The 461,373-nt window shown below is 72.6% G+C and carries 293 protein-coding genes, 14 pseudogenes and 2 riboswitches (2 of these 309 running past the window's edge); of the genes and pseudogenes, 132 read left to right on the top strand and 175 right to left on the bottom strand.

Annotation, left to right across the window (positions count from 1 at the left end; translation table 11 throughout):
* The 8 genes and pseudogenes from ACH4TL_RS12545 to ACH4TL_RS12510 form a co-directional block, all read right to left on the bottom strand.
* On the bottom strand, positions 1 to 2,155 hold the 5' portion of the coding sequence (locus ACH4TL_RS12545; RefSeq protein ID WP_398318699.1) for a HelD family protein. Its footprint begins 77 nt before the window's first position; the window shows 2,155 of its 2,232 coding nt (coding positions 1-2,155); it begins with the start codon at positions 2,153 to 2,155; the stop codon falls past the left edge of the window.
* Positions 2,156 to 2,270: 115 nt separating this feature from the next.
* A complete protein-coding gene (locus tag ACH4TL_RS12540) occupies positions 2,271 to 2,528 on the bottom strand; it encodes a hypothetical protein (protein ID WP_398318737.1) in 258 nt (85 codons plus the stop codon).
* Between the two features lie 305 nt (positions 2,529 to 2,833).
* Positions 2,834 to 2,914: pseudogene (locus ACH4TL_RS12535) on the bottom strand (XRE family transcriptional regulator); the annotation flags it as partial.
* Between the two features lie 164 nt (positions 2,915 to 3,078).
* Positions 3,079 to 3,309 carry a hypothetical protein gene (locus ACH4TL_RS12530; protein ID WP_398318130.1) on the bottom strand — a complete coding sequence of 77 codons (231 nt, stop codon included), beginning with the start codon at positions 3,307 to 3,309 and terminating at the stop codon, positions 3,079 to 3,081.
* 115 nt (positions 3,310 to 3,424) lie between these two features.
* Entirely contained in the window at positions 3,425 to 3,895 is a 471-nt protein-coding gene (locus ACH4TL_RS12525; RefSeq protein WP_398318133.1) for a hypothetical protein, read from the bottom strand.
* Between the two features lie 26 nt (positions 3,896 to 3,921).
* A pseudogene (locus tag ACH4TL_RS12520) lies at positions 3,922 to 4,067 on the bottom strand (IS5/IS1182 family transposase); the annotation flags it as partial.
* A gap of 141 nt (positions 4,068 to 4,208) precedes the next feature.
* Positions 4,209 to 4,871 (bottom strand): hydrolase, encoded by a 663-nt coding sequence (locus ACH4TL_RS12515; RefSeq protein ID WP_398318136.1) that lies wholly within the window; start codon positions 4,869 to 4,871, stop codon positions 4,209 to 4,211.
* A gap of 222 nt (positions 4,872 to 5,093) precedes the next feature.
* On the bottom strand, positions 5,094 to 5,339 hold the full coding sequence (locus ACH4TL_RS12510; RefSeq protein ID WP_398318139.1) for a hypothetical protein: 246 nt from the start codon (positions 5,337 to 5,339) through the stop codon (positions 5,094 to 5,096).
* 308 nt (positions 5,340 to 5,647) lie between these two features.
* On the opposite strand from ACH4TL_RS12510, the gene ACH4TL_RS12505 reads away from it, so the two are divergent.
* Complete coding sequence (locus tag ACH4TL_RS12505) at positions 5,648 to 6,577, top strand: LysR substrate-binding domain-containing protein (RefSeq protein ID WP_398318142.1); 930 nt, start codon at positions 5,648 to 5,650, stop codon at positions 6,575 to 6,577.
* Between the two features lie 148 nt (positions 6,578 to 6,725).
* Here ACH4TL_RS12505 and ACH4TL_RS12500 read toward each other — a convergent pair whose 3' ends face one another.
* Entirely contained in the window at positions 6,726 to 9,491 is a 2,766-nt protein-coding gene (locus tag ACH4TL_RS12500; RefSeq protein WP_398318145.1) for an AAA family ATPase, read from the bottom strand.
* 74 nt (positions 9,492 to 9,565) lie between these two features.
* Between ACH4TL_RS12500 and ACH4TL_RS12495 the strand changes: the two genes are divergently transcribed.
* Positions 9,566 to 10,462 carry an MBL fold metallo-hydrolase gene (locus tag ACH4TL_RS12495; protein ID WP_398318147.1) on the top strand — a complete coding sequence of 299 codons (897 nt, stop codon included), beginning with the start codon at positions 9,566 to 9,568 and terminating at the stop codon, positions 10,460 to 10,462.
* A complete protein-coding gene (locus tag ACH4TL_RS12490) occupies positions 10,453 to 11,589 on the top strand; it encodes a carboxylesterase/lipase family protein (RefSeq protein WP_398318149.1) in 1,137 nt (378 codons plus the stop codon). Before ACH4TL_RS12495 ends, ACH4TL_RS12490 begins: the two co-directional genes overlap by 10 nt.
* A 27-nt stretch (positions 11,590 to 11,616) precedes the next feature.
* Here the strand turns inward: ACH4TL_RS12490 and ACH4TL_RS12485 are convergent, their stop codons facing one another.
* Entirely contained in the window at positions 11,617 to 12,231 is a 615-nt protein-coding gene (locus ACH4TL_RS12485) for a GPP34 family phosphoprotein (RefSeq protein ID WP_398318151.1), read from the bottom strand.
* A 115-nt stretch (positions 12,232 to 12,346) separates the two neighbouring features.
* Here ACH4TL_RS12485 and ACH4TL_RS12480 point away from each other — a divergent pair, with 115 nt between their 5' ends.
* From ACH4TL_RS12480 to ACH4TL_RS12445, 8 genes are all read left to right on the top strand, one after another.
* The gene (locus tag ACH4TL_RS12480; protein WP_398318153.1) at positions 12,347 to 12,973 is read left to right on the top strand and encodes a hypothetical protein; all 627 of its coding nucleotides are present in this window, start codon (positions 12,347 to 12,349) and stop codon (positions 12,971 to 12,973) included.
* Positions 12,974 to 13,087: 114 nt separating this feature from the next.
* Positions 13,088 to 13,951 (top strand): SAM-dependent methyltransferase, encoded by an 864-nt coding sequence (locus tag ACH4TL_RS12475; RefSeq protein ID WP_398318156.1) that lies wholly within the window; start codon positions 13,088 to 13,090, stop codon positions 13,949 to 13,951.
* A gap of 102 nt (positions 13,952 to 14,053) precedes the next feature.
* Positions 14,054 to 14,410 carry a hypothetical protein gene (locus ACH4TL_RS12470; RefSeq protein ID WP_398318158.1) on the top strand — a complete coding sequence of 119 codons (357 nt, stop codon included), beginning with the start codon at positions 14,054 to 14,056 and terminating at the stop codon, positions 14,408 to 14,410.
* Between the two features lie 197 nt (positions 14,411 to 14,607).
* Positions 14,608 to 17,181 carry a SpoIIE family protein phosphatase gene (locus tag ACH4TL_RS12465; protein WP_398318161.1) on the top strand — a complete coding sequence of 858 codons (2,574 nt, stop codon included), beginning with the start codon at positions 14,608 to 14,610 and terminating at the stop codon, positions 17,179 to 17,181.
* A 1-nt stretch (position 17,182) separates the two neighbouring features.
* A complete protein-coding gene (locus ACH4TL_RS12460; RefSeq protein ID WP_398318164.1) occupies positions 17,183 to 18,271 on the top strand; it encodes a sugar ABC transporter substrate-binding protein in 1,089 nt (362 codons plus the stop codon).
* 15 nt (positions 18,272 to 18,286) lie between these two features.
* Entirely contained in the window at positions 18,287 to 19,066 is a 780-nt protein-coding gene (locus tag ACH4TL_RS12455) for an ATP-binding cassette domain-containing protein (RefSeq protein WP_398318167.1), read from the top strand.
* Positions 19,057 to 20,295 carry a sugar ABC transporter permease gene (locus ACH4TL_RS12450; protein WP_398318170.1) on the top strand — a complete coding sequence of 413 codons (1,239 nt, stop codon included), beginning with the start codon at positions 19,057 to 19,059 and terminating at the stop codon, positions 20,293 to 20,295. Before ACH4TL_RS12455 ends, ACH4TL_RS12450 begins: the two co-directional genes overlap by 10 nt.
* A 122-nt stretch (positions 20,296 to 20,417) precedes the next feature.
* Complete coding sequence (locus ACH4TL_RS12445) at positions 20,418 to 21,773, top strand: ABC transporter substrate-binding protein (protein WP_398318173.1); 1,356 nt, start codon at positions 20,418 to 20,420, stop codon at positions 21,771 to 21,773.
* Between the two features lie 20 nt (positions 21,774 to 21,793).
* Here ACH4TL_RS12445 and ACH4TL_RS12440 read toward each other — a convergent pair whose 3' ends face one another.
* A complete protein-coding gene (locus ACH4TL_RS12440) occupies positions 21,794 to 22,249 on the bottom strand; it encodes a hypothetical protein (protein WP_398318176.1) in 456 nt (151 codons plus the stop codon).
* Between the two features lie 351 nt (positions 22,250 to 22,600).
* On the opposite strand from ACH4TL_RS12440, the gene ACH4TL_RS12435 reads away from it, so the two are divergent.
* Together ACH4TL_RS12435 and ACH4TL_RS12430 are read left to right on the top strand one after the other, a co-directional pair.
* Positions 22,601 to 23,476 carry a helix-turn-helix domain-containing protein gene (locus tag ACH4TL_RS12435; protein ID WP_398318179.1) on the top strand — a complete coding sequence of 292 codons (876 nt, stop codon included), beginning with the start codon at positions 22,601 to 22,603 and terminating at the stop codon, positions 23,474 to 23,476.
* A gap of 45 nt (positions 23,477 to 23,521) precedes the next feature.
* The gene (locus tag ACH4TL_RS12430) at positions 23,522 to 24,337 is read left to right on the top strand and encodes an SAM-dependent methyltransferase (RefSeq protein WP_398318182.1); all 816 of its coding nucleotides are present in this window, start codon (positions 23,522 to 23,524) and stop codon (positions 24,335 to 24,337) included.
* A 17-nt stretch (positions 24,338 to 24,354) separates the two neighbouring features.
* Here the strand turns inward: ACH4TL_RS12430 and ACH4TL_RS12425 are convergent, their stop codons facing one another.
* Together ACH4TL_RS12425 and ACH4TL_RS12420 are read right to left on the bottom strand one after the other, a co-directional pair.
* On the bottom strand, positions 24,355 to 24,948 hold the full coding sequence (locus ACH4TL_RS12425; RefSeq protein ID WP_398318702.1) for a response regulator: 594 nt from the start codon (positions 24,946 to 24,948) through the stop codon (positions 24,355 to 24,357).
* Between the two features lie 79 nt (positions 24,949 to 25,027).
* Complete coding sequence (locus tag ACH4TL_RS12420; protein WP_398318185.1) at positions 25,028 to 26,212, bottom strand: sensor histidine kinase; 1,185 nt, start codon at positions 26,210 to 26,212, stop codon at positions 25,028 to 25,030.
* Between the two features lie 157 nt (positions 26,213 to 26,369).
* Here ACH4TL_RS12420 and ACH4TL_RS12415 point away from each other — a divergent pair, with 157 nt between their 5' ends.
* Positions 26,370 to 26,624, top strand: a complete 255-nt coding sequence (locus ACH4TL_RS12415; protein WP_398318188.1) for a hypothetical protein — start codon at positions 26,370 to 26,372, stop codon at positions 26,622 to 26,624.
* A 10-nt stretch (positions 26,625 to 26,634) separates the two neighbouring features.
* Here ACH4TL_RS12415 and ACH4TL_RS12410 read toward each other — a convergent pair whose 3' ends face one another.
* From ACH4TL_RS12410 to ACH4TL_RS12370, 9 genes are all read right to left on the bottom strand, one after another.
* The gene (locus ACH4TL_RS12410) at positions 26,635 to 29,484 is read right to left on the bottom strand and encodes an NHLP bacteriocin export ABC transporter permease/ATPase subunit (protein ID WP_398318191.1); all 2,850 of its coding nucleotides are present in this window, start codon (positions 29,482 to 29,484) and stop codon (positions 26,635 to 26,637) included.
* 1 nt (position 29,485) lies between these two features.
* Positions 29,486 to 31,780: an NHLP family bacteriocin export ABC transporter peptidase/permease/ATPase subunit gene (locus ACH4TL_RS12405; RefSeq protein ID WP_398318194.1), complete on the bottom strand. Its 2,295-nt coding sequence runs from the start codon at positions 31,778 to 31,780 to the stop codon at positions 29,486 to 29,488.
* On the bottom strand, positions 31,777 to 32,586 hold the full coding sequence (locus ACH4TL_RS12400) for an HlyD family efflux transporter periplasmic adaptor subunit (protein ID WP_398318197.1): 810 nt from the start codon (positions 32,584 to 32,586) through the stop codon (positions 31,777 to 31,779). The genes ACH4TL_RS12405 and ACH4TL_RS12400 overlap by 4 nt, the downstream gene beginning before the upstream one ends.
* A gap of 131 nt (positions 32,587 to 32,717) precedes the next feature.
* A complete protein-coding gene (locus ACH4TL_RS12395) occupies positions 32,718 to 32,942 on the bottom strand; it encodes a type A2 lantipeptide (RefSeq protein WP_391177788.1) in 225 nt (74 codons plus the stop codon).
* A 523-nt stretch (positions 32,943 to 33,465) separates the two neighbouring features.
* Positions 33,466 to 35,571 (bottom strand): FUSC family protein, encoded by a 2,106-nt coding sequence (locus tag ACH4TL_RS12390; protein ID WP_398318202.1) that lies wholly within the window; start codon positions 35,569 to 35,571, stop codon positions 33,466 to 33,468.
* A gap of 9 nt (positions 35,572 to 35,580) precedes the next feature.
* On the bottom strand, positions 35,581 to 37,680 hold the full coding sequence (locus ACH4TL_RS12385) for a beta-galactosidase (RefSeq protein ID WP_398318205.1): 2,100 nt from the start codon (positions 37,678 to 37,680) through the stop codon (positions 35,581 to 35,583).
* 2 nt (positions 37,681 to 37,682) lie between these two features.
* The gene (locus ACH4TL_RS12380; RefSeq protein WP_398318208.1) at positions 37,683 to 38,534 is read right to left on the bottom strand and encodes a carbohydrate ABC transporter permease; all 852 of its coding nucleotides are present in this window, start codon (positions 38,532 to 38,534) and stop codon (positions 37,683 to 37,685) included.
* Positions 38,527 to 39,468 carry a carbohydrate ABC transporter permease gene (locus tag ACH4TL_RS12375; protein ID WP_398318211.1) on the bottom strand — a complete coding sequence of 314 codons (942 nt, stop codon included), beginning with the start codon at positions 39,466 to 39,468 and terminating at the stop codon, positions 38,527 to 38,529. The genes ACH4TL_RS12380 and ACH4TL_RS12375 overlap by 8 nt, the downstream gene beginning before the upstream one ends.
* Positions 39,465 to 40,745, bottom strand: coding sequence for an ABC transporter substrate-binding protein (locus ACH4TL_RS12370; RefSeq protein WP_398318214.1), 1,281 nt, complete (start codon positions 40,743 to 40,745; stop codon positions 39,465 to 39,467). Before ACH4TL_RS12370 ends, ACH4TL_RS12375 begins: the two co-directional genes overlap by 4 nt.
* 185 nt (positions 40,746 to 40,930) lie before the next feature.
* On the opposite strand from ACH4TL_RS12370, the gene ACH4TL_RS12365 reads away from it, so the two are divergent.
* A complete protein-coding gene (locus tag ACH4TL_RS12365; RefSeq protein WP_398318217.1) occupies positions 40,931 to 41,965 on the top strand; it encodes a LacI family DNA-binding transcriptional regulator in 1,035 nt (344 codons plus the stop codon).
* The gene (locus tag ACH4TL_RS12360) at positions 41,962 to 42,972 is read left to right on the top strand and encodes a LacI family DNA-binding transcriptional regulator (RefSeq protein ID WP_398318220.1); all 1,011 of its coding nucleotides are present in this window, start codon (positions 41,962 to 41,964) and stop codon (positions 42,970 to 42,972) included. The genes ACH4TL_RS12365 and ACH4TL_RS12360 overlap by 4 nt, the downstream gene beginning before the upstream one ends.
* A 28-nt stretch (positions 42,973 to 43,000) precedes the next feature.
* Here ACH4TL_RS12360 and ACH4TL_RS12355 read toward each other — a convergent pair.
* The 7 genes and pseudogenes from ACH4TL_RS12355 to ACH4TL_RS12325 all read right to left on the bottom strand — a co-directional run.
* Positions 43,001 to 44,056, bottom strand: a pseudogene (locus ACH4TL_RS12355) (polysaccharide lyase family 1 protein); the annotation flags it as partial.
* Positions 44,057 to 44,129: 73 nt separating this feature from the next.
* The gene (locus ACH4TL_RS12350; RefSeq protein ID WP_398318223.1) at positions 44,130 to 45,596 is read right to left on the bottom strand and encodes a serine hydrolase domain-containing protein; all 1,467 of its coding nucleotides are present in this window, start codon (positions 45,594 to 45,596) and stop codon (positions 44,130 to 44,132) included.
* 174 nt (positions 45,597 to 45,770) lie between these two features.
* The gene (locus ACH4TL_RS12345; protein WP_398318226.1) at positions 45,771 to 47,393 is read right to left on the bottom strand and encodes an APC family permease; all 1,623 of its coding nucleotides are present in this window, start codon (positions 47,391 to 47,393) and stop codon (positions 45,771 to 45,773) included.
* An 81-nt stretch (positions 47,394 to 47,474) separates the two neighbouring features.
* Positions 47,475 to 48,890 (bottom strand): purine-cytosine permease family protein, encoded by a 1,416-nt coding sequence (locus ACH4TL_RS12340; protein ID WP_398318229.1) that lies wholly within the window; start codon positions 48,888 to 48,890, stop codon positions 47,475 to 47,477.
* Positions 48,873 to 48,968, bottom strand: a riboswitch (TPP riboswitch). It overlaps the preceding gene by 18 nt.
* 12 nt (positions 48,969 to 48,980) lie before the next feature.
* Positions 48,981 to 49,862 (bottom strand): triphosphoribosyl-dephospho-CoA synthase, encoded by an 882-nt coding sequence (locus ACH4TL_RS12335; protein WP_398318232.1) that lies wholly within the window; start codon positions 49,860 to 49,862, stop codon positions 48,981 to 48,983.
* Between the two features lie 93 nt (positions 49,863 to 49,955).
* Entirely contained in the window at positions 49,956 to 51,662 is a 1,707-nt protein-coding gene (locus ACH4TL_RS12330) for an IlvD/Edd family dehydratase (protein ID WP_398318235.1), read from the bottom strand.
* Between the two features lie 78 nt (positions 51,663 to 51,740).
* Positions 51,741 to 51,926: pseudogene (locus ACH4TL_RS12325) on the bottom strand (LuxR C-terminal-related transcriptional regulator); the annotation flags it as partial.
* Between the two features lie 3 nt (positions 51,927 to 51,929).
* Here ACH4TL_RS12325 and ACH4TL_RS12320 point away from each other — a divergent pair.
* On the top strand, positions 51,930 to 52,106 hold the full coding sequence (locus tag ACH4TL_RS12320) for a hypothetical protein (protein WP_398318740.1): 177 nt from the start codon (positions 51,930 to 51,932) through the stop codon (positions 52,104 to 52,106).
* Positions 52,107 to 52,132: 26 nt separating this feature from the next.
* Here ACH4TL_RS12320 and ACH4TL_RS12315 read toward each other — a convergent pair whose 3' ends face one another.
* Both ACH4TL_RS12315 and ACH4TL_RS12310 read right to left on the bottom strand, forming a co-directional pair.
* Positions 52,133 to 52,837, bottom strand: a complete 705-nt coding sequence (locus ACH4TL_RS12315) for a response regulator (protein ID WP_398318238.1) — start codon at positions 52,835 to 52,837, stop codon at positions 52,133 to 52,135.
* A 35-nt stretch (positions 52,838 to 52,872) separates the two neighbouring features.
* On the bottom strand, positions 52,873 to 54,066 hold the full coding sequence (locus tag ACH4TL_RS12310) for a sensor histidine kinase (protein WP_398318241.1): 1,194 nt from the start codon (positions 54,064 to 54,066) through the stop codon (positions 52,873 to 52,875).
* A 169-nt stretch (positions 54,067 to 54,235) separates the two neighbouring features.
* Between ACH4TL_RS12310 and ACH4TL_RS12305 the strand changes: the two genes are divergently transcribed.
* On the top strand, positions 54,236 to 56,728 hold the full coding sequence (locus tag ACH4TL_RS12305; RefSeq protein WP_398318244.1) for an ABC transporter permease: 2,493 nt from the start codon (positions 54,236 to 54,238) through the stop codon (positions 56,726 to 56,728).
* 59 nt (positions 56,729 to 56,787) lie between these two features.
* Entirely contained in the window at positions 56,788 to 58,623 is a 1,836-nt protein-coding gene (locus ACH4TL_RS12300) for a glycoside hydrolase family 15 protein (protein WP_398318247.1), read from the top strand.
* A gap of 15 nt (positions 58,624 to 58,638) precedes the next feature.
* Here ACH4TL_RS12300 and ACH4TL_RS12295 read toward each other — a convergent pair whose 3' ends face one another.
* Positions 58,639 to 59,394, bottom strand: a complete 756-nt coding sequence (locus ACH4TL_RS12295; RefSeq protein ID WP_398318250.1) for an NPP1 family protein — start codon at positions 59,392 to 59,394, stop codon at positions 58,639 to 58,641.
* An 85-nt stretch (positions 59,395 to 59,479) separates the two neighbouring features.
* Positions 59,480 to 62,446, bottom strand: coding sequence for a SpoIIE family protein phosphatase (locus ACH4TL_RS12290; RefSeq protein WP_398318253.1), 2,967 nt, complete (start codon positions 62,444 to 62,446; stop codon positions 59,480 to 59,482).
* Positions 62,447 to 62,688: 242 nt separating this feature from the next.
* On the opposite strand from ACH4TL_RS12290, the gene ACH4TL_RS12285 reads away from it, so the two are divergent.
* The gene (locus ACH4TL_RS12285; RefSeq protein ID WP_398318256.1) at positions 62,689 to 63,483 is read left to right on the top strand and encodes an alpha/beta fold hydrolase; all 795 of its coding nucleotides are present in this window, start codon (positions 62,689 to 62,691) and stop codon (positions 63,481 to 63,483) included.
* Here ACH4TL_RS12285 and ACH4TL_RS12280 read toward each other — a convergent pair.
* The 6 genes from ACH4TL_RS12280 to ACH4TL_RS12255 all read right to left on the bottom strand — a co-directional run bounded on the left by ACH4TL_RS12280 (position 63,458) and on the right by ACH4TL_RS12255 (position 70,991).
* On the bottom strand, positions 63,458 to 65,008 hold the full coding sequence (locus ACH4TL_RS12280) for an AMP-binding protein (RefSeq protein ID WP_398318259.1): 1,551 nt from the start codon (positions 65,006 to 65,008) through the stop codon (positions 63,458 to 63,460). The genes ACH4TL_RS12285 and ACH4TL_RS12280 overlap by 26 nt on opposite strands.
* Positions 65,009 to 65,028: 20 nt before the next feature.
* On the bottom strand, positions 65,029 to 67,374 hold the full coding sequence (locus ACH4TL_RS12275; RefSeq protein WP_398318262.1) for a CoA transferase: 2,346 nt from the start codon (positions 67,372 to 67,374) through the stop codon (positions 65,029 to 65,031).
* A 27-nt stretch (positions 67,375 to 67,401) separates the two neighbouring features.
* Entirely contained in the window at positions 67,402 to 68,277 is an 876-nt protein-coding gene (locus ACH4TL_RS12270; protein ID WP_398318265.1) for an alpha/beta fold hydrolase, read from the bottom strand.
* An 88-nt stretch (positions 68,278 to 68,365) separates the two neighbouring features.
* Complete coding sequence (locus ACH4TL_RS12265; RefSeq protein ID WP_398318268.1) at positions 68,366 to 69,319, bottom strand: zinc-binding alcohol dehydrogenase family protein; 954 nt, start codon at positions 69,317 to 69,319, stop codon at positions 68,366 to 68,368.
* A complete protein-coding gene (locus ACH4TL_RS12260) occupies positions 69,316 to 70,137 on the bottom strand; it encodes an ABC transporter permease (protein ID WP_398318271.1) in 822 nt (273 codons plus the stop codon). Before ACH4TL_RS12260 ends, ACH4TL_RS12265 begins: the two co-directional genes overlap by 4 nt.
* The gene (locus ACH4TL_RS12255; protein ID WP_398318274.1) at positions 70,134 to 70,991 is read right to left on the bottom strand and encodes an ABC transporter ATP-binding protein; all 858 of its coding nucleotides are present in this window, start codon (positions 70,989 to 70,991) and stop codon (positions 70,134 to 70,136) included. Before ACH4TL_RS12255 ends, ACH4TL_RS12260 begins: the two co-directional genes overlap by 4 nt.
* 215 nt (positions 70,992 to 71,206) lie before the next feature.
* On the opposite strand from ACH4TL_RS12255, the gene ACH4TL_RS12250 reads away from it, so the two are divergent.
* The 8 genes from ACH4TL_RS12250 to ACH4TL_RS12215 are packed head-to-tail and all read left to right on the top strand — an operon-like array spanning position 71,207 to position 77,450.
* Positions 71,207 to 72,442, top strand: coding sequence for a Rieske 2Fe-2S domain-containing protein (locus tag ACH4TL_RS12250; RefSeq protein ID WP_398318277.1), 1,236 nt, complete (start codon positions 71,207 to 71,209; stop codon positions 72,440 to 72,442).
* Complete coding sequence (locus ACH4TL_RS12245) at positions 72,439 to 72,561, top strand: hypothetical protein (protein WP_398318280.1); 123 nt, start codon at positions 72,439 to 72,441, stop codon at positions 72,559 to 72,561. Before ACH4TL_RS12250 ends, ACH4TL_RS12245 begins: the two co-directional genes overlap by 4 nt.
* Positions 72,558 to 73,919 (top strand): M20 family metallopeptidase, encoded by a 1,362-nt coding sequence (locus ACH4TL_RS12240; RefSeq protein WP_398318283.1) that lies wholly within the window; start codon positions 72,558 to 72,560, stop codon positions 73,917 to 73,919. The genes ACH4TL_RS12245 and ACH4TL_RS12240 overlap by 4 nt, the downstream gene beginning before the upstream one ends.
* Complete coding sequence (locus tag ACH4TL_RS12235; RefSeq protein WP_398318286.1) at positions 73,916 to 74,878, top strand: catechol 1,2-dioxygenase; 963 nt, start codon at positions 73,916 to 73,918, stop codon at positions 74,876 to 74,878. Before ACH4TL_RS12240 ends, ACH4TL_RS12235 begins: the two co-directional genes overlap by 4 nt.
* Positions 74,875 to 75,738 (top strand): alpha/beta fold hydrolase, encoded by an 864-nt coding sequence (locus ACH4TL_RS12230; RefSeq protein WP_398318289.1) that lies wholly within the window; start codon positions 74,875 to 74,877, stop codon positions 75,736 to 75,738. Before ACH4TL_RS12235 ends, ACH4TL_RS12230 begins: the two co-directional genes overlap by 4 nt.
* Positions 75,739 to 75,751: 13 nt before the next feature.
* Positions 75,752 to 76,534, top strand: a complete 783-nt coding sequence (locus ACH4TL_RS12225) for an IclR family transcriptional regulator (RefSeq protein WP_398318292.1) — start codon at positions 75,752 to 75,754, stop codon at positions 76,532 to 76,534.
* Positions 76,531 to 77,043: a MaoC family dehydratase N-terminal domain-containing protein gene (locus ACH4TL_RS12220; RefSeq protein ID WP_398318295.1), complete on the top strand. Its 513-nt coding sequence runs from the start codon at positions 76,531 to 76,533 to the stop codon at positions 77,041 to 77,043. Before ACH4TL_RS12225 ends, ACH4TL_RS12220 begins: the two co-directional genes overlap by 4 nt.
* Positions 77,040 to 77,450 carry an acyl dehydratase gene (locus ACH4TL_RS12215; protein WP_398318298.1) on the top strand — a complete coding sequence of 137 codons (411 nt, stop codon included), beginning with the start codon at positions 77,040 to 77,042 and terminating at the stop codon, positions 77,448 to 77,450. The genes ACH4TL_RS12220 and ACH4TL_RS12215 overlap by 4 nt, the downstream gene beginning before the upstream one ends.
* Here ACH4TL_RS12215 and ACH4TL_RS12210 read toward each other — a convergent pair.
* Positions 77,447 to 78,424, bottom strand: coding sequence for an ABC transporter substrate-binding protein (locus ACH4TL_RS12210; RefSeq protein WP_398318301.1), 978 nt, complete (start codon positions 78,422 to 78,424; stop codon positions 77,447 to 77,449). The genes ACH4TL_RS12215 and ACH4TL_RS12210 overlap by 4 nt on opposite strands.
* Positions 78,425 to 78,563: 139 nt before the next feature.
* Here ACH4TL_RS12210 and ACH4TL_RS12205 point away from each other — a divergent pair, with 139 nt between their 5' ends.
* The 7 genes from ACH4TL_RS12205 to ACH4TL_RS12175 all read left to right on the top strand — a co-directional run bounded on the left by ACH4TL_RS12205 (position 78,564) and on the right by ACH4TL_RS12175 (position 84,897).
* Positions 78,564 to 79,586, top strand: coding sequence for an NAD(P)/FAD-dependent oxidoreductase (locus ACH4TL_RS12205; protein ID WP_398318304.1), 1,023 nt, complete (start codon positions 78,564 to 78,566; stop codon positions 79,584 to 79,586).
* A 1-nt stretch (position 79,587) separates the two neighbouring features.
* On the top strand, positions 79,588 to 79,914 hold the full coding sequence (gene fdxA / locus ACH4TL_RS12200; RefSeq protein ID WP_398318307.1) for a ferredoxin: 327 nt from the start codon (positions 79,588 to 79,590) through the stop codon (positions 79,912 to 79,914).
* On the top strand, positions 79,911 to 80,732 hold the full coding sequence (locus tag ACH4TL_RS12195; protein WP_398318310.1) for a 2-keto-4-pentenoate hydratase: 822 nt from the start codon (positions 79,911 to 79,913) through the stop codon (positions 80,730 to 80,732). The genes fdxA and ACH4TL_RS12195 overlap by 4 nt, the downstream gene beginning before the upstream one ends.
* Positions 80,729 to 81,790 carry an acetaldehyde dehydrogenase (acetylating) gene (locus ACH4TL_RS12190; protein WP_398318312.1) on the top strand — a complete coding sequence of 354 codons (1,062 nt, stop codon included), beginning with the start codon at positions 80,729 to 80,731 and terminating at the stop codon, positions 81,788 to 81,790. The genes ACH4TL_RS12195 and ACH4TL_RS12190 overlap by 4 nt, the downstream gene beginning before the upstream one ends.
* A gap of 98 nt (positions 81,791 to 81,888) precedes the next feature.
* Positions 81,889 to 82,857 (top strand): 4-hydroxy-2-oxovalerate aldolase, encoded by a 969-nt coding sequence (gene dmpG / locus ACH4TL_RS12185; RefSeq protein ID WP_398318705.1) that lies wholly within the window; start codon positions 81,889 to 81,891, stop codon positions 82,855 to 82,857.
* Positions 82,854 to 83,888 carry an LLM class flavin-dependent oxidoreductase gene (locus tag ACH4TL_RS12180; protein ID WP_398318315.1) on the top strand — a complete coding sequence of 345 codons (1,035 nt, stop codon included), beginning with the start codon at positions 82,854 to 82,856 and terminating at the stop codon, positions 83,886 to 83,888. Before dmpG ends, ACH4TL_RS12180 begins: the two co-directional genes overlap by 4 nt.
* A 202-nt stretch (positions 83,889 to 84,090) precedes the next feature.
* Positions 84,091 to 84,897 (top strand): IclR family transcriptional regulator, encoded by an 807-nt coding sequence (locus ACH4TL_RS12175; RefSeq protein ID WP_398318318.1) that lies wholly within the window; start codon positions 84,091 to 84,093, stop codon positions 84,895 to 84,897.
* A 7-nt stretch (positions 84,898 to 84,904) separates the two neighbouring features.
* Here ACH4TL_RS12175 and ACH4TL_RS12170 read toward each other — a convergent pair whose 3' ends face one another.
* The 3 genes from ACH4TL_RS12170 to ACH4TL_RS12160 all read right to left on the bottom strand — a co-directional run bounded on the left by ACH4TL_RS12170 (position 84,905) and on the right by ACH4TL_RS12160 (position 87,481).
* Positions 84,905 to 86,152, bottom strand: a complete 1,248-nt coding sequence (locus tag ACH4TL_RS12170) for an ROK family protein (RefSeq protein WP_398318321.1) — start codon at positions 86,150 to 86,152, stop codon at positions 84,905 to 84,907.
* 156 nt (positions 86,153 to 86,308) lie between these two features.
* Positions 86,309 to 86,959, bottom strand: a complete 651-nt coding sequence (locus ACH4TL_RS12165; protein WP_398318324.1) for a GntR family transcriptional regulator — start codon at positions 86,957 to 86,959, stop codon at positions 86,309 to 86,311.
* Between the two features lie 45 nt (positions 86,960 to 87,004).
* Positions 87,005 to 87,481: a hypothetical protein gene (locus ACH4TL_RS12160; RefSeq protein ID WP_398318327.1), complete on the bottom strand. Its 477-nt coding sequence runs from the start codon at positions 87,479 to 87,481 to the stop codon at positions 87,005 to 87,007.
* Positions 87,482 to 87,645: 164 nt separating this feature from the next.
* On the opposite strand from ACH4TL_RS12160, the gene ACH4TL_RS12155 reads away from it, so the two are divergent.
* From ACH4TL_RS12155 to ACH4TL_RS12110, 10 genes are all read left to right on the top strand, one after another.
* Positions 87,646 to 88,851, top strand: a complete 1,206-nt coding sequence (locus ACH4TL_RS12155) for an ROK family protein (RefSeq protein ID WP_398318708.1) — start codon at positions 87,646 to 87,648, stop codon at positions 88,849 to 88,851.
* Between the two features lie 16 nt (positions 88,852 to 88,867).
* Positions 88,868 to 89,677 carry an ABC transporter permease gene (locus ACH4TL_RS12150; RefSeq protein ID WP_398318330.1) on the top strand — a complete coding sequence of 270 codons (810 nt, stop codon included), beginning with the start codon at positions 88,868 to 88,870 and terminating at the stop codon, positions 89,675 to 89,677.
* A complete protein-coding gene (locus ACH4TL_RS12145) occupies positions 89,674 to 90,453 on the top strand; it encodes an ABC transporter ATP-binding protein (RefSeq protein WP_398318333.1) in 780 nt (259 codons plus the stop codon). The genes ACH4TL_RS12150 and ACH4TL_RS12145 overlap by 4 nt, the downstream gene beginning before the upstream one ends.
* 35 nt (positions 90,454 to 90,488) lie before the next feature.
* Complete coding sequence (locus ACH4TL_RS12140) at positions 90,489 to 91,472, top strand: aliphatic sulfonate ABC transporter substrate-binding protein (RefSeq protein ID WP_398318336.1); 984 nt, start codon at positions 90,489 to 90,491, stop codon at positions 91,470 to 91,472.
* A complete protein-coding gene (locus ACH4TL_RS12135) occupies positions 91,469 to 92,938 on the top strand; it encodes a sulfatase-like hydrolase/transferase (RefSeq protein ID WP_398318339.1) in 1,470 nt (489 codons plus the stop codon). The genes ACH4TL_RS12140 and ACH4TL_RS12135 overlap by 4 nt, the downstream gene beginning before the upstream one ends.
* The gene (locus ACH4TL_RS12130; RefSeq protein WP_398318342.1) at positions 92,935 to 95,283 is read left to right on the top strand and encodes a family 43 glycosylhydrolase; all 2,349 of its coding nucleotides are present in this window, start codon (positions 92,935 to 92,937) and stop codon (positions 95,281 to 95,283) included. The genes ACH4TL_RS12135 and ACH4TL_RS12130 overlap by 4 nt, the downstream gene beginning before the upstream one ends.
* Before the next feature lie 92 nt (positions 95,284 to 95,375).
* Complete coding sequence (locus ACH4TL_RS12125) at positions 95,376 to 97,286, top strand: glycoside hydrolase family 2 protein (protein WP_398318345.1); 1,911 nt, start codon at positions 95,376 to 95,378, stop codon at positions 97,284 to 97,286.
* Positions 97,283 to 98,587, top strand: a complete 1,305-nt coding sequence (locus ACH4TL_RS12120; protein ID WP_398318347.1) for an extracellular solute-binding protein — start codon at positions 97,283 to 97,285, stop codon at positions 98,585 to 98,587. Before ACH4TL_RS12125 ends, ACH4TL_RS12120 begins: the two co-directional genes overlap by 4 nt.
* Positions 98,588 to 98,622: 35 nt before the next feature.
* The gene (locus ACH4TL_RS12115; protein ID WP_398318350.1) at positions 98,623 to 99,495 is read left to right on the top strand and encodes a carbohydrate ABC transporter permease; all 873 of its coding nucleotides are present in this window, start codon (positions 98,623 to 98,625) and stop codon (positions 99,493 to 99,495) included.
* 7 nt (positions 99,496 to 99,502) lie between these two features.
* Positions 99,503 to 100,444 (top strand): carbohydrate ABC transporter permease, encoded by a 942-nt coding sequence (locus ACH4TL_RS12110; RefSeq protein ID WP_398318353.1) that lies wholly within the window; start codon positions 99,503 to 99,505, stop codon positions 100,442 to 100,444.
* A 3-nt stretch (positions 100,445 to 100,447) separates the two neighbouring features.
* Here ACH4TL_RS12110 and ACH4TL_RS12105 read toward each other — a convergent pair whose 3' ends face one another.
* The 6 genes from ACH4TL_RS12105 to ACH4TL_RS12080 form a co-directional block, all read right to left on the bottom strand.
* Complete coding sequence (locus ACH4TL_RS12105) at positions 100,448 to 101,527, bottom strand: LacI family DNA-binding transcriptional regulator (protein ID WP_398318356.1); 1,080 nt, start codon at positions 101,525 to 101,527, stop codon at positions 100,448 to 100,450.
* Positions 101,528 to 101,581: 54 nt separating this feature from the next.
* On the bottom strand, positions 101,582 to 102,511 hold the full coding sequence (locus tag ACH4TL_RS12100; RefSeq protein WP_398318710.1) for a carbohydrate ABC transporter permease: 930 nt from the start codon (positions 102,509 to 102,511) through the stop codon (positions 101,582 to 101,584).
* Positions 102,512 to 102,516: 5 nt separating this feature from the next.
* The gene (locus ACH4TL_RS12095; RefSeq protein ID WP_398318359.1) at positions 102,517 to 103,401 is read right to left on the bottom strand and encodes a carbohydrate ABC transporter permease; all 885 of its coding nucleotides are present in this window, start codon (positions 103,399 to 103,401) and stop codon (positions 102,517 to 102,519) included.
* A gap of 7 nt (positions 103,402 to 103,408) precedes the next feature.
* Positions 103,409 to 104,749, bottom strand: coding sequence for an extracellular solute-binding protein (locus tag ACH4TL_RS12090; protein WP_398318363.1), 1,341 nt, complete (start codon positions 104,747 to 104,749; stop codon positions 103,409 to 103,411).
* Between the two features lie 220 nt (positions 104,750 to 104,969).
* Positions 104,970 to 106,058, bottom strand: a complete 1,089-nt coding sequence (locus tag ACH4TL_RS12085; RefSeq protein WP_398318366.1) for a LacI family DNA-binding transcriptional regulator — start codon at positions 106,056 to 106,058, stop codon at positions 104,970 to 104,972.
* 117 nt (positions 106,059 to 106,175) lie between these two features.
* The gene (locus ACH4TL_RS12080; RefSeq protein WP_398318369.1) at positions 106,176 to 107,189 is read right to left on the bottom strand and encodes a hydroxyacid dehydrogenase; all 1,014 of its coding nucleotides are present in this window, start codon (positions 107,187 to 107,189) and stop codon (positions 106,176 to 106,178) included.
* Between the two features lie 215 nt (positions 107,190 to 107,404).
* Between ACH4TL_RS12080 and ACH4TL_RS12075 the strand changes: the two genes are divergently transcribed.
* The 4 genes from ACH4TL_RS12075 (at position 107,405) to ACH4TL_RS12060 (ending at position 114,870) form a co-directional block, all read left to right on the top strand.
* Positions 107,405 to 108,922 carry a glycosyl hydrolase family 28 protein gene (locus tag ACH4TL_RS12075; protein WP_398318372.1) on the top strand — a complete coding sequence of 506 codons (1,518 nt, stop codon included), beginning with the start codon at positions 107,405 to 107,407 and terminating at the stop codon, positions 108,920 to 108,922.
* Positions 108,919 to 112,260, top strand: coding sequence for an alginate lyase family protein (locus ACH4TL_RS12070; protein ID WP_398318375.1), 3,342 nt, complete (start codon positions 108,919 to 108,921; stop codon positions 112,258 to 112,260). Before ACH4TL_RS12075 ends, ACH4TL_RS12070 begins: the two co-directional genes overlap by 4 nt.
* A 3-nt stretch (positions 112,261 to 112,263) precedes the next feature.
* On the top strand, positions 112,264 to 113,520 hold the full coding sequence (locus tag ACH4TL_RS12065; protein ID WP_398318378.1) for an alginate lyase family protein: 1,257 nt from the start codon (positions 112,264 to 112,266) through the stop codon (positions 113,518 to 113,520).
* 144 nt (positions 113,521 to 113,664) lie between these two features.
* Entirely contained in the window at positions 113,665 to 114,870 is a 1,206-nt protein-coding gene (locus ACH4TL_RS12060; RefSeq protein ID WP_398318381.1) for an alpha/beta fold hydrolase, read from the top strand.
* 6 nt (positions 114,871 to 114,876) lie between these two features.
* Here ACH4TL_RS12060 and ACH4TL_RS12055 read toward each other — a convergent pair whose 3' ends face one another.
* The 7 genes from ACH4TL_RS12055 to ACH4TL_RS12025 all read right to left on the bottom strand — a co-directional run bounded on the left by ACH4TL_RS12055 (position 114,877) and on the right by ACH4TL_RS12025 (position 123,801).
* Complete coding sequence (locus ACH4TL_RS12055) at positions 114,877 to 116,070, bottom strand: 2-oxoadipate dioxygenase/decarboxylase family protein (RefSeq protein ID WP_398318384.1); 1,194 nt, start codon at positions 116,068 to 116,070, stop codon at positions 114,877 to 114,879.
* 28 nt (positions 116,071 to 116,098) lie between these two features.
* Positions 116,099 to 117,109 (bottom strand): LysR family transcriptional regulator, encoded by a 1,011-nt coding sequence (locus ACH4TL_RS12050; RefSeq protein ID WP_398318387.1) that lies wholly within the window; start codon positions 117,107 to 117,109, stop codon positions 116,099 to 116,101.
* Complete coding sequence (locus ACH4TL_RS12045; RefSeq protein ID WP_398318390.1) at positions 117,055 to 117,765, bottom strand: hypothetical protein; 711 nt, start codon at positions 117,763 to 117,765, stop codon at positions 117,055 to 117,057. The genes ACH4TL_RS12050 and ACH4TL_RS12045 overlap by 55 nt, the downstream gene beginning before the upstream one ends.
* A 5-nt stretch (positions 117,766 to 117,770) precedes the next feature.
* Complete coding sequence (locus ACH4TL_RS12040) at positions 117,771 to 119,099, bottom strand: MFS transporter (RefSeq protein WP_398318393.1); 1,329 nt, start codon at positions 119,097 to 119,099, stop codon at positions 117,771 to 117,773.
* Positions 119,100 to 119,205: 106 nt separating this feature from the next.
* Positions 119,206 to 120,951: a thiamine pyrophosphate-binding protein gene (locus ACH4TL_RS12035; RefSeq protein ID WP_398318396.1), complete on the bottom strand. Its 1,746-nt coding sequence runs from the start codon at positions 120,949 to 120,951 to the stop codon at positions 119,206 to 119,208.
* A gap of 12 nt (positions 120,952 to 120,963) precedes the next feature.
* Entirely contained in the window at positions 120,964 to 122,127 is a 1,164-nt protein-coding gene (locus tag ACH4TL_RS12030; protein WP_398318399.1) for an NAD(P)/FAD-dependent oxidoreductase, read from the bottom strand.
* Positions 122,128 to 122,292: 165 nt separating this feature from the next.
* Positions 122,293 to 123,801 carry a cryptochrome/photolyase family protein gene (locus ACH4TL_RS12025; RefSeq protein ID WP_398318402.1) on the bottom strand — a complete coding sequence of 503 codons (1,509 nt, stop codon included), beginning with the start codon at positions 123,799 to 123,801 and terminating at the stop codon, positions 122,293 to 122,295.
* A gap of 116 nt (positions 123,802 to 123,917) precedes the next feature.
* On the opposite strand from ACH4TL_RS12025, the pseudogene ACH4TL_RS12020 reads away from it, so the two are divergent.
* Positions 123,918 to 124,929, top strand: a pseudogene (locus ACH4TL_RS12020) (DUF5954 family protein).
* 16 nt (positions 124,930 to 124,945) lie between these two features.
* On the opposite strand, the gene ACH4TL_RS12015 reads toward ACH4TL_RS12020, so the two are convergent.
* From ACH4TL_RS12015 to ACH4TL_RS12000, 4 genes are all read right to left on the bottom strand, one after another.
* A complete protein-coding gene (locus ACH4TL_RS12015) occupies positions 124,946 to 125,848 on the bottom strand; it encodes an SDR family oxidoreductase (RefSeq protein WP_398425232.1) in 903 nt (300 codons plus the stop codon).
* 168 nt (positions 125,849 to 126,016) lie between these two features.
* The gene (locus tag ACH4TL_RS12010) at positions 126,017 to 127,318 is read right to left on the bottom strand and encodes an MFS transporter (protein ID WP_398318408.1); all 1,302 of its coding nucleotides are present in this window, start codon (positions 127,316 to 127,318) and stop codon (positions 126,017 to 126,019) included.
* Positions 127,315 to 128,418 carry a PLP-dependent cysteine synthase family protein gene (locus ACH4TL_RS12005; protein WP_398318411.1) on the bottom strand — a complete coding sequence of 368 codons (1,104 nt, stop codon included), beginning with the start codon at positions 128,416 to 128,418 and terminating at the stop codon, positions 127,315 to 127,317. Before ACH4TL_RS12005 ends, ACH4TL_RS12010 begins: the two co-directional genes overlap by 4 nt.
* A gap of 576 nt (positions 128,419 to 128,994) precedes the next feature.
* The gene (locus ACH4TL_RS12000; protein ID WP_398318414.1) at positions 128,995 to 129,450 is read right to left on the bottom strand and encodes a hypothetical protein; all 456 of its coding nucleotides are present in this window, start codon (positions 129,448 to 129,450) and stop codon (positions 128,995 to 128,997) included.
* Between the two features lie 261 nt (positions 129,451 to 129,711).
* On the opposite strand from ACH4TL_RS12000, the gene ACH4TL_RS11995 reads away from it, so the two are divergent.
* A complete protein-coding gene (locus tag ACH4TL_RS11995; RefSeq protein ID WP_398318416.1) occupies positions 129,712 to 132,390 on the top strand; it encodes a SpoIIE family protein phosphatase in 2,679 nt (892 codons plus the stop codon).
* A gap of 1 nt (position 132,391) precedes the next feature.
* Here ACH4TL_RS11995 and ACH4TL_RS11990 read toward each other — a convergent pair whose 3' ends face one another.
* Complete coding sequence (locus ACH4TL_RS11990) at positions 132,392 to 133,957, bottom strand: GMC family oxidoreductase (RefSeq protein WP_398318419.1); 1,566 nt, start codon at positions 133,955 to 133,957, stop codon at positions 132,392 to 132,394.
* A 358-nt stretch (positions 133,958 to 134,315) separates the two neighbouring features.
* Between ACH4TL_RS11990 and ACH4TL_RS11985 the strand changes: the two genes are divergently transcribed.
* From ACH4TL_RS11985 to ACH4TL_RS11970, 4 genes are all read left to right on the top strand, one after another.
* Positions 134,316 to 135,848 (top strand): glycoside hydrolase 43 family protein, encoded by a 1,533-nt coding sequence (locus tag ACH4TL_RS11985; RefSeq protein WP_398318713.1) that lies wholly within the window; start codon positions 134,316 to 134,318, stop codon positions 135,846 to 135,848.
* A 189-nt stretch (positions 135,849 to 136,037) separates the two neighbouring features.
* A complete protein-coding gene (locus ACH4TL_RS11980) occupies positions 136,038 to 137,024 on the top strand; it encodes an FkbM family methyltransferase (RefSeq protein WP_398318422.1) in 987 nt (328 codons plus the stop codon).
* Between the two features lie 352 nt (positions 137,025 to 137,376).
* Entirely contained in the window at positions 137,377 to 137,685 is a 309-nt protein-coding gene (locus ACH4TL_RS11975) for a hypothetical protein (RefSeq protein ID WP_398318425.1), read from the top strand.
* A 39-nt stretch (positions 137,686 to 137,724) separates the two neighbouring features.
* Entirely contained in the window at positions 137,725 to 139,005 is a 1,281-nt protein-coding gene (locus tag ACH4TL_RS11970; protein ID WP_398318428.1) for a DUF1266 domain-containing protein, read from the top strand.
* A 7-nt stretch (positions 139,006 to 139,012) separates the two neighbouring features.
* On the opposite strand, the gene ACH4TL_RS11965 is transcribed toward ACH4TL_RS11970, so the two are convergent.
* From ACH4TL_RS11965 to ACH4TL_RS11935, 7 genes and pseudogenes are all read right to left on the bottom strand, one after another.
* A complete protein-coding gene (locus tag ACH4TL_RS11965) occupies positions 139,013 to 139,741 on the bottom strand; it encodes a GntR family transcriptional regulator (protein WP_398318431.1) in 729 nt (242 codons plus the stop codon).
* Between the two features lie 40 nt (positions 139,742 to 139,781).
* On the bottom strand, positions 139,782 to 141,656 hold the full coding sequence (locus ACH4TL_RS11960) for a bifunctional sugar phosphate isomerase/epimerase/4-hydroxyphenylpyruvate dioxygenase family protein (protein WP_398318434.1): 1,875 nt from the start codon (positions 141,654 to 141,656) through the stop codon (positions 139,782 to 139,784).
* A 15-nt stretch (positions 141,657 to 141,671) separates the two neighbouring features.
* Positions 141,672 to 142,673, bottom strand: coding sequence for a C-terminal binding protein (locus ACH4TL_RS11955; protein ID WP_398318437.1), 1,002 nt, complete (start codon positions 142,671 to 142,673; stop codon positions 141,672 to 141,674).
* Between the two features lie 8 nt (positions 142,674 to 142,681).
* Positions 142,682 to 143,542 carry an oxaloacetate decarboxylase gene (locus ACH4TL_RS11950; RefSeq protein WP_398318440.1) on the bottom strand — a complete coding sequence of 287 codons (861 nt, stop codon included), beginning with the start codon at positions 143,540 to 143,542 and terminating at the stop codon, positions 142,682 to 142,684.
* Between the two features lie 39 nt (positions 143,543 to 143,581).
* Positions 143,582 to 144,949: an MFS transporter gene (locus tag ACH4TL_RS11945; RefSeq protein ID WP_398318443.1), complete on the bottom strand. Its 1,368-nt coding sequence runs from the start codon at positions 144,947 to 144,949 to the stop codon at positions 143,582 to 143,584.
* Positions 144,950 to 145,020: 71 nt separating this feature from the next.
* The gene (locus tag ACH4TL_RS11940) at positions 145,021 to 145,830 is read right to left on the bottom strand and encodes an SDR family NAD(P)-dependent oxidoreductase (protein WP_398318446.1); all 810 of its coding nucleotides are present in this window, start codon (positions 145,828 to 145,830) and stop codon (positions 145,021 to 145,023) included.
* Positions 145,831 to 145,992: 162 nt separating this feature from the next.
* A pseudogene (locus tag ACH4TL_RS11935) lies at positions 145,993 to 146,874 on the bottom strand (hypothetical protein); the annotation flags it as partial.
* 143 nt (positions 146,875 to 147,017) lie between these two features.
* Between ACH4TL_RS11935 and ACH4TL_RS11930 the strand changes: the two are divergent.
* The 3 genes from ACH4TL_RS11930 to ACH4TL_RS11920 all read left to right on the top strand — a co-directional run bounded on the left by ACH4TL_RS11930 (position 147,018) and on the right by ACH4TL_RS11920 (position 150,122).
* Complete coding sequence (locus ACH4TL_RS11930; RefSeq protein ID WP_398318449.1) at positions 147,018 to 148,436, top strand: FAD-binding oxidoreductase; 1,419 nt, start codon at positions 147,018 to 147,020, stop codon at positions 148,434 to 148,436.
* 55 nt (positions 148,437 to 148,491) lie between these two features.
* Entirely contained in the window at positions 148,492 to 148,572 is an 81-nt protein-coding gene (locus ACH4TL_RS11925; protein ID WP_398292330.1) for a putative leader peptide, read from the top strand.
* 197 nt (positions 148,573 to 148,769) lie between these two features.
* Complete coding sequence (locus ACH4TL_RS11920) at positions 148,770 to 150,122, top strand: MFS transporter (protein WP_398318452.1); 1,353 nt, start codon at positions 148,770 to 148,772, stop codon at positions 150,120 to 150,122.
* A 31-nt stretch (positions 150,123 to 150,153) separates the two neighbouring features.
* On the opposite strand, the gene ACH4TL_RS11915 is transcribed toward ACH4TL_RS11920, so the two are convergent.
* From ACH4TL_RS11915 to ACH4TL_RS11865, 11 genes are all read right to left on the bottom strand, one after another.
* Complete coding sequence (locus tag ACH4TL_RS11915) at positions 150,154 to 152,139, bottom strand: ricin-type beta-trefoil lectin domain protein (RefSeq protein ID WP_398318455.1); 1,986 nt, start codon at positions 152,137 to 152,139, stop codon at positions 150,154 to 150,156.
* Between the two features lie 268 nt (positions 152,140 to 152,407).
* On the bottom strand, positions 152,408 to 153,523 hold the full coding sequence (locus ACH4TL_RS11910) for a methyltransferase domain-containing protein (protein WP_398318458.1): 1,116 nt from the start codon (positions 153,521 to 153,523) through the stop codon (positions 152,408 to 152,410).
* The gene (locus ACH4TL_RS11905; RefSeq protein WP_398318461.1) at positions 153,520 to 154,773 is read right to left on the bottom strand and encodes a glycosyltransferase; all 1,254 of its coding nucleotides are present in this window, start codon (positions 154,771 to 154,773) and stop codon (positions 153,520 to 153,522) included. The genes ACH4TL_RS11910 and ACH4TL_RS11905 overlap by 4 nt, the downstream gene beginning before the upstream one ends.
* Complete coding sequence (locus tag ACH4TL_RS11900) at positions 154,770 to 155,639, bottom strand: alpha/beta fold hydrolase (protein ID WP_398318464.1); 870 nt, start codon at positions 155,637 to 155,639, stop codon at positions 154,770 to 154,772. The genes ACH4TL_RS11905 and ACH4TL_RS11900 overlap by 4 nt, the downstream gene beginning before the upstream one ends.
* A gap of 2 nt (positions 155,640 to 155,641) precedes the next feature.
* Complete coding sequence (locus tag ACH4TL_RS11895; RefSeq protein WP_398318716.1) at positions 155,642 to 155,896, bottom strand: acyl carrier protein; 255 nt, start codon at positions 155,894 to 155,896, stop codon at positions 155,642 to 155,644.
* Between the two features lie 80 nt (positions 155,897 to 155,976).
* Positions 155,977 to 160,761, bottom strand: a complete 4,785-nt coding sequence (locus ACH4TL_RS11890; protein WP_398318467.1) for a beta-ketoacyl synthase N-terminal-like domain-containing protein — start codon at positions 160,759 to 160,761, stop codon at positions 155,977 to 155,979.
* Positions 160,762 to 160,763: 2 nt separating this feature from the next.
* Positions 160,764 to 167,759 (bottom strand): SDR family oxidoreductase, encoded by a 6,996-nt coding sequence (locus ACH4TL_RS11885; protein WP_398318470.1) that lies wholly within the window; start codon positions 167,757 to 167,759, stop codon positions 160,764 to 160,766.
* Positions 167,760 to 168,203: 444 nt separating this feature from the next.
* Positions 168,204 to 168,932, bottom strand: coding sequence for a YoaK family protein (locus ACH4TL_RS11880; protein ID WP_398318473.1), 729 nt, complete (start codon positions 168,930 to 168,932; stop codon positions 168,204 to 168,206).
* 83 nt (positions 168,933 to 169,015) lie between these two features.
* Positions 169,016 to 169,678, bottom strand: coding sequence for a hydrolase (locus ACH4TL_RS11875; RefSeq protein ID WP_398318476.1), 663 nt, complete (start codon positions 169,676 to 169,678; stop codon positions 169,016 to 169,018).
* 98 nt (positions 169,679 to 169,776) lie between these two features.
* Entirely contained in the window at positions 169,777 to 171,660 is a 1,884-nt protein-coding gene (locus ACH4TL_RS11870; RefSeq protein ID WP_398318719.1) for an amidohydrolase, read from the bottom strand.
* 146 nt (positions 171,661 to 171,806) lie between these two features.
* The gene (locus ACH4TL_RS11865; RefSeq protein ID WP_398318479.1) at positions 171,807 to 174,614 is read right to left on the bottom strand and encodes an AfsR/SARP family transcriptional regulator; all 2,808 of its coding nucleotides are present in this window, start codon (positions 174,612 to 174,614) and stop codon (positions 171,807 to 171,809) included.
* A 218-nt stretch (positions 174,615 to 174,832) separates the two neighbouring features.
* On the opposite strand from ACH4TL_RS11865, the gene ACH4TL_RS11860 reads away from it, so the two are divergent.
* Complete coding sequence (locus ACH4TL_RS11860; RefSeq protein WP_398318722.1) at positions 174,833 to 175,891, top strand: helix-turn-helix domain-containing protein; 1,059 nt, start codon at positions 174,833 to 174,835, stop codon at positions 175,889 to 175,891.
* 120 nt (positions 175,892 to 176,011) lie between these two features.
* Positions 176,012 to 176,998 carry an alpha/beta hydrolase gene (locus ACH4TL_RS11855; protein ID WP_398318482.1) on the top strand — a complete coding sequence of 329 codons (987 nt, stop codon included), beginning with the start codon at positions 176,012 to 176,014 and terminating at the stop codon, positions 176,996 to 176,998.
* On the opposite strand, the gene ACH4TL_RS11850 is transcribed toward ACH4TL_RS11855, so the two are convergent.
* Together ACH4TL_RS11850 and ACH4TL_RS11845 are read right to left on the bottom strand one after the other, a co-directional pair.
* Positions 176,985 to 177,311, bottom strand: coding sequence for an AzlD domain-containing protein (locus ACH4TL_RS11850; protein WP_398318485.1), 327 nt, complete (start codon positions 177,309 to 177,311; stop codon positions 176,985 to 176,987). The genes ACH4TL_RS11855 and ACH4TL_RS11850 overlap by 14 nt on opposite strands.
* Positions 177,304 to 177,975 carry an AzlC family ABC transporter permease gene (locus tag ACH4TL_RS11845; RefSeq protein ID WP_398318488.1) on the bottom strand — a complete coding sequence of 224 codons (672 nt, stop codon included), beginning with the start codon at positions 177,973 to 177,975 and terminating at the stop codon, positions 177,304 to 177,306. Before ACH4TL_RS11845 ends, ACH4TL_RS11850 begins: the two co-directional genes overlap by 8 nt.
* A 155-nt stretch (positions 177,976 to 178,130) precedes the next feature.
* Here ACH4TL_RS11845 and ACH4TL_RS11840 point away from each other — a divergent pair, with 155 nt between their 5' ends.
* The gene (locus tag ACH4TL_RS11840) at positions 178,131 to 178,571 is read left to right on the top strand and encodes an Lrp/AsnC family transcriptional regulator (protein WP_398318491.1); all 441 of its coding nucleotides are present in this window, start codon (positions 178,131 to 178,133) and stop codon (positions 178,569 to 178,571) included.
* A 7-nt stretch (positions 178,572 to 178,578) separates the two neighbouring features.
* On the opposite strand, the gene ACH4TL_RS11835 is transcribed toward ACH4TL_RS11840, so the two are convergent.
* The 9 genes from ACH4TL_RS11835 to rraA all read right to left on the bottom strand — a co-directional run bounded on the left by ACH4TL_RS11835 (position 178,579) and on the right by rraA (position 187,928).
* A complete protein-coding gene (locus ACH4TL_RS11835) occupies positions 178,579 to 179,205 on the bottom strand; it encodes an alpha-ketoglutarate-dependent dioxygenase AlkB (RefSeq protein WP_398318494.1) in 627 nt (208 codons plus the stop codon).
* Positions 179,206 to 179,254: 49 nt separating this feature from the next.
* Complete coding sequence (locus ACH4TL_RS11830; RefSeq protein ID WP_398318497.1) at positions 179,255 to 180,376, bottom strand: arabinogalactan endo-beta-1,4-galactanase; 1,122 nt, start codon at positions 180,374 to 180,376, stop codon at positions 179,255 to 179,257.
* Positions 180,373 to 182,796, bottom strand: coding sequence for a glycoside hydrolase family 44 protein (locus ACH4TL_RS11825; RefSeq protein WP_398318500.1), 2,424 nt, complete (start codon positions 182,794 to 182,796; stop codon positions 180,373 to 180,375). The genes ACH4TL_RS11830 and ACH4TL_RS11825 overlap by 4 nt, the downstream gene beginning before the upstream one ends.
* A 109-nt stretch (positions 182,797 to 182,905) precedes the next feature.
* Positions 182,906 to 184,144, bottom strand: a complete 1,239-nt coding sequence (locus ACH4TL_RS11820) for an FAD-dependent monooxygenase (RefSeq protein WP_398318503.1) — start codon at positions 184,142 to 184,144, stop codon at positions 182,906 to 182,908.
* Positions 184,131 to 184,478: a muconolactone Delta-isomerase gene (gene catC, locus ACH4TL_RS11815; RefSeq protein WP_398318506.1), complete on the bottom strand. Its 348-nt coding sequence runs from the start codon at positions 184,476 to 184,478 to the stop codon at positions 184,131 to 184,133. Before catC ends, ACH4TL_RS11820 begins: the two co-directional genes overlap by 14 nt.
* A 6-nt stretch (positions 184,479 to 184,484) precedes the next feature.
* Complete coding sequence (gene catA / locus ACH4TL_RS11810) at positions 184,485 to 185,360, bottom strand: catechol 1,2-dioxygenase (RefSeq protein WP_398318509.1); 876 nt, start codon at positions 185,358 to 185,360, stop codon at positions 184,485 to 184,487.
* 39 nt (positions 185,361 to 185,399) lie between these two features.
* Positions 185,400 to 186,503 carry a mandelate racemase/muconate lactonizing enzyme family protein gene (locus tag ACH4TL_RS11805; RefSeq protein ID WP_398318512.1) on the bottom strand — a complete coding sequence of 368 codons (1,104 nt, stop codon included), beginning with the start codon at positions 186,501 to 186,503 and terminating at the stop codon, positions 185,400 to 185,402.
* Positions 186,430 to 187,401, bottom strand: a complete 972-nt coding sequence (locus tag ACH4TL_RS11800) for a LysR substrate-binding domain-containing protein (RefSeq protein ID WP_398318515.1) — start codon at positions 187,399 to 187,401, stop codon at positions 186,430 to 186,432. The genes ACH4TL_RS11805 and ACH4TL_RS11800 overlap by 74 nt, the downstream gene beginning before the upstream one ends.
* A gap of 131 nt (positions 187,402 to 187,532) precedes the next feature.
* Positions 187,533 to 187,928 carry a ribonuclease E activity regulator RraA gene (rraA, locus tag ACH4TL_RS11795; protein WP_398318518.1) on the bottom strand — a complete coding sequence of 132 codons (396 nt, stop codon included), beginning with the start codon at positions 187,926 to 187,928 and terminating at the stop codon, positions 187,533 to 187,535.
* Here rraA and ACH4TL_RS11790 point away from each other — a divergent pair.
* The 3 genes and pseudogenes from ACH4TL_RS11790 to ACH4TL_RS11780 all read left to right on the top strand — a co-directional run.
* Positions 187,922 to 188,578 (top strand): annotated as a pseudogene (locus tag ACH4TL_RS11790) (lactonase family protein); the annotation flags it as partial. The gene rraA and the pseudogene ACH4TL_RS11790 sit on opposite strands and share 7 nt — an antisense overlap.
* A 149-nt stretch (positions 188,579 to 188,727) precedes the next feature.
* The gene (locus ACH4TL_RS11785) at positions 188,728 to 188,958 is read left to right on the top strand and encodes a beta-propeller fold lactonase family protein (protein ID WP_398318725.1); all 231 of its coding nucleotides are present in this window, start codon (positions 188,728 to 188,730) and stop codon (positions 188,956 to 188,958) included.
* Between the two features lie 42 nt (positions 188,959 to 189,000).
* The gene (locus ACH4TL_RS11780) at positions 189,001 to 189,891 is read left to right on the top strand and encodes a GntR family transcriptional regulator (RefSeq protein ID WP_398318521.1); all 891 of its coding nucleotides are present in this window, start codon (positions 189,001 to 189,003) and stop codon (positions 189,889 to 189,891) included.
* Positions 189,892 to 189,901: 10 nt separating this feature from the next.
* Here ACH4TL_RS11780 and ACH4TL_RS11775 read toward each other — a convergent pair whose 3' ends face one another.
* Positions 189,902 to 190,663: an MFS transporter gene (locus ACH4TL_RS11775; protein WP_398318728.1), complete on the bottom strand. Its 762-nt coding sequence runs from the start codon at positions 190,661 to 190,663 to the stop codon at positions 189,902 to 189,904.
* On the opposite strand from ACH4TL_RS11775, the gene ACH4TL_RS11770 reads away from it, so the two are divergent.
* Complete coding sequence (locus ACH4TL_RS11770; protein ID WP_398318525.1) at positions 190,544 to 192,256, top strand: aconitase family protein; 1,713 nt, start codon at positions 190,544 to 190,546, stop codon at positions 192,254 to 192,256. The two genes, ACH4TL_RS11775 and ACH4TL_RS11770, sit on opposite strands and share 120 nt — an antisense overlap.
* Positions 192,257 to 192,292: 36 nt before the next feature.
* Positions 192,293 to 192,976: a GAF and ANTAR domain-containing protein gene (locus ACH4TL_RS11765; protein WP_398318528.1), complete on the top strand. Its 684-nt coding sequence runs from the start codon at positions 192,293 to 192,295 to the stop codon at positions 192,974 to 192,976.
* Positions 192,977 to 193,160: 184 nt separating this feature from the next.
* On the opposite strand, the gene ACH4TL_RS11760 is transcribed toward ACH4TL_RS11765, so the two are convergent.
* The 3 genes from ACH4TL_RS11760 to ACH4TL_RS11750 form a co-directional block, all read right to left on the bottom strand.
* Entirely contained in the window at positions 193,161 to 195,134 is a 1,974-nt protein-coding gene (locus ACH4TL_RS11760) for an aconitate hydratase (protein ID WP_398318531.1), read from the bottom strand.
* A 149-nt stretch (positions 195,135 to 195,283) separates the two neighbouring features.
* Entirely contained in the window at positions 195,284 to 196,378 is a 1,095-nt protein-coding gene (locus ACH4TL_RS11755; RefSeq protein WP_398318534.1) for a HoxN/HupN/NixA family nickel/cobalt transporter, read from the bottom strand.
* 27 nt (positions 196,379 to 196,405) lie between these two features.
* Positions 196,406 to 196,607: riboswitch (cobalamin riboswitch) on the bottom strand.
* 66 nt (positions 196,608 to 196,673) lie between these two features.
* Entirely contained in the window at positions 196,674 to 197,615 is a 942-nt protein-coding gene (locus tag ACH4TL_RS11750) for an EamA family transporter (protein ID WP_398318537.1), read from the bottom strand.
* 68 nt (positions 197,616 to 197,683) lie between these two features.
* Between ACH4TL_RS11750 and ACH4TL_RS11745 the strand changes: the two genes are divergently transcribed.
* A complete protein-coding gene (locus ACH4TL_RS11745; RefSeq protein WP_398318540.1) occupies positions 197,684 to 198,538 on the top strand; it encodes a LysR family transcriptional regulator in 855 nt (284 codons plus the stop codon).
* Between the two features lie 12 nt (positions 198,539 to 198,550).
* On the opposite strand, the gene ACH4TL_RS11740 is transcribed toward ACH4TL_RS11745, so the two are convergent.
* Complete coding sequence (locus tag ACH4TL_RS11740; RefSeq protein WP_398318543.1) at positions 198,551 to 198,706, bottom strand: DUF6131 family protein; 156 nt, start codon at positions 198,704 to 198,706, stop codon at positions 198,551 to 198,553.
* 135 nt (positions 198,707 to 198,841) lie between these two features.
* Here ACH4TL_RS11740 and ACH4TL_RS11735 point away from each other — a divergent pair, with 135 nt between their 5' ends.
* The 3 genes from ACH4TL_RS11735 (at position 198,842) to ACH4TL_RS11725 (ending at position 201,782) form a co-directional block, all read left to right on the top strand.
* On the top strand, positions 198,842 to 200,395 hold the full coding sequence (locus ACH4TL_RS11735) for a carboxylesterase/lipase family protein (protein ID WP_398318546.1): 1,554 nt from the start codon (positions 198,842 to 198,844) through the stop codon (positions 200,393 to 200,395).
* A 62-nt stretch (positions 200,396 to 200,457) separates the two neighbouring features.
* A complete protein-coding gene (locus ACH4TL_RS11730; RefSeq protein ID WP_398318549.1) occupies positions 200,458 to 200,922 on the top strand; it encodes a low molecular weight protein-tyrosine-phosphatase in 465 nt (154 codons plus the stop codon).
* On the top strand, positions 200,919 to 201,782 hold the full coding sequence (locus ACH4TL_RS11725; protein ID WP_398318552.1) for a fructosamine kinase family protein: 864 nt from the start codon (positions 200,919 to 200,921) through the stop codon (positions 201,780 to 201,782). Before ACH4TL_RS11730 ends, ACH4TL_RS11725 begins: the two co-directional genes overlap by 4 nt.
* A gap of 1 nt (position 201,783) precedes the next feature.
* On the opposite strand, the gene ACH4TL_RS11720 is transcribed toward ACH4TL_RS11725, so the two are convergent.
* The 3 genes from ACH4TL_RS11720 to ACH4TL_RS11710 are packed head-to-tail and all read right to left on the bottom strand — an operon-like array spanning position 201,784 to position 205,979.
* Positions 201,784 to 203,313 (bottom strand): aldehyde dehydrogenase family protein, encoded by a 1,530-nt coding sequence (locus ACH4TL_RS11720; RefSeq protein WP_398318555.1) that lies wholly within the window; start codon positions 203,311 to 203,313, stop codon positions 201,784 to 201,786.
* A gap of 44 nt (positions 203,314 to 203,357) precedes the next feature.
* Complete coding sequence (locus ACH4TL_RS11715; protein WP_398318558.1) at positions 203,358 to 204,761, bottom strand: 2-oxoadipate dioxygenase/decarboxylase family protein; 1,404 nt, start codon at positions 204,759 to 204,761, stop codon at positions 203,358 to 203,360.
* A gap of 27 nt (positions 204,762 to 204,788) precedes the next feature.
* Positions 204,789 to 205,979 carry an NAD(P)/FAD-dependent oxidoreductase gene (locus tag ACH4TL_RS11710; RefSeq protein ID WP_398318561.1) on the bottom strand — a complete coding sequence of 397 codons (1,191 nt, stop codon included), beginning with the start codon at positions 205,977 to 205,979 and terminating at the stop codon, positions 204,789 to 204,791.
* A gap of 169 nt (positions 205,980 to 206,148) precedes the next feature.
* Between ACH4TL_RS11710 and ACH4TL_RS11705 the strand changes: the two genes are divergently transcribed.
* The gene (locus ACH4TL_RS11705; RefSeq protein WP_398318564.1) at positions 206,149 to 207,066 is read left to right on the top strand and encodes a LysR substrate-binding domain-containing protein; all 918 of its coding nucleotides are present in this window, start codon (positions 206,149 to 206,151) and stop codon (positions 207,064 to 207,066) included.
* A gap of 132 nt (positions 207,067 to 207,198) precedes the next feature.
* A complete protein-coding gene (locus ACH4TL_RS11700; RefSeq protein WP_398318567.1) occupies positions 207,199 to 208,350 on the top strand; it encodes a Glu/Leu/Phe/Val dehydrogenase in 1,152 nt (383 codons plus the stop codon).
* 11 nt (positions 208,351 to 208,361) lie between these two features.
* Here the strand turns inward: ACH4TL_RS11700 and ACH4TL_RS11695 are convergent, their stop codons facing one another.
* Together ACH4TL_RS11695 and ACH4TL_RS11690 are read right to left on the bottom strand one after the other, a co-directional pair.
* Complete coding sequence (locus ACH4TL_RS11695; protein WP_398318570.1) at positions 208,362 to 210,149, bottom strand: FAD-binding dehydrogenase; 1,788 nt, start codon at positions 210,147 to 210,149, stop codon at positions 208,362 to 208,364.
* 96 nt (positions 210,150 to 210,245) lie between these two features.
* Positions 210,246 to 210,377: a hypothetical protein gene (locus ACH4TL_RS11690; RefSeq protein WP_398318573.1), complete on the bottom strand. Its 132-nt coding sequence runs from the start codon at positions 210,375 to 210,377 to the stop codon at positions 210,246 to 210,248.
* Between ACH4TL_RS11690 and ACH4TL_RS11685 the strand changes: the two genes are divergently transcribed.
* From ACH4TL_RS11685 to ACH4TL_RS11675, 3 genes and pseudogenes are all read left to right on the top strand, one after another.
* Positions 210,363 to 211,520 carry a PucR family transcriptional regulator gene (locus tag ACH4TL_RS11685; protein ID WP_398318576.1) on the top strand — a complete coding sequence of 386 codons (1,158 nt, stop codon included), beginning with the start codon at positions 210,363 to 210,365 and terminating at the stop codon, positions 211,518 to 211,520. The two genes, ACH4TL_RS11690 and ACH4TL_RS11685, sit on opposite strands and share 15 nt — an antisense overlap.
* Positions 211,521 to 211,864: 344 nt before the next feature.
* Positions 211,865 to 212,506, top strand: a complete 642-nt coding sequence (locus tag ACH4TL_RS11680) for a YceI family protein (protein WP_398318579.1) — start codon at positions 211,865 to 211,867, stop codon at positions 212,504 to 212,506.
* 125 nt (positions 212,507 to 212,631) lie between these two features.
* Positions 212,632 to 214,621: pseudogene (locus tag ACH4TL_RS11675) on the top strand (phosphatase PAP2 family protein).
* 11 nt (positions 214,622 to 214,632) lie between these two features.
* Here ACH4TL_RS11675 and ACH4TL_RS11670 read toward each other — a convergent pair.
* From ACH4TL_RS11670 to ACH4TL_RS11640, 7 genes and pseudogenes are all read right to left on the bottom strand, one after another.
* Positions 214,633 to 215,256 carry an NAD-binding protein gene (locus ACH4TL_RS11670; RefSeq protein WP_398425245.1) on the bottom strand — a complete coding sequence of 208 codons (624 nt, stop codon included), beginning with the start codon at positions 215,254 to 215,256 and terminating at the stop codon, positions 214,633 to 214,635.
* An 810-nt stretch (positions 215,257 to 216,066) separates the two neighbouring features.
* Positions 216,067 to 217,842: pseudogene (locus ACH4TL_RS11665) on the bottom strand (glycoside hydrolase family 9 protein); the annotation flags it as partial.
* A gap of 231 nt (positions 217,843 to 218,073) precedes the next feature.
* On the bottom strand, positions 218,074 to 220,116 hold the full coding sequence (locus tag ACH4TL_RS11660) for an RICIN domain-containing protein (RefSeq protein ID WP_398318585.1): 2,043 nt from the start codon (positions 220,114 to 220,116) through the stop codon (positions 218,074 to 218,076).
* Positions 220,117 to 220,235: 119 nt separating this feature from the next.
* On the bottom strand, positions 220,236 to 222,302 hold the full coding sequence (locus ACH4TL_RS11655) for a beta-galactosidase (RefSeq protein ID WP_398318588.1): 2,067 nt from the start codon (positions 222,300 to 222,302) through the stop codon (positions 220,236 to 220,238).
* Between the two features lie 45 nt (positions 222,303 to 222,347).
* Positions 222,348 to 223,688 (bottom strand): ABC transporter substrate-binding protein, encoded by a 1,341-nt coding sequence (locus ACH4TL_RS11650; protein ID WP_398318590.1) that lies wholly within the window; start codon positions 223,686 to 223,688, stop codon positions 222,348 to 222,350.
* Between the two features lie 40 nt (positions 223,689 to 223,728).
* Positions 223,729 to 224,679: a carbohydrate ABC transporter permease gene (locus ACH4TL_RS11645; RefSeq protein WP_398318594.1), complete on the bottom strand. Its 951-nt coding sequence runs from the start codon at positions 224,677 to 224,679 to the stop codon at positions 223,729 to 223,731.
* 4 nt (positions 224,680 to 224,683) lie between these two features.
* Positions 224,684 to 225,610 carry a carbohydrate ABC transporter permease gene (locus ACH4TL_RS11640; protein ID WP_398318597.1) on the bottom strand — a complete coding sequence of 309 codons (927 nt, stop codon included), beginning with the start codon at positions 225,608 to 225,610 and terminating at the stop codon, positions 224,684 to 224,686.
* A 288-nt stretch (positions 225,611 to 225,898) separates the two neighbouring features.
* Between ACH4TL_RS11640 and ACH4TL_RS11635 the strand changes: the two genes are divergently transcribed.
* Complete coding sequence (locus ACH4TL_RS11635) at positions 225,899 to 226,888, top strand: LacI family DNA-binding transcriptional regulator (RefSeq protein WP_398318731.1); 990 nt, start codon at positions 225,899 to 225,901, stop codon at positions 226,886 to 226,888.
* Between the two features lie 89 nt (positions 226,889 to 226,977).
* On the opposite strand, the gene ACH4TL_RS11630 is transcribed toward ACH4TL_RS11635, so the two are convergent.
* Both ACH4TL_RS11630 and ACH4TL_RS11625 read right to left on the bottom strand, forming a co-directional pair.
* Positions 226,978 to 228,573 carry a cation acetate symporter gene (locus ACH4TL_RS11630; RefSeq protein WP_398318600.1) on the bottom strand — a complete coding sequence of 532 codons (1,596 nt, stop codon included), beginning with the start codon at positions 228,571 to 228,573 and terminating at the stop codon, positions 226,978 to 226,980.
* The gene (locus ACH4TL_RS11625; protein ID WP_398318603.1) at positions 228,570 to 228,965 is read right to left on the bottom strand and encodes a DUF485 domain-containing protein; all 396 of its coding nucleotides are present in this window, start codon (positions 228,963 to 228,965) and stop codon (positions 228,570 to 228,572) included. Before ACH4TL_RS11625 ends, ACH4TL_RS11630 begins: the two co-directional genes overlap by 4 nt.
* A 560-nt stretch (positions 228,966 to 229,525) precedes the next feature.
* Between ACH4TL_RS11625 and ACH4TL_RS11620 the strand changes: the two genes are divergently transcribed.
* From ACH4TL_RS11620 to ACH4TL_RS11600, 5 genes are all read left to right on the top strand, one after another.
* On the top strand, positions 229,526 to 231,019 hold the full coding sequence (locus tag ACH4TL_RS11620; RefSeq protein WP_398318606.1) for an OFA family MFS transporter: 1,494 nt from the start codon (positions 229,526 to 229,528) through the stop codon (positions 231,017 to 231,019).
* Between the two features lie 3 nt (positions 231,020 to 231,022).
* Entirely contained in the window at positions 231,023 to 231,166 is a 144-nt protein-coding gene (locus ACH4TL_RS11615; RefSeq protein ID WP_398318609.1) for a hypothetical protein, read from the top strand.
* A gap of 61 nt (positions 231,167 to 231,227) precedes the next feature.
* Positions 231,228 to 234,218, top strand: coding sequence for a nitrate- and nitrite sensing domain-containing protein (locus ACH4TL_RS11610; RefSeq protein ID WP_398318612.1), 2,991 nt, complete (start codon positions 231,228 to 231,230; stop codon positions 234,216 to 234,218).
* A gap of 31 nt (positions 234,219 to 234,249) precedes the next feature.
* Positions 234,250 to 234,693: a roadblock/LC7 domain-containing protein gene (locus tag ACH4TL_RS11605; protein WP_398318615.1), complete on the top strand. Its 444-nt coding sequence runs from the start codon at positions 234,250 to 234,252 to the stop codon at positions 234,691 to 234,693.
* A 7-nt stretch (positions 234,694 to 234,700) separates the two neighbouring features.
* A complete protein-coding gene (locus tag ACH4TL_RS11600) occupies positions 234,701 to 235,318 on the top strand; it encodes a DUF742 domain-containing protein (protein ID WP_398318618.1) in 618 nt (205 codons plus the stop codon).
* On the opposite strand, the gene ACH4TL_RS11595 is transcribed toward ACH4TL_RS11600, so the two are convergent.
* The 3 genes from ACH4TL_RS11595 to ACH4TL_RS11585 all read right to left on the bottom strand — a co-directional run bounded on the left by ACH4TL_RS11595 (position 235,315) and on the right by ACH4TL_RS11585 (position 238,991).
* Positions 235,315 to 236,697: a hypothetical protein gene (locus tag ACH4TL_RS11595; protein WP_398318621.1), complete on the bottom strand. Its 1,383-nt coding sequence runs from the start codon at positions 236,695 to 236,697 to the stop codon at positions 235,315 to 235,317. The two genes, ACH4TL_RS11600 and ACH4TL_RS11595, sit on opposite strands and share 4 nt — an antisense overlap.
* The gene (locus tag ACH4TL_RS11590; protein ID WP_398318624.1) at positions 236,694 to 238,079 is read right to left on the bottom strand and encodes an MFS transporter; all 1,386 of its coding nucleotides are present in this window, start codon (positions 238,077 to 238,079) and stop codon (positions 236,694 to 236,696) included. The genes ACH4TL_RS11595 and ACH4TL_RS11590 overlap by 4 nt, the downstream gene beginning before the upstream one ends.
* A gap of 129 nt (positions 238,080 to 238,208) precedes the next feature.
* Positions 238,209 to 238,991 carry a PaaX family transcriptional regulator C-terminal domain-containing protein gene (locus ACH4TL_RS11585; protein ID WP_398318734.1) on the bottom strand — a complete coding sequence of 261 codons (783 nt, stop codon included), beginning with the start codon at positions 238,989 to 238,991 and terminating at the stop codon, positions 238,209 to 238,211.
* Between the two features lie 327 nt (positions 238,992 to 239,318).
* Between ACH4TL_RS11585 and ACH4TL_RS11580 the strand changes: the two genes are divergently transcribed.
* On the top strand, positions 239,319 to 240,467 hold the full coding sequence (locus ACH4TL_RS11580) for a cytochrome P450 (protein WP_398318627.1): 1,149 nt from the start codon (positions 239,319 to 239,321) through the stop codon (positions 240,465 to 240,467).
* Between the two features lie 104 nt (positions 240,468 to 240,571).
* Here the strand turns inward: ACH4TL_RS11580 and ACH4TL_RS11575 are convergent, their stop codons facing one another.
* Positions 240,572 to 241,555: a zinc-binding alcohol dehydrogenase family protein gene (locus ACH4TL_RS11575; protein WP_398318630.1), complete on the bottom strand. Its 984-nt coding sequence runs from the start codon at positions 241,553 to 241,555 to the stop codon at positions 240,572 to 240,574.
* Between the two features lie 58 nt (positions 241,556 to 241,613).
* The gene (locus ACH4TL_RS11570) at positions 241,614 to 243,050 is read right to left on the bottom strand and encodes an MFS transporter (RefSeq protein WP_398318633.1); all 1,437 of its coding nucleotides are present in this window, start codon (positions 243,048 to 243,050) and stop codon (positions 241,614 to 241,616) included.
* A gap of 193 nt (positions 243,051 to 243,243) precedes the next feature.
* Here ACH4TL_RS11570 and ACH4TL_RS11565 point away from each other — a divergent pair, with 193 nt between their 5' ends.
* Positions 243,244 to 244,299, top strand: a complete 1,056-nt coding sequence (locus ACH4TL_RS11565; RefSeq protein ID WP_398318636.1) for an aldo/keto reductase — start codon at positions 243,244 to 243,246, stop codon at positions 244,297 to 244,299.
* Between the two features lie 97 nt (positions 244,300 to 244,396).
* Here ACH4TL_RS11565 and ACH4TL_RS11560 read toward each other — a convergent pair whose 3' ends face one another.
* Together ACH4TL_RS11560 and ACH4TL_RS11555 are read right to left on the bottom strand one after the other, a co-directional pair.
* Positions 244,397 to 245,026 (bottom strand): TetR/AcrR family transcriptional regulator, encoded by a 630-nt coding sequence (locus ACH4TL_RS11560; RefSeq protein ID WP_398318639.1) that lies wholly within the window; start codon positions 245,024 to 245,026, stop codon positions 244,397 to 244,399.
* A gap of 86 nt (positions 245,027 to 245,112) precedes the next feature.
* Positions 245,113 to 249,090, bottom strand: coding sequence for a type I polyketide synthase (locus ACH4TL_RS11555; protein WP_398318642.1), 3,978 nt, complete (start codon positions 249,088 to 249,090; stop codon positions 245,113 to 245,115).
* 261 nt (positions 249,091 to 249,351) lie between these two features.
* Between ACH4TL_RS11555 and ACH4TL_RS11550 the strand changes: the two genes are divergently transcribed.
* A complete protein-coding gene (locus ACH4TL_RS11550; protein ID WP_398318645.1) occupies positions 249,352 to 250,149 on the top strand; it encodes a BTAD domain-containing putative transcriptional regulator in 798 nt (265 codons plus the stop codon).
* A 51-nt stretch (positions 250,150 to 250,200) separates the two neighbouring features.
* On the opposite strand, the gene fabG is transcribed toward ACH4TL_RS11550, so the two are convergent.
* The 4 genes from fabG to ACH4TL_RS11530 are packed head-to-tail and all read right to left on the bottom strand — an operon-like array spanning position 250,201 to position 253,428.
* On the bottom strand, positions 250,201 to 250,905 hold the full coding sequence (fabG, locus tag ACH4TL_RS11545; RefSeq protein ID WP_398318648.1) for a 3-oxoacyl-ACP reductase FabG: 705 nt from the start codon (positions 250,903 to 250,905) through the stop codon (positions 250,201 to 250,203).
* Positions 250,906 to 250,930: 25 nt separating this feature from the next.
* Positions 250,931 to 252,151 (bottom strand): beta-ketoacyl-[acyl-carrier-protein] synthase family protein, encoded by a 1,221-nt coding sequence (locus tag ACH4TL_RS11540; protein WP_398318651.1) that lies wholly within the window; start codon positions 252,149 to 252,151, stop codon positions 250,931 to 250,933.
* Complete coding sequence (locus tag ACH4TL_RS11535) at positions 252,151 to 252,390, bottom strand: acyl carrier protein (protein WP_398318654.1); 240 nt, start codon at positions 252,388 to 252,390, stop codon at positions 252,151 to 252,153. The genes ACH4TL_RS11540 and ACH4TL_RS11535 overlap by 1 nt, the downstream gene beginning before the upstream one ends.
* 36 nt (positions 252,391 to 252,426) lie before the next feature.
* Complete coding sequence (locus ACH4TL_RS11530) at positions 252,427 to 253,428, bottom strand: beta-ketoacyl-ACP synthase III (protein ID WP_398318657.1); 1,002 nt, start codon at positions 253,426 to 253,428, stop codon at positions 252,427 to 252,429.
* A gap of 253 nt (positions 253,429 to 253,681) precedes the next feature.
* On the opposite strand from ACH4TL_RS11530, the gene ACH4TL_RS11525 reads away from it, so the two are divergent.
* The 8 genes from ACH4TL_RS11525 to ACH4TL_RS11490 all read left to right on the top strand — a co-directional run bounded on the left by ACH4TL_RS11525 (position 253,682) and on the right by ACH4TL_RS11490 (position 272,966).
* Positions 253,682 to 254,701: a ScbA/BarX family gamma-butyrolactone biosynthesis protein gene (locus ACH4TL_RS11525; protein WP_398318660.1), complete on the top strand. Its 1,020-nt coding sequence runs from the start codon at positions 253,682 to 253,684 to the stop codon at positions 254,699 to 254,701.
* Complete coding sequence (locus ACH4TL_RS11520; RefSeq protein ID WP_398318663.1) at positions 254,698 to 255,789, top strand: 3-oxoacyl-ACP synthase; 1,092 nt, start codon at positions 254,698 to 254,700, stop codon at positions 255,787 to 255,789. The genes ACH4TL_RS11525 and ACH4TL_RS11520 overlap by 4 nt, the downstream gene beginning before the upstream one ends.
* Entirely contained in the window at positions 255,786 to 257,390 is a 1,605-nt protein-coding gene (locus tag ACH4TL_RS11515) for an FAD-dependent monooxygenase (protein ID WP_398318666.1), read from the top strand. The genes ACH4TL_RS11520 and ACH4TL_RS11515 overlap by 4 nt, the downstream gene beginning before the upstream one ends.
* A gap of 43 nt (positions 257,391 to 257,433) precedes the next feature.
* A complete protein-coding gene (locus tag ACH4TL_RS11510) occupies positions 257,434 to 258,429 on the top strand; it encodes an aldo/keto reductase (RefSeq protein WP_398318669.1) in 996 nt (331 codons plus the stop codon).
* A gap of 79 nt (positions 258,430 to 258,508) precedes the next feature.
* The gene (locus ACH4TL_RS11505) at positions 258,509 to 259,216 is read left to right on the top strand and encodes an HAD family hydrolase (protein WP_398318672.1); all 708 of its coding nucleotides are present in this window, start codon (positions 258,509 to 258,511) and stop codon (positions 259,214 to 259,216) included.
* Between the two features lie 122 nt (positions 259,217 to 259,338).
* Complete coding sequence (locus ACH4TL_RS11500) at positions 259,339 to 261,564, top strand: family 43 glycosylhydrolase (protein ID WP_398318675.1); 2,226 nt, start codon at positions 259,339 to 259,341, stop codon at positions 261,562 to 261,564.
* Positions 261,565 to 261,597: 33 nt separating this feature from the next.
* Positions 261,598 to 264,705 (top strand): glycoside hydrolase family 2 TIM barrel-domain containing protein, encoded by a 3,108-nt coding sequence (locus ACH4TL_RS11495; protein ID WP_398425229.1) that lies wholly within the window; start codon positions 261,598 to 261,600, stop codon positions 264,703 to 264,705.
* Positions 264,706 to 264,770: 65 nt separating this feature from the next.
* Positions 264,771 to 272,966: a type I polyketide synthase gene (locus ACH4TL_RS11490; protein ID WP_398330998.1), complete on the top strand. Its 8,196-nt coding sequence runs from the start codon at positions 264,771 to 264,773 to the stop codon at positions 272,964 to 272,966.
* Here ACH4TL_RS11490 and ACH4TL_RS11485 read toward each other — a convergent pair.
* The 5 genes from ACH4TL_RS11485 to ACH4TL_RS11465 form a co-directional block, all read right to left on the bottom strand.
* Positions 272,945 to 274,399, bottom strand: coding sequence for a glyceraldehyde-3-phosphate dehydrogenase (locus tag ACH4TL_RS11485; protein ID WP_398331001.1), 1,455 nt, complete (start codon positions 274,397 to 274,399; stop codon positions 272,945 to 272,947). The two genes, ACH4TL_RS11490 and ACH4TL_RS11485, sit on opposite strands and share 22 nt — an antisense overlap.
* Positions 274,400 to 274,518: 119 nt before the next feature.
* On the bottom strand, positions 274,519 to 275,085 hold the full coding sequence (locus ACH4TL_RS11480; RefSeq protein WP_398331004.1) for a cupin domain-containing protein: 567 nt from the start codon (positions 275,083 to 275,085) through the stop codon (positions 274,519 to 274,521).
* Positions 275,055 to 277,052 (bottom strand): class I adenylate-forming enzyme family protein, encoded by a 1,998-nt coding sequence (locus ACH4TL_RS11475; RefSeq protein ID WP_398331007.1) that lies wholly within the window; start codon positions 277,050 to 277,052, stop codon positions 275,055 to 275,057. The genes ACH4TL_RS11480 and ACH4TL_RS11475 overlap by 31 nt, the downstream gene beginning before the upstream one ends.
* Positions 277,049 to 288,631, bottom strand: a complete 11,583-nt coding sequence (locus ACH4TL_RS11470; RefSeq protein WP_398331010.1) for an amino acid adenylation domain-containing protein — start codon at positions 288,629 to 288,631, stop codon at positions 277,049 to 277,051. Before ACH4TL_RS11470 ends, ACH4TL_RS11475 begins: the two co-directional genes overlap by 4 nt.
* 512 nt (positions 288,632 to 289,143) lie before the next feature.
* Positions 289,144 to 289,626 carry a hypothetical protein gene (locus ACH4TL_RS11465; RefSeq protein ID WP_398331013.1) on the bottom strand — a complete coding sequence of 161 codons (483 nt, stop codon included), beginning with the start codon at positions 289,624 to 289,626 and terminating at the stop codon, positions 289,144 to 289,146.
* Between the two features lie 208 nt (positions 289,627 to 289,834).
* Here ACH4TL_RS11465 and ACH4TL_RS11460 point away from each other — a divergent pair, with 208 nt between their 5' ends.
* Both ACH4TL_RS11460 and ACH4TL_RS11455 read left to right on the top strand, forming a co-directional pair.
* On the top strand, positions 289,835 to 290,368 hold the full coding sequence (locus ACH4TL_RS11460; protein ID WP_398331016.1) for an EF-hand domain-containing protein: 534 nt from the start codon (positions 289,835 to 289,837) through the stop codon (positions 290,366 to 290,368).
* Positions 290,369 to 290,408: 40 nt separating this feature from the next.
* Complete coding sequence (locus tag ACH4TL_RS11455) at positions 290,409 to 291,308, top strand: class I SAM-dependent methyltransferase (protein WP_398331019.1); 900 nt, start codon at positions 290,409 to 290,411, stop codon at positions 291,306 to 291,308.
* 14 nt (positions 291,309 to 291,322) lie between these two features.
* Here ACH4TL_RS11455 and ACH4TL_RS11450 read toward each other — a convergent pair whose 3' ends face one another.
* From ACH4TL_RS11450 to ACH4TL_RS11435, 4 genes are read right to left on the bottom strand one after another with little or no spacing between them, the layout of a single operon-like run.
* Positions 291,323 to 292,189: a GyrI-like domain-containing protein gene (locus ACH4TL_RS11450; protein ID WP_398331022.1), complete on the bottom strand. Its 867-nt coding sequence runs from the start codon at positions 292,187 to 292,189 to the stop codon at positions 291,323 to 291,325.
* 29 nt (positions 292,190 to 292,218) lie between these two features.
* Positions 292,219 to 292,701, bottom strand: coding sequence for a DUF6010 family protein (locus ACH4TL_RS11445; protein ID WP_398331098.1), 483 nt, complete (start codon positions 292,699 to 292,701; stop codon positions 292,219 to 292,221).
* Complete coding sequence (locus ACH4TL_RS11440) at positions 292,701 to 292,994, bottom strand: DUF3817 domain-containing protein (protein ID WP_398331025.1); 294 nt, start codon at positions 292,992 to 292,994, stop codon at positions 292,701 to 292,703. Before ACH4TL_RS11440 ends, ACH4TL_RS11445 begins: the two co-directional genes overlap by 1 nt.
* Positions 292,991 to 293,458 carry a hypothetical protein gene (locus tag ACH4TL_RS11435; RefSeq protein ID WP_398331028.1) on the bottom strand — a complete coding sequence of 156 codons (468 nt, stop codon included), beginning with the start codon at positions 293,456 to 293,458 and terminating at the stop codon, positions 292,991 to 292,993. Before ACH4TL_RS11435 ends, ACH4TL_RS11440 begins: the two co-directional genes overlap by 4 nt.
* A gap of 257 nt (positions 293,459 to 293,715) precedes the next feature.
* Here ACH4TL_RS11435 and ACH4TL_RS11430 point away from each other — a divergent pair, with 257 nt between their 5' ends.
* The 4 genes from ACH4TL_RS11430 to ACH4TL_RS11415 all read left to right on the top strand — a co-directional run bounded on the left by ACH4TL_RS11430 (position 293,716) and on the right by ACH4TL_RS11415 (position 297,217).
* A complete protein-coding gene (locus tag ACH4TL_RS11430; RefSeq protein WP_398331031.1) occupies positions 293,716 to 294,654 on the top strand; it encodes a GlxA family transcriptional regulator in 939 nt (312 codons plus the stop codon).
* Positions 294,655 to 294,736: 82 nt separating this feature from the next.
* Entirely contained in the window at positions 294,737 to 295,915 is a 1,179-nt protein-coding gene (locus tag ACH4TL_RS11425) for an MAB_1171c family putative transporter (protein WP_398331034.1), read from the top strand.
* A gap of 295 nt (positions 295,916 to 296,210) precedes the next feature.
* The gene (locus ACH4TL_RS11420; RefSeq protein ID WP_398331037.1) at positions 296,211 to 296,651 is read left to right on the top strand and encodes a helix-turn-helix domain-containing protein; all 441 of its coding nucleotides are present in this window, start codon (positions 296,211 to 296,213) and stop codon (positions 296,649 to 296,651) included.
* Positions 296,648 to 297,217 (top strand): toxin, encoded by a 570-nt coding sequence (locus ACH4TL_RS11415; RefSeq protein ID WP_398331040.1) that lies wholly within the window; start codon positions 296,648 to 296,650, stop codon positions 297,215 to 297,217. Before ACH4TL_RS11420 ends, ACH4TL_RS11415 begins: the two co-directional genes overlap by 4 nt.
* A 20-nt stretch (positions 297,218 to 297,237) precedes the next feature.
* Here ACH4TL_RS11415 and ACH4TL_RS11410 read toward each other — a convergent pair whose 3' ends face one another.
* Entirely contained in the window at positions 297,238 to 298,518 is a 1,281-nt protein-coding gene (locus ACH4TL_RS11410) for a YeeE/YedE family protein (protein ID WP_398331043.1), read from the bottom strand.
* A gap of 208 nt (positions 298,519 to 298,726) precedes the next feature.
* Between ACH4TL_RS11410 and ACH4TL_RS11405 the strand changes: the two genes are divergently transcribed.
* Positions 298,727 to 300,280, top strand: a complete 1,554-nt coding sequence (locus tag ACH4TL_RS11405) for an amidase family protein (RefSeq protein ID WP_398331046.1) — start codon at positions 298,727 to 298,729, stop codon at positions 300,278 to 300,280.
* On the opposite strand, the gene ACH4TL_RS11400 is transcribed toward ACH4TL_RS11405, so the two are convergent.
* The 5 genes from ACH4TL_RS11400 to ACH4TL_RS11380 are packed head-to-tail and all read right to left on the bottom strand — an operon-like array spanning position 300,277 to position 305,750.
* Complete coding sequence (locus ACH4TL_RS11400; RefSeq protein WP_398331050.1) at positions 300,277 to 300,741, bottom strand: ribose-5-phosphate isomerase; 465 nt, start codon at positions 300,739 to 300,741, stop codon at positions 300,277 to 300,279. The two genes, ACH4TL_RS11405 and ACH4TL_RS11400, sit on opposite strands and share 4 nt — an antisense overlap.
* Entirely contained in the window at positions 300,738 to 302,498 is a 1,761-nt protein-coding gene (locus ACH4TL_RS11395; RefSeq protein WP_398331052.1) for a dihydroxyacetone kinase family protein, read from the bottom strand. The genes ACH4TL_RS11400 and ACH4TL_RS11395 overlap by 4 nt, the downstream gene beginning before the upstream one ends.
* Positions 302,495 to 303,991 (bottom strand): FGGY family carbohydrate kinase, encoded by a 1,497-nt coding sequence (locus ACH4TL_RS11390; protein ID WP_398331055.1) that lies wholly within the window; start codon positions 303,989 to 303,991, stop codon positions 302,495 to 302,497. The genes ACH4TL_RS11395 and ACH4TL_RS11390 overlap by 4 nt, the downstream gene beginning before the upstream one ends.
* Entirely contained in the window at positions 303,988 to 305,058 is a 1,071-nt protein-coding gene (locus tag ACH4TL_RS11385) for a 2-hydroxyacid dehydrogenase (protein WP_398331057.1), read from the bottom strand. Before ACH4TL_RS11385 ends, ACH4TL_RS11390 begins: the two co-directional genes overlap by 4 nt.
* Before the next feature lie 5 nt (positions 305,059 to 305,063).
* The gene (locus ACH4TL_RS11380) at positions 305,064 to 305,750 is read right to left on the bottom strand and encodes an HAD family hydrolase (protein WP_398331060.1); all 687 of its coding nucleotides are present in this window, start codon (positions 305,748 to 305,750) and stop codon (positions 305,064 to 305,066) included.
* A gap of 107 nt (positions 305,751 to 305,857) precedes the next feature.
* Here ACH4TL_RS11380 and ACH4TL_RS11375 point away from each other — a divergent pair, with 107 nt between their 5' ends.
* The 3 genes from ACH4TL_RS11375 to ACH4TL_RS11365 all read left to right on the top strand — a co-directional run bounded on the left by ACH4TL_RS11375 (position 305,858) and on the right by ACH4TL_RS11365 (position 320,269).
* Positions 305,858 to 306,643 (top strand): DeoR/GlpR family DNA-binding transcription regulator, encoded by a 786-nt coding sequence (locus tag ACH4TL_RS11375; RefSeq protein WP_398331063.1) that lies wholly within the window; start codon positions 305,858 to 305,860, stop codon positions 306,641 to 306,643.
* A gap of 114 nt (positions 306,644 to 306,757) precedes the next feature.
* On the top strand, positions 306,758 to 308,023 hold the full coding sequence (locus tag ACH4TL_RS11370; RefSeq protein ID WP_398331065.1) for an MFS transporter: 1,266 nt from the start codon (positions 306,758 to 306,760) through the stop codon (positions 308,021 to 308,023).
* Between the two features lie 105 nt (positions 308,024 to 308,128).
* Positions 308,129 to 320,269 carry an amino acid adenylation domain-containing protein gene (locus tag ACH4TL_RS11365; RefSeq protein WP_398331068.1) on the top strand — a complete coding sequence of 4,047 codons (12,141 nt, stop codon included), beginning with the start codon at positions 308,129 to 308,131 and terminating at the stop codon, positions 320,267 to 320,269.
* Positions 320,270 to 320,338: 69 nt separating this feature from the next.
* On the opposite strand, the gene ACH4TL_RS11360 is transcribed toward ACH4TL_RS11365, so the two are convergent.
* Complete coding sequence (locus tag ACH4TL_RS11360) at positions 320,339 to 321,274, bottom strand: D-alanyl-D-alanine carboxypeptidase family protein (RefSeq protein ID WP_398331071.1); 936 nt, start codon at positions 321,272 to 321,274, stop codon at positions 320,339 to 320,341.
* A gap of 58 nt (positions 321,275 to 321,332) precedes the next feature.
* Here ACH4TL_RS11360 and ACH4TL_RS11355 point away from each other — a divergent pair, with 58 nt between their 5' ends.
* Positions 321,333 to 322,118 carry an SAM-dependent methyltransferase gene (locus tag ACH4TL_RS11355; protein ID WP_398331073.1) on the top strand — a complete coding sequence of 262 codons (786 nt, stop codon included), beginning with the start codon at positions 321,333 to 321,335 and terminating at the stop codon, positions 322,116 to 322,118.
* A gap of 5 nt (positions 322,119 to 322,123) precedes the next feature.
* On the opposite strand, the gene ACH4TL_RS11350 is transcribed toward ACH4TL_RS11355, so the two are convergent.
* Entirely contained in the window at positions 322,124 to 322,993 is an 870-nt protein-coding gene (locus ACH4TL_RS11350) for an MBL fold metallo-hydrolase (RefSeq protein ID WP_398331075.1), read from the bottom strand.
* A gap of 232 nt (positions 322,994 to 323,225) precedes the next feature.
* Between ACH4TL_RS11350 and ACH4TL_RS11345 the strand changes: the two genes are divergently transcribed.
* The gene (locus tag ACH4TL_RS11345) at positions 323,226 to 323,918 is read left to right on the top strand and encodes a haloacid dehalogenase type II (RefSeq protein ID WP_398331078.1); all 693 of its coding nucleotides are present in this window, start codon (positions 323,226 to 323,228) and stop codon (positions 323,916 to 323,918) included.
* 5 nt (positions 323,919 to 323,923) lie between these two features.
* On the opposite strand, the gene ACH4TL_RS11340 is transcribed toward ACH4TL_RS11345, so the two are convergent.
* The gene (locus ACH4TL_RS11340) at positions 323,924 to 324,916 is read right to left on the bottom strand and encodes a LacI family DNA-binding transcriptional regulator (RefSeq protein WP_398331081.1); all 993 of its coding nucleotides are present in this window, start codon (positions 324,914 to 324,916) and stop codon (positions 323,924 to 323,926) included.
* Between the two features lie 246 nt (positions 324,917 to 325,162).
* On the opposite strand from ACH4TL_RS11340, the gene ACH4TL_RS11335 reads away from it, so the two are divergent.
* On the top strand, positions 325,163 to 326,590 hold the full coding sequence (locus ACH4TL_RS11335) for a sugar porter family MFS transporter (RefSeq protein WP_398331084.1): 1,428 nt from the start codon (positions 325,163 to 325,165) through the stop codon (positions 326,588 to 326,590).
* 17 nt (positions 326,591 to 326,607) lie between these two features.
* Here the strand turns inward: ACH4TL_RS11335 and ACH4TL_RS11330 are convergent, their stop codons facing one another.
* Positions 326,608 to 329,013 (bottom strand): ATP-binding cassette domain-containing protein, encoded by a 2,406-nt coding sequence (locus ACH4TL_RS11330; protein ID WP_398331087.1) that lies wholly within the window; start codon positions 329,011 to 329,013, stop codon positions 326,608 to 326,610.
* Positions 329,014 to 329,262: 249 nt separating this feature from the next.
* Here ACH4TL_RS11330 and ACH4TL_RS11325 point away from each other — a divergent pair, with 249 nt between their 5' ends.
* The 4 genes from ACH4TL_RS11325 to ACH4TL_RS11310 all read left to right on the top strand — a co-directional run bounded on the left by ACH4TL_RS11325 (position 329,263) and on the right by ACH4TL_RS11310 (position 355,752).
* Positions 329,263 to 330,123: a calcium-binding protein gene (locus ACH4TL_RS11325; protein WP_398331090.1), complete on the top strand. Its 861-nt coding sequence runs from the start codon at positions 329,263 to 329,265 to the stop codon at positions 330,121 to 330,123.
* A 392-nt stretch (positions 330,124 to 330,515) separates the two neighbouring features.
* On the top strand, positions 330,516 to 333,311 hold the full coding sequence (locus tag ACH4TL_RS11320) for an AAA family ATPase (RefSeq protein WP_398331093.1): 2,796 nt from the start codon (positions 330,516 to 330,518) through the stop codon (positions 333,309 to 333,311).
* A 228-nt stretch (positions 333,312 to 333,539) separates the two neighbouring features.
* Complete coding sequence (locus ACH4TL_RS11315) at positions 333,540 to 352,577, top strand: SDR family NAD(P)-dependent oxidoreductase (RefSeq protein WP_398425227.1); 19,038 nt, start codon at positions 333,540 to 333,542, stop codon at positions 352,575 to 352,577.
* A 52-nt stretch (positions 352,578 to 352,629) separates the two neighbouring features.
* Complete coding sequence (locus tag ACH4TL_RS11310; RefSeq protein ID WP_398425243.1) at positions 352,630 to 355,752, top strand: type I polyketide synthase; 3,123 nt, start codon at positions 352,630 to 352,632, stop codon at positions 355,750 to 355,752.
* 69 nt (positions 355,753 to 355,821) lie between these two features.
* Here the strand turns inward: ACH4TL_RS11310 and thiO are convergent, their stop codons facing one another.
* From thiO to ACH4TL_RS11285, 5 genes and pseudogenes are all read right to left on the bottom strand, one after another.
* Positions 355,822 to 356,910, bottom strand: a complete 1,089-nt coding sequence (gene thiO, locus ACH4TL_RS11305; protein WP_398331537.1) for a glycine oxidase ThiO — start codon at positions 356,908 to 356,910, stop codon at positions 355,822 to 355,824.
* Positions 356,907 to 359,021, bottom strand: coding sequence for a type I polyketide synthase (locus ACH4TL_RS11300; protein WP_398331534.1), 2,115 nt, complete (start codon positions 359,019 to 359,021; stop codon positions 356,907 to 356,909). Before ACH4TL_RS11300 ends, thiO begins: the two co-directional genes overlap by 4 nt.
* Positions 359,022 to 359,049: 28 nt before the next feature.
* Positions 359,050 to 359,625 carry an FcoT family thioesterase gene (locus ACH4TL_RS11295; protein ID WP_398331531.1) on the bottom strand — a complete coding sequence of 192 codons (576 nt, stop codon included), beginning with the start codon at positions 359,623 to 359,625 and terminating at the stop codon, positions 359,050 to 359,052.
* Positions 359,622 to 370,223 (bottom strand): annotated as a pseudogene (locus tag ACH4TL_RS11290) (SDR family NAD(P)-dependent oxidoreductase); the annotation flags it as partial. The gene ACH4TL_RS11295 and the pseudogene ACH4TL_RS11290, both read right to left, overlap by 4 nt.
* 75 nt (positions 370,224 to 370,298) lie before the next feature.
* Positions 370,299 to 371,897 carry an AMP-binding protein gene (locus ACH4TL_RS11285; protein WP_398331528.1) on the bottom strand — a complete coding sequence of 533 codons (1,599 nt, stop codon included), beginning with the start codon at positions 371,895 to 371,897 and terminating at the stop codon, positions 370,299 to 370,301.
* A 246-nt stretch (positions 371,898 to 372,143) separates the two neighbouring features.
* Between ACH4TL_RS11285 and ACH4TL_RS11280 the strand changes: the two genes are divergently transcribed.
* Positions 372,144 to 373,085, top strand: a complete 942-nt coding sequence (locus ACH4TL_RS11280; RefSeq protein ID WP_398331525.1) for an ACP S-malonyltransferase — start codon at positions 372,144 to 372,146, stop codon at positions 373,083 to 373,085.
* Positions 373,086 to 373,143: 58 nt separating this feature from the next.
* Here ACH4TL_RS11280 and ACH4TL_RS11275 read toward each other — a convergent pair whose 3' ends face one another.
* Positions 373,144 to 373,380 carry an acyl carrier protein gene (locus ACH4TL_RS11275; protein WP_398331522.1) on the bottom strand — a complete coding sequence of 79 codons (237 nt, stop codon included), beginning with the start codon at positions 373,378 to 373,380 and terminating at the stop codon, positions 373,144 to 373,146.
* Between the two features lie 134 nt (positions 373,381 to 373,514).
* Here ACH4TL_RS11275 and ACH4TL_RS11270 point away from each other — a divergent pair, with 134 nt between their 5' ends.
* Entirely contained in the window at positions 373,515 to 375,023 is a 1,509-nt protein-coding gene (locus ACH4TL_RS11270; RefSeq protein WP_398331519.1) for an AMP-binding protein, read from the top strand.
* A gap of 13 nt (positions 375,024 to 375,036) precedes the next feature.
* On the opposite strand, the gene ACH4TL_RS11265 is transcribed toward ACH4TL_RS11270, so the two are convergent.
* On the bottom strand, positions 375,037 to 375,633 hold the full coding sequence (locus tag ACH4TL_RS11265; RefSeq protein WP_398331516.1) for a TetR/AcrR family transcriptional regulator: 597 nt from the start codon (positions 375,631 to 375,633) through the stop codon (positions 375,037 to 375,039).
* An 85-nt stretch (positions 375,634 to 375,718) separates the two neighbouring features.
* On the opposite strand from ACH4TL_RS11265, the gene ACH4TL_RS11260 reads away from it, so the two are divergent.
* Complete coding sequence (locus ACH4TL_RS11260; protein ID WP_398331513.1) at positions 375,719 to 377,326, top strand: MFS transporter; 1,608 nt, start codon at positions 375,719 to 375,721, stop codon at positions 377,324 to 377,326.
* Positions 377,327 to 377,390: 64 nt separating this feature from the next.
* Here ACH4TL_RS11260 and ACH4TL_RS11255 read toward each other — a convergent pair whose 3' ends face one another.
* From ACH4TL_RS11255 to ACH4TL_RS11230, 6 genes and pseudogenes are all read right to left on the bottom strand, one after another.
* On the bottom strand, positions 377,391 to 378,629 hold the full coding sequence (locus tag ACH4TL_RS11255) for a cytochrome P450 (RefSeq protein WP_398331510.1): 1,239 nt from the start codon (positions 378,627 to 378,629) through the stop codon (positions 377,391 to 377,393).
* Between the two features lie 77 nt (positions 378,630 to 378,706).
* Positions 378,707 to 388,750 (bottom strand): annotated as a pseudogene (locus ACH4TL_RS11250) (SDR family NAD(P)-dependent oxidoreductase); the annotation flags it as partial.
* 97 nt (positions 388,751 to 388,847) lie between these two features.
* Complete coding sequence (locus ACH4TL_RS11245) at positions 388,848 to 389,783, bottom strand: proline iminopeptidase-family hydrolase (RefSeq protein WP_398326421.1); 936 nt, start codon at positions 389,781 to 389,783, stop codon at positions 388,848 to 388,850.
* 38 nt (positions 389,784 to 389,821) lie between these two features.
* The gene (locus tag ACH4TL_RS11240) at positions 389,822 to 395,782 is read right to left on the bottom strand and encodes an SDR family NAD(P)-dependent oxidoreductase (protein WP_398326418.1); all 5,961 of its coding nucleotides are present in this window, start codon (positions 395,780 to 395,782) and stop codon (positions 389,822 to 389,824) included.
* Positions 395,783 to 395,789: 7 nt separating this feature from the next.
* Positions 395,790 to 405,926 (bottom strand): SDR family NAD(P)-dependent oxidoreductase, encoded by a 10,137-nt coding sequence (locus ACH4TL_RS11235; protein WP_398326445.1) that lies wholly within the window; start codon positions 405,924 to 405,926, stop codon positions 395,790 to 395,792.
* 46 nt (positions 405,927 to 405,972) lie between these two features.
* A pseudogene (locus ACH4TL_RS11230) lies at positions 405,973 to 410,919 on the bottom strand (type I polyketide synthase); the annotation flags it as partial.
* A gap of 202 nt (positions 410,920 to 411,121) precedes the next feature.
* Between ACH4TL_RS11230 and ACH4TL_RS11225 the strand changes: the two are divergent.
* From ACH4TL_RS11225 to ACH4TL_RS11215, 3 genes are all read left to right on the top strand, one after another.
* Complete coding sequence (locus ACH4TL_RS11225) at positions 411,122 to 411,703, top strand: RNA polymerase sigma factor (RefSeq protein WP_398326415.1); 582 nt, start codon at positions 411,122 to 411,124, stop codon at positions 411,701 to 411,703.
* Positions 411,700 to 412,254 carry a hypothetical protein gene (locus ACH4TL_RS11220; RefSeq protein WP_398326413.1) on the top strand — a complete coding sequence of 185 codons (555 nt, stop codon included), beginning with the start codon at positions 411,700 to 411,702 and terminating at the stop codon, positions 412,252 to 412,254. The genes ACH4TL_RS11225 and ACH4TL_RS11220 overlap by 4 nt, the downstream gene beginning before the upstream one ends.
* Positions 412,255 to 412,450: 196 nt before the next feature.
* The gene (locus ACH4TL_RS11215) at positions 412,451 to 413,041 is read left to right on the top strand and encodes a tellurite resistance TerB family protein (protein WP_398326411.1); all 591 of its coding nucleotides are present in this window, start codon (positions 412,451 to 412,453) and stop codon (positions 413,039 to 413,041) included.
* 34 nt (positions 413,042 to 413,075) lie between these two features.
* Here the strand turns inward: ACH4TL_RS11215 and ACH4TL_RS11210 are convergent, their stop codons facing one another.
* The 3 genes from ACH4TL_RS11210 to ACH4TL_RS11200 all read right to left on the bottom strand — a co-directional run bounded on the left by ACH4TL_RS11210 (position 413,076) and on the right by ACH4TL_RS11200 (position 416,041).
* Positions 413,076 to 413,864 carry a 2-keto-4-pentenoate hydratase gene (locus ACH4TL_RS11210; protein WP_398326409.1) on the bottom strand — a complete coding sequence of 263 codons (789 nt, stop codon included), beginning with the start codon at positions 413,862 to 413,864 and terminating at the stop codon, positions 413,076 to 413,078.
* Positions 413,865 to 413,924: 60 nt separating this feature from the next.
* Positions 413,925 to 415,184, bottom strand: coding sequence for a PHB depolymerase family esterase (locus ACH4TL_RS11205; protein WP_398326442.1), 1,260 nt, complete (start codon positions 415,182 to 415,184; stop codon positions 413,925 to 413,927).
* Positions 415,185 to 415,498: 314 nt separating this feature from the next.
* Complete coding sequence (locus ACH4TL_RS11200) at positions 415,499 to 416,041, bottom strand: AsnC family transcriptional regulator (RefSeq protein ID WP_398326439.1); 543 nt, start codon at positions 416,039 to 416,041, stop codon at positions 415,499 to 415,501.
* 316 nt (positions 416,042 to 416,357) lie between these two features.
* Between ACH4TL_RS11200 and ACH4TL_RS11195 the strand changes: the two genes are divergently transcribed.
* Both ACH4TL_RS11195 and ACH4TL_RS11190 read left to right on the top strand, forming a co-directional pair.
* Positions 416,358 to 417,149 (top strand): amidohydrolase family protein, encoded by a 792-nt coding sequence (locus ACH4TL_RS11195; protein WP_398326406.1) that lies wholly within the window; start codon positions 416,358 to 416,360, stop codon positions 417,147 to 417,149.
* A gap of 130 nt (positions 417,150 to 417,279) precedes the next feature.
* Positions 417,280 to 418,572 (top strand): annotated as a pseudogene (locus tag ACH4TL_RS11190) (AbgT family transporter).
* Positions 418,573 to 418,653: 81 nt separating this feature from the next.
* Here the strand turns inward: ACH4TL_RS11190 and ACH4TL_RS11185 are convergent.
* The 7 genes and pseudogenes from ACH4TL_RS11185 to ACH4TL_RS11155 all read right to left on the bottom strand — a co-directional run bounded on the left by ACH4TL_RS11185 (position 418,654) and on the right by ACH4TL_RS11155 (position 426,628).
* The gene (locus ACH4TL_RS11185; protein ID WP_398326403.1) at positions 418,654 to 419,937 is read right to left on the bottom strand and encodes an amidohydrolase; all 1,284 of its coding nucleotides are present in this window, start codon (positions 419,935 to 419,937) and stop codon (positions 418,654 to 418,656) included.
* A 177-nt stretch (positions 419,938 to 420,114) separates the two neighbouring features.
* A complete protein-coding gene (locus ACH4TL_RS11180; protein WP_398326400.1) occupies positions 420,115 to 420,315 on the bottom strand; it encodes a ferredoxin in 201 nt (66 codons plus the stop codon).
* Between the two features lie 116 nt (positions 420,316 to 420,431).
* Positions 420,432 to 421,202, bottom strand: coding sequence for an SDR family NAD(P)-dependent oxidoreductase (locus tag ACH4TL_RS11175; protein WP_398326397.1), 771 nt, complete (start codon positions 421,200 to 421,202; stop codon positions 420,432 to 420,434).
* A gap of 21 nt (positions 421,203 to 421,223) precedes the next feature.
* Complete coding sequence (locus tag ACH4TL_RS11170; RefSeq protein ID WP_398326393.1) at positions 421,224 to 422,864, bottom strand: hypothetical protein; 1,641 nt, start codon at positions 422,862 to 422,864, stop codon at positions 421,224 to 421,226.
* Entirely contained in the window at positions 422,861 to 424,675 is a 1,815-nt protein-coding gene (locus ACH4TL_RS11165) for a flavin-containing monooxygenase (RefSeq protein WP_398326391.1), read from the bottom strand. The genes ACH4TL_RS11170 and ACH4TL_RS11165 overlap by 4 nt, the downstream gene beginning before the upstream one ends.
* 50 nt (positions 424,676 to 424,725) lie before the next feature.
* The gene (locus ACH4TL_RS11160; RefSeq protein WP_398326388.1) at positions 424,726 to 425,328 is read right to left on the bottom strand and encodes a TetR/AcrR family transcriptional regulator; all 603 of its coding nucleotides are present in this window, start codon (positions 425,326 to 425,328) and stop codon (positions 424,726 to 424,728) included.
* Between the two features lie 23 nt (positions 425,329 to 425,351).
* Positions 425,352 to 426,628 (bottom strand): annotated as a pseudogene (locus tag ACH4TL_RS11155) (MFS transporter).
* Positions 426,629 to 426,682: 54 nt separating this feature from the next.
* Between ACH4TL_RS11155 and ACH4TL_RS11150 the strand changes: the two are divergent.
* Positions 426,683 to 427,432, top strand: a complete 750-nt coding sequence (locus tag ACH4TL_RS11150) for an AraC family transcriptional regulator (RefSeq protein ID WP_398326385.1) — start codon at positions 426,683 to 426,685, stop codon at positions 427,430 to 427,432.
* On the opposite strand, the gene helR is transcribed toward ACH4TL_RS11150, so the two are convergent.
* Positions 427,429 to 429,612 (bottom strand): RNA polymerase recycling motor ATPase HelR, encoded by a 2,184-nt coding sequence (gene helR, locus ACH4TL_RS11145; protein ID WP_398326436.1) that lies wholly within the window; start codon positions 429,610 to 429,612, stop codon positions 427,429 to 427,431. The two genes, ACH4TL_RS11150 and helR, sit on opposite strands and share 4 nt — an antisense overlap.
* Positions 429,613 to 429,787: 175 nt before the next feature.
* Here helR and ACH4TL_RS11140 point away from each other — a divergent pair, with 175 nt between their 5' ends.
* Positions 429,788 to 430,783, top strand: coding sequence for an MsnO8 family LLM class oxidoreductase (locus ACH4TL_RS11140; RefSeq protein ID WP_398326382.1), 996 nt, complete (start codon positions 429,788 to 429,790; stop codon positions 430,781 to 430,783).
* A gap of 6 nt (positions 430,784 to 430,789) precedes the next feature.
* Here ACH4TL_RS11140 and ACH4TL_RS11135 read toward each other — a convergent pair whose 3' ends face one another.
* Together ACH4TL_RS11135 and ACH4TL_RS11130 are read right to left on the bottom strand one after the other, a co-directional pair.
* Positions 430,790 to 431,311 carry a cupin domain-containing protein gene (locus ACH4TL_RS11135; protein WP_398326379.1) on the bottom strand — a complete coding sequence of 174 codons (522 nt, stop codon included), beginning with the start codon at positions 431,309 to 431,311 and terminating at the stop codon, positions 430,790 to 430,792.
* Positions 431,312 to 431,502: 191 nt separating this feature from the next.
* On the bottom strand, positions 431,503 to 432,093 hold the full coding sequence (locus ACH4TL_RS11130; protein ID WP_398326376.1) for a TetR/AcrR family transcriptional regulator: 591 nt from the start codon (positions 432,091 to 432,093) through the stop codon (positions 431,503 to 431,505).
* Positions 432,094 to 432,284: 191 nt separating this feature from the next.
* Between ACH4TL_RS11130 and ACH4TL_RS11125 the strand changes: the two genes are divergently transcribed.
* Together ACH4TL_RS11125 and ACH4TL_RS11120 are read left to right on the top strand one after the other, a co-directional pair.
* Entirely contained in the window at positions 432,285 to 433,211 is a 927-nt protein-coding gene (locus ACH4TL_RS11125; RefSeq protein ID WP_398326373.1) for an alpha/beta fold hydrolase, read from the top strand.
* A gap of 30 nt (positions 433,212 to 433,241) precedes the next feature.
* The gene (locus tag ACH4TL_RS11120) at positions 433,242 to 434,195 is read left to right on the top strand and encodes a phosphotransferase family protein (protein ID WP_398326370.1); all 954 of its coding nucleotides are present in this window, start codon (positions 433,242 to 433,244) and stop codon (positions 434,193 to 434,195) included.
* A 3-nt stretch (positions 434,196 to 434,198) separates the two neighbouring features.
* Here ACH4TL_RS11120 and ACH4TL_RS11115 read toward each other — a convergent pair whose 3' ends face one another.
* The 7 genes from ACH4TL_RS11115 to ACH4TL_RS11085 are packed head-to-tail and all read right to left on the bottom strand — an operon-like array spanning position 434,199 to position 440,543.
* Complete coding sequence (locus tag ACH4TL_RS11115; RefSeq protein ID WP_398326367.1) at positions 434,199 to 435,074, bottom strand: acyl-ACP desaturase; 876 nt, start codon at positions 435,072 to 435,074, stop codon at positions 434,199 to 434,201.
* Between the two features lie 26 nt (positions 435,075 to 435,100).
* The gene (locus ACH4TL_RS11110; protein WP_398326364.1) at positions 435,101 to 435,931 is read right to left on the bottom strand and encodes an SAM-dependent methyltransferase; all 831 of its coding nucleotides are present in this window, start codon (positions 435,929 to 435,931) and stop codon (positions 435,101 to 435,103) included.
* Complete coding sequence (locus ACH4TL_RS11105) at positions 435,928 to 436,206, bottom strand: acyl carrier protein (protein ID WP_398326361.1); 279 nt, start codon at positions 436,204 to 436,206, stop codon at positions 435,928 to 435,930. The genes ACH4TL_RS11110 and ACH4TL_RS11105 overlap by 4 nt, the downstream gene beginning before the upstream one ends.
* 1 nt (position 436,207) lies before the next feature.
* Complete coding sequence (locus ACH4TL_RS11100) at positions 436,208 to 436,672, bottom strand: PaaI family thioesterase (RefSeq protein ID WP_398326359.1); 465 nt, start codon at positions 436,670 to 436,672, stop codon at positions 436,208 to 436,210.
* Between the two features lie 4 nt (positions 436,673 to 436,676).
* Positions 436,677 to 437,507 (bottom strand): ferritin-like domain-containing protein, encoded by an 831-nt coding sequence (locus tag ACH4TL_RS11095; protein WP_398326356.1) that lies wholly within the window; start codon positions 437,505 to 437,507, stop codon positions 436,677 to 436,679.
* Positions 437,504 to 439,159, bottom strand: coding sequence for a fatty acyl-AMP ligase (locus tag ACH4TL_RS11090; RefSeq protein ID WP_398326353.1), 1,656 nt, complete (start codon positions 439,157 to 439,159; stop codon positions 437,504 to 437,506). The genes ACH4TL_RS11095 and ACH4TL_RS11090 overlap by 4 nt, the downstream gene beginning before the upstream one ends.
* A complete protein-coding gene (locus tag ACH4TL_RS11085) occupies positions 439,149 to 440,543 on the bottom strand; it encodes an FAD-dependent oxidoreductase (protein ID WP_398326350.1) in 1,395 nt (464 codons plus the stop codon). Before ACH4TL_RS11085 ends, ACH4TL_RS11090 begins: the two co-directional genes overlap by 11 nt.
* A gap of 279 nt (positions 440,544 to 440,822) precedes the next feature.
* On the opposite strand from ACH4TL_RS11085, the gene ACH4TL_RS11080 reads away from it, so the two are divergent.
* The 11 genes from ACH4TL_RS11080 to ACH4TL_RS11030 all read left to right on the top strand — a co-directional run bounded on the left by ACH4TL_RS11080 (position 440,823) and on the right by ACH4TL_RS11030 (position 459,177).
* Positions 440,823 to 442,094, top strand: a complete 1,272-nt coding sequence (locus ACH4TL_RS11080) for a cytochrome P450 (protein ID WP_398326347.1) — start codon at positions 440,823 to 440,825, stop codon at positions 442,092 to 442,094.
* Entirely contained in the window at positions 442,091 to 443,311 is a 1,221-nt protein-coding gene (locus ACH4TL_RS11075) for a cytochrome P450 (protein ID WP_398326345.1), read from the top strand. Before ACH4TL_RS11080 ends, ACH4TL_RS11075 begins: the two co-directional genes overlap by 4 nt.
* Before the next feature lie 25 nt (positions 443,312 to 443,336).
* Positions 443,337 to 443,801, top strand: coding sequence for a PaaI family thioesterase (locus ACH4TL_RS11070; RefSeq protein ID WP_398326342.1), 465 nt, complete (start codon positions 443,337 to 443,339; stop codon positions 443,799 to 443,801).
* 18 nt (positions 443,802 to 443,819) lie between these two features.
* Positions 443,820 to 444,446: an HAD family hydrolase gene (locus ACH4TL_RS11065; RefSeq protein ID WP_398326339.1), complete on the top strand. Its 627-nt coding sequence runs from the start codon at positions 443,820 to 443,822 to the stop codon at positions 444,444 to 444,446.
* A 108-nt stretch (positions 444,447 to 444,554) separates the two neighbouring features.
* The gene (locus tag ACH4TL_RS11060; protein WP_398326336.1) at positions 444,555 to 445,496 is read left to right on the top strand and encodes a LysR family transcriptional regulator; all 942 of its coding nucleotides are present in this window, start codon (positions 444,555 to 444,557) and stop codon (positions 445,494 to 445,496) included.
* Between the two features lie 69 nt (positions 445,497 to 445,565).
* The gene (locus tag ACH4TL_RS11055) at positions 445,566 to 447,359 is read left to right on the top strand and encodes an AMP-dependent synthetase/ligase (RefSeq protein WP_398326333.1); all 1,794 of its coding nucleotides are present in this window, start codon (positions 445,566 to 445,568) and stop codon (positions 447,357 to 447,359) included.
* A gap of 213 nt (positions 447,360 to 447,572) precedes the next feature.
* On the top strand, positions 447,573 to 448,808 hold the full coding sequence (locus tag ACH4TL_RS11050; protein WP_398326330.1) for an NAD(P)/FAD-dependent oxidoreductase: 1,236 nt from the start codon (positions 447,573 to 447,575) through the stop codon (positions 448,806 to 448,808).
* A gap of 54 nt (positions 448,809 to 448,862) precedes the next feature.
* Positions 448,863 to 449,474, top strand: coding sequence for an SGNH/GDSL hydrolase family protein (locus ACH4TL_RS11045; RefSeq protein WP_398326327.1), 612 nt, complete (start codon positions 448,863 to 448,865; stop codon positions 449,472 to 449,474).
* A 51-nt stretch (positions 449,475 to 449,525) separates the two neighbouring features.
* A complete protein-coding gene (locus tag ACH4TL_RS11040) occupies positions 449,526 to 455,618 on the top strand; it encodes an SDR family NAD(P)-dependent oxidoreductase (protein ID WP_398326324.1) in 6,093 nt (2,030 codons plus the stop codon).
* Complete coding sequence (locus tag ACH4TL_RS11035; protein WP_398326321.1) at positions 455,615 to 457,612, top strand: beta-hydroxydecanoyl-ACP dehydratase; 1,998 nt, start codon at positions 455,615 to 455,617, stop codon at positions 457,610 to 457,612. The genes ACH4TL_RS11040 and ACH4TL_RS11035 overlap by 4 nt, the downstream gene beginning before the upstream one ends.
* On the top strand, positions 457,606 to 459,177 hold the full coding sequence (locus tag ACH4TL_RS11030) for a PfaD family polyunsaturated fatty acid/polyketide biosynthesis protein (protein WP_398326318.1): 1,572 nt from the start codon (positions 457,606 to 457,608) through the stop codon (positions 459,175 to 459,177). The genes ACH4TL_RS11035 and ACH4TL_RS11030 overlap by 7 nt, the downstream gene beginning before the upstream one ends.
* 65 nt (positions 459,178 to 459,242) lie before the next feature.
* Here the strand turns inward: ACH4TL_RS11030 and ACH4TL_RS11025 are convergent, their stop codons facing one another.
* The 3 genes in view from ACH4TL_RS11025 to ACH4TL_RS11015 are tightly spaced (at most 27 nt apart) and all read right to left on the bottom strand, a layout consistent with a single transcriptional unit that may run on beyond the window.
* Entirely contained in the window at positions 459,243 to 460,073 is an 831-nt protein-coding gene (locus ACH4TL_RS11025; protein ID WP_398326315.1) for a carbohydrate ABC transporter permease, read from the bottom strand.
* A gap of 27 nt (positions 460,074 to 460,100) precedes the next feature.
* Positions 460,101 to 461,045 (bottom strand): carbohydrate ABC transporter permease, encoded by a 945-nt coding sequence (locus ACH4TL_RS11020; RefSeq protein WP_398326311.1) that lies wholly within the window; start codon positions 461,043 to 461,045, stop codon positions 460,101 to 460,103.
* Between the two features lie 5 nt (positions 461,046 to 461,050).
* A protein-coding gene (locus tag ACH4TL_RS11015; RefSeq protein ID WP_398326308.1) for a metallophosphoesterase crosses the window boundary here: on the bottom strand, positions 461,051 to 461,373 show its final stretch. It continues 538 nt past the right edge of the window; only the last 323 of its 861 coding nucleotides appear in the window; its start codon lies beyond the right edge, outside the window; its stop codon occupies positions 461,051 to 461,053.

The following is a 461,373-nucleotide window of genomic DNA, read 5'->3' as shown; positions in this document are numbered from 1 at the left end:
GGGTCGCCCGGGTCAGCGCCACGTACAGGTCGCTCGTCCCGAACTCCCCCGGCTCGGCCACGATCACCGTGTCGAACTCGAGACCCTTGGCCTGCCGCGGGTCCAGCAGGACCACCGGGCTGGTCAGGTCCGGGGAGCGACCGCCGGACGCGTCCGGGAGCGCGGCCACGAGGGCGTCGTGGTGGCCGGGCGGGGCGATCACCGCGAGGCGGCCCTCCGCCCCCGACTCCCGCGCCACGGCGTCGGCCACCGCGCCCGGCAGGTCGGCGGTGTGCCGCGCCCAGGGGCGTACACCGGTGGCGCGGACCGAACGCGGCGGCTCGAAGCCGGGGTCCGCGGTGCGGGCCACGTCCGCCGCGACGGCCATGATCTCGGCCGGGGTGCGGTAGTTGACGCCGAGCCGGGTGTGCTCCCAGCGGTCCTCGACGTACGGGGCGAGGATCGACGGCCAGGAGCCGCAGCCGCCCGGCTCAGCGGTCTGCGCGGGGTCGCCGACCAGCGTCATGGAACGGGTCGGGGACCGGCGCATCAGCAGCCGCCACGCCATCGGGGACAGCTCCTGCGCCTCGTCCACGATGATGTGGCCGAAGGCCCAGGTGCGGTCGGCGGCGGCGCGTTCGGCGGCGCTGCGGTGGTCGGCCTCCTCATTGCGGTCCGCCAGGCGTTCGGCGTCGATGAGGTTGTGGGCGGCCAGCACCTCCGACTCGTCGTCCTCGCGGTCCTCGAACTCCTGGGTGCGGGAGCCGTAGGAGAGGTCGAGCACGCCCTGCGCGTACTCGATGCGCTCCAGCCGCGCCCCCTCGGCGGCGGCGCGGGCCGCGGAGTCGTCCTCGCCGAGCAGTTCGGCGGCCTCGTCCAGCAGCGGCACGTCCGCCGGGGTCCACGCGCCGCCGGTGCGGCGGATCGCGGCGGCGTCGGCGTCGGACACGTGGACGGGGTCGGTGAGGAAGTCCTCGACCAGCCCCTCCGGGGTGAGGGTGGGCCACAGCTCGTCGATGGCGGCGTGCACCTCGGGGCTCGCCGCGATGGCCTTGCCGAGCTGGGCGATGTCGTCGGGGCCGAGGAGGTTCGGACCGCCGTACGGGTCGGCGCCGATCCGGTCGGTCAGCTGGGCGGTCAGCGCGTCGATGACACTGAACGCGAAGTGCGGCCGCGCCAGGTTGTGCGGCAGCCGGGTCTCACGCGCGCGCCACCGCGCGTCGCTCGCGATGTCGGCGTCCAGGATCAGGTCACCGTCGTCGTGGTCGATCACGATCTCCGGGTCGGGCAGCGCCTGCCGGTCCGTTACGAAACGGGCCAGCGCGTCCGCCATCGTGGCGCGCCCCTTGGCCTCGGCGGCCGCCGGGGTGTCGGTGCCGGTGGCCGTCACCCCGGGGTACAGCTCGCCGAGCGTGGCGAGCAGCACACCGGTCTCGCCGAGCGCGGGCAGCACCTCGCCGATGTAGCCGAGGAACGCCGGATTGGGCCCCAGGACCAGCACCGCACGGCGGGCCAGCAGCTCACGCTGCGCGTACAGCAGATAGGCGGCGCGGTGCAGCGCCACCACGGTCTTGCCCGTACCGGGGCCGCCCTCCACGACGAGGACACCGTGGTGCGGGGCGCGGATGATGCGGTCCTGCTCGGCCTGGATGGTCTGCACGATGTCGTGCATCCGCCCGGTACGGGCCGAGTCGAGCGCGGCGAGCAGCACGGCGTCCGCGTCGCTGTTCTCGTGCCCGGTCCGCACGGTGTCCGACAGGTCCAGGATCTCGTCGTGCAGCGCGGTGACCTGCCCGCCCTCGGTGGTGATGTGCCGACGGCGGCGCAACCCCATCGGGGTGTGGCCGGTCGCCAGATAGAACGGGCGCGCCACATCGGCCCGCCAGTCGATGACCAGCGGGGTGCGTTCCGCGTCGTCGCGCCGGATGCCGATGCGCCCGATGTGGTGGTCGCGGCCGTCACGGAACTGGAGCCGCCCGAAACACAGCCCCCGCTCCCCCGCGTCGAACGCGGCGAGCAGCCCGGACCGCTCGGCCACCAGCACATCGCGTTCCAGCCGCGCCTGGAAGTTCCGCCCCTCCATCGCCAGGGCGTCACCCACCGCCTCCTCGGCCCCGGCCCGCAGCTCGGCGAGGCGCGCAAGGAGCAGGTCGATGAATTCCTGTTCCTGACGCAATTCCGCGTTTGACAATTCAACTCCCGCTGGATATGATGGCTTCATCGAGTTCTTATATGTGCCGAATATGCGCAGGCACACAAATCCCCAATATACGCGGCGGAACGCCCCGGGCTCAAGGCAGCCGGGGCTTTTTCTGTTTCTCCGCCACTTCCGGGTCCAGCCGGATCAGGAGCACGCCGTACGCCACGGTCCAGACCACCCACAGCAGCCACCCGGCGAGCCCGAGCGGCCCGAAGGCGTCGCTCCGGCCGAAGAACCACTTGGCGAGGGTGGTGGCAGAAGCGATGAGCAGCGCGACCGACACCAACCCGAGACGTCCGTGCCACCGCCGGATGAGCCCGGCACGCAGCCCGCCGACGGACAGGCCCACGAGGGCGGCCCGCGCCGAACATGGTGGCCAGCACCCAGGCGGTCGGAGTCAGCGCCGATCCGATGCCGATGATGCGGCTCTTGGCGCCGAAGAACGCGACGACCGCCACCAGCCCGGCGGGTGCCTGGATCACATTGCTCAGGGTGATCGTCGCGGCGAACCCGGGTTTCAGTGAAGGAGCGACACGGCCGGCGCCGTCGTCGAGGAGGCGGTCGAGGGTGTCGGCGAGGGTGCGGCGTTCGCAGGATCAGGTCGGCGGGCGTGCAGTCGAGGATGCCGCAGAGGGTGACCAGCACCGGCGGGGACAGTCGTTCCGGGGGGCCGGAGACCAAGCGGTGGACCTGGGAGGAGGACAGCGTGATGCCGCGTTCGGTCGGGTGTGGCATGAGTTCGGCGACGGTGGCACACGCCTCGGGCGGCCATCATTCGCGCAGGCACCACCGGTAGCTGATCTGGCGTGGCATCAGGAGGTCCTTCCCGGCCGCAGAGCGGCCTCGATGGTGGCGTCCAGGACGCGACGCGGAGAGCGGGTGCGGAAGTCGGAGGAGACTCAGATGGAGATCGCGGTGGTCGAAGCGTGGTGGTGGCCGACCTGCTGCCGGACGAACAGCGGGTCGTGGCCGTCCTCGATCAGGTGGGTGATGCAGGGCCTGCACAGCGAGTGGAACTCCAGCGCGGGGCCCAGACCGACGGCGTCGAGTCCCACGCCTACCTCGACGATTTGGTGGGCGCGTTCGCCACCAAAACCGGCCTCGCCCGCCCGGTGCTGCCGTGGCAGCACACCCTACGCACTCCGATCGGCCATGTCCCACAATCGCAACCCGGTCCTGGCCACTCTCCTCCGCAGCACCGTCCTCCAGGTGCCCCACTGGCCACAGGCCCGCGACTGACGGGCTTCAGGGCGTGATGCGGTCCGAGACCAAGACGTAGTCGTAGTACAAAGGGTCGCCCTCTTCGTCCATGGGATATTCGTAGCTGCTGGTATTGGCAAGGATGACGTTGAGATCCGGCAGTCCGTCGAAGCCGAGATCGTTCTCTTCCACCGGATGGCCCCGCTCCTCCAGCTGCTGCTGCAACCCCTCATGCGGCGTACGGAAGACGTCCAGCCCTTCGAGCAGGACGCGGACGTCCGCATTCTCGTTACGGAAGCGCGACACCTCGATGGAGTTCAGAAACTCGTCCTGGCGGAAGATGAGCACGAAGGCGAACCGGAATTCCTCGTGTGAGACGACGAACTTGCCGGGTGGCCGCTCATCTGGGCCATTCACGACCGTACCCCACTCCCGGGCTGCCGCCATCGCCTCGTCAAAGTGCATGCCGATCCGAAACGACGCGACGCCGATATGCGGCAAAAGTTCGATTTCCATCCTTGATCCCTCACTGAGCCTTTTCCGGCCTGCTGACCGGCAGAAAGACTGTCCCATCGACCGGGGCAGGGGAGCCGGACCGGGCCGCCTGCCCTCTGGTAGCTCTTGTCTGCGCAGCAGTTGAGGCCGGCCTCGGCGAGGCGTCGATGATGCCGTTGGCGCGTATGCGCCTGTGGCGGACATGACCATCCTTACGATGTTTCTGCGCTTTTCTTCGTGGTGTGGGGTCGCCGACCGCTCGTCGAAACACCCGGAGGGGGCGAGCGTTCACGGCCGTGAACGCTCGCCCCCTCCGGGTCAGCAGCGGCCAGCGCTACACACCAGCACCATCGGCGGTGGGTGTGGCCAGCAGTTGCAGCTCCCAGGCGAGCGCGATTCCGCTACCGCCGCCGTGGTCGGAGAGAACCTGCTGGAGCGCGTTGGCCGTTGACTCGCGAGCCCAGTCGCGCTGCCATTCGCTGATCACGGCCATCCAGGTGATGGGCACCACGCCGGCCTGCTCCATGCGACGCACCGCCATGTCGTGCGTCTCGGCACTGGCCCCGCCGCAGGCGTCCGTGACGACGAAGACGTCGTACCCCTCACCCAGCGCCTGGATGGCGGGCATGGCGACGCAGACCTCCGTCCACAGCCCGGCAATGATCAGCTTCTTGCGCCCCGTTCGCTCCACGACGTCGACGACGCGACGGTCTTCCCAGGTGTTGATGAACGTGCGGTTGATCGGCTTCTGGTCCGGAAAGACGTCCTGGAGGCCCTTGATGAGGTAGCCGCCACGTTCTTCTATCACCGTGGTCAGCACCGTGGGGACGTCGAACGCCTTCGCGGCCTTGGCCAGGCCGACGGCATTGTTGACGATCATGGTTGAGTCGTGGCTGTTGAGATTGGCGAACTGGAAGGGCTGGTGGTCGATGAGCACCAGGACGCTTTCCCCGGGGGTGAGCAGTGCTTCGAGTCCGGCCTTTGCGGTGCGTGTCATGATGGTTCCTTCTGTGTGATGGGTTGAGCGTTCGATGGTGAGGGTCAGAGCTGTTCGGGTGATGCCATCCGGTAGACGAACCGGCCGAGCCCGGACTGCGCGGTCGCGAAGATCGGGTCGGCCATGTCTTCCTGAGTGGCGGCCATGCTCAGGCCGCCCGAGCGGACCGCGTCGTACCCGGCGTCGAGACTGAGCTGCCTGACAAGGCGTTGGGCTTCGTCGTCACCGGACCACAGGTTGCTCGGCTGTACACGGGCGTCGGCGATCTGCCCGAAGAGAGGCGAAGTTGGTGTTGAACGCCTTCGCCGTCGGCCCGCCCGTCACCGACTTGACGTACTCGGCGTTGGAGGAGAACCCGGCCGGAGGCCGGGCACTGCCATAGAGGTTCGTGGCGTCGAGCACCGTCTTGCACTCAAGCCCGACGACGGATGACACCTCCACGGCGGTTCCCGGGACGGCGAGCAGCACCGCCTCCGAGGCGCCGACGTCGCCGCCTCCACGCCCCAGCCGCGTCACCTGGTGCCCGGCACGTTCCCACAGATCGGCCGGCCTCGCCGCCGTTGTTGCCTCGTCCGATCACGGTGATGTTCATGCTTCTCTCCTTGCCGGGCTGATGTGCTACGGAGGCCATCACGTCAAGCGAGACCGGATCCGGCCAGGCTCGGCCAGACTCGACGGGGCAGGTGAGAACGTCTCCCGTGGCGTGAAACGAAGCTACGGCGGCCATCCTGCGGGCGTCCAAGACTTGTCCGGACGCCGGGCAATAGGATTCGTCTATGGATGTCAGCCCCCGCGTCCTCCGCTACTTCATGGCCGTAGCCGAGGAACTCCACTTCGGCCGCGCAGCCACGCGTCTCTACATCTCCCAGCCGTCCCTGAGTCATCAGATCCGCAAGCTTGAGGAGACCCTCGAAACCCCGCTCTTTGTGCGTTCGAGCCGACGGGTGCAGCTCACCGCGGCGGGCCGGACGCTGGTTCACGAGGCGCCGATAGCGCTAGCTGCGCTGGAGCAAGCCGTGGAGCTCACCCGGCGGGCCGGGGCAGGGATCGCGACGACGATTCGGTTGGGCTATACGCCGGTCACGAGCTTCGACACGCTCACGGTGCTTCTGGATGCTCTCCAGGAAGACCACCCCGACTTCACGGTCGCCCCTCGAGAGTTCTTCAGCGCCGAGATTCCCGAACGGCTCTGTGCCGGCGACCTGGACATCGGTCTCGCCCTCTCACCGCAGCCGCTCGACGGGGTAGGTGGCGAGATTCTCCGTGAAGAGCCCGTTTCCGCGCTCCTCAGCACTCGCCATCGCCTCGCTGCCGCACCGACGATCCCGGTGACGGTCCTCCGCGACGAGACGCTGCAGCTGTTCCCTCGCCGTCTCGCGCCGGCGTACTACGACGGCATCGTCGCCGCGTGCCACGAAGCAGGCTTCTCACCTAAGATTTGCGCGTTCGAGGAACCGCCGGTGAACGCCATGCTCGCCCGGATCTCCAGCGGACGCGATGTCGGCCTGGCCCCTACATCGTTCGCCGAGCACGCCGCGAAGGCCAGCACCGGCATCATTCGTCGCGATGTCGTCGATCCGTCGATCGTGGCAGAACTCTCGGTGCTGTGGCCCGCGAAGGACCCGTCGCCCGCCATTGCGAGCGTCCTCGCCACCGCCCGACGATGCGCTGAACACAATGGATGGCTACGCAGCCCCATCACATAGCGCCTGAAGCTACGGCCCGCAGCCTCGATCACCGAAGCGCTCCGCCCCACAGTCACGGAGCTTTTCTCAACCTCACGCTGATGCGACGAGGTGAAGAGTCAGGCTTCGCATGCGATCAATTTTGATCATCTCAGGCCACGCCATGGGGCTATGACGGGTCGGCGGTCTCGATGATGTCGCGGAGTTGGGAGCGGGCCGTGACGCCGAGTTTGGGGAAGCTGCGGTAGAGGTGGGAACCCACGGTCCGGGGGGAGAGAAAGAGGCGTTCGCCGATTTCGCGGTTGCTGAGGCCCTTCGCGGCGAGGCGGATGATGTGCTGTTGCTGGGGTGTGAGGGAGGTGAGGGCGTCCGGGGTGGTGGGGGCCGGGTCGACGCCGGCGGCGCGGAGTTCGGCCCGGGCGCGGTCGGTCCAGGGGTGGGCGCCGAGGCGGTGGAACGTTTCCAGGGCGGCGTGGAGGTGGGGGCGGGCCTCGGCGATGCGGTGGGCGCGGCGCAGCCATTCGGCGTGGTCGAGGAGGATCTGGGCGCGTTCGAAGGGCCATTGGCGGCCTGCCGGGTCGGCGAGGGCCGAGGTGAAGTGCGGTTCCGCCCGGGGCGGGTCGAGGAGGGCGTGGGCGCGGTGGATGAGGGCGCGCATCCGGGGTGAGGCGTCGTCGGCGAGCCGCTTCTCGGTGCGTTCCACGATGGCGGCGGCCTCGGCGTGATGGCCGGTGCGTACGGCCGCGGCGGCGAGTTCGGCGAGCCCGGCGTGGGAGCAGGCGTAGTGGAAGGGGTCGCCGTCGGCCGTGAACAGCAGCCGGAACTGTTCGTACGCGGTGCTCTGGTCGCCCTCGGCGACGGCCGCCATGCCCAGCGCCCAGCGGGCGCGGACGGCGACCGCGCGGCTGCGGTCCGGGTCGACCAGGGACAGGGCGGCCGACGCGGCGGCGCGGGCCTCGGCGGTCTGTCCGGTGAGGGCCAGCGGGGCGGCTTCGAGGGTCCGTACGGCGGCTTCGAGGTGCGGCAGCCCGGCGACGGAGGAGGCGCTGTTCGCGGCGGTGAGCCGGGCCTGCGCCCAGAGCCCGTGGTCCAGGTAGGCCCACCCAGCGGTGCAGCCGAGGCCGGTGGGCAGGGAGCCGCGCAGCCGCCAGCGGTCGAGGGCTTCGTCGAAGATCCGTACCGCGAGGGCGGTCTCGTCGAGCAGCCAGGCCATCGCGCCGAGCGAGTTGAGCAGCGCCGGGTCGCCGTCCGCCCGCTCCACGAGCGCGGGGAGCGCCGCGGCGTGTTCGGAGCGGCGCTCGGTGGGGTCGGTCACGGTGCGGGTCCAGGTGTCGCCCTGCGCGCGTTCGCGGATGGCGGTCCTGTGGTCCTCGTCGCCGGAGTAGAACCCGGCCACGGACGCCAGGACGGTGGCCGTCCGGCGCAGCCGGGGGTCCTCCGCGGCCCGCGTCAGCAGCGTCACCGCGGTGTCGTGCTCGGCGCTGAGGGTGAGGACCTGCCCGACCCGCAGCGATGCCTCGGCCACCAGCGCCGGGTCGTCGGTGAGCGCCCGGGCCCGCGCGGCGAGTTCGCGCACCCAGTGCGGTTGGCCGGTGGCGACGGCCTCGCGGGCGGCCGCCACCAGGCGGCGGGCGCGGCTCAGCGGTGCGGGGCTCAGCTCGGCGGCGCGCTCCAGCGCGGTGACGGCGGCGGTGTACCCGCCGCGGGTACGGGCCCGGCCCGCGGACTCCTCCAGCGCGGCGGCGATCTCCTCGTCCGGGCCCTCCGCTGCGGCGGCCAAGTGCCAGGCGCGGCGGTCGGGTTCCCCGGTGAGCGCCGCGGCGAGCTCGCGGTGCGCCGCGCGCCGGGCGGCCAGCGGTACCGAGTGGTAGATCGCCGACCGGATCAGCGGGTGCCGGAAGCGGGCCCGCCGGGCGTCGCCGCCGCCGGTGATCCGGAGCAGCCCGGCGGCCTCGGCCGGGGCCAGCGCCTCGATCCGGCCCGCCACGGCCCGTTCGTCGGCGGCGACCAGGAGCAGCGCGCGGCGGGTGGCGTCGGGCAGGGCGTCGAGGTCGGCGGCGTAGAGCCGCATCAGGCGGTCGGTGGGCGGGAGGAGGTCTTCGGCGGTGGGGTCCGGGGAGTGCGCCCCGTCCGTCCCGTGTGCGCGGGCCAGTTCGACCAGGGCCAGCGGGTTTCCGGCGGCCTGGTCGAGGATGCGCATGCGGCGGCCGCCGGTGGGCGGATGCGGCTGCCGGTCCAGCAGTTGAACGGCGGCGGCGGTGTCCAGCGGGCCCAGCGTGAGCGTGGGGAATCCGGCGAACGCCGCCGGGGCGGCCGCGCCTCGCGTTCCCGCGAGTACGGCGAGGGGTCCGTCGTCGATGCGCCGGGCGGCGAAGGCCAGCGCCTCGAGGGAGCCGGTGTCGATCCACTGGAGATCGTCGACGAGCACGAGCAGCGGCGACCGCTGGGCCAGCTCGGACAGCAGGGCGAGCAGCGCGACGCCGAGGAGGAGTCGATCGGGTGGGCCGGGGCGGTTGCGGTCGGCGGCGAGGGCGGCGGCGCCGACGCCCCCGCCGTCGGCGGCTCGGGGGGCGGTGTCCGCGCGGCCGATGGCTCCGTGGCCCATGAGCCGGGGGCCGGCGCCCGCGATCCCAGGGCCCGGGATCCCGGCGCCAGGGTCCGCGGAACCGATCGCGCCGAGCAGGGCCGAGCGCTGGCGGGCGGGCAGGTGGGCGGTGTCGGCGAGGACCGGTCGGAGGAGCTGGTGCAGCCCGGCGAACGGCAGGTTCGCCTCGCTCTCGCTGCCCGTCATCCGCAGCACCCGGCCCCGGTGGCGGTCGGACGCCAGGCCGAGCAGGGTGCTCTTGCCCGCGCCGGGCTCCCCCGTCACGATCAGCACGCCGCTGGTCACACCGAGCACGGCCGCGCTCTCGCGCTCCCTCCCCACCATGGTCATCACCCGACTGTATCCCCCGGTGCAGTCATGTGACGGATACCGCCCGCCCGGGGCGGGGGAGCACGCTGGAACGCATGGACACGATGACACTTGGCAACGTCGAGATCACCCGCGTGGTCGAGTTGCCCACCAAGGGCCTCCCCCGCGATTTCATCTTTCCCGATGTGCCCGTGGAGCACTGGCACGCGCACGAGAGCTGGCTGGTGCCCGAGTTCCTGGATCCGGCCGCCGACGAGGTGCGCACGATGATCCAGACGTGGGTGCTGCGCAGCGAGGGGCGGACCATCCTCGTCGACACCGGCATCGGCAACGGCCGCGAGCGGCCGCACATGCCGTTCTTCCACCACCTGAACACCAACTACCTGAGCGAGCTGGCGGCGGCGGGCGTGCGGCCGGAGGACGTCGACACGGTGATCTGCACGCATGTGCACGGCGACCACGTCGGCTGGAACACCACGCTGGTCGACGGCGAGTACCGGCCGACCTTCCCCAACGCGCGGTACGTGATCTCACGCGCCGACTTCGACTACTGGAACCCGGAGAACGGCCACCGGACCCGCTCGGGCTCGCGCATGGCGAACGTGTTCGAGGACAGCGTGGCCCCGGTCCACCGGGCGGGGCAGACCGTGCTGTGGGAGGGCGACCACTACGACATCGACGCCCAGTTGCGCCTCGAACCCGCCCCCGGCCACACGCCGGGATCCGCCGTCGTACGGCTGCGGTCCGGCACGGACCGGGCGCTGTTCGCGGGCGACCTGCTGCACAGCCCGCTCCAGATCGCCGAGCCCGGCGACTGCCCCTGCTTCGACGAGGACGAGGCCCGGGCCCGGATCGCCCGGCGCCGGGTGCTGGAGTCGGCGGCGGACGAGGGTGCCCTGCTGTTCCCGGCGCACTTCCCCGGCCCGGGCGCGGCCGAAGTGCGGCGCGACGGCGGCCGTTTCGCGGTGAAGGAGTGGGCGGCATGGCGGTGAAGGTCTTCCGTGACATCCCGTACGCCAAAGCCCCGACCGGTGCCGCGCGGTTCGCGGCGCCGACACCGGTCGACGGCGTACGCGGGCTCGACGGCCCGGGGCCGACCGCCCCGGCCCCGGTGCGGCGGTTCCCGCTGGACCTGAGCCCGGTGATGGGTCCTGGCTGGGTGCGCGGCGACGACTATCTGACGGTCAACGTCTGGGCTCCGGAGGAACGGACCGACGGCCACGCACCGGTGATGGTGTTCCTGCACGGCGGTGGTTTCCTGTCCGGCACGGGCCAGGCGCCGGTGTACGACGGGACGTCCTTCGCCCGCGACGGCGTCGTCCTGGTCACGCTCAACTACCGGCTCGGCGCGCCCGGTTGGCTCGATCTGCCGGACGCGCCGCGCAACCGCGGCCTGCTGGACGTGCTCGCCGCGCTGCGGTGGGTGCGCGGGCACATCGCGGAGTTCGGCGGCGATCCGGACCGGGTCACGGTGTTCGGGCAGTCGGCGGGCGGGATGATCGTCAGCGCGCTGCTGGTGACGCCGGAGGCGTCCGGACTGTTCCGGCGCGCCATCAGCCAGAGCGGCGGACTGCACACGCTGACCGGCGCGGAGGCGGCGGAGACGACCCGGGCGCTGGCCGACCGGCTGGGGGTTCCGGCGACGGTGGCGGGGTTCGCCGACGTCCCCGATGAGCGGCTGGTGTCCGCGGTGGGCGAGCTGCCCGACCCCGGGGCGCGGGTCACCCCGTTCGGGGTGGTACTCGACGAGGTGTCCGAGGTGTCCCCGGTGGACCTCATGGTGGGCACGAACACCCAGGAATCGCGGCTCTATCAGCGGCCACAGCACAGTGCGGCCATCGACGCGATGTTCCGGGGCGGGAGCAGACGGCTGGTGTCGCTGCACGGCAAGGCGTTCGGTTACGACTTCGACTGGCGGGACGGCCCGTTCGGCGCCTGCCACACCGCGGAACTCCCGTTCGTGTTCGACAACACCGATCTGCCCGCGCTCCGTACGCCGGACGGGCTGCTCGGGCCGGACGTCCCGCCGTCGCTCGCCGCGGAGATGCACGGTGCGTGGGTGCGCTTCGCCACCACCGGGGATCCCGGCTGGTCAGGGACGCACCGGTTCGGCCGGTGAGCGTGGCGGCTCAGTGACCGTGGGGGCTCAGTAGCCGCGGCGGACGTTGTCCACGGCCGCCGCGTCGCGCCGCCGGTCCCGCCGCTGCCGCTCGGCCGCCAGCTCCGCGAGCGCGTCGTCGAGGGCGGTGAGCACACGCTCCACCGCGTCGTCGGACACCTTCATGTCCCCCTCGCCGCCCGGATCGCGGACCCCGATGGCCTCCGTCAGAGCAGCCAGCACGGGCTCGTCCGACCGCCCGCGGTGCGCCGCCCGCCGGCGGGCATCGGTGTCGACCAGGGCCAGTTCGCGGGTCCAGAACACCTTCCAGCGGCGGTTGCGCTGCCGGACGAGCTGCCCGTCCGCCTCCAGCGCGGACAGATAGGTGGCGGACAGCCCGCGGCCCCTGCGCCACAGCCAGTCGCCGATGGACTCGTACGGGGCCTCCCGGACGAGCGCCGAGGCCGCCTGGTGCAGCAGCGGGTCGGCGGGCGCGCCCGCGGGTCCCGGCACGATGCGCTCGCCGTCCAGGCCGGCCTCCTGGGCGCCCAGGAGGTCGATCAGCTCGGCTCCGGCGAGCGCGAGCGACAGATCGCCCCGCTCCACGAGGCGGCTGGGCTCCGCGTCCATGGTGACGATCATCAGGTCCCGCGGTGTGGTCATGAAAGGGCTCCCTGTCACGGCGACCGTTACGACCAGTGTCCTCCGGCGCTCGTACGGATGCATCCCTCCAGGTCGGGACTTGGCTTTCCGCGTCCGGGTGATCGAGACTGTCGTCATGCACATGGAACAGGGGTCGGACCAGGAGTATGTCGTCAAGACCGACCCGGGGGTGGTGGCCCGAGTGCGGGCCTCGTTGCTGCGTAGCCTGCCGGTGCAGGCGTGGGCCGGGGTGGGCGCCTCCGTGTTCGTCGTCGCCTCCCTGCTGACGATCCATCTCGTCTTGCTCAGCCACGGCCTCTCCTTCACCTGGCCCCTGCTGTCCCTGTGGTTGGTGCCGCTCTGGCTGTACGACTCCAAGCGCCGGTTCGCCGCACTGAAGCGGCTCAAGCAGACCTGGGCCACGAAGGAGATCTCCACGGTCGCGATGCGCGTCACTCCCGAGGGCCTGACCTGTGTCATCGACGCGGCGCCCGAGCCCGTCGTGCTCCCCTGGGCCGCGGTCACCCATGTCCAGGTGAAGGGCCGTGAACGCCTCACCGTGCTGCGGGTGGCACTCGCCCCCGGTGCCGCCACCGCCCCCGGGGCCACCGGGCTGGACCAGCCCGAGGCGCGGAGCCGGACGCGGCGGTCCTGGAAGGGCGTATCGCGGCTCCACCTCCCCGTGTTCGCCCGCCGCCAGTCGGTCAGCGAGATCGACCAGGCGGTCGGCCACTTCTCGGGCGGCCGCGTACGGGTGGGCTGAGTCAACGGCCGTACCCTCGCGCACCGTTGTGCGAACCCGCGAGTAACCGGCCGCGCCGGACGGCCTACGATCCATGCGGAAGGGATCGCCCCCGGAACCGGAGGAGAACGCCACGTGGCCGCGCAAGGTGTAGCACCCCAGACCGGGAGTGGGCCGGAGCCCCCCAACACCCCGCTCAACCAAGGACGACCGCACAGCGCCCGGATGTACGACTACTTCCTGGGCGGCAAGGACAACTACGTCGCCGACCGCCAGGCCGCCGCCAAGGTGCTCACGCTGTGGCCGGGCGTCATGGTCGCGGCGCGCACCAACCGGGCGTTCATGCAGCGCGCGGTCAGGTTCCTCGCCGCCGAGCGCGGCATCCGCCAGTTCCTCGACATCGGCACCGGCATTCCCACCCGGCCCAATCTGCACGAGGTCGCCCAGTCGGTGGCCCCGGAGTGCCGGGTGGTGTACGCCGACAACGACCCGATCGTGCTGGCCCACGCGCAGACGCTGCTCAGCAGCCGTCCCGAGGGGCGCACCGCGTACGTGGACGCCAATGTCGCCGACCCCGACACGATCCTCTCCTCCCCCGGCGTGACCGAAGTGCTGGACCTGTCCCAGCCGGTGGCCCTGAGCCTGTGCGCGCTGCTGCACTTCGTGCCGGACGACTGGGAACCGCACGGGATCGTGGGAAAGCTGGTCGACGCGCTCGCGCCCGGTTCGTACCTCGTCCTCAGCCACATCACCCCGGACTTCGACCCCGAGGCCACCCAGCGCACCGTGCAGATCTACCACAGCGGGGGAATTCAGGGGAAAATCCGCACCCGGGACGAGGTGGAACGATTCTTCACCGGTCTGGAGCTGATCGAGCCCGGACTGGTGGTGCCGCATCGCTGGCGCACCGATCTGGCCACCGGGGACCCGGGAGTGGAGACCGGCGACGTGACCGACGAAGAGGTGTCCTTCTGGGCCGGCGTCGCCCGTAAGCCGTAAGCACACACGCGCGGTTCCGCGTTCCTGTCTCGGCTGCCCCCCTCTTGAGGGGATTTACGTCAAGTCACCGTGCGTGCCCTCTTGGTTCGCTACTGTGACGGCATGAGCGCCAGGAACGTGGACCCCGCCGACGAGTGGCCGCTGCCTCCGCCCTGGATGTGGGGATGCGGCAAGTGCACCGAGCTGTACCGGGCGATGAAGCAGGCTCCCAAGCTGGTGGACGCCGCGCTGGAGGAGCTGGGGCCGGGGGTGGACTGCGATCCCCACGACTCCATCGTGTCGACCCAGATCCGGCTGGCCCGGCACATCGCCACCCGCCATGTCGCGGAGCTGCCCGAGGCCGACGATGACTGCGAGCGGTGCGTGTCGGACGCGTCCGGGAACCTTCCCGCGGTGCTCGCCCTGGAGCACCGGGCCCGCCATCTCTTCGCCCCGCCCAGCATCGTCGACATGCTGTAGCCGCCTGCCGGCCGCACGCCCCGGGGCGTGGCCCGTGCGGCTTCCCTGAGCTGTGACATTCTGGTGGGTGGGTGCCCTGCCACTCCTGGGCGGCGCGGTCCGGCTTCGCCGGATGCGGCACCCCTGCCCCCGCCGCCCGTGTTCCGGGGACTTCCACCTGCCCGTACCTGCGGCACGGAGGGGAGGCAGACGGGAACATGCCCCATGGTGCCGATGCGATGTCCCCGGCGCCGGACCCCACCGGGAGGGAGCGGGTCCTGGCGTTCGCCGGGGTCTCGCTGGCGGCCGTCTATGTGCTGGGCGAGGGGAGCGACGGCCTGCGGCTGGTCGAGACCGCGAACGCGGCCGGGGCCGCCGCGGCTTCCCCTGCCCTGCCGGAGCACTGCACGCTGTCCGACCGCTCCCCCGCCGCCGACGCGCTGTGCACCGGCCGCCCCCTGTGGCTGGACTCCGCGGGCATGGCCACGTACCAGCGGGAAGAGGCAGCCCAGCAGGACGGGTCGGCGACGCGGTGGCCCGGCGCCTCACTGGGCGCGCTGCCGCTCGGCGGCGAGGGCAGCAGGCTGGGCTGTCTGCTCATCGTGGGCAGCGCCACGGACGGCTTCGAGGCGGAGCAGCGGGGCTTTCTGCTGCGGTACGCCGACGCGATCGCCACCCGGCTGCGGGCGGCGGGCGCCTCCCGCCCGGCGAACTGCACCGGGGCGGCCAGGCTGCTGGGTCCGGCGTTGCGGAGTCTGCGGGTGGGATCGTTCGTCCTGCTGCCCGGCACCGGCCTGATCGAGGCGGACGCGACCCTGCTGGACCTGGTCGGTATCGCCCCGGACGACTTCGACGGCACGGTGGACACGCTGCTCGCGCGCACCGTGCCGGAGGATCTGCCCGCGCTGCTGTCGGTCGTCGAGCCGACCGCTCGGGTGGCCGGGGACCGCGAGCTGGAGTTCCGGATCCGCCACTCGACCGGCGAGGTGCGCTGGCTGCGGCTGAGCTGCCGGGTGGGGACCGATACGACGGGACGGCCCGAGCGTGTCGTGGGCGTGGTCACCAGCGCCGCCGCGCTGCGCTCGCGCGCCGACGACGTGTCCAGGGTGCAGTGGCTGACGACCGCACTGGACAACGCGATGACGGTCCGGGACGTGAGCCGGGTGGTGATCGCCGCACTGGGCGAGCCGCTGGGAGCGGACCGGGTGGCGCTCGCCGAGCTCCAGGCGGACCGGCTGGTGGTGGTGGGGCTCGATCCGCCGCAGGCCGACGCATGGCCGGAGCTGTGGCGTTCGGAATGGCAATCGGAGTGGCCCGACGTGTCCGTCCACGCCCTGCCGAGCCTGCGGGCCGCCCTGCTCGAGGGCCGTCCGAGGCTGTGGCCCGCGGGTGCGGCACTGGAGCCGGGGCTCGCTGGCATCGGCACCGGCGGGCTCGCCGTGCTGCCGCTCCCGGCCCACGGGCAGGTGGCGGGGGTCTGTCTGATCGGCTGGGACGCGCCGCATCCGTTCGGCCCCGAGGAGCGATCGCTGCTCACCGCGACCGCGGGGCTGGTCGGCCAGACCCTGATGCGGGCGCACGCGTATGACGCCGAGCAGGAGCTGGCCACGATGCTCCAGCGCTCGCTGCTGCCGCGCAGCCTGCCGCAGCTGCCCGGCGGAGTGGCGGTGGCCCGCTATCTGCCCGCGATGCGGGGACTCCAGGTGGGTGGTGACTGGTACGACGTCATCGCGCTCTCCGAGAGCCGGGTGGCGCTGGTCATCGGCGATGTGCAGGGGCACAGCGCCGCCGCCGCGACGATCATGGGCCAGATGCGGACGGCGGTCCGCGCGTACGCGGTGGAGGGGCATCCGCCGGACGTGGTGGTGTCCCACGCGAACCGGCTGCTGGTGGGCATGGAGACGGATCTGTTCGCCACCTGCGCCTATGTCGAGCTGGACATGGAGGAGGGCAACGCCTGGTTCGTCCGCGCCGGGCATCTGGCGCCGCTGATGCGCCTGCCGGACGGCACCACCGAGGAGGTGGTGGTCGAGGGCGGGCTGCCGCTGGGGGTCGTCGCGGACGCGGAGTTCCCCATGACGGCGGAGCCGCTGGCCCCGGGCACGGTCCTGGCGCTGCTCACGGACGGTCTGGTCGAGTCCTCGACGCTGCATCTCGACGAGGGCATGCGCCGGATGCGCGACGCGCTGGCCGCCGCCCCCGCGGATCTCGGGCGGATGGCGGACGCGCTGCTCCGGGTGGCCGACCGGCGGGACGACGACGTGGCGCTGCTGCTCCTGCGGTACGACGGCATGCGGGTCCGGCCCATCAGGGCCGGGTGGCTGGTGTGGCGGCTGCCCGACGCGGTGATGCACGCCCGCCGCTTCACCGCGCGCACACTGCGCTCGTGGGGCTTGGCGGACCAGGGCGATGTGACGCTGCTGGTCGTCTCCGAGCTGGTCACCAACGCGCTGATGCACACACACGGCACGGTCCGACTCGACCTCACGTACGCCGTGGACCGGCTGCGCGTCGCGGTGACCGACTCCTCCCCCCGGGCGCCCGCCAAGCCGGTGGTCACGGACTGGGAGGCGACCGGTGGCCGGGGGCTGCTGCTGGTCGAGGCGACGTCGGCGTCCTGGGGCTCCGTACCGGTCGGCGGCGGCAAGCAGGTGTGGAGCGAGATCGTCGTACCGCGCCGTGAGTCCGGTGACGCCGAGCCCGGTGCCGCCGGGCCAGACGACGCCGAGGCAGGTGACACCGAGCCCGGTGACAGCGGGCCCTGGCCCCGCGTCCGGCAAGGGGGTGGGTGAGATGAGGATGTCCCGTACGCGCGGCGCCGTCGCCGCCGTGGCCGCTGGGCTGCTGGCCGCGTCCCTGGCGAGCTGCGACGGGAACGGCGGGGCGCAGCACGGGAACGGCTTCACCGTCGGCCTGCTGCTGCCGAGCCAGCAGGTCACCCGGTACGAGAAGTCCGACCGCCCGCTGATCGAGCAGCGGGTGAAGGAGCTGTGCCCCGGCTGCACCGTGGACCACGCCAACGCGGGCGACGACGTGGCGAGCCAGCAGCGGCAGATGAACTCCATGATCACCAGGGGGGCGGGGGCGCTGATCCTCGACGCCGTGGACGCCAAGGCGCTGCGTTCCTCGGTGCAGGCGGCGCACAAGGCGGGCATCCCCGTGATCGCGTACGACCGGCTCGCGGAGGGCCCGATCTCGGGCTATGCCTCGTTCGACGGCGGACAGGTCGGCAGGCTCCAGGCCCGGGCGCTGCTGGCCGCCATGCGGGCTGAGGGGGACCGCCGCCAGATCGTGATGATGAACGGCGATCCGAGCAGCCCCAACGCGGTCTGGTTCAAGAAGGGCGCGATGTCGGTCCTCAAGGACAAGGTGCGGATCGGCAAGTCGTACGACGTGATCGAGTACCGGTCGGACAACGCGTACGCCAACATGCAGGCCGCCATCACCGCGCTGGGCCCGCACCGGATCGGCGGTGTCCTGGCGGTCAACGACACCGTCGCCACCGGTGCCATCTCGGCCCTGAAGTCCGCCCGGATCAGGCCGGTGCCGCCGGTCACGGGCCAGGACGCCGACCTCGACGCCGTGCAGCGCATCGTCAGCGGCGACCAGTACATGACCGTCTACAAGCCGTTCAGGGCCGAGGCACACGCCGCCGCCGCCATGGCCGTCGCCCTGGGGCGGGGCCAGAGCCTGCGCTCCATCGCCCCGACCACGGTCGACAACACCACCACCCGGAACATCCCGGCCTCCCTGCTCACCCCGATCCCCGTGACGGTGGCCAACATCAGGAAGACCGTGGTCAAGGACGGTGTGTACACGGTCGAGCAGATCTGCACGCCCAAGCTGCGGCCCGCCTGTGAGCGGGCCGGTCTCACCCGCTGAGGGAGGTGATTCCCCGTGCCGGTTCCGCCCCTGCTGTCGCTGCGCGGCGTGTCCAAGCGCTTCGGCGGCGTCCAGGCGCTGGTGGACGTCGACCTCCAGATCCGGGCCGGTGAGGTGGTCGCCCTGGTGGGCGACAACGGCGCCGGGAAGTCCACCCTGGTCAAGGTGATCGCCGGGGTCGGCCCGGCCGATCAGGGCGTCATCGAGTGGGAGGGCCACTCCGTCCTGATCAAGCGGCCGCATGACGCGCAGGCGCTGGGCATCGCGGCCGTCTACCAGGACCTCGCGATGTGCGAGAGCCTCGACGTCGTCGGCAATCTCTTCCTCGGCCGCGAGGTGCACCGCGCCGGAATCCTCGACGAGGTGGAGATGGAGCGGCGCGCCCGCGAGCTGATGCACACGCTGTCCATCCGCATCCCCGATGTGCGGGCCCCCGTCGCCGTCCTGTCCGGCGGCCAGCGGCAGGCCGTCGCGATCTCCCGCTCGCTGCTGGGCGCGCCCAAGGTGCTGCTGCTGGACGAGCCCACCGCGGCCCTGGGCGTCGAGCAGACCAGCCAGCTGCTGGACCTGATCGAGGAGCTGCGCGACCGCGGTCTCGGGGTGCTCCTCATCAGCCACAACATGGGGGACATCAAGGCCGTGGCGGACCGGGTGGCGGTGCTGCGGCTGGGGCGTAACAACGGGCTCTTCGAGGTGCCCACCACCACCCAGGAACGCATCATCTCCTCCATCACCGGCGCCGCCGACAACGCCGTGGCCCACCGCACGACCGGCGAGGAGGGGGCATGGCCGTAGGAGAGAACATCCGCGGGTACGCCGACGCGGTGCGGCACCGGCTGCACGGCGGCGAGGCGGCCCGGCGCGGGCCGCGGGTGGGTGAGCGCGGCCCGCTGCTGGTCGTCCTCGGTCTCGTGGTGATCTGGCTCGTCTTCCAGGGGCTGAACGCCAACTTCCTCTCACCGCGCAATCTGTCCGACCTCAGCGTGGACATCGCCGCCACCGGCCTGGTCGCGGTGGGGATCGTGTTCGTGCTGCTGATCGGCGAGATCGATCTGTCGGTGGGCTCGGTCAGCGGGCTGGCGGGCGCCGCGTTCGCCGTGCTGAACGTGAATCTGGGCATGCCGGAGTGGCTCGCCGTCATCGTGGCGGTGGCCGCGGGGACGGCCGTGGGCGCCGTGCACGGGTTCTTCTTCGCCCGGGTCGGGGTGCCCGCGTTCGTGGTGACCCTCGCGGGGCTGCTGGCCTGGAACGGGCTGACCCTCTACCTGCTGGGCGCGAGCGGCACGATCAACATCGACGAGAGCGGTCTGGTGGCCGCGCTGACCAGCCTCTACTTCAGCGGCGGCGTCATCGCGTACGGCCTGGCGGCGGTCGGCACGGCCGGGTACTTCCTGGCCGCGCGGCGGACCCGGCGGCGGCGCAAGGAGGCCGGGATGCCGTACCGGCCGGCGGCCGGGATCGGGGTGCGCACGGGGGTCCTGGCGGTGGTCGCCTTCGGCACCGCCCATGTGCTCAGCATGTTCCAGGGCGTACCGCTGGCCCTGCTGATCTTCCTGGCCGTGGTCGTCGGCTCGGATCTGCTGCTGCGCCGCACCCGCTCGGGGCGGAAGGTGTTCGCGGTGGGCGGCGGTGTGGAGGCGGCGCGGCGCGCCGGGGTGGACGTGGCGCGGGTGCGGATGGCGATGTTCATGGTGTCGGGGACGCTGGCGGCGATCGGCGGGCTGTTCGTGGCCTCGGGGCTGACCTCGGCGAGCCCCACGACGGCCCGCGCGGCGGGCTCCGGCATGCTGCTGATCAATGCGGTGGCCGCGGCGGTGATCGGCGGCACCAGCATGTTCGGCGGGCGCGGCTCGGCGTGGTCGGCGCTGCTCGGGGCGCTGGTCATCCAGTCGATCGCCTCGGGCATGGCGCTGCTGGGCATCCAGGACGCCGTGCAGTTCATAGTCACCGGCGGGGTGCTGCTGGCCGCCGTGGCCGCGGACTCGCTCACCCGGCGCGCGGCGCAGGCGCGCGGCCCCACCTGACGGTCGTCACGGTCCGGACGTGCCGCTATGCTGCATACGAACAGCTCATTACCGGGCAAGCCGGACATCTGACCGGGTGTTCCGGAGGGATCCGATGCGCTCACCATGACCATCGGAGTGCGATGAAACGTCTCGTTCTCACCCGCGCGGCCACGGCGGCCGCGCTCGCCGCGGCTCTGGCGGTCTCCGGCTGCCAGGGCACCGGCGTGCACGCTTCCCGCGGGGGGAAGGAGACCATCCATGTGCTCGCCACCAAAAATCCCCAGATGGTGACCCTGAAGCAGTACACGAAGAAGTATTTCACCGCGCGGACCGGCATCACCGTCGATTACACCCTGCTTCCGGAGAACCAGGCGCGGAACAGGATGAACAAGGAGTTCTCGCGGCAGGCCGGACACTACGACGTGGCGAGCGTGAGCGCGTACGAGGTGCCGTTCTACTCCAGGAACCACTGGCTCGCCCCGCTGGATTCCTATGAGAAGGCGGACAGGGCCTTCGACCAGAAGGACATCTTCCCCAGCCTGACCAGGGCCGTGACCGGCGCCGACGGGAAGATCTACGCCGAGCCCTTCTACGGCGAGGGCTCCTTCCTGATGTACCGCAAGGACCTCTTCCTCAAGACCGGGCTGACCATGCCGCGCGATCCGACCTGGAAGCAGGTCGCGTCGCTGGCGGCCAAGATCGACGGCACCGACGGGGCGAGCGGCATCTGCCTGCGCGGGCTGCCCGGCTGGGGCCAGAACCTCGCGCCCATCAACACCGTGGTGAACACCTTCGGCGGCTCCTGGTACGACATGCAGTGGAACGCCCGGCTCACCTCGCCGGAGTTCACCAAGGCGATCCAGTTCTATGTCGGCCTGGTGCGCAAGTACGGCGAGCCCGACGCCGCACACAAAGGCGTCTTGGAAATCCTCGCCGAGTTCTCGCAGGGCAAGTGCGCCATGATGTACGACGCCAGCTCGCTGGCGACGTCGATCGAGGCCGACGGCTCGGCGGTCAAGGGCAAGGTCGGCTACGTTCCCGCCCCGCACGAGGAAACCAAACGGGCGGGCTGGCTGTGGACCTGGGCCTGGGGCATCGAGAACGCGTCCAAGAAGAAGGACGCCGCCTGGAAGTTCATCTCCTGGGCCTCGTCGAAGCAGTACCAGGCGCAGATCGGCGGCGCCCTCGGCTGGAACGAGGCCCCGTCCGGGAGCAGGCAGTCGCTGTACTCCAACCCCAACTACCAGCGGGCGGCGGCCGCCTGGTACCGGCAGGAGTACGCGGCCGTCAAGGACTCCGCCGACCCCAGGAACCCGGGCGTGGGCCCGCGCCCGTACCAGGGCATCTCGTTCGTCGGCATCCCGCAGTTCGCCGACCTCGGCAACAAGGTGTCCGCGCAGATCAGCGCGGCCATCGCGGGAAAGCAGTCGGTGCGCACGGCCCTCCGGATCTCCCAGAAGCTCGCCCAGGACGCGGTGGCGGGCTACCGCCGCTGACCGCCGGGGTGGCGGTACGGCTATTCGGTGACCGACCAGCACGGCATGACACCGGCGATGTGGCAGGCCATGAAGTAGAGCGGGATCGGCGGCGTGTACGGGGAATCGCCCTCGGGATGGTGGATCAGGCGGAGGTTGCGGGACGCCCTGGCGCCACGCGGACCGCTCGGCGGCGCCACATACGCCCCGACCGAATAGCTGGTGACGGCCGGCCACACCAGCCCGACCTGCGATCCGGCGGGCACGATCCACCACCAGTGCTCATCACAGGCGAAGACACAGCCGATGCGGGGCAGCCGGTCCATGACCCGCTTCCCGTGCTCCGCGGACATCCCGACCGCGTCGTAGCCCAACCCGGCCGACAGGCCCGCGGGAAGAGCCAGCCGCCGCCCACGGCGCCCACTGCGCGGCAGCCCCGGCGGGCCGCTCGCGGGATGCGAGGACTGGGGTGACTGCGGGGACTTCTTCCGCGGCATGTGAGCCGAAGGCAGGGGGAGGGTGGGGGGAACCACGATCGGTCGCCTTTCGTCTGCCTGCGCACTGTGGGCAGCGCCGGTCCTGCACTGCCCGGTGCCTACCGACGTACACACGCGAACGTTCCGCCGCCGGGGAGCCGCACTTCGGTCGGCCCGTCCGACGCTTCCCCCGGCACCGCGGGCCAACTCCCGCGGAGTCACACAGTCGGTGACGGCATGTCCACTGTGTCATCTGCTATGAACGAGTTGCAAGAGGTAAATTGAAATTTGCAAGTCGTAGGATGCAGATGCGGCCACGACGGGTGATCGTGACAGACTGCGACCGTGGAACGCGGCGTGAGGAGGCAGGGAGTGGCGGCGGAATCCGCATGGGGCGGCGCTCCCTCCGTCCTCCGCATGATCCTCGGCAAACAGCTGGAGGAGCTGCGGACCCGGGCCGAACTCAGCTACGACGAGGCGGGCGCGGCGATCGGCGTCAGCCACTCGACGATCCGCCGGATGGAAGCCGCGAAGGTGGCCCGGCTCCGGCTCGCGGACGTCGAGAAGCTGCTCCAGACGTACGGCGTCACGGACCAGCACGAGATCGACACCTTTCTGAAGTCGGTCCGCGAGGCCAACAAGCGCGGCTGGTGGCATGTCTACCGCGATGTGATGCCGGACTGGTTCGCCGCGTATCTGAGCCTGGAGCAGGCGGCGCTCCAGATACGCGCGTACGAGCCGCAGTTCGTCCACGGCCTGCTCCAGACCGAGGACTACGCCCGCGCCCTGCTGAGCGCGGGCAATCCGCATGTTCCCGCCGAGGCCACCGAGCGCCGGGTCGCGCTGCGCATGCGGCGCCAGGAGCTGCTGTCCAGCGAGTCCCCGCCCCGGCTGTGGGTCGTGATGGACGAGACCGTGCTGCGGTGGCCGGTCGGGGGCGCGGCCGTGATGCGCGCCCAGATCGACCATCTGCTCGCGGTGAACGCGCTGCCGCATGTGACCCTCCAGATCATGCCGTTCGACAACGGCCCGCATCCGGCGATGCCCGCCGGCGCGTTCCATGTCTTCCGGTTCCGGGCCGCCGAGTTGCCTGACATCGTCTACTCGGGCGGGCTGATCGGAGCGGTCTATCTGGACAAGGCCGACGACGTGGTGGTGTACCGCGAGGCCCTGGACCGGGTGAGCGCCCAGTCGGGGCCCGCCCAGAAGACCGAGGCCCTGCTCAGCGAGATCCGCGAGGAGCTGTGACGGGCCCGGGACATGTGACCGACGTTTCGATGGGAGGGGCGGGCGTTGCGCGACAACGGATGGCCGGCCGAACGGATTGACACCGAGAGCGCACACTCGGCGCGGATCTACGACTACATCATCGGGGGCAAGGACTTCTACCCCGCCGACAAGGAAGCGGGCGACGCGATGGCGCGGGAGTGGCCCGCCCTGCCGATCCACATGCGGGCCAACCGCGACTTCATGAACCGGGCCGTGCGCTATCTGGCGGAGGAGGCGGGCATCCGGCAGTTCCTCGACATCGGAACGGGCATCCCCACCTCCCCGAATCTGCATGAGATCGCCCAGGCGGTCGCCCCGGACTCCCGGGTCGTGTACGTGGACAACGACCCGATCGTCCTCACCCTGTCCCAGGGCCTGCTGTCCAGCACGCCCGAGGGGAAGACCACGTACGTCGAGGCGGACATGCGCGATCCCGCCGCCATCCTGAACGCACCGGAGCTGCGCGACACCCTCGACCTCGGCAAGCCGGTCGCCCTGACGGTCATCGCCATAGTCCACTTCGTCCTCGACGAGGACGACGCCTACGGCATCGTCAACCGCCTGCTGGAGCCGCTGCCTTCGGGCAGCTACCTGGCGATGTCCGTCGGCACCGCCGACTTCGCCCCGGAGGAGGTGGGCCGCGTCGCCCGCGAGTACGCGGCGCGGGACATGCCCATGCGGCTGCGCACCGAGGCGGAGGCCGCGCGGTTCTTCGACGGGCTGGAGCTGGTCGAGCCCGGCGTCGCCCAGGTGCACAAGTGGCATCCGGACGCGAAGAGCGGCGAGGGCATCAAGGACGAGGACATCGCCATGTACGGAGCGGTCGCCCGCAAACCGTAGCGCGGTCTCAGCCGGGCTCAGCCCTCGGCGTCGTGCACGAGCAGCGCGATCTGGACGCGGTTGTTGAGGTCGAGCCGGGTCAGGATCCGCGACACGTGTGCCTTCACCGTGGGCAGCGCGAGGTGCAGTTCGCGCGCGATCTCCGCGTTGGAGCGGCCGCGTCCGACCGCCCGGGCCACCTCGCGCTCCCGCTCGCCCAGGAGCGCCAGCCGGGCCCGGGCGGTGGCGGCCCGGTCCTCCTGTCCGCCGTCCCCCGTCACCTGCTCGATGAGGCGGCGGGTGACGGCGGGCGACAGCACCGGGTCCCCCGCCGCCACCGTCCTGATGGCCGCCACGATGTCCTGCGGCGGGGTGTCCTTGAGGAGGAATCCGGCAGCTCCGGCGCGCAGCGCCCGCAGCACATGGCCGTCGGTGTGAAAGGTGGTCAGCACCAGGACCTCCGGGGCACCGGGCCGGGCCCGCAGCTCCCGGGTGGCGGTCAGCCCGTCGACACCCGGCATCCGGATGTCCATCAGCACCAGATCCGGCCCGTGTGCGGCGGCCAGGGCGGGCACCTCGGCTCCGTCGGCTGCCTCCGCCACGATCTCGATGTCCGGGGCGCCGCCCAGCATCAGGCGCAGCCCGGCCCGTACGATCGCGTCGTCGTCGACGAGCAGGACGCGGATCACCAGCACGCCCCCCTTTCCTGTGTCACCCCTGACCGGTGGCGGCCACGGTGTCCGCCGCGGGCCAGGGTAGCCAGGCGCGCACCCGGAAGCCGTCGTCGGCGGGTCCCGCGGTCAGCTCGCCACCCGCCAGCCGGGCCCGTTCCGCGAGCCCGACCAGCCCCTGTCCGCCGCCCGCACCACCGGCCGTGGCCGGGTCCGGGGCCGGTGCGGGTGGGGATGTGGTGTGGACCTCGACCGTCAGCCGGTCCGCCGGGGTCCCGGCCAGCCGAATCGTGACGGCCGCGCCGGGCGCGTGCTTGCGCGCGTTGGTCAGGCACTCCTGCACGATCCGGTACGCGGTGCGGCCCACCACCGGTGGCGGCGCCGGGCCGCCCGGCGGCCCGGTCAGCTCGATCCGGCCGCCCGCCGCGCGCGCCTCGGCCACCAGCCGGTCCAGGTCGGCCAGTTCGGGCTGGGGCCGCTCGCCCTCGGCACCGCCGCGCAGCACCCCGATGACCTCGCGCAGATCGCTCAGCGCCAGATGGGCGCTCTCCCGGATCACCGCGGCGGCCCGTGCGATCTCGGTCCTCGGCGCGCTCGTATGGAACTCCAGCGCCCCGGCGTGCACGCTCAGCAGGGTCAGCCGGTGGCCGAGCGCGTCGTGCATCTCGCGGGCGATCTCCTCCCGTGCCTCCCGCCGGGCCTGTTCGGCGCGCAACTCCGCGTCGGCCTCGGCGAGTTCGGCGCGTTCCCGCAGCGAGGCGATGAGCTGCTGCCGGGACCGGCGGAACAGCCCCCAGCCGATGGCCCCGGCGATGAGCGCGAAGTACGTCACGGCGGAGTCCGCCCGGTCCCCGGGCAGCTCCGGCAGCTGCCACAGGAAGGCGGGGAGCGGAGCGAAGGCCACCGCCGCCACCCACGCCGTGGCGCGCCAGGGCCGGGTGGCGGCCACCGTGAACACCGCCACCATCGCGGGCCCGGTCATGTAGTGCGACAGCTGGCTGCCCGCCAGCAGCAGCGCCACGGCCAGCCATACGGGCCATCTGCGCCGCAGCAGCACCGCCGCGCATCCCAGCCCGCCGGCCGCCTGCTCGGCGGCCCGCCATGCGGGGCTCATGTCCTCCGGGACCGGCACGGACGGCGAGCTGACGACGGCGAAGCAGGCGGCGAAGAGGAACAGCCCCAGGTCGGCGGCCCAGTCCCGGCGGGTGCGGTGGATACGGCGCATATCCCGGCAATGTACGCGGCCCCGGCCCCGGCCGGGCCTCGCGTGCGGGAGCGGATACTTAAGTACGACACCGGGGCGGCGCGCGGCCGACTTCGGTCACCGCGCGGCCGACCTCGGCCCGATCCCGTGGCCCCCGGCGCCCTCCTACGGTCGGGACATGACCTCCACTCCCCCGGACACTCCCCCGAAGTCGCCGTTGGCAGCCGTGACGGATCTGCTCTGCTTCGTCCTCGTCGTCGGTGGCGGCAGCGGACTGCTGCACGAATGGCTCGGCTGGACGATCCACATCCTGGGCTTCGTGCGGTTCCTCGCCCCCGACGGCTACGAGATCTACGCGTACGTCGTGATGGTCGTCCTCGGGCTCGTCGTGGGCGCGGCCGGTGACGCGGTCTTCCGGCGCGGGCGAGGCTGAACCACAGCGGCTAGTTCAGCTGGCGCCGCACCAACTCGTGGAGTCTGCCGCCCGGTCGGGCCATCAGCTCGGCCGGGGGGCCCTGTTCGACGACGCGGCCCTCCTCCATGACGAGCACGCGGTCGGCGTCCATGACGGTCGACAGCCGGTGGGCGATCACCAGCCTGCTGGCGTTGAGGCGGCGGGTGCTGTCGATGACGATGCGCTGGGTCTCGTTGTCGAGGGCGCTGGTGGCCTCGTCGAAGAAGAGGACGCGTGGCCGTCGGATGAGGGCCTGGGCGATCATCAGCCGCTGGCGCTGGCCGCCGGAGATGGCGCCGCTGCCGGAGATCATCGTGTGGAGCCCCATGGGCATCTGGCGGATGTCCTCGGCCAGGCCCGCGAGTTCGGCGGCCGCCATGGCCTCCTCGGGGGTGTACGGCTCGGCGCCGCGGATGCAGTCCAGCACGGTGCCGCCCAGCGGCTGCGCGTTCTGGAGCACCACCCCGCACTGACGGCGCACGGCGGCCTGGTCGAGGGCGGCGAGGTCCTGGCCGTCGTAGAGCACACTGCCGGACACCGGCCGCTCGAAGCCGATGAGGAGCCGCAGCAGTGTGGACTTGCCGCAGCCGCTGGGGCCGACGACGGCCACGAACTCGCCAGGGCGGACCTCCAGGGACACGTCGTCGAGGACGAGCGGCCCGTCGGCGCCGTACCGGAAGGTGAGGTTCCTGGCCTGGAGGGCGCCGGAGAGGGGGCCTGGCTGGGCGCTGCCGCCGCGTACCTCGGGCGGCTCGTCCAGGATCGGCTTGACCTCCTCGAACATGGGCAGGACGGCCACCACCGAGACCAGGGAGTTGGTGAGCTGGGTGACGGAGGTCAGCAGCATGGTGACGGAGGTGTTGAACGTCAGGAAGCCGCCCGCCGACATGCTGCCCCGCGCGGGGCCCGCCAGCAGCACGAACACGACGAGGGAGCACAGCGGGAGGTAGACCGCGTCGAGGACCTGGGTGAGGTTCTTGATGCGCCCGGTGCGCTGGTGCAGATCGCGGGAGCGGGCGAAGCCGCGGGCCCAGGCCGCGTAGGCGTAGTTCTCGGCCGCGGCGACCCGCAGCTTGGGCAGTCCGCGCAGGGTCTGGAACGCCTGGTTGTTGAGCTTGTTCTCGGTCTCCACCAGCCGCCGCTGCCAGCGCACCTGCCACAGGCCCATGGCGAAGAAGATGCCGCAGATGACCAGCAGCATCGCCATCACGGTGAGCGCGAGCGGCACGCTGAAGAACAGCAGCAGGGCGAGGTTCATCGCGCCGACGGTCCCCGCCTGGAGCACCACCGGGGCGGTTCCGGACAACACCCGGCGCATGGTGCTGATGCCCATGGCCGCGCTGGCCAGTTCGCCGGTGGAGCGCTCGGCGAAGAACGTGGTGGGCAGCCGCAGCAGCCGGTCCCAGACGGCGGGTTGCAGGGTGCTCTCCAGCCGCCCCTCAAGACGCAGCAGGGTCAGGTTCTGGAGCAGCAGGAACGACGCGGCGACGACGCTGGAGATGATGAGCGCCAGGGCGATCTGGACGATGGGGCCCTTCTCGGCGCGCGGCACGAACCCGCCGAGCACCTGGCCGGTGGCCACCGGTACCAGCGCGCCGAGCGCCACCGTCACCAGCCCGGCGGTGCACAGGTTGCGCAGGTCCGGCACGGAGCCGCGGGCGGTGAAGCGCAGCAGCCGCCACATCGTCATCGGCTTCTCGGGCAGCGGGCGGTAGAACATCACGGCGCGCGGCTCGAACTCGTCGGCGGTGCCACGGCCGATGCGGATCCGCAGGCCCGAGGCCGGGTTGACGGCCTCGTACCGGCCGCGCCGCCACAGCAGCGCCACCGGCGCCCCGGACAGCGCCCGGTAGCCCACCAGGGGCCCGGCGTCCTCGCGCCACCAGGTGCCCTCCAGCCGGACGGCGCGGGTGCGGATGCGGGCGTGGGCGGCGATGCGCTCGACGGGGTCCGTGCGGTCGTCGGCGGCGGGGCCCTTGGGCGGTTCGGCGAGGCTGATCCCGGCGGCGTCCGCCACGGCACGGCAGACCGCGTGCACGGCGTCGTCGGTGGTGTCCTCCGCGGCCCGGGGCGAGCGGCGCGGGCCTCCGATGGACGCGATGAGGGTCTCGTCGGCGCGCGAGCGGACGGCCTCACCCGCCCGGATCCCGGCAGCCGTGCGGTCCGCGTGGGCCCGCTCCATGGTTTCGATCCAGCGGTCCACGGCGGTGCCGAGCCGGTACTGCTGGTTGACCATCCGCTGCCACAGCGCGCCGTCGATCAGCAGATCGCCCGCGGCCTGGGCGCTGTACTCGGCGCCGTAGGCCACACTGCCGGACGGCACCGGGAGCCACAGCAGATCCTCGTCGGCCGCCTCCTCGCCGGGCGGCGCTCCCCCGTCCAGCGGGGCCTGGAACAGCACGCCGAGGCTGCGGCTGATGCCGAGCGCCACGGCGTGTTCCAGCGGGGTCGGCGGCTGCTCTTGGTCGTATTCGTAGGCGGCGCCGTACGCGTCGTACGCTTCGGGCCGGTACAGCTCGCGCAGCGGGATGCGGCGCACCGCGCAGTCCTGCGAGGGCCGCCCCAGCAGGGTGTGGCGCGGGCCCTCGACGGGCCCGGGGAGCGCGGCGCCCGTCTCCAGGCGGCCGAGGAAGTGCCACTGGCCCTCCTCGGCGGCGTCGACCGCGAAGAGGTCCAGGGTTCCCTGGACGACGAGCCAGAGCACCTGCGGCCCCTCCAGCGGGAGGCTGCGCAGCCCGGCGCCGTCGACGGGGGTGCCGAGCGCGCCGAGCGCCCGCACCACCGCGTCTCCGCCGTCGGCGTCCATGGCCGCGGCCGCGGCCGGGTGTACGGACGCCATGTCAGTGCTCCTTCATCAGCTCGGCGTACGGGCCTCCGGCGACCGCGAGGTCCTCGTGCCGTCCGCGTTCCACGACCGTGCCGCGGTCGAGGACGAGGATCTCGTCGCTGTCCCTCACGGTGCTGAGCCGGTGGGCGATCACCACGCACGCGCAGCCGCGGCGGCGCAGGCTGTCCATGACGGTCTGTTCGGTCTGCGCGTCCAGGGCGCTGGTCACTTCGTCGAGGACCAGCACGCTGGGGCGGCGGACCAGGGCGCGGGCGATCTCCAGCCGCTGCCGCTGGCCGCCGGAGAAGTTGCGGCCGTCCTGCTCGACCCGGCAGTGGATGCCGCCGGGGCGGCGGGCGATGACGTCGTCGTAGAGGGCCGCGTCCCGCAGGGCGGCCACGACCGCGTCGTCCGGGATCGACGGGTCCCACAGCGCCACGTTGTCCCGTACGGTCCCCTCGAACAGGAAGACGTCCTGGTCGACGAAGGACACCGAGGCGGCGAGCCGGCCGCGGGGGATGTCCTCAAGACGCTGCCCGTCGATGCGGATGGCCCCCTCCCAGGGGCTGTAGAGGCCGGACACCAGCCGGGACACGGTGGACTTGCCGCTGCCGGAGCCGCCGACCAGCGCCACCTGGCGGCCGGGGCCGACGGTCAGCGAGAAGCCGCGCAGCAGCGGTTCGTCCAGCGGGTTGTAGCCGAAGGTGATGTCCTCCAGCGTCACATGGCCGGTGAGGCGGCGGGCGCCGTCGGCGTCCGGCTGCCCCTCGTCGCGGGTGTGGAAGGTGTCCGCCGGGAAGCGCTCCACGTCCTTGAGCCTGGCCACGTCGGCGGAGAAGTCCTGGATGCGCCCGGCCACGCCGTTCAGCCGGGTGATGGGCGCGGTGAAGCGGGTGACCAGCGCCTGGAAGGCCACCAGCAGCCCGACGGAGAGATGGCCCTCGACGGCCCGCAGCCCGCCGATCCACAGGATGAGCGCGCTGTTGAGGGTGGCGAGGGTGGGCGCCACGACCGCCAGGACGGCGCTCGGTACGCCGAGGCGCTGCTGTTCCTCCAGCGTGATGGCGTGCTGACCGGCCCAGCGGCGGAAGTAGCCGTTTTCGCCGCCGGTGGCCTTCATCGTCTCGATGAGCTGGAGCCCGGTGTACGCGGTGGTGGTCAGCCGGGCGGTGTCGGCGCGCAGCTTCTGGGTCCTGGTGGCGCGCAACCGGATCACGATGCGCATCGCGACCACGTTGAGCAGCGCCAGTCCGACGCCCACGAGGGTGAGCTGGGGGTCGTAGGTCCACAGCAGCAGGGCGTACAGGACCACCACGATCCCGTCGACCGCCGCCGCGGCCAGGTCGCGGGCGAGGGTTTCGGCGACGGTGTCGTTGGAGCGCAGCCGCTGCACCAGGTCTGCGGGGCTGCGCTGGGCGAAGAACGTGACGGGCAGCCGCAGCAGATGGCGCAGGAACCGGGCGCTGCCGAGGGTGGAGGAGATGATGCGTCCGCGCAGCAGGTTCGCCTGCTGGACGCCGGTCAGTACCGCGGTCAGCACCACCGCCACGGCCATGGACGCGAACAGCGGCGGCAGCATCGAGGTCTGGCCGCCGACGATGAAGGTGTCGATGAAGGTGCGGCTGAGCGCGGGCACCGCGGCGCCCACCGCCACCAGCAGCAGGCTGGCCAGCAACGAGGCCAGCAGGGTGCCGCCGGTGCCGCGCAGCCGGGCGGGCAGGGCGTCCAGGACGCCGGGGCGGCGGCCGCCGCGCTCGAAGGAGTCCTCCGGTTCGAAGACCAGGCAGATGCCGGTGAAGCTCGCCCCGAACTCCTCGACGGTGACGAAGCGGCGCCCCTTGTCGGGGTCGTTGATGTGGACGCCGCGCTTGCCGAACCGCCGTCCCATGCCGTCGTAGACGACGTAGTGGTTGAACTCCCAGAACAGGATCGCCGGGGCCTGGACCTCCGCCAGCGCCTCCGGTTCCATCTGCATGCCCTTGGCGCGCAGCCCGTAACTGCGGGCGGCCTTCAGCAGGTTGCTGGCGCGCGACCCGTCGCGGGAGACACCGCAGGCGATGCGCAGCTCCTCCAGCGGCACATGGCGCCCGTAGTGGGCGAGCACCATGGCGAGCGACGCGGCGCCGCACTCCAGCGCCTCCATCTGGAGCACGGTGGGGGTGCGGACGGTGCGCCGCCTCGGCTGCTTCGGGCCGCTCCCGCGGCGCGGGGCGCGCCGCCGTCCGCGGGCCGGTTCGGGGCGGCGGCGTCCGCTGGTCCCGGCGGGTGCGGGGCGGGGCGGTCCGCCGCTGTCGTTCGTCGTGGTCACGGGAGCAGCCAATCGGCGGGGTGACGGTCGGCCAGGTGGATCGTCGCGTCGGCCAGGGTCATGGAGCCGAGGGCGAACGGCGGGCCCTTCGGCGAGGACCAGCGGTAGCCGGAGCGGGTGTCCGACGAGCGGTCGAGGCGTACCGCCACCGCGACCGGCGGGCCCTTCTTCGAGAACTCCTCGCCGAGCTGTTCGCTGCCGAGGAAGGTGCCGATCTGCTGGCGCGACTGGGCGGTCCTGCCGACCGCCCGCACATGGCCGCGCAGCACGCCGTACGTCTCGGAGGGCGCCGACTGCACCCGGAGGTCGACCGCGGCGCCCGCGGGAACCGAAGCCGCCCGGTCCGCCGGGACGTACAGGGTCGCGGTCAGCGGGTCGCGGGCGCGGCGTACGCGCTCCACGGAGGCGACGTTGGCGCCGGTGTCGAGGACGGAGCCGATCGAGGCGGACAGGGTGGTGAGCCTGCCCGCGGCGAGCGCGCGCACGGCCGTGGACCGGCCGCCGGGGGTACGGACCTTCACCAGCGGAGCGCCCGCCCGCACCGTGCTGCCCTCCTGGGCAAGCACGTCGGTGACCTGTCCGCTGACCGGGCTCTGGAGCACATAGCTGCCCTGGCCGTGGGTGAGGATGCCGGAGGCGCCCTGGGTGTCCGCCACGGTGCCGGTCACGGCCCAGACGGCGGCCGCGGCCATCACGACGAGGGTGACCGTCAGCGCGAGCCAGCCCTGGGGGCGGGCGTAGCGGACCGGCAGGTCGATGTCGTCTGCCGACTGGAGCTTGGAAAGGGCCTGCTGGCGGAACTGCACGGGAGTCTTTCCTCAACCGGCCGTGGGCGCGGGGGAACGGGGCGGGGTGTGCGCGGGTCGGGTGCGGCGGGTGCCGGGGACCGCGCATGCCCCGGACCAGCAGGCCCGGGGCATGGGGTGACGCGGTGGTCTCAGAGACCCGCGACCGTGCCGACGATGCCGGAGGTGTTCAGGCCGGTCACGCCGTCGACGGTGCCGGTGACGGTGCCCACGGCGCCGGTGACCGGGCCGGTGACGGGACCGGTGACGGACTGCACGGTGCCCAGGGCGTCGCCCACAGCGCCCAGACCGCCGGCCACGTTGTCCAGCTCAGCGTCGGAGATCTCCTGGGTCGCGACCTTGGGTGCGTTGTTCATTACTGCGTCTCCCTTGGATACGTATCTCTAAACGAGCTTGTAACGACCGGTGGTTGCCACCACACGTGCGGCACCGCCACCGGCCACCGCGGCACGTTCCCGGCCCTGCTGGATGCCGGGTCCCGGAAACGTCTCGGCGCGGAAGGATGTAACCACGGGGACGGGCTGCCTTCGAATCGCCCGGCATCCGGAACTACGCATTCCGCCAACTTTCCGATCACATGGCGTGCACACGAGTCCATTCGACCGACACCCCCTCTGCACATGAACGTCACCACTCGCCCCGCACCGCTCTCCGCCCGCGTACGGAAACCGCGCATTCCCGGCAGCGGTCGCCGCGCGCCGGGCCCGCGCGGTGGTGATGGCGTGCGCTACACGCGACTTCTGTGGAATGGATGTGCCGATCACTTGAAGACCTGCCGACCTCCGGTCGCATGTCACAACCTTCGGACGATCGCCGACACACCACGTGTGGCGGGCCGTTCCGCGGGTACCCGTGGCACACCGGTGTGCCCACCGCCGCTCACGGCACGGGCCCCGGTCGGCTTACGGCGGTCGTCAGTTGGTCCAGGGGCCGTACGAGCAGTTCGGCCCCGCTCTGGACCACCGCCTCCGCGGTGTTGTCGGCCTCCCAGTCGACCAGCGCCTCCTTGGCCCGGTCCCAGCGCGGCCTGCGCCGCTCCCGCACACGGCGCGCGGCCCGCCCGGTGTCCGCCGCCAGCGCGTCGGCGAACCGGGCGGCCCCCGGCACCGGCGGCGCGCCGCGCTCCGGCAGATGGGTTTCCAGCAGCATCGCCGCCCGCCCGAACGCCTCCAGCGCCGCCTGCGCCTCCTCCGCCTGCGCACGGGTCAGCCCCCGGTGGCGCACGGGCTCCCGCTTGGCGCGGTCCAGGGCCTCGTTCCACGCGGCGTGCGCCGCGCGGTCGGCGAGCAGGGCACGCCGTACGTCAGTGGCGGGCAGCCCGCCGGGCTCGGCGTAGCCACGGACCACCGCCGCCGCGTACCGCCCGCTCGCGGCGAGCCAGTCGGCCAGCCGGTCCAGCATCCGCGGCGTCTCCCACGCCGGGTACGCCACGTACGCGAGCATCGCGAGCACCCCGCCCAGCAGGGTGAGCAGGATCCGTTCCGGCACCGTCTGATGCCACCCCGCGCCGCCCATCCCGAGCAGCAGGACGGCGTACGCGGCCGAGGTGCACTGCGAGGCCGCGTATCCGGTGCGCATCAGCAGATACGTCAGGCCGGCCGCGATCACGGCCAGCCCGCCGGAGAGATACGCGCCGGGGTGGGTCAGCTGTACCGCGCCGGTGGCCAGCGCGACGCCCACGAGCGTGCCCGCGAAGCGGGCCACGGCCCGGGAGTAGGTGCGGTGGAAGTCCGGGCGCATCACCATCACTGAGGTGACCGGAACCCAGTAGCCGTGGCCCAGGGGCAGCGCCCGGCCGAGCACATAGCCGAGGCAGGCCACCGCGGCGAGCCGCAGTGCGTGCCGGAAGACGGGCGAGTCGCCGCGCAGCTCACGGCGCATCGCGCGCAGCATGATCGGCACCATCTGGAACACCGTCGGCCGCAGCAGCGGCGGCGGGGGCTCCTCCGCGCCGGAAGCGCCGGATGTGGGCCCGAGGCCCCCGGCGCTGCTGTCGGCGGTCTCCAGCACCTCGGTGAGCAGATGCGACAGCTGGACGGCGGCCTGCCGCGCGGGCCCCTCCAGCGCATCCTGCTCGTCGGTCTCGTCGGTCTCGTCGATGCGCAGGGTCTCCCTGGTCGCGGACGGCACCCGTGCGGGCGCGCCGTGGCGGATCGACCGGGCGGCCGCGTCCAGGACGTCGGCCGCCGCGGCGAGCAGCTCCCGCGCCCGGTCCCGGCCCGGACCCTCGGCGGGGGCGCCGACCCGGGGGTCGGCGAGCGCCGCGAGGGCGGGACGGATGCGTTCGGCCAGGCCGCGCGGGCCGTGCAGGGCGGCGGGGCGGCGGCGCGCCTGCGCGGGCGTGACGGCGGCGGCGCTGCGGGCCGTGATCATCGGCTCGGGCGCGAAGGGCGCCACCGGATCCTCCCGCAGCCGCCTGGCGTGGTCCGCCACCGCGGCCAGGGCGTCGGCCAGCGCGTCCCGGTGTCTCCCCCACCGGCGGATCGGGAACAGCGTGATCAGCACCGCCTGTGCCACCCCGCCGAACGCGATGACCGCCGCGTGCTCCAGCGCCTCCAGCACCCCGGTGGGCAGCGTGATGGTCAGCAGCATGATGGCGACCGTCGTGGTCGCCACGATTCCGGCGGTCGGCCCGGCCGCCCAGGCCATCCCGGCCAGAAACGCCCAGGCGGCGAGCAGCAGCAGGAAGAGCGCCAGATGGGACATCGCGAGGTATCCCACGAAGGTGCTGAGCCCCAGCCCGGCCCCCGCCACCAGCGCGATCACCTTGCGCGGCCGCCAGCTGCGCTGGAACGTCGACGTACCGGCCGAGAAGGCGCCGAAGGCGGCGGACGCGGCGTACGACGGGGAGGCGATCCACAGCGAGAGCCCGATCACGATCGCCACCCCGGCCGCCGCCCGGAGCGCGGCCAGCGGTTCGAGCCGGGCGCGCTCGATCGTCAGCCCGGCACGCACGGTGTCCATCAGCGACCGCGACCAGGTCACACACCGAGGCTAGGCGGGACCGCCTACCGGCCGCACCTGGTGCCCGGAGATCGCCGTCCGCGCCGGTTCGGTGCGTACGACCGCGACGGCGAGCGGCGCCAGCTCGATCGCCCCTTCCGTCTTCGTGCCCGAGACCAGGTCGATGCCGTCCGCGGTGAGGGGGACGCGGACGGTGTCCGTGTCGGAGTGGTTGAGCAGGAAGAGGAATTCCGCGTCCGGGCCGGTCCGCCGGGTGGCCTCCAGATGGGCCGGGGCGTCGGTGACGAGCGGTGAGACGCCCGCGGCCGACACGGCCTTGAGCAGGGTGTCGCGCAGCGCGGTGGGCTCCAGGCGGGTGCCGATGTAGACGACGCGGCCGCGTCCGACCGTGTTCGCCAGGATCGCGGGCCCACCGCGCAGCGGGCCGTCGGCGTAGGTGGCGAGCACACGGGCGCCCTCGGGGTGGATGCTGTCCTGCCACCAGTCGGAGGTGGAGGTGGTCCCGTCGGCGAGGGTCAGGAGATACGTCTCGTCGGGGCGGGCGGGCCAGTACTCGTCGATGTACGCGCCGATGAGCGCGCGGAAGGCGCCGGGGTAGGCGGGCTGCCGGACGTGGTTGTGCGCGTCGACCACGCCGGAGAAGAAGGAGCAGACCACGGTGCCGCCGTTCTCGGTGAAGCGGGTGAGGGCGTCGGTGAACGCGTCGTCCACGAGGTAGGCGTTGGGGATGACGACGACCTTGTAGCGGCTGAGGTCGGAGCCGAACGACACCGTGTCGACGGCGTGATGCGCTTCCAGCAGCGGCCGGTAGTGGTCGGTGGCGATCGCCGGGTAGTCGAAATCGTTGCGCGGCAGGCCGCTGGTTTCGGTCAGCCCCCACCAGGCGTTCCAGTCGAAGAGCACCGCGATGTCGGCGTGCGCGGCGGTGCCGGTGGCCTCGGCGATCTTCGGCAGTTCGGTGCCGAGTGCCTCGATCTCCCGCCAGGTGCGGGAGCCGGTGCCGGAGTGCGGCAGCATCGCGGAGTGGAACCGCTCATGGCCACCGCGGCTCGCGCGCCACTGGAAGTACAGCACGCTGTCGGCGCCGTGCGCGATGGCCTGGTACGACCCCAGCCGCATCCGGCCTGGCCGCTTGACGTTGTTGACCTTCCACTGGGAGACACCGCTGGCGGCCTGCTCCATCAGGATCCAGGGTTCGCCGCGCAGCGAGCGCATCAGGTCGTAGTTGAGGGCGGCGGCCACATGGGCGTCGTCCTGTCCGGGGTCGGGGTAGATGTCGAGGGCCACGGCGTCCTGTTCGGCCGCCCACTTCCAGTAGTCGGCGTGCTTGTAGAAGCGCATGTAGTTGGTGAGGACGGGGATGTCGTCGCGGTAGGAGCGGACGATGTCGCGCTCCATCACGTAGCAGGCGAGGTTGGCGTCCGAGACGAACCGTTTGAAGTCCAGCCGCCGGGTGGGGTTGGACCAGGTCCGCGGCACCTCGGGCGGGTTGATCTGGTCCCAGGATGTGTAGCGCTGGGACCAGAAACGGGTGTACCAGGCGTCGTTCAGCGCCTCCAGGCTGCCGTAGGTCCGCTTCAGCCACTCGCGGAAGGCGACCGCGCTGTGGCCGCCGTACGAGGTGGGTCCGTACTCGTTGCTGATGTGCCACATCGCGAGGGCGGGGTGGTGGGAGTAGCGCTCGGCGAGGGCGGTGGTGATGCGGGCGGCGTGGTCGCGGTAGCGCGGCGAGGCGGGGTCGAAGTGGAGGCGGTTGCCGAAGCCGAACCGCTGGCCGTCCTCCCTGACCGGATGCACATCCGGGTGGCCGTGGGTGAGCCACACCGGTGGCGCCATGGTCGGGGTGGCGAGGTCGACGCTGATGCCGCCTGCGTGGAGGAGGTCCATCACCTCGTCCATCCAGCCGAAGGTGAAGCGGCCCGGCTCGGGCTCCAGCGACGCCCAGGCGAACACGCCGAGGGTGACGAGGTTGACCCCGGCGCGCCGCATCAGCGCCATGTCCTCGTCCCACACCGGCCGGTCCCACTGCTCGGGGTTGTAGTCCCCGCCGAAGGCGAAGCCGCCGATGCGCGCGCGGAAGGTGTCCATCCGGCTGTTCTCCGTGCGACTGTTCTCCGTGCGATGGTTCATGGCTATTTGATCGCTCCCGTCGTGATGCCGCTGCGCCAGTACTTCTGGAGCGCGAGGAAGAGGATGACCAGGGGGATGGTGCCGACCATGGAGCCCGTGACGACGATCCGGACGAGGTCGGGTTCGCTCATCGCGTTGAGCTGCCAGGAGTAGAGCCCGAGGGTGACCGGCCACAGCGACTGGTCGTTGAGGACGATCAGCGGCAGCAGGAAGTTGTTCCAGATGGAGATGAACGAGAAGAGGTACACCGTCACGAGGCTCGGCAGCAGGATGCGCAGTACGACGGTGAAGAAGACGCGCAGGTCGTGGGCGCCGTCGAGGCGTCCGGCCTCCAGCAGTTCGTCGGGGACGGCGGCTGCCGTGTAGACGCGGACGAGGAACACGCCGAACGCACTGGACAGGCTCGGCAGGATCACCGCCCAGTAGGTGTTGATCAGGCCGAGGGAGTTGAGGAGCAGGTAGGTCGGCAGGGCGAGGACCGTGCCGGGGATGAGTACCCCGCCGAAGATGAGGCCCATCAGCGCGTTCCGGCCGCGGAAGCGGTACTTGGCGAGGGCGAATCCGCACAGGGCGGCCAGGAACGTCGAGCCGAGGGCGCCGCCGCCCGAGTAGAGCAGGGAGTTCAGCACCCAGCGCCGGAAGACCCCGTCACGGTAGGCGAACAGATCCTCCAGGTTGGTGACGAGGTCGAAGCGGGCGAACCAGAGGCCGGAGGTGGTGTTGAGGTCGGCGGTCGACTTGGTCGAGGCGATCAGCATCCATACGACAGGGATGAGGAAGTAGGCAGTCAGGGCGACGATCGTGGCGGTGAGGATGAACCAGGTCGACCGGGGCGCTTGCCGGGTGTCACGCATCGGGGCTCCTTCGCTGGAGCAGCCGCAGGAAGCCGAAGGACAGCAGGAACGAGCCGATGGCGATGACGACCGCGACGGCGGCCGAGTAGTACGGCTGGTCCGATCCGAACGCGAGGTTGTAGACGATCATGTTCGGTGTGTAGTCGTAGGACACATTGCTGGTGATGGCGCGCAGCACGGTCGGCTCGGAGAACAGCTGGAGCGTGCCGACCACCGAGAAGAGCCCGGTGATGAGGATCGCCGGGGTCACCAGCGGCACTTTGATCAGCCAGGCGACGTGCCAGTTGCTCGCCCCGTCGATGCGCGCGGCCTCGAACAGGTCGCGGTCGATCGCCTGGAGCGCCGCATAGATAATGATCATGTTGTAGCCGGTCCACTGCCACGTCGACACGTTCGCGATGGACCACAGCACGGTGCCCCTGGAGAGGAAGTCGACATGGGCGCCGAGCCCGTCGAGGAGGTCCACGACCGGGCTCACCCCGGGCAGATAGAGGAAGGCCCACAGGATGGACGCGATGACGCCAGGGACCGCGTACGGCAGGAACGCGGCCAGCTGGAACAGGCTGCGCAGCCGCACGATCGCGGTGTCGAAGACGAGGGCCATCACGAGGGCGAGCCCCAGCATCACGGGCACCTGGACGACGCCGTAGAGCAGGACGCGCCCGACGGAGGCCAGGAACTCCCGGTTGGTGAAGGTGTCCGCGTAGTTGTCGAGCCCGACGAAGACCACGCGGGGCTTGCCGAATCCCAGGCCCGACTTCCGCGCGCCATGGAAGCTGCGCCACAGCGCGTAGACCACCGGCAGCAAGGTGAAGATGAGGAACACCGCGAGGAAGGGGGCGGTGAAACCCCACGCCGTCTTCCAGTCGGCGCCGAGGAGCAGTCGGCGGCGGCGCGCCCGCGACGGCGGCGCGGCCCCGTCCGGCGCGCTCATCGGACGGACAGGCCCTTGCGCTTCAGCTGCGCGACGGTCTGGCGGTCGACCTTCCGCATGGCCTCCGGCAGGGTCGTCGACTTGTTGAGGGCGGACTGCATCGCGTCGTTGAGGTAGTTGGTGGTGTCCGTCATCGTCGGCCCCCAGGTCCACGGGGTCGAAGCGGTGCCGCGTACGGTGAACACCTCGCCGGGCACCTGGCCGCCGAAGTAGGGGTCGGGCCGGGAGAGCGCGGGGATGCGCCCTCCGCGTTCGGAGGCGGGCAGGACGTCGGCGGCCAGCAGTTTCGCGCTGGCCGCGCTGGTGTTCAGCCACTTCACGAACGTCAGCGCCGCGTCGGTCTTCTTGGTGGCGCTGGTCAGCGCCGTCAGGGAGCCGCCCCAGTACACCGGGGCGCTGTCCCCGCGCGACCACTGCGGCAGCGGGGCGACGGCCCACTTGCCGGAGAGGCCGGGGGCGTTCTTCTTCAGGGCCGAACTCCCCCACGCCGGTCCGATCCACGTCAGATACGTGCCGCGGGCCAGCCCCTTGAACCAGGTCGGCTGCCAGTGCTGGTCCCCCTTGACGTACCCCTTGTCCAGCATGGTCTGCCAGTACGCGGCGACCTTCTCGGTGGGCCGGTCGTCCAGGCCGACGTTCCACGCGTCGTCGTCCGTGGTGAACCACTTGGCCTTGGCGTTCCTCGCCAGGGACGCCAGCCAGATGCCGCCGTTGGCGGGGAGCGCGGTGGTGTACGCCTTCGGGTACTTCATCTTGAGGACGGCGGCCGCCTTCAGGTACGCGTCCCAGGTGGCGGGGGCGGTCAGACCGGCCTTCCGGAACAGGTCGGACCGGTAGTAGAGCACCTGGGTGCCGATGTCCTGCGGGATCCCGTAGACCTTTCCGTCCACCACGACCTGGTCCCATACGGCGGGCTTGAACTGCCCTTTCAGTTCGGGGGTTTCGGCCGTGACGTCCTTGAGGTTTCCGGCGATGATCGTCGAGGTGAGATTGGGGTAGTCCACCTGGGTCAGGTCAGGGGCGCCGGACTTCCCGGTGAGGGCGGCCTGGAGCTTCGGATAGAAATTCGAGGTGATCGCCTGGAACTTCACCTGGATATCGGGATGGGTCTTGTTCCACAGGGCGACCGGTTTCGACATGTCCGACCACCCCCAGAAGGTGAGGGTCTGCTTGCCGGACCCTTTGGTGTCCGAGGACCCATCGGCGCACCCGGCCAGGAGCAGCGCCGCCGCGGCGGCCGCCGCGGCAAGCCGCCGGGGTCTGGATTCCTTATGCATACGGTCTCCTCGCAATGAGACGCAAAACATTGCGGAACTTCAGCGACGGTGACGCTAAAGGCGGGTAAAAACCACTGTCAAGACAGCGGACCGAACACCTGACGCACCGGCGCTTTGCATGCGGTACTGGCGGAATATTCGCCCAAGTTTTGCGGGAATTTGCGACTGAGCGGAGGGAAATCAGCATGTCAACGCGTGCGACGATGGCGGCCGTTGCCAAGGCGGCGGGCGTCTCCATCTCCACGGTGTCCCGGGTACTCGCCGACAAGCCGGATATCTCGGAGGAGACCCGAGACCGCGTCACCCGGGCGGCGCGGGCGACCGGATATGTGCTCCGCACGGAACGCCGACGACAACTCGGCGGCATTCTCGACCTGCTGATCGAAGAGGCCGCCACGCCCTGGGCGGCGGAACTCGTCGACGGGGCGCAGCGCGCGGCGTTCGGGCTCGGATACACCCTGGCGCTCACCCCGGTGGACCATCCTCGCTTCCGGATCGGCGACTGGGCCGACACCCGCCGCGCGCGGCCCTCGGACGGCATCCTGCTGGCCCTGACCCGGCCCTGTCACGACGAGACGGCCGCGCTGGCGGAGCTGCCGGTGCCGCTCGTCCTTCTCGACCCGGCCGGTGTGCAGGGGCCCGATATGCCGACGGTGGGAGCGACGAACTGGTCGGGCGGTGCCGCGGCCACCCGCCATCTCCTCGAACTGGGGCACCGCCGGGTGGGGTTCCTGGGCGGGCCCTCCGCGGCCCCGAGCACCAGGGAGCGGTACGAGGGCTATCTGGCGGCACACCGCGAGTTCTCCCTCTCCCCCGACCCCGCCCTGGCCCGGTACGGCGACGTCCGCGTCACCGCCGGGACGGAGGGCGCCGCGGCCCTGCTGGCCCTGTCCGCCCCGCCGACCGCGGTCTTCGCCGGTTCCGACGTGCTGGCGGCCGGGGTGTACCAGGCGGCACGGGCGCGCGGGCTGCGGGTGCCGGAGGAGTTGTCCGTGGTGGGGTTCGACGACACGGCGGTCTGCACGTTGCTGACGCCGCCCCTCACCACGGTCCGTCAGCCGCTCGCGGAGATGGCCGCCGAGGCGGTGCGGCTCATCGATCAGGAGCACGCACGACGCGGTTCCTCGGCCGGGCGCGGTGTCGAGTTGGCGACGTCCCTCGTGGTGCGGGAGAGCACCGCGCCCCACCCGGCTCATCAGGACTGGAGGAAGCAACGATGACGGTACGACCCGCAGTACGCCCCACCGTGCGCATGAAGACGGTGGCTCAGGCCGCGAACGTCTCGCAGAGCGTGGTGTCCAAGGTCCTCAACGAACGGCCCGGAGTGTCGGCCGAGGTCCGCCGCCGCGTCCTCGACGCGGTGCGGAGCACCGGCTACCAGTGGCGCCCGCGCGGCCCGCGCCACGGCTCGGTCGCGGTGGTGTTCGGCTGCGCGGGCAGCGCCGTCAACGCGCCCCTCATCCGCGGCCTCTCCACGGTGCTGCGCCCCCTGGGGTACGCACTCACCGTGAGCCACGCCGAAGGCGACACCCGCTGGCTGGACACCCTGCTCGCGCACCGCCCCAGCGGTGCGGTGCTCGTCCTCTCGCCCGTTCCGCCGGTCGTCACGGAACGGCTGGCGCGGGCCCGCATACCGGTGGTCGTGCTCGACACGATCGGCGACGCGCCCACCGGGATGAACGCCATCGGCGCCACCCAGTGGCGGGGCGGGTCGATGGCCGCCCGTCATCTCACCGGACTCGGCCACGAGCGGATCGCCCTGGTGTCCGGGCCGATGGAACTGACCTGCTGCCGGGCGCGGTTCGGTGGCTATCTGGCCGCGCTCCGGGACGCCGGGATCCGCCCGGACCGCGAGCTGATCCGGGCGGTGCCGTTCCAGACCGAGCCCGCCCGGCGCGCCGCCCACGCCCTGCTCGGCCTGTGGCATCCCCCGACCGCGTTCGTCACCGGCAACGACCTCCAGGGGCTGGGCGTGATCGAGGCGTGTGCCGAACGCGGGCTGCGCGTCCCCGGGGACGTCTCGGTCGTCGGGTTCGACGACATCGACGCCGCCGGGTCCGCCGCGCCCGCGCTGACCACTGTGCGTCAGCCCTTCGAGGACATGGCGGCCGAGACCATACGGGTGCTCGGCGCCGTCACCGGTGAGCCGGACCGGGCCCCGATCCGGCTCGACATGTCGGTCGACCTCGTCGTCCGGAAGTCCACGGGCCCGGCCCGCCAGGGCTGAGCCCCCGCTACTTCGCCGGGGTGCCGCCGGGCCCGGAGCCGGACTTCACGACCGACGGCACCTTGGCGGCGGGGTCGAGGGTGTAGGAGTAGTACGCCTTGGGGTCGAATGCCGTGCCACCGCTCTCGTTGCGTCCGCTGGTGTTCACGAAGGTGTTGCCCCGCTGGACGATCGAGGCGGTGGGGTCCTTGATGACGGGGTTCTTCATCCCCTCGAAGTAGCTGTTCTCCAGCACCATCTTGGTGTTGCCGCGGGAGTAGTTGCCGTAGGAGGAGGAGATGTCCGTCCCCGGGAGGTCCTGGAGGTAGTTGTTGTACAGGTGCGCGTGCGCGATGTTGTCGGCGGACGGGTTGCGCTGCTCCGTCTCCCGGAACCAGTTGTGGTGGATGGTGATGTCGGCCGTGGTGTTCTCCGTCCAGCCGATGCCGAACGTCTTGTTGTGGTTCTCCAGCCGGTTCCAGGAGACCGTGAGATACGTGGTGTCCTTGCGGCTGTCGATCAGGCCGTCGGCCATGTGCTTCAGGTCGTTGTGATCGATCCACACATGGTGGGCGCCGTCCATCTGGATGGCGTCGAAGTCGTGCTCCTTGTCGTTCCACGTGCCCATGTACGAGTCGCGGATCGTGAGGTTGCGGATGATGACGTTGTGCACGCCCTGGCCGAGGAAGAAGCCGCCGCCGACGATCTCACCCGCCGTCCCCTGGCCGACGATCGTCTTGTCCGAGGCGACCTTGATCTCCTTGCCCTTGGGGTCCATGGTGATCGCCCCGGCCACCACGATGACGCACGGCTCGGCGGCCGTCGCGTACTTCTCCAGGTCGGCGAGGGTCCGCACCGTCACCGTCTTGCCGTCCCGGCCTCCGTACGTACCGTTCTGGCCGAGCGCGTTGACCGACGCGAAGCCGTCGGCGACGCCGTCGGCCCAGGCCGCGGCCACCGGGCTGGTATCCGCCGGGGAGCCGGTTCCCTGAGGGGCGAGGCCGACCGTCAGGGCCACGGCCAGCGGCACCCCCCAGACCGCCACGCCCGGTAAGCCCGGCTTACGTTCACCGTTTCCTCGTATGCGCCGCCACTGGGCCGCCATGACCACACCACTCCTCAGCTCGGGGGAACCGTCCATGCGACAGTCGCCGCCGAGCCGCCATTGGTTGCCGGGTTCACCCCCGGGCGCGGCGGGGGACGCCCATCGCGGGCAGCGGTGCCGGGTGCAGCGGCATCGTGCGCCAGCGCGCGGTGAACGTCCGGTCGGCCGTCGAACAGGTCACGTCGAGGTGGTGCGGGGTCTCCAGGAACGCGATGTCGGCCACGAAGGTGTCCGGGGCGGTCCAGCCGCCGTTCGCCGCCGTCGGGACCCGTTGGTCCGTGCCCTCCTCCACCGTCCATCCCATGGCGCCGAGCCGCACATCGAGCCGTGCCGCGCCCTCCGCCAGGGAGAGGGTCCAGGCGCCGTCGCCGCCGGGGGCGACCGTCACCTCCGCCAGCCGGGGCTGGTCCGCGCAACTGCCGCCCGCCGGGGTGAAGGTCGTGGCCGCCGTCCCGGCGTCCGCCGGCGCGGTGAACTTCTCGTACGTCGGCGGCAGTTGAAGCCCGTCGAGCCGCGCCCGCAACGCCGCGTCCTCGTCCCGGCGGTGGTCCAGGGGCGCGGGGCCGAGCGCCGGGAGGAGATGCTGCCAGGCCAGGTTCAGCACCGTCTGCATCTCCACGGTGTCGCCGGTCATGGCGATCACCGCGTCGTGGTCGGGCAGCACGAGGCAGAACTGCCCGTACGCCCCGTCGCCCCGGTAGCCGTGCCGGGACCGCCAGAACTGGAACCCGTAGCCCTGCTGCCAGTCGGAGGCCGCACCCTCCGCGGTGCCGTCCGCGTTGCTGATCCGCGCCCGGGTCGCCTCGGCCACCCATGCGGCGGGCAGCAGTTGACGGCCCTCCCACATCCCGTTGCCCAGGTACAGCAGGCCCAGCCGGGCGAGGGCGTCCGTGGTGGCGTACATCCCGCTGAAGCCGAGGTCGCGGCCGGGCGGACGCTGCAACCAGGCCGTCTCGCCGATCCCCAGCGGGTCGAACAGCCGTGGCCGCAGATAGTCGATGAGCGACTGCCCGGTCACGCGCTGGACGATCGCGGCGAGGCTGTACGTGGCGGGCTGGTTGTAGGCGAAGACGGTGCCGGGGTCGCGGTCGGGCGGGGTCAGCAGGAAGCCGCGCACGGGCTCGTCCCGGTCGCGGGTGAACGCCTGCTCCCGGGCGTCGGTCAGATGCCCGCTGGCCATGGCCGCCACGTGCCGGACGAGCATGGCCCGGCTGCGCGGGTCGGTGATGTCGCCGTCGAACTCGGGGAAGTACGAGAGCACCGGGTCGTCGAGGCTCATCAGCCCCTCGGCCACCGCGAATCCGGCCGCCGTCGAGGTGAAGCTCTTGCTGATGGAGTAGAGCAGATGCGGCCGGTCCGGGGTGTACGGCGCCCACCAGCCGGAGGCGACCAGCTGGCCGTGGCGCACGATCATCAGGCTGTGCGGCTCGATTCCGGGCGCCGCCTCCAGCGCGTCGAGGAACGCGCCGACGCCTCGGGCGTCCACACCCTGCGCGGCGGGTGTGCTCTCGGGCAGGGGTCGGGCACTGCCAGCACTCATCGCGGCTCATCCTCCATGGCGGATCGTATGCGGTCGTATGCGGTGGGTCGTGCGCGGTGGGTCGTGCGCGGTGGGTCGTGCGCGGTGGGTCGTGCGCGGTGGGTCGACTTTCGATCATCGGCGAAAGGAGCCGCACCGCGCCAGAGCGCGACGCGGCTCCCCGGAGCGGGCGGCTCAGACCGACGGGGCCATGGGCGGCACGTCCGTGGCGCCCGCCCTGAGGTGCGCGGCGCCCGAGCGCACCGCCCACGCGAACACGCCGAGCGCGAGCGCGCCCACCGCGACCGTGTCGTACGGCGCCCGCAACTGGCCGGAACCGCCGAACGAGCCGAGCCACGACAGCAGGGTCAGCGCGGCGAGGTGGAAGACCAGCCAGGCGCCGTGCCGCAGCTCGCCGAGGGCGGGCAGGCCGCCGGTGGTGCGCCGCTGGAGCAGGAACAGCGGAACCCCGGCCAGGACGAGGGGCAGGGCGAGCCGCAGATCGTCCCAGCCGGACCAGAACACGAACTCGCTGGCCACCACGAAGCTGAGGGGCGCGATCCAGCGCACCCCCGGCACCTGCCCGTCCGCCCGGGGCACTCCCCGCTCCCGGTCGTGTGCCCGGAACACCGCGACGGCCACCGCCGAGGCCGCGTAGATGAGCAGATACATGTCCCCCATCACGCTCACGATGTCCTGCCAGCCGCCGAACGGCAGCATGAAGACGACGATGACCGCGAGGTTGAGCAGCAGCGCCCGGTGTGCCATGCCGGACGCGGGGTCGATGCGCATGAAGAAGCGCGGCAGCAGGCCGTTCTTGGCCAGGGCGTAGGTGTGCCGGGCGTCGATCGCCACCCCGACGTAGGCGGAACCGCCCGGGGAGATCACGGCGTCCGCGTACAGCAGCGTGGCCAGCCAGTGCAGATTGAGGATGAGGGCGAGCTGGCCGAACGGCGACTCGAAGTTGACCCCCTGCCAGCCGTGGCCCAGCACCGAGTCCGGGACGGTGTACAGGAACGCCAGCTGGAGCCCGAGGTAGACCAGCACGGCCAGGCCGATCCCGGTGAGCACCGCGGCCGGTACCGAACGGCGTGGATTGCGGGCCTCGCCGGAGAAGTCCAGCGGGGCCTGGAAGCCGTTGACGGAGTACACGATGCCACCCCCCGCGAGGGCGGTGAGGCAGGCCGCGTAGCCGTACGGCGCGAAACCGCCGTGTTCGGTGAGGCGCCCCGAGTGGGTGCCCGACAGGAACAGCGCGACGATCGTGAGCACTGGGACGACGACCTTGAACACCGACACCAGGTTGTTGAGCCGGGCGAATATCCGCACGGCGAACCAGTTCAGCGCGGTGAGCACGACGCTCAAGCCCACCGCCACGCCGAGGCCGGGGAGGGTGAGGTGGCCGCCGTCGTAGATCCCCGGCAGATAGTGCGCGGCGTACTGCATGATCGCGCTGATCTCGGCGGCCGTGCCGCCGACGGACAGCACGACGGACCAGCCGACCATCGTGCCGACCAGCCGCCCGCTCGCGTACAGCGGCCACCGCACGGTGCCGCCGCCCTCCGGGCGGGTGGCGCCCAGCTCCACCATGACCAGGGCGATCAGGGCGCACAGCGCGCCCGCCGCGATCCAGGACAGCAACGCGGCGGGCCCGGCGGTCTGGGCGGCGTACAGGGCCGCGAACAGCCAGCCGGAGCCGAGGATGTTGGAGAACCCGATGGCGGTCAGGCCCCAGAAGCCGAGGTCCTTGTGGAGTCTGCGCTCCTCGGCGAGCACCGCCGGGGCGGCGATGGACTCCGCTGGCTGGTTCTGCGGCACGTGGCACGTCTCCTCGGGTGGTGCGGGATCATACGAGAGCCCAGGGTGCCACGCGCCCCGCCGGTCCCGGTGCCCGCGTCGTCAGCGGGCCGTGCGACGCCCGAGCCTGAGCGGGACGTAGATGAGGAGCGCCGCGAGGAAGGCGGCGTAGTACGCGAGGTCGGCGCCGTGCAGCGCGGCCGCCACCGGGCCCGTGTACAGGCCGGTGTCCATGAAGGGCACGGCGGCGGCGAAGGCGGCGCCGAACGCCAGGAGCGCGGGCCACCACGGCTGCGGGCGGGCGCGCTCGGCGGCCAGGTCGACCGGCGCGCCGCCCCGGGCGCGGGCGCGGGCGAACCAGTCGACGGCCACGACCGCGACGAAGCCGGGAATCCAGTAGCCGACGAACAGCAGCACGTTCTGGAATCGGGCGGTGGTGTCGGCGGCGTGCATCCACAGCACCAGCGGGAAGCCGAGCGCGGCGGCGAGGGCCGCGGCCAGCGGGCGGGGGATGCGGACACCGGCGGTCTGGAGGGCCAGGGAGCCGCTGTAGTCGTTCATGGCGTTGCTGCACAGCGCGGCGAGCGCCACGGCCAGCAGCCCGAACGCGCCGAGCGCCCCGCCGCCGAGCGCCGTCTCGACACCGCGGGCTGTCTGGTCGGTGAAGACGGAGGCGCCCCACAGCCCCAGCGTCTGGACGGCCACGAAGGACACGGTGACACCGAGCAGGGTGCACCAGAACATGCGGGTCCGGGAGGTGTCGCGGGGCAGATAGCGGCTGAAGTCGCTGGCGTACGGCGCCCACGACAGCGCCAGGCTCAGCGCGATCGTGCTGGTCAGGACGAAGGCGCCGACGCGGTCCGCGCCATGGGCCGACCCGGTGGCGGCGGGGTGGACACCGTCGAGCAGCTTGACGGCGAGGGCGGCGAAGGCGGCGGCGAGGACGAAGGTCATCAGCTTCTGCATCCGGTGGATGGCCTCGTAGCCCAGCACCCCGAGCACCCCCTGGGCGGCCATCATGATCAGCACGCCCAGCCAGAACGGCAGCCCGCACAGCCGGGCCAGCGCGTCACCGCCGAACAGCCCGATGAGCGCGTCCCAGGCCACCGACGACAGCCACTGGAGGACGCCGGGCACGCCGACGGCCCGGCCGAACGCGAGCCGCGCCAGCGGCAGCTGCCCGGCCCCGGTCCGGCTGCCCCAGGTGCCCAGATACGCGGTGGGTACGGCACCGATGAGGGTGCCCAGGACGACGGCGGCCAGCGCGGTGGCGAAGTCCAGGCCGAGGCCGATGCCGACGGTTCCGGTGAACACGCCGGTCATGGTCAGGTTCGGGGCGAACCACACGGTGAACAGGCGCCCCGGGCCGCCGTAGCGGTGACTTTCCGGGACCGGCGCGATACCGCGCGCCTCGACGCGCAGATCGCCGGGCGCGGAGGGCATCCGCCCGTCGAAGACGGATTCCGCGCCGAGGGGCGCCGGATCAGTGGCAGCATGCGGCCGTGGCATCGATGACATCCCTCCGCCAGTGCTAACTGGTTCAGGTTCGACGGGTGTGATCTCAGCCCCCGCGTGGGGGCACCCCGTGTCCGGTGGAGCGCCCCCAGGCTAACCCCTCATGCCGGGGGCCCGGTCCCGGGGGCCGGTCCCGGCCGCTGCCGGGAGCGCGTCCAGGAACAGCGCACCGGCCAGCAGTGCGGCGCTCCCACGTGGTGCGATGCCCGTCTCGCGCAGTTCGGCGTCGAGGGTGGCGAGGGCGGCGGCGCCCCGGTCCGTCGCGGTGCCGCCCGCCTCCAGCACACCGCGCGCCCCGTCCTGCACCCGCCGGAGGGCGGGCGGCCCGGCCTGGTACAGCGGCCCGGTGTCCTGGAGGGTGCTCATCACGGTGAGCAGCGCGTCGAGGCGGGCCTGGGTCTCGGTGGCGCCCGCGGCCCGGGCTGTGGCCAGGGTGTCCAGGGCGCGGCGTACGTGCGGGAAGGCGGCCCGCGCCTCGCCGCGCGCGCCCGCCGCGCCGTAGGTGGCGGACACCTGCGAGCCCGCCGATGGCCTGCGCGGGGCACGGCGGTCGGCGTGGGCCGCGAGCTCGCGGGCGGTGGCGGTCAGTTCCCGGGGCGTGGCGCCGGGTGTCAGGGCGGCGGCCGCCACCAGCAGCCCCAGCACCCACAGCGCCCCGTGGTGCACACCGCCGGTGGCCGGGCCGCCACCGGCCCGCGCCATGGTCCACTCGGCGCAGCGGCCGATGGCGCCCAGCTCCTCGCGGAGCGCCCGGGTCGGCTCGCCGGGGCGCCGCGCGGCGGCGGCCATGGCCGCGAACCCGGGCGCCAGCGACTTGGCCGACCAGCGCAGCGCGAGCAGATCGGTGCCGGTGGCGCGGGCCTGGAGGTCACGGGTGTCCGCGAGGCCCGGTTTGGGGGTCAGCTCCGCCTGGGAGATCAGGGCTCGTACGGCGGTCTGCGCCAGTGCGTCGTCCGTGGAGCGCGTCGTGGGCATGCCCGGAGGCTAGGCGGCGGACCTTTCCCGGGCCTGGGTCCTTCCTGTGATCCCGCTGTGGGGCCCGGTGCCACGCCCTTAAGCGCGACGCCCTCAGTGCGACTCCCTGGCCACGTACGATCCGCGGGTGCCGGAGAGGAAATCGAGCCCCGCGCCGCGGTCGGCCTGTTCGACGTGGTCACGGTAGATCTGCTCCCATCCGCTGGTGGCCGGTGGCGCGGCGGCGGTCACCGGTTGCCGTGCGGCGAGTTCGTCGTCCGGTACGTCCAGCCTCAACAGCCGCCGCTCGACGTCCAGTTCTATCCAGTCGCCGGTCCGTACCAGGCCCAGCGGGCCGCCCGCCGCCGACTCGGGGGCGATGTGCAGGACGACGGTGCCGAAGGCGGTGCCGCTCATCCGCGCGTCGCTGATCCGCACCATGTCCCGCACCCCGGAGCGCAGCACCGCGGGCGGCAGCGGCATGTTCCCCACCTCGGGCATGCCGGGGTAGCCGCGCGGCCCGCAGCCGCGCAGGACCAGCACATCGGACGCGTCGACCTCCAGCTCCGGGTCGTCGATGCGGGTCCGGAAGTCCTCGATCCCGTCGAACACCACGGCGCGGCCCCGGTGGCGCAGCAGCTCCGGCGTGGCGGCGGCGGGCTTGATGACGGCCCCGTCGGGACAGAGGTTGCCGCGGAGCACGGCGAGCCCGGCGTCGTGGGCGATCGGGTCCCGCGCGTCGCGTATGACGGTGAGGTCGGCGCTGGAGCGGCCGGACAGCTCCTCGGTCAGCGGGCGGCCGGTGATGGTGACGGCCGGTTCGAGGTGGTCCCTGATCTGCCCGAGGACGGCGTCCAGTCCACCGGCGCGGTGGAAGTCCTCCATGAGGTGGGCACCGGCGGGCTGCACATCGGCGAGCAGGGGGATGCCACGGCCCGCGCGGTCGATGTCGTCCAGCCCGAAGTCCGCCCCGACCCGGCGGGCGAGGGCGAGGAGATGGACGACCGCGTTGGTGGAGCCGCCGATGGCGGCCACCGCGCGCACCGCGTTGCGCAGCGCCTCCGCCGTCAGGATCGCGCTGGGCCGCAGGTCCTCGCGCACCATGGCGACGATGCGGTTGCCCGCCGCGTGGGACAGCTCCAGCAGCCTGCTGTCGGGGGCCGGGAGCCCCGCGTTGCCGGGCAGGGCCATGCCCAGTGCCTCGGCGGCACAGGCCATGGTGGAGGCCGTGCCCATGGTGTTGCAGTGCCCCCGGCTGCGGATCATCGCCGATTCGGCCCGGCGCAGCTCGGAGCGGGCCATCCGGCCCGCCCGTACCTCCTCGCTCAGCTCCCACACCCCGGTGCCGCAGCCCAGCGGACGCCCCTGCCACGAGCCGTTGAGCATGGGGCCGCCGGTGACCATCAGGGTGGGCAGATCGACCGACGCGGCCCCCAGCAGCAGGGACGGTACGGTCTTGTCGCAGCCGCCGAGCAGGATCACACCGTCGACGGGGTTGGCCCGGATCAGTTCCTCGGTCACCATCGCGGCGAGGTCGCGGAAGAACATCGCGGTGGGGCGCAGCAGGGTCTCCCCGAGCGAGGGCACCGGGAGCTCCAGCGGCACCCCGCCGGACTCCCATACGCCCCGTTTCACATGGTCGGCGATCTCGCGGAAGTGGCTGTTGCAGGGTGTGAGTTCGGACCAGGTGTTGCAGATGACGATCTGGGGGCGTCCGTCGAAGGCGTGGTCGGGGAGGCCGCGCCGCATCCAGGCACGGTGGATGAACGCGTCGCGGGACTCACCCTCGTACCACTGCCGCGACCGGTGCGTGCCACTCATACGAACCTTCCGATCTCTCGACGATCCGTGCGGGGGAACGCTGCCCACTACCGGTGTGTTTCAGGCCCCGGGCGCACGTCAGGACCGTCGGTGCGCGTCCCTGAGATAGTGCGGCACGGCGGCCACGCGCCGGTCGGTGCGGTCGGTGGGGGCCAGTCCGAGCTTGGCGAAGATGCTGCGGATGTGCTTGTGCACGGCGCCTTCGGTGACGACGAGCCGTTCGGCGACGGCGGTGTTGCCGAGCCCTTCGGCCATCAGTGCCAGTCCGTGGTCCCGCTGGTGCTGCTGTCCGCCGGTTTCCTGCACCGCCCGTGGCCCGCGGGGCCGCCGTGGCTGGCGCCGGTGGTGGCGGTCGTGGTGGCGGGCATCGCGTTCCTCACCGTCGAGCTGCCCACCCGTCGGGCGCTGCGCACCCCGCCCGCGTACGCGCTCGCCCGCGCCTGACGACGGGGCCGGGGCCGGGGCTACCGTCACTCGCTCTGGCAGATCCCGTTCTCCCAGGCCCAGGCGGCGATTTCGACACGGTTGCGGGCGGCGAGCTTGCGCTGCACGTTGCCGAGGTGGGTCTTGACGGTGGACAGGGTGACGAAGAGGTCGGCGGCCACTTCCTCGTTGGTGCGGCCGCGGGCCACCCGGCGTACGACGTCCAGTTCGCGCTGGGTCAGCGGCTCGGTCAGCGCGTCCGAACGCCCGCCCCCTCCAGCGTGCCGGGCCTCGGAGGGGGCGGGGGCGCGGCGGTGGGGTGCCATCTGTGCGAGGAGGCGGACGGTCACCGAGGGCGAGATCATCGAGTTGCCCGCCGCGGCGGCCCGCACCGCCTCGGTGAGCAGTCCAGGGGCGCCGTCCTTGAGGAGAAAGCCGCACGCGCCGTTGCGCAGCGCGCGGTAGACGTATTCGTCGAGGTCGAAGGTGGTGGCGATGAGGACGTTCAGCGGGTCGGGGACATCGGGCCCGGCGAGCAGCCGGGTGGCCTCCAGTCCGTCCAGCCGGGGCATGCGGATGTCCAGCAGGCAGACGTCGGGGCGCAGTTCGCGGGCCTGGTCGACCGCCTCGGTGCCGTCGGCCGCCTGGGCGACGACCCGCATGTCGGGCTGGGAGTCGATGATCATGCGGAACGCGGCACGGACCATCTCCTGGTCGTCGGCGAGAAGCACCCGGATCGTCATACCCGCCATGATCGCAGGCGCCCCGGCTCCCGTCCGGTGGAACCCTAGGCGTCGTTCAGCGGGAGGACGGCGAGGACGTGCCAGCCGCCGCCGCCCGGTCCCGCGGTGAGTCGGCCACCGGCCCGCTCGATCCGCTCGGTGAGGCCGACCAGGCCGTAACCGCCCCCGTTCCACGGGCCGCCCGGCTCCGCGCGGGCGGCCGGTGCGGCGCAGCGGCCGTCGTCGGACACCGACACCTCCAGTTCCTCCGGGGTGCCGGGGCGCAGCGTGACCCGTACCTCGGCCCGGGCGGCTCCGGCGGCGTGCTTGCGGACGTTGGTCAGCGACTCCTGCACCACGCGGTGGACCGCGGTGGTGATCTCGGGCGGCAGGGGACGGGCGGTGAGCCGTGGGTCGAGGGTCAGTTCGGCGGTCGGGCCCGCCGCGCTGAAGTTCCGGGTGAGGTCGCGCAGTCCGGTCAGGCCGCCGGTGGGGCTGGTGGCGGCGGGCGCGGCGGGGTCCCGCAGGCTGGAGACCATGGCGCGCATCGATCCGAGCGCCTGCGATCCGGCCTGCTCGATATGGGCGAGCATCTGGTCCAGATCCTCCGGGGACTGGGTGTGACCGGCCGCCGCGGTGAAGCGCGCGGCCTTGGTCTGGGCGACGATCGCGGTGACGTGATGCGCCACGAAGTCGTGCAACTCCCGTGCGTGTTCGAGGCGCTGGGCCTGGAGGATGGCCTCGCGCTGCCGGACCCGCAGCGCGTCGTACAGCCGCAGGCACAGCCCCAGCACCACCATGAACGGCACGCCGCCCGCCCCGATCAGGCCGATCACCTCTTTGATGTGCTCGCCCCGTTCGGCGATCCGCAGCGGGAGGACGACCGCGGCGAAGGCGGGGAGCGCGGACAGCGGGGCGGCCATCAGCGGGGAACAGCGCCGCACGGCGCGGGTGACGAGCCACAGCAGGGCGCACAGCTCGATGAGTCCCGGGGTGTTCTCGGGACGCCGGGACAGCCCGGTCTCCACCAGCGTCAGCGCGCACGAGGCGGCGGTGGCGAGCACGGTGGCCCGGGCGAGGAGCCGTTCCGGCACGGCCAGCGCGGCCAGGCACAGCGTCCCGGACACCGTCGTCGCCAAGGCCACGGACGGATAAGGGGCGTTCTGCCCCTCCAGGGCCACCAGGACGACGGACACGGCGCCTCCCAGACAGAGCAGGACTTGCCGGAGGCGGGAGCGGGCCCGGAACTCGGTGATCATGGCGCTTCACGGTACGGCCGTGCCGCCCGCGCCACATCAGCCTTTCGGCCGAGGGAGGGGCGCGGTGCGGTTCGGTCATCCAGTGGATCCGCGGACGTACCCGCGCCGGAAGGATCACAACGGTCAGCACATCTTCCCCTCCCTACCGATCCGATTCCGAAGGCCGCCGATGCTCCGCACCGCACTGCGCACCCTCCGCTCCCACCGGCTCCGCTTCGCTATGCCCGCCCTCGCCGTCGTGCTCGGCGTGGCGTTCGTGACCGGCTCGCTGCTCTACGGCGACTCGGTGAAGGCGGCCGTGGTCCGGGCCCAGACCAACTCCCAGCCCGATGTGTCGGTGACGATCGAACCGGACACCCCCGACCACGCCTCCCGGGTCGATCGCACCCTGCTGGAGAGGCTGCGGAAGCTGCCCTCGGCGGCCGCGGCCCGCGGTGTGGTGGAGGGCCCCTCCTTCGTCGCGGGCTCCGACGGCACCCTGGTGGGCGACCTGTACCGGGCCGCGGGCGTCAACTACGTCCCCGGCGAGCGCGGCGAGGACGTCCGCTATCCGCTCGTCGAGGGCCGTGGCCCCCGTACCTCCTGGGAGATCGCCCTGGACCGGCGGACCGCCGAGCGGGCCGGATACCGGGTGGGTGACCGGGCGCGCGTCGTGGTGGGCGGTACGGCCCGCGACGCCCGGCTGGTCGGGGTGTTCACCGCCCGGGACAGCCGGGTGGAGTCCGGTGGCACGCTCACCGCCTTCGACAACGCCACCGCCGAGCGCCACTTCGCCCCCGCCTCCGGCAGCTACTCCGCGATCACCCTGACCACGGCCGACGGCACCTCGGACGAACAACTGGCCGACGAGGCGGAGAAGTTGCTGCCGTCCGGTGTCGAGGCGGTCACCCGGGCGGAGCTGGAGTCCACGGAGACGTCCGGGGACGGCGACAAGCTCACGTCGCTGCTGCTGAGCTTCGCCGGTGTCGCCCTGTTCGTCTCCACCTTCCTGGTGGCCAACACCTTCACCATGCTCAGTGCCGCCCGCGCCCGGGAACACGCGCTGCTGCGGGCCGTGGGCGCCACCCGGGGGCATGTGATGCGCGGGGTCCTGACGGAAGCCGCCCTGGTCGGCACGGCCTCCTCGATCGCCGGATACGCGCTGGGCACCGGCGTGGCGACGCTGCTGAGCAACCTGTTCGGCGTCACCGGAACACCGGCCGCGCCACTGCGGCTGCTGTCCCCCACCGCGCTCGTCGCGGCGTTCGCGGTCGGCATCGGCGTCACCGTCCTGTCGGCCTGGCTTCCGGCCCGCCGCGCCGCGGGTGTGCCGCCGGTGGCGGCGCTGCGTACGGTCGAGCCCTCGACGGCCACCTCGCTGCGCCGCCGCACCCTCCTCGGGGTGGCCGTCACGGTGTGCGGGGTGCTGCTGCTGGCTGCCGCCGTCGGCGATACGGACGTCCTGTTCGGCGCCGTACCCGTCCTCCTCGTCGGCCTGATCGCCCTCACCCCGCTGCTCGCCCTCGGCGTCACCGCGCTGCTGCGCTCCCCGCTGACCCGGCTGGCGGGCATCCGCGGCAAGCTCGCCGTGGAGAACGCCCGCCGCAACCCCCGGCGTACGGCGGCCACCGCGACCACCCTCATGGTCGGCCTCGCTATGGTCACCGCCGTCACGGTGGCCGTGGCCTCGCTGAACCGGCTGGAGGAGCAGGAGACCGACCGCGCCATGACCACGGACCTGCGCATCACGGCCGTCGACTTCGCCGAGGTCGGCGACGACACCGCCGCGCGGGTGGCCCGGCTCGCCGACGCGGAGGCCGTCACCGCCCTCGCCCGGACCTACTTCGACGTCTTCGGCGGCGGCTCACTCCCGGTCACCGCCGTCGACCCCGCCACGGTGGAACGGCTGGCGCCGATCACCGTCCTGGAAGGCTCGCTGGACCGCCTCGACCGGGGCATCGCCGTCACCGCTGAGGAGGCCGCCGAGCGCGGCTGGCGGATCGGCTCCCGGGTAGCCGGTGCCTTCACCGGCAGTGGCGAGCGGACCAGCCTGCCCGTCGTCGCGATCTACGACGGCCCCGAGGACCTGACGCCCACCCTGGTGTCCGACCGCTCCCTGCCGCGCCAGGACGGCGCCGAGAACCGGCCCTCCGTTGAATCGGTCCTGGTCAAGGCCGCCCCGGGCCGTACGGCCGCGCTCCAGCGGGAGATCCGGCGCGCCCTGGACAACCCCGCGCTGCTGGTGCAGGACCGCGCCGAGGCACGGACGGCGGCCACCGCGCGGACGGCTCCGTTCCTGAACATCATGTACGCCATGCTCAGCGTCACCGTGCTGATCGGCGCCCTCGGAGTGGTGAACACCATGGGCATGGCCGTCTTCGAGCGGGTCAGGGAGATCGGGATGCTCCGCGCCATCGGGCTGGACCGCCGGGGCGTGGCCTCCGTCCTGCGCATCGAATCGGTGACCATCTCCCTCTTCGGCTCGGCGCTCGGCGTCGCCGTCGGCAGTGTCATCGGCGCGGTGGCCGTCGTCGGCCAGGAGAGTGTCCCCCTGGTCATCCCGTGGGGCAGGACGGCCCTGTTCTTCGTCGCGGCCGCCGTGATCGGTGTGCTCGCCTCCCTGTGGCCGGGGCGCCAGGCGGCGCGGGTGCCGATGCTGAAGGCCATCGCCACGGACACGTAGAGCGTCCGGACGTATCCTGAAAGCCGAGGTACCGCGACCGGTGAGCGCGGGAGGTTGCGATGACCGTCGCCGAGAGCCTTCGCCCCTGCAAGGCGGACACGCCCCGGTATCTGCCCATCGCGGAACACGGCCTGATCGGCGATCTGCGGACGGCCGCGCTCGTCGGCACGAACGGCACGATCGACTGGTACTGCCCCACCCGCTTCGACGCCCCCAGCGTCTTCGCCTCGATCCTGGACGCCGACCGCGGCGGTGCGTTCGAGCTGGCCCCGGACGCGCCCGCCCGGGCGAAGCAGTTCTACTTCCCCGACACCAACATCCTCATCACCCGCTTCTTCGCGGACGACGGTGTCGCCGAGGTGCAGGACTTCATGCCGGTCGAGGACGACTCACGGGAGGCGGACCGGCACCGGCTGATCCGCCGGGTGCTGTGCGTCCGCGGTTCGCTGCCCTTCACCGCGCGGGTGGCGCCCCGCTTCGACTACGGGCGGCAGACGCACACCGTGGGTCTCCGGCAGGGCCTCACGGTGTTCGACTCCCCCGATCTGTCCCTCGCGCTGACGTCCAGCGTCACGGTGGAGACCGACGGCCCCGACGCGGTGGCCTCGTTCAAGCTGGTCGAAGGCGAGGCCGCGGTCTTCGCGCTCGACCGCATCGGCGGCGAGGTGCGGCCCCGGCCGTGTCCGCTGGCCGAGGCGGAGCACGCGTTCGACGCCACGGTGCGGTACTGGCGCCGCTGGCTTTCCCAGTCCCGCTACCGCGGCCGGTGGCGGGAGATGGTGCACCGCTCGGCGCTGACCCTGAAGCTGCTCACCTACGCGCCGACCGGCGCCATCGTGGCGGCGCCGACGGCCAGTCTGCCCGAGCAGATCGGCGGGGAACGCAACTGGGACTACCGCTACGTGTGGATCCGCGACGCCGCGTTCTGCATCTACGCGCTGCTGCGGCTCGGATTCACCGACGAGGCCGAGGCGTTCGTGCGCTTCCTGTCCGAGGACATCCGGCTGCGGGACGGCCCCGGCGGCCCGCTCCAGATCATGTACGGCATCGACGGCCGCAGCCAGCTCACCGAGGAGGAACTGTCCCATCTGGAGGGCCATCTGGGCTCGGCCCCGGTCCGGTCCGGCAACGGGGCCGTCGACCAGCTCCAGCTGGACATCTACGGTGCGCTGGTGGACTCCCTCTATCTCTACGACAAGTGGGGGAAGCCCCTGGCCAGCGACCACTGGGACACCGTGTGCGAACTGGTCGACTGGGTGTGCGAGCACTGGGACCAGCCGGACATGAGCGTCTGGGAGACCCGCGCCGGTCCCCAGTGCTTCCTGTACTCGCGGCTGATGTGCTGGGTCGCGATCGAGCGGGCGATACGCATCGCCACCCACCGCGGGCTGCCCGCGAACATGCCCCGCTGGTCGCGGACGCGCGACCAGATCTACCGCCGGATCATGCGGCACGGCTGGTCCCCGCGGCGGCACGCGTTCGTCCAGCACGAGGGCGACGATGTGCTCGACGCCTCCGTGCTGATGATGCCGCTGGCCAAGTTCATCTCCCCCGCCGACCCCAAGTGGCTGTCCACCCTGGACGCGCTCGGCGAGGACCTGGTGTCCGACTCGCTGGTCTACCGCTACGACCCCCAGGCCAGCCCGGACGGGCTGCGCGGTGAGGAGGGCACCTTCTCCATCTGCTCCTTCTGGTACGTCGAGGCGCTGTCCCGGGCCGGACGGCTGGACGAGGCGCGGCTCGCGTTCGAGAAGATGCTGACGTACGCCAACCACTGCGGGCTGTACGCGGAGGAGATCGGCCGCACCGGTGAGCAGATCGGCAACTTCCCGCAGGCGTTCACCCATCTCGCGCTCATCAGCGCCGCGTTCAACCTCGACCGTGCCCTGGGCTGACCGGGGGGCCTTGCCTTACGCGCCCGGGTCGAAGGGGATGCCGGACGGCTTGGCCTTCTGGAGGTGGGCGGCGAAGTTGCCGTCCTTGAGGCCGAAGTTGGCGCTGCCGAAATCGGCCTGGCTCAGCTTGTCGCGCAGGCCGGCGGGGTAGCCGTTCCAGCCGACCAGGGTGGGGAACTGCCAGGTGCCGCGGTGGTTCTCGGGCGGCTCGTCATTGGTGTTCGCGAGACGGAACGCATGGGTGCTCAGCCCGTCCTTGTGGTAGACGATCTTCGGGTGGTTTCCGTCCCACCGGACCTGGTCACGGGCGTAGGTGGTGAATCCGCCGTGGGCGGAGGTGGAGACGTACCGGGCCTGGTTGTCCTGCGTCCACACCACGACGTGTTCCCAGTCGTGGCGGTGTCCGCCGATCGACGCCTGGTCCTTCTCGAAGTAGAGGCCGTACATGACCGCGCACCAGCCGTTGTTGCACTTCGAGCGCGCGTATCCGTTGGTGTTGTCGAGGTCCGAGGCGTCACGGCACTGGCCGTTGGGCGCCCCGGAGGGGTTGAGCCCGCCGTTCAGCGTGCCGTCGGGGCCGATGGCGGGGGTGGGGTAGCAGCCGTCGGTGTCGTAGTCGTAGGCGGGCTGGAACGTCTGCTCCAGCGCCTCCGCGTTGCCGGGCAGGGACTTGGGCGGGTCGGCGAGGGCGCTTCCGGGCAGGGCCACGACCAGGGCGATGGCGCTGCCGAGGACGAACGAGACCTTGCGGATGCGCGAGCTTGGCTGCACTGCGTCCTCCTGGTGGACCTCGTTAAAACAGAGGCGGACATGTCAACCAGGAGACTACGTCAACTGCTCATCGGGCAGGGGTCGTTCAGGAGTGCGGGATGGGCTGTTCCGTCCAGATGCACTTTCCGTCGGCGGTGTAGCGCGTTCCCCAGCGCTGGGAGAGCGCGGCGACCAGTTGCAGGCCGCGTCCGCCCTCGTCCATCTCGGCGGCCCGCCGGATCCGGGGTGTGGTGGCGCTGCCGTCCGACACCTCGCAGATGAGCGTCCGGCCGCGGAGCAGCCGCAGCTGGACGGGGCCCCGCGCGTGCCGGACGACGTTGCCGACCAGCTCGCTGGCGAGGAGTTCGGTGGTCGTGACCAGCTCGTCGAGCCGCCACGCCTCCAGCCGTTCGCGGACGTGGTCGCGGGCGAGCGAGGCCGCCACCGGCTCGTCGGGGAGCCGCCAGACGGCGGTGTTCTCGGGGGCGGTGCGGTGCAGCCGGGCGACGAGCACGGCGGTGTCGTCCGCGGTCAGCTGCTGGGCGGGCAGCATGGCGCCGAGGAGGGTGTCGCAGAGGCGGTCGAGCCGCTCGCGGTCCTCGCGCTGGCTCTCGTCCGGGCCGCAGGCCGGAGGCGGCCGCCCGGGAACGGCGAGGCTGCGCCCGGGGTCGGTGGCGAACACCCGGGAGCACTCGGCTATCCCGACGTCGATGTCGCGGGTGGCCGACTCCACCAGGCCGTCGGTGTACAGCACCAGCAGGCCGTGGCGGGGCAGCCGCAGTTCGGCCGTGCCGAACGGGGGTTCCGCGGCGCCCAGGGGCGGGTCGGGCTCGATGTCCAGACACTCCACGGTGCCGTCGGGGCGTACCAGGAGCGGCGGAGGATGGCCCGCGCGCGCCATGGAGCACATCCCGGAGACCGGGTCGTAGACGGCGTACAGGCAGGTGGCGAAGGAGTCGTCGCCGAGGTCGCTGACGATGTCGTTGAGGTGGGCGAGGACCTCCTCGGGGGGCAGCTCCAGGTTGGCCAGCGTGTGCACGGCGGTGCGCAGCCGCCCCATGGTGGCGGCCTCGGCCAGCCCGTGGCCCATCACATCGCCGATGACGAGCGCCACCCGCTCCGCGGACAGCGGGATGATGTCGTACCAGTCGCCGCCTACCTCCGTGCCGCTGCTGGCCGGGAGGTAGCGTACGGCCACGGTGACGGCGGACGGCGTGGGCAGGTCCCGGGGCAGCAGCCCGCGCTGGAGCGCCTGGGCGCGGGCGTGCTCGGCGTCGTAGAGCCGGGCGCGGGCGAGGGCGTGGGCGACCATGCCGCCGAGGGCGGTCAGCAGGGTGCGCTCGTCGGCGGAGAAGCGGTGGGGCTCGGCGAAGGCGACCACGCACACGCCGTTGGGGGCGTCGGAGGTGATCAGGGGCAGCATGGCCCAGGCGTTCTTCTGCGCGAGAGCCGGATAGCAGGCGAGCGCGGGGGCCAGGCCGATGTACTCCTCGGGCGAGGCGATGAAGCGGGGATGGCGCGAGGCGAGCACCTCGTGGAGCAGCGGGTGGCTGTCGACCGCCGCGATCCCGTCGATCTCGTGCAGGAACGCCCGCGGATATCCGACGGCCCCGACCACGTGCAGCCGCCCACCTTCCAGCGCCTGGATCAGCAGGCCCGAGGCGCCGAACGGGGACAGCAGGTGGATGGCGGCCACGTCGACCACGTCGTGGGTGGTCACCGCCTCGGCGAGCGCGGCCGTCAGCCCGCGGATCCGCGCCGCCTGCTCGGCGGCGGACCGCTCGGCCGCCTCGCGCCGCGCGGCACGGTTGCGGGTGTCGGTGACATCGGTGAGGTAGGCGGTCAGCCCGTCGGGCACGGGGACCAGCCGGATGTGGTACCAACGGCCGTCGGTGGGCCACTGGATGTCGAATCCGGCCGGTGAGCCGTCGAGCGCGGCGTGGCGGCAGCGGGCCTCAAGATCGGGGACCAGGCCCGCGGGTCCTTCCCACAGCGGTCCGCCCAGCACGTCCACGGACGGACCCACCAGGCGCTCGGCCTCGACGTTGAGGAAGGTGATCCGCCACCCCCGGTCCACCGCCCAGAACGCGTCGCTCATGAAGCGCAGCGCCTGCCCCACGGACTCCCGCGCGATGCGACTCTCGGTGGTGTCCCACACCCGGCCGATCATGCGGACGGGTTCGCCGTGCCCGTCGAGCACCAGATGGGCGCGGCTCTGGACCCAGCCGGTGGTGCCGTCGGGGCGGCACACCCGGTACTCGGCCTCGTACACGCCGTGTCCGTGCAGCGCCTCCTGCGTGGCGGCCATGACCCGCGGCACGTCCTCGGGGTGGATCAGGCCGACCCAGCTCTCGATGCGGCGCTCGTAGTCCCGCGGTATGCCCAGCAGCCTGAGCCCGGCCGCGTCCCAGACCATCTCGCCGGTGCGGATGTCCCACTCCCAGGACCCGACCTCGGCCGCCACCAGGGCCTGGCGGAGCCCGGACCCGGTGGGCTGCTCCTGCCACCACGGGCGGGCCCGGCCCGCCGCGGGAGCGGGGCCCGACAGCCGCCCGGAGGCCCAGCGGGCCATGTCCAGCAGGAAGCGGCGCTGCTCAGCGGTGGGCGCGCCGGGCCCGGTGAACACGGACAGCGCGCCGACGGGGGCGCCCTCGGCGAAGAGAGGCACCGCGGCCACCATGGTCGCCCGGGGCAGCCTCCCGAGCGTATGCGTGACGACACGCTCGGCGTCCGGGCGGCGGGCGTCCGGAACGCGCCCGTCGACGGCGGGCATCCAGACGAACGCGCCGTCCTGTACGGCCCGGGCGGGGGCGAGCGCCGGATCGTCCTCCCGGATCTCCTCCCACTCCTGGAGGGCGGACCGGGGCAGCCCTCCGGCGAGCACCAGCCGGAGTTCATGGCTGCCCGCGGGCCCGCACGACCAGTGCACGGTTCCGGCGATACCGCCCAGTTCGGCCACCGCCTGCGTCAGCGCGTGCTCCATCACCTCGCGGTCCGTGAGCTGGACACCGACCGCCGAGAGCAGGGGGAGCCGCTCGTCGCACCAGGTGCGTACGCGACCCGCCGAATCCATCGACATATCGGCATATACCCTAAGCCGTGCTTGCCGCGCGATCGAGATTTATTCAGTGATCCATATCGAATTATTAGCGTTCGGTCGGCCATGTCGAACGCCCCGGCCGGTGGTTCCGTCCCGGCCGGTGGTTCGCAGAGCGGACCGGCCGCCTGGTGCCGTCGCCCTGACGGCCGTCACAGTGTTCGCCATCGGCGCGCGCCTCCCGCTCCCTCCCGTCCGATGGAACAGGCAGGTCACTCATGACGGACTCCTTGCTGCGCGGCTATGTGCCCAGCCCCTTCGGGCAGCTGCACTACGTCGAATCGGGCACGGGCGAGCCGGTGCTGATGCTCCATCAGACGCCCCGTTCCTGGACCGAGTACCTGGAGGTGCTGCCGCTGGTCGGAGCCGTGCACCGGGGGATCGCCATGGACACCCTCGGCTTCGGCGCCTCGGCGAAACCCGAGGAGCCGCATACGATCGAACGCTTCGCCGACGCCGCCGGGGCCCTGATCGAGGCGCTGGGCCTGGAGCGTTTCCATCTGGTGGGACACCACACGGGCGGTGTCGTCGCGGTGGAGCTGGCCGCCCGCTACCAGGACCGCGTCTCCAGCCTGCTGCTCTCCGCCACGCCGTTCGTCGACGACGAGAAGCGGCGCACCGCGGACCGGCGCAAGCCGGTCGACCATGTCGACCCCCGGTCCGACGGCTCCCATCTGCTGGAGCTGTGGAACCGGCGGCGCGGCTTCTACCGGGAGGGGCAGGAGGCCGCGCTGCACCGCTATGTGATCGACGCGGTGACGGTGCTGGACCGGGTGGAGGAGGGCCATGTGGCGGTCCGCCGCTACGGCATGGAGCCGCGTCTGCCGCACATCACCGCGCGGACGCTCGCGGTGTGCGCCGCCGAGGACCACTACTCGCTGCCCGCCCTGGAGAAGTTCGCCACCGCGCTCGGCTGCGACACGCGGATCATCCCGGGCGCGCACGTCCCCGCGCCGGAGCAGCTGCCCGAGGAGTACGCCGAGGTCATCACGGAGTGGGTGACGGGCGGCTGACCGGGGGCGCCCCGCGCCGGGTGTCCCGGTCCCAGGTGTGCGCCGTGACCCCGCGCTCACGGAGCACGGCTTTACGGATCTTGCCGGTGGCGGTGAGCGGCAGTTCGGGGACGATGTCCACGTACCGGGGCACGGCGAACGGCGGAAGCTCGCCCTCGCAGTGGCGTACCAGGTCCGGCAGGTCGAGGTCCCGCCCGGGCAGGAGCGTCACCGCCACCATGACCTCGTCCTCGGCCAGCTCCGATGCCACCGGGAAGGCCGCTGCCCCGGCCACCGCGGGATGGGAGCGGACCGCCGACTCCACCTCCGCCGAGGAGATGTTCTCCCCGCGACGCCGGATGACGTCCTTGATCCGGTCGACGAAGCGGAACCATCCGTCGGGTTCCCGGACCACCCGGTCGCCGGTGCGGCGCCACGCACCGGGCGCCGGGGGCCCGGCGTCGCCCAGGTAGCCGGTGCAGAAGGCGAACGGCTGGTGGCTGCGGACGATCAGCTCACCCGGCGTGCCGTCCGCGACGGGGGCGAGCAGATCGTCCACCACGCGCGCGGAGAAGCCGTCGCGCACGGTGCCGATGTAGCCGGGCCGCTGGCGGGCCGGGGTCGACCCGATCACGAGATTGGTCTCCGTGGAGCCGAACCCGTCCACCAGGGCGACGCCGAAACGGGACCGGAACGGCTCGTACGCCGGGCCCGGAGTGGCCGGGGACAGACCCCGCCAGGCCCGGTGCGCACGGTCGTACGGGCCGGGCGGGCGCGCCAGCAGCATGGGCACCATCGCGCCGAGCAGATACACCACGGTGGCGCCTGCCTCGGCCACCTCGCCCCAGTACGCGCCGGTGGAGAACCGCCGCCCGAGCGTGTACGCGGCGCCCACGGTCATGGCGTGCGCCAGGGCGTTGAGGGCGTTGGTGTGGAACAGCGGCAGACAGGTGTGCAGCACGTCGTCCGAGGTCAGGCGCAGGGAGTCGGCGACGTTACGGCCCCACCACACGAACTGGGCGTGGGGGCAGCACACACCGCGCGAGGCCCCCGTGGTGCCCGAGGTGAACAGGACGGCGGCGGTGTCCTCCGGCCGCACCGGCGCGGGCGGGAGCGCTTCCGTCCCGCCCGGGGCCGGGGCGCCGTCGCCCCCGACGGTCCACACCGGGCCGTCGTAGCCGGCCGCCGTGAGGCGTCCCGTGAACTCCTCCTCGGCGAGCAGGAAGGACGGTTCCGCCTCGCGCAGGACGTGCCGCAGCCCCTCGCCGCGCAGCCCGGTGTTCAGCGGCACCAGCACCGCGCCGAGCCAGGCGCAGCCGAGGATCAGGTCGATGAACTCCACGCGGTTGCCGGACATGACCGCGATCCGGTCGCCCGGGCGGCAGCCGCGCGCGGCGAGCGCCGCCGCCATGGTGGCGGCCGCCGCGCGGGACTGCCGGTAGGTGCGTGTCACCCCGTCCGCCCGCAGGAACACCCGGTCGCCGAACTCCTCAGCGGCGGCGTCGAGGAGGGCGGGAAGCGTCATCGCCGTGCTTGGTGTGCTCATCCGCGTGCTCACCTTCGTGTTCACCGCAGGACCCCCGCGTCGCGCAGCCGCCGGATGCGCTCCTGCGACAGTCCGGCCACCTCGCGCAGCACCGTGTCGGTGTCGGCGCCGAGCACGGGTGCGGGCGTGCGGACGGAGCCGGGGGTGCGGGTGAGACGGATCGGCACGCCCTCGTGGAGGAAGGCGCCAGCGACCGGGTGTTCGGCCGTCACGTAGAAGCCGCGGGCCCGCAACTGCGGGTCGTGCTCCACGAGTTCACGGCCGTCCTGCACCGCTCCGGCCGGTACGCCCCGCTTCTGGAGCAGTTCGGCCGCGGCGTCCGCGGGCATGGTGCGCGCCCATCCGCCGAGCGCCGCGTCCACCAGGTCGGCGGCCCGGCGGCGGTCCTCGGCGGTGGCCGTCCGCTCGTCGGTGGCCAGCTCCGGGCGTCCGATCAGCTCGCACACGGCCGCCCACTCGGCGTCGTCGCGGACGCTGACGGCGAGCCACCGGTCGGCGCCCAGGCACCGGTAGACGCCCTGCGGGCTCCACCTGGGGTGGGCGTTGCCCATCGGCCGGGCCACCTCGGCGCCCGGCCGCGACGCGGCGAGCAGGCTGGTCCCCATGTGGGCGGCGATCGCCTCCAGCTGGGACAGGTCGATGTGCTGTCCGCGCCCGGTCTCGTCGCGGTGTTCCAGCGCGGCCAGGGTGGCGAGCGCGGCCTGGAGGCCCGCGACGATGTCGCCGTGACCGTAGATCACACCGACCACGTCGTCCGGCCCCCAGCCGGTGAGGCCGGTCAGCCCGCTGCTCGCGGACACGGTGTCCGCGTACGACACCCAGCCGTTGCGCGGCCCGGTGTGGCCCATCCCGGACATGCTCACGTACACGATGCGCGGGTTGATCTCGCGGAGCGTGTCGTAGCCGAGGCCGAGCTTGGTCATGACCGTGGAGCTGAAGTTCTCGACCAGCACATCGCAGGAGGCGATGAGTTCGCGGAGCACCGCGATGCCGTCCTCGGTCCGGGTGTCGAGGGCGACGCTCTGCTTGTTGCGGTTGACCTCGTTGAAGTAGCCGTTCGTGTCCGGATCGGTACGGGGTCCCCGAGAGAGGTGCATGAAGGGCGCGAACCGGGTGGGGTCGGGGCGGCCCGCGGACTCGACCTTGATGACCTCGGCGCCGTGGTCGGCCAGCACCTTGGTGCAGTACGGACCGGCCAGCACCCAGGTCAGATCCAGCACCCGGACCCCGTCCAGCGCGGGCCGGGCCGGCTCCTCGGCGGCGGCCACCGGGCGGGCCGGGCGGCGCTCGTCGAGCAGGCCCTGATCGGCGCCGGGGGCGGGGACGTCGAGCTTCCCCGGCCGGTGGCCCTCGGGGAACGCGAACGGGAAGCCCAGGTCGGTCCGCTCCCCCCGCGGGGTCCGCAGCCGGGTGAAGAAGCCGCGCGCGGCGAGCTGCGGATTGTCCGGCAGCTCATGCGGCAGGTCGACGGCCGCCCAGGGCAGCTTCCTGGCCTGGGCCCGCTCCGCGAAGTCGGCCTTGGGCCAGCGGCTGAGAAAGTCCTGCACCACGGCGAACACATGCTCCTGGTGGGTCTTGCGCTCGACCGGGTCCTGCCACCTGGGCTCGCCGAGGTCGGCCTCCGCGCCCTCCTCGCGCAGCCACGCCAGCAGCGCGTCCCACATGCGCGGACTGCCCCCGAGCCCGCCGCCCAGATGGCCGTCCGCGGCCCGGAACAGCCCGTGCGGCACCAGTGGATGCACCCGCCCCGGGCGGCCGGGGACCCGGTCCTCGTGCAGATAGGCCAGGGTGCCCGCCTCCAGGGCGGCCGCGACGCACGCCTGCGCGGACACGTCGACGAGCTGACCGGGACCGCGCCGCCTGGCCCGCAGCCCGAGCAGCGCGGCGAGGGCCGCGCCCACGCCCGCGAGGTGTTCCGCCTGGCCCTCCGGCATCCGCAGCGGCGGCCCGTCCGGGTCGCCCACCTGCGCGAGCATCCCGCCCAGCGCCGCCACCACGAGGTCGCTGCCCTGCCAGCCGCTGCGCGGCCCGGTGAGGCCGAAGGGAGTGACGCGTATGTGCACCAGGTGGCCGAGGTCATGGGCGCTCGCCTCCGCGCCGCCGGGCGTTCCGTCGAGCAGGATGTCGGCGCCCTCCAGCAGGCGGCGCAGCCCGGCCGCGCCGCCGGGTGTGGCCGTGTCGAGGGTCACCGCACGTTTCCCGGCGTGCCAGTGGGCGAACGCGTCACCGCCCTCCTCACGCCGGGTCGCGTCGCCTTCCGGTGGTTCGACGAGCACCACCTCGTAGCCCAGTCCGACCAGCAGGCGGCCCGCGAACCGGGCGAACGGGCTGGTGAGTTCGACGACCCGCGGGGCAGGCTCGGTCACGTTTCCTCCGCGCTGTGTGAGCTGTCTTCAGGTGTGCCGCTGGTTCAGGAAGCCGGAGACGACGGTGTAGTAGTCGTGGGGGCGTTCTTCCTGGAGGTGGTGCGAGACGTCGTTCATCACGTGCAGATTGCCCCGGGGGATCATGCGGGCCAGCATCAGCGGATAGTCCGGCGTGAGGAACGCGTCGTACATGCCCCACATGAACAGCGTCGGCGCCTGGATGCGGCCGAGCGCTCCGGTGAGGTCCTGCCAGTCGCCGCGCGGGTTGTCGGAGGCCCCGGCGAGCGCGGTCTCCTCCGGGTCCAGGCTCTGTTCGTAGCGCATCGTCACCGTGGCATCGGGGATGGCCTCCGGGTCGTACCACTCCAGGCGCGCCATCAGCTCGCGCATCTTCTGCCACGAGGGGCCGGTCCCTCCGTAGTACACGTCCCGGGCGTTGCGTCCGCGGCGGCCGCCCTCCGGCAGCGGGGCGAGCGGGCCGTGGAAGACGGGCATGCTGCCGGTGATGACGAGGGACCGGACCCGCTCGGGGTACACGGCGGCCAGGTTGAGCGCGATGGTGCCGCCCCAGGAGTTGCACACGAAGTCGGCGCGCTCCAGGCCGAGGGTGTCCATCAGCGCCACGGTCTTGGCGGCGTGGTAGTCCCACATCGGGCCCTTGATGACCGGCTTCGCCGACTTGCCGTACTGGAGGATGTCCACCAGGAAGCACCGGCGGTCCGCGGCGAAGAGCCGGGACACCTGGCCGAAGTCCGACCAGCCGGTGCATCCGGGGCCGCCTCCGTGGAGGAAGACGGTGGGGCTGCCCTGCCCCGTCTCGATGTAGTGGTACGTGGCGCCGTCCGCTTCCGCGTGGGCACCGGCCGGGGGCGCCTGGATGTCCATGAGATCCCTGAGGTCCATGAACCGATGGTGTGGTGGCCGGGGCGTCCGCCCAAGCGATCCGGTCCGCTGAGCGGGCCGCGGAACCGGCCACGGCACCCGCCGCGCGTCAGGACAGGTCGAGCGCCACCTTGCCCACCGCGGCCCCGGTGCGCAGCCGCTCCACCGCCTCGGCGAGCCGGTCGGGAGTGTAGCGCTCGATCGGCAGGGTCAGCTCCCCGGACATCAGGTCGCCGAGCAGCGCCTCGGTGTCGGCGGCGACCTCCTTGCCCCGCGACATCAGGTTGACGGGCAGCAGCGCCACGTCGGCCAGCAGCCAGTCAGCGAGGTCGACGGCGAGCTCCCGTCCGGCGGTGTAGCCGACCAGCGCGGCCCGCCCGCGCGGGCGGACCAGCCCGAGGGCGTCGCGCAGCACCGGGCCGCCGACAGTGTCGATCAGCGCGTCGACCGGCCCGCCCACGGCCTCGGGCGACAGGTCGGTGGCCAGCACAGCCTTGGCGGGCGCCGGGACGTGGGCGAGCTTGGCCGGGCGGCCGACCACGCCGACCACCTCCGCCCCGGCCCGCGCGGCCACCTGCACGGTCAGGGCGCCGACCGCGCCCGCCGCGCCGGTCACCAGCACCCGCTCCCCCGGCTGTACGCCCGCGACCGAGTGCACCGCGGCCCAGGCGGAGCCCGCCGGGGAGAAGTAGCTGCACGCGAGGGCGGGGTCGGTGCCCTCGGGCACCGGGGACACGGCCGCGTCCGGCACCACGGCGTGGTCGGCCCAGGCGCCGTCCCGGCGCATCCCCACCCCCTTGCCGTTGATCTTGACCAGGGCGCCCTCGGGGTGGGTGTCGGAGGCCAGGACGACGCCGCATCCGGTGGTGCCGGGCACGGTGGGCAGATCGGGCAGGATGCCGAACGCGCCGTCCACGATGTTCAGATCGAGGTGGCCCACCTGTGCGGCCCGTATCCGTACGAGGGTCTGTCCGGACGGCCGTTCCGGCACGGGCCGCTCCGTCAGCCGGGGCAGGGTGCCGAAGCGCTCCAGGAGGAGGGTCCGGGACGTCTGGCTGCTCACAGTTTCACTCCATAACGGCTGAGGACACGGGACGCGGCGATGCGGAGCACGCGATCGTAAACGAATCCCAGGATGCCCAGGGTGATGATCCCGACGAAGACCCAGTCGATGCGGCCGTAGTTGCGGGAGGTCCAGATGAGGGAGCCCAGGCCGACCTGCGAGGCGACGATCTCCGCGGACACGATGGTCAGGAAGCTGTTGCCCATCGCCAGCCGCGCGCCGGTGACGATGTGGGGCACGGTCGAGGGCAGTACGACGCAGCGGAGGATCTGGCGGCGGCTCGCGCCCAGGCTCGCCGCGGCGCGCAGTTTCGACTCGTTCACGGCCATGACGCCGGCGCTGGTGTTCAGGGTGACGATGAAGACCGACGTGTAGAAGATGAGCACGACCTTCGAGGACTCGCCGATGCCCAGCCACACCACCGCCAGGGTCACGAACGCGACCGGAGGGATGAACCGGAAGAACTCGATGTAGGGGTCGAGCAGATGGCGTACGAGCGGGATCTGCCCGATCAGCAGGCCGACCGGTACGCCCACGGCGAGGCCGAGGCCCCAGCCGATCAGGATGCGGCGGCCGGAGGCGACGACCGAGTTGAACAGGGTGCCGTCGGCCGCCAGCTCCCTGGCCGCCGACAGGGTCTGGCTCGGGGAGGCGACCAGGGCGGAGCCGTACGTGACCGCCAGCAGCTGCCACACGGCGATCCCGGCGCACACGGACACCGCGTACAGCCCGGCCGCGCGCAGTCGTCCGGCGGTGGCGCGGGCGGGGCGCCGCCCGGGGCGCGGGGTGGCGGAGGGCCCGGCGGTCACGGTGGTCATCGTGCCTCCTCGTCGAGGTCGAGCCCCTGGTCGAGCAGGGCCTTGCGCACTTCCTCGCCGATGTCCTCCCGCAAGGCCCGGCGGAGTTCGGCGGCGCCCTGGTCCGTCGCGTCGCGTGGCCGGGGCAGGTCGACGGGGTAGACGGCCTTGACCGAGGCGGCCGGTCCAGCGGTCATCACGGCGATGCGGTCGGCCAGCAGGATCGCCTCGTCGATGTCATGAGTGACGAAGACGACGGTGCAGCCCGACGCCTTCCAGATACGGCCCATCTCGTCCTGCATGACCTGGCGGGTCTGGGCGTCGAGCGCGCCGAACGGCTCGTCCATCAGCACCACGCGCGGCTGGTTGGCCAGCACCCGGGCGATCTGCACCCGCTGGCGCATGCCCCCGGAGAGCTGGCCGGGAAACCGGTCGGCGCAGTGGCGCAGCCCCACCAGGCCGAGATAGGTGTCGGCCAGTTCGGCGCGGGCCGCCCGGGACCGGCCGCGCATCCGGGGACCGAACGCCACGTTCTGGCGCACGGTCATCCAGTCGAACAGGGCCTCGCTGCTCTGGAAGACCATGCCGAGGTCGGGGTCGGGGCCACCGACCGGAGTGCCGTCGACGGTGAGGTCGCCGCCGCACACCGGCACGAACCCGGCCATGGCGGACAGCAGGGTGGACTTGCCGCAGCCGCTCGGGCCGAGCAGACAGAGGAACTCACCGGCGGCGATGTCGAGCGAGATGTCCCCTACGGCCTCGAAGGCGCCGAAGCGGATGCCGACACCGGTGGCGGACAGGGCCGCGCCACGTGTTCCGCCGGGCCCGGGCACCGGGCCGTCCGGGGGCCGGGGGGTTGCGATGGTCTTCGTCATCGTGCTCCCTTCGCCGAGTGCGCGCACGGTAGACCGCGGCGGTGTGCCACCGCATGGCGCGGGTTCCGCTCAGCGGGACGCCCATGGCCTGGCGTTCCTCCGGCGGGGTGCCCCGCACCCATCGTTCTGCTGAGCGGGACGAGTCCGTAGGCGAATCCGGCGGGCCCGCGCATTCTCGGTGCCACGGTTCCAACGCCAGCGGGAGGACACGCACGATGACGGTCGAGGGCTCGCCCGATACCAAGCACACCGCCCGGGGCCGCGGCAGACCAGCGGGGGAACCCGGCCGCCAGGACTGGGCCTCCTGGCCACATTACGACGCGGCGGGCTCGGGTTTCCGCGGCTACTGGTACCCGGTCACCTGGTCCAGCCACATCACCGGCAAACCGCTCCCGTTCACCCTGTGCGGAGAGAAGATCACGCTGATCCGGGACGGTGGCACGGCGTACGCGCTGCACAACCGCTGCCCGCACCGCGGGGTGCCGCTGTCGGAGGGCGATCAGCAGTTCCCGGGCACCGTGAGCTGCCCGTACCACGGGTGGACGTTCGACCTGCCCACCGGCAAGCTGGCCGCGGTCATCACCGACGGGCCCGGCTGCCGGCTGACCGGCAAGGTCGCGGTGCGGACGTACCCGGTGGAAGAGCGCCTCGGCATGGTGTGGGTGTACATCCCGATCGCCGACGAGGAGCCGCACCCGATCGACTCGCAGCTCCCCGAGGAACTCGTGGGCAACGGGTTCGTCATGGGCGGCCGGATCGAGCCGCGCGGTGGCAACTGGCGCTTCGCCTGCGAGAACGGCTTCGACGAGGGCCATGCGAAGTATCTGCACCGGACCGCGCTGTGGCGGCTGTTCAAGCCCATGCCCACGTGGAACATCACCCGGATCGTGCCCAAGGGGCGCTGGATCTTCCGGGTGCAGGACGAGGTCCACTGGGAGGCCGATTTCCCCGGTGTCGGCCACTGGTCCAACAAGCGGTGGTGGAAGATGCAGCCGCCCAAGGAGACCTTCAACATCGGGAACACCGGCAAGGCCGACAAGATCAACCCGACGATCGAGGCGCAGGAGTTCCCCGGCTTCGCGTCCCTGTCGATGCCGGGTGTGCTGCGCATCGCCTACCCCAAGTTCATCCACTACGAGTTCTACGTACCGGTGGACGACGACAACCACCGCTATGTCGGGGTGATGGTCAACTTCACCGAGGGCTGGAAGACCCTCGGCTTCTACGCCAAGTACCTGGGCGCCGTCCGCTGGCTGTTCCACGGGCAGTTCTCCGGCCAGGACGCCTGGATGGTCGACGTCACCGACGCGCCCCCGGAGAAGCTCTACCGCCCCGATGTCTCGCTGACCTCCTGGCGGAACCTCAGCGAGGAGGAGTACGGCAAGAAGCTGGCCGCGATCGGCCCCGACTCCCCCGAGAACACCAAGCCCACCCGCGAGCGGAAGGCATGACCATGGGCCGTACCCTGCTCACCCTGCTGGCCGGGGCCGCGCTCGCCGTGTGCCTCCCGCTGGCCGGGCAGCGCATCGCGCGCACCACCATGACCCAGGTCCACAGGATCAACCAGTGACCGGCGGCGGACCGGCGGCCACGGACACCACGGACGGCCTGTCCGGACTGGACGAGCGGCGGCGCGCCTGGGTCACCGAGGCATGGCGCCACATCACCCCCGCCCGGCTGCGCGAGCTGATCACGGGCCTGGTCGACATCCCGAGCCCGACGGGCGACGAGGGGCCGCTCGCCACCCACATCGCCGACACCCTCGGCGCCGCCGGATGCGACGCCCGGGTGCAGCCGGTCGACGACCGGCAGGCCAACGCGTGGGCGCGGCTGACCGGCGACGGCACCGGACCCGACCTGATGCTCTACGCGCCCATCGACACCCTGACGGTGGGCGAGGAGAGCGAGGACGTCCCCTGGATCGGCCCCGAGCTGCGCCCCGACATGCGTGCGCGGGCAGCCGTCCACGGCGATCTGGTGACCGGGCTGGGGGCGTCCAACCCGAAGGGGCACGCCGCGTGCGTGATGATGGCCGCCGACGCCGTCCGCCGGGCGGGAGTGCCGCTCACCGGCGATCTCGTCGCGGCGTTCGGCGCGGGCGGCATGCCCACCAACGCCCGGCCCGGCTCCGCCCGGTACAACACCGGCCAGGGCGCGGGCTGTTCGTTCCTGCTGGAGCAGGGCGTGTGGACCGACTACGCGGTGATCGCCAAACCCGGCTGGACGGTGTCCTGGGACGAGGTCGGGCTCGTGTGGTTCGAGGTCACCGTGCGGGGCCTGCACACCTATGTGGGCTCGCGCCACCGCCTGCCGTACGACAACGCCATCGCGAACGCGGGCACGATCGCGCTGCGCCTGGAGGAGTGGTTCACGGGCTATGCGCTCCGCCACACCGGTGGCACCGTCGCCCCGCAGGGCGTGGTGGCCTCGGTACGCGGCGGATGGCCGCGCATGGCGGCCACCACCCCGGCGTCCTGCGTGCTCCGGGTGGATTTGAGGATCGGCCCGGACACCACGCCGATGCGGGCCAAGCGTGAGTTCCTGGCCGCGCTCGCCGCGATCCGGGACGACACCGGGATCGAGGTCAGCGGGGAGATGATCCTCGCCGTTCCCGGGACCCGGACCGATCCGGACAGCTGGGTGTGCCGCAGCGCGATCGCGGGCTGGGAGGCGCTGGAGGGCCGTCCGCACGAGGTGATCCGGGGCAACAGCGGCGCCACCGACGCCAACATCCTGCGCGGCCGGGGCGTGCCCACGGTGCGCGTCGGCATGCCGAAGGTCACCGAGGCCCCCTTCGAGATCGACTTCTCCTTGGGGATGAACACCGTCGACGTCCGGGCCATGGAGCGGCTGACCCGCCACCTGGTCCGCACCGCCGTCGACACCGTCACCCGCACCCGCGGCGAGGTGGAAGGAGAGCCGGAATGACCGAGATCGTCCTGGGTGTGGGCGCTTCGCACAGCACGCTCATGAACACCCACTGGGAGGAGACCGTCCACAAGGACCGCGCCGAGCGGTTCCGGGACGCGCTGCGGGAGGCGCGCGACGAGATCGCCGCGGCCCGGCCCGACACCGTGATCCTGGTGGGCTCCAACCACTTCCGCGGCTTCTGGCTGGACCTCATCCCCAGCTTCACCATCGGCGTCGGCGAGTGCGTGGCCAGCGGTGAGTCCGGCACCCCCGAGGGCCCGCAGCGGGTGGACGTGCCACTGGCCCGGCACATCGCCAACTCCCTTGTGGAGGGCGGCCGTTTCGACCTGGCGTACTCGGCCAGGCTCCAGATCGACCACGGCCAGTCGCATGCCATCCAGTATCTGCTGGACGGTCTCGACGTGGAGATCGTGCCGCTGGTGGTGAACGTGTTCGCCCATCCGCTGCCCACGCTGAGGCGCTGCGAGCGGCTGGGCCGGGCCATCCGGGACGCGGTGCTGACCTTCCCCGAGGGCCGCCGGGTGGCGGTGATCGGCTCCGGCGGGCTCTCGCACCGGCTGCCGTGGCCGGACTGGCGCGATCCGCGCGGTGACGACGAGGAGTTCATGGTGGGCGCGTGGCTGAACGGCCGCGACCACTGGAAGGACTACGACGTCAGGCGCCGCGAGATCATCCGGGCCGCCGAGGCCGCCATCAACGAGGACTTCGACGAGGAGTTCCTGAGCCTGGTGGAAAGCGGCCGGACCCATGAGATCACCCGGTACACCACCGACGAACTCGAGAAGGTGGCGGGCAACGGCGCCCAGGAGGTGCGCACCTGGCTGCTCATGGCGGCCCTGCTCGGCCACGCCCCCGGACGGCGGCTGAGTTACGAATCCCTGCCCGAATGGCTCACCGGCATGGGTGTCGCCGTCCTCGATCCCACCCACCATCACACCAGCGAAAGGCAGCCATGAGCATCTGGACGGAACTGTCGGGCATCGACTACCGGCACGCCTATGTGGACACCGGCGACGTCACCACCCGGGCCCTCCAGGCGGGACCCGAGGACGGCGAGCACGTGGTGTTCCTGCACGGCACGACGGGCCATCTGGAGGCGTTCGTACGGAACATCCCGGCGTACGTCGAGCGCGGCTACCGCTGCCACGCCATCGACATGCTCGGCCACGGCTACACCGGCAAGCCGGACCGCCCCGGGGAGATCCCGGCCTATGTCGACCATCTGATGGCCTACCTCGACGCGGTGGGGGCCCAGCGGGCGCATCTGGTCGGTGAGTCGCTGGGCGGCTGGGTGGCGTCCTGGGCGGCGAGCGAGTACCCGGACCGGGTGGCCTCGCTTCAGCTGCTGTGCATGGGCGGCACCAAGGTGAACCCCGAGGTGATGGAGCGGCTGAAGACCTCGACCAGGGCAGCGGCCCTGGAGGACGACGTGTCCTTCACCCGGGAGCGGCTGCGGCTGCTGTGGGCGGACTGGGACGAGGAGCTGGGCGAGGAACTGACTCGGATCCGCTACGAGATCTACCACCACCCCGAGTTCCAGGAGAACCTGCACAACCTGCTGGCGCTCCAGGAGGTCGACCGCCGGACACGGAATCTGCTGCGGCCGGACCGGATGGCGAGGATCAAGGCGCCGACCCTGGTGGTGTGGGGCAACAAGAACCCGTTCGGGGCCGTGCCGGAGGCCGAGGCCATCACCGAGGCGATCCCCGGCGCCCGGCTGGAGATCTTCAACGAGTGCGGGCACTGGCCGCAACACGAGAAGGCTGAGCTCTACAACCCGCTCAGCCTGTCCTTCCTCGACGAGGCCACACGATGAGGGGGTGTCGGGCATGACCGTCGTCCCGCTCGACCACGCCGCACCGCAGTCCCCCGACTCGATGAACTCCGTGCTCGGCAAGGTGCGCCCGATCCTGGAGGCGTTCACCGCCGACGACAGCACCCTCTCCCTCGCCGACCTGGTGCGCCGTACGGGAGTGGCGAAGGCCACCGTGCACCGGCTCGCCCAGGAGCTGGTGGTCTGGGGGCTGCTGGAGCGCGATGGCTGCGACTACCGGCTGGGGCTGCGCCTGTTCGAGATCGGCCAGCGGGTGCACCGGCAGCGCATCCTGCGCGAGGTGGCGCAGCCGTACATGGAGGACCTGCTGCTGGCCACCCGGGAGACCATCCACTTCGCGATCCACGACGGCCTCGACGTCGTCTATCTGGAGAAGATCCTGCCGCATCGCGGGCTGAGCGAGGAGTCCCGGGTGGCCGGACGGCTTCCGCTGTACTGCACCGCCACCGGCAAGGCGATCCTGGCCTTCTCGCCGAAGCCCCTGACCAGGGAGGTGATCGGCAACGGGCTCAAGCCCTTCACCCGGTACACGATCACCTCGCCCGCGCGGCTGCTGTGCCAGCTGGAGCGGGTACGGGAACAGGGCATCGCCACCGAGGCGGAGGAGATCCGGCTGGGCTATCTGAGCATGGCCGTCCCCGTCTTCGCCCGCGCGGGCTCGCTCGCGGGCGCGCTGTCCATCACCGCGCCCACGTACCGCTTCGACGCCGCCGCCCACGCGGGCGCGCTGCGCACCGCGGGTCTCGGGATCAGCCGGGCACTGCGGGCCGCCCTGTGAAGGCGCTGGAGGAGGTGGTGGCGCGGGCCCCGGCGCTGATCGGGCAGTGGGAGGCCGAGGACTGCGGGGTGCTGACGGTCAAGGAGTTCTGCCGGTATGCCGCCGCGGTGGGCGACGACGCGTACGTGGCCCGGGCCCGCGACCGGGAGGCGGCCGGGGAGCCGGTGGAGGCTCCGCCGCTGTTCCTCGCGGCGATGATGGGCTGGGAGGACGGCCCGGCCGAGGACGCGCTGCGCCCGGACGGGCTGGCCACCAGGGAGTCCCCGTGTACGCAGGGGCTGCCGGTGCGCCTGGTGCACGGCGGCCAGTCGGTGCGGCTGGCCCGGGTCCCGGTGGCGGGCACCCGGATCACCGCGTCCCGCGCCCTGAGGTCGGCGGACCGCAAGGGGGGCCGCTCGGCGGAGTTCGTCCTGCTGGGCGTGTCCACCCGGTTCACCTCGGAGGACGGGACGGAGCTGATGGCCGTGGACGAGACGATCGTCGTGCTGGAGAAGGGAGCGGCCGGATGAACACCCCCGTCGCGGGGCAGGTCTGCCCGCCACGCCGCTACGCGCACAGCAGGGTGCGGCTGTTCCGGTTCAGCGCCGTGTCCTGGAACGCGCATCGCATCCACTACGACGCGGAGTTCGCCGCCACGGAGGGTTTTCCCGATGTGGTGGTGCAGTCCACCCTGCACGGCGAGACGCTCGTCCAGTACGCCCTCGACTGGTCGGGCCCCGGCGCCCGGCTGGAGGGGGTGAGCTGGCGCAACCGGGCGACCGCCGTGGCCGGTGAACCGCTCACCTGCACCGCGACGGTCACCGCGGTCGAGCCCGCCGCCAAGGGGCAGCGCGTCTCGCTGGAGGTGTCCGTCCTCAAGGAGGACGGCACCGCGTGTGTCACCGGGACGGTCGAACTGACCCGCCCGGTGGCCTAACCCGCGTACCGCTCGTACCAGCCCTTGAGCAGGGCGCGGTCCAGATCGGGCGACTTCTTGATGAGTTTCTGCCCGGTGAGAAAGCCGACGATCCTGGCGGACTGGGTGCGGTCGGCGCCGGTGAGGCCGCGGACGCGGAAGGTGATCTCCGGGAGCACCTTCCGCGTCTGCTCCTCGGGCAGCTTGACCTGCCGGTTGGTGGCCTCCGCCGCGGCGCCCGGGTCGCGGGTCACCATCCGGTCCGCCTCGGCGAGCACTCGGAAGACCTTGGCCGCCACCTCCCGGTTGCTCTTCAGCCAGCGCTCCTCCGCCAGCAGCCACTGCACATAGGTCACCCCGAAGTCGCCGCTGTGGCCCGCGATGTGGCCGCCCGACGCCGCGCCCTTGGCGGCCCACGGCTCGTAGAGGACGTAGGCGTCGATGGAGCCGCGCTCAAGCAGTCCCGGCATCTCGGGCGGGGAGCTCTGGTGGATCTTCACGGACGAGGGATCGATGCCGTGGCGGCGCAGATAGGCGTGGGTGGCGTACAGGCCGAGGCCCTGGATGGACGCCATCGTCCTGATCTGCTTCGGGGAGGTGATGCCGTCGCGCAGGACGACCTTGAGGTAGCGGTCGGAGGACTGGAAGACACCCAGCGCCCGCAGCCCCGGATCGCCCGCCATCAGCGGCAGGGCGGTGGAGTCGGCGTTGGCCGCCAGCTGTGCCGTCCCGGCCGTCACCGCCTGGCTCGCCGTCGGGCCGCCCTCGGTCCGCATCAGCTCGACGTTCACGCCCGCCTTGGCGAACATCCCCCGCTCCTTCGCCAGGTAGAAGGGCGCGTACGAGGCGTCGACGCCGAGGGCGACGCGCACCGTGGGCCCGCCCGACACCTCCCCCGCGTCGGAGTCCACCGTCCCCGCCATGCAGGCGGGGAGAAGGAGGAGCGCCGTACAGGCGACGAGCAGCCGCCCCGCCCTGCCGTTGTCCGGGTTCATGAGCCATGACCTCCCAGCACGCCGATCCCTGTGGTCGCGCCACGTTCCCAGTGGCGGGCACCTCCGCCGAAGCGCGGTGTCCCGCCAGACGGAACGGTTTCATTGGGCCCGGCCACGGCGGTCCCTACGCTCCCGGACCATGAGCGTTCTTACCGATGTTCCGGCCACGGCGTCCGCTTCGGACGTGGTGGACACCGACATCCTCATCATCGGCGCCGGTCCGTCGGGACTCTACGGCGCGTACTACGCGGGGTTCCGCGGGCTGCGCGTGGCGGTCATGGACGTCCTTCCGCAATGCGGCGGCCAGATCAGCGCGATGTACCCGGAGAAGCCCATCTTCGACATCGCCGGTTTCCCCTCGGTGCGCGGCCGCGACCTGGTGGACGGACTGGTGGCCCAGGCGGAGCCGTACGGGCCGGTGTACCTCCTCGGTCAGCGGGCGGTGGAGCTGCGCCACGGGGAGGACGGCCGTCCCGTGGTGCGCAGCGACGCGGGGACCGCGGTCCGGGCCGGGGCGGTGGTGATCACCGGCGGGGTGGGGACGTTCACGCCCAGGCCGCTGCCCGCCGGCGAGGGCTATCTCGGCCGTGGGCAGGTGTACTTCGTACCGGATCCGTCCGGCCACACCGGACATGACATCGTCGTCGTCGGCGGCGGGGACAGCGCCTTCGACTGGGCCGCGACCCTCGCTCCCCTGGCCCGCTCCGTCACCCTGGTCCACCGCCGGGACCGGTTCCGGGCCCATGCCGCGACCGTGGCGAAGGTGCGGGCCCTCGGCATCGAGATCGTCACCGACACCGAGGTGACCGGGCTGCACGGCGCGGACCGCCTCGAAGAGGTGACGATCCGCCACCGCCTCACCGGGGACACCCGCACCCTCCCGGCACAGACCGTCGTCGCCGCCCTCGGCTTCACCGCCGATCTCGGCCCGCTCCAGCACTGGGGTCTTGAGCTCCAGGCCCGGCGGATCGCCGTGGACACCCGGATGGCCACCAGCCTGCCGCGGGTGTTCGCCGCCGGGGACATCACCGACTACCCGGGCAAGGTGCGGCTGATCTCCGTGGGCTTCGGCGAGGTCGCCACCGCCGTGAACAACGCCGCCACCGTGATCGATCCGGAGGCGCTGCTGTTCCCCGGGCATTCCACAGAGAAGGAGAACTGACATGGCCTACGTCATCGGCCCGGCCTGCGTCGACATCATGGACCGCTCCTGTGTGGAGGAATGCCCGGTCGACTGCATCTACCAGGGGACGCGCAAGCTCTACATCAACCCGGTGGAGTGCATCGACTGCGGCGCCTGCGAAACCGCCTGCCCCGAGCAGGCGATCGCGGTGGACCGGCTGGCCCGGCCCGAGCACCGCGAGGACAACCGCCGCTTCTTCACCGAGCCGCTGCCGGGCCGTACGGAGCCGCTGGGCACCCCGGGCGGCGCCACCGGGCTCGGCCCGGTCGGCGTGGACACCCCGCTCGTCGCGGGGGCGGACGCATGACCGGGGGCCGGGGCCAGGGGCTTCCCCCGGAGGTGGCCAAGGCGGCGGACACCCTGCTGGAGGCCACCCGCAGCGGTGTGGTGTGCCCGCCGGTACGCACGTTCCTCGCCGAGGGCGACATCGGGGCCGCGTACGCGGTGCAGCGGGTGAACGTCGGGCGAGGTGTGGCCGCCGGGCGGCGCGTCGCGGGCCGCAAGATCGGCCTGACCTCTCCGGCCGTACAGACCCAACTGGGCGTGGATCAGCCGGACTTCGGGACGCTGTTCGGCGACATGGCGGTGCCGGAGGGCGGTGTGGTGGCGGCCGGGCGGCTGCTCCAGCCCAAGGTGGAGGCGGAGGTGGCGCTCGTCCTCGGTGCCGATCTGCCGCACCGCGACTGCACGGTGGCCGATGTGCTGCGCGCGACCGCGTTCGCGCTGCCCGCGCTGGAGATCGTGGACAGCCGTATCGCCGGATGGGACATCGGCATCGTGGACACCGTCGCCGACAACGCCTCCTGCGGGCTGTACGTCCTGGGCGGCACCCCCGTGCCGCTGACCGGGCTCGATCTGCGCGGGGTGCGGATGACGATGAGCCGCGGCGGCCGGACGGTCTCGGAGGGCACCGGTGCCGACTGCCTCGGCAGCCCGCTGAACGCCGCCGCCTGGCTCGCCTCGGCCGTCGCCGCCGAGGGCGATCCGCTGCGCGCCGGGGAGACCCTGCTGACCGGGGCGCTGGGCCCGATGGTGGCCGCGGTCCCCGGCGACCGGTTCGAGGCGCACATCAGTCAACTGGGCCGGGTCACGGTCGAGTTCGCGACGGAGGGAGATCAGGCATGAGCAGCCGTACCAAGGTCGCCGTCATCGGCTCCGGCAACATCGGCACCGATCTCATGATCAAGGTGCTGCGGCTGTCGGAGACCCTGGAGATGGCGGCGGTGGCGGGCATCGACCCGGACTCCGACGGCCTCGCCCGCGCCCGCCGCATGAAGGTGGCCACGACCCACGAGGGTGTGGACGGGCTGGTGGCGCTGGAGGAGTTCGCCGATGTGCGGATCGTCTTCGACGCCACTTCGGCGGGCGCCCACCGCCGCCATGACGAGGTGCTGCGCGGCCTCGGGCGGACGGTGGTCGACCTCACCCCGGCCGCCATCGGCCCGTATGTGGTGCCGCCGGTGAACCTCGACGCCCATCTGGACAGCCCCAACGTCAACATGGTGACCTGCGGCGGCCAGGCCACCATCCCGGTCGTCGCCGCGGTCTCGGCCGTCACCCCCGTGCACTACGGGGAGATCGTCGCCTCCATCGCCTCCCGCTCGGCCGGTCCCGGCACCCGGGCCAACATCGACGAGTTCACCGAGACCACCGCCTCCGCCATCGAGCGGGTCGGCGGGGCGGCCCGGGGCAAGGCCATCATCGTCCTCAACCCGGCCGAACCGCCGCTGATCATGCGGGACACCGTGCACTGTCTGGTCTCGGAGTGCGACGAGGCGGCGGTCACCGCCTCGATCGAGGCCATGGTGGGCCGTGTCCAGGCGTATGTCCCGGGCTACCGGCTCAAGCAGAAGGTGCAGTTCGACCGGATCGACGGCGACGACCCGCTGGGCGGCCTCGTCCCCGACGGCGCGGGCCGCGGCGGCGCGGTGAAGGTGTCGGTGTTCCTGGAGGTCGAGGGCGCCGCCCACTACCTCCCGGCGTACGCGGGCAACCTCGACATCATGACCTCGGCCGCGCTGCGCACCGCGGAGCGCCTGGGGGGTGTCTTGTCGGTCAGGCCGGATCAGCGAGCGGCGTCCGGTGCGGTAGCTCGCAACCCGCGTGAGGAGAGCGCAGCGGCGCTGCGCGCGACGAGCGCGGGGCCGCGAGGTGCCGTGCCAGGCGACGGGAGCCCGGCATGATCGGCAAGACACCCCCTAACCACCCACCACACCGCCGAGGAGGCAGCACGGTGACCCCGGCCAGCTTGTACATCCAGGACGTCACCCTGCGGGACGGCATGCACGCCATCCGGCACCGTTACTCCGTCGACCAGGCGCGGGCCGTCGCCACCGCCCTGGACACCGCCCGGGTCGGGGCGATCGAGATCGCCCATGGCGACGGTCTGTCCGGGTCGAGCGTCAACTACGGGGTCGGCGCGCACACCGACTGGGAGTGGATCGAGGCGGTCACCGACGCCGTCCGGCACGCCGTGCCGACCACGCTGCTGCTGCCGGGCATCGGCACCGTGCGCGACCTGACGCGGGCCCATGGGCTCGGCATCCGCTCGGTGCGCATCGCGACCCACTGCACCGAGGCCGACATCTCAGCCCAGCACATCGCGGCCGCCCGCGAGCTGGGCATGGATGTCGCGGGCTTCCTGATGATGTCGCACATGGCCGAGCCCGCCGAACTCGCCCGGCAGGCGAAGCTGATGGAGTCCTACGGCGCCCACTGCGTGTATGTCACCGACTCCGGTGGACGGCTGACCATGGACGGGGTGCGCGACCGCTTCCGCGCCTACCGCGACGTCCTCTCCCCCGGCACCGAACTGGGCATCCACGCCCACCACAATCTGGGCCTCGGCGTGGCCAACAGCGTGGTCGCCGTGGAGAACGGCGTCACCCGCGTCGACGCCTCGCTGGCCGGGCAGGGCGCGGGCGCCGGGAACTGCCCGCTGGAAGCCTTCATCGCGGTGGCCGATCTGCTGGGCTGGCCGCACGGCTGCGATCTCTTCCCGCTGATGGATGCCGCCGACGACCTGGTCCGGCCGCTCCAGGACCGGCCGGTGCGGGTGGACCGGGAGACCCTGAGCCTCGGCTACGCGGGCGTGTACTCCAGCTTTCTGCGCCACGCCGAGACGGCGGCGGCCCGCTACGGCCTGGACACCCGCACCATCCTCGTCGAGGTCGGGCGGCGCGGCATGGTCGGCGGCCAGGAAGACATGATCACGGACGTGGCGCTGGACCTCGCGGAGGGCCGGGCATGAGCGCCGCGGCGGCCCGGCCGCGGATCGGGATCCGGGTACCGCCGTGCGACCGGGCGGACCGGGTGGCGCGGACCGTGCGGCGGGCCGAGGAGCTGGGCTTCGACCAGGTGTGGTTTCCCGACTCGCAGCTGCTGTGGCGGGACGTGTTCACCACCCTGACGGCCGCCGCGCTGGCCACCGAGCGCATCGGCCTGGGCACCGCGGTCACCAATGTGGCGACCCGGCACCCGGCCGTCGTGGCGTCGGCCGCGCGCAGCGTGGCCGAGCTGGCGCCAGGCCGGTTCACCCTCGGCCTCGGCGTGGGCAACAGCTCCGTCGGCCCGATCGGTATGCGGCAGACCACCTCGGCGGCGATGCGCGAGGGGGTGGGCATGCTGCGGGCACTGCTGGACGGGCGGAGCTGGGACTTCGGCGGCGGTGTCCACTCCCGGCTGCGCGATCCCGGGCCGCCGGTTCCGTTGCACCTCGCGGCGAGCGGGCCGAAGAACCTGCGGCTCGCGGGCGAGATCGCCGACGGTGCCATCCTGCTCAGCGGCGTGTCCCCGAAGCCCCTGGCCGGGGCCGCCGCCCGGGTGCGCGAGGGCGCCGAGGCCGCGGGCCGGGCGTCGGGGGCGGTGCCGCTGGCGGTGTCCGCGTTCTGCGCGGTGACCGACGACGTCGAGGCCGAGGCGCGGCTGATCAAACCGATCTGCGCGTCGATCGCGCAGAACGGCGGGGCGCCCTTCCTCGCCCTCGCGGGGATCGAGGTGGACGTCCCCGCCACGGTGGCGGGGGTCTACCCCGACCTGGTGCACGCCGAGGACTGGGACGCGGCGGTGAAGGTGTGCTCGGAGTGGATCAGCGACGAGGCGGCCGTGCGTTTCGCCCGGGAGTTCTGTCTGTTCGGCACCGCCGCGCAGATCGCCGAACGGCTCATGGCGCTGCACGCCGCCGGAGTGTCCGGCGTCTTCCTCCAGCACGTGGGCTCCTACGACCCGCCCACCGAGCTGATCGAGGCGGTCGGATCCGCGGTGCTGCCGGAAATCCCCTAGTCCGGCGCGGCTAAACGCCTCCTTACCGCCCGCATGAAATAGAGGGCTTTCCTGGGTATTGACAAAATTGGCGAAAGGATCGCTGAACCGCTGATCGTCACGCTCTCTTCCGGCATCCCTGAAAAGCGCCTATCGTTCGTCTCCTCGGCTCTGGTGGCCGCCCCGGTACCGGTGCGCCACGCAGATGAGGAGGTCAAACGCAGTGACTGGGTACGTGTATGCGGAAAAGGACAATGAGCCACGGCAGATCCGCGAGACCCCCAAGTCGGTTCTCGGCAAGGTCGGCCTCATTCTGTCCGCTTTCCGGGACAACGACTTCGCCCTCAGTCTCGCGGAGTTGACGGCCCGTACCGGGGTCGCCAAGGCCACCGTCCACCGGCTGTGCCAGGAACTCGTCGCCGGAAATCTCCTGGAGCGGGAGGGTGCCAAGTACCGGCTCGGGCTCCAGCTGTACGAGATCGGCCTGCGCGCGCCCCGCCAGCGCACCCTGCGCGAGGCCGCCAGGCCTGTCATCGAGAACCTCGCGCAGAAGCTCGACAACGCGGTGAACCTGGCCGTGCCCAGCGGCTCGGATCTGCTGTGCATCGAGAACGCCGGGCGGCACCGCAACCGGGCCCGGTCCACCGCGGGCGGCCGCCGCCTCCGGCTGCACTCCAGCGCCGCGGGGAAGCTCACCCTCGCGATGCTCCCCGAGCAGTACCCGCTGTCCCGGGTCGTCCCGCAGATGGACCGCCGTACGCCCCGTACCCTCACCCCCGCCCGGCTCCCCGCCGAGCTGGCCCGGATCCGGGAGCAGGACTACGCCGTGGAGGTCGAGGAGGCCCGCCGCGGCTATCTCGCCGTGGCGGTGCCGGTGCGCGGCCTCGACCACACGTACCTGGCCGCGCTGGCGGTCATCGCCCCCACGGCGGGCAGCAGCATCCCGCGGATGCACGCCGCGCTGACCGAGGCGTCCCGCGCCATCACCTCACGCCTCGCCATCTTCGAGGCGCACCGCGCCCCGCTCTGACGCCACCTCAACGGCCGGGTGAGGCCGCCTCCGCGGTGTCCTCGACCAGCATCCGGGCGATGCCCTGGGAGCTGAAGACGTCCCGGGTGGCCAGCGCGATGCCGCCGTGGATCCCGGAGCCGCTGCCGAGCTGGGCCGTGGTGATGGTCAGCTTGCGCGTGGCCAGCGGCAGGGCGCGCTGGTAGACCGCGGCGCGGACCCCGGAGAGGAGGTCGTCGCGGAGTTCGCTCAGCGGGCCGCCGAGTACCAGCGTGCGCGGGTTGAACATATAGACCAGCATGGCCGCGATCTCACCGATCTCGGTGGCGGCCTGGCGCAGGGCGCGCACGGCCTGCGGCTCGTTGTCGGCGACGCGTTCCGCCAGGACGTGCACCCCGTGCAGCGGGTCCTCGTCGGTCGACTCGGGGATGCCGAGGCCGCGCAGCACGCTCCGGTGGGAGGCGACCGCCCAGACGCAGCCGACGTTGCCGCAGGAGCACAGGGCGTCGCCGCCACCGATGGCGCGGATGTGGCCGACGTCCCCGGCGGCGCCGTCCGCGCCCCGGTACACCGTGCCGTCCGCGATGATGACACCGGCCCCGATGCCGGTCGCGATCTTGATGCAGAGCAGCGGGGCGTCCACTCCGTCCTGGCTGGCCTCGCCGAGCGCCATCAGGTTGGAGTCGTTGTCCACGACGGCGGGGGCGCGGAAGGTGCTGCTCAGCCGCTCGGCGACCGGATAGCCGTCCCAGCCGGGCATGCCGGTCGGCTGCACCGGGCAGCCACGCTGGAAGTCCACCGGCCCGGGCAGCCCCATCACCACCTCGCGGACCCGGTCCGGGTCGCGCCCGTACGCCGTGAGCAGGCCCGACAGCCGCTCGGTCACCGCCGCCAGGACCGCGCCCGGCCCCGCGTCGACCCGGACGTCCACCGTCTCCTGCGCGATCACCCGCCCGGTGAGATCCGCTATCGCCACCCGGGATTCCAGCGTGTCCACGTCCACCACGGCGATGGTCCCCGCCCGCGGGCTGAGCGTCAGCACCCTCGGCGGCCTGCCGCGCACCGACTCGCTCGACTCCAGCTCGTCCAGGATGCCCCGCCCGACGAGATGGTCGACCTGCTGCCCCACCGTCGACCGGGCCAGACCGCTGCGCCGCGCTATCTCCGCGCGGCTGGTCGCCTCGCCCGACACCACGAGATCCAGTACGCTGCGCAACGCGGAGGGCACCGCGGGCAGCAGGGCCGGATCGGTGGCGCGCCTCTCGCCTTTACGCACTTCTCCGTACCCAATCTTTCGCTCACCTGCGCCCGGCGGCGCTTCGATCTGTCCGACAGGCTCGGCTCGGGACCGGGTTTAGTCAAGGGAAAGAACTAAAAACGGTGTCCTGACCCGGTCTCGCGAACTAATCGCCGGACGGTCAGGGCTGACGCGTCATGCCCGCAACGCGTCGATCACGCCCGCGAGGTGGGCACGGACGGCCGCTTCCGCCGCCCGCGGGTCCCGGGCCCTGATCGCTTCGATCATGGCCAGATGCTCGCCCAGGGACGCCTGAGGACGTCCGGGCCGCAGCGCGAGCTGGAAACGGTGCCGCACCAGCTGTGCGTTGAGCCGTTCCAGCAGCTCCACGGCCACCTGCTGGCCGGAGATCTCCCTGATCCGGCCGTGCAGCTCATGGTTGAGCCCGGAGTACGTCATCGGTTCACCGTCGGTGACCGCCTTGGACATCGCCGTGCCCAGCTCGGCGAGTCCTGTCAGCTGTTCCTCGGTGGCCGCTACGGCCGCCTTGGCCGCGCACAGCCCTTCGAGGGCCATGCGGCACTCGGTGATGGCCACCGCCTCCTCGACGGACACCACCCGCACCCGCGATCCGCGGTTGCGGATCCGTTCCACCAGCCCTTCCGCCGCCAGGTCGATCAGGGCCGCGCGGATGCTGGCCCGGGTCACCCCGAACTGCTCGGCGAGTTCGCTTTCCACCAGCCGCTGAGCCGGTGCCATCTCGCCGCGCAGGATCGCCTGCCGCAGCTGGGTCAGCGCATGCTGCTTGGCCTGTTCGCCGGTGCCCGGGCGGGCTTCCTTCGGCATCGTGCTCTCCCTGAATGAGACGTGTCGAAGGCAAATCTAGGCGCCTCAGACCGGGTGGACGGCCAGCTTGAACTCGGCGAGCACCAGCCGCCTGGAGGAGCCGCTGTTGTGCGAGACCATCAGCGCCAGCGGCGTCCCCGGGTGCACGAAGATCTCGTGGTGCTTGGTGAAGCACTGCACGCCGGGGCTAGGGGGCCGGTGGTCGGTGGCGGTCGAGTCCGCACCCGTCGACAGCCCGAGCGGATCCCGTACGAAGCGGTCCCGTAACTCGCTGTAGCCCCCGGCCTCCCACTGGATCATGGCCGTCAGCGCACCCCAGCCGCCGACCGAGGGCCAGATCAGCCCGGCGCGGTCGTCGGTACGCCAGTTCTTGATCGTGTAGCCGTCGGGCTGGACCACTTGGTGCATGCCCAGCGCGTCGTACGACTCGCCGGTGCCGAACGGGAAGCGCACCACGCGATAGCCGCCGGGCGGGATCACCTGCGGCTCAGCGACGATCAAGGAACAGATCTGCACGGCCACGACGCCTCCAGCGGGTCGGCCGGGGCGAACCCCGGGGAGTGTGCGGGGTGATCCTGAAGCTCGGGCCAGTCTGCGTCGACAGGTGCCGCGTGTCCATGAACTCCGGTCGGACGGACCGACGAACGGTTTTTTCCGGGGTGTTGACGTAATTATTTGACGTGCGCATGCTGTTCTGCATGCACCCTCAGGACGGCCCCCTGGCCCGGCTGCGGCGGGGGCACGAAGACCACGTACTGGACCTGATGCGCACCCACGGCCCGCTCAGCCGGGCCGAACTCGGCCGGCACACCGGGCTGTCCCGGACGACGCTGTACGACATCGTCGCCGAGCTGATCGACAGCGGCGCGGTCGTCGCCACAGCGTCTGGAACGGCACCGCGGAAGCGGGGGCGGCCGGTGGAGAGGCTGACGCTCAACCCGCGTGCGGGGCACGTCATCGGCATCGACTTCGCCCGCCGCGCGGTGCGGGTGTCCGCGGTCAACGTCGCCCACGAGGTCATCGGTTCGGCCGGGGAGTCACACGACCCGGAGCTGCCCTGGGAGGGGCGGATCGACCTGGCCGAGCGCCTGGTCGGGACGCTGGCCGACGGCACCCTGCACCTGGGCGCGCTGAACGCCATCGGGGTGGGTGTGGTCGGTCCGGTCGGCGATCCGGAATCCGGGCCCGCCACCGCGCACACGGCCGCCGACCTGCCCGCGCTGCTGCGCAAGCGGTTCGAGGCTCCGGTCCTGGTGGACAACAACACCAGGCTCGCCGCCCTCGCCGAGGCCACCTGGGGAGCGGCGGACGGGGACCAGGACGTGCTGTATCTGCGGCTGTCCCACGGCGTGGGCGGCGGTCTTGTGGTGAACGGCTCGCTGCACCGCGGCGCGTACGGACTGTCCGGCGAATTCGGCCACATCACGGCCGCGTCGGGCGACCGGCCGTGTTCATGCGGCGGCACCGGATGCCTGGAAACGGTGGCCTCGGTGGGCGCCGTGCTCGACGCCCACCGCCGTGCGGGCGGACACGCGGACGGGCTGCCCGCCCTCCTCGGGGAGCTGGCGGCGGGCGATCCGGTGGCGCTGCGCACCCTGGAGACGGTCGGCACCCAGGTCGGCACCGTGCTGGCCGCGGTGTGCAACGCGATCGGTCCCGGGGTGATCGTGCTCGGCGGTGAACTGGCCGCGGCCGGGGCGCCGCTCTTCGAGCCGGTCGGACGGGCGCTCGCCGCACACCTGATGCCACTCGCCCGGGACCACGTGGACCTGCGTCCGGCGGCGCTCGGCGAGACCGGCGGCGCCCTGGGCGCCATCGCCCTCGTCCTGCGTGAATCCCCCCTGCTCAACCGATATCCGGCCCGCAGCCGGACCGAAGAGGAGGACCCATGAACCCCGCGAGGCATCCATGACGGTGGTCACCGCGACGGAGAAGACCCCCGCGCCGCCGGAAGCGCCGCACGGCGCGCGCCGTACCGTCCGTCCCCTCGTGTTCAACCTGATGGCCCTCGTCCTGGGCGTGGCCGTGTGGGCGTCGGCCGCCGCCACGGGTCTCGCGGACATCCCAGGACCGCTCTCGGTCGGCTCCAGGGCGGGCGATCTGCTCGCCGACGGCACGCTCGGACAGGACGCGCTGGCCAGTCTGCGGCGGGTGCTGCTGGGCTTCGCGCTCGGCACCCTGGTCGCGGTTCCGGTGGGCTTTCTGATGGGCTGGTATCCGATCGCCCGCGGCCTGCTGGAGCCGTACGTACAGTTCTTCCGCACGATTCCGCCGCTGGCGCTGATCCCCCTGGTCATCGTCCTGATGGGCATCGGCGAGACGCCGAAAATATTCGTGATCTTCCTGGCCGCGTTCATGTCCTGTGTGGTGGCCGCCTTCCAGGGGGTGACCAGTGTGGAACGGACACTCATCGACGCGGCGCGGGTGCTGGGCGCCTCGGACCGGGCCGTCTTCCTCAAGGTGGTCATCCCGGCGTCCACCCCGTTCATCCTGGTCGGCATGCGCATCGGGCTCGGGGCGGCCTGGGCGACGGTGGTGGCGGCCGAGATGATCGGCGCCCAGCAGGGTCTCGGCTTCGAGATGGTCCACGCCCAGACCTACTACGACGTCCCCACGATCTTCGTGGGGCTCCTCAGCATCGGCGTGATCGGCCTGGTCATGGACCGGCTGTTGCTGCTGGCCGAGCGCCGTCTCACCGCATGGCAGGAGCGCCGATGAGCACCAAGATCTCATTCCGGAACGTGGTCAAGTCCTACCCGATGAAGAACACCACCTTCACCGCCCTCGACGGGGTCTCGCTGGACATCGAGGACCGCGAGTTCGTCGCGGTCCTCGGGCCCTCGGGCTGCGGCAAATCCACCCTGCTGAGCATGGTCGCCGGGCTGGTGGAGCCCACCGCCGGCACGGTCACGGTGAACGGCGAGCCCGTCACCGGACCGGGGCCGGACCGTGGGGTGATCTTCCAGCAGTACGCGCTGTTCCCGTGGCTGACGGTGCGCGGCAACGTCGAGTTCGGGCTGAAGCTGGCGCAGGTGCCGTCCGCGGAACGCAGGCGGCGCGCGGAGCGTGCCATCGAGCTGGTCGGGCTCGCCGACTTCGCCGACGCGCTGCCCAAGACGCTCTCCGGCGGGATGAAGCAGCGCTGCGCGATCGCCAGGGCCTACGCCGTGAATCCCGAAGTCCTGCTGATGGACGAGCCGTTCGGGGCCCTGGACGCGCTGACCCGGGTGCAGTTGCAGGACCAGCTCCTCGACACCTGGACCCAGGACCGGCGCACGGTCCTGTTCGTCACCCATGACGTGGACGAGGCGGTGTACCTGGCGGGTCGGGTGGTGGTGCTGGCCGCCCGGCCCGGCCGGATCCACCGGGTCCTCGACGTGGCTCTCCCGTATCCCCGGACCGAGGAGATACGGCTCTCCCCGGAGTTCGCCCGGATCCGCAACGCCGTCTGGGCCGACGTCTACCACCAGGCTCCGGCCGGCTCCCCCGCCTGACCTCCCGCCCCTCCCCCGAAGGGACTTTCGACCAGATGAGCATGACACGGCGCGCCCTCCTCTCCGCACTCTCCGCTACCGGAATGTCGCTGTCGGTCGCCGCGTGTTCGTCCTCCGGCGACGGTGGCGACGACGCCAAGGCCAGGTTCGGCTACATCGCCGACTACAACGGCGCGAGTCTGCTGGCGATAGCCGACCAGCGGGGCCTGTGGAAGAAACACGGACTCACCGCCGACTACAAGGTGTTCGTCAACGGCCCCGTGCAGATCCAGGCGCTGGGCACCGGCAACCTGGACTACGGCTATATCGGGCCCGGCGCCCTGTGGCTGCCCGCTTCCGGCAAGGCCACCATCGTCGCGGTGAACACGCTCACCTACGCCGACCGGGTCATCGCCAGACCCGGCATCACCTCGGTCAGAGGCCTGAGGGGCCGGAAGGTCGGCGTGCCCGAGGGGACGTCCGGCGAGATGGCGCTCAATCTCGCGCTCCAGCAGGCGGGGATGGCGATGGACGACATCTCGAAGGTGGTGATGGACGCGCCCACCGTGGTGTCCGCTTTCGCCTCCGGGAAGATCGACGGCGCCGGGATCTGGTATCCGCTCATCGACACCATCAAGGCGAAGGTGCCCGGCATGGAGGAGGTGGCGAGCACCGAGGACATCCCCGGCTCCACCTTTCCCACGGCGTTCCTCACCGGCGCCAAAAGGAGGCCGGAGCGTGACGAGAAGGTGGTCAAGGTCCTCCAGGAAGCCAACGACTGGCGGGCCGCCCATCCCAAGGAGTCCATCGCGCTCGCCGCGAAGATGCTGAAGGCGGATCAGACCACGGTCGCGGCGGACGCCGGGCATGTGAAGACCATGACGACCGCCGACCTGGTGACGAAGACCGAGGACGGCAGCGTCGGGAAATGGCTGGACGGCATGTGCCGCTTCTTCACCCGTACCGGCCAGCTGGCGAAAACACCGGACCCGGCCGGTTTCTACGACGGTGACCTCTACACGAAGGCGGCCGCGAAGTGAACCTGCTGTTCCTGATGACCGATCAGCACCGCGTCGACACCCTGGGCTGTTACGGCAATCCGCACGTGGCCACGCCGCACCTCGACCGGCTGGCGGCGACCGGCACCCGCTTCGACCGGTGCTACACCCCCACCGCCATCTGCACCCCGGCCCGGGCCAGCCTGCTCACGGGGCAGGCGCCGTTCCGCCACCGGCTGCTGGCCAACTACGAGCGCAACGTCGGCTATCTGGAGGATCTGCGCGAGGACGCGTTCACCTTCCCCGGCGCACTGGCCGAGCGTGACTACCAGCTCGGCCTGATCGGCAAGTGGCACGTCGGCACCTGCCGCAACGCCGCCTCCTACGGCTTCGACGGCCCCGACCTGCCCGGCTGGCACAACCCCGTCGACCACCCGGACTACGCGGCGTATCTGAAGGAGCGGGACCTGCCGCCGTACCGGATCTCCGATCCGATCCGCGGCACCACGCCCAACGGCAACCCGGGAAATCTGCTGGCGGCCCGGCTGCACCAGCCGGTCGAGGCCACCTTCGAGCACTATCTCGCCACCCGCGCCATCGAGCAGTTGGAGCGGTATGCCGCGGACGGCAGGCCGTTCTTCCTGGCCACCCACTTCTTCGGGCCGCATCTGCCGTATTTGCTGCCCGACGCGTACTTCGACGCCTACGATCCCGGCCTGGTCGAGCTGCCCGCCTCGATCGCCGAGACCTTCGAGGGAAAGCCCCCGGTGCAGCGCAACTACAGCGCCCACTGGACCTTCGACACCATTCCGCTCGACGTCACCCGCAAGCTGATCGCCGTGTACTGGGGCTATGTCACCCTGATCGACGCGCAGATCGGCCGCATCCTGACCCGGCTGGACGAACTCGGGCTCGCGGGCGACACCTCGGTGTTCTTCACCGCCGACCACGGCGAGTTCACCGGCGCCCACCGGCTGCACGACAAGGGCCCGGCGATGTACGAGGACATCTACCGCATCCCCGGCATCGTCCGGATCCCCGGCGCGGCCCCTCAGGTGCGGCAGGAGTTCGTCAGTCTCACCGACTGCACCGCCACCATCCTGGACCTGGCCGGCTGTGACCCCTCACCGGCCGTGGACAGCCGCAGCCTGGTGCCACTGGTCCGGGGCGAGCGTCCGCCGTGGCCGGGCGAGCTGCTGGCCGAGTTCCACGGCCACCACTTCCCGTATCCGCAGCGGATGATCCGCGACGAGCGCCACAAGCTCGTCGTCAACCCGGAGTCGGTCAACGAGCTGTACGACCTGCGCGCCGACCCCCACGAGCTGACCAACCGGTACGAACACCCGGAGCTGCGGCCGGTACGCCAACGCCTCATGCGCCGCCTTTACGACCTGCTCCGGGAGCGCGGCGACAACTTCTACCACTGGATGACCCCGATGTTCGACATCGGCGCGTCCGACTACGACCCGAGCCTCAGCTCTTTCGAGCCGGAAGGACCGCGGAGATGAGACGCATCCCCGGCGCCCTGGTCGCGGCGCTGCTCTGGGCGCTGCTGGCCGGTCTGCTGCCCGCCGCCCACGCGACGACGCCCCGGCAGACGACGACCCAGCTAGCGCACGAGACACCGGCCTACCGGAACCCGGTGACGGCCGGGACCGTGGACACCTTCCCCGACCCGGTGACGATCCGGGGCAAGGACGGCTTCTGGTATGCGTACGGCACCCAGAACCCGGTGTTCCAGAGCAGGGGCGAGGACGGCGAACGCATGCTGCCCATCCTCCGCTCGGCCGACTTGACGCGCTGGGAGTACGCGGGCGAGGTCTTCACCCCCGAGACCAAGCCCGTCTGGCACCAGGGCGCCCGGCTGTGGGCGCCCGACATCCGCTATGTCGACGGCCACTACAACCTGTACTACTCGGTGTCCTCCCGGAACACCGTCGGCGTGGCGACCGCGCCCACCCCCACCGGCCCGTGGACCGATCAGGGGGCCGTCCTGCCGTCGCCGAGCGGCTGCGCCACCGGCAACATCGACCAGGCGCAGTTCACCGACCAGGGCGGCCGCCCCTACCTGTACTGGGGCAGCTACGACACGATCTGCGTGGCGCGGATGAACGCCGCCCGCACCCGCATCGAGGGCCCGGTCACCGAGGTGGCCCAGGGCCGCCGGATGGAGGGCGGGTTCGTCGTCCGGCGCGGCGGCCACTATTACCTGTTCTACTCGGACGCGGGCTGCTGCGACGGCGCGTACAGCGGCTACCAGGTCAAGGTGGGCCGGTCGACCAGCCCGACCGGCCCCTTCACCGACGACCGCGGCGTCCCGCTGACGGCCCCCACCAGCAAGGGCGGCGTGGTGCTGGGTGCAACCGGCAACGGCTGGATCGGCCCCGGCCACAACGCCGTCCAGACCGATCTGTCCGGCCAGGACTGGCTGGTCTACCACGCCATCCACTCCGACGACCCGGATCTGAAACCGGCCGCCGACGGCACCCTGAAGCTGTCCAAGCGGCCGATGCTGATCGACCGGCTGGACTGGATCGACGGCTGGCCGGCCGTACGGGCCGGGGCGGGCGCGTCACAGGGCGCGCAGCGTTCCCCGGTGACCTCGGGGGCCGCGGGCGGCACGTTCAACGACGGTTCGCTGAAGGGCTGGCACAACGCGGGGCCAGGCGACGGCGGCTGGCGCGTCGGCCACGAACAGGACGCGCGGGGCTTCGTGACCCACGACTCCGCCTCCCCCGCCCAGCTGGTCTCGAACCGATCCGCCCCGGCGGCCCGGCGTGCCGAAGCCGATCTACGGGTCGGCTCGGCCACTGGCGCCGCCGGACTGCTCGTCGACCACACGGGCCCTGGCAGCTTCGTGGTGGCGTGGCTGGACCGGGAGCGCGGCGCCCTGGTGACCGATGTCAGGATCGACGGCCGCAGCCGCGGCAGGCAACTCACCCCGCTCCCAGCGGACTTCGCCTGGGACACCTGGCACAACGTGGCGGCCGAGCTGCGCGGCACCCGGATGACCGTGGAGGTGAGCGCCGACCGGCTGGGGGACGCGGTGGCCACTCAGGTGCGTTCCGTGCCCGCCGCGGCGGTCCGCCCCGGCAAGGTCGGCGTGGCCACCCGCGGCCGTGGAGCCGCCGCCGACAACGTCGGCGCCACGGGGCTGTACCGCCCGGTCACCGCCGCCGTGCCCGAACCGGAGCCCGGCCCGCTGCTCCCCGCGTACAGCGACGACTTCGACTCCGCCACCGTGCCCGGCACCACCGCCGGTTCGCCGTGGTCCTGGGTCCGCGGCCCGGCGTCCGGGGTGGCGATGGACGACGGCGCCCTGTGGTGGCCGACGCAGAACGCCGAACTCCACCTGGGCGGCAACACGGCGTCGGTACTGACCAGGGAGGCGCCCCCGGGGGACTACACGGTGGAGACGAAGATGCGCTTCGCTCCGGAACGAACCAACCAGCAGGCCGGGATGGTCCTGTACGGCGGCGACGACCGCTACGTCAAGCTGGTGCACGCGGTCCTCCCGCTGAGCCACACCGACGGGGCGCTGACGCACGTCACCGAGTTCGCGAAGGAGGGCGAGCGTCCGACGACCACACCACCGACCCCGGTGGCGTACGGCCCCATGTTCGGCGGTCCGCCCGCGGACACCCTGTGGATGCGGATGTCGTATCACACCGACACCGCACACGACGAGACCGAGGTGCGCGCCGCCACCAGCACGGACGGTGTGCACTGGGTGCGGGCGGGCGTCTGGACCCTGCCGGGCGTGAGCGCGTTCCGGATCGGCCTGGTCGGGATGAACACCGCGGGCGCCACGGCACGCTTCGACTATGTGCACACCTATGCGTCCAGCCGCTGAAACACGAGGTGTACCAGGTCTTTACAACGATGTAAGCGGGTGATGGCATACCCCTGCCCGCTGAACCACTCGCTCGTGCCCCGGAGTTGACCATGTCCCGCGCCGCCACCCCTCCGCCCGATATACCGAACAACGTTCCACGGCCCGAATGCCCGCGCCCCGAATACCCGCGTCCCGGTTTCGTCCGCGAGGAGTGGCTGAACCTCAACGGGACCTGGCAGTTCGCGTTCGACCCCGGCGACAGCGGCCTCGAACGCGGACTGCCGCACCAGGAGTTGGACCGGCGGATCGTCGTCCCGTTCTGCCCGGAGTCCGAGCTTTCGGGGATCGGGGACACCGACTTCCACCCCGCCGTCTGGTACCGGCGCCACGTCCGGGTCCCGGCGTCCTGGGCCGGGCGGCGGGTGCTGCTGCTCTTCGGGGCGGTCGACCACGACGCCACCGTGTGGGCCGACGGGCGCGAAGTGGCCCGGCACAGCGGCGGGTTCACCTCCTTCACCGCCGACCTCGGCGATGTGGCGGGCACGGCCGGGGGCGAGGCCGAGGTGGTGATCGTCGTACGGGCCCGGGACGCCCGGCACGGTCCGCAGGCACGGGGCAAGCAGGCCACCGAGTACGCCAACAGCGACTGCCACTACACCCGCACCACCGGGATCTGGCAGACGGTGTGGATGGAGCCGGTGCCCGAGGTCCATCTGCGGAGGCCCCGGATCACCCCCGACCTCGGCTCCGCGGCGTTCCACCTCGAACTGCCGCTCAGCGCCAACCGCCCCGGCCACCGGATCGCGGCCCGGGTGAGCGACGCGAACGGCGCCACGGTGACGGAGGCGTCGGTACGCGCCGACCTCGATCTGGCGCCCCGGCTGGTGCTCGCGCTGCCCGAGGAGGGCGTGCGGCCATGGTCTCCCGAGGATCCGCATCTGTACCGGATACGGATCGAGCTGCTGGACGCCTCCGGCGCGGCCGTGGACCGTGCCGAGTGCACCGCCGGGCTGCGGTCGGTGGCCATCGACGGCAAGCGGCTGCTGCTCAACGGCCGCCCCGTCTTCCAGCGGCTCGTCCTCGACCAGGGCTGGTACCCGGACGGGCTGATGACCGCGCCGGACGACGCCGCCCTGGTCCGCGACATCGAGCTGTCGCTGGCCGCGGGCTTCAACGGGGCCCGGCTGCACCAGAAGGTGTTCGAGGAGCGCTTCCTGCACCACGCCGACCGGCTGGGCTATCTGGTGTGGGGCGAGTTCGGCGACTGGGGTGCCGCTACAGGACCTACCACCGGGGACAACCAGCAGCCGACCGCCGGTTTCGTGGCGCAGTGGCTGGAGGCCGTGGAGCGGGACTACTCCCATCCGTCCATCGTCGGCTGGTGTCCGCTCAACGAGACCCACCAGGAACTCCACGACCGGCAGACCGTGCTGGACGATGTCACCCGGGCCATGTTCCTGGCCACCAAGGCCGCCGACACCTCCCGTCCGGTGCTGGACGCCTCCGGCTACTCCCATCGCGTGGCCGAGTCCGACGTCTACGACGCGCACAGCTACGAGCAGGATCCGGAGGCGTTCCGCCGCCAGATGGCGGGGCTGGACAAGGACGATCCGTACGTCAATCCCGACCGCGCGGGCAACCCCGGGAGGCGGGACACCGACGCGGTGTGGTCGCTGCCGTACCGCGGCCAGCCCTACTTCGTCAGCGAGTTCGGCGGCATCTGGTGGAATCCGGAGGAGGCCGCGGCCGCCGCGGGGGACGACCGCGAGGTGTCCTGGGGCTATGGGCAGCGGCCGAGGAACGAGGAGGAGTTCCACGAGCGCTTCGCCGGGCTGACCGCGGCGCTGCTGGAGGACCCGCGGATGTTCGGCTACTGCTACACCCAGCTCACCGATGTGTTCCAGGAACAGAACGGCGTCTACCGCTTCGACCGTGGCCACAAGCTGGACGTCGCGCGGGTGCGCGCCGCCCAGCTGCGTCCCGCCGCGTTCGAGCGGCAGTCCGGCGAGGAGGGACGATGACCGGTCTCACCAGGCGCGGCCTGCTGAGAGGGGCGGTGTACGGCGCGGGAGCGGCCGCCACCGCCTCCGCGCTCACCGGCTGCGGTTCGATCGCCGGGAGTGTGACCAGCGCGGACGAGATCCGTTACTGGAACCTGTTCACGGGCCCGGACGGCGAGCTGATGAAGTCCCTGACGCGGGATGTCGAGAAGCGCGTACCAGGGCTGAAGGTCAGGACGACGGTGCTGGAGTGGGGCCCGCCGTACTACACCAAGCTCGCCATGGCCTCCGCCGGTGGCCGCTCACCCGATGTGGCCATCATGCACCTCACCCGGCTCGAGGGCTACGCCCCCGGCGGGCTGCTCGACCCCTGGGACACGGACCTGCTGGCCGAGTTCGGGCTGAAGCAGGACGACCTCAACCAGACGCTGGTCAAGCGGAGCCTGTACCAGGGCGCCCCGTACGCCATCCCGCTGGACACCCACCCGTTCGTCGTCTTCTTCGACCGGGACGTCATGGACAAGGCCGGGCTCCTCACCGGCGAAGGGCAGCTCGTGCCCTTCGAATCGCCGCGGCACGCGCTGGAGCTGATGGACAAGCTCCGCCGGTCCGGCGGCAAGCTCGGCCCCGTCTTCGGCCACTCAGGCGACCCGGCGATGAGCTGGCGGATGTTCTGGTCGCTGTACTGCCAGACCGGCGCCACCTTCGATCTCACGGGCGAGCAGGCAGAGATCGACGAGGACACCGCCGTCGAGGTGGTGCGGTTCATGGCCGAGCTGGCGCGCGACAGCCGCACCATGGACGTCCAGACGGCGATCGCCACCTTCGCGAACGGCCGGTCACCGATGATCTTCTCGGGCGAGTGGGACATGGCCACCTACCAGTCCACCCTGAAGGACCGGCTGGGCGGCGCCCCCATCCCCACCTTCTACGACCGTCCGGCGGGCGCGGCCGACAGCCACGCACTGGTGCTGCCGCACCAGGACAACCCGGATCCGGAGCGCAGACGGCGCACCCACCAGTTCGTCGCCGAGCTGGTCAGGTCGGGGCTCAAGTGGGCGGCGGCCGGTCACATCCCGGCGTACAACCCGGCGGTCTCCTCCGCGGCGTACGCCAAACTGCGTCCGCAGTCCGAGTACGCGGGCGCCGCGAAGCAGCTCGCGCTCGACCCGCCGGTGTGGTTCGCGGGCTCGGGTTCGGACTTCCAGACGCGGATGTCCCAGGCGCTCGATCCCGCGATCGGCGGCTCGTCCCCGGCGAAGGCGGTGCGCACGATGGTCTCCCAGATCAACACCCTGCTGGCCCAGCCGAATCCGGCCTGATGGCGATGGAAACACAACGGAAAGGGAGCATCGTCATGACGCCACGGTCCCCGGGCGCCACCGGGTGGTTCTTCGCCACCCCCTTCCTGGTGTTCTTCGGGCTCTTCCTGGTCGTGCCGCTCGGCATCGGCCTGTGGATGAGCTTCACCGACGCCAGCCTGACCGGGTCCGGTGGCGGCACCCTCGTCGGCCTGGACAACTACACCGAGGCGCTGGGCGACGGGCAGGTGTGGCAGACCCTCGGCAACACGGTGTGGTTCACCGTCCTGTCCACCGTCCCCCTGGTGGCGCTCGCCCTCGTGATGGCCCTGCTGGTGTACACGGGGATGCCGGGCCAGTGGCTGTGGCGGCTGTCCTTCTTCGCCTCGCACCTGCTGCCGGTGGCGGTGGTCTACCAGATCTGGAACATGCTGTACCAGCCGGACCGGGGCATGCTCAACGGCCTGCTGGACCTGGTCGGCATCGACGGGATCGGCTGGCTGACGGACGAGAAGTACGCCATGTGGTCCCTCGCGCTGGTGACCCTGTGGTGGACGGTGGGCTTCAACTTCCTGCTCTACCTGGCCGCGTTGCAGGCCATCCCCGACCATCTCTACGAGGCGGCCGCGCTCGACGGCGCCGGGGCGTGGCGCCGCCTGTGGTCGGTCACGCTGCCGCAGCTGCGCCGGACCACCGGGCTGATCGCGGTGCTCCAGGTGATGGCGTCGCTGAAGGTGTTCGACCAGATCTACCTGCTGACCAGGGGCGGCCCTGACGGCACCACCCGGCCGATCCTGGAGTACATCTACGACACCGGCTTCACCAACTACCGGCTGGGCTACGCCTCGGCGGTCTCGTACGTGTTCTTCGCGGTCGTCATCATCCTCTCGCTCGCCCAGTTGAAGATCTTCTCGCGCAGGGAGGACTGATCCCGCCATGACCCCCGAGACACTGACACCCCGCACACCGGGCAAGCCGCGCTCCACCATGCCCCGGGAGGTGGCCCGGCGGCGCCGCCACGGCGGCGGCCGGGCCTGGCACCCCACGCTCGGGACCGGCCCCCTCCCCCGCGTGCTGACGCTGCTGGCGCTGGTGCTGATGGCGGTGGCCTGGCTGGTGCCGTTCGGCTGGGGCGTGGACACGTCGTTCAAGTCGGAGGTCGACGCGAGCGCGTCGGGCGTCGACTGGCTGCCGGACGCGGGCTTCACCCTGGACGCCTACCGGACCATCTTCGACCAGGGCAATCTGCCGGTGTGGGCGGTGAACAGCGTGGTGATCGCCGTGTGCGTCACGGCACTCACCGTGGCGGTGTCGGCGATGGCCGCGTACTCCTTCTCGCGCACCCTCTTCCGCGGCCGGCGGGTGCTGTTCGCCGTCGTCGTGGCCTCGATCATGGTGCCCCCGCAGATCCTGATCGTGCCGCTGTTCCGGCAGATGCTCGCCATGAACCTCGTCGACACCTATGCGGCGGTGATCCTGCCGCAGGTGGTGGCGCCCGCGATGGTGTTCATCCTGAAGAAGTTCTTCGACGGCATTCCGCGCGAGCTGGAGGAGGCGGCCCGGATCGACGGGGCGGGCAGCTTCCGGGTGTTCTGGAGCGTGGTGCTGCCGCTGTCCCGGCCGATCCTGGCGGCGGTGGCCATCTTCGTCTTCATCAACACCTGGAACAACTTCCTCTGGCCGTTCATCAGCACCAGCGATCCTCAGCTGATGACGCTGCCGGTGGGGCTGTCGACCGTGAAGGACTCCACAGGGCTGCGCAACGCCCAGGAGTCGGCCGCCTCGGTCCTCGGCTCCCTCCCGCTGCTGATCGTCTTCATGCTGTTCCAGCGCCGCATCGTGAAGTCGGTGGCCACCACCGGTCTGGGAGGCCAGTGACCCTCAAGAGCCGTCCTCGGTGGACTCGCGGGCGCACAGCGTGTGCCCGACGATCACCTCCCGGGGCGGCCTGCCCGGTGCGTCGATCCGCTCCAGCAGCAGGCTGACGGCGTGCCGGGCGATCGCGCCCTTGTCCGGTGCGACGGTGCTCAGGCTGGGCGTGCTGTAGCGGGTGGCCTCGATGTCGTCGAAGCCCATCACGGCCACGTCCTCGGGCACCCGCAGCCCGCGCTCGTAGAGGGTGCGCAGCGCGCCGAGGGCCAGCGCGTCGTTGAAGCAGAACACGGCGTCCGGCGGTTCGGCCTCCTCCAGCAGCGCGTCCATCGCCCGTGCGCCCTCCCGTAGGTGGTAGCGGGGTGTCTCGCGCTCCAGCCGGGGGTCCAGCGGCAGCCCGGCCGCCCGAAGCGCCTGGCGGTAGCCGGTCCTGCGCAGCAGCGGGGTGCCGATGTACGGCTCGGGCTGCGGGCCGACGGCGGCGATCCGGCGGCGGCCGCCGCGGATCAGATGGGTCACCGCCTCCCGGGCGGCGGCCACGTTGTCGATGACGACGTGGTCGGTGAGGCCGCCGCTGGGCCGTTCGCCGATGAGCACGAGCGGCACGGCGCCGAGATGGCCCGCGAGCGCGCCGCCGTGCAGGGCGAGCGGGCTGACCACCACGCCGTCCACGATTCTGTCGCCGAGCCCGCGGATGACGGACGCCTCCCGCTCCCGGTCGCCGAGGGTCTGCTCGATGAGCAGGGTGCGGCCGTGTTCCTCGGCCGTGGTGAGGAAGTGGCGGCCCAGCTCTGCGAAGTACGGGACGTCCAGCTCCGGCAGGACCAGCGCGATCATGCCGGTGCTGCCGCGGCGCAGATTGCGGGCGGCCCGGTTGGGCCGGTAGCCGAGCTGCCGGACGGCCCGCTGCACCCGCTCCCGGGTCGCGGGCGCCACATGGGTGAAGCCGTTGATGACGTTCGACACGGTCTTCGGGGAGACCCCGGCGAGCGCCGCCACGTCCTTGACGGTGGCGCTCCGGGCCGCGCCCGCACGCGTGCCGCCCGATGACGCCTCACTCTTCGCGGTCTGCTGGTTCGCGGCGGTCACCGGGCGATCCTAGGCGCTCCCGGTGGCGCACGGCACTCCCCCGGGCCCCTGCGGTCACTTGAGGGCGCCCAGGGTGACGCCGGTGCGCCAGTAGCGGCGCATCGCGGTCATCATCACGGCCAGTGGCACGATCGACAGCAGCGCGCCGGTGAGGACGAGGCTGGTCAGGTCGATGCCGGACTCCAGCCGTCTGCCGGTCCAGTTGTACAGGCCCAGGTTGAGGGTCCAGTTCTCCTCGCCGCGCAGCACGGTCAGCGGCAGGAAGAAGGCGTTCCAGGTGTTGACGAAGGCGAGCAGGAACACGGTGGCGCCGCCGGTGGTCATCATCCGCAGCACGATGCTGAAGAAGATCCGCAGCTCCCCGGCACCGTCCAGACGGGCCGCCTCCAGGAGTTCGAAGGGGACCGTGGCCTCGGTGTACACCTTGGCCAGGTACACGCTGAACGGGTTGATCAGACACGGGATGAGCATCGCCCAGGGGGTGTCGACCAGCCCGATCGACGAGAACAGCAGATACAGCGGCAGCGTGAGCAGGGCGATCGGGATGAGGAAGGAGCCCACGACACACGCGAACACCACGCCGCGCCCGGGGAAGTCGAAGCGGGCGAGGCCGTATCCGGTGGCGAGGGCGATGAGCGTGCCGCCGAGCGATCCCACTCCGGCGTACAGGAAGGAGTTGGCGGTCCAGCGCAGGAAGATGCCGCCGTCGTAGGTGACCAGCTGGCGCAGGTTGTCCCACAGGTGCATGCCGGAGAACCACAGGCCGCCCGACTGGTACAGCCCGGTCCGGTCCTTGGTGGCGGCGACGATCAGCCACCACACCGGGAAGAGGCTGTACGCACCGGCCAGGACCAGGCCGAGCAGCAGGAAACGCTGGCCGCCCCGCCCGCGCGCGGCGGCGTCGGGGCGGGCGAGCCGCCGTACGGTGCGCGCCCCGGATCGTTCGGTGCGCTCCCCGGGCCGTTCGGTGGCGGATTCCGTCATCAGCATCAGTCGGTCTCCTTCGAGGTCAGCCGGTAGAAGAGGAAGGAGGCCACGCCGAGGACGAGGGCGAGCAGCACCGACAGGGCCGCGGCGTAGTGGTAGTTGCCCGCGTTGAACGCCTGGTTGTAGACGATCATGATCGGGGTGAAGCTGTCGCTGACCGTCTGCGGCGTGACGTTCCGGAACAGCGCGGGCTCGTTGAAGATCTGGAGCATCTGGATGATGGAGAGCATCCCGGTCAGCACCAGCGCCCCGCGCACATGCGGAATCTTGATGCTGAGCGCGATACGGGTCTCGGACGCGCCGTCGAGCCGCGCGGCCTCGAACAGCTCGCGGGGCACGGCCTGGAGCGCTGCGTAGATGATGACCATGTTGTAGCCGATGCCGTGCCAGGTCAGCAGGTTGCCGATGGACGGCCAGACCATCGAGGGCGCGAAGAAGTTCCAGGAGAGCCCGAAGACGTCGCCGAGCGAGGTCAGCGGGCCGACGTCGGGGCTGTAGAGGTTGATCCATACGATGGCGGCCACCACCCCGGGGATCATGTACGGGATCAGCAGCAGCATCCGGAACCGGGCGACCGCCCGCGAGGTGAGCCCGTCCAGGCACAGGGCGAGCAGCAGGCTGACCGCGAGCATCACCGGGATCTGCACACACGCGAACAGGACCACCCGCAGAACGGAGCTGATGAACGCCGGATCGGTCAGCCCCTGCCGGTAGTTGTCCAGTCCGGCGAACGTCACGGTGGCGCCCCCGAGCCCGAGTCCTGACCGCTGTTCCCGGAACAGCGACTGGTGGACGGCGTAGCCGATCGGGACGAGGTAGAGGAAGACGAAGCCGAGCTGGAAGGGGAGCGTGAAGGCAGCCCCCTTCCAGCGCTGGGAGCGGATCATGCGGCCCTCAGCCCTTGACGCCGATGCCGCGGGACTTCAGGTCCGCCACCGTCCACTTCTGCATGTGGGCCAGCAGGTCGGTGACCTTCTGCTGCTTGTTCAGGACCTTCGCCCAGCCGGTCTGGAGTTCGGTGAACATCGCGGTCCAGTCCGGTCCGAAGACCCAGTCGGTGGTGACGGTCCGCAGGCTGTCGGTGACCACCTTCTTGCCCGGTCCGTAGTTCTTCCCCAGCAGCTTGCGGGAGAGCGACTTGTCGACGTAACGCGCGCTGTCGGCCAGCGCGGGCAGGACGCCGTTGCCGGTCTCCGGGCTCGCCATGGTGGACACGGCGCCGGTGTTGGTGGACATCCACAGCGCCGCGGCGGCGGCCTGCTCCTGGTGCTCGCAACTCTTGGTCACCAGGGTGAGCCCGCCGCTCTGGTTGGTCCCGGCCGGGGTCTTGGCGGGCTCGCCGGTGAAGGCCGGCCATGGGGACAGCGCCCACTGGCCGTCGGACTTGGTGAAGTTCTGGACCATGCCCGCCATCTGCCAGGTGGAGATCTGCCGGGTCGCGGTGCGGCCGGCGTCGTAGTTGCGCTGGACGGCGGCGTAGTCGGCGAAGGAGAGCGAGGAGTTGAGGCCGTTGTCGATGATCTGCTGGATCACCTTCGCCGCCCTGAGGCTTCCGGAGTCGAGGAAGTTCACCCGCCAGGCGTTGCCGTCGATGGCGTACCAGTGCGCGCCCGCCTGCATCGCGAGGACTTCGAGCGTGCTCGGGTCCTCGCCCGCGTAGTTGGTGATGTGGATGCCGTGCTTCTTCAGCACCTTGCCGGCGGCGATGAAGTCGTCCCAGGTCGCGGGGGCTTCAAGGCCGTACTTCCGGAAGATGTCGGTGCGGCGGATGGTGAAGGCGGGCGCGGAGCTGGTGGGGACGCCGTAGACCTTGCCCTGCACCCCGGCACCGGCCCACGCGCCCGCGTTGAACTTGTCCTTCGCTGACCCGACGTAGGGCGTGATGTCGGCGAGCACGTCCTGGGAGACCAGGGTGGTCACGTATTCGGCGGTGTTCTGCACCAGGCAGGGCGCGTTGCCCGCCTTGACGGCGTTGGTCAGCTGCTTCTGCATCGTCAGCTGGTCGGTGACCTTGGTGTACTTGAGCTTGATGTTCCGGTGGCTGGCGTTGAACGCCTTGACGACGGCCTCATGGCCGTTGGCCCAGCCCCAGAAGGGGAGGGTGACCGGGCCCGAGTCCCCGTCGGACGCGGAGTCCCCGGAGCCGGATCCGCCGCAGGCGGAGAGCAGACCTGTCAGCGCGAGCCCCGCGACGGCGGCGCGGGCGAACCTTCTCCGGGGCAGGGTGAAGTTCATCTGACCGTGATCCTTTGGATGTCGGCGTTCGCGGAACGCGAGGGGAGGCGGCTCGTTGGTGGCCAGGAACGGCGGGCAGAGGCCGAAGGAGCGAAAGCGGTAGTAACCGGTTGCTGTGGACGGTAGGCCGGTTGGTCCGCGCTCGACAAGGGGCCGGACGCGATGAGTTGCGGAAAACGCTTACGACAGTGGTGCGGTCGGGACGACCGTCAGGCGGTGGCTACGCGGGGCGGACCGGCGGCCGCACGGAGTTCCGTACGACGACATGGGTGCCCAGCACCAGATGGGCACCGTCGCCGCCCGTACGGCGGCCCGTGCCGCCTTCGCGCCGGTCGGCCACCGCGCGCAGCGCGGCCCGCCCCATCTCCTCGTACGGCACATGAACGGTCGTCAGCTGCGGGGTGAGCTGGGACGCCAGCGGAATGTCGTCGTAGCCGACGATCGAGACGTCCTCGGGGACCCTGAGCCCGGCGGCGCGCAGCGCCTGCATGGCGCCCGCGGCCACCACATCGGTCCCCGCCAGCACCGCCGTGAAGTCCAGCTCGCGCCGCAGCCCCTCCTCCACCGCCTCGTACCCGTGGCCGTAGTCGTACGGGCCGTGGAGCACCATGCCCGGGTCGAACGGCACGCCGTACGCCTCGAAGGCCCGCTGGGCGCCCCTCAACCGGCCCTGGGCCGTGGTGAGTTCGGAGTGTCCCGGCAGCACGAGGACCCGGCGGTGGCCTGCGGACAGCAGATGGCTCGCCATGGCGTAGGCGCCGCCCTCGTTGTCGTAGTCGACCGTGGTGGCCGCCACGTCGCCCTCCAGCGGCGGCCTGCCGACGAGGACCAGGTGGGATCCGGCCGCGTCGAGGGAGCGGGCGAACCGGGCCATCCTCAGCTGGTACTCATCGAAGTCGTACGCGCCGCCGAGCAGGACCACGGCGGCGACGCCCTGCTGGCGCATGAGGTTCACCAGCGCCAGCTCCCGCTCCGGGTCGTCGCCGGTGGTGCCGACCAGCGAGAGCCAGCCGCGCAGCGTGGCCGCGCCCTCGACGCCCTTGGCCACATGGGCGAAGGCGGCGCCGGTGATGTTGTTGATGAGGATGGCCACGGTGGGCGTGCCGCCACCGGCCAGCGAGCGGGCGTGGGCGTTGGTGACGTAGTCCAGGTCCCGGACGACCTTCATCACCCGGCGGCGCAGCTCGTCCGACACCGGATAGTTGCCGGACAGGACGCGCGAGACGCTGGCGACGGAGACGCCCGCGCGCTCCGCCACATCGCGGATGGTGGCCCGTCCGGCGCCGCCCGACGCCTTGCGCTCGCTCACCGTAGCGGCTCCTTCACCGTAGTGACTCCCCCGTCGGCCGGGCCGGGGCCCGCCCCGCACCGGTGCGGAAACCGTATCCCATCGTTACCGCGTGAGGACGGGCCGCCGGGGCGGGCCTCAGGCGACGCGCGCCAGATCCGCATGCCGCACCTGATGGGCCAACGGCAGCCCCGCCGCCAGGCGTTCCAGCTCCTCGGCGACGACGCGGCCGAGGCGGGCCAGTTCGTTGCCGAGCGACCCCGCGATGTGCGGGGTGAGGAACACGTTGGGCAGCGCGTACAGCGGGGAGGCGGCGGGCAGCGGCTCGGGGTCGGTGACGTCCAGTACGGCGCTCAGTCGGCCCGCGACCAGCTCGTCGGTGAGGGCGCGGGTGTCGACCAGCGCACCCCGGGAGGTGTTGATGAGCACGCCGCCGTCCCGGATGAGGGCGAGCCGCCGGCGGTCCAGCATGCGGTGGGTCTCGGGGATGTCGGGGGCGTGCAGGCTCACGATGTCGCTGCGGCGCAGCAGGTCCTCCAGCGGCAGCGGTGCGGCGCCGAGGGCGGCGGCCCCGGCGGCGTCCACATACGGGTCGTACAGCGCGACATCGAAGTCGAACGGCCGCAGCAGCTCAAGGAGTCGGCGGCCCACGCGGGAGGCGCCGATGACGCCCACCCGGCGGCCGAGGTTGCCGATGGCCGCGGTCTGCGCGGGGGTCGGATGGGTGTGGGTGTCCCGGAAGCGTTCCCGGTGGGCGAAGGTGTCCTTGCCCGCGAGCAGGATCATGGCAAGGGTGTATTCCGCGACCGGCAGCGCGTTGCCGGTGACCGCGCTGGACACGGCGATGCCGCCGTCCCACAGGGCGTCGCCGATCAGTGAGCGCACGGAGCCCGCGGCGTGCAGGACGGTGCGCAGCCGGGGCGCCGCGGCGAGGGCTCCGGCGTCCAGACGGGGGCAGCCCCAGCCGGTGATCAGCACCTCGGCCCGGGCCAGCGCGGGGGCGGCGGCGGGGTCGGTGAGGTCCCGTACGACGAGCGCGGTGTCGATCTCGGCCACCTGTCGGAGCCGGTCCATGAGCGGCGGCGGGAAGAGCAGGGGCAGATGCACCGGGTCCATGGCGAACACGGCTCTCGGCGGCTGGGCACTGGTCATGACTCTCCTGAGGCGCCGGGGAAACGGTTTCAGAAAGCGCCTTCTAAAGTAGATCTGACGGGAAGGCGGGTCAACGGCGGGCGGGGCGCCGTCGAGGCGACCGATCCTTTCGAAAGTGCGCCCGGACCCTTGACTCTGTTTCCGGACCGGGCGGAAGCTCTGGCCACTTGGTCGCAGTAACCGGTTTCCGCATTCCGTTGCGCAGGGAGTCAGCCATGAACCCGCCCTTGTCCCGTCGCGCCACCCTTCAGGCGGCAGGTGCCACCGTGCTCGCCGCGGGCCTGACCGGCACCACCGGCACCACCGCCACGGCCGGTGAGGCCGGTGGCGCGGCACGGCTCGTCACCTATCCGGTGCCGTCGGGAGCCCCCGTGAAGACCGACAGCTTCACCGTCAAGGTCCGCAATCCCGGCGGCAGATGGCGCAGGCTCGGCGCCTATCTGGCCACCCTGAACCTGGTCGACACCACCACCGGCAGCGGGCGTCAGCAGAACTCGACGCTCGCGTACTTCGACTTCTCGGGCAGCGTCGAGGTCGAGGTGACCTGCCTCAAGGGCGGTGTGGAGAAGGTGCGGATACGGCCCGACTCGTACGGCATCACGCCGAAGGTGCGCGGCAACACGGCCCGGTTCCGGCTCAGCGAACCGCGCAACCTGATCGTGCAGGCCGACGACCAGATCTTCGACTGTCTGCATCTACTCGCCCGCCCCCTGGAGACGGACCGCCCCGCCGCGGACGATCCGGACGTCATCCACTTCGGCCCCGGAGTGCACACCACTCCCGGCGGCACCCTGACCGTGCCGTCCGGCAAGACCGTCCATCTGGACGGCGGTGCGGTACTGAAGTCCCGGGTGATCTTCAAGGACGTCGAGAACGCGGCGCTCACCGGGCGCGGTGTCATCCACGCGGCGCCCGGCGGCGGCGCCACCGTCGAGGGGTCGAAGCACATCACCATCGGCGCCGTGACGATGCTCAACCCGGGCGGATACGCCGTCACCATCGGCGAGTCCGAGGACATCGCCCTCAGCGGCATGGCCTCCTTCAGCTCCAAGGGCAACGGCGACGGCATCGACGTGTTCTCCAGCTCCGATGTCACGATCGACGGTGTCTTCATGCGCAACGCCGACGACTGCGTGGCCATCTACGCGCACCGCTGGGACTACTACGGCGACACCCGGAACATCACCGTCAAGAACTCCACCCTGTGGGCGGACGTCGCGCATCCCATCAACGTGGGCACGCACGGCAACACCGACGCGCCCGAGGTGCTGGAGAACCTGACCTTCAGCAACCTCGACATCTGCGACCACCGCGAACCCCAGACCGGCTACCAGGGCTGCATCGCCCTCAACCCCGGCGACAGCAACCTCATCAGGAACGTGCGCATCGACGGCGTCCGGGTCGAGGACTTCCGGCAGGGCCAGCTGATCCATATGCGGGTCATGTACAACACGAAGTACAACACCTCGGTCGGCCGCGGCATCGAGGACGTGTACGTCAAGGACCTCAGCTACAGCGGCACCCACGGCAGCCCGTGTCTGCTGCTCGGTTACGACACCGAACACGCCATCAGGAACGTGACCTTCGAGAACCTCGTGGTGGGCGGCACGGTCATCGCCGACAGCATGAAGAAGCCGACCTGGTACGTGGCCGCGGACTTCGTCCCCATGCACGTGAACGAGCATGTGACGAACCTCAGGTTCCTCACCAGCGCCGAGGCCGCCGCCTCATGACGGCGTCCGCACCGAGGCGCCGGGGCTTCCTCGGTGCCACCGCTGCCCTGCTGCTGGTGCCTGGCACGGGCGGCCTGGCCGGGCCCGCGGTGGCACGGGCCGCCGAGCACCGAAGCCGGACCTTCACCCACCCCGGGCTGCTGCACGGCGCCGCCGACCTGGCCCGGATGAAGGCGGCGGTAGCCGCCGGGGAAGCCCCGGTCCACGACGGCTTCCTGGCACTCGCGGCAAGCCCCCGCGCGTCGGCCGCGTACACCGTGCGCAACACTGGCCAGATCACCTCCTGGGGCCGCGGTCCGGCCCGGTTCATGAACGAGGCCGTCGCCGACTCCGCCGCCGCCTATCAGAACGCCCTCATGTGGTGTGTCACCGGCGACCGCGCCCACGCCGACAAGGCCCGCGACATCCTGGACGCCTGGTCGGCCTCGCTCACCGCCGTCACCGGGGCCGACGGGCCGCTCGGCGCCGGGTTGCAGTGCTTCCTGTTCGTCAACGCGGCCGAGCTGCTGCGGCACACCGGCTACGACGGGTGGCACCCGGAGGCCGTCGCGGCTTGCGAGGAGTCCTTTCTGCGCGTCTGGTATCCGGCGGTGTCCGGCTACATGCTCTACGCCAACGGCAACTGGGACCTCACGGCGGTCCAGACCGTCCTGGCCATCGGGGTGTTCTGCGAGGAGCCGACGCTCTTCGAGGACGGCTTGCGGTTCGCCGCGGCCGGCGCGGGCAACGGCAGTGTCCGGCACCGCGTCGTCACCGACGCGGGCCAGGGCCAGGAGAGCGGCCGCGACCAGGGCCATGAGCAGCTGGCGGTCGGCCTGCTGGGCGACGCCGCCCAGGTGGCCTGGAACCAGGGCATCGACCTGTGGGGCTTCGACGGCAACAGGATCCTGGCGAACGTCGAGTACGCCGCCCGCTACAACCTCGGCGACGACGTCCCCTTCTCCCCCGACCTGGACCGCACCGGCAAGTACCTCAAGACATCTGTGTCGGACAAGGCGCGCGGCACCCTGCCACCGGTCTACGAGATGGCGTACGCGCACTACGCGGGCGTACGCGGTCTCCCCACCCCGCACACCGAGCGCGCCGTCTTCCGCGGCAGCGGCGGCGCCCGCGCCGTCGAGGGCGGCAACGACGACCTGCCGGGCTGGGGCACGCTGACCTACGCCGGGGCGAAGGCGGCGCCCGCCGCGCCGACGTCACCCGCCGGGCTCACCGCCACCGGCGCGCGCCGCTCCGTCACCCTGGCGTGGCTGCCGTCCGCGTGGGCGACGGGCTACACGGTCCGGCGCGCCACCGGACCCGACGGGCCGTACGAGCGGATCGCCTCCGGGGTCGGGACACCGGTGTACACCGACCGCGCGGTGCACACCGGGCGGACCTACTACTACACGGTCGATGCCGCCAACTCTCATGGTACGAGCGGCAGTTCCGGCTGGGTGGCGGCCACGGCCGGGCTGCCAGGGCCCTGGTCGACCGAGGACGTGGGGACCCCGCGCGTCCCGGGCTCCGCCACCTTCGACGGCGAGCGCTTCGTCCTGGAGGCGGGCGGCACCGCGGACAGCTGCCGCCTGGTGCGTCTGCCGCTGCGCGGCGACGGCACGGTCACCGCCCGGATCGTGTGGCCGCTCAGCTCGCAGTACTCCACGATCGGCGTCACGCTCCGCGGCTCACTCGACGCGGACGCCGCACACGCCTCGATGCTGATCCAGGGGCTGCCGCTGCACACCTGGAGCGGCGTGTGGACCGTGCGCCCCTCGGCCGGGGCTGCCGTCTCGGCCACCGGCAGCACCCCCGTGCCACCGTCCCAGCGACAGGCCATCACCACCGCCGCCGCGTTCCCGCTCTCCGACCTCGGCACCCTGCCCGCGTCGGCCACACCGCTGGACGCCCCTTACGTCGAGGGCGCGGGCGACGGCTACCGGCTGCGGGCGCCGTACTGGGTGCGGGTGACCCGCCGGGGCCGCCACTGCACCGGCGCCATCTCCCCTGACGGCGTCCGGTGGACCGAGGTGGGCTCCACCGAGGTCCGGCTCGGGCGCACCGCGTACGCGGGCCTCACCCTGTCCTCCTGCCTGGGCGTCGACGAGGCGTACGCCGAGACCGGCACCGGCGCCTTCGACAACGTCACCGTGACTTCCCCCTCCGGGCCTGTGTGGACCGTGCCCCGCCCGGTGCGCACCGCCACCGACCTGCGGGCGAGGGCCGCGGCCGATGCCATCGAGCTGGCCTGGACCGACCCGGACCCCGCCGCCCGGTACACGGTGCTGCGGGCCGTACGCGCCCACGGCCCGTACGAGACCGTCGCCATCGGCGTCGGCCCGGTCGGCTTCGGCACCCGCGTCCGGTACGCGGACGCCACCGGGACGCCCGGGCGGACGTACCACTACGCCGTGGCGAAGACGAACCGCGGCGGGCTCGGGCCGCGCTCGGCGCCCGCGAGCGCACGCATGCCGACCCCCGCCAAGCCCCAACTCATTTCCGCCGAGGCGGTGTTCGCCAACCGCGGTGTCCCGTTCCGTCATCTTCTGCGCGCCACGCACGAGCCGGTACGGTTCACCGCGACCGGCCTCCCCGAGGCATTACGTGTCGACCAGCGCACCGGGCTGATCTCCGGACAGCCGACGGCGACCGGCACGTTCACGCTCACCACCGGCGCGGGCAACGCGTCAGGCGCCGCCAACTCCGCCCTCACCCTCGACATCGGCGCCCCGCCGCCCGCGCCCTGGTCGTACGACGACCTCGGCGATGTGGTCCTCGACGAGCGCGCGCTCGGGACGTACGGCGTGGTGGCCATCCGCACCCCCGGGATCACCTCGTACGACGTGGGGACGTTCACCGTGCGCGGCGCCGGGACCGATCTCGGCGTCAACGGGCAGGGGATGACGGGCCAGTTCGCGCACCGGTCCGTCCATGGGGACTGCGAGGTCACCGCCCGGCTCGTCGCGCGCGAAGGGGACACGGCCGCCGACCGGGTCGGGCTGCTGATGGCCAAGTCCCTGTCGCCGTTCGACCAGGCGGCCGGGGCGATCGTCACCGGCGGGACCACCGCGCAGCTCATGCTGCGCCCGGTCGTGGCGGGCGCGTCCGCCTTCACCGGGAACGGCCGCCTCACCCTGCCCTGTCTGCTGCGGCTGAGGCGCACCGGGACCGTCTTCGCCGCGGCCGCCTCCACCGACGACGGCGCCACCTGGGTGCCCCTCGCCGAGGGCGCCGTCCCCGGCTTCGGTGACGCCCCGTACCACGTGGGCCTCGTGGTCTGCTCCCGCGACCCGCTGGCCCGCACCACCACGCGGTTCGACCGCGTGCACCTCACCCCCACCCAGAGCGGAGAGACTTAAGCGATGAGCCGCGAACTCGGCCCCACTCCCCCGCCCGCACACCGCCCGGCCCGCCGTACCCTGCTGCGGTCCGCGGGCGGCCTCACCGCCACCCTCGCCCTCGGTGCCGGGGCGGCCGCCGCCACCGGCGGCAGCGCGGGCGCCGCGCCCGCCACCTTCACCCACCCCGGCATGCTGCACGCCTACGGCGAACTCAACCGCGCCAAGGTGCGCGTCGCCGCCGGAACCGAACCGTGGCTGTCCGGCTGGAACCGCCTGACCGCCAACCGCCACTCCGCGAGCACCTGGGCCCCCAATCCGCAGCAGACCGTCATCCGCGGCGGGACCGGCGAGAACTACGGCATCCTCTACAACGACATCCACGCCGCCTACCAGAACGCCCTGCGCTGGAAGATCGCGGGCACCACCGCGAACGCGGACACCGCCGTCAAGATCCTCAACGCCTGGTCGGCCACCCTCACCACGCTCACCGGCAACGCGGACCGCTTCCTGGCCGCCGGGATCTACGGCTACCAGTTCGCAGGCGCCGCCGAGCTCATGCGCGGCTACAGCGGCTTCGACCTGGGCCGCTTCCAGACGATGATGCGCAACGTCTTCTACCCGCTCAACAACCAGTTCCTCAACCAGCACAACGACGCCTGCATCACCAACTACTGGGCCAACTGGGACCTGTGCACCATGAATTCGGTCCTCGCCATCGGAATCCTGTGCGACGACGCCGCGAAGTACGACCAGGCGGTCAGCTACTTCAAGAGCGGCGCGGGCAACGGCTCCATCCGCCACGCCGTCCCGTACATCTACGACAACGTCGACGGCTACGCCCTCGGCCAGTGGCAGGAGTCAGGCCGGGACCAGGGCCACACCATGATGGGCATGGGCCAGCTGGGCGCCTTCTGCGAAATGGCCTGGTCGCAGGGGGACGACCTGTACGGCTACGACGGCAACCGCTTCATGAAGGCCGCCCAGTACGTCGCCAAGTACAACCTCGGCCACGACGTGCCCTTCACCACCTACACCTGGGGCACCGGCCAGAACTGCGCCCAGCAGTCGCACACCGTGATCTCCGCCGCGAGCCGCGGCCAGGTCCGGCCGGTGTGGGACCTGCTGTACTACCACTACGGCCGACGGCGTGGCTTGGACGTGCCGTACATCAAGGCCATGGCCGAGAGCGTACGGCCCGAGGGCGGCGGCGGTGACTACGGCTCGACCAGCGGCGGCTTCGACCAGACCGGCTTCGGCACCCTGCTGTACGCCAAGTAGCCACGCCGCTCGACCCCGGCCCGGCGACCCGCGTGGCCGGGCCGGTTCACCTCGTGGCTACCCTGAATTCCCGAGCTGGGCCCCTCCTCACTGCTGACGGCGCCTGAGCCACACCGACGACAGCGAACAGGAGAACCGCCCGACATGAACACCCGTGTCCGGATACCCTCACGCAGGACCCTGCCCCGCTGGGCGCGTCGCACCGCCCTCGGTCTGGGTCTTGTGGCCTCGGGGCTGGCGGCGCTCATCACCCTCGGTGCGGTCATCCCGGCCGTTCCCGTCCTCGGGTACTACGCGACCACCTGGCTCGGGCCGCGCCCGCTGTGGTACGTGGTCTTCGGCCTGCTCATCGCCGTGGGCGCGGTCGTGGCATGGCGGCGCGGAAAGCGCCGGACGGCGGTGTGGACCACGGTCACCTCGGCGGTCACCGCCATCGGCGCGGCCACCGTGCTCACCACCCAGCTGCTCTACGCCCACTCCCAGAACGTGCCGCTGTCCGCCGCCGACGTCCTCGCCGTCGACCAGCCCACGGCCCCGCCGGACCGTGTGATCAGCTACGACCGCGTCGAGGGCCGCACCCTCAGGGCCGGGCTGTGGGCACCGCGCAAGGCCCACCCCCAGGGGAAGAAGCCCATGGTGGTGTGGATCCACGGCGGCGGATTCGCCACCGGCAGCCGGTACCAGCGGGCGGGCGACTACCGCTGGCTCGCGAACCACGGCTACCCCGTCCTGTCCATCGACTACCGGCTCACCCCGCCGCCGCGCTGGAAGGACGCCTCCGACGACGTCGTCTGCGCCATGTCCCGGCTCGCCCGGCTGGCCCGCCCGTACGGCGTCGACACCTCCCGCACCGTGCTGGTGGGCGGCTCCGCGGGCGGAAGCCTCGCGCTGAACGTCGCGTACGGGCTGGACACCGGCCGTGTCGCCAGCAGCTGCACCGCACGGCTGCCCGAGCCGCCGGTCGCCGTCGCCGGGTTCTACCCCGCCGCGGACCTCAAGGGCACCTGGCAGGACAACGGACTGATGGGATACGGGCGCGAGATCACCGAGGAGTACACCGGCGGCACCCCCGCCCGGTACCCCGGGCGCTACGCCTACGCCTCCGCCGTGAACCGCGTCCGGCCAGGTCTGATGCCGTCCCTCCTGGTCACCGGCGCCTCCGACCACCTCATCAGGGAGCCCCGGGTCCGCGGGCTCGCCGACCGGCTGCGGCAGGCACACGACCCGGTGCGGTTCAACGCCATCCCCTACAGCGACCACGCCTTCGACGACACGTACCACAGCATCGCCGGTGCGGTGGGCCGCAACGTTCTCCTGCGCTTCCTGAACGACACGGCATCGCGCTCCTGACCGCGCTCAAGCGGCCGCGTCGGGGTCGGCGGGATCCTCCGGGGCGGTGGGTGGCGCGATGGGGGCGATGCCGAGCGCTCGCGCCGCCTCGTCCAGGGACTCCCGCCGCTGCCGGGCGTAAGTCTCCGCCGGGTCGTGTACGGGGCGCTCCACCACCCCGGCCAGCCAGTCCGCGTCAAGGGGCGTGCCGTCCGGGTCCGGCCGGGACAGGCCGTCCTCGTGGACGATGGGCTCCGCGGTGATCCAGCCGCCGTGGAGCAGCCCGGCCAGCCCGGCGGGCGGCCCCAGACCGCCGGGGCGGCGGTCCGCGGGGTCGGTGGCACGGTAGGTGAAGTACGCGAGGTCCTGCCGGGCGAGTCCGGCCTCCGTGGCGGGCATGCACATGGCCCAGACCTTCGCGGCGGCCTCCTGGCGGGAGAGCACCGGGTCGATGGCGAGCAGCCGGTCGGTCTCGGCGGTCATCGCGTCGTAGCGGGCCCGTCCGGCGGGGGTGAGCGCGATGCCACGGGCCTCGGCCGCGCACCCCGGACCGAAGGTGGTCCGGCGCAGCAGGAGGTCCGGGCCGTCCCAGTGCGGCGGGCCCTGGATGTCGTCGGCCACCGTGCCGCCGTCGCGTTCGGCCATGCGGCGGTTCAGTTCGTCGAGGTCGAGGACCCGGGGTGTGAGGTGGCCGAGGCGGGAGGACGGGAAGGCGGCGGTGGCGAGGGCGACGAACCGCCGCGAGTCCTTGAGGGGCAGCCCTTGCCCGGCCTCGGCGCGCTCGGCGAGGGTGAGCAGTTCGGGAGGCATGGGCCGTAGGGCGGGGACGGTCTCGGGGACCGGTACGGAGGTGGACACCCGGAAGGCGTCGCGGGCCAGCTCCCCGGGGTCGACCGCCCGGAACACGGTCGAGACGACGGGGGTGGCCGCGCCCCGCGGGGCGTAGCAGCCGACCGGGTGCATGCCGAGGGCGGCGAAGATCTGAGCCACCTGACGCAGCTCGGCGGGTGTTCCGACCCGGAGGGCGGCGTGGCGCTCGGCGGCCACCCGCTCGCCGCTGCCCAGGCGCTGTGCGGTGGCGCCGTCCCGGCCAAGCACATCGGCGTTGACCTGGTGGGTCAAGTCCAGGAGTGCGGCGCTTCCGGGGACCTCGCGGACGTACAGGTCGGAGAGGGAGCGGGCGAATCGGGCGCGTAGCTGCCAGTGGGGAACCACGTTCATGTGGGGTCCTTGTCCGAAGTGGCTCGGCTCAGCCGGGGGTCGTGGCGAGGGGCGAGTCGACGCGGGCGCCGAACGCCTCGGTCGTCCAGGTCACGAACTCCGCAGCCGCCTCGCGGATGGCGTCGACAGCCGCGGGCACCAGCGGGTTGGGGTCGGTGGAGCGGTGCACGGCGAGGACCTTGCGGCGCGGGCCGCGGGTCCGCATGCGGCGCATGGTGATCGCACGGTCGATGCCGAGGGAGAGCGCGGGGACCATCGCGACGCCCAGGTTCTCCCGCACGATGCCGCGGATGACGTCGTAGTCGTTGCTGGTGAAGCGGATCTCGGGGCGGAATCCGGACTGGGCGCAGAGCCGCAGGAGATTGTGGTGGGCGGCGGTGCCCTCGTCGTTGGTGACCCAGATGGCTCCGGAGAGTTCGCGCAGGTCCACGTGGTGGGCGTCGGCGGTGTGCTGGTCCGGGCCGCAGAGGACGATCAGTTCCTCGTCGAGGATCGGGCGGAGCGTCAGTTCGCCCGGCCAGGTCTCGGGGACGAGGTCGTACGCGTAGACGAGGCCGAGGTCCGCCCGGCCCTCGCACACGGCCAGCGCCACATCCGTGGGGTCGCCGTCGTTCTGGAGGGTGATCTCGGCGTCGGGGAGGCGGGCGACCAGGCGTCGCAGCGCCTTGGGCAGGAGCTGGGCGCTCACGGTCGGAAACGCGGCCACCCTGAGACGGCCGCGGTTGCCGTCGGCGTAGCCGCGGATGTCCTCCTCGGCCTCCTCCAGCCGGGACAGCAGAGCGGTGGCGTGGCGGCCCATCTGGAGGGCGGCCGTGGTGGGCCACAGGTTGCGCGGGCCGCGCTCGAAGAGCCGTACGCCGAGGGTCCGCTCCAGCGCGGCGATCTGCTGGGACACGGCCGAGGTGGTGTAGCCGAGTTCCTTGGCGGCCCCGCTGAGGGAGCCGGTGGCGAGCACCGCCTGGAGGGTCTGGAGGTGCACCATGTTCAGCATGCCGGTGTCCCGGGCGCCGCGGGCCCCGCGCAGCCGCCGTGCAGCCATCGGATGAGGGTGAGCGCGTCCCAGACGGGGCGGCCGGTGGCGGCCTTGAGGGCGGCGGAGTAGGGCGGGAGGTTGGTGCATTCGAGGACGAACGCGCCGGTGTCGGGGTGCTCGCCGAGCACGGCCTGTGCCGCGGCCACCACCTCGGCCTCCGCGCGCGCCACGTCGAGGGGTTCGTCGTCGCCGGTGAGCACGTGGAACAGGTGCTCGGTGTGTTCCAGACCGGCGAGGTGGACGCGGTCGCGCAGGGCGGGGCCGACGCCGACGGCCTCCAGATGGGCGTCGGTGAGGGTGCTCGCGTTGACCGTGAGCACACAGCACGTCTGGTCGTGGCGCAGGGTCCGGAGCACCAGGGGGATCTGGAGGAGGCTGGAGGTGGCCACCGGGATCCGCAGCGCGTCGGCCAGCTCCGGCTGATGCACGGCGAGGAAGCCGCAGCAGGTGGTCACGGCGGCCGCACCGGCCTCCTGGAGACCGGTGGCGGCGGCCGTGAGCGCGGGCAGCAGGCCCTCGGCCGAGCGCTCCACCACCTGACGGGTCCCGGCCCCCGGGGCCACCGCCATGGCGACGGGGAAGTCGAAGCTGGCGGGGTTGCCCACGTCACCGGCCGGGCGGGGAATCCGGTTGTCCAGCATGACGATCCCGATGTCCGCCATCGTCGCTACTCCTTCGTCAGTTCGGTGCGGTGGGTCTCCTTGAGCGCGACCACGCAGATCAGCGAGATGATCGCCGCCCCGATCACATACCAGGAGACTGCCATGCCGGACCCGGTGGCGGACACCAGCGCGGCGGCGACGAGTGCCGCGGGTGCCCCGGCGACCACGCTGGACATCTGGTACGCCACCGATGCCCCGGTGTACCGGTAGCGGGTGGGGTACTGCTCGGCATACAGGACGCTGTTGAGCGCCCCGGTGGGACCGTAGCCGCACACCAGCGCCACGACGATCGCCAGCACGATGAGATACGGGTTGCGCGTGTCCAGCAGCCAGAAGAAGGGGACCGCGAACAGGGCGATGAACAGGGTGCCCGCGAAGTACACCGGGCGGCGTCCGATCCGGTCCGACAGCGCGGCGTACAGCGGCATCGCCGGGAGCAGCAGCGCGGCGCCGATGAGCACCCCGCTCAGCGCCCAGGACTGCGGCAGCCCCAGATCGCCTTCGACGTACGACAGCGAGTACACGGTGAAGAGGTAGTAGCCGATCGTGGCCGCGGCCTGCACGAAGATCAGCAGGAGAGTCTGCTTCTTCGCGTGGCGCAGGACCTCCGCGATGGGCAGCTTGGGCCGCTTCCGCGCATCTTTGAGCGCCTGGAACTCGGGCGGTTCGGGCAGTCGTTTCCGCAGGTAGAGGCCGAATGCCACCAGCAGGCCGCTGAGCAGGAACGGGATTCGCCAGCCCCAGCTGAGGAACTGGTCCTCGGGCAGCAGCGAGAACAGCGCCACCATGCCCGCGGAGGCCAGCTGCCCCGCGGGGACGCCGAGCTGGCAGGCCGACGCGTAGAGCCCGCGGCGTTTCGTGGGGGCGCTTTCTACAATGAGCAGCGCCGCGCCACCCCATTCGCCGCCGAGCCCGATGCCCTGGAGCACGCGCAGGAACACCAGCAGGACGGGGGCGAGGACACCGACCTGTCCGACGGTGGGCAGCAGCCCGATCGCGAAGGTGCCGAGTCCCATGATCAGCAGCGTGGCCACCAGGGCCTGCCTGCGGCTGAGCCGGTCGCCGAAGTGGCCGAAGAGGACGCCGCCGAGGGGGCGGAAGAAGAACGCCACACCGAAGGTGGCCAGGGAGGTCAGGGTGCCCGCGGTGGAGCCGAGGTCGGAGAAGAACACCTTGGGGAACACCACGGCGGCGGCACTGCCGTAGAGGAAGTAGTCGTACCACTCGATGGCGGTGCCGGTGAAGCTCGCCCGGGCGGCCCGCATGGCGGTCGGGTGATCGACCGCGGGGGCGGCGGAATCAGGGGGCGTGGGGAGTACTGCGTGAGCCTCCATGAGCGGATCCTTCCGGGAACCTGCACGTGCTGTGAAGAGGGCGGACGATCGGGAAGGGGAGGGAGGGAACGTACGGGGAGGTACGGGGGGGGAGCCGGTGGCGGGGTCAGTAGACGGGGCGGCCGGTGGACTGTCCGGTCAGCACGGCCTCCCAGGGCGCGACGGGCGGCGGCGCGTCCTTGTGCTCGGGTACGGGTACGTGGACGACCGACGGCCCCTGGCGGTCGGCCGACTCCTTGAGCAGCACTTCCAGCCCGCCGAGCGTGGTGGCCTTGGCGCCGGGGATGCCCATGCCGGTGGCCAGCGGGACCGGGTCGATCGGCCCGGGGTCCACCCCGAAGTAGCGCTGTTCGAGGAACAGGTGCTGGAGCATCTTGATCCAGGCCATCGAGGTGTTGTCCAGCACGACGTAGGTGATGGGCAGCGCGAGGCGGGCCGCGGTCTCCCAGTCGCCGACGCCCATGGCCAGGCTGCCCTCGGTGGTCACGCACACGACGCGCTCACCGGGGTGGGCGACGGCCGCGCCGATCGCTGCCGGGATGGCGTAGCCCATCGGCCCGTGGCCGCGCGGGATCACCACCCGCCAGCCCTCCCCCGCGCTCTCCCAGTACGCCGAGAGGTTGGGCGTCGGGGTGCCGGGGTCGGCCACCACCCAGGTCCGCGGGCCGAACACCCGGTGCAGGACCCGGACCACCTCGCGCGGCTGGAGCCGGTCCCCGCCCGGGTCCGGCAGCTCTTCGGCGGCGGTGCGCGCCCAGGCGTCCCGCACGGCGGCGATGCCCGCCTCGCGCGCCGCCCGGGCCTCGGCGGGGGCGGCCGGAAGCTGTCCGCGCAGCTGGTCCAGCACGGTCGCGGCGTCCCCGACGAGGGGCACGCTGCCGGGGAAGTTCCGGCCCGCGCGGGAGGCGTCGGTGTCGATCTGCGCCACCCGGACACCGGGGGCGCGGGGCGGGGCGGTGTAGCCGTTGGTGTCGGTGGAATTGGCCCGGCTGCCCACGATGAGCACGGCGTCGGCACCGGCGAGGTAGGCGTTGGCGTAGCCGCGGCAGCCGTTGCCGCCCGCCACGCCGAGGGAGAGCGGATGGTCCTCGGGGACCGCGCCCTTGCCGTGGATCGTGGTGGCCACCGGGAGCGCGGCGTGCTCGGCGAGCGCGAGCAGTTCCGGCCAGGCGCCCGAGGCGTGGACCCCGCCGCCCGCGAAGATCACGGGCCGCCCGGCGCGCGCCAGATCCGCGGCGACACTCGCGACGGCGAATTCGGAGGCGCCGGTCCTGGCCGCCGGAAGCGCCGGGTCGCCCTCGGGGACGCTGACCGCCGCGTGTTCCTCCAGCACGTCCTCGGGGAAGATCAGCGCGACCGGTCCTGGACGGCCGCCGGTGGCGGTGGCGATGGCCTCCGCGACCAGCGCGGGGATGTCCGCGGCGCGCTCGGCGGTGCGGCACCACTTGGTGACGGCGCCGAACAGCGCCTCCTGGTCGATCTCGGTGATGGCGCCGGAGCCCCGGCTGCGCCGGTGGATGTCGCTGGTGATCGCGAGGACCGGCACGCTGGAGGCGTACGCCTCGCCCAGTCCACCGGCCAGATAGACGGCGCCGCCGCCGCTGGACGCCTCGCACACGCCGACGCGCCGGTGGGTTCGGGCGTAGCCGTCGGCCATGTAGCCCGCGTGCCGTTCGTCCCGGGCGAGGATGTGGCGCAGGGCGTCGGTGTGCCGGGCGAACACGTCGTACAGGACGACGCCGGTGTCGCCGGGGACGCCGAAGACGGTGTCGACGCCGTGCCGGAGGAGTGTGTCGACGAGCAGTTCGGCCCCGGTCGGATCGGACCCGGTCGGATGGGTGTCGCAAGCCATGACGGGCTCCGTTCAGAAGACGGCGGTTTCGAGTTCGAGGGCCCGGTCGGTGAACCGGGACAGCCGCAGCGCGGAGAGGTCCAGGGGCGGGGTGCCCGTCAGCCACCACTCGGCGAGCGCCGCGCCGACGGCCGGGGACTGCATGAAGCCGTGGCCGGAGAAGCCCGCCGCGACCCACAGCCCGGGCACCTCCTCTACCGGGCCGACGATCGCGTGGTCGTCGGCGGTCATCTCCCGCAGCCCGGCCCAGCCGCGGACGACCTCCAGCCCCTCCAGCGAGGGGAAGCGGTGGGACAGCGCACCGGCCAGGGACTCGACCCGCGACCAGTCCACCGTCGCCTGGTCGCTGCTGGGCGCGTCGCGGTCGTTGCCGCCGACGATCGCCGTCCCGGCCGCCTCGGGGTGTACGTACGCGCCGCTGGCCATGTCGACGGCGAGCGGCAGCCCGCCGTGCAGGGCAGGGAGCGGGCCGGTGGCGAACGCCTGCCGGGGGTGCGGCCGTACGGGGATGTCCACCCCGCACAGCCGCCCCACGCCGCGGACCTGCGGACCCGCGGCGAGCACGACGAGTTCGGCGTCGAGCGTGCCGTCGGCGGTGCGGACGCCGCGTACCGTGCCGTCGGCGTCCGTGACGAGCCCGCGGAACTCGGTGTGCTGCCGGACCTCCACCCCCCTGGCCCGCGCTCCGCGCAGATATCCGGCGACGGCGTCGGCCGGGGAGCCGGAGCCGTCGTCGGCGGAGAAGGTCGCGCCGAGCAGGTCGTCGGTGCGGATACCGGGAAAGAGCTCGGCCGCCTGCCGGGGGTCGAGCATCGTCACATCGACGCCGAGGGACCGCTGGAGTTCCGCGTTCTTCTGGAAGGTACGGAGGGTGGCGGCATCCGAAATCAGGAAAAGGTAACCGTGCTGCCGGAAATGCATCGGCGCCCCGGTCATTTCCTCGAAGTCACGCCAGAACGGAAGTGAGCGGCGCACCAGCTCGATGTTCACACGGGTCGAGAACTGCTGCCGGATGCCCCCGGTCCCGTACGCCGTCGTACCTTCTCCCGGCAGTCCGCGTTCCACCACGGTGATATCGCGATATCCGCGTTGACTCAGATGGAAGGCGATGGAGGTGCCGATCACGCCGCCGCCGACAATGATGACGCGGCCGCCGTTCAGTGTTTCCCGGCGCAATTGGAACCTCCTGAAGGGCCTGCGGGTCACGGTGATGCGTCAGTTGTAGACCCGGCATCCGGCGCCGACAAGAGGCATGAGATGCAGCGATACTTCACGCGCCGTAAAGCGTTCGTTCACCTCCCCCTCCGAGAGGAAAGGGGAATTCGGAATGCCGGCAGAGGCTCATGGCGCGGCGTCGCCCCGCTCCGCGGCCCGCGCCAGCAGCTCCGGCAGATCGCTCAGCCGGTCCAGCCCCCGGACCGCCCGCACCATGCGGTGGTTCCCGGCCAGGCGCTCCCGGTGCCGGTGCAGAAAGGCCCAGTAGCCGGTGGTGTACGGGCAGGCCCGCTCACCGGCGCGGTCCCCGGGGCGGTAGGCGCAGGGGCCGCACAGATCGCTCATCCGGTCGATGTACGCCCCGCCCGAGGTGTACGGCTTGGTCGTCATGAGCCCGCCGTCGGCGTACTGCGACATGCCGACGACGTTCGGCAGCATGACCCAGTCGTAGCCGTCGACGAAGCAGCGGTGGAACCAGTCGGTGACCGCCGCCGGGTCCCAGCCGTCCTGGAGCGCGCGACTGCCGAGCACCATCAGCCGGGGGATGTGGTGGGTCCACCCGGTGTCCCGGACCTGGGCCAGCACGGTGGCCAGACAGCGCGCGGTCACCGCGTCGGCGTCCAGCTCCAGGAACCAGCCGGGCAGCGGGGCGGTGTGGCGCAGGGCGTTGCGGCCGCGGTAGTCCTCGCCGAAGTGCCAGTACAGCTGCCACACGTACTCCCGCCACCCGGCGATCTGCCGTACGAACCCCTCGACCCCGGCCAGCGGCGCGGCGCCCTCGCGCCATGCGCGCTCCGCCCGGTCCACGCACTCGGCCGGATGCAGCAGCCCGAGGTTGAGCGGGGCGGACAGCAGGCTGTGGCACATGGCCGGGTCCGCGGCGAGCATGGCGTCCTCGTACGGTCCGAAGCAGGGCAGCCGGTGGGTGAGGAAGTGGCGCAGCGACGCCAGCGCCTCGCGCCGGGTCGCGGGGAAGCGCCGCGGGCCGTCGCGGCCGACGAAGGAGACCGTGCCGTCGCGTTCCAGGCGGTCCAGGTCGTGGCGTACCCGCTCGTCGATCTCGTCCTCGTCGGGGCGCCAGGGCCCGGGCGTATCGAGAGTCCGGGCGCCGCGCGGCGGTGGCTCGCGGTTCTGCTGGTCGAAGTTCCACCGGCCGCCCGCGGGGTCGTCGCCCTCCATCAGCAGCTGGTGTCGGCGGCGCACCCAGCGGTAGAAGTCCTCCATCCGCAACCGGCCCCGGGCGTGCTCCCCGGCCCAGGCGGCGAAGTCCTCCCTCGGCACCAGGAAGCCCTTCGCGGGCAGCACCTCGACGTGGCCGAGCGCTCCGACCAGTTCCAGCGCCCGGCGGGAGGTCGGATGGCAGACGGTCACCGGGTCCCGCCCGGCGGCCTCGGCCAGCCCCTCGCGGTAGGTCCGGGCCCTGACGTACCGCATCCGGTCGCCGAGTTCGGCCGCGCGGTGGCGCATCGCCGACAGCAGCAGATGCGCCTTGGCCCGGTGGAAGCGGCGGCGGCTCAGCACCGACCGCGCCTCGATCATGATCAGCGGTGCCTGTGGGTCGGGGCCGTGGTGGCGGGGGTCGGCGAAGTGCGGGCCGAGCTGATCGCCGAAGAGCCAGTGCTGACGTGCCGTCATCGTTCAAACGCCTTCCCACGATCGCCGGACAGACAGTAGTGACATCGGATTTAAGGCTTTTGATCACTTGAGGCATTTTCGCCCGTGTGCTGCCGGTAAGCGCTGACAATGCGCACATGGCCGAACACTGGAAGCGAAAGCTGGACCGGCTCCATGCGGAGCTGGTGCGGCGCGACGACCCCGCCGCGTGGGTCACCGAAGCCGACGCCGTCGACGCGTCCTCCCGCTATCCGCATCTCGCCCTCCGCGGCCCCGTCTTCGGCCTGGCCATACAGGACCCCGACGCCGGGGAGCACTGGCGGCTGGTGCGGCCGGTGACCAGCGGCACACCCCAGGAGGCCCGGGACGAGCTGAACCTGGTTCAAGGCCAAGGACTACACCGACGACCGCGCCACCCGCCGCGCGCTGCTGGCGGCGGTCGCCCGGCTCGAGAAGCAGCCGCTCGACGAGGTGAGCGTGCTCGGCGTGCGCTACCGGGTGGTGCGCGGGGATGAGTTCGCGCGCACCGGCGAGCACAACCTGGAGCCGCCGCGGCCCACCGACCCGGAGCCGACCCTCATCTCCTGGGACGGACGGCACGAGACCCGCTCGCCCGACACCGGATTCGTCCTCGACCCCGAGCAGGACGGGGCCGGGCTGATGGCGGCCGCCATGAAGCTGGCGCTGAGCGACTTCGCCTACACCGGACCGCGGTTCCCCGCCCTCGTGCGCAAGCACTCCGAGCGGGCCGTCGCCACCCATCCCGACATCGTGCTGCTGCCCGTCGGCTTCGGCGTGGCCGAGTGCGCCGGGGAGCGGTGGCAGCCGCAGGGCGCCCTGATGCCCACGCCGCACGACGCGCGGCGGCTGCTCTACCAGGGGATGGCCGAGATGTGGCCGCTGCTCTATCAGTACGGCGAGCGCAAGCGCGCGGTGTACGCGCGGGCCGCCGAGGAGTTCAGACGGGCTCGGCGGTCCGACGAGGCCCGGGTGGAGGGCCGCCTGTTCCGGATCTGCCGCATCGAGCGGATGGTGCGCGGCGGCCCCGACGGGCCGGAGCCGCCGCGCCCCTCGGACCTCGACAACTGCGGCCCCATGAAGATGCACCCGACGATGGACGAGGACGGCACCATCCGCGACAGCGGCTGAGCGGGGTCCGGCACCGTCACCCCTCGGCCGCCGCCTGGTCCGCGCGGCCACCGGCCCCGAGGAGGCCGGTGGCCTCGAAGCGGGTCCGCTCGGCGAGCCGGGGCAGCTCGCGCGCGGAGAACCAGGTCACCAGCGGCGGCAGCAGGGGGCGGACCGGCTGGGCGAGGCGCAGCCAGGGCGGTGCGTAGACGGTGGCGGCGCGGCGTTCGACGGCGGACACCATGCGCGCCGCCACCGTGCCGACGGGGTGGACGCGCCGGGCCGGCGGCGGCATATGGGCGCGCAGTTCCCTCAGCACCCCGTACCGGTCCACGTCGCGGATCATGTCGGTGTCGGTCCAGCTCAGATAGCCGATGCCGACACCGACCCCCTGGTGGGCGAGTTCGGCGCGCAGGGACTGGGCGAAGGATTCGGCGCCCGCCTTCGAGGCGCAGTACGCGCTCATCATGGGCGCGGAGCCGAAGGCGGCCGTCGAGGCGATCTGGAGGAAGTAGCCGCGGGTGGCGAGCAGTCCGGGCAGAAAGGCCCGCGCGGTGTTCGCGCTGCCGATGAGGTTCACCTCGACCACGCGCCGCCAGGTGGCCGGGGACGACTCGGCGAAGGGCCCGCCCTCGGCCACGCCCGCGTTGGCCACGACGACCGACGGGCTGCCGACCCGGTCGTGGATCTGCCCGGCCACCCGGGTCATCGCCGCGTCGTCGGCCACGTCGACCGCGTAGCAGTGGGTTTCCGCGGCGAGCGAGTCGGCCACCTGTTCGAGGGTTTCCGCTTCCCGCCCGAGGAGGACGACGCGTGCGCCGCGCCCCGCCAGCTCCCGGACCATGGCCGCGCCCAGTCCACGGGCGGCACCGGTCACGACGGCGAGGCGTCCGGTCAGGGGGCTGGGGTTCCGCACGGGCGCTCCTGGGCGGCTGGACATCGGGGCACAGGTGACCGTACGGGCCGGGACCTGGCCCCGGCGCGACCACCGCCGTGGCCGCCGGTCGGCGGCACCTGTTCGGCGGTGGCGCGGCCCCCGCCGGTGGCCGGGCATGGCCACCGGCGGGGGCCGCCGTCGTACGGTGTCCCGTGGTCGCGCCGCGGCGGGTCAGGCCGCCGCGGGGCGGGGTTCGGGCACCACCGGTGCCAGTCGGCCGGTGCGGTGCAGTCCGAAGAGCGCCGCCGCGCAGGCCAGGCCGAGCGCGAGCAGCACGATCCACGGGACGGCGGGCATGCCCGCCTCGCGTGCCGCGTCCAGCGCGGCGCCGGTGAGCAGGTTCCCGAGGGTGATGCCGACGCCGCAGATGGTGTTGTACAGCCCGTAGTGGGTGGCGACGAGCCGCTCCCCCGAGAGCCGGACGATGGTGTCCATCTCGAACGGGTAGGCGATCATCGTGCCCAGCGCCAGCAGGAAGGCGGCGAGCGCGGGCGGCACGGCCGCGAGGAGCCATCGCCCTGGGCCGCCGTCCGGTACCGGCAGCGCGGTCGCCACCAGCAGCGGCAGGAACGCCACCCCCATGAGGGCCAGCCCCCAGCCCAGGGCCCGGCCGGGCGCCATGCGGGCCTTGCACCACGCGGTCACCCGGGTCTGCCCGACGATGGTGCTGAGACCCGAGACGGCGAACAGCAGCGCCACCGCCGCGGTGCCGAACTCCCCCTCGCCGCCGAGCCGTCGTACCTCGAGCGGCAGGGCCAGATAGACCTGGAAGGACAGCACATACGAGCCGATCATGGCGACGGAGAACAGCAGGAACGGCCGGTTGGCCAGGATTCCGCGCCACTGGGTCAGCACCCGCTCACGGCCGTCCCGCCCGGGGGCGGTGCCGTCGTCGTCGGCGCGGCGGGCCGGGAGCGAACGGATCTGTACGACGCTCAGTACGGCGAAGATTCCGGCCGAGACCAGGCAGGTGACCTGGAAGTCGACGCCCGTCAGCACCATGCCCACCAGCGGGCCGAGCAGGATTCCGGCCTGGTAGAAGATGTTGAACAGGGCGAACGCCTCCACCCTGCGCTCCCCCGCGTCCGCGGCCAGATAGGCCCGGACCGCCGGGTTGAACAGGGCCCCGGCGAGTCCGGTGGCCGCGGAGGCGGCCAGCAGCGCGGGCAGCGACTCCACGAGCCCGAGCGTCGCGAAACCGGCCGTGCGCAGCACACACCCCGCCACGATCAGCGGCTTGTAGCCGAACCGGTCGGCCAGGGCGCCGCCGACCAGGAACATGCCCTGCTGGCTGAAGTTCCGTACGCCCAGCACGAGTCCGACCAGCCATCCGGCGAGCCCGAGCGTCCCGGACAGATGCGCGGCCAGGTAGGGCATCAGCATGTAGAAGCCGAGGTTGATGGTGAACTGGTTGACCATCAACAACTGGACGCTGCGCTCGTACGACCGCACCTGGGTGAGGGTCGTCTTCATCGGGCGGCCTCCGGGGTGACGGGGGTTCCCGCGGAGAGCGGGTCGACCACGGAGGTGCAGCGGGTCCAGCGGGCCACTTCCCGCTCGCCGGGGTGTCCCATCGTCTCCGGTTCGGCCGCGGGCGGCTGGTCCAGCAGGCCGTTGGCGGCGCAGTAGTCGTCGTTGTACACGGTGTCCAGATAACGCTGCGGGCCGTCCGGGAACACCGCGACGATCCGGGCGTCCGCGGGGTGCGTACGGGCCAGCCACCCCGCGACCAGCGCGACCGCGCCCACGCTCCAGCCGCCGGTGGCGTAGTGCGACGAGGCCAGCTGGCGGCAGGTCCAAACCGCCTCCTGCGGGGCGACCCAGTGCACCTCGCTGAAGTTCTCGTAGGCGACGTTGCGGGGGTAGATGCTCGAACCCAGGCCGCGCATCAGCCGGGTACGGGCGGGCTGTCCGAAGATGGTCGAGCCGACCGTGTCCACCCCGACCACCGTGATCTCGGGGTAGAGCTGGCGCAGCACACGGGAGACGCCCGCGGAGTGTCCGCCGGTGCCCACGCTGCACACCAGGATGTCGATGTGGCCGAGCTGGGAGGCCAGTTCGAGGGCGAGCGGGGTGTAGGCGGCGGTGTTGTCGGGGTTGTTGTACTGGTCGGGGCACCAGGAACCGGCGTCCCGGGCGAGGAGTTCGGTCACCCGGTCGCGGCGGGCCTGCTGCCAGCCGCCCTCCGGATGCGGTGCGGCGACCATGTCGACCCAGGCCCCGTAGGCGGTCAGCAACCGGGTCATCGACGGTTCGAGACCGGGGTCGGTGACGAGGCTGACGGGATGGCCGTACACCAGACCGGCCAGGGCGAGGCCGAGCCCCAGCGTGCCGCTGGTCGACTCGACGATCGCGCCGCCGGGGCGCAGGTCGCCGCGGGCACGCGCCCGTTCGACCATGTGCAGACCGGGCCGGTCCTTGATGCCGCCCGGGTTGAAGCCCTCCAGCTTGGCCCAGAAGCCACGGCCGGCCGGGGTGAGCGGCTCGGACACCCGCAGCACGGGCGTGTTGCCGACCAGCCCGGACAGGCCGGGGACGGTGGGGGCGGCGTCGTTGAGGATCAGAGAGTGCATCTGTCCGCTTTCGGTGGTTGATGGCTCGTCGGATGCTCATCTCGGGGCACGGTGCGGTGCGGTGGGGCATGCACCGGCCCACGACGGCCGCCTCTATATGCGCCACCGGCTGGTCGAGCAGAGAGTGGATCTGACCGTGGGCGCGCGCGGGGCGAGGGGGTGCGGACGGTCCGGACCAGCCGCCACGAGGACCACGGCCCGGCACGTCACCGCCACGGCGGAGGCGGGAACGGCACGCACCGAAGGCTGCGCGGCCCGGCCGGACGCCTCACCCGGCGTCGGCGCGCAGTGTTCGGGGCCCGTCGGACCGTCGGCGGACGGTCCCGCGACCCGCGGCGCCTGGGCGTGTGCCACGGCGGCCGGGTGGCCGGGGCAGAGGGGGCCGGTCAGTATCAAGGCGCTCAGGAGGAGCGCCAGGATGGCCCGGAGACGAGGGCATGAGGCAGTGATCGGCACGGTTTCTCCGCACGGCGGCCGCCCTCCCGTCTCGCAGGGGAGCAGGAGGTGGCGGCCGGAAAGTCGGCAAGGAAACGGATCGGGCGCCAGTGGGGCGTGGCGCGGCGCTACCAGGCCGAACTAGATACGCAGGACCGCGGTCCGCCGGAGATCGGGCGGCGTGGCACCGGCCACCGCGATCGCGGTGGCCGGATGCGAGGGCGCGGTGAGCCCCGCTGCCCCGGGCGCGCCCTCGGCCGGGAGCCCAGGGCACGGGGCCGCCAGTGCGGGCCCCTGCTCCGGCTGCGCCAGGACGCATTCGTGCGAGGAATGGGCCGCCTCGTCATCATGATGCGACCCCGCGGCCCCGCTCTCCGCGACCTCTTCCGGGGTCTTCGGAGACTCCGGGATTCCGCCGTACGCGGCGGATGCCACCCAAGGGGAAGCGCAGCCCGCCAGATGGCCGGATACGGCCTCGGCGCTCACCGCGTGCAGGGAGACGAAGCCGAGCATCAGCGCGGCCAGGCACAGCAGCCGCAGCGGGCTCGCTACCGAGCGAACCCACCGGATGCCGAAACGCGACCGGGCCGTGACCATGCGGTGATCCTAAGCGCTCGATCCAGCTACGCTGCGACACCGCTCGGGGGCATGTCGTTAACAAGCCAGACGCGACCCCCGCGCGGCGCGCACCCCTCCGGGCCACCACCGGAACCCCCGCCACGATTCCCCCGGCGACCAGGTATTGCGCCCGGCCACGGATCGGCCGGAACATGATCCCGCGGGCGTGGAGCGCGGACGCGGGCCCCGCATGATCTCGGGCCTGTCGGCTGACCGAAAAGAGATGTTATAAATGCCGACATGAGCAATTCTGCTCGTATGGTCCGGGGCCGAATAGGGGCGCTGTCACGGGCGCCGAGCCTCGCCGGACAGGCCTTCGTCCTCCAGGTCCTGCTCACGCTCGTCCTCGTCTCCCTGGCGGTGACGGCGCTCGCGCTGGAGGCCCGGAACCATGCCACGTCAGAAGCCCGCCAGCGGTCCCTCGCCGTCGCCCGCTCGTTCGCGGAGGGGCCCGGGATCGCCCAGGCCATGGCCGGTGCCCACCCGACGGCGCAGCTCCAGCCGCGCGCCGAGGAGACCAGGAAGCGCACCGGCGTCGACAGCATCGTGGTGTTCGACCGGCACGGGATGCGCCTCACCCACCCCGAGACGGCGCTGATCGGCAAGCGGATCATCGGCCCCGCCGCGGTGGTGCGGCAGGAACTGGCAGGGAAGACGGTCGCCCGCACCTTCCGGGCCAGCCAGGGCCCCTCCGTGATCTCCGCGGTCCCCGTCACCACCGCCGACGGCGCCCTGGCCGGTGGGGTGTCGGTCGGGGTCCGGGTCGACAGCGTGAACACCGAGGTGCACCGCCAGCTGCCACTGCTGCTCGGGGCCGGTGGCGCGGCCCTCGCCCTGGCGACGGCCGGGACGGCGCTGACCAGCAGGCGGCTGCGGCGGCAGACCCACGGCCTCGGGCCCGCCGAGATGACGCGCATGTACGCCCACCACGACGCGGTGCTGCACTCGGTCCGGGAAGGCGTCCTGATCATGGACGCCGAGGGGCAGCTGCTGCTGGCCAACGACGAGGCCCGGCGGCTGCTCCAGCTGACCTCCGACACCGACGGGCGGCAGGTCGCCGAACTCGGCCTCGAACCCCGGCTGGCCCGGCTGCTGACCGCCGGGCAGCCCGTCAACGACGAGGTGCACGCCGCCGGGGACCGGCTGCTGGCCGTCAACATCCGCGCCACCGACCGGGCGGGCGGCCCCGCCGGGAGCGTGGCAACGCTGCGGGACACCACCGAGCTGCGCGCGCTGTCCGGCCGGGCCGAGGCGGCGAGCGAGCGGCTGCGGCTGCTGTACGACGCCGGGGTGCGCATCGGCTCCACCCTGGACCTGGCCGGCACCGCGGAGGAGCTGGCGGGGGTGGCCGTCCCCCGGTTCGCCGACATCGCCACCGTCGAGCTGCTGGAGCCGGTGCTGCGGGGCGAGGAACCGGAGGCGCCTCACGGCGTACTGCACCGCACGGCGGTCGGCGGCGCACCACCGGAACACCCGCTTTTCCGCTCGGGCGAGAAGATCGTCCACCCGCCGTCCTCGCCGCAGCGCCGGGCGCTGGAGAGCGGACAGGCCGTGCTGCGCGCCGATCTCGGCGACGCCGCCGAGCGGCCCGCGGGATACGAGGCCGAGGCCGGGCGCCTGCTCGACCAGGGGATCCACTCGCTGATCGCCATCCCGCTGCGCTTCCGCGACGTCACGCTGGGCGTGGCCACGTTCTGCCGGACCCGGCCGAGCGGACCGTTCGACGACGAGGATCTGGTGATCGCCCGGGAGCTGGCCGCGCGCACTGCGGTGTGCGTCGACAACGCGCGCCGCTACACCCGCGAGCACACCATGGTCACCACCCTCCAGCACAATCTGCTGCCCAGCGCGCTGCCCGACCAGGACGCCGTGGAGGTGGCCTCCCGCTATCTGCCCGCCCGGGCCGGGGTGGGCGGGGACTGGTTCGACGTCCTGCCGCTCCCCGGAGCCCGCGTCGCCCTGGTCGTCGGGGACGTGGCAGGACAGGGGCTGCACGCGGCGGCCACCATGGGACGGCTGCGCACCGCGGTGCAGAACTTCTCCGCCCTCGACCTGCCGCCCGACGAGGTGCTCGCCCTCCTCGACGAGCTGATCGCCCGGCTCGACCTGGAACACGAGACGGACCCCGACAGCGCGCGCGTCACCGGCGCCACCTGTCTGTACGCGATCTACGACCCGGCCTCCGGCCGGTGCAGCGTGGCCCGGGCCGGACACCCCGGACCCGTACTGGCCTGCCCGGACGGCACCGTGCACACCCCCGACGTACCGGCCTCCCCGCCCCTGGGCCTGGGCGGCGAACCCTTCGAGGCGGCCGACCTCGCGGTGCCCGAGGGCAGCCGCCTGGTCCTCTACACCAACGGGCTCGTCGCCAGCCACGACCGGGACCATGACACCGGCCTCGACCTCCTGCGCCGCACCCTCGCCGCCGCCCCGGACCTCGGCCCCGGCGACACCTGCCAGGAGCTGTTCGCGACCGTGCTCCCCGCCCGGCCGACCGACGACGCCGCCCTGCTGGTGGCCCGCACCCGCGTGCTCGCCCCGGAGGACGTGGCCGAGTGGGAGGTGCCGGCCGACCCGGCCGCGGTGGCGCCGCTGCGCGCCGCCTGCGCCCAGCGCATCCGGGACTGGGGGCTAGACGAGACCGCGTACGCCGCCGAGCTGGTCATCAGCGAGCTGGTCACCAACGCGCTGCGGTACGGCGCCCCTCCCGTACGGATCCGGCTGCTCCGCGGCCGCGGTCTGACCTGCGAGGTGTCCGACGCCAGCAGCACCTCGCCCCATCTGCGGCGGGCCGGGGTGACCGACGAGGGCGGCCGCGGCCTGTTCCTGGTCTCCCAGCTCGCCCGCCGCTGGGGCACGCGCTACACCGCGCACGGAAAGGTCATCTGGGCCGAGCACGAGCCGTCCCGGCACCGGTGAGTCAGCGGATGGCCGCCGGGAAGCCCCGGATCATGTCGGCGGCCTTCTCCGCGGCCATGATGACCGGCGCGTTGGTGTTCCCCCTCGGCACCGTCGGGAACACCGACGCGTCGACGACCCGCAGCCCCGCCACGTCGAACACCCGCAGCTCGGGGTCGACCACGGAGCCGATGGCACAGGTCGACGTCGGGTGGTAGAGCGTCTGCCCGGCACGCTGCGAGAAGGCGAGCAGATCCGCGTCGGAGTCCGAGTCCGGCACGTCGAACGGCCCGGTGGTGACCTTGGCCAGCGCGTCCTGCGCCGCGATCCGCAGGGCGATCCGGACCCCCTGGACGATGCAGTACTGGTCCTCGGCCGTCATGAGGTAGTTGTGGGTGATCCGGGGCGCGGCGTCCGGCCGCGCGGAGCCCAGCGTCACCCGGCCGCGGCTGGTCGGGGCGAGCACACACGGGCCCAGCGCGAAACCGTGCTCGGTGGCGGGGCCGAGCCCCTCCTGATGGAACAGCACCGGGGCCATGTGGAACTGCACATCCGGCGCCGCCAGTCCGTCCCGGCTGCGAAAGAAGCCACCGGCCTCGCCGATGTTGCAGGTCAGCGGGCCGCGGCCCTCGTTCGCCAGCAGCGCGGCGTTCTCCGGGGTGGCCGCGGTCATCAGTGATTCGACATCGGTACGGAAGTTCAGCAGCGCCATGTAGTGGTCCTGCAACCCCTCCCCCACCGGGAGGTCGCGCACCACGTCGACACCGAACGCCGACAGCGTGGCGGCGGGCCCGATCCCGGACAGCATCAGCAGCTTGGGGGACTCGTAAGCGCCCGCGGACAGGATCACCTCGCGCTCGGCGCGGACCACCTCGGCCGTGCCGCGGCGCTCCACCACCACTCCCCCGGCCCGGCCGCCCTCGATCAGCACCCGGTGGACCCGCGCCGAGGTGTACACGGTGAGGTTCGGCCGCCCCAGGACGGGGCGCAGATACGCGGCGGCCGCGCTGCACCGCATGCCACCGCGCTGGGTCAGCTGGAAGCGCCCCACGCCGAACTGCGTCGCGCCGTTGAAGTCCTCGTTGCGCGGGTGACCGGCCTGCTCGGCGGCCTCGATGTACGCGGTGGCCAGCGGGTGGCGGGACCTGCTGTCGCTGACGCCGAGCGGCCCGCCCACCGAGTGGTACGCGTCCTCGCCGCGCTCGTTGTCCTCCGCGCGCCGGAAGTACGGCAGCACATCGGTGTACCCCCAGCCGGTGGCCCCGGCGGCGGCCCAGCCGTCGTAGTCGGCGCGATTGCCGCGCATGTAGATCATCGCGTTGATCGAGCTGGAGCCGCCCAGCACCTTGCCGCGGGGCAGATAGGCGCGCCGGCCGCCGAGCCCCGGTTCCGGGCCCGTGCGCAGATCCCAGTCGACCTCGCTCTTGAACAACTGCGAGAAGGCGGCGGGCACATGGATCTCCTCCGCCGTGTCGGGGCCTCCCGCCTCGATCAGCGCCACCCGGGCCTCGGGGTCCTCCGACAACCGGGCCGCCAGTACACACCCTGCGGATCCGGCGCCGACGATGACGTAGTCGTACGTGTTCATCCCGTTTCCTTCGACTTTCCCTCGACCGAAACTGCGCGGACCGTGCGCACCCCATTGTCCCGGCGCCCTCATGTGGCATGCAGCCAGGTGGATCTGACGTCGTATCAGGGGCCTCCTGGCTTCTTGCCCACAAAGTTCCCCACTGCCACACTCCTGCGCGGTAAGCGCTTACCGGAGCAAGTGCGCGCACTCGTCCCCACATTCGAGATTTCGAGATGCGGAGAAGACCGTGAGCCAGCACAGTCGCAGGCACGTGATACGAACCGGTCTCGGCGCGGCCGCCGCGTCAGCGGCCCTCGGCGCGGCCGGTGGCACCGCCCGCGCCGACTCGGCCGCCCGGTTGCCCTGGGTGGCCGACCTGGGCGACGGCCGGTACCGGAATCCGGTGCTCAACGCGGACTGGTCCGACCCCGACGCGATCCGGGTGGGCGACCACTTCCATCTGGTCGCCTCCACCTTCAACCGCACCCCCGGACTGCCCGTCCTGCGCTCCCCCGACCTGGTCAACTGGACCGTCATCGGGCACGCCCTGACCGAGCTGCTGCCCAGGGACCACTTCAGCGAACCGCGGCACGGCCAGGGGGTGTGGGCCCCGGCCCTGCGCCACCACGACGGCAAGTTCTGGATCTTCTACCCCGACCCGGACTTCGGGATCTTCGTAGTGACCGCCACCGATCCGCGCGGCCCGTGGAGCACACCGCATCCGCTGAAGCCCGGCAAGGGCCTGATCGATCCGTGCCCGCTGTGGGACGACGACGGGCAGGCGTATCTGATCCACGCCTGGGCGAAGAGTCGCAGCGGCATCAACAACCGGCTGACACTGCACCGGATGAGCCCCGACGGGACGACCCTGCTCGACGGGGGCCGCGTCGTCGTCAACGGCGACGAACTGCCCGGTTACACCACTCTGGAGGGCCCGAAGCTCTACAAGCGGGACGGCTGGTACTGGATCTTCGCCCCGGCCGGAGGCGTCACCAACGGCTGGCAGTCGGCGTTCCGCTCCCGATCGATCGAGGGCCCGTACGAGGACCGCGTCGTGCTCGCCCAGGGCGACAGCCCCGTCAACGGGCCGCACCAGGGGGCGTGGGTGAGCACACCGGCCGGTGAGGACTGGTTCCTGCACTTCCAGGACCGGGGCGCCTACGGGCGGGTGGTGCACCTCCAGCCGATGCGGTGGCGCCCCGACGGCTGGCCGGTGATGGGCGACGACGACGGCAGCGGCCGGGGCACCCCGGTGCTGGTGCACGCCAAGCCACGCGTCCACGGCCGTGCGAGGGTGACGGCCCCCGCCACCAGCGACGAGTTCACGGGCCCTGAGCTGGGGAGGCAGTGGAGCTGGCAGGCGAACGCCGACCCGGCCTGGTGGTCCTTCCGCCACTTCCCCCGCCGCCTCGCGCTGGCCTGCCGGCCGAGCCCGGTCAGCCATGACCTGCGGCTGCTGCCCAATGTGCTGGGTCAGCGGCTGCCCGCCGAATCGTTCACGGCGACGACCTCGATGACGCTGTCCACCACGGCCCCCGAGGCCCGCGCCGGGCTGGTCATGCTGGGCGCCACGTACTGCTGGGCGGGGCTGCGCCACGACGGCGACCGGATCGTGCTGGTGTGCCGCACCGCGGACGAGGACGCCGCCGAGGTGGACACCGCCCCGCCGGTGCCACTGGGTAGGGGGCGCGCCACGGTGCGGCTGCGGGTGGCCGTGGGCCCGGGCGCGGTGTGCCGGTTCGCCGCCGCCCCGGACGGGCGGGGGTTCGTACCGCTCGGTGTGCCGTTCATGGCGACCGCGGGCACCTGGATCGGGGCGACGGTGGGGATCTTCGCCACCGGACCGGCGGACGCCACCCGGCCCGGCGCGGCCGAATTCGACTGGTTCCGGGTGGCCCCGGCGCTCTGACCACCACGGGCCAGGCGATTTTCGGCCACTCCCCGTTTACCCGAGCGCGGCCCGGCTGTCTTCGGCGGTCGGGCCGCTTGGCACACTTTTTCTCAAAGAATGGGAGGCCGGGACCGGTACGTGGCAGAGAGGTCAATCAATTGGCCGTAAGGGGAAGCCGCGACGGCTGAGACCTGCGAGGCTGTCTGGATGCAAACCCTTTACAGAAAGCTGCTGAATGTGCTCCCCCGGCTCGGAGTGCAGGTGCTCGACCTCGGTTCGGGCACCGCGGTGCTCTCCCGGCGCGGCAAGCGGGGCCGCGTCTCCGTGGGCCGGGAGGCCGACCTGGTGACGCGTGGCGGCGGCCGTTACGCGGTGACGCGGGTGCGGCCTGATACCTGGGTGGTGGCCCGCGGCCGTGGCGACCCGTCCGACGCGTGGACGAACGTGCGGCTCGGCGATACGGGCGCCCATCTCCTCTACGACGCGAAGGCGTCCGACGAGCGCTCGCTCCAGCTGGCGGCGGCCGCCTATCTGTGCGGCCACCATGTGGCCGGGCTGCTGGCGAAGTACGAGGTGAACTGCGTCTTCGACGTGGGGGCCAACGCCGGTCAGTACGCCAAGCGCCTGCGCTCGCTCGGCTATACGGGCAGAATCGTTTCTTTCGAGCCCACCGCGGAGACGTTCGCCAAGCTGGAGAAGGCCGCCGAGGACGATCCGGAGTGGTGGGTGTATCCCTTCGCGCTCGGCCGCGAGGAGACCACCCAGACCATGCACGTGGGCTGGGCCACCATGAACTCCCTGCTCCCCGCCAGCGACTACGGCAAGGACCGCTACCGGCGGTTCGCGAAGGACCGCACGGAGGAGATCGAGATCCGCAGGCTGGACGGTGTGCTGGACAAGGCGCTGGCCGGGCTCACCGATCCCCGCCCGTATCTGAAGATGGACACCCAGGGGTACGACCTGGAGGTGTTCGCGGGCGCCGGGGAGCGGATCAAGGAGTTCGTCGGCCTGCAGTCGGAGGTGGCGACGCTGCGGCTCTACGAGGGAAGCCCCCCGATGAGCCAGGCCATCGCCGCGTACGAGAACAGCGGCTTCGGGATCACCGGCATGTACCCGGTGACCCGCGAGGACACCACGGGACGCGTGGTGGAGTTCGACTGCGTGATGATGCGCGCGGACGCCGCCCCCAAGTGAAGCGATGCCTCATGGGGCCGGTGACACCGGCCCCATGAGGCCGCGGCGGCCGTGTGGACGCCACGTCGCATAGGGTGTCGGACAACTGGAACTCGGGGTGAGGAAGTCCATGTCGCTGCCGACACTGCCCGGCAACCCTTATGGCGCGGTTCCCGGCACGGGACACGGAACGGCGCAACCCGCGGCCGATCGGCCGGCGTTGCCGGGGTATCCCCTTCACTCCGCTCCGTCGCCGCGCCCGGCCGGGCCGGAGGCGCCGTATGCCGCGCCGTGGCAGCTCGCGTGCCACATGTGCGGCGGATCGCCCGCGGCCCCGGTGGCCCTCCGGCACCACCAAGGGCTGTTCTTCATCATGCTGTTCCGGAAACGGAAGGGCCAGTTCTGCCGGACCTGCGGTACGGCGCTCTTCCGGAAGCACACCGCCATGACGATGTGGCAGGGGTGGTGGCATCCGCTGTCCGCGATCCTGTTCAACCCCGTCACCATCATCCTGAATCTGCGGGCCCACGCGAAGATCGAGCGCCTGCCGGAGCCCGGCCCCGACCCCTTCGCCAGCCGACTCCCCCTGGGCAAACCCCTCTTGCTCCGGCCGGGCACCCTCGCCGGGCTGCTGCCCGCCGCGGTCGTCCTGCTCTTCCTCGCCAATCTGATCGCGGGGTAGCGCGGGCCCGGCCGGCGGCGCTCGGTAGAGTCCTCTGTCATGGGTTACGGGGAGGGAAACGCGGTCGGCCGTACGGAACATCAGGCGCCGCCCGCATGGCAGGCGCCGGGTGAGATCGAGCGGAGGCTGTACGAGGCCAAGCTGCGCGGTGACTGGCCCGCGTTCTTCGATTGTCTGGCCGAGGAAGACCTCTTCTTCGCCGACTCCGTGGCCCGGATCGAGGAAGATCCGGGAACCTATGTGTTGACGCCCTACTGGTACTCCCAGGTCCGGGCCAACTGCCTGCCCCTCCTCACCGATGGCATGCTGCCCGATCCCGACGCGGATACCGCCTTCTGCCGCACCGACCTGGGCTGGCTCGCGGACGGGTGGCGGGACAGCGACACCTCATGGATCGTGATCAACCCGGGGAGCCCCTGTGAGGTGTTCTTCCCCGCGACACCGGCCCATCGCGCGCTGTGGCAGCAGCATGTGCGGCGCGTCGAACAACGCGACAGCGGCGGTCGGCCCCACTACCGCATGCGGCTGCGCTCGCTGGAGGGAAGCGGGGCGGCGAAGGGGGCGGTGGCCCACGGTCTGGGGCTGATCGCGCTGCTCTCCGTCAGCAACGGGGACCTGTGGAACGCCATCGCGTACCACGGCACGGGCTACAAGAATGAGAAGGGCCGCCTCAAGGAGTGGTGGGGCATCACCAGCCGCGAGGAGTGGCGGCATTACCAGGAGCAGTTGCTCGAAGCGGACCAGGTCCGCGGCGCCTGGGAGTTCGTTCTCGGGGTGCGGCGGTCGCTGTCCCGGGAGTTCGGCGGCCCCATCGAGGTGGACCAGTGGCGGCAGGCGGCCGAGAAGGTGCTGCGGCGGGGCGCCGAGGGAACCGAGTACCGGCTGAGCGCGGACGGGGTGACCAAGGTCGGCCCGCGCGACGGCGCCGAGGTGGCGGCGCAGATCGCGGGGGTGCAGCGGCTCATCGGCCGGATCGCCCGCTACGAGAAGCGCTTCCGCGCCGATGAGCTGCTGGCGGAGGGGAAGTTCATCCCGTCCGTGGAGGCGTGGGACTACGGGCGGGCCGCCGGGATGGCCCGCTGGGGGCTGGGCGCCCGCTACTGCGACCAGCGGGAGGCCGAGGACGCGATCGCCCGCGCCAGCAGGCTCGGTCGACTCAACTACCGCTCCTGGGAGGAGTTTTCCGCCTCCTACATCCTCGGCCGGTGTCTGCACTTCGACGAGGAGGAATTCGGCACCTGGTACCAGGAGATGCTGGACGCGCACCGCATTCTCACCACCGACCCCGGCAGCCCCTGGCTCACGATCCCCTGGCAGTGAGCGGCCGTCAGCTGGACAGGCCCAGTTTCCGGCGGAGGCCCGCCGCCTTGGACTCGGAGTCGCGGGCGGCGCGGGCGCGCAGGGCCAGCACGTAGTTCTCGCGCGTCCGCATGATGTGCCCCTTCAGGATCTCTTCCAGTTCGTCGTTACGGCCCGCCGCGAAGATCTCGACGATCCGCCGGTGTTCCTCGAAGGAGCGCGCCGGTTCGGTGGTGGCGAGGAAGGTGAGGTGGACCCGGAGGGCCGAGACCCGGGCCAGGCTCATCTGGTAGGCGTCGCTGAGGTAGCGGTTGCCGCAGTGCGCGAAGAACGCCTCGTGGAAGGCGGTGTCGGCGCTGCCGTACGCCTTGGTGTCGTTGCCCGCCAGGGCGTCGGTCATGGCCCGGGCCGCCCGGCGCATGGCGGCGAGGGCGGCGTCCGGGTTGCGTTCGAGGGCCAGCTGGGCCGCGCGGATCTCCAGGGTGGTGCGGTATTCGCACAGCTCGAAGATCTCGTCCTCGGTGGGCTGGAAGACATACGTCCCGGACTTGGGCACGATCTCGACCAGGCCCTGGAGCCGCAGCATGCGCAGGGCCTCGCGGACCGGGGTGCGGCTCACCCCGAGGGCGGAGGCGAGACCGTCCTCGGACAGCGCCTCGCCGAGGTCGAACTCGCCGTCCACGATGGCCGCGCGGAGGCGGCGTGCCACCTCGGAAGCCAGCGACGAGGACCGTCCGCCGCCCGTCGTGCGTGCCATGCCCCTCCGTCCGTGGGTATGTCCCTGGGTATCCCGAACGCTACCGCAAGCGCCGTATCGCCGGATCCGGCCCCGCCTGGGCGAGGCGGGCGGTGCGGTGGGCGGCCATGCGGACGGGGGCGTCGGGGGCGCCGTATCCGCTGTACCGGCCGAGGCGCTGGACGAGTTCGAAGAACACCGCGCCGCCCAGGATCTCGGTGTAGCAGTGGAGGAACGCGCCGTCGGCGTCGCGGTCGTAGAAGATGCCCAGCTCACGGAGGTCGGCCAGGAGCGCGGGGTCGGGGCCGAGCCGGGCGTCGAGGTCGTCGTAGTAGTTGTCCGGGACGGTCAGCAGCGGCGCTCCGCGGTCCCGTACGGAGCGGGCGGTGGCCACGATGTCGTCGGTGGCGAAGGCGATGTGCTGGGGGCTGGTGACCGGCGGCGCCCAGTCGCCCCGGCGCAGCAGGGTGACGGACAGCGCGATGCGGACACGTTCGGCGGGGTCGGTGAAGGCCCGGCTGCGGACCAGGCCGAAGGGGGCGGCGTATTCGGCGGTGGGCTGGGGGTTAAGGCCGAGGACGGCGCGGTAGAAGAGCGTGGCCTCGTCGTAGTGGTCGAACGGCTGGGTCAGCGCGATGTGGTCGATGCGGGTGACGCCCGCGCCTGGCCGGTCCGGCGGGTCGGCGGCGGGGGTGAAGTCGGCCAGCCAGTCGTCGCCGGTGCCGCAGAAGAACACCTCGGTGCCGTCGGGGGCCGCGACGGCGGCGAGGTCGGCCTCGGCCGGGCCCCGGGTGCGCGGCAGGACCGGGGCGAGCAGCGCCTCGGCGCGGGCGGCCGAGGCGCCGGGGTCGGCGGTGTGCAGGCCCAGTGCGCGGATGGCGCCGCCGGGGCGGGTCACTCCGGTGTTGAGCAGCAGCCGGGCCTCGCCCTGGGTCCACAGCTGGACGGGTTTGGTGCGGTGGTGGCCGGTGTGGGTGAAGCCGAGCCCGGCCAGCGCCCCCGCGATGAGCGGCCCGGACTCCGCGTCGACGGCCACCTCGGCGAACGCGACGCCGGTGGGCACGGACCCCTTCGGCAACGCCGGTTCGGCGGGCCCGGCACCGGCCGAACGCCCGTCCGCGCGGCGGGCGGTGGCGTCCCGCAGCGCCAGCAGCGAGCGGTGGGCGTCGATGGCGGTGCGGCCGGGGTCGGCCTGGCGGAACACGTCGTTGAACACTTCCAGCGACAGCGGCCCCCGGTAGCCCGCGGCCTGTACGTGGGCGAGGAACGCGGCCAGGTCCCAGGCGCCCTGGCCGGGGAAGAGCCGGTGGTGGCGGCTCCACTGGAGGACGTCCATGTCCAGGTGGGGCGCGTCGGCGAGCTGGAGGAAGAACAGCTTCTCGGCGGGGATGTCCCGGATGCCCGCCGGGTCCGAGCCGCGGGAGAGGATGTGGAAGCTGTCCAGGCACAGCCCGAGCGCCGGGTGGTCCGCGCGGGCGACCACGTCGAGGGACGCCTCGTAGGTGTCGATGTGGGCGCCCCAGGCGAGGGCTTCGTAGGCGATGCGTATGCCGTGCGCGGCGGCGCGCTCGGCCGCGGTGTGCAGCTGCCCGGCGAGCAGGTCGGGGTCGGGGACGGCGTCCGGGGAGACCGAGGAGCACACCAGCAGGGTGTCGGTGCCCAGCTGCCGCATCACCTCCAGCTTCCGCTCCAGGCGGGCCAGGTTGGCGGCGAAGCGGGTGGGGGAGGTGGAGTCGAGGTCGCGGAAGGGCTGGTAGAGGTCGATGGACAGGCCGAGGTCTGCGCAGCGGGCCCGGATCGCGGCGGGGGCGAGCGGGGAGGCGACGAGGTCGGGTTCGAAGATCTCCACCCCGGCGAATCCCGCGTCCGCCGCGGCGGTGAGCTTGTCGTCCAGGGTCCCGGACAGGCAGACCGTGGCCACCGCGGTACGGGTCATATGCTCTTCCTCCTCCTACGGAGCGGGCGTTGTCGCGCGGGCGGGGATGACGCCGTGCCGGACGTCGTGGTTGACCAGGTAGGTGGGCAGCCGTCCCTGGGCGACTTCTACCACGTTGCGGGCCGTCTTCGTCCGGATCTCGATCTCGGAGTCCTCCGAGTACCAGGCGGTGTGCGGGCTGAGGACCACGTTCTCGCAACCGGCCAGCGGGCTGTCGGGCCCGATGGGTTCGTGGGCGAAGACGTCCAGGGCGGCGCCCGCGATGCGTCCCGACCGCAGCGCCCCGGTCAGCGCGGCCTCGTCCACCACCGGCCCGCGCGCGGTGTTGACCAGACAGGCGGTGGGCTTCATGGCGGCGAACTGCCCGGGCCCGATCAACCCCTCGGTCTCCGGCGTCAACGGGGCGTGCACGGACACCACATCGGCCTCGCGGCAGAGGGTGTCGAGGTCCACGAGCCGGACGCCGAGCGCCGCCGCCCGGGTGGCGTCGGGGCAGGGGTCGTGGGCGAGGAGGGTCATCCCGAAGCCGCTCATCTTCTCGGCGAGCCGCTGCGGGATGCGGCCGAATCCGACGAGCCCGAGGGTGCGTCCGCGCAGCCGCCGCAGCGGCCCGGCAACGGTGTAGTCCCAGGTGCCGCGGCGGATCGCGGCGTCGTAGCGGTGCAGCCCCCGGGCGAGGGTGAGGATCTGCGCGGCGGCGTGGTCGGACACCTCCTCCAGCGAGCCGTCCGGCACATTGGCGACCGCGATGCCCGCCGCGGTCGCCGCCGGAACGTCGATGGTGTTGAGCCCGATGCCGTAGCGGGAGATCACCTGGCAGCGGGTCAGATGGCGGATGACCTCGGCGGTGACGGGGGCGTACTGGTTGATCACGGCGTCGGCGTCGGCGCAGATCTCGATCAGCTCGTCCTCGGTGCGGGCCTGGGCGGGTACGAGGTTGAGTCCGGCCGCCTCCAGGACCTGCCGCTCGGGCTCGAGGTCGGCGAATTCGTAGTCGGTGACGACCACGGTGAACATGATGGCGCTCAGCTCCCGAAGCGATGGTCGAGGTCCTGGTGGAAGCCGAGGTCGACCAGGTCGCAGAACTCGGCGTAGGTGTGCTGGGCCGGGCCGCCCGCGGGGGTTCCGGCGGCGCGCAGGTGGTCCAGTGCGTCGGCGACCGCGCGGGTGGCGGTGAACAGCGCCGTGACCGCGTAGAAGACGATCGAGAAACCCATGTCGGCCAGGTCTGTGGCGGTGAGCCGGGTGGTCTCGTTCCCGTCCACGATGGAGACCACCTTGGGCCCTTCGACGGCCTTGGCGACGGCCTCCACCTCCTCGACGCGTTTGATGCCGTCGACGAAGACCAGGTCGGCGCCCGCGTCCCGGTAGCGGCGGGCGCGGCGTACCGCCTCCTCGATCCCGGCGGCGGGCAGTGCGTCGGTGCGGCCGATGATCAGCAGGTCGTCACCGCCGCGGGCCTCGACGGCGCAGGCGATACGGGCGGCGCTCTCGTCCTCGTCCATCAGCCGGATGCCGCTCATCTGGCCGCACCGCTTGGGCGCCACCTGGTCCTCCAGATGGATGGCCGCCACCTGGGCCTGGACGTATTCGCGCACGGTGCGGTGGATGTTGGAGGGGCCGCCGTATCCGGTGTCGGCGTCCGCGATGACCGGGATGGTCACCGCGCGGGTCATGTTGCGGGCGTGTTCGGTCATCTCGGTCTGGGTGAGCAGCCCGATGTCGGGGGTGCCCAGTCGGCTGGCGGTGGCCCCGAAGCCGGTCATGTAGACGGCCGGGAAACCGACGGCCTGGACGAGGCGGGCCGTGGCCGAGTCGGGCGCGCCCGGGGCCCGGACGATGCCGGGTCCTTCCAGGAGGGACTTGAGCGACGTGGCGGCTGACACGGTCGGCTCCTTTCGGTGGGTGTCGAAGAGGGCGCGCGGTCAGAGGGTGGCGGCGGGAGTGTCCGCCACCGCGGCCGGGCCGCTTCCGGAGCCGGGCTGCCGGGCGGGGCTGCGCCACAGGAGGATCAGCACGACCGACACGGCCAGGGACACCACGGGGATCAGCAGGCCCGCGGTGACGGTTTCGCCGTCGGTCTCCTTGCCGACGATGTACGGGCCGAAGAACCCGCCCAGGTTGCCGATGGAGTTGATGGTGGCGATGCCGACCGCGGCGTGGGTCTTGGACAGGCTGTCGGTGGTGAGCGACCAGAACGGCGGCAGCCAGGCGAAGGCGCCGATGCCGGTGATGGCGAGCGCCACCACCGCGGGCCCGGGGTGGTGGCGCAGGGCGATCACCGCGGCGAGGCCGAAGGCCCCCATGGCGAGCGGTACGGCGACCAGGTACTTGCGTTCCCGGGCGCGCTTGGACAGCTGCGCGGTGAGCAGCAGCGCGAGCGCGGCGCAGATGTAGGGGACGGCGGCGGTGAAGCCGATGCTGGTGGCCGAGTAGGCGGGGTTGATCTGCTTGATGATGAGCGGCAGGAAGAGGTTGAACCCGTAGGTGCCGACGGCGAGCGCGAGATGGGTGGCGGCCAGGTGCAGCACCCGGGGGTTCCGAAGGGCGGCGAGCTGGGCCCGTACGCCCTCGTCGTGTCCGGTGCCCTGTTCGGCCTCCAGGGAGCCGCGCAGCCAGTCGCGGTCGGCGGGGGCGAGCCAGCGCGCGGTGGCCGGGGAGTTCGGGAGGAAGACGTACGTCACGACGGCCATCAGGACCGCGGGGACGCCGGTCAGGATGAACAGCCAGCGCCAGCCCGGCATCCCGAACCAGCCGGTGTGATCGAGGATCAGGCCGCCGAGGAGCCCGCCGCAGATGAACGAGACCGGCTGGGCCAGCACCAGCCAGCCGAGCGCGACGGCCCGGTCCCCGGAGCGGAACCACAGGGTGAGGTAGACGATGATGCCGGGGAAGAACCCGGCCTCCGCGACGCCGAGCAGGAAGCGCATCACGTACAGCATCTGCACGTTGGTGGTGAACCCGGTGATGACGGTGATGATCCCCCAGGTCGCCATGATGCGGGCGAGCCAGGCGCGGGCGCCGAAGCGGCGCAGCAGCAGGTTGCTCGGCACCTCGAAGAAGAAGTACGCGACGAAGAAGATCGAGGCGGCGAGGCCGTACGCGGCGGCCTTGATGCCCAGTTCGGTGCCCATGCCCAGCTGGGCGAAGCCGATGTTGGTGCGGTCGACGTACGCGATGACATAGCCGACCGCGATGAGCGGGAGGATGCGCCAGGAGATGCGCGAGACGGCTGCCCGCTGCCCGGCCTCGTCCAGAGTCGGGGCGGGGGTGCCGCTGGGTGCGTGTGTCATGTGCTTCCTCGATCGTGCGGGGAGGAGGGCCGTACGGGAGGTGTGGGGGCGCGTGTGCGTGGGGGGGCGGCTCAGCTCATGATCAGTCCGCCGTCGATGTTGACGGCCTGACCGGTCATGTAGTCGGAATCGGGTGAGCAGAGATAGAGGGCGAGGCCCGCGACGTCGTCCGGGGTCTGGGGGCGGCCCAGCGGTACGACGGCGGTGCGCCGCTGCCACGCCTCGCCCTCGGCCCACCCCTCGGTGGCGGACCACTCCTGGTCGATCTGGCGCCACATGTCGGTGCCGACCAGGCCGGGGCAGATGGCGTTGACGGTGATGTCCGGCGCCAGCGCGTAGGCCGCGGTCTGGGTGAGGCTGATGACGGACGCCTTGCTGGCGCGGTAGTGGGGAGTGAGGGGTGCCATCGGGCCGGCGCCGTACCGTCCGGCGATCGACGACATCGTGATGATCTTCCCGCGCGGGCGGGCATCGTCCAGACGTGGCTGGGCGCGCATCCTCGCGGCGGCGGCCTGCATGGTGAGGAACGCGCCCTTGACGTTGACGGCGAACGTGGCGTCCCAGTCCTCCTCGGTGATCTCCAGGAAGGGCTTGACCTGCACGATGCCCGCGTTGCAGACCATGACGTCGAGCCGCCCGAGGCCGTCGGCGGTGCGCCGCACCATCTCGGCGCAGTCGGCGGCGCGGGTCACATCGCCCGCGACGGCGAGCGCCGGGCGGCCGAGAGCGGCCGCTTCGGCCGTCACGGCCTCGGCGCGGGAAGCGTCGCGGTCGATGACGGCCAGGTGCGCGCCCGCCGCGGCGAGCCGCAGGGCGATGGACCGTCCGATGCCGCGCCCGGCACCGGTGACCGCGACGCGGAGACCGCTGAGGTCTGCCACTCTCGTCCCTTTCGTCGATGCGCCCGGCCATGGAGGGTGGGCAGGCCGGGCCGTTGAGACTGGGACACTAGAGTTCGGCAATCTGGGATACAAGATGTGTGCACAAGATTGCCCGCGCGGTTTGTTGCGCCATGGAGCGGCGGTACGCGGGTGATGTCGCCCTCAGCCGAGGTCTCCCCCGCCGAAGCCGCCGCCGAAATCGCCGCCGTCGAAGCCGCCCCCGAAGTCGCCCGGGCCGAAGTCGCCGCCGGAATGGCCGCCGGAGTGGTCGCCGCCCGGATGATCACCGCCGGAGTAGTCACCGGCCGGACCGGCCCCGTAGTAGTCCCCGTACCCGTAGGGCGAGGCGAGCGCGGTGCCGAGCAGCGTGCCGGTCAGCAGGCCCGGCAGCAGGGCGCCGCCGAAGTAGCCGTACGCCCAGGGTCCGTACGCGGGTCCGGCGTCCCAGTACGGGCGCCGCCCGGCGGCGGTGTCGACCTGCCGGGCCATCGGCTCCTCGCCGTCGTCCAGCCGGGCCGCGTCCGCCGCGCAGACCGGAACGGTCCGCTCCGCGGTGCTGCCCGCCGGGGTCCACCGCCGGTCCTCGACCGAGGGGCCGTGCCGCGGGTCGAAGAAGCACGGCGGGCGTCGCTCCGGCAGCGGCTTGCCGTCCAGCCTGGCCTCCAGGGTGGCGAGCGAGAAGCGGCCGTGCGCCAGCGCCTCGCTCACCTCCCGTACGTCCTGCGGGCGCTGCGCCTTCTCCATCGCCGTCTTCGCGTGCTCGTAGGAGTCCAGGGCCCGGGTGTAGTCCTCGCGCATCGGCTCGTCGGCCTTCGGGGAACCCGGGTCGAAGCCGACCCGGGTCAGCTCCTCGCCGAAGGCGGTGATGTCCTCGTCCACCACCGGGCGGAGTTCCTCCAGCCGGGCCCGGTTCTCCCGCAGCCGCCGCCCGGTGACGCGCCGGCCGACCAGGTAGGTGCCGCCGACGCCGACGACGAGCAGCACGCCGAGGGTGATGAGCAGGCCCAGCGCACCGGTGCTGCCGCTGGGGGTGGCGGGGCTCGCGGCGACGACCACCGGAAGCGGCAGCGCCATCGGGAAGACACGTCGTACGGCCTTCATATCTACGACGCTAGCCCATTTTGCGCATCTTGCGCAGATTGAGGCGTTTCCCCATGCGGGGCGGCACGGTGGGTACGGTGGCGGGGATGCGATACGGGGACGACGACAGGGCGGGGAAACCGGGCGTGCTGATCGAGGAGCTGCGGCAGGAACTGCCGGACGGGCGGCTGGTCGAGGACCCGCACATCGCGGCCGGGTTCACGCACGACGAGGCGGAGTGGGCGCCGTACGGCACGCCGTGCGCGGTGGTGCGGCCGCACACGGCGGCGGAGGTGCGGTCGGTGGTGCGCGCCTGTCTGCGGCACGGCGTTCCGCTGGTCACCCGGGGCGCCGGAACCGGCCTGTCCGGCGGCGCCAACGCCGTCGAGGGCGGTGTCGTGCTCTCCACCGAGCACATGAACGCCATCCATGAGATCGACCCCGTGGAGCGGCTCGCGGTCGTCGGCCCCGGGGTGGTCAACGACGATCTGCGGGCCGCGTGCGCGGAGCACGGCCTGTGGTATCCGCCGGATCCGGCCAGCGCGCCCTGGTCCACCATCGGCGGCAACGTGGCCACCAACGCGGGCGGGCTGTGCTGCGTGAAGTACGGCGTCACCCGCGACTACGTCCTCGGCCTGGAGGCGGTGACCGGCACCGGTGAGCTGGTGCGGCTCGGCCGCCGGACGGCGAAGGGCGTGGCCGGGTACGACCTGGCAGGGCTGCTGGTGGGCTCCGAGGGCACCCTCGGGGTGATCACCGAGGTCACGGTGCGGCTGCGGCCCGAGCGGGAGGCGGAGCGGACGGTCGCCGGATACTTCTCGTCCGTCGTGGCCGCGGGGCGTGCCGTCACCGCGGTCGGGGCCGCGGGGCTCACCCCGTCCGCGCTGGAGCTGATCGACCGCCACTGCCTGGCCGCGGTCGACCGCTGGAAGAACATGGGGCTGTCCGTCGACGCGGACGTGGTGCTCCTGGGCCGTACGGACGCGCCGGGCCCGGCCGGGGCGCAGGAGGCCGCGCGCATGCTCGCCTGCTTCGAGGAGGCGGGGGCGACCTGGGCGGCGCAGTCCACGGACCAGGAGGAGGCCGACGCGCTCTTCGCGGCGCGGCGGCTCGCCTACCCGGCGCTGGAGCGGCTGGGCCCGGTGCTCACCGAGGACGTGTGCGTGCCCCGGGCGGCCGTACCGGAGATGCTGGCGCGGATCGAGCGCGCGGCCACCCGGCACGACACGCTCATCGCCAACATCGCCCACGCCGGTGACGGCAACCTCCATCCGCTGCTGATCACCCAGCCCGGCGACACCGCGGCCCGGGAGCGGGCCCAGGCCGCCTTCCGCGACATCATCGCCGACGCCATCGACCTGGGCGGGACGGTCACCGGCGAGCACGGCGTCGGGCTGCTGAAGCGGGACGGCCTGGAACTGGAGCTGGCACCGGCGGTGCTGGAGATGCACCACGCCGTCAAGGCGGCCCTCGACCCGCACGGGATTCTGAACCCCGGCAAGGTCATCGGCCGTCCCAGTCGGTGAGACCTTTCCGGTGACACCTTGAGCCGGGTGTCGGCGTCCGGCCATACTGTCGGCCATGTCGAATGCTGCCGGCCCGCTCGTGGAACGCCTCCACGTCGATCTGTGCCGCCAGGCCAGCGCCTGCTGTCGCCCCTGATCCCGGCTTCCCCGCGGACACGGGCTTTCTGACACTTCCTGTCTGACGCTTTCCTGCCTGACGCTTCGTCATGTCGCCGTGTGCCGTGGGGTGTTCTGCCTTCCCCCCTCGCACCCTGCCGCCGATGCCGGTGTGCGCGCCCTCGCGCGCTGCCGCCCGCCTCGGTGGCCCCCGGCATGCAACGAAACGGTACCCCCATGCCCGATACGTCCCGTCGGCCACTTCGTACCGTGGTGCTCTCCAGCCTCCTGGGCACCACGGTGGAGTGGTACGACTTCTTCCTCTACAGCACCGCCGCCGGTCTCGTCTTCGGCGATCTGTTCTTCCCCACCGGCAACGACACCGTCGGAACCATCCTCTCCTTCGCCACCTTCGCGGTCGGCTTCCTGGCGCGGCCCGTCGGGGGCCTGCTCTTCGGACACATCGGCGACCGCATCGGCCGCAGACGGACCCTCGCCGTCACCATGAGCGTGATGGGCGGCTCGACCACGCTCATCGGCCTGTTGCCCACGTATCAGCAGATCGGCATCTGGGCACCCGTACTGCTGCTCGTCCTGCGGGTGGCGCAGGGCGTGGCGCTCGGCGGGGAGTGGGCCGGTGCCGTGCTGCTGTCCGTGGAGCACGGCCCGCGGGGCCGCGAGGGCCGCTACGGCAGCTATCCGCAGATCGGCCTCGCCCTCGGACTGGCCCTGGGAACCGGCGTGTTCGCCCTGCTGAGCAATGTGCTCAGCGACGACGCCTTCCTCGCTTACGGCTGGCGGGTGGCCTTCCTGGTGAGTCTGCTGCTGGTGGTCGTGGGCATCACCGTGCGGCTCAAGGTGGACGAGACCCCGGCCTTCCGCCGGATCGAGCAGCGGCAGTCGGCGTCCCGGGTGCCGCTGGCACGGCTGCTGCGGGACCCGGGCACCCGGCGGCACACCGTGCTGGGCATGCTGGCCAGGTGGGGCGAGGGCGCCGCGTTCAACACCTGGGGTGTGTTCGCGATTTCCTACGCCACCTCCACGCTGAAGCTGCCCCGCACCCCGGTCCTGCTCGCCGTCACCTTCGCCGCGCTGCTCATGGCCGCGGCGATCCCGCTGTCGGGCTCGCTGGTGGACCGGCACGGCGCGCGCCGGATGTACATGGTGGGCATGACCCTGTTCGGGCTGAGCGTGTTCCCCGCCTTCTGGCTGTTCCACTCCACCGGTGTCTGGGGGTTCGCCGCGGCCATCGCGCTGACCCTGGGCGTGGTCCACGCCTCCTTCTACGGGGCCCAGGGCACCCTGTTCGCCTCGCTGTTCCCGGCGGAGGTCCGGTACACCGGCATGTCCGTGGTCTACCAGCTGTCCGGTGTCTACGCCTCCGGCATCACACCGCTGCTCATGACGACGTTCCTCGCGCTCGGCCACGGCACTCCGTGGATCGCCTGCGGATATCTCGCGGCCACCGCGGTCGTCAGCGTCTGGGCGACCTCGCGCATCCGGTCCTCCGGGGTGTACTTCGCAGCCGGGAACGCCGCCGACCGCCCCGCCGCCACTACGGCGGCGCGATCGGCGGTGACCGTGAGGTAGGGCCGTGACGCCTCGCCTCGACGTCCCGTCGTCAGCGGTGGCCGCCTCGTCCCCAGTCGCGCTGCTGGCCGGACCAGCCCGTGGCCCAGGGCTCCTGCCGGTACGTCCCGTAGGGCCCGTAACTCCCGTACCAGCGGTGTCCTCCGTACCATCCGCGCCGCGGCTGCTGGCCGTACCAGGAGCCCACCTGCCGCTGCGGCGGGGCCGCCGCCGGGGGCTTGGGGCCGCGCGGCGCCTTGGACTTGGCATGCCCCGGCGGCGTGGCCTTCGGTGGCGCCGAGGGCTTGGCCGGGCGCTGCGGAGGGGTGGGGGCGGGTTTCGTGCGGACGGCGGACACCTGGCGGGGCGCGGTCTCCCGGACCCGGTCCGGTCGGCCCGTCTCGGTCCGGTACCCGTTGCCGTCCGCCGCGCCACCCGACTGCCAGCGCTGTGACCTCGCGTCGTCGTCCCGTGTTTTCAGGACGATACCGGCGCCCTTCTCCGTGGAGTCGGGGGTCAGGGCCAGTTCCTGGTTCCAGCGCGGCACGAGGGTGCCCTGGAGGGTGAAGTCGTAGCGCACGTTCGCGGCGCCCCGCTGTGAGGTGACCGCGCAGGAGCCCAGCCGGATGGAGAAGCTGAGGCGGGAGTTGAGGCAGAGTTCGGGGTCGGCGCGGCTGCGCAGCAGACCGTCGGCCTCGTACGACCACTGCTGGGTGTCCGCTGACGTGCAGGGGTTGGCCTCGGTTTCGGCACCCGCCTTGGGCTTGTCGCCCACGATGTCGAGGCACAGTCCGCTCGTGGCGTTGCGCAGCCGTCCGCGCAGGGCGTCGTCCGGGCGGCCGTCGGCGCCGATCCAGGAGGGCTCCGAACCGGGGGCCGTCGTGCTGCCCGCGCCGGCGCCCGGGCGGCTGGAGGGGGTGTCGTGGTCGTACGCCACGTCCTCGCCACCGCCGGAGGGGAGGACGGACGCCACCGCCACCGACACCAGGACGCAGCCGCCCACCGTGGCCGCCGCCACGGTGAGGAGGCGGCCGCGGGTGACCCGCGGGCGCCTTCGGCGCCCGGCCGGACGCACCGCCGTGCCCGCCGCGTTCATCGCCGTGCTCATTGCTGTGCTCACCGCCGTACTCACGGCCGTGGACACCGCCGGGCGCGCCTTCCACCAGGGGTGTTTCCGCGCCGAGTGGCGGGGGCCACCGCTGCGTGGCGGAGTGGTCGGCATGGGAGGCGGCGGCGCGGCCGCGGGCGGGTCGGGGATGCGGCGGCCCGGCCGGGAGTCGAGATAGTCCCGTGCGCCCCACCCCAGGAGCGCTTCGGCGAGCAGGACGCCCGGTCGGCCGGTGGAGTGGTCCAACTGGTCGGCGGCATCACGGCAGTGTGCGCACCGGGACAGATGCTGCCGCAAATCGGGGTCGAGCCGGGTGTCGCCGCGGCGGAGCGAAACGTCCAGCAATCGGCTGTACTGACGGCACTCCTCCTCGGGGGCCGTGTCGCGGTGGACGTCCAGGCAGCCCTGGCGCCAGCGCTCATGGGCCCGCTCCAGCTCGGCCTGAGCATCGTCGTAAAGGCCCAACAGCCCCGCCGGTACGGCCAGTTGCTCCGCCTCGACCTCCGTGTGCCACAGCAGACAGCGGGCCGTCTCGGGGAGCCGCTGGAACGCGCGGAACACCATGCGCCGGTTCTCCGGCGGGAGGAGCCGCCCGTCCTCGCCTCCCCGCGCCCCGAGGTCGGCCCGCAGCCCGGGGTGGAGCAACGCGCCGCGCGGGCCCTCGCTCCACTCCTGCGCGATGCCCCGCACGGTGGCGAGCACCCGTGGCCGCCACGCGGTGGTCGGCGCGGTCCGCCGCAGCGCTTCCCCGAAGAGCCTGGTGAAGGCGGCGGAGGTGAGGATCCCCGCCGGGTGGGTGCCGGTGGTGCACAGGCTCGCGTAGGAGAAGGCCGCCTCCCAGTGCCGGCCCAGCAGCTCTCCGACCGGGTGACGCTCGGACAGTTTCCCCGAACACTTCTTCAGCTCGGCCGTGAGTTGTTCATCCGTCACACCGAACAGGGGGGCGGGGGTTAAGAAGTGCGTCAGGGCAGCATCGTTCACGTCTTTTCCCTTTCACAGGGCAGCGAGAAAAGTCCGTACCAATGGGGGGTGTCGGCCCTGCCGGCGGCGCGAAAACACCTGGCCCACGTGGCGACACCTGCACCTTTGCACACGGAACCGATGCGGAACAAGGGACTTCACATTTTTCGGGTTCGACCACCGTCAAGGGGCACTGATGCGTCCATTGGCGTTACGAAATGCAAAGTGGCGAACGAATTCACCCATTGCGCCGGGCTACCACTCGGTAGGCATTGGACACCTTCCCCAGCCCGGCGAGCGGCTTGAGCACGAGCCGGTCCAGTGTGGTGGCCACCACCAGGGCGGGAATGGCCGCCACCAGACCCGCGCAGCGCAGCAGCCACCGCGCGCGGCCGGTGGGCTCGGCCAGCCAGGGGGCGTCGTCGGGCGGCAGGACCGCGTTGGCCGCCAGCCACACCGCGCCCATCAGGTCGACGGTGTCGGACGGTTCGCGGTGCTGCTCCAGGACCACCGTGAAGCCGAGCGCTTCCAGTTCCTTCCGCAGGCCCGCCACCGGCAGGAAGTACAGGTGCTGCGGCTGGAGCCAGGGCAGCCAGAAGCGGCCGAAGAGGCGGGCGAACCAGCACTCCGGGTCGGGCACCTCGATGAGCAGATGGCCGCCGGGGCCGAGGGCGCGGTGGGCCGCGCGGAGTTCCGCGCGGGGGTCCGTACTGTGCTCCAGGTAGTGGAACATGCTCACCACGTCGTAGCGCCCGGCCAGCCGCTCCCCGGCCAGCTCCGGGAAGCTGCCCCGGATGCCGTGGTCTATCCGCCCCTCCCGCTCGGCCAGTTCGACGCCGTCGGTGAAGTCGAGCCCGTCGAAGACCGTGTCCGGGAAGACGGTGCGGGCCACCTCCGGGAAGTGGCCGTGGCCGGTGCCCACGTCGAGCCACTTCGCCGGGGCGTCGGCCGAGGGCTTCAGGGCCTCCGCGCGCCCGAGGTACATCTTCCGCCGCCCGGAGAACACGCTGCCCATGCCCTCCTCCCCCAGGCCGTCGTAGAAGTCGCGGTAGTAGAACTCCAGCCCGTCGCCGTTCAGCCGGGGGTTCTGGAACACCAGGCGGCAGTCCCGGCAGGTGTCGAGACGGAAGCGGCCGGGCTTGTTCTGGAACCGGTCCTTGGTGCGCAGCCGTCGCTTCAGCCGGGTCGAGCCGCACCACGGGCAGTCCGTGCGGCGCGGCTCGAAGAACCGCTCGGTGCCCTGGTCCAGGTCGGCCCGGTAGCGCGGCCGGAGGGCGGCCACGGCCTCGGCGCGGGACGGGCGCGGGGCCTCGTCGGCCCCTGGTCTGTCGGAGGTGGCGTTGTCCTGGCTCATCGTTCCCCCTCGGGGGTCGGGACGGGGTGGGTGGTGGCCGTGGTGGTGGCGGCCAGTCGTTCCAGGTGGGCGGCGGCCGCGCGGGCGCCGCCCGCCGCCCGGAAGGACGCGCCGATACGCTCGGCGGCGGCACGGTGGCCCGGCTCGTCCAGCACCGCGTCGACGGCCTCGCCGAGCGCCGCCGCCCGCGCCCTGCCGAACCGCACCCGGACGCCCGCGCCCGCGGCCACCACCTGGGCGGCCACTACGGGCTGATCGTCCCGGATCGGGGCCACCACGAGCGGGACACCGTGCCACAGGGCCTCGCACACGGTGTTGTGTCCCGCGTGGCACACGACCGCGGACACCCGCTCCAGCAGGCGCAGTTGGGGGATGCGCGGGATCGTCAGCAGGTCCTTGTCGGACTCCGCCGGTCCCAGGACGCCCGCCGGGTCGACGAGGACCGTCTGGATGCCGTCGGCCCGGGCGCGTACGGCCTCCCGGGCCTCGATGAGGAAGCGCGCCCCGGCGTCGGTGTTCGCGGTGCCGAGGGTGACCAGGACGGTGCGGCGGACCGGGTCCAGCCACTCCCAGGGGAAGTCCGGATCGTCCGGCCGTCCGGCGATGGACGGGCCCACGTACCGGATGTGGTCGGCCGCCCGTACGGGCCGCCCGGCCAGCTCCTCCGTGGTGAACGCCAGCACCAGATCCGGCGAGAACCGGGGGTCGGCCGTGCCGCGCGGATCGCCGATCCGGCCCCGCGCCGCGGCCAGCAGCCCGTCCAGCCAGGCGTCGATCTTGGGCATGCCCTCCAGCGCGCCGGTGAACTCCGCCGAGGTGGTGGCGGAGGTGGCCCACCGTAGGCCGAGCCGCTCTGCCACCAGCGCGCCCGCCACGGTCTGCTGGTCGGAGACCACCACATCCGGGCGGAACGCCTCGATGGCCCGCGCCACGTCGGGGGCCATGGCCTCGGCGAGCGGCACCAGGAAGTCCTCCCACAGGAACTTCAGCGCGCCCGGGCCGCGCACCTCGGGCGGGCGCTCCGCCCCGCCCTCGCCGATCACAGGACCGGCGCAGCGGTGGACGGTGGCACCGGGCCCCACCAGCCGCTGCACCACCTCCGGCAGCCCGGCCCAGGCCACCTGGTGGCCGCGGTCGTTCAGTTCGGCCGCGACACCGACGGTGGGGTTGACGTGGCCGACGAGGGGCGGCACGACGAAGAGGAAACGGCGCCCGGGGGGCGTAGGGGATGCGGGGGCCACGTCGGTCATGAGACGTCAGCTCCCTTGAGCCCGGCTGCCGCGACCGGGGCGGCGGGCTCCCGTTCACCGATCCACGACAGCAGCAGGGCGCGTATCCGCGCGGGCGCCTCGGCCAGCACGGAGTGCCCCTCCCCCGGCAGCATGACCGTCCGGGTGCCGGGCGGCAGCGCCCTGAGCCAGCCGTCCTCACCGGCGAGTTCGGAGTCGGCGCCGTACACGGCCAGCGCCGGGCAGCGCAGGGAGCGGACCCGTTCCTCGCTCACCGTACGGCTCGCCGCCACGTCCTCGGCGATCGTGGTCGTACGGACGAGGCGCGCCGCCGACTTGGCCAGCCGCGCGGTGTGCGCGCCCCGGTGGGCGGTGACCCAGGCCAGCGACTCGGCCTCGTGTGCGACGAGTTCGACGACGACCCGCCGCATGATCCGGCTGATGTCCGTCAGCCAGCCCTGGGTGGCGGGTTTCGCCTCGATCGTCGCGAGACCGGCCACGCGGTCGGGGTTGCGCAGCGCGTAGCCGTACGCCACCGTGCCGCCGAAGCAGTTGCCCACCAGGTGGACGGGAGTGGTGATCCCCAGCTGGTCCAGCAGCCTTTCGAGGTCGCTGACGAACGTCTCCAGCCGGTAGCCGGACCCGGGGCGCTCGCTGCGGCCGTGCCCCCGCTGGTCGTACATCACCACGTCCAGCCCGGCGGCGGCGAGGTCCGGCGCCACGGTGAAGTACCAGCTGGCCAGGGAGTCGGTGAGCAGTCCGTGGACCAGCACGACGGTGGCGGTGGGCGGACGGCCGTCCGGCGGCGACAGCCGCTGTACGTGCAGGCGGAGGCCGTCCGGTCCGTCGCCGGTGCCGCGCGGGCCGCCGAGGTCGATCATCGCCATGGTCAGCTCCTCCCGGGCGCGCCGAGGCACCGTACGATGTACTCCACGAGCTGCCCGACGGTCAGGCCGATGATCTCGTCCAGCTCCAGACCGGCCACGAACTCGGCGAAGTTGACTTCCCGTCCGTACCGGTCCTGAAGGGTGCCCGCGAGGGCCACCAGGTCGATGCTCTCCAGCTCCAGGTCATCGGTGAAGCGGGTGTCCATGGCGACCTCGATGTCGTCGAGGCCGTCCTCGTCGAGCATGTCCCGGAGCATTCCGGCGACGTCCGCGAGCACGGCCGGTGCGTCGGGGGCGGATGCCGGGGCGGTGGGTTCGACGGTGGGTTCGACGGTGGTCACTGATCGGTCTCCTCGTCCTGATCCCGGTGGCCCGGACCGGTCGTCCAGGCCACGACGTACTCCCTGCCCGGCAACCCGGACGGGTTGGCGGTCGCCGCGCAGTGCGCTTGGTAGCGGCGCGGGTGGGGGGTGGCGGCCACCTCGACGGTGAGCCGGGTGTCCTCCGCGTGGCCGACCACGGTGGTGTCCTGGCCGGTGCCGTCCGCCTTGGCGACCGCCTCCTTGGCGGCGCGGAAGGCGGCGGCCCACCAGGCCGCGGGGTGGCCGCCGCCCGAGGCGGTGAGGGCCGCGAGGAGTTCGCGCTCGGCGGGGCCGGAGGTGTCCGGGCCAAGGTCGGCGACCACCTCCATGCCGATGCCGAGCCTGGACTGCGACGGCGCCACCAATGCCACTCCGGCCTCCCCCCGATGCGCCAGCGTCAGCTCCAGCGGCGGCAGGGTCCGGCCGTGGACGCCGACGGCGTATGGGCGTCCGCGCTCGTCCTCGCACACCCGGATCTCGGCCGGGAACACCGGCCCCTCCCCCTGCTCCCACAGCCACCGCCGCACCGCGTCCTTGGCGGCGATCCGGCCCAGCAGCCACTGTCGGCGGCCGAGCGGCGGCTGCCGCTCGTACTCGGCGCGTTCGGCGCTGCCCAGGTTGTTGCGCATGATCAGGTCGCGTGAGGCCAGGTCCGGCCAGCGCTCGTACACCAGTGACCAGCCGCCGGGCTGGGGCCGCGACAGCGTGTTGCGCTGCGGGAAGCGTTCCACCGGGCGGGTCTCGGGATCGTTGTCGAACCGTCGGTCGTGCCACCCGTGCAGCTCCGCCCACACCTGACCGCCGATCAGCAGCTGGACATCGGCCTCGAGCGCCGCATCGGTCAGCGCGACGATCCTCACCAGGCACTCCACCGGGGTGCCGGGCCGCGGCGGCGGACCGTAGAAGCGCATCAGCCGCATGCCGACCGGGAAGACGACGGAGCGCGAGGTGCGGGTCGCCATGATCCAGTACCCGAGGAGCTGACCGACGTTGTCCAGCAGCGCGCCGGGCGCGGCCGGAGTGGCGATCGTGCCGCGCACATGTGTCTCACCGATCGCGGTGAGCCGGGTGAGGCCCTGGAACGCCGGGCCGTGGAACATCCACCGCTCACCGTAGATCTGCGCCGCGGTGTGCTCGGGCACCCGCTCGGTCGCGGGGTCGATGCGCCAGGGCGCGGGCCGCTCGGCGGCGTCCGGGTAACGCGGCGCGAACTGTACGGTCCCGCGGGCGCTGCGGCCGAAGGTGGCGGTGTAGTGGGCGGGGCTGGTCGCGGACGGTGTCACGGTGACCGGAACGGTGCTGGGCGGCGTGGCGGTCACCCACTGGTCGAACCGCGCCCCGTGCACGGCCACGGCCACGCCGCCCGCCGTGTGCTCCACCGCGTCGATGAGGTGCTGGACGATGGTGGTGGCCGGAACCACCGGCCACCGATCGGCTTCATCGGGCCAGCCGGGCCGCTGCGGGAAGAAGCAGTGGTCGCGGAGGTAGGGCATGGCCTCGGTGGAAACGCGCACGTCGAAGCTACGCGCCCGAACCACCCCCCGCCGCCCCACCGCAACCAACTCGGCCGCGGCGTCGGCCGTCTCCCGGAGAAGCGCGTCGAGCTCGACCGCCCAGGGCTCCCCAAGAACCCCGCGCACACCCTGGCCCGCCGCCGCCAGATACGACGGCCCAGTCTGGGAAGCGCCCACCGATGTGGCCTGCCCCGCGCCTGCCAGCGGGGCGTACTGCGCGCTCATCGCCGCCGGGCGCGGCGAGGCGGCCTGGCCCGCGACCGCCGCGGGTGGCTGCGCGGCGTGCTGCGAGCCCGCCGCCGGGTGCGTGCCTGCCGCTCCCGCGTAACCCCCATCCGCCACCGGAAGAGGCGCCGCCGAGTGCTGAGTACCGGCCGCCGCCACAGGCGACGGGGCCGGGCGGGCGGCGCCCGCCGGGTGGTGGTGGGGGGCCGGGGGGCGGAGCTCCCCGGTTTCGGGAAGGGGCGGGGTGGGGGAAGACCCCGCGCCCACCGACGCGAGCGCGCCGCGCAGCTCGCTCAAGCGCGGCTCGCTCAGCGAGATCAGCGCGCCGTTCAGGTTCAGGCGCACCGGCGCCGAGCGCCCCCGTACCGCGCCGGGGCGCGGGAGGGCGGGGTCGACGGGGGCGCCCTCCGTCCACAGGGCGGTGGCCACGCGGCGCAGTTGCGCGACACCGTCGCGGTGGGGGGAGTTGGCGGCCACCACCACGTGGTCGCGGCCGTGCAGCGTGTCGCCGATGAGCGAGGCCAGCTGGCCGGTGCCCATCTGCACGAAGGCGCGGAAGCCCGCGTCGTACAGGGCCTCGGTCAGCAGCCGGAACCGCACCGGTTCCAGCAGGTGCCGTACGAACAGCTCCCGCACCTCCCCCTCCGTCTCCGGATACGGCGCCGCGGTGGTGCCGGACCAGACGGGGACGCGGGGCGGCAGGAGCAGGTCGAAGCGCTCCGCCAGGGTGCGGATGGGGTCGAGGAAGGGGGCCAGCATGGGCGTGTGGAAGCCGGACTGGAAGGGCAGGACCTGCGCGATCACGCCCGTCGCGCGCATGGCCCGGACGAACTCCTCCACCTCCTCGCGCGGCCCGCACACCATCGACTGGCTGGGCGCGTTGTCGTGCGAGAGCACGATCCGGCTCGCGGGCCACTCCGCGAGCGCGCCGAGCACGCGCTCCGCGCCCGTCCCGAGGACGGCGAAGGTCACGCCGGGGACGCGGAGCGCGTCGGGGTCGAAGGAGTCGAGGAAGGCGTCGACGGCCTCGCCCGCGTAGAGGCCGCCCGCGGCCATCGCGGACCACTCGCCGACGCTGTGTCCGGCCACCGCGTCCGGGACGATGCCCATCCGTCCGAGCGCCGCGTTCAGCAGGCGTCCGACGCCGAAGACACCGACGCCGTGGCGGCCGATGTCGCCCGCGCGGGCCGCCTCCCCGTGGTGTTCGCCGTCGTGGTGGCGGGGCAGCCCGACGTACTCGGCGACACCCTCCGTACGGGGCTCGAACTCGGCCTCCAGGCCGGGGAAGACGAACGCCAGCTTCCCGGAACCCGGCTCACCCGAAGCAGCCAGCAGCGGTTCCGGGGTGAACCAGACGTCGTTGCGGCCGCGCCACGGGCGGCCCTTGGCGGCCACGCGCCGGGCGAGGGCGAGCCGTTTCGCGGTGGGTTCGACGATGCCCAGCCGGGTGCGGGCCCGGCTCCCGGGAACGGACGCGGTGGCCCGTACCGTGGCGTCGTCGGCCGCGAGCAGTTCGGCCAGCCGCTCCGGCGTGTCCGCGGTCAGGGCCAGCACCCGTTCGGGTTCGGTCACGACGGGCGACGGGCGGCGTTTCACCGTCGCGGTCGACTCCTGTTCCAGCACCACATGCGCGTTGATGCCGCCGAATCCGAAGGCGTTGACCGCCGCGCGCCGCACGGGAGCCTCCCAGGGCGTGGCCGCGTCGAGGGTGCGGAAGCGGGTGGCCGCCAGCCCCGGGTGGGGGTCGTCGCAGTGCAGGGTGGGCAGCAGCCACCCGTGGTGGACGGCGAGGGCGGCCTTGACGAGGCCAGCGACACCGGCGGCTGGCATCGTGTGGCCGATCATCGACTTCACCGAGCCGATGACGGCGGCCTCGCCCGCCCCGCCGCCGGGCCCGAACACCTCGGCCAGCGTGGTGAGTTCGGCCGCGTCCCCGGCCGGGGTGGCCGTGCCGTGCGCCTCCAGCAGCCCGATGCAGCCCGCCTCGCGCGGGTCGAGGCCCGCGGCGCGCCACGCCTGCCGTACGGCGCGGGTCTGGCCGCCCGGGTCCGGGTTGACCAGGCCGGTGGCGCGGCCGTCCGAAGCCACGCCGGTGCCGCGGATGACGGCGTAGACGCGGTCGCCGTCGCGCCGCGCGTCGGCGAGCCGTTTGAGGACGACGACGCCGGTGCCCTCGCCGATCAGCAGGCCGTCGGCGGCACGGTCGAAGGGCCGGATGCGCTGGCTCGGCGACAGCGCGCGCAGCTGCGCGAAGACACTCCACAGGGTGATGTCGTGGCAGTGGTGCACTCCGCCCGCGAGCATCACGTCACACCGCCCGGAGGCCAGCTCCCCCACCGCCTGGTCGACGGCGACGAGGGACGACGCGCACGCGGCGTCCACGGTGTAGGCGGGCCCGCGCAGATCGAGCCGGTTGGCGATGCGGGAGGCGGCGAGGTTGGGCACCAGGCCGATGGCCGCCTCGGGGCGGTCCGGGCCGAGCTGTTCGGTGAAGGCGTCCCGGATCCGGTCCAGCTGGCCGGGGCCGAGGCCGGGCAGCAGCTCGCCGAGGGTCCGTACGAGCTGGTGCGCGGTGCGGACCCGCTGGTCGAGCCGGACCAGACCGGGGGTGAGATAGCCGCCCCGGCCCAGGACGACGCCCACCCGCTGCCGGTCGGGCAGCCGGTCGTCGCCGCCCGCGTCGGCGAGGGCGGCCGCGGCGACGCCGAGGGCGATCAGCTGGTCGGGCTCGGTGCCGGACACCGAATTCGGCATGATGCCGAAGCGGGCGGCCTCCACCTCCGCGTACGTGTCGACGAAGCCGCCCCGGCGGCAGTACACGCGGTCGGGGGCGGCCGGTGCGCCGGGGCCGCCGCCCTGCGGGGCGTAGAACCCGGGGTCCCACCGCCCGGCCGGGACGTCGGTGATGGCGTCCACGCCACCGGCCAGGTTGCGCCAGTACGTGTCCAGATCCGGGGAGCCGGGCAGCAGGACCGACATCCCGACGATGGCCACCGGTGGCATCTGGTGACGGCCGGTCATGCTCACCAGCCCGAGGCCGTGTAGACGACGGCCTGCTCCGGCTCCTCGCCCCAGGCCAGCTCGCGCAGCAGCGCCAGCGCGCCCTCTTCGGGGTCGATGAGGGAGATGCCGCGCCGGGCGTACTCCCGGCCGAGTTCCGGTGTGACCATGCCGCCGTGGGCGCCGGTCGGGGCCCACGGCCCCCAGTGCACGGTCAGCGCCCGGCGGCCGGTGCGGGCCCGCCACCGCGCGCCGAGGGTTTCCAGCGCGTCGTTGGCCGCGGCGTAGTCCACCTGGCCGCGGTTGCCGAGGGCGGCGGAGATGCTGCCGAACAGCACGGTGAACGCCGGGGGTTCGGGCAGTTCCGCGAGCGCGTCGAGCAGTGTCCGCGCGCCGTCCACCTTGGTGCCGAAGACCCGTCCGAAGGACTCGGCGGACTTCTCCGCGATCAGCCGGTCCTCGATGACACCGGCCGCGTACACGGCACCGTCCAGCCGCCCGTGGTCGGCGTGGATCTGCTTCACGGCCTGGAGCACCGCCGCGTCGTCCGTCACGTCCACCGAGCGGTAGCGCACCCGGCTGCCCAGGGCGGTCAACTCCGCGATCGTGGCGGCGACTTCGCGTCGCGCGAGGATGCGGGCCACCTCCCGCTCGATCTCGGCGGGTGTCGCGCCGCCCCGGGCGGCGAGGGCCGCGCGCAGCGCGGTGTCGTCGGGCGCGGTGGCGGTGTCCAGGTGCTCAGGGCCGGTGGGCTCCGGCGTACGGCCGAGCAGTTCGATCCGGCAGCGGGCGGCGGACGCGAGGGCGAGGGCGCACCGGGCGGTGATGCCGCGCGCCCCGCCGACGAGGACCACCACCGAGTCACGGTCCAGCCCGAGCGCGGCGGCCTCCGCCGCGCCGTCTCCGGCGGGCCCGGCGCCCGAGGCGGCGAGCGGCCCGAGCGGGGCGGGCGTCAGGTCCAGCCGCTGGCGCCGCCCGTCAGCGGTGCGCACGACGACGGGCGTACGGTCGGTGGCGGACAGCTCGGTGGCGGACAGCTCGTCGAGCAGCGCGTCGGCCACGTCGTCGGCGGACACCGGCGCGTCGGTGGCCAGTTCCAGCAACGTGGCGGCCGTCTCCGGGCACTCCCTGGCCACCGTACGGAACACCCCGCGCAACCCGGCCGGGCGCGGGTCGAGCGGATCGGCGGTACGCACGCCCAGCAGCCAGCGCGGTGCGCGCCGCAGCGCCGCCTTGAGCACGGCGAACGCCTCGGGCAGCAGGGGCGCGCCGCCGGATCCGGTCAGCGGGTCGAGCAGCAGGACGCCGTCCACCGGGCCGTCCTCCTCGGCGAGCAGATGGCCCGCGGCGAGGGTGAGGGCCTGGGCGCCGTGGGAGGTCAGACGGGCGGCCACCGCGTCGGCCACGCCGCCGGTGTCCCCGCCGAGCAGGGCGAAGCGCTTGCCGGTGAGGTCGGTCGGCGACCCGGCCTCTCTGTCCAGGGGTACGGGCACCAGCCGCATCCGGCGGGGCGCCACACCGGGCGTGGCCGCCGCGGGTTCGTCCTGTGCGGTGGCGACGGGAGCTTGGGGGGCAGGGGCGAGACGCGCGGTGAGCCAGTCGGCGACGGCCGCCGTCGTACGGGCCTTGGCCAGCTCCTCCAGCTCCTCGTCGCCCAGCGCGGCGGTTCCCGCGCCCGCGATACCGAGGCGTCTGGCCAGTTCACCGGCGATCTCGGCGCGTTTGATGGAGTCGATGCTGAGGTCGGCTTCGAGGTCGAGATCGGGTTCGATCATGTCGACGGGGTAGCCGGTGCGTTCGCTGATGATCTCGGACACCGCGCGCAGGACATCGGCTCCGGTGGCGGGGGCGGCGGGTTCGTCCGCGGGGTGGTCGGTGGCCGGTGCGGGGGTGGCCACCGCGGGTTCCACGGGCATCGGCAGTGCGGCGGCCGGAGCGGCCACGGGCAGGGGCGCGGTGGCGACCGGGGGTGGCGCCACGGGCCGCTCCCCCGGCGCCCCGCCGAAGTAGGTGAGCAGGACGTCGCGCTGGGCGGCGATCATCTCCCGGCTCGTTCTCAGGTATTCGGCGATCAGGGCGTCCCGGTCCCCGTAGCCGTCCTTGCCTGTGCGGTCCGTCTGGCTCACCGTCGCCTCCACGACACGTCGGGCCGGTGCCAGCGCACCGGGGAGTAGCTCACCGTCCGCGGTGCGGACCAGTTGTCCGTCGACCGTCCATCCGGGCCGCTTCGGGGTTACGGTGGTTGCCGCGTCCACGGCGTCACGGGCCCGGAACAGCCAGCCCGTACGCACCGGAACCCCGGCCACGGCGAGCTGGGCGAGGGCGTCGAGGAACCCGCGCGGCCCCTGGAAGCCACCACCCTCGGTACGGCTCCGTCGCGCGTCGCAGGCGACGGTACGGTGCGGTCGGTCGCCCAGGATCTCCGCCACCAGCCGGGTCAGTACGGTGCCGGGACCGGTCTCGACGAAGATCCGGGCGCCCGCCGCGTACATGGCCTCGATCTGTTCCTGGAAGCGGACCGGGGCGCCGATCTGGGCGGCGAGTTCGGCGCGGATGGCGTCGGGTCCGTCGCCGTGCGGGGCGGCGGTGCGGTTGGCCCAGACCGGGAACTCCGTTGCCCGCACCGGGTGTTCGGCCAGTGCCTCGGCGAAGCGCGGCCCGGCACCCGCGACCAGCGGGCTGTGGAAGGCGCAGGCCACCGGGAGGCGGCGGACGGTGTGCCCGGCCTCCCGCAGCAGTGTGATCGCCTGTGCCACTTCCCGTTCGGGGCCGGAAATCGCGGTCTGCTGGGGTGCGTTGTGGTTGGCGGCCACCACGTGTTCGGCGAGCCCGGCTTCTCGCAGCAGCCGCTCGACGGTGTCGGCCGGAGCGGTCACGGCGGCCATGGTGCCGGGCTCGTGTCCGGCGGCCTCGGCGGCGCCGAGGATGGCGGCCGCCCGCTCGGCGCTGAGCCCGGGCAGGGTGCGCGGATCGAGGGCACCCGCGGCGCAGAGGGCCACCAGCTCGCCGTAGCTGTGCCCGGCCACCATGTCGGGCTGGACTCCGGCCGCGGTGAGCAGGGCGTGGGCGGCGAGCCCCACGATGCCGAGGGCGGGCTGGGCCACCCGGGTGTCTGTGAGGGCCGCGTGTTGCGCGGCCTTCCCGGCCTCGTCGAAGGCGGCCGGGGGGTACAGCACCCCGGCGTAGCCGGAGCCGTGGAGCAGATGCCGCCGGAGCTCGGGGAAGGACACGAACACATCCGCGAACATCCCGGGCCGCTGACTGCCCTGCCCGGGAAAGAGGAACGCCACCTTGCCGAGGGGGCCGTCCGGCCGGGTGTCCGGGGCCGGGTCGGCCACGTACAGGCCCTCGTCCCGACCGCCCGGTCTCGGGGGCGTCCCGGCCACGGACACCTCACCCGCCAGCACCCGGCGTAACCGCTCCGCCAAGTCGTCCAGGTCCGTGGCCACCACCGCCACCCGTACCGGGGCGTGGCCCGCGTCGGCGCGGCGGGAGGCGGTCAGGGCGAGGTCGCGCAGCCGCCAGGGGCGGCCCGCCGCGTCGTTGGCCTCGGTCTGCCGCAGCGTGTCCTCGACCGCGCGCAGCGCCGCCGCGTGGTCGGGCCCGCGGAAGAGGAAGAGTTCGCAGGGCCAGGCGTCGAGCGTGTGGGCGGGGGGCGGGGCTCCGTTCGCGTGTGCCGCGAGCACCACATGGAAGTTGGTGCCGCCGAAGCCGAACGCGCTGACCCCGGCCACCCGGTCCGCGGGCTCGGCCGCCCAGGGCTGCGCCTCGGTGTGGAAGGCGAACGGGCCGCGGTCCGCGTCCCACGCCGGGCCCGGCCGGGTCAGGTGCAGGGTCGGCGGCTTGACGCCGGTGTACAGCGCAAGGGTGGTCTTCACCAGCCCGGCCAGCCCGGCGGCACATTTGGTGTGCCCGATCTGGGACTTGACGGAGCCGAGCGCGCAGCCGCCGGGGGCCGCCCCGGCCTCGGCGAACACCTCGCTGAGGACGGTGAGTTCGGTGCGGTCGCCCACCGCCGTACCGGTGCCGTGCGCCTCGACCAGGCCGACGCTCGCCGGGGAGACCCCGGCGCTCGCGTACGCGCGCTCCAGCGCGGCCCGCTGGCCCTCGGGGCGCGGGGCGGTCAGGCCGAGCGAGCGGCCGTCGCTGGACGATCCGACGCCCTTGATGACGCCGTAGATCCGGTCACCGTCGCGTTCGGCGTCGGCCAGCCGCTTGAGGACGACGCACGCGACGCCCTCGCCGAGCGCGATGCCGTCGGCCGAGGCGTCGAACGCCCGGGAGCGGCCGGTCGGGGACAGGGCGTGCACGGAGGAGAAGAGCATGTAGTCGTTGATGCCGTTGTGCAGGTCGGCGCCGCCGCACAGCACGATGTCGCTGGTGCCGGCGGTCAGCTCCTTGCAGGCGACGTCGACGGCGGCGAGCGAGGACGCGCACGCCGCGTCGACGGTGTAGTTGGCGCCGCCGAGGTCGAGCCGGTTGGCGATCCGGCCGGAGATGACGTTGGCGAGCATGCCGGGGAACGAGTCCTCGGTGAGCTTGGGCAGCTGCTCGGCCAGGGCCTCCGGCACCTCGCGGAAGTACGACGGCAGAACGGCGCGCAGGGTCTGCGCGTTGGACAGGTCGCTGCCCGCCTCGGCGCCGAACACCACGGAGGTGCGCGAGCGGTCGAAGGCCCGGCCCCCGTCGCCGGGGTCGCCGTACCCGGCGTCGTCCAGGGCCCGGCGGGCGGCCTCCAGGGCCAGCAGCTGGACGGGTTCGATGCTGCCGAGGGAGGCCGGGGGGATGCCGTAGCGCAGCGGGTCGAAGGGGATGCGCGGCAGGAAGCCGCCCCAACGGGAGGCGGAGGCGCCGTGCTCGTCGCCGGTGTAGTGGACGGCGGCGTCCCAGCGCTCGGCGGGCACCTCGGTGATGGCGTCGACGCCGCCCACCACATTGGCCCAGAACGAGGCGAGGTCGGGCGCCTGCGGGAACATGCACGCCATGCCGACGACGGCCACGTCCAGCGGCGCGGGCTCCGGTGCCGCCGCGGGCGCCGCGGCCACGCCCAGCGGCGCGCACAGCCCCTCCGCGCGCGCGGCGAGGAAGTCCGCGGCGGCCGGGCCCACCGCGTGGTGGAGCGCGGCGATGGTGGTGGTGGCCGAGCGCAGCACAGCGACCTGCCCGGCCATGAACATGCCGTCGGAGAGCTGGCGTTGCTCGTCGGCCTCGGTCAGCTGCCCTTCGGGGCCGCGTTCCAGGCCCTTGCTGGCGATGCGCAGCCGCCCCACGTTCAGCCGCTCCAGCCGCTCCCACATCTCCCGGTCGGGGACGCCCTCGTCCCGTAGGCGCTGCTTGAGGGCGTGATAGCTCTCGGTGAAGGGGCTCGGCACACAGCGCGTGGCGTGGCCGGGGGCGGTCTCCAGCAGCGCGGTGCGCTCGGCGGCCCGCACTTGGCGCTGGAAGAGTGGCTGTACGGCGCCGTGCGCGACGGCCTCCTCGGTGAACAGGTACGCGGTGCCCATCAGCAGCCCCGCGGCGACGCCGCGCCGGGCCAGCGGGGCGGCGAGCGCGGCCACCATCGCGGCGGACCGCTCGTCGTGGACACCACCGGCGAAGTAGACCTCGATACCTGCGCCGTCGGAGGTGTGCGCGGGGTCGTCGAGGAAGTCCTCGACGACCGCCAGCTGCGCCTCCCACAGCGGGAAGCTCGCGCGCGGCCCCACATGGCCGCCGCATTCGGAGCCCTCGAAGACGAACCGCCGTGCCCCGTCCTCCAGGAACTGGCGCAGCAGTCCGGGCGAGGGCACATGGAGATAGGTGGTGATGCCGTCCCGTTCCAGCGCGGCGGCCTGGGAGGGCCGTCCGCCCGCGATGATGGCGTGGCTGGGGCGGATCTCCCGTACGGCCTCCAGCTGGGCGCCGCGGATCTCCTCGGGGGCGAAGCCGAGGACGCCCACTCCCCAGGGCCGCCCGGTCAGCGCGGCCGCGGCCTCCTCCAGCATGCCGCGCGCCTGGTCGCGTCCGGCCAGGGCGAGCGCGATGAACGGCAGCCCGCCGCCCGCCGCGACGGCGGAGGCGAAACCCGCCCGGTCGCTGACCCGCGTCATCGGGCCCTGGGCGACGGGCAGCCGGATCGTGGCCTCGGGCGTGGTGTCCGGTCTGGCCCCGGGCGCGGCGTCCCGTCTGGCCTCGGAAACGGCGCCCCGGATGGCGCCGGCCACACCCCGTACGGCGCGTCCGGCGTCCCGCCAGCGCGCGGCGAAGCGGGCGGCGAGGAAGCCGTCCTGACCCACCGGCAGGGGCGGCGAGGAGTGCGGAGAGCGGCCCCGCGGGCGCAGCGCGCGGTGGCCGTCGACGACGGTGGTCTCCGAACCGTCCATCGGCCGGAGCAGCGCGGCGCGGTCCTCGGGGAGCCCGGATTCGGCGAGCAGGGCCAGCTGGGTGTCCAGGACGACCCCGGCCGCGCCCCCGATCACCGCCGCGGCGGCGGTACGCGGCCCGATGCCGCCGCAGGCCCACACCGGTACGGACACCCCGGGCTCGGCCAGCAGCCGCTGGAGCAGGACGAAGGTGCTCAACTCGCCGACCGGGCCGCCGCATTCGCTGCCCCGGGCGATCAGCCCGTGCGCACCGGCCCGGACCGCGGCGAGGGCCTGGTCCGGGTCGGTGACCTCGGCCAGGACGCGATGGCGGGCGGCGACGGCGTCCAGCGGCCAGGGCGCGCCCGCGCCGAGGACCACGGTGTGCGGTCCGCCCCGCCCGCCGCCGTCCCCCGGGGGTCCGGTGTCCGGTGGTGTCGCGTACGGCAGATCCGCGGGCGTGAGGGGGCAGCCCGCCGCCACGCGCACCCCGTACCGTCCGTCGGGCACCCAGTCGTCGACGCGTTCCCACGCGTCCAGTGCCGTGCGGCGCGTCGTTCCCAGGTCGAGGACGCCGAGACCGCCCGCGCGGCTGACCGCCGCGGCGAGTCGGGGGTCCGGTTCCCCGAACGGCGTGATACCTATAACCAGATCGCCAGGATACGCAACGGATGACATGTTTTCTCCGGATAAATCGCTGTAGCCGCGAAAGGGAGATAATTCTGACATGCACGTCTAACGTACGGCTTGCGCCTTTTACACAGAACGACGCGGAGCGAAATTAGCGATCCGGTTACTGAGCCGTCAACAAGTTGCGAGCGCCGCACCTGCCAGGACGGGCTGGATCTCGCCATAGGTGGGGAGATCGATCGCGGCACTGCCTCTCTCTTCCTTTGTTAAATGTTGATGTACCTTCCGTGAGCCGGAACGGAAGAGAGCGTGCCACCGGCGTCCCTTGTGCCCCTCGAATACACCATTTACCCAGCGGACGTCCCGCTGGGTAAACCGCTCGAGCGAGCCGATCGAACCCAATCGGCGGGGCACATTCCGCATTCGGAATTCCGCGCACACGCGGCACATCGCCGGAAAGTGCGGCCGGAATCAGCCCGCGGACGCAACCCCTCAGCTTCCCGGCCGGGCCCAGGCGGCGTCGTCGGCGATACGGCGATGGGCGGCGAGGGCGGTGGCGGCGAGCAGCGCCGAGGCCAGTCCCAGGGTGGCGGAGAGAGCGCAGCGCGCGAACAGCAGGGCGCCGGTGAGGGCACCGAGGAACATCGCCAGCACGGACAGCACCCGGCGGGCCGTACCGGCGGGCGCGGTGGAATCGGCGGCGAGGCCGGTCAGGGTGAGGGTGAGCACGGTGGTGGTCAGGTCCGGGACGCCCAGGCGTCGTACGACCGCGTTCTGGAGCCCCATGCCGAGGCCGAGCAGCACGATCAGGGCGTAACGGACCCCCGCGGGGACCTGGCCACCGGGGGCGAGCGCCGATACGGCGGTGGCGGCGGCGACCAGGGCCGTCTGGGTGCCGGTGGCGACCGCGAGCAGCCGCCCGCGGTGCGCGGGCGGCCGGGCGCCGACGCGGCCCCCGGCGAGCGCGCCGGTGAGGAACGAGCCGAGGGACACCAGGGCGGCCGGGGCGGACAGGCCCGGGGTGCCCGCCAGGGCGAAGCCGAGGAAGACCACGTTGCCGGTCATGTTGGCGACGAAGACATGGCCGAGGCCCAGATAGCTCACCGCGTCGACCAGCCCCGTCACCACGGTCAGCGTCAACAGGAGCGGCGGCAACGGGCCGTGGCGGTCCGTCGCGCGCGGCCCGAGCGTCCGGGCGGCGTCCCTCATCAGTCTGCGCATCCTCAACGTCCGTTCCTCGGCGGTCGGCAGACCGATGGCGGCGCGATGGCCATTCCGCGGGCCGCCATCGGTATGACGGAGCGTCAGCCCGCGGCGTGTGCGCCGAGCATGGACTGGGCGTACAGCACCCCGAGGCCGTAGGCGCCCGCGTGCTCCTTCACCAGGTCCGTGACCGGGCCGTACGTCTCCGTACGGGCCCAGTCGCGCTGGAGCTCCAGCAGCACCTGCACCCAGGTGACGGGGGCGGCACCGGCCTGCACCATGCGCTGGACGGCGTGCTCGTGGGCCTGCGGGGTGACGCCGCCGGACGCGTCGGTGACCACGTACACCTCGTAGCCCTGGGCGATGGCGGACAGCACGGGCAGGACGAGGCACACCTCGGTCCACAGTCCGGAGACGATGAGCTTCTTGCGCCCGGTCGCCTTGACGGCCTCGACGAACGCCACGTCCTCCCAGGCGTTCATCGAGGTGCGGTCGATGACCTTCTGGTCGGGGAAGACATCCGCGAGCGGCGGGAGGAGCGGGCCGGAGAACGTCTCGGCGGCGACGGTGCTCAGCACCACGGGCACGTCGAACACCCGGGCCGCCTTCGCCAGGCCCACGGTGGAGTTGATGATCGTGGTGCGGTCGTGGCTGCCGGTGCCGAAGAACATCTGCGGCTGATGGTCGATGAACAGCATCACCGCGTTGTCCGGGGTGAGCAGGGCGGGGCTGGGGGTGGCGGTGACCTCGGCGATGTCGACCATGGTGGACCCTTTCTCGGTGTACGTCTGGGTGCGGGATGTACGCGTGCGGTGTTCACATGGCACGCGAAGGGGCGGATCCCGTGCCGCGCCTCCGCCGCTCACAGCACGAAGCAGCTGTCGAACGCCATGGGCTGGTGCTCGGGAAGCGCGCCGCGCCGGACACGCCACTGCCGGTGCTGCTCGGACTCGGCGATCGCCTGGCCCAGCGACTCCGCCTGGCGGGCGCCGGAGCCGCCCGCCGGGCCGGTGGCCTGGTAGCCGCCGAAGCGCGCCACCGGGCTCCACTCCGGGCTGACGGCCGGGATGTCCTCGTCCAGGCCCTCGTACTCGGCGGCGGCGTACACGATGCGGCCGCCGACGATCGTCAGCACCGATTCGATGTGCGGGATGTCCTGCTCGGGCACGGTGAAGTAGTCGTCGGACAGGATCGCCAGATCGCCGTAAGCGCCCGGCCGCAGCACGCCCTTGACACCGTCCTCGCCGGTCAGTTCGGCCCCGGCCCGGGTGTACATCGCGAGCGCGGTCTCCCGGCCCACCCGGTTCTGCGGGGGCCGCAGGGCCAGGTCGCCGACCGACCGGCCGGAGACCAGCCAGTGCAGGGCGACCCACGGGTTGTACGAGGACACCCGGGTGGCGTCGGTTCCGGCGCCGACGGTCAGCCCGCGGCCGAGCATGGCCGCGAGGGGCGGTGCCTCGGCCGCCGCGCCCGCGCCGTACCGGCTTGCGAACGCCGCGCCCTGGAACGACAGCCGGTTCTGCACGGACAGCGCCCCGCCGAGCGCCGCGATGCGGTCGAGGCTGTCCGGGGAGACGGTCTCCGCGTGGTCGAACAGCCACCTGTTCCCGGCCGGGAACAGGCCCTCCGCGGCGAGCTTTTCGAAGACGGCGAGGTCACGCCGGATCGTCTCGTCGTAGGTGGCGTGCAGCCGGAAGCCCCAGCCGTTCTCCATGAGCAGGCGCAACGCCTTCTCGAAGTCGGCCTCGTAGTCGCCGGTGAGGTACGGGCGGGGCTGGGCGAAGTTCTCGAAGTCGGCCGCGGCCCAGGTGAGGTTCTCCCCGGCGCCGTTGAGCCGTAGCCAGGCGTCCCCGTCCCCGGGGCGCACCATCTCGATCCAGCGGGTCAGGTCCTCGATCTCCTGACCGGCGGTCTGCGGGAACAGGTGATAGGCGATGCGCAGGGACAGCTGCCCGGTCTCGGCCAGCTCGGTCACCGTGCCGTAGTCGCCGGGGAAGTTCTGGAAGCCTCCGGCGGCGTCGATCGCCGAGGTCAGCCCGAATCTGTTCAGCTCGCGCAGGAAGTGGCGGGTGGAGGTCTTCTTGTCCTCGCCGTGCAGCGTCGGCGCCTTGGCCAGGGTCGAGTAGAGGATCAGGGCGCTGGGTGCGGCCAGCAGCAGGCCCGTGGGCTCCCCGTCCCGGCCGCGCACGATCAGCCCGCCCTTGGGGTCGGGGGTGTCCCTGGTGAATCCCGCGGCCTTGAGGGCCGCCCGGTTCAGCACGGCCGACTGGTACAGGTGCAGGACGAACACCGGGGTGTCCGGGGCCGCGGCGTTGAGTTCGGCGACGGTCGGCGGTCTCCGTTCGGCGAACTGCTCGGCCGACCAGCCTCCCACCACCCGCACCCACTGGCCCTTCGCGGTGCGCGCCGCCTGTTCGCGCAGCATCGCCAGGCCCTGGCGCAGCGAGGGGACGCCGTCCCAGCGCAGTTCCAGAACGTAGTTGAGCCCGCCGCGGATGACATGGAGGTGGGTGTCGTTGAGCCCGGGGACGACCCGGCGGCCCAGCGCGTCGACCACGCGGGTGGCAGCGCCCAGGTACGGGGCGATGTCGGCGTCGTCCCCGACCGCCCGCACCACACCGTCGCGGATGGCCACCGCACCGGCCTGCGGGCGCTTCGCGTCCTGGGTGTACACCTTCGCGTTGCGGACGATCACGTCCGCGGCCTCGTCGTCGGTGGCGACGGGAACGAGCCCGCCGACCGGCATCGTGGACACCTCGGCACCCTCCAGGGAACGGTGTGGCTGCGGCGGCCGACAGGCCGCCTGGTGTCCGGCACGGTAGGACGGCCAGGGCCGCGTGCGTTGCCCGCCAGCGCACCGGGTGTTTCCCGCGCGCGCACCGTCGCGCTCCGTCAGGCGAGGCCGCGTTCGCGGTTCGGGTCCCTTATCCGGGCGCGGACCTGTGCGGCCTCGTCGGGCCGTCCCAGCTCGGTGAAGAGCGTGAGCGCCTGCTGCCAGATCTCCCGGGCGGTGCCGTGCTCGCCGGTCGCCCGGTGGGTGTCGCCCAGGCGGGCCAGGGTGTCGGCCTCCTGGTACGGCACGCCGAGTTCGCGGTACACGGTGAGGGCGTTGTGGAAGCCGATGACGGCCTGTTTGTACTGGCCGAGGTGGTGGTGTGCGTGGCCGATGCTGTCCCAGGTGGCCGCCTCGCCGTAGCGGTCGCCGGTGTCCCGCATCATGACGAGGGCCCGCTCGCAGTGGGCGAGGGCCTGGTCGTACCGCCCCAGCAGGGAGAGATACCAACCCACCGCGTTGAGGACGCGGGCCTCGGCGGCGCGCTGGCCCGCCGCCCGGAAGAGCTCCAGCGCGCGCTGGTTGTGAGCGAGGGCTGCGGTGAGGTCGCCCTGCTGGTCGGAGGTCCAGCCGAGGCTGCGGTGGGTGTTGGCGAGCCGGACGGGGTCGCCCAGCCGGTCGAACGCCTCGGCGGCCCGGTCGAGTCGGGTGCGGGCCTCGGCGTAGTGGCCGAGCCTGCCGTCGACGCGGGCAAGGGAGCGGTCCGCGTACGCCTGCCACTCCGGGTGGCCGAGCCGGTCTGCCGCGTCCAGCGCGGCGCGCTGGGCGGTGTGCCAGTCGTGCCAGTGTCCGCGCCGGTCGAAGAACGCCTCCAGGGACCAGGCCAGGTGGCAGAGCTGGGCGTCGAACCCGGACGCGGCGGCCCGTTCCATCGCGGGGAGCAGCCCGGTGTACTCGGCGGTGAGCCAGTCCAGGGCCTGCCGGTCGTCGGTGAGGGTTTCGGGGGTGACGCCGGGCAGCGCCGGGCCCGGCGGTACGAGGTCCGCGTCCGGGGAGAGCAGAGCTGCGGCCGGGTGCGCGGTGTGCACGTAGTGGTCGAGCATCCGGTGCAGCGCGGAGTGGCGGGTGGCGTCGGTGTCGTGGTCCTCGGCGAGTTCGGTGGCGTACGCGCGCACCAGGTCGTGGAAGGTGTAGCGGCCCCAGCTGTGTTCGGTGAGGAGATGGGCGCGGGTGAGTTCGGCCAGCAGGGTGCGGGTGCGGCGTACGGGCAGGCCGGTGAGGCTCGCCGCCGCGGCGGCGGTGAGGTCCGGGCCCGGGTGCAGGGCCAGCAGCCGGAAGGCGCGGGCCGCTTCCGGGGTCAGGGCGTCGTACGACCAGGAGAAGGCGGCACGGGCGTCGATGGCGCTCCCGGTGTCGGCGAAGGCGTCGAGGCTGCCGTGGCCCCGGCGGAGTTCGGTGGCGACGGCGGCCAGCGGGAAACCAGGGTTCAGGGCGGCGCGGGCGGCGACGATGGCGAGCGCCAGCGGAAGCCGCCCGCACAGCTCGATGATGTCCGCCACGGCCCGGGGCTCGGCGGCCGCCCGGTCGTGGCCGATCCGCCGCACCAGCGCGGCGCGGGCGTCGTCCACCGGCGGCAGGAGGAGAGGCACCGGCACGGCTCCGTCCGAGGCCACCAGGCCGGGCAGCTGGCTGCGGCTGGTGACGAGGGCCAGGCAGCCGGGGCCGCCGGGGAGCAGCGGACGGACCTGGTCGTGGTCCCGGGCGTTGTCCAGCACGACGAGGACGCGCCGGTCCGCGAGCAGGCTGCGGTACAGCGCGGTCTGGGCGTCCAGCCCGGCGGGCAGGTGCTGCGAGGGCACGCCCAGGGCGTGCAGGATTCCGGCGACGGCCTCCGCGGGCTGGGTGGGCGGCCCGCCGGGGTCGAAGCCGCGCAGGTTGAGGTACAGCTGCCCGTCGGGGAACCGGTCGGCGACGCGGTGCGCCCAGTGCACCGCGAGGGTGCTCTTCCCGACCCCGGCCATGCCGCTGATGACGGCGACGGTGGTGTCGGGCAGCATGGCGAGCAGCCGGGTGAGTTCCGCCTGCCGCCCGGAGAACACCGCCAGGTCGGCGGGCAGTTGGGCGGGGCGTACCCAGGGTGGCTGCCGTTCCGGCGTGGCTCCGGCGTTTCCGGCGGCTCCGGCGGGCGTGGTGTCCCGGGTGGCGGGACCGGTCATCTGCCGGTGGGCCGCGCGCAGTTCCGGGCCGGGGGTTACGTCCAGCTCCTCGGCCAGCCGGGTGTGGATGTCGTCGTACACGGCCAGGGCCTGTGCCCGGTGGCCCGAGGCGGACAGGGCCAGGACGAGCCGGGCGTGCAAGGGCTCGTTCAGCGGATCGAGGGCGACGGCCTTCCGTAGCAGCCCGACCACGCGCTCCGCCCGGTCGCAGCGCAGCGCCACGTCGGCGGCCTCGGCCACGGTGTCCAGGTAGGCGCGGTCCAGGCCGGTGAACACCGGATGGCCGCGCATCCGCTCCGGCACCCCGGTCGCGACGGGACCCCGCCAGAGGGCGAGGGCGTCGACGAACAGCCCCGATGCCACGTCGAGTTGTCCCCTGTCGGCGGCCTGTGCGGCCCGGTGCGCGAGGTCGCGGTGGCGCAGCAGGTCCACCGAGTCCGGCGCCACCAGCAGCCGGTAGCCGCCCGCTTCGCGGAGCAGCAGGCTGCCCGGCGCCCGGGGCGGCAGCTCCGGCTCCAGCAGCCGCCGCAGCAGGCCGACGTATCGGTGGACCACGTTGACGGCGGTGGCGGGAGGACGCTCCGCCCACAGGACGTCGACGATCTCGCTCAGCCGGAGGTGTTCCCCGGCCCGGATCAGGAGCAGGCCCAGCAGCGCCCGTTGCTGCGGAACTCCGAGATCCAGCTCGGTTGTCGACCGCCAGGCGCGCATCGGCCCCAGGATCTCGAACCGCAAGGACTCCGCCGCCGGGGGCACCGGGTCCTGTCGGCCCTCCGCTTTCACTCTTCTTTCACCGCACGAACCTACGCTCTCCACAACCGACCGCGAACGGTACCCGAGGAGGACTGTGTGGTGTACAAGAATGCGCCAGTGAGTGGGAATTGAGCGGCAACCCGCCCGCGGAGCGCGGGTTATCCGCCCGGCAGGCCCTGCATTGCCCGGCGACGCTTCCGCCGGGCGACAAACCGGCGCACTGGAGCGACGCGGTATCGCGCACTCTTCTCGCGCTCGATATGCGTCTGGAAAGGCCGGAGCAATGGTCGGCGCGCATCACGGCGGAAGGGCTCGGCCCGGTGCGGATATCCGCGATCGATTCGGATCCGATCACGATCGCCCGCGCTCCGGGGCACATTCTCGCGGACGGCCGTGACTGTCTGCTGGCCCGGCTACAGGAGGGCGGAACGTCGACGGTCCATCAGGACGGCCGCTCGGGGTCGCTCCGTCCCGGCGCCTTGGCCTTCTACGACGCCTCCCGCCCCTTCACCCTGGTCATGCCGGAGCCGTATCGGGCGCAGGTCATCGCGATGCCGCGCGGGGCGCTGGGGCTGCCCGAGGCCGAGCTGCGCCGTCTCACCGCGTGTCCCATCGCGGCCGATACGGCGCTGTCGGCCCTGCTGCTGCCCATCGTTTCCCGGCTCGCGGGCGGCGCCGGTCCCCATCCGTGGCACATCCGGCGGCAGATCGCCCGCACCCTGCTGGATCTGCTGACCACCCTCGCCACCGGCACCCTCGACACGCTCGGCTCACGCGACCTGGCGGACCGGCGCGCCGGTGCGGACCGCGCGCATCTGGCCCGCGTCCACGCGTTCATCAACAAACACCTGGCGGATTCCGGGATTTCACCGGAAACGATCGCGCGGCACAACGGAATCTCCGTGCGCTATCTCCACAAGCTCTTCCAGGAACAGGGCACCACGGTCGGCCGGTGGATCCGGCAGCGCCGACTTGAGGAATGCCGGAAAGAGCTGGCGCGCGGCGGCCGGTCGAGCCGTACGGTCGCCGCCGTGGCCCAGCACTGGGGATTCATCAGCCCGGCCCATTTCAGCCGCGTCTTCCGGGCCGCCTACGGAATGTCCCCCCGCGAATGGCAGGCGCTGTGGCGGGAGCCGGTGGACGCCGCCGCCCGCGACCGCGCCGGGAAGCCCGGTGCGCTGGTGGACGACAAGGCGTGCGCCCCTGGTCAAGGCGGGCCGCGGCAACGGGCCTAGCCTCCGGCCGGACGGTTCCGGCGGCGGCCACCGCACGAGCCGCCCTCCCCGTGCCCCGCCGGGACCACTTGTCCGGATTCCACCGGCACCCGACACGACACCACACGCCAGGAGTGACGCATGTCCGACGACAGGTCCGACGCCAACGAGCCGGTCCAGCCGGTGCTGGAACCGGCCGCGGCCGCCTTCGCCGAGGCGACCGCCAACCCGCCGTATCTGTTCGACCTCGGCCCGGCCGAGGGCCGCAAGGCCGTGGACGAGGTACAGTCCGGCGAGATCGACAAGCCGGAGGTCGACGAGGAGTGGATCACCGTCACCGGCGGTCCCACCGGCGGCGTCCGGGCCCGTATCGTCACCCCGGCCGGTGCCGCGGGGCCGCTGCCAGTGATCCTCTACCTCCACGGCGCTGGCTGGGTGTTCGGCAACGCCCACACCCATGACCGCCTGGTGCGCGAACTCGCCGTGGGAGCGGGCGCCGCCGTGGTGTTCCCCGAGTACGACCTCTCCCCCGAGGCCCGCTACCCGGTCGCCATCGAGCAGAACTACGCCGTCGCCCGGTGGATCGTCCGGGACGGCGCGGGCCACGGCCTCGACGGCGCCCGGCTGGCCGTGGCCGGTGACTCGGTCGGCGGCAACATGGCCACCGCCCTGGCCCTGATGGCCAAGGAGCGCGGCGATGTGCCCCTGCGCCACCAGGTGCTGTTCTACCCGGTCACGGACGCGGGCTTCGACACCGGCTCGTACCACCGGTTCGCGACCGGCTACTTCCTGCGCCGCGACGCCATGCGCTGGTTCTGGGACCAGTACACCACCGACGAGGGCGAACGCGCCGAGATCACCGCCTCCCCGCTGCGGGCCACCACCGAGCAGCTCACCGGGCTGCCCGCCGCCCTCGTCATCACCGCGGAGGCCGATGTCCTGCGCGACGAGGGCGAGGGTTACGCGAACAAGCTGCGCGCGGCGGGTGTCCCCGTCACCGCGGTCCGCTTCCAGGGCATCATCCACGACTTCGTCATGCTCGACGCGCTGCGCGGAACCCACGCCGCGCAGGCGGCCATCACGCTCGCCACGGACACGCTGCGCGCGGCGCTCTCTACAGCGCGTTGACGAGGGCCACGTAGACGGCGGTGCCGATGCCGACGCTCAGGATCGTGCGGCGGCCGAAGGCGAGGTGGACACCGGCGGTGACGGCGACGGCGAGCAGCGCGTACGGCGTCATCCGCGGCTCTTCGGCCACGCTGCCGTGCAGGGCGGTCACCGCGAGGATCGCGAGGATGCCCACCGGTATCCACTCCGACAGCCGCCGCACGATCGGCGAGGTGCGCAGCGTGCGCAGCACAGCGAAGGGCACGGCCCGCAGCGCGAGGGTGATCGTGAAGACGATCGCGAGGACGGCGATCAGGTACGACGTACTAGGCATCGGCGGTCTCCTCGGCGGGGCGGCGGGCGGTGTACACGTGGCGGGCCAGCAGCAGGGCGACGAACAGCAGCAGCGCCGTGAACAGGGCGACGCCCGGGGTGAGCACGAGCGCCACCGTGACACTGGCCCCGGCCAGCAGTACGGAGGGCATCTCCCGGAGCGAGCGGAACGCGTCCAGGGTGAGCACGGTGAACAGGGCGCACAGCGCGAACTCCAGACCCTTGACCGGCCCGGGCAGGGCCGCCCCCAGGGCGAGACCGACGAGACCGCCGCCGACCCAGTAGACCTCGCAGGCGATCTGCATCGCGAGCAGGCGTGGCGCGGAGCGTTCGGCCTCGGGGAGGGAGGCGTTGACGGCGTACGCCTCGTCGATCATGGCGTAGACGGCGTACGCCTTCGCGAACGGGTTCCTGACCAGGCGGAGGGGAAACGAGAACGCGTAGAACACATGCCGGAAGTTGACCACCAGGACGGTCAGTGCGATCGAGGCCAGGGGCGTGACGGTGGCCACCATGCCCACCAGCAGCAGTTCCAGGGATCCGGCGAACGCGGACAGGGACAGCGCGGGGGCGAGCCACCACGGCAGACCGGCCTGGACGACCAGCAGGCCGAGCGCGATGCCCAGCGGGAAGATCCCGAGCCCCGCAGAGAAGGAATCGCGCACGCCCGCGGCGATGCGTTGCTTCCGGGTGGCGGGAGGATCCGGCGCTGTCGGCTGGGTGAGAACGTGTTGTGGCACCTGTCCATGATCTCGTGGAACGCGCGCCATGTGGTTGCGAATATTGCCGGGCGGGTCCGTGATCGTGCAATCTTTGTCGCATGGATGCCATGGACCGAGCAATCATTGCCGAGCTGGAGCGGGACGGGCGGCTGACCAACGTCGAGCTGGCCCGTCGGGTCGGGCTCACCACCGGCCCGTGTCTGCGGCGGGTGCAGCGGCTGGAGGCCGACGGGGTCATCTGCGGCTACCGTGCGGTCGTCGATCCCACTGCCGTGGGGCGGTCCTTCGAGGTGCTGCTCGACGTCAGCCTCGCGTCGCAGGACGCGGAGACCACCGGCCACTTCGAGCAGACGCTCACGCGGGCGGAGGAGGTCATCGAGCTGCGCCGGCTGTTCAGCACCCCCGACTACTTCGTGCGCGTGGCCGTGGCCGACCTGGCCGCCTACGAGACGTTCCTCAGCCAGCGCGTCATGACCATCCCGCGGGTCAAGAACGTCACGTCGCACTTCACGATGAAGACCATCAAACCGGCTCAGTAGCCGCTGGTCATGCGACACCGGTGGGCCGGAACTGGATGCTGATCCGTGGTCCGGTGGTCCGCGAGGTCTTGGGGATCGCGTGTTCCCAGGTCCGCTGGCAGGAGCCGCCCATCACGATGAGATCGCCGTGTCCGAGCGGCCGCCGCACGGTGTCCCCGCCGCCCCGGGGGCGGAGCAGCAGATCGCGCGGCGCGCCCACGGACAGGATGGCGACCATGGTGTCCTCGGTGCTGCCGCGCCCGGTCCGGTCGCCGTGCCAGGCCACGCTGTCGTGGCCGTCGCGGTAGTAGCACAGCCCGGCCGTGGTGAACGGCTCGCCCAGTTCGGCGGCGTAGTGCGCGGAAAGCGCGTCCCTGGCCCCGGTGAGGACGGGGTGGGGCAGGGGGTCGTCGGCGCCGTAGAAGGCGAGCAGCCGCGGGACGTCCACTGTCCGGTCGTACATCCGCCGCCGCTCGGCCTTCCACGGGACGTCGGCGGAGAGCCGGACGAACAGGTCGTCCGCTCCCCGCAGCCATCCGGTCAGCAGATCGAGCCAGGCGCCGTCGCGCAGCTCGGTCCTGCGCACTCCGCGCAGCGGGCCGAGGACGGCGGTGTCGTCCTGGTCGAAGAGCGAGCCCTGGAGATACACGCCCATGGCGGCAGTGTACCCAGATAATCGAGCAGATGTGCGAGTGAGGTGGTGGCTAGGACGTCCAGCGGATGTTCGGGTTGAGGTGGCCGGTCCAGTCGAAGGCGGCCATGTTGTCCCAGCCGTCCCCGCTGTTGTTGATGTCGGCCGGGTCCCAGCCGTTGCCGGGGACCGCGTACCAGGTGGGCTCCCAGTAGAAGACGCCGATCGCCCCGGCGTTGCGGGCGGTGTTCTGGACGTCGGTGAAGTTGGCGGCCTGGCCGGTCCAGGTGAGCGGATAGCCCGAGCAGCCGGAGGTGACGGAGTTGCCGGTGCTGTCGGCGTTCGCCGTGGTGAAGGGGTACGCGGTCTCGGCGATGACCACGTCCTTGCCGTACCGGGACCGCATGCCGGCGACGACGTTCCACAGGGTGGACAGGGTGCCGTGCCACATGCAGTAGTACGACAGACCGGTGATGTCCCAGCTGACGCCCTTCGCCCTGATCCCGTCGTAGAACCAGCGCGCGTGCGCGTCGCTGTCGGCGTTCGCGGTGTGGATGATCACCTTGGTTGCGCCGTTGCACGCCTTGGTGGCGTTGTATCCGGCCTTGAGCAGGAGGCTGAGGTTGGTGAAGTCGTTGTCGACCACCTTGCCGTCGTTCCACAGCATGCCGACGTTGATCTCGTTGCCGATCTGCACGCTGTCCGGGGCGGTGCCCTGGGCCTTGAGGCTGTTGCACACGTCGTAGGTGTAGTTGTAGAGGTCGGTCTGGAGCTGGCCGATGCCATGGCTCGCCCAGGCCGCGGGCTTGCGCTGGTTGCCGGGGTCGGCCCAGGTGTCCGAGTAGTGGAAGTCGACCAGCAGCTTGAGGCCCTTGGCCTTGACCGTCTTCGCGTACGCCAGCACCTTGGCCTTGTTGTTGTAGCCGCTGGCGGGGTTGTTCCAGACCCGCAGCCGGACGTAGTTCACCCCGGCGCCCTTGAGGATGTCGAGCGGGTCGGCGGCGGTGCCTTTGGCGTCGTAGTACTTGGCGCCGAGGTCGAGGGCCCGTTGCGCGGTCGACACATCGGCGCCGCGCATGCTGAGCGCGTTCGCGGCGGACGCCCGGGGCGGCGCGGTGAGCAGGGCCGCCGCCAGGGCGATCAGGGCGACGAGCAGGGCGGCCCTGAGCGGGTGTCCGGGTCGGTGGACGGTCATCGCGTCCTCCTCCGATCCGGCACCGCGCCCTTGCCGGGTGCGTGACCGACCGGGGCCGCGATGTGTGCGGCGGCCGCGGCGCCGGGGGCGGTGCACGGCTTGCCGTTCAGGGTGAAGTCGCGCGGTGCGGGGTTGCTCCCGGTGTAGGTGCCGTTGAAGCCGATGGTGGTGGAGCCGCCGGTGGCCAGGGCGGCGTTCCATCCGGCGTCCCCGACGGTGACCGCGGTGCCGTTCTGGCGCCAGGTGCCGTTCCAGCCCTGGGTGACCTTCTGGTTGCCGGTGAAGGAGAAGCCCAGCTGCCATCCGTTCAGGGCGGGGCCCTTGTTGGTGAGGGTGACGGCGGCGGTGAAGCCACTGCCCCAGTCGCTGCTCACCGCGTAGCCGACGGTGCAGGCGGCGGCCGGGGCCGCGCCGGTGGTCACCCGTACCGGGGCCGAGGCCGGGGAGCTGCGGCCCGCGGCGTCCTTGGCCACCACGCGGAAGGTGTAGGCGGTGGCCGGGGACAGCCCGGTGACGGTGGCGCTCGTGGCGGGGGCGTCGACGGTGGCGACCGGGGCGCCGGTGATGTCGCCGGAGTACACCTGGTAGCTCGCCACCGGGGACGATCCGGCGGTGGACGCGCCCCAGGTGAGGGTGGCCCGGTCGGAGCCGACGGCGGTGGCGGCCGGGGTGCCGGGCGCGGTGGGCGGCTTCGCCTCGGAGGAACCGGCGGGCAGGACGTACTCGGTGATGGAGTAGGCCGGGAAGGTGGCGGTGAAACCGCCGTCGGTCAGCGGCTGGTCGGCCGGGTGCTCGATGGCGCTGACGTCGCCCTGGCCGTAGCGGTAGACCTGCGCCGCGCCGTTCGGCGCGGTGCTGCCGGTGACGGACACCGGGGCGGTCAGATCACCGGTGGTCTTGTTGACGACCATCACGGTCAGCGCCTTGTCGCCGCTGCGCTCGGCCGCGTACACCGCGAGCTTGTCCTGGTCGGCGCTGGCGGCGCGGACCGCGGTGTCGCCGAAGGAGCCGCCCTTGCCGTCGTAGTTGCGGAACATGCGGAAGGCGAAGGCGCCGGGCTCGGTGGAGGTGGGCGGATCCCACAGGGTGGCCAGGTCCAGCCCCTCCCGTCCGAAGATGCCGAGCACATCGGCCTGGGCGAGGGCGCCGTTGATGTGGTCCAGCGCGCCCCAGTTGTACTCGGTGACGGCGAGCTTGGTGCCGGGGTAGTTCTCGTCGACCAGGGAGCGCATGCGCGGGATGAACTGGACGGGCTGGTTGATCCAGCTCTCGTCCACGTACGTCGGGTCCCACAGCTGCCGCGTGGAGCGCAGCCGCAGCGCCTGGGTGGCCTCGTCGACGGCGCCGCCGAACACCCCGCTCTGCTGGGGGTAGATGTGTTCGTCGAAGTAGTCCAGGACGCGGCGGCCGCGGCTCTGCTCGTACGCCTTCATCTGCTGGAGGTACCAGGGGGCGAACAGCTGCCCGCCGTGGGCCGCCCGGTCGGGCGGGTTGCTCCAGCAGTCGCCGCCCTTCTCGTTGCAGGTCTTCTGGTCGAGGCCGGAGTAGATCAGGGAGTTGAAGCCCCAGCCGACCGGGCCGAGGGTCTTGGCCGAAGGGTCGGCGTCCTTGATGGCGGCGGCGGTGGCGTACGTGCTGTCGCGCATCTCGTCGTAGCCGGTGCCCTGGGGGTGGACGTCGCGGTGGGTGCTCCACCACAGGTCGGGCTCGTTGTCGAGGTTGTAGAACCGGACGCCGCCCTGGTCGGCCGCGCCGTAGGCGCCCTTCAGGTACTGCACCCAGCCCTTGGTGAACTCCGGGCCCGCGGGGACGCTGGTCTCGGCCGGGTCGTTGCCGGTGACGTTGGTGCCGTCGGTCTTCACCCCGTTGCCGCAGTCCGGGCGCCACTGGGCGTCGTTCGCCTTCTGGGGACCGTACTTGGCGATGCTGAAGCCGCAGGCGGCATCGCGCGCCGCGGTGGTCCAGCCGCTCATCGGCACGGTCATGACGGTGTCGGTTCCGGTGCGGCGGTTCTGGTCGACGAACTTGTCGGCCTCCGAGCCGTCCGGCAGCTGGGCGGTGCCGTTCTCGTAGTACAGGTTCTCGAAGTACCAGTCCTGGCCCGCGTTGTACGCGTCGAGCTTGTAGTTGTAGCGGGTGGTGGCGTTGCCGCCCCAGCGCCGGACCGGCAGCCGCAGTTCCTTCGCGAGCGCCTCGTCGGCGAAATTGATCCCGTAGATGTGCGGGTCGATCGCCTTGCGGCCGGTGGTGGTGTCGACGCTGAGGGCGGGGCCCTCCGGGGCGGCGGAGGAGGCGGGCCGCGCTCCCCCGCCGGGTAAGGCGCTCGCCGGGTGGGGACCGGCCAGACCGGCGGCGGCCACCAGCAGCACCACGGCCGCCGGTGCGGCCCGGGGAGTCCTGCGCCTGGGTCTGGGAGTCATGCGCATGGGTCTCCTTCGGGGCGGCCGTGCTGACGACAGGGACAGGACGAAGGGCCGGGAGATGGGAGCGCTCCCACTCTGCGCATGGTCAGCGAGGCCCGCCGGAGTGTCAACCGTCTGGGCGCAACCCGCCCGCACCGGCCGCCGTCCCCGCACGTCGTACGCCCGGTACGGCACGCACGTCGTACGCGTGGATCCAGCCGAAGTCCTCGGGGACGGTGGCCAGTTTGCGGTCGCGCCGCTCGGCGGCGGGCCCGTCGGGCAGGTGCAGCAGGTCCGACGTCACCCACGAGCTGCGCTGCACCTGCCGGGTGCGGACGCGGCGCAGCCGCTCGTAACGGCGCAGCGCGGGGCCGTAGTTCCCCGGCCCGTCCGCCTCGGCCAGGCAGTCCGCGAGGGTGGCGGCGTCCTCGATGGTCTGGTTGGCGCCCTGCCCGTGGTGGGGCAGCATGGCGTGCGCGGCGTCGCCGAGCAGTACGGCGCGCCCGCGCGACCAGCCGCGCAGCGGGTCCTGGCCGAACAGGGCCCAACGGTCGCTCTGCGGCGCGCCGCCGACCATTTCGGTCATCGCCGGATGCCAGCCGTCGAAGGCGGCGGCGAGTTCGCCCGGAGCGGCCTCGGCGCGCCAGGAACCGTCGGTCCAGCGGGCGGGGCCGCGGACCACCGCGAGGAAGTTGATCGTGCCCTGCCGGTCGATCAGGTAGTGCAGGACGTGGGCGCCAGGACCCATCCAGAACTGGATGGCCCCCGGATCGGGCAGTGACGGCACGCGTTCGGCGGGGACGAGGCCCCGGAAGCCGCTGGTGCCCGAGTACACGGCGGGCTCCCCGGCGTGCACCCAGCGGCGGACGGCGGAGTGGACGCCGTCGGCGCCGACGACGAGGTCGAAGCGGCCCTCGCCGGGGCCGTCGTCCAGCTCCAGGCACATGCCGTGCCGCTCCTCGGCCAGGCCGCGCACCCGGGCGCCGAGGTGCAGGCGGTCCCGGCCCCACGCGGTACTCAGGAGGGTCTGGAACACCGCCCGGTGCACACCGCGGTAGGCGGCGCCGTAGCGCTCGCGGTAGTCGCTGCCGACGGGGTGCGCGGCCACCCGGTGGCCGTCGCGCCAGTGGCGGTAGACCAGTTCGGTGGGCTCCGCCGAGTTTTCCGCGAGTGCGGTGCCGAGGCCGAGTTCGTCCAGCAGCCGGGTGGCGTTGGCGGACAGCGCCACCGCCGCGCCGGTCTCCTTCAGCTCCTCCGCCTGTTCGAAGAGCTCGGCGTGGATGCCGCGCTGCCGCAGGAAGAGCCCGAGGGTCAGCCCTCCGATCCCCGCTCCCACGATCGCCACGCGCGGTTCAGCCGTCGCCATGGTGTGCGCCTCCGTTTCCTTCGCTTGCCGTGGTGTGCGCGGCGGTCGCGTCATCGGCCGCCAGGTCGGACGGATGCCGGGCCAGCGGGGTGACGTCGATCGTCATATGGGGGAAGAGGGGCAGGTTCCACAGGACGCGGTGGAGTTCCTCGTTGTCCTCGACGTCGAACACGCTGAGGTTGGCGTACTGCCCGGCGCAGCGCCAGATGTGCACCCACGTGCCCGTCTCCTGGAGTTCCTGGCAGTACGCCTTCTCGCGCGCCACCAGTTCCGCCCGCGCCTCCGGGTCGAGGTCGCGCGGCATGTCGACGTCCATCCGTACGGCGAACAGCACCGCGCATCACGCCTTGTCGAGCACGAAGTCGTAGGTGACCTCGCGGCCGCCGCCGTCCGCCGCGGGGCCGGGGTCGAGGACGAGTTCGGGCTTCACCGCCTGCGCGATGTCGTCCGCCACATGGCTGCCGCCCTTGAAGTACAGCTGGGTGGTGACCAGTTGGTGGCCGGGCGCGGACACCTTGAGGTGGAGGTGTGCGGGACGCCAGGCGTGCCAGCCCGCGGCGGCGATGAGGCGGCCGCAGGAGCCGTCGGTGGGGATCTGGTAGGGCGCGGGCTCGATGGTGCGGATCCGGAAGTGGCCGCCGGTGTCGGCGACGACGGTGCCGCGCAGGTTCCACTCGGGCAGGCCGGGGGCGTACTGGGAGTAGTAGCCGTCGTTGTCGGCGTGCCACATCTCGATCACGGCGCCGGGCAGCGGGGTGCCGTCCACGCTGGTGACCTGCCCCTGGAAGAGCAGCGGGGTGCCCTCCTCGCCGTCGCGCATGGGCAGCGTTGCGTCGGCGGGCGGTTCCGGGGCGCCGGGGACGTAGTACGGGCCCTCGATGGTGCCCTTGCTGCCCTCGCGGTGCTCGGCCGCGACCTCTTCCACGACGTGTTCGACCCAGACGTCCAGGAACAGCGGCCACTCGCCGTCCTCGCCGACCTGGATCAGCCACGCCTTGAGCGCGTCGTACTCGGCGTAGCTCACCTTGTGGCGGCGGATGATGTCGTGGGTGGCGGCGAGGAGTTCGGAGACCAGGGTGTCCACGCGCGCGGTGTCGGCACCGGCGCCGGTGGGCCGCTTGGTGCGGAACCGCTCGGTGGCGGCCGCTCCGGAGGCGGCCGCGGTGGCCTGGTCGGCCTGCTGGTCGGTGTGCTGGTCCGTGCTGGTGTCGGTCATGATCGCGCTCCTTGTCCGTCGGTCGTGCGCATGGTGGGGTCAGCGGTCCTGGCGGTAGCGGGCCAGCTTGCCGGGGTCGACGGCGATGCCGAGACCGGCGCCCTCGCGGCTGCGCAGGGTGCCGTTCTCGATGGTCAGCGGCTCGGCGAGGAGGTCGTCGGCCATGCCGAGGAAGTTCGACAGCTCGCCCGCGTGGCGGGAGGCCGTGCGGTGGGCGGCGCCGAAGGCGACCGAGCACAGGGTGCCGATCTGGCCGTCGATCTGGTTGCCCATGACCACCTCGACGCCCAGCCCCTCGCACTGGTGCAGTACGCGCTGGGAGGCGGTGAACCCGGTGCGGGCGGTCTTGACGCTGATGGCGGTGGCGGAGCCGCCGAGGAGTTCCCGGGTGACCTCGGCGGGCCGGGTGGCGCTCTCGTCGGCGATGAAGGGGACGGGGCTCCGCGCGACCAGCCAGCGCCGTCCCAGCACATCGTCGGCGGGGCACAGTTCCTCGGCGAAGGTCAGGCCGAGGTCGGCCATCTCCCGCAGGGCGCGGGCCGACTCGGACGCGGTCCAGCCGCGGTTGCCGTCGATGTACAGCTCGGCGTCCGGGCCGAGGGCGTCGCGCAGCGCGCGGCAGGCGTCGACGTCGGCGCGGTAGGGCTGCCGTCCGACCTTCACCTTGAAGGTGGTGATGCCGTAGGTGTCCCGCATCCGCAGTGCCTCGGCCACCATCTGCCCGGCGGGCGCGAATCCGACCATGTGGCTGACCCGCATCCGGTCGCCGTAGCCCCCGAGGAGCGCGGATACCGGCATGCCCGCGGCCTGCCCGAGGATGTCCCACAGGGCCATGTCGAGGGCGGCCTTGGCGGTCGGGTTGCCGACGGTCCGGTCCAGCTTCTCGTGGACCGCCTCCCGTTCCAGCGGGGTCAGGCCCAGGATCTGCGGTGCGAAAATCTTGTCGATCACTGCCACGATCGACTCCTGGGTCTCTCCGTAGGTGTACGGCCGGGGTGGCGCCTCGGCGGTCCCCGTCAGCCCCTCGTCGGTGTGCACGCGCACCAGGACGTGTTCGGCGGTGTGCACCTCACCGCTCGCGAACCTCAGGGGCTTCTCGTAGGGAATGGCGAAGGGGATCGCCTCCACCCTGGCTATCTTCATGCCACTCTCCTTCGAGGAACACGTCGTGCTGTTCCAGCGCCTTCAGCAGGTTGCGCAGCAGGGGTGAGTCGTCGTCCTCGCGCCAGGCGAGGTCCAGGCGGACGGACGGGGCGTCCTCGATCTCCTTGCACACCACTCCCTCCCGTGGCGCGGAACGGATCGAGTCCGGCAGCACGGCGACCCCGAGTCCCGCGGCGACCAGCGCCAGGGCGGCCGAGGTCTCGGTGACCTCGTACGCGCGGTGCGGGTAGAAGCCGGCGGCGAGACAGCCGCGGACCACCGCGTCGCCCACGACGGAGCCGAGCGCGGCCGCGTACACGATGAAGTCCTCGTGCCGCAGTTGCTCCACCCGTACGGAGTCCGCCTCGCCCAGCCAGTGCCCCTCGGGGACGGCGGCCACCAGGGGCTCCGTGGCGATGGGGCGGTGGGCGATGCCCTCCTGCCGCACCGGCGGCCGCAGCACGCCGATGTCGAGACGGCGCTCGGTCAGCGCCGTCTCCTGGGCGGGGGTGAGCATGTCGGTGTGCACCTCCAGGATCACCCGGGGCAGCTCGCGCTTCACCAGCCGGGCCAGCGCGGGCAGTTGGCGGTACGAGGCGGAGCCCGTCAGGCCGATCCGCAGCACGCCCTCCGCACCGGAGGCGAACCGCCCGGCCCGGGCCACCGCCTCGTCGACCGCCGCGAGGATCCGCTCCACATCGGTGCGGAACACCTCACCGGCCCCGGTCAGCGCCACGTGCCGGGTGGTGCGGGCGAACAGCTCCACCCCCAACTCCGCCTCCAGCCGCCGGATCGCCTGGGACAGCGGGGGCTGGGCCATGTGCAGCCGTTCCGCGGCCCGGCCGAAGTGGCGCGTCTCGGCGACGGCCGCGAAATACCGGAGCTGTCTGAGTTCCATCGGACACTCCCCTCGAACGCGCCTCGAGCGTAGGCACCATGGCCCATACCCCACAAATACCTGGTCACGGCCTATTGAGACGCGACGGATATGAATGGGCGGGAGCCTCAAGGGGGCGGCCGGTCGGCCGTTCAGGTGGTCGGCAGCAGGACGACTCCGTCCTCGTCGGCGTGGAGGATGTCGCCGGGAGTGAAGGTGACACCGCCGAAGCACACGGGCACGTCGACCGCGCCGCGGCCCGCCTTCCCGCTCTTGCGCGGGGTGGTGCCCAGGGCCTGGACGCCGACCGGCAGCTCCGCGAGGGCGGCGCTGTCGCGGATGGCCCCGTACACGACGAGGCCCGCCCAGCCGTTGGCACGGGCCCGTTCGGCCATCACGTCCCCGACGAGCGCGACGCTCAGCGAGGCCCCGCCGTCGACCACCACGACGGCGCCCTCACCGGGGGTGCGCAGCAGTTCGTGCAGCAGGGCGTTGCCCCCGGGGCAGGAGGCGGTCCGCACGGGCAGGGACGGGAGCGGACGTGACACGGTCTTCCAGCGAGCACACCGTCGCGTATGTGGGGTCGCGGACGACGCCCGGGCGGAACGGACGCGGCAGGGGCATCGAGGTCTACGACATCGGCCCCGGCGCCGAGGGCTGGACGCCGACGCAGACCGTCGAGCTGGACAACCCGGCGTTCCTGGCCCTCGACCACACCCGGCGGTATCTGTACGCGGTGCACGGCGACCTCACGTACGTCAGCGCCTTCCGCGTCGAGCCCGGCACCGGGCGGCTCCACGCGCTGGGGTGCCAGGAGACGGGCGGGCGCAATCCGGCGCATCTCGCGGTGGCCCCCTCGAACCGCTTCCTGGTGGTGGCCAACCACTCGTCGGGCAGCGTGGCGACCCTGCCGCTGCGGGCGGACGGCGGGCTCGGGCCGGTCGCGGACCTGCTGCTCCTGCCCGGCGAGCCGGGCCCGCACCGCACGGAGCAGACCGGCTCCAAGCCGAACCAGGTGCCCTTCGCCCCGGACGGGCGCTTCCTCGTCGTACCGGACAAGGGGCTGGACCGCGTCTTCACGCTGCCCCTGGACGCCACCTCCGGGAAGCTGTCCCCGGGGCCGGTCCCGTACACCGCGACGCGCGAGATGGCCGGTCCGCGCCACCTCTGCTTCCACCCGGCCCTCCCGTACGCGTACACGGTCGACGAGCTGCGGTCGACAGTGACCACCTACCGCTGGGACGCCGCCCGCGGCGCGGCGGCGCCGGGGACGGCACCCCCGGGGGCCCGGAGCCCGACACCATCGGCGTCTTCGCCGTCTCGGCGGCGGACGGGACGCTGCGGCCGGTGGGCTGGCAGTCCACCGGGGGCATCCGCCCGCGCTTCTTCTGCTTCGGCCCTGACGGGCGGCGGCTGTTCGCCGCCAACGAGCGCAGCCACACCATCGTGGCGTCCGGCGTGGAGGCGGACAGCGGCACGCTCCGGCCGTCCGGCGAGGTGGTGTCCACGGGGTCGCCCGTGTGCGTCGTCTTCTCGACGCCGCCGCGCGGACCCTCTCCGGATGTCCGGACCTCTTAGGATGAAGTGTCCTCGTCCACCACATGAAGAGCGCAGGGGCTGATGTCGCGGCCGAACCTGACCACCTCCATCGCCACCCGCCTGGTGGACCTGGTCCGCCACAGCGGCCTCGAGGAAGGTGCACACGTCACCGAGCAGTGGGCGGCGGACGCGCTGGAGGTCTCGCGCACCCCCGTCCGCAAAGCCATGGTCTTCCTCACCGAGGTCGGCATCCTCACCCGGGTCCCGAACCGTGGCTTCTTCCTCGCCCGTGGCGCGGCCACCCTGACCCGGCCCGATCTGTCCGAGGACACGGACGTCGAGCAGGAGGCGTACTTCCGACTCACGGACGACTATGTCGGCGGCCGCTTCACCGGCTCGTTCACCGCGGCCGACGTCAGCCGCCGCTACCGTCTGACGCCGCGCCAGGCGGACCGGGTACTGGCCCGGATGGACGGCGAGGATCTGGTGCGCCGCCGGGCCGGTGGCCGTGGCTGGGAGTTCCAGCATGTGCTCACCACCGTCGAGGCGCACGACCAGAGTTACCGCTTTCGGATGATCGTCGAGCCCGCGGCGCTGCTGGAGCCCGGCTTCACCGTGGACACCGAGGCGTTCGCCCGGCACCGGCGGCAGCAGGAGGCGCTGTTGCGCGGGGACATCCTGCTGCTGCCGCGGGCCGAGCTGTTCCAGGTCAACGCCTCGTTCCACGAGATGCTGGCGGGCTGCTCGGGGAATCAGTTCCTGCTGGACGCCGTACGCCGCCAGAACCGGCTGCGCCGTCTGATCGAGTACCGCCACCAGCTCGACCGCTCCCGCCTGACCCACCAGGCCCGGGAGCATCTGCGGCTGCTGGACCTGGTGGAGGGCGGGAACATCGAGGAGGCGTCGGCGTTCCTCCAGAACCATCTGGACAAGGTCCGGTCCCTCAAGACCGGGATCGGCCCGGAGGAGTGAGCGGGGCGCTTCAGGCGCGCAGCGGCCGGGGCGCCTCGCCGGGCACCGGCGGGCCGGCCGGGGGCCGGGAGCTGACGCGTACGGCGAAGGTGAGCACGCAAGCCACGGCGGTGAGGCCGCCGAGGAACAGCAGCCCACCGGTGGCGCTCCCGGTGGAGTCCTTGGCCCAGCCGATGGCGTAGGGCCCGAAGAAGCCGCCGAGGTTGCTGATGGAGTTGACCACGGCGACCGCCACGGCCGCGGTGGAGCGGGTGAGGAACAGCGTGGGGAGCGCCCAGAAGGGCGACTTGAAGCTGTACATGCCGGTCAGCGAGAGGGCGATCAGACACATGTCCAGCACGGGCGAGTGGACGAAGCCCGCGGCGCACAGGGCGACGGCGGCGCGGACATAGGGCGTGGCGCTGATGAAGCCGATGGCCAGCAGCAGCACCTTGGGGTCGGCCATGACCTTGAGCGTACTGAGCTTCCTGGCCTGGGAGTTGGCCTGCTGCTCCCGCTCCAGCTCGGCGGTGAGCCACTGGCGCTGCCGCTCGGTCAGCCAGCCGGCGCCGGCCGGGCGCTCGGTCAGTACGAAGAAGCAGGCGATCCCGAGCAGCACGGCCGGGGCGCCCTCCAGGATGAACATCCAGCGCCAGCCGCTGAGGCCGAACCAGTGCACCTGGTCCATGATCAGCGCGCTGAGCGGGGCGGCGATGACGTACGACGCGGGGATCGCGGTCAGGAACAGCGCGGTGGCGGTGGCGACCTCCTTCCTGCGGAACCAGTAGGTCAGATAGACGACGATGCCGGGGAGGGCGTCGTCGGCTGGGGCGTCGGCGGTCTGGAGGGCCAGGCGGCCATGCTGGGCGAGCCGGTCACCATCCCGTACCCGACGGTGGCGGGCGTCCGGCTGACCGGCCGGCTGCGGCCCGGCGTCGGCGCCACCGACCTCGCCCTCACCCTGACCGAACGCCTGCGCGCCCGGGGCGTGGTGGACTCGTTCGTGGAGTTCTGCGGCACCGGTGTCACCACGCTGGGCTGGGCGGAACGCGCCGCGGTCGCCAACATGGCGCCCGAGTACGGGGCCACCTGCGTGTTCTTCCCGTACGACGACGAGACGTCCGCGTATCTGCGGCTCAGCGGGCGGGACGAGGCACACATCCGGCTGGTCGACGCCTATCTGACCGCCCAGGGCCTGGGGCGCACCGAGGACCGGCCCGAGCCGCGCTACGACGATGTCCTCGATCTCGACCTCGGCACGGTGGAGCCCAGCATGGCCGGGCCGAACCTGCCCCACCAGCGGCTGTCGCTGTCGCAGGTGCCCGCCTCGTACCGTACGGCGACGGCGGCCACCCGCCAGGAGACGGCCGACACCGCTCGGGCCTTCGGCGAACCGCTGCCCGAGGGCCCGGTGGCCATCGCGTCCATCACCAGCTGCACCAACACCGCCAACCCGGCGCTCATGGTGCAGGCGGGGCTGCTCGCCGAGCGGGCCGTCCGGGCCGGGCTGACCGCCAAGCCCTGGGTGAAGACGTCCCTCTCCCCCGGCTCGCGGGTCGTCGAGGAGTATCTGCGGGCGGCCGGGCTGCTGCCCGCGCTGGAGAAGACCGGCTTCCACGTCGTCGGCTTCGGCTGCATGACCTGCATCGGCAACTCCGGACCGCTGCACCCGGCGATGGAAGACCTCGCCGAGCGGGACGCGATCGAGCCCGTCGCCGTACTGTCCGGCAACCGCAACTTCGCCGGGCGGGTCAACCCCCGCACCGCCCTCTCGTATCTGGCCTCCCCGCCCCTGGTCGTGGCCTACGCCCTGGCGGGCTCGATCCTCCACGACTTCGACCGCGACCCCCTGGGCACCGCCCCCGACGGCCGTCCCGTCCGGCTGCCCGGCACCCGCTCCGGTGCGGGCGCCCATGCGTACACGGCCGACCGCACCCGCGTCCTGCCCGTGTACGACGCCGCGCCCACCTATCGCGACGCGGGCCACGACCTGGTCGTCGTCGCGGGCCGCAACTACGGCGCGGGCTCCAGCCGCGACTGGGCGGCCAAGGCCCAGGCGCTGCTGGGGGTGCGCGCGGTCGTCGCCGAGTCGTACGAGCGCATCCACCGCAGCAACCTGATCGGGATGGGCGTCCTGCCCCTGGAGTTCGCCGAGGGCGACGGCGCGGCGGCGCACCCGTTCACCGGAGAGGAGGAGCTGACCTTCGAAGGTCTCGACCGGCTGCGCGTCGGCACCAACCGCGTCGTGCTGCGCCTCCACCGCGACGACGGCCGCCACACCACGGCGGAGCTGCGGCTTCGGATCCACTCCCGGCAGGAACTCGGCTACCTCCGCCACGGCGGCATCCTGCCCTACGTGGTCCGCCGTTCCCTTGAGGCACCATGATGACCCTGCGGGGACGTCGGCGAGAGAGACGGTGACATGGACTGGGAGAGCTTCGCGGAGCAGATGGCCGTGATGGCACGGGACCTGCTGGCGCAGGACTCGGTGGACGCGACGCTGGAGCGCATCACCGAATGCGCGGTGGGGATCGTCGAGGGGTGCGACGCGGCGGGAATCCTGGTCCTCAACGGTCGAGAGGTGGAGACCCTGGCCCCGACCGACAGCCTGGTGGTCCGCTCCGACCAGCTCCAGGAGCGGACCGGCGAGGGCCCGTGCTTCGACGCCGCGCGCCGCAGCCAGCCGGTCTACCGGATCAAGGACTTCGCAAAGCCGCAGGAGAGGTGGCCCGAGTTCGGGAGCCGGGCCCGCGACCTGGGCATCGGCAGCATGATGGGGTTCCTGCTGTACACGAGGGAAGAGGAACTCGGTTCGCTGAATCTGTACTCGCGGAGCACGGGCGTCTTCACCAAGGGCAGCGAGACGGCGGGCTGGCTGCTGGCCTCGCACGCCGCGGTCGCGTTCTCCAGCGCCCGCACCGCCGACCAGCTCCAGCAGGCGCTCGCCACCCGGCACGCCATCGGCGAGGCCATGGGCATCCTCATGGAACGCCTCAAGATCGGCGAGGACGACGCCTTCAGCGTGCTGCGGCGGGTGTCCCAGGAGCGCAACGTCAAGCTGCGGGAGATCGCCCGGCAGGTCTGCGAGAGCGGCGGCCTCGACTGACACCGCCGCCCGCGTAAGGGCGGCTCCACCGGCCCGCATTCTGGACCGGAAGAGCCTGGCCGCCGTGTTCCCCCGGGGGACTCGCCGACAGCGTGGGCCGCGAGTACCCGGCACTCACGGCCGTATGCATGCGCGCCGGGCGGCGAAACGGCCGGTCGGCGGGCGGGGGTTCAGCGGGCGGGACTCAGCGGGCCAGGGCCGGGATGACGCCGCCCGCGAGGACCGCCTCGCACTGCCGCGGGGAGAGCCGGTGACACAGCGGGTACTCCTCGTCGCGGGTGGTGTTGCGTACGCGCAGTGTCCGGTCGTCGGTACGGGCCAGGGCCTCGTGCAGACCGGACAGCCGCAGCCGGTCGTCCACCTGGATGCGCTCGTAGTCGCCGGGATCGGCGAATTCGAGGGGCAGGACGCCGAAGTTGGCGAGGTTCTGCCAGTGGATACGGGCGTACGACTTGGCGATGACCGCCCGCAGCCCCAGGTAGCGCGGGGTGATGGCGGCGTGTTCGCGGGACGAGCCCTGGCCGTAGTTCTCCCCGGCGACGATGAGGTGTCCGTCGTCCCGGACCGACGCGGCACGCCGGGGGTAGTCGGGGTCGAGCCGGATGAGGGTGAACTCGGCCAGCTTCGGGATGTTGGACCGGTAGGGCAGGGCCTTCGCCCCGGCCGGGGAGATCTCGTCGGTCGAGACGTCGTCACCGGCCTTGAGGAGGACCGGGCCTTCGAGGGTGTCCGGCAGCGGATCGAGATCGGGCAGCGCGGAGATGTTGGGGCCGCGCCGCAGCCGGACGCGGTGGGCCTCGTCCGGTGGCAGCGGCGGCTCCAGCATGGCGTCGTTGACCGACGGCGGTACGGGGGCGTCAGGTGCGGGCGGGTCCGCCGAGAGGCGGTCGGCCCAGTCGCGCGGGTCCGTGATGACACCGGTCAGCGCGGAGGCGGTGGCGGTCTCCGGTGAACACAGCCACACCGCGTCGTCCTCGGTGCCGGAGCGGCCGGGGAAGTTGCGCGGGAAGGTACGCAGCGAATTGCGCCCCGCCGCGGGGGCCTGGCCCATGCCGATGCAGCCGAGACAGCCCGACTGGTGGATGCGGGCACCGGCGGCGATCAGCTCGAAGGTGGCACCGGAGCGCGTGAGGTCCTGGAGGATCTCGCGGGACGTGGGGTTGATGTCGAAGCTCACCCCGGGCGCCGTCTGCCGCCCGGCCACCATGGCCGCGGGGACGGCGAAGTCCCGGAAACCGGGGTTGGCGGAGGAGCCGATGACGGCCTGCCCGATGGGTTCCCCGGCGGCCTCCCGTACCGGCACGACGTTGCCCGGGGAGGTGGGGCGGGCGATCAGCGGCTCCAGGGACGACAGGTCGATCTCCTCGTCACGGTCGTAGGCGGCGTCCTCGTCCGCGACGATCTCCACGAAGTCCGCGCCCCGCCCCACCGCGTCCAGGAAGCCGCGCACCGCGTCGTCGGAGGGGAAGACGGTGGTGGTGGCGCCGAGTTCCGCGCCCATGTTCGCGATGACGTGCCGGTCCATGGCGGTGAGGGAGGCCAGCCCCGGCCCGTGGTACTCCAGCACGCGGTGGACGCCGCCCTGCACCCCGTGGCGGCGCAGCATCTCCAGGATCACGTCCTTGGCGCTGACCCACGGCGGCAGCTGCCCGGTCAGCCGGATGCCCCAGATCTCCGGCATGGTGAGGTGGAGCGGCCGTCCGGCCATGGCGAGGGCCACTTCCAGTCCGCCGGTGCCGATGGCCAGCATGCCCAGGGAGCCGCCCGCGCAGGTGTGGGAGTCGGATCCGGCGAGCGTTCTGCCGGGGGCACCGAAGTGCTGCATATGGGTCGGGTGGGAGACGCCGTTGCCGGGCTTGGAGAACCACAGCCCGAAGCGGCGGGCGGCCGAGCGGAGGAAGAGATGGTCCTCGGCGTTGCGCTCATCGGCCTGGAGGATGTTGTGGTCCACGTACTGGACGCTGACCTGCGTACGGACCCGGTCCAGCGCCAGCGCCTCCAGCTCCTGCATCACCAGGGTGCCGGTGGCGTCCTGGGTGAGCGTCTGGTCCACGCGCAGCGCGATCTCCTCCCCCGGTTCCATGCGGCCGGACACGAGGTGGTCGCCGATCAGCCGCTGCGTCACGCTGCCGTGCGCGCGGCCACGGGGCTGAGCCATGGCGGTACCGCCTTCCCGGTGCGGCGCGGCCGGACGTTCCGGGCGCCACCATGCGGGTTCCCGTATCCCGGCGGCCATGCCGGGCCCGCCCGGGCACAGTCACCCGGACGGGCGTCGTGGCTTCTCCGGCGCCCCGGTACGGGACGGGCTCAGCCGCCGTCGCCCTCCGCGGTGGCGGTGCGGACGGTCCAGCGCTGCTCGACCTTGGCGATGCGCCAGTAGGCCAGCGCCGCGGCCCACACCACGACGAACAGGCCGACGATGATGAAGCCGACGTTGTCCAGGTTCAGGGCGGAGATCCAGCCGGTGACGGAGTCCCGCAGGGCGAGCTTGTCGTGGAGGACGCTCACCAGCTCGATGGTACCGATGAGGAAGGCCACCGCGATGGACAGACCGGTGATGGCCAGGTTGTAGAACACCTTGCGGACCGGGTTGGAGAACGCCCACTGGTAGGCGAAGTTCATGAAGGTGCCGTCGAGCGTGTCGAACAGGCTCATCCCGGCGGCGAAGAGCAGCGGCAGGCACAGGATCGCGTACCAGGGCAGCCCGGCGGCGGCACCGCTTCCGGCCATCACCATCAGGGTGACCTCGGTGGCGGTGTCGAAGCCGAGCCCGAAGAGGAAGCCGAGGGGGAACATCTGGCCGGGCCGGGTGATGGACTTGGTGAAGCGGCCCAGGACGCGGTTCATGAAGCCGCGCGCGTCCAGGTGCGCCTCCAGTTCCGACTCGTCGAACCGCCCGGCGCGCATCGCCCGGAAGACCCGCAGGATGCCGAGCAGGGCGACCAGGTTGAGCGCGGCGATGAGGTAGAGGAACGTCCCCGACACCGTGGTGCCGACGACGCCGAGGACCTGGTGGGTGCCGGAGTTCTCGTTCATCAGGGTGCCCGCCAGCTGGGTACCGCCCGCGACCAGCGCGGCCAGGGCGACCACCACGCTGGAGTGGCCGAGCGCGAACCAGAAGCCCACCGACACCGGCCGCTTGCCGTCGGCCATCAGCTTGCGGGTGGTGTTGTCGATGGCGGCGATGTGGTCGGCGTCGAAGGCGTGCCGCATGCCGAGGGTGTACGCGGTGATCCCGAGGCCGACGCCGAACGTCCTGGTGCCGGCCTCGTAGTGGCGGGGCGCGACCACCAGGAAGAGCAGGCCGAAGGCGACCGCGTGCAGGGCGACGATCACCGCCAGCAGTCCGGCGGTCCGGACGGTGTCCTCGCGCCGCCAGCGCGGTGCGGTGGGCAGGGTCATGCGGTCACGCTCCAGCACCTCGTGGATCACTTCGTGAGATGCCGCGGCCGGTCTCCTGGCTGACGGGTCGACGCGACCGCCCCTGCCTTCCCGGCCGCACCCGGCGGCCAGTGGCTCCGCGGCCCTGTCGTCAAGGCCGCGGAACGGGACGGGAACTCCCCGATCACAGTGGCGAGGGCCGCTCCGGTTTCGCACCGGCTTCCCGAACACCACGGCGCGGCAACTGTAGATGTCGCCCCGCAAAACCGGCAAGTGGCGCACCTGTCGCGAGCGGGACCGTCAGGCGCGCGAACCGTCAGGCGCGCGAGGTGAGGATGGAGAGCGCGTTGGCCACGACGATGGCACCGATGCTCGCCCACTCGGTCCACCCCAGGCTCTGGCCGAGGATGATCCACCCGACGACGGCCGCGAGGACCGGGTTGACGCTCATGAACAGCCCGAAGGTCTGGGCGGGCACCCGGCGCAGGGTGAACAGGTCGGCGAGGTAGGGCACGGCGGAGGAGAGGACACCGGCGGCGATCGCGTACCCGGCCGCCCCCGCGGTCGGCGGATGCTGGACGGCGACGGCGATGCCGACGGGCAGGAACAGCACGGCGGAGACCGCCGCGGCCGCCGCCGAGCCCTGCGCACCGGGGACGCGGCGGCCGACGGTGCGGTTGAGCAGGATGTACGACGCCCAGCACGCGGCGGCCAGCAGCCCGAGCCCGAGGCCCAGGTAGTCGGTCGAGGGCTGGGGGCGCATCAGGGTGACCACGCCCGCCAGGGCGACCAGCGCACAGCACGCGTCGGTGCGGCGGTGGGATGCGGACAGGGCGATGGTGAGCGGGCCGAGGAATTCCAGGGTCACCGCGAGACCGAGGCCGATGCGGTCGATCGCGCTGTACAGGGACAGGTTCATGGCACCGAAGACCAGGGCCAGCAGCAGTACCGGCCACCACTGTTCCTTGGTGAAGGACCGGAAGCGGGGGCGGCCGACGGCCAGCAGGACGACGGCGGCGACGTACTGGCGTACCGCGACGACGCCGGTGGCTCCGAGCACGGGGAAGGCGAGCGATCCGATGGCGGCACCGGTCTGGTTGGACAGGCCGCTGCCGGCCATGGTGAGCACCCCGGCCAGCGGCCGCCCGGCCGGTTCCCGGCCCGAGGCGTCGGGGTGTTCCGGGTGTGAGGTGACGGTCGGCTCGGCGCAAGCGGTGGCGGAGGCGGGGGCGGAAGCGGTGACGTGGGCTGCGTCCATACCCCGATCGTGCGGTCGCCCGACCGTTGCGCAAAATGCGTTGGCCGTCGCACCTATACGCTTGGGTTATGGATGTGGAGCTGCGGCAGTTGCGCTGTCTCGTCGCGATCGTGGACGAGGGCACCTTCACCGATGCCGCGATCGCGCTCGGGGTCTCCCAGGCGGCCGTGTCCCGCACCCTGGCCTCGCTCGAACGCGCCCTGGGCACACGGCTGTTGCGGCGTACGTCCCGGACGGTGACCCCGACCGGCACCGGGCTGCGGGTGGTGGCGCACGCCCGGCGGGTGCTCGGGGAGGTGGACGATCTGGTGCGGGAGGCCAGATCGGGCCATACCCGGCTGCGGATCGGCTACGCGTGGTCGGCGCTGGGCAGCCACACCCCCGCCTTCCAGCGCCGCTGGGCCGCGGCGCATCCGGACACCCGGCTGCACCTGGTGCGGGTCAACGCCGCCACGGCCGGTCTGGCGGAGGGCGCCTGCGACCTGGCCGTACTGCGCAGACCCCTGGAGGACCACCGCTTCGACTCCGCCATCGTGGGCCTGGAGCGGCGGCTGTGCGCGATGGCGGCGGACGACCCGCTGGCCCGGCGCCGCTCCCTCCGGCTCGCCGACATCGGCGACCGCACGCTGTTGGTCGACCGGCGGACCGGTACCACCACCCCTGAGCTGTGGCCGCCCGGCGCCCGCCCGGACACCGAGGAGACGCAGGACATCGACGACTGGCTCAATCTCATCTCCACGGGCCGCTGCGTGGGGATGACGGCGGAGTCGACCGCGCACCAGTATCCGCGGCCCGGCATCGTGTACCGGCCGGTCCGCGACGCCGAGCCGATCGCGGTGCGGCTGGCCTGGTGGCGGGACGATCCGCATCCCGCGGGGCAGGCGGTGATCGAGCTGATCACCGCGCTGTACCGCTCGGGGTGACCGGCCGGCCCGTCAGTAGAAGTGCCGGCGCCCGGCGACCGCGTGTCCGGCCGCGCCCAGGATCCACAGGACGGCCCCGATCACGAGGAGGACGATGCCGATCGTCCACAGCACGGCGATACCGGTCAGCAGGCCGATGATGAGGAGAATGATCCCGAGGACAATCATGGCGTCCTCCGATCTCTCGGGTGCTCCGATTCCAGTATCTTCCTCTTCCGCCCGCCACGCCAGCACACCTCACCGGGGGCGCCGGCGTGCGGCTCGTGCATCGTGGTGTTGCCCAGCAACCGTGAGGAGTCATCGATGACGACAGCCGAGTCCCGCGCGTCGGCAGCCGGGTCCGCCGAGCCCGTGGTGGTGCGCGCCGCCGCCGGTGCGGTGCGCGGCCGCCGGGAGGACGGCCTGGCCGTGTTCCGCGGCATCCCGTTCGCCGAGCCGCCGGTGGGGGACGCGCGGTTCCAGGCGCCGCGCCCGGTGCGCGCCTGGGACGGCACGCGGGACGCGTACGCCTTCGGGCCGCCGCCCCCGCAGGAGTCGGGGTTCATGGGCCGCGCCGGTGCGCTGGAGGCGCCGGAGGGCGACGACTGGCTGACGGTCAACGTCTGGACGCCCGAGCCGGACCCGGCCGCCCACCGCCCGGTCATGGTGTGGATCTACGGCGGCGCCTACAAGCTCGGCCACTCCGGCAGCCCCGGCTACGACGCCCGGCACATCGCGCGCGACGGCGACGTCGTCGTGGTCACCCTCAACTACCGGGTCGGCGTCGAGGGCTTCGCCCACCTCGACGGCGCGCCCGCCAACCGCGGTCTGCTGGACCAGGTCGCGGCCCTGGAGTGGGTGCGGGAGAACATCGCGGCGTTCGGTGGCGACCCCGGCCGGGTCACCGTCTTCGGGGAGTCGGCGGGCGCCGGATCGGTCGCCTCGCTGCTGGCCATGCCGAACGCGCGGGGCCTGTTCCGGCGCGCCATCGCGCAGAGCGTGCCGGGCACGTTCTTCTCGGACGAGCTGGCCCGGGACATCGCGGGCGCGCTCGCCGCCGAGGCGGGCCTGCGGCCGGTGGCCGCCGATCTGGCCACCGTGGACCCGCGCCGGCTGCCCTCCGCGGGCGAGGCGCTGGGCCCGAAGATGCGCCGGTACGAGGAACGGTGGGGGCAGGTCGTCCACACCCTGACCCCCTTCGCGCCCGTTCTGGACGGCGAGGTGCTGCCGACCACCCCGTGGCAGGCCCTGGCGGCCGGGGCGGCCCGTGACGTGGAGCTGATCGCCGGGCACAACCGGGACGAGTACCGGCTGTTCCTCGCCCTCGGCGGGCAGCTCGGGAAGGCCGGGGAGGACGAAGCGGCGGCGGCGCTGCGCGCGTTCGGGCCGGGGCCGGACGGCGAACGGGCCTACCGCGCCGCCTTCCCCGAAGCCTCGCCCGCCGAACTCCACGAACGCGTCCAGTCCGACTGGCTGTTCCACATGCCCTCGCTGCGGCTGGCCGAGGCCCAGGTGGCCGGGGGCGGCCGTGCGCACCTGTACGAGCTGACCTGGCCCGCCCCGGCGGGCGGCGGCGTCATGGGCGCCTGCCACGGCCTGGACATACCGCTGCTGTTCGGCACCTTCGAAGCCGACCTCGGCCTGCTGCTGTTCGACGCCTCCGGCCCCTCCCCGGAGGCCGAGGCCCTGTCGTCCCGCTTCCGCACGGCCTGGACCGCCTTCGCCACGACGGGCGACCCGGGCTGGCCCGCGTACGACCCCGACCGCCGCCTCACCCAGGTCTTCGACGCGACGCCCGAGATCACCGCCTACCCCGAGGAGACCTCCCGCCGCCTCTGGCAGGACCACGCCTTCCCGGCCCTGCCGCTGTTCACGTAAGGGCACGATCCGGGGTGCCCCCGGTTCCGCGGGGTGCCGGCGGGCGGCCGTACGCTGGGGCCGTGCACATCTGCTTTGTCTGTAGCGGGAACATCTGCCGTTCGCCGTCCGCCGCGCTGGTCTTCGCCGAGCATCTGCGCCGGGCGGGGCTCGACGGCGCGGTGCGGGTCACCAGTGCCGGTATCGGTCCCTGGCACGTCGGCGATCCCGTCGACGAACGGGCCGGTGAGGTGCTGGAGGCGCGCGGCTATCCGGTGGAGCACGTCGCGGCGCAGGTCGGTGCCGAGCATCTGGACGCCGATCTGTTCCTGGCGATGGACGGCGGCCATGAGCGGGCGCTGCGCCAGCTGGTCGCCGACCCGTCCCGGGTCCGGATGCTGCGGTCCTTCGACCCGGACGCGACCGGCGATCTGGATGTCCCCGATCCGTACTACGGCGGCCCGGAGGGGTTCGACACGGTGCTGGACATGATCGAAGCGGCGACGCCCGGCCTGCTCGCCTGGACGCGCGAGCGCGCGGACGCATGACCGGCGACGGTCCGGGGGCGGCGGCCGCCCGGCTCACCGGCCGTCAGGTGACCGGGGAGCGCGCGATGTCCGGGGCGCTCGCCGAAGTCACCCTCGACGGCGGGCGTACGGTGATGGTCAAGCGCGGTGACGACCCCGGCGCGGTGGAAGCCGAGGCCGCCGGGCTGCGCTGGCTGGCCGACACCGGCACGGTCCGCGTCCCGGTGGTGCACGGCCACGATCCGCGCTGGCTGGTGACCGACCGGGTCCCGTCCGGCCGGGCGAGCGCCGCGTCGGCGCGGCGGTTCGGCCGCGACCTGGCCGCCCTGCACGCGTCCGGCGCGCCCGCGTTCGGCGCCCCGCCGCCGGGCGGCCCCGAGGACGCGTACATCGGGCTCGCCCCGATGCGCAACGTCACCGGCGACGACTGGCCGCGCTGGTACGCCGAGCACCGGGTGCTGCCCTATCTGCGCCGCGCGGTGGACGACGGCACGGTGCGCGCCGCCGAGGCGGCCACGATCGAGCGCGTCTGCGAGCGGCTGCCCGCCCTCGCGGGTCCCGCCGAGCCGCCCGCCCGGCTGCACGGCGACCTGTGGAACGGCAATGTGCTGTGGGGCGCCGACGGGCAGGCATGGCTGATCGACCCGGCGGCGCACGGCGGGCACCGGGAGACCGACCTGGCGATGCTCCACCTGTTCGGCTGCCCGCATCTGGACCGGGTGCTGGAGGGCTACCAGGAGGCGGCACAGCTCGCCGGGGGCTGGGCGGACCGCATCGGGCTGCACCAGCTGTTCCCGCTGCTGGTGCACGCGGTGCTGTTCGGACGCGGCTACGCCGAGCAGGCCCTCGCGGCGGCCCGCACCGCCCTGGCGGCTGGCTGACTCAGAGGAAGCTGACGTTCTGGGCGAGGGCCAACTGGCTGGAGTAGTTGATGGTGTTGGTGGCCGGGCGCATGTAGGCGCGCCAGGAGTCGGAGCCGGACTCGCGGCCGCCGCCGGTCTCCTTCTCGCCGCCGAAGGCGCCGCCGATCTCGGCGCCCGAGGTGCCGATGTTGACGTTGGCGATGCCGCAGTCGGAGCCCTCGGCGGAGAGGAAGAGTTCGGCCTCCTGCTGGTCGCGGGTGAAGATGCTGGACGACAGGCCCTGCGGGACGTCGTTGTGGAGGGCGATGGCCTCCTCGAGGGTGTCGTAGGTCAGCACGTACAGGATCGGGGCGAAGGTCTCCTCCCGTACGACGTCGCTCTGCTCGTCCACCCGGACGATGACGGGTTCGGCGTAGGCGGCCTTCGGCAGCGCCTCGGCGAGGCGGCGGTTGCCGCCCGCCAGGATCTTGCCGCCCTCGGCCTGGACGCGGGTGAGGGCGCTCTGCATCCCTTCGAGGGCCGCGGTGGAGATGAGCGGGCCGACGAGGGTGTCCTCGTCGAAGGGGTCGCCGATGGGGAGCTTGGTGTAGGCGGCGGTCAGCCGGGCGATGAGGGTGTCGGCGATGTCCCGGTGGACGATGAGGCGGCGCAGCGTCGTACAGCGCTGCCCGGCGGTGCCCGCCGCGGCGAACACGATGCCCTGGACGGCGAGGTCGAGGTCGGCGGAGGGGGCGACGACGGCGGCGTTGTTGCCGCCGAGTTCCAGCAGGCTGCGGCCGAAGCGGGCGGCGACGCGGGGGCCGACCTCGCGGCCCATGCGGGTGGAGCCGGTGGCGCTGACGAGGGCGACACGGGGGTCGTCCACGAGCTTTTCGCCGATGGCGCGGTCGCCGAGCAGCAGCCGGTGGACATCGCGGGGCGCGCCGACGTCCTCGGCGGCCTGGGCGAGGAGCCGGTCGCAGGCCAGGGAGATCAGCGGGGTGAGGTCGGACGGCTTCCAGATGACGGTGTCGCCGCAGGCCAGAGCGACGGCGGTGTTCCAGGACCAGACGGCGGCGGGGAAGTTGAACGCGGAGATGACGCCGACGACGCCGAGCGGATGCCAGGTTTCGGCGAGCCGGTGGCCGGGGCGTTCGGAGGCGATGGTGCGCCCGTAGAGCTGGCGGGACAGGCCGACGGCGAAGTCGCAGATGTCGATCATTTCCTGGACCTCGCCCAGCGCCTCGGAGCGGATCTTGCCCGCCTCGATGGTGATGAGGTCGGCCAGGTCGCTCTTGTGGTCGCGCAGCAACTCGCCCAGACGGCGTACGAGTTCACCGCGCCGGGGGGCGGGGGTGGTGCGCCAGGTGAGGAAGGCCGTACGGGAGGCGGCGATGGCTTGGTCGGCGTCGGCGGGGGTGGTGGCGGCCAGCTCGAAGAGGTCGTCGCCGGTGATCGGGGTGCGCGCGGTGAGGCCGCTGCCCTCCGGGACGGTCACGCCGACGCGCTCCAGGGCGGTGCGGGCCCGGCCGCGCAGGTCCTCGGTGGCGGGAAGGGCGGTGCTGGTCATGAGGGCTCCCTCGGGAGGTGTGGGGTCGGGCGGAGTGCGGTGGGTCAGCCGAGCGCGCCGTCGAGTTCGAGCGCGCGGGCGGCCCGGTCGATGGAGTGGTTCTGCTGCCGCTCGTAGAGGTCGAAGGGGTCGAGGACGTCGCGGCCGATGGCGCCGGACAGCCAGGCGCTGTCGTACGTGGTGCCCGCGTGGTCGTTGTTGCGCGCGCCCTCGCCGGTGAGGTTGGACTGGAAGATCCCGGCCGCGGAGCGGGGCAGGAAGTCCTCGTAGACGATGGGCTCGGCGCGCAGCCAGCCCTGGGCCACCAGCTCGCCGATGTCGGCGGGCGGGCGGCTGCCGTCGTGGGGGCGGTCGTCCACCACGTGGTAGGTGAAGTAGGCCAACTCCCACTCGGCGAGCTGCCGTTCGGTGGCGGGGAGGTGTTCGGCCCACAGCGCGCGGGCGATGTCTGCGCGGTCCGCCCCGGGGCGGGCGGCCGACTCCTGGTCGATCCGCTTCAGCAGCCGGTCGTACAGGGCGCGGCCCTCGCGGGTGAGGGCGATGCCGCGCGCCTCGACCTCGCCGAACCGCACCCGCAGGGCGCCGCTGGTGACGCTGCCGTCGGCGGCGCGCATGGCCCGGGGTTCGGCGAGGGCGCGGAAGGACGTCTGGCGCAGCAGCACATCGGGGCCGTCCCAGCGCGGCGGGCCCTGGATGGTGTCGATCATCTCGATGCCGCGGTCGGTCATGCGCCGGTACAGCTCGTCGATGTCCAGGACGCGGGGGGTGAGGTGGTTGATGTGGGTGCTGCGCACGCCCCCGATGTCCGCGGCGACGGCGGAGACCCGCTCCAGGGTCGCGTACCAGCCCTGGTCGATCGGCTCGGTGGACAGCTCGAAGGCCTGCACGGCCAGTTGGAGGAACTGTTCGGCCTCCGCTTCGGGCAGTTCGCCTGTCGCCTCGGCCCGGTCGGCGAGGGCGAGCAGTTCCGGGGGGAACAGCTCGCGTCCGGCGAGGAAGGTTTCCAGCCGGGCGCGCAGATCGGCGTCGAAGAACCGCGGGTCGGCGGGGGTGAGCATGGAGGTGAAGACGCGGAACGGGTTGCGCGCCAGCTCCTCGCCGTCGGTGGGGCGGAACGCGGTGGAGACGACGGGCACCGCGCTGGCGGCGGCCTCGCGCAGGTCGTAGAAGCCGGTCGGGTGCATGCCGAGAGCACCGAAGACGCGCGCGACCTGGCTCATCTCCCGCGGGGTGCCGACGCGGATCGCGCCGTGGCGCTCCGCGGTGACCCGGCTGATGGAGCCCAGCCGCTCGGCGTCGGCGCCCCGGGCGCGCAGCACGTCGTCGTTGACCTCGCGGGAGACGTCCACAAGGGTGGTGTAGGCGGGGACCTCCCGCCCGTACATGTCCGAGAGGCGGGCGGCGAACGCGGCGCGCAGCTGCCACTGGCTGAGGTTCCGGCTGGTCACTGGGGGTGCTCCCTTTCGGTCGGCGGTTCACACCACATGGGCTTCGGGGCGGGCCTTCGCCCCGGCCGTGAAGCGGTCGGCGCTGAACGGTGCGACGTCGAGGAACGGCGCACGGTCCAGATACAGGTCACGGACGATCTCGCCGACCGCCGGGGCCTGGAGGAAGCCATGCCCGGAAAACCCGGTCGCGTAAAGAAAATTGCCGAGTTCGCCGGAGCGGCCGATCAGTGCGTTGTGGTCCGGGGTGATCTCGTAGAGCCCGGCCCAGCCGCCGACCGTCTCCATGTCGGCCAGGGCCGGGGCCTGACGCCGGGCGGCGGCGCGGAACAGCTCCAGCCACTCCGGGGTCCAGGTGGTGTCGTAGCCGTCTTCCTGGCCGGGGTCGGCGAGGCCGAACAGCAGCCCGTCGTCGCTGTTGTGGAAGTACGCCGTGGACGAGAAGTCGATGGTGAAGGGGATGCGCGGGGCGGGCGGGGTGAGCGGGGCGGTGAAGGCCACCTGACGGCGCACCGGGCGCACCGGCAGGTCGATCCCCAGCATGTCCCCGATCCGCGCCGACCAGGCGCCCGCGGTGCAGATGACGGTGGCGCAGGAGATCGGCCCGCGGTCGGTGTGCACGGTGGTGATCCGGTCGCCCGCGGTGTCGATGGCCGTGACGTCGGTGTGGGTGGCGAAGGTGACCCCGGCCCGGGACGCGGCGCGCGCGTAGCCCTCGATGACCAGCCCGGGGCGGGCGTGGCCGTCGGTGGGCGAGTGGACGGCGGCCACGAGCCCGTCGGTGCTGACGTAAGGACACAGGCCGCGCGCCTCCTGCGGGCCGATCATGCGGCTGGGCACGTCGAGCGCGTTCTGGGTCCTGACGCAGGTCTCGAAGTCCGTCGCCTGCTGCTCGCTGGTGAGCAGGAAGAGGTAGCCGACGCTGTCGAGCCGGATGTCGGCGCCGGGGCGGTGCGGGAAGTCCTGGTACGCGCGCAGGCTCCGGCTGCCCAGCTGGATGTTGAGCGGATCGGAGAACTGGGCGCGGACGCCGCCGATGGGCTTGCCCGAGCTGCCGCAGCCCAGCTCGCCGCGTTCGACGACGACGATGTTCGCCACCCCGGCCTCGGCCAGGTGGAAGGCGGTGCTGGTGCCCATGACACCGCCGCCGATGATCACGACGTCGGCGGCGGGCGGAACGGTGTGGAAGGCGGATGAGGGTGAGGAGGGCGAGGAGTTCACGTGGCCGGTCCCTTCCCGAGGCGGCGCCGTGGCCGGAGGTTCCGGCCCGGCGCGGCGCGGCTGTCGCAGTGCAGGACGATGCCGATCAGCTGTCTGCCGGTCATCGTGCAGCAACCCGACCGTTGACGTCTATGAACAGTTATTGCTCGTGATCTATTAGAGTCGCTATATGGACTGGACGAGTGCCCAGCTGCGTTCCCTCGTCGAACTGACCCGGCGCGGCACCATCACGGCGGTGGCGGAGTCGCTGGGGTACACCCCCGGCGGGGTTTCGCAGCAGATCGCGGCGCTGGAGAAGGCCACCGGCATGGAGCTGCTGCGGCGGACCGGGCGCAGGGTGGAGCTGACGGACGCGGGCATGACGCTCGCCCGGCACGCCGAGCGGATCCTGTCGACGGAGGCCGAGGCGGTCGAGGCGCTGGAGCGCACCCGCAACGACGCCTCGGGCACGCTGCTGGTCGGCCTGTTCGCCACGGCGGCCGCCGAGATCCTGCCGCCCGCCCTGCGCACGGCGCGCGAGGACCATCCGGGGCTGACGGTGCACAGCCGCGACATGGACGTGGACGAGGTGTACGACGCGGTGGCCTCCGGGGCCGTGGACCTCGCGCTCGGCCTCGACTATCCGGACGTACCGATCCCGCGCGATCCGGCGCTGCGGGTGATGCAGCTGCACCGGGAGCGCTTCTCGCTCGCGGTGCCGACCGGTTCGATGGGCCGCCGGGAGACGGTGACCATGGCGCAGACCCGGGAGCTGGGGTGGATCCTGCCGTCCGCCGAGAGCTACTACGGGCGCGCGATGCGCACCGCCTTCCGCCGGGCGGGCGTCGAACCGGAGGTGCTGCACGAGGTGACGGACACGGCGGCCACCCTGGCGCTGGTGGAGGCGGGGGTGGGGGTGAGCACGGTGACGGATCTGATGCTCCGGCTGCGGCCCTCCCGCTTCGATGTGGTGCGGCTGCGCGAGACGGTCGAGCGGCACATCGTCGTGGTGTTCCGCTGCGCCGCCGAGCGCCGTCCCACCGTGGTGGCCCTCGTCGACGTGCTGCGCACGGTGGTGCGGACGGGTCTTGGCGGCGACCGAGCATAAGCGTTCCTTGCTCCCCGGTATCGATTCTGTCGCCCTGCTGACTCTTGTGGGCTTCGGGCACCGGCCACATCGTGAAGTGGACCTTCGGATCCATCGGTCTATCCATCGATCTACGGAGAAGGACGGACGGACGTGGCTGACGCACTCTCCCTCGTCGACGACTGGGGTCCCGAGAAGATCGTCGTCGTCTCCCACCGGCGCACCGGTATGAAGGGCGTGCTGGTCATCGACAACGCGGCCCGGGGCACCGGCAAAGGCGGAACCCGCATGAGCCCCACGGTGACGGTCGGGGAAGTCGCCCGTCTGGCCCGCGTGATGACCTGGAAGTGGGCCGGTGTCGACCTCTTCTACGGGGGCGCCAAGGCGGGCATCGTCGCCGATCCCGCGTCCCCCGACAAGGAGGCGGTGCTGCGCGCGTTCGCCCGCGCCCTGTCCAACGAGGTGCCCGGCGAGTACGTGATGGGGCTGGACATGGGGCTGACCGAGAGCGACGCCGCCATCATCCAGGACGAACTGGGCGACCGCGGCGCGGCCGTCGGCACCCCGGAGCACCTGGGCGGCGTCGCGTACGACAAGCTCGGCGTCACGGGCTACGGCATCGCCGAAGCCGCCGACGCCGCCGCGCAGCGCGGCGGGCTGTCGCTGTCCGGCTGCCGGGTGGCCATCCAGGGGTTCGGCGCGGTGGGCGCCGCGGCCGCGGCGCGGTTCGCCGAACTGGGCGCCACCGTCGTGGCCGTGTCCACGGCCCGCGGCGCGCTGCACGACCCCAGCGGTCTGGACGTACGCGCCCTGCTGGCCGCCCGCGAGGAGCACGGCGACGACTTCGTCGTCCGGCACCCAGCGGGCGATGTGCTCGCCTCGGGTCAGGAACTCACCGTCGACTGCGACATCCTGGTGCCCGCCGCCCTCCAGGACGTCATCGACGACCGCACCGCGCATCTGATCAAGGCCGGGCTGGTGGTCGAGGGCGCCAATCTGCCCACTTCACCGGCGGCGCAGGAGATCCTGGCCGGGCGCGGCGTCACCGTGCTGCCCGACTTCGTGGCCAACGCGGGCGGTGTCGTCGCCGCCGCGTTCGCCATGGACGCCCGCTACTCCGGCTTCCGGCCCGACACCCGCACGATCTTCGACACGATCTCCGGCCGGTTGCGCGCGAACGCCGTCACCGTCCTGGACGAGGCCAAGCGGCGCGGCACCACCCCGCACACGGCCGGGCGCGGACTGGCCGAGGAGCGCGTGCGCGCCGCGATGCGCAGCAAGGGACGCCTTCCGGCCGGTGGTTAGGGCCTACGGTGTCAGGTCGCGGTGGCCTCGGCCGCGGCCTTCCCCGCCGTGCGTCCCGAGAACAGGCAGCCGCCCAGGAAGGTGCCCTCCAGGGAGCGGTAGCCGTGGACCCCGCCGCCGCCGAACCCCGCGGCCTCCCCCGCCGCGTACAGCCCGGGGACCGGTTCACCGTCGGCGCCCAGGACGCGGCCGGACAGATCGGTCTGGAGGCCGCCGAGGGTCTTGCGGGTGAGGATGTTGAGGCGTACGGCGATCAGCGGCCCGGCCCCGGAGTCCATGATCTTGTGCGCCGGGGCCGTACGGCTGAGGGTGTCCCCGGGGTAGGCGAGCGCGTTGCGGATGCCCATGACCTGGACGTCCTTGGTGTACGGGTTGTCGATCTCCCGGTCCCGCGCGTCGATCTGCCGCTTGAGGTCGGCCAGGTCGATGAGGTTGTCCCCGGTCAGCCTGTTCATCCCGCGGACCAGTTCGGACAGCGTCGTCGCGACGACGAAGTCGACGCCGTTCTTCTTGAACTTCTCGATCGGCTCGGGCGTCTGCCAGATGCGCGAGAGGAGTTGCAGGATGTCCTTGTTGGTGAGGTCCGGGTTCTGCTCGGAGCCGGAGAGCGCGAACTCCTTCGCGATGATCTTCTGCGTGGTGACGAACCAGGAGTAGTCGTAGCCGGACCCGGCGATCGTCTTCAGGGTGCTGAGGGTGTCGTAGCCGGGGAGGTCGGGCGCGGAGAAGCGCTTGCCGGTGGCGTCGAACCACATCGAGGACGGCCCCGGCAGGATGCGGATGCCGTGGTCGGCCCAGATCGGGTCGTAGTTCTTCAGCCCCTCGGTGTAGTGCCACATCCGGTCGGGGTTGACGATCCGTCCACCCGCCTTCTCGGTGATGGCCAGCATGCGGCCGTCCACATACGCCGGGACGCCGCTGATCATGCGCTTGGGCGGGTTGCCCAGCCGGGACGGCCAGTTCTGCCGTACGAGATCGTGGTTGGCGCCGATGCCGCCGGAGGTGACGACGACCACCGGGGCGCGCAGCTCGAAGTCGCCGACGACGGTGCGCGAGCTGGCCTTGCCGCGCGCGGCGCTGCTCGGTTCCAGGACCGCGCCGCGGACCCCGGTCACGGTGCCGCCGGACGTGACGATCTCGTCGACGCGGTACCGGTGCTTGAACACCACCCGGCCGTCCTCCGCCGCGGCCCGCACCTTCTTCTCGAACGGCTCGACCACGGCCGGTCCTGTGCCCCAGGTGACATGGAAGCGGGGCACCGAGTTGCCGTGCCCGTCCGCGAGACCGCCGCCGCGCTCGGCCCAGCCGACGATGGGGAACCAGCGCACCCCGAGTCCGTGCAGCCAGGACCGCTTCTCGCCGCCCGCGAAGTCGACATATGCCTCGGCCCATTTGCGGGCCCAGTGGTCCTGGCCGCGCGGATCGTCCACGCCGCGGTCAAATCCGGCCGTGCCCAGCCAGTCCTGCCAGGCCAGTTCGTGGGAGTCCTTGATGCCCATCAGGCGCTGCTCTTCGGAGTCGACGAAGAACAGCCCGCCGAAGGACCAGAACGCCTGCCCGCCGAGATTGCTCTCCGGTTCCTGGTCCAGGAGCAGCACCTTGCGCCCCGCCGCCGCCAGCTCCGCCGTGGCGACCAGCCCGGCGAGCCCGTGGCCGACCACGATCGCGTCCGCCGCGTCCGGGGACCCGGCGGCGAAGGCGGGGGCCGTCTGGTCGAGGGCGGCTCCCGCGAGCACGCCTCCGGCCACCGTCAGGGCGCGGCGTCGGCTCAGCGCCGTCTGGAACGCGGGGAACTCCATGGGCTGCCCTTCCGGTGAAGTGCGGACAGGGCGGACGGACGCGGAGGCTCTGTCACCGCGACGGCCGCGCTGTTACCGTCGGTAGCACACAGGAAATCAGGTCGGCACGGCGGCGCGGTAGTAGCCGGGCGCCAACGCGGTCACCGCCTCGTTGTGGCCCGGCGACAGCGGCAGCGCCTGCGCCCTCGCCTGCCCGGACGGAAAAAGGGGCCCATGGCTGTCGTCCACGAGCGCGAGCCGGTCACCGAGATCCTGCGGTCCATGGCCGTCGACGCGGACGTGTGCGGCGAACTCGTGCGCGCGGCGCGCACCCACTCCCCCGAGGTGGCACGGCTGACCGAGGCGGAGACCCGCTCCCATGTCCTCGCGATGATCCGGGCGGCCGGTGCGTGGTTCGGCACCTTCGACCGGGTCGAGGAACAGGACTTCACCACCGCCCTGTTACTGGGTGCCGACCGGGCGGGCCAGGGCGTGCCGATGACCGCCGTGCTGCGCGGGGTGCAGGCCGCGCTCACCCGGGCCGTGGAGATCAGCGTCGACCGCTGCCGGAGGTCCGGGGTGCCGGACGGCGCGCTGCTCCCCGTGGTCCTGCGGCTGAAGGAGTACGGCGACGCCATCGAGCGCCATGTCATCAACGGCTACCACGCGGCGGAGCGGGGACCGGCGCACGAGACCCACGAGATCCGCACCCGGCTGCTGCGGCAGGTGCTGATCGACGGAGTCGCGCCCGGCGCCGAGGAGTTGGCCCGGGCCGGAATGCGCGCGGAGGACGGCCACGGCCCGCAGCACTGTCTCGTCGCGGAGGCCACCGAACCGGGCGACGCCCAGCGCCTGATGCGCCAGCTCTCCGCGCTGCGCGGGGTGTCCGGGCTGGTCGAGGGGCGCGTGGTGGGCCTGTGCCCGCGGCTGCCGCACGGGGATCTCGAGGTCCCCGCCCTGATCGTGGCCTCTCCGGCGGCTCCCCTGGACCAGCTGCGCCCGCTGTACCGGCTCTGCGTACGCGCCGTGGACCTCGGCGCGGCGCGGGGGCGGCGGGGAACTTGCGAACTCACCGACTTCGCCGCGGAGATCGCCATGGCGGACCAGCCCCTGCTGGGGGCGCGGCTGAGCGACCGGCTGCTGGGCGGCCTCGACCCGTCGGACGCGTTCCACCGCCAACTGGCCCTCACCGCGCTGACTTTCCTCGACAACGGCCGCCGACTGGACCAGACCGCGGCGACCCTGTTCACCCACCCCAACACCATCCGCTACCGGCTCGGCCGGTTCCAGCAGCTCACCGGCACATCACTGACCGACACCCGGCCGGGCGGCCGCGGCGGGCCGCTGGACACCCTGCACTGGTGGTGGGCCCTGACCACGTGGCTGGGCTAGTGGGCGCCACCCCCCACATGATCCACCACAGCCGTACGCGATGGTGGAGATCTTTTGAAGAAAGGAAAGGAAAGGTGACGGCAGATGCCTCAAAGTTAAAGCACCCGTAGCGGAACGCAACATGAACCCCGGCCCCCAAAGAGCATTTCGTCCGGTGATCCACCGTCATTCGATACTCCGCGCACGCCACCCACATGTGAAGAGCCGGTGCCGGAGTCGCGACCACAAGACCGGTTCCCTCAGGGGGAATTACAGACCGGACGGTAGGGTGACGTCCGCGGTCCCGGGTCGGTTCCAGAACAGGACTTGCAGCGTTCCTCATCCTTGCAGTAACTAGATGGCCCATGAAACTTTTTACTCGCAACTTTTCGCCCCGCGCCACGGCGACCCCGGACGCCCCGGCCTCCCCCGACCACGCCGCCCAGCAGGCCCCCGGACTCTCGGCCCTCACCGGGGAATGGATTATCGACGCGGCGCACAGCAGGATCGGTTTCTCCGTCCGGCACGCCATGGTGACCACCGTCCGCGGCGCCTTCACCGAATATGAAAGCCGCCTTTACTTCGACGGCCTCGACCCGGCCCGCTCCCGGGCCGAGATCGTGCTGTCCAGCGGCAGCGTCGACACCGGTGTCGAACAGCGCGACGCCCATCTGATGAGCCGCGACTTCCTGGACGCCCGGGCCTATCCGCGCATCAGCTTCCGCAGCACCGAGGTGCGGCTCGTGGGCCAGGACGTGTACCGCATGGCCGGTGACCTCACACTGCGGGACACCACCCGCCCGGTGGTCCTGGAGCTGACGTACATCGGACACGTCACGGACCCCTTCGGCGACGAGCGCGTCGGCTTCGACGGCACCACCACCATCAACCGCTCCGACTGGGGCCTGACCTACAGCGCAAAACTGGCCCAGGGCGGCGCCATGGTGAGCGAGAAGGTCCGTCTCCAGTTCGACATCGCGGCCATCCGCAACCCCGCCACGGCCTGATCCCTCCGCCGCCCCCCTCCCCCTTCGCCACCTGACCCGTTCCGGCGCCCCCATGCCGTGGGGGCCTCTACACTCCTTCGCGTCGAGCTTCAGCAAGCGCTTACGGCGAGAATCGCGAGGGCAGCATGACGGCGCGTACCTCCCCCGGCCGGTCCGCGGAACCCACCCTGGACCGCAGGGGTTTCCTCCGGCGTTCCGCAGGCGTCCCGGCCGGGCTGATCACCGTCCCGGCGGCATCGGCCCTTCTGTCCGGCCCGCAGGCCCGTGCGGCGGAGCGGACGGCGAGCCGGGACCTCACCTCCTTCGTCGACGACTACCGGACCAACACGACCGACAACCTCACCCCCGAGACCAACGCGGCACTCCGCATCCTCAGCGGTGTGCGGCGGCTCTGGCACACCGGCACGGCCTGGAACAACGGCACCCCGCTCGCGGCCGGTGTGCTGCGCGCCAACATGCGCTACTCGATCGCCCTCACCGCGCGGCGCACCGAAGCGCAGGCCCGGGAGTCCTTCATCTACGACCGGCAGGACCAGAGTTACGCGGCCACCGGCGGCCTCGGCCCGCTCACCGAGGTCTACCGCACCGGCGCCAAGGCCGTCACCAGCATCACCAGCGCCCCGGACACCACCCCGGCCACCACGGTCGGCGACGCCGTGCCGCCGGGCGCGCCCGCCGGTTCCGCCATCGGGGCCGGGGCCGTCGACTCGGAGCTGGGCGAGGTCGTCCGGCTGGTGCGGACGCTGCGCGGCCCGTACGCGTCGGGCAACCCCGCCAAGTACGGCTACCAGTACCCGCGTCCCTGGCGGATGACGGAGCACGGCGAGGTCGTGGACACCGGTGCCACGGACGCCTTCGGCTTCCCCGTCTACGCGTCCGAGGTGGCCGTCACCCCGCAGCTGCTGCGCCAGCGCGGCACGACACCGGCCGAGGACGGCGGTTTCCCCAGCGGCCACACCAACGCCCTCTACCTGGCCGGTCTCGCGCTGGCGTACGCGATACCCGAGCGGTTCCAGGAGCTGGTGACGCACGCCTCAGCGGCCTCCCACACCCGGATCGTGTCCGGCATGCACTCCGCCCTCGACGTGGTCGGCGGCCGTGTCCTGGCCACCGCGCTGGCCGCGGCCGCGCTGTACGACCCGGCCAACGCCGCGCTCAAGGCGGCCGCGCGCCGCCAGGCCGCCGACTACCTCCAGGCCAGGACCGGCACCACGGCCGACACGCTCTGGGACTACGCGCACGCGGCGGGCCCGGACACCGATCCGTACGCCGATCGCGCCGCCAACGCACGCGCGTTCACCTCACGACTGACCTACGTCCTGCCCAGGGGCGGCGGCCACCGCGAGATGACGGTGCCCAAGGGCGCCGAAGTCCTCATCGAGACCCGGCTGCCGTATCTCACCGCGCGGCAGCGCCGGGAGGTGCTGCGCACCACCGCGCTGCCCGCCGGATACGCCCTGTTGGAGGGGCCCGAGCAGTGGGGGCGGCTGAACCTCTTCGCGGCGGCGGACGGTTACGGGGCCTTCGACCGGGACGTGACGGTGGAGATGGACGCGAGCACGGGCGGGTTCGGCGCGGCCGACGCCTGGCGCAACGACATCACCGGCGACGGCGGCCTCGTCAAGCGCGGCGCCGGCACCCTGACCCTCACCGGCCGCAACCGCTACGGCGGCGGCACCCGGGTCGAGGCGGGCACGCTGGTCGCGGGGGCGCCGGAGGCCCTGGGCGCGGGCGACGTCCAGGTGCGCGGCGGCGGCACCCTGCGGCTCGCGTCGCCGGGCTGCGTACGGGCGCGGCGGGGCCTCGTCCTGGCCCCGGGCGCCACGCTGGAGGTGGCACCGAACCCCGGTGTACGGGAGGTGGTCGGGGTCCCCGGTGACGGCCGTACGCCCGCGCTCACCGTGGCCCGGTCCGCGGTGCTCGGCGACGGCAGTGTGCTCGACATCCGGCTGGACGGCGGCCACCGCTCCCCCGCCCCGCACACCGTCCTCACGGTGCTGCGCGCGCGGCGGGCTGCACGGCCGGTTCGCCGCCATCAGCGTCCGGTCGGCGGGGCACACGTACACCGCCGTGCCGTCGTACACGCGGGACACGCTCACCGTACGGCTCGTCTAGCGCCGCGCCGGTCAGCGGTCGGGGTGGCCGCAGCGCTCCGGCTGCGGCCATGGCACGAACGCGCCGTCCGCCCCCTCCACCAGGAGCCGCTTGCCGTGGGCCAGCACCCCGCGCGGGCGGAGTCCGGTCAGGCTCGCGGTGGTGTACGCGGCGCTCAGGCTGCCCAGGTCGTGCACCAGGCCGATCTTGAACAGCGAGCGGGTCTCGGCGATGGCCTCGTGGTCCCCGGCGCGCATCACCACGCGCAGCTCGGGCGCCACGGCCAGCGCCGCCACCGAGACGGCGATGTTGTCCAGGTCGTCCGAGGCGACCGCGGCCATCGCCTGCGCACGCCCGAGGCGGAGCCGGCGCAGCACGAACCGGTCCGTGGCGTCGGCCACCACGACGGGCACTCCGAGCGCCTTGGCCAGCCGCAGATTCGGCGCCGCCGGGTTCCGCTCGACCGCGATCACACCGATGCCCAGGCCCTGGAGCTGGGTGCACAGCCGCAGCCCCACCTGACCGAGCCCGACGACCACCACATGGCCGCCCCGGGGCAGGGCGCGCGGGCCCACGATGCCGACCGCGCGCGGGGCCAGCAGCCGGTCGACCACACCCGCCGTGAAGACGGCGGTGAAGACGATGGTGATGAGCATCGCGAGACCGGAGAACATCAGATACACGTGCGAGCCGTGGGCGAGCGCCGGGCCGACGGCGGCCACGGTGCGCGCCGCCTCGAAGAACGCCTCGACCGGGGTGCGGTGGTGGAGTGCCACCAGCCAGACCCAGTCCGTCAGCAGCACGGCGAGCAGCCCGGCGAACCCCATCAGCATGATCCGGGAACTGCCGTCGTGCGGCCGCAGCTGCCCCCGGAACTTCCCCAGCCACGCCCGGTACCGCAGGGCACGCGGTGGCCGGTAGGGCTGGAGGCGCACGGTGTCCCCGTCCCAGCGGGCCCCCGCGTGGCCCGAGTCCGTCTTGGTCAGCGCGAGCAGATCGGGCTGGAGGCAGCCCGCCAGGAGGACCGGCGCTGCCACGTCGGCCGGGGAGGTGACCTGGCAGTTCGGGACCACCCGCACCAGCTGCTCGGCCACGGTCCGGTCGAAGATCGTCACCACCAGGGGGACATGCGGGTGGATGTGTTCCACCGCGAGCGCGTAGCGCAGCGACTCGGCGTCCTCCTCCAGCAGGATCGCGACACCCGCCACCTCCCGGTCCAGCGCCCGGCGCAGCTCCTCGTCGGTGGGCTGGGCGAAGTGGCGCACCCGGTGTCCGGCCGCCCGCAGGGAGCCGCACACCTTGCGCGCCACCTCGGCGCCGATGACGACGAAGTACCGCTCACCGAGCGTGTCGGGGGTGTGCCGCTCCTCCCGCATCCGGCTCCTCCTCGACGCGCTCGACCGGGGTGTGTGACCGCACACGGTAGGCGCGGGGACACCGCGTCACCATGAACAGATGCCACACGGTCAGACCCGTGGATCAGACATCTGCTCAAGGTCGGCGAGGTAGGAGGACACCCAGGCCAGCGGCGCGTTCCAGTTGATGGTGATCTCGTTGACGGAGAACGCCATGATGTCGTCGACGTAACACATCGCCGGGGCGCAGCCCTTCAGCTTCTTCTTCGCCACCGGGTCCTCCAGCTTGGAGTCCGGGCCACCGGCGAGCGAACCGCGGGCCGGGCTCGGCAGCCTGGGGTCGATCTGGTGCGCCCAGAAGCGGTGGTGCTGGCGGTGCGAGTTCCGTTCGCCGTAGCCCGTGACATAGGACTGGTTGAGCGGATTGCCGCCCAGGATGTAGTCCATGCCGCGCAGCACCGCGTCGCGGTAGCGGGTCTTTCCGGTCAGCTCGTGCGCGGTGGCGAGCACGACCATGTTGTTCAGCACCTGGCTGTTGGAGCCCCACTCGTAGCTGCCGCCCCGGGGCGCGTACGGGACGCCGTACGCGGACTTCGCGGAGTCCGAGGCGTAGCGGTCGGCGGCCTTGACCACCGTGGCGCGCACGGCGGCGCGCTGCTGGTGGGTGAGCTTGCTCGGCACTGTGGCCAGGTCGAGTGCGCCGAGGCCCGCGGTCGCCGACCAGGACAGGGCGCCGCCGCGCGGGAAGAGCGCGTCGACATCGCCGTGCAGCGGTGAGCCGAGGACGGCCGTGCGGTAGGTGTTCTCACCGGTGGTGAGGAACAGCTCGGCGGCGGCCCAGTAGAACTCGTCGCCGACGTGGCGGTCGCCGTACGCGCCGCCCCCGGTGGAGTCCTTGTCGCTGGCGAACATCTTCGGGTGCTTCTTGGCCGCGGCCCAGGCGGTCCGGGCCGTGTGCAGGCAGCGGGCGGCGTAGTCCGGGTCGTAGGGCTTGAAGAGGCGGGCGCACTGGGCGGCGGTGGCCGCCAGGTTGAGGGTGGCCGCGGTGGACGGCGGGCGCAGCACGCGCGGCTGCTGGTCCTGGTCGGGCCGGGTCGGGAACCCGGTCCAGTTCTTGTCGTGCACCTTATGGAATGCCATTCCGGCGTACGGCTTGCCCTGGGGCACCTGCATGCGCAGCAGGAAGTCCATCTCCCAGCGCGCCTCGTCGAGGATGTCCGGGACGCCGTTGCCGCGCTCGGGCACCCGCAGCCTGCCGTCACTCAGCGCGTCGCCATTGGCACCCTGGGTGGTGCGGGTGCGCTCGTAGGCGGACATCAGCTGGGCGACGGAGATGCCGCCGTTGACGACGTATTTACCCTGGTCACCGGCGTCGTACCAGCCGCCGGAGACATTGCGCCGGTAGTCGGAGCCGTGCCATCGGAACGGGACGTCGGTGTCGCCGCCGTGCGGAGCGGCCTTGTCATGGCCGGCGGGGCGGGCGTACCGGGCCCCGACCAGATCCTTGTCGATCTTGATGCCGCTGCGGTTGTGGTAGAAGTACGCCAGCGCGTCGTCGCGCAGCGCGCCGTAGAGGTGGTCACCGATGGTGAACGGCTCGCTCTTCTGCCCGCCGATGGTGATCGTGTAGCCCTCGCCCGCGTCGGTGACCTTGCTGAAGTCGAAGGTCTGGACGCGCTGCCGGGAGCTTGGGTCGATGCCCGCGGGCGTGGTGGTGCCGCTGGCCCGCCCGGTTCCGTCGGCGGCCTTGAGTGTCCAGGTCAGGGGCTTGGTGGCGGCGGTCACCACGGTGCCCTTCTTGGGGCCGTGGGTGAGGTAGCCGACCTGGTTCACCCGCACCGGGGAGCCGGTGCGGACCGTGGGTCCTGGCTTGTCGGTACCCGGCCGGGCCCGGTGCTCCACGGCCCCGGCGGCGGGTGCGGCCAGGGCGCCGAGCGCCAGGCTCACGGCGACGGCCGCGCCCAGCACACGCGGGTGTCGTGCGACGTGTATAGCCATGCCCCAGAGCCTAGAAATCCGGCCTGAGCTGGGGCTTCGTACGCTTAGCCGAAATCCTTCTCCACCCGTCGCACGGGGCCCGGCTACCTCAATTGAGGTAGCCGGGCCCCGGGGCGGCCGTCAGCTCAGATCGGAGACCTTCCAGCGCTGGTTCGCGCCGGAATTCGGGGTGTACGTGGTGACGGCGGCGCCGTCCTGGGTGGCCTGGCCGCCCACCTCCAGCAGCCGTCCGGTGGCCGTGTTGACCAGGGTCCAGGTGCCGTCACCGGTGGTCGACATGATCCACTGGGTGGCCTTGTCGCGCTTCCCGTGGTCCGGTTCCAGCACCGGGGCGCCGTCACGGACGGCCAGCCGCTTGCCCTCGACGGGGTTGGTGAACACGTACCGCTGGCGGTTGCCGGTGTCGCCGCTGATCTGGCGCAGCTGCCACCGCTGGCCGGGGGTGGCGGTGTCCGTGCCCTTGATGACGAGCTTGGTGCCGTCGTCGGCGACGGTGAGCGCCTTGCCGCTCTGGACACCGGTCAGCTGGTACGTGTGGCCCTTGCGCAGCTGGGCGGCGTCCTCGGCCACCCCGGACACGCCCTTGACGAGGAAGGTGGTCACGGACTGGGCGGGCGCGGTGAAGGTGGCCTTGCGGTCGGTCACCTCGATGGCGTCCTGCCGCTCGAGCTTGCCGTCGGCGCTGGTCACCACGGGGGTGACGGTCGCGTAGCGGCTGACCTTGCCGAACTTGGACAGGTCGAGGGTGACGTCGCGCTCGCCCGCGCCGCTGTTGACGTGGACGACGGTGGCCGCGTCGCCCTTCCGGGAGACGGCCGCGGCGCTGGAGGTGTCATCGGTCTTGATGAGCCGGTCGCCGGGCTTGATGTAGTGGGTGAAGTTGCGGGCCGTGTCGAACTTGGTGTTCGTGCGGACGGGGCAGGTCTCCAGGGTGTCCTTGGAGGTGCAGCTGAAGGGGAGCTGGATGCTGCCCCAGTTGCCGCCCTTGGCCGACTCGCCGCCGGGCTTCATGTTGTCGTAGTCCTCGACGGGCTGCCAGAACACCCAGGCGCGGGGCTCCAGTTCACGCAGGTCGTCGACCATCTGCTTGGCCAGTCCGAGGCCGGGGCGCATGTCGGTGAAGCTCTGGCCGTCGCCCCAGTCGCCCTCGACCTCGCTCATCCACAGCGGCTTGTCCGCCGCCTTGGCCAGGTCGCGCACGCTGGTGCGGCCGCCGGTGCCATAGGTGTGGACGTTCATCTGGCCGACGAGATCGCGCACCGCTCGCGGGTAGGTGTTCCAGTTCTGGGTGAAGATGCTGGGGTTGGTCTCGTCCATCGCGGAGATCTTCGCCCCGGTCCGCGCCTTCTTCAGGGCGGGTGCCAGCGCACTGATCACCTTCTGCTGGAGCTCCGGGCCGATGTGCGCGCCCTCCTGGCGGCCGCCGACCGGCTCGCCGTCAGCGCCCAGCTTGGTGCTCCAGTAGCCGGTGTTGGGCTCGTTGAACGGGTCGAGGGTCTTGACCTTGATGCCGTGTGCCTTCTCCAGCCGCTTGGTGGCGCCCGCGAGATACGCGGCGAAGTCCCCGACGGAGTCCGGCTTCAGCTGGTCCTCGGTGGCGTTGAAGCCACCGGAGACATAGCCGCTCTTGGTCATGAACCAGGGCGGCGAATTGCTGAACGTCTCCCAGTGGTCGATGTCGCCCTTGATGCGGTCGACCCACCAGCGCTGCGTGGCGTCGGCGTCCGGGTTCCAGTCGGCCTTGTCGTCCGCGCTCCACCAGTCGGTGTCCTCGCGCGTGGTGCCCGCCGGGGCCTTCCACCAGCCCTCGACCGCTCCCCCGGCGCGCAGGTAGTCCTTGACGTCGGGGGCATTGCCGCCGCCGATGTTGTAGCGGGCGATGTTGAGGGCCAGGCCGCCGTCCCCGAAGAGCAACTTGGCCAGCTTCTCGCGGATCTCCTTGGGGTAGTCGCCGGTGGCGTTGGCGAACCACACCAGGCTGGTGCCCCAGCCCTCGAATCTCTCCGCCTTGTACGAGGGATCGGGGGAAACGGTGACGGCGTCGGCCGTCGCCGCCGGGGCCTGCGCGGTCACCGGTGGTGCGGTGATCAGGGCGGCCCCGGTGGCCAGGGCGGTGACGGAGACGGCTCCCAGAAGTCGTCGTGTGCGGATACGGCGTGCCAACGTGTGCTCCCAACTCGAGTGCGGACGCTGCGGTGGACCGGCCGCCGTGCCCGCGAGGGGGACGGCGGAGCTTCAGGAGGCTTCAGGACGCGGTGACAGCCGTGGCCGGGCCGCGCCGGTCAGGTCGCGGGCTGGCGCAGCACGACGACGTCCCGGGGGGCCAGGGTGAGCGCGCCGCCGTCCCCGGCACCGCCGATCAGGAGTTCCCCGGCGAGTCCGGTCAGCGGCACCGTCGTATCGGTGCGGTTGACCAGGAACAGATAGCGGCTGCCGCCGCCGTGGCGCACGGCCAGCTCGACGCGTCCCCGGGCGGCGTCCGGCAGTTCGCTGGTGACACCGGAGGGCGCCAGCAGCCCCGGCAGCAGTCCGGTGAGGCCGTCCGGGCCCAGCCGGGTGGAGACGTACGCGGCCGATCCCCCGCCCACCGTGCGGCGAGTGACGGCGGGGCGGCCCGCGTAGGTCCCGTCGCGGTAGTGGGCCAGCACCTCCACCTCGGGGTCGGTGACGGTGATCCGGTCGGTCCACAGGGTGCCGGTGGCCATGCCGTCGGCCACGGACCTGGCCTCGATCTCGGCCGTCTCGCCGTCGAGCAGCGGGCCGAACTCCTCGATGCGGATGCCGAGCAGATCGCTCAGGGCCCCCGGGTAGCCGCCGAGCCAGACGTGGTCGTTCTCGTCCACGATGCCGGAGAAGTAGGTGGCGATCAGATGGCCGCCCTGTTCGGCGTACCGGGTGAGGTCCTTGGCCAGCGCCGCCGGGACCATGTGCAGCACCGGCGCGATCAGCACCTCGTAGCGGTCGAGTGCGGTCCGCGCGGTGATGACGTCGGCGCGGATGCCGAGGGCGAGGAGGGCTGAGTACCAGTCGAGCGCTTCCCGGCGGTAGTCGAGGCGGGAGGTCGGGTGGGAGTCCTGTTCGCTCGCCCACCACGACTCCCAGTCGAAGACGATCCCGACCCGGGCCGGTTCGCGTGTCGTCCCCGCCACCGGGGCCAGGGTCCGCAGGGTGCTGCCGAGGGCGGCCACCGCGCGGAACACTTCGCTGTCGGGCCCGGCGTGGGGCACCATCGCCGAGTGGTACTTCTCGGCACCGGCGGCCGACTGCCGCCACTGGAAGTAGCACACGGCGTCGGCGCCGTGCGCCACGTGCAGCAGCGAGTCGCGGGCCAGCTCGCCGGGGCGCTTGGCGACGTTGACCGGCTGCCAGTTCACGGCGCTGGTGGAGTGCTCCATGAGGAACCAGGGGCGGCCGCCGGAGATGCCGCTGACGAGGTTCGCGGAGAAGGACAGCTCGTCGCGGTCCTGCGGTCCTGGCCTGACGTAGTGGTCGTTGGAGACGAAGTCGATCTCCCCGGCCCAGTCGGCGTAGTTCATGCCCTTGGTCTCGCCCATCACCATGAAGTTCGTGGTGACCGGGATGCCGGGGGTGATCTCGCGCAGCAGGTCCCGCTCCGCGCGCAGGTGCTCCTTCAGCGCGTCGGAGGAGAAGCGCTTGAAGTCCAGCTGCTGGGTGGGGTTCGGATGGGAGGCGGCCAGCCGGGGCGGCAGGATCTGCTCCCAGTCGCCGTAACCCTGGGACCAGAACGCGGTGCCCCAGGCGTGGTTGAGGGCGTCGAGGGTGGTGTAGCGGGCGCGCAGCCAGTCGCGGAAGGCGCGGGCGGCGTCGTCGGAGTAGTCGTAGATGTTGTGGCAGCCCAGCTCGTTGGAGACGTGCCAGGCCACCAGGGCCGGGTGACCGGCGTACCGCTCGGCCAGCTTCCGCACCAGGCGCAGGGCGTGGGTGCGGAAGACGGGCGAGGTGGGGCGCCAGTGCTGCCGCGCCCCCGGCCACACCGTCTCGCCGGAGGCGGTCACCGGGAGGATCTCCGGGTGCGCCGTGGTGAGCCAGGGCGGCGGGGACGCGGTGGCGGTGGCCAGGTCGACCGCGATGCCGCCCGCGTGCAGCAGGTCCATGATCTCGTCGAGCCACCCGAAGTCCCATGTGTCCCGGGTCGGCTGGATGCGGGCCCAGGAGAAGATCCCCACGGAGACGATGGTGACACCGGCCTCGCGCATCAGCCGGATGTCGTCCTCCCACACCTCGCGCGGCCACTGCTCGGGGTTGTAGTCCGCGCCGTAGCCGAGGCGTGGGGTGGTGGTGGCACCGTCCGGCCCATGCGGAGGCTGGGACTGGAGGGTGGAGATCATGGTGGTCCTTCCGGTGGACCGCACGGGGCGGCGCGGGGTAGCTGGTTACTTCTGGACGGTGAAGCCCTGCTCTTCTCCGTACTTGACGGAGGCGTCCTGCCAGGCCTTCAGTCCGGCGGCCAGCTTGGTGCCGGAGACGTACGCCTTGCCGACGGTGTCGTTGAAGATGTTGTTGGCGTAGACCTGGTAGGGCAGGTACGACCAGCCGCGGCCGACGTTCGCGGCCGACTCGGCGAAGATCTTGTTGGCCTTCTGCCCGCCGAAGTACGGGAACGCGGTGTCCTGGAACGCCTTGGACTCCAGGTCCGCGGTGGTCGCCGGGAAGGCGCCCTCCTTGATGCGGCTCTGCACGCCCTTCCCCGCGGCCGCGTACTCGGCGAAGGCGTAGGCGAGTTCCTTGTGCTTGCCGAGGGTGGGCAGGGCCAGCGAGCTGCCGCCGTTCTCCGCGGTGGTTCTGTCCCCCGCCTTCCACTGCGGCAGCGGTGCCACGCGCCAGTCGCCGGAGGCTCCCTTCACACCCGACGCGAAGTTGGCGGGCATCCAGGCGCCGGTGGTCAGGGTGGCGATGGTGCCGTCGCCGAGGCCCTTGTACCAGTCGTCACTCCAGCCGTTGATGGGCGCGAGCAGCTTCTCGTCGAGGAGCTTCTGCCAGGTGTCGGTGTACCTCTTGGCGCCCGCGTCCGAGAAGTCGATCTTCACCTTGGTGCCGTCGACCTTGTACGGGCGGGAACCGGCCTGCCACAGCATGCTGGTGGCGGTGCCGCCCTCTCCCGTGTCAGCCGTGATGTACGCCTTGGGGTCGGCCTTGTGCAGGTCGCGCGCGGTCTTGACGTACTCGTCCCAGGTGGTCGGCACCTTGAGCTTGTACTTGTCGAAGACCTTCTTGTTGTAGAACATCGCCATGGGTCCGGAGTCCATGGGCAGGGCGTAGACGTCCTTGCCGGACTTCACGGAGTGCCACGGGCCCGGGGAGTACTTGCCCGCGAGCTTGTCGGCGCCGTACGGGGCCAGCTTGTCGAGGGCCTTGGTCAGGGCGTACTCGCCCAGCGCGTAGTACTCGATCTGGGCGACGTCGGGGACGCCCTTCTTCGCGGAGATGGCGTTCTGGAGGGCCTTGTACTGGTCCTTGTTGGTGCCCGCGTTGACCAAGTTGACCTTGACGTTGGGGTGTTCCTTCTCGAAGTCGTCGGCGACCTTCTTGAGCGTGGGCTCCCAGGCCCACACCGTCACGGTGCCGCCCTTCTTCAGGGCCGCGTCGATGTCCTTGGCGGACACCGGCTTGCTGTCGGCGGCGCTGTCGTCGGAGCCGCCGCAGGCGGTTGCCCCCAGGGTGAGGGCGGAGACCAGGGCTATGCCGCGCAGCAGGCGGCGAGTGTTCATGCGCATGGGCGTGCTTTCCACTTCTTCGTGGTGCGGGACGGTGGGGCTATTCCTTGACGCTTCCGGCGGCGAGCCCGGACTGCCAGTACTTCTGGAGCAGGAGGAACGCGGCGATCAGCGGCACGATGGTGATCAGGGAGCCGGTGATGACGAGGTTGAAGACGGGTTCGCCACCGGCGGTCGCGGCCTGCTCGTTCCAGCTGTGGAGGCCCAGCGTCAGCGGATACCAGTCCGGGTCCTTGAGCATGATCAGCGGCAGGAAGTAGTTGTTCCAGGTGGCGACCATCGTGAACAGCAGGACGGTCACGATGCCGGGTGCGAGCAGTGGCAGGACGACCTGGAAGAAGGTGCGCACCTCACTCGCCCCGTCGATGCGGGCGGCCTCCAGCAGTTCGTCGGGGACGGCCTCGGTGGCGAAGACCCACATCAGATACAGGCCGAACGGCGAGATGAGGGACGGGATGATCACCGCCCAGGGGGTGTTGGTCAGCCCCATCTCGCTGAACATAAGGAAGGTGGGCACCGCCAGCGCGGTGCCGGGCACCGCGACCGCGCCGATGATGACGGCGAAGACGGCACGCTTGCCCGGGAAGCCGAACTTGGCGAGGGCGTAGCCGCCCAGCACCGCCAGCAGAGTGGCGCCACCGGCCCCGGTCACCACGTACAGCAGGGTGTTCAGCAACCAGCGGGTGAAGACGCCGTCGTCGTAGGTGAACGTCTGACGGACGTTGTCCCACAGGACGAAGTCGCCGCTGAACCACAGCCCGAAAGACCGGGCCAGCCCCTCCTGGGTCTTGGTGGCGCTGATGACCAGCCAGGCCAGCGGGACCAGCGAGTACAGCAGGACCAGCCCGGTGAGGACGGTCAGCAGCACACTGCGGCGCGGGCGGCGCCCCGCGGTGCGCCCCCGCGGCACCCGCAGCCGGGGCGGCGCGGAGCCCGGGGTGCCGGAGGCGTCGGACGCGGGCCGGGCGGCGGTGGTGACGGGGCTGCTCATCGCTTCACGCTCCCTTGCGCATGCCGCGCAGCTGGACGACATAGGCGATGACCATGGTGATCAGCCCCATGATGATGGCGACCGTCGCGGAGTAGTTGTGCTGCTGGCCCGAGAAGGACAGCGAGTACGTGTAGAAGTTCGGGGTGTAGTCGGTGGTGATGGAGTTGGGCGCCAGCTTCTGGAGGATGTTCGGCTCGTTGAACAGCTGGAACGTGCCGATGATCGAGAAGATGGTGGCGATGACCAGGGCGCCCCGGATCGCGGGGAGCTTGATGGCCGTGATGACGCGGAACTGACCGGCGCCGTCGATCTCCGCCGCCTCGTACAGGGAGTGCGGGATGACGCGCAGCGCCGAGTAGAAGATCAGCATGTTGTAGCCGACGAATTCCCAGGTCACGATGTTGCCGATGGACGTCAGCACCAGATCGGGCGACAGCGGGTTCGGCAGCGAGACCCCGAGGGCGTCGTTGATGTCGCTCACCAGGCCGAAGCGGGTGCCGTACATGAAGCCCCACATGAGGGTCGCGACGACGGCGGGCACCGCGTACGGCAGGAAGATCGAGATCCGGAAGAAGTCCCGTCCGTACAGCCGCCCGCTGTCCAGGGCGAGCGCGACGAGCAGGGCGATGCCCAGCATGATCGGCACCTGCACCAGCAGGAACAGCGACACCCGGGTCAGGGACTCCCAGAACCGGTCGTCCTGGAGGGCCTGCTGGTAGTTGTCCAGGCCGACGAACGTGGTGCCGCCGATGAGCTGGTCGCGGAAGAGGCTGAGGTAGACCGAATACGCGATGGGGGCCAGGAAGACGAAGGCGAAGACCACCACGAAGGGGCCGATGAACCCCCACCCCGTCCAGGAGCGGCGGTCCCGCTTCGCCGGAGGCCGGGCGGGGCGCCCTTGCACGGCGGCGGGGGGTTGCAGCGTCGTCATGTCGTTCCTCGCTCGTCCATCTCGGAACCGGCGCCTGGGCGCCGTCGCGATGTTTGCGTAAACATTTCGGCGCTCAAGCGAGCGTGGAGGTGTTATGTTTACGTAAACATCTGATGGCGGAATGTCTACACTGCCCCAATGACGGTGGTCAAGAGCCATCTGGCAAAACCGGGATGCGAAGCGGCGAGGGAGAAAGTGGAAGCAGCGGACAGCTCCTCGACGGACGATCCCCCGGCGGACGGCGGCACCACCCGGACGCGGAGGGCACGGCGCTCGCAGCGCGCGTCCATGGCGGACGTGGCCCGGCTCGCCGGTGTCTCCGCGCAGACCGTCTCCCGGGTCTCCAACGGCTACTCCGGTGTCACCGAGGAGACGCGGCAGGACGTGCTGGCCGCCATGAAGCAGCTCGGCTACCGGCCCAACAGCGCCGCCCGGGCACTCAAGCGCGGCGAGTTCCGCACCATCGGCGTCATCACCTTCACCCTCTCCACCACGGGCAATGTGCGCACCCTCGAAGCCATCGCCACCTCGGCCGCGCACGAGGGCTACGCGGTGACCCTGCTGCCCGTCGCCGTCCCCACCCAGGACGAGGTGCGCGGCGCCTTCTCCCGGCTGGGCGAGCTCGCCGTGGACGCCGTCATCGTCATCATGGAGGTCCACCTGCTCGACGCGGCGGCGCTCTCGCTTCCGCCGCACGTGCAGGTCGTCGTGGCCGACTCGGACGCCGGGGACCGCTACTCGGTGGTCGACACCGATCAGGCGGGCGGCACCCGGGACGCGGTGGACCATCTGCTCGGGCTCGGCCACCGGACGGTGTGGCATCTCGCCGGGCCCGAGGGGTCGTTCGCGGCGCAGCGCCGCGCCGACGCCTGGCACGCGGCGCTCACCGAGGCGGGGTGCGCCGCCCCACCGCTCGTACGGGGCGACTGGTCGGCCGAGTCCGGCTACCGGGCCGGGCTCGCGCTCGCCGCCGAGGAGGACTGTACGGCGGTGTTCGCCGCCAACGACCAGATGGCGCTCGGTCTGCTGCGGGCCCTGCACGAGAAGGGCCGCAGGGTGCCGGACGACGTCAGCGTCATCGGCTTCGACGACATCCCCGAGGCCGGGTCGTTCCTGCCGCCGCTGACCACCGTGCACCAGGACTTCGCCGAGGTCGGGCGCCGCTGCGTCGAGGGCGTGCTGCACCAGATGCAGCAGAGCGCCCCGGGCCGCGGCACCACGCTCGTCCCGACCCGGCTCGTGCTGCGCCACAGCACCGCGCCGCCGCCCTCGCGCTGATGCGACGGCCAACGGCCGCGGCCGGCACGGGGAGCGGTGTGCTCCTCGTGCCGGCCGCGAAAAGCCGTGCCGCGACGCGGCCTGGGCGGTTACACCTTGTTGCCGATGCCGGTCAGCGACCGCACCTCCATCTCCGCCTGCTTCTTCGGGTCCGCGGGGTCCTTGCTGAGGACCGTGCCGAGGAAGCCGCAGAGGAAGGAGAGCGGGATGGACACGATGCCGGGGTTGGTCAGCGGGAACCAGTGGAAGTCGACGTCCTTGAAGATGGCCGTCGAGGAGCCCGAGATGGCCGGGGAGAAGATGATGAGGATGAGCCCCGACCCCAGGCCGCCGTAGATGCTCCACAGCGTGCCCGTCGTGTTGAACCGCTTCCAGTACAGGGTGTACAGGATCGTCGACAGGTTGGCGGACGCGGCGAGCGCCAGCGCCAGCGACACCAGGAAGGCGACGTTCTGACCGTTGGTGACGATGCCGCCGACGATGGCCAGGACGCCGACCGCGATGGCCGTCAGCCGGGCGACCCGGATCTCGGACTCCGCGTCGGCCTTCCCCTCCTTGATGACGTTGGCGTACACGTCGTGCGCGAACGAGGCCGACGCGGTCAGGGTCAGACCGGCCACCACCGCGAGGATCGTCGCGAAGGCCACCGCGGAGACGATGCCCAGGAGCACCGCGCCGCCGACGTTGAACGCGAGCAGGGGCGCCGCCGAGTTCTCGCCGCCGGGGGCGGACAGGATCGCTTCCGGGCCGACCATCGCGGCGGCGCCGTACCCCACGATCAGGATGCCCAGGTAGAAGAGGAACATCGACCAGGAGCACCACACCACCGACCGGCGCGCCTCCTTGGCGTTCGGCACGGTGTAGAAGCGCATCAGCACATGCGGCAGGCTGGAGATGCCGAGGACCAGCGCCAGGGACAGCGAGACGAAGTCGAGCTTGTCCATCGCGCCGTCGCCGTACCAGCCGCCCGGTTCGAGCAGGCTCTGGCCGAGCGGGCTGCGGGCCGCCGCCTGGTCGAGGATCGCGGAGAGGCTGAAGCCGAACTTGCCCACGATGAACACGCTGATGAAGGTCACGCACAGCAGGAGCAGACCCGCCTTGATGATCTGCACCCAGGTCGTGCCCTTCATTCCGCCCACCAGGACGTAGAAGACCATCACGAGGCCGACGCCGGTGATGACGAGGGCCTGTCCGCCCTTGCTGTGCACGTTGAGCAGCAAGGCGATCAGCCCGCCCGCGCCCGCCATCTGGGCGAGCATGTAGAAGAACGTGATCACCAGCGTGGCGTTGGCCGCCGCCGCGCGCACCGGGCGCTGCTTCATCCGGTAGGCCATCACGTCGCCCACGGTGAACCGGCCGGTGTTGCGCAGCCGTTCGCCGACGAGCAAGAGGGCCACCAGCCAGGCGACGAGCCATCCCACGGAGTAGAGGAAGCCGTCGTAGCCGTGGACGGCGATCGCCCCGGAGATCCCGAGGAAGGACGCCGCGGAGAGGAAGTCGCCGGAGAGGGCGATGCCGTTCTGCACGCCGCTGAAGGCGCTGCCCGCGGCGTAGTAGTCGGCCGCCGTCTGGTTCCTGGTGGTGGCCTTGTAGACGATGAACAGCGTAATCAGGACGAATACGACGAATACGCTGACGTTGATGACCGGGCTGCCGGTCGTCTCACCCGCGATCTGCAATGTCATTCCTTGTCGACCCCTGCGAACTCGCGCACCTTGTCCACCTGCGGGTCGATCTTCCGGTCGGCGAACCTCCGGTACCCCAGGACGATCGCCATCGTCGTGACGAACTGGAGCAGGCCGAAGACGGTCCCCATGTTGACCGAGCCGAACACCTTACGGCTCATGAATCCATGACCGTACGCCGAGAAGAGGGCGAAGGTCATGTACCAGCAGAAGAAGAGCGCACTCATGGGGAACACGAACCGGCGCAGCCTCTTGCGCAGCCGGTCGAATTCCGGACTCTGCTGAATCGCGGCGAAGTCGGGCTCGCCGTTTTCATTGCCGCGGCCGACGAACCCCTGTCCGGCGGCCCGTTCGGATGAAATAGGCGCGGGCGGCCGCACCGCTTTCGTCATGGCCCTCTCCCGGGAGTTTCGGGCAGGAGAATTCACTACGGATCTGCCTGCGATGGATGGTGGGGAGGAGGAGCAACCCGCAGCCCCATGGCGGGGTCAGTGTAGTGAGGCGCCGGATGCAGTCAACGGCCGGGTGGGCCAGGCTGACCGACCCGGCACGGGTTGTACCGGGACCACCCCATCCAGGTGACTGCGAGCCACATATCCGACTACACGGCACTTGTGATCACCTGTCAGAACCTTTCAGGATGTGCGCTTTTCCCGATCCTTCCTCCTTTCGATCCCTCTGACCTGGTGTCATGCGATGAGGACGCCCCCCGACCAGCGGAGTTGCGGACGTTTCGTGAACAGAAGATGCATGCAATGTGTCGATGTTGGTGGAACGCCCCATCTATGCGAACGTGTGGGAGGCTGCTCCACTACGGAGCCCGCGACGAAGTCCCGCCGTTGTTACCGCTGATCAGGGTGCTCTACACTCGCCACCGCCCGAGACGTCTTTTGACGTCTCCAGAAAATAGAGCCTGCGGCAATGGGTTCCCGAGGACGGAGGTAGGTAATCGGTGGGTTTTCTCGACCGCTCTCGCATTATCGCAGGGCCAGGGTGGAATCGATGGCTGATTCCTCCGGCGGCGCTTGCGATTCACTTCTCCATCGGTCAGGCATACGCCTGGAGCGTCTTCAAGACGCCGCTGGAGAAGGCCCTTGACATCTCGGGGACCGCCAGCGCCCTCCCCTTCCAGATCGCGATTCTCGTCCTCGGCCTCTCCGCCGCCTTCGGTGGCACGCTCGTGGAGCACAAGGGGCCGCGATGGGCGATGTTCGTATCGCTCGTGACCTTCTCCTCGGGCTTTCTGATCGCCTCGCTCGGAGTGGCCACGAGTCAGTACTGGCTCGTCATCTTCGGATACGGCGTCGTCGGCGGCATCGGACTCGGCATCGGTTACATCTCACCGGTGTCCACGCTGATGAAGTGGTTCCCGGACCGCCCCGGTATGGCCACCGGTACCGCCATCATGGGCTTCGGCGGCGGCGCGCTGATCGCCTCCCCCTGGTCGTCGCAGATGCTGTCCTCCTTCGGCAGCGACACCAGCGGCATCGCCCAGACCTTCCTGGTACACGGCCTGGCCTACGCCGCGTTCATGACCCTGGGCGTACTGCTCATCCGGGTACCGGCCGACGGCTGGCGTCCGGCGGGCTGGGTCCCCCGCGAGGAGACCGGCAAGCAGCTCATCACCACCGCGAACGTGTCGGCGAAGAACGCGGTGAAGACCCCGCAGTTCTGGCTGCTGTGGATCGTGCTGTGCATGAACGTCACTGCGGGCATCGGGATCCTCCAGAAGGCAGCCCCGATGATCCAGGACTTCTTCCAGGACACCGACGCCCCGGTCAGCGCGACCGCCGCCGCCGGGTTCGTCGCCCTGCTGTCGCTGGCCAACATGACCGGCCGCTTCGTGTGGTCGTCGGTCTCCGACAAGGTCGGCAGGAAGAACATCTACCGCCTGTACCTGGGCGCGGGTGCTCTGCTCTACCTGACCATCCTGCTCGGCAAGAACAGCAGCACCGCGCTGTTCGTGGTCGCGGCCATGGTGATCCTGTCGTTCTACGGCGGCGGGTTCGCGACCGTACCGGCCTATCTGAAGGACCTGTTCGGCACGTACGAGGTCGGCGCGATCCACGGTCGGCTGCTGACCGCGTGGTCGGTGGCCGGAGTCGCCGGGCCGATCATCGTGGACGCCGTGGCGGACGCCGGGAAGAAGTCCGGGAACTCCGGACCCGGCCTCTACGCCGTCTCGTTCTACCTCATGATCGCGCTGCTCGTGATCGGCTTCATCGCCAACGAGCTGGTGCGCCCGGTGAACCCGAAGTTCCATGAGCCGGAGCCGGTGGCCTCGGCCGAACCGGCCGCCCAGGGCGACCAGCCCGCCAAGGCTGCCGAGCCCGCCAAGGATTCCAAGGGCGAGCAGGACGCCGAGGACGAGCAGGGCGACCGGAGCACAGAAGAAGGCGAAGAGGGCGGAACCGACCGTGTCCCGGCCGAGAAGGGCAAGGGGTAACTGATGGCTCACCAGGACGAACCCTCGCAGAGCGCGGCCGTGAAGTCCTCGCCCGCTCTGCTGGCCGTGGCGTGGCTGTGGGTGGCCATTCCCTTCGCGTACGGCCTCTATGAGCTCGCCATGACGAGCCGAAAGCTGTTCGAGTAGAGAGAAAGCGCATCGTGATACATCGCTGTGGCCAGGCCGTTCCGGGCGCGGAGCACGCCTCGTGACCCCGGGCAGGCATGCGGCCGAGGTGGTACGCGGCCCGGGGCTGTGGGCCACCATCGTGCAATGGCGAAACTGGCGGCTGCCGGTCAAGCTGGGCGCCGTGCTGGTGGTGCCCGCGCTGCTGGCCGTCGCCTTGGGTGTCGTCCAGATCCAGCGCGAAGTCGAACGCGCCAACTCGTATGCGGACATGCAGCGGCTGGTCAAGCTGCGCTCCGGGCTGATGCCGCTGCTCGGCAGCCTCCAGTCGGAGCGCACCATGGCCGCCGGAAAGCTGCGGGGCTCCGGGGACGGCGACGCGACCGCGATGCGGCGGCAGGCCCGGTCGACCGACCGGGCCCGCGCCGCCCTCGCGGGCAGCACCAAGAACGTGTCGCTGCTCAAGGGCGCCGCGGGCAACCGCTACCAGGACGCCGCCGAGGCCCTGGGCGGGCTGACGGACCTGCGCAAGCAGGTGACCTCCGGCAGCATCAGCTCCTGGTCCGCGGTGAACAAGTACCGCACCGTCATCAACAGCCTGCTCGACCTGGACCAGGCCCTCGGCAGCCGGTTCGGTGAGCCCAAGCTGTCGGGTCCGGCGTCCGCGCTGTACGACCTGGAGGCGGTCCAGGAGGAGGTCCACCTCCAGCATGTGACCCTCCTGGAGGCCATGGCGTCCGGGCAGTCCGGACAGCCCGTGGACATGAGGCTCATCCGGGCGCTGGAGGAGTCCGACATCCGCCTCAAGGACAAGCTCGGCGACTTCCAGGCCGTGGCCACCCCCGCCGAGCAGGACCTCTACCGGCAGACCGTCACCGGGGACCTGGTGTCCCGGCGCTCGGAGCTGGTACGCGGCGTACTGTCCCGTTCGCAGGGGAACGGCACCCAGCAGGGTGCCACGCCGCCGCAGGTCCCGACGTCCCAGTGGAACCGCAGCTCGGAAACGACCGCGGCCCTCCTGGGGAAGGTCGAGAAGAACCTCGCCCAGAAGCTGCGCGTGAACTCCGCCCAGCTGCAGGACCAGACCAGTAACCGGGCCGGTGCGTACTCCGTGGCCCTGCTCGCGGTGCTGCTGCTCGCCGGTTCCATCGGTTTCGCGATCGGCCGGTATCTGCTGCGGTCGCTGACCGTCCTGCGCTCCACCGCGCTCGACGTGGCCGAGCACCGGCTTCCGGCCGCGGTCTCCAGCATCCGGGAGGGCGAGACGGCGGACACCTCGGTCAGCGCCGTGCCGGTGCACACCACGGAGGAGTTCGGGCAGCTCGCCCGGGCCTTCGACGCGGTGCACGGCCAGGCCGTGCGCCTGGCCTCGGAACAGGCAGCGCTGCGTGGCGACCTGAGGGACACCCTGGTCAACCTCTCCCGGCGCAGCCAGACCCTGGTGGACCGGCTGCTGCGCCTGATGGAGCAGCTCGAACGGCACGAAGAGGACCCGGACCAGCTGGCCAACCTCTTCCAGATGGACCACCTGGCGACCCGGATGCGGCGCAACAACGAGAACCTGATGGTTCTCTGCGGCAGCACCCTGGTCCGCTCCCACGGCCATCGGGTGCCGCTGGAGGACGTCCTGCGTGCCGCGGTCTCCGAGATCGAGCACTACCAGCGCGCCGAGGTGCAGCCCTCCGCGTCCGTGGAGGTGACCGGCTATGTGGCCGGTGACCTGGCCCGGATCGTCGCCGAACTGCTCGACAACGCCACCGCGTTCTCCCCGCCGGAGACCCAGGTGGTCATCAGCACCACCCCGCGCCGCGACGGCTCCGCGCTGATCGAGGTGCACGACCAGGGCATCGGGATGAGCGGCGCCGACCTGGCCAAGGCTCATCGGCGGCTGGAGGCAACCTCTTCCGAGGAAGCGTCGTCCTCCCGTCAAATGGGACTCTTCGTGGTGGGCCGGCTGGCCAGTCGGCATGGCATTTCCGTGAACCTCAGCACGGAGTGGGGCGCGGGCCTGCGGGCCGGTGTGCTCGTCCCGGCCAACCTGATCCCGACGAACCGGCCCGACGGGGCTCCCCAGGGGAACGCGCCCCGCAGGACCGGGCCGACGCCGATCGCCTCCAAGGCGTTCGAACCGGCGCAGCCGCGGCAGGAGTCGGGCCCGGTTCCCGCCCTGCGCGAGTCCACCAGCGGGGCGCTCCCCGTGCCCACCGCCGACTCCGGTCCGCGCTCGGCCCACTCCGGCCCCGCCGCGACGAGCGGGGACTCCGCGCTGCCGAAGCGGCTGCCGCGCCGGACACCCGGCGGGGCCGACGGGGCGAACGGGATCGGTGCCAAGGGCACCGGCCGTCCGGGTCCTGGCGCCAAGGGCGCACCGGAGGAGTCCCGCAACGGTCCGACCGGACCGGCCGGACCGCCGGAACCGTCCAGGCCGTCGGGTCCGAACGGACCGGGCCGACCGAACGGACCGGCCGCGTCGCCCCCTCCCTCCGAGCGCGACCGGACACCCGCGGACGCACGGGCCGACCGGGACGGCCAGCAGGCCCGTACCGCTCCCGGTCTGGTGCCACCGCAGCGTTCAGGACCGGAGCCGCAGCGCGAATCCGGAGCGGACATGCCGGGCGCGCCCCGCTCGTCGTGGTTCGGTCCGCCCGCCTCGGACGCGGCGCCCCCGTCGGCCCCGGCGAGCCCCCGGCCGCCGTCCGCCGGCTCCCGGCCCTCCTCGGCCGGCTCCCGGCCCCAGGGCTCCCCGCGGCTCTTCACCCCGCCAGGGGAGCAGACGGAGCCGCTGCCGGGCCCCGGCACGCTCCGCGCCGGGGAGAACGCGCCGGGCCGCGCGGCCGACCGCCTCCCGGGCGGCCGGGACGAGCCCTCGGACACCACGGACACGGAGGAGGCAGGCCAGACCCAGGCCGGGCTGCCGAAGCGGACGCCGCGGTCGCCCCGGCCCGGTGGTGACCGTCCCCAGCCACGGACCGCCCCCGGCAAGGCGAAACCGAGCCAGGACGCGGGTCGTACGCACAGCTTCCTCAGCAACTACCAGTCAGGCATCCGTCGGGCCCGTCCCGACGAGCGATAAGATCCCATCGACGAACGGGCAGGAATAAGCCATGACCTCACCCCACCCGCGGGAGGTGAGCCAGTTCGGTTGGCTGGTCACCAACTTCACCGAACGTGTTCCCAATGTGGCCCACGCCGTGGTGGTATCGGCCGACGGGATTTTGCTCACCGCCTCCAACCGGCTGGCGGACGACTACGCCGAACACCTCGCCACCATCGCCGCAGGTGCCATCAGCCTGATCCAGGGCGCCGCGCGGTGTCTTGACACCGGCGAGGTGAAGAGCACCGTGATCCAGATGGAGTACGGACATATGCTGCTGATGTCCATCAAGGACGGCTCGTGCCTGGTGACCCTGGCCGCGCCGGACTGCGAGATCGGCCAGGTGGCCTACGAGATGGCCGTGCTCGTGGACCAGGTCGGTGAGATGCTGACCCCTGAACTCCGCGCGGAGCTCCAGGGATTCAAGCAGACGGCAGCCCACCAGCTCGGATGAGGAGATCATGAGCACCGGTGAAGGCCCTTTCGGGCACAGTGGGAGAGACCAGGAAGCGGAGGACGAGCAGACCTTCGCCGACGTGCTCAACGCGTTCAGTTTCGGCAAGGCACGGCGGGGGCGGAAGAAGTCGGGCTCCGGCTCCGGCCCCCGGCCGGAGTCCGCGTCCCAGCAGCAGCCCGGGGAAGCGCCGCCGCCCGCTTCCCCGGAGCAGTACGGGTACCCGTCGCAGCAGGACGAGCAGCACGCCGCGTGGGAGGACGGGCACGAACAGGAACAGCAGGGCTCGCCCTCGTTCGTGCGCGCCTATACGTGGACGGGCGGCCGCACCAGGTCGCACTACCACTTCGAGCTGGAAACCCTGGTGACCACCACCGACCAGGGGCACCAGTCCGCCGCCGTCGCCCACGCCGACCACGTGCCCGTCATATCGCTGTGTCAGGAGCCGAAATCGGTGGCGGAGGTGGCGGCACGGCTCGAACTGCCGCTGGGAGTGGCCAGGGTCCTGCTCGGCGACATGGCGGAGCGCGGGATGATCGTCGTCCACCAGAGCGGGACCGAGGACGGGGAGGCCCCGAGCGTGACGCTGATGGAGCGGGTGCTGACCGGACTTCGGCGGCTCTAGCCCCGTCGTCGCGGGCCGTCCGGGTGCGCCAGGTCGTAGGGGCGCGGGTAGGCGGTGGGCCGGTAGCCGACGTACCGTGCCTCGCTGTCCGGGTCCTCCTCCCGCGCCGCGGAGTTGAGGGCGTCCGGTGAGGTGTTCCAGCGGCCGGTGGCCAGGCGTCGTTCCAGCGTGTGCACAGCGGCGAGGGTCTCGCCGGTGGTGAAGGCGCAGTGGCCGGGCCCGTCGACGTAAGCCTGGCGCAGTATCCCCGCCGATCCCCCGGCGGTGGCGGCCCGGCGGTAGGCGCTCTCGGACTGCACGGGGATCAGCCCGTCGCCGGTGGTGTGGATGTTCAACTGCGGATCGGCCAGCCTGCCGGTGAAGGCGCTGGTGTGCCGCATCCAGGCCACGGCCCGGGGGTCGGCGGCGGTGCGGGGAGCGCGGTTCAGGGCGGCGAGGTCGTCGCGCAGCGTCAGTCCCGCCTCCTTGTACAGCTCGGTCACCTCCTTGTACACCGAGGAGTGCCGCAGCATCGCCGCGTAGTCGACGCCGGTGTTCCACGACGGGTTGCCGCCCGCGCGGGACTCGGCCTCCTGCCGCCACGAGAACGCGGCGGTCCGCAGCAGTCCGGTGACCGCCGCGTACTGGTTGGCCTGCTGTGCGCTCCAGTCGGTGGGGCCGGGCTTCGGCTGCGACGGGTCGTTGTGGCCGGGGATGTTGTGCAGGGCGGCGGCGAGCGCGATCCGGGCCCGGCCCCGCGGGGTCTGCTGGGCCGCGGTCAGCTTCCCGGTGAGGGCGCTCGCTGCGCTGGTCGCCTCGGCCTGGTCGGCGAAGCCGGTGAGGCGGATGCCGGAGTCGGGTGCGAGGAGGGTCCTCAGCGCGAAGACGGGGTCGAGGGTGCTGTTCCAGTTGGCCACTCCGCCCTGGACGAGTCCGCACATCGACAGCGATCCGTCGATCCGGTCGGCGTGCCGTTCGGCGATGGCGGTGGTGACGAACCCTCCGTACGACTGGCCCCAGGCGAGGGTCTGCCGGGCCGCGCCGAACTCCTTCGTGAACAGGTCCAGCGTGGCCAGCTGGTCGGGCACCGCCTCCGTCACGGCCCAGCCGGTGGTGGCGTACGAGGAGCCCGCCAGCGCGTAGCCCTGGTCCAGCAGCCGGTCGCGGGTCGCCGTACTCGGCGCGTTCTGGGCGGGGTTGGGGCTGCCCTTCGGGGCGTAGCCGTGGCTGAAGAGCAGCACGGTGCCGTTCCACCGCGCGGGCTTGTCCAGCACATACGCGGCCCCGGACGCCAGGCGGCCTTCCAGGTGTTCGCCCTCGGCGGCGCTCGCGGCCCGCGCGGGCAGGGCGGTGGCGGCGAGCACGGCGGTCGCGGCGAGGGCGAGGGCGCGGGGCTTCACGGGCGGGCTCCTTCGGCGGCGGGAACTTCGGTGGAGGGCGCGGTGGTGCGGGCGTCGAGGGTGTCGGTGTGGGTCTCGCGCAGCCGCCACACGGTGACCGCGGTGATGGCCGCGCCGCCGCACAGCAGCAGCGAGAGCGGGGTGCTGCCACCGCCGTAGGCCGCCAGCAGACTGCTCGCGATCATCGGCGAGAAACCGGCCCCGACCAGGGTGGCGAGCTGATAGCCGAGGGAGGCGCCGGTGTAGCGGACCCGGGTGCCGAACATCTCGCTGAGCAGGGCCCCGAGCGGTCCGTACATGGTGGACTGCGCCACGCCGTGGCCCAGCGAAAGGGCCAGGATCAGCAGCCCGGGCGAGCCGGAGTCGACGAGCGCCAGGACGGGGAACGCGAGCGCGGCCGACGCCACGGCCCCGGCGAGCACGACCGGGCGGCGGCCCACCCGGTCGGACAGCGCGGAGGCGGCGGGAAGCGCGAAGAGTGCCACGCAGGAGGCCACGGTCACGGCGGTGAGCACCTGTGGCCGGGTGTACCCGTGGCGGACGGCGTAGGAGATCATGAAGCTGGTCAGCAGCGCCTGTGCCGTGAACGCGCCGATGCCGACGCACCCGGCGAGCAGCAGCGGCCGGGGGCGCCGCAGCACCTCGGTGAGCGGCGGCTTGTCCGGCTGCCGTGCGCTCCGCTGCCGCGCCCTGGCCTCGGCGAACAGCGGGCTCTCCGCCACGCGCAGCCGTACGAACAGCCCGACGGCGAGCAGCGCCACGCTCAGCAGGAACGGCACCCGCCAGCCCCAGGAGCGGAACTCGTCGTCCGGCATGGTCGAGACGACCGTGACCACGCCCGCGGAGAGCATCGAGCCGAGCGGTGCACCGAGCTGGGTGAAGCTCGACCACAGGCCGCGGCGGTGCTGGGCGCCCCCGGTGCGCTCGGCGTGCTCGACGACCATGAGCATGGCCCCGCCCCACTCACCGCCGATCGCGAGGCCCTGGACGACGCGCAGGGCAACCAGCAGCACCGGGGCCCAGACGCCGATCTCGTCGTAGGTCGGGAGCAGCCCGATGAGGAAGCTGCACGTGCCCATCAGGACCATCGTGAGCAGCAGCATCGACTTGCGGCCGAGCCGGTCGCCGAAGTGACCGAAGACGATGCCACCGAGCGGCCGCGCCAGATATCCGGCGGCGAAGGTGCCGAACGCGGCGATGGTGCCGACCGCCGGGTCGGCCCGGGGGAAGAACAGCTCGCCGAAGACGAGCGCGGCGACCGTGCCGTACACGAGGAAGTCGTAGAACTCGACCGCGGTGCCGAGCAGTCCGGACAGCGCGACGCGGCGCAGCTGCCGGGAATCCGGGGGCGGCGGGGAAACGGGGACGGGGGCTGGCTGCACGGGAGGCTCCCTGGTGCCGTCGGGGTGGTGCCAGGCGTTCCCGCGAAGGTAGGCAGATTCGCAACCGCGGTCAATGTTCTGCACAACATTTGTCCGCGACGGACAGCGGAGGGGCGTTCCGGACTGCGGCTAGCGCACCGGCATCAGGTCGAGCAGGCGCTTCGCCGCCGTGCGCGCGCCGGGCGTGAGGCGCTCATGGACCGCGCGGAACGTCTTCTCGGCCTGCTCGGCGGGCCAGGCGTCGGGCAGGTGCTTGACCGGGAGCCGGGGGTCCTGCCGGATGATCCGCAGCCACTCGGTGGACAGCCTCAGCCGCGCCACGAGCGCCTCGTCGTCCATGGGGGACGTGTGCTCCTGGGGCTGCCAGCGGCGTACGAACTCCTCGTACCGCCCGGCCAGCGCGGGCAGTTCCCAGGTCTCCTCGATCATCGCGCCGATGTCCATGCCCGCGTCGGCGTGGGCGCGGAACACCTTCACGTGCGCGGCCAGGCCCAGTTCGGTGAGGATCGGGACCACGTCGACCTCGCCCTGGGCGATCCACAGCCCGCTGAACAGCGGCCCGAAGCCGTTCCAGGTGAGCTGCGAGCGCAGGTCGTGGCGCTGGCGCTGCCAGGACTCGGGCAGCGAGAAGCCGAGCAGGGTCCAGGTGCCGTCCCAGGCGCGGTTGACGGCCCCGGTCTGCCAGATGCGGGCCTCGCCGTCCCGCAGCACCGCCTCCGAGCGCTCGGTGAGCCCGAAGTACATGCGCCGCCCCTCGCGCTGCCGCCGCAGCAGGCCACGGCCGACCATGCGGGTGAGCGTCGAGCGGGTCGCGTGTTCGCCGACACCGGCGCGGCGGAAGAGGTCGATGACGCTCCCCGAGTACACGCACACGTCCCGGCCCAGCACCCAGTCCCCCAGGAACGTGAGCATCAGCGACTGGGGCCGGGGGGCGGCATCAGCAGTGGTCACGCAGCCAACGGTACGCGCACTCCTCCGGATCATGGTCCGGAACATGCTGTCGCGAGCCACCCACTATTGCTTTCCGTAGCCGAGACACTACAATCTGCTCACCCTGGTAACTCCCCCTCCCCTCAGCCCAGTCGGCGAACCCGGCCCGCCGGCGCATGCGTTGGCCGATGCGAGAAACGGACAGCAACAGCAATGGACGCGACAGCACACGTTCGTATCGAGCCCGCCCCGGCCGACCTCCACGGAGGCGAAGGGGCAGCCCTCAGAGCGGCAGGGCCGGTTGCCACCGTGGCGCTCCCTGGTGGCGTGGTGGCCAAGGCGGTGACCACTCGCGAGGCGGGCCTGCGGGTACTGACCGATCCGCGGTTCGCCAAGGAGATCCAGCACTGGGCGGCGTACCGGCAGGGCCTGATCCCCGCCGACTGGCCGCTGCTGTTCATCGTGGAGGGCAAGGGGCTGCTCACCACCGACGGCGACACCCACCGCCGGCTGCGCCGCCCCGTCCAGCGCGCCATCTCCCCGCGCCGGGTGGAGGCGCTGCGCCCCCGGGTCGAGGCAGTCATCCGGCGGCTGCTGTCCGGTCTGGCCGCCGTGCCGTCCGGGCAGGAGACAGATCTGCTGCGCCACTTCGCCCTGCCGCTGCCGCTGGACGTCATCTGTCTGCTGCTCGGCGTGCCCGACGAGGGGACGCTGCGCGAGGAGTTGCACGAGCTGTCGATGGCGGCGATGAACTCCGAGGCGAGCGTCGAGGAGATCACGGGCACCGTGGGGCGGCGCTTCCCCACCGCCCTGATTTCGCTGATCGAGCGCAAGCGCGCCGGGGGCGACCGGGACGACCTCACCATGGACCTGGTGACCGCGCTGGACGCCGGGGAACTCACCGAGGCCGAGGTCATCGGCAATCTGGTGGTCACCGTCATCGGCGGGCACGAGACCACCGTCAATCTGATCTGCCACGCGGTCAGGGGCCTGCTGACCCACCCCGAGGCGCTGGCCACGGCGCGCGCCCGGCAGGAGGCGGGCGAGGACCCGTGGCCGGATGTCGTGGAGGAGGCCCTGCGCTGGGAGTCCCCCGCCCGCCATGTGATGTTCCGCTACGCCACGGAGGACATCGAGGTGGACGGGACCGTCGTCGCCAAGGGGGAGGCGGTGTTCGTCCCGCTCCCGGCGATCCAGCGCTGCCCCCACGCGTACGCCGAGCCTGACCGGTTCGACCCCGGCCGCTACGCGTCCGGCAGCGCCGCCGGGCACCTCGCCTTCGGGGCCGGTGCGCATCGCTGCCCCGGTGCGCCGCTGGCGCGGCTGGAGGCGGAGATCGCCCTGCGGCGGCTGTTCGAGACGTATCCCGGGCTGACCCTCGTGGACCGGCCCGTCGCCCGCGTACCGGCCCTGGGCCTCAACGGACTGAAGGAGCTGCCGGTCGTGCTGCGTCCCTGAACCGGCAGGGTGCGGTTCGCGGTTCGAGGACGGCCGATGGCCCCGGCCCTCGGGGGAGGGGGCCGGGGCCATCGGTGTCATCGGTGGCTGTCACCTGGGGCAGATCACTCCTGCGCCAACGCCAGCACCAGCTTGCCCGTGGTGCGACCGCTTTCGATGCGGCGGTGGGCCTCGGCGGCGTCCCGCAGCGGCAGCACCTGGCCGACGTCCACGCGCAGATCGCCGTCGAGGACGGCGCCGACGGCCTGCCGCAGCACGGCGGACACGGCCTCGGGACGCTCACCGCTCAGCGCGCCGAGGTTGAAGCCGAGGACGCCCTTGCCGCTGAACCACAGCTCGTTCGCGCTGAACGGGACGTCGTCCGCGCCCGATGCGTTGCCCATGGCGACCAGGCGCCCGCCCTGCGCCAGCGCGTCGAGGCTCGCCCGGCGGGCCGCGCCGCCGACCGGGTCGACGGCCACGTCGAAGCCCCGCCCGTCGGTGAGACCGGCCACGGCCCCGGGCAGGTCGTCGCGCAGGACGACCTTGTCGTAGCCGAAGGCGGTCGCGGCCTCGATCTTCTCCGGTGAGCCCACCGTGCCCACGACTTGGCCCGCGCCCAGCAGCCGGGCCACCTGGCCGAGCTGACTGCCCACGCCACCCGCGGCGGCGTGCACCAGCACCCGCTCCCCCTTACGCAGCCGCGCCACCTCGCCCAGGACCAGCCACGCGGTGGTGCTGTTGGAGGGGACGGCGGCCATCAGCGCGCGGTCGGCGTCGTCCGGCAGCGGGGCGACCAGGTGGGCGTCGGTCACCGCGACCGTGCCGTAGCCGCCGCCCATGGTCATGGTGAGGGCCGTGACCGGCTGGCCCACCCGCAGCCCGGTGACCCCGTCGCCGAGCGCGCGGACGCGCCCCGCGGCCTCGATACCGGGTACGTACGGCAGCGGAACGTCCACCGCGCCCTGCCGGAACAGGATTTCGGCGTAGTTCACCCCGGCATGGGTCACATCGATGGCGACCTGACCGGGACCGGGCACCGGCGCCTCGGCCTCGGTGTACTCCAGCACCTCGGGTCCGCCGAAGCGGGGAATGGTCACAGCGTGCATGGCAGGTCACTCCTCATAAGCAACAGAAATCAACAAAGGTACGTCAGACGGGGCGCGCTCAGGTCGCGACGGCCTCGGGGTCGCGCTCGCCCTCCGGCGCCTCGGTGGCGGGCCTCGCCGCCCTCGGCCGCAGCAGCAGCGCCGTGGCGGCGGCGGACACCAGACAGAGCCCGGCGAAGATCCACAGCGTGAGGTGGAGCGCCTCGGGGAACCGCGGGCCGGACAGCCGTCCTCCGGTACGGGCGGCCAGGACGGCACCGACGACGGCGATGCCCAGCGTCTCCGCGGTCAGCTTCGCGGTGTTGAAGGTGCCCGCGGCGGCCCCGGCGTGTTCGGCGGGGACCGCGTCGACCGCGAGTCCGTCGAGCAGACCCTGCGCGACGGCCACGCCGATGCCCGTCACCACCAGCGCCGGGAGCAGCGAGGAACCCGTCGCCAGCCAGGCCGATCCGGCGGCCACCAGCACCAGCGAGGCCACCACCTGCACCGAGCCGGGCACCCAGCGGACCAGCGCCCCGCAGACCAGCGGGATGAACAGGACCGGGCCGGTGAGGGCCACCATGGACAGTCCGGCCTCGCCGGTGCTCATGCCCGCGACGGCGTGGAAGTAGGCGGGCAGGTAGGTGAGCAGCGGGCCGAACAGCCCGACCACCGCGATCACGGCCAGGCAGAGCCCCAGGAAGCGGCCGGTGCCGAAGAGCCGGAAGTCCAGCAGCGGTTCGGCGACGCTTCGCTCGACGGCCACGAACGCCCCGGACAGCAGCACCGAGGCGACCAGTGAGCCCGCCACCGCGGCGCTGCCCCAGCCCAGTTCGGGGCCCTCGACCAGGGCGAAGATGAGCAGCAGCAGGGCCAGGGTGAACAGGGTGCCGCCCGCCCGGTCCAGCTGTCCGCGCGCGGTGGCGGGCCGGGAGGCCGGGAGGGAGCGGTAGAAGGCGACGCAGAGCAGGCCGATGACGCCGGGCAGCGCGAACGCCGCCCGCCAGCCCCAGGTGTCCACCAGCAGCCCGGCCAGCGTCGGCCCGAAGGCCAGGCCGATGCCGATCGTGGTGCCGAACAGGCCGAACACCTTGGACCGGGCCGAGCCCGTGAACGCCTCGGCGAGCACGGCGCTGGCGCCCGTGGTGGTCGCGGCCGCGCCGATCCCGGAGATCAACCGCGCCACGTCCAGCACCACGATGTCCTGGGCGACGGCGCTGATCAGCGCGCACACCGCGAAGAGGGCCACCCCGGACACGAAGACCCGGCGGCGACCGAGCCGGTCCGCGAGGGCCCCGGTGATCAGCATGAATCCGGCGAAGGTGGCGCTGTAGGCGTTGACCACCCACTGGGTGGCGGCCAGGCTCGCGTCCAGCTGCTCACTGATGTCGGTGAGCGCCACCGAAGCGCCGGTCAGGGTGAAGGGAACGAGAAAGACCGCCACCAGTGGCAGCAGCAGCGTCCCGACGCGACGCATCATCACATCCAATTCGCGGTGGAGGCAGTGTTCCGGCACGGGGCTCACCCCGTGTACCCACCACTGTGTACGCCTCCACTCATGGCCCGCTCACGCCGGACTCACGCCTTCCGTGGGATCTTCCGCCGACCGCGGAAAACCGTGTCAGACTCCCTGCGGCGGCGGCGCGCAACGACCCGCCGCGAGTTGAGACCGCATTCTCTCCAAACGCGAATGAGGTGCAAGGAAATCCATGCGCAGGACATCTCTGGGATCGACCGGGATATCCGTCAGCAGGTTCTGTCTCGGCACCATGATGCTGGGGTCGTGGGGTAACGCCGATCATTCCGACTGCGTGCGTCTTGTGCACTCCGCGCTCGACGCCGGCGTCAACTTCATCGACACCGCGGACATGTACGCCGGGGGCGAGAGCGAGGAAATCGTCGGGAAGGCGCTCAAGGGGCGCCGGGACGATGTGGTGCTGGCCACCAAGGTGCACTTTCCGATGGGCGACGACCCCAACCACGGCGGGAATTCCCGCCGCTGGATCAGGCGGGCCGTGGAGAACAGTCTGCGCCGCCTCGGCACGGATTACCTCGACCTGTACCAGATTCACCGGCCGGACCCGTCCACGGACATCGACGAAACGCTGTCGGTGCTGTCCGATCTGGTGCGGGAGGGGAAGGTGATGGCCATCGGGTCGTCCGACTTCTCCGCCGAGCAGATCGTGGAGGCCCGGTGGACGGCGGAGCGCCGCGGCCATGTGCCGTTCCACACCGAACAGCCCCCGTACTCGCTGTTCATGCGGGGTGTCGAGCGGTCGGTACTGCCCACCGCGCAGCGGTACGGCATGGGTGTGATGACCTGGAGCCCGCTGGCCAGCGGCTGGCTGACCGGCCGCTTCCGCAAGGGGCACGGCGACGGCATCGGCGAACTGGGCTCGTTCCGCAGCGACATGATCCCGTACAAGTTCGACCAGGCGCTGCCGGGCAACGCGCGCAAGCTGGCCGTCGTCGAGGAGCTGGTCGAGCTGGCGGACGAGTGCGGGCACCCGGTGTCCCACCTGGCGCTGGCCTTCGTCCTGACGCATCCGGCCGTCTCGTCGGTCATCATCGGGCCGCGGACCGTCGAGCAGCTGACGGATCTGCTGGCCGGTGCGGAGGTGACGCTGGACGACGCGGTACTGGACCGGCTGGACGCGCTGGTGGCTCCGGGTACCGACCTCAATCCGTCGGACGCCGACTACACTCCCCCGCACTTCGCCGACGCCTCTCTGCGGCGTCTGCCCGCGCGGCAGCGCGGAGCCTGAGGGTTCGGCAGGCAGAAACGCGGCGCGCCGCCGAGCGGATTTCACCGCACGGCGGCGCGCCGCCGCCATTTCCGGGTCGCCGGGTCGCCGGGTCGCTTCAGCGTCGGGAGGAATCCGTGATGCCGCCGAGCAGATGGCCCAGGACTTCCTGGAGTTCGTCGTTCAGCGATCCGGCGTCAGCGGGACCGCGCTGATAGCACCAGCGGTAGAGCGCCCCGAGATACAGATCGCGCAGCACGTTTCCCACGAGGTTCGACGACAGATTCTCGGCCAGTTCCCCGGTATGGCACCCGGTTTCCACGATCTCCGAGAAGATGTCGGCCATATACGGGTCCTCCTGGATCGGACGCCCCGCCTTGACCCAAGCGGTGAGCATGGCCACCGTGAGGTCACGCTCTTCCTCGTTGATCCGCCCCAGAACGGACACGCACTGTTTCAGCTGTGCGACGGCACCGGCCCCATAGGACCGGGTCTCCGCGAGGTGCGTCATGAGTTTCGCCCGCCGCCGTTCACTCCAGGCGCCGATGAGATCTTCCTTGCGGGGGAAGTAATTGAAGAAGGTTCCCCGCGCCACATCGGCACGCTCCGCGATGTCGTCGATGGAGGTCTGGTCGTAACCCTTCTCGCTGAAGAGTTCCAAAGCCGCCGTGTACAGCCGTTCCTTGACCCGCTGCTTGTTGCGCTCCCGGCGACCCGCGGGCGGCGCCACTGACGCCGTTGAGTCCATATCGATCCGTCTCCGTCCCTAGAGGCCAGCCCCCGACTTTCTTATACCACAGTCTAACAATGACTTCTGGTCATCGTTCTGCTCTGTCATCCCCGCGCGCCGCCCGTCAGACTGCGGGTCAGGGTTTCCAGGCTCTCGGCGCCCAGCAGCCGGCCCGCAGTGACCTCGATGCCGTGTTCTCGGCGCAGCTGTTGCCCGAGCCGCGCGGCCATCAGCGAGTCCAGCCCCACGTCGCGCAACGGCCTGCGGGGGTCGAGGTCGCCGAGCGGCATCCCCAGCACGGCGGCGGCCGCGGCGGGCAGCGCCTTGGTGGAGTCGCGCCGGGAGTCCGCACGCCCTGGCTCGAACGCGGGACGCGGCGGGCGGGTCGGCCGGGACGCGGCGCGGGCGGGGCGGGACGTGGTGGTGCGCGCGGCCAGCAGCCGGGACAGCCGGGAGCCCAGCGGCACCGTCCGGGCCCGCACCTCCGCCGCGAACCGCGCCGCCCCGCGCCGCGCCGCGCGCAGCGCCGGGCCGCCGGTCGCGGCACCCGCCTCCCGGCCGGGCCCCAGCCGCCGCATCCGTATCCCGGAGAACTCCGCGAGCAGTTGTCCGTCCTGGTCGACCATCCGCACATCGGCGCGCGCCGGCCGCTCCCCGCGCTCGGGGGTGAACCGGCACAGCGTCCAGAAGTCGTCCGGCAGCCCGGCCAGCAGCCGTATGGACTCGATGGCCGCGGGAACGTACGGGCGGCCATCCGCGCCCGGCGCCACCGGGGGCAGGGCGGCCAGCAGCGGCAGCAGGCCCGCCTCCCAGACCGCCGGTCCCGCCACCATCGGCCGCCGCATCCGGGCGGCCACCACGCCGCTTCCCCGCCACAGCCGCTCCACCGCGCGGAAGGGCTCCCCGACGGTGAACCCGCGCCGGGTGGCGAGGGCGCGGAACTCGTCCGCCGACCGGTGGTCGCGGCACCGGTCCAGCACCGAGTCCAGCGCCCAGGAGGCGTCGCGCGGGCCCTCCTCCCGGCCCGCGACCAGCCGCGCCGCGGCGGCCCGCCGCCACTCCGTGTCCCCGGAGGCGCGGAATTCCACCACGGCCCGCAGGCCCTCTGCCGGGTCGGCCCCCGGAGCGGTGAGGGACACCCGGAGGTCGGCGCCGGGAAGGTCGTCCAGCAGCAACGGCTCGTCGCCGAGATACAGTTGACGTATCGTCAGTGGTTCCTCGTGACCGGCCTCGCGCGCCACCTCCAGCATCGTGGCGCAGTAGACGGCCGGGGGTACGGGCGCCACGCCCCGCACCCGGATGCCGCCACCCCAGGTGTCGGCCGCCCAGGCGGCGGAGTCGAGCCGCTTGACGTACGGCGCCGCTCGGCGCGTTCCGCCCTCCGGCCGCCGCGGCTCGCGCCGGAACCGTACGGCGTCCCAGGGATAGGCGGGCAGCGGCACCACCCGGTGGCCCTCGCCGTAGTGCGCCGTCCAGTCCACGGCCCCGCCCGCGGCGAAGACGCGCCCGGTGGCGCGCAGCAGGTCGGTCCTGCCGTCGGAGTCGCGGTGCAGCGTGCCGACGGCGGCACCGTCCAGGTCCGCGTCGGCGAGCGTCTCCTCCACCGCCGTGACGAGCAGGGGGTGCGGGCCGACCTCGACGAACACGGTCCCGGTCGCGCGGGCCGCCGCACGCACCGCGGGCGCGAACCGCACGACGCGGCGCAGGTTCTCCGCCCAGTAGGTGCCGTCGAGTTCTGGGCCGCGCACCGGGGTGGTGTGCACGGTGGAGAGCATGCCGGTCCGCGTCCCGGCCGGTGCGAGGTCCCTCAGCCGCGCGCCCAGCTCGTCCAGGAGCGGGTCCATGGCGGGTGAGTGCGAGGCCACGTCGACCCGGACCATGCGGGTGAGCACCCCGTGCTCCTCCAGGCCCGCCGCGATGTCGGTCAGCGCCTGACGGTCACCGGCCAGCACACAGGCGGACGGCGCGTTCTCCGCGGCCACGCAGACGGCGTCCCCGTAGCGGGCGGCGACGTCCCGGGCCTGCCGAGCGGGGAGTTCGACGGCGAGCATGGCACCCCGTCCGGCGGCCCGTTCCATCAGGCTGCTGCGGCGGCAGATCACCGCGGCGGCGTCCCGCAGGCTCAGCGCGCCGGACACATACGCGGCGGCGGCCTCCCCCATGCTGTGGCCGAGGCACAGCCCCGGCTCCACCCCGGCCTCCCGCCAGGCGGCGGCCAGGGAGACCTGGACGGCCCACAGGGCGGGCTGGACGGTGGCGACCCCGGTGGGGAACGGCGTAGTGGCGTCCCGCAGCAACTCGACCACGGACCAGCCGAGTTCGTCGCGGATCGCCCGGTCGCACGCCGTCATCTCGGCCCGGAAGGCGGGGGACGCCTCCAGCAGGTCCCGTGCCATTCCGGCCCACTGCGAGCCCTGTCCGGCGAAGACGAACGCGGTGCGCCTGGCCTCACCGAACCCGGCCTCGCCGATGCCGCCGTCGTGGACGGGCCGCCCTTCGGCGAGCGCGCGCAGCGTGTCCGCGAGGTCGTCGTGCGAGCCGCCGACCACCCACAGCCGGTGGGGGTGAGCGGCGCGCCGGGTGGCGGCGGTGGCGCAGATGGCGTCGAGGGAGTCGGCGCGGCCGGGACCGTCCGGGCCGAGGTGTGCGGCGTAGCGGCCCGCCATCCGGCGCAGCGCTGCGGACGAGCGGGCGCTGAGCACCAGCAGCCGCGGCGCCGGTTCCGCGGCCCGGTCCGTGGCCGGGGCGGGCGCGGGCTGCGGCGCGGCCGGGGGGACGTACTCGCCGACGACCACATGGGCGTTGGTGCCGGACAGCCCGAACGAGCTGACGCCCGCGAGCGCCGCCGGGCCCGCCTTGGGCAGCGGCCGGGCCGCCGTGACGATGCCGACGGCGGACGCCTCGCCGTCCAGCAGCGGGTGCCGCCGCTCCAGGTGGAGGGAGGCCGGGATGACGCCGTGCCGGACCGTCAGCACCGTCTTGATCAGTCCGGCGATGCCCGCGGCCGCCTCGGCGTGGCCGATGTTGGTCTTGACCGAGCCGGTGAGCAGGGGGCGGTCCCTGGCCCGCCCGGCGCCCACGGCCTCGGCCAGGGCGCGCAGTTCGACCCCGTCGCCGACCGGGGTGCCGGTACCGTGCGCCTCGACGTAGTCGAGCTGGTCCGGCCGGATTCCGGCGCTGCGGCACGCCTCGTGCACCATCGCGGCCTGCCCGTCCACGGACGGCTGCATCAGCAGCCCGCTGGCCCTGCCGTCGCAGGTGACCGCGGAGCCGAGCAGGACGGCCCACACCGGGTCGCCGTCGCGGACCGCGTCGTCCAGCCGCTTGAGGACGACGGTGCCGACGCCTTCGCTCCGTACGAAGCCGTCGGCCGTGGCGTCGCCGAACCGGCAGCGCCCCGACGGCGAGAGCATGCCGCCCTCGGAGTAGGCGACGGCGTCCTGCGGCGACAGGATGATGTTGGCCCCGGCGGCGATGGCGACGTCGCTCTCCCCGGTCAGCAGGCTCTGCCGTGCCGCGTGCACGGCGACCAGGGAGGACGAGCACGCGGTGTCGATCACCACGCTGGGGCCGCGCAGGTCCAGCGCGTGGGAGACGCGCCCCGCGGTGACGGCCCTGATGCGCGCCCCCACGGCGTCCCGCAGCACCGGCCCGGCGGGGGCACCCTCGGCCTCCGCGTACTCCGCGGTGGCCTGGCCGACGAAGACGCCGGTGCGGCTTCCGGCCAGCCGCTCCGGCACGAGGCCCGCGTCCTCCAGCGCCTCCCACACCACGTGCAGCAGCAGGCGCGCCTGGGGGTCCATGCTCTCGGCCTCCACGGGCGCGATGCCGAAGAACGCGGCGTCGAAGCCGAACGCGTCGTCCAGGAAACCGCCGTGGCGGGAGACGGTCCGGCCCGGCCTGCCGGGCGTGGGGTCGTAGGCGCGGCTGATGTCGAAGCGGTCCGCGGGGACCCCCGTGACGGCGTCGGCACCCCTCATGAGCAGGTCCCAGAAGGCGTCCGTACCGGCCGCTCCGGGGAACCGGCACCCCAGGCCGACCACGGCGAGTGCGGTGTCGTCCGTCTTTCGTCTGCGCTCCACGGCGCTCCCCCTTCATGACGTGAGAATGACGCCGCCATACTGGCAATCACTGTGATTCAAAGTTGTATTGCAGAGCAAAAGTTTACCCAACTCGATAATCGCACTCCCCCGAAACCCCGCTGGAACTGGCCTCCCTCGCTCTGTTTTGCCCTGATTTAACGCCAGTTGACGTTGCCTCAAGGCCGCGCGCACGCTCAGTTTGTACTTGCGCTCATAGATGTACGGCGCTATATCTTTACCCTCGAGGAGGGGGACTGACGGATGATCGCCAACGTACTCGGGCCGCTGCGCGTGACCTTGAACGGCGGCTCAGTCGTACCGGCTGCGCCGAAGGCCAGGAAGGTGCTCGCCCTGCTGGTGCTCAACCGGGGGCGGGTCGTGCAGATCGACGCGATGGAGCGCGAGGTATGGGGCGCCACGGCGCCCAAGAGCGCGGCCACCAGCCTTCAGAACTACGTGATGCAGATCCGCAAGCACCTGGGGATGGTCCTGCCGGGCGGGCCCGGGAGCCCGCTCGCCAAGCAGGTGCTCGTCACGGAGCAGACCGGATACCGGCTGGCGGTCCCCGACGACGAGTTCGACGTGCGCCGCTACCAGGACCTGGTGGCCGAGGCGGGCCGCGCGGAGGAGGCGGGCCACCTGGCCCAGGCCTCGGCGCTGCTGCGGTGCGCCCTCGACCTGTGGCGCGACGAGCCGCTGGCCGACCTGCCGACCGGGCCCGTGCTCCAGTCGCACGTGCTGCGGCTGGAGGAGGACCGCAAGGCCGTGCTGCGCCGTCGCATCCTGCTGGACCTACGGCTCCAGCGGTACGAGGTCGTCGGCGAGCTGCGCGCGTTGACGGCGCTGCACCCGTACGACGAGATGCTGCACGAGTGCCTGATGGTCGCCCTGAACCGCTCCGGCAGACGCAACGATGCCCTGTCGGTCTATCAGGGCCTGCGCTCCGCCCTGGCCGAGGGAATCGGCCTGGAGCCCTCGGTCCGGCTCCAGGAACTCCAGAAGTCCATCCTCGTCGCGGGCGGTTCGCTCGCCCCCGCGCTGCCGTCCGCGGGGCTGTGACACCGGCCCGGCCCGGTACGGCGGATGTCCGTACCGGGCCGTCCGGCGTCGTCAGTGGCCCATGCCGATCCCTCCGCCGACCGGCAGGACCGCTCCGGTGATGTAGCTCGCCTGCTCGCTCGCCAGGAAGCGGACGGCGGCCACGACCTCCTCGACCCGGCCCGGGCGGCCGAGCGGTGTCATCCGCATCAGGTCCGCCATGCGGCGCTCCGAGAGCGGCGCCGTCATGTCGGTCTCGATGATGCCGGGCGCCACCACGTTCACCGTGATGCCGCGGTCGCCCAGCTCCCACACGAGGGAGCGGGCCATGCCCACCAGCCCGGCCTTGGCCGAGGCGTAGTTGGTCTGCCCCGGTGAGCCGAGGAAGCCCAGCGCCGACGAGACGAGCACCACCCGGCCGCGCCGGGCCGGGAGCATGCTGGTGAGCGCGGCCCGGACGGTGGCGAACGCGCCCGTGAGGTTGGTGGAGAGCACCTCCTCGAACTGCTCGTCCGACATCCGCAGCGCGGGCCGGTCCCGGGTGATCCCGGCGTTGGCCACCACGACCTCCACCGGGCCGTGCGCCGCTTCCGCCTCGCGCAGCGCCTTCTCGACCTCGCCGGGCGCCGTGACGTCCGCGTGGACGCCCAGCACCCCGTCCGGCGGGCTGCCCGTGCGATGGCTGGCGGCGACCTTGTCGCCGTCGGCCGCGAAGGCGGCGGCGACGGCAGCACCGATGCCCCGGTTGCCGCCGGTGACGAAGACCGAACGGTTCATCGTCTCCCCTCCCTTCCCGCGCCGCTCACGCGGCGGTGACGACGAGCGCGGCGTTGTGGCCGCCGAACCCGAGCGAGGTGCTGGCGGCCGCGTCGACGCGGGTGCGGCGCGGCTCCCCCGTGACGAGGTCCAGGTCGATCCGCGGATCCTGGTTCTTGAGGTTCGCGGTCGGCGGCACGGTGCCGTGCTGCACGGCCAGCACGGTGTACGCGGCCTCGATGGCCCCGGCCGCGGCGAGGGCATGGCCGGTGACGCCCTTCGTGGAGGTCACGGCGGGCCCTTCGCCGAGGACGCGGCGCAGCATCTCTCCCTCGATCACGTCGTTCATGGGGGTGGCCGTGCCGTGCGCGTTGACGTGGCCGATGTCCCGCGCCGACACGTCGGCGTCGGCAAGCGCGTCCCGCAGCGCCCGTTCTATGCCCCGCCCCTGCGGATCGGGCGCGGTGGCGTGGTGGGCGTCCGACGTGGCGCCGTATCCCCTTACGACCGCCCGTACGGTGGCGCCGCGCGCGCGGGCGTCCTCGGGGCGTTCGAGGACGAGGACCCCGGCGGCCTCCGCCGCCACGAAACCGTCCCGTTCCGCATCGAAGGGGCGGGCGGCGTGTTCGGGGGCGTCCCGGCTCCTGGACAGCGCGCCCATCTTGGTCAGGCCCGCCATCACGGTCGGGGTGAGCGCGGACTCGCTGGCCCCGGCCAGCACGATGTCGCACATCCCCGACCGCAGCAGGTCGCGGGCGGTGCCGACGGCGGTGGCACCGGAAGCGCAGGCGGTGGCCGTGACCAGGCCGGGGCCGGTGGCACCGCAGTCGATCGCCACGTATCCGGCGAGCATGTTCGGCATGTACTTGGTGATCATCAGCGGGGAGACCCGGCTCGGTCCCCCGTCGAGCAGGGTCCGGTACTGCTCCTCGAAGGTGGCGGCGCCGCCGAGGGAGTTGCCGAGGACGACGCCCACCCGGGCGCCGTCCCAGCTGTCCCGGTCCCATCCGGCGTCCTCGATCGCCCCTCGGGCGGCCACGATGGCCAGCTGGACGAAGCGCTCCAGCTGCCAGGAGGCGAAGCCGCCCAGTAGCTCGTCGGGGTCGAAGCCGGGGACGCGCGCGGTGAAGTCGACGGGCATGCCGTCCAGGGACGCGTCCCTGGTGGCGCGGGAGCGGCCGGTGAGCAGCCGGTCCCAGTTCTCCGCGACGCCGGTCCCGGCCGGTGTCACCAGCCCGAGCCCGGTGACCGCTATGCCGTCGGCCATCAGACGACCGCGCCCTTGTCGGTGAGCAGTTCGGCCAGTTCGCGCACGGTGAGCTGATCGGTGAGGTCGCCGTCCTCGATCACCACCTGGAACTCCTTCTCCAGGACCAGGCTCAGCTCGATGAGCACCAGCGAGTCGAACGACAGGTTCTGGAAGGTCGCCTCGGGGGTGATGATCTCCTTCTTGAGCTTGAACTGTCCGGAGAGGATGCCGGTGACACGCTCTTCGATCACATCCATGGTGAAACTCCTTCTGAGTAGATGACGCATGGTCGGTCAGACGGGCGTGATGTCGGGCCAGCGCAGGCCCATCGCGCCCCAGGTGAGGCCGCCGCCGAAGCCGCCGAGGACGACGCGCTGTCCGGGGCACAGCTCGCCTCCGATGACGCCGTCGGCGAGGGCGAGCGGAATGGAGGCGGCGACGGTGTTGCCGACCCGCCCGATGTTGGACACGAACCGCTGTGCCGGCAGCCCCATGCGGTCCGCGACGGCCGCCAGAATGCGGGCGTTGGCCTGGTGCAGCACCACGCGGTCGAGATCGCCGGGGACCCAGCCGAGGCGGTGGGCGGTGGTTCCGACCGAGGTGGCCATCCGGCGGACCGCCTCGGAGAACACGGCCCGGCCCCGCATGGTGAAGTAGGCCCCGGCCTCCTCCGCTGACAGGCCCGACGCCTTCTGCCGCGAACCGCCAGCGGGGACCTCGATGAGGTCGCTGCGGGTGCCGTCGCTGCCGAGGTCGAGGCCGCCGAGGGCGCCCGGTTCCCCGGGGTCGCCGGGGCGCAGCAGGACGGCGCCCGCTCCGTCGCCGAAGACCGCGCGGGTGGTGCGGTCCTCGGGGTCGAGGATGGTGGAGAAGGTGTCCGCGCCGATGACCAGCACGCTTTCCGCGGCGCCGGAGGCGATGACGGAGGCGGCCATGCCCAGTGCGTAGACGAAGCCGGTGCACACGGCCGCGATATCGAAGGCGGGGACACCGCTGAGGCCGAGGCGGCTCGCCACGTCCGGGGCGGTGGCCGGGCACGGCCGGTCCGGGGTGCTGGTGGCGACCATGACCATGTCGGCCCGTTCGGTACCAGCCGACTTCAGCGCGCGCCGCCCGGCCTCCACGGCGAGGTCTCCGGTGGACTGCCCGGGCCCGATCACATGGCGCTGCCGGATTCCGGTCCGGGTGCGGATCCACTCGTCGGAGGTGTCGAGCCGCCGGGCCAGTTCGTCATTGGTGACGACATGCTCCGGCAGCCAGGTCCCGAGCCCCGTGAGAACCGCCGCGCGATTCACCCGGCGCTCCCGGTCCGTATGACGCGAAATGCCATCGGTGTTTTCCCTTCTCGACCGCCTCGCCGACTCGTGCGGCGTTTCCGGGAATTCATACTGCATGCCGTCGCTTGAGGCGTTCTCATTCGCAGCACAGAAGACGCTCACGGTCTGCTCATTCGCGGCGTGAGAGGGACGTGAGCGGGGCGGTAGCAGCTCCGGCCAGCATGGTTTCCGTGCCGAAACACTCCACGACCTCGAGGGAAAGGGGACAGGCGTGACAGTGGCCATCGAAGCGGCCGACGCACGGGACATCGTGCCGGACCTCGACTTCTCCCGTACCGTCCCCAAGGACCTGGTACATCGGGAGGCGTTGTCCGAGCTGTTTCTCACCGACAGCAGGAAATTGACGGACGGGCATTTCGTGGCCGCGGCCCAAATACCGCCGTCGCACGCCTATTACACCGATCACACGGGCCGGTCCCCGATCGATCCACTGCTTTTGCTCGAATGCTGCCGACAGGCGGAAACGCATGCCGTGCACGCGCATTTCGGAGCACCGCGCGCCACCGTCTTCATCCTTCGGTCGTGGTCGATGCGGCTGCCCGGCGCGGCCACCGCCCGGATCGGCCCAGGGCCCGCGGAACTCGTCATGGACGTGACGACGCACGACAGCCGGTGGCGGGACGGCACGCTGCTCGCGACAACGTATGCGATGCGGCTGTCCGTGGCCGGGCAGTACCTCGGCGAGGTGTCACTGCGCGCGGCCTATCTGCCCGGCGGTATGTACGCCGCGATGCGCGCCAAGCGGCGCGGCAGCGCGCCGCCGACCTCGGACGCCTTCCGGCATCTGCGGGACGGAACACCGGTGCCGCCGGGGCGGGTCGGGCGCGCCCGGGCGGAGAACGTGGTGCTGCTGGACGCGGTGCCCGGGCCCGACAGCGTCAGTGCGCGGCTGCGCCCGGCGGGCGAGCACCCCAGCCTGTTCGACCATCCGCTGGACCACTTCCCCGGGATGGTGCTGATGGAGTCGGGCCGCCAGCTCGCCCTGCTCCACGCCGCCGAGTTCATGTCCGGCTCGGAGCAGCCGTGGGAGCTGACCGACCTGGACGCGTCCTTCCGGACGTACGCGGAGCTGGACAGCCCGCTGCTGCTGACCGCCCGCCCCGCACCCGACCACGAGCCGGGCGCGGAGCTGCGGCTGAGCGTCGCCTTCGAGCAGGACGAACAGGTCGTCGCCGAGGCGGACATCACGCTCACCCGCGCCCCGCGGCCCACGCCCGAGGGCGCGCCGTGAAACTCGACGGACCGCTGTATCTGAGCGCCGCGTCGACCTGGCTCCCGGCCACCGTGGAGACCCCGGACGACGCCGTACGCGCCGGGCGGCTGGCACCGGAGGACGTGGCGGCCACCGGCTACCGGCGGCTGCCGGTGTCCCGCGCCGAGGCGCCGCCGGAGATGGCCGTACGGGCCGCGCGGCGCGCGCTGGAGGCGGCGGGCGACGACCCGCGCGACGTGGGCCTGCTGGTGCACGCCTGGACATATCACCAGGGACACGACTTCTGGTCGCCCGCCCACTACATCGCGCACGGCGCGGGCGCCCTCGACGCGCTGCCGGTCGGTGTGCAGCAGATGTGCAACGGCGGCGCCTGCGCGCTCGAACTCGCCGCCGCGCGGCTCCGGGCCGACCCGACGACCGGCACCGCGCTGGTCACCACGGCCGACCGCTTCTGCGAGCCCGGATTCGACCGCTGGCGCGGCGACTACGGCCTCTGGTACGGCGACGGCGCCACGGCCGCCGTGCTGCGTGCCGACGCACCGGGCCCGGGGCCGGGGCTCGAGCTGCTGTCCCTGGTCACCGCCGCGGCGCCCGCCATGGAGACGATGCACCGCGGCCGTGACGCCTTCAGCCCGGCGCCGCGCGAGCACAGCCGGGTGGTGGACATCCGCCGCACCAAGAAGGCGTTCCTGGAGGACAACGGCAAGGAGCACTTCGCCAAGGTCGTGCAGCAGCGGGTGCCCTCGGTGCTCCGGGCGGCCCTGTACGACGCGGGTGTGTCCCCGGACGACCCGGCCCTGCGCGCGGTGCTCCTGCCGCGCCTGGGCCATGCGGCGCTGAGCGCCGCGTACACCCCGGCGGTCGCGCTGGTCACCTCGGCGCCCGCCCGGGACGTGGGGCACGACACCGGCCATCTGGGCGCGGGGGACATCCTCGCCAACCTCGCGCTGCTGGCCGGGCCCGGCCGGTGGCGGCTCTCCCCCGGCGAGGTGGCCGTGGTGCTCAGCGCCGGGGGCGGATTCACCTGGTCGTGCGCGGTCGTCAGGCGCACCGGACCGGAGATGCGACGGGACAGCGACAGCAGTGACAGGAAGGAGGGGGCATGACCCCCGGACAGCACAGCACGAACGGCCCCGATCCGGTCCTGGTAGTGGGCGCGGGACCGGTCGGCATGGTCATCGCCTGCGACCTGCTGCGCCAGGACATCCCGGTGCGGATCGTCGACGCGGCGCCCAGCACCACCGTTCACTCCCGGGCCGTCATCATGTGGCCGCGCAGCCTGGAGCTGCTGCGCCGGATCGGTGTCGCGGAGGAACTGGCCGACGCGGGCAAGCACATCGACGCGGTGTCGTACTACTCCGGCAGCAGCCGGCTGGGCGCCATCGAGATGAGCAGGCTGCACGACACCCCGTATCCGTTCGGGTTGTGCACCCCGCAGTGGAAGACCGAGGACGTCATCCGCAAGCGGCTGGTGGAGCTGGGCGGCCGGGTCGAGTCGGAGACCGCCCTGGTGGGGCTGGACAACTCCGGCGACCGGCCGGTGGCAACGCTGCGGCGCCCGGACGGCTCGGAGGAGCGGGTGCGTGCCGACTGGCTCATCGGCGCGGACGGCTCGCACAGCACGGTGCGCAAGGAGCTGGGCATCGAGTTCCAGGGGCAGGGCGCCGATGTGCTGTTCGCCATCGGTGACGGTCCGCTGGAGGGCCCGCTGCCCCCGGACGAGATGATCTACTGCTACAACGAGGGCGGCGCCATGGGCCTCGCGCCGTTCGGCGACGGCACGTTCCGCGTGGCGTGCAGCGTCCCGGTGTGGAACGACGAGGACGAGCCGCCCCGCGAGCTGTTCCAGGACAACCTGAACCGGGTCGTGCCCTTCCCGGCGAAGCTCGGCGAGCTGAAGTGGACGACGGTCTTCCGGGCGCGCCGCAGGACCGCCGCCGCGTTCCGCGCGGGCCGCTGCTTCCTCGTCGGCGACGCGGCGCACATCTTCAGCGCGGCGGGTTCGCAGGGCATGAACACCGGTATCCAGGACGCGGTCAACCTCGCCTGGAAGCTGGGCGGTGTGCTGCGGGGCACCGTCGACGCCCGCGTCCTCGACACCTACGACCGCGAGCGCCGCCACTCCGCCGAGCGGGTGTCCCTGGTGACCGCCAAGCAGACGAGCTGGGGCCTGGTGCGGCAGCCCGCGAAGGTCGCGGTGCGCGACGCCCTGGTGCGCGGGGCGAGGCTGACCGGTGCGTTCCAGCGGCTGGTGACCCCGCTGATGAGCCAGCTCAGCGTCAACTACGCTTCCGACCGGGAGGATGTGAAGGCCGACATCCGCTGGCGGCGCAAGCCGTTGGGCGTCGGGGAGCGCCTGCCCGTCTTCGTGTCCGAGGGGTACGGGGACGGAGAGCAGGGGGCGGCGTGGCCGACCGTCGCCGACGACCGCTTCACCGTGCTGACCTGGTCGGGCGGCGCCCGTGGCGTGCGGTGGGAGGAGCAGTGCGCGGCCCTGCGCGCGGCCCTCGCCCCGCACCACCCGGTCCGGGACGTGTCGGCGTGGCCCGCGCTGAAGGAATTCCTCGGCACCAGCCCGCGTGCCGTCGTGGTACGCCCCGACGGCCACATCGCCGCCGTCGAGCCGCGGTTGGACCCGGCGCGCCTGCGCGTCGTCCTCGCCCGCGTCGGCGCGGCCCGGCCCGATACGGCCGACGTGTCGGACTGACGGTCTGACGCACCACAGGATCGAGAAGGAGACGGGAACACACATGGAACAGCGCAAGCTCGGCTCGGGCGGGCCCTCCATCGGTGCCATCGGCCTCGGCTGCATGGGCATGAGCTGGGGATACGCCGAGGGACAGCGGAACGACGACACCTCGGTCCGGGTCGTCACAGAGGCCCTGGACCTCGGGGTGACCTTCCTCGACACCTCGGACGTGTACGGCGACGGACACAACGAGCGGCTGCTCGGCAGGGCCCTCGCCGGGCGCCGCGACGAGGTGGTGCTGGCCACCAAGTGCGGCCTCGTGGTGGACGATCTGGCCACCCGCGCCATGCACCGTGACGGCCGCCCCGAGCATGTCCGGGCGGCGGTGGAGGCGAGCCTCGGCCGCCTCGGCACCGACGTGATCGACCTGCTCTATCTGCACCGGGTCGACCCCGAGGTGCCGCTCGCCGACACCTGGGGCGCCATGGCCGACCTGGTCGCCGCGGGCACTGTACGGCGGCTCGGGCTGTCGGAGGTGAGCATCGCGCAGGCCGCCGAGGCCCACCGGCAGCACCCGGTGGCCGCCGTCCAGTCGGAGCTGTCGCTGTGGACCCGCGGCCCGCTCGGCCGTCCGGGCGACGAGCTGGAGGGGCTGCCAGGCGCGGAGAACGTGGTCGGCTGGTGCGCGGAGAACGACGTCACGTTCGTCCCGTTCTCCCCGCTCGGCCGGGGCTTCCTCAGCGGCGCGTACGTCAGCCCCGACCAGTTCGAGGAGAGCGACTTCCGCAAGTCCAACGCGCGGTTCCAGGACGAGGCGCTGGCGGCCAACGCCCGCATCGTGGAGGTCGTCCGTACGGTCGCCGCCCGGCACGGCGCCACGCCCGCCCAGGTCGCGATCGCCTGGACCCTCGCCCAGGGCGAACACGTCGTGCCGATCCCGGGCACCAAGAACTCCCGCTATCTGAAGGAAAACACCGACGCCGCCGCGATCCGGCTCAGCGGGGCGGACCTGGCGGAGCTGGACGCCGTACCGGACCCGGTGGGGTCCCGCTACTGACCCGCCACACCGCGGTCGCGGGGGTCACCGCTCCCGCGACCGTCCCGCGGAAACCGCCTCGCAGAAAGGAAACCCCGCGATGAACCCGGGCCAGGCGACGACGGCGCGCGGCGCCGCCTTCTTCGACGTCGACGAGACGCTGATCACGCGCAAGAGCATGCTCTCGTTCCTCCGCGACTACTACCGGTGGCTCGGCCGCCCCGACGCGGCGGCCGACGACACGGTGTCCTCCCTGCGGGACATCGCCGCGGGCCCCGGCGGCCGGGCGGCGTCCAACCGCGCGTACTACCGGCTGTTCGCGGGCCACCGGGTGACCGAGGTGGCCGCCGCCGGGCAGCAGTGGTTCGACGACGGCATGACCGCCGGGGGCCTGTTCCACCCCCCGGTGCTGCTGGCCCTGCGGACCCACCGGCAGCGGGGCGATCTGGTGGTCCTCGTCTCCGGCTCCTTCGCGGCCTGCCTCGACCCGATCGCCCGGTACGTCCACGCGGACGTCGCGCTCGGCACGGTGCCGGAGATCTCCGGCGGCAGCTACACGGGTGAGGTGCGGGACGTACGCATCGGGGCGGGCAAGGCCGAGGCGGTGGCCGAGGTGCTGCGGGAACGGGAGCTGCGCGCCGAGGACTGCCATGCGTACGGGGACCACGCCTCCGACCTGGACCTGCTGCGCCAGGTGGGGCACCCCGTGGTGGTGGGGGACGATCCGGTGCTGCTGGAGCACGCCCACGGGGGCCGCTGGCGGCGGCTGCCCCCGGCCGTCGGCGCGGCCGGGGTGCCGGCCCGCTGACGCGCGTCGAAAACTTTCGCCGGGCATGAGGGGCGACACACCGTTGACGCACCGGGTCCCCACTGGACACACTCCGGTGCAACCAGCTCAACAGAACCCACCAGACTCCCACAGGATGTGTCATGGGTCCCCGCTCCGCCCGCATGCTCTTCCTGCCGCTGCTCGCCGCCCTGCTCACGCTGGTGACGAGCATCTTCGCCGCTCCGCCCAGCCCCGCGCTGAGCGGAGCGCCGTCCACGGCACACCAGAAACCCACGTACGCCGGGTATCTCTTCACCTACTTCACCGGTGAGGGCACCGCCGACGGCGAACAGATACGGATGGCGCTCAGCCGCGGCAACGACCCGCTGCACTGGCGGGAGTTGAACGCCGGGAAGCCCGTCCTCACCTCCAGCCTCGGCGAGAAGGGCCTGCGCGACCCGTTCGTCATCCGCTCTCCCAAGGGCGACAAGTTCTATCTGATCGCCACCGATCTGCGGATGTACCAGAACAGCAGCGGCAGCTGGGACCAGGTGCAGCGCACCGGCAGCAAGTCGATCATGGTGTGGGAGTCGAAGGACCTCGTCAACTGGACCGACCAGCGCCTCGTCAAGGTCTCCCCGGACACCGCGGGCAACACCTGGGCGCCCGAGGCGTACTACGACGAGAAACTGGGCGAGTACGTCGTCTTCTGGGCCTCCAAGCTCTACGGCGAGGACGACCCGCAGCACACGGGCTCGACCTACAACAAGATGCTGTACGCGACCACGAAGGACTTCCGCAGCTTCAGCGAGCCCAAGGTGTGGAACGACCCCGGCTACTCGGTCATCGACTCCACCGTCATCAAGGACAAGGGCTCGTACTACCGCTTCACCAAGGACGAGCGCGACCCGTCCTCGGGCACGCCCTGCTCGAAGTTCATCACGGCCGAGAAGTCCACCTCGCTGACGGACACCTCGTACGACTTCGTCTCCGACTGCATCGGCAAGGGCGCGATCGACCGCGGCGAGGGCCCGACCGTCTTCAAGTCGAACACCGAGAACAAGTGGTACCTGTTCATCGACGAGTTCGGCGGCCGTGGCTACATCCCCTTCGAGACCACCGACCTGGCCTCCGGCAAGTGGACCCCGTCCGAGAACTACCAGCTGCCCGCCAGCCCCCGGCACGGCACGGTGCTCCCCGTGACGCAGGCCGAGTACGACCGGCTGCTGCGCACGTACCCCGCGTCCCAGGCCGCGCCCTCCGATGTGACGGCGAAGGGCCAGAAGGGGTACGCGATCGTCACCGAGGCGGCAGCCAAAGCCGTGCTGCCGATGGACCCGAAGGCCGATCTGCGGCGGCTGGCGCCCCGCTTCACGCTCCCGGCGGGCGCCACCCTCAGCCCGCCCTCCGGCACCCCGCGCGACTTCCGCAAGGCCCGGACGTACCGGCTTACGTCCGCCGACGGAACGACCCGTGAGTGGACCGTCGAGGCCGTGCCCATGCGCAGCCCCGTCCTGCCCGGGCTGAACGCCGACCCGGACATCAGTTACGCCGACGGCCGCTACTGGATCTATCCCACGACGGACGGCTTCCGCGGCTGGGGCGGCACCAAGTTCAAGGCGTACTCCTCGAAGGACCTGGTCCACTGGAAGGACCACGGTGTGATCCTGGACCTCGGTCCGGACGTGAGCTGGGCCGACAAGTACGCCTGGGCGCCCGCGATGGCGAAGCGCGACGGCAAGTACTACTTCTACTTCTGCGCCGAACAGCAGATCGGCGTGGCGGTCGCCGACTCCCCCGCGGGGCCCTTCAAGGACGCGCTGGGCAAGCCCCTGGTGCCCAAGGGCCAGCTCCAGGGCCAGATGATCGACCCCTCGGTGTTCACCGACGACGACGGCCAGTCCTATCTGTACTGGGGCAACGGCCATGCCTACGGTGTGCCGCTGAACGACGACATGACGTCCTTCGACTCCTCGAAGATGCGGACGTTCACCCCGGACAACTTCCGGGAGGGCTCCTTCGTGGTCAAGCGCAAGGGCACGTACTACCTGATGTGGTCCGAGGACGACACCGGAAGCGAGAACTACCACGTCGCCTACGCCACCGGCTCCTCCCCGATGGGGCCGTGGACCAAGCGGGGCACGATCCTCTCCAAGCGGCTCGACTACGGGATCAAGGGGCCCGGCCACCACTCGGTGGTGAACGTCCCCGGCACGGACGAGTGGTACATCGCCTACCACCGGTTCGCCGTCAACGGCCCCGGCAAGGCGGGCGGCGACGGTACGCACCGGGAAACCACCATCGACCGCATGGAGTTCGCGGCCGACGGGACGATCAAGCCGGTGGTGCCGACGCTTGAGTCGATCGACCCGCTCCGCCGGCGCTGACGCCGGTCCCGCCATCGAGGAGAGGAGATCGCCGTGGCGGTCACCCGAAGATCGTTGCTGATCGCAGGCACCGCGGCCCCCATGGCCGGGGCGCTCGTGACCGCCACTCCCGCCTCCGGCGCGGCACCGTCCCGCGCCCTGGGCGGCCGGACCCTCCCACTCCTCGACGGCTGGCGCTTCGCCCTGGTCAACCCCGGTGGGATCACCGACCCGACCGGTGACTACGAGGACGCGCAGCAGCCGGGCTACGACGACTCCGCATGGCGCGAGGTCGCCATTCCTCACGACTGGAGCATCGAACTCACGCCGACCACCGACCACGGCACCAACGGTGGCACCGGCTACTTACCGGGCGGGCTCGGCTGGTACCGCAAGACCTTCACGCTGCCGTCCGGGCTCGCGGGGAAGCGGATCTCCGTCGAGTTCGACGGGGTGTACATGGACGCGTACGTGTACTGCAACGGCAAGCTCGTCGGCAACCACCCCTACGGCTACACCGGGTTCGCCCTCGACCTCACCGACACGGTGCACACCGACGGCACCACCCCCAACGTCATCGCCGTCAAGGTCCAAAACCAGCTGCCCAGCAGCCGCTGGTACTCCGGCAGCGGCATCTACCGCCACGCCCGCCTGGTCATCACCGACCCCGTCCACGTGGCCCGCTGGGGCACCTACGTCACCACCCCCACCGTGAACGAGACCCGTGCCACCGTCCGGGCCCGCACCAGCGTCGTCAACGCAACGGGCTCCGAGAAGCCGGTCACCGTCGTCTCCACGGTCAAAGATCCTGAGGGCAAGACGGTCGCCCACGCCCGCTCCACCCTCACCGTCGCCGCGGACACCACCCGCGACGCCACCCAGGACATCACCGTCGACACGCCCCGGCTTTGGTCCCTCGACACACCCCGGCTGTACACCCTGGAGACCGAGTTACGCGTCGGAGACGAGACCACCGACCGCTACCGCACCCCCTTCGGCATCCGCCACGTCACCATCGACCCCGACCACGGGCTCACGGTCAACGGCGAGTACACCAAGCTCCAGGGCGTCAATCTGCATCATGACCTGGGGGGGCTGGGTGCCGCGTTCAACAGGGACGCGTTCGTACGGCAGCTGACCATCATGAAGAGCATGGGCGTCAACGCCCTGCGCACCTCCCACAATCCGCCCGCGCCCGAGGTGGTCGAGGTGTGCGAGCGGCTGGGCATCGTGATGATGGTCGAGGCGTTCGACTGCTGGCGCACCGGCAAGACCGCCCATGATTACGGCCGCTTCTTCGACGAGTACTGCGAGGCGGACACCGCCGAGATGGTCGGCGCGGCCCGCAACTCCCCCGCCGTCATCATGTGGTCCATCGGAAACGAGATCACCGATTCGACCAGCACACCGGGTCTCGCCATGGCGCAGCGCATCATCGACGCCATCAAGAGGACCGATGACACCCGGCCGATCGTGATCGGCTCCAACAAGTACCGCGGTGGCCCGCCCGCGCCCGGTTCCGCCGCCGATCTGATGCTCGCCAAGGTCGACGGCCTGGGCCTCAACTACAACATCGCCTCCTCGGTGGACGCGCTGCACGCCCGCTATCCGCATCTGTTCCTCTTCGAGTCCGAGACCTCGTCCGCCACGTCCTCCCGAGGGGCCTACCAGGAGCCCGAACGCCTCAACACGGCCGAGAACCAGACCCCGGGCAAGCGCGAGGCGTCCGCTTACGACAACAACATCGTCAACTGGGCGGCGAGCGGCGAGTACGAACTGAAGAAGGAGCGCGACCGCCCCTTCCTCACCGGGCAGTTCCTGTGGTCCGGCATCGACTACATCGGCGAACCCACGCCGTACAAGGTGTTCCCGGTGAAGGCGTCCTTCTTCGGCGCCGTGGACACCGCCGGATTCCCCAAGGACGCGTACTACCTGTTCAAGAGCCAGTGGACCAGCGAACCCATGGTCCACCTCGTGCCGATGAACTGGACCGATCACCGGCCGGGCGAGACCGTCGAGGTCTGGGCCTACGCCAACGTCGACACCGTCGAACTCTTCCTCAACGGCCACTCGCTCGGGGTACGGCGCTTCGACACCAAGAAGACCACCGACGGCCGCACCTACCTCGAAACCACCGAAGCCACCGGCGACGACAAAACCGTCACCACCGGCCCCTACCCCGGCAGCTACACCAGCCCCAACAACAGCGCCGGAAAACTCCACCTCACCTGGAAAATCCCCTACGCACCAGGCGAACTGAAAGCCGTGGCCCGACGCAACGGCCGAACCGTCGCCACCGACACACTCCGCACCGCCGGACGCCCCCACGCCCTCCGCCTCACCCCCGACCGCAAAACCACCACCGCCGACGGCCGCTCACTCACCTTCATCACCGCCGAAGTCATCGACGCCCACGGCGTACTAGTGCCCGACGCCGACCACCTCATCACCTTCCACGTATCCGGCGGATACCTGGCCGGTGTCGACAACGGACGCCAGGAAAGCGCCGAGCGCTACCAGGCCAGCACCCGCACCGCCTACCACGGCAAAGCCCTCGCCATCGTCCGCACCAGCACCAAACCCGGATACCTCACCCTCACCGCCCGCTCAACAGGACTGCGCAAGGCCACCACCACCATCCGCACCACCGGCGGCACCACCACCCGGGTCACCCCCACCCCGCCCTTCGCACCCGACCCGGGACCGGACGCGCCCGCCTACCCACTGGCCGACGCCAGCTACTCCGGCGCGCTCACCACACTCCCCGCCGCCATGCTGGACGGCGACCCCGCCACCGGCTGGTCCAACGCCGTCGCCAAGGCCGCCACTTCCCTGCTCCCCGCCTTCAACGGGGCCAGGGAGACCGACTGGGTCTCGGTGACCTGGGCCAAGAAACGCCGGGTCCGCCGTGTCGAGGTGTCCTTCACCCTCGACGCGACCCACACCCTGCCCGCCTCGATCACGGTGTCCGCCTGGGACGGCCGCCGCTTCGTCCCGGTCCGCGGAGCGGAGGTCACCTGGGCCGAGGCGTCCGACGCCCCGACCGTCATCACCTTCGACCCGGTGCGCACCGCCCGGCTCCGGCTGGACCTGGTGAGCGCGCGTCCCGGGGCCGCGGACGGCGCGCAGCGGATCAGCACACTAGGGATTTCGGACGATTAGGACACCCCCGGCCATGGGCACGGTGCGTATGTCAAGTTGCGCCCGTTTCGGCTGGAGGAGTGAGGATGGCGGAGGTTCGCGGGGAGTTCATCCGTGCATTGCCCGGCGTCCTGGAGGAGCACGCGAGGCGGGCGGGGGACAGGACGGCGTTCCAGGATGCCCGGCGGGCGGTGACGTACGCGGCTCTGGAGGAACGGACCGGGCGGCTGGCGGGCCACCTGGCACGGCTCGGTGTGCGGCACGGCGACCGGGTGGCGCTCGCCTTGGGCAACCGCGTCGAGATGATGGAGAGCTACCTGGCGGTGCTGCGGGCGGGGGCGGTGGGGGTGCCGCTCGATCCGCGGGCCACGGACGCGGAACTGGCGTACTTCCTCGATGACAGCGGCGCGACCGCGATCGTCACCGAGGAGGCGCTGCTGCCGCGGATCGCCGGGCCCGCGGACGGACCGCCGCGGCCCACGGTCGTGGTGGCGGCCACGGACCGCTTACCCGGCGACGCCCCCGCGGAGGCGGTCCTGTTCGAGGCACTGGCCGGTACGGATCCGGGCGTCCCGCCCCGGGACGACCTCGGCCTGGACGACCCGGCGTGGATCCTCTACACCTCGGGCACCACCGGCGAGAGCAAGGGCGTGGTCTCCAGCCAGCGCGGCGCCCTGTGGTCGGTGGCGGCGGGCTACGTGCCGCGCTTCGGCCTCCAGGGGCAGGACCGGATGCTGTGGCCGCTGCCGCTGCACCACGCCCTGGCCCACTCGCTGTGCCTGCTGGGGGTGGTCTCGGTCGGAGCGAGCGCGTACCTCCTCGACCGGGGCGCGAGCGTCGCGCGGGCCCTCGCCGAACAGCCGTTCACCGTGCTGGCCGGAGTGCCCGCCACCTTCCACCTGCTGATGGACGCGGTACGGAAGGGCGTACGGCCGCTGCCCGGCCTGCGCCTGTGCGCCACCGGGGGCGCGCCGTGTCCCCCAGCGCTGCGGGCGGAGGCCGAGGAACTGCTGGGCGCGCCGCTGTTCGACGGCTACGGCTCCACCGAGGCCAGCGGGAAGATCACCGTCAACGGGTTCGGCAGGTTCCGCACCGACGACTCCAGCGGTCTGCCGCTGCCGGGCGTCGAGGTGCGGGTGGCCGATCCCGGGACCGGGGAGGGTGTCGCCGACGGCGACGAGGGCGAGCTGTGGGTCCGCGGCCCCAATCTGATGCTCGGTTACCACAACCGCCCGGACGCCACCGCCCGGGCCTTCCACGACGGCTGGTACCGCACCGGGGACCTCGGCCGCCGCCTGCCGCACTCCGGCATCCAGGTCACCGGCCGCCTCAAGGAACAGATCATCCGCGGCGGCCAGAACATCAACCCGCCCGAGGTGGAGCAGGTCCTGCTCGGCTGCCCGGACATCGCCGACGCGGCCGTCGTCGGCAGGCCGCACGACGTACTCGGCGAGGTGCCCATGGCCTTCGTCGTCCCCGGCCCCGGATCCGGCGGTGTCGACACGGGGCGGGCGCTGGCCGCCTGCCGGGAGCGGCTGTCGGCCTTCAAGGTGCCCGACGAGGTGTACGAGACCGGTTCGTTGCCCCGCACCTCGTCCGGCAAGATCATCCGAGGGGAGCTCGTACGACAGCTCGCCGAGCGCCTGACCGCGGCGCGCGAGTCCGCCTCGGCCGCACTGCGGACACGGCTGCTGCCCCTGCCTCCGTCCGGCAGGTACGACGCCGTGCTGCGCCTCGTCCTCGACGCCACGGCCCGGGTGTGCGACGTTCCCGCACCCGGCCCGGAGCCGGACCGTCCCTTCACCGTGCTCGGGCTCGCCTCCCTCGGGGGCATCCTGCTGCGGGACCGGCTCGGCGCGGCGACCGGTCTCGATCTGCCCGCGACCCTGGTGTTCGACCGTCCGACACCGGCCGATGTGGCGGATCATCTGCTCACCGCGCTGTTCGGCGGAGGTACGCCGCATCCGGCCGGGGGGCCGACGGTCGTGACGCCCCGCGCGTCCGCGGAGGAGCGCGAGGACCCGGTGGTCATCGTCTCCATGGCGTGCCGTTACCCCGGGGACGTGAACGCGCCGGAGGACCTGTGGCGGCTGGTCACCGAGGGGACGGACGCGACCTCGGACTTCCCCACCGACCGCGGCTGGGCGTCGGCGGGGCTCTTCGACCCCGATCCGGACCGGCTGGGCACCTCCGTCACCCGGCGGGGCGGCTTCCTGCACCGGGCGGCCGACTTCGACGCGGCCTTCTTCGGCATGTCCCCGCGCGAGGCCCTGGCCACCGACCCGCAACAGCGGCTGCTGCTGGAGACCGGCTGGGAGCTGCTGGAACGGGCCGGTATCGACCCGGCAGAGCTGCGCGGCGGCGACACCGGCGTGTTCGCCGGGATCATGCACGGTGACTACGGCGGCCGGTTCACCCACCGCGGGCCGCACGAGCTGGAGGCCCATCTCGCGCTGGGCTCGGCGGGCAGCGTGGCGTCCGGCCGCGTCGCCTACGCCCTGGGCCTGCGCGGACCCGCCGTGACGGTGGACACCGCCTGCTCCTCGTCGCTGGTGGCGATGCACTGGGCGGCGCGGGCGCTGCGGTCCGGGGAGTGTTCACTGGCCATGGCCGGAGGCGTCACCGTCATGGCGACTCCCGGCCCGTTCGTCGCGTTCAGCAGGCTGCGGGGCCTGGCGCCGGACGGCCGGTGCAAGCCGTTCTCCGCGGCCGCCGACGGCACGGGGTGGGGTGAAGGGGCCGGTCTTGTGCTGCTGGAACGGCTCTCCGACGCCCGCCGCAACGGCCATCCCGTACTGGCCGTCCTCCGCGGCTCCGCCGTCAACTCCGACGGTCCGTCCAACGGGCTGACCGCGCCCAGCGGCCCGGCCCAGGAGCAGGTGATCCTGGACGCCCTGGCGGACGCGGGGCTGTCCCCGGCCGACATCGACGGCGTCGAGGCCCATGGCACGGGTACCGCGCTCGGCGATCCCATCGAGGCCCGGGCGCTGATGGCCGCGTACGGGCCCGGCCGGACCGGCGAACGGGCGCTGTGGCTGGGCGCGCTGAAGTCGAACATCGGGCACAGCCAGGCCGCCGCCGGGGTCGCGGGGGTCATCAAGACCGTCCTGGCCATGCGCCACGGACGGCTGCCCCGCACCCTGCACACCGGCGAGCCGTCGCCCCAGGTGGACTGGTCGTCGGGCACCGTACGGCTGCTGAAGCGGGAGGAGGAGTGGCATCCGGCGCCCGGCAGCCCACGCCGTGCCGGGGTCTCGGCGTTCGGCATCAGCGGGACCAACGCGCACGTCATCGTGGAGGAGCCCGCCCCGGAGGACACGGCCCGGGCGGTGGTGGTCGGCGCTCCCGCCCGCAGGTCGTCGCCTCCGCTGCTGCTCTCCGCCGCCAGCGCGCAGGCACTGCGCGCGCAGGCCCGGCAGATCGCGGCGCACGTGCGCGCGCACCCGGGAGCGGACCTGGCCGACGTGGCGTTCTCCCTGGCCACCACGCGCGCCGCGCTCGCCCATCGGGTGGCGCTGCCCACCGCGGACCGTGCGGTGCTGCTGACCGCCCTGGACGCGCTTGCCACGGACGGGCCCGTCCCGACGCCGGTGTCCACCGGGCGGCTGGCTCTGCTGTTCAGCGGGCAGGGCTCCCAACGGCCCGGCATGGGACGGGAGTTGCACGCGGCCTTCCCCGTCTTCGCGCAGGCTTTCGACGCCCTGTGCGAGCGGTTCGACGACGTCGGCGGGCTGGAGCGTCCCCTGCGCGGCGTGCTGTGGGCCGAGCAGGGGACCGGGGACGCCGACCTGCTGGAGCGCACGGATTTCTCGCAGGCGGGCCTGTTCACGTTCGAGGTGGCGCTGTTCCGGCTGCTGGAGTCCTGGGGTGTGCGGCCGGACTTCCTGGCGGGGCACTCCGTCGGTGAACTGGCGGCCGCCCACACCTCGGGCACCCTGTCGGAGGCGGACGCCGTCGAGCTGGTCGGCGCCCGGGGGCGGCTCATGCGTCAACTGCCCGCAGGGGGCGCCATGGTGGCCCTGGACGCCTCCGAGGAGGAGGTGGCGGAAGAGCTCTCGGACCTTGCAGACAGCGTCGCCATCGCCGCCGTGAACGCTCCCCGGTCGGTCGTCATCTCCGGAGCGGATGCGCCCGTGTCCACCGTCGCGGCGCGGTTCGCCGCGCGCGGTCGCCGCGCCACGCGGCTCCGGGTCTCCCACGCCTTCCACTCCCCGCTGGTGGAACCGATGCTCGCCGCGTTCGGCCAGGTAGCCGCCCGGTTGACGTACCGGCCTCCGCGCATCCCCGTCGTACCGGCCCTCACCGGGCGACCGGCCGTAGGGGACGAACTGCGCTCCGCCGCCTACTGGGTACGGCACGCCCGTGAGGCGGTGCGCTTCGGTGACGTCGTGCACGGGCTGGCCCACGACGAGCGGGTGACCGCCTTCGTGGAGATCGGACCCGGCGCGCAGCTCACCGCGGCGGCCGTGGCGGGCCTGGCCGGAACGGGTGAAGAGCGGCTGTGCACGGCCACCGTACGGGCCGGTGCGCCGGAGCCCGAGACGGCTCTGGACGCGGTGGCCCGACTGCATGTGCGCGGGCTGCCGGTTGACTGGCGCCGGGTGTTCGCGGGCAGCGGTGCCCGGCGGGTGGACCTGCCGACGTACCCCTTCCAGCGGAAGCGCTACTGGCTGGCCGACACCGCCGGTCCGGTCCCCGCGGCGAACGGGCATCCGTTGCTGGACCGGATGACCACCGTGCCCGGCACCGAGCGTCTGCTGTGCACCGGTCAGCTGTCCCCGTCGGTCCAGCCGTGGCTGCTCGATCACGTCGTCGCGGGCCAAGTACTGCTGCCCGGTGCGGCGTTCGCCGAGCTGGTCGTCCACGCGGGCGACATGTGCGGAACGGAGGTGCTGGAAGACCTGGTGCTGCTGGCCCCGCTGGTCCTGTCCGGCCAGGGCGACCGGGTGCAGATCCAGGTGGTCCTCGACGAGCCGGACGCGTCCGGCCGCCGCTCCGCCGAGGTGTACTCCCGCCCAGCGGACTCCGGTGCGCTCGGCGCCTGGACCCACCACGCGACCGGGCGGCTAGGTCCTGTCCGGCGGATCTTCGTGGGTCAGGCCGCGGCGTCTGGCGCCGTGCATCGCAAGGCGGAGGAGCGTCCTCGTACTGGGCGTACTTGGACGACTCCGACAACGCAGCGAGGTGCGGTGCCAGGCGTCGCGGCCCCGCGAGGATCCGCCGGACAGGGCCTGGGTCCTGACAGCGGGTCCGGTGGGCCCGCCCGCGACGCCGCCGCGTGGCCGCCCCCGGACGCCGTGCCCGTGGACCTCACCGGCGCCTACCGGCGGCTGGCGGACGGCGGTTACGGCTACGGCCCGGCGTTCCAGGGCGTGACGGCCGTGTGGCGGCGGGACGAGGAGCTGTTCGCCGAGGTGCGGCTGGAGGAACCGGTGGGGGCGGACGCCCGGCGGTACGGTATCCATCCCGCGCTGCTGGACGCCGCCCTGCACGCCCGGCTGCTCGCCGCGCCGCCCGAGGGCGGCGGCGCCCGACTGCCCTTCGCCTGGCGCGGCATGACCCTGTTCGCCGCGGGTGCCACGGCCGTGCGGGTACGGATCCGCGCCACCGGCGAGGACACGGCCGCCGTCGACGTCGCCGACCATACGGGCCAACCGGTGCTCCGGATCGATTCGCTCACCACACGGCCGCTCCGGGAAGCCGGGAAGGCGGCGGCCGGAACCCTGTACCGCACCCGGTGGACGGATGTCCCGGCCACCGCCGGACCGGACGCACCCGCGCCGGTCATGGCGGCGCCCGACGATCTGGCCCTGGGCGCGGTCCTTCCCGTCGGTGGCGGGGGCCCGGTCGTCGTCTCCCTCGCCACCCCGTCCCCGTCCTCCTCCGGGGGGCCGGTCGCGGACGCCCACGCCCTGACCTCCCGCGCCCTGGACCTGCTGCGGACCAGGCTGTCCGCCCCCGGACCGCACTTGGTCGTGGTGACGCGGGACGCCACCTCCCCGACACCGGACCTGGCCGCCGCCACGGCATGGGGTCTGCTGCGCACCGCCCAGTCGGAGTTTCCCGGCCGCCTCACCGTTGTGGACGTGGACGAGCGGCCGGAGTCGCTGCGCCTGCTGCCCACCGCCATCGCCACGGGCGAACCCCAGCTCGCCGTCCGGGAAGGCACCGTACGCGTCCCCCGGCTCGCCGCCGCCCCGGCGCCCGCGGACGCGGCGCCGCTGCGCGGCACCGTGCTGATCACCGGCGGCACCGGGGCGCTCGGCGGGCTGCTGGCCCGGCACCTGGCCACCCGTCACCAGGTCGGCCGTCTGGTGCTCCTCAGCCGCCGTGGCCCGGCGGCGCCGGGCGCGCGGCGGCTGAGGGCCGCGCTGGAGGAGGCGGGGGTCCAGGTGGATGTGATCGCGTGTGACGCCGCCGACCGCGACCGGCTCGCGACCGTGGTGGAGAAGTACGCACCGGGGCTGACCGCGGTCGTCCACACCGCCGGAGTGCTGGACGACGGCGTACTGGAGGCACAGACGCCGAAGCGGCTCGCGGCCGTGTTCCGTCCCAAGGCGGAAGCGGCCTGGCATCTCCACGAGCTGACGCGGGATCTGCCGCTGTCGCACTTCGTGCTGTTCTCCTCGGCGGCCGGCCTGCTGGGCAACCCCGGCCAGGGCAACTACGCCGCCGCGAATGCCTTCCTGGACGGGCTCGCACTCCACCGCGCCACTCTCGGACTGCCCGCGCTCTCCCTCCTCTGGGGACCCTGGGCGGATGCGGAAGGCGAGGGGGACGGCGGAATGGCGGCCCGCACCGCCCGGGCCGGGGACGGCCCGGTCCGCCCGGTCGCGGCCGAACAGGGCCTCGCGATGTTCGACACCGCGCTGGGCATGGGCGAAGCGGTGCTGGCTCCGCTGCCGCTGGCCCCCGCCCGGGCCGCCGGCACCTCCGGGCCGCCGGTCCCGCCGCCGCTCCGCGGGCTGATCCGCACCCCCCGCCCCGCCGCCCGGTCCGTGGCCGACGGCACGAACTCCGCCGAGGCGGCACCCGTGGCCGATTGGCGCGCCCAGCTGACCTCGCTGCCCGGGGCCGACCGGGCGTCCGCCCTGCTGGCGCTGGTCCGCGGGGAGGCCGCCCAGGTTCTCGGCCACCCGGACGCGACCGCCGTTGACCCCGGCGCCGACTTCGGCCAGTTGGGCTTCGACTCCCTCACCGGTGTCCTGCTGCGCAACCGGCTGAGTACGCTCACCGGTCTGTCACTGCCCGCGACGGTGACCTTCGACCGGCCCAGCGCCGCGGAACTGGCCGACCACCTGCTCGCGGAGCTGGGCCCCGCGCTGCCCGGAGAACCGGGAGCCACCGAACCGGCACCGCATGCGCCGACGGCCCGCCCGCCGCAGGGTCTCGCCTCTCTCTACCGGCGGGTGTGCCGGACCGGGGACGTGGTCCCGGCGATGCACCTGCTGATGAACGCCTCGCTCGCCCTGCCCGTCTTCGACCGTGCCGACCTCGCCCGGCACACGCTCGCGCCACTGCGGCTGGCCAGCCGTGACGAACGTACCGAACAGGCCGTCCTGGTCTGCTTCCCGGGCTTCTCCCCCAGCCCCGGCGGGCCCTGGTACCGGACCCTGGCCGACTGCTTCGGCGGCGAGCGGGACGTCCTGGAGATCCAGCACCCCGGCGTCGTCCACGGGGACGCCGTCCCGCGTGACTGGGAAACCCTGGTGGACCTGCACGCCGCCACCGTCACGGAGCACGTCGGAGACCGCCCGCACGTCCTGCTGGGCTACTCGATGGGCGGTTACCCCGCGCACTCGGTGGCGGCCCGGCTGGCGTCGGCCGGGACACCGCCGTCAGGTCTCGTCGTCGTGGACACCTACCACGTCACCCCGGACCGCGAGGACGAACCCTGGCTGCTGGCCATGCCCGCACGCGCCCCCCTGGAGATGGGAGAACGGTTCGACCTGGCCGTGGACGACATGTCGATGGCCGCGCTCGGGGCCTACACCCGCATGGCCCGTGGCTGGCGCCCCGGGCCGACGGGTGTCCCCACCCTGCTGGTCCGCGCCACGGAGCCGGTGCCCGAGATGCGGACCCACGGCGGGCGGGAGGCACACGGCGACGCGTGGCGTACGTCCTGGCTGGAGCCGTACGACACCGTGGACGTGCCCGGCGACCACTGGAGCATGACCGAGACCCACGCGCGGACGACGGCCGAGGCCATCCGCGCGTGGGTCACCGCACTCGGTACCGGCCCCCGTACGGGGTGCCGGGATCAGACCACCGGGGCGGGGTAGGTCGGGTACTCCACGCCGGACACGTGCTGGACGACGCGGATGACCTGGCAGGAGTAGCCGAACTCGTTGTCGTACCAGAGGTAGAGGATCGCGTTGTCACCCTCGACCTTGGTGGCACCGGCGTCGATGATCGAGGCGTGGCGCGAGCCGATGAAGTCGTTCGACACCGCGTCGGGGGCGCTGATGAAGTCGATCTGGCGCTTGAGCGGCGAGGTCAGCGACACATCGCGGAGGTGGTCCAGGACCTCCTCGCGGGTGGTCTCGCGCGCGAGCTGGAGGTTGAGGATCGCGATCGAGACGTTCGGCACCGGGACCCGGATCGAGCTGCCGGTGATCTTCGCCTTGAGGTCGGGCAGCGCCTTGGCTACGGCGGAGGCGGCACCGGTCTCGGTGATGACCATGTTGAGCGGCGCGGAGCGGCCACGGCGCTCGGACTTGTGGTAGTTGTCCAGCAGGTTCTGGTCGTTGGTGAACGAGTGGACGGTCTCCACGTGGCCGCGCAGCACCCCGTACTCGTCCTCCATCGCCTTCAGCGGCGGGACGATGGCGTTGGTGGTGCAGGACGCGCAGGACAGGATCTGCTCGTCCGGCTTGAGGGTGTCGTGGTTGACGCCGTGGACGATGTTGGGGACGTCGCCCTTGCCCGGCGCGGTCAGGACGACCTTGTCGATGCCGGGCCGGAGGTGCTTGGACAGGCCCTCGCGGTCACGCCACTTGCCGGTGTTGTCAATGAGGATGGCGTTCTTGATGCCGTGCGCCGAGTAGTCGACCGACGTCGGGTCGTCGGCGTAGATCACCTTGATCTCGTTGCCATTGGCGACGATCTTGCTGTTCGCCTCGTCGACGGTGATCGTGCCCTGGAACTGGCCGTGGATCGAGTCGCGGCGCAGCAGCGAGGCGCGCTTGACGAGGTCGTCGGCGGCCTGGCCGCCGCTTCCGCGGACGACGATGGCGCGCAGCCGCAGACCGTTGCCGGAACCGGCCTTCTCGATGAGGAGACGGGCCACGAGCCGACCGATGCGCCCGAAGCCGTAGAGGACGACGTCACGCCCCTCGCGGCGCTCGATCTTGTTGGCGCCCGTGGCACCGGCCACGGCCTCGGCGGTGAACTCCTCCACCGACAGACCGTGGTCGTCGGCCTTGTACGTGGCGGCGAGCATGCCGATGTCGATCTGGGACGGACCGAGATCGAGCGTGGTCAGGGCCTGGAGGAACGGCAGCGTCTCGGTGACCGAGAGTTCGTCGCCGGCGATCTGCCGGGCGAAGCGGTGGGTCTTGAGGATGCTGACCACCGACTTGTTCACCAGGGAGCGGCTGTGCAGCAGAACGTTGACGTCCCGCTCACGGTGCAGCTTCCCGATGATCGGGATCATCGACTCCGCGATCTCCTCGCGGGTGTTCCAGTTGGTGAACGAGTCCTCGTTGGCAGTCACAAGTTCATCTTTCGAGCTAGGCGGTGCTCAGATGGTAACCCGCCTGCACCTTTGATCAGTCACGAGGTGCCGCCGGGCTCGCGGCGACGCCTCGTGACGGGTCCGGTCCTGGGGGAGTTCTAGCCGTGCTCGGCCGGCATGCCCGCACACGTCCGACAGGGACAGTGCGGACAGCCCACGGAGTGCAGGAAGCGCGGCGGACCGGCGGTGGACCCGCAGATCAGACAGGTCAGCTCGCCGTCGTCGGCCACCACCTCCTCGTATGCCACCGGGACCATCCGGTCGTCCGCGCCGATCCGCTTGTGCGGCGCGCCGACGGCGAGGATCACATGGTCGGTGATCGCGCCGACCGCGTGAGGGATGCCACCTTCGATGAGCAGGGTCTGGCCGGCGTGGGTCTCGTAGATCCGGCCGCCGTAGGTCATGGTGCCGATACCGGCCACGATGGTCAGGATGTGGTGGCCGGGGTGGGTGTGCGGGACGAATCCGGCGCCCGCGGGCAGCCGGATCAGATCCGCGCCGATGTCATCGTTGGTCACCAGTTCGCGCCCGCTGGCCGACGAGGTGCCGTGCACCGGCACCGGCAGCGGGGCGTGCTCCACATGCAGCCCGGTGTGCTCGGGGCTCAGGGTCTTCTTGGCCCACGTGGCGATCTTCAGCGCGGGTTCGGTGTCCTGGTTCCGCATGTCACTCCCTCGGTATCCCAAACGACGCCGCCCAGGTCATGGCGGCCGGATCGCAGCACGGAGAAGCCCACCGTGGCAGGGTGGCCGGTGCGCGGCTGTCGCGCCCAGGCCCAGCGGTCGGCGCGGGCGGTCCCGTGGTCGTCCACGAGACAGCGCCACAGGTAGTCGAGCGCCCAGGGCACACCGCCGGTGACCGGGTCGGCGGCGGCAGCAGGGGCATGGGGCAGCAGCCGCAGCCCGCCGTCCCCGGACTCCCACCACGCGCCGAACTGGGGCATATCGCCCTCAATGCCTTCGATGGCGCAGATCTCGGCAGCGAGTGCGGCGTGCTCGGAAAGAGGCCACTGGGACCGCAGACACGCGCGCCACCGCGCCTTCTCGGCCTCCGGCAGGGGCTCCCACATGCCGTGTGCGCGCATGTGTTCGCGGAGGAAGTCGAAGGCCGCGAAGACGGGCTCCTCGCCGGTGGGGACCGGCTCGTACACGCCGTACGGCGCGATCGCGCGCAGCGCGCGGTGCAGGTCGCCCTCGGGCAGGTCCGGCGAGGGCGCGGGGCCGGTGCCGAGCAGGGTCCGGGCGGTGACGGCGGCGTAGCGCAGCAGCCGTTCGTACCGCACCGCGGAGATCCGCCGCACGGCCAGGGCGCGGCCCATCGCGGTGCGCTGGGGTTTGCCGGTGGCGGTGGCGAGGAAGCCGCCCCAGCGGACGGCGGCGGGGCGTACGGCGGCCCGCTCGCACACGGTGTGCACCGCGTCGAGCGTGGCGGCGGGAGGCCCGTCGGCGACGAGGCCGACCTCGTGGCCGAGCGCGGCCGCGGTCACGGGGACGGCGGCGAACCGGCCGCGCAGGCCCGCGGCGTGCCAGGTGCGCTCCACGTCCAGCGGGTAGTGCTTCTCGCCGCCGCGGTCGATGCGCTCCTTGTCGCGGCCCCTGAGGACGAGCAGTCCGTCGCGCAGCTCGCCGAGGTCGCCGGTGCGCAGCCAGCCGCCGGGGGCGAAGGCCCGGGCGGTGGCGGCCGGGTCGCGCCAATAGCCGTTCATCATGTCCGGTGTTCTGATCCACACCTCGCCGGATTCGAGCCGCACCTCGGTGTCCGGCAGCGGCAGTCCGACCGGCGGGAAGCGGTCGAGGTACTGCGTCGTGAAGTCCTCGCCGGTCAGCTCGGGCATGGTGAAGCTGAAGTTCATCGCTTCGGTGAGCCCGTACCCCTGGCGGAGCCGGGGCCCGTAGCGCTCGTGGAAGCGCCGGGCGAGGTCGCCGGTGAGCGGGGCGGCCGCGGTGATCAGGTAGTCCAGCCCGTCCGGCCACGCTGGTGCGGCCTCCACCAGCTCCGTGAGCAGGGCGGGGACGATCGAGGCGGTGCGGGCGCCGCCCGCCGCCAGCTCGCGCAGATAGCGCTCGGGGTCGAAGACGGTGTGCAGGATCAGCGGGGTGTGCGTGATGTGGGCGCCGATGAGCGACATCACGAGCGCGTTGCAGTGGTACAGCGGCAGACAGGTGCCGTGCGGGCGGTCGGGGGCGAAGCGGTGCAGCCGCGCCGTCTTGGCGGCGTTGCCGAGGACGGCGCGGCGGCTGAGCATCACGCCCTTGGGGGTGCCGGTGGACCCGGAGGTGAACATGATGAACGCCAGGTCCGCCGCATCGGGATCGGGCTCGGCGGGCGCTCCGGGGAGGATCCGCAGCCCGATCGGGTGGGTGCGGTCGGCGGGGGTGTCGATGACGGCGGAGGCGTCCACGCGCCGTATGGCGGCGGCCAGTTCGGCGTCGGAGGTGCGCGGATGCTGCGGTACGGCGACGAGCCGCAGATCGAAGCAGGTGAGGAGGGCCGCGGCCAGTGGCTCGCCGTGCGGAAGCCGGATCACGACGCGGGCGCCCTCGGCAAGGGCCTCCAGGCCGAGCAGCTCAGCGCGGTGGCGTTGTGCCAGCTCTGCCGTGTCCAGCGGGGCGCGGTGCGCCACGGAAATCATGGGTTCTCCGTCCCTAGGGCGGTGCGGTCGTGGCGGCGCAGTTCTTCGGCGAGGATGCGGCCGAAGGCGCCGATGTGCTGGTGCTGCATGATGCGCTCGTGGTCGCTGTCCACTTCGTGGAGCGTGAGCGCGCCGGATACGAGGGGGCGCCACGCCTTCTCCAGCGCCGGGCGGTTTCCGGCCCCGGCCACATGGACGGCATCGCCGTCGAGGGCGGTGGGCCGGTGGCCACGCAGGAGCCGGGCGTTGTTCTTCGACACCGCGACGATGCGGTCGATGTCGTCCTCGGTGAGGGTCGCGAGCGCGCTGCCCTCGGTGCGCAGCAGGGCGGTGACGGTGGCGAAGTCCAGGCCACCGGGCGGGAAATGGCGTTCGTCGTGTCCCGCTGCGGTCACCAGGATGCGGTGGATGCGCTCCTCGTCGATGTGTTCGCCGTCGCCGTCAGTGTCACCGTCGCCGTCGTCTGCGGGCGGCAGGGTGTCGACGACGCACAGCAGCCCCGGTTCGACGCCCAGTTTCCGTAGGCGTACGGCCATGGCGTGGGCGACGAGTCCGCCGAAGGACCAGCCCACCAGGTGGTACGGGCCGTGCGGGCGTACGGAGCGCAGCTCGTCCACGTACCGCTCGGCCATCTCCTCGACGCTGGAGGGCAGTTCGCCGAGTCCGCCGGGGCCCTCGCCGCGCAGGGCGTAGAGCGGATGGGCGCGGTCGACGTGGTGCAGCAGCCCCGCGTACAGCCAGCCGATGCCACTGAGAGGGTGCACACAGAAGACGGGTGCCGCGTCGCCGGTGGCGCGGTACGCGATGAGGTGGCCCCGGGCGGTGGGGGTGCCGTCGTCGAGGCGTGCTGCGAGCGTGGCGGGGGTGGCCGCCTCGAACAGGTCGCGGATGGTGGGTCGCAGGCCGAGTACGTCGCGGATGCGGGTGGCGAGCCGGGTGGCGCTCAGCGAGTGGCCGCCCAGCGCGAAGAAGCTGTCCGTGGCGCCGACCCGGGGCACGCCCAGCACCTCGGCGAACAGGCGGCACAGCGTCTCCTCCCGCAGCGTGCCCGGCGCCCGGCCACCGGTGCCGCTCCCCCAGTCCGGCTCGGGCAGCGCGCGCCGGTCCACCTTGCCGTTGCGGGTCAGCGGGAGGTGGTCGAGGGGGTGGAGGCGGGCCGGGAGCATATAGCCGGGCAGCCGTGCGGCCAGGTGGTCGCGTACGGAGTCCAGGTCGGCCCCGGCCGTGTCGTCGGTGACGACGTAGCCGACCAGGCGGCGGTCGTCGGGGCCCGGCTCCCACACCGCCGCGGCGGCGGCCCGCACCTGGGGATGCGCGGCCAACGCGGCCTCGATCTCGCCCAGTTCGATGCGGTGGCCGCGCAGCTTGATCTGGTCGTCGTCGCGGCCGTGGAAGCGCAGGCTGCCGTCGGCCCGCCACGAGGCCAGGTCGCCGGTGCGGTACATGAGGGTTCCGGGCGGGCCGAAGGGGTCGGCGACGAACCGCCCCGCGGTGAGCGACGGGCGGTGCAGATAGCCGTGGGCCACACCCGCGCCCGCCAGGTACAGATCGCCGATGGCGCCGGGCGGCACGGGCCGCAGCCGGGGGCCCAGGACGTATGCGCGGGTGTTGGCGACGGGCCGTCCCAGGGGCACGCCGGGCTCCTGGGGGCCGCCGACGGGGTGGCAGGCGGACCAGACGGTGGTCTCGGTGGGGCCGTAGTAGGCGAACAGTCGGCAGCCGAGGCCGGTGAGCGTTTCGGCGAGCGGGCCGGGGACGGCCTCACCGCCGATCACCGCGCGCATGCCGCGCAGCACGTCCGGCCGCCGGTCGGCCAGGGTCTGCCAGCGCGAGGGGGTGGCCTGCATGACGGTGACGCGGTGGCGGGCCAGGAGGGCGAGCAGGGTGTCCGGGTCGCGGAGGGCCACGGTGTCGGCGACCACCGTGGCGGCGCCGGTCACCGGGCCGAGGAACAGCTCCGGCACCGACATGTCGAAGTTGGCGGGGGCGGCGGCCAGGATGCGGTCGCCCTCGTGGACACCGAGGCGGTGGCGCATGGTGGCCAGCAGGTTGGTCAGCGCCGAGTGCGGGACGACGACGGCCTTGGGGTGGCCGGTGGATCCCGAGGTGTGGATGGCGTACGCGGCGTCATCGGGCACCAGGGCCGGGCCGGATGGCGTGGCCGGTCCGGCGCTGATCGTCACGGGTTCGCGGCCGTTGTCCGGGGCGCGCAGGACCAGGGCGGGGCGGGCGTCGGCGAGCAGCGCGGCGATCCGGTCGGGCGGCAGGCCCGGGTCGAACGGCAGATAGGCGGCCCCGGTGGACATCACGGCCAGGCACGCCGTGATGAGGCCGGTGTCGCGCGGCAGTCCGACGGCGACCAGTCGGCCGGGGCCCGCGCCACGCTCCCGTAGCGTCCCGGCCAGGTCGGCGACCCGTTCGGCGAGCTGCCGGAAGTCCACCGTCTCGGTGGCCCCGATCACGGCGGGCGCGTGCGGGGTGCGGCGGGCCCGGTCCGTGAACATCTCGGCCACACCCGCCCCGGCCACCTCGTGTGCCGTGTCGTTCCAGGTGGTGAGGGTCCGTCGCTCCTCGTCCTCCGTGAGCAGCGGCAGGTCCGCGACGGCTCGGCCGGGGTCGGCCACGGCGGCGCGGAGCAGCCGGGTCAGCCGCTCGTTCAGCGCGTCCGCCGTAGGCCGGGTGAACAGGTCGGCGTTGTACTCCAGCACCCCGGACACGCCCGCGGGCGCGCCGGTCCCGTCGTCCTCCTGCCGCAGGCTCCACAGCAGGTCGAGGCGGGCCCGGTCGCCGTGCACCGGCACGGGCCGCGCGGTGATCCCGGGCAGGTCGACGTCGGCGGGAGGCGTGTCCTGGAAGGCCAGCATCACCTGGAAGACGGGGTGGTGCGCGGTGGACCGCGGCGGGTTGAGGATTTCCACCAGCGCCTCGAACGGCAGCTCCTGATGGTCGAGGCCGTCCAGGTCGGCCGTGCGCACCCGGCGCAGCAGTTCGGCGAAGGACGGGTTTCCCGACAGGTCGGTGCGCAGCACCACCGTGTTGACGAAGCAGCCGACGGTGTCGTGGAGCGCCGCGTCATGGCGGCCCGCGACCGGTGTGCCGACGGGGATGTCCTCGCCCGCACCGAGCCCGGACAGCAGGGCGGCGATCGCGGCGTGCAGCACCATGAACACGCTCGCCCCGTGGGCGTGGGCCAGATCGGTGACGTCCCGGTGCAGTGCGGCGTCCAGGGTCACCGGCACGGTGCCGCCGCGGTGCGAGAGGGCGGGCGGGCGCGGATGGTCGGCGGGCAGGGGCAGCACCTGCGGAATGCCGCTCAGGGTGCGGGTCCAGTACGCGACGTCGTCCTCGGTGGGCAGCTCCCGCTGCCAGACGGTGAAGTCCGCGTACTGCGCGGGCAGCGGCTCCCACCGTGGCGCGGTGCCGGTGGCCCTCGCCCGGTAGGCGGCCGAGAGGTCCCGGGTGAGCGGGGCCAGCGACCAGCCGTCGGCCGCGATGTGGTGGAGCAGCAGCATCAGGACGTGGCGGTCGGGGCCGAGCGCGTACAGCGTGGCCCGCAGGGGCGGTTCGGTGGCCAGGTCGAAGGGGCGGGCGGCGTCGGTGGCGAGCCGCCCGGCCAGGCCCGCCCCGTCCACCCCGCCCGCCTCGACCGTCTCGAAGGGCGGCGTGGCGGGGGTGGTCGGGCGCTGCCAGGGCTCGCCGTCGTGGACGTCCACCACGGTGCGCAGGCTCTCGTGGCGCGTCATCACGTCCAGGAGCGCGGCGCGCAGCGCCTCGGTGTCGAGCGGTCCGTCGAGCGTCACGGCGAACGGCATGTGGTACGTCGGGCCGGCGTCCTCGAACTGGTGGAGGAACCACAGGCGGGCCTGGGCGAACGACAGCGGTACGCGGTCCGGGCGCGGTCCGGGGCGCAGCGGCGCGCGGACGGCCGAGCGCGAAGGGGTGACGCGCGGGGCGAGCGCGGCGACTGTGGGCGCGTCGAACAGCGTGCGGATGCCGAGGTCAACACCGAGGCCCGCGCGGATCTTGTTGATGAGCTGGGTGGCCAGCAGGGAGTGGCCGCCGAGGTCGAAGAAGCCGTCGTCCACGCCGACTTCGGGCACACCGAGTGTGTCGGCGAAGGCGCGGCACAGGAACCGCTCCAGGTCGGTGGCGGGCGCCCGCCCGTCCCCGGCCCGCAGGCCCTCGGTCGGTGCGGGCAGTGCCTGCCGGTCGAGTTTGCCGTTGCGGGTCAGCGGAAGCCGGGCGAGCGGCACCACGAAGCCGGGCACCATGTATCCGGGCAGGTGGGCGGCCATGTGGCGGCGCAGCGCCGCGGGGTCGAGACGGGTGTCGGGGGTGGCGGGCACGGCGTACGCCACGAGCCGGTCCTGGGCGCTCTGGGCGAGGACGGTGGCCTGTACGACATCGGGGTGGCGCTCCAGGACGGCCTCGATCTCGCCCGGTTCGATCCGGAAACCACGGATCTTCACCTGGTGGTCGCTGCGGCCCAGGTACTCCAGTGTGCCGTCCGGCCACCGGCGCGCCAGGTCGCCCGAGCGGTACATCCGGGCGCCGGGCGGGCCGGACGGGTCGGCCACGAAGCGGGTCGCGGTCAGCGCCGGGCGGCCGAGGTAGCCGCGGGCCACGCCGGGGCCGGAGAGGCAGATCTCGCCGGGGCAGCCGGGTGGTACGGGCCGCAGCGCGTGGTCGAGCAGATGGAGGCGCAGGTCGGCGAGGGGTTCACCGATGGCGCTGCGGGTGTCGGCGGGGTCGGTCAGCTCGGCGTAGGTGGAGTGCACGGTGGTCTCGGTGATGCCGTACATGTTCACGAGCCGGGGGCGCGTGGTGGCGGGGCCGGTGGGATACCAGTCGCGGATCCGCCGTGGGTCCAGCGCCTCCCCGGCGAACACCACGACGCGCAGCGCGTGCCGCGGTGGCCCGTGGCCCTCCCGCTCCATGTCGGCCGCCGCTTGGGCGAGTTGGTAGAACGCCGACGGCGTCTGGCACAGCGCGGTCACCCGCTCGCGGACGAGTAGCCGCCACATCTCGCGCGGCGACCGGCTGACCGTATGCGGCACGACGACGAGCCGTCCGCCACGGCCGAGGGCCGTCCACAGCTCCCATACGGACACGTCGAAGGCGTACGAGTGGAACAGGGCGTGCACATCGTCAGGGCCGAAGCCGAAGCGCTCGTCGGTGGTGTCCAGGAGCCGTACGACGTTGTCGTGCGTGACCACGACGCCCTTGGGGGTGCCGGTCGAGCCGGAGGTGTGTATCACGTACGCGGTGGTGTGCGGGTCGGTGCTCCGGCCGAGGTCACCGGCCGGGCCCTCGGCCAGGGCGGCGGCCACCTCCGGGGCGTCCAGCAGCAACCGGTCCTGGCCGGGCGGCAGCATGGCCGCGGTGTCGGCCGTCGCCACGGCCAGTGGCGGTGCCGCCTCGTCGAGCACATGGCGGACCCGTTCGGGCGGGGTGGCCGGGTCAAGCGGCAGATAGCCCGCACCGGACTTGAGCACGGCGAGTACCGCCGTGACCAGGTCGGCACCGCGTCGCAGGGCGAGCGCCACGAGCCCGCCGGGGCCCGCGCCACGGGCCATGAGCAGCCGCGCGAGGCGGTTCGCCCGTTCGTTCACCTGCCGGTAGGTGGCGGTGTGTTCGCCGTCGGTCAGCGCGGGGGCGTCCGGTCGCCGCGCCACCTGCGCCTCGAAGAGCGCGGGCAGTGTGGGGCGGGCCGGTGCCGGATCGGCGGCGGGGAGCCGGGGGGTGTGCTCGTCCGGCAGCAGCAGGCCGATGTCGGCGAGCCGGGCACCGGGCGCGTCGGCGATACGGCGCAGCAGCACGCCGAACCGGTCGAGCAGCCGCCGGGCGGCGTCCGCGTCCAGGACGGCGGTGTGGTGGTCGAGCTGGAGCCGCAGCTGTGCCCCGTCCCCGGGCAGGGCGGCGAGCGTCAGCGGGTAGTGGGTACTGTCCAGCACCCGCAGCCCGGTGATCTCGATACCGGGCGCCACGTCCCGCAGGGTGGCGGCGTCGAGGGGATAGTTCTCGAACACGACCAGGGTGTCGAACAGTTCGCCGTATCCGGCGAGGCGCTGGAGCCGGGTGAGGTCGGCGTGCTGGTGCTCGACGACGGCGAGCTGCTGGTCCCGCAGCGCGCGGAGGGTCTCCTCGACGGTGCGGGAGGGGTCGAGGCGGACCCGTACCGGGATGGTGTTGATCAGCAGCCCGACGATGTTCTCCACACCGGGCAGCTCGGGCGGGCGGCCGGACACCGTGGTGCCGAACACGACGTCGTCCCGGCCGGTGTGCGCGCCCAGCAGCATCGCCCAGCCCAGCTGGACGAGCGTGCTGACGGTCAGCCCGTGTGCCCGGGCCGCCCGGCGCAGCGCGCCCGCCGCGTCGGCGTCCAGCTCGGCGTGGACCCGCTCATGCCCCGTGGTGTCCCGTCCCCCGGCGATCAGGGTGGGCCCGTCCAGCCCGGACAGCACCCCGCGCCACGCGGCCTCGTCGGCCTCGGTGTCGCGGGCGCCGAGCCAGTCCAGGAAGGTGCGGTACGGGGTGACGGCCGGTGGCGTCCCGCCCGCGTACAGGGTGAACAGCTCCCGTACGGCGATCGGCCAGGACCAGCCGTCCAGCAGGATGTGGTGGGCCGTCAGCACGAATACGTGGCGGTGTGGGTCGTCGGTCCGCAGCAGGGTCGCGCGCAGCGCCGGTGGCCGGGCGAGGTCGAACCGCACCCCCCGGTCCCGTTCGAGGAAGTCCGCCTCCTCCAGGGCCGACGCCACGTGTTCCTCCTGCCACGGGACGTCGACCTGCTCGGACCACACCTGCACGGGCCGCCCGTCGCCATCCGGGCTGAACCCGGCGGCCAGGTTCGGATGCCGCCGCAGCAGCGCACCGACCGCCGCACGCAGCGCGGTGGCGTCGAGCGGGCCGGTGAGTTCGAAGACGAACTGGACGAGATACGGATCGGCGCCGCTGCCGCCGCTCTGGCCGTGCTCGTACTGGGAGTGGAACAACAGCCCCTGAGCGAGTGGCGGTACGGGCAAGCCCGTGGCGGCCGCCGAAGCCGGTTCGCCCTCGGCGGCCACCGGGGCGTGCTCGGGTGCCCAGTTCGCCAGGGCCGTCAGGTGGGCGAACCAACGGTCGGCCAAGGAAGCCATCCGCGCCTCGTCCAGCCGCTTTCCGGCCCAGGACCACATCGCGGTGAGCCGCGGGCCCTCCGGGTGGTCGGCCAGCACCGTGTCGAGTTCGATGGCATGGGCCAACGCCAGGTCGCGCGGGGCGCTGGACGCGAGGACGGTGTCCCGGGGGCTCCAGTCGCGCTCGTCGTCCGCGTCGAAGCGGCCGAGGTAGTTGAAGGCGATCGGCGGCGGGGCGGAGGCGGCCAGACAGCCCGTGGTCCGCGGGTTGAGGTGGCGCAGCAGGCCGTGGCCGAGGCCATGGGCCGGGATGGCGCGCAGCGCGGTGCGGACCCGGTCCACGGCGCGGTCCCACGGCGTGGTCGCGTCACCGGCGTCGAGCAGCGCCGGGTAGATGGTGGTGAACCAGCCCACCGTGCGGGACAGTTCGAGGCCGTCGGCGAACTCCTCCCGGCCGTGGCCCTCCACCTCAAGACCGACGGCCGACTCCCCGCTCCCCCGCCACTCCGCGACGGCCCGGACGAAGGCGGTCAGCAGCAGGTCGTTCAGCGAGGCGCCGAACGCGGCGGGGGCCCGCTCCGTCAGGGCCGCGGTGACGGTGGCCGGGAGGGTGCGGATGTGCCGCCGCCGGGTGGCCTCGGTGTCCCGCGCCGGGTCGAGCCGCAGCGCGCCCCCGAGGCGGCCCACCGCGTCGGCGATCCGGTCCCAGTACGGGAGTTCTGCGAGGACCGAGGCGTCCCGCGCGTGCACCGCGAGCGCCCGGCTCCACGTCGCGAAGGACGTGCCGACCGGTGGCGGGGCCGGGGCCCGGCCGACCCGCACCGCCTGCCAGGCGTCCCGCAGGTCGTCGAGGAGCACCCGCCACGACACCCCGTCGACGGCGAGGTGATGTACGGCGAGGACGAGGGTGCCGGGCCGGTCCGGACCTGCGTCGAACCACTCCGCGTGCACGATCCGCCCCGCCGTGGGGTCCAGCCGCTCCCGGGCCCGCGCGGCGCGCTCCCGTACGGCGGACCGCAGCGCGTCCCCGTCCAGCCGGGCCGCGTCGTGCCGGACCAGGCCCAGCCGCCCACGGGGTCCGGTGCGCGGCTCCCAGGATGAGCCCCGCACCGACAGCCGGAGCCGCAGCATGGCGTGGCGTTCGAGCAGCGCTTCGAGGAGGGTGCGCAGCCTCGGTGTGTCCAGTCCGGCGGGGGTGCGCAGGGTCATGGACTGCGCGAATCCGGCGACGGAGCCACCGCGTTCGCGCAGCCAGTGCATCACCGGGGTCGGCTCCACGGTCGGGTCGGCATCGGCCTCGGTGTCGCCGGTCGGGGCGGACCGGTCGGCCAGGGTGGCGGCCAAGTCGGCTACCGAGGGGAGGCGGAAGACATCCTGCGAGGTGAGCGGGAGTCCGGCCCGCCGGGCGCGGCTGACCAGGTGGATGGCCAGGATGCTGTCGCCGCCCAGGCTGAAGAAGCCGGTGTCCAGGGGGATGTCCTGCTCGCCCAGCACCTCCCGGAACAGCGCGCTCAGCGTCTCCTCGGCGGGTGTGCGGGGCGTCCGGTCCGTGAGCGCCGACCGCTGGGCGGACGGCGCGGGCAGCGCGGCGCGGTCGAGCTTGCCGTTGCGGGTGAGGGGAAGCAGTTCCACGGGGACGATCGCAGACGGCACCATGAACGCCGGGAGGTGTTCGGTGGCGTGGTGTTCCAGCTCGGCCCCGTCGACCTCGCTCGTGACGACGTACGACACGAGCCTGCGCTCACCGGGCCGGTCCTCACGCAGCACGGTGGCGGCCCGCGTCACTGCGGGGTGGCGGCACAGCGCGGCGTCGATCTCGCCGGGTTCGATCCGGTAGCCGCGCAACTTGACCTGGCTGTCGGCGCGGCCCACGAAGTCGAGGGTGCGGTCCGGGTTCCAGCGGGCGAGGTCTCCGGTGCGGTACATCCGGGCGCCGGGCGGGCCGGACGGGCAGGCCACGAACCGCTCCGCGGTCCGGCGCCGCGCGCCGAGGTAGCCACGGGCGAGCCCGGTGCCGGAGAGGTAGACCTCGCCGGTGACGCCGGGCGGGACGGGACGCAGCGCGTCGTCCAGCAGGTGCACACCGGTGCCGTCGAGCGGGCCGCCGATGGGCACCGAAGCGAGGTGTCCGGGAAGGTGGTCCACCGGGTGACGGGTGGCGAAGACGGTGGTCTCGGTGGGCCCGTAGCCGTTGACGACGGCGGGGGCCCGGCGCGCCGCGCGGACCCGCCGCACGGCCTCGGGCGCGACCACGTCGCCGCCGGTCCACACCTGGCGGACACCGGCGAGGCAGTCGGGGTCCTCCTCGGCCAGCGCCGCGAACAGCCCGGCCGTCAGCCACAGTCCGGTGACCCCGTGCGCGGCGATGGCGTCGCGCAGCACACCGAGATCGGTCCGCCCCGGCGGGGCGACCACGATCTCGCCGCCGGTGAGCAGCGGCACCCACAGCTCCAGGGTGAGCGCGTCGAAGGCGTGCGGGGAGTGCAGCAGCACCCGCTCGGCGCCGCCCTCGCGCCACCAGCGGTCGGCGGCGAGCCGTACGAGGTTGGCGTGGGTGATCGCGACGCCCTTCGGATCGCCGGTCGAGCCCGAGGTGTACATCACGCAGGCGAGCTGCTCGGGGTGCACGGTCGCCGGAGGGTGATGCGTCGCTGAAGGGTGATACGACGGGTCGGACGGCTCGTCGCCGAGGACGACGACGCGGTGTCCCCGGTCGCGGAACCATCCGGCGATCTCGTCGTCCCGGGTCGTGGCGTCGGTGAGCAGGAACCGCGCCCCGGCCCCGGCGGCGATGGCGGCCAGGCGGCTGGTGGCATCCGCGCGGTGCAGCGGCAGATACGCGGCGCCCGCCTTGACCACGCCCAGCACGGCGACGACGAGTTCGGGCGAGCGCTCGACGAGGAGGCCCACCGGCGTTTCGGCGGTGACGCCCGCCGCGGTGAGCCGGGCCGCGAGGGCGGTCGCGCGGGCGTCGAGCTGCCGGTAGGTGAGCCGCTCGCCGGTCGCGGCCGAGCACACGGCGAACGCCTCGGGCGTGGCGGCCACCTGGGCCTGGAACCGCGCGAGCGCGGTACGCGCCCCTCCGTCGTACGACTGCGGCTGCCTGCTCCCCGCCGCCCCGATGCGGTCGCGCTCGGCGGCCGAGGTGACGGCGTAACGCGCCACGGGCGTCCGGCCCGGGCGGGTGGCGGCCTGGCGCAGCACGCGCAGGAAGCGGTCGCTCGCGTCGCGCAGCAGCTCCGGGGAGTGGTTGGCCGGGTTGGCGTCGGCGTCGAGGGTGAGCGGGCCGTCGCCACGGTCGTACGCCACCAGGGACAGATCCTCCGAGGGCGGCGCCTGGACGTTGTGCACGGTGGCGGTGGCGGACCCGAAGCGCAGACCGTAGGCGAAGCGCTGGATGTTGAGGACGGGCCCGAAGAAGCGCCGCCCGTCCTGGGGGTATCCGAGGTCGCGGCGCAGCTGTTCGCCCCGGTAGCGCTGATGCCGCTGGACGCGGGCGATCGCCTCGTCGGCCCGGGCCGCCAGCTCGGCGAAGGGCGCGGCGGGGTCGGCGTAGAGCCGCAGCGGCAGCACATTGGCGGCCATGCCGGGCACGCGTCGGCTCTGCTCGCTGACCCGTCCGGTGACCGGCAGGCTGAGGACGACGTCGCGGCTGCCGGTCATCGCGTGGACGAAGACGGCGGTCGCCGCGATGACGAGCCGCGACCAGCGCTGCCCCATGTGCTCCGCGGCCGACCGCAGTTGGGCGAACTCCGCTTCCGGCAGGGTGCTGGTGACCCGCAGCGAGGCGGCCGGGACGGGGGCCGGGCGCGGGGCCAGGCTGAGGAATCCCGGATGGCCCTCCATCTGGCCGAGCCACCACCGCCGGTCGGCCTCCCACTGCGGTGAGCCCTGGTACGCCCGCTCCTCTTCGAGGACGGCTCGGAGGGGGCTCCAACCGGTTTCCGGTATCGGACCGCCGTCGATCAGACCGCCGTAGAGGTCCGCGACGCGGCGCGAGAAGAGCGTCATGCCGAAGCCGTCGAGGACGATGTGGTGCACCCGTGTGAACAGCAGATGCCGGTCGTCGCCGACGCGCAGGACCGCGCCGTCGAACAGGTCGCCCTCGGCGAGGTCGACGGGCCGGGACAGCTCCTCGCGCATCCAGGCGAGGGCGCTCGCGTACGGATCGGGCTCGTGCCGCAGGTCGCGCACCGGGAAGGGGACGGGACCCGGGGCCGCCACGCGCTGCACCGGCCGCCCGTCCGGCGCCTCGGTGAAGCGGACATGGAGGGCTTCGGTCTCGCGCACGGCCTGCCGGACGGCGGCCACGAGGACACCGGTGTCGAGGGCACCGGTGATGTCGGTGTACTCGCCCCAGAGATACGGCGAGGACAGGTCGGGCCGGGACCGCTCGGCCAGCCAGACGCCTGACTGCGCCTCGGAAAGGGGGAGTTCGGGGCCGGTTTCGTCCAGGGCCATGAGGTTCCCGCCCGGTCGCCGTGCGACGACCTCAACGTAGAAGTGGCTTCACAGGGCGATTTGCATCAGTCGTCGGGCTGTTCGGGCACGGGACCGCGGGGCGGTGGTCCGATCTTGTCCGGTCGCCGGAAGACTAACAGTCGAGTAAAGTCATCGCAAAGGGATGGCAATGGAGAGGATCATCACTCCACGCCGCCGGAGGGCAGCGGGCCCCGGCAGATCACGGCAGTTCACAGCCCTGGAACAGCAACTCGGCCATAAAAAAGGCCGATTGACGACCCCGCGTCATCGGTCCGCCCGGCCCGTCGGCCGCCACTTCCTCCCCTGCCCGCCCATGCGCCGCTCCCTGAACACCCGGCCGCACCGCCTGCCGTCGAGCAACCGTCCCATCCGCAAATCCGGCGGCCTGGCGCACACACGAAACCGCCCGCCGAAGGCCACGTCGGGGTGGCCTTCGGCGGGCGGTCGGGTAGTTGGCGGGTGGTCGGTCGGGGGGCGAGCGGTCCGGCCGGTCAGATACGGCCGCCCGTCATCCGCGTGACGGGGCCGTGGCCGCTGCGCTCCGCATGGCGGCCCACGGCGTACGAGGCCGCGCTGAGGGCGGTGACCCCGGCCGCGGCACCCGCCGCGATGAGCTTGCGGTTCTTCAGGACGGTCCAGGCGGTCGTGGCGGCGGAGGTCACCTGCCCGGCCGCCGAGGAGACGCCCTTCAGCGTGGTCGTCACGGCGGTGCCCGCCGTCTCGGCCGCCTTGCCCGCCGTGGCCCCGGCCGAGGTCATGGCGTTGCCGACGGCGTGGCCCGCGCTGCTCGCGGCGCGCCCCGCTCCGGTCCCGGCGGACTTGGCGGCATCGGCGGTCGACTGGCCCGCGGACTCCGCCTTCGCCGCCGTCTTCCCCGCCGCCTTCGCGGTGGTCTCCTTGGCCTTGGCGGTTGCCGCCTTCGTGGCCTTGGTGGCACGGTCGGTCGATTCGTTGTTCGCTCGTGCGTTAGCCATGGTGTGCGAATTGCCCGATCCGGCCGATGCAAACAAGGGATGCGGATTCCGCTCATGTCCTGCGGCGTTCGCGCGCGATCCTGTTGCACGTTCCACCCGTTCGAGTGAACGGTGACCGATTGCCGCCACAGATGCGGGCCGCCGACCGGATAGTGAGCCGGCGGCCGGGCACCACGCTCCGGTCACCGACCGGAAGGGGACACGTCTCATGCGCACAGAGGCCACCAAGCGGGTCGCGCTCGTCTTCTCCCTGCTCGACGCCGACGGGAACGGCGTCCTGGAAGCCCAGGACTTCGAGCTGATGGCAGGCCGCGTCGTCGAGGCGGCGCCCGGCGCGGACGAGGCGGCGCGGGACGCGATGCGCGCGGCCTTCCGCCAGTACTGGACGACGCTGCGCAGGGAAGCCGACGCCAACGGGGACGGCGAGATCACCTTCGAGGAGTACAGCGCCTGCGTCCTCTCGCCCGAGCGATTCGACGCGACGATCCACGCGTTCGCCGAGACACTGGCCGCGCTCGGGGACCCCGAGGGCGACGGGGCCGTCGAACGCCCCGCGTTCGTGGCGCTGATGACGGCCATCGGCTTCGAACACGCCAACATCGACGCCCTCTTCGACGCCTTCGGTCCCTCGGAGGCGGACCGCATCCCGGTGGCGACCTGGGTCGACGGCATCAAGGACTACTACGCCCCCGGCAAGGCGGGCATCCCCGGCGATCACCTGGTGGCGGGCACGGCGGTCTGACGGCGCCCGTACGGTCGCGGCGCCCCGGGGAGGAGGACGGATGACCGACGCGGTGCGCGAGGACACCGGCGTGGCAGGCGGTGTCGGACGGACCGCGCTCATGGTCGCCGCGGCGCGGGCGATCGAGGCCCACCGCCCCGACGCGCTCGCGCGGGACCCGTACGCGGAGCACTTCGTACGCGCCGCGGGGCGGGCGTCCGCGCACTGGCCGGTGCGGCCCCAGCAGGTGCCGGGCGGGGACGCCGATCCCCTCTGGGGGCGGCTGGGGCGCTACTTCGGTCTGCGGACCAGGGTTCTCGACGACTTCCTATTGGCCCGGGCGCGCGCGGGCATCCGCCAAGTGGTCCTGCTCGGGGCGGGACTCGACACCCGGGCGTACCGGCTCGACTGGCCGCCCGGCTGCACGGTCTTCGAGGTCGACCAGGGACCGGTCCTCACGTTCAAGCACGGGGTGCTCGGCGAACTGCGCGCCGTGCGACGGGCGGAGCGCATCACGATCGCGGCCGATCTGCGGCACGGCTGGGCCGGGGCGCTCACCGCCGCGGGCTTCGATCCGGCCCGGCCGACCGCCTGGCTGGCGGAGGGACTGCTGCTCTATCTGCCCCGGGCCGCCGAACAGCGGCTCATCGACACGGTGGACGGGCTGAGCGCGCCGGGGAGCGCGCTGGCGTACGAGGTGAAGCTGGGCGCGGAATCGGCGGCGGTCCGCGAGAGCCCCGTCTACTCCGCGGCCCGGCACCGGCTCGGCGTCGACCTGCTCGCCCTGTTCGACGGCGAGCCGCGCCCCGGCTCCGCCGCGGACCTGACCGCTCGGGGCTGGTCCACGGCGGTGCGCACCCCGTACGACTTCACCCGCCGCTACGGGCGCGGCCCGCTCCCCGAGCGGTACGACGCCCTGGCCGCCAACCGGTGGGTGTTCGCGCACCGCCCGGGCGCGTAGGGCGGTCGTAGCGCTCAGACCGCTGTCCGCTCCACCGGGATCCACAGCTCCGCGTCCGCCTCCGCCCCGTCCGGCGACAGCCGGGTGCGCAGGATCTCAGGCCCCGGCCTGCTCTGGTACGGATTGGACGGGAACCACTGCGTGAACACATCGCGCCACAGGTACTGGAGTGCCTGCGGGAACGGCCCGGAGTTCCCGAAGACGGCCCAGGTCCCCGCCGGGACGGTGAGCGTGTCCAGGTCCTCGGGCCCGGCGGACCCGGTCACCACGCCGTGGTAGTAGTCGAGTTCGGTTCCCTCCGCACGGCTCGGGTCCAGGTCGTCGCTGACCGCGACGATCCCCTCCGGCTCCTGGTCGGACAGCGCGGTGATGCGCCGTAGCGTCTCCTCGTCGATACCGCGGATGAACGCGGCGATCGCCGGATTCACCCCCACATGGACGAGCGGGACACGGGCCTTCTTGCCGACCACATGGAACTGCTCCCGCTCCACGACCCGGTATCGCATGGTGCTACTCCCTTCGACGATGAGCCGGAAGGACATCCGTGGCTGGGAGTTGAGCGTGGCGCCGCCGCGCCGGGCCTCGCCGGGGCCGACGCCGTGCAGGGCGCGGAACGCCCGGGCGAACGCCTCCCCCGAGCCGTAGCCGTAGCGCACCGCGATCTCCAGCAGCGTCCGCTCCCCGGCCAGCACCTCGGCCCCGGCGACGGTGAGCCGTCTGCGCCGGATGTACTCCGACAGCGAGACCCCGGCCAGCGCGGAGAACATCCGGCGGAAGTGGTACTCCGACGTCACCGCGATCCGCGCCAGCTCGGTCACCTCGATCCGCTGATCGAGATGCGCCTCGATGTGGTCCAGGGCCTCGTTCAGCCGCTCCAGCACCTCGGTCTCCTTCCCTTACGGCCGTAACGCTACGAAGACCGCACCGCCCCGGACCCGACATCCTGTGCCCGCTCCGGTCGGGTGGGATCGCCCTGGTGGCTGGGCTCGGCCTGGCCGCCGGGCTTCACCCGGCCGCGGACGAGGTCGATCAGCGAGGGACCGCCCCGGAAACACCACAGGGCGATGACCGGGTCGCAGATGGCGCAGCCGAGGGAGGAGTCATGGGCGAAGGGGATGATCGGGTAGCCCTTGACATGGTGCACCACGTCCCAGGCGGTGTGCATGAGCCACGCGACGCCGATGAACGTCCAGGACTCCAGCCCGCGATAGGCGACGTAGGTGATGGCGGCGGTGGCGGGGAATTCCCAGCCGCCCATGCCACCACCGCTGAGGTAGGCCGCTCCCGCGCCCGCCACCAGGACCGCGCTGAAGCGGCGGCGGTGCGGTTCGCGGATCAGCGACATCAGCAGGGCGAAGACGATGCCGACCAGGATCGGGGCGACGTAGGACATCATGGCCGGGCTGCCTTCTCGGGGTGCGGATCGACGGCCTGGGCGCGGCTGAGGTGGCGCAGCGCGAGGAGGCCGCCGACGCCGGGGACGACGGCGATGGCTTTGGCCGTGTTCGCGGCCTGCCGCAGGCGCCAGGTCGCGCCGATGACGAACAGATAGGCGCAGCCGTGGGTGGGGCCCATCAGCGAGGAGACGGGCTTCAGATGGGCGGTGGCGAGGTTGGTCAGCAGGATGACCAGCGAGATGAGTTCGGCGTGTGCCGCGATACGCAAGGGCCGCATGTGCACGGTCACGCTCCCGTGGTGGAGCCGGGGCGGATGATCATCAGGATGGTGACCGTGGCCCACAGCAGGTTGAAGAGGCCGGTGAGCATGGCGAGCCGCCCCGGCGCCCGGGTGACGGTGCCCGCGCCGGGGGCCCCGGCCGCGGTGAGGGCGCTGTCCTGGGCGGGCAGGATCAGCAGGGCCAGGAGGGCGGCGGCCGCGGCGGTCAGGACGATCGAGACGATCAGCCATGCGCTGCCGAGGACGCCGAGGCTGCTGGCGGTGGCGAACCCGAAGAGGGGCACGGCGATGCCGAGGGCGGCGTAGACGCGGCAGATGCGGTGCAGCAGCCGCAGGGTGGTGAGCGCGTCGGGGTCGGCCGGGTCGCGGTGGGCGCGGCGCAGGGCGGGCGGGAACATGCTCGCGGCGACGGTGACGGGGCCGACGGCGATCACCGCGGCCAGGACGTGCAGGATGAGGAGGAGTTTCGTCATGGGCGGGAGTCCACAAGCGGGTCGAAGCCGTCGAGCGGGACTACCTGGACATGCATGGGGGCTCTCTTTCCGAGGCGGGAGTCCCGGCCCGCGCCGGGAAGCGCCACCGAACGTAATCGGCTGTCGCCCCGCCTCCCAGTGGCATGAGTGCCACCTTTCGACGGAATAGTGCCAACCCCGCCGAGAACGCTTCTGACGTGCGACGAAGTCGAGAATTCCGCGTTCCGGACCGTCCGGCGAAGGGGTATCTTCCGGCCATGCACACCATCGCCGTTCTCGCCCTGGACCGGGTGATCCCGTTCGACCTGTCCACGCCGATCGAGGTCTTCACCCGCACCCGTCTGCCGGACGGGCGCCCCGGCTATCAGATCCGGGTGTGCGCCGAGCGCGAGGAGATCGACGCCGGGGCCTTCACCGTCCGCGCGCACCAGGGCCTCGACGGGCTCAAGGGGGCGGACACGATCATCGTGCCCGGTACCGCCGACCCCTCGGTACCGCTCGCGCCCGAGGTCCGCGACGCCCTGCGGGCTGCGGCCGACGAGGGCACCCGCATCGCCTCCATCTGTGCGGGCACCTTCGTCCTGGCCGCCGCCGGACTGCTCGACGGCCTGCGGGCCACCACCCACTGGATCGCGGCCGGGCTCCTGGCCACCACCTATCCGGACATCGAGGTGGACCCGGACGTCCTGTACGTCGACAACGGCCAGTTCCTCACCTCAGCGGGCGCCGCCGCGGGCCTGGACCTGTGCCTGCACATGATCCGCCGTGACTACGGCTCGGCCGTCGCCGCCCACGCGGCCCGGCTGTCCGTCATGCCGCTCGAACGCGAGGGCGGGCAGGCGCAGTTCATCGTCCACGACTACGCGCCCACCCCGCAGGGCTCGGCCCTCGAACCCCTTCTCACCTGGCTCCAGGACAACCTGGGCCGGGACCTCACCCTCGCCGACATCGCCGCTCACGCCGGGACCAGCACGCGCACCCTGATACGCCGCTTCCGCGAGCAGACCGGCACCACCCCGCTCCAGTGGCTGCACCGCGCCCGCGTCCGCCAGGCCCAGCACCTCCTGGAGACCACCCCGCACACCGTCGAACGCATCGGCTCCCAGGTCGGCTTCGGCTCCCCCACCGCCTTCCGGGACCGCTTCAAGCGCACCACCGGCGTCAGCCCGCACACCTACCGCCGCACCTTCAGCTGACCCCGTGCCGCGCGTAGTCTCTTGGGGCGAAAGCGACTGAAACCGTTCGCCGCGTGCGCGGCGCTGGGCAGGGAATCGGGCCGTGACCACCACTGAGACCCTTTGCTTCGTCATCGCGGCGCTCTCGTCCTATGCCGCGTTCGTCTACCGGCTGTGCCAGGCCGGACGCAGTTGGCGGGACAACGCCTACCGCGCGCTGCTCGCCACGCTGCTGTTCCAGTGCGTCACGTTCACCATGGGCGTCGTCATCATGGTGAGCGAGAGCTTCCTGGGCGTCAGGAACCTCGCCATCCTGGTGATGCACGTGGCGGCGGTCGCCGACTGCGTGAGCGCGCAGATCATCCTGTTGCACTGGTCGAGCGGGGACAGGCCGGTGACGGGCAGGGCCCGTGGCTGGCTGATCACCGGCGGCGCCCTCGCCGCGCTCCTGATCGCGCTCTTCTTCATCGCCGACGGCCCGCGGCGGCCGGCGTCGGACTTCAACACCGGCAGCGGACGCCCGCTGATCCTCGGTTACCTCCTGGCCTTCATCATCTCCCAGGTGGTTCCGTGCGTGACCATCTGGCGGCAGTGCCGCCCCTACGCGCGGATGACCGACAAGGCCCCGCTGCGGCAGGCGCTGCGGCTGATGTCGCTGGCCGCGGTGGTCCTCCTCCTCTACTGCGCGGCCAGGACGGTCAACGTCCTCACCGCCGCGCTCGGGATCGACATCGGCGCCTGGACGGTCGTCGCGACCGTCCTCAGCGCGGCGGGCATCGTCATCCTCTCGGTCAGCCTGACGATCTCCTCCTGGGGTGCCTCGGCCGCCAAGCTGCTGGAGTGGGCGCACCGTTACCGGTCGTACCGCGCCCTGTACCCGCTCTGGCGGGATCTGTACGAATCCTCCCCGGACATCGTCCTGGAGCCGCCGCCCGGTGCCGCGGTCTCCGACCTCGACTACCGCCTCCACCGGCGGGTCGTCGAGATCAGGGACGGCTGGCGGGACTTACGCCCCTACATCGACCGCACCGGCCGCGCCGCCCGCGCCGCCGAGGCCGACGGCGGCGCGGCGGGCCCGGAGGTGAGCGAGGAGTTCCGGCAGGCATTCGACGAGGCGGCGCGGATCCGGCAGGCCCTGGACGCGAAACGCGACGGCACCCTCCCCGACGACAGCAAGGACTCGGGCGACTTCGACGACCGCGACACGGACAACTTCACCGCGGAGGTCGCCTGGCTCACCAAGGTGGCGTCCGCGTATCGCAAGCTCAGCGGCGCGCGGTGAGAGTTCCCGCCCGGACTCGCACCCCGTGTCGGTCCAGGCGGGCCTCTCCCCCGTTCCCCCGTTTTCCCCTGTCCGGCCGGACGGGTGTGCGCCCGTCCGGCCGGACCTGGCCCGTCCCCCGCGGGCCAGACCGATGGGGCTGTGCACAACTCGACCTCCCCCGTGGCGGAGTTAGCTGACAGCTATCGGCGAGATCCCACGGTGGCGGAGTCGGCCCCGATTGTCAACTGACAGCTAATCTGGGAAACTGAGGATGAGCCAAGGGCTATTCCGAGGAGGTGAGGGAGGAGATCACGTGTCCGAGACCGACGACCGGCCCGTACTGGCGGTGCGGCTGGACAACCTCTTCAAGACGGTTCGTCCGCAGGGCAAGCACTGGACCAACGCCGAGGTGGCGGAGGAGCTGAAGCGGGCCAACCCCGAGCTGAAGGTCGGGGGTGTGTATCTGTCGCAGTTGCGGACGGGCAAGCGCTCCAATCCCTCACCGGACCTGCTGGCCGCCCTGGCGCGCTTCTTCGGCGTATCGGTGGCCTACTTCTTCGACGACCAGGTCGCCGATTCGGTGCTCAGCGAGGTCGCCGCCCTGGAGGCGCTGCGGCAGGCGGGCGTCCGGGCCGTGGCGATGCGGGCGGCCGGGATGAAGAAGGAGAACCTTCAGGCCATCACGACCATCATGGACCAGTACCGGCAGTTGCAGGGCCTGCCGCCCGTCACCGATGTCGCGGAGCCCGAGTGAGGGGCCTCAGGGCGGGGCGGTCGTCCGGCCAGGACCGCCGCAGCCAGCTCAAGCGGCTCCGGAAGGCCGGTGCGCGGAGGATCGCCGAACTCGCTCTGCCGGAGGTGACCGATGTGGCCGGACTCTGCCGCTGTCTCGGGGAGATCCGGGGTCGTCCGATCACGCTGGTCCCGATGCCGATCCCCACGTCGCACCCGTGTGGCATGTGGGTCGCCGCCCGCGACGAGGACCTGATCTTCTGCGACGCCAATACGACGAGCGCGCATCAGGAGCACATCGTCCTGCACGAGCTGGGCCACATCATCTGCCGCCATCACGGGGCGGGCGGGCTGGACGAGGCCAGCTCTCGCCTCCTCTTCCCCAACCTCGACCCCGATCTCGTGCGGGACATGCTCCTGCGCGCCACCTATGACGACGTCCAGGAGCAGGAAGCGGAGATCATCGCCTATCTGCTCTCCCAGCGGGTGGGCGGCACCGGTGAGCCGCCCACCGCCGATGAGACCGGTGACGGCGCCGCCTCGGGACGGGACGCCGCGCTCAGCCGGATCGAGCGCACCCTGATCTGACGGCGACCGCCGGGGTGTCCTCAGCAGACGCCGTCGCCGGGCTTAGGATTCCCGAGCCCGAACAGTGGCCGCAGCCTCAGCCCGGCCCAGGTGCCGAGGAGCGCGAACGCGCCCCAGAGCCAGCCGTGCAGGCTGCCGGAGGCGATGCCCGCGAGATACGCGCCGATGTTGCAGCCGCCCGCCAGCCGGGCCCCGATCCCCATCAGCACCCCGCCGAGCACCGCCGCGACCGCCGTACGCCACGGCACGCCGCGGTGGAGCGTCCAGGTGCCGCCGAGCGCCGCGGCGGCCGCCGCGCCGATCATGATGCCGATGTCGGTGAGACTGGTCTTGTCGGCGAGTACCGGGCCCGCCAGCATCTCCTTGTTCCCGGGCTGCTGCCACCAGCTCCAGCTCTCCGGGTGGCCGCCGAGGGCCCGTACCAGTTCCGCTCCCCACAGGCTGAAGGCACTGGTGACACCCCACGCACCGCCGGACACCGCCAGCACTCCGGCTCCCAGCACGGCCAGCACCAGGGCGCCCACGGCCAGCGGCCACGAGCCGCGCAGCACCCGGGCGGCGGCACCGCGTGCGGAGGGCACCGGGCCGGTCGGCGGCGGGGTGCGGCGGGCCTGCACCCAGCGGCTGCCCAGGGCGATGGCGGCGAGCACGAGGATCGTCACCGCCCAGGAGCCGAACCAGCCGATGTGGTCGGCCAGGACGACCGGCTCCAGCGCGGGCAGGTCCTTCCACAGGTCGAACTGCCAGGCGGCGAGCGTCGCACCGGCGATGAAGCCGCCGAGGGTGAGCACGATCGACGTCTGTCCCGAGCCGACCGCGAAGAGGGTGCCGGACGCGCAGGCGCCACCGAGCTGCATGCCGACGGCGAAGACGAACGAGCCGATCAGCAGCCCCAGTCCCAGCGGGCCGGCCGAGGGCGCGGGCACGGAACCGAACAGCCCGGTGCCCGTGCCGATGAGCAGGGCGAACAGCGTGGCCGTTGTACCGAGCAGCAGCGTGTGGGCGCGCAGCCCGGTGCCATTGCCGACGGCGACCAACTGCCGCCAGGCGGAGGTGAAGCCGAAGCGCGAGTGGAAGAGGGCGATGCCCAGGGCGAGCCCGAGCAGCAGCAGAACACCGGGCTTGGCGCCCTGGGCGGACCACACATACGCGGTCAGCCCCGCGGCGAGCAACCCGGACACGGCGAGCGGCACCCGGCGCACCGGCGGCGCGGCGGGCGCCTCCGGCCGGGGCGCGGAGGTGGGCGAGGGCGACAGCAGACCGGCGGTCTTCGCCGCGTCGGCAGGCGGGGCGGTGGTCACGGGCGGGCTCCTGGGACGTACGGGAAGGCGAGCGGGGGACGGCAGCCCCCGAGGATACGTTCCCCCGGCAACTATCCGGAACCGCAGGTCACCGGCCGGGCCGTGGAGTGAGCCACAGCGTGGGGACCGGCGGCGTGAAAGAGCCTTGCGGCGGGCCGGGGCCTATAGTCCGCTGGCCCTCATGAACGGCACGATGGGCAGGAGAAGCATGAGGGGTCAGAGGAAGCGGAGCATCGCCGTGGTGGTCGCCACCCTGGTCGTGGGCTCCCTGTGTGCGGGCGCGCCGTATCCGCGCGCTGAGGCCGCCACGGCCGGGAGCGGCCCCGGCGCCGACCTCGATACGGTGACGATCCCGCAATTGCAGGCGCGCATGGCAGACGGTTCGCTGACCTCGTCCGCCCTGACCGCCGCCTATCTGCGGCGGATCAAGGCCATCGACCCCACGATCCACGCGGTGCTGCGCACCGACCCGACGGCCCTGCGCCAGGCCGCCGCCAGCGACGCCAGGCATCGCGCCGGCGCCACCCGTGGCCCGCTCGACGGGATCCCGGTACTGCTCAAGGACAACGTGAACACCAAGGGCACGCCCACGACGGCCGGATCGCTGGCCCTGGCGGGCAGCCCGCCGGACACCGACGCCGCCCTGGTGACCCGGCTGCGCGAGGCGGGCGCGGTGATCCTCGGCAAGACCAACCTGTCCGAGTGGGCGAACTTCCGTGCGGAGAAGCCGACGTCGGGGTGGTCGGCGGTGGGCGGGCAGACCAACAACCCCTACGTACTGGACCGGAATCCATGCGGGTCGTCCGCCGGTTCGGCCGCCGCGCTCGCCGCGTCGCTGGCGCAGGTGGCGATCGGCACCGAGACGGACGGTTCCATCGTGTGCCCGGCCGGGATGAACGGGGTGGTCGGGCACAAGCCCAGCCTCGGCCTGGTCAGCCAGGACGGCGTGGTCCCGATCTCCGCCGAACAGGACACCGCGGGGCCCATGGCACGCAACGTGACCGACACCGCGCTCACCCTCTCGGTGCTCAGCGGTGGCGCCACCGCACCCCGCCAGGACCGGCCGGCGCGCCCCAGCGGCCTGCGCGGCAAGCGGATCGGCCTGTGGCGGCTGCCCTCGCTCGGCGCGGAGGTGGACGCCGTGATGACCCGTACCGCGAAGGAGCTGCGGCGCGCGGGAGCCGAGGTCGTGGAGGTGACACCGCCGTACCAGAAGCGGCTCGCCGAGCTCGAATTCCCGGCGCTGCTCAGCGAGTTCCACCGGGACATCGACGCCTACCTCGCCACCCGCGAGGGACCGGGGAACCTCGCCGGGCTGGTCGAGTTCAACCGCAACCACCCGGCGGAGCGGACCTGCTTCGCCGGTCAGGAGCTGTTCGAGCGGGCCCTTGCCGCGCCGTCCACCTCCGACCCCGCGTACCGGGCCATGCGCGCCGAGCTGCGGGACCTCTCCCGGCGTTCCATCGACGAGACCATGGCCGCCCACAAGCTGGACGCCATCGCCTCGCCGACGAACCCGCCCGCCTGGACGACGGACTGCGCCCGGGGCGACAACGACGTGATCCCGTCCTCGACGCCCGCGGCCGTGGCGGGATACCCGTCGCTGTCGGTGCCCGCCGGGTCGGTGGGCGAGCTGCCGGTGGGCGTGCTCCTGATGGCCGGTGACCACCAGGACGGCACGCTCCTCTCCCTGGGGGCCTCGGTCGAGCGGCGGCTGCACGCCTGGCGGGCACCGCGCTATCTGCCCTCGGTCACGCCCTAGTTCTCGTAGCTGCGGATGGCGGCGACCTTCTCCGCCGAGGGGGAGGTCTCGTCGAAGCGCTGCGCCAGCCAGTCGTCGGTGAGCGCGCGGGCCAGTTCGAGGCCGATGACGCGCTGGCCGAAGCAGAGCACCTGGGCGTTGTTGCTGAGCACTGAGCGGCGTACGGAGTAGCTGTCGTGGGCGGTGACCGCGCGGATGCCGGGCACCTTGTTGGCGCTGATGGCCACGCCGAGGCCGGTGCCGCACACCAGGAGGGCGCGGTCGGCGGTGCCGTCGGCGACGCGGCGGGCCGCCTCGACCGCGACGTGCGGATAGGCGGTGTGCTCGTCGCTGCCCACGCCGACGTCGATGACCTCGGCGACCCGGGGGTCGTCCAGCAGGTCCTGCTTGAGGGCTTCCTTGTAGCCGTAACCGGCGTCGTCGCAGCCGACGACGATCCGGAACGGAGTCGCGGTGGTCATACGGCATCGCTTTCTGTCGTCGTAGGAGTCGCGGGCAGGTTGGCGACCGCGGTGAGGACCGCGGCGAGTGAGGTGGCTCCGGGGTCGGGGGTGCCCACGCTGCGTTCGGCGAGGGGGCGGGCCCGGCCGAGGCGGGGGCGCAGGTCGGCGGTGCGCTCGGCGGCCGTACGGGCTTCGGCGGTGGCGGACGCGTACGCCTCGGTCACCGGGGCCCCGGCGCGCAGGTGTTCGGCGAAGGCGGTGGTGAACGGGGCGAGGGCGTCGACCAGGGTCTTGTCGCCCACCTCGGCCCCGCCGAGCGAGGTGACTGCGGTGAGTGCCTCCGTGGCGGCCGCCGCCAGCTGCTCGCGCGCGGGCGCCCGGTCCGCCGGGAGTACGCCGCCGAGGGCGCGCAGCGCCGCGCCCCACAGCGCGCCCGAGGTGCCCCCGGCCTCCGCCGCCCAGGCGTCACCGGCGGCGCTGAGCACCGCTGCCGGGGCGAGCCGTTCGGCGTGGGCCTTCTCGGCGGCCGTCAGCGCCGCGTCGACGCCCTTGCACATGCCGCGGCCGTGGTCGCCGTCGCCCGCGACCGCGTCCAGCCGCCCCAGGGCGTCCGCGTCCCGGTGCAGCGTGTCGCGGGCGGCGCGCAGGGCGTGGACGACGGTCTCCGCGACCCCGGCCGCCGCGCCCGACGCGGTGGCGGCGGCCCGCTCCCGGCGGCGCGGGGCGGTGGCGGCCCGTACGGCGGCAGCCGTGGGTTCCTCCGCGGATTCGGGTGGGGCGCCGCGGCGGAAGGCGGGGGTGTCGGCGGGGGCCCGCCACAGCCGCTCCAGTTCGTCGTCCAGCCAGGTCAGGGTGAGGGAGCAGCCCGCCATGTCGAGGCTGGTGACGAGTTCGCCGACCTCGGGGCGTACGGGGGTGAGCCCGGCGTCGTCCAGCAGCCGGGCCACGGCGCCCCACAGCACGTACAGCTCCTCGTACTTGGTGGCGCCGAGGCCGTTGAGGACGACGGCGACGCGCCCGCCGTCGCCCGCGTCGGCGGGCCGGTCCGCCAGCAGCCCCGACACCAGGGTCCGTGCCAGCTCCTCCGCCGTGCCCAGGGCGTCCTCGCTGACGCCCGGTTCGCCGTGGATGCCGAGGCCGAGACCGAGGCGGCCCTCGGGGACGGTGAACAGGGGTGCCTCGCCGCCCGGCAGCGTGCAGCCGTCGAAGGCCACGCCGAGGGTGCGGGTACGGGCGTTGGTGTGCTCGGCGACGCGGACGACGTCCGCCAGCGGGGCGCCCTCCTCGGCGGCCGCCGACGCGGTCTTGAAGACGACGAACCCGCCCGCGATGCCGCGCCGCCGCGCCGTCTGGTCGGCGGTTGCGGAGGCGATGTCGTCGGTGACGGCGAAGCAGCGGGCGGGTATGCCGTCGTCCGTGAGCTGCCGTGCCGCGAGGCCGAAGTTCATGACGTCCCCGGCGTAGTTGCCGAAGAGGAAGAGGACACCGCCGCCCGCCTCCGCCGCCTCGGCGACCGAGCGGGCGCGGGCGGCCGACGGGGAGGTGAACACGTCGCCGATGACCGAGCCGTCGGCGAATCCGGGGCCGACGACCCCGCAGAACGCGGGGTAGTGGCCGGAACCGCCGCCGGTGAGGACGGCCACCTTGCCCTCGGCGGTGGCGCTGGCGCGCACCACGCCGCCGGGCACTGCCCGTACGTGCTCGGGGTGGGCGGCGGCGAACCCGGTGATCATGTCGTCGGTGAACCGGGCGGGGTCGTTGAAGAGCCTGGTCATCGCGTGCTCCGTGTGCTCGGTGTGCTGCGTCCGCCGCGGGTGTTCCAGCCGTCGCGTGCGGCGTCGAGGGCGAGGCGGTAGTCGGCGTAGCCCTCGGCGTAGTGGTCGATCAGACCGGCTTCAGCGGGCACGGTGCGCCGGGGCGCGCGCCAGGCGGCGGGGTCGACGGGGGTGCCGAGGGAGTGCCAGGCGGTCTGGGCGGCGCCGCGGATGCCCACGGCGTCGTCGCAGACCTCCAGGTCGCGGCCGAGGACTCCGGCGAAGATGCGCGCCCATTCCCCGGAGCGCGCGCCGCCGCCGCACGCGGTGACGGCGCCGCAGACGCCGAGGGTGTCCATGCAGTGCCGGGCCGAGTAGGCGACGGCCTCGCACAGCGCCCGTACCAGGTCGGCGCGGCCGGACAGCGGGGAGAGGCCGTCGAACCGGCCGCGGGCCCGCGCGTCGACAAAGGGGGCGCGCTCGCCGCTGGCGGACAGGAACGGCAGCGCGGTGACGCCGGAGGCGCCGGGCGGGGACTGGACGAGCAGCGCGTCCAGCGCCTCGATCTTCACGTCGAGCAGCTTCAGCAGCCAGTCCAGGCCCGCGGTGCCGATCATGGCGGGCATGACGCGCAGGAACCGGCCCTCGTACGGGGTGGCCAGGACCATTCCGGCCGGTTCGTCGGCGGCGGCCGGGCGCGGCTCGCTGTCGAGGGTCTGGACGGCGAGGGTGGTGCCGATGATGAGGTTGCCCTCGCCGGGTTCGGCCACTCCCGAGCCGAAGGCGCAGGCGGGTATGTCGAACGGCCCGGCGGACACCGGCAGATCGGGTGGCAGGCCCAGCCTCCGGGCGGCGTCGGGCAGCAGCCGGTGCAGGGTGCCGGGCGGCGCCGGGTCCTGCAGCAGGCGGCGGTGGTCGGACAACCCGCACAGGTCGAGCGCGGTCTCGTCGTACGTGCGGGTGGCCACGTCGAGGAACGGCTGTGAGGCGTCCGAGGCGTCGACGGTGACGGCGCCGGTCAGCCGCTGGACGACGGCGTCCACGCAGTACCCGGCGACATGGGCCGCCGCCAGCCGCTCGGGCTCGTGTTCGGCGAGATGGGCCAGCAGGGGCGCGGCGGAGCCGGGGAACAGGCCGACGCCGGTGCGCCGGTGCAGGGCGCTCAGGGTGCCGTCGGCGGTCCACCGGTCGAGCCGGTCCGCGGCCCGGCCGTCCATCCAGGACAGCGCGCGGCCGACAGGGGCGCCGGTGGCGTCGCGCAGCCACAGGCCGTCGCCCTGCCCGGTGAGGGCCAGCGCCTCGACGGGTTCGCCGTCCATCTCCGCGGCGTCGGCGAGGGCCGCCCGTATGACGGTCTCCACGGTGCCCACGACATCGTCCAGATCCTGTTCGACGCGCTGTCCCGGCAGGGTGTAGACGGTGCTGCGGGCCTCGTGGGCGGGGGTGGTGCGACCGTCGCGGGAGATCAGCTGGGCCTTGGTGACCGACGTACCGATGTCCACTCCGACGATCACGATCGGCCTCCGGTCAGCACCTCCGGGTTGGCGACGTGCCGCAACTGCTCACCGCGCAGGAAGCGGGCGGCCTCGGCGGCGGTGATCGCGGCGGCCCGGTCGGCGGTCTGCCGGGTGGCGCCCGCCAGATGCGGCGTCATGATGACGTTGGGGGCGCGGTGCAGCGGCCAGTCCGCCGGGGGCGGTTCGACGTCGTAGACGTCGAGGGCGAGCGCGCCGAGGCGGCCGGACTCCAGCAGGCCGGGCAGCGGGGCGTAGTCGAGCAGATCACCGCGGGCCGAGTTGACGAGGACGGCGCCCTCGGGCAGCAGGGCGAGGTTGCCGGCGTTGAGCAGATGCCGCGTCTCCGGGGTGACCCGGGCGTGCAGGCTCACCACCGAGCTGCGCCGCAACAGGTCGTCCAGGACGGTGAGTTCGACACCGTCGGCCTTCGCCCGGTCCGGGTCCGCGTACGGGTCGGACACGAGGACGTGGGCGCCGAAGGCGCGCAGCACGCGGGCGACGATCGCGCCGATGGCGCCGTATCCGACGAGGCCGACGGTGGCGCCGTCGAGTTCGAGACCGGCGTTCTCGTAGGCGTAGTAGTCGCCGCGCCACACGCCCTCCTTGAGGGCGGCGTCAGCGAACGTGATGCGGCGCAGGGAGGCGAGGATGAGGCCCACGGCGAATTCGGCGGCCGCGGCGGCGTTGCGCCCGGGGGTGAAGGTGACGGGAATCCCGGCGGCGGTGGCGGCGGCCACGTCCACGTTGACGGGGCCGCCGCGGGCCACGCCGATGAACTTCAGCTGGGGCGCCTCGCGGATCACCCGGGCGGTGAAGGGCGCCATCTGGGTGAGGGCGACGCTCGCGTCACCGAGCGCCTCCAGCACCTGTTCCTCGGTGCCGCTGGCCTCCTTGACGCCGCCGTTGCCCCGCTCGTCGGCGCCGACCGGGCCGAAGGGCTCGTTCGGCCAGCGGGTGCGCAGCGTACGGAAGGCCGGCCCGGCGGTGGGCAGGGCCTCGGTGAGGGCGGCGGAGAAGAGTTCGGGGGCGATGAAATCGTCGCCTGCTACCAGGACCGTGGTCATGTCGGTCACTCTCCTCGGGCGTCGAGCTTGCTGAGCAGGAACTCTGTCACGGCGCCATGCTCCGGGGAGCGGAAGGCGGCGGCCGCGAGGGCGTCCGCGGCCGGTGGGTACTGCGGATTGGGGATGGCCACGACGGTCATCCCGGCGGCCGCGGCGGCGCGCAGTCCGTTGCTGGAGTCCTCGACCGCGAGACAGCGCTCCGGGGCCACGCCGAGGGCGCTCGCGGCGGCGAGATAGACGTCCGGGCTGGGCTTTCCGCGCGGCACCTCGGCGCTGGAGACGGTCGCCTTGAAGTGGTGGTCGACGCCGTGGTGGACGAGGACGGCGTCGATGACCCGGCGCGGCGCGGAGGAGGCGAGCGCGACGGGTCCGCGTTCGGCGGTGGCGGTGATCATCTCGCGGGCGCCCGGCAGCAGCTCGATGCGCCCGTCGGCCAGCGCCTGGACCATGCCGTCGACGACGGTCCGTTCCGTGTCGGCGATCCGTTCGGCGTCCTCGGCGAAGCCGCCCTCACCGCAGAACCGGGTGAGGTAGGCGGCCCACTCGGGGGCGCTCATCCCCTGCACGTCACGGGTCTGTTCCGGGCCCCAGGACCGGCCGTGCGCGGCAGCGTACGCGGTCCACAGCTCCTCCCACAGATGCTCGCTCTCCACCAGGACGCCGTCCATGTCGAAGACCACTGCGTCGGCCATGCGTACCCCTGATCCCCTGGGCGATGATTACGTCACCGTGAAATTAACAGTCCCAGTGTGAGTTGTCACTGGTTACATGTGAGAATTTGGCACGGCAGGATGGAGCCATGACTCTCCCGTCTTCGCGCGGTGCGCGGCAGCAGCGACACCAACTGATCGTCGACCACGTCCTGGCCCGGGGGGACGCCACCGTGGCCGAGCTGGCCGAGCTGACCGGCGTCAGCCTGATGACGGTCCACCGGGACATCGCCGAGCTGGCGGACCGCGGCATCCTGCGCAAGTACCACGGCGGCGTCTCCGCGCAGCCCTCGATGGTCTTCGAGTCCAGCTCGGACTTCCGGCTGCACGCGCACACCGACGAGAAGCAGGCGCTGGCCCGCGCCGCGCTGTCGTTCGTGGCGCCGGGGATGTCGGTGATGCTGGACGACTCGACCTCGGCTCTGGCCCTGGCGCGGCTGTTGCCCGAGGTGGGGCCGGTGACCGTGGTGACGAACTACCGTCTGATCACGGAGGAGCTGCGGGGCGCCGAGGGCATCCGGCTGATCTGCGTGGGCGGCGAGTACTCGCGCACCCATGACTCCTGGATCGGGCTGCCCGCGATCGACATGATCAGCGGCATCTCCGTCGATCTGACCGTGCTGTCCACCTCAGGGATGACCGCGGGCATGACGTTCCACCAGGAGCAGGAGATCGTCAGCATCAAGCGGGCGGCCCGGCAGGCGGGTGCGACGAGCGTGCTGCTGATGGACCACAGCAAGGTGGGCCGCCGGGCGCTGCACCGGCTGGAGAGCGTGGACTCCTTCGACCATGTGCTGCTGACCGGTCCGGTGGACGAGGAGCTGCTGCGGGAGATGCGGGAGCTGACCGATGTGCGGGTGGTCGAGGCGGGATAATTAACATCTCGGCTCGTTAGTTTTACCAAGACTCTTGATATTTCTCTCGGCGCGCCTGAGTATCTGCGGTCGTACTCCGTCTCACCGCAGACACACCTCAGAGTGGAGGTAGCGATGCCGAAAGCCTTGGTCCTGGGCTATGTGGGCGTGCTCCTGTTCATGATCGGCGATGGTGTCGAATCCGGCTTCATCGCCCCGTACATGGCCGACCACGGCGCCGGGACGGACGTACGGGCCGGGTACGTCATCACGGTGTACGGCATCGCCGTCATGCTGGCGTCGTGGTTCTCCGGTGCGCTGTGCCAGGTGTGGGGGCCGCGCCGGGTGATGTGGATCGGCCTGGCGATCTGGGCCGTCTTCGACGCCCTGTATCTGCTGTTCGCGCTGGGCACCGAGAACTACCCGCTGATGCTGGTGTTCTACGGCATCCGCGGCTTCGGCTACCCGCTCTTCGCCTTCGGCTTCCTCGTATGGATCACCAACACGGCGCCGAAGGCCCGGCTGGGCACCGCCGTCGGCTGGTTCTACTTCGCCTTCACGGGCGGCCTCCCCACCCTCGGCTCACTGTGGTCGAGCCTGACCATCCCCTCGTTCGGCCGCCTCGGCACGCTGTGGTCCGCGCTCGCCCTCATCCTGCTCGGCGGCGCCATCGCCCTGGTCGGCGCGCGCCGCAGGCCCGGCGGTGACCGGATGGCACCGCCGGAGGTCACCACCGGGCAGAGCCTGCTCAACTCCGTCTCCATCATCTGGACCCATCCGCGCGTCCTGGTGGGCTGCCTGGTGCGGGTCATCAACACCGCTCCCGAGTTCGGCATGCTGGTGTACCTGCCGCGGATCTTCTCGGACGATGTCGGCTTCGGCGAGGACAAGTGGCTCCAGCTGCTGGCGATCATCTACGGCACGAACATCTTCTTCAACCTGATCTTCGGTGTGCTCTCCGACCGCATCGGCTGGCGCACCACCATCGCGGGCTTCGGCGCCCTGGGCTGCGCGATCAGCGTCACGACGCTGTACTTCGTACCGGTGTGGCTCGGCCCGGACTACTTCTGGGTCGCGGTGCTCGCTGGAATGTTCTACGGGGCGACCCTCGCGGGCTTCGTCCCCATCTCGGCGCTCATCCCGTCGATGGCCCCGGAGAACAAGGGCGGTTCGATGGCCCTGCTCAACCTGGGCGCGGGCGGCGCGGCCTTCGTCGGCCCGGCGCTCGCCAGCCTGTTCTTCCCGCTGGTCGGCGCGGGCGGGGTCACCCTGGTCTTCCTCGCCCTGTACCTGGTGGCCTTCGTGCTGACGCTGCTGCTGAAGCTGCCGGAGGAGCGGGAGGATGGCGGCGGGCCGGTGGCGTCCGACGCGTCGCGGGCGGGCGCCACGGCCTCGTCGTAACGCACCCTCGCCCGTCCTCCCCGGTCGTCCGGCCGGTGACCGGAACCTGGTGCTCCCGTTCGTCCCTCCCTCAGGGTGGAAGCGATGCGAACGAGGAGAGCCTTGATGTCCGGACCGAATGGCGAGACCACGCTCCTGGAGGTCTTGCTGGCCGCCGCCGAGGTGGCTCCCGACCAGGTGCTGACGCAGGTGCGGGGAGACGGTGGCGAGCGCACCGTCACGTACGCGCAACTGCGGGACGAGGCGCTGCGCGTCGCCGGGGGCTACCTCGCGGCCGGGGTGGCCCCCGGCAGTTGCGTCCCCCTGCTGGCGGATCGCGGCGACGACTTCCAGGCGATGTTCTGGGGCGCACTGGCGGCGGGGCTGGTCCCGGTGCCGCTGGCTCCCGACGCGCGGCGGGTGCTGCCCGTGTGGGAGCTGCTCGGCCGCCCGCCGGTGGCCATGGACGGGACCACGGCAGCGGTGCTGGCCGAACTCCCCGCTATGATAGGTGTGTTGAGGCTGGAGACGCTGCGACAGGGCCGCCCGCCCGGCCACCTGCCGGTGGCCGCCCCCGAGGACGTGGCCTTCCTCCAGTTCTCGTCGGGCAGCACCGGGGCGCCCAAGGGCGTGGAGCTGACCCATCGCGGCGTACTGGCCAACCTGGGGCAGATCCGCACCGCCGCGGCCCTCACGTCCGACGATGTGGTCGCGAGCTGGATGCCGTACTTCCACGACATGGGGCTCATCGGCACCCATCTGGCCCCGCTCGCGGCGCGCGCGAAGCAGGTGCGGCTGGAGCCGCTGTCGTTCGCCAAACGCCCCGCGCTGTGGCTGGAGATGGCGGCCCGCCACCGCGCCACGGTCCTGTCCGCCGCCAACTTCGCACTCGCGCTGGCCACACGGCGGATTCCCGACGAGACGTTCGGCCGGCTCGACCTGAGCGCGGTGCGGTTGATGCTGGTAGGCGCCGAACCGATCGCCGTGACGGTGTGGCGGCGGTTCGCCGCGAAGGCCCGCACCTCCGGGCTCGACACCCGCGCCCCGCAACCCGTCTACGGCCTGGCCGAGGCCACCTTGGCCGTCACCTTCCCGCCGCTGGGTGAGGTGGCGGCACCGCGGGTGCTGGACCGCGCGGCCCTCAGCCGGGGCCGCGCGGTCGACGCCGTACCGGGCCCGGACGCGGTGGAGCTGATGGACGTCGGCCTGCCGGTGCCGGGATGCGAGGTGCGCATCGCCGACGACGCGGGCCACCCCCTGGGCGACCGGCACGTCGGCCACATCCTGGTACGCGGCCCCCAGGTGGCCCGCGGCTACCGCGAGGCGCCCGAGGCGACGGCCGCCACGTTCGTCGACGGCTGGCTGCACACCGGCGACCTGGGCTTCCTGGCCGAGGGCCGGTTGTGCGTGACCGGCCGCGACAAGGACGTGGTCTTCGTCAACGGCCGCACCTTCCACGCCCCGGACCTGGAAGGAGTGGCAACCGCCACCCCCGGCCTGCCCCACCCCCTGGCCGCGGTGATCGGCTCCACGGACCCGGCGAACGGCACGGAGCGGGTGGTGGCCTTCGTACGCTGGCCCCGGCCCCCGAGGGAAGCGACGACCGTACTCGCTGAGGCGACGGCCCGCCTGCGGCAGGCCCTGGACCACGACGACGTACGCGTACTGCCCCTGCCGCCGGGCGCGTTCCCCCGGACGACGAGCGGCAAGCTGCGCCGCCGCACGATGCGCGAGCGCTACGAGGCGGGGGCGTACGCCCGTATCGAGTCCCGCTGGGCCCCGGCTGATCCCCCTGCGGCGGAGGGCACGATCGGGGGCAGCCCGGCGGACGGCTGCCTGGACGCGTCGGTCCCGACGGCCCCGGCGGTTGGACGCCCTGCGGAGGGCGGCCCGGCGGAGCCTGGTGCGACGACCGCCGCCCCGGTGGACGGAGGCCCGTCCATGAACTCTGCGAGCGACCAATCAGCTGCCGCCTCCTCCGAGAGTGCCCCGACCGCAGCCATCCCGGCCGAGAGCACTCCGGTGCAAGGCCGCCCTGCGGAGCATGACCCCAACACCCCCGTACCGGCAGAACAGACCCCGGCGGGAGGCAGCCCTGGCGCCACCGCCCCGGGCGGGGGTGGCCCGGCCGCCGCCACATCTCACGGACGTGGCTCGGGCGCGGGAGTGGTCGGGGGTCGGCGGGACGTGGCGGAGGTGGTCGCGGGGGTTTGGGCTCGGGTGTTGGGGCGGCCCGTGGGGACGATCGGGCCGCATGACCGGTTCCTCGCCCTCGGCGGTTCGTCGCTGAAGGCCATGGAGGTGCTGGCCGAGTTGGAGGACACCTTCGGTGTCTCCGTACCGCCGAGCGTGCTGCGCGACCGGGACCCCGTGGCCGCGATCACCGATCACCTGATGGCGCCGGAGTCCGGACGCCCCCTCCCCGCCACCGGCGGCCCGGGGGCCATCGCGGTCGTCTCGATGGCCTGCCGGTTCCCCGGGGCCGACACCCCGGACGCCTTCTGGGACCAGCTCGTGGCGGGCCACGATGCCGTGGGGCCCGTACCGGCCGCCCGGTGGAGCACCCGCCCCGGGGCCACCGCCGGGTGGGGCGCCTTCCTGGGCGATCCGGCCGGTTTCGACGCCGCGTACTTCGGCCTCGACGAGCAGGAGGCCACCGCGACCGACCCACAGGCCCGGATCTTTCTGGAACTGGCCCATGAGGCCCTGGAGCGTGCCGGTTACGCGGGACCCCGGCGGGTGGGCCGCCGCGTCGGGGTGTTCGCGGCGCCCGGGGAGAGCGGCTACCGCGACGTGCTGGCGCGGGCCTTCGGCCCGGAGGGCGGGCTGCCGCCCGCCGCGTTGACGGGCAACCTGCCCAACCTCGTCGCGGCCCGCGTGGCGCAGAGCCTGGACCTGACCGGTCCGGCCCTCGCCGTCGACACGGCCTGCTCCTCGGCGCTGGTCGCGCTGCATCTGGCGCGCCGCAGCCTCGAGTCCGGTGAGTGCGATCTCGCCGTCGTCGGCGGGGTCAACCTCGCGCTGGCCCCGACCGGCCACCGGCTGTTGGAGCAGGCGGGGGTGTTGTCGCCGACCGGGCGCTGCCGCGCCTTCAGCGCCGCGGCCGACGGTTTCGTCCCCGGGGAGGGCGGCGCGGCGATCGTGCTGGCGCGGCTGGACGACGCGCACCGCGCGGACGACCCCGTCCTCGCCTTGCTGCGCGGCACCGCCGTGAACAACGACGGGCGCTCGCTCAGCCTCCTGGCTCCCAACGCGCTGACCCAGCGGGAGATCATCGTCCAGGCGTACCGGGACGCGGGGGTCGACCCGGACAGCGTGTCCTACGTCGAGGCGCACGGCACCGGCACCGCCCTCGGCGACCCGGTCGAACTGCGCTCCCTGCGCCAGGCGTTCGGGCCGACCGCCGACGGACGGCCGCGCCTGCTGGGCTCGGTGAAGACCAACGTCGGCCATCTGCTGAACGCCGCCGCAATGCCGAGCCTGGTCAAGGTGATCCTGGCCCTGGGCCACCGCGAGCTGCCCGCCTCCCTGCACCACGATCCGCCCGTGGCGGACCGCGACGCGGAGGGTTTCGCGGTGGTCGGCGAGCATCGCGCATGGGCGGCCCCCGGCCAGCTGGTGGCGGGCATCAACGCCTTCGGATTCGGTGGCACCAACGCCCACGCGATCCTGGAGGAGGCACCTCCGCGCCCGGCCACCACCCCGAGTGAGAACGACGGCCCGCACCTGCTGACCCTCTCGGCGGGCAGCGCCGAAGCCCTGAAGGCCGCCGCCCGCGACCTCGCGGCCCATCTGCGTGCCCGTCCGGACCTCGACGAGGGCGACGTGTGCGCCACCGTCAACACCGCCCGCGATCACGGCCGCCACCGCCTGGCGGTGGTGTCCCGGGGCGGCGACCTGGCCGAACGCCTCGCCGCCCAGACCAACCCCACCGTGGTCCGCGCCCGGCCCCGGCTGGTGTTCCTGCTGCCCGGCCAGGGCACCGTACGGCCGGGGGCGGGCCGCGCCCTGTACCGCTCGGCGCCCGCGTTCCGCCACGCGCTGGACGAGGCGTCCGCGCTCATCGGCCCGGTGTACGGGCGCACCCTGGCCCAGTGGTGTCTGGACCTCGATGCCACGCCCGCCGAGCTGGCCCGTACGGAGGTGGCGCAGCCGCTGCTCGTCGGGTACGGCGTGGCGCTCGCCCTGCAGTTGCGGGCGTGGGGCGTGAGCCCTGACGCGGTGGCCGGGCACAGCGTCGGCGAGATCACCGCCGCCTGCGTGTCCGGGGCGCTCACCCTCGCCGAGGCGGTGCGGTTCGCCGCCGAACGGGGCCGTCTGATGGGCGACATGGCCGCCCCGGGCGCCATGGCCGCCGTACGCTGCGGAGAGGACGCCCTCTCCGAGGTGCTGGCCGAATCGGCGGGTGCGGTCTGCGTGGCAGCGGTCAACTCCCCTGACCAGACGGTGATTTCCGGAACCCCGGAGGCGGTGGAACGAGCCGTGGCGCGGCTCACCGCGGAAGGTATTTCGGCCCGCACCCTCCCGGTCTCCCACGGCTTCCACTCCCCCGCGATGCTCCCGGTGGCCCATCCGCTCGCCGCCGCGGCCACCGCCCTGGACCCCCGTCCGCCGTCGGTGCCACTGCTGAGCACGCTGACTGCCCAGTGGCAGCCGCCCCTGGACCCGGCGCACTGGCGCGAACACGCCCTGCGCCCCGTGCGTTTCGGCTCCGCCGTGGAGCGGCTGCTGGACGACGGGTACGACACGTTCGTCGAGCTGGGGCCCGGCACCACCCTGCCGGGGCCGGTCCGCTCGGTCGCGGCCGGATCGCCGGAAGTGTTCGCGCTGACGGCCCCGGGCGCGGGTGCGGACACCGGCGAGGCGCTGCTGACGGCCCTGGGGCGGCTGTGGACACGCGGCGTGGACCTCGATCACGCGGCGCTGGGCGCGGGGCCGCCCCGCGTCCCGGTGCCGACGTATCCGTTCCAGCGCCGTCGATACTGGCCGGAGCCGGAGCCCGTAACGGCGTCACTTCTGCACCAGCTCACCTGGTCTGACACGCCCCCGGCGGCGGAAGGCCGCGCGGCGGAGGCCCCGCACGCGATCCGGCTGGCCGGGCCCGACTCGGAGCTGGCCCGCGCCCTGGCCCGGCGGCTGGAGCGGCGCGGTATCACCGTACGGAGGGTAGGAGGGGACGGGGACACCTCCCCCGCCGAGCCGCCCGCGCCGCTCACCGTGCTGCTCGCCGGGCCGGCGGCCGACGGTACGACGGTGGCGGATCTCGACGCCGCGACGCACACCGTGCTGGCCACGGTGCGGGACCTGTTCGCCCCGCTGGGCGGGGACGGCTCCCGGCTGGTGGCGGTCACCGAGGATGTGCACGCCACCGGCGCGGACGGCGAACGCCTCCGCCCCGCCCAGGCGCTGCTGACCGGGCTGACGCTGGCGCTCCCGGAGGAGTTCCCGGGTCTCACCGCGCACAGCGTCGACCTGTCCTCGTACGACTCGCTGGACGCCCGGCTCGACGCGCTGGAGCAGGAGGTGCTCGGGCGGTACGGGCCGGAGGACGGCGACCCGGCGGTGGTGGCGTGGCGGGCGGGCCGCCGTCTGGTCCGTACGCTCGCCCCGGCGGCGGCCGGTCCGCCGCCCACGACGCCGCTGCCGCCCGACGGCACCTACCTGATCACCGGCGGTGCGGGCGGGCTCGGCGCCGCGCTCGCCCGTGACCTGGCCGGACGTGGCCGACCGACCCTGGTGCTGGTGGGCCGTTCGCCCCGTCCCGCGGATGGTCTGCTGGCCGAACTCGGCGCGCTCGGCACGACCGTGACGTATCGCGTGGCGGATGTGTCGGCCGAAGCGGACGTCGAGGCCCTGTTGGCCGAACTGCCCTCGCTGAACGGGGTGTTCCACGCGGCGGGAGTGGTGCGTCCCGGCACGCTGCGGACCAAGTCGCCGGAGGAGATGGCCGAGGTCATGGCCGCCAAGGTGCGGGGCAGCCACCTGCTGTCCCGGGCCCTGCGCCGGCACGGCCACCGCCCGGCGGTGTGCGTGGCGTTCTCTTCGGTGGCCTCCGTGCTGCCCGGACTGGCGGGCGCGCTCGGTGACTACGCCGCGGCCAACGCGTTCCTCGACGCGTTCGCCACCGCCGAACGGGTCGCCGGGCGACCGTGGCAGTCGCTGAACTTCGCCGCGTTCGCCGAGACCGGGATGGCCGCCGGGGCGATGTCCCAGTCCCCCGCCCCGCTGGCCACGGAAACGGGGCTGGCGGCGCTGCACACGGCGTGCGGCATGGACACCGCCCAACTGGTGGTGGCCGAGCTGGCGGCGGGGCCGGGGCTGCCGTATGCGGAGGCCACCACGTCGGTGGGCGACGCGTCGGCCACTGGTGCGTTTACCCAGGCTGCCCCGGCCCCTGCCGCGTCGGGAGCCCCCGCAAACGCCTCGCCGCCGATCGCGGCAACCCCGGTGGAGGCCGACACCTCCCGTATCACCGACACCCTGCGCCGTCTCCTCGCCGAGGCCCTGGATCGCGCGCCCGCCGACGTCCCCGACGACGAACCGTTCCTCACCATGGGGCTGGACTCGCTCTCCGCCGTGGACCTCGTCCGGCGGCTGGAGGCGGAGTTGGGCCGGGCGCTGCCGCCCACCCTGTTCTTCGAGTACCGGACGATCCGCGAGCTGGCCGCCCACCTGCCCACCGACCCCGCGCCCGCGCACCCGCCACACTCCGCCGACAACGGCACGGCCTTCGCCGCCGGTGACCCGCTGCCCCTCACCCCCGTACAGCTGGCCTTCCACACGGGCGGCAGGCTGCACCCCGACGTCGCCGCGTACGCGTACGTACGCCAGACCATCAGCGGCACCGTGGACACCGCACGGCTCGGCCGGGCGCTCGCGCTCCTCGCCGAACGCCACCCCATGCTGCGCATCAGGATCGACCCCGGTGATACGGCGCCCACGCAGCGCGTGGCGCCGTCCGACCCGTGTCCCACACCACCCTGGTACGAGGTACGCGACGCCGACACCGACGACGTCCCGCTGGCCGATCTCGAAGAGGCGTTGTGCAACCGCCCCTTCGACCTGGCCACCGAGGCACCGGTACGGGCCGTGCTGGTGCGGGAGCGCGCGGACCTGGCGCATCTGCTGCTGGTCCTGCACCACGCGGCCGCGGACGGGTTCAGCGTCAATGTCCTCGGCGAGGAGCTGTGGTCGGTGTACACGGCGCTCGCCCACGACCGCTCCCCCGAACTGCCGCCACAGCAGGGCGATTTCGCCGACTACGCCACCGCCGTCGAGACAGAGCGGTCGTCCCCGCAGGCCGCCGAGGACCGCAGCTACTGGCGTGACCGGCTCGCCGACCGAACACGCCCCCTCGACCTGCCGTGGGACGGCGACCCCGACACACCGCCCGCCGCGCCACTCACCGCACACCAGGTGGCCACCGACCCCGGCCTCACCGCCGCGCTGCACGCCTGCGCCGCCACCCACGGCGTCTCGCTGTTCCACCTGCTGCTGGCCACGTACGCCCGCTGCCTGGCGCGGTGGAGCGGGCGGTCCGACATCGCGGTCAACGTCGCCCGCGCCCGTCGCGAGCTGCGGGTCGCCGGGCTGGACCGGCTGGTCGGGCCGCTCGCCGACACCCTGCCGCTCCTGGCCACCGTCGACCCGGACGAACCGGTACCGGCCCTGGCGCAGCGGCTGCGCGAGACCTGGCTCGACGCCGAACGGCACGCAACGCTCACCGGTCTCGACATCGCCCGGCTGCTGCCCGCCGCCGGGTCGCGGCCACGCACGGTGTCCCCGGCGGGGTTCAGCTTCGCCCGCTTCCCCGTGACCACGGCCCCCGACTGCCCGGTCACGGTACGCCCCGCCGCGGCGCGCACCGCGTCCGCCGCCACGCGCCTGGGGCTGCTGTGCTGGGAGAGCGACGGGGCCCTGCACTTCTCCTGGAACGTCCCGGCCCGGCTGTTCACCCCGGCCACCGTGGAGCGCCTGGCCCGTGACCACCTCGCCGAACTCACGAAGCTCACCGAGGACACCACGCCCGCACCCCGTCGCGGCGGCATCGTCGAGCGGCTGTGCGCGCGGTTCCGGGCGGCCGCCGACCGGGTCGCGGTGGACACCGGCGAGGCGCGGACCACCCTGACCTACGCGGCACTCGACCACGCGTCCGCCGCGCTCGCCGCCCGGCTGCGCGCCGGCGGCGTCGCCCCGGGCGGCCTGGTCGGCCTGCTCACCGAGCCGGGCGCCGACACCGTCGTCGGGGTGGTCGGCATCCTGCGTGCCGGAGCCGGATGGGTGCCGCTGGACCCTGCCCACCCCGCCGCGCGGCTGGCCGACCAGCTCCACCGGACGACGGCCCGGACCGTGGTGTGCCACGCCGCCACCCGTGCCATGGCCGACGCGTTCGACGACGTCACCGCGATCGCCACCGACGATCCGGCCCCCTCCCCCACCCCCGTGGCGGACCCCGCGCCGACCGATCCCGACGCGATCGCCTACACCCTCTTCACCTCCGGCTCCACCGGCCGCCCCAAGGCCGTCCCCATCACCCACCGGGCGATGATGAACTACCTGGACTGGGCCGTGGACACGTTCGGCTACCGGGAGGGTGACCGGCTCGCCCAGACCGCCTCGGTGTGCTTCGACGCGTCCGTACGCCAGCTGCTGGCACCGCTGCTGGTCGGGGCCACCGTGCACACGCTGCCGCGGAATCTCGTCCGCGACCCCGACGCGCTGCTGGACCGGGTCGTACGGGACCGGATCACGGTGTGGAGTTCCGTGCCGACGCTATGGGAACGGCTGCTGACGGCCGCCGAGACCCGGGTGCGGCGCGGTGCGCCCCGGCCCGACCTGTCGGCGCTGCGCTGGATCCACGTCGGCGGGGAAGCGCTGCCCGCCGCGCATGTCCGCCGCTGGTACGACCTGTTCGGGCCCGGCCACCGCATCGCGAACCTGTACGGGCCCACCGAGGCCACCATCAACGCCACCTGCCACCTCATCGACGCCCGTCCCGGCGACGAGGTGCGCCGACTGCCGATCGGCCGCCCCGTCTCCGGCACCGAGGTGGCGGTGGTGGCCGAGGACGAGTGCCCCTGCGCCCCCGGCGAACCCGGTGAACTGCTCATCGGCGGCGTGGGGCTGACGCCGGGCTACCTCGGCGATCCCGAGCGGACGGCGGCGGCGTTCATCGAACGCGACGGCAGGCGCTGGTACCGCAGCGGCGACCGGGTCAGCAGGCGGCCCGACGGTGTACTGGAGTTCCTGGGCCGCCTCGATGACCAGGTGAAGATCCGTGGCCATCGGGTCGAACCGGGCGAGATCGAGGCGGTGCTGCACACCCACCCCGGCGTCGCACGGGCCGCCGTACTGCACCACCACGGCCGTCTGATCGCCTTCGTGGAGCCCGCGCCGGGCGCGCCGCGGCCCGAACCGGCACAGCTGCGGGCCCATCTGCGCGACACCCTGCCGGACTACATGCTCCCGGCCCGCTTCCGGTACGTCGATACGCTGCCCCTCACCGGCACCGGCAAGGTGGACCGCCGCCAACTCGACTCGGACGCGGACACGGACACGGACACCGGCACGGACACAACCCGCAGGACCCCGCCCGCCACCCCGACCGAACACGCCCTGGCCCGCATCTGGTCCGAGGTGCTGGGCGTGGCACAGGTCAGCCGCGGGGACGACTTCTTCGCGCTCGGGGGCGACTCCATCCTCGTCCTGGAGGTGTTCGCCCGGCTGGAGAAGACACCCGACGGGGCACAGCCGAACACCGCCCTGCCCCGGCCGACCGTCATCTACGAACACAGCACGCTCACCGCGCTGGCCACCGCCGTCGACGCGGCCGCCGCCGTGGCCCAGGCCCCCGCCACCCCCGCCGGGACGGACGTCACGCCGTACCCCCTCACCCCCACCCAGCGCGGGTTCCTGGTCGCCGAGGCCATCGCGCCCGGGTCCGGCTCGGCGTGGCTGGCCCGGTTGCGGCTGCGCGGCCCGCTGCGGGCCGAGGTGTTCCAGCGCGCGGTCGACGCGCTCGTCGTCCGCCACCCCATGCTGCGCACCGTCTTCCCCGCGGGCGCCCGCCCGCCGGTGCAGCAGGAACTGCCGCCCTCGTTGCGGCTCCCGGTGGACTTCGAGACGCTGGCGTCCCCGGCGCGGCTCGACGAACGGATCGCCGACGAGCGCCGTCGCCGGTTCGAACCATGGGCCTGGCCCCTGCTGCGGCTGCGGGTGCTGACCCTCGCCCCCGACGAACACACGCTTCTCGTCCATGCCCACCACCTCATCGGCGACGGCTACAGCGCGGCCCTGTTCGGCCGGGAACTGCTGGACGTCTACGACCGGCTCGCCCGTGGCGAACAGCCCGAACTGCCGCCGCTGCGCGGCACGTTCCGCGACTACGCCGCCCTACTCCACCAGTCGGCCCCCGACCCCGGCCCAGCGGCCACCGCGTGGCGGGCACGCCACGTCGCCCCGTACGAGCGGCCCGAGCTGCGGCGCACAGCCACCGGGGCCGGCGACACGGCCGAGGCAGGGTTCACCCTCGACGCCGAGGTGACGGCCGGGCTGCGCCACCTCGCGTCCACGGTCCGCGCCACGCCGTACGCCCCCGTCCTGACCGCCTACTACCGGGCCCTGGCAGAACTCACCGGCCGACGGGACCTCGTCCTCGGCCTCGCCGTCACCGGGCGCGACCACGCGCTGCCCGACATCAGCCGGTTGTTCGGCCCACTCGCCGCCGCCGTACCGCTGCGCCCGGCCGCGCCGGAAGCCACGACGGAGGCGAGCTTCCACGACGATCTGCGCCGGATCGCCGAGGAGGCCGCCGCCGCGCGGACGTACGGCACCGGTGGCGAGCCGTCCTCCGGCCACGGCATGCCGAGGACCACCCAGTTCCTCTTCAGCTACCTCGACTTCTCCGCCCTCGACCGGCCCGCCGGCGGGTCCCTGACCCTCGACTGGGACCACCACGCCACGGAACTCGCCACTCCCCCGGTGGGAACCGACGTGTTCCTGGCCGTCCGGCCGGTCGGGGAGAGCCTGCGCGTCACCGTGCGGGCCTCGGCCGCCGCCCTCGACCCGAGGGCCGCGGACGCGTTCGCCCACGCCCTGCGGGACGAGCTCACCGGGGCCGTGGCACCGCGCCCACGCCCACGCCGTACCGTGCGTTCATCCCGTACGGACACCCGTACGGACGCCGCGCTCGTCGGCTATCTCCCGGCGCCCGGACACCTGGCGGCGCTCGCCGGGGTACCGGCCGCGGATCTGCCCCGCGAACACCTGCGGGACCTGCTCTTCCCGGACGGCGGCCCCCGCCTGCTGGAGGAGATCGGCACACCGCTGGGCCGCTCGGCGTTCGTGTCGTTGCCGCTGTTCGCCGACGAACTCGCCCCGGGACACGGGCTCACCCGCCACACCGTGCGCGCCGTCGCCCACGCCGCCTCCCTGGGCGCGCGCTGTGTCTCCCTGGCCGGGATGATCCCCGCGTACACCGGCTACGGATTCGAGGTGGCGCGCGCCACCGGCGGGGCGACAACGGTTACCACGGGCCACGCGGCCACCGCGGTGTCCGTGGTCAAGACCGTGCACGCCGCACTCACGGCGGCAGGACGCGACCTCGGCGACTCGACCGTCGCCATGGTCGGGCTCGGCTCGATCGGCACCTCGTCCCTCGCCCTGCTCCTCGGCGCCGCCCCGCGCCCACCCGCCCGCCTGGTGCTGTGCGACGTCGCGGGCAGCGCGCCCCGCCTGCGCGCGCTCGCCGCGGAGCTGCGCGGCAGCGGGCCGGCCGGGGCGGTCGAAGTGGCCGAGTCCGCCCCGGCGCTGCCCGAGGCGGTGTACGAGGCCGATCTGATCGTCACGGCCGTCAGCGGCGGTACGGACATTCTCGACGTCGACCGGTTGCGCGCCGGAACCGTCGTGGTCGACGACTCGTTCCCGCACTGTTTCGACACCGCGCGCGCCCTGGACCGGATGCGGCGGCGAGGCGATGTGCTGACGGTCGGGGGCGGGCTGCTCGCGGTCGGCGACACCGAGCGGCACATCGCGGACGACCTGTCACCGGCCGCCGCCTCCGGCTATGCGGAACAGTCGTGGCTGCCGGGCACGGTCGCGTCCTGTCGGCTCGAATCCCTGCTGCACACCGCCGTGCCCGGCCTGCCTCTGGTCCACGGGCTGGTCGACGCCGCCCACGCACGCGCGTACTGGGAAGCGGTCGAGGCGGCCGGGGTAGGGGCGGCGCCACTTCACCTGCTCGGCCACAGGGTCGGTGACAAGAGCTGACACACCGGTGCCCCGGCCGGAGAAACCATCCGGCCGGGGCACCGCGCTCCTCCCCAAGGGGGTCAACGGTCAGTCCCGCTGAGCGTCCTCGGGCAGCTTCCGCCACTTCACCTGGGTGTCGGCGTCGTATGCGAAGTCGAGCATCTTCTGCGCGTCCGGGTAACGGTCCGCCGCATCGTTGAGGATGACTCCGACGACCGTGCGGCCGTCGCGCTCGGCGGCGAACACCAGGCAGGGACCAGCAGGGGTGGTGGTCCCTGTCTTGACTCCGATGGCGCCCTTGTAGGAGCCCAGGAGACGGTTGGTGTTGTCCCAGGAGTAGTACCGGGTACGGCCGTTGGCCGCCGGTGCCTCCTGCTTGGTGGACACCGACTTGACGACAGTCTTGAACGTGGAGTTCTCCATCGCCCGCTGCGTCAGCTCGGCCATGTCACGGGGCGTCGAGTAGTTTTCGCTGCTCGCCGAAACACCGTCGAAGGAGGCGTAGTGGGTGTTGGTGAGCCCCAGGTCCTTCGCCTTGTCGTTCATCTTGGAGACGAACGAGTCGGTGCGCTCGGCCACGGTGTCACCGCTGCCGAACGTGTCGGCCAGCGCCATCGCCGCGTCACAGCCCGACGGGAGCATCATCCCGTAGAGCAGCTGGTTGACGGTCAGCTTGTCACCGGTCTGCAGGTCCGCCGTGCTGGCTTCCGACTTGGTCACATAGTCCCGGTAGTCCTGCTTGACCGTGATCTGCTTGTCGAGATCCACGTTCTTGGTCTCGAGTACCACGAGCGCGGCCATGATCTTCGTCGTGCTCGCCATCGGACGCCGGGTGTCGGCGGCCTTGGCCATCAGCTCCTCGTCGGAACCGCTGTCGAGCAGGTACGCGCCCTTGGCGCTCACCTCCGGTGGTTCCGGCGCTGCCTGAGCCACCGCCACCGGGACCGCGATCGCCACGGCCACCGTGGACGCGACCGCCGCCACCTTCCAGCGGCGGGTCACGGTACCACGACGTTTATGCATTCGCCCTCCGTTTCGTAGAACATCGATTCGGCTGGCGCATCGTCTCACCGTGTGCAGGATGAACCTGCTTCGGGGGTACCGGTCGCGCGAAGATCTAGGGAATCAACCAGCCCCGGCCCAGGGGTCCGAGCGCCCCCCTGCCGACTCGACGCGGGGGAACCGGGCGTGGATGCACCGGGCGGTGCGGTACCTGGCGGAGACGGCGGGGGTGCGGCAGTTCCTCGACCTGGGCACGGGGGTGCCCACCTCACCGAATCTGCATGAGGTGGCGCAGCGGGTGGATCCGGCCTGCCGGGTGCTGTACATGGACAACGATCCCATCGTCCTGGCGCACGCCGGCGCCCTGCTGACGTCGGGTCCGGCGGGCCGCGTGGCCTACCGGCACGGGGATCTGCACCAGCCCGCCGCCGTCCTGAGCGAGGCACGCTCGGCGGGCGTCTTCGACTGGGACCGGCCCATCGCGCTGATCCTTTCCGCCATCATGCACTTCGTCCCCGACGAGGCCGACCCGGCCGGTCTCATCCGCACGTACTGCGACGCCCTCCCGGACGGCAGCTATCTGGCGATGTCACACGCCACCGGCGACTACTCCCACACCACGTCCGCCGGGGCCGCCGTCTGCGCCGAGCGCAACGTCGCCGCGCCCATGGTGCTGCGCGCCTACGCCGACGTCCTCCGGCTTTTCGACGGAACCCGCCCGGTGGAGCCCGGGGTGGTACGGCTCCCGGAGCGGCGTCCCGAACTCGGCCCCGCGCCACGGCCGGAGGACGGTCTCGGCTACGACCCGGATCGGGTGTGGACCTACGGCGGGGTCGCCAGGATCGAGCCGCGAGGGCTCTCCTGACCCGCTCACCAGCGCACGGCGGTGAAGTCGACCGGCCGGGGGCGTAGCAACCGGGCGCGTTCCGCCAGGGCCATCAGCCGCCGGGACATCTCGTCGGCGGGCAGCCGGTGGCGGTCGCCGTGGCCGGGCAGGATCCACTCGTAGCGCAGCCGCCCGGCCACCCTGGCGAGCGAGCGGGCCAGTTCCTCGATGGAGTACCAGGTCACGCTTTCCGCCACGGCCAGATCACCCGTCGTACGGGACCAGTAGACGCTGTCGCCGCTGAAGCAGTACCGGCCGTCCGCGAGGTAGAGCACACTGCCCTCGGTGTGGCCGGGCAGCGGATGGGCGGTGACTCCTTCCCCGATCTCCACGGGTTCGAGCCCCCGGATCACCTGGTCCGCGTCCGGCGCCGCGTCGAGGTCGCCCTCGTGCATCCACAGCCGGGCGCCGAAGTGGTCCGCGTAGCGGCGGCCGTGGGCGGCGTGATCGCGATGGGTGAGCAGCACATCGGTGACCGGGCCCGACTCCGCGTAGCGCGCGGCGAGTTCGGGGCTCCAGCGCGGTGTGTCGACCATCATGGCCGTGCCGGACGGCCGGAGGAGCAGATAGGAGTTGGCCCCTGCGGTGTGCGGGGAGTTGTGCCCGCAGATCATGACGCGGTCGTCCAGGGCCATCGGGAAGGGGTCCGACGTCCGGTCCAGCCGCCCCGACGCCGGGCGGATCGAGCGGGTGGGGCAGGCGAACGCGGCGGCGTGGAGGCTCCGGCTCTCCGCCGCGTCCATAGGCTGCCGCAGGATCCGCGACTTCCCTTCGACCTCTCCGATCAGCCCGGGCGCGAGCTGGCGGGCCACATCGCAGTTCGTGCACCGGTCGTCCACGTACCAGCCGTCCATGGCAGGACTCCTTCCGGAGGCAGGGCAAGGGAGGCACGGCCCGGAGCGGGGCCGCCCGCCCTTCAGAGGTATCCCACCCGGCGACGAAACCAACAGCCCCTCCAGTTCTTGTGTTTCGGCCTCCTGACGACTCCGGCCAGCGTCACCGCCTTGACCGGTGACGAATCCGATGACAGGGTCGTCACTTGTTGAACCGGTGACACCGGTACGCGCACGCACCGCGGGAGGACGCATGGCCGAGGTCCACGGCATCGAGGTCGTCGTCTTCGACGTCCTCGGGACGCTGGTCGACGAGCCCGGAGGGCTCCGGGCGGCCCTGCGCGAGGCGCTGTCCACGGCGGACGACGCGTCCGTCGACGCGCTGCTCACCGTGTGGCAGCAGCACGTCGAGCGCGAGCAGCGACGCATCGCGCAAGGGCACCGCGCGTACGCCACCACCGAGACCATCGACGCGGAGGCCGCCGGGCACGTGGCCGACCGCGCCGGGCTCACGGACCCGGCGGCCATCGCCCGGCTGGCCACGGCGGGGCAGCGCCTGCCTCCCTGGGGCGACTCCGTCGCCGGGCTGGACGAACTCGCGCGGCACTTCCCCGTCCTCGGGCTCTCCAACGCCGGCCGCACCGCCCTGCCGCGGCTCAACGCATACGCCGGGCTGCGCTGGCACCAGGCGCTGTCGGCCGAGGCGGCCCAGGCGTACAAGCCGGCGCCGGAGGTCTATCGGCTCGCCCTCGACGCCGCCGGATGTCCACCGGAGCGGGTGCTCATGGTGGCCGCCCACGCCTGGGACCTCCGCGGCGCCCAAGCGACGGGCATGCGCACCGCCTACGTCCGGCGGCCGGTCGGCGATCCGCCGACCGGTTCCGATGTCTTCGACGGACGGTTCGGCGATCTGGACGAGCTGGTCACCGCGCTGACCGCGCGATAGGGGTCTTACGGCCGGGGCGGCGCGCTGGTGTCCCGTACCACCAGCTTCGGCTCCAGCACCGCTTCCTCCGGCTCCGCCGCATCGTCGTCCAGCCGCCGCACGGCGAACCGCACCGCGTGCTCGGCCATGCGCACCGCGTCCTGACGGACCGTCGTCAGCCCCACCGGCATCACATGCGACAGATGGCTGTCGTCGTAGCCCACCACCGACACCTCGCCGGGGACATCGGTGCCCGCCCGCGTCAGGGTCATCAACAGGCCCATGGCACAACGGTCGTTGCCCGCGAGCACCGCGGTCGGCAGGGGGTGTCCGCGGTCGCGCTCGGCCACGAGCAGGCGTCCCGCCGCGAAGCCCGACTCCTCCGTATGGGCTCCGGGGATCACCCGCGCCCCGGATTCGAGCCCATGGCGGCGCATCGCGGCGCGGTAGGCACGGCGGCGCTCGGCCGAGCCCGGCCCCCGGCCGCCGTCGATGTGCACGATGTGGCGGTGGCCGAGTGCCACCAGGTGGTCCATGGCCTGGCGGACGCCCTTGGCGTCGGAGGAGCGGACACTGTCGACGCGGGCGCCCGGTACGCGGCGGCCGACCGAGACGGTGACCGTACGGTGCCCCAGCGCGTCCAGGTCGGCGGTCGGCGCGTCCGGGCCGAGCAGGATCACCGCCTCGCAGCGGTGGCTGATCAGGGACTCGACCGCGGGGGACTCGCCGCGGCCCGGAGCGGTGGCGGCGAGCAGCACGTCGTAGCCGCGCCGCTCGGCCTCGGGGTAGACGCCGGTGACGAGGTCGGCGTGGAAGGCGTTGTGGACGGTGAGCATCACCCCGAGGGTGCGGCTGCGGCCACGGGCGAGGAGCCGGGCGGCGTTGTCGGGGCGGTAGCCCAGCTCGTCGGCGACGCGCAGCACCCGGTCGCGGGTCTTCTGGCTCGCCCCCGGCTGATTGCGGAAGACGATCGACACCAGGGCCCGGGACACCCGCGCCCTCGCGGCGACATCCGCCATCGTGGGGCGCTGCCTGCCTGTTCCATCCACCGGTGAACCCACTTTCCGCGCCCCGCCTGCCCCATCGTCTGCGGTTGTTCCCGCTCGTTCCCGCTCGCCCCGGTCGGCGCACACGAAAACTTACGGCAACCGGCAACCGTCTATTGACATGACATTTGGACAAGGGACATCGTACTCCTACTAGAGCGCGCTAGTAGAGCGCGGCAGATTCCGCAACCCCTCACGCCACTCGGCAAAGGACTGACCATGGACGTCAGGGACGACGCAGCACGCCCCGCCCCCGCCCCGCCCACCGACGACGCCCCATCGGCGGTGAACCGGCGGCTGAGGGTCGTCACGATCATCGCCACCTTCGGCGGGCTCCTCTTCGGCTATGACACCGGTGTCATCAACGGCGCCCTGCCCTATATGACCGACGACCTGGGCCTGACCCCCGTCACCGAGGGCATGGTCACCAGCTCGCTGCTGCTGGGCGCGGCGCTGGGCGCGGTCACCGGCGGGCGGCTGTCGGACGCGCGGGGGCGGCGGCGGAACATCCTGCTGCTCGCCGTGGTGTTCTTCCTCGCCACGCTCGGCTGTACGCTCGCGCCGAACACCGAGGTCATGATCGTGGCGCGCTTCGCGCTCGGCCTCGCGGTGGGCGGCGCTTCGGTGACCGTACCGGTCTATCTCGCGGAGGTGTCCCCCGCCGAGCGGCGTGGCGCGCTGGTCACCCGCAATGAACTCATGGTCGTCAGCGGTCAGCTGCTCGCCTTCACCTTCAACGCGGTCATCGCACGGGTGGGGGCTGAGTCAGGCGGTGTCTGGCGCTGGATGCTGGTCATCGCGACCGTCCCGGCCGTGGTGCTCTGGTTCGGCATGCTGGTGATGCCGGAGAGCCCGCGCTGGCTGGCCTCCATGGGCCGTTTCAACGAGGCCTTCGAGGTGCTCAAGCAGGTCAGGTCGCGGTCGCGGGCCGAGGCCGAGCTGAGCGAGGTGTCCGGGCTCGCCGTCAAGGACGAGCAGGAGAAGCTGGGCGGCTGGCAGGACATGAAGTCCACCCCGTGGATGCGCAAGCTGATGTTCGTGGGGTTCGGCATCGCGATCGTGCAGCAGATCACCGGCGTCAACACGATCATGTACTACGGGACGCAGATCCTCACCGACGCCGGTTTCACCTCGGACAGCGCGCTCACGGCGAACATCGCCAACGGTGTGATCTCGGTCCTCGCCACCTTCGTCGGCATCTGGCTGCTCGGCCGGGTGAACCGCCGTCCCATGCTGATGACCGGCCAGCTCGGCACGACCACCGCCCTGCTGCTCATCGGTGTCTTCTCGCTCATCCTGCCCGAGGGCACGGCCCGCGCCTTCGCCGTGCTGGCCATGACGGTGACGTTCCTGGCCTTCCAGCAGGGCGCGATCTCGCCGGTCACCTGGCTGATGCTCTCCGAGATCTTCCCGACGCGGATGCGCGGGTTCGGGATGGGCATCGCGGCCGTGGTGCTGTGGCTGACCAACTTCGCGATCGGCCTGGTCTTCCCGTCGCTGGTGTCCGCGCTGGGGATCTCCAACACCTTCTTCCTCTTCGTGGCCGCTGGCGTCCTCTCCCTCGCCTTCGTGAAGGCCTATGTCCCCGAGACCCGGGGGCGCACGCTCGAAGCCCTCGGGGCTGAGCTGCGCACCCGGTTCTCCTGAGGTCGCGGGTCCGGCGGTCAGGCGCCGACGTAGGCCGCCAGGTGTTCGGCGGTGAGCGTGGAGCGGGCGGAAACGAGGTCCACGGGGGTGCCCTCGAAGACGATCCGGCCACCGTCGTGGCCCGCGCCGGGGCCGAGGTCGATGATCCAGTCGGCGTGGGCCATCACCGCCTGGTGGTGCTCGATGACGATGACCGACTTACCGGAGTCGACGAGCCGGTCGAGGAGGCCGAGCAGATGCTCGACATCGGCGAGGTGCAGTCCGGTGGTCGGCTCGTCGAGGACGTAGACGCCGCCCTTCTCGCCCATGTGCGTGGCCAGCTTGAGCCGCTGCCGCTCACCGCCGGACAGCGTGGTGAGCGGCTGGCCCAGGCTGAGGTAGCCGAGCCCGACGTCGGCGAGGCGGCCGAGGACGCGGTGGGCGGCCGGGGTGCGGGCCTCGCCCGCGCCGAAGAACTCCTCGGCCTCGGCCACCGGCATCGCCAGCACCTCGCTGATGTCGCGGCCGCCGAGGCGGTGTTCCAGCACCGACGCCTGGAACCGCTTGCCCTCGCACTCCTCGCAGGTGGTGGAGACACCGGCCATCATCCCCAGGTCGGTGAAGACGACACCGGCGCCGTTGCAGTGCGGGCAGGCGCCCTCGGAGTTGGCGCTGAACAGCCCCGGCTTCACCCCGTTCGCCTTGGCGAACGCCTTGCGGATCGGTTCCAGCAGCCCGGTGTACGTGGCCGGGTTGCTCCGCCGGGAGCCGCGGATCGCGGTCTGGTCGATCGCCACCACGCCCGCCTCGGCGGCCTCCGGACTGCCCAGCAGCGAGCCGTGCAGGAGCGAACTCTTGCCGGAGCCCGCCACGCCGGTGACGGCGACCAGCACTCCGAGCGGAATGTCGACATCGACATCGCGCAGGTTGTGCGCCGTCGCACCACGGATCGGCAGGGTGCCGGTGGACTTCCGCACCGTCTCCTTCAGGGCGGCCCGGTCGTCGAAGTGGCGGCCGGTGATGGTGCCGCCGGTCCGCAGCCCCTCGACGGTGCCCTCGAAGCAGACGCTGCCGCCCGCCGTACCGGCGCCGGGGCCGAGGTCCACGACATGGTCGGCGATCGCGATCGTCTCCGGCTTGTGCTCCACGACCAGCACCGTGTTGCCCTTGTCCCGCAGCCGCAGCAGCAGGTTGTTCATCCGCTGGATGTCATGGGGGTGCAGCCCGATGGTGGGCTCGTCGAAGACATAGGTGACATCGGTGAGCGAGGAGCCGAGGTGGCGGATCATCTTGACGCGCTGCGCCTCGCCGCCGGACAGGGTGCCCGCCGGGCGGTCGAGCGAGAGGTAGCCGAGGCCGATCTCCGCGAACGATTCGAGGGTGTGCAGCAGCGCGGCGAGCAGCGGCGCCACCGACGGCTCGGCCAGCCCGCTGACCCACGCGGCCAGGTCGCTGATCTGCATCGCGCAGGCGTCGGCGATGTTGATTCCGCCGATGCGTGAGGACCGGGCCCCCTCGCTCAGCCGGGTGCCGTCGCAGTCGGGGCAGGCGGTGAAGGTGACCGCGCGGTCCACGAACGCCCTGATGTGCGGCTGCATCGCCTCCCGGTCCTTGGCGAGGATCGACTTCTGGATCTTGGGGATCAGCCCCTCGTAGGTGAGGTTGACGCCGTTGACCTTCACCTTGGTCGGCTCGCCGTAGAGGAAGTCCCGCATCTCCTTCTTGGTGAAGTCGCGGATCGGCTTGTCCGGGTCGAGGAAGCCGGACTGGGCGTAGAGCCCCACGGTCCACACGTTGTCCGACTTCCAGCCGGGGATGGTGAACGCGCCCTCGGAGATCGACTTGGAGTCGTCGTAGAGCTGGGTGAGGTCGATGTCGGAGACCGAGCCCCGGCCCTCGCAGCGCGGGCACATGCCGCCGGTGCGGGTGAAGGTCGTCTTCACGGCCTTGTTGTTGCCGCGCTCGACCGTGATCGCGCCGCTCGCCCGGACCGAGGGGACGTTGAAGGCGAACGCGCTGGGCGGGCCGATGTGCGGCTGCCCGAGCCGGCTGAAGAGGATGCGCAGCATCGCGTTGGCATCGGTGGCGGTGCCGACCGTGGAGCGGGGGTCGGCGCCCATCCGCTGCTGGTCGACGATGATCGCGGTCGTCAGCCCGTCGAGGACGTCCACCTCGGGCCGGGCGAGTGTCGGCATGAAGCCCTGGACGAAGGTGGAGTACGTCTCGTTGATCATCCGCTGGGACTCGGCGGCGATGGTGTCGAACACCAGCGAGCTCTTGCCCGAGCCGGAGACACCGGTGAACACCGTCAGCCGCCGCTTCGGGATCTCGATGCTGACGTCCTTGAGGTTGTTCTCGCGGGCGCCGTGCACACGGATCAGGTCGTGGCTGTCGGCAACGTGCGGCGCGGGCGGCCGCGTGTCCGCCCCGTTGGTCTCGGTCATCGTGTCTCCATCTGTGGCAGCTTCGAGCAGTATGTCTCGCCCCCGGCGACCGCGCTTCTCCATCTCTGACCGGTCCGGCTCCCCGCTTCGCGGATTGCCGTCCGGCGCCGTTCAGAAGAACGCCGGGAAGCCCCGCGGTGACATGTTCGCCCCAGCCCGCTGACGAGGGATTTCCGGCACAACCCCGCCCCTCCGCGCCCTGTCTGAGCGGATGATCATCCACCCGTTCCCCGAAGGGGCATCTCCAGCATGGCTCAGCACCGAATCCTCGCCGCCACCGCCCTCGCCACCGCCTTAGGGGCCGCCGTGCTCTGGGCGCCCGCCGCCCACGCGGACACGGCGGACACGCGGGCCGCGGCGGCCCAGGCCACCCTGACCCACGACGACGGTGTGCTCAGTTACCTGGCCGCCGAGGGCCAGACCAACAAGGTCACGGTCACCACCAAGGTCATCGACGTCGACCCCTCGCAGTTCGGCGGCGACTTCCTCATCACCTTCCGCGACCAGTCCGGCATGTCCATCGACGCGACGGCGGCGCAGTGGGACAGCTGCACCTACCCCTCCGCGGCCGATCACACCGCCGTGCAGTGCGTCATCCCCGAGCCTCTGGGCTCCGACGACTCGACCACCTTCGAGCTGTTCCTCGGCGACGGCGACGACACCGCGTCGGTCGACGGCGGAGCGGGCACGATCGCGGCGATCCGCGGTGGCGCGGGCGACGACGTCCTCAAGGGCACCGGCCAGAACGAGTTCCTGGGCGAGGACGGCGACGACCGCATCGACGGCGGCGACGGCATGGGCGTCCGCGGCGGCGCGGGTGACGACACCATCGTCGGCGCCTGCTCGTACGAGTGCCGGGGCGACACCGGCGACGACACCCTCACCGGTACCGGCGAAGCCGACAACCTGTACGGCGACGACGGCAACGACATCCTGCGTGCCGGAGCCGACAACGACTACGTGTACGGCGGCAAGGGCAACGACACGCTGTACGGCGAAGACGGCAACGACACCATGTACGGCAACAGCGGCAACGACACGCTGTACGGGGGCAAGGGAGCGGACACGCTCTCCGGCGGCCCCGGCACCAACAAGGTCTACCAGGACTGACGGCCGAGCCGTCACCCGAGGCCGCGGCGGTCACCGCCGCGGCCTTCGCCGTGTCCGGGGCGCACCCGGGACCACGCCCTCTGGTCCCGTTGCGTGACAGGTGTCTACAACAAAATACCCTGTTTCTCTACGGCTTTGGCATATTCATGATCCGGGCACGGCGGACACAAGGAATTCATCGCTCCGGAAAGACGTGACCGGCCCCTTCCCGGAATCCGCGGGGTTCCGTGACTAAGATTTCCCTAGGAACACCTCGAAAGGGTGTCCAGCGGCGTCGCGCCGAATATCCTACCGCCCGGATGTGGCCTTATGAAGGTCGCGAACTTCCAGCATTGACGAGTCCGTTCCGTTTCCGGGCGCGCCCGAAATCGGGACCGGCCGCGCGATCAAAGATGCCGACAGGGGGAAGCTCAGCAGTGTTGGTGGAACGAAGAAAATTACTGGAACAGCTCGATGATCTTCTGATGCAGGCAGCGCGGGGCAGGGGGGCCATCGCGGCGGTCAGCGGTTCGACGGCGATGGGCAAGACCACGGTGCTCAACGCGCTGGCGGAGCGGGCAACCGCGGCCGGCAGCACGGTGCTCGGCGTGGTGAGTTCGCCCCATGAGCGCGAGATCCCGTACAGCGCGCTGGCCCAGCTCTTCCACGCGATCGACGCGCGTTCCGTGCCCCCGGTGGCGGGGGACGACGCCCGGGCCGCCGCACAGCACACGTACCAGATCATCGCCGCGGTGGCGGCCCGCCGTCCGCTGCTGATCACGGTGGACGACATCCAGCACACCGACACGGCCAGCCTCTCCTGTCTGCGCTACGTGGCGCAGCGCCTCAGCCGGCTCCCGGTGGCGCTGGTGTTCACGCGCGGGGTCACCGTCGAGGACCAGCCGCCGCGCATCCTGCACGACCTGCTGTACCGCGCGAGCGTGCGCCGCTTCCATCTCGGGCCGCTCTCGCGGGCGGGCGTCAGGGAGCTGGCGCCGTCCCTGCTCCCGGACCGGTTCATCGCCGAGATCCACACCCTGAGCGGCGGCAATCCGCTGCTCGCCCAGGCACTCATCGAGGAGCACCGGCTGCGCGCCGCGCCCGAATCCGCGGCGGGACCAGCCGCGGCGGACGGCGAAGGGGCCACGCCGCTCCCCGAGGGAGGGGTATCGCTCGGGCCCGTCTTCCATCAGGCGGTCCTGGCGTACCTGCACCGGATCGGCCCGCGCGCGGTCCTGCTCGCGCGGTGTGTGGCGCTGCTGGACGAGGCGGCCACGCCGCTGCTGCTGAGCCGGTTGAGCGGTATCGACACCGAACTGCTCAAACGCCACCTGAGGTTGCTCGCGGGCATCGGCGTGCTGCACGGTGCGCGGCTGCGCCACGCGGGCGTACGGCAGGCGGTGCTCGGCGAGATGCCGCACGAGGAGGCGACGGAGCTGCGGTGCCGCGCCGCCCGTCTGCTGTACGACAGCGGGGCACCGCCGCAGGCGGTGGCCGCGCATCTGCTCGGCGCCGGTCCGCTGTACGAGGACTGGGTGCTGGACGTATTGCGGGAGGCCGCCTGCCAGGCGCTGAACGACGGTGATGTGCAGCGGGGCATCCGGTGTCTGGAGCTGGCCCGCGAATGCTGCGTGGACGAGGCGCAGCGGCTGTCGGTGAAGTCGCAGTACGCGTGCGGTCAGTGGCAGTTGCGGCCCGCCGACTCGGCCCCGCACTTCCTCGCGCTCAAGGGCCCCATCGTCGAGGGGAAGCTGACGGGCCACGATGCGCTGTGGGCCGCCGAGGGCATGCTGTTCCACCTCGGCTTCGAGGAGGCGCTGATGACCGTCGAGCATCTCAACGACGGCCATCTCCACGGCGGTGGTGAGGAGATGGCGACGGCGCTGCACGGCACGCGGATGCTCATGGCCTCGGAGGTCCCCGGGGTGCTCGACCGGCTGAGCCGTCCGCTGCCGGACACCGCCGCCCCTGCCATGTCCCACTCCGAGCTGCGCGCCCGGCACGCCCTGGCCCTGGTGCTGGAGCGGGGCGCCGACGAGTACGCCGTCGCCCTGGCCGAGCAGGTCTTCCAGAGCCGTCAGAACGCGGCGACGTCGCAGCTCAGCAGCTTGCCGAAGGCGTTGCTCGCCCTGGCTTACGCGGACCGGCTCGACGCCGCGGCCAGGTGGCACGACCATCTGGCGGCCGACGAGGGGCGCCTCGACGCCCCGGCCTGGCGGGCGCAGATCGCCTGCGTCGGCGCCCTCATCTCGCTGCGCCGCGGGCGGCTGGCCGACGCGGTGCGCCAGGCGGAGGCGGCGTACGCCCGGCTGTCGGGACCGCGGTGGAACGTCAGCAGTGCGCTGGCGCTCGCCATACTGATCGAGGCGCACACCGCGATGGGCAACCACCAGGCCGCTGCCGGGTATCTGGCGCAGGAGCCGCCGCCCGAGCTGTTCCTGACCCGCGCGGGGCTGCACTATCTGTACGCGCGCGGCCGCCACCATCTCGCCACCGGCAACACCTATCTGGCGCTGTCGGACTTCCAGGGGTGCGGCAGCCTGATGCGCCGCTGGAACGTGGACACGCCCGCCGTGGCGCCCTGGCGGCTGGGCGAGGCGGAGGCGTGGCTGCGGCTGGGCGACCGCGAGCGGGCGGCCAGGCTCGTCGAGAAGCAGCTCGCACGGCCGGACACCGGGCTCACCCGGTCGCGCGGCATGGCTCTCCACGGGCTGGCCCTGGTCCAGCCGACCGCCCAGCAACCGCCCGTGCTGCGGGACGCGTTCCGGCTGCTGGAGGCCAGTGGCGCACGGTACGAGGCGGCCGCGGTGCTGGCCGATCTGAGCCGCGCGTACCAGCAGTTGGGGGACAAGCGGGCCCGGCCGACCGCGCGGCGGGCGTGGCGGCTCGCCAAGAGCTGCCAGGCGGAACCCCTGTGCCAGGAGCTGCTTCCGACGTCCGCGCCGCGGAGCATCGGCACCCGGGACAGCGCGGGGTCCCGCGACGGTGACCGTGCGGACCGGGACAGCTTCGGCGGGCTGAGCGAATCCGAGCGGCGCGTCGCCATGCTGGCCGCCCAGGGGTACGCCAACCGGGAGATCGCCGACCGGCTGTTCATCACGGTCAGCACCGTGGAGCAGCATCTCACCCGCGTCTACCGCAAGATGGGCATCAGAAACCGCGAGCAGCTGCTCCAGGGGGCCCACGCCGTCAGCTACGAGTCCGCCTGACCCCATACCCCTCCGCCCCCGTGAGGGGCCGTCCTCCGCCCGCCCCGTCAGCCGACGGGGCGGGCGGACGCGTGCGCGCTCGGCGGTGGCGTCGCCGCCCGGGACACCGCCTCCTAGGGGGCCTTACGGGTAGCTAGGGGCGGGTGGCTGAGCCGACGATCGTCCCTCAGAGGACGAACGCCAGCCCGGCGTTTTCGACAGCGCGCGATGAGGGAGGCACTCGCCACCATGACGAGTGATCTTGTTCACGGTACTGATGCCATCGCAATCACCGGCGTGTCGTGCCGCCTCCCCCAGGCGCCCGATCCGGGTGCCTTCTGGGAGTTGCTGCGCGCGGGCCGCAGTGCGATCACCGAGGTGCCGCCGGACCGGTGGGACCCGGACGCGGTGCTGCCGGACGAGGAGGAACGGCATCGGGCCGGGCTGCGCCACGGTGGATTCCTGGACCGGGTGGACGCGTTCGACGCGGCGTTCTTCGGCATCTCACCGCGCGAGGCGGTGGCGATCGACCCGCAGCAGCGGCTCTTCGCCGAGCTGGCCTGGGAGGCGCTGGAGGACGCGGGCATCGTCCCGGAGACGCTGCGCTCCACCGCCACGGGCGTGATGGTCGGGGCGATCGCCGGTGACTACGCGGCGCTGGCGCAGCGCGGCGGCGCGATCACCCAGCACTCGCTGCCGGGTCTGAACCGCGGTGTCATCGCCAACCGGGTGTCATATGCGCTGGGTCTGCGCGGCCCGAGCCTGGCGGTCGACACCGCGCAGTCGTCGTCGCTGGTTGCGGTGCACCTGGCGGTGGAGAGCCTGCGCAAAGGCGAGTGCACCCTTGCGCTGGCGGGCGGTGTGGCGCTGAACTTCGCGCCCGAGAGCGCAGAGGTCGCCGCGCGGTTCGGCGGACTGTCGCCGGACGGGCGCTGCTTCACCTTCGACGCGCGGGCCAACGGCTTCGTGCGCGGTGAGGGCGGCGGGGTCGTCGTACTGAAGCCGCTCGCGGACGCGGTGCGCGACGGGGACACGGTGTACGGGGTCATCCTCGGCAGCGCGGTCAACAACGACGGCGCCACGGACGGGCTCACGGTGCCCAGCGCCGAGGCGCAGGCGGTGGTGGCGCGGCAGGCGTGCGAGGACGCGCGGATCGATCCGGCGCGGGTGCGCTACGTGGAGCTGCACGGGACGGGTACGCCCACGGGCGATCCGCTGGAGGCCGAGGGCGTGGGCGCCGCGTACGGCAGCGCGCGGCCCGCGGGCTCGCCGGTGCTCGTCGGCTCGGCCAAGACCAACGTGGGCCATCTGGAGGGCGCGGCGGGCATCGTCGGGCTGATCAAGACGGCGCTGAGCATCCGGCACCGGGAGATCCCGGCGAGCCTGAACTACGCGTCGCCGCATCCGCGCATCGACCCCGAGGCGCTGAACCTGCGCGTCCAGACGGCGTGCGGCCCGTGGCCGGACGCGCCGCTGCTGGCCGGGGTGAGTTCGTTCGGCGTGGGCGGGACGAACTGCCACGTCGTGCTCGGCGAGGGACCGGAACAGGCCGCGTCTCAGGAGGAGACCCCGAAGCAGGGCGAGGAGTCGGCGGTCCCGCTGGCGCCGTGGCTGGTGTCGGGGCGTACGGAGGCGGCCCTGCGCGCCCAGGCCGGACGGCTGCTGGAGCGGCGGGCGGCGGACACCGACGCCGACTCGTACGACATCGGCTGGTCGCTGGCCCACGACCGCACCCACTTCGAGCACCGCGCCGTGGCCCTCGGGCTCGATCACGGCGCGCAGCTGGAGGCGTTGCGGTCCGGGGCCGAGCTGCCGGGCCTGATCACGGGTGTCACGGGTGACCACGGCAAGGTGGCGCTGGTGTTCCCTGGACAGGGCTCGCAGTGGGAGGGCATGGCGCGCGAACTGCTGCGTACCTCGGCGGTCTTCCGCGCCTCGATCGAGCGTTGCGACGCGGCGCTCGCCCCGTACGTCGACTGGTCGCTGCTGGACACGCTGACCGCCGAGCCGGGCGGGCCGTCCCTGGAGCGCGCGGATGTCGTGCAGCCGGTGCTGTTCGCGGTGATGGTGTCGCTGGCCCGGGTGTGGGAGTCGCTGGGCGTGCGGCCGGACGCGGTGGTCGGGCATTCGCAGGGCGAGGTGGCCGCGGCGCACATCGCGGGAGCGCTCAGCCTGGAGGACGCCGCCCGGGTGGTGGCGCTGCGCAGCCGGACCATCATGACGCTGGCGGGCACCGGGGCCATGGCGTCGGTGCCGCTCCCGGCCGACCGGGTCGCCGACTACATCGCCGGCTTCGGCGAGGGCCTGAGCGTCGCCGCGGTCAACGGGCCCGGCACCACGGTGGTGGCCGGGGCGCCCGAGGAGGTGGCCGCGCTGCTCGCCCGCTGCGAGGCGGACGGGATCCGGGCGAAGGCCGTGAGCGCCGTGGACTTCGCGTCGCACTCGCCGCACATGGAGGCCATCCGGGAGCGGCTGCTGGAGGAGCTGGCGGGGGTGACGCCGCGCTCGTGTGACATCGCGTTCTATTCGACGGTCACGGCGAGCGCCGTCGACACGGCCGGTCTCGACGCCACGTACTGGTACACCAACCTCCGTCAGCCCGTCCTCTTCGAGACGACGCTCCGGGCCATGGCGGAGGCGGGCTTCGGCACGTTCGTCGAGTCGAGCCCGCACCCCGTGCTCGCCCTCGGGCTGCGCGAGACGCTGCCGGAGGCGCTGGTCGTGGGGTCGCTGCGGCGGAACGAGGCACCGTGGCCGCCGCTGCTGACCTCCCTGGCCGAGCTTCATGTGCGCGGCCTGCCCGTGGACTGGTCCGCCGCCTTCGCGGGGCGGACGCCGCGTCGCGTGGCGCTGCCCACGTACGCGTTCCAGCGCGAGCGCTACTGGCCGGAGGTGGCCACCGCGTACGAGCCCACCGCGCCGGCTGCCCACCAGGAGCGCGCGGAGGCCCCGGCGGCGGACGCGGAGACGCGGACGTGGCCGGAGCGGATCGCCGGGCTGCCGGAGGACGAGCGGAACCGTGCGGCGCTGGAGCTGGTGCGGCTGCGCACGGCCATCGTGCTCGGCCACCTGAGCACGGACACGGTCGATGTCGACCGGGCGTTCCGTGAGCTGGGCATGGACTCCACGATGGCGGTGCAGCTGCGGCAGAACCTGGTGGCCGCCACCGGGCTGGCGCTGCCGGAGACCGTCGTCTTCGACCATCCGAGCCCGTCCCGGCTGGCGCGGAAGATCTGCGAACTTGCCCTGGGCGACGACGCGTTGCCCGTGCTGTCCGCGACGCGGGCGATGGATGCCGACGACCCGATCGTGGTCGTCGGCATGGCCTGCCGCTTCCCCGGTGGCGCCGGTTCGCCCGAGGAGCTGTGGCGGCTGGTCGACGGCGGTGTGGACGCCATCTCGGGCTTCCCCACGGACCGGGGCTGGGACCTGGACGCGCTGTACGACCCCGAGCCCGGGGTGCGGGGCAAGACCTACACCCGGCACGGCGGATTCCTGGACGACGCCGCCGAGTTCGACGCGGAGTTCTTCGGCATCAGCCCGCGCGAGGCCACCGCGATGGACCCGCAGCAGCGGGTGTTGTTGCAGGTCACCTGGGAGGCGTTCGAACGCGCCGGGATCGATCCTGGCACCCTGCACGGCAGCGGCACCGGGGTTTTCGTGGGCGCCATGTCGCAGGAGTACGGCCCGCGGCTGCACGAGGGCGACGACGGGCTCGGGGGCTATCTGCTCACCGGCAACACCGCGAGCGTCGCCTCGGGACGGCTCGCCTACACCTTCGGGCTCGAAGGCCCGGCGGTGACGATCGACACGGCGTGCTCGTCGTCGCTGGTCGCGATGCACCAGGCGGTGCAGGCGCTGCGCGTCGGCGACTGCTCGCTGGCGGTGGCGGGCGGCGTCACGGTCATGGCGACCCCGGGCATGTTCGTGGAGTTCGGACAGCAGCGCGGACTGGCGGCGGACGGCCGGTGCAAGTCGTTCGCGGCCGGTGCCGACGGCACGATCTGGGCCGAGGGCGCGGGCATGCTCCTGCTCGAACGTCTCTCCGACGCCCGCCGCAACGGCCGTACCGTGCTGGCGGTGGTACGTGGCTCGGCGGTCAACCAGGACGGCGCGTCGAACGGTCTCACCGCGCCGAACGGTCCGTCGCAGCAGCGTGTCATCGCCGCCGCGCTGGCCGCCGCCGGGCTCACCCCCGACCAGGTGGACGCGGTGGAGGGGCATGGCACGGGCACCACGCTGGGCGACCCCATCGAGGCGCAGGCCCTGCTCGCCACCTACGGGCAGGGGCGGGCGGAGCCGCTGTGGCTGGGCTCGCTCAAGTCCAACATCGGCCATGCGCAGGCGGCGGCCGGTGTCGGCGGCGTCATCAAGATGATCGAGGCCATGCGCCACGGCACGCTGCCGAGGACCCTCCACGTCGATGAGCCCAGCCCGCACATCGACTGGACCACCGGCAACATCCAGCTGCTCGCCGAGGCCCGGCCCTGGCCCGAGAACGGCCATCCGCGCCGGGCCGCCGTCTCCTCGTTCGGCATCAGCGGCACCAACGCCCACCTCATCCTCGAAGCCCCGCCCGAGGCCACGGCCCTGGAGGAGCCGCAGGATCACGACGCTCCGCAGGGGGCCGTGCTGCCGTGGGTGCTGTCCGGCAAGTCCGAGCAGGCCCTGCGGGAGCAGGCCCGGCGGCTGCGCGGCCACCTGGCCGGCCACCCCGGCCTCACCCCTGCCGTCATCGGCCGCTCCCTGGCCACCACGCGCGCCCACTTCCCGCACCGGGCCGCGCTGGTGGCGGACGACCGCGAGGCGTTCGACCGGGCGCTGGGCGCCCTCGCCAGCGGCGAACCGTCGCCCGCCCTGGTGCGCGGCACCTCACGCCCCGGCAGAACGGCCTTCCTGTTCACGGGGCAGGGCAGCCAGCGGCTGGGCATGGGCCGGGGGCTCTACGAGGCGTTCCCGGTGTTCGTGCGCGCCTTCGACGAGGTGTGCGGCGTGCTCGACCCCGCCGTGCGCGAGGTGATGTGGGGCGATGAGGAGGCGCTGCACCGCACCGAGTTCACCCAGCCCGCGATCTTCGCGGTCCAGGTGGCGCTGTTCCGGCTGCTGGAGTCCTGGGGCGTACGCCCCGACTTCGTCACCGGGCACTCGATCGGCGAGCTGGCCGCCGCCCATGTCGCCGGGGTGTTCTCGCTGGAGGACGCCGCCGCGCTGGTCACCGCGCGCGGGCGGCTCATGGGGGCGCTGCCGCCCGGCGGCGCCATGGTGGCGGTCGAGGCCACCGAGGACGAGGTGGCCCCGTATCTGACCGAGCAGGTGGATCTCGCCGCCGTCAACGGCCCCACCTCCGTGGTGCTCTCGGGCACCGAGGACGCCGTCACCGCGGTCGTCGAACGGCTCGGTGAACGGCGTACGAACCGCCTGACCGTCTCCCACGCGTTCCACTCGCCGCTGATGGACCCGATGCTGGAGCACTTCCGCGCGGTCGCCGAGGGTGTGACGTACGCCGAGCCGCGGATCCCGGTGGTGGCGGACGGCGACGTGGCCACCGCCGAGTACTGGGTGCGGCATGTGCGTGGAACGGTTCGGTTCGCCGACGCCGTGACCCGGCTGGAGGCGGAAGGCACCACGCGCTATGTGGAGTTGGGGCCGGACCGCGTCCTGGCGGCCATGGTCCGCCACTGCCTCGCCGACCCCGACAGCGCGGCCCTCATCCCCACCCTCCACCGCGACCGGGATGAGCCGCAGGCGCTGATGGGCGCGCTCGGGCGACTGCACATCCAGGGCGTCGCCCTCGACTGGGCCCGGCTGTTCGGCGACGCCCCGCACCCGGCCGTCGATCTGCCCACGTACGCGTTCCAGCGCGAGCGCTACTGGCTGGAGACGCCGAAGCCCACCGTGGGCGCCGACGGCCTGGGGCTGACGGCGACCGGCCATCCGATCCTGACCACCGCGGCCGAACTCCCCGACCCGGGCGGCCTGCTCCTGACCGGCCGGGTGAACGCCACCACGCCTGGCTGGGCGGCCGACCACGCCGTCTTCGGCACCCCCGTGATGCCGGGCGTGGCGTTCGTGGACATGCTGCTGCACGCCGCGGCGCTGGCGGGGTGCGCCCGCGTCGAGGAGCTGACCCACCACACCTTCCTGGCGCTGCCCGAGCGCGGCGCGCTCCAGCTGCGGGTCCTCGTCCGGACGGCGGACGACGCGGGGCGGCGTACCTTCGCCGTCCACTCACGGGCCGAGGACGCCCCGCCGGGCGCCGACTGGACCTGCCACGCCACGGGCGCGCTCGGCGTGGCCCGCGAGGACACCGGCGCCCCCGCCGACGCGGCCTGGCCCCCTGCCGCCGCCGAACCCCTCGACACCGAGGGCTTCTACCGGCGGATCGCCGACGCCGGGTTCGGCTACGGCCCGCTCTTCCAGGGGCTCAAGGCCGCCTGGCGGGACGGCGGCAGCGGTGACGGCGGCGACGAAGGTGACACGCTCTACGCCGAGGTCGCCCTGCCCGCGGGCACCGCGCCGGGCCCCTACGGCGTCCACCCCGGGCTGCTGGACTCCGCCCTCCATCCGCTGGCCCTGGCCGCGGGCGACTCCGCGGACGGCACGCTTCAGGTGCCGTTCTCCTGGAGCGGTGTGACACTCCACGCGACCGGTGCGCGCGCCCTGCGGGTCCGGCTCGCGCGGTCGGCGCCGGACGCGGTCGCGCTGCGGGTCATGGACTCCGCCGGGGCGCCCGTGCTGACCGTCGACTCCCTCGTCCTGCGCGCCGTCGGCGCCGAGCAGCTGGCCGCGGCCAGGCCCGACCGCGACGGCGCGCTCCACGAGGTCATCTGGCGTTCGGCGTCCGCGCCTTCGGACGTGACTCAGGACGGGTCGGGCCGGGCCGTCGTCGGGGACCCGGGCGACCGGCTGGTCGCCGCGGCGCTGGCGGCGCTCGGCCCCGAGGCCGAGACGTACCCGGACGCCGAGGCCCTGCGTACGGCGCTGCGGTCCGGTGCGGCCCGGCCGAAGACGGTCCTGGCCCGGTGCGCGGGTGCCGTCGACGGCGACACCGACCAGGCCGAGGCGGCACACGCCGCGACGCGCCACGCCCTGGATCTGCTCCGGACTGTCCTGGCCGACGGGGAACCGGACTGCCGCCTGGTGTTCCTCACCGAGGGTGCGGTGTCCACCGACGCGGACCACACCGGGATCGATCCGGCCGCGGCCTCGGTGTGGGGTCTGATCCGCTCGGCCCAGTCCGAGCACCCGGCCCGGTTCACGCTCCTCGACGTCGACGGCTCGCATGCCTCTGAGGAGGCCATCGAGTCGGTCCTCTCCGCCGAGGAATCCCAACTCGCCGTGCGGGACGGGCTGTTACTCGTACCCCGCCTCGCCCCTGTGGTGGCGGAGCCGTCCGCTGCCACGACGCCCGCCACCGCCTTCGACGCACACCGTACGGTGCTCATCACCGGCGGAACCGGCGCCCTCGGCGCCGTCCTCGCGCGCCACCTGGTCACCCGGCACGGTGTCAGGAGGCTGCTGCTGACCAGCCGGAGCGGCCCCGGCGCGGCGGGCGCCCTCACCGAGGAGCTGACCGCCCTCGGCGCCGAGGTCACCGTCGCCGCCTGCGATGCCGGCGACCGTGAGGCCCTGGCCGCGCTGCTGGCCACCCTGCCCGCCGACCATCCGCTCGGCGCGGTGGTGCACTGCGCGGGTGTCCTGAGCGACGGCGTGGTCACCGACCTCGACGAGGACCGGCTGGGCACGGTGCTGCGCCCCAAGGCCGACGGCGCGTGGAACCTCCACCTGGCGACCCGGGACGCCGATCTGACCGCGTTCGTGCTGTTCTCCTCCGTGGCGGGCACCCTGGGCACGGCGGGACAGGCCAACTACGCCGCCGCGAACGCCTTCCTCGACGCGCTCGCCCACCACCGCCGCGGACACGGACTGCCCGCCACCTCCCTCGCCTGGGGCCTCTGGGCGGAGGACGGCGGCATGGGCGGCGCCCTGAGCGAGCGCGACCTGGCCCGGATGAGCCGTGAGGGCCTGGCGCCGATGCCCACGCCCCGGGCGCTCGCGCTGTTCGACGCGGCCCTCGCGGCCGGGCGTACGGTGCTCGTACCCACCGGGCTCGATGTCACCGGCGGACGCGCGCAGCGGGCGTCGAGCGCGCTGTCCCCGCTGCTCGCCGACCTGGTTCCCGCTCAGGCCCCGGCCGCCGGCCGGGCGGGCGACACGGGCGACACAGGGGACACCGGCCGGGACACCTCGCTGCGCGGGCGGCTCGCCGGGCTGCCCGAGGCCGAGCAGCGCGATCTTCTGCTGGACGTCCTGCGTCTGCACATCGCCACCGTCCTGGGCCACAGCTCGCCGCCCGCCATAGACCCGGGAACCTCCTTCAAGGACCTGGGCTTCGACTCGCTCGCGGGCATCGAACTGCTCATGGTGCTGGGCGAGGCGGTGGGGCTGCATCTGCCGTCCACCATGCTGTTCGACCACCCCACCCCCGCCGCCCTGATCACCCACCTCAAGGACGAACTGGTCGGTGACGCCCCGCTGCCGGTGGCCCCCGCCGAGGCGGCGGACGCCGAAAGCACCCCGCGCGCCGCCGACACCGCTCCCGCGAAGGCCGCCACGCCCGTCGCGGACGACGCCGAGCCGATCGCGATCGTCGGCATGGCGTGCCGCTTCCCCGGTGGCGCCAGCAGCCCGGAGGAGCTGTGGCGGCTGGTGGCCGAGGGCCGGGACGCCGTGGGCGAATTCCCGGACAACCGCGGCTGGGACCTCGACGACCTGTACGACCCCGACCCCGATGTGCGCGGCAAGACCTACGCCCGCGAGGGCGGCTTCCTGTACGACGCGGCCGAGTTCGACGCCGAGTTCTTCGGCATCAGCCCCCGCGAAGCCCTCGCGCTCGACCCCCAGCAGCGGCTGCTGCTGGAGACCGCCTGGGAGACGTTCGAGGACGCGGGGCTCCGGCCCGACGCCCTGGACGGCAGCGCCACCGGCGTCTTCGCCGGAGTGGTCACCCAGGAGTACGGCTCCCTCGTCCACGAGGGCAGCGAGCCCGTCGACGGCTTCCTGCTGACGGGTACGACGGCGAGCGTGGCATCCGGGCGCGTGGCGTACACGTTCGGCTTCGAAGGTCCGGCCGTCACCGTCGACACCGCGTGCTCCTCCTCGCTGGTGGCCCTCCACATGGCCTGCCAGTCGCTGCGGAGCGACGAATGCTCCATGGCGCTCGCCGGTGGCGCCACCGTGATGGCCAACGCCGGGATGTTCCTGGAGTTCAGCCGCCAGCGCGGGCTGGCGCCGGACGGCCGCTGCAAGTCGTTCTCCGCGGCCGCAGACGGCACGATCTGGGCCGAGGGCGCGGGCATGATCCTGCTCGAACGCCTCTCCGACGCCCAGGCCAACGGACACCGCGTCCTCGCCGTCATCCGCGGCTCGGCCGTCAACCAGGACGGCGCCAGCAACGGCCTCACCGCCCCCAACGGCCCGTCCCAGCAGCGCGTCATCAACGCCGCATTGGCCAGCGCCGGGCTCACCGCCGACGAGGTCGACGCGGTGGAGGGCCATGGCACCGGCACCACGCTGGGCGACCCCATCGAGGCGAAGGCCCTGCTCGCCACCTACGGGCAGAACCGTGAGGAACCCCTGTGGCTCGGGTCCTTCAAGTCCAACATCGGCCACGCGCAAGCGGCCGCCGGTATCGGTGGCGTCATCAAGATGATCCAGGCCATACGCCACGCCGCCCTGCCCAAGACCCTCCACGTCGACGAGCCCAGCCCGCACATCGACTGGACCACCGGCAACGTCCGGCTGCTCACCGAGGCGCGGGCCTGGCCCGAGACCGAGCGCCCGCGCCGTGCCGCTGTCTCCGCCTTCGGCATCAGCGGCACCAACGCCCACCTCATCCTCGAACAAGCCCCCGAGCCCGCTCCCGCGAGCCTCGAACCGGCCCCGGACACCGCACCGCGGCCGACCACCGTCCCGTGGCTCCTGTCCGCCAAGTCCGAGCAGGCCCTTCGCGACCAGGCCCGGCGGCTCCTCGACCACACCACGGCGCACCCGACCGACATCGCCCACGCACTGGCCACCACACGGGCCCTCTTCCACCACCGGGCCGTGGTGCTGGCGGACGAGCCCGAGGCGTTCGGCCGCGCGCTCGAAGCCCTCACCCGTGGCGAGCCCTCCCCGGCCGTGGTCCACGGCACCCCGCACCCGGGCAAGACCGCGTTCCTCTTCACCGGCCAGGGCGCCCAACGCGCAGGCATGGGACGCACCCTCTACGACACCCACCCCGTCTTCCGCGACGCCTTCGACGAGGTCTGCACCACACTCGACCAGTACCTCGACGCCGAACAGCCCCTCAAGGACGTCGTCTTCGCCGAAGACCAGGGCCCGCTGAACCAGACCCACTACACCCAGCCCGCCCTCTTCGCCCTCGAAACCGCCCTCTACCGCCTCATGGAGTCCTTCGGGATCACACCCGACTACGTCACCGGCCACTCCATCGGCGAACTCACCGCAGCCCACATCGCCGGAATCCTCACCCTCGACGACGCCTGCTATCTGGTGGCCGCACGCGGCTCACTGATGCAGAAGCTCCCGGCCGGGGGCGCCATGATCTCGGTGCGCGCCACCGAGGAGCGGATACGCCCGCTGCTGGAAGGCCGTGAGCACGAGGTGGCCATCGCCGCCGTCAACGGCCCCACCTCCCTGGTCATCTCCGGCGACGAACAAGCCACCACCGACATCGCCACTACCCTCGCCCAAGAGGGCATCAAGACCCGCCGCCTCACCGTCTCCCACGCGTTCCACTCCCCCCACATGGACCCCATGCTGGAGGAGTTCGCACGCATCGCCGGAGAACTCACCTACCACTCCCCCACCATCCCGGTCGTCTCCAACCTCACCGGCGAACTGGCCAACCCCGACGAGATCACCACGCCCGCGTACTGGGTCCGCCACGTCCGCGAAGCCGTCCGCTTCTCCGACGGCATCACCGCCCTGCACGCCCACGGCGTCCGCCACTACCTCGAACTCGGCCCCGACGCCACCCTCACCACCATGGCGCAGGACAGCCTCACCGACGGCACCGAGGACATCGCGTTCATCCCCGTCCTGCGCCGCGACCGGGACGAGAGCCACACCTTCCTCACCGCCCTGGCCACCGCGCACACCCACGGCGTCCGCGTCGACTGGACACCCCTGATCGGCGCCACCGGCACCCATACCGCCCTCCCCACCTACCCCTTCCAGCGACAGCGCTTCTGGCTGGAGAGGCCCAGGCCCACGGTGGGCGCGGACGGGCTGGGGCTGACGGCGACCGGCCACCCGGTGCTGACCACCCTGGCCGAACTGCCCAACGGCGGCGGACATCTCTTCACCGGCCGCATCACCGGATCCGACCCCGCCTGGGTGGCCGAACACGCCATCTTCGGCGCGATGATCGTGCCCGGTGTGGCCTTCGTCGATCTCCTCCTCCACGCGGCACGCCATGTGGACTGCGGACATATCGAAGAACTCACCCATCATGTCTTTCTCGCCGTCCCGGAGCGCGGCGCGCTCCAGCTACGGGTCCTGGTCGAATCGGCGGACGAATCCGGGCGGCGCTCCCTCGCGGTCTACTCCCGGCCCGAGGACGCCCCGGCCGAGAACGAGTGGACCTGCCATGCCACGGGCGTCCTCGCGCCCCAGGAGCGGGAAGCTCCGGTCACGGCCGGTGTGCTGACGGACGAGGTCTGGCCCCCGGCCGCCGCGACGCCCATGGACACGGAGGAGTTCTACCGGCGGGTCACCGGCGCTGGCTTCGGCTACGGACCGCTGTTCCGCGGGATGCGCGCGGCCTGGCGGGACGGGGACACCACCTACGCGGAAGTGTCCCTCCCCGCGGACGCCGATCCCGGCGCGTACGGCATCCACGCCGGTCTGCTCGACTCGGCGCTCCAGCCCGCGGCGCTCGTCGCGGGGCGCGAGGTGGCGGACGACACCATCAGGGTGCCGTTCTCGTGGAGCGGCGTGTCCCTCCACGCGACGGGGGCCAGGGCCCTGCGTATCCGTCAGATGTGGCCCACACCGGACACGGTGTCGATGGTCATCGCTGATCAAACGGGTGCGCCGGTGATGACCATCGACGCCCTCATCATGCGGTCGGTCGGCCCCGAGCAGCTCGCCGCCGCGCGGGCCGCCGACGCCGGGGAGCTGTACGAGGTCGGCTGGACGTCCGTCCCGACGCCCGAGGACGCGGTGCGGGACACCGTCGAGATCCCGCAGGACGCGGTGGCGCTCCCGGCCGCGCGGCGGGACGACGACGCCACCGGGCCCGAGGTGTTCGTCACCTGGTGTGTGTCCGGGAACGATGCCGACCCCGCGGAGACCACCCGCGCCCTCACCCACCGGGTGCTCGGCCTCGTCCAGGCCGTCGTGTCCGACGACCGGCCGGACTCCCGCCTGGCGATCCTCACCAGGGGCGCGATGTCCACCGGCCCCGGCGACGAGGTCACCGACCTGGCAGGGGCGGCGGTCTGGGGACTGATCCGCACCGCTCAGTCGGAGCACCCGGACCGGTTCACGCTGATCGACCTCGACGGCTCGGACGCCTCACTGAGCGCCGTCCCGGCCGCCCTGGCCACGACGGAACCGCAACTCGCCGTGCGTGACGGGGCGCTTCTCACTCCCCGTCTCGCCCGCACCGCCACCGCTGAGACCTCACCGGTGTCCTTCACACCGGACAAGACGGTCCTCATCACCGGCGGCACCGGCGCCCTGGGCACGCTGCTCGCCCGCCACCTGGTCACCGCGTACGGTGTCAGGAGGCTGCTGCTCATCAGCCGGAGCGGCCCGCAGGGGACAAGCACCATCGCCGCGGAACTCGCCGAGCTCGGCGCCGAGGCCACGGTGGCGGCGTGCGACGCGGCCGACCGGCAGTCGCTGGAGGCGCTGCTCGGAAGCCTGCCGGAGGAGCATCCGCTCGGCGCGGTGGTGCACTGCGCCGGGACGCTGGACGACGGCATCGTGACGGCGCTCAGTCCCGAGCGGTTCGACGGGGTGCTCCGCCCGAAGGTGGACGCCGCGTGGAACCTCCATCAGCTGACCCGGGACATGGACCTGGACGCCTTCGTGCTGTACTCGTCGGCGGTCGGTGTCCTCGGCTCTCCCGGGCAGGCCAACTACGCGGCCGCCAACAGCTTCCTGGACGGGCTCGCCCAGCACCGCCGTGCGTGCGGACTGCCCGCGACCTCGCTCGCCTGGGGGCTGTGGGAGCAGGGCGGCGGCATGGCCGGGACCCTGGACGAGCAGGACCGGGCCCGCATGAACCGCAACGGGCTGCTGCCGATGCCCGCCGAACAGGCGCTCGCCCACTTCGACGCGGCGCTGGAGGCGGCCACGGCCGTGGTGGTCCCGGCCAAGCTCGATCTCGCTGGCCTGCGCGCCCGCGCCGCCTCCGCCCCCGTGGCGCCGATCTTCCGTGGACTGGTCCGTACCCCGCTGCGCAGCGCCGCCCAGTCGGCCGCCGCCGGAGGCGACGCGGGTGGGCTGCGGCAGTCGCTCAACGGTCGTACCGAGCCCGAACAGCGCCGGGTCCTGCTGGACTTCCTGCGCGGTCACGTGGCCAGCGTCCTCGGACACGGCTCGCCGGACGCGATCGATCCCGCACACTCGTTCAAGGACCTCGGTTTCGACTCGCTCAGCTCGGTGGAGCTGCGCAACTCGCTCAACAAGGCGTCCGGGATGCGCCTGCCGTCCACCCTGCTGTTCGACTACCCCACGCCCACGGTGCTGGCGAACTACATGCGCGGCGAGCTGGTGGGCAGCGGGCAGGAGGAGTCCGGCGCCCAGGTGGCCCGCCGTACCGCCCGTACCGCACCGGTGGCGACCGACACGGCCGAGCCGATCGCGATCGTCGGCATGGGCTGCCGCTTCCCCGGTGGCGCCAGCAGCCCGGAGGAGCTGTGGCGGCTGGTGGCCGAGGGCCGGGACGCGGTGGGCGAATTCCCGGACAACCGCGGCTGGGACGTCGAGAACCTCTACGACCCCGACCCGGATGTGCGCGGCAAGACCTACGTGCAGAAGGGCGGCTTCCTCTACGACGCCGACCGCTTCGACCCCGAGTTCTTCGGCATCACCCCGCGTGAGGCCCTGGCACTCGACCCCCAGCAGCGCTTCCTGCTGGAGACCGCGTGGGAGGCGTTCGAGGACGCGGGGCTGCGGCCCGACACCCTGCGCGGCAGCGACACCGGCGTCTTCGCCGGGGTGGCCGCCCAGGAGTACGTCTCGCTGACGCACCACGGCGGCGAACCCGTCGAGGGCTATCTGCTGACGGGTACGACGGCGAGCGTGGCGTCCGGGCGCGTGGCGTACACGTTCGGCTTCGAGGGCCCGGCCGTCACGGTCGACACGGCCTGCTCGTCGTCGCTGGTGGCGCTGCACCTGGCAAGCCAGTCGCTGCGGAGCGGCGAGTGCTCGATGGCGCTGGCCGGTGGAACCACGATCATGGCGAACGCCGGGATGTTCCTGGAGTTCAGCCGCCAGCGCGGGCTGGCGCCGGACGGCCGCTGCAAGTCGTTCTCCGCATCTGCCGACGGCACGATCTGGGCCGAGGGCGCGGGCATGATCCTGCTCGAACGCCTCTCCGACGCCCAGGCCAACGGACACCGCGTCCTCGCCGTCATCCGCGGCTCGGCCGTCAACCAGGACGGCGCCTCCAACGGCCTCACCGCCCCCAACGGCCCGTCCCAGCAGCGCGTCATCACCGCGGCCCTGGCCAACGCCGGGCTCGCCCCGGACGAGGTGGACGCGGTGGAGGGCCATGGCACCGGCACCACCCTGGGCGACCCCATCGAGGCACAGGCCCTGCTCGCCACCTACGGACAGGACCGCGAGGAGCCCCTGTGGCTCGGGTCCTTCAAGTCCAACATCGGCCACGCGCAAGCGGCCGCCGGTATCGGTGGCGTCATCAAGATGATCCAGGCCATGCGCCACGGCACGCTGCCCAAGACGCTCCACGTCGATGAGCCCAGCCCGCACATCGACTGGGACTCGGGCAAGGTCCAGCTGCTCACCGAGGCGCGGGCCTGGCCCGAGACCGAGCGTCCCCGCCGTGCCGCCGTGTCGTCCTTCGGCATCAGCGGCACCAACGCCCACCTCATCCTCGAACAAGCGCCCGAGCCCGCTCCCGCCCCGGAAGCCCCGGCGGACACCATCACCGTCCCCTGGCTCCTCTCCGGCAGGACCGAACAGGCCCTCCGCGACCAGGCCCGGCGCCTCCTCGACCACACCGCCGCGCACCCGACCGTCATCGCCCATGCGCTGGCCACCACCCGCACCACCTTCGACCACCGGGCCGTGGTGGTGGCGGACGAGCCCGAGGCGTTCGACCGCGCGCTGGAAGCCCTCACCCGTGGCGAACCGTCGCCCGCCGTGGTCCACGGCACCCCGCACCCGGGCAAGACCGCATTCCTGTTCACCGGCCAGGGCTCCCAGCGCGCGGGCATGGGACGCACGCTCTACGACACCCACCCCGTCTTCCGCGACGCCTTCGACGAGGTCTGCACCACACTCGACCAGTACCTCGACGCCGAACAGCACCTCAAGGACGTCGTCTTCGCCGAAGACCAGGGCCCGCTGAACCAGACCCACTACACCCAGCCCGCCCTCTTCGCCCTCGAAACCGCCCTCTACCGCCTCATGGAGTCCTTCGGGATCACACCCGACTACGTCACCGGCCACTCCATCGGCGAAGTCACCGCAGCCCACATCGCCGGAATCCTCACCCTCGACGACGCCTGCCGCCTGGTCGCCGCCCGCGGCGCCCTCATGCAGGCCCTGCCGGCCACCGGCGCCATGGTGTCCCTGCGCGCCACCGAGGACGACGTCCGGCCGCTGTTGGAGGGCCGTGAGCACGAGGTGGCCATCGCCGCCGTCAACGGCCCCACCTCCCTGGTCATCTCCGGCGACGAACAAGCCACCACCGAGATCGCGTCCACGCTGGCCGAACGCGGCGTGAAGACCCGCAGGCTGACCGTCTCCCACGCGTTCCACTCCCCCCATATGGACCCCATGCTGGAGGAGTTCACACGCATCGCGGGACAGCTCACGTACCACGCACCGGTCATTCCTCTCGTCTCCAACCTCACCGGCGGACTGGCCGACCCGGACGAGGTCACCACACCCGGGTACTGGGTCCGCCACGTCCGCGAAGCCGTCCGCTTCGCCGACGGCATCACAGCTCTCCACACCCACGGCGTCCGCCACTACCTCGAGCTCGGCCCCGACGCCACCCTCACCACCATGGCCCAGGACACCCTGACCGACGACGTCACGTTCATCCCCGTCCTGCACCGCGACCGGGACGAGGACCACACTCTCCTCACCGCCCTGGCCACCGCACACACCCACGGCATCCGCGTCGACTGGACACCCCTGATCGGCGCCACCACCACCCACACCCATCTCCCCACCTACCCCTTCCAGCGACAGCGCTACTGGCTGGAGACCTCGAAGCCCACCACCAGCGCCGCGAACACCTCCACCCACCCGCTCCTCACCGCGGCCATCACCCTCCCCGACGGGGAAGGCGCCGTGTTCACGGGCGAGGTGTCGCTCAAGGCCCAGCCGTGGCTGAGCGATCACGTCGTCCATGGCACGGTCGTCCTGCCGGGTGTGGCCTTCGTGGATCTGCTGCTGCACGCGGCCACCTACGTCGGCTGCGATCAGCTCGAAGAGCTGACGCACCACGCCTTCCTGGCGGTGCCGGAGCGGGGGGCCCGGCAGCTGCGGCTCACCGTGGGAGCAGCGGACGAGGCGGGGCGGCGGACGTTCGCGCTGTTCTCGTCGGAGGGCGACGCGGCCGAGGAGACGGCCGAGTGGACCCGCCACGCCAGTGGTTTCCTCGCCGACTCCGCGCCGGAGCCCGCGTTCGACCTCACGTCGTGGCCGCCCGCCGAGGGTGAGTCCGTCGACGTCGAGGAGTTCTACCGCGGGTTCATCGGACGCGGATACGAGTACGGGCCGCTGTTCCGGGGCTTCCGGGCGGGCTGGCGGGTCGGCGACACCCTCTACGCGGAGATCGCGCTCCCGGACGGCACGGACCCGGAGGCGTACGGCGTCCACCCGGCCCTGCTGGACTCGGCGCTGCACCCGCTGATGCTGTTCTGGTACGAGTCGGAGCGCGTGCGGCTGCCCTTCTCCTGGAGCGGTGCGGCCCTCCACGCGGTCGGCGCGTCCCGGTTGCGGGTGCGGCTGTCGCGTGCGGAGCGGGACGTGATGTCCCTCTCCGTGGCCGACGCCACCGGCGCTCCCGTGCTGAGCATCGCCGGGCTGGCCATGCGCGAGGTGGCGCCGGATCAGCTCGCCGCCGCCCGCGCCCGGCAGAGCGACGCCCTCTACGAGCCGAGCTGGCTCCCGGTGCCCGCGCCCGCGTCCCAGAGCGGCGGCGCGTGGGCGGTGGTCGGTGTGACGGAGGTGGCCGCGGCGCTCCGTACCGCCGGAATCGACGCGGTGGACTACGCGACCCTCGCCGCGCTCGGCGCGGAGGGCGCCAAGCCACCGCAGATCGTGGTGGCCGGGCCCGCCCGCTCCGATGGCACCGACCTGGCGGCGGACGCGCACACCGCTGCCGCCGAACTCCTCGCCCGGGTGCAGGACTTCGTCTCCGACGACGCCCTCGCCGACGCGCGGCTGGTGGTGCTGACCCGGGGTGCGGTGGCCGCGGAGGACGGTGAGCCGGTGGCCGACCCCGCGGCGGCCACGGTGTGGGGCCTGATGCGCACCGCTGACGCGGAGTATCCCGGCCGGTTCGTGCTCGTCGACCTGGACGAGTCGGACGCCTCGTACCGCGCGCTCCCGGCGGCGCTCGCCACGGGAGAACCACAGCTCGCCATCCGCGGCGGTGAGCTGCGCGTGCCACGGCTGGTGCGCGCGGCGCTGCCCACGCCGGAGACCGACGAGGGAGGGAACGGCGCCGGGCTCGACCCCGAGGGGACCGTGCTCATCACCGGTGGCACCGGCACCCTCGGCGGCCTGCTGGCCCGCCATCTCGTGGAGCGGCACGGCGTACGGCATCTGCTGCTGGCCAGCCGGCGCGGACCGGCGGCGGACGGCGCGACGGAGCTGGCCGCGGAGTTGAAGGCGCTGGGCGCCGAGGTTTCCGTGGCGGCCTGTGACACCGCGGACGCCGAGGCGGTGGCCGGACTGCTGCGGTCGGTTCCCGACGCACACCCGCTGAGCGGGGTGTTCCACACGGCCGGAGTGCTGGACGACGCCGCCATCGCCTCGCTGACGCCGGAGCGGCTGTCGGCGGTGCTGCGGCCCAAGATCGACGCCGCCGCGCATCTGCACCGGCTGACGCAGGACCTGGACCTGGCCGCGTTCGTGCTGTTCTCCTCGGCGGCCGGGGCGATCGGCAACGCCGGGCAGGCCAACTACGCGGCGGCGAACACCTTCCTGGACGGGCTCGCCGCCCACCGCCGGGGGCTCGGACTCCCGGGTCTCTCGCTGGCGTGGGGCCTGTGGGCGCAGACCAGCGAACTGACCGCGGGTCTCGACCCGGTCGGCCGGGCGCGGCTGGGCCGCGGTGGCATCGGCTCGATGCGCACCGCGCAGGCGCTGGGCCTGCTCGACCTCGCGCTGGGCTCGCCCCGGGCGCTGCTGGTGCCCGCGAAGCTGGACCTGGCCCGGCTGGGCGACGGCGACGCCCCGGTTCCCCCGGTGTTGCAGGGGCTGGTCCGCTCCCGGGCCCGGCGGGCCGCCGCCACGGGCGGTGCGGCGGACCCGAACACCCTGCGGCAGCGGATCGCCCCGCACGACGAGGCCACGCAGCTGGACATCCTGCTCACCTACCTCCGCGGGCAGGTGGCCGCGGTCCTCGGGCACGGCTCGCCGGACGCCATCGACGCCGACAGCGGATTCCTGGAGATGGGGCTCGACTCGCTCACGACGGTCGAGTTCCGCAACAACCTCAACCACGCCACCGGCCTGCGGCTGCCGCCCACCACCCTGTTCGACTACCCCACCCCGGTGCAGCTGGCCACCATGCTGCGGGCCGAACTGGCGCCCGAGCGGGCCCCGGACGAGGTTCCGCAGTCGCTGGTGGCCGAGCTGGACCGGCTGGAGAGCGGTCTGCGGACGGCCGTCCCCGGTGTCCGCACCGCTGTGGCCGCGCGCATGCGGGCCCTCCTGCTGACACTGGGCGGCCCGGAGGACGCCGCGGCGGAGCAGCCGGGCCCGGAGGGCGTGACGATCGAATCCGCGACGGACGACGAGATCTTCGACTTCATCGACAACGAACTGGGTCTCTCATGACCCGGCCAGGGGCCCGCCGACGGGCTCGGCAACCCAGGAGGAGCGGCGTCGCATCATGAACGAGGACAAGCTGCGCGACTATCTGAAGCGGGTCACCGCCGACCTCCAGCGCACCCGTCAGCGACTGGCCGAGACGGAGTCACGGAGCCGTGAGCCGATCGCGGTCGTGGGCATGGCCTGCCGGTTTCCCGGTGGCGCCGGTACGCCCGAGGGGCTGTGGGAGCTGGTGGCCGAGGGGCGTGACGCGGTGGGTCCGTTCCCGGACAACCGGGGCTGGGACCTGGACGGCCTGTACGACCCTGATCCCCAGGCCACCGGGAAGACCTACGCCCGCGAGGGCGGCTTCCTCTACGACGCCGACCGCTTCGACCCGGAGTTCTTCGGCATCAGCCCCCGCGAGGCCCTCGCGCTCGACCCCCAGCAGCGGCTGCTCCTGGAGACCGCTTGGGAGTGCGTGGAGAGCGCCGGGCTGTCCCCTGGCGAGCTGCGCGGCACCCGTACCGGGGTGTTCAGCGGGGTGTCCGGGCACGAGTACGCGTCGCTGATCCACCGGGGCCCGGAGGATGTCGAGGGGCATCTGCTGACGGGGACGACGCTCAGTGTGGCGTCCGGGCGGATCGCGTACACGTTCGGTCTGGAGGGCCCGGCGGTCACCGTGGACACCGCGTGTTCGTCCTCGCTGGTGGCCCTCCACATGGCCTGCCAGTCGCTGCGGAACGACGAGTCCACCATGGCGCTGGCCGGTGGCGCGGCGGTGATGCCGACGCCGGGGATGTTCGTGGAGTTCAGCCGCCAGCGCGGGCTGGCGTCCGACGGCCGGTGCAAGTCGTTCGCGGCCGCCGCCGACGGCACCACATGGGCCGAGGGGGCGGGCACGATCCTGCTGGAACGGCTCTCGGACGCCCTGGCCAACGGGCACACCGTGCTGGCCGTCATCCGTGGCTCGGCGGTCAACCAGGACGGCAAGAGCAGCCAGCTGAGCGCGCCCAACGGCCCCGCTCAAGCGCGCGTCATCCAGGCCGCCCTCACGAGCGCCGGGCTCACCGCCGACCAGGTGGACGCCGTCGAAGGCCATGGCACCGGCACCTCCCTGGGCGACCCCATCGAGGCGCAGGCCCTGCTCGCCACCTACGGGCAGAACCGCGAAGAGCCCCTGTGGCTCGGGTCCTTCAAGTCCAACATCGGCCACGCCCAGGCCGCCGCGGGCATCGGTGGCGTCATCAAGATGATCCAGGCCATACGCCACGCCGCGCTGCCCAAGACCCTCCACGTCGACGAGCCCAGCCCGCACATCGACTGGACCACCGGCAACGTCAAGCTCCTCACCGAGGCCCGGGCCTGGCCCACCACCGACCGTCCCCGCCGCGCGGCGGTCTCCTCCTTCGGCATCAGCGGCACCAACGCCCACCTCATCCTCGAACAGGCCCCCGACGCCCCCGACGCCACGCCCCCCGGCACCGCCACCGTCCCCTGGCTCCTCTCCGCCAGGACCCCCGGGGCCCTGCGCGACCAGGCCCAGCGGCTCTTCGACCACGCCACCGCGCACCCCGCGCTCCACCCCACCGACATCGCCCACACCCTGGCCACGGGCCGCGCCACGTTCGACCACCAGGCCGCCGTCGTCGGGGCCACGCGGGACGAACTCCTCGCCCAGCTGCACGCCCTCGCCCAGGACCCGGCACCGGCCACCGTGCCCGCCCGGCCGCGCACCAAGAAGGTCGCCTTCCTCTTCACCGGCCAGGGTGCCCAGCACCCGGGCATGGGCCGTCAGCTGTACGACGCCTACCCCACCTACCGCGAGGCGTTCGACACCGTCTGCGCCACCCTCGACCGCCACCTGAAGGGCGAACGCCCCCTGAAGGACGTCGTCTTCGCGGACGACCCCACCCTCCTGAACCAGACCCGCTACACCCAGCCCGGCCTGTTCGCGCTCCAGACCGCCCTCACCCGGCTGCTCACCGAGGACTTCGGCATCGCGCCCAGCCACCTCATCGGCCACTCCATCGGTGAGATCGCCGCCGCGCACACCGCGGGGGTGCTGTCGCTGGACGACGCCTGCCGTCTGGTCGCGGCCCGCGGCACCCTGATGCAGGCCCTGCCGCCCGGTGGCGCCATGATCGCCGTCGAGGCGACCGAGGACGAGGTCGTCCCGCATCTCACCGAACGCGTCGGCATCGCGGCCGTCAACGGACCCCGCTCGGTCGTCGTCTCCGGCGACGAGAGCGACGTCACCGCCATCGCCGAGGAGTTCTCCGGCCGGGGGCGGCGCACCCGGCGTCTCACCGTCAGCCACGCCTTCCACTCGCCCCATATGGACCCCGTCCTCGACGACTTCCGCCGGATCGGCGAGACCCTGCGCTACGACGCGCCCCGCATCCCCCTGATCTCCACCGTCACCGGCCGCCCCGCCGAGCCCGACAGCACCGGCGCCGCGTACTGGACCGAGCACATCCGCGGCACCACCCGCTTCCACGACGGCCTCATCGTGCTCCACGGCCTCGGCGTGACCACCTTTGTGGAGATCGGCCCCGACGCCGTGCTCACCGCGCTCGCCCGCGAGGCGCTGCCCGAGGCGGCCGCCGTACCGCTGCTGCGCCCCCGCCACCACGAGCCGACCAGCCTGGTCGGCGGCCTGGCCCAGGCGCATGCCTCCGGTGTCGCCGTGAACTGGAAGGGGCTGCTCGCGGGGTACGGGGGCCGGAGCGTGCCCCTGCCCACGTACGCCTTCCAGCGCCGCCGCTACTGGCTCGACACCCCTGACCCCGCCGCTTCGCCCGCCGCTCTGGGTCTTGAGCCCGCCACGCATCCGCTGCTGGCCACCGCCACCGAACTCCCCGACGGCAGCCGCCTGTTCACGGGCCGGGTGACGCTGGCCGACCATGCGTGGCTGGGCGACCACATCGTCATGGGGACCGTCATCCTGCCCGGCACCGCCTTCGTGGAGCTGGCGTTCCACGCCGCGCATGCGGTGGGGACGGACGAGATCGCGGAACTCGTCCTGAACGCGCCCGTCACCTTCGGCGCCCAGGGAGCCGCGCTGCTCCAAGTCGTCGTGGGGCCCGAGGACCCGGCCACGGGCCGCGCCCTGACCATCAGGTCCCGTTCGGAGGAGGACCACTCCTGGACCGAGAATGCCACCGGCCAGCTGAGCGCCGCCCCGGTGCCGGTCGGCTGATCCTCCCGCGTACGCGCCGAGAGGGCCGGACACCTTCCGAGGTGTCCGGCCCTTTCGGTACGTTCGGGATCAGGTCAGACGCAGCGGGGTGAACGGCAGCGCCGAGGGGTGCGGAGCGGTGTCGGTGAGGTAGGCGGCCATGGCCTCGGCGGTGATGGGGGCGAGCTGGACGCCCATGCGGAAGTGGCCGGTGGCCAGGTGGACATCGGGGACGGCGGTCGGGCCGATGAGCGGGAGTCCGTCGGGCGAGGCGGGGCGCAGGCCCGCGCTGATCTCGGAGAAGCGCAGGGCGCCGACGCCGGGGATGACCTCGGCGGCGCGGGCCAGCAGTCCGTGGGTGCCGTCGGCGGTGACGGTCTCGTCGTAGCCGCGCTCCTCGTAGGTGGCGCCGACGACGAGTTCGCCGTCCAGCCGGGGCACCAGGTAGAGGGAGCCGCCCTTGAGGAGGGCGCGGGACGTCACGCCCAGCAGCGGGGGTTCGGAGTGCAGCCGGAGGATCTGGCCCTTGACGGGGCGGATCTGCGGGATGGCGTCCTCGGGCAGGCCGCCGATGTGGTGTGTCCAGCACCCGGCGGCCAGGACGACGCGGTCGAAGGGCACCGCGTCGCCGTTGTCGAGGGTGACGGTGTGCTGGGCGACCCGGATGGCGCGGCGGCGGATGACGGTGCCGCCGAGGGCTTCGATGGCCTTGAGCAGCGCCGCGTTGAAGGTGCGCGGGTCGACGGCGCCGTCGTCGGGGCCCAGCAGGCCGCCGAGGGTGGGGGCGAACGCGGGCTGGAGCTTGGCGCACTCCTCCGGGGTGAGGCGTTCGGAGCGGATGCCCAGGGATTCCCGGAAGGACTCCTGGAACTGAAGGACGCGGAGGGCTTCCTCGTCGAAGGCGGCGTCGAGGACGCCGTCGCGCCGGAAGCCCGCGGGGGCGAACTCCTCCAGCTCGGCGGCGTAGGACGGCCAGAGGTCACGGGAGGCCAGGCACAGCCGCAGCAGGTCGTTCTCGCCGTCGATTTGCTCGCTGCTGGGCGGGAGCATGCCCGCGGAGGCGTGGGATGCCTTGGTGGCCGGGGCCGGGTCGATCACGGTGACGGTGACGCCGAGGCGCAGGGCCCGCCAGGCGGTGGCGAGGCCGATGATGCCTCCGCCGACGACAACGGTGTTCATGATGTGCTCTCCTGAAGAAGTCGCCGCAGATGGGAGGCGAGATCCGCGGGCGTCGGATGGTCGAAGGTGAGGGTCGCCGGCAGCCGCAGCCCGGTGGCGGCGGACAAGTGGCGGCTGAGTTCGAGGTTGCCGATGGAGTCGAGGCCGACGGTGTGGAACTCCCGGTCGGGGTCGATGTCGTCGGGGCCGTCGTAGCCGAGGACGGTGGCGGCCGCCGCGCGGACGGACTCCAGTACGGCGCCGTCGTGTTCGGCCTCGGGCAGGTTCGCCAGGCGTTCGGCCAGCGTGTCGGTCGCGGTGTGCCGGGGTGCCGCGGCGGGTGCCAGGTCGGCGAGGACGGGCGGGATGTCCCCGGTGAGGGCCGACTCGTTGAGCCGTACGGGCGCGAGTACGGCCTCGTCCCCGGCGAGCGCGGCGTCGAAGAGGGCCAGGCCCTGCTCGTGGCCGAGCGGCGCGAAGCCGGAGCGCTTGATGCGGGTGAGGTCGGCGGTGGACAGCTCGGAGCCCATGCCGTCCTCGCTCTCCCAGAGCCCCCAGGCCAGGGAGACGCCGTGGAGTCCAAGGGTGCGGCGGTGGTGGGCGAGCGCGTCGAGGACGGCGTTGGCGGCGGCGTAGTTGCCCTGTCCGGCGTTGCCGGTGAGTCCGGCGACGGAGGAGAACATCACGAACGCGCAGTCCGGGTCGCGGATCAGCTCGTGCAGATGGAGGGCCGCGTCGGCCTTGGGCCGCAGGACGGCGTCCAGCCTGCGCGGTGTGAGGGTGTCGACCGTGGCGTCGGACAGCACGCCCGCGGTGTGGATGACGGCGGAGGGCGCGGGGATGTCGGCGAGGGCGCGCTGGAGTGACGTACGGTCGGCGGCGTCGCAGGCGATCAGATCCACGCGGGCACCGAGCGCGGTGAGTTCGGCGGCCAGGGCGTCGGCGCCGGGCGCGTCCGGGCCGCGGCGGCCGAGCAGCACCAGGTGGCGGACGGAGTGGCGGGTGACCAGGTGGCGGGCGACGAGACGGCCCAGCGCACCGGTGCCGCCGGTGATGACGACGGTGCCGGTGAGGCTGTCGCGGCCCGCGGGTGGCGGGCAGCGGACGAGGCGCGGCCGGAACAGGGCGCCGCGGCGGACGGCGAGTTGCGGTTCGCCGGAGGCCACGGCCGCGAGGAGGGCGCGGCCCGAGTCCTCGGGGTCGTCCATGTCGACGAGGACGAAGCGGCCGGGGTGTTCCGACTGGGCGCTGCGCAGCAGCCCCCACACGGCCGCGCCCGGCAGGTCGGACGGGTCCTCCTGGGGGCGGGTGGCGAGGGCGCCGCTGCTGACCAGGACGAGGCGGGCGTCGGCGAGGCGTTCGTCGGCCGACCACTCCTGGACGAGCATCAGGGCGCGCTGGGCGGCCGAGCGCACCGGGGAGTCCTGGTCGGTGCAGGAGACCACGACCACGTCGGGTGCGTCGGCTCCGTCGCGGAGCGCGGAGTCGAGGGCGGCCAGCGAGGGGTAGGAGTCGAACGAGCGGCGGATGGACTTCAGGGCGCCGGTGACACCGATGTGGTCGGTGCCGAGGAAGGCCCAGCGGCACTGGTCGGCGGCGGCCGACGGCTGCTCGACGGCCTTCCACGCCACGCGCAGCAGCTGGGTGCGCTGGGCGGCGGCGGCGAGCTGGTCGGCGGTGACGCGGCGTCTGACGAGGCTCTGGACGGTGACGACCGGTGCGCCGTCGTCGCCGGTGAGGGCGAGGGACACGCCGCCGTCGCCGGGCCGGGTACGCACGCCCAGCTGCCGCGCGCCGCCTTGGTGGAGGCGCACCCCGCGCAGCGCGAACGGCAGGAAGGTGCTGTCGTCGCCGTCGAGGTCGGGGACGAGCGCGGCCTGGAGGGCGGCGTCGAACAGCGCCGGGTGCAGGTGGTAGTCGCCCTCGCCGCCGGACGCGGCGCCCTCGAGCCGGGCCTCGGCGTAGACCTGCTCGCCGTCCGACCACACCGCGCGCAGGCCCCGGAAGGCGGGCCCGTACGGGAGGCCGCGGTCGGCGAGGCGGCGGTAGATGTGGGCGATGTCGACCTGCCGGGCTTCGTCGGGAAGCTCTGGCCGTTCCGGGGTGCTCATGGTCGCTTCCGGGTTGCTCATGGTCGCTGCCTCCGCGGGGCCTGGCGGGTCAGTTTTCGGGCGGGTTGGTGATGGCGGCGTTGATCTCGCCATGGCTCTCGCCGCCCTGCTCGTCCCAGTAGCGGCAGCGGCTGCGCAGCATCACCAGGGCGTCGCGCAGGTCGTTGGCGTCCCATTCGGCGATGTCGGCGATCTCGATCTCGCCGCGGAAGTGGCGGCCGCTCATGGCGGTGCGGAAGGTGCTCTTGAAGTCGGTGATGAACACGTCCGCGAGCTGCCGGGTCCAGAACTGCTCCATCGTCCACCGGGAGAAGGGTTCGACCAGCGATTCCTTCACCGACTTGGCCATCAGGTAGTAGGCCATCTGGTTGAAGCAGATGTTGAACTCGACCGAGTTGAAGTGTCCGGTGTCGTCGATGTAGCAGGACTCGGGGATCAGGAAGGTGCAGGCGGCGCCGAGCCGTCCGCCGTCGAGGGGGTCGCCCGCCACCGTGACCGTGGCCGAGGTGAGGTATTCGCAGCGCTTGGCCCGGTAGGGGGTCAGCACGCGGTGCAGCAGTTCCTCGTCGGTGGAGTAGACGCGCTGGTCGGTGTCGTCGAGCGGGCCGTCGAGCAGCCGGGTCATGTCGGGTCTCCTGATCGTTGCGCGGTGCGGAGGAGGTCGGCCAGGCTCATGTTCTGGATGGCCGCGGTGCGGTCCGCCAGGCCCTGGCCCGGCTCCGGCTCCGTTTCCTGGGTGGCTTCCTGTGCGGATTCCGGCTCGGTCAGGCCCAGTTCGTCCAGCAGGTGGCGGGTGAGGACGAGCGCGGTCGGGTGGTCGAAGACGAGCGTCGCGGACAGGCGCTCCCCGACGGCCTCGCCGAGCGCGTTGCGGAACCGCACGGCGGCGAGGGAGTCGAAGCCCATGTCGCGGAACGACCGTTCGGCGTCGACCTCGTCGGCGTCGGCGAAGCCGAGGGTGGCGGCGGCCTGGGTACGGACGACGTCGAGCAGCGCCTGTTCCCGGCGGGCGGGCGTCAGCCGGGCCAGCCGGTCGCGCAGGCTCTCGGCGGGTTCGGTCGCGGGCGCGGCGGGGTCGACGGCCCGCCGGGCCGGGCCGCGTACCAGGTCGCGCATCAGATACGGCACGTCGGAGCGGCGCTGCCCGGTCAGGTCGAGCCGTACGGGCGCCAGGAACGCCCGGTCGAGCGCCCCGGCGGCGTCCAGCAGCGCCATGCCGTCGTCGGAGGCGATGGGCAGGACGCCGTCGCGCCGCATGCCCGCGATGTCGGCGGCGTCCAGCGCGCCGGTCATGCCGCTGCCCTCCTCCCACAGCCCCCAGGCCAGGGACTGGGCGGGCAGTCCGTGGGCGCGGCGGTGGGCGGCGAGGCCGTCGAGGAAGGTGTTTGCGGCGGCGTAGTTGCCCTGTCCGGCGCCTCCGGTCACCCCGGCGGCGGACGAGAACAGCACGAACGCCGAGAGGTCGTGGCCGGTGGTGAGGTCGTGCAGGTTGAGCGCCGCGTCGACCTTGGGGCGCAGCACCGTGGCCATCTTCTCCGGGGTCAGCGAGGAGATGATCCCGTCGTCGAGGACGCCCGCGGTGTGCACGACTCCGGCGAGGGTACGGTCCGCCAGCAGGGCCGCGAGCGCGTCGCGGTCGGCGGCGTCGCAGGCGGTCACCTCCACGCGGGCGCCGAGCGCGGTGAGGTCGGCGGCCAGGGTGTGGGCGCCGGGGGCGCCGGGGCCGCGGCGGCTGGTGAGCAGCAGGTCGGTGACGCCGTGGGCGGTGACCAGGTGGCGGGCGACCAGACCGCCCAGGGTGCCGGTGCCGCCGGTGATGAGCACGGTGCCGGGCCGGTCGCCGAAGACGGTGGCGGGAGCGCCGGGGTGGTCGGCGGCCACGCGGGTCAGGCGCGGGCGGTGGAGGGTGCCGGAGCGCAGCGCGAGCTGTGCTTCGCCGGTGGCCACGGCCGCGCCGAAGTCGGGCTCGGTGCCCGAGGTGCCCGAGGTGTCGGCCGGGTCGAGGTCGATGAGGACGACGCGCCCCGGGTTCTCGGTCTGGGCGCTGCGGACCAGCCCCCAGACGGCGGCCCCGGCGAGGTCGGTGACGTCCTCGCCGTCCACGGACACCGCGCCCCGGGTGACGACGGCCAGCGTGGCGCCGTCGTCCGCGTCCTCCTCCAGCCAGGACCGTACGGCGCCCAGCGCCGCGGCGGTCGCGGCGTGGACGGCCTCGGCGGTCGTACCGGCCGCGCAGCGGTGCACGACCGTACGGGAGGGGGCGTCACCGCCCGGCGCGGCGGGCGCCCAGGCGAGTTCGTACAGCGCCTCGTGGGACGCGCCGGCCGCTGTGGGGCCGGTGGCCATCGGGCGCAGCACGAGCGAGTCGACGGACGCCACGGGGCGGCCCGCGGTGTCGGTGAGGCGCAGCGCCACCTCGTCCTCGCCGAGCCGGGTCATCCGCAGCCGGAGCGCGGCGGCTCCCGAGGCGTGCAGGTCGACGCGGGTCCAGGCGAACGGGAGGGTGACCCGTTCGGTGTCGGTGGCGAGCAGGGCGGTGGCGTGCAGCGCCGCGTCGAGCGCGGCCGGGTGCAGCCCGAACCGCGGGGCCTCGGCGGCGGCCTGCTCGGGCAGCGCGATGTCCGCGTACACCGCGTCGCCGGACCGCCAGGCGGCGCGCATCCCCTGGAAGACGGGCCCGTACACCGGTCCTTCGGCGGTGGGTGGCTGGTAGAAGCCGGTGAGGTCGACCGGTTCGGCGCCCGGCGGCGGCCAGGGCGCGGGGTCGGGCGCGGGTTCCGGTGCGGCGTCGGCGAGCGTGCCCTGCGCGTGGCGGGTCCAGGGGGCGTCGGCGGGGGCGTCGTCGGGCCGGGAGTGGATCGACACGGTGCGCAGGTCGGCGCCGACGACGACCTGGATCGCGACGCCGCCGCGCGCCGGGAGTGCGAGGGGCGTCTCCAGCGTCAGTTCCTCCACGCGTCCCCGGCCCACCTCGTCCCCGGCCCGGACGGCCAGTTCCACGAAGCCGGAGCCGGGGAACAGGACGGTGGCGCCGACGGCGTGGTCGGCCAGCCACGGCTGTGCGGAGCGCGACAGCCGTCCGGTGAGCAGCACTCCCCCGGCCCCGGCGACGGGCACCGCCGCGCCGAGCAGCGGGTGGTCGGCGGGCAGCTGGCCGACGCCGCGCGCGTCGCCGGTGTGTTCGGTCCGTACGGGCAGCCAGTACCGCTTGCGCTGGAAGGGGTAGGTGGGCAGGTCGACTCGCCGGGCGCCGGTCCCGGCGAACTGGGTCTCCCAGTCGACGGTGGCGCCCCGTACGTACGCCTCGGCCAGCGAGGTGAGGAATTCGCGCAGGCCACCGGCGTCGCGGCGCAGGGTGCCGACGAGGGTGGCGGCCACTCCGGCCGATTCGGCGGTCTCGCCGAGCCCGGCCAGCAGGCCCGGGTGCGGGCTGGACTCGACGAAGGTCTCGAAGCCGTCGGCCAGCAGCGCCCGCGTCGTCTCCTCGAAACGGACGGCCTGCCGCAGGTTGGTGTACCAGTACGCGGCGTCAAGACCCGAGGTGTCCAACTGCCCGGCGGTGACGGTGGAGTAGAACGGGACGGCCGAGGTGCGCGGGGTGAGCCCGGTCAGCTCGGTGAGCAGCCGGTCGCGGATCTCCTCCACGAACACCGAGTGCGAGGCGTAGTCCACGCGGATGCGGCGGGTCTGGACGCCCTCGGCGTCCAGCCGGTCCCGCAGCTCGTCCAGGGCCCCCGGATCGCCGCAGACGACGACGGAGGCGGGGCCGTTGATGACGGCCAGCTGGAGACGGCCGTCCCAGTCGGCGAGGTATCCGGCCGTGCGGTCGGCGGACAGGGCCACCGACATCATGCCGCCCCGGCCCGCCAGGTCCTGGCGGATGACGCGGCTGCGCAGGGCGACGACGCGCGCGCCGTCCTCCAGCGACAGCGCCCCGGCGACGCAGGCGGCGGCGATCTCGCCCTGCGAGTGGCCGACGACGGCGGCCGGTTCGACGCCCGCGGCGCGCCACGCCTCGGCCAGCGACACCATCACGGCCCACAGCGCGGGCTGGACGACGTCGACGTCCTCCAGGGGCGGTGCGCCGGGCGCGCCGCGCAGCACGTCGAGCAGATTCCATTCGACGTACGGTTCGAGGGCCTTGGCGCATTCGCCGAGGCGGGTCGCGAAGGCCGGTGAGTGTTCCAGCAGGGCCACGCCCATGCCGGGCCACTGCGAGCCCTGCCCGGGGAAGACGAACACGGCGCGCGCGTCGCCGCGCTGGACGCCCTGGACCACGGAGGCGGGTGTCTTCCCGTCCGCGACCGCGTCCAGCCCGGCGAGCAGTCCATCGCGGTCGCCGTCCACGATCACTGCCCGGTGTTCCAGGGCGGCGCGGCCACGGGCGAGCGAGGCGGCGACATCGAGCATGTCGAAGCCGTCGTGGCCGTCGTGTCCGTCGTGGCCGCGCAGCTGGGCGGCGATCCGCGCGGCCTGGGCGCGCAGCGCCTCGGCCGTGGCCGCGGACACCGTCAGCGGCACGGCCGGGGGCCGCTCGCCGCGCGGTTCGCCCGGGCCGGACGGCGGCGCCTCCTCCAGCACCACATGGGCGTTGGTGCCGCTGACGCCGAACGAGGACACCGCGGCGCGCCGAGGGCGGCCGCTCGTCGTCCACTCTCTGGCCTCGGTGAGGAGTTCGACGGCGCCCTCGGTCCAGTCGATGTGCGGGGAGGGGGTGTCGGCGTGGAGGGTGCGGGGCAGCAGCCCGTGCCGCATCGCCATCACCATCTTGATGACACCGGCGACTCCGGCGGCGGCCTGGGTGTGCCCCAGGTTGGACTTGACCGACCCCAGCCACAGCGGTTCGCCGCCAGAGCGCACCTGCCCGTACGTGGCCATCAGCGCCTGCGCCTCGATCGGGTCGCCGAGGGTGGTGCCGGTGCCGTGTCCCTCGACGGCGTCGATGTCGGCGGGGGTCAGGCCCGCGGAGGCCACGGCCTGCCGGATGACCCGCGCCTGCGCGGGGCCGTTGGGCGCGGACAGGCCGTTGGACGCGCCGTCCTGGTTGACGGCCGAGCCGCGGACCACCGCGAGCACCGGGTGTCCGGCGCGGCGGGCGTCCGACAGGCGTTCCAGCAGCAGCAGTCCCGCACCCTCGCCCCAGCCGGTGCCGTCGGCTGACGCGCCGTACGCCTTGCAGCGGCCGTCGGCGGCGAGCCCCCGCTGGAGGCTCATCCCGATGAACGTCTCGGGCGTGGCCATCACGGTGACGCCACCGGCCAGCGCGAGCGTGCACTCGCCCTGCCGCAGCGCCTGCATGGCCCAGTGCATCGCCACCAGCGAGGAGGAGCAGGCGGTGTCGATGGTGACCGCCGGGCCCTGGAGGCCGAGGGTGTACGCGATGCGGCCGGACGCCACACTGCCGAGGCCGCCGCCTGCGGTGAAGCCCGCGAGGTCTTCGGGGACGGAGCCCGACGGCGGCGCCCAGTCGTGGTACATGACCCCCGCGAACACCCCGGTGGCGCTGCCCTTCAGGGACCGCGGGTCGATGCCGCCGCGTTCCAGTGTCTCCCACGCGGTCTCCAGCAGCAGCCGGTGCTGCGGGTCCATCGCCTGGGCCTCCTTCGGGCTGATGCCGAAGAAGGCGGGGTCGAAGTCGGCGGCGTCGTAGAGGAAGCCGCCCTCGCGGGTGGAGGTGGTGCCGTGCCGGCCGGGCTCGGGGTGGTAGATCTCCTCGAGGTTCCAGCCCCGGTCCTCGGGGAAGCCGGCGATCGCGTCGGTACCGTCGGCGACCAGCCGCCACAGCTCCTCCGGCGAGGTGACGCCACCGGGGTAGCGGCAGGCCATCGCCACGATCGCGATGGGCTCCTCGGCCGGGGCCCGCACGGCGGTCCGCGCCGGGGCGGCGGTGGCGGGGGTGGCGCCCCGCACCTTGTCGAGCACGTGGTCGGCGAGGTCGCCCGGGGTCGGGTGGTCGAAGATCAGGGTGGAGGTGAGCCGGAGCCCGGTGGCCTCGCCGAGCGCGTTGCGCAGCTCGACGGCGGCAAGGGAGTCGAAGCCCAGCTCGGTGAAGGCGCGGCGGGGGTCGATGGCGGCGCCGCTGTCGTGGCCGAGGACGACGGCGATCTGCGCGCGGACCAGGTCGAGGACGATCCGGGCGCGTTCGGCGTCGGGTTTCCCGGCCAGCCGGTCGGCGAGCGCGCCGCCGGGGGCGGCCGCGGCCGACGTGGCGGCGGCGCGGCGGGCGGGGGTGCGGACCAGGCCGCGCAGCATCGGCGGGATGCCCTCGGGGCGGGCCCGGAGCGCGGGGACGTCGAGGCGCAGCGGCACCAGGGCCGGGGCGCCTGAGGTGAGGGCCTGGTCGAAGAGGGCGAGGTTCTCCTCGGAGCCGAGGGCGGGGAGCCCGGAGCGTGCGGCGCGGCGCAGGGTCACCTCGTCCAGGCGGGCGCCCATGCCCGCGTCGCCCGCCCACAGGTTCCACGCCAGGGACGTGGCGGTGAGGCCGTGGGCGGCCCGGTGTTCGGCGAGCGCGTCGAGGAACGCGTTGGCGGCGGCGTAGTTGCCCTGCCCGGCGGATTCCAGGGTCCCGGCGGCGGAGGAGAACAGTACGAACGCGCTCAGCGGACGGTCGCGGGTCAGCTCGTGCAGATGCCACGCACCGTCCGCCTTGCCGTGGAAGACGGTGCGGACCTGCTCGGGGGTGAGCGATCCGGCGAGCCCGTCGTCGATGACTCCGGCGCCGTGGACGACGGCCGTCAGCGGATGCTCGTCGGGGATCGCCTCCAGCAGCGCGGCCAGCGCTGCACGGTCGGCCACGTCGCAGGCGGCCACGGTGGCCTCGGCGCCCAACGCGCGCAGTTCGGAGGCGAGTTCGGCGGCGCCGGGTCCGTCGGGGCCGCGCCGCCCGGTGAGCAGCAGATGCTTCACCCCGTACCGGCGGACGAGGTGGCGGGCGACGAGGCCGCCCAGTCCTCCGGTGCCGCCGGTGATCAGCACGGTGCCCTCGGGGTCCCAGACGACGGGCCGCGGGGCGTCCGGCAGCGGGGTGCGCGCCAGGCGCGGAACGAGCACCGCGCCGTCGCGCAGGGCCAGTTGGGGTTCTCCGGTGGCCAGGGCGGCGCGTATCTCGCGTTCGGGCGCCTCGCGGTCGGTGCCGACGAGGACGAACCGCCCGGGGTTCTCGGCCTGGGCGGAGCGCACCAGCGCCCACAGCGGCGCGAGCGTCAGGTCGCCCGCCGCCTCGCGGGTGACGATGGCCAGCCGGGTGTCGTCGCGCAGCGCGTCCTCGATGAGCTTCAGGGCGTACAGCGTGGCCTCCCGCGCCGCCTCGGACGGGGCGCCGGGGAAGGTGGCGGGCACGTACGCGAGCTGGAACTCCCCGGCGGCGTCCGGCTCCGGCGGGGCCTGGACCTCGGTCCATTCGACGCGCAGCAGCGCCCCGTCCCGCGCTCCGGACAGCACCCCGTTCACCGGCACGGGCCGCTGGACGAGCGACCGTACGGTGGCCACCGGCGCCCCGGCCAAGTCGGCCAGCTCGACGGCGACCTCGTCCGCCGCCGTACGCAGCAGGTGGACGCGTACGGCGGTGGCGCCCGCGGCGTGCAGTTCGAGCCCTAGCCAGGCGAACGGGAGCCGCACCTGGCCGTCGTCCTCCGGGCCTTCGGCGGCGTGCAGGCTGGCGTCCAGCAGCGCCGGGTGCAGCCCGAACCGGTCGGCGCCCGCCTCGTCGAGGGCGACTTCGGCGAACACCTCGTCCCCGCGGCGCCACGCGGCGCGCACGCCCTGGAACGCGGGCCCGTAGCCGTAGCCTTGCGCGGCCTGGCGCTCGTAGAGGCCGTCGACGTCGATGGGCTCGGCACCCTCCGGTGGCCACTGGGCGAACACGGCGCCGTCGGCGGCCGCGCCCTCGCCCTGTTCGGCGAGCACACCGCTGGCGTGCCGGGTCCAGTGCTCTTCGCTGCGCGCGGGGCGCGAGTAGATCTCGACGGTGCGGCGGCCCGCCGTGTCGGGCGCGCCGACGACGACCTGCACCTCCACCGCCGCGTCCCCGGTCAGCGACAGCGGCGTCTCCAGGGTGAGTTCCTCCACCACGCCGCAGCCCGCCTCGTCCCCGGCCCGCACGGCCAGCTCGACCAGGGCGGTGCCGGGGACGAGGACGACACCGGCGATGACGTGGTCGCCCAGCCACGGCTGCGACCGGGTCGACAGCACGCCGGTGAGCACCAGCCCGTCGACACCGGCGAGGCTGACGGCGGTGTCCAGCAGCGGATGCCCGATGGTGCTGGGCCCGCTCCCGGCGTCCAGCCAGTACCGCTTGCGCTGGAAGGCGTAGGTGGGCAGCGCGGTCCGGCGGGCGCCGCGGCCCGCGAAGAAGCGGTCCCAGTCGACGGCCACGCCATGGGCGTGCGCCACGCCGAGCGCGGTGACGGCCTGCCGCTCCTCGTCGTGCCCGTCGCGCAGCAGCGCGGCGAACGCGGTGTCGGGACCGCCGTCGGCGAGGCAGTCGCGCCCCATGGCCGACAGCACGGCGTCGGGGCCCAGCTCCAGATAGGTGGTGACGCCGTGGGCCTCCAGCCGGTGCATGCCCCTCGCGAACCGCACCGGCTCGCGGACGTGGCGCACCCAGTAGTCGGCGTCGAACGCGGTGCCGACCTCCCCGGTCAGGGCGGACACCAGCGGGATGCGCGGCGGCGCGTACGTCAGGGTCTCGGCGACCCGGCGGAAGGCGTCGAGCATGGGGTCCATCAGCGGCGAGTGGAACGCGTGCGACACCCGCAGCCGCCGCGTCTTGCGCCCCTGCTCGGCGAAGCGGGCGGCCACGGCGAGGACGGCGTCGGCCTCGCCGGACAGCACCACGGCGGACGGGCCGTTGACGGCGGCGAGGCCCACCCGCCCGGTCAGATACGGGACCACCTCCGCCTCATCAGCCTGGACGGCCACCATCGCGCCGCCGTGCGGAAGTTCGTCCATCAGCGTGCCGCGCGCCCCGACCAGCAGGGCCGCGTCCGCGAGGGTCATGACGCCGGCGGCGTGGGCGGCGGCGATCTCGCCGATGGAGTGTCCGGCGACCAGGCCCGGGGTGACGCCCCACGACTCCAGCAGCCGGAACAGGGCGGTCTCGACGGCGAAGAGCGCGGCCTGGGCGTAACGGGTCCGGTGGAGCAGTTCGGCCCGCGGCGAGCCGGGCTCGGCGAACAGCACCTCGCCCAGGGGTTCTTCGAGGTGCAGATCGAGGTGGTCGGCGGCCTCCTGGAGGGCCCGGGCGAACGCCGGGAAGGCCCGCACCAGTTCGCGTCCCATGCCGATGCGCTGGCTGCCCTGCCCGGTGAACAGGAACGCGGTCCGGCCGGTCGCCCGTGTCGTCCCGGTGAGCAGCCCGGGCGCGGCCGCGCCCTCGGCGAGTGCGGTCAGGGCGCGCCGCAGTTGGTCGCGGTCGGCGGCGACGACGGTGGCGCGGTGGCGCAGCGCGGCGCGCGTGGTGGCGGCCGCGTACGCGATGTCCAGCGGCGGCGCCTCGTCCACGACCGTCAGGAGCCGTGCGGCCTGGGCGCGCAGGGCGTCCTCCCCCTGGGCGGAAAGGACGACGGGGACGGGGCGGTCGGCCGCGGGCGGTGCGGGGGTCTCGGGTACGGGGGCGGGGGGCTCTTCGATGATGACGTGGGCGTTGGTGCCGCTCGCGCCGAACGAGGAGATCCCGGCCCGGCGCGGGATGTCCCCGGCCTCCCACGGGACGGGTTCGGTGAGGAGCCGGACGGTGCCGCCGGACCAGTCGACGTGCGGGGTCGGCGCGTCCACGTGCAGGGTGCGGGGCAGTGTACGGTTCCGCATCGCCTGGACCATCTTGATCACCCCGGCGGCCCCCGCCGCCGCGCCGGTGTGCCCGATGTTGGACTTCACCGACCCCAGCCACAGGGGGTTTTCGGGGGTGCGGCCGCCTCCGTAGGCGGCGACCAGGGCCTGCCCCTCGATGGGGTCGCCGAGCGTGGTGCCGGTGCCGTGCGCCTCGACCGCGTCGACCTCGTCGGGGGTGAGCCCCGCGTCGGCGAGCGCCTGGCGGATGACGCGCTGCTGGGCCAGGCCGTTGGGCGCGGCGAGGCCGTTGCTCGCGCCGTCCTGGTTGATGGCGGTGCCGCGGATCACGGCCAGCACCGGGTGTCCGTCGCGCAGCGCGTCGCCGAGGCGGGCCAGGACGAACACGCCCGCGCCCTCGGCGAAGGAGGTGCCGTCCGCCGCCGCGGCGAACGCCTTGATCCGCCCGTCGGGGGCGAGGCCGCGCTGGCGGCTGAAGGTGGTGAACGTACCGGGGCTGGAGATGACGGTGACGCCGCCCGCGAGCGCCAGCCCGCACTCCCCGCGCTGGAGGGACCGTACGGCCAGGTGGAGGGCGGTGAGCGAGCCCGAGCAGGCGGTGTCCACGGTGAGCGTGGGCCCTTCGAGGCCGAGCGTGTAGGCCACGCGGCCTGACACCACGCTGGGCAGGTTGCCGCCCAGCACATAGCCGTCGAGGCCGTCCGGGGCCTCGTGGGTACGGGGCCCGTACTCGTGCGGCTCCACACCGATGAACACGCCCGACGGGGTGCCGCGCAGCCGGCCCGGGTCGATGCCCGCGCGCTCCAGCGCCTCCCAGGTGGTCTCCAGCAGCAGCCGCTGCTGGGGGTCCATGGCCAGCGCCTCTTTGGGGTTGATCTGGAAGAAGTCGGCGTCGAAGTCGGCCGCGTCCGGCAGGAATCCGCCGCGCCGCACATAGCTGGTGCCGGTGGCGGACGGGTCCGGGTCGTAGAGCCGGTCGAGGTCCCAGCCGCGGTCGGCGGGGAAGTCGGCGAGCACATGGGTGCCGTCGGCCAGCAGCCGCCACAGGTCCTCGGGCGAGGTCACGCCGCCGGGGTAGCGGCAGCCGATCCCGACGATGGCGATCGGCTCGTCGGACACCGCTGGTGCGGCGGACGCCACGGGCTCGTGGCACTCTTCGGACGCGGCGGTGCCGTGCACCACGTCCGCCAGGTGGCGGGCCAGGGCGGCCGGTGTCGGGTGGTCGAAGCCGATGGTGACGGGCAGTTCCACCCCCAGTTCGGCGGTGAGCCGCCGGTGCAGCTGGACCAGGCCGAGCGAGTCCAGGCCCTCCGCCAGGAACGGGCGGTCGGCCGCCACGTCGGTGGGGCCGTCCCCGTAGGCGTCGGGGTCGGCGGCCCGCAGCACGGCAGCGGCCTGCGCCAGCACCAGTTCCAGCATCGCGGCCTGTGACTGCTCGGTCATGTGCATACTCCGCAACGAAGAAGAGGCATGGAGGCGATCAGGGGTGGTCAGGGTGCTAAAAGGTGCTCAGGACACCACGAGGGCGGCCAGGGCGGCGCGGTCGACCTTGCCGTTGACGGTCAGCGGGAACTCGTCCACCGCGTGCACGCCCTGCGGGACCATGTAGCCGGGGAGCGCGGCGCGGCAGAACGCGACCACCTCCTTGGCGTCCGGCGCGGGACCGCCGGGCGCGCAGGTGACGAACGCGTGCAGCACCGGGTCGCCGTCCGCGCGGGGCAGGACCATCGCGACCGCGCCGGTGATGCCGGTGAACTGGCTGACGCGGCGCTCCACCTCGCCCAGTTCGACGCGGTTGCCGCGGATCTGCACCTGGGAGTCGACGCGGCCGTGGAAGTACAGCTCGCCGTCCTCGCCCATGGTGGCCAGGTCGCCGGTCTTGAACACCCGCTGCCCCGACCGGGGGTCGAGCGGATCGGGCACGACGACGGCGCGGGTGGCCTCCGGGTCGTTCCAGTACCCGGAGAACAGCGACGGGCTGCGCAGATAGATCTCGCCGAGCACACCGGGCTCGTCCACGGGGGCGCCGTCGGGCCCGATGAGCATCATCTCCGCGCCCGCGACCGCGTAGCCGATCGACAGGCGTTCGGTGCCGGGCGGCAGCGGGTTGGGCACCTCGGTGATGGACGCGGCCATGGTCTCGGTGGCGCCGTAGCCGTTGGTGAAGCGCACCTTCGGCAACAGCTCCTGGAGGGCGCGCAGTTCCTCCAGGGGGAAGTCCTCGCCGGAGAACGCGATGCGCCGCAGCACACCCTGCTCGCCCAGCTCGGCCAGCATGCCGGGCTCGTGGCGCAGCACCGGGCGCCACGCCGAGGGGACGGCGTCGACCTGGGTCGTCCCGGTGTCGCGCAGGAACGTCAGGAAGCGGCGCGGCCAGTTGAGCCGGTCGCGCGGTACGGGCACCAGCGCGGCGCCGTGACTGAGGGCGAACCCGATGTCGAACAGCGCGAAGTCGAACTGGAGCGGCGCGGTGCCCGCCACCCGGTCCTCGGAGGTGATCATCTCCGCGGCCTCGGCGCCGCGCAGGAACGCGATGACGCCGCGGTGGCTCATGACCACACCCTTGGGGCGGCCCGTGGTGCCCGAGGTGAAGGTGATGTACGCGGTGTCGAGGGGCGTCACCGCGCGGCGGCGCCGCACACGTGGCGCGGGCGCCCGCTCCACGGTGAGGCCGTCCGCGCCGAACCGGGCGGTGCCGACCGTCTCGGGAATGCCGGTGCGCTGTCCGCGCACGGGCTGGAGGTACAGCGCGGGCTCCGCGCTGTCGATGATCGTCAGCAGCCGTGTCTCCGGGGTCTCGGGGCTGACCGGGGTGAACGGCAGCCCCAGCGTGGCGCAGGCGAGCAGGGTGGCGATGGCGTCCGCGTCGGTGTCGGACTCCAGGATGACGCGGTCGCCGACGTCGAGGCCGAGCGCGTCGAGCGCGTCGGCGCACGCGTCGGTGCGGCGCTGGAGTTCGCCGTAGGTGACGGTCTCCAGACCGCCGTCCGCCGCGGCCTGGATCACCGCGGGACGGTCGGGGTCCCTCCGGGCGGCGGCCAGCAGATAGGTCCGCAGGTTGTCCACCGATGCGTGCGCCCGGGCGGGACGCGCTCCATTCGGGCTCATGCGCCACCCTTCCGATTCGGGCCTTCTCAGCAATTGCCAGGCTGTTTCTAACAGGGTGCTTTTACACCCCACAAGAACTCTCGCCCGCCCACCCGTGAACTAGGGGGCGTTAGGGGTTATGCCGGTACCAGGGGCCCACAAGACTGGCCGGAAACAATAAGATCGAAGTGCGCGAGATCGAACTGCCGGGATTTCAGAATGCACACGCGACAAGCGTGACAATAGGGCAACGAGGAGAGCGAGAATATGTCGGCGATTGTCTTTCCTGGAATCGGCCCGACGCGGTTCGCCGACTTGGGCCGGTTCCTGGCGGTCCATCCGGTGGCGCGCCGGCTCGTCGCCGAGGCGGACGAGGCGCTGGGCTACTCGCTGATCGACCGGTACCGGGAGGCCGAGGCCCGCGGTGACCAGGGGGCGTTCCCCGAACCGGCCCGGATCTCGTTCCTGGTCTCCTGTCTGGCTCTGGCCGAATGGGCGGTCGCCGAGCACGAGCTGACGCCGGTGGCCTGCGCCGGGGCCAGCTTCGGCGGCACGGCGGCCGCGGTGTTCTCCGGGGCGGTGCCGTTCGCCGAGGCCGTGGCGATGACCGCGGCGTGGGGCCGCCTGGTGGACGCGTACTTCGCGCGCGAACACGGCGACCTGGTCGCCCAGTCGTTCGCCCGCGTCCCGGCCGGCCAGCTGGCCGAGATCCGCGCCGAGCTGGACGCGCGCGGCGAGTGGAACGAGGTGGCCTGCCATGTCGACCACGACTTCCACATGCTGTCGGTGCACGAGGAGGCGGTGGACTGGCTCCAGCGCCGGCTGAAGGCGGTGGGCGGGCTGCCGCTGTACGTGATGCGGCCGCCCATGCACTCGGCCGTGTTCGGCGCGCTGCGGGAGGAGATCGAGGCCGAGGTCGCCGCGACCGTCCCGTTCCGCGACCCGGCGATCCCCGTGGTGTCCGACCACGACGGGTCGCTGGTGCGGACGGGCGCGGGGGTGCGGACGCTGCTGCTGGACGCGGTGACCCGCACGGTGCGCTGGCCGTCGGTGGTCGACACGCTAAAGGGGCTCGGCGTCGAGCGGGTGCACGTCACCGGGCAGGACGGGCTGTGGGGCCGGGTGGACGTCATGACCGAGGCGTTCGAGGTGGTGGCGGTGCGGCCGGAGACGGCCATGCGACCGCGCCGGCGCAGCGCGATCGCATGAACGGCGTTCGTATGAGTGGACGGACATCGCATCGGCGGAACGGACGGCGGGGGGCGGATCAGCGCATGGCCGCCAGGGTCTTCCACAGCGTGGCGGGGGTGGCGAAGTTGTCGTCGTTGAGCGCGTCGTCGACGAAACGGACGCCGTACATGTCCTCCAGCGAGGACAGCAGCGCGACCATTCCCATGGAATCGAGGCCGAAGTCACGCAGGCTCAGGTCTGCGGTGAGTTCGTCCTCCGTTTCCAGCAAAGGAAGGTGTTTGCGGAGCAGTTGCCCGAAAGACTCGTCCCACATGCGCGCTCCCCTGTTTTCTGCTGGCCTTTACAGATATCCGGCTGCCGAATAGTCGGCGTCGCGGCCAACCTAAGCCCTGTCTCCCGTGAGTCGGCACCCCTATCCACCCCTTTTCCCTCCCCGGAGGAAGGACCATGATCGAGACACCCGTCCCCGGAAGCGGTCTGCACGAACGGTTTCTGCGCGGCCTGGAGTTGTCGCCCCGCCGGGACGCGCTCCGCGTGGACGACGAGACCCTGACGTACGAGGCGATGCACGAACTGGCGCTGCGCCGGGCGGGTGCGCTGCTGGCCCGGGCCCCGCAGGGGCCGCACACCGTCGCCGTGCTGGCCGACAAGAGCCCGACCGCGTACGTGGGCATCCTGGCGGCGCTGTACTCGGGCGCCACCATCGTGCCCCTCAACCCGCGGTTCCCCGCCGAGCGCACCCGTCGCATGCTCACCGCGGCGGGCGTCTCGACGGTCGTCGCCGATCCGATCGGCCGGGCCGCGCTCGCCGAGACCGAACTGGACCTGCCCGTCCTGGACGAGGCGACCACCGCTCCCCCACTGGACGCGCCGGTGGCCGTGGCGCCGTCCGACATCGCGTACGTCCTGTTCACCTCGGGGTCGACGGGCCGCCCCAAGGGCGTGCCGATGACTCATGGCGCCAACGACCACTACTTCAGCCTGCTGGACCAGCGCTACGACTTCGGTCCCGCCGATGTGTTCTGCCAGAACGTGGGCCTCAACTTCGACTGCGCGATGTTCGAGCTGTTCTGCGCCTGGGGCCGCGGCGCCCCGGTGCACGCCATTCCGCCCGCGGCCCACCGGGATCTGCCGAAGTTCCTCGCCGAGCGGCGGATGACCGTGTGGTTCTCCACCCCGAGCGGTACGTCGTTCATCCGGCGCATGGGCGGTCTGGCCCCGGGCGCGATGCCCACGCTGCGGTGGAGCTTCTTCGCGGGCGAGGCGCTGCTGTGCGAGGACGCCGCCGCGTGGCAGGCCGCCGCGCCGAACTCGCGTATCGAGAACCTCTACGGGCCGACGGAGCTGACCGTCACCATCACCGGCCACCGCTGGTCTCCGGAGACCTCACCGGGCCGGGCGGTCAACGGCGTCGTCCCGATCGGCACGGTGCATCCCGGCCATGACCATCTGCTGCTCGACGGGAACGCGGTGTCGGCCGTCGAGGGCGAACTGTGCATCACCGGGCCGCAGATGACCCCCGGCTATCTGGACCCCGAGGACAACGAGGGCCGGTTCCTGGAACGCGACGGCCGCCGCTGGTACCGCACGGGCGACCGGGTGCGGCAGCTGGACGACGGCGAGCTGGTGTACCTGGGCCGCCTCGACACCCAGGTGCAGATCCAGGGCTTCCGGGTCGAGCTGGCCGAGGTGGACCATGTCGTCCGGCGGTGTGCGGGTGTGACGAACGCCGCCACCGTGACCCGCCCGGCACCGGGCGGCGGACTGGAACTCGTCCTCTACTACACCGGCGACCGCGTGCACCCGGTGGCGCTGCGCCGCGAGCTGGCGGCGCATCTGCCCGAACCCATGGTGCCCAAGGTGTTCCGGCACGTGGCGGAGTTCCCGCTGAACGCCAACCACAAGGTGGACCGGGGGCGGCTGGCCCGCGAGGCGGCCGCGCTGTCGGACGGCTGACCCGGTCCGTAGCTCAGACGGACATCCCCGACCCGAAGCGGCGGGCGTCCTCCACGAGCGTACGCAGCGCCTCGGCGAGCGACGCACCCGTCGAGGCGTGCTCGGGGTCGATGACCCACTGCATCATCACCCCGCTCAGCAGCGCGTGGTAGAACTGCCCGACCGCGGCCCGGGTGTGCGGGGGCAACTCCACGCTGCCCAGCAGGAGTTCGACCAGACCGCGCTGGGCCTGCTGCTGCGCCTCGACGATGAAGCTGCGGACCTCGGGCACATGCTCGATCTGGGAGATGGCGTCGAACTGGGCGGCCCACACCGGGCGATGCCGCTCGAACAGCTCGATCACCCGCGTCCAGGCCCGCTCGAACCGCCCGATCGGATCGTCTGGCAGGTCCCCCACATCGGCCAGGGCCCGCTTCAGCTCGTCGGCCCACTCCTCCAACGCCTCCATGATCGCGGCGTTGAGCAGGGCCTCCTTGGTGCCGTAGTGGTAGCCGATCGAGGCCAGGTTGGTGCCGGACGCCGCCACGATGTCCCGTGCGGTGGTGCGGGCGTAGCCCTTCTCGTACAGGCAGCGCTTCGCCCCGACCAGCAGGTCCTCTCGGTGTCCCATGCGGCCGAGTCTAACCGCCGCACCAGAGATATGTCTTAGACGATCGTCATAGACAGATTACTTACACAAATCTATAGTCCCGCCCATGAGTAAGCCCTTGAGTGAGTCCTTGAGCCCCCAACGAGCGAGCCGGAAGGACTGGATCGGCCTCGCCGTCCTCGTCATCCCGGTCCTTGTGATGTCGATGGACATGACCGTCCTGTACTTCGCGCTGCCGTTCCTCAGCGCTTCCCTGGAACCGAGTGCCACGCAGCAGCTGTGGATCGTGGACATCTACGCGTTCATGCTCGCCGGGCTGCTCATCACCATGGGCACCCTCGGCGACCACATCGGCCGCCGGCTGCTGCTCATGCTGGGCGCCGTGGTGTTCGGCGCCTCGTCCTTAGCCGCCGCCTACGCGGGCAGCGCCGAGCTGCTGATCGTGGCACGCGCCGTCCTGGGCATCTCCGGGGCGGTGCTCGCGCCGTCCACGCTCGCACTGATCCGCAACATGTTCCACGATCCGACCGAGCGCCGTACCGCCATCGCGATCTGGACGGCGGGGCTGTCCGGCGGTGCCGCCCTGGGCCCGATCGTGTCCGGTCTGCTGCTGGAGAAGTTCTGGTGGGGCTCGGTCTTCCTGATCAACATCCCGGTGATGGCCATGGTCCTGCTGCTGGGCCCGCTGCTCCTGCCGGAGTACCGCGCCCCGCGCCCCGGCCGTTTCGACCTCCTCGGCGCCGCGCTGTCGCTGGGCACCGTGCTCCCCGTCATCTACGGCGTCAAGGAGCTCGCCAACGACGGCTTCGCCTGGAAGTACGTGGCCAGCACGGCGGCCGGGGTGGTCGTCGGCGTGCTGTTCTACCTGCGCCAGCGCCGGGCCGCCAATCCGCTGATCGACCTGAGCCTGTTCCGCGACCGGGGGTTCAGCGCGTCCATCGGCGTCAACCTGGTGGCCCTGTTCGCGATGGTCGGCTTCCTGCTGTTCTCCACCCAGTGGATCCAGCTGGTCTACGGGCTGAGCCCGCTGGAGGCGGGGCTGTGGACCCTGCCCGCGCCGGTGGCGGTGGTGGTGACGACGTCGGTGGCCGCCGCGCTGGCCAAGTCGGTCCGCCCCGGCTACATCATCGGCGTCGGCATGGTCATCGCCACGGCCGGATTCGCCCTCATGACGCAGCTGCGCGCCGATTCGAGCCTGGCCCTCGCGGTGGTCGGCGCGAGCGTCATCTCGGCCGGGGTCGGCATGGCGATCCCCCTGACCGCCGACCTGATCGTGTCCGCGGCGCCACCGGAGCGCGTGGGCGCGGCCTCCGCGCTGCCGGAGACCAGCAACCAGCTCGGCGGGGCGCTCGGGGTGGCGATCCTGGGCAGCATCGGTTCCGCCGTGTACACCCGCGATGTCTCCGACACGACGTCAGGTCTGCCGCACGAGGCCGCGGACGCCGCCGAGGGCTCGCTCGGCGGCGCTGCGGAGGTGGCCAAGCACCTGCCCGGCCGGGCGGGCGACCAGCTCCTCCAGGTCGCCGGGGAGGCGTTCACCCGGGGCATGAACATCAGCGCCGTGGTCGCCGGGGGCGTCATGCTGGCGGGCGCGGTGGGCGCCGTACTGCTCATGCGCCACGTCGCGACTCCCGCCGCCGCTCCGGCGACGGGCGCCCCATCGGAGTCCGGGCCGCCGGAGTCCGAGCCCGCACCCGCGCCCAGCCGGGAATGAGGCGGTACGCACAGGGTCCCCGCACGATGGTCGCGCGGAGACCCTTCGTCCGTGCGGGGGCCGTTCAGCGGCCGAGGATCACCGGGAGGGTGGTGTACCCGGTCAGGCCCATGACGGCGCGGCGCTCGGGCGTACCCGCCTGCTCGATCTTCGGGAAGGTGTCGATCAGCTTCGGGAAGAGTTCGGCGCCCTCGATGCGCGCGAGGCTGCCGCCGAAGCAGTAGTGGGCCCCGGCGCTGAAGCTGAGGTGGGGGCCGTTGTCGCGGGTCAGGTCCAGGCGGTGCGGGTCGGGGAACCGGGCCGGGTCACGGTTGGCGGCGGCCAGCAGGGTCAGGACGAGAACCCCCTCGGGTATCTCGGCGCCACCGATGGTGACCGGCCGGGTGGTGACCCGGCTCGCCGCGGTGGTGTGGGTGGTGTGGCGCAGCAACTCCTCCACGGCCGACGGCGTGATGCTCTTGTCCGCGCGCCAGCGGTTCAGCTCGTCGGGGTGGTCGAGGAGCGCGAGCACCCCGGTCGCCACGAGGTTGGTGGTGGCCGCGAAGCCCGCGGTGAACAGGAAGAGGATGAGCGCCATCAGCTCGTCCTCGTCGAGCTTGCCGTTGGTGGCCTCCTGGACGAGCGAGGACATCAGGTCGTCGCGCGGCTCGGCGCGGCGGTTCTTGATCACCTCGCGGAAGTACCCGGACAGCTCCTCGGCAGCGGCGTCGGCGCGCACCAGGTCCTCTTCGGTGTAGAGGCCGGAGAAGACGTGCGACCAGTCGTCGGCCAGCTTCCAGAGGTGCCTGCCGTCCTCGAACGGAAGGCCGAGCATGTCGCTGATGACCGCGACCGGGAACGGCACGGCCAGCAGGTCCACGAGGTCGACCGGCCTGCCGCCGTCCGACCGCTCGATGAGGCCGTCGATGAGTCCGTCGGTCAGCCGCTCCACCGCGGGCTGCATCTTCTTGATCTTGTTGGGCGTGAAGACGCGGGCGGCCAGGCCGCGGATGCGGCCGTGGTCGGGCTGGTTGAGGGTGACCATCGAGTTCAGGTACATGCGCAGGGAGAGGTGGTCGGCCCAGTCCTCGCGCATCTGGGTGGCGGCGCGGGCGCCGCTCTGCACATCGGGCAGCCGCAGGAACTCGGTGACCTCCTCGTACCCGGACATCACCCACACGCCGAGCGAGGCGGCGTTGTGGACCCGATTCACCGACTGGAGCGTCTCGTAGAGGGGGAAGGGGTCGGCAGGGAAGGGCGGCGAGATCAGCGCGATCAGCGCTTCGTCGGCCTGCTGGGCCGTCGGGGTCGTTTCGGTGGTCATGTGGAGCGCTCTCCTCAGTGTGGTGCCTCGGTGGTGCCTCATGTGGTGCCTCATGTGGTGACGGTCCGGCGCGTTGGCTACGGCGCGGACCTCGTGTCCAGCTCGTCGTCGAGGACGTCGAACAGTTCGTCGGCGGAGAGCGAGGCGAGGTCGCTCTCCTCGCCCTTCTCCGGTCGGTGGGTTTCCAGCCACCCGGCCGTCAGGGCGCGCAGCCGGTCGGCGACCCGGCCGTACGCGGCCTCGTCCGGTGTCGCCGACGCCAACGCCGCCTCCAGCCGCGCCAGTTCGGCTTCCAGCGGGGTGGTGGCGGGCCCTTGGTCCGCGCTCAGTTGCTCGCGCAGCTCGTCGGCGACCGCGGCGGGCGTCGGATGGTCGAACACCAGGGTGGCGGGCAGCTTCAGCCCGGTCGCCGCGCGCAGGGCGTTGCGCAGCTCCACGGCGGTCAGCGAGTCGAAGCCCAGGTCCTTGAACGCCCGGTCGGCGCGGATGGCGTCGGCGCCGTCATGGCCGAGTACCGCCGCCACCTGCGTCCGCACCAGGTCCAGCAGCAGGGCGTCGCGTTCGGTGTCGTCGGTGAGGGCCGCCAGCCTCCGCCGCAGCCCCGCGCCACCGTCTCCGCCACCCGCCACGCCCGGGCCCGCGACGCGGCGGCGCGAGGTGGGCACCAGGCCGCGCAGCATCCCCGGGAGCCGGTCGGCGGGGCGTGCCCGCAGGGCGGCGGTGTCCAGGCGGAACGGCGCCAGCGCGGGCTCCCGGGTGCGCAGCGCGTCGTCCAGCAGCGCCAGTCCCTCCGCTTGCGACAGCGCGGGCAGGCCCATGCGCAGCATGCGTTTCCGGTCGGCCTCGCCCAGCTCGCCGAGCCCGGTGTCGGCCTCCCACAGCCCGAACGCCAGCGAGGTCACGGGCAGCCCGGCCTGGTGGCGGCGGCGGGCGAGCGCGTCCAGGAACACGTTCGCCGCGGCGTAGTTGCCCTGCCCGGCGGCCAGCACGAGCCCGGCGAGGGAGGAGAACAGGACGAACGCCGACAGATCGCGGTCGGCCGTCAGCTGGTGCAGATTCCACGCCCCGTCCACCTTGGGCCGCAGGACCGCGTCCATGCGCTCCGGCGTCAGCCCTCGCACCAGCCCGTTGTCCACGACACCGGCCGCGTGCACGACCGCGTCGACGGGATGCCGGTCCAGTACGTCGGCGAGCGCGGCGCGGTCGGCCACATCGCACGCCTCGACGGCCACGTGTGCACCGTGGGCCGCCAGTTCGGCGCGCAGTTCCGCCGCGCCCGGCGCGCTCTCGCCCCGGCGGCTGGTGAGGACGAGCCGCCGGACGCCGTGGCCCGTCACCAGGTGGCGGGCCACCAGGGCGCCCAGGCCGCTGGTCCCGCCCGTGATGAGCACCGTGGACTCCGGGTCCCATGGGCCGTACGTCTCGTCCACCGCGGCCGCGGGCACGGGAGCGAACTCGGGGATCAGCAACTCACCGCCCCGGAAGGCCATCTCGGGCAGATCGACCAGGGGTGGCACGGCGGCCTCGACTTCGAGGTCGAGCAGCAGGAACCGGCCGGGGTTCTCCGCGGCGGCCGCCCTGACCAGACCCCATACCGGCGCCTGGACCGGGTCGACGTCCTCGCCGTCGACCGGCACCGCACGGCGGGTGACGATCGCGAGCTTCTCCTCGTCCTTGCCGTGGTCGGCCAGCCACTCCTGGAGCCGCGTCAGCACCGCGCCCAGGACGGCGCGTACGGCCTCGGGCGTGTCCCCGGCCGCGCGCGGGACCTCGTACACCTCGACGGGCGACGCCTCCGGCGCGGGGTGGATGGCGGGCTTGGTCCAGGTGAGGGCGAACAGCGACTCGCGGTGGTCGCCGCCCGCGCGCAACTGCTCGGCCGAAACGGGGCGTGACGCCAGCTGCGCCACGGACAGGACCGGCTCGCCGGTCTCGTCGGCGACCAGCACCTCCGTACCGCCGTCCCCGTCCCGGTGCGCCAGCCGGACGCGCAGCGCCGAGACACCGGCCCGGTGGAGCGAGACACCGCCCCAGGAGAACGGCAGCTCCGGCGCCCCGTCTGCGTCGCCTTCGACCAGGCCGACGTGCATCGCCGCGTCCAGCAGCGCCGGATGCACCCCGAATCGGGCCGCCTCCGCCCCTTCCGGTAGCGCCACCTCGGCGAACACTTCCTCTTCGCCACGTCGCCAGGCCGCCCTGAGCCCCTGGAAGGCCGGACCGTAGTCATAGCCACGGGCGAGCAGCGCCTCATAGGCGCCGTCCACCGGAAGCGGCGTCGCGTCGACCGGTGGCCATACGGTCAGATCGGACGACGGTGGAGTGGCGGACGGGACGATGCCACCGGTCGCGTGCCGGGTCCATGTCTCGTCGTCGAGGGACGAGTAGATCTCGACGGTGCGCGCGCCGCCGGCGTCCGGGCCGCTCACCACGACACGGAGCGCCACCCCGCCCTGCTCGGGCACGAGGAGCGGCGCTTCGAGCGTCAGCTCGTCGATCGCCTCACACCCCACCTGCTGGGCGGCTTGCAGCGCCAGCTCGACCAGCCCGGTGCCGGGCAGCAGCAGGGTGCCCAGCACATCGTGGTCGGCGAGCCAGGGCTGGGCGTCGAGCGAGAGCCGCCCGGTGAACACGGCCCCGCCGGTGTCCGGCAGCACGACCCGCGCGCCCAGCAGCGGATGGTCGACCGTGTTCGCTCCGGCGAGGGCCGTGGGCCGCTCGGCCAGCCAGTAGCGCTTGCGCTGGAAGGGGTACGTGGGCAGCTCGACGCGGCGCGCACCACGCCCCGCGAACACCGCGGACCAGTCCACCGCCACACCCGCCGCGAACAGCCGCCCGACCCCGGCGAACACGCTCTCCACCTCGGAACGCTCCCGGCGCAGCGTGGCCGCCATCACGCCCTCGACCGTCTGCTGCGCCATCGCCGTCAGCACACCGTCCGGCCCCACCTCCAGGAACCGCGTCACACCCTCCACGTGCAGCTGCCGTACGTCATCGGCGAACCGCACCGCATCCCGCACATGCCGCACCCAGTACTCCGCCGACGCCACATCCTTCACCAGGCGGATGACCGGCTCGTGGTACTCCACGCTCTCCGTGACCTTGCGGAAGTCCTCCAGCATCGGATCCATCAACGGCGAGTGGAACGCGTGCGAGACCGACAGACGGCTCGTCTTACGGTCCTTGAACCGCTCGGCCACCGCCTCCACCGCGTCCACCGCGCCGGACACCACCACCGACGACGGGCCATTGACCGCCGCGATCCCCACCTCACCGTCCAGCAGCGGCGCCACTTCCCCCTCCGTGGCCTGGATCGCCACCATCGCCCCACCAGGCGGCAACGCCCCCATCAGCCGCCCGCGCGCCACGATCAGCCGCGCGGCGTCGTCGAGGCTCAGCACTCCCGCCACATGAGCCGCCGCCAGCTCACCGATGGAGTGCCCGACCAGGTAATCCGGGCGGATTCCCCAGGATTCGAGGAGCCGGAACAGCGCCACCTCCAGCGCGAAGATCGCGGGCTGGGTGAACTCCGTACGGTGCAAGGCCGCCTCGTCGCCCCACACCACGTCCTTCAGCGGCAGCCCCGACGCCTCACACACCGCGTCGAAAGACTCCGCGAACACCGGGAAGGTCTCATACAACTCCCGTCCCATTCCCAGGCGTTGACTCCCCTGCCCGGTGAACAGAAACGCCACCTTGCCACCGCCACCGGCCACATCGGTGACCGTCTCCGACCCCACCAGCACCGCGCGATGCTCCAGCGCGGCCCGGCCCGTCGCCGCCGAGAACGCCACATCGAGCTCGTCCTGGTCGGCGGCGAAGGTGCCGATCCGCCGCATCTGGGCTTCGAGCGCGTCGCGCGTCTTCGCCGAGACGACGATCGGCGCCACCGGCAGCTCCCGGCGTTCCTCGACCTGATGCTCGACCGGCGGGGCTTCCTCCACGATGACGTGGGCGTTCGTCCCGCTGATGCCGAAGGAGGACACTCCCGCGCGGCGTGGATGCTCGCCGCGCGGCCACTGCCTCGGCTCGGTCAGCAGCCGGACCTCGCCCGCGGACCAGTCCACCTGCGGTGTCGGCTCTTCCACGTGCAGCGTCCTCGGCAGCACACCGTGCCGCATGGCCTGCACCATCTTGATGATCCCGGCCACTCCGGCCGCGGCCTGGGTGTGGCCCATGTTGGACTTGATCGACCCCAGCCACAGCGGTTCCGCACGGTCCTGCCCGTACGTGGCCAGCAGCGCCTGCGCCTCGATCGGATCGCCCAGCGTCGTCCCCGTGCCATGCGCCTCGACCGCGTCCACATCGGCGGCCGCCAGACCCGCGTTCGCCAGCGCTTGGCGGATGACCCGCTGTTGGGACGGCCCGTTCGGTGCCGTCAGGCCGTTGCTGGCGCCGTCCTGGTTGAGGGCGCTCCCCCGTACGACCGCCAGCACCGGGTGGCCGTTCGCGCGGGCGTCCGACAGCCGCTCGACCAGCAGCATGCCCACGCCCTCGCCCCAGCCGGTGCCGTCCGTGGAGGACGAGAAGGACTTGCAGCGGCCGTCCGTCGCCAGACCGCGCTGCTCGCTGAAGTCGATGAACGACTGCGGCGTTCCCATGACGGTCACGCCGCCGACGAGGGCGAGGGAGCATTCGCCGGAACGCAGCGCCTGTCCCGCCCAGTGCAGCGCCACCAGCGACGACGAGCACGCCGTGTCCACGGTCACCGCGGGGCCTTCGAGGCCGAGGGTGTAGGCGACGCGGCCGGAGACGAGGCTTCCGCCGCCGGTGCCGCCGGAGTAGTCGTGGTACATGACCCCGGCGAACACACCCGTCGACGTGCCCTTCAGTGTGCCCGGGTCGATCCCGGCGCGCTCCAGCGCCTCCCACGACACTTCGAGGAGCAGGCGCTGCTGCGGGTCCATGTCGCGGGCCTCGCGGGGGCTGATGCCGAAGAAGTCCGCGTCGAACTCCGCCGCGTCGTGCAGGAATCCGCCGTCGCGCACGTAGGTCTTGCCCGGTTTACCTGGCTCGGGGTCGTAGATGTCCTCCACACCCCAGCCACGGTCGCCCGGAAACTCCGAGATGGCGTCGACGCCCTCGTCAACCAGCCGCCACAGCCCCTCGGGCGAGTCCACCCCGCCCGGATAGCGGCACGCCATCGCCACGATGGCGATCGGCTCGTCGTCCGCCCGGGTCACGGCGCGCGCGACCGGGGTGGTCTCCACGGCGCCGGACAGCTCGTCCAGGAGGTGCCGGGCCAGCTCGCCGGGGGTCGGATAGTCGAAGACGAGGGTGGCGGGCAGCCGGAGTCCGGTGGCGGCGCCCAGGAGGTTGCGCAGCTCGATCGCGGTGAGGGAGTCGAATCCGAGGTCGCGGAAGGCCCGTTCGGCCTCGACGGCCTCGGCTCCGGCAAGGCGGAGGACGGTGGCGGCCTGGGAGCGGACGAGGCCGAGGAGCTCGGCGGTGCGCTCGTCTTCGGTGAGGGCGGCCAGGCGCTGCCGTAGCGCACCGGTCGCGGAGCCGGTGGCGTCGACCGCCCGGCGCGACCGGCCGCGGACGAGGCCGCGCAGGAGCGGCGGCGGCGTGTCGAAGGCCGCCAGGTCGAACCGGGCGGGCACCAGTGTGGGTTCCGCGCCACCGGCGGCGGCGTCGAGCAGCGCAAGGCCCTCTTCCGGCGCCAGGGTGCGCAGGCCCGACTGGTCGAGCCCGTCGGCCATGCCGTCTCCGGCCCACGGGCCCCAGGCCAGCGACAGCGCGGGGAGTCCGTGGGCGTGCCGGTGGTGGGCGAGGGCGTCGAGGAAGGTGTTGGCGGCCGCGTAGTTTCCCTGTCCGGGTGCGCCGAGGACACCGGCGACGGACGAGAAGAGCACGAACGCGGTCAGCCCCATGTCACGGGTGAGGTCGTGGAGATGCCACGCCGCGTCCGCCTTCGGGCGCAGGACGTGGTCGACGCGGGCGGGCGTCAGCGAGGGGATCACACCGTCGTCCAGCACGCCCGCCGTGTGCACGACCCCACCGATGGCCCGGCCGTCGAGCAGCGCGGCCAGGGCGTCACGGTCGGCCACGTCGCACGCCACCACCTCGGCCTCGGCGCCCAGCGCGGTCAGTTCCCCGGCCAGTTCGGCCGCCCCCGGCGCCTCGGGCCCGCGGCGGCTGGTCAGCAGCAGCCGCCGCACCCCGTACCGGGTGACGAGGTGGCGGGCGACGGCGGCACCGAGGGCGCCGGTGCCGCCGGTGATCAGGACGGTGCGTTCGGTATCCCAGGTGGGGGTGTCCGGGCCGAGCGGCACCCTGGCCAGGCGCGGTACGCGCACCTCGCCACCCCGGACGGACAGCTCGGGCTCGCCGGTCGCCAGGAGGGAAGGTGGATCGACCGCAGCGTCGGTGTCCGTGTCGACGAGGACCACGCGGCCGGGGTTCTCGCTCGCGGCGGCGCGTACGAGTCCCCGGACGGCGGCGTGGCCGAGGTCGGAGCCGTCGATCGCGCCATGGGTGACGACGACGAGGGTGGTGTCGCCGTCCACCGCGGTCCGCACCGCCTCCAGCACACCGTCCAGCACCGCGCGCACCGCGGACGGCGTGTCCCCGGTCGTCGGCGGGCAGTGGTGGACGGCCACTTCGGCGTCGTCGGCCCGCGACCGCTCGTCGGTGGCCGGTACCCAGCCGACGCGGAAGAGGGCGTCCGCGACCCGGGCCGAGGCCAGGGCGAGACCGTCCGCGGTGACGGGACGCAGCGTCAGCGAGCCGACCGAGGCGACGGGCCGCCCCAGGGCGTCGGCCAGCTCCAGCGCCACCGTGTCGTCGCCGCGGACGCGCAGCCGGACCCGGGCGGCGGTGGCGCCCTCAGTGTGCAGGGTGACGTCCGACCAGGAGAACGGCAGGACCGTCGCACCGTCGTCCGCCGTCAGGTCGAGCGCGTGCAACGCCGAGTCCAGCAGGGCCGGATGGAGGCCGAAGCGTCCGGCGTCCACACCCGCCGGGAGGGCGATCTCGGCGAACACGTCGTCGCCGTGCCGCCAGGCCGTGCGCAGTCCGTGGAACGCGGGCCCGTAGTCGAGCCGTTCGTAGAGCCCTTCGGCGGCGAGGGGTTCGGCGTCGCGCGGTGGCCACGCCGTGAGGCCGGTGGCCGGTTCACAGGCGTCGGGCGCGAGCGTCCCCTCGGCGTGCTGGATCCACTCGCGGTCGATCGGGGCGTCGTCGGCGCGGGAGTACACGGCCACCGGGCGGCGCCCTGACGCGTCGGGCGCGTCGACGGCGACCTGGAGGTGGACACCACCGTGTTCGGGCAGGATCAGCGGAGCGCCCAGGGTGAGTTCCTCGACGCGGTGGCATCCCACCGCGTCCCCCGCCCGTACGGCCAGCTCCACGTACGCGGTGCCGGGCAGCAGTACGGAGCCGAGCACCGTGTGGTCGGACAGCCAGGGGTGGGCTCCGGTGGCCAGCCGTCCCGTGAACACCACCCCGTCCGAGCCGGGCAGCCGCACCATCGCGCCGAGCAGCGGATGGTCGGGCCGGTCGAGCCCCGCGGAGGCCACGTCGCCGCCCTGGCCGCTCCTGTCGAGCCAGTAGCGGGCGCGCTGGAAGGGGTAGGTGGGCAGGTCGACGCGCCGGGCGCCGCGTCCATCGAACACGCCCGCCCAGTCGACGCGCAGGCCCGCGCTGTGCAGCTGTCCGATGGCGGTGAGGACGACGACGGGCTCGGGGTCGCGGCGGCGCAGCGCCGGGACGAGCACGGCGGTGTCGGCGGAGGTGGTGAGGCACTGGCGGGCCATGGCGGTCAGCACCCCGTCGGGCCCCAACTCCACGTAGCGGCTTACGCCTTCGGCCTCCAGCCGGGACACCGCGTCGGCGAACCGGACCGTGTCACGGACGTGCCGCACCCAGTGGTCGGCGGTGGTGACCTCGCCGTCCGCCATGACGGGGACGCGTGGTTCGGCGTAGGTGATGGTCTCGGCGACGCGGCGGAACTCGTCCAGCATCGGGTCCATCTGCGGTGAGTGGAAGGCGTGCGAAACCGTCAGGCGGTTCGTCCTGCGGGCGCCGAGCCGTTCGGCGACCGCCGCGAGGGCCGCCGCGACGCCGTCCTCGGTGCCGGAGAGCACCACCGAGGTGGGGCCGTTGACGGCGGCGAGATCCACCTGCTCGGTCAGATACGGGGCCACCTCGTCCTCGGTGGCCTCGACCGCCACCATCGCGCCCCCGGGCGGCAGCGCCCCCATGAGCCGCCCGCGCGCGGTGACCAGCGCGGCGGCGTCCTCCAGCGAGAACACCCCGGCGACATGGGCGGCGGCCAGCTCGCCGATCGAGTGCCCGGTGACGAAGTCGGGGCGTACGCCCCAGGACTCCAGCAGCCGGAACAGCGCCACCTGGACCGCGAAGATCGCGGGCTGGGTGAACTCGGTGCGGTGCAGCGCCTCCTCATCGCCCCACATCACCTCGCGCACGGCGGGGTCGAGCACGCCGCACACCTCGTCGAAGGCGCGCACGAACACCGGGAACGCCTCGTACAACCCCCGGCCCATGCCCAGCCGCTGGCTGCCCTGCCCCGTGAAGAGGAAGGCGGTCAGCCCGGTGGGCCGGGCGGCGCCGCCGAGGGTGGCATCGTCCGCGTGGTCCGCCAGCGCGGTCAGCTCGTTCAGGATCTCCTCGCGGTCGCGGCCGATGACGACGGTGCGGCGGGCGAGGGCGGCGCGGCTGGTGGCGAGGGAGAACCCCAGGTCCACGGGGTCAAGACCGGGCGTGGCCCGCAGCTGGTCGGCCACCTGCCGGGCCTGGGCGCGCAGCGCGGCCGCGGTGCGCGCGGACAGCGGCAGCGGTACGGGCGCGCCCGGGGCGGAGGGCCGCTCGGCGGGCAGGGGTTCGGAGACGGTACCGGTGTCCGCCTGCTCGATGATGACGTGGGCGTTGGTGCCGCTCACCCCGAAGGAGGAGATCGCGGCGCGGCGCGGACGGCCGGTGTCGGGCCACCCGCGGGCCTCGGTGAGGAGCCGTACGTGTCCGGCATCCCAGTCCACCTGCGGTGTGGCCGCGTCGATGTGCAGGGTCCTGGGCAGTGTGCCGTGCCGGATGGCCTCGACCATCTTGATGACGCCCGCGACGCCCGCGGCGGCCTGGGAGTGGCCGATGTTCGACTTGATCGAGCCGAGCCACAGCGGCCGGTCGGCGGCGCGGTCCCGGCCGTATGTGGCGAGCAGCGCCTGCGCCTCGATGGGGTCGCCGAGCGAGGTCCCGGTGCCGTGTCCCTCCATGGCGTCCACATCGGCGGGCGTCAGCCCGGCCGCGGCCAGCGCCTGCCGGATCACCCGGCGCTGGGACGGCCCGTTGGGGGCGCTGAAACCGTTGGACGCGCCGTCCTGGTTGACCGCCGAGCCACGTACCACCGCCAGCACGGGATGGCCGTGGCGGCGGGCGTCGGACAGCTTCTCCAGCAGCAGCACACCCGCGCCCTCGCCCCAGCCGGTGCCGTCGGCGGAGGCGGCGAACGAGCGGCAGCGGCCGTCGGGCGAGAGCCCGCGCTGCTCGCTGAACTCGATGAACGTCTCGGGCGTGGCCATCACGCTGACGCCGCCGGCCAGCGCCAGCGTGCACTCCCCCGTGCGCAGCGCCTGCGCCGCCCACTGCATCGCCACCAGCGACGACGAGCACGCGGTGTCGACGGTGACCGCCGGGCCCTCGAAACCGAGGGTGTAGGCGACGCGTCCGGACACCAGGCTGCCGTCGCTGCTGGTGATGCCGTAGTCGTGGTACATGGCACCGGCGAAGACACCGGTGCGGCTGCCGCGCAGCGACGCCGGGTCGAGGCCCGCGCGTTCCACCGCCTCCCAGGTGATCTCCAGCAGCAGCCGTTGCTGGGGGTCCATGGTCAGGGCCTCGCGCGGGCTGATGCCGAAGAACCCGGGGTCGAAGTCGGCGGCGTCGTACAGGAAACCACCGTGGCGGACGTAGCTCTTGCCCGGCTTTCCGGGCTCCGGGTCGTACAGGGCGCTCAGGTCCCAGCCTCGGTCGCCGGGGAACGGGCCGATGGCGTCGCGGCCCTCGGCGACCAGCTCCCACAGCTCCTCCGGGGAGCCGACACCGCCGGGGAAACGGCAGGCCATGCCGATGATCGCGACGGGTTCGGTGGCGGCGTCCGCGGCGGCGCGCAGGCTCTCGTTGTCCTGCCGCAGCCGCTCGTTCTCGACGAGCGAGCCGCGCAGCGCCTCGACGATCTCCTCGACGTTGGCTTCCACCGTCGTCTCAGCCTCCGCTCACCGTCGTGGTCCGCGCGCCGGTGGCGCCGACCGTGTCAAGGAATGCGCCCAGCACCTCGGTGAAGCGTTCGGGTTCTTCGAGGTGGGGGGCGTGGCTGGAGTCTTCGAAGATCTCCCAGCGGGCGTCGGGAATGAGTTCCTGATACGGGCGCACGGTGACCGGGGTGGCCTCGTCGTGGCGGCCGGAGAGGACGAGGGTGGGCACGTCGACGCGGTGCAGGTGGTCGATCACCGACCAGTCGCGCAGGCTGCCGATGACATGGAACTCGTTGGGCCCGTTCATGGTGCGGTAGACCGTCGGGTCGGTGACGGCCTCCAGGTACGAGGCCATGAGTTCGCCGGGCCACGGGTCGAGGCGGCAGACGTGGCGGGCGTAGAAGACCAGCATCGCCTCCAGGTACTCGTCGCTGTCGGTGGTGCCCGCGGCCTCGTGGCGCCGCAGCGTCTCGTCCACACCGGGCGGCAGCTGGGCTCGCAGCACGTCCATCTCCGACAGCCACAGCTGGTACGAGGCGGGGGCGTTGGCCACGATCAGGCCGCGCAGCCCGGCGGGCCGGGCCGAGGCGTGCCAGGCGGCCAGCATCCCGCCCCACGACTGCCCGAACAGGATGTAGTCGTCAGCGATGCCGAGCCGGTGCAGGAGGTTGTCCAGCTCGTCGCGGAAGAGCTGCGGCGTCCAGAAACCGGGGTCGGCGTCCGGGAGGTGGGTGGAGCCCCCGTTCCCGATCTGGTCGTAGTGCACCACGGGCCAGCCGCGTTCGGCGAAGTCGGCCAGGCGGATCAGATAGTCGTGCGTGGACCCGGGGCCGCCGTGGACGACGACGAGGGCCGGGCGGCCCGATCCCGGCTGTCCGGTGACGCGGTACCAGGTGCGGTACTCCCGGAAGGGGACGGTTCCTTTGGCCGTAGGCGTGGGCGCCATGTCTCAAACCACCTTGTATACGTACGTCGGTCGAGGTCTCAGTCGAGCGTCGTCAGCCACTCGTCGATGGTCCTGGCGGTCGTCGGGGCGTGGTCCTGGCCGAGCGAGAAGTGGTCGCCGGGCACGGTGCGCAGCGTGTGCTCCGGGTCCCAGGGCCGGGCCCGCATCTCGGCCGGGTCGACGCCCTCGGGCGGCGCCACGAACGGCTCTTCCGCCTGGACGAACAGGGTCGGCGCGGCCAGCCGTACGGGGTCGAAGTCCCCCAGCACCCCGAAGTAGTGCGGCATCGCCGACAGCCGTGCCGCGTCGTACGGTCCGAAGGCCGACTCCATCGCCAGCACCTCCCGCATGAGCTGGTCGAATCCGACCTTCATCGCCGTGTCGTCGACGCGGAAGGTGTCGATCAGGATCAGCCCGGTGGGCGGGACTCCCGCCACCTCCTCCAGATGGCGGGCGAGGACGTGGCCGATGATGCCGCCGGAGGAGTAGCCGAGCAGGGCGAACGGCTCGCCATCGGCCGCTTCCAGCACGGCGTCGGCCAGTACGTGTGACAGCGCCTCGGACGAACCGGGCAGCGGCTCGTCCCGGGCGAACCCGGGCAGTGGCAGCGCCGACACGTGGCGGATGTCCCGGAACTCCGCGCCCAGCCGGGCGTGCTGGTGCACACCGCCGACCGCCATGGGCGTGGCCAGGCAGATCAGCCGCGTACGGCGCGGACCGTCGGCCAGCCGCACCGCCCTCGGCGCGCGGGCGAGGTCGCCGGGCGCGGTGAACCGGGGCCGCAGCGCCGCGACCGACGACATCAGCGCCAGCGCGCCGGAGGTGTCACCGGCGTGGACGGCCCGCCGGAACAGGCCGGTCACGCTCTCGTCAACCTCGGTCTCTCCCTTCGGCTCCGTCTCCGTCCGCGGTTGCGGTTCGGCGGCGGGGAGCCCTGCCAGCTCATCGGCGAGGAGGCGGGCCAGCGCGGCGGGGTTCTTGCTGTCGAACACCGCCATCGCGGGCAGCTTCAGCCCGGTGGCGGCGTTCAGCGCCGTGCGCAGCTCCATCGCGGTGAGCGAGTCGAACCCGGACTCCAGGAAGTCACGCTCGGGGTCGACCGCCTCGGGGCCGCTGTGCCCGAGCAGGGTGGCGGCGAGGCCGAGCACCAGATCGCGCAGCGCCCCCTCGCGGCGTTCGGCGGGCATGGCCGCCAGCTCGCGCCGCAGCGCCGCCGGGTCGGCGGCCGCCGTGGGACGACGCGCGGCCGGGACCAGCCCGCGCAGCAGTACGGGGAGTCCGCCGCCGGCCCCGCTGCGCAGCGCCCGCAGGTCCAGGCCCATCGGCACCAGCAACGGTTCGGTACGGGCGGACGCGGCGTCGAACAGCGCGAGGCCGTCGTCCGCCGACAGCGCGGGCATGCCCTGGCGGCGCAGCCGCCGGAGGTCGGCTTCGCTCAGGCCGCCCGCCATCCCGCCGGTGTCCGCCCACAGCCCCCAGGCGAGGGACTGCGCGGGCAGCCCCTCGGCGCGGCGGTGCTGGGCGAGCGCGTCGAGGAAGGTGTTGGCGGCGGCGTAGTTGCCCTGACCGGGCGCGCCGAGCACACCCGCCGACGACGAGAACAGCACGAAGGCACCGAGGTCGTGGTCGCGGGTGAGGTCGTGCAGATGGAGGGCGCCGTCCACCTTGGGACGGAGCACCTGGTCGAGGCTGTGCCGCGTCAGGTTGGCGATCACTCCGTCGGCCAGCACCCCGGCCGTGTGCACGACGGCACCGAGCGGGCGGTCGGCGAGCAGCGCCCGCAGCGCCTCCCGGTCGGCCACGTCGCAGGCCGCGATCTCGACCGTGGCGCCGAGGCCGGTCAGCTCGCGGTGGAGGTCGGCCGCGCCCTCGGCGTCCATGCCGCGACGGCTGGTCAGCAGCAGGTCGCGGACGCCGTGCCCGGTGACCAGATGGCGGGCGACGAGCGCGCCGAGGCCGCCCGTACCGCCGGTGATCAGCACGGTCCCGAGCCGGTCCCAGGCGGTGGCGTGGTCCGGTTCTGCTGGGGTGCGCGCCAGGCGGGGGACGAGGAGCCCGTCGCCCTGGATGCGCAGTTCCGGCTCGCCGGACGCGATGGCCCGGTCGATCGTCTCCAGATCGCCGTGGCCGTCCGTGTCGAGCAGCGCGAAGCGCTCCGGGTCCTCCGCGCGGGCGGCGCGGACCAGGCCCTGGGCGGCCGCGTGGGCGAGGTCGTCGCCGTGGGTGACCACGATGAGCCTGCGGTCGGCGAAGCGTTCGTCCGTGAGCCATGTCTGAAGGGCCCGGAGGGTCGCGCCGGTGACCGTTCTGACGTCTGCGGCGAGGTCGCCCGTGCCGCCGGGGAGGGTCAGCGCCACGGTGGCGGGCACCGGGTCGGAGAGTTCGGCCAGGTCGGCCACCATCGTCCAGTCGGTCCCGGCGGTGGTGGGAGGGGCGGGCGTCCAGGCGATGTGGAAGAGGGAGTCGCCGGGCCGCGCGGACGCCGGTGCGAGCTGTTCGGCCGAGACCTCCCGCGCGATCAGCGAATCCACGGACGCCACGGGCCGCCCCTCGGCGTCGGCGAGGTGTATCTCCGTCGCGCCCTCGCCCTTGGGCGTGAGCCGGACGCGCGCGGCCGCGGCGCCGGACGCGTACAGCCTGACGCCCTTCCAGGCGTACGGCAGCGCCGTGGCGTCGTCGTCGCCCGTGCCGAGCAGCACCGCGTGCAGGGCGGAGTCGAGCAGGGCCGGGTGCAGCCCGAAACGCCCGGCAGTGCCGGTCGCGTCGCCGAGCGCCACCTCGGCGAACGTGTCGTCGGCGACCCGCCAGGCCGCCTTGAGCCCCTGGAACGCCGGGCCGTAGACGAAGCCGATGTCGCGGAAGCGTTCGTAGGCGGTGTCGGTGGGGATGCGTGAAGCCTCGGGCGGTGGCCACTGCGTCAGCTCGGACGGCGGTGGCGCGGTGGTGTCCTCGGGCGCCAGCACACCCTCCGCGTGCAGGGTCCAGGACGCGGCCTCGTCGGAGTCCTCGGCCTGGGCGTGGACGGTGAGGGGGCGTCGGCCCGTGGCGTCGGCGGGTTCGCCGACCGTCAGCCGCAGCCGCACCCCGCCGCCCTCGGGCAGGAGCAGCGGCGCGTGCAGCGTCAGCTCTTCGATGAGGCGGCAGCCGACCTGGTCGCCCACGCGCACGGCCAGTTCGACGTACGCGGTCCCGGGCAGCAGCGTCGCGCCGAGCACCGCGTGGTCGGCCAGCCAGGGCTGGGTGTCCGTCGACAGCCGTCCCGTGAACACCACCGTCTCCGCGCCGGGCACCGCCACTTCGGCGCTCAACAGGGGGTGATCGAGGGCGCCGAGACCCATGGACACCGCGTTCCCGCCCTCCCCGGCCACCGGCGCCGACAGCCAGTAGCGGCTCCGCTGGAAGGCGTAGGTGGGCAGATCGACGCGGTGTGCTCCCCGGCCCTCGAAGAGGGCCGCCCAGTCGGGAGAGGCGCCCGTGGTGTGCAGCTGCGCGACCGCGGTGAGCAGCGTCGTGGCCTCGGACCGGTCGCGGCGCAGCGCGGCCGCCGTGGTGGCGTCCGGCGCCGTCTGCCGGGCCATGGCGGTGAGGATGCCGTCCGGCCCGATCTCCAGGAACCGGGTCACGCCCTCCGCGTGCAGCTGCCGTACGTCGTCGGCGAACCGCACCGCCTCCCGTACGTGCCGCACCCAGTACTCCGCCGACGCCACGTCCTTGACGAGACGGATGACCGGCTTGCGGTATTCCACGGACTCCGCGACCTTGCGGAAGTCCTCCAGCATCGGCTCCATCAACGGCGAGTGGAACGCGTGCGAGACGGACAGACGGCTCGTCTTACGGTCGCTGAACCGGGCGGCGAGCGCCGCCACCGCGTCCCCGGTACCCGAAATCACCACCGACGAGGGGCCGTTGACGGCCGCGATCCCCGCCTCGCCGTCCAGCAGCGGCGCCACTTCCTCCTCCGTGGCCTGGATCGCCACCATGGCCCCACCGGGCGGCAGTGCCCCCATCAGCCGTCCCCGCGCCACGATCAGCCGCGTGGCGTCCTCCAGGCTCAGCACTCCCGCCACATGAGCGGCGGCCAGCTCGCCGATGGAGTGCCCGGCCAGATAATCCGGGCGGATTCCCCAGGACTCCACCAGCCGGAACAGCGCCACCTCCAGCGCGAAGATCGCGGGCTGGGTGAACTCCGTACGCTCCAACGCCGCCGCGTCCTCACCCCACATCACCTCCTTCAGCGGCAGTCCCGACGCCTCACACACCGCGTCGAATGACTCCGCGAAGTCCGGGAAGTTGTCGTACAACTCACGGCCCATTTCCAGGCGTTGGCTGCCCTGCCCGGTGAACAGGAACGCCACCTTGCCCTCGCGGGCCCGGCCGGTGACGACGGACGGCGACGGGGTTCCCTGGGCCAGTGCGGCGAGGCCCGCGAGGAGGTCCGTACGGTCGGCGGCGACGACCGCGGCCCGGTGTTCGAGGGCCGCGCGGCCGGTGGCCAGGGAGAAGGCCACGTCCGCGGGGGTCAGGTCCGGTCGTTCGCCCAGGTGGGAGTGGAGGCGTTCGGACTGTGCGCGCAGCGCCTCGGGGCTTCTGCCGGACAGTGTCCACAGGACGGGCCCCGCCACCGCCGGCGCCGAGTCGTCCTCGGCCTCGGCCTCGACGGGTGGCGCCTCTTCGATGATGACGTGGGCGTTCGTCCCGCTGATGCCGAAGGAGGACACGCCCGCGCGGCGCGGACGTCCCTCGCCGTCCGGCCACTTCCGCGCCTCGCTGAGCAGCCGGACCTCGCCGCCCGCCCAGTCCACCTGCGGTGTCGGCTCATCCACGTGGAGCGTCCTCGGCATCACACCGTGCCGCATCGCCTGGACGACCTTGATGATGCCCGCGACACCCGCCGCGGCCTGGGTGTGGCCGATGTTCGACTTGATGGACCCCAGCCACAGCGGCTCTGCCCGGTCCTGGCCGTACGTGGCGAGCAGCGCCTGCGCCTCGATCGGATCGCCCAGCGTGGTGCCCGTGCCATGCCCCTCGATCAGATCGACCTGGTCGGCGGATATCCGCGCGTTGGCCAGCGCCTGCTTGATGACGCGTTGCTGCGACGGGCCGTTGGGGGCGGTCAGGCCGTTGCTGGCGCCGTCCTGGTTGATGGCCATGCCGCGTACGACCGCCAGCACCGGGTGGCCGTTCGCGCGCGCGTCCGACAGCCGCTCGACCAGCAGCATGCCCACGCCCTCGCCCCAGCCCGTGCCATCGGCGGCCGCCGCGTACGACTTGCAGCGGCCGTCGGGCGCCAGCCCGCGCTGGTGGCTGAACTCGATGAACGTCTCGGGCGTGGCCATCACCGTGACGCCGCCCGCGAGCGCGAGCGAGCACTCGCCCGAGCGCAGCGCCTGGACCGCCCAGTGCAGGGCGACCAGCGAGGACGAGCAGGCGGTGTCGACGGTGACGGCCGGGCCCTCGAGTCCGAGGGCGTAGGCCACGCGGCCGGAGGCGATGGCGCCCGTGCTGCTGTTGTAGGTGTAGTCGTGGTACATCATCCCGGCGAACACACCGGTCGGGCTGCCCTTCAGCGTCGTCGGGTCGATGCCTGCCCGCTCCAGCACCTCCCACGACGCCTCCAGCAGCAGCCGCTGCTGCGGATCCATGACCATCGCCTCGTTCGGCGCGACCCCGAAGAACTCGGGGTCGAACTCGGCGGCGTCGTACAGGAACGCCCCTTCCCGGCTGTATGTCTTGCCGGGGCGGCCGGGCTCGGGGTCGTAGACGGCCGCCTCGTCCCAGCCACGGTCGGTGGGGAACCGGGAGACGGCGTCCTCCTCGCCCGCGACCAGCCGCCACAGCTCCTCGGGCGAGGCCGCGCCGGGATAGCGGCAGCTCATCGCCACGATCGCGATGGGTTCGCGGGACGCTGCCTGGAGGGCGCGGTTGCGGGCGCGCAGACTCTCGGTCTCCTTGAGCGACGCACGCAGCGCCGCCACGAGCTTGTGGTCGGTGTCGGCCATCGTGTCCTCAGGCTTCTCGCGTCGCGTCGTCGTCCAGGGCGGCCAGGGCGGTGTCCTGGAGCGCCATGCTGATGAGGGTGTCGGTGTCCATCGCGTCGATCGCGTCCTGCTGCTCCGCCACGGGCGCGGCCGTGGCGGTGGCGTGGGCGGGGGCGGCACCGGCGAGTTCGAGCAACGTGTCCATCAGGCCCGCGTCGTGCAGCCGGGTGAGCGGGATCGAGGCGAGCAGGCGGCGGACCGTGTCCTCGTCGGCGCTGGTGCCGCCGTCGGTGGGCTCGGGCGCCAGTTCCGTGGCGAGGTGTTCGGCCAACACCCGGGCGTTGGGGTAGTCGAAGATCAGGGTGGGCGGCAGCCGGAGCCCGGTGGCGGCGTTGACGGCGTTGCGGAATTCGACCGCGCCGAGCGAGTCGAATCCGAGGTCGCCGAAGGCCCGCCCGGGTTCGATGGCCTCCGGGCCCGAGTGGCCCAGCACCGCCGCCGCATGGGTGCGGACGAGGGTGAGCAGTTCGTCGTACCGCTCGTCGGCGGGTGCCGCGGCCAGCCGTTGCCGCAGCGCGGCCGCCCGTCCCTCGTCGTGCCGCGCCGCCACCGTACGGCGCGTGGAGCCGCGTACCAGGCCGCGCAGCATCGGGGGCGCCTCGGCCGCGCTCAGCGCCCTGGTGTCGAGGTTCACGGGGATCAGTACGGGGGCGTCGAGTGCGGCAGCCGTGTCGAAGAGCTTCAGCCCTTCGGCGGGCGACAGCCCCGTCAGGCCCGTACGGACGATCCGCTGCCGGTCGTGGTCCGCCAGTTCCCCCGCCATACCGGCGTCAGTAGCCCACAGCCCCCAGGCCAGGGACTGCGCGGGCAGTCCACGGGCGCGGCGGTGTGCGGCCAGGGCGTCGAGGAAGGCGTTGGCCGCCGCGTAGTTGCCCTGGCCGGGCGCGCCGATCGCACCCGCGGCCGAGGAGAACAGCACGAACGCGGTGAGGTCCATCTCGCGGGTCAGCTCGTGCAGATGCAGCGCCGCGTCCACCTTCGGGCGCAGCACCCGGTCCATCCGCTCCGGTGTCAGCGAGGCGATCACCCCGTCGTCCAGCACACCCGCCGCATGGACGACGCCCGACAGCTCCCGGTCCGCCAACAGCCCGGCCAGCGCGTCCCGGTCCGCGACATCACACGCCGCCACCTCCACCTCGGCGCCCAGCCCCGTCAGCTCCGCCACCAGTTCGGTGGCGCCCGGTGCGGCCATCCCGCGGCGGCTGGTCAGCAGCAACCGCCGCACGCCGTGTCCGGTCACCAGATGACGCGCCACCAGTCCGCCCAGCGCCCCCGAGGCGCCCGTGACCAGCACCGCGTCGCCGAAGACGGACGACGGCTCGGACTCGGTCACCGAGGCGGCCCGCAGCCGTGGTGTGAAGACCTTCCCGTCCCGGACCGCCACCTGCGGCTCCCCCGCCGCCAGCGCCAGGCGGATGTCGGCCGCGTCCTCCGCACCGGCCGCCACATCGACCAGGACGAAGCGCCCCGGATCCTCCGACTGGGCGCTGCGCACCAGCCCCCACACCGCCGCCCCGGCCAGATCGGTGATGTCCTCACCGGCCACGGACACCGCGCCCCGGGTGACGACCGCCAGGGTGCCGGTCTCCGACTGGAGCGCGGTCAGGACGGAACGCAGCGTGGCGCGGACATCATCGCTGTCGGCCCGCCACACCGTGGTGTCGTCGGCCGGTTCGCCTTCCGGGGCCGCCGGGGTCCACTCCACCTGGAACAGCGAGTCGACACGGGCGAGCGACGGTGTGGCCATCGGACGCAGGGTCAGGGCGGCCACGGAGATGACGGGCTGGCCCGTGCCGTCCACGGCGTCCACGGTGACCTGGTCCTGGCCCGCCGATGCCATCCGTACGCGGAGCACATCGGCGCCGGAGGCGTGCAGTTCCACGCCCGTCCAGGAGAAGGGAAGGACGACGCGATCGTCGGCCGAGAGCAGCGGGATCGCGTGCAGGGCCGCGTCCAGCAGCGCCGGGTGCAGCCCGAAGCGGTCCGCCGCACCGGGCAGTACGACCTCGGCGAACACCTCGTCGCCGCGCCGCCAGGCGGCCTTCAGCCCCTGGAACACCGGCCCGTACGCCACTCCGGCGTCCGCCAGCGCCTCGTACAGGCCCGCCACCTCCACGGGCTCCGCCCCGGGCGGCGGCCACTGCGCCCGCTCCCGCGCACCGTCGCCGGTGGCCGGGGCCAGCGTTCCGGCGGCGTGGCGGGCCCAGGGCTGATGGATGTCGTCCTCGCCGCGCGCGTACACCTCGACCGAGCGGCGGCCCGCTCCGTCGTCCGGCCCGACCAGCACCTGAAGGGACGCGGTGCCGCGCTCCGCGAGGACCAGGGGCGCCTCGATCGTCAGTTCCTCGATCCGGCCGCATCCCACCTCGTCGCCCGCGCGGACGGCCAGCTCGACGAAGCCCGTACCGGGGAAGACGACCCCGCCGCCGACGACGTGGTCGGTGAGCCAGGGCTGTGTCCCGGCCGACAGCCGTCCGGTCAGCACGGTCTGGTCCGTGCCCGCCACCGCGACCGCCGCGTCCAGCAGCGGATGGTCGGACGCCTCAGGACCGCGCCCCGACTCCAGCCAGTACGACTGCCGCTGGAAGGGGTAGGTCGGCAGGTCGACACGGCGCGCCCCGCGACCGCCGAGCACGGTCTCCCAGTCGACGCGGACCCCGGCGGTGAACAGCCGCCCGACCGCGGTGAACAGGGTTTCCGTCTCGGGGTGGTCGCGGCGCAGGGCGGCCGCCATCGTGCCCTCGGCGCTCTGCTGGGCCATCGCCGTCAGCACGGCGTCCGGCCCGATCTCCAGGAACCGGGTGACCCCTTCGTCCCGCAGGACACGTACGTCGTCGGCGAACCGCACGGTGTCCCGCACGTGCCGCACCCAGTACTCCGCCGACGCCATGTCCTTCGTCAGCCGCAGGGCCGGTTCCTGGTACGTGACGCTCTCGGCGACCTCCCGGAAGTCCTCCAGCATCGGATCCATCAGCGGTGAATGGAACGCGTGCGAGACCTTCAGCCGGGCCGTCCTGCGGTCGGCGAACCGCTCGGCGAGCGCGGTCACGGCGTCCTCGGCGCCGGAGACCACCACCGACGCCGGGCCGTTGACCGCCGCGAGCCCCACTCCCGCACCGAGGTGCGGGACGATCTCCTCTTCGGTGGCCTGGATCGCCACCATCGCGCCACCGGGCGGCAGCGCCTGCATCAGCTGTCCGCGCGCCGTGATCAGCCGGGCCGCGTCGGCCAGGCCGAACACCCCGGCCACATGCGCCGCCGCCACCTCGCCGATGGAGTGGCCGACCAGCACATCCGGCTTGACACCCCAAGACTCCATCAGCCGGAACAGCGCCACTTCGAGCGCGAAGACGGCGGGCTGGGTGAACTCCGTGCGGTGCAGGGCCTCTTCGTCGCCCCACATCACCTCGCGCAACGGCATGTCGAGCGCGTCGCACACCTGGTCGAACGCCGCCGCGAACGCCGGGAACGTGTCGTACAGCTCCCGTCCCATCCCCGCCCGCTGGCTGCCCTGCCCGGTGAACAGGAACGCCAGCCTGCCCTCGGTGACCGCGCCCATGACGGTCTCGGTGGCCCCGACCCGCACCGCGCGGTGCTCCAGCGCGGCCCGGCCCGTCGCGGCCGAGTACGCCACGTCCAGCGCGTCCTTGCCGACGGAGGCCATCCGGTCGAGCTGGGCCTCCAGCGCCGCCCGTGTCCTGGCGGACACCACCAGTGGAACGACGGGCAACTCGGCGCGTTCCGCCGGGGTTTCCTCGGCCTGGGGTGCTTCTTCGATGACGGCGTGGGCGTTGGTGCCGCTGATGCCGAAGGAGGACACGCCCGCGCGGCGCGGGCGGTCGCCGCGCGGCCACTCCCGCGCCTCGGTGAGCAGCCGGACCTCGCCCGCCTCCCAGTCCACCTGCGGTGTCGGCTCGTCCACGTGCAGCGTCCTCGGCATCACACCGTGCCGCATCGCCTCGACCATCTTGATGACGCCCGCCACCCCGGCCGCCGCCTGGGTGTGGCCGATGTTCGACTTGATCGACCCCAGCCACAGCGGCTCGCCCCGGTCCTGGCCGTACGTGGCGAGCAGCGCCTGTGCCTCGATGGGATCGCCCAGCGTGGTGGCCGTGCCATGTGCCTCCACCGCGTCCACCTCGGTGGGCGACACGCCCGCGTTGGCCAGCGCCTGACGGATCACCCGCTGCTGCGAGGGTCCGTTGGGGGCGGTCAGTCCGTTGCTGGCGCCGTCCTGGTTGGTCGCGGTGCCCCGTACGACCGCCAGCACCGGATGGCCGTTTTGGCGGGCGTCCGACAGCCGCTCCACCAGCAGCATGCCCACTCCCTCGCCCCAGCCGGAGCCGTCGGCCGCGGCGGCGAAGGACCGGCAGCGGCCGTCGCGCGACAGGCCCCGCTGCTCGCTGAACTCGATGAAGTTGTCCGGCGTGGCCATCACGGTGACGCCGCCCGCGAGGGCGAGTGTGCATTCGCCCGACCGCAGCGCCTGGGCGGCCAGATGCAGGGCGACCAGGGAGGACGAGCAGGCCGTGTCGACCGTCACCGCAGGGCCCTCCAGGCCGAGGGTGTAGGCCACGCGGCCGGAGACGATGGCGCCCGTGCTGCTGTTCTGGGTGTAGTCGTGGTACATCAGCCCGGCGAACACCCCCGTAGGGCTGCCCTTCAGCGTCGTCGGATCGATTCCGGCGCGCTCCAGCACCTCCCAGGACGTCTCCAGCAGCAGCCGCTGCTGCGGGTCCATGACCATCGCCTCGTTCGGCGCGATCCCGAAGAAGCCGGGGTCGAACTCGGCCGCGTCGTACAGGAATCCGCCCTGGTCCACGTAGGTGGTCCGCGGCCGGGTGGCCGTGGGGTCGTAGATCCGCTCCAGGTTCCAGCCCCGGTTGTCGGGGAAGGCCGAGATGGCGTCCGTCCCCTCGTCCACCAGCCGCCACAGGTCTTCCGGCGAGGACACCCCGCCGGGATAACGGCAGGCCATGCCGATGATGGCGATCGGATCGCCGTCGTCGGCCGCGGTCATGACCGGCTTGACGTGGGCCTCGTGCACGGTCCCCGACACCTCGTCCAGCAGATGGCGCGCGAGGACGGCGGAGGTCGGGTAGTCGAACACCAGGGTGACGGGCAGCCGCAGGCCCGTGGTCTGGCCCAGCGCGTTGCGCAGCTCCATCGCGGCCAGCGAGTCGACGCCCAGGTCGCGGAAAGCGCGCTCCGGGTCGACGGCCTCCGGCCCGGCGTAGCCGAGCGTCAGGGCCGCCTGGGTGCGGACCAGGGTCAGCAGCTCCTCCAGCCGCTGCTCCTCGGTCAGGCCCGCCAGCCGCTGGCGGAGCCCGTCCGCGTCGGCCCGGTTGCGGGCCGTGCCACGGGTGACGACGGGGACCAGCCCGCGCAGCAGCTCAGGGACGGAACCACTCGCACGGACCGCCGCGAGGTCCAGCTTCACGGGGACGACGGCCGCGGGTGCGGCTGTGCGCAGGGTCTTGTCCGCGCGCAGGGCCGCGTCGAAGAGTGCCAGGCCCTCGCGGTGGGACAGCGGGAGGATGCCGCCGCGGGTCATCCGGGACCGGTCGGCGTCGCCCAGGCTCCCGGCCATGCCGGAGCTGGTCTGCCACACGCCCCACGCCAGGGACACGGCGGGCAGGCTCTGGGCACGGCGGTGTGCGGCCAGCGCGTCGAGGAAGGCGTTGGCCGCCGCGTAGTTGCCCTGGCCCGGGGAGCCGATGACCCCGGCGGCCGAGGAGAACAGCACGAACGCGCTCAGGTCCATCTCGCGGGTCAGCTCGTGCAGATGCAGCGCCGCGTCCACCTTCGGACGCATCACCCGATCGACGCGCTCCGGCGTCAGCGACGCGATCACCCCGTCGTCCAGCACACCCGCCGCATGGACGACACCGCTGAGCGAACGCCCGGCCAACAGCCCCGCCACGGCATCCCGGTCCGCGACATCACACGCCGCCACCTCCACCTCGGCGCCCAGCCCGGTCAGCTCCGCCACCAGCTCGGCCGCGCCCGGCGTGTCCGCGCCCCGGCGGCCGGTCAGCAGCAGCCGCCGTACGCCGTACTCGGTGACCAGATGCCGGGCCATCAGACCGCCCAGCACCCCCACCCCGCCCGTGATCAGCACCGTGTCGCCGAACACCGGCTCCGACGGAGCGTCGTCCGCCTCCGGTGACGAGGCGGCCAGCCGGGCGAGCCGAGGGGCGTAGAGGGTGTTCTCGCGCACCACGATCCGGGGTTCCCCGGTCGCACGCGCGGACGCGATGGCGGCGTCGTCCACCCCGTCGTCCGCCGTGTCGGATGCCTCCAGGTCGACCAGGACGAACCGGCCCGGGTCCTCGGTCTGGGCGCTGCGGACCAGGCCCCAGACCGCCGCAGCGGCCAGATCGGGGGTGTCCTCGCCGGTCACCGGGACCGCGCCCCGCGTGACCACCACCAGGCGCGAGTCGGCGGTCTGAAGCGCCTCCAGCGTCTGGTTCACCGCCGTACGCACATCGGAACCACCGGGGACGCGCAGCACCTCCGCGTCGGTGGCGGTGTGCGCGCCGGCGGGGAGCGGGGCCAGGGCCACGTGGAAGAGCGATTCGGTGCGGGGCTCGGTCCGTACGCCGGTGAGGGGACGCAGCACCAAGGACTCGATCGTGGCGACGGGTCGGCCGGTGGCGTCGCCGATGGCCAGGGTGGCGACACCGTCCTGACGTGGGGTGATGCGCACCCGCAGCGCGCCCGCGCCGGAGGCGTGGAGTTCCACGCCCGACCACGAGAACGGCAGCAGGGCCGTGTCGCCCGCGCCCGCCGGGGTGAGGCCGATGGCGTGGAGGCCCGCGTCGAGCAGGGCCGGGTGCAGCCCGAAGGTGTCCGGCTCGGCGTCGTCCGGCAGGGCGATCTCGGCGAACACCTCGTCGCCGAGCCGCCAGGCCGTCCGCAGCCCCTGGAAGGTGGGCCCGTAGCCCAGGCCCAGACCGGTCAACTCCCCGTACATCGTGCCGACATCGAGGTTCAGCGGTTCGGCGCCTGGTGGCGGCCAGGCGGTCAGGCCGTCGCCGCCGGACGAGGTGGCGGCGGTCAGCAGGCCGGTGGCATGGCGGTTCCAGGGCAGGTCGAGGGCGTCCTGCTCCCGGGAGTACACGGTGACCGCGCGGCGGCCCGCCTCGTCCTCCGTACCGACGACGACCTGTACGGCCACTCCGCCGCGCTCGGCGAGGACCAGCGGTTCATGGAGGGTCAGTTCCTCGATGCGGCCGCAGCCGACCTCGTCGCCCGCGCGCACCGCCAGTTCCACGAACCCGGTGCCGGGGAAGAGGACCGAGCCGTCGATGACGTGGTCGGCCAGCCAGGGCTGGGCCGTGGCCGACAGCCGTCCGGTGAGCACCACCTCGTCCGAGTCCGCGAGCATGACCCGCGCGCCCAGCAGCGGGTGGCCCAGCGCCCCCAGCCCCATCGAGGCCGCGTCGGCGCCGGCCGCCTGATCGGTGAGCCAGTAGCGGCGGTGCTGGAAGGGGTACGTCGGCAACTCCACCTGCCGGGCGCCGGTTCCGGCGAACACCTTCTCCCAGTCGACGTCCACGCCGTGGGTGTGGGCCTGGGCGAGGACGGTCAGGAAACGGTCGAGGCCACCGTCGTCGCGGCGCAGGGTGCCGATCGCGGTGTGTTCCATGCTGGGCGCCAGCACCGGATGCGCGCTGGCCTCGATGAACACCTCCGCGCCCTGCTCGGTGAGCAGGCCGATCACCCGGTCGAACTCCACGGTCTGCCGCAGATTCCGGTACCAGTAACCGGCGTCGAGACCCGTGGTGTCCATGAGGCCGCCGGTCACGGTGGAGTAGAAGGGGATGTGCGCGGCGCGGGGCCGGATCGGGGCCAGCACCTCCAGCAGCTCCTGCTCGATGCGCTCCACCTGCGCCGAATGCGAGGCGTAGTCCACCGGGATCCGCCGGGCCCGCACCTCGTCCGCCTCACACGCGGCCAGCAGCTCGTCCAGGGCGCCCACCTCGCCCGAGACCACCGTGGAGGCGCCGCCGTTCACCGCGGCGACGGACATCCGGTCCCCCCACCGGGAGAGCCGCCGCTCCATCTCCTCCCGGGGCAGCGCGACGGAGACCATTCCGCCCTGGCCGGACAGCGCGGGCAGCGCCCTGCTGCGCAGCGCCACCACCCGGGCCCCGTCCGGCAGCGACAGCGCCCCGGCCACGGTCGCCGCGGCGATCTCCCCCTGGGAGTGGCCGACCACGGCGACGGGCTCCACGCCGTGGTGCCGCCACAGCCCCGCCAGCGACACCATCACCGCCCACAGCACTGGCTGGACCACATCGACCCGTTCCAGCATGGCCTCGTCGCCCAGCGCCCCGCGGAGCGACCAGTCCACGAAGGGCGCCAGCGCCTCTTCGCACGCGGCCATCCGCTCCGCGAACAGCTCGGACGACGCGATCAGCTCGGTCGCCATCCCCACCCACTGCGAGCCCTGGCCCGGGAACACCATCACCGGGCCGGTCCCGGATCGGGCCGACACCACCGGGGCCTGCCCCTGCGCCACGGCGGCGAGGCCCTGCGCGATCTCCTCGCCCCGGGCGCCGACCACCGCGGCCCGGTACGCGAAGGGCGCGCGCAGTGTCGCCAGCGACCACCCCACGTCCGCAAGTCCCGGCTCCCCCGCCACGTCCCGAAGCCGGGCCGCGTACTCCCGCACCGCGGCCTCGGACTTGCCCGAGAGCACCCATGGCACCACCGGGTGTTCCCGCGGCTCCCGCGCGTCCTCGGTCGGCGGTGCCTCCTCCAGGACCACGTGTGCGTTGGTGCCGCTGGCGCCGAACGACGACACGGCGGCGCGGCGCGGTCCTTCGCCCTCCGGCCAGGGGCGGGCCTCGGTCAGCAGCCGTACGTTCCCCGCCGACCAGTCCACCTGCGCTGTCGGCTCGTCCACGTGCAGCGTCTTCGGCAGCGTTCCGTGCCGCATCGCCTGCACCATCTTGATCACACCGGCCACGCCCGCGGCGGCCTGCGTGTGGCCGACGTTCGACTTGACCGAACCGAGCCACAGCGGCCGGTCGTCGGGGCGCTCCTGCCCGTACGTGGCCAGCAGCGCCTGCGCCTCGATCGGATCGCCCAGCGTCGTACCGGTGCCGTGTGCTTCGACCGCGTCCACATCGGCCGCCGACAGGCCCGCGTTCGTCAGTGCCTGCTGGATGACGCGGCGCTGGGACGGTCCGTTCGGCGCGGTCAGGCCGTTGCTGGCGCCGTCCTGGTTGACGGCGCTGCCGCGTACGACCGCGAGCACCCGGTGGCCGTTGCGGCGCGCCTCCGACAGCCGCTCCAGCACCAGGACGCCGACGCCCTCGCCCCATCCGGTGCCGTCGGCCGCGGCGGCGAACGCCTTGCACCGGCCGTCCGCCGACAGGCCGCGCTGGCGGCTGAACTCCACGAAGGTGACCGGCGTCGACATGACCGTCACGCCGCCCGCCAGCGCCAGCGAACACTCCCCGCCACGCAGCGACTTGACCGCCATGTCGAGCGCCACCAGCGACGACGAGCAGGCGGTGTCGACCGTCACCGCCGGGCCCTCCAGGCCCAGGGTGTAGGCCACCCGGCCGGACACCAGTGCGCCCGTCACACTGCTGGCCGGATAGTCGTGGTACACGAGCCCGGCGAACACCCCCGTGGCGCTGCCCTTCAGCGCCTGCGGATCGAGCCCGGCCCGCTCCACCGCCTCCCATGAGGTCTCCAGCAGCAGCCGCTGCTGGGGGTCCATCGCCAGCGCCTCCAGCGGGCTGATCCCGAAGAACTCCGGATCGAAGTCACCCGCGCCGTCGAGGAAGCTGCCGTGCCGGACGTAGCTGGTGTTCTCGCCCGTCCCGTCCGGGTCGTACAACCCGTCCAGGTTCCAGCCCCGGTCGGTGGGGAATTCGCCCACCGTGTCCCGGCCGTCGGCGAGCAGCTGCCACAGCCCTTCCGGCGTGGCCGCGCCACCGGGGAAACGGCACGCCATTCCCACGATCGCGATCGGTTCCCGCTCCCGGTCCTCCACCTCGTGCAGACGGCGCCGGGTCTGCTGCAACTCATTGGTGGCAAGCCGCAGATACTCCCGCAACCGGTCCTCGTTGGAGTCCTTCGACATCGTCATCAACCCATCCGTGAAAGTCCACAAGCAGACGCGGTGTCCGTCAGGACAGTCCAAGTTCCTTGTTCAGCGCCTCGAACAGCTCGTCGTCGGAAGCGGGCGCCAGGACATCGACCGGCCCGCTCTCCGCCACCACTCCGCTCCGGGCGTCCCGCGCCCGCCGCGACACGGCCTCCAGCCGGGCCGCGACCTTGGCGTGTGCCGCCTCGTCGTCCGCCGCGAGGGCGGTCAGGGCGGTCTCCAGCCGGCTCAGTTCGGCCAGCAGCGGCGCGGCGGGATCGGCCTCGGCCGGCCGCAGCCCCTCGTGCAGGAGGGCGGCCACGGCGAGGGGTGTCGGGTGGTCGAAGACCAGGGTCGGCGGCAGCGCGAGCCCGGTCTCGGCGTTGAGCGCGTTACGCAGCTCCACGGCGCCCAGCGAGGTGAGGCCCAGCTCGTTCACCGCGCGGTCCGGTGGCACCGCCTCGACGCCTTCGGGCCCCTCGTGTCCGTCGTATCCCAGGATGCGCGCGACATGGCCGCGTACCAGCTCCAGCAGGAGCTGTTCGCGCTCCGCCCCGCTCAGTCCGTCCAGCCGCCGCTCCAGCGACGCCCTGCCGGACACCGCGCGGCGGGCGGGGGTGCGCACCAGCCCGGTGAAGAGGGCGGGCAGTGTCCCCGTCTCGGCCTGGGTACGCATCACCGCCAGGTCGAACCGGACCGGAAGCGTCAGGGGTGGCCGCCCGGGCACGGTCGCCGCGTCCAGCAGCGCGATCCCCTCGTCGGGGGACAGCGGTGGCATGCCCGTACGCCGCAGCCGCTGCAACTCGGCCTCGTCCAGCCGGTCGGCCATGCCCCCGACCTGTGCCCACGGCCCCCAGCCCAGGCACAGCGCGGGCAGCCCCTGGGCGGCGCGATGCCGGGCGAGCGCGTCCAGCCAGGCGTTCGCGGCGGCGTAGTTGCCCTGTCCCGCGCCGCCGAGGGTGCCCGCGACGGACGAGAAGATGACGAACGCCGAGAGGTCGTGGTCGCGGGTCAGCTCGTGCAGATGCCAGGCGGCGTCCACCTTCGGCCGCATGACCGCGTCCAGCCGCTCGGGGGTCAGCGCCCCGATCAGTACGTCGTCCACGACCCCGGCCGAGTGCACCACGCCGGACAAGGACCGGCCGGACAGCAACGCGGCCACGGCGTCCCGGTCAGCCACATCACAGGCGGCCACCTCCGCCGTGGCACCCAACTCGGCCATTTCCGCGATGAGTTCGGCGGCACCCGGGGCGTCCATGCCCCGGCGGCTGGTCAGCAGCAGACTCTTGACGCCGTGCTCACCGGCCAGATGGCGGGCGGTCAGGGCGCCGAGGCCACTCGTACCACCGGTGATCAGGACGGTGCCGTCCGGGTCCCATGACGGGGCCCCGTCCAGCGCCGGGACGCGCGCCAGCCTCGGCACCCGGATCTCACCGTCGCGTACGGCGATCTCGGGCTCGCCGAGGCGCAATGCCTCCTCGGGCAGTTCGGTGTCGGTTTCGGCGTCGGCGTCGGCGGCCAGGTCGACCAGGGCGAACCGGCCCGGGTGCTCCCCCTCCGCCGCGCGCACCAGCCCCCACACCGCCGCATGCGCCAAGTCGGTGGCATCGGTCGCGCCACGTGTGACGACCACGAGCCTGCCGGGCTGTTCCGCCTGCTCAGCGGCGTCGGTCAGCCACTTCTGGACGACGGACAGCACCTGACGGGTCAGCGCGCGGAAGCCCTCCGGGGTGGCGTCCTCGACCGGCGGGCACTCATAGACCTGGTGAGTGCCGGTCTCGGAGCCCGCGGGTGGCGCCGGTGGGGCGATCCACTCCACATGGAAGAGCGATTCACGGCCCCCGGTGCGGGTGCGCACCTGCTCCGTGGAGATCGCGCGTGTCTCCGCCGACTCCACGGAGAGGACCGGGCGCCCTTCCTCATCGACGCGCACCGAGGCCCCGCGCCACGCGTGGGCGAGCGCCGGTTCGCCGTCGGTGTGCAGCCCGGCGGCCTCCGCTGCGGCGTCGAGCACCGCGGCGTACGCCGCCTCGTCGCGTGACCAGGAGGGTCCGTCGGCCTCGGCGGCCAGCACCCCCGTGGCGTGCTTCACCCAGGGCGTCCGGTCGTCGCGCCGCGCGTACACGCTGACGGCCCCGGTCTCGCCGACCAGCACGCGCAGCGTCATGACGTCGTCGGCGTCGGTCATGACCAGCGGCGCATGGAGGTCGAGCTCCTCGACCCGGCCCCGGCCCGTGCGTTCGGCGATGAACAGGGCCAGTTCCAGGAACACCTGCCCGGGCACCACCACCGCGCCGAAGGCATCGTGGTCGGCGAGCCAGGGGTGGGAGTCGAGCGAGAGCCGCCCGGTGAACACCGCCGCGCCGTCCTCGGGAAGTTCCACCATCGAGGTCAGCAGCGGATGGTCGACCGCGTCGGCCCCGGCGAGGGCCGTGGGCCGCTCGATCGTCCAGTACCGCTTGCGCTGGAAGGGGTACGTGGGCAGCTCGACGCGGCGCGCACCACGCCCCGCGAACACCGCCGCCCAATCCACCGCCACACCCGCCGCATACAACCGCCCGACCCCGGCGAACACGCTCTCCACCTCGGAACGCTCCCGGCGCACCGTGGCCGCCATCACGCCCTCGACCGTCTGCTGCGCCATCGCCGTCAGCACGCCATCCGGCCCCACCTCCAGGAACCGGGTCACACCCTCCACGTGCAACTGCCGTACGTCATCGGCGAACCGCACCGCCTCCCGCACATGCCGCACCCAGTACTCCGCCGACGCCACATCCTTGACCAGGCGGATCCCCGGACGCCCGTAGGTGACGGACTCCGCCACCTTGCGGAAGTCCTCCAGCATCGGATCCATCAACGGCGAGTGGAACGCGTGCGAGACCGACAGACGGCTCCTCTTACGGTCGCCGAACCGCTCGACCACCGCCTCCACCGCGTCCACCGCACCGGACACCACCACCGACGACGGGCCATTGACCGCCGCGATCCCCACCTCACCGTCCAGCAGCGGCGCCACCTCGTCCTCCGTGGCCTGGATCGCCACCATCGCCCCACCCGATGGCAACGCCTGCATCAGCCGCCCCCGCGCCACCACCAGCCGCGCCGCGTCCTCCAGGCTCAGCACACCCGCCACATGGGCCGCCGCCAGCTCACCGATGGAGTGACCGGCCAGGAAGTCCGGCCGGATTCCCCAGGATTCGAGGAGCCGATACAGCGCCACCTCCAGCGCGAAGATCGCGGGCTGGGTGAACTCCGTACGGTCCAACACCGCCGCGTCCTCACCCCACATCACCTCCTTCAGCGGCAGCCCCGACGCCTCACACACCGCGTCGAAAGACTCCGCGAACACCGGGAAGGTCTCATACAACTCCCGACCCATTCCCAGGCGTTGACTCCCCTGCCCGGTGAACAGAAACGCCACCTTGCCACCGCCACCGGCCACATCGGTGACCGTCTCCGACCCCACCAGCACCGCACGATGCTCCAGCGCGGCCCGGCCCGTCGCCACCGAGAACGCCACATCAAGCTGATCGTGATCCGCGGCGAACGCGCGGATGCCCTCGATCTGCGCCTCAAGCGCCTCGGCGGTTCCGGCCGAGACGGCGATCGGCGCCACCGGCAGCTCCCGGCGTTCCTCGATCTGATGCTCGACCGGCGGGGCTTCCTCCACGATGACGTGGGCGTTCGTCCCGCTCATCCCGAACGAGGAGACACCCGCGCGGCGTGGCCGCTCGCCCCGTGGCCACTTCCTCGGCTCGGTCAGCAGCCGGACATTGCCCGCCGACCAGTCCACCTGCGGCGTGGGCTCCTCCGCGTGCAGCGTCCTCGGCAGCACACCGTGCCGCATCGACTGCACCACTTTGATGATCCCGGCGACGCCCGAAGCGGCCTGCGTATGCCCCATGTTGGACTTGATCGACCCCAGCCACAGCGGTTCCGCACGGTCCTTCCCGTACGTGGCCAGCAGCGCCTGCGCCTCGATGGGATCGCCCAGCGTCGTCCCCGTGCCATGCGCCTCGACCGCGTCCACATCGGCCGCCGACAACCCCGCGTTCGCCAGCGCCTGCCGGATGACGCGCCGCTGGGACGGGCCGTTCGGGGCCGACATGCCGTTGCTGGCGCCGTCCTGGTTGAGGGCGCTCCCCCGTACGACCGCCAGCACCGGGTGGCCGTTGCGGCGCGCGTCCGACAGGCGTTCCAGCAGGAGAATTCCTGCGCCCTCGGAGCAGCCGACGCCGTGTGCTCCCGCGCCGAACGATTTGCAGCGGCCGTCCGTCGCCAGGCCGCGCTGCTCGCTGAAGTAGATGAACATCTCGGGGGTGGACATCACCGTCACCCCGCCCGCGAGCGCGAGCGCGCACTCCCCCGAGCGCAGCGACTGCATCGCCATGTGCAGGGCGACCAGCGACGACGAGCACGCCGTGTCCAGGGTCACCGCGGGGCCTTCGAGGCCGAGGGTGTAGGACACCCGGCCGGAGACGATGCTGCCTCCGTTGCTGCCGCGCGCGTAGTCGTGGTACATGACCCCGGCGAACACGCCCGTCGGGCTGCCCTTCAGCGACAGCGGATCGATCCCGGCCCGCTCCAGCGCCTCCCACGAGACTTCGAGGAGTAATCGCTGCTGGGGGTCGGTCTCGGCCGCCTCGCGCGGGCTGATGCCGAAGAGCTGGGCGTCGAACTCCCCCGCGTCGTGGAGGAATCCGCCCTCGCGAGCGGCGGTCTTCCCGGGTTTGCCCGGCTCGGGGTCGTAGATGTCCTCCACGCCCCAGCCACGGTCGCCCGGGAACTCCGAGATGGCGTCGACCCCCTCGTCCACCAGCCGCCACAGGCCCTCGGGCGAGTCCACCCCACCCGGATAGCGGCACGCCATCGCCACGATGGCGATGGGCTCCCGGTCGCGGTCCTCGATCTCCGCGATGCGTTTGCGGGCAGCGCGCAGATCCGTGGTCGCGCGCTTGAGGTAGTCAAGAAGCTTCTCCTGGTTGCCCACCACAGCCACCCCGGGTCGAAAAGGCGCCCGACACTGCGACGCGCGCTTGCCGGGAACGCTACGCAGGGTGAACAGACCCCCCAACCCCTGATCGCCCCTAACCTCCGTAACGCCTCTCCGCCCACTGACAAGTAAGGAAGTGAAGGCCGGGCGCAAGGGCTGCCCGGCCGCTGTGCCCCGTAGAAGGAAGAGAGGCGTCCGCGTGCACGCAGCGAGAGATCCTGCCGCGTTCGAGGAGTTCTACCGGCGTCATATCGACGGCGTGACCCGATTCGTGGCGCGGCGGATCGCCGATCCGCATCTGGTCGCCGACATCACGGCCGAGGTGTTCGTCGCGATGCTCGACTCGGCGGACTCCTACCGTCCGGGCCGCGGCAGCGAGGCGGCCTGGCTGTACGGCATCGCGCACAACGTCGTATCGACGGAGTGGCGCAGGGCGGCACGCGAGTCGCTCACCGCCAGGCGCATCGCAGGGCGGCGGCTGCTGGAGCCGGACGACGTGGCCCGGCTGGAGGAGCGCATCGACGCCGAGGCCGCCGCGCGCCGCCACCGGGAGGCGCTGGCCGGGCTCCCGGAGGGCGAGCGGGCCGTTCTGGAACTCGTCGTCGTGGACCAGCTGACCGTCTCCGAGGCCGCCACGGCGCTCGCCATACGCCCGGTCACGGCCCGGGTGCGGCTGCACCGCGCCCGCAAGGCGCTGCGCGCCGGTCAGCCGGGCGGCACACCCGGCGGATCGCCCGATTCCGGCACCACACCACTGTCCTGTGTGAGGGGAAACGTATGAACGCGACATTCGAAGAACGGCTGTTGGACGAGCTGAAGCGTGAAGTGGCGCTGCGGGCGGCCGAGGCGGGCCCCGCGCCTTCCGTGGCCCGCCGCCTGGTGACCCCGCGACGTGTGGGCTTCGCCCTGGCGGCCTGTGGCGCGGCGGCGGCAGTCGCCGTCGCCCTGCCGGGCTCCTCGGCCACGCCCGCGTACGCCGTGGAGAAGAACCCCGACGGCACCGTCACCCTGACCCTGGACGACATCAACATCAGTGGTCCCGAGCAGCGGAACCTGGTCCGGGACCTCCGGGAGTCGGGCGTTCACACCCAGCTGAACCAGATCCCCAAGGGCATGCGGTGCAAAGCGAACCGGGGCGAGGAACTGAACGGCCACATCATCACGGTCAATGCCGATCCCCCCACCTCGGGGGAGCCGCAGAAGCCGCTGCCGTGGCGCCAGGCCCTGCACCGGGGCGACACGGTGGCGATCGACAACACCGGCACCGAGGCGTCCGTCTTCTCGTTCTTCCGGGGCAAGGCGTCCCCGTGCGCGCTGGAGCCGGTGGACTGACCCGCGAGCCGTGAGGCCCGCCCGGCGGATGGCCGCCGGGCGGGCCACATGGGCGTCTTTTTGCATGGGCTTTGCTCTTCGGGAACCCGGTCGCCGTCGGGAGCGTTCACCTTGAACAGACGGCTGAACAGACCGCGAAGCAGTACGACCGACGAGCAGAACCGGACAAGCAGCAACAGAAGCCGAGGTGGCACCGATGGCAATGTGGGACCGGCTCAAGGACCAGGCCAAGAATCTCCAGCAGGCCCAGAGCTCCCGCGGAAGGGGCGGGGCCGGGCAGGGCCAGGGTTCCTTCGGGCAGGGGCAGCACGGCGGCCACGGGTCCGGTTCGTCCTCCTCCGGAGGCTCCAAGGCGCAGCTGGTCGGGCTGCTCAAGTCCCAGCTCGCGTCGGTCAAGACCGAGCTGAAGAGCGGCGCCTACCGCGATGCCACCATGGCGATGTGCGCGCTGGTGGCCGCGGCGGACGGGCACATCGAGCCCGCGGAGCGGCAGCGCGTCGAGGAGCTGATCACCACCAACGAGGTCCTGCAGAACTTCCCCGCGGACCAGCTCCGCCAGGCGTTCAACAAGAACGTGGACCGGCTCACGGCCAACTTCCAGCTGGGCAAGACGGAGGCGCTTCAGGTGATCGCCAAGGCGGCCAAGAAGCCGACGGAGGCCCGCGCGGTCATTCAGACCGGCATCGTCATCGCCGGTGCCGACGGCTACATCGAGCCGTCCGAGCAGCAGATCATCCACGAGGCGTGCGCCGCCCTCGGGATCCCGCCCACGGAGTTCGGCATCTGAAGCCTGCGAGGTGGGCGGGGTGGCCTCGGCGGCCTCAGCTGAAGGTCACCGACACCGGCCCGAGGCCGCTGAACCGTGCCTCGATCCGCTGGCCGGCGCTGACGAAGGGGGCGCCGGTCATGGTGCCGGGCAGTACCAGGTGCCCGGGCTCCAGGGCGGTGCCGAAGTCGGCGAGGGTGTTGGCCAGCCAGGCGACGGCGGCCGCGGGGTGGCCCAGCACCTCGCTGCCGCTGCCCGAGGCGACCCGCTCGCCGTCGACCACCAGGTCGACCAGGACGGCGGCGAGGTCGGGCGCCTCGGCCAGGGGTGTCCAGGCGCCGTGGACCAGACCGGCGGAGCTGGCGTTGTCGGCCACCGTATCGGCCAGGGTGATCTTCCAGTCGCGGATCCGGCTGTCGACGATCTCCAGGGCCGGGGCGACCGCCTCGGTGGCCGCGAGGACGTCGTCGACGGTGACGCCCGGGCCGCGCAGTGGCCTGGCGAGCCGGAAGCAGATCTCCGGCTCGATGCGCGGGGCGCAGTACCGTGCCGCGGGTACGGAAGCGCCGTCGCGGTGGACCATGTCGTCCAGCAGATGGCCGAAGTCCGGCTCGTCCACGCCGAGGAGCCGCTGCATCGCGGCCGCCGTCAGCCCGACCTTGTGGCCGACGACGGTGGCGCCGTCGGCCAGCCGCCGCGCGATGGTGTCCCGCTGGACGGCGTAGGCGTCGGCCACGTCCAGTCCTGGCATCAGCTCCGACAGCGGGGCGATCGGCGCCACGTGCCGCTCGGCCTCCCGCAGCAGCCTTCCGGCTTCCTCGCGCTGTGCGCCGGTCAGGGTCATTCCTCGCTCCTTGCTGCCGTGCGGCCCGCCGCTTGGTGGACGGGCCGCAGGAGCAGCCCGTCAGATGACCGTGCAGGTCTGACCGTTGAGCGTAAACGCTCCCGGAGCGCCGGTGGCGCCGGTGTGATTGGCCTGATAGCCGATGGTCACGCTCGCGTCCGGGGCGAGAGTGCCGTTGTAGGCGGCGTTGGTGGCGGTCACGGCTCCGCTCGCGGGGCTGTACGTGGCGCCCCAGCCGCCGGTGATGGTCTGGCCGGAGGGCAGGGTGAAGCCCAGCTGCCAGCCGTTCAGCGTGGTCGTGCCCGTGTTGGTGACGGACACCGAGGCGGTCAGGCCGGTGCTCCAGGGGCTTGTGGTGGCCGACACCCGGCAGGCGCCCGGCTGCGGCTGGGGTCCGGGGCCGCCCGCGTCCAGGCCGAAGAAGGTGATCACGCGAGCGGCCATGCCGCTGGTCATCAGGTTGTGGCCGACGCCCTGGAGGCTGATGGCCTCGACGGGGGCCCGGTCACCTGTGGCCCCGTACCGGGTGCGGGTCCAGCCGGACTGGGGGGAGTCGGTGCGGGCCGGGGTCTGGCTCACTCCGTGCACATTCGTCCACTGCTTGATCTCCTCCCCGAAGTTCGGATAGCGCAGGGTGTCGTCCTGGGTGCCGTGCCAGAGCTGCATGCGCGGCCGGGGTCCGCCGTAGCCGGGGTAGGAGCCGCGGACCAGGTCGCCCCACTGCTGCGGGGTGCGGATGATGGTCCCGTTCGCGCAGTCGCTGTTCCACTCCGACCCGTTGGTGGTGGCGAAGCAGGCGAACGGCACACCGGCGAACGCGGAACCGGCCGCGAACACATCGGGGTAGTCCCCCAGCAGCACATTGGTCATCATCGCGCCGGACGAGGTGCCGGTGGCGAAGATCCTGCTGGTGTCCGCGCCGTACGTACGGACCGTCCAGTCGACCATGGACTTGATGCCCACCGGGTCGCTCCCGCCGCCGCGGCGCAGCGCCTGCGGTGAGGAGACGTCGAAGCACTTGCTGCTGCGGGTGACGGACGGGTACACGGCGATGAAGCCGTAGCGGTCGGCCAGGGAGGCGAACTCGGTGCCGGAGTACATCGCGGGCCCGGATCCCGTGCAGTAGTGCACGACCACCACCACGGCCGGGTGGGGGGCGACGTTGTCCGGGACGTACAGATACATCTGGAGATTGCTGGGGTTGGTGCCGAAGTTCTTGATCTCGGTCAGCGCGGCGGTCGGGGCCTTGGCGGTGCCGGACGCCGCCGTACCGGCCGAGGCCGCGGGCGCGCCCAGCAGCATGGCCGCGAGTAACGACATCAGCGCTCCGGCGAGGGCGGCGAGCGCCGAACGCCGTGGTCTGCGCGGGGTGGTGCGGATCGATGGGGACACGTCCTCATCCCTTCCTGATCGCGGTTCGCGGATCGATCGTGATCAGGACACGCCGCTGAGATACGCCCCCGCGCGCGGCCTGCCCGCGCAGCATCGTGGCATGAACACGACCGTCATGGAAGCGCTCCCACAGCCGGTGGCACGCCGCACTGCAGCGGCACGATGCCCACGGAACGGCCGTCCTCGTCGAGCAGCCGCCCCATGTGCGACCGTGCGCAGGACCAGCGAACGGTCGTCAATGGTCAGGCGGGGCAGCCGCCGGGCCAGATGCGCCTCGAAGGCGTGGACGTCACCCAGGGCGCGCAGCGGGCGACGTCGCAGCGCAGGCTCACCCGCGACGGAAGCAGCGCCTGGAGCCGGCGGCGCACCGTGGTGAGGCCCACGTCGGTGGCCGCCGCCAGCTTGCGCATCCACATGCGGCCGTCGGCGCCGAGCAGTTCGAGGAGCCGGGCGTCCAGCGCGTCCCAGCCCCCGGCGGTCTCGTTCCCCGGCCGGACCTCCGGTGACAGGGCCGCGTCCATCCGCGCGCACTGGTCGCCGTCCAGGCTGCGCAGCCGCCACCGGCTGCCCTCGGTCGGCATGCCGGTGGTGATGTGCGCGCGCGTCGCCCGCACCCCGGCCCTTCCCGGGAACAGCCGTGTGGTGAGGGCGAGCAGTTCGTTGAGGTCCCGTACCTGCACCTCGGCGATCACATCGCGGCCGCCCGAGGTGAGCTTGACGTTGACCATGGTGTGGTCCACCGCCAGGGCCTGCGCCACGTGCGACATCGCGGCGCAAAGCTGCATCGTCACGCGGGCCCGTCTTCTGCATTCGCACACTGCCCTTACCAGTTGCCGTGATCGGAGGAGTGATCCCGCCCGCCATGACGGATGCCATGACGCACAAGACCGCCAGGACCGCACTGCGCGTTCACCACGCCCGGCTCATCGACGGGACGGGGGGCGTCTCCCGTGGACGACGCCGTCGTCACCGCCGACGCCAACGGAACGATCACCTGTGCCGGACCCGCCGCGACGGAGCCCCCCGCGCCCGGAAACACCTCCCCGGTACGGGAGATCGACGCGGGCGGCCGCGCCGTGCTGCCCGGCTTCTTCGACTGCCATGTGCACCTCGCGTACGCACACCGGGCCCACCCCGGCCGCCGTGGCGATCATCGGCCACACCGGCGGCCACTCGGACTTCCGGCTGCCCGACGGCACCGACCTCACCGGCGGCATGGCCAGCCCGTACGACCAGCCCGAGGACGAGGGGCTGCTGGAGGAGGAGATCCGCGCCGTCGTGGACGAGGCGCGGCGGCACGGCGGCAAGCCGGTCGCCGCCCACGCGCAGGGCACGGCGGACATCCTCAACGCCATCCGCGGCGGCGTCACCAGCATCGAGCACGGCTACGGGCTGGACGAACGCGCGCTGGACCTGGCGGGTGAGCGCGGCGTCTTCGTTGTGCCGACGCTGTCGGCCGCGTTCACGGCCATCGACAAGGCCACGATGCCGGACTACCAGTACCAGAAGAAGACCCGCTGGTCCGGCATCACCAGGGAGAACATCTCCCGCGCCATCGAGCGGGGCGCCCGCATCGCGCTCGGCACCGACGCGGCCATCGCCCCGCACGGCGTGAACCTGGGGGAACTCGGCCACCTGGTGGAGCTGGGCATGGACCCGATGGCGGCCATCGTCGCCGGCACCCGGACCTCCGCCGAACTCCTCGTCCTGGAAGACCAGTTGGGCACGCTGACGGCGGGCCGCACCGCCGACCTGATCCTGTGCGACGGCGATCCGCTGACCGACATCGGCGTCCTCGGCGACCCCGCCAACGTCGTCTGCGTCGTCCAGGACGGTGTGATCCGCAAGGACCTGATGCTTCCCACCGCCCCAGCGGTAAGGCAACCACGATGACCTCACTGCCCGGCCTCCCCGCCCCGGACACCAAGCCCCGGCCTCCGGGCACTCCCCGCCCCGGCGGGCTCGACCGGCTGCTCGCCCTGGTCGAACGGGCGGGCAACGCCCTGCCCGGCTGCTGGAGAACATGGTCCTCAACTTCGCCACCTTCCCGCCGATCGGCACGGTGCTGACCCTGTTCATGGTGGTCGGGCTGGCGGAGAAGGCGGGCCTGCTGGACACCCTGATGCGGGCCACCCTGGCCCACGCGCCCAAGGCCGTACTGCCGTACGCGGTGGCGATCGTCACGTGCCAGGCACATGTGATGACCGATGTGGCGGCGCTGGTGTTCCCGCCGCGCCATGGTGTTCAAGAGCGCGGGCCGCCACCCCGTGGCGGGCCTCATCGGCGCCTTCGCCTGCGTCGGCGCGGGGTACGCGGCCGGATTCACCGTCGGCTCGCTCGACGCCACGTACGTCGGCATCACCCAGCAGGCGGCGTCGACGCTCCCCACCGGGGACGGACAGCACATCCACCTGCTCATCAACTACTTCTTCACCGCCGCCAGCAGCATCGTGCTCGGCCTGCTCGGCGGCTTCCTCATCAGCCGCGTCGTCGAACCGCGCCTCGGGCCCTACCGGGTGGCCGAGGGCGAGCCCGAGCCGGAGGATCTGACCCTCACCCCCGCCCAGCGCCGTGGCCTGCGGTACACCGCGCTCGTCGGCGCCGTATACGTGGCGGCCCTGCTCGCCCTGTGGCTGCCCCCGGGCGCGCCGCTGCGCGGCGAGGGCGGGACCCTGCTGCCGTCGCCGTGCTCACCGGGATGGTCCCGATCGTGTCCGGCGCCTTCCTGCTGGCCGCCCTCACCTACGCGAGGACGGCCGGGACCGTGACCGGCGCCGAGGAGCTGATCGCGTCCGTCTCCGACTCGCTGAAGACCATGTCCGGCTATCTCGTGATGATGTTCGTGGCGGCGCAGGTCATCGCGCTGTTCAACTGGTCCAACGTCGGCATCCTGCTGGCCGTGAAGTCCGCCGCGCTCCTCCACGCCATCGGGCTCACCGGCTTCCTCGTCATCGTGGCCTTCGTCCTGCTGACCGCGTGTCTCAACCTCTTCATCGTGTCCGGTTCCGCCCTGTGGTCGCTGGCCGGGCCCGTCTTCGTCCCGGCGTTCATGCTGCTCGGGATGAGCCCCGCGCTCAGCCAGGCGGCGTTCCGCATCGGCGACTCCGCCACCGGCATCCTCACGCCGACGAACCCGTACCTCTTCGTCATCCTCGCCATGCTCCGCCAGTACGAGCCCGGGGCCCGGCTCGGCACCCTCATCGCGCGGCTCTCGGTCTTCGCCGTGCCGTTCCTGGTGGTGTGGCTGGCGATCCTGGGCGTGTTCTACGGGTTCGGGCTGCCGTTGGGGCCCAGTACGCACATCGGGCTGAGGTGACGCAGCGGACATGGTGCCTCCGCCGTCGGTCGATGCGGGGAAGCTATGCCCCGCGCACGGGCCGCCACGCGTCCGGTCCGCTCAGTGGACCGCTCCGCTTGACCGGCCACCGCCGTCCCCGCGGATCAGCGAGGCCAGGATGTCGATCGCGGTCGGGATCGTCTCCTCCGCGATGTCGAAGGTCTCGCTGTGGTGCGGGCCCGGGCTGCCCGCGCCGATCATCAGGTACGCGCCCTTGCCACCGCGCTGCTGGACGTGCCGGATGAGGAGGTTGGCGTCGTCGCTGCCCGAGAGCGACCGGGTCCGGACGACCTCGGTGACCTCGTCATGGGCGGTGGCCACCGCCACGATGCGGTCGATCATCTCGTCGTCCGGGGCGATGGTGGCGGACTGGCCCATCACCGCGACGTTCGTCCGTACCCCCTGCGCCAGGCCCGCGCCCTCCACGACCGCCCGGACCCGGTCGACCAGCTCGTCGACCACCTCGTCGTCGGTCGCCCGGACCTCGCACGTCATCACGGCGGAGGAGGGCACGATGTTCACACCGTCACCGGCGACGAGCGTGCCGACGTTGAGCCGGGTGTCCGCGGCGCTGAAGCGCGGGATGCCCATGATGCCCAGCGCGGCCGTGGCCGCCGCGAGCAGCGCGTTGCGCCCGGACTCCGGCGCACCGGCGGCGTGGGACGCCTTGCCCTCGAAGTCGACCTTCAGTTTGCGGGTGGCCAGGCCGCCGCTGAAGCTCCCCACGACCCCGCCGACGGCCGTGTCCCCGGCCATGTGCACGGCGAGCATGTGGTCGATCTCGTCGGCCACCCCGGCGTCGATCATCGTCTGTGCCCCGCGGACCCCCTCCTCGGCGGGCTGGAACAGGATCCGCAGCGAGCCCGCGAAGTCGCGGTCCGCCAGCCGGTGCAGGAGGCCGACGCCGATGGTGGCGTGGGCGTCGTGGCCGCATGCGTGCATGGCGCCGTGGGTGGCGGCGAACCCGTGCGCCACCGGGAAGTGAGCCGCGTCGGAGGATTCGCGCATCGGCAGGGCGTCGATGTCGACGCGCAGCCCCCAGCGCGGCCCGGGGCGGGTGCCGACGAGGTCGGCGACCAGTGCGGTGCCGTGCTCCCGGAAGTACCGGACCCGGTCCCCCGGAAGACCGGAATCGACGGCGCGGGCCGCCCACTCGTCCAGGGTTTCCGGGGACGGGAAGTTGACGACGGAGGACAGATCCTGGGCGGCCTTCCCGGTGAGGAGCCGTATCGGCAGCCCTCCGAGGGCCTGTTCGATGCGGACGGCCGTACCGATCTCCACGAATGCGGGCTCCGCGTTCCGGTGCAGTGCGCGGCGGAACGCGACGAGCTGCTCGAAGTCCACCAGTGGCCTCTCTTTCCCTCGGTGCGCGGCCACCGTTCGAGGGCCGCCCGGCGCCGAGGGTAATCGCCCCGGGCGCCACGATCGACGGCCGCGTACCGCCTGCCGGAAGCACGGGGCGATCCGCGCGGGGTCACCAGGTCACGGGCGGTTCCTCCGCACCGGGCGGATTCGCCGGGCTCACGCGTCCTCGCTCACCTGGATCGCGCCCGCGGGACACACCTGTACGCATTCCCGCACCACATCGTGCAGTTCCTCGGCCGGGGCCGCGTCGAGGAGGACCACGATGCCGTCCTCCTCGCGCTGGTCGAACACCTCGGGCGCGAGCATCACGCAGGTGCCCGCGGCGCAGCACTTCTCGTCGTCCACAGTGACCTTCATCGCCGATGCCCCTTCGTTGGTTCGCTTGACCCGCCCAAGTAAACCCGATGATTTAATCAAGTCAAGCGGGTGGTTTAACCGATCTCGGATGGCTGGATCGTGACGTCGAAAACCCGTCAGACGGCGGCCCAGGCGTCGTCGACCGGGAGGACCGCGCCGTTGACGAAGGACGCGGCGTCGGAGGCCAGGAAGACGATGGCGTCGGCCTGTTCGTCCGCCGATCCGTACCGGCCCATGGTGGCGGCGCTCAGGGCGCCGATGATGGCGGGCCCGTGGGCGTCCTGCGCGGCGTCCACGCGGATGCCGGTCATGGTGGGGCCGGGGGCGATGGCATTGGCGCGGATCCCCTGCCCCCGATACAGCACGGCCAGGCTCTTCACCAGGCCGACGATGCCGTGCTTGGAGGCGGTGTACGCGGCCCCCGCCGTGCTGCCCCGCAGGCTGGCCTCGGACGCGGTGAAGACGATCGCGCCGCGCTCGGCGGCCAGCATGTGCGGCAGGACCGCGCGGGTCAGCAGGAACGGCGCCGTCAGGTTGATCCGGATGACCCGTTCCCACTCGGCGTCGTCGGTCTCGCCGAGCGCGGACATGCGGTCCATGATCCCGGCGTTGTTCACCAGGACGTCCACGCCGCCGAAGGCTTCGACGGCCCGCTCGACCACGTCGTCCACCACCCGCTGGTCGCTCAGGTCGCCGACGACCGCCACGGCCACGCCCCCGGCGGCCTCGATCTCCGCCACCGTCTCCTCGGTGCCCGCCCCGTCGAGGTCCGCGACCAGCACCTTCGCGCCTTCCCGCGCGAACTTCAGGGCCGCTGCCCTGCCGATGCCGGACGCGGCGCCGGTGACGACGACACCGCGACCCTCAAGTCCCGTGCTACCGCTCATGTGAACCACCTTCTGCCTGTGTCATACGTTGAGTTGCCACACCGTGCCCTCCCCGTTGGCCGAGAGGAGGAGGGAGCCGTCCGGGCCGGTGGCGAGACCGGCGAACGGGCGGGGAGCGCCGACCATGCCGTGCGCGAAGAGCGCGGGCGCGGTGCGGGGAGCGGTGCCCGGGGGCTGTCCGACCGGCAGGTCCTCGGCCTCGGTGCGGCGTTCCCCCGTGCTCAGCGAGATCGCGGTCAGCCTGCGCGGTCCGGTCTCCACCGTGAACAGCGTGTCGCCGAGGACCGCCAGCCCCTGGGGCGCGCCGAGCCCGTCCGCGACCACGGCCGCCGTCCCGTCCTCGTCGATCCGCAGGACGGCCCCGAGCCGGTCGTCGCTCACATGGCAGCGGCCCTCGGTGTCGAATGCCACGTCGACGGGGTGGCCGAGCCCTTCGGCGAGGGTGACGACCGTGTCGTCGTCGCCGATGGACACCACCCGCCCGGCGCCCGCCTCCGCGACGACGAGGGAGCCGTCAGGGCCCACGGTGATGCCGACCGGCTCGTCCAGGCCCGTCACCCGTCGCCACGTTTCCCGCCGGTCGGGGTCGTGGGTGTGGACGTCGCCGTACTGGGAGGTGAAGTGCACCAGGCCGCCCGCGGTGGTCACGCCGTGGACGAAGGGCATCAGGGTGAGCGAGGTGACACCGCCCTCCTCCCCCGCCACGTCGACGGCGACCGGCTCGCCCTCGTGGGCGGGCGCCGGGCTCGCCAGCCGGTAGTGGTCCGCCACGTACACCGTGCCGCCGAGGTCGACCGTCACACCGTACGGGCCGTCGAGGCCGCGCGGGACGATCTCCCGGGTGCGGCCGTCGGGGTGCAGTTCGGTGACGCCGCCGCTGGCGTAACTGGAGACGAACATGCGGTTCTCCGCGTCGAACGCCGCGTTGTCCAGACCCACCAGGCCGCTGGTGAGAAGTGTGCGGGAGCCGCTGCCGTGCAGATCGATCCGGGTGACGATGCCTTCCGCCCCGCGCGACAGCACATGCAGCACGCCGCCCTGGTCGAAGCGGACCGCGACCGGCTGGTGCACCTCCTCGGCGACCACCTCGGGCACACCGCCGTCCGGCGGGATCCGCCAGACCTGGTCGGTCATCATGTGCGGGTAGTACAGATGGCCGTCCGGGCCGAGCTGCATGGCGTTGCCGAGGGCGAGCCCTTCGGTGAGCACCACGGGCTCGCCGCCGTCCGGGAACAGCTCCAGCAGGCGGCCGCCCGGCCGCATCTCGTTGACGAACAGCCGGTCCCCGACGCAGGTGATGCCGTTGACCACCTTCACCTCGTCCGAGACCAGGGTGTATTCGCCCTGCGGGCCGCGCCGCCACACGCGGCCCGGGATGAGGTCGGCGATGTACATCGACCCGTCCGCGCCGAAGGCGAGATCGTCCGGCGACTGCACCGGGCCGTCCATCGGCACGATCACCTCGACGTCCCCGGTGGCCGGGTCGACGGCACTGATCTGCCCGGCGAGGTACTGGGCGACATACAGCCGCCCGTCCGGGCCGAACGCCACGCCGTTCGAACCCCACAGCGGGCTCGGCGGGTTGAGGCGCCGCGCGCGCAGCCGTGAGCCGTTCACGGCCACGTCGCCGTCGCCGAACCGGTTGTGGCCCCGTGCGCTCACGCCCCCTCCGTCCCGGCCAGGACGTCGTCCATGCCGCCGTGTCGGCGCCAGTGCCGGAGCAGGTCGTGGAAGGCCACCGGGCCGTCGGCGTACGCGTTGCGCTTCCGGGGGCTGCCCTCGTTGTTGTAGTAGCCGGGGGTGCACTCCGCCTGGAACGTGTGCAGATCGGGTGCGTTCTCCCGGAGGGTGTCCAGCCACGCGTCCTGCGCCGCGGAGGTGGGTTCGACGTACCGGGCGCCGCGCTTACGGGCCTCGGTGACCATCTCGGCGACGTGCTGGGCCTGTTCGTCCAGGACATGGACGAAGTTGACGGAGGACGCGTTCTGCAGCGGACCGAGCTGGAAGAGGTTGGGGAAGCCGTGGGTGCAGAAGCCGTGGAGCGTCTTCGGGCCGTCCGCCCAGGCCTCTGAGAGCGGGACGCCGCCCCTGCCGTACACCGGAAGCCGTCCGGAGAGGATGCCGGAGATCCCCACCTCGAAGCCGGTGGCGAAGATGACGCAGTCCACGTCGTACGCGGTGCCGCCGACCACGACGGCGGTTTCCGTCATCCGCTCCACGCCGTGGGTGTCGGCGGTGTCGACCAGGGTCACGTCGGGGCGGTTGAAGGTCTGGAGGTAGTGGTCGCTGAAGGTGGGCCGCTTGCACATGTAGCGGTACCAGGGCTTGAGCTTCTCCGCCGTGGCCGGGTCCTCGACGACGGCGTCGACCCGGTCGCGTATCTCGTTCATCTTCTGGAAGTCGGCGATCTCGTACAGCCGTTCCCGGTCCTCGGCGGGGGCCCCCGCGTAGGCGTTGGTCGGGATCAGCTTCTCCTGGAGCCGGGCGCTGCTGGTCCAGGAGTCGTTCACCATGTCCTCGTCGGTGCGCACCCCGGTGACGACCTTCAGGAAGTTCTCCATGCGGCGCCGCTGCCAGCCCGGCTCCAGCGACCCGGCCCATTCGGGGTCGGTGGGGCGGTTGTCGCGCAGATCGACGGAGGAGGGGGTGCGCTGGAAGACGTACAGGTGCTGCGCGTCCCGGCCGAGGTGGGGCACGACCTGGACGGCGGTGGCGCCGGTGCCGATCAGGGCGACGCGCTTGTCGGCCAGCTTGTGCAGCCCGCCGTCCGCGTCGCCGCCGGTGTACTCGTAGTCCCAGCGGCTGGTGTGGAAGGTGTGGCCCCGGTAGGTCTCGATGCCGGGGATGCCGGGCAGCTTGGCCTGGCTCAGGGTGCCGGTGGAAGTGACCACGTATCGGGCCCGTATGCGATCGCCGCGGTCGGTGGCGACCATCCACTCCAACTGGCCGTCGTCCCAGCGGAGTTCGGTCACCTGCGTCTGGAAGCAGGCGTCCTCGTAGAGGCCGAAGTGGCGCGCGACGGCCCGCGCGTGCTGCCGGATCTCCTCCCCGGGCGCATAGCGCCACTTCGGGACGTAGCCGACCTCCTCCAGCAGCGGCATGTAGATGTACGACTCGATGTCGCAGTGGATGCCCGGGTAGCGGTTCCAGTACCAGGTGCCGCCGAAGTCCCCGCCCTTGTCGATCACCCGGATGGACGCCACGCCCGCCTGCCGCAGCCGGGCGGCGGCGAGCAGACCGCCGAAGCCGCCGCCGATGATCACCGCCTCCACGCGGTCCGCTAACGGCTCCCGGGTGAACCCGGGGTCGACGTAGGGGTCTTCGGCGTAGTAGCCGAACTCGCCGCCGACGCCCCGGTATTGGGCGCTGCCGTCGGGGCGGATGCGGCGCTCGCGTTCGGCGCGGTAGCGGGCGCGCAGGGTCTCGGGATCGAAATCGAGGTCATGCGGCGGACGGGGCGGGGTGGCGGACATCGGCGTCCCCCTTCCGGTAGCGGACGCCAAAAATCTATCACCTAAAAAATTTATTGGTCGGCGGCCGGAGGCGTGAGCATCCGCGCGAACGTCTCGGCGATCGCGGCGATGTCCACCGTGGGGTCGTGCATCCACTGGAGCTGGAGGCCGTCCATCACCGCCAGCACCGCCCTGGCCAGGTGGTCGGCAGGTACGTCGGCCCGGAGCCCGCCGGCTCGCTGGCCTTCCTCGAAGTCCTGCGTGGCCTCGGCCGCGAGGCGCCGGTAGCGCTCGGCGAAGTGGCCGTGCACCGGACTCTCCGGATCGGTGGCCGCCGCCGAGAGCGCGGCCCACAGCTTGGCCACCCCGGGATGGTCGGTGATCATGCGGGTGCCCGCCACCATGCTGTCGATCACGGTCTCGCCGCCCCCGGCGGCGCGGGCGAACGCCTTGCCCCGCACGTCCCGCCGCTCCAGGACCGCGAGGAGCAGGTCGTCACGGGTGGGGAAGTAGTAGGTCAGCGCGGGCTGCGTCACCCCGACCCGGGCGGCGATGTCCTGGAGGGAGGCACGTTCGCCGTGCTCGTCGATGGCCTCGTAGGCGGCCTGGAGGATCTGCTCCCGGCGCTCCGCGCTCTTGCGGTACGGGCCCCGTGGCTTTCGCTGGTTCGTCACCCGCCAGACCGTACTTCACCTGCTCATGCCTCGCCGTGGACCTCATCACCGCCTTGTTGAGCGCCCGCGACCCGATGCCGGTTGCCCGCTTCAGCGGGGTGCCCTCCCCGATCCCCGGCGCGTCGACGGCATCCGTACGGGGCAGCGGGACGACTGGCGGAACCCGGCGCGGCGGGTTCGGGCAGGGTACGGAACAGCAGCCAGCACAGGGCGGGCATCAGGATCAGCGGGGCCAGGGCCGTCCGCAGGGATGTCGCGTGGGCGACGCCGCCGATGAGCGGGGTGACCAGGCCGCCGACGCTGACGGTCAGCCCGAGGGTGATCCCGCCGGCGGTGCCGGTGCGGGTGGGCAGATAGTCCTGGCCGAGGGTGACCTGGAGCGAGAACGGGACGTACAGGCCGATGGAGGTCAGCGCCACGAACGCGTAGAGCGCCGGTCCGGACATGGTCACGATCCCCGCTACGGAAGCGACCGTGACCAGGTAGGACCATCGGGTGACGGTGACCCGGTCCCAGCGGTCGGCCAGTGTGCCGCCCAGCACCGAGCCCACCGCGCCGCCGAGGTAGAGCACGAACAGCGCCGCGGTGCCCGCCGCCTGGCTGCCGCCCGGGCGCTCCTGGACGTACAGCGAGAGATACGTGTCAGGCCGATGAAGACGATGGACCGGCACACCACGGCCAGCGACAGCTTCACGAACGAGGCGATGTCGTCGCCGCCCGTCGCGCCGGCGGTGCCGGAGCCGCCGCGTACCGGTGTGTCCAGTGCGCGCAGGACCGGCAGGCACAGCACACTGCCGACGAGGGCCGGTACGAAGAGCAGCGGCGACAGCCGCAGTCCGCCGGTGGCGACGACGGCGCCGACCAGCAGCGGCGCGGTGGCGAAGCCCAGGTTGCCGCCGAGCGAGAACCACGCCATCGCGCTGTGGCTGCCCTCGCTGACGCGGCGCGCGACGCGGGCGGACTCGGGGTGGTAGGCGGCCACCCCGACACCGGACACGGCCACGAACGCCAGCGTCCAGTCGTACGCACCCCTCACCCCGCTCAGGGCGATCCCCAGCCCGCCGAGGACCGTGCTCACCGGCAGCAGCCAGGGCATCGCCCAGCGGTCGGTGAGCACGCCGAACACCGGCTGTGCCACCGAGGACAGCAGGGACGCGGCGAGCACGAGCCCAGAGACCGCGGCGTAGCCGTACGCGCGCTCGGCGACGAAGAACGGGACGAGCGACGCGACGGCACCTTGGTAGACGTCCACGCAGGCGTGGCCGATCGACAGCAGGAGGATGGGTTTGTTCTTGGGCACCTCGCCATCGTCGCCACCGGACAGTCTGTCGTGCTTCCGATAAACTGCCATGGCATGACGAAAGTCCGCCATGAGCCGGTGGCGCCGACCCGCACCCAGTGGCTGGCGCCCGGAGCCGCCATCGACGCCCACCGCCACGACGACCACCAGATCGTCTACGCGGGGCGGGGCGTGCTGGCCGTGACCACCAGCACCGGCACCTGGATCGCCCCGGGCACACGCGCCATCTGGGTACCGGCCGGCACCGTGCACGCCCACCAGGCGCACGGCGAACTCGCACTGCACCTGGTCGGCCTGGACGCGAGCGACAATCCGCTCGGTCTTGACGAGCCGACCGTGCTGGCGGTCGGCCCCCTCCTCCGTGAGCTGATCCTCACCTACACGCGCACACCGCGCGACGGGAGTCCCGAGCGCGGGCGGCTGCGGGCCGTGCTGCTCGACCAGTTGCGGGCATCGCCGCAGCAGCCCCTGCACCTGCCCACCCCGACCACCCCGCTGCTGAAGGCGGTGTGCGCGGCCCTGCGCGAAAATCCCGCCGACGGACGCACGCTGGCCGCGCTGGGCAGGGAGGTCGGCGCCAGCGATCGCACGCTCTCCCGCCACTTCAAGGCCGACCTCGGCATGACGTTTCCGCAGTGGCGCACCCAACTGCGCCTGTATCACGCGCTGGTGCTGCTCGCCGACGGCCTTCCGGTGACCACCGTGGCGCACCGCTGCGGCTGGTCGTCCGCCAGCGCGTTCATCGATGTGTTCCGCCGTACGTTCGGGCACACGCCGGGGACACATCAGCCCGCGCACGGCTAGCTGGTGAGGATGACGAGCTGGCGCGTCGCCCGGGTCATCGCCACGTAGCGGTCGACCGCTCCCTCGATGCCCTCGCCGAACTTCTCCGGGTCCACGAGCACGACCAGATCGAATTCGAGCCCCTTCGACAGCTCTGGGGTCAGCGACCGGACACGGGGTGTCGCCCGGAAGGACGGATCGCCGATGACGCAGGCGATGCCCTCGGCGTGGGCGGTGAGCCAGGTGTCGAGGATCGTGTGCAGATCCGCGACGGAGCCGTGGGTGACGGGGACGCCGCTGCCGCGGATGGACGTCGGCACGTTGGCGTCCGGGAGCGCGGTCCGGATGACCGGCTCGGCCTCCGCCATGACCTCTTCCGGCGTCCGGTAGTTGATGCTCAGGGAGGCCAGGTTGATCCGGTCGAGCCCGACCCGCTCCAGCCGTTCCCGCCACGACTCCGTGAAACCGTGCCGGGCCTGGGCGCGGTCCCCGACGATGGTGAAGCTGCGGGACGGGCAGCGCAGCAGCAGCATCTGCCACTCGGCGTCGGTCAGTTCCTGGGCCTCGTCCACGACGATGTGCGCGAACGGACCGGCGAGCAGGTCCGGGTCCGTACTGGGCAGCGCGGTGTCGTCGACCAGGCTGTCCTGGAAGTCCTCGCCGCGCAGCATCGTCACCAGGCCGACCCCGTACTCGTCGTCCGCGGCCTCCATCAGGTTGTCCACGACCGCGTCCATGCGCTCGCGTTCGGCGGCCACGGCGGCCTGGCGGCGGCGCTGGCGCCGGTCCGCCTCCGGGTCGCCGAGCCGCTGCCGCGCCGCGTCCAGCAGCGGCAGGTCGGACACCGTCCACGCCTGGGGAGCCTCCTTGCGCCGCAGCGCGCGCACCTCGTCGGGGCCGAGCCAGGGGGCGCACATCCGCAGATAGGCGGGTACGGACCACAGGTCGCCGACGAGGTCGGCCGCCTCGATCAGCGGCCATGCCCGGTTAAGGGTGGTGACCAGCTCTTCGTCGTGCCGCAGCGACCTCAGGAAGACCTCGGGCGAGATCTCGTCGTCGGGCGTGTCGAGTTTGTCCCGCAGGATGGCGGCCAGTTCCGCCCAGATCTGCTCGCGCGCCTCGTTGTGCGGAGTGCCCGGCTCCGGTGCGTCGAACGCCTCCGCCCAATCGGCCGCGCTCAGCGGGATGCCGGCCCAGTCGGTCGTGACCGTCATGCCCTCGGTGGGCGGCTCCTCGTAGAACCTGACGGCCTTCTCGATCGCCTTCACCAGGTCCGCTGACGCCTTCAGCCGGGCCACCTCCGGGTCGGCCTCGACCGCCGCCCCGGCTCCCTCGGCGACGAGATCCCGCAGGGTGCAGATCTGCACGCCCTCCTCGCCGAGGCTCGGCAGGACGTCGGAGACGTACGCCAGATACGGCTGATGCGGACCGACGAACAGCACACCGCCCCGGCGGTGGTGGGCGAGACGCGGGTCGGAGTACACGAGGTACGCGGAGCGGTGCAGGGCCACCACGGTCTTCCCCGTGCCCGGGCCGCCGTCCACGACGAGCGCGCCCCGGGATCCCGCCCGGATGATGGCGTCCTGATCGGCCTGGATGGTGCCGAGGACGTCGCGCATCCGGGGCGACCGGTTGCCGCCGAGGCTGGCGATGAAGGCGGACTGGTCGTCCAGCGCGGCATGCCCCGCGAATCCGTCCGAGGTGAACACCTCGTCCCAGTAGTCGCTGATCCGGCCGAGGGTCCAGCGATATCTGCGGCGGCTGACCAGCCCCATGGGGTTGGCGTGGGTGGCCCCGAAGAACGGCTCGGCCGCGGGGGAACGCCAGTCGAGCAGCAGCTGACGGCCCGCGCTGTCCTTGAGGCCGAGCCGTCCGACGTACACGGGCTCGGCGTCGCCCTCGCCGACCATGCGTCCCAGGCACAGATCCAGGCCGAAGCGGCGCAGCGCGCGCAGGCGGGCGGTCAGCCGGTGGATCTCCGTGTCCCGGTCCATCGCCTGTCTGCCGATGCCGCCGGGCGCCTTGCGCGCGGCGTCGAGGGCGGCGGACAGTTCGGCGATCGACTGCTCCAGGCACTCCGCGATGGCCGCGAAGTGCCGCTCGTCCCCGGCGATCAGCGCCGGGTCGGCCTTGGGCAAGAGGCGGTCGGGGAGATCGAACGCGCTGGTGGGTCCGCTCGCCCCAGGTTCCGACAACAACACACGCACGTCGCGACTCCGTTTCCACAGGTCCTGGCTTCGGCCGACAGATTGTGCGGCATGGTGGGGGCCTTGCGGCAAGGCCCCCTGTGCGCTATACCTTGAGAGTGGCAAGGAGTGGACGCACTCCTTGCCTGACGCGTATTCGGGCCCTTACGCGACTGCTTATGCTGACCGCATGATGGAGTTACCGCTCTCCGCGCTCGAAGTCGCCATGGTCCAGACCGGTACGCGGGCCGTGGACACGTTACGTGACACCACCGCCTTCGCTCAGCGCCTCGACGCCCTCGGCTATCGGCGGCTCTGGTACGCCGAACACCACCACTCCCCCGCCATCGGCGCGTTCCCGCCCGTCGTCCTCACCGCGCACGCCGCCGCGTCGACGTCGGCGGTCCGGCTGGGCTCCGGGGGCGTGCTCGCCCCCAACCACGCCCCCATCATGCTGGCCGAACAGTTCGGCACCCTCGCCGCGCTCCACCCCGACCGGATCGATCTGGGCATCGGCCGCGGCCCCGGCACCTTCGACGCGTCCACCGCCCGGGCACTGCGGCGCGGCGCCGGACCGACGACGGACGACGAGTACCGGGACGACGTGGCCGCGACGCTGCGGTTCCTGGTCGACGAGGTGGCGCTCGGTACGCTCCCCGAACCGTGGCTGCTGGCCTCCAGCACCGCCGGTGCCGCGCTGGCCGCGGAACTCGGCCTGCCCCTCGCCTTCGCCCACCACATCCGCCCCGACAACACCCTCGCCGCGCTCGGCCACTACCGGGCCCACTTCACCCCCTCCGCATGGTGTGCACGGCCCCGGGTGCTGGTGTGCGTGGAAACGGTCTGCGCCGAGACCGAGGAGGAGGCGCTGCGGCTGGCCGGACCGATGAACGTCGTCAAGGCCGGACTGCTCAAGGGCCACAGCGAGGCCCCGTTCCCCTCACCCACCGAGGCGGCCGCGCACCCCTTCACGGCGGAGGAGCGACAGGCGCTCGCGGCCTTCGGCGCCCAACAGGCGTACGGCACGCCCGAGACCGTCGTACGCCGCCTCACGGACGTGGCGGACGCGACCGGCGCGGACGAGCTGATGCTCGCCACCCCCGTCTACGCGCTGGCGGCCCGCCTGCGCTCGTACGAACTCGTCATGCGCCACGCCACCACGCCGTCGAGGACACCACAGCCCTGATCGGGGCTACTCCTCCCCGGGCTCGAAGTCCTCCACGAAGTAGCTGTCGTGCCGGATGCGGAACCGCTTGAGTTCCTCGCCGCCGCGCCGCGACATCTCCGCGACCCGCTCGAAGTACTCCTCGCGCGGGGCGCCCGGTGAGAAGAGCAGGAGCATGGACGTGGGCTCGTCGGTCACGTTCTTGAAGGCGTGCAGTCCGCCGACCGGTACGTACAGGAAGTCGCCCTCGCGGCCCGTGACCCACTTGTCGCCGTTGTACAGCTCCAGTTCGCCGGAGAGGATGTAGAAGGACTCCGACACCGCCTTGTGGAAGTGTGTCTTGGCACCGGCGGCCCGCGCACCCAACTCCACTTTGTACAGGCCGAATTCGCCACCGGTGGATTCGTTGGTGGCGAGGTAATGGGTGGCGCCGCCACCGGGCGAGGTGAGGTCCGGCGGGGTGTCGGCCCGGCGAAAGACCGCGTTCACCTCGCCCCTGGTGCCGTGGTACCGGGGCTGCGGGTACTCCAGGTCTTCCGGGTACGACATGATGCGCTCCTCTCGGCGGATCTCCACCCTCATGGTGGCTTCCGCAGCGAAAAGGTGGCATCGGGCGGACGGATGATCTTGAATCCGCACGGGCCGAGGGCCGGGGACCTAGGCCCGTGTCCCGCCTGCTCCTGGGCCTGCCGCCGCCCTGCGCCAGCGGCGTGCTGGCGCGCCCGCGCGGTGCCTGCGGCCTAGTTGCGCGCGCGCAACGTCTGCGAGAGCGCGTCAACGGTCACGTCCACTACGGCCAGGAGCTGCACCGGGCTCGCCCCGGCTCTGCTCATGACGGCGAGAGACTGGTTCACTGCCGCCGCGTGTACAGCGAAGGCCTCGGCGTCCTGGTCGGTCACTCGGCCGGCCTTCAGCGCGGCGCGCAGGCGCAGGCGCTGGAAGCCGAGCGCCTGCCTGGCGTGCGCCGCGACGGCCGGGCTCAGCACGGGAATCGCCATGGCCGACTGGGCGATCAGGCATCCATCGGGCAGTTCGGGATCGGCGATGCGCTCGAGGGTGACGTCGAAGAACGCGCGCACAGCCGCAAGGGGCTCGGTGGCCGCACACGACAGGGCGGCGTCGTACTTGTCGCCGTAGCGCGCGGCGTAGCGATCCAGGCAGCGCAGGAACAGCCTGTCCTTGTCGCCGAGCGAGGAGTAGATCGAGCTGCGGTTCAGGCCGGTTGCCCGGGACAAGTCGTCGACTGAGGTGTCGGCGTAGCCGGCGCGCCAGAACTGGATCATCGCGGCGTCGAGCGCCGCGTCCATGTCGAACTGCTTCTTGCCTGCCACGTGGCACTTCCTTGCCGGTGCGTGTCGGTCGTCCGGATGCTGCCCATCATTCCATCTTGAACTGATCGGTTCAAGATATGTTAGCTTTCGGGCATGCTCGTGACCGGGCTCGTTTCTCGCCAGCGGCGTGCTCGCCGCCACTGCCCCGGCCCTCGGGCGAACCGCCGGAGACCAGCACACCCCCCACACCGATGGAGGATCCGATGACCGCCTCCCAAGGCAGCCCCGTCCGCGACCTGCCCCTGCACGACCTGGCCGGATTCACCCACCGCTGGGTCGACGCAGACGGCATCCGCCTTCATGCGGTCGAGGGCGGCCAGCCGACCGGACCGGCTGTCGTCCTGCTCGCCGGGTTCCCGCAAACCTGGCGGGCCTGGCGAAAGGTCATGCCCAGCCTCGCCGACCGGTTCCGCGTCATCGCGATCGACCTGCCGGGCCAGGGCCACTCCGAGCGCCCGGAGCGCAGCTACGACACCCACTCGGTCGCCGCCCACGTCCACGCCGCCGTAAGGGCACTCGGCGTGCCGAACTACTGGCTGGCCGCCCACGACATCGGCGCTTGGGTGGCCTTCTCCCTCGCCCTCAACTACGAAAGCCAACTGCGCGGGGTCGCCCTGCTCGACGCCGGAATCCCCGGCATCACCCTCCCGGAAACGATTCCCACCGACCCGGCCCGGGCGTGGAAGACCTGGCACTTCGCGTTCCACCTCGTGCCCGACCTGCCCGAGGCCCTGCTCGCCGGCCGCGAACGGGAGTACGTCGGCTGGTTCCTGAAGGTGAAGGCCCTCGCTCCCGGCACATTCGACGACACCGACCTCGACCACTACGCAGCGGCCCTCGCCGCCGACGGCGGCCTCCGCGCCTCCCTCGCCTACTACCGGGACGCCGCCGAGTCGGCGCGCAAGAACCACCAAGCGCTCAGCCGGAAGCACCTGGCCGTGCCCGTCCTCGGAATATCCAGCAGCCACGGCTCCATCCCGGACATGGCGGCCTCCATCAGCCCATGGGCCGACCGCACCACCGGAGCCATCGTGCCTGGCGCCGGGCACTTCATCCCCGACGAGCAGCCCGAAGCCGTCGCTGCCGCGATATCCGACTTCATCACCGGCGGCGGCTGACGCCGCTCACGCCCCGCTAGGTTGTGCGGCATGGATGCGCATGAGGGTGTGGCCGTCGGGACACGTGCCTGGGTGGAACGGCGGGTGGGCGGAGGGTGCCGGGTCGAGGGGGTCGAACGGCTGCGGGGCGGGTGGACCTCGGAGATGCGGCGTCTGCGCATCAGCGGTCCCGGAACACCGCGGTGGCTCGTGCTGAGATCGTTCATCAAGCCCTTCTTCGCCCAGGCCGCGGAGGGGTTGCTCACTCGCGAGGCGGACATCCTGCGTCTGCTCGCGGAGACGGATGTGCCGGTGGCCGCCTTCAAGGGGGTCGACGCGACGGCGGCACACTGCGACCACCCGTCCTTGCTGATGTCGCTGCTGCCCGGCACCGTGCGGCTGGACGAGGAGGAAGCGGGACCGCGGGCCGAGCTGCTGGCGCGCCAGTTGCTCGCCATCCACCGCGTACGGGTCCCCGCCGCGACCCGGCCGCGCGTCTACGAGGCGTGGACGTCACCGGAACTCGTGCGCCTGCCCGAGTCCACCGGGCGGCCGGACGTGTGGCGGCGCGCTGTGGACATCATCCGCCGCGATCCCCCTGCCTACCAGCCCTGTTTCCTGCACCGGGATTTCCACCCCGGCAATGTGCTCTTCTCCGGACACGGCTCCGGGCTGGAGATCACCGGTGTTGTCGACTGGGTGGAGACGTCCTGGGGACCGGCCGATCTGGACGTGGCGCACTGCTCCACGGCCCACGCCCTCCTCTACGGCGCCCAGGAGGGCATGCGGTTCGCCGAGCGCTATCGGGCTTCCGGCGGCGTGTTGGACGAGGACCCCGCGGCGCACCTGTACTGGCGTGTGCTGGACGCGCTCGGGTTCGCTCCGGACGCCGAGAAGGTCGCCGGCCCGTGGCAGGAGCTGGGACGCGAGGATCTGACGCCGGAACTGCTCACCAGCAGGCTGGAGGACTACCTCGGCGAACTCCTGCGCCGGTTCGACCGCTGACGCTCAGCTCACCGCCGGGCGCAGGGTGCGGCAGGAGGTGATGAAGTCGAGGAGGGTGTCGACGCGTTGGCTGCGAGGGGTGTCGACGGCCCGGTTGATGACCTTGATCAGGTGTTCGTAGGCGTCGGTGTGGTCGTAGGAGGCGGTGTCGGCGATCTTCAGGGCCCAGCGCCAGTAGCCGCGGATGGTGTCGGAGAGGGGCATGCGGAAGCCCGCGACGACCTCTCGGATCGGCTCGACCACGGCGTCGCCGTAGGCGCGCAGGTAGGACGTGACGACGTCGGCCATGAAGGTGAAGTGGCGGGCCTCGTCGCGGCTCAGACGGGTCAGGACCTGGGCGAGGACCGGGTCGTCGACCACGGCGCGCAGCTGCTGGTAGTAGATCTGGGTGGCCTTCTCCTGGACGAGGGCGTACGCGAAGAACTGCACGGGGTGGCCGTAGGGCAGCTCGAAGCGGGACTGGCCGGGGACGATGAGGCTGTCGCGCACGGAGGCCGCGTCGCCCATGCCGGAGGTCTCCTGGTAGCGGGTGAGGGCGCGGGCGTGGGTGTCCTCCTCGTACGCCCAGCGGATGGTGAAGTGGTACAGCTCGCGGTTGTGGGCGTAGACCTCGGGCGGTACGGAGCCGTCGACGGGGAAGTGCTCGGTGTAGAGCGAGAAGTAGCCCGGGAGGTGGTCCTCGATGAGGGTGATGAACTCGACCGCGGAGCGCTCTCCCTCGGAGAGCCGGTTGGCGTCGGCGAGGTCCCAGTCGAGGCCGGATTCGACGCTCCACGGCCGGGCCTGGGCGGCGCCGGTGAAGTAGTGGCCGACGGCGCGGGCGATGGCGTCGGCGGGCAGTACGCCCGCGTCGGCGCAGGCGGTCCTGGTGGCGGTCATGGCGTTCCTCCTCGCGCAAGGCGCTGTCAGCGCGACTTGCGGCAGACCAGGGCGTAGTGCTTGGTGGTGTATCCCCAGCCCGCGTTGGCGGTCTCCAGATACCGCAGCAGCTGCTCGGTCAGGCCCTCGCGGTGCTCTTCCAGATCCTGGGTGGCGGCCGTCACGTTCGCCGTCCAGCACTCGATGGTGCGGTGGTAGTCGGCGGTGAGGTCGTGCACCGCGCGGATGGACAGGCCCGCTCCCTCCGCGGCGGCGACGAGTTCGGACAGCGGGCGCAGCTCGCCGGAGCCGAAGATGCCGTGGCGGATGAAATCGGTGCCGGGGCGTTCGTCGAACGTGCGGCGGACGGCCTCGCTGCGGAAGCAGCTCTCGGACAGATACAGCGTCCCGCCGCGCCGCAGCGCCCGGCGGATCTTCGCGAACACCTCGTCCAGGCCGTCCATGTGCACGACGGAGCCGAGCAGGGTGACGGCGTCGAATCCGCCGGGCTCGGGCTCGTACACCTCGAAGGCCGTGGTTTCGGTGTGCACCAGGGCCCCGAGGCCGCGTGCGGCGACACGCTCGCGGATGTAGGCGTGCTGGCGGGGCGCCGGGCTGATGCCGACCGTGCGGCAGCCGTACTCCTCGGCCATGAACAGCGGCAGGGCACCCCAGCCGCAGCCCGCGTCCAGGATCCGCTCGCCCCCGGTCACCCCGAGCTGCTCGGCGACCCATGCCAGCTTGCGGCGCTGGGCCTGCTCCAGGGTGTCGTCGGGGGAGGCGAACAGCGCGGAGGAGTACTTGCGCAGCGGGTCGAGGAACCGCGCGAAGATCTCCGGGTCGAGGTCGTAGTGCTGGTTGGTGGCGGCGACGGTCATGCCCGCCGCTCCCGCGCGGTCGCCCGCTCGACCAGCGCCACGACCTCGCGGATGGTGTTGACGCCGAAGATCTCGTCGTCCTCCAGCTCGATGTCGAAGGTCTGCTCGATCTTGGCGATGATGCGCACGACCTTGATGGAGTCGGCGCCCTCGACGCCGCGCAGGTCGGCGTCGGGGCTCAGCCCGTCCACGGGGCGGCCGAGGATCTCGGCGACGACCTCGGTGACCGTACGGGTGACGTCGGCGCGGGTGGTGGTGTCGGTGCTGCTGGTCATGTCATGCCTCCACGGCGTGCTGGTGGGGTCGGTAGTGCGCGGTGGCGGTGGCCACCGGGGTGCCGTGCTCGTCGAGCACGTCGGCGCGGGCGGTGATCAGTCCGTTGGTGGCCTCGGCGGCCTCGGCGACGCACCGGTAGCGGTGGCCGACGGCGACGACGCCGAGGTAGCGCATCCGCATCGAGGTGGTCAGCGCCGGGACGCCCAGCCGCAGGACGACGAGGTTGCCCATCGTCTCGTCGCAGATGAGGCCGAGGATGCCGCCGTGTACGACGCCCGGGTAGGACTCGTAGTGGTGGTCCAGCGCGAACGTGGTGCCGAGCCGGTCGCCGGTCCGCTCGAAGGTGAGGGACAGGCCACGGGGGTTGGCGGGTGCGCAGCCGAAGCAGTGGTGGTCGGCGCGGCCGGACCACGGCAGCGGTACGGCGTCGTCATCCGCCTCGGCGTCCCGCGCGGGCGCGCTCATCGGCTCATCCCAGCGCCGTCGCGATGGCGCGCCGCACGGCGCGGTTGGAGGAGAGGTCGTAGCCGGTGAGCGAGGAGAACGTACGGCGGATCTTCCCCTGGAGCGCGTCCAGTTCGCCCTGGTCGGCCACCGCGTCGAGGAAGAGCGCGAAGCCGGTGTCGATGGTCTCGGTGTCGCCGAGTTCGGCGAGCCCGGACTTGAACACCCCGACCGGATGCTTGATGCGGTCGTCGGAGGTGTAGAAGTACAGCGTCTCCAGCACCGAGGCGGTCTCCTGCGGATGCCGCGCGAGGCGCTGGGCCGCGAAGTGGCGGAACTCCTTGGCGTGTCCGGCCTCGTCGCGGCTGGCGCGCAGCAGCAGGTCCTTCAGCGCGGGCTCCTCGACCCACGCGGAGACGGCCCGGTAGACGTGGTTGACGGTCAGCTCGGAGATGATGTTCGTGGCGAGCGTCGCGGACGGGGTGGAGCCCGGGTCGTACGGGGCGCGCATGGCCGCCACCGCCCGGTTGTCGACGTGTTCACCGACGGCCTGGAGCCAGGAGGTGAACGCGAAGTGGTGCTGGACCTCCTGATAGCCCCAGATCACCGCGAACGCCGAGAAGTCGTAGTCGTCCGCGAACTCGTTGAGAAATCCGTGCACCGCGGCGATGACATTGGACTCGCCCATCACGGCGCTCTTCACCAGGGTGATGTACTCGGGCTTGACCAGGGAGCGGTCCACCTCGCCGAGGGGCAGTTCCGCCAGCCGCCAATGGCTTCTGTCGTAGTGCCGGAAGACTCCGAGACTGTGCATCCGGTCCATGTCCGGCGCATTGTCCGGTGCGTGAATGGTCATGAATTCGCCTTCGCGATCAGGTGGTCCCGCATGCCGAGCCGCTGGAGCTTTCCGCTGGTGGTGCGGGGAATCGACCGTGCGGCGACGAGTTGGACATTCAGCTGGGGCAGTCCGAGCACCGAGGTGCAGCGGGCGAGGATTTCCCGGGCGAGCCGGTCCTTTTCCGCGGGCTCGGTCAGCCGGGTTTCGGCGCACAGCACGATCTGTTCGTGTTCGCTGTCCTCGGTGAGCGCGAACGCGACACAGCGCCCCTGGTAGAGGCCGGGGACCGTGCGGGCGACGGATTCGATGTCGAGCGGATAGATGTTGGCCCCGCGGACGGTGATCATTTCCTTGGAGCGGCCGGTGAAGAACAGCTCGCCGTCGCGCCGGTAGCCGAGGTCCCCGGTGCGCAGCCAGCCGTCAGCGGTGAACGGATCGTCCACACCGCCGAGATAACCGCTGGTCACGGAGGGGCCGCGGACCTGGATCTCGCCGACCGTGCCGTCCGGCAGCGCCCGGTCGACTTCCGGTGAGGCCACGCGGACACTCATGCCGGGCGCGGCCCGGCCGAGCGCGACGATGCCGCGCACACCGGGATCGTTCTCGGACCGCGGCACCGCCGTACGGTCGTCGGAGAGGGCCGTGCGGTCGACCCACTCGACCACCGGCTCCCGGCCCAGCGGCGGCAGGGTGACCAGCAGCGTGGCCTCGGCCATCCCGAACGCCGGGGTCATCGCGGCGGGCCGGAATCCGGCCGGGGCGAAGTGGCCGAGGAAGTCGCGGACGGACGCGACGGAGATGGATTCGGCACCGTTGAACGCCACGCGCCAGCGCGACATGTCCAGCGACGGCACCTCCTCTGCGGGTACCGCCTCCACGAGCTGGTCGAAGCCGAAGTTCGGCATGGCGTTGATCGTGGAGGGCGTACGGAGGAACTCCTTCAGCCAGCGCCGGGGGCTGCGGACGAAGGCGGTCGGCGACCAGACGGTGACCGGGAGCCCGTGGAACAGGCCGGTGAGCGTGCCGAACAGGCCCATGTCGTGGAAGAGCGGCAGCCAGCTGCCCCAGCCGTCGCCGGGCCCGAGGGCGATCGCGGAGGTGATCGAGTCGGCGCAGGACAGCACATTGGCGTGGCTGATGACGACGCCCTTGGGGGCGAACGTGCTGCCCGAGGTGAACTGGATGACGGCCGGGTGTGCGGTGCTCGGCCGCGGCAGCTGGCCGGGGCCGCCCGCGGCGACGAGCCCGGCCGCGTCGAGGACGCGGGGGCCGGTGAGGCGGTCGGTCACGACGCGCATCGCGGGGACCGTGACCAGATGGCTGAGCCCTGCGGTGTCGACGATGCGCTGGGTGCGCCGCAGATAGCCCTCGATGTCGCGCAGGACGATCGGCAGCGGAAGCGGGCAGGCCGCGGCGCCGATCCGGGCGGAGGCGAGCAGGCCCTGGAGGAACGCGGCCCCGTTCGGGCAGAGGATGCCGATGGTGTCGCCCTCGGTGGCGCCCTCGGCCAGCAGGGCCGCGGCCATCCGCCGGGAGGAGTCGGCCAGTCCGGCGTAGGTGAGGCGGTCGTTCTCGCCGGGGTCGCTGGGGAAGGAGAGGGTCTGGCCGGGGTTGCGGGCGGCGGCCTCGTCGAACGCGGCGGTCAGGCCGGGGAACCCGTCAAACGTCACTGCGATCACCTCGGGTCGGGGCGGGGTGCGTACCGGACCGCAGCACCCGCAGCAGGGTGGGCGGGGTGAGCAGCGCGGTCGGGGGGAGGGTGAGGTTGGCGACGCGCATGAAGGTGCGGGCGACCTCCGGGTCCCGATGCGCGGCCACTTGGGCGCGGGCGGCGTAGGCGCTGACGAGGCGGGACCGCGGGGTGCGCGGCCCGACGACGCCGGGGTAGCGCAGATCGGAACCGGTGGACATCTGCCAGGCGATGTCGACCACGGCGGCGACCTCGCGGTGGAAGCGGACCGGGTCGGGCCCGCCGGGGCCGTCGGCGCGCAACCGGTCGCGGAGGACGAGGGCCTGCTGCGCGGCGACGGTCATGCCCTGGGCGTAGAGCGGGTTGAAGCTGGTGAAGGCGTCGCCGAGGACGAGGAACCCGGCGGGGGGCGCGGCGATACGGTCGTAACGGCGGCGCAGCGAGCCGCGGAAGCGGTGCGGCACCGGGTCGTCCAGCGGCTCGGCGTCCCGGACGATGTCATGGACGTCGCTGACCGGAAGGGTGGCGGCGAACGCCTCGAACCCGGCGTGGTCGGTGGGCGGATGGTCGCCGAGCATCCCGGCGAGGGTGACGTGCCAGCGGTCGCCCTCCAGGGTGATGGCCCCGCCGCCGCGCCATCCGGGCATGGTGGAGACGACGACGGCGAGGTCGCCGTCGAGGTGGCGGGGCCGGCGCCGGTACGTACGGGAGGCGTACCCGAGGTCGACGTCGACGCGCTCCTCGGCGGGGCGTTCATGGCCGAGCGCGACGAGCCAGTCGGGGGCGCGGGAGGCGCGTCCGGTGGCGTCCACGACCAGGCTGGCGTGGAGCACGTCCCCACCGTCCATGCCGTTTGAGTTGCCCGGCGCCGCGAGGCGGACGCCGGTGATCCGGCCGGGCCGCCCTCCCCCGGCCGCCCCCGCCGGAGCCTCCTGTTCCGCCGTCACAAGACCGGTCACGGTGCGGCCGGTCAGCAGATGGACGCCGGGCAGCCGCACGGTCCGCTCACGGATGGCGCCCTCCAGCATCGGCCTGCTGGCCAGCAGCGTGGTCAGGCCGGTGGAGGCCGGGTGCACCCGCAGCCCGGAGAGGTACCAGCGCGATTCGCGCAGCACCTCGGTGGTGGGCGCGCCGGCCGCCGCGAGCTGTTCGGTCAGGCCCGGGTACAGCTCCTCCATGATCTGGCGGCCGCGCTCCATCAGCCCGTGCAGATGCCTGCTCTGCGGGGCGCCCCGGCGCCAGCCGGTGCCGGGGCTGTCGTCGCGCTCGATGAGCACGACGCGGTCGAAGGAGTCCGCGAGCACCCGGGCGGCCAGCAGCCCGGCGATGCTCGCGCCGATCACCACCGCACGGCGTTCCGACATGCTCCGGCCCTTTCTCGTCCTGGCGTTCTCCGGTGGGGGCGGAAACAAATCTCGCCGGATGTGCGACGGGGAAGCAATGCGCTCGGGGAATTGCCTATCGCGTCATTGGCAGGTGCCCGCACCGCTCATTCGTCGGCATGGATTCAGGGCGAATTCACCTGGCGCCAGGAGTGTGGCGCGCATCGATCGGCCCGGCGTTCCGGAGCGCGTTCCGCGGAAGCGCGACGTTCTACGGAACCGGCCGGGCTTTTGCGGCAACCGGCGGGAGATGACTCCTCAGTGGACACTGCGACCGACAGCGGCGAGACACCGGCCGAGCCGTCCGCGACCGATGTCGCGATGGCCGATCTCTTTCTGCCCACCCAGCGTGCCGACCCCTATACCCCGGCCCGGATATTGCGGGAAGCCGGTCCGGTGCACCGCACTCCGCTGGGGCTGCATCTGCTGACGCGCTATGCGGAGTGCGCCTCGGTGTTGCAGAGCAACGACTGGAGCCACGCCGACGAGGCGGGCCAGCTGCATCCGAGCGTGTCGGCCGAGGACGCGGCGGAGGAGCTGCCGACCTCGTTCCTGTGGATGGACCCGCCGGACCACACCCGGTTGCGGACGCTGGTGTCCAAGGCGTTCACGCCGCGCACGGTGGCGGCGCTGCGGCCGCGGATCGAGCAGTTGGCGACCGGGCTGGTGGACGCGGCGCTGGAAGCCGGGGAGTTCGACCTGATCGACCTGATCGCGTATCCGCTGCCGCTCACGGTGGTGTGCGAGCTGGTGGGCGTACCGGCGGCGGACCACAAGGCGGCGCAGCTGTGGTCGCAGGATCTGGCGCGCGGCTTCGACCCGGATGTGCTGATGACGCCGGAGGCGCACGCCGCGCGGAGCACCGCGTCGCGCGAGTTCATGCGGTACTTCCGTGAGCTGATCGACCGGCGCCGGGCCGAGCCCGCCGACGATCTGCTGAGCGCGCTGGCGGCGGTGGAGGACCGCGGCGATGTGCTGACCGAGACGGAGCTGCTGACCACGTGTGTCACCACCCTGGTGGCCGGTCATGAGACGACCGTCAACCTGGTCGGCAGCGGGCTGCTGGCGCTGATGCGCAACCCGGACCAGATGGCGCTGCTGCGGGAGCACCCGGAGTACGTGCCGAGCGCGGTGGACGAGCTGCTGCGGTACGAGCCCCCGGTGCAGCTGACCACGCGGTCCGCCAAGCACCCGATGACCCTGGGCGGGCAGCGCGTCGAGGAGGGCGAGGGCGTGGTCGTCCACATCGCCGCGGCCAACCGCGACCCGGAGGTCTACCGCGACCCGGAGCGGCTGGACGTGGCGCGCTTCCACGACCGCGCCGCGCCGCCGCCCCGCCATCTGGGCTTCAGCCTCGGCATCCACTACTGCCTGGGCGCGCCGCTGGCGATGCTGGAGATGGAGATCCTGCTGAACGAGCTGATCCGCCGGGTCGGCACCATGGAGTCGCTGACGGACGAGCCGCCGTACAAGCCGAATCTGGTCGTCCGCGGGCTCTCGGCGCTGCCGGTGCGGTTCGGGGCGTCGTCGTGACCGGGACGCTCCCCGCCGAGCTGGATGTCTTCCGGCCGGAGCTGCGGGCGAACCCCTTCGACGCGTACCGGCGGCTGCGGGAGACCGGCCGGGTGCACGACACCGGGTTCGGCATCCATCTGGTGCCGGGTTACGAGGACTGTGCGGCGGTGCTGGCCGACCCGGACTGGGGGCACGGCTACACCGCGGGCATCAATCCGTTCCGGCCCGGGGTGGACGTGTCCCAGCTGCCCGGTTCGTTTCTGCTGCTCGACCCGCCGGAGCACGGGCGGCTGCGCTCGCTGGTGGCCAAGGCGTTCACCAGCCGGGCGGTGGCGGCGCTGCGGCCGCGTATCGCCCGTACCGTGGACACGCTGCTGGACGCGGCGCTGGAGGCCGGTGAGGTCGACCTCGTCCAGGCGCTGGCGTATCCCGTCCCGCTGATCACCATCTGTGAGCTGCTGGGGGTGCCCGCCGCCGACCGGGAGCTCTTCGGCGCCTGGACGGGCGACATCAGCCGGGGGCTCGACCCGGACGCGGTGCTCAGCGCGGAGGAGAAGACGGCGCGGCAGGTGGCGGTGCGCGCGTTCGACGGCTATTTCCACGACCTCATCGAGGCGCGGCGCACGGCGCCCGGCGAGGATCTGCTCAGCGAGCTGGTGGCCGTCGAGGAGAGCGGAAACCGGCTGACCGCGCAGGAGATCGCGGACATCGGCGTGCTGCTGCTGATCGCCGGACACGAGACGACGATGAACCTGATCGCGAGCGCGGCCCTGTCCCTGCACCGCACCCCGGCGCAGCGCGAGCGCTTGCGGAAGGATCCGGGGCTGGTGGCGGACGCCGTCGAGGAGTTCCTGCGCTACGACACCCCGGTGCCGTTCCCGACCCGGGTGGCGATGCGCGACACCACGCTGGCCGGGCGGGAGATGCCGCGCGGCACCGGGGTGGTGCTGCTGCTGGGGTCGGCCAACCGCGACCCGGAGGTGTTCGCGGAGCCGGACACCCTCGATGTGCTGCGGTTCGCCGGGAGCGGCGGCGCCCCGCGGCGGCAGCTGGCGTTCAGCCACGGTCCGCACTTCTGTCTGGGGGCGCCGATGGCCCGGCTGGAGAGCGAGATCACCCTGCGGCGGCTGTGCGAACGCGCCCCGGAGTTCGCCGTGCTGACCGAAGAGCCCGACTACCGGCCCAGCGTCTCGATGCGGGGCCCGGCCCGGCTGCCGGTCCGGCTGGCCGGCTGACGCACGAACACCCAGGAGGTATGCAGTGACATCCCGGACGCAGGAGCCCGCCACCCCGGTGGAGCGCCGTATCAGTGAGCTGACCGCGCTGCTGGAGAAGGGCATGGCCGAGGGCATCGGGGTCGGTGACTCGCTCGGTGTGATGTGCGCCGAGCTGGCCGAGGGGCGGGCGGTGTACACCCTCAAGCCGGGCCCCGCGCAGGCGAACGCCATGCTGACGGTGCACGGCGGGGTGCTGTCGACGCTGATGGACACCGCGATGGGCAGCTCGGTGTTCACCGCGCTGCCGGACGCCACCCTCTACACCACCCTTGAACTCAAGGTGAACTTCGTCCGCCCGGTCGCGCTGGACGACGGCGAGCTGCGCTGCGAGGCGCGGACGGTGCATGTGGGGCGGCGTACCGCCACCGCCGAGGCGCGGGTGTACAACGCGCAGGACAAGCTGGTGGCACACGGCAACTGCACCTGCCTGGTGCAGTCCTTCGGCTGAGGCGGCGGAGTGTCCGAGGTGACGGTGGTATGGGCCGACTTCGGCGGGGTGCTGACCCCGCCGGTCGGCCTCGCGCTGCGGCAGGTGGCCGACGCGGCCGGGGTCCCGGTGTCCGAGCTGCTGGCCGGAATTCGGCGGTTGGCCGCCCGGGACGGTACGGACCTGCTGGAGCCGCTGGAGCGCGGGCTGATCTCGCAGCGGGAGTGGGGCAGAAGGCTCACCGAGGAGCTGGCACCGGCGTATGTGCCGCGCGTCGATCTGGGCGACTTCGGCGACTTCTGGTACGCGGACCGGCCGCTCAACCGGGAGCTCCACGACGCGCTGGTGGCCCTGCGGGGGCGAGGGTTCCGGCTGGGCATGCTCACCAACAGCGTGCGCGAGTGGGAGGTCCACCGGACCGCGATCCTCCCTGATCAGAGCGTGTTCGAGCGGGTCATCAAGTCGCATGAGACGGGGCTGCGCAAACCGCAGCCGGAGATCTACCGGCTCGCCGAGGAGGCGTTCGGCTCCACCCCGGAAGAGTGTCTGCTGATCGACGACACGGAGGCCAACTGCGCCGCCGCCGAGGCGCGCGGCTGGCGGGCCGTCCGGCACCGGGACAACGGCAGCACGCTGGCGGCGCTGGACGCGCTGCTCGGAGGGTGAGGGCGGCCAAGCCCATGCCAGGTCGCCCGGATACTGCCAAGTACGATTCACCGCAGGTTCGTCCGGGACCATCAGCATGTCGGCCATACCTTGCGTGCGGAGGCCGCGATGGAATTCAGACACCTGATGTCCTTCCTGGCGATTACTGAAGAGCTGCATTTCGGGCGTGCGGCGGCGAAGTTGCACCTCACCCAGCCCTCGCTCAGCCAGCAACTGCAACGACTGGAGAAGTCCCTGGGCGTCGAACTGGTCGCCCGGACCTCGCACGAGGTGCGGCTGACCGAGGCGGGGCGGGCGTTCGAGGTGCAGGCCCGGACGATCGTCGCCCAGGTCGACAAGGCGACACACACCGCCCGGGAGGCGGCTGCCGGGCGGACCGGGTCGATCAACATCGGCTACAACTTCCCGGCCGGTCAGCATGTGCTGCCCTCGACGCTGGCCAAGATGAGCGCCGAGTTCCCCGATGTCACGGTCGGGCTGTGCGAGAAGCGGACCGGGCCGCAGCTGCGCGCCCTGGCCACGGGCGATCTGGACGTGGCGCTGGTGTACGGACACCCGGTCACCTCCGAGTTCCGCTACCGGCGGCTGCTCCAGGTGCCGCTGGTCGCGGTGGTCGGCCAGGGGCACCGGTGGGCCGGGCGGCCGGGGGTGCCGTTCGCCGAAGTGGCGCACCACGCGTGCATCCTGTTCGCCCGCGAGCAGTGTCCGGCGATGTACGACGCGATCCTGGCGGCGGCGCAGCGCTGCGGGATCACCCTCAACGTGGCGCACACCCTGAACGATCCGGGGGCGACGGCGATCGTGGTGTCCATCAAACCACTGGTGGGTTTCGCCTCCATGTCGCGCGGGCTGTCGGTCGGTTCGGGCAGCGGTGGCATCCGTCCTGCGGTGGTGCAGCTGTACGACCCGGTGCCGATGATCGACCTGTGCGCGGTGTGGCGCGCCTCGGACGACAACCCGCTGGTCGAGGCGTTCCTGGACTCCGTCGAGGCGGTCCGGCCGTTCGACGCCCCGGGGCTGGTCCGCGGCGAGTCCAAGCTGCTGCGATAGGAAACCCCAACTGCCCGTTCACAAAATACGCGTTGCCGACCCTCGGCGGGTCATCGAGAATTTTTTCACGTGACGACAATTTCGCATTCCAGGAATGGTCTCGACCTCCCCGACGAACACGGCCTGTTCCACGTTCTGGACAGCGCTGCCGCCACCGACCCGGACCGTATCGCGCTGCTCCGGAAGACCGAAACCGGATGGCAGGACATCAGTATCCTGGAATTCACCGAACAGGTGAATTCGGCGGCCCGGGCCCTGCTCGCGCAAGGCGTCCGCTCCGGTGACCGCGTAGCGATACTCGGCCGAAATTCCTTTGAATGGGTCCTGGCCGACTACGCCGTCCTCAGCATCGGCGCGGTCACCGTACCGGTCTACCCCACCGCCTCCGGGCATCAGATCCGCCACGTCCTCACCGACTCGGGCGCGGCCTGGTACTTCGCCGAGACCCCCGAGGACCGGGAGCGGCTGGAGGCGGCCGGGGCCAAGGGCGTATGGCTGCTGGCCGAGGTGGACCAGTGGAAGGTCACCGGCCGCGAGGAGGAGCTGCGGGAGCGCCGCGCCCGGGTCACCGCCGACGCCCCGGCCACGATCGTCTACACCAGCGGCACCACCGGCCTGCCCAAGGGCTGCGTGCTCACCCACCGCAACATGTACGCCTCGTCGGCCAACACCGTGGAACAGACCGGCTGGCTGTTCCGGCGTGCGGCCCAGGACCCGTCGGCCGGGCAGGCGGCCACGGTGCTCGCGCTGCCGCTGTCCCATGTCTTCGGCCGGACCCTGATGCTGTCCTGCCTGTGCGGCGGCACCCGGACCGCGCTGGTACCCGGCGTCCCGGAGCTGCTGGCCGAACTCCCAGTGCTCCGGCCGACGTTCCTCGCCCTGGTGCCGTACGCGCTGGAGAAGATCCGCAAGGGCAGCCGCGCCCTGGTGGACCCCGCGGCGGAGGAGACCGCCATCGCGATGGGCCTGGCCGAGGCCCGCGGGGAGGCCGTCGACCCCGCGCTGGCCATGGAGTACCAGGCCCTGGACGGGGACGTGTACGAGCGGCTGCGGGAGAGCTTCGGCGGCCGCTTCCGGTATGTGATCTCGGGCGGCGCGTCACTGGACGAGACCACCGCGGCCTTCTACGCCGGGATCGGCGTCACCATCCTCAACTGCTACGGGCTGACCGAGGCGGCGACCGCGGTCACCGTCAACGCGCCCGACACCAACCGGATGGGCACGGTCGGGCGGCCGATCCCGGGCACCACCGTGGCCATCGCCGAGGACGGCGAGGTGCTGGTGCGCGGCGCCAATGTGTCGCCCGGCTACTGGCCGAAGGGCCGCAAGCGGACGGGCGCCGCGGGCACCCGGGCCGGCGGCGGCGAGCGGCCGTGGCTGCACACCGGCGACCTCGGGCGGCTGGACGACGACGGCTACCTGATCATCACCGGGCGGGCCAAGGAGATCCTGGTGACCAGCGGCGGCAAGAACGTCTCCCCCACCCCGCTGGAGGACCGCGTCCGGCTGCATCCGCTGGTGAGCAACTGCATGGTCGTCGGTGAGGGCCGCAGTTATGTCACCGCCCTGATCACCGTGGACGGGGCGGCGCTGGCGAAGTGGACCGCCGACCGGGAGCCCGCGCACGACGGCGCCGGGTGGACCGGGCACCCCGCGCTGCTCGCCGAGGTCGAGACGGCCGTCGCCGACGCCAACTCCCTGGTGTCCCGGGCCGAGTCGATCCGGCGCTTCCGGGTGGTCGAGGGCGACTTCACCGTGGAGGCCGGGCTGCTGACGCCGTCGATGAAACTGCGCCGGGCGGCCATCGAGAAAGCCTTCGCCGACGATGTCGAAGCGCTCTACGAAGCGGCCCGGCAGAGCTGAATGTCCGTCCGGTGAACCGCGCCGCAACAACGCACCCCGTTATGCGGCGCATTCATTTCCCCGGCGTTTCCAATTCTTCTCTCCGCCCCGATTCCCCGCCCGTCTTCATTGCTCCAGCTAATCGAATGATGGGTTCCCGCTGTTGACGTTGACCGCATTTTCCGGCGGTCGACAGAATCGCTTGTGCCGACATCACCACTGGAGCGATCTCTTATGTATGACGTCATTGTTGTGGGCGCGCGCTGTGCCGGTTCACCACTGGCCATGCTGCTCGCCCGGCAGGGTCACCGGGTCCTGGTGCTGGAGCGGTCCACGTTCCCCAGCGACACCGTCTCCACCCACTACATCCACCAGGCGGGGCTGTCCCGGCTTAAGTCGTGGGGACTGCTCGACCGGGTCGTCGCCAGCGGGGTTCCGCCGATCCGGCGGCTGAACTTCTCGTACACCGGCATCGACATCGCCGGGTTCGCCGACCCGATCGACGGCATCGACGCCGTGTACTGCCCGCGCCGCACGGTGCTGGACGCCATCCTCGTCGACGCCGCCCGGGAGGCCGGTGCCGAGGTGATCGAGGGGTTCACGGTCACCGATGTGCTGTTCGACGGCGACCGGGTGACCGGGGTCAAGGGCCGTGAGGGCGAGGGCCCGGAGCGGGAGTTCCGCGCCACCGTCACGGTCGGCGCCGACGGCCGCAACTCGGTGGTGGCCGACAAGGTGGGCGCCGAGATCTACCGCCGCGTCCCGGCCGCCTGCTTCGTCTACTACTCGTACTACGACGGCCTGGACTGGGGCATGCACCACCGCACCGCCTTCGGCCAGCAGCAGATCGGCACCTGGCCCACCAACGACGGGCAGAACCTGCTGGCCGTCATGCGCAGGAACGACCGCTTCGGCGCGTTCCGGCGCGATGTGGAGGGCAGCTTCCAGGAGGTGTACGACCAGGTCGCACCCGACCTCGGCGAGGAGCTGCGGGACAGCGGGGTGCGCACCGAGAACTTCCGGCCGATGCGCTACCCGGACAACTACTACCGCGCCTCGCACGGCCCGGGCTGGGCGCTGGTCGGCGACGCCGGTTACCACAAGGACCCCTTCACCGGCTGGGGCATCACCGACGCCTTCAAGTACGGCGAACTCCTCGCCGAGCAGCTGCACCTCGGGCTGTCCGGGCAGCGCCCCATGGACGCCGCGCTCGCGGAGTACGTCAAGCTGCGCGACGAGCAGAGCAACGGCACCTTCGAGCTGACGTGCAGCCTGGCCGAGCTGTCCCTGACCCCGTACCACGACTCGGTGTTCCGCGCGGCCAGCCAGAGCCCCTCGTACACCGCGAAGTTCTTCGGCCTCATCGCGGGCGGCATCCACGGCGACGAGTTCTTCGCGCCCCGGAACCTCGAAGCCCTCTACGAAGAGGTCGGCTTCCCGCGGGACAAGCGCCTGCTCACCCAGCCCTGACCCACACCCCACCCCCGGCCGGACCGCCGGCCGGATGACCGAGAGGACATCCCCGTGCCGACGATCCGGCTCACCGTGCTCGGCGACAGCTTCGTGGAGGGCAGGGGCGACCCGGCGCCCGGTGACGGCTTCCGCGGCTGGGTCTCCCGGTTCGCGGGCGGGCTGAACCTGCCGCGCAAGACCGTGCTGAACCTCGGTGTGCACGGCGCCACCACCCAGGCGGTGGTGGACGGCCAGCTGCGCCGCGCGCTCGTCAACAAGGCCCCGCTGACCGGGGTCGTCGTCGGGGTCAACGACCTGATCGGCGACTACGAGCGGACCCGCTTCCGGCGCAACCTGCACACCATCTTCAGCTCGCTGGCGGGCGCCGACACCACCGTCCTGACCGCGAGCTACCCCGACATCCCCGCCAACCTGCCGCTGCCCGAGCGCTTCCGCGCCCAGATGCGCGAGCGCTTCGCCGAGGCGAACGCGGCGCTGTACGACATCACCCGCGCCACCGGCACGCTCTGCCTGGACATCGGCAGGCTGCCGGAGTGGCGCGACCCCGCGCTCTGGTCCGGGGACGGTCTGCACCCCAGCCCGCTCGGCCACCAGCGGTTCGCCGACTCCATGGCCGAACTGTTCTCCCGCACCACCGGCATGACCGGTCTGCAAGCCGCCTGACCGCGGCCCCCTTGATGAGTTCCCGGCAGTGAGTTTCCCGGAAGGAAAGACATGAGCGAGGAGTTGGCCGACCGCCGGCTGGCCCGCACCCCGATCGCCATCGTCGGCACATCGGGGCTGTTCCCGATGGCGCGCAACCACCGCGAGTACTGGCAGAACGTCGTGGACGGGACCGACTGCACCCAGGAGGTGCCCGAGTCCCGCTGGCGTCTGGACGACTACTACGACGCCGACCCGGACGCACCGGACAAGACCTACTCGCGGCGCGGCGCGTTCCTGCCCGACGTGGACTTCAACCCGCTGGAGTTCGGGCTGCCGCCCAACCAGCTCGAAGTCACCAGCACCATGCAGACCCTCAGCCTCGGCGTGGCGCGCGATCTGCTGCTCGACGCGGGTGCCCCCGAGTCCGGCTGGTACGACGCCTCGCGCACCGGTGTGGTGCTGGGCACCACGGGCCCGGTGCCGCTGATGCACCCGCTGGCCGCCCGGCTCTCCACCCCGGTGCTCAAGGAGGTGGTGCGCAGCTGCGGGCTGACCGCTAGGGACGCCTCCGAGATCGCCGAGAAGTACGTCAAGGCGTTCGCGCCCTGGCAGGAGAACTCCTTCCCCGGTCTGCTGGCGAACGTGGTCGCGGGCCGGGTGGCCAACCGGCTGGGCCTCGGCGGCATGAACACCACGGTCGACGCCGCCTGCGCCGCCTCGCTGTCCGCGATCCGGCTGGCGGTGGCGGAGCTGGTCGACGGCCGCGCCGACATGATGCTCACCGGCGGTGTGGACACCGAGAACACCATCTTCATCTACATGTGCTTCTCCAAGGTCGGGGCGCTGTCGAAGACGGACACCATCAGCCCGTTCTCCGACGCGGCGGACGGCACCCTGCTCGGCGAGGGCATCGGCATGGTGGCCCTGCGCCGCCTGGACGACGCGCTGCGCGACGGCAACCGGATCTACGCGGTGATCCGCGGCATCGGCTCCTCCAGCGACGGCCGTTCCAAGAGCATCTACGCGCCGCGCGCCGAGGGCCAGCGGATCGCCCTGGACCGCGCGTACGCCGACGCCGAGGTCTCCCCCGCCTCCGTCGAGCTGTTCGAGGCGCACGCCACCGGTACGTCCGTCGGCGACCGCACCGAGCTGAGCGCCCTGGGCGACCTGCTGCGCGACGCCTCCGACGAGCCGCACTTCGCCGCGCTGGGCAGCGTGAAGTCGCAGATCGGCCACACCAAGGGCGCGGCCGGTACGGCCAGCCTGATGAAGCTCGCGTTCGCGCTGCACAACAAGGTGCTGCCGAGCACCATCAACGTGGACGAGCCGAACAGCGCCGTCGACTTCGCCGACGCGCCCTTCTACGTCAACGTCAAGACCCGCCCGTGGATCCTCGACCCGCAGCGGCCCGTGCGCCGGGCCGGAGTGTCCGCGATGGGCTTCGGCGGCACCAACTTCCACATCGTGCTGGAGGAGCGGGCGGCGGAGGCGGCCGAGCGGCGCGTCACCCACCGCACCGCGCAGGCACACCTGTGGCATGCCCCGGACCCGGCGGCCCTCCTGGAGCGCTTGCGGTCCGGCGCGCCCGCCTCGGACGCGGACGACATCCCGGCCGGTCACGCCCGGATCGGCTTCGCCGCCTCGGACGAGGAGGCCGCCGCCGACCTGCGCGAACTCGCCGTACAGCAGCTGGCGGCCGACCAGGATGCCGAGGAATGGACGCATCCGCGCGGCGTGTACTTCCGCCGCGGCGCCGCCGAGAACCTCAAGGTCGGCGCGCTGTTCGCGGGCCAGGGCAGCCAGTACCTCGACATGGGCCTGGACGCGGCGCTGAACGTCCCCGTCGTCTCCGCCGCCTTCGACGAGGCCAACGGACACTTCTCCGGCGCGGAGACCCGGCTCGGCAAGGTCGTCTTCCCGCCGCCGGTGTTCGACCCGGAGCAGCGCCAGGAGCAGGAGGCCGCGCTGCGCCGCACCGAGCACGCGCAGCCCGCGATCGGCGCGCTGTCGGTCGGCCAGTTCCGCTACCTCACCGAACTCGGGTTGTCCTGCACGGCGCTGGCCGGGCACAGCTTCGGCGAGCTGACCGCGCTGTGGGCGGCCGGTGCGCTGTCCGACGAGGACTACTTCACCCTCGCCCGGGCGCGCGGCGCGGCCATGGCGCCCACCGACGACGGGGACACCGGCACCATGGCGGCCGTGCAGGCCGGTGAGGAGCGGGTCACCGAACTCCTCGCGGACTTCCCCGGCGTGGTGATCTGCAACCTGAACGCCCCCGACCAGGTGGTCGTCGGCGGCCCGACCGAGGACGTCGAACGGCTCACCGAGGTGTGCGCCGAGCAGGAGATCAACGCGCGGCTGCTGCCGGTGTCCGCGGCGTTCCACACCCGCTATGTCGGCCACGCGGTGGACGCGTTCCGCCCGGCGGTCGAGACCGCCCGGGTCGGGGAGCCCGCCGTGCCGGTGCACGCCAACACCCCCGGCGCCGCGTACGGGGCCGACACCGGCGCCAACGCGCGGACCCTGGTGCGTCAGCTGCTGGAGCCGGTGGACTTCGTGGCCGCGCTGCGGTCGATGCACGAATCCGGGGTCACCGTGTTCGTCGAGTTCGGGCCCAAGCAGGTGCTCACCCAGCTGGTGCGCCGCACCCTCGGCGACGACGTGTACGCCATCCCCACCGACAGCGGCCCGCTCGGCGACAGCGACACCGCGCTGAAGCAGGCCGCCGTGCGGCTCGCGGTGCTCGGCGTCCCGCTCTCCGGCGTCAACCGGTACGCCGAACCGGCCCCCGAACGCGCCGAGTCCGGCGGTATGACCATCGCGCTGTCGGCGCCCGAGTACGTGCCCGAGGAGCGCGCCGCCGCGTACCAGGAGGCGCTGGACAGCGGCTACCAGGTGCGGCTGCCCGCTCCGGAGCCGGTGGCCGGGGCCGCTCCGGTTCCCGTCGCCCCCGCGCCCGTACCCGCTTCCGTTCCCGCCCCCGCTTCCGCCCAGCAGATCAGCGCCCCCGTGGAGGACCCCGTGCGCAGCCCAGTGGAACAACACCTCGCCCTGCACAGCCAGTATCTGGAGAGCCAGTTGCAGGTGGCCGACCAGGTCGCCGACGCCCTGCGGCAGCCCGCGCAGCCGCACACCTCCGAGGCCATCAACGCCGTGGCGCAGCAGAGCGTCGCCATCGGCCGCGCCCACGCCCGGGCGAGCGAGATCCTGGCCACCCTGGCGGAGCTGGACGCGGGCTTCCCCAACGGCGCCTTCGCCGCCACCCCGCGGTCCTTCACCCCGGGTACGGCCGACGGGGACGTCCCCGAGCTGCTCAGCGCGCCCGTACGGCCCGAACTCGCCGTCCCGGCCCCGGCGCCCGCCCCGGCCGCCGCACCCGCCCCCGCTCCGGTGGCGGCCCCCGCCCCCGCCCCCGTGCCCGCACCGGCCCCGGTGGCCGCTCCCGCACCGGCTCCCGCACCCGCGCCCGTCGCCGAGCCGTCGGCGAACGGTGGCGCCGCCACCGGCGACGACGACGTCCGCACCGTGCTCGTCAACGTGATCGCGGAGAAGACCGGTTACCCCGCGAACATGATCGACCCGACCATGGACCTCGAAGCCGACCTCGGCGTCGACTCCATCAAGCGCGTGCAGGTGCTGGGCTCCATCCAGGAGCGGATGCCCGACCTCCCGGAGATCCGGCTGGAACAGCTCGGAGAGTTGCGAACCGTCGATCAGATCGCCAACTACCTGGCCACCGGAGAGGGTGATGTCGACCCAAAAGGGCGTGACGCCGGGGCGAACGCGCCCCGGCAGGCCGTCGACCTCGTGGGGCTGCCCGCGGTCGACGTGATCGAGCGGCCGTACCCGGCGGAGCCGGTCGCGGTCCTGCTGGACGAGGGCGGCGCCGACGGCGGCGCGCTCGCCACCGCGCTGGAGGGCCAGGGCTGGACGGTCCGCCGGACGACACCGCGGGACGAGGCGGCGCACACCGGCCGCGTCGACCTGTACGTGGCGCTGGTGGACGCCGCCGACGACTGGCCGGACGCCGAGCGGCGGCTGACCGAGACGATCCTGACCGCCGGACGGGCCGCCGACACCCTCGATGCGGCCGGCGGCCGGGCCGGGTTCGTCACCGTCACCCGACTCGACGGCGGCCTCGGTCTGCACGGCCGCCGTGGCGCGGTCGCGTCCCTGGTGGGCGGCGTCGGCGGGGTCGTCAAGACCCTGGCGGCCGAGCGGCCCGCGCTGTTCTGCCGCGCGCTCGACATCGAACCGGCGCTGTCCGCGGCGGAGTTCACCGCCGCGGTGCTCACCGAGATCCGGGACGCGGCCCGTGACACCCTCGAAGTGGCCGTCGACGAGCACGGCGCCCGCTGGGGCGTAGTGCCCGGCAGCCACGGCGAGGCCCAGCGGGTCACCACCGTGGACCTCGACGGCGACCTGCCCGCCACCGCCCTGACCGACGCGGATCTGCTGCTGGTCACCGGTGGTGCCCGGGGTGTGACCGCCGAGTGCGTCCGAGCGCTCGCCGAGCACGCGCCCGCCCGCTTCCTGCTGCTCGGCCGCACCGCACTGGAGCCGGAGCCGCAGTGGGCGGCCGGGGTCGCCGACGACGGCCTCCAGCCCGCCGTGATCGCCGGTCTCGCGGCGGACGGGACCCGCCCCACCCCGCGCGAGGTGCGCCGGGTACACGGCGCCCTGCTGGCCCAGCGGGAGATCCGCGCCACGCTGGCCGCGCTGGGCGACCGCGGGGAGTACGTGGCCGTCGACACCACCGACCGGGACGCCGTCCACGCGGCGCTGGAAACCCACCGCGACCGGATCACGGGCGTGGTGCACGGCGCCGGGGTGCTCGCCGACGCGCTGCTGCCGGACAAGACGCCCGAGCAGATCGCCAAGGTGCTCGCCCCCAAGCTCGACGGGCTGCGCCATGTGCTGGACGCGCTGGACGGCACCGCGCTGCGCCATCTGGTGCTGTTCACCTCGGTGGCGGGCCTGCTCGGCAACCCGGGCCAGGCCGACTACGCGGCGGCGAACGAGGCCCTGTGCCGGTTCGCGGCCGGATGGCGGCACGTCCACCCCGAGGCGCGGGTCACCGCGATCGACTGGGGCGCCTGGGACGCCGGGATGGTCACCCCCGAGCTGCGGGAGCTGTTCACCGCCCGTGGCATCCCGCTGCTCGACCCCCGGGTCGGCGCGCGGGCGTTCGTCGGTGAGTTCGCCGGGCCGCCCGCCACCGAGGTGTGCGTCCTGGTCGGCGAGAACACCGCGCTCGGCGGCGGCCGGCCGGCCGTGGCCCCGGCCTTCTCCGCCCACCGGGACCTCACCGGCATCGACGCCGACGAGGTGATCCAGGCCCACCGGATCGGCGAACACGCCGTGCTGCCCGCCACGTTCGGCCTCGGCTGGCTCGTCGGCGTCGCGGAACGGGCCCACCCGGGCCTGCGGGTGGTGCGCGCCCTGGACTACCAGGTGCACAAGGGCATCGTCTTCGACGGCACGGTCTACGAGGACTTCCGCGTCCAGGCCGAAGCCGAGGCGGGCGACGGGGACGAGGTGATCGTCCGCGCCGCGGTGCGCAGCCGCTCGGCCGCCGGGGCGCTGGTCTCGCACTACGCCGGTACGCTCCTCCTCGCGCCCGAGCCGCCGGAGGCGCCCGTGATCGACGTACCGCCGGTCACCGAGAGGCCCGAGGACGGTCTCGACATCTACCGCGAGGCCACCCAGTTCCACGCGCCGCGCCTCCAGGGCATGCGCCGGGTGCTCGACCGCTCGGCGGAACGCATGGTGCTGCTGTGCCGTCTCGCCGACGCGGACGTGGCCGGTGGCGCGTACGCCGGACGGCTGCACAGCCCGGTCCTCGCGGACGTCCTGCTCCAGGGCCCGCCGGTGCTGGGCAAGGAGCTGCTCGGCGGGGCCTGTCTGCCGCTGGGCATCGGCCGGGCCGAGTGGTACGCACCGCTGCCCGACGACGAGCCGTATCTCCTGGTGCTGGATGAGGCGCGCCCGTCGGCGGGCGGGGTCACGGTGACCGCCACCGCGGCCACGGCCGACGGGCGGGTGCTGTGCCGCTTCGCCGATGTCACCGTCGTGTCCACTCCGGACATGACGGACAAGTTCCGTGAGTCGGTACGGCGGTGGCACCAGCCGTCCGGCCAGGAGGAGACGACCGCGTCATGACCGAAGTCCTGGAGTTCGAGGGCGAGCCGTTCGACGCGGTCGCCTGGACCGCTCCCCCGGCCCCACAACCCGAACCGGCCGCACAGCCCGAACCCCCCGCTCCGGCCGCTCCGGCCGCCGGTGCGGCGCCGCAGCCCGTCTCCACCCTCGTCGAGCTGCGCACCGCCCTGGTCAGCGCCCACTCGGGCGCGCTCCGTGCGCAGGCGGCGCTCCAGCGCCGTCTGCTGGGCCTGCCGGGCCGGACCGCCGTGGCGGCCGGTCCGGCCCCGGCGGCCGCAGAGGGCGCGTTCAAGCCGCTGGCCCGCTCGGTGGTGACCCGGCTGGGCGCCACCGAGCTGCGGCGGCTGGCCGTGGGCGACATCGCCGGGGTGTTCGGCGCCGGTTACGACCAGGAGGACCGCAACCCCGATGTCCGCCTCGCGGACGGTGCCGACGTGGTGCTGTCCGAGGTGACCGCGCTGGAGCTGCGCGGCGGCGCCGAGGGACAGGGCCGGGTGGTGGCGCGTACGGTGCCGGGGGCCGACCCGGTCGAGGCGACCGTACAGGCCGCCCAGGTGTTCGCGCTGTTCACCGGGGTGCATCTGTGCCTCGCCGACGCACGGTTCGTCCGCGTCGCCCCGGAGCACACCCGCGTCGAGCCGGACCCGGCCACCGACACCGATGCCGACACCGACACCACCGGGCTCGATGTCGAGGTGGAGTGGATCGACCTGGTGCCGCGGCCCGGGCTGCGGGTGCGCGCCCGCAGTGGCGGCGCCGTGGTGGCCGGGGTCGAGGTGGCCGTCCACGAGAAGCCCGGGGTGCCGGTCGGCCCCGAGCGCGGCGGCTTCCCCGCCCGGTGGCTCGGCCGCAAGAGCGCGCGGGGCGAACGGGTCCTGCTCGGCGAGTTCCAGCTCGCCCATCTGGCCCGGGGCGACCAGGGCCTCGCGCTGGGCCCGGAGTTCGCCCACTACACCGGCATCAAGGCGACCCGGATTCCCACCGGCGGGCTGCTGCTCGTCGACCGGGTCGTCGACATCCAGGGCGAGCGCGGACGGCTCGACAGCGCCACGTACCAGACCGAGTACGACTCCCCCGCCGACTCCTGGTACTACTCGGACACCGCCAACGCGTCCATGCCCAACTGCGTCTACATGGAGACCTCCCTCCAGTCGGCGCTGCTCATCGGCTACCACCTCGGCGCCACCCTGAGCAGGCCCCACGAGACGCAGTGCCTGCGCAACCTCGGCGGTACGGCCACCGTGCTGCACGAGGTCGATCTGCGGGACACCACCATCCGGCAGGATTCCGCGCTCACGTCCACCACGCCGATGCCCGGCTCCACGCTCCAGAGCTTCACGTACACCCTCGCCGCGAACGGGGTGCCCTTCTACTCCGGGGAGACCCTGTTCGGCTACTTCAGCGAGGAGGCGCTGCGCAACCAGACCGGCCTCGACGCGGGCCGCGACGTGCCCACGTGGCAGGACGAGAACCCCACCGCCGAGGGCCGTGTCATCGACGTCGCCGCCCGGCGCGCCGACCCGGCCGCTCCGCTGTGCTCCCGCGACAAGCTCGCGCTGCTCGACGAGCTGACCGTGGTGGACGGCGGTGGCCGGTACGGCAAGGGCTATCTGCACTCGACCCGGGCCATCGACCCGGACGACTGGTTCTTCGTCCGCCACTTCCACCTCGACCCGGTGATCCCCGGTTCGCTCGGCGTCGAGACCGTCCTCCAGGCGATGCAGGAGTGGCTGCTGGACTCCGGCCTCGCCGACGGCATGCGCGACCCCGGCTTCGTACTGCCGGTCGGTGTGCCGTTCACCTGGAAGTACCGGGGCCAGTTCCTGCCCACCGACGGCTCCACGACGCTGGAGGTGCACATCAAGGAGATCCAGCACAAGTCCGGGCGGCTGCGGGTCATCGGCGACGCCAGCATGTGGAAGCCGGGCCTGCGCATCTACGAACTCACCGACATCGCCATCGAACTGCGCGAGCAGGGAGCCGCACCGTGGTGACACCGACCGACCGGGCGGCGGGCGTGGCCCGGGAGCCCGAGGCGATCTACCGCGAGCTGAATCTGCTGGACCGTCCGTGTTTCGTCGTCCGCGACGAGCTGGGCGTCGGGGTCACCACCGACGCCCGGCTCGCCCGCCGGGCCCAGGTGCTGGCCGCCGTGCCGTCCCTGCCGACCGGCTCGCTCGGCGACACGGCCTTCCGCGCCGCCCATGGCGTCGGCCACGCCTACCACGGCGGGGCGATGGCCAATGGCATCGCGTCGGCCGACATGGTGATCGCCCTGGCCCGGGCCGGTTTCCTGGGCTCGTTCGGCGCGGCCGGGGTGCTGACGGACAAGGTGGACACCGCGATCCGCCGCATCACCGCCGAGGCACCGGGCGCGCCGTTCGCCGTCAATCTGATCCACAGCCCGAACGAACTCGCCATGGAGCGGGCCGTGGTGGAGCTGTGCCTGCGCCACCAGGTGCGCTGCGTCGAGGCGTCGGCGTTCCTGGACCTCACCCCGCAGGTGGTGCACTACCGGGCCGCCGGGCTGTCCCGGGACGCCGAGGGCCGGGTCACGGTGGCCAACCGGATCATCGCCAAGGTGTCCCGGGCGGAGGTGGCGGAGCGTTTCCTGCGCCCGGCGCCCGAGGCGATGCTGCGCTCCCTGGTGGAGTCCGGCGCCATCAGCGCCGAACAGGCCGAGCTGGCGCGGCGGGTGCCGATGGCGGACGACATCACCGCCGAGGCGGACTCCGGTGGCCACACCGACCGGCGCCCGCTGGTGGTGCTGCTGCCCGAGCTGATCGCGGTGCGCGACCGGATCCAGCGCGAGCTGGGGTACGCGCGCCCGGTGCGGGTCGGCGCGGCGGGCGGCATCGGCACCCCGGCGGCCGCGGCGGCCGCGTTCGCGCTGGGCGCCGCGTATGTCGTCACCGGCTCGGTCAACCAGGCGTGTGTGGAGAGCGACCAGTCGCCCGGGGCGAAGGAGCTGCTGGCGTCCGCCGGGGTGGCGGACTGTGTGATGGCTCCGTCGGCCGACATGTTCGAGGTGGGCGTCGATGTGCAGGTGCTCCAGCGCGGCACGATGTTCCCCGGCCGGGCACGGCGGCTGTACGAGGTGTACCGGACGCACGACTCGCTCGAATCCCTCGGGGACGGCGAGCGGGCCGAACTGGAGAAGCGTGTCTTCCAGCGCCCGCTTCAGGACGTGTGGGAGGACTGCACCCGGTTCTTCGCCGAGCGGGACCCGGAACAGATCGAGCGCGCGCGGGACAACCCCAAGCGCCGGATGGCGCTGGTGTTCCGCTGGTACCTGGGGCTGTCCTCGGGGTGGAGCATCCGCGGGGTGCCCGAGCGGGCGGCGGACTACCAGATCTGGTGCGGCCCGGCGATGGGCGCGTTCAACCAGTGGGTCGCGGGCACCCATCTCGCGGCGCCCGCGCACCGCCGCGTCGCGGAGGTGGCCACGCACCTGATGCGCGGCGCGGCCTTCGCCTCCCGGGCGGGCCAGCTGCGGCTGGCCGGGGTGCGGCTGCCCGCGCAGTGCGCCACGTACCTGCCGGTGCCGCTGACGGGCTGAGCACACCACGCGGAACGGGCCGGGACTTCGTACCTCGAAGTCCCGGCCCGTTCCGCGTCGTCGTACTACTTGATCCCGGAGCGGACGAACGCGTTGACGATGTTGCGCTGGAGCACCAGATACAGCGCGAACACCGGCAGGCAGGCGAGCCCCGAGACTGCCATCAGCGGCCCCCAGTCGGTGCCCTCGGTGCCCATGAAGCTGCGCAGCCCCAGCTGGAGGACGGCGTTGCTGCGCTGCATCACCATGGCGGGCCAGAAGTACTCGTTCCACGCGTTGACGAACAGCACGACGGCGAGCGCCGACAGCGCCGAGCGCATATTGGGCACCACGACGGTCCACAGCGTCGTCCAGGAGGACCGCCCGTCCATCGCGGATGCCTCCAGCAGCTCCCGGGGAAAGCTCTCCAGATGCTGGCGGAGCAGCAGCACACCGAGCGCCGAGCAGAGGGTCGGGACGACGACGCCCATCAGGGTGTTGAGCAGCCCGAGCTGCATCAGCAGCACATAGTTGGGCAGCATGGTGACCTGGAAGGGCACCAGCCAGGTGCCGACGAACGCGATGTACAGCAGCCGCTTCAGCGGGAAGTTCCACGCGGCGAAGGCGTACGCGGCGAGCAGCCCGGTGAGCAGCTGGCCGACGGCGATGAGCCCGGCCATCGCCAGGGTGTTGAACAGCAGATGCGCCACGTCGACCTTGCGGGCCGCATCCGTATAGCTCTGCACCGACAGCGGCCAGGGCAGCGGGGACAGCGAGTAGGCGTCGCCGGGGCGGCGCAGGGACGTGGCGTACAGCCAGTAGATCGGGAACACGCAGAGCGCGCTGAGCACCGCGAGCACCCCATGGGCGCGCACGGTGCGCAGGCGGCCGCGGTCACCGACGGCCTGTTCGGACACGGTGAGTGAACTCCTCAGTGACGTAAATCAGTTGTCGTGGAAGGCCAGGCGTTCGGACAGCCACACCAGCGCGGCGGCCACCAGCCCGAAACCGACGAAGAGCAGCATCCCGGCCGCCGCGCCCATGCCCGCGTCGTAGCTGCGGAAGCCGTAGTCCCACAGCAGGTAGTAGACGTTGGTGGTGGAGTCGGCAGGGCCGCCCTGGGTGAGCGAGTCGATCAGCGGAAACGTCCACTGCGCGGACAGCAGCACGGTCATCAGCATCAGGAAGACCAGCGTCGGGGAGAGCAGCGGCAGGGTGATCCAGCGGGTGATCTGCCCACGGGACGCGCCGTCGAGGGCGGCCGCGTCCGCGTAGTCGCCGTTGATGCCGGACAGCGCGGCGGCCACCACGAGCACGGCGAAGCCGAGCACATGCCAGCCGGTGATCAGGATGATCGCGATCTGGGCGTAGCCGCTCTCCTGGAGCCAGTTCACCGAGGTGCCAGTGGCCCGGTCGACCACGCCGCCGCGCGGATCGAGCAGCCATCCCCACACCGCGGCACCGGCCACCGGGGCGACCAGCATGGGCGAGAACACCAGCGCCTGGTAGACCGCCCGGGAGCGGCCGCCGAGCCGCCGGGTGAGCAGCCCGACGACCACCGGGATGACGATGGAGAACGGCAGCAGGCCGAGGATCACCTCAAGGGTGCGCCACAGCGCGTCGCCGAGCTCCGGGGAGTCCATCATCCGACGGTAGTTGTCGAGCCCGACCGGCTCCATGGGCGTGGTGGGCAGCAGGTTCCAGGAGTAGAACGACAGCTGGGCGGTCTGCGCCAGCGGCCGGTACACCCAGATGCCCAGCAGGATCAGGGCCGGGGCGAGATACAGATACGGCGGCGCCGCGCGCCGGATCGCGCGCGGCAACGAGGGCCGCGCCGCCCTGGGGGCCGTGTCCAACGGCCGGGGCGGCGCGGAAACCTCCATGAACATCTCTGTCACTCCGTCGTCTCGGGCGGGTCGGTTTCGGGGGTCAGCTCCTGGACGAAGCGCACCATCGCGTCGCGCTGGCTGTCGTACACGGCGGGCCCCGGCTCGACGGGCACGGCGGTGGTCACCAGGTTTCCGTCGATGAGGTCGATCCGGCTGAATCCGGCACCCTCCGTGCCGCGCAGCCTGCCGCTGGGGGACATCGCGTCCACCCGGTACGCCAGCGCGGGCGACACCCACACCGGGACGGCGCCCAGCACACCGGAGCTGGTGTGATGGGCGTGCCCGGTGACGATCAGCCGCACATCGCTTCCGGCGACCACGGCGCCCA

It is taken from the genome of Streptomyces sp. NPDC021115, assembly GCF_044333065.1.
Lineage (GTDB): Bacteria > Actinomycetota > Actinomycetes > Streptomycetales > Streptomycetaceae > Streptomyces.
The sequence above is the reverse complement of the archived record's forward strand: the minus strand, read 5'-3'. Positions and strand labels throughout refer to the sequence as shown.

Bases quoted from the DNA above. Each gene is read 5' to 3' on its own strand.
- ACH4TL_RS11330 (WP_398331087.1), bottom strand. From the start codon at position 329,013: ATGACCGAGACCAACGGGGCGGACACGCGGCCGCCCGCGCCGCACGTT.
- ACH4TL_RS11385 (WP_398331057.1), bottom strand. From the start codon at position 305,058: ATGACCACGGTCCTGGTAGCAGGCGACGATTTCATCGCCCCCGAACTC.
- ACH4TL_RS11565 (WP_398318636.1), top strand. From the start codon at position 243,244: ATGCGCAGGACATCTCTGGGATCGACCGGGATATCCGTCAGCAGGTTC.
- ACH4TL_RS12280 (WP_398318259.1), bottom strand. From the start codon at position 65,008: ATGAGCACACCAAGCACGGCGATGACGCTTCCCGCCCTCCTCGACGCC.
- ACH4TL_RS11970 (WP_398318428.1), top strand. From the start codon at position 137,725: ATGGGTTACGGGGAGGGAAACGCGGTCGGCCGTACGGAACATCAGGCG.
- ACH4TL_RS12025 (WP_398318402.1), bottom strand. From the start codon at position 123,801: ATGACGGCACGTCAGCACTGGCTCTTCGGCGATCAGCTCGGCCCGCAC.
- ACH4TL_RS11680 (WP_398318579.1), top strand. From the start codon at position 211,865: ATGAAACTTTTTACTCGCAACTTTTCGCCCCGCGCCACGGCGACCCCG.
- ACH4TL_RS12440 (WP_398318176.1), bottom strand. From the start codon at position 22,249: ATGCCGCGGAAGAAGTCCCCGCAGTCACCCCAGTCCTCGCATCCCGCG.
- ACH4TL_RS12365 (WP_398318217.1), top strand. From the start codon at position 40,931: ATGTCAACGCGTGCGACGATGGCGGCCGTTGCCAAGGCGGCGGGCGTC.
- ACH4TL_RS11245 (WP_398326421.1), bottom strand. From the start codon at position 389,783: ATGGCGCCCACGCCTACGGCCAAAGGAACCGTCCCCTTCCGGGAGTAC.
- ACH4TL_RS11475 (WP_398331007.1), bottom strand. From the start codon at position 277,052: ATGATTTCCGTGGCGCACCGCGCCCCGCTGGACACGGCAGAGCTGGCA.
- ACH4TL_RS11360 (WP_398331071.1), bottom strand. From the start codon at position 321,274: ATGCATAAACGTCGTGGTACCGTGACCCGCCGCTGGAAGGTGGCGGCG.
- ACH4TL_RS11445 (WP_398331098.1), bottom strand. From the start codon at position 292,701: ATGTCCTACGTCGCCCCGATCCTGGTCGGCATCGTCTTCGCCCTGCTG.
- ACH4TL_RS12485 (WP_398318151.1), bottom strand. From the start codon at position 12,231: ATGACCACACCGCGGGACCTGATGATCGTCACCATGGACGCGGAGCCC.
- ACH4TL_RS11840 (WP_398318491.1), top strand. From the start codon at position 178,131: ATGGATGCCATGGACCGAGCAATCATTGCCGAGCTGGAGCGGGACGGG.
- ACH4TL_RS11350 (WP_398331075.1), bottom strand. From the start codon at position 322,993: ATGGACGGCTGGTACGTGGACGACCGGTGCACGAACTGCGATGTGGCC.
- ACH4TL_RS12505 (WP_398318142.1), top strand. From the start codon at position 5,648: ATGGATGTCAGCCCCCGCGTCCTCCGCTACTTCATGGCCGTAGCCGAG.
- ACH4TL_RS11945 (WP_398318443.1), bottom strand. From the start codon at position 144,949: ATGACACACGCACCCAGCGGCACCCCCGCCCCGACTCTGGACGAGGCC.
- ACH4TL_RS11215 (WP_398326411.1), top strand. From the start codon at position 412,451: ATGGCAATGTGGGACCGGCTCAAGGACCAGGCCAAGAATCTCCAGCAG.
- ACH4TL_RS12270 (WP_398318265.1), bottom strand. From the start codon at position 68,277: ATGGACCTCAGGGATCTCATGGACATCCAGGCGCCCCCGGCCGGTGCC.
- ACH4TL_RS11295 (WP_398331531.1), bottom strand. From the start codon at position 359,625: ATGACCCGGCTGCTCGACGGCCCGCTCGACGACACCGACCAGCGCGTC.
- ACH4TL_RS11995 (WP_398318416.1), top strand. From the start codon at position 129,712: ATGAGCAATTCTGCTCGTATGGTCCGGGGCCGAATAGGGGCGCTGTCA.
- ACH4TL_RS11830 (WP_398318497.1), bottom strand. From the start codon at position 180,376: ATGACCGTCCACCGACCCGGACACCCGCTCAGGGCCGCCCTGCTCGTC.
- ACH4TL_RS11395 (WP_398331052.1), bottom strand. From the start codon at position 302,498: ATGACCAGGCTCTTCAACGACCCCGCCCGGTTCACCGACGACATGATC.
- ACH4TL_RS11040 (WP_398326324.1), top strand. From the start codon at position 449,526: ATGAGCGAGGAGTTGGCCGACCGCCGGCTGGCCCGCACCCCGATCGCC.
- ACH4TL_RS12070 (WP_398318375.1), top strand. From the start codon at position 108,919: ATGACGGCGTCCGCACCGAGGCGCCGGGGCTTCCTCGGTGCCACCGCT.
- ACH4TL_RS11695 (WP_398318570.1), bottom strand. From the start codon at position 210,149: ATGGAGTTCCCCGCGTTCCAGACGGCGCTGAGCCGACGCCGCGCCCTG.
- fabG (WP_398318648.1), bottom strand. From the start codon at position 250,905: ATGAACCGTTCGGTCTTCGTCACCGGCGGCAACCGGGGCATCGGTGCT.
- ACH4TL_RS11270 (WP_398331519.1), top strand. From the start codon at position 373,515: ATGATCGAGACACCCGTCCCCGGAAGCGGTCTGCACGAACGGTTTCTG.
- ACH4TL_RS11905 (WP_398318461.1), bottom strand. From the start codon at position 154,773: ATGACCGACGTGGCCCCCGCATCCCCTACGCCCCCCGGGCGCCGTTTC.
- ACH4TL_RS11585 (WP_398318734.1), bottom strand. From the start codon at position 238,991: ATGCTCACGTTCCTGGGGGACTGGGTGCTGGGCCGGGACGTGTGCGTG.
- ACH4TL_RS11540 (WP_398318651.1), bottom strand. From the start codon at position 252,151: ATGGCCGACGGCATAGCGGTCACCGGGCTCGGGCTGGTGACACCGGCC.
- ACH4TL_RS12285 (WP_398318256.1), top strand. From the start codon at position 62,689: ATGACGGACTCCTTGCTGCGCGGCTATGTGCCCAGCCCCTTCGGGCAG.
- ACH4TL_RS11960 (WP_398318434.1), bottom strand. From the start codon at position 141,656: ATGACCCGTACCGCGGTGGCCACGGTCTGCCTGTCCGGGACCCTGGAC.
- ACH4TL_RS12415 (WP_398318188.1), top strand. From the start codon at position 26,370: ATGACCTCCACTCCCCCGGACACTCCCCCGAAGTCGCCGTTGGCAGCC.
- ACH4TL_RS12495 (WP_398318147.1), top strand. From the start codon at position 9,566: ATGGACACGATGACACTTGGCAACGTCGAGATCACCCGCGTGGTCGAG.
- ACH4TL_RS11890 (WP_398318467.1), bottom strand. From the start codon at position 160,761: ATGACCGGCCGTCACCAGATGCCACCGGTGGCCATCGTCGGGATGTCG.
- ACH4TL_RS11755 (WP_398318534.1), bottom strand. From the start codon at position 196,378: ATGACCCTGCCCACCGCACCGCGCTGGCGGCGCGAGGACACCGTCCGG.
- ACH4TL_RS11630 (WP_398318600.1), bottom strand. From the start codon at position 228,573: ATGACATTGCAGATCGCGGGTGAGACGACCGGCAGCCCGGTCATCAAC.
- ACH4TL_RS11515 (WP_398318666.1), top strand. From the start codon at position 255,786: ATGACCCCCGGACAGCACAGCACGAACGGCCCCGATCCGGTCCTGGTA.
- ACH4TL_RS12075 (WP_398318372.1), top strand. From the start codon at position 107,405: ATGAACCCGCCCTTGTCCCGTCGCGCCACCCTTCAGGCGGCAGGTGCC.
- ACH4TL_RS11180 (WP_398326400.1), bottom strand. From the start codon at position 420,315: ATGAAGGTCACTGTGGACGACGAGAAGTGCTGCGCCGCGGGCACCTGC.
- ACH4TL_RS11925 (WP_398292330.1), top strand. From the start codon at position 148,492: ATGTCGAATGCTGCCGGCCCGCTCGTGGAACGCCTCCACGTCGATCTG.
- fdxA (WP_398318307.1), top strand. From the start codon at position 79,588: ATGGCCTACGTCATCGGCCCGGCCTGCGTCGACATCATGGACCGCTCC.
- ACH4TL_RS11990 (WP_398318419.1), bottom strand. From the start codon at position 133,957: ATGAACACGTACGACTACGTCATCGTCGGCGCCGGATCCGCAGGGTGT.
- ACH4TL_RS11975 (WP_398318425.1), top strand. From the start codon at position 137,377: ATGCTGTTCCGGAAACGGAAGGGCCAGTTCTGCCGGACCTGCGGTACG.
- ACH4TL_RS12040 (WP_398318393.1), bottom strand. From the start codon at position 119,099: ATGGAGGCTCACGCAGTACTCCCCACGCCCCCTGATTCCGCCGCCCCC.
- ACH4TL_RS11380 (WP_398331060.1), bottom strand. From the start codon at position 305,750: ATGGCCGACGCAGTGGTCTTCGACATGGACGGCGTCCTGGTGGAGAGC.
- ACH4TL_RS12045 (WP_398318390.1), bottom strand. From the start codon at position 117,765: ATGGCGGACATCGGGATCGTCATGCTGGACAACCGGATTCCCCGCCCG.
- ACH4TL_RS11605 (WP_398318615.1), top strand. From the start codon at position 234,250: ATGACCTCACCCCACCCGCGGGAGGTGAGCCAGTTCGGTTGGCTGGTC.
- ACH4TL_RS12350 (WP_398318223.1), bottom strand. From the start codon at position 45,596: ATGAGTGCTGGCAGTGCCCGACCCCTGCCCGAGAGCACACCCGCCGCG.
- ACH4TL_RS11200 (WP_398326439.1), bottom strand. From the start codon at position 416,041: ATGCAGCTTTGCGCCGCGATGTCGCACGTGGCGCAGGCCCTGGCGGTG.
- ACH4TL_RS11210 (WP_398326409.1), bottom strand. From the start codon at position 413,864: ATGACCCTGACCGGCGCACAGCGCGAGGAAGCCGGAAGGCTGCTGCGG.
- ACH4TL_RS11260 (WP_398331513.1), top strand. From the start codon at position 375,719: ATGAGTAAGCCCTTGAGTGAGTCCTTGAGCCCCCAACGAGCGAGCCGG.
- ACH4TL_RS11765 (WP_398318528.1), top strand. From the start codon at position 192,293: ATGGACTGGGAGAGCTTCGCGGAGCAGATGGCCGTGATGGCACGGGAC.
- ACH4TL_RS11705 (WP_398318564.1), top strand. From the start codon at position 206,149: ATGGACTGGACGAGTGCCCAGCTGCGTTCCCTCGTCGAACTGACCCGG.
- ACH4TL_RS12305 (WP_398318244.1), top strand. From the start codon at position 54,236: ATGCTCCGCACCGCACTGCGCACCCTCCGCTCCCACCGGCTCCGCTTC.
- ACH4TL_RS12370 (WP_398318214.1), bottom strand. From the start codon at position 40,745: ATGCATAAGGAATCCAGACCCCGGCGGCTTGCCGCGGCGGCCGCCGCG.
- ACH4TL_RS11345 (WP_398331078.1), top strand. From the start codon at position 323,226: ATGGCCGAGGTCCACGGCATCGAGGTCGTCGTCTTCGACGTCCTCGGG.
- ACH4TL_RS11805 (WP_398318512.1), bottom strand. From the start codon at position 186,503: ATGAAGATAGCCAGGGTGGAGGCGATCCCCTTCGCCATTCCCTACGAG.
- ACH4TL_RS12065 (WP_398318378.1), top strand. From the start codon at position 112,264: ATGAGCCGCGAACTCGGCCCCACTCCCCCGCCCGCACACCGCCCGGCC.
- ACH4TL_RS12425 (WP_398318702.1), bottom strand. From the start codon at position 24,948: ATGCTGGGCGGCGCCCCGGACATCGAGATCGTGGCGGAGGCAGCCGAC.
- ACH4TL_RS11105 (WP_398326361.1), bottom strand. From the start codon at position 436,206: ATGACCAGCAGCACCGACACCACCACCCGCGCCGACGTCACCCGTACG.
- ACH4TL_RS11760 (WP_398318531.1), bottom strand. From the start codon at position 195,134: ATGGCTCAGCCCCGTGGCCGCGCGCACGGCAGCGTGACGCAGCGGCTG.
- ACH4TL_RS11750 (WP_398318537.1), bottom strand. From the start codon at position 197,615: ATGGACGCAGCCCACGTCACCGCTTCCGCCCCCGCCTCCGCCACCGCT.
- ACH4TL_RS11470 (WP_398331010.1), bottom strand. From the start codon at position 288,631: ATGGCCCTGGACGAAACCGGCCCCGAACTCCCCCTTTCCGAGGCGCAG.
- ACH4TL_RS11195 (WP_398326406.1), top strand. From the start codon at position 416,358: ATGTGCACCTCGCGTACGCACACCGGGCCCACCCCGGCCGCCGTGGCG.
- ACH4TL_RS11895 (WP_398318716.1), bottom strand. From the start codon at position 155,896: ATGCTCCGGGACATGCTCGACGAGGACGGCCTCGACGACATCGAGGTC.
- ACH4TL_RS11615 (WP_398318609.1), top strand. From the start codon at position 231,023: ATGGCTCACCAGGACGAACCCTCGCAGAGCGCGGCCGTGAAGTCCTCG.
- ACH4TL_RS12180 (WP_398318315.1), top strand. From the start codon at position 82,854: ATGAGCGCCGCGGCGGCCCGGCCGCGGATCGGGATCCGGGTACCGCCG.
- ACH4TL_RS11645 (WP_398318594.1), bottom strand. From the start codon at position 224,679: ATGAGCAGCCCCGTCACCACCGCCGCCCGGCCCGCGTCCGACGCCTCC.
- ACH4TL_RS11320 (WP_398331093.1), top strand. From the start codon at position 330,516: ATGCCGACAGGGGGAAGCTCAGCAGTGTTGGTGGAACGAAGAAAATTA.
- ACH4TL_RS11910 (WP_398318458.1), bottom strand. From the start codon at position 153,523: ATGAGCCAGGACAACGCCACCTCCGACAGACCAGGGGCCGACGAGGCC.
- ACH4TL_RS11780 (WP_398318521.1), top strand. From the start codon at position 189,001: ATGTCGCGGCCGAACCTGACCACCTCCATCGCCACCCGCCTGGTGGAC.
- ACH4TL_RS11670 (WP_398425245.1), bottom strand. From the start codon at position 215,256: ATGCTCATCACCATCGTCTTCACCGCCGTCTTCACGGCGGGTGTGGTC.
- ACH4TL_RS11930 (WP_398318449.1), top strand. From the start codon at position 147,018: ATGCGATACGGGGACGACGACAGGGCGGGGAAACCGGGCGTGCTGATC.
- ACH4TL_RS12335 (WP_398318232.1), bottom strand. From the start codon at position 49,862: ATGCCCACGACGCGCTCCACGGACGACGCACTGGCGCAGACCGCCGTA.
- ACH4TL_RS11865 (WP_398318479.1), bottom strand. From the start codon at position 174,614: ATGCGCGCCTGGCGGTCGACAACCGAGCTGGATCTCGGAGTTCCGCAG.
- ACH4TL_RS11365 (WP_398331068.1), top strand. From the start codon at position 308,129: ATGTCCGGACCGAATGGCGAGACCACGCTCCTGGAGGTCTTGCTGGCC.
- ACH4TL_RS11875 (WP_398318476.1), bottom strand. From the start codon at position 169,678: ATGGTCGACATCGCCGAGGTCACCGCCACCCCCAGCCCCGCCCTGCTC.
- ACH4TL_RS12005 (WP_398318411.1), bottom strand. From the start codon at position 128,418: ATGCACTCTCTGATCCTCAACGACGCCGCCCCCACCGTCCCCGGCCTG.
- ACH4TL_RS11725 (WP_398318552.1), top strand. From the start codon at position 200,919: ATGACCGGCGACGGTCCGGGGGCGGCGGCCGCCCGGCTCACCGGCCGT.
- ACH4TL_RS12250 (WP_398318277.1), top strand. From the start codon at position 71,207: ATGACGGTCGAGGGCTCGCCCGATACCAAGCACACCGCCCGGGGCCGC.
- ACH4TL_RS11920 (WP_398318452.1), top strand. From the start codon at position 148,770: ATGCCCGATACGTCCCGTCGGCCACTTCGTACCGTGGTGCTCTCCAGC.
- ACH4TL_RS11325 (WP_398331090.1), top strand. From the start codon at position 329,263: ATGGCTCAGCACCGAATCCTCGCCGCCACCGCCCTCGCCACCGCCTTA.
- ACH4TL_RS11870 (WP_398318719.1), bottom strand. From the start codon at position 171,660: ATGCCGGTCGGCGGGCTCGTTCCCGTCGCCACCGACGACGAGGCCGCG.
- ACH4TL_RS11405 (WP_398331046.1), top strand. From the start codon at position 298,727: ATGAGGGGTCAGAGGAAGCGGAGCATCGCCGTGGTGGTCGCCACCCTG.
- ACH4TL_RS11455 (WP_398331019.1), top strand. From the start codon at position 290,409: ATGACCGACGCGGTGCGCGAGGACACCGGCGTGGCAGGCGGTGTCGGA.
- ACH4TL_RS12205 (WP_398318304.1), top strand. From the start codon at position 78,564: ATGAGCGTTCTTACCGATGTTCCGGCCACGGCGTCCGCTTCGGACGTG.
- ACH4TL_RS12480 (WP_398318153.1), top strand. From the start codon at position 12,347: ATGCACATGGAACAGGGGTCGGACCAGGAGTATGTCGTCAAGACCGAC.
- ACH4TL_RS11735 (WP_398318546.1), top strand. From the start codon at position 198,842: ATGACGACAGCCGAGTCCCGCGCGTCGGCAGCCGGGTCCGCCGAGCCC.
- ACH4TL_RS11720 (WP_398318555.1), bottom strand. From the start codon at position 203,313: ATGACCAGCACCGCCCTTCCCGCCACCGAGGACCTGCGCGGCCGGGCC.
- ACH4TL_RS11850 (WP_398318485.1), bottom strand. From the start codon at position 177,311: ATGCCTAGTACGTCGTACCTGATCGCCGTCCTCGCGATCGTCTTCACG.
- ACH4TL_RS12245 (WP_398318280.1), top strand. From the start codon at position 72,439: ATGACCATGGGCCGTACCCTGCTCACCCTGCTGGCCGGGGCCGCGCTC.
- ACH4TL_RS11140 (WP_398326382.1), top strand. From the start codon at position 429,788: ATGATGGAGTTACCGCTCTCCGCGCTCGAAGTCGCCATGGTCCAGACC.
- ACH4TL_RS11400 (WP_398331050.1), bottom strand. From the start codon at position 300,741: ATGACCACCGCGACTCCGTTCCGGATCGTCGTCGGCTGCGACGACGCC.
- ACH4TL_RS12525 (WP_398318133.1), bottom strand. From the start codon at position 3,895: ATGGAAATCGAACTTTTGCCGCATATCGGCGTCGCGTCGTTTCGGATC.
- ACH4TL_RS12330 (WP_398318235.1), bottom strand. From the start codon at position 51,662: ATGAGTGGCACGCACCGGTCGCGGCAGTGGTACGAGGGTGAGTCCCGC.
- ACH4TL_RS11240 (WP_398326418.1), bottom strand. From the start codon at position 395,782: ATGGCCGACACCGACCACAAGCTCGTGGCGGCGCTGCGTGCGTCGCTC.
- ACH4TL_RS12410 (WP_398318191.1), bottom strand. From the start codon at position 29,484: ATGGCGTCCGTACACCCGGCCGCGGCCGCGGCCATGGACGCCGACGGC.
- ACH4TL_RS11375 (WP_398331063.1), top strand. From the start codon at position 305,858: ATGACTCTCCCGTCTTCGCGCGGTGCGCGGCAGCAGCGACACCAACTG.
- ACH4TL_RS11275 (WP_398331522.1), bottom strand. From the start codon at position 373,380: ATGTGGGACGAGTCTTTCGGGCAACTGCTCCGCAAACACCTTCCTTTG.
- ACH4TL_RS12120 (WP_398318347.1), top strand. From the start codon at position 97,283: ATGACCGGTCTCACCAGGCGCGGCCTGCTGAGAGGGGCGGTGTACGGC.
- ACH4TL_RS12290 (WP_398318253.1), bottom strand. From the start codon at position 62,446: ATGGATTCGGCGGGTCGCGTACGCACCTGGTGCGACGAGCGGCTCCCC.
- ACH4TL_RS12460 (WP_398318164.1), top strand. From the start codon at position 17,183: ATGAGGATGTCCCGTACGCGCGGCGCCGTCGCCGCCGTGGCCGCTGGG.
- ACH4TL_RS11820 (WP_398318503.1), bottom strand. From the start codon at position 184,144: ATGGCGACGGCTGAACCGCGCGTGGCGATCGTGGGAGCGGGGATCGGA.
- ACH4TL_RS12300 (WP_398318247.1), top strand. From the start codon at position 56,788: ATGACCGTCGCCGAGAGCCTTCGCCCCTGCAAGGCGGACACGCCCCGG.
- ACH4TL_RS12230 (WP_398318289.1), top strand. From the start codon at position 74,875: ATGAGCATCTGGACGGAACTGTCGGGCATCGACTACCGGCACGCCTAT.
- ACH4TL_RS12095 (WP_398318359.1), bottom strand. From the start codon at position 103,401: ATGATCCGCTCCCAGCGCTGGAAGGGGGCTGCCTTCACGCTCCCCTTC.
- ACH4TL_RS12385 (WP_398318205.1), bottom strand. From the start codon at position 37,680: ATGAACCATCGCACGGAGAACAGTCGCACGGAGAACAGCCGGATGGAC.
- ACH4TL_RS12360 (WP_398318220.1), top strand. From the start codon at position 41,962: ATGACGGTACGACCCGCAGTACGCCCCACCGTGCGCATGAAGACGGTG.
- ACH4TL_RS11600 (WP_398318618.1), top strand. From the start codon at position 234,701: ATGAGCACCGGTGAAGGCCCTTTCGGGCACAGTGGGAGAGACCAGGAA.
- ACH4TL_RS11165 (WP_398326391.1), bottom strand. From the start codon at position 424,675: ATGTCCGCCACCCCGCCCCGTCCGCCGCATGACCTCGATTTCGATCCC.
- ACH4TL_RS11460 (WP_398331016.1), top strand. From the start codon at position 289,835: ATGCGCACAGAGGCCACCAAGCGGGTCGCGCTCGTCTTCTCCCTGCTC.
- ACH4TL_RS12255 (WP_398318274.1), bottom strand. From the start codon at position 70,991: ATGACGAAGACCATCGCAACCCCCCGGCCCCCGGACGGCCCGGTGCCC.
- ACH4TL_RS11050 (WP_398326330.1), top strand. From the start codon at position 447,573: ATGTATGACGTCATTGTTGTGGGCGCGCGCTGTGCCGGTTCACCACTG.
- ACH4TL_RS11085 (WP_398326350.1), bottom strand. From the start codon at position 440,543: ATGTCGGAACGCCGTGCGGTGGTGATCGGCGCGAGCATCGCCGGGCTG.
- ACH4TL_RS11900 (WP_398318464.1), bottom strand. From the start codon at position 155,639: ATGGCGATGATCGACCTCGGCGGCCCGCGCGGCACCGGCGACGGACCG.
- ACH4TL_RS12260 (WP_398318271.1), bottom strand. From the start codon at position 70,137: ATGACCACCGTGACCGCCGGGCCCTCCGCCACCCCGCGCCCCGGGCGG.
- ACH4TL_RS12470 (WP_398318158.1), top strand. From the start codon at position 14,054: ATGAGCGCCAGGAACGTGGACCCCGCCGACGAGTGGCCGCTGCCTCCG.
- ACH4TL_RS12340 (WP_398318229.1), bottom strand. From the start codon at position 48,890: ATGTCATCGATGCCACGGCCGCATGCTGCCACTGATCCGGCGCCCCTC.
- ACH4TL_RS11885 (WP_398318470.1), bottom strand. From the start codon at position 167,759: ATGTCATCCGTTGCGTATCCTGGCGATCTGGTTATAGGTATCACGCCG.
- ACH4TL_RS11510 (WP_398318669.1), top strand. From the start codon at position 257,434: ATGGAACAGCGCAAGCTCGGCTCGGGCGGGCCCTCCATCGGTGCCATC.
- ACH4TL_RS12100 (WP_398318710.1), bottom strand. From the start codon at position 102,511: ATGACGGAATCCGCCACCGAACGGCCCGGGGAGCGCACCGAACGATCC.
- ACH4TL_RS11955 (WP_398318437.1), bottom strand. From the start codon at position 142,673: ATGTTCACCGTGGTCGTCACCGACTACGAATTCGCCGACCTCGAGCCC.
- ACH4TL_RS11335 (WP_398331084.1), top strand. From the start codon at position 325,163: ATGGACGTCAGGGACGACGCAGCACGCCCCGCCCCCGCCCCGCCCACC.
- ACH4TL_RS11205 (WP_398326442.1), bottom strand. From the start codon at position 415,184: ATGTCGTTACTCGCGGCCATGCTGCTGGGCGCGCCCGCGGCCTCGGCC.
- ACH4TL_RS11640 (WP_398318597.1), bottom strand. From the start codon at position 225,610: ATGACGACGCTGCAACCCCCCGCCGCCGTGCAAGGGCGCCCCGCCCGG.
- ACH4TL_RS12490 (WP_398318149.1), top strand. From the start codon at position 10,453: ATGGCGGTGAAGGTCTTCCGTGACATCCCGTACGCCAAAGCCCCGACC.
- ACH4TL_RS11625 (WP_398318603.1), bottom strand. From the start codon at position 228,965: ATGACGAAAGCGGTGCGGCCGCCCGCGCCTATTTCATCCGAACGGGCC.
- ACH4TL_RS11125 (WP_398326373.1), top strand. From the start codon at position 432,285: ATGGAGGATCCGATGACCGCCTCCCAAGGCAGCCCCGTCCGCGACCTG.
- ACH4TL_RS11150 (WP_398326385.1), top strand. From the start codon at position 426,683: ATGACGAAAGTCCGCCATGAGCCGGTGGCGCCGACCCGCACCCAGTGG.
- ACH4TL_RS11315 (WP_398425227.1), top strand. From the start codon at position 333,540: ATGACGAGTGATCTTGTTCACGGTACTGATGCCATCGCAATCACCGGC.
- ACH4TL_RS12115 (WP_398318350.1), top strand. From the start codon at position 98,623: ATGACGCCACGGTCCCCGGGCGCCACCGGGTGGTTCTTCGCCACCCCC.
- ACH4TL_RS12165 (WP_398318324.1), bottom strand. From the start codon at position 86,959: ATGCCGAAGGAAGCCCGCCCGGGCACCGGCGAACAGGCCAAGCAGCAT.
- ACH4TL_RS11650 (WP_398318590.1), bottom strand. From the start codon at position 223,688: ATGCGCATGAACACTCGCCGCCTGCTGCGCGGCATAGCCCTGGTCTCC.
- ACH4TL_RS12000 (WP_398318414.1), bottom strand. From the start codon at position 129,450: ATGGTCACGGCCCGGTCGCGTTTCGGCATCCGGTGGGTTCGCTCGGTA.
- ACH4TL_RS11110 (WP_398326364.1), bottom strand. From the start codon at position 435,931: ATGACCGTCGCCGCCACCAACCAGCACTACGACCTCGACCCGGAGATC.
- ACH4TL_RS11550 (WP_398318645.1), top strand. From the start codon at position 249,352: ATGATCGCCAACGTACTCGGGCCGCTGCGCGTGACCTTGAACGGCGGC.
- ACH4TL_RS12080 (WP_398318369.1), bottom strand. From the start codon at position 107,189: ATGACCAGTGCCCAGCCGCCGAGAGCCGTGTTCGCCATGGACCCGGTG.
- ACH4TL_RS11435 (WP_398331028.1), bottom strand. From the start codon at position 293,458: ATGACGAAACTCCTCCTCATCCTGCACGTCCTGGCCGCGGTGATCGCC.
- ACH4TL_RS11535 (WP_398318654.1), bottom strand. From the start codon at position 252,390: ATGGATGTGATCGAAGAGCGTGTCACCGGCATCCTCTCCGGACAGTTC.
- ACH4TL_RS11560 (WP_398318639.1), bottom strand. From the start codon at position 245,026: ATGGACTCAACGGCGTCAGTGGCGCCGCCCGCGGGTCGCCGGGAGCGC.
- ACH4TL_RS11855 (WP_398318482.1), top strand. From the start codon at position 176,012: ATGTCCGACGACAGGTCCGACGCCAACGAGCCGGTCCAGCCGGTGCTG.
- ACH4TL_RS11020 (WP_398326311.1), bottom strand. From the start codon at position 461,045: ATGTTCATGGAGGTTTCCGCGCCGCCCCGGCCGTTGGACACGGCCCCC.
- ACH4TL_RS12110 (WP_398318353.1), top strand. From the start codon at position 99,503: ATGACCCCCGAGACACTGACACCCCGCACACCGGGCAAGCCGCGCTCC.
- ACH4TL_RS11800 (WP_398318515.1), bottom strand. From the start codon at position 187,401: ATGGAACTCAGACAGCTCCGGTATTTCGCGGCCGTCGCCGAGACGCGC.
- ACH4TL_RS11115 (WP_398326367.1), bottom strand. From the start codon at position 435,074: ATGACCGCCACCAGGACCGCCTGCGCCGACGCGGGCGTACTGCCCGCC.
- ACH4TL_RS11825 (WP_398318500.1), bottom strand. From the start codon at position 182,796: ATGACTCCCAGACCCAGGCGCAGGACTCCCCGGGCCGCACCGGCGGCC.
- ACH4TL_RS12195 (WP_398318310.1), top strand. From the start codon at position 79,911: ATGACCGGGGGCCGGGGCCAGGGGCTTCCCCCGGAGGTGGCCAAGGCG.
- ACH4TL_RS12420 (WP_398318185.1), bottom strand. From the start codon at position 26,212: ATGCGCCGTATCCACCGCACCCGCCGGGACTGGGCCGCCGACCTGGGG.
- ACH4TL_RS11370 (WP_398331065.1), top strand. From the start codon at position 306,758: ATGCCGAAAGCCTTGGTCCTGGGCTATGTGGGCGTGCTCCTGTTCATG.
- ACH4TL_RS11880 (WP_398318473.1), bottom strand. From the start codon at position 168,932: ATGCGCAGACTGATGAGGGACGCCGCCCGGACGCTCGGGCCGCGCGCG.
- ACH4TL_RS12465 (WP_398318161.1), top strand. From the start codon at position 14,608: ATGCCCCATGGTGCCGATGCGATGTCCCCGGCGCCGGACCCCACCGGG.
- ACH4TL_RS12130 (WP_398318342.1), top strand. From the start codon at position 92,935: ATGAGACGCATCCCCGGCGCCCTGGTCGCGGCGCTGCTCTGGGCGCTG.
- ACH4TL_RS11255 (WP_398331510.1), bottom strand. From the start codon at position 378,629: ATGACCACCGAAACGACCCCGACGGCCCAGCAGGCCGACGAAGCGCTG.
- ACH4TL_RS11575 (WP_398318630.1), bottom strand. From the start codon at position 241,555: ATGCACGCTGTGACCATTCCCCGCTTCGGCGGACCCGAGGTGCTGGAG.
- ACH4TL_RS11745 (WP_398318540.1), top strand. From the start codon at position 197,684: ATGGATGTGGAGCTGCGGCAGTTGCGCTGTCTCGTCGCGATCGTGGAC.
- ACH4TL_RS12210 (WP_398318301.1), bottom strand. From the start codon at position 78,424: ATGAACCCGGACAACGGCAGGGCGGGGCGGCTGCTCGTCGCCTGTACG.
- ACH4TL_RS11035 (WP_398326321.1), top strand. From the start codon at position 455,615: ATGACCGAAGTCCTGGAGTTCGAGGGCGAGCCGTTCGACGCGGTCGCC.
- ACH4TL_RS12225 (WP_398318292.1), top strand. From the start codon at position 75,752: ATGACCGTCGTCCCGCTCGACCACGCCGCACCGCAGTCCCCCGACTCG.
- catA (WP_398318509.1), bottom strand. From the start codon at position 185,360: ATGACCGACACCAGCACGGACCAGCACACCGACCAGCAGGCCGACCAG.
- ACH4TL_RS12015 (WP_398425232.1), bottom strand. From the start codon at position 125,848: ATGTCCAGCCGCCCAGGAGCGCCCGTGCGGAACCCCAGCCCCCTGACC.
- ACH4TL_RS11280 (WP_398331525.1), top strand. From the start codon at position 372,144: ATGTCGGCGATTGTCTTTCCTGGAATCGGCCCGACGCGGTTCGCCGAC.
- ACH4TL_RS12150 (WP_398318330.1), top strand. From the start codon at position 88,868: ATGACGGTGGTCACCGCGACGGAGAAGACCCCCGCGCCGCCGGAAGCG.
- ACH4TL_RS11655 (WP_398318588.1), bottom strand. From the start codon at position 222,302: ATGATCTCCACCCTCCAGTCCCAGCCTCCGCATGGGCCGGACGGTGCC.
- ACH4TL_RS12235 (WP_398318286.1), top strand. From the start codon at position 73,916: ATGACCGAGATCGTCCTGGGTGTGGGCGCTTCGCACAGCACGCTCATG.
- ACH4TL_RS11235 (WP_398326445.1), bottom strand. From the start codon at position 405,926: ATGTCGAAGGACTCCAACGAGGACCGGTTGCGGGAGTATCTGCGGCTT.
- ACH4TL_RS11355 (WP_398331073.1), top strand. From the start codon at position 321,333: ATGAACCTGCTTCGGGGGTACCGGTCGCGCGAAGATCTAGGGAATCAA.
- ACH4TL_RS12380 (WP_398318208.1), bottom strand. From the start codon at position 38,534: ATGCGTGACACCCGGCAAGCGCCCCGGTCGACCTGGTTCATCCTCACC.
- ACH4TL_RS12515 (WP_398318136.1), bottom strand. From the start codon at position 4,871: ATGACACGCACCGCAAAGGCCGGACTCGAAGCACTGCTCACCCCCGGG.
- ACH4TL_RS12035 (WP_398318396.1), bottom strand. From the start codon at position 120,951: ATGGCTTGCGACACCCATCCGACCGGGTCCGATCCGACCGGGGCCGAA.
- ACH4TL_RS11300 (WP_398331534.1), bottom strand. From the start codon at position 359,021: ATGAGCAACCCGGAAGCGACCATGAGCACCCCGGAACGGCCAGAGCTT.
- ACH4TL_RS12010 (WP_398318408.1), bottom strand. From the start codon at position 127,318: ATGAAGACGACCCTCACCCAGGTGCGGTCGTACGAGCGCAGCGTCCAG.
- dmpG (WP_398318705.1), top strand. From the start codon at position 81,889: ATGCACGCCATCCGGCACCGTTACTCCGTCGACCAGGCGCGGGCCGTC.
- ACH4TL_RS11635 (WP_398318731.1), top strand. From the start codon at position 225,899: ATGGCGGACGTGGCCCGGCTCGCCGGTGTCTCCGCGCAGACCGTCTCC.
- ACH4TL_RS11340 (WP_398331081.1), bottom strand. From the start codon at position 324,916: ATGGCGGATGTCGCCGCGAGGGCGCGGGTGTCCCGGGCCCTGGTGTCG.
- ACH4TL_RS12125 (WP_398318345.1), top strand. From the start codon at position 95,376: ATGTCCCGCGCCGCCACCCCTCCGCCCGATATACCGAACAACGTTCCA.
- ACH4TL_RS11500 (WP_398318675.1), top strand. From the start codon at position 259,339: ATGGGTCCCCGCTCCGCCCGCATGCTCTTCCTGCCGCTGCTCGCCGCC.
- thiO (WP_398331537.1), bottom strand. From the start codon at position 356,910: ATGAACACCGTTGTCGTCGGCGGAGGCATCATCGGCCTCGCCACCGCC.
- ACH4TL_RS12055 (WP_398318384.1), bottom strand. From the start codon at position 116,070: ATGAACGTGGTTCCCCACTGGCAGCTACGCGCCCGATTCGCCCGCTCC.
- ACH4TL_RS11480 (WP_398331004.1), bottom strand. From the start codon at position 275,085: ATGCGGAACCAGGACACCGAACCCGCGCTGAAGATCGCCACGTGGGCC.
- ACH4TL_RS11060 (WP_398326336.1), top strand. From the start codon at position 444,555: ATGGAATTCAGACACCTGATGTCCTTCCTGGCGATTACTGAAGAGCTG.
- ACH4TL_RS11835 (WP_398318494.1), bottom strand. From the start codon at position 179,205: ATGGGCGTGTATCTCCAGGGCTCGCTCTTCGACCAGGACGACACCGCC.
- ACH4TL_RS12215 (WP_398318298.1), top strand. From the start codon at position 77,040: ATGAACACCCCCGTCGCGGGGCAGGTCTGCCCGCCACGCCGCTACGCG.
- ACH4TL_RS12450 (WP_398318170.1), top strand. From the start codon at position 19,057: ATGGCCGTAGGAGAGAACATCCGCGGGTACGCCGACGCGGTGCGGCAC.
- ACH4TL_RS12500 (WP_398318145.1), bottom strand. From the start codon at position 9,491: ATGACCATGGTGGGGAGGGAGCGCGAGAGCGCGGCCGTGCTCGGTGTG.
- ACH4TL_RS11220 (WP_398326413.1), top strand. From the start codon at position 411,700: ATGAACGCGACATTCGAAGAACGGCTGTTGGACGAGCTGAAGCGTGAA.
- ACH4TL_RS12310 (WP_398318241.1), bottom strand. From the start codon at position 54,066: ATGATCACCGAGTTCCGGGCCCGCTCCCGCCTCCGGCAAGTCCTGCTC.
- ACH4TL_RS11120 (WP_398326370.1), top strand. From the start codon at position 433,242: ATGGATGCGCATGAGGGTGTGGCCGTCGGGACACGTGCCTGGGTGGAA.
- ACH4TL_RS12375 (WP_398318211.1), bottom strand. From the start codon at position 39,468: ATGAGCGCGCCGGACGGGGCCGCGCCGCCGTCGCGGGCGCGCCGCCGC.
- ACH4TL_RS12145 (WP_398318333.1), top strand. From the start codon at position 89,674: ATGAGCACCAAGATCTCATTCCGGAACGTGGTCAAGTCCTACCCGATG.
- ACH4TL_RS11100 (WP_398326359.1), bottom strand. From the start codon at position 436,672: ATGAGCGCGCCCGCGCGGGACGCCGAGGCGGATGACGACGCCGTACCG.
- ACH4TL_RS11465 (WP_398331013.1), bottom strand. From the start codon at position 289,626: ATGGCTAACGCACGAGCGAACAACGAATCGACCGACCGTGCCACCAAG.
- ACH4TL_RS11135 (WP_398326379.1), bottom strand. From the start codon at position 431,311: ATGTCGTACCCGGAAGACCTGGAGTACCCGCAGCCCCGGTACCACGGC.
- ACH4TL_RS11430 (WP_398331031.1), top strand. From the start codon at position 293,716: ATGCACACCATCGCCGTTCTCGCCCTGGACCGGGTGATCCCGTTCGAC.
- ACH4TL_RS12395 (WP_391177788.1), bottom strand. From the start codon at position 32,942: ATGAACAACGCACCCAAGGTCGCGACCCAGGAGATCTCCGACGCTGAG.
- ACH4TL_RS12060 (WP_398318381.1), top strand. From the start codon at position 113,665: ATGAACACCCGTGTCCGGATACCCTCACGCAGGACCCTGCCCCGCTGG.
- ACH4TL_RS12090 (WP_398318363.1), bottom strand. From the start codon at position 104,749: ATGAACTTCACCCTGCCCCGGAGAAGGTTCGCCCGCGCCGCCGTCGCG.
- ACH4TL_RS11685 (WP_398318576.1), top strand. From the start codon at position 210,363: ATGGCTGTCGTCCACGAGCGCGAGCCGGTCACCGAGATCCTGCGGTCC.
- ACH4TL_RS12190 (WP_398318312.1), top strand. From the start codon at position 80,729: ATGAGCAGCCGTACCAAGGTCGCCGTCATCGGCTCCGGCAACATCGGC.
- ACH4TL_RS11490 (WP_398330998.1), top strand. From the start codon at position 264,771: ATGGCGGAGGTTCGCGGGGAGTTCATCCGTGCATTGCCCGGCGTCCTG.
- ACH4TL_RS11095 (WP_398326356.1), bottom strand. From the start codon at position 437,507: ATGACCATTCACGCACCGGACAATGCGCCGGACATGGACCGGATGCAC.
- ACH4TL_RS12155 (WP_398318708.1), top strand. From the start codon at position 87,646: ATGCTGTTCTGCATGCACCCTCAGGACGGCCCCCTGGCCCGGCTGCGG.
- ACH4TL_RS12315 (WP_398318238.1), bottom strand. From the start codon at position 52,837: ATGGCGGGTATGACGATCCGGGTGCTTCTCGCCGACGACCAGGAGATG.
- ACH4TL_RS11285 (WP_398331528.1), bottom strand. From the start codon at position 371,897: ATGAGCCCGAATGGAGCGCGTCCCGCCCGGGCGCACGCATCGGTGGAC.
- ACH4TL_RS11265 (WP_398331516.1), bottom strand. From the start codon at position 375,633: ATGGGACACCGAGAGGACCTGCTGGTCGGGGCGAAGCGCTGCCTGTAC.
- ACH4TL_RS11980 (WP_398318422.1), top strand. From the start codon at position 136,038: ATGCAAACCCTTTACAGAAAGCTGCTGAATGTGCTCCCCCGGCTCGGA.
- ACH4TL_RS11740 (WP_398318543.1), bottom strand. From the start codon at position 198,706: ATGATTGTCCTCGGGATCATTCTCCTCATCATCGGCCTGCTGACCGGT.
- ACH4TL_RS11965 (WP_398318431.1), bottom strand. From the start codon at position 139,741: ATGGCACGCACGACGGGCGGCGGACGGTCCTCGTCGCTGGCTTCCGAG.
- ACH4TL_RS11175 (WP_398326397.1), bottom strand. From the start codon at position 421,202: ATGAGCGGTAGCACGGGACTTGAGGGTCGCGGTGTCGTCGTCACCGGC.
- ACH4TL_RS12445 (WP_398318173.1), top strand. From the start codon at position 20,418: ATGAAACGTCTCGTTCTCACCCGCGCGGCCACGGCGGCCGCGCTCGCC.
- ACH4TL_RS11505 (WP_398318672.1), top strand. From the start codon at position 258,509: ATGAACCCGGGCCAGGCGACGACGGCGCGCGGCGCCGCCTTCTTCGAC.
- ACH4TL_RS12050 (WP_398318387.1), bottom strand. From the start codon at position 117,109: ATGGCTGCACGGCGGCTGCGCGGGGCCCGCGGCGCCCGGGACACCGGC.
- ACH4TL_RS12140 (WP_398318336.1), top strand. From the start codon at position 90,489: ATGAGCATGACACGGCGCGCCCTCCTCTCCGCACTCTCCGCTACCGGA.